This window comes from Williamsia sp. R60, assembly GCF_054063855.1.
The window spans coordinates 1-452,709 of the sequence record NZ_JBSSGR010000002.1; the positions used below are offsets into that span (position 1 = coordinate 1).

Consider the following 452,709-nt stretch of genomic DNA (forward strand, 5'->3'; position numbering starts at 1 on the left):
GCGTATGTGAAGGAGCGTAAGCAGTTCGGTAAGTCGATCAGTTCGTTTCAGGGTGTGGAGTTCATGCTGGCGGATATGGCGATGAAGATCGAGGCCGCCCGTTTGATGGTGTACACCTCGGCTGCTCGGGCCGAGCGTGGGGAGAAGAATCTGGGGTTCATCTCCGCAGCGTCGAAGTGTTTTGCTTCTGATGTGGCCATGCAGGTGACCACTGACGCGGTGCAGTTGTTCGGTGGCTACGGGTACACCCGCGACTTCCCCGTCGAGCGCATGATGCGCGATGCCAAGATCACGCAGATCTATGAGGGCACCAACCAGATCCAGCGAGTGGTGATGTCACGCGCACTACTGCGCTGACCCACCAACATCATGGCTGAAACACTCTGCCGGGGTTCATGATCCCGTGCGGATCGAGGGCACTCTTGATCGCCCGGTGCATGTCCATTACCGGTGGAGTAAGTTCCTGTGCGAGGCCGTCCATCTTGAGCAAACCGATGCCGTGCTCGCCGGTGACGGTGCCGCCGTATCGAATCGCAGCGTCGATGATCTCTGCGAACGCGGCTTGCGCTCGTATCCGGGCGTCCTCGTCGTCGTTCGGCGTGATGAGCAGCGGGTGCAGGTTGCCGTCACCGGCGTGCGCAATGGACGCGATGTGCGTGTCGTGCCGCAGGCCGATTTCCTCGATCCGCGCAAGCATCTCGGGGACAACGGCTTTCGGAACGCAGATGTCCTCGGTGAGGACGGGCCCGAGGCGTTCCATCGCTGGATAGGCCAGGCGGCGGGCAAGGAACAGCGCATCGGCCTCCTGCTGGTTCGTGGATTGGGCGCTCCACGTGGCACCCGCGCGTCCGAAGCACGCGAGCATCCGCTCGGCCTCGATGTCCCCGACTGCGCCTGGAGTGTCGATGCGGCCCAGCAACAGGACGTTCGCGTCGGCGGACAGGCCCATGTTCTTCCAAGCGTCCACTGCCACAAGGCATTGCCGATCGATCAGCTCGAGTGCAGACGGTGTGAGTCCGTCTTCGGCGACCGCTCGTACCGCGTGCCCAGCGTCGACGGTGGAGTCGAAGTATCCGACGATGGTGCGCTGCGGTTCCTGCAGCGGGCGCAGCTTCACTGTGATCTCGGTGATGACACCGAGGGTGCCCTCGGAGCCGACCATCAGCCCGGCGAGGTCGTAGCCGGCAACGCCCTTGGCTGTGCGGCGGCCGAGCCGTACAAGCTCGCCGGTGCCGGTGACGACCTGCATGCCGAGGACGTAGTCCCGGGTGACTCCGTACTTGACGCAGCACAGGCCGCCGGCGTTGGTTGCGACGTTGCCGCCGATGGTGGACCAGGCGGCGCTGGACGGATCCGGCGGGTACCAGAGCCCTTCCTCGGCGCAGGCAGCGCGGAGGTCGTCGTTGACAACGCCCGGTTCGACGACGGCGAGGCGTTCGAGGGAGTTGATCTCCTTGATGGTGTTCATCTTGTCGAAGGAGACGATGACACAACCGTCGATGGCGTTGGCACCGCCGGACAGTCCGGTGCCCGCGCCGCGACTGACAACGGGGACGCGTCGCACGATGCAGGCCCGAACGACGGATTGCACCTCCTCGGCGGTGCGTGGCCGGACGACGAGCAGCGGCGCGCCGTAAGGCGCCCATTCGGCTTCGTCGTGCAAATACGTCGCGACCACGTCGGGGTCGGTGACGAGGCGATGTGCGGGAACTGCCGTGGTCAGCTCGTCGGCGAGCTCGGTCATACGGGTACTGACGTCAACAGGCGTAGCGCTCAAAGTAATCCGATCGGCCTTTCGAATCGACGGGTCGTGTACCGATGATGTGCTGTGGGTGGAGGCTCCCGGCGCCTAACCCAAGACGGTCCCGGTCGACTCGGTGTTGAAATCACGTCGACGAGAGAAAGATCCCAGATTGATCGTCAAACCTGTATGCGGGCCCGTATAGACCACTGGATCGGCATCGTGATCACGCCCCTTCTCGACCTCCTCGATCAGGGTCGCCAGGAATCGGCCGGCAACGGGCGCGTTCTTGAACTGATTTCCACTGGTGCCCATCGCGACATAGAAGCCGGGACGATCGGTCTTGTCGTAGATCGGGGTCCAGTCCGAAGCGGCGTCGTACACGCCGGCGATTCCTTTGGGCTGGAACGGGACCGACAAGTGGGGAAGCCGCCGGGCAGCTCGCAATACTTGTGCCTGGAAGCGGGCAGCAGTGCGGTTCGGGTTGGCGCTGTCGGGGTCATCGATCCATTCCAGTGGGTCGCATTCAGGTTCGGTGCCCCCGATCAAGAATCCTCCGCCGTGTTCCGGTCGCATGTAGGTTCCCAGGTCGAGATCAGCAATCATCGGGCCGAGTCGAACATCCTGGTTGAAGTCCTTGGGCGCCGTGACGTGATGGACCTCCTGCCGAAGGGGGCGCACGGTGACCGTGAAGTCGGCCCCCACCCCTGCCATCGCGTTGAGGGCGCCCGACCACGGGCCGGCGGCGTTGACAACTATCGGCGTCTCGACAGTGTCGCCGTTGTCCAGGTGAAGAATCCACCGGTCAGACGGCTGTTGTTCGATGTGAGTGACCTTGGTACGGAATAAGTGGACGGCCCCGTTCGCAACTGCGGCAGCTCCGAGGTTGGCGGCGGCGAGTTGGGGATCGTCGACGAAGCCGGCCTCTGGGGTGTAGACCGCTCCGAGAGAAGAGTCGGTGTCAGCGTAAAAAGACTCCGAGTCAACAGGTTTCGGTGGGTAGTAGGAACCGACGTCGATTCCCGGAATCTGATTCGCCAACGTGTCCGAGTCCCACAGTTCGTACTTCACGCCGATCTTGTCGAAGAGCCGGACTGTGCGTTCACGCGGGGCGATGTCCACATCGAGGAATACCATGCCGCATTCATGGAAACGGGCCAGATCCGTTGTGTCCACACCGCCCAGATGCTCGGGCCAGGTCCTCCAGCAATGTGCCGCCTCCCAAGCTGCGGCCATCCCGTCGAAGGTGGAATAATTGAATCGGATGACCGCGCTCGAGGCGCTGGTGGATCCGAAGCCAGACCCACCCTCCTTGTCGATCACCATCACTCGATAGCCGCGGGCAGCGAGTTCATATGCAATGGAGTTGCCTATGACCCCAGCTCCCACAACCACCGCGTCGGTCCCTTCGGGCATCGTTCCTCCAATTGATTCATCGCGTCGAGAACACGAAAGTCGCTACAGCACAACCTTCGCCAAGACCGGCGAGCAAAGCTATCTACATATGTGGACACTTCGGCCATATGCAACACCGGGTTTGTAGCGCCCACGGATTTTGTCCGCTCAGGATTGGTCACGCGTATGAGTCCGGAGCGAACCGCGCGGTCATCTCTTGATGAGACCCGTTTGAAGATCGGCGCCCTTGGTCTCGGGGATGCCGCGGAAGATGAAGGGGCACGCGATCAGAGCGATTGCAGTTCCGTAGAACGCCGGCGCAAGGTGACTACCGGTGCTGTCGACCAGTGCCTGGCAGACCAGTGGCGCCGTGCCGGCGAAGATTGCGTATGCAACGTTGTACGGGACAGCGGTTCCGACGTACCGCACTTTCCCGGGGAGGAGTTCCAAGATCGGAAGCAAACCGGTGGTCAGCATGCTTGCACCCATCATCAGGATGGCCAACGCGGTGCCGATCACAAAGAGATTGCCTGTGCTGATCAGGAGATAGCAAGGAATGAGGGCGATCGCCGTACCCACCGCTCCGAGACGGACAAACGGGCGGCGCCCCACGTTCTCGATCAGTCCGCTCAAGGCGATGACCACCGGCACCGGGATGACCATCGCGATCGTGGTCAACACAAGCGCGGTGTTGGTGGAGATCCCTGCGGACTTGACCAGATAGGTGGGCATGTAGCCGAGCATCATGTGGTTCAGCACCCCGAGGCACGCAAAGAACGCGAACAGGGTCATCAGGTTGCGGCGCTGTTGAATCAGCAGCTCCCGCAGAGGAAATCGTCGCGTTGTCTTCTGGTCCTGCGCAGCGACAGCCTCGAACACGGGTGTCTCCTCGACACCCAGGCGCAGAAGCAGCCCCGCAATGGCGAGTGCGCCGCCGATGAGGAATGGCCATCGCCATCCGCCACCATCGAACGCTTCAGCGCCCATCGACCGGTAGGCCAGAATCGTCACGGTTGCGCCGACGAGTCCGAGCGACGTGGATCCGGCGAATATGGCGAGATAGAGCGGCCGTCGTCCGGGTGGCGCGTGTTCGACGGCAAAGGTCGCGGCACCGGCGAATTCGCCACCGGCAGAGAAACCTTGGATCAGTCGGCAGGCAAGAAGAAGTGCGGGAGCGGCGGCCCCGATCGTTGCGTAGCTCGGCAGTAGGCCTATTGCGGCCGTAGCCACACCCATCAATCCGATTGCCAAGGACAGAGAACCGCGCCGGCCGAGACGATCGCCCATGGTTCCGAAGAACAGCGCTCCGGCAGGTCTGGCGAGGAACGCGCTTCCGTAGACGGCGAAGACGGCCAGCAGTGCGGAGCCGCCGGAGTCCGGCGGAAAGAAGATGTCCGCGAGGGTCACAGCCATGAAGCCATAGATCGTGAAATCGAACCATTCGACAAAGTTGCCGGTCGACGCGGCGAGCAGAGCTCGCCGCCGAGTACGTGTCAGTTGGCGCGAATCCTGCACCCGGACGTGTTCGGCCGAATCTTCCACATTGCTCGACATCGGGGCCCTTTCGGATTGGACGGGGGATGGTTGATGCGCGGCTGTTCCTGTTGCCGACGTGAAAAGCGTTATCGATCAACTGAAGTGATGAGACTCCCGGGAGCTGGAAGTTCGACAGGCGGTCACACGAGGTGCTTACCACTCTGTGCCGCGGCCCTGCATCGTGGACAACACTAGCCTCAGAACGTGACCTGCGTCATGGGCAATTGTTCAACCATGGAGCCTGTGTATTGCGCAATTGTCGCGTTGAGGCGCGATTCAACGCGTGTCTATAGGCCGGAGGTCGAGCAGGCGCCAGACCTACTGCCAGCAAGCAGTTTTCGTCCCGACGTCGGACTGCTAGAGGGGCCAGCTGGTGGTTGACACGGAGTTGGCCGCCGCCAGCGCTTTCATCTTCAGTCCCAGATGCAGGGTGAGGCGGTCGTCGCCGCTGTCGAGATTGCAGTCCGTGAGCTGCTCGATGCGTTTGAGGCGCTGGTAGAGCGTTGCTCGATGGATGCAGAGTAGGTTCGCAGTGCGTCGAATGTCGCATGCGTTGTCGAAGAACGCGTGGAGCGTGGTTTCGAGAACCTGCTGCCTGTCAGCGGCTTCGAGTCTCTGCAGGGGTGATGACCGTGCAGCGCTGGCTATTTCATCGTTCGGTAGTCGTAGCAGAGTGTCGTAAGGGCCGAGGCGTCCCCATTTCGCCACGTTCCCCAATGTAGGAACCAGCAACGCAGCGCGAACCGCGATGACAGCCTGTCGATAGGCGCGGTATACCTGATCCAGAGCGCTTACCGTGTCGCTGACACCAACCACGAATCGACTGTCGTTACCACTCAGCTGGTGGAAGCGGGAAGTCATACGCTGAGTGATCGAGTCCAGTTGCTGTTTTGTCAATGCTTCAGTGAGGGCAAGTAATAGCCAGACTCGGGATCTATCCGCGACCATCAGGCCGGCGCCGTCCGGCAGAGTGTGCAGCCCTTCCTGCACCGCTACCTCTACTGCTATGTCGTCCGAGGTTTCGACCGGGTGCGCAATTTCTCGCTGAACTGCGATGACCTGGTAGTACGACGCGTGCTCAACGAGCAACTGCTCGGCGAGTACGTCCGCTACTGCCTGCCTCCTGGTGTCTTCGGCTGAGGTGACGAGGTTCCGGAGGATTGCCTCGCGGCGAAGGTTCGAACGTTCACGGAGCAATAGGCGTGCATAGAGGATTACGCCCGCCCGCGCGGCAGTATCCTCCGCCATCTCGACATCGGACTCGGTAAGCGGATTCTCCTCGTTGTCGATCAGCCAGAGGAAGCCGAGCAGCAGACTTTTGCAGCGAACGGGTACACAAAGCCGTTTTTTGCTTCCGGGCACATCGAGATGGGCGCGGCCCGCCTTGACCCACGTGCCGATGCCGAGAGCGAAGAGGGGGCGGGTCACGTCGTCGGGTACCGAACGATTCAGGATGGAGGTTATCCGCAGGGAGTCCTCGTCGCCAAAGTGTCGGCTGGCGGCGAGAAGTCGGATCGAGGGATCATCAATGGCCACAGAACGGCGGAGCCGCCCGGCCAGATCGTCAACGAGCGACTGCAGGTCGTTGGTGGACATGTGCACTCTCCTCACAACACGCGACAGGCGCTCCCGCACATCAGTGCAGTCGTATCAGTTGTGCTGCTGCTTCCTTCGGCCGGGTATGCGCCTCCAACAACGAGCACGCACGGCCACCATCACCGGACGTGAGATTGCTTCAGATAACTCAAAAACGATGCCTGTACCCCGGTGGCGTGCGTCTCATCGAGGATCGAGGTCGTGAACGAGTCTGAGCGACCGCTGGCTCGCAACTCTTCCAGTGCCCTCAGGACATTGCGGGCGATGCCGCGGTACACGGGCATATCACCCAAGACCTCGACTTTGTTCAGGGTGACGTGGAGTCGAGGAGTGACCGACTCGCCGTTGTCGCGTTCCGGGAGAGTACGGATCAGGTCGAACAACTGACTGTCGGAACTGCTGATCCCAGGAGTGCCGGCGCCAACCGTGGCGAAGGGTGTCTCGCCACGAAGCCACGCATACAGAGCGAAAAGACCTCCGTACGAGTACCCGAAAAGACCGTGGCCGGTATCGCTGACACGCAGCCGCGATTGCAACTGAGGGTGAAGCTCTTTGACCAGGAAGTCGAGAAATGCGTCCGCATCGCAGTCCGATAGTCGCTCCAGATAGGCGTCTATGTCTTCTTGGCTCATCGTGCCCGTCTCGCGAGCCGACGCCAATGCAGCGACCACCTCATCGCCGACCGGTTCCCCGGCCGGGACGAGGTCACGGTTGCGAAGCCGCGACCAGTCCGACGCCTCTTCGGCGGCATATCCGACGCTGACCTGGATGTAGGGCGCAATGTTCAGAAACGGATCTTGTTGTGCGACGACGAGCGGCGCCGTGTAACCGACCGTCCAGTTCCCGTCCAACACGTAGATCAGAGGCATCGTTTCAGCGGAATCTTCGTAGTCGGGCGGGGTGGTGACCCAGACACCGAAGCGGTGCCCCAACCGGGACGTCACTTCGAGGTACTCAGTGTCGGCAAGACAACCATGCAACATCGTGCTCATCGAATATCCTTTACTGTCGCACCGCTTTTGACCACGAGAACGGCCATCTCTGGGTTGGCGAAGACACTGGCATCTTCGAGGGGGTCCTTCTGCCACACGACGAGGTCGGCTCGCATTCCGGCACGCACCGTTCCGACGGTTTCGCCCACGCCGAGGATGTCCGCGTTGACACTCGTCGCAGACACCAACGCCTGCATCGGTGATTCCAGCTCTGAGCGCACTCGCAGTTCTTCACCCCTTCGTCGCTGGTTCGGACCGATGAGGTCAGAACCCAGACCAATTCTCAGGCCGGTCGAGCGCGCTATCTCGAGGGCGGACGCCATCCGCTGCCGGACTCCGGTCGCTCGGTCGACGGTTGTGGGGTTCACATCCGTCACTCCATCGCTCAAGAGCTGATCGAGTACAGAGAAGGTGGGCACCAAGGCCACGTCATGTTCGTACATCAGAGATGCGGTCGGCTCGTCGATGTCGGTGCCGTGTTCGACGCACCGCACGCCCGCCTGTACGGCGTTGCGGATTCCGGCACTGCCGTGTGCATGGACCGTCACGTAGGTGCCACGCGCTGCGGCTTCCTGCACAGCCACCGCGATCTCCTCGACGGTGAACTGTGTGTCGGCGAGGCGATCGTGCCCCCCGACGACACCACCTGTGACGCACAACTTGAGAAAGGTGGCGCCCCGGCGGAACGTCTCGCGGACGTTCCTACGGAGTTCGCCTGCGTTGCCCGACATCAGTGACAGTGCACAGAGTCCGGGAATGTGGTGTTCGGTCCACAGCTCCGTCGGCTCCCAATCCGCACCGTAGTAGCCGTGCCCGCCGATCTGGCACTGGACAGGGCCGCAAGAAAGCACGTGCGGACCTCGCATCTTTCCTTTCGCGAGGACGTCGACGACACCGCGGTCGATGCCGCCGGTGTCGCGAACTGTCGTGAAGCCGGCGTCGAGCGCGAATGCCGCCGACGTGAAGATGTCGGCCGCGATCTCGGCAACCGACAGTTCGAATCCGAACTGCGCCCTGATGGGGCTGGACAGGCCCAGGTGAACGTGAGCATCGATCAGGCCAGGGGTGAGGAGCCTGCCGTCAAGATCCACCGTCGTCGCGCCCGCAGGCGCACTGCCGATGGCTGTGATGACGCCATCCGTCACACAGACGTCGGCAACCGAGGGCTCTGCGCCAGAACCGTCCGCGACCCTACCGCCCGCATACCATGTCTCCGTCACATGACCTCCTGGTCTGTTCCGCGGTGCATTCGTTATCCCCTTGGGTCGATGAAGATCGAGGATCGGGTCTGACGTCTGTCAGCCTGCTGAACCGGGAGGGTGGTCCCGCCCGGTGGGCCGTTTGATACAGCATGGCGCCTCTCTGTCGCCGCGGGCAGTGGTCGCGTGTTGCGACTTCATCGAGCGGGCATCGACAAATGTCGTGTTACGCCTTCCATCGACCGGCCAGTGCGTCGATACGTCTGCGCACTGCGGTGGCCCCGGTGTCGTCCGCGGCACGACGCGCGCGCTCGATCGAATCTGTCGGATGTCGGCCAGATGACTTTGCGGCCAGAAGTGCGTCGAGATAGAGGGTTTCGGCGTACCAGGCGTCGAATCCACGGGCTCGGTGCACACGCAGCGCATCGTCGAGGTGTCGCCTTGCCCGATCGTACTGCCCCAGCGCAATCGACAGGTCCGCCAAATGATGGTGGGTGACGCCGTACACGACAGCCACCGCACTGATCGTTTCGTCGGCGTGATCGACCATCAGGTCGTAGACCGCCTCGCAGACGATGGTGTTGCCGATCTGCGCGGCCACCCGACCCAGAACGGCTATCGAGCTGGCCCACACATGATTCACCTCGATGGCCGCGACGCGTGGCTTGTCGTACCAGGACAATAGGCGGGCCGCGGATTCGACGTCGCCGACATCTGCCATCGCCAGGGCCAGAATGGGCCGGTATGAGCTGACGAGGTCGAAGCGTTCGGTCATGTCGTCTGCAGCGTCGACGATCTCGCGCATGTCGCCTCGCAGAGTCCGCAGCCCGCATACGAATGCGAGAAGACGACCGAAGGAGTAGGTCTCGATCGGTGAGGCAGGAATGCTCCGAATTTCTTCGAGTTGCTGGTCGCACTGGGAAAGACGCCCGGCGGCAAGGGCTATGCCGAAGTCGATACTCGAAACGAGCCATGCCAGTTCGCGATCGCGGCTCGTGTGGGCGGCGGACACCCTGCCGATTGTGTGCTGCGCCTTTGCCAGTTCGCCGTTCACCACCTGCGCGCGCGCCAACCACACGGTCAGCATGGGGTCGAGCGTGCGCGTCGGCGCGATGCTGCTGATCTTTTCCAGCTCTTCGTAGGCGTCTTGGCGGATGGTGGCCATATGCGGTGTACGCAACGAAACCAATACCGCTGACAGCGCTGCGATGAGTGCATCGGTGTCGTCGGCTGCTCGGGCCGCGTCGATTGCTCGGACGAGAAGGTCACGCCTGGTGTGGTGGTCGGTGGTCCAGATCTGCTCGATGGCCAGTTGCGCCAGCAGGTGGGCCGTCGACGAGCCGTCGTCGCGGCCGGTCGCCTCGAGCGCGTGCAGGGCATCGTTGAGACTGGCGATGCGTTCGTGGTCGATGTGTATGTGCACGTAAAGGATTCCGTACAAGTTGTTCGCCAGTGTCGCGGACACGTGCAGGTCGACATCGCCGAGTCGGCGTCCCATCGCTGCAGCGCCGAGCAGAGTCGAACGAAACGCCGAATTCCGTGCTTTGCGCTGTGCCCGTCCCAATTTGATGAGGAGCCGGCACCGCGCAGACGAATCACCGCGTGGGGTGAGGCGCTCAGCGGCGGACTGGTACAGCGACACGGCGTCTTCGTAGGCGCCGATCGAGTTGGCCGCATCGCCGGCTCGGATGGAGTATTCCACTGAGCGGGGGCGGTCGGAGTCCAGCCCGTGACTCAGGTGATACGCCATCCGCGCGAACCCATCTGGCTCGTGATCGACTCCGTGGTCCTCGAAAGCGCGGGCGACTCGGGAATGCGCGTGGACGCGACGAACGCCCGGCATCTGGACGTAGACGGACTCTTGAACCAGTGCGTGGCGGATCATCACCTCGCTGGATGAGACGAACTCTGTGATCAAGCGTGCTTGGGAGAGCTCGTCGATCGCGGCCGCGAAAGCGCCGTCGTCCATGGGCTCCACCGCTGATCGCAGTACACCACGCGGTGACACCAGGCCGATGACCGAACAGACCTCCAGCAGCTCCAACGCATCGGCACCGAGGACTCTGATCCGATGGGCAACCGACTCCGCAACGGATGTCGGAAGTTGTTGTTGGGACCGGAGGGCATCGCTCGCAAGCAGTGACGAGACAAAGAATGGCAACCCGCCCGTCCGGTCGTGCAGAGCCGCCGGATCGAGGTCGCTGCCCGACGCCTCGACCAGGGCCGCCACCTGTGCAACGTCGAACGCACCGAGTTCGATGCGCTGCACACCGCGAGTTCTGGACGGACTGATCAACACCGAGCGAAGATCTGCGCGGTCGGTGAACTCTTCGCGTACGGTCACAACGATTGTGAGACCGGCAGATTCGGATCCATGGATGACGAATCGCAGCACGTCCAGAGTGGCAGTCGACGCCCAGTGCAGGTCGTCGACCACCAGCATCGTGGGGGAGCGCCGCATGGGCGAGGTGAGCCACTCGAGGACGGCCGACATGGTCAATGCCCGGTCGTCGTCCTCGACTGAGGAGACCAGGATGTCACTGGTTTCCCACATTCTCTGCGGGACCAACTTCACAAGTCCCAGGCCGGCGCTACGGAGCCGCTCCTGCACGGTCACCGGGTCCAAATCGTCGAGTTCACGACCGATCGCCTCGACAAAAGGTTCGAAGGAGACCAGCGATTCCTCGCTGCACCGACCGAACAAGACCGTTGTTCCCGCCGCGCGTGCGCGGTCCATTGCTTCGAGAACGAGGGTGGTTTTGCCGGTGCCGGCTTCGCCCACGACCGCGATGAACTGGCCGCGTCCGTGAGCGGCACCGATCACGGCCTCGTCGATGGTGACCCGTTCGGCCGTGCGTTCGATCCTGACCGCGTTGTTCTCTATCGATGGCGTGGCGGCAGCCACGGTGACCCGCGTCGGGTGGTCGTCGCTGCGCAGTATCTCGAGATAGAGGTTCTCGGTCTCCGCAGAAGGCGTGGTGCCCAACTCCTCGGCCAGCGCCTGCCGGCACCTGGCAGCCGCCGCCAACGCCTGGCCCCGTTCACCCAAAGCCATGTATCCGCTCATCGCGATCCGATACGCGTTCTCGCGGAAGGGATCGATGGCGATGATGGACTGGGCCGACTGCGTGGCGCGCGCATACTCGCTTGCCCTCAGCGACCCCTCGGCGTCGATCTCGAGAGCCCTGATCCGAATGCGCGTCGCCTCGGCACGGACATGGTCTGCCCACGACCCAGTGATGCCGTCCAAGGGCGCAGATGTGATCAGTGCCAGCGCTTTTCGGGCGTTGTGCAGTACCGCTTCAGGGTCGCCGAGTGAGGTGTCGCAGTACATCTCGGCGAGTTCCAGATCGGATCGCAGTGAGGCGGGCAGCGTCAAGCGAACACCGCCGCTTCGCGAACGGAGGCCGTCCGCGGGCAATCCGACGAGTCGGAACGTGTCCCTGATCCGTGAGAAGAGAATGCGAAGTGCCGCGTTCCATGACTGCGGGCGGTCAGCCGGCCACACGGCCTCTGCGAGTTCTTCCAACGACACATCGCGATGACGGTTGACCACGAGGAACCCGAGGACCAACGCACATCTCGGTCCGCCGACAATGCGGGGATCGGCTTCACGACCACCGAAAGTGACAGTCACACCGCCGGCGAGGCGAAACACGAGCTCCGCGTCGGCTGTCACACCCGAAGTCTATCCAGCGTGACCGCAAGTGCCGGACTTCGGCGGTGTGTCACATGTTCTTCTCACGCGGTGTCGCTTGATGCATCGCGATCGGCCAGACCCAGGTGTTCGATGTGGTAGATCGCCTCATCGAGCAGCATCGCGACGTGGTTGTCGTAGAGCCGGTAGGTGACGTTGCGGCCCGCCCTGGTACCGGTGACCAACCCCAAAGCCCGAAGCAGGCGCAGCTGATGCGAGACCGCGGACTGTTCCATGTCGACGGCTTCGGCCAGAGCGGTGACTCCAAGTGGACTGTGTCGTAGCTCGGTGAGGATCCGCAACCGGCTCGGGGTGGCCAATGCCTGCAACGTGGCGGCCACGGTCGCGGCGGACTCGGCATCAAGATGCGCCGGCGGCGCTGTTTTGCCCTCGACTCCGTGACCCATGCACTGATCATAGTGAATGTGCACGCATGTACACCTCTTCATGCGTACGTGTATGGTTCGGGTGGAAACACAATTCCGAGTGTGGAAGCTGGCATGACGACAGAAACACCTACTCCGGTCACGGCCGCCGGTGGCGTTGCGCACGCCAAGCGCGGTACCCGGTTGTTGTCCATCGATGAGGTTCGCTGGGCTTCGCTTGCGTTGGCGCTGTTCGTCTTCGGCTTGATTCTGCAACTGTCGCCGCTACCTTCATGGACGATCTGGGCGGCGTATCTGGCGTGCTACGTGGCCGGCGGGTGGGAACCGGCCGTCGAGGGGCTACGGGCGCTGCGCGAGCGAACCCTGGACGTCGACTTGCTCATGATCGTGGCCGCCATCGGTGCGGCGGCGATCGGCCAGATCTTCGACGGTGCCCTGCTCATCGTCATCTTCGCCACCTCGGGCGCGCTCGAAGCGGTCTTGACCCGACGCACGGCCGATTCGGTTCGGGGATTGTTGGACCTGGCGCCTGAACAAGCATGCCGGGTCGACGAACGAGGCAACGAGACAACGGTGCACGTGGCTGACCTCGTCATCGGCGACATCATCATGGTCCGTCCGGGTGAACGTATCGCCGGCGATGGGACGGTGATCTCGGGCGCAAGCGAGGTCGACCAGTCGACGATCACCGGTGAGTCGATGCCAGCCGAGAAGATGCCCGGAGCCGAGGCGTTCGCGGGGACCATGAACGGTACGGGCGCCTTGACCATCCGGGTCGACCGAGAACCCTCGGATACCGTCATTTCGCGGATCAAGACGATGGTCGAAGATGCGTCGTCGACCAAAGCCGCAACTCAACTGTTCATCGAGCGGGTGGAACAGTATTACTCGGCCATCGTGGTGGCGGCCACGCTCGTAATTTTCGCTGCACCCTTGCTTTTCGGAGCCGAGCTCGACTCCGCGTTGCTACGAGCGATGACGTTCATGATCGTCGCATCACCATGTGCGGTGGTGCTGGCGACCATGCCACCCCTGCTCGCAGCCATGGCCACCGCCGCCCGCAACGGTGTGCTGGTCAAGTCAGCTGTGGTGATGGAGCCACTCCGGGCAATCGACTTGGTGGCATTCGACAAGACCGGCACTATCACCTTGGGAACCCCACGCCTCGGGACGATCCGCGCTCTGCCGGGTGTCACGCTGGACAACCAGGCGATCCTTACGATGGCTGCAGCGGTCGAACGGCACAGCGAACACCCTCTCGCCGCGGCCATCACTGCCGCCGTCGACCGATCCGGGCATCCACCGCAGCGCGCGATCGAGTTCGGATCCACCCCGGGCGCAGGGGTATTCGGCACGATCGACGGACAGCGCATCGACGTCAGCCGGCCGCGAGTACACCGCACTGGCACTTGGGAACAGTCCGCACTCGACCCTCTCGTGCTGGAGCTCGAACAATCCGGGCTCACCGTGGTTGTTGTCAGTGTCGACGACAAGCCGGTGGGGCTGCTGGGTCTACGCGACACCATCCGGGCCGAGAGCTCAGAGGCGGTCGCAGCGCTCACGACACTGACCGGACGGACTCCCATTCTCTTGAGCGGAGACAATCCGCGGGTGGCGGACGCCATCGCCGGACGGATAGGCATCACTGACATCCGCGCCGAATTGCTGCCACAGGACAAAGCCGCCGCCGTGCGAGAGCTGCAGCACCAAGGCCGTACCGTGCTGGTCGTCGGAGACGGAGTCAACGATGCGCCGGCTCTCGCGACAGCTCACGCGGGTGTTGCCATGGGCCGGAAGGGATCCGATCTCGCTCTCGATACCGCAGACGCGGTTCTGATCGGAGACGATCTCTCTGCGCTCGCGAACGTCATCAGGCTCTCGCAACGAGCGCACCGAATCGTCGTTGCCAACCTCGCCATCGCCGCAGGGTTCATTGTCACCCTGGTGATCTGGGACCTGGCCGCCACGCTGCCGTTGCCGCTGGGCGTGGCCGGCCACGAGAGTTCCACGGTCATCGTTGCACTGAACGGGATGCGTCTGCTGTCTCAACAATCATGGGGACTGCGCAACCGCTGACGATTGCAGAGCGTCGCGCATGCCCAATAGTTGCGCAGTTGCGCACCTATGCGACTAAGATTGGTCTCGGGTGGCCGCAGGCACGAGATGAAGGGGTCGCGGGCGATGCTGGAGATCATGCGTAACCGGACGTTCGGCCGGTTGTTCGCAGCTCAGGTGGTGGCACTCGTGGGGACAGGGCTACTGACCGTGGCGTTGGGACTGTTGGCGTACGACCTGGCCGGTTCTCGAGCCGGTGCGGTGTTGGGGACTGCGCTGGCGGTCAAGATGGTGGCGTATGTTGCTGTGGCGCCGGTCATTTCCGCACTCACCGATCGTGTGCCCCGCACAGTGTTGCTGGTTGGAGCGGATGTGGTCAGGGCCGCGGTGGCGGTACTGTTGCCGCTTGTCGATCAGACGTGGCAGGTGTATGTGCTGATTTTTGGGTTGCAAGCCGCGTCGGCGACGTTCACGCCGGCTTTTCAATCGATCATTCCGGCCGTCCTGGTCGAAGAAGACGACTACGCGCGAGGCTTGTCGTTGTCGCGGCTGGCCTACGACCTCGAATCGCTGGTCAGCCCGGTGCTGGCGGCGGCGCTGCTGACGGTGGTCGGCTACAACTTCCTGTTCCTGGGCACTGTTGCCGGGTTCGTCGCGTCGGCGTTGTTGGTGATCTCGACGGTGCTGCCGCGGACGATCCCGGCTGATCGATCGCTGCGGCTGGTCGACCGGATGACAATCGGTGCGCGGGTGATGTCTGCGAGCCCGGTCCTGCGCGGGTTGTTGGCTCTGAACATGGTGGTCGCTGCGGCGACCGCGCTGGTGGTGGTCAACACGGTGGTGTACGTGCGCGACCTGCTGGGCGGGTCGAACATCGGAGTTGCGTTGGCGCTGGGGTGTTTTGGTGCCGGCTCCATGGCGATGGCGCTGGTGCTGCCTCGACTGCTCGCCTCGATGCCTGATCGCCGGGTGATGATGACCGGATCGGCGACTGTGGCTGCGGGGTTGGCGGTCACGACGCTGGTTCTGGTGATCGCACCGCCCACGACAGCGGGATGGATTGTGCTGGGCGCAGTCTGGATCGTGCTGGGTGCGGGGACCTCGCTGATCACGACGCCGTCTGCGCGCCTGTTGCGTGCTTACTCCGACGAGCAGAATTGGTCGTCGGTGTTCACTGCGCAATTCTCGCTGTCACATGCCTGTTTCATTCTGACCTACCCGCTGGCCGGGTGGGTCGGTGCGCACATCGGACAGGTCAGCGCATCGCTGGCATCAACGGTGCTCGCTACACTCGCAGCATTGGTCGCTGCCCGGATCTGGCCGGCGCGACTCGAGGTGGTGTCTGCAGGAAGGTAGATGTGATGAAGCCGGTGACCAAAGCATCTACCGCGAGCCTGGTCCATCCCGGAGCGCCCGATCGTCAGCGCCTGGACTCTGCGACCGCCACCTTTCGCATGCTGGCCGATCCGACTCGCCTGCATATCTTGTGGATCCTGACCCGCGGTGAGGCTGATGTCGCCGCTCTCATCGAACAGACCGGAAGCTCCAAGACGTCTGTGAGCCAACATCTGGCCAAGCTGCGCTTCAGCGGCCTTGTCAGTACCCGTAAGGAAGGCCGCCGGGTCATCTACCGGATCGTCGACGGGCACCTGACCCGACTGATTCTCGAAGGAATCAATCACGCCGACCACATGGTGACCGGCGAGCCACCCCACGAGTAGATGCGCGGAGTCGCCAGTCCGGTCACCCAGAATGGTTGCGCTATAAGGTCATTCGTTCTCCGACACCGACAAGAGTGTCGTCAGTTGCGTCTCCACAGCGACCTTCGTCAGCTCGAGTCCGGACAGGGGGCCGTCGCCGTTCTCGTGCTCCAACAGTGCGAGCAGGATGTGCTCGGTCCCGACATTGTCGGCGCCCAAGCGCAGCGCTTCCCGGAACGTCAGTTCGAGAACCTTCTTGGCCGACGTGTCGAACGGTATGAGGGCCGGCAAGTCCGACGATGTATCGGGAAGTGTGCCCATCACGGTCGCGCGCACGGCATCCAGCGATACACCGACTCCGGTGAGGGTTCTCGCAGCCATCGAGTCGGAGTCGCCGACGAGACCCAAAACCAGGTGATGCGTAGTGATTTCGGCGTGATTGAGAGCGCGCGCTTCTTCCTGCGAGCTGACCACGACATTTCGGGCACGCAGTGTAAATCGGTTGAACCCCTGGCTGGGGTCGAGGGCGGGCGTTGATGCGGGCTTGGGCACGAAGCGTTTTTGCGCTGCCTGTTTGCTGACGCCCATGCTGGCGCCGATGTCGGTCCAGGACGCGCCCGATCTCCGCGCCTGGTCGACGAAGTGGCCGATCAGGTGGTCGGCGACATCTCCGAGATGATCGGCAGTGAGTACTGCGGTGGACAGTTGCTCGAGGGTGTCGCTGTGCACCTTGGTGATGGCCTCGATCAGGTCGTCGAGGCGAACTTGTTTTACGGGAGCTGGAGTAGTCATGTCGTCAACCGTAGGTTGACGACGCCTAGTCGTCAACCAATGGTTGACGGCCCGGTGTTTGGGGTTGGGCGTTGAACTGGGATGGCGGTGCGGCCATCCCGGTCGCCAACACCGATTCTGGCGCGGACGACCGGGGATGCCGGCAACTGCCGGTTCTGGCTTACGGAGTTGGTGCCGGTGCCGAGGGGGCCGTCGGTGCCGGGATGAGCGGCGCCGGCGTCGGGATCGGCGACGGCGCAGTCTGCGGACTTCCGGGGGGCGCGCAGTTCGACGGCGCCGGAGCACCGTTGAACCGGTCGGCGAACCATGTCAGGTACTCGGACTTCGAGTCGTTCGGAATGGTCTGGTGCGTGGCACCCTCGTACATCGTGTATTCGACCGGCTGGCCGAATCCACATGCGCGCGCGATGTATTGCGTGGTGCCGTTGGGGTTGACCACGGTGTCCGCGGTGCCTTGCATCACCAGTACCGGAACCTTGGGTGCGCTGTAGCCGGCGGTGTTCTCGTTGAGGCGCTGCTGCCAATCTGCCGGGATGTTGGGGTTGAGGAGAGTCTCGCCTGGCGGCGTTGTGAGGTTCGAGTTGATGACGTAGGCGAGATGGTTGATGCACTGCTGCGCTGCACCGACCATGGCCTCTTCGCCGGCCTTGGTCACCACGTCGGACACCTTCAGTTCAGGGTAGGCACCAGCCAGACCGCGGAAGACGTTCAACTGCAGAGCAACTGCGTGCGCGGGCGATGTCGCGTTGCTCGGTCCCGGTGGGACCTGTCTGGCGAACTGAGGGCCGTTGTCGGCCGCGGGGGCCAGGCCCGCGGTGCCGAGCAATCGCAACGGGGCGCCGTAGTCCTGGTTCTGTGACATCCACACCGATGCTCCGCCGCCTTGCGACCAGCCGAGAACCACCATGTCGTCGCCGGCGCCGGTCTCGTCGATCTTCTGCGCGGCTTTGACCGAGTCCCAGACGTTGTTCGATTCCGATTCGAGCACCGTGTACTGCTGGATGCCCGGAGTGCCCAGCCCCTGGTAGTCGGTTGCCACGACGACGTATCCGGCGGCGAGCATTTCGGAGAGTGCGGGTACGCCCGCATCCTGTTGCAACGTGCTGGTGTACGTGAAGTAGTCGGTCAGGTCGACGGCCGGCTTGGGCGCCAGTGACGGGGCACAGTTGCGGCCGCCGCCCTCGGTGCCGTGCGCCCAGGCGACAACCTTTCGTCCACCCTCGGGCGCGGCGCCCTCCGGTGCGACCACAAAACCTGATACCGCAACGGGTGTGCCGTCGTGCAGCTCTGACAGGTAGAGGATGCGCCAGGCCCGTGCGCCTTCGGGTGCATCGATCTCTTCTTTGCGAATCAGCTCGCCGTGCTCGCCGCTGGGCAGCGGGGACGGGGGTTCATAGAACTCCGGAATGCCGAATTGGCCGTCGATGTCGCCGTTGCTTTCGCCCACCGAACTGGGTGCAGTGGTGGTCGATGAAGTCTCGCTCGCCGAGTCGCTGTTACTGCAGCCGGCCGCCACTACGGAAACACTGACCAACAGCGACAACGCGATAACTGATTTTCTTTGCCAGAGAGAACCTTTGGGTGTTTGGACACCACGTACATTCATGGCCGGAGATTAGCACTGCCAGTGACTTTCGCCGACGCAAATGCGAATACGGCGTAAGGACGTACGACGAACAACCGTTGACGTCGTGGAAACGCCGCGTTGGTGTATTCGGCGCGCGAAGTATTCCTATTCGCCGATGATGTGTGCGTCGTCAGGGAAGCATTCGAGTGACGCTCCGAATTCCCCCAGCATGTAGCTCCCGCACGTTCTTGTGCCTCGCGCCCGTGTTTGAACACGGGCGCGAGGCACAAAGCCGTGCGCGGCGTGTACTAGCGAACTGGGGCGCCGCCGTTGCCGCTGGAATCGTAGGCTTCCCAGGGGGTTTCGCGTAGACCCGGACAGTGCTCGGGTGTCGGGTGGTGGGCGATGTCGATCATCTGGTCGAGGGCGTCGCGTGCGGCGGCCAGGTCTGCCATGGCTGCGGTGATGCGGTCGCGTTCGGAGGCAAGGATCTCGAAGACCTCGGGGGAGGCTGTGCCGCTGTCGACGCACGGCAGCAATTGCAGAACTACCCGGCTGGACAAGCCGGCGGTGAAGAACTGCTGGATCAGCTTGACGCGCTCGATGGCGGACTCAGGGTAGGTGCGTTGACCACTCGCGGTGCGCTCGGACTCGAGCAGTCCCTGCTCTTCGTAATAGCGCAGCGCTCTGGTGCTCACTCCTGCGCGGACTGCGACATCTCCGATTCGCATACCTTCGCCTCCTGTGATCGAGCTATCAGCGAACAGACTTGCCCTTGACGTCAACGTGAAGTTTTAGAGTAGCCGATGTCGGGCAGATGTGGCCCGATCCCAAGAACAAAGAACTTCTCGTAGAAGGCATGGTCCCCATGGACATCACCAACCAGATCGCACTCGTCACCGGCGCAAACCGCGGAATCGGCCGTCAATACGTACTCGAGCTGCTCGATCGCGGAGCCAGCAAGGTGTACGCGACGGCCCGCCGCCCCGAGACCTTGGAGTTCGCCGACGATCGGGTGGCGCCGTTGCGGCTCGACCTGCTCGACCACCAGTCCGTCGTCGCCGCGGCAGCGGCCGCGAACGATGTCACGGTGCTCGTCAACAACGCGGGGATCTCCACCGGCGCGCCTCTGGTGACCGGTGACCTGGCCGAGATCCGCCGCGAGATGGACACGCACTTTTGGGGCACGCTGGACGTGATCCGGGAGTTCGCCCCCGTGCTGGCCGCCCAGGGAGGTGGCGCGATCGTCAACGTCTTGTCTGCCCTGTCGTGGTTCACCGCTCCCGGCAGCGGGTCGTATTCTGCTGCCAAGTCGGCTGAATGGAACATGACAAACGGTGTGCGGCTCGAGCTTTCATCGCAAGGGACGTTTGTGCAAGGTGTCCTTTTGGGCGCAGCCGACACGGACATCGCCGCCGGGTACGACGGGCCCAAGATCGATCCCCGCGACGTGCCGCGTCGCTCACTCGACGGACTGACCGACGGGTTGATCGAGGTGATCGTCGACGACTGGACCGCGATGGTGAAGGCTTCGCTGGCCGGAGACCCGGCCGCGTTCTACTCGCAGATGAGCCAGCTCCTGGGCGCCGGCTGAGCAGCCGCCGTCGGCGTCAATGCCGTGTTGTCACCTCCCGGTGATCAGCCAACAACCGGGAGGTAGACCATGCTCAGTGTGTGGCGCCTTCACCTTTCGGGTGCGCGAGGGGCACGGCCGTCTTCAAGAACGACAGTTGCTCGTCGACCACGATCGGGAACAGCGGCTCCACGTAGGGGTCGAAGTGACCGCCGCGATGCACGTGAACTGTTGCGCGCGGGATCTTTGACGCCACTTTCTGGGCGACAGAGGCCGGGGTGACGGCGTCATCGGACATGATCTGGATCAGGGTGGGGCATGTGATCGCAGCAGCTGTGCGCCCCGGGGAATAGAGGCCGATCTTGAGAAGTATTCGGGCGGCCACGGTTTCGGGATAATCGCTGATGTTCAGTCCCGACTCAGCAATGAGTCGGTCCCGCGCGTCCATCGCGTCAGGCGATGTCATGACGGCGACGTCGCCGGGTCGACCGACTGAATTGATGTAGCGCGGTGACCGCTTCAGCAGCGCCCGCGTCTGGTCGATGACGGCGGACGGGAGGACTCGGAGAGTGTTGCGCAGACCGGTTGCCCGCACCGCCGCGGGGCCGCTGACGTGGGGAACCTGTGCGATCGCGGCCGCGAAGTCCTCGCCGTTGCCCGCAAGTGAGAGCACGTGGCCCCCTGCGAACGAGGTCCCCCAACCGACAATCCGCCGGGCACGGGCACCGTCGAGCGCCCGGGCGTAGGCGATGGCGTTGCGGTAGTCCTGATGCTGCTTGGAGATGTCGAGGAGCTGGCGTGGCTCGCCCTCGCTGTCTCCGAAGTGCCGGTAGTCGAACACGACAACCACGTATCCGGCGCGGGCGAAGACGTCCGCGTAGTTGAAAAGCCGCACGGCGCGGGGAGTGCCGAATCCGTGAGCCATCACCACTGCAGGCGTGTCGGCGGTTGCAGCAGCCGGACGGAAAACGGCCGCCGCGCATCGCACGCCCTCGGAGTCGAACCATTCGTCGGTGCGCGAGTAGCCGGGACCCGCGGTGGACGCATCAGTAGGCATGGCAAGTCCTTCGGGTGGGGATGCGGCTGTGTGTAGAACACACCGACCGCATTCTTGATCAACGTTCAAGAAGACGGTAGCAACGCCTTGAACGATAATCAAGATACGATTCCGGCATGCCCCGGAACCGTGCGCCTGTCGACCGGGCTGAGAAGCGGGCCGAGATCATCGCTGCGGCCACGTCACTGTTCGTCGACGAGGGCTACGACAACACGACGATGGGAAAGATCGCGACCGCGGCGGGCGTGACAGCGAACACCATCTATTGGTACTTCCGGGACAAGGATCAGCTGCTGATCGCGGTTCTCGACGAAGTACACGCCGAGACCCTCACCCGCTTTGCGGCCTTGAGCCAGCGGCCGCTCGGCGACCGCATCCTCTGGGCGGTCCGAGAGCTCACCCGATACCACCGGCTGGTGGACACCGTCCATGTGCGCACATCCCATTCAGTCGATATCGACAGCTGGCACAGCGGTTTTCACTCGACATGGGAAGGGTGGATTGCGTCCGAGCTGACCCAGTCAGGAGCACCCGGCGCCGACGTGGAGGCGATGACACGTGTGATCGTCTTTGTCATCGAGAGCATGCTCAGCCATCCCAACAGTGAGGACGAGAACCGGGCAACGGTCGACGTACTCATGCGGATGGTCGACCTGCCAACGCGCTAGGCATCTTGGCGGGCCGCCGGCCCATTTGCACCAGGATCGTCCCCGTCGGGGTGGTGGGTGGCTATGTGCCCTCCGCGACTGTGCCGGGGGATGAAGTTGGTGGGGTCTATGCGTCTGTGGTGGCGAGAATCCAGAGAGTGGTCTCGGCATGGGCCGGCAGCGTCATGGGTGTTCCGGTGGCGGCACTCTGCAGGGTGAGACCGTCGAGGTAGCAGACGATTCGAGGTGCTCGGGCGGACGCCGCCGCGGGATCGACCCCTGCAGCGGTGAGCGCGTGCTCGATGAGATTGCAATATGCGGCGATGCAGTCGGCTGCGGCAGATGCCAGGTGGGGATGCCGTGAGGCGGCGACGTAGAGCTCGAGCTGCGCGAGCGAGGCACCGGTGTCGGCGAAGAGATTGGTCAGTTCACCGAGCATCGACTCGAGAAGTTGCTCCGGAGTGGATTGCTCGCTGTCCCACTGCGCGATGAGGGTCTCACATCGTTCGACCACAGAACTCGAGAACTGATGCAAGGTGGCCCGGAGCAGCTGGTCGCGATCGGTGAAGTGGTAGGTGGTGGAGCCGACGGACATGTGGACCCGCTCGGCGACATCGCGCAAGGTGAAGCCGTTGAGGCCTCGCTCGCCGATCAACTGCAGTGTTGCAGTCATCAGTGCTTGTTTGCCGGCTCCGCGTCGTCGCGGCGAATCGGTAGCGCCTGAGTTCACCTATCCCACTCTCTCTGTCTCCACCGCCAGGTACCGATCGTCAGTGTGCCAATGCGATGAGAACGATGACGCATCCCACGACGACGGGTAGTACCAACAGCATTGCTCGATGTTCGCAGGAGAGTGTTGTGCGTTGGGTCGACGGTGTGTCGTCGACACTGTGAATGGTTCGTGCAGATTCGCGTGCGCGAAACGAAGAAACGGTGTTCACGCTTTGTCCTGTCCGCGGCCATGGTTCGGTTCGGTCGGATGCCAACCTATCCTATACTGCACAGCTGTGCAGTATCTGCCGTCCAGGCAGCGCTTCGGCACCCGGAAGGGCCGTCTGGTTTGTTGGGATCGGTAGCGGGGTGGCCCGGGTGTACTCGTCCGTATTGGTCGTCGAAGATCGGCGCCACGTACGGAAGGGAGTGTTAGATGACGTTACCGCGCAACCACTTTGGTAACCCCGGTCGGCCCAGAGCGGGGCATCGGCCGACCCGCGAAGAGGCGCTGGCGCGCCTTCGGCAGCGTCAGATGCCGCTGCCGGACCGGGCCGTGGCCGCGCGGGCCATGCCCGTTGCTCCCACCTATCCCTCGCCTGGTCTGTCCGATCGAGAAGTTCAAGTGCTGCGAGCGTGGCTGGCGCTCGACTCCAAATCATCTGTTGCGCTGAGGTTGTGCATCTCGCTCGGTACGGTCAACACACACCTCACCCGCATTCGAGTCAAGTACAGGGATGTCGGTCGAAGTGCACCCACCAAAGCGGCTCTGGTGGCACGCGCCATCCAGGATGGAATCGTCTTGATCGACGATCTCTGAGTCGTGGGTCGACCGGGCCAGAAACACCTCGTTCGAGACAGAGATACCCATTACTGCAAGTTTCAGTGTGAGGCTGCTTAATCCGGGTTAGCGTTGTACCGACGTTCCGACCAGCAGGCACGGGATGCCCTCCGTACAACGATCGAGGTATTTCGCGTGCCCACACCCCTGACAGATGAATCATCGGCCGACAGCCCCTTACCCCCACAGGATTCCGGTCCCGAGTTGCAGCGGACTCTCGGCGGATTCCAGGTGTTCGCGATCTCCTTCGCGTTCATCTCCGTGGCGGTGGGAGTCTTCGCAACGTACGGAGAAGTGCTGGTCACCGCTGGCCCGGTTGGTATCTGGCTGTGGCTTTTCGCGGCTGTCGGCCAGACATTGGTTGCCCTCGTGGTCGCTCAATTTGCGGCCAGGATCGCGTTGAGCGGCTCGTCCTACCAGTGGGCATCGAGGCTGGCGAACCCGAAGGTCGGTTGGCTGTTCGGCTGGTTGACCTTCTGGTACCTGGCGACGGCAGTCGTCGCAATGGACAGTGCACTGGCCAGTCAGGCGTTCATGCCGCTGGTGGGGATGGATCCGAACGAGGACACGGCCCGCATCATCACGGTGATCATCATGATCATTCAGGCTGTCTTGGTGATCGCGTCGACCCGCTTGCTGGGCTTGATCACCTCGGGTGCTGTCGGCGTCGAGCTCGCGATCGTCGCGATACTCGTTGTCGCGCTGGCAGCGGTGGTGGTGTTCACCGGTAGCGGTGAGGTCAGCAACCTGACGTCGCGGGGAATCACCGAAGGCGACAGCAACTACTTTGCCATCGGCGGCGGACTGATGGCCGGAATGCTGATGGGACTGACCACGCTGGTGGGATTCGATTCGGCCGCGAATCTCGCCGAGGAGGCCAAGGATCCGTTCCGGAGTGTGCCGCGCGCGATCGTTGCCTCCGTGCTCGCCGCCGGGGTGGCAGGGTTCCTGTTCTTGCTCGCGCTGACCGTAGCGATCGACGATGTGGACGCGATCAGTAAGAGTGGGTCGCCGGTCGCAGCGATCATCCGAGACCAACTCGGTCCGGTGATGGAACGGATCTTGCTGGCTGCCATCGTCTTTGCGATCTTCGGCGCCGGAATGGTGGTGATGGCGGCGTGCTCACGTCAGGTGTTCGCGATGGCCCGTGATGAACGGTTCCCGGCACATGGGCTGATGCGTAAGGTCAATCCCCGCACCCAGACCCCGGTACCGGCCACGCTCCTCATCCTGGTCGTCGGTGTCGTCTTGTTGGTCGTGCTGCCCGGAGATGCGCTGATCAAGCTGATCACCGCCTCGACACTTCTGCCTGCGCTCATCTACGGCGCCATCGTTGTGCTCTATCTGGTGGTGCGCAAGCGGCTGGATAGAAAAGAGGACGGGTTCAGCCTCGGCCGCTTCGAACTACCTATTGCCGTGGCAGCCTTGATCTGGGTTGCCTTCGCGCTGTTCGTGTTGGTCACTCCAGGTGACTCCACCTCGTCGAACGTGATCGTCGCCGGCCTGATCCTGTTGGGTGGCGTGTACTTCGCCAAGATGATGATCTTCAACCGTGAGGTGCTCGAGACCGAACCTGCCGGTGGCGACGCTGTCGACGCGGTTGTCGAGGTGACCGAGTGAGCAAACGGGTGTCCGGGCCGGTGGAACTGACCGGCCGAATCGTGCGCCCCGGGGACCCGCAGTATCAAGAGGCGAGTTCCGGATGGAACCTGCTGTTCACCCAAACGCCCCAGGTTGTCGTGTATCCGCAGGTGACCGACGACGTCGTCAATGCGCTCACATGGGCACGGCAGAACGCTGTTTCGCTTCGGGTACGTAGCGGGGGACATTGCCTCGAGGGTTGGTCGAGCGTCGACGACGGCATCGTGATCGATGTCAGCGAGATGAAATCGGTGTCGCTGAACGCGGAATCACAGACGGCGACGGTGGGCGCCGGGCTCAACCAACTCGAAGCCGTCACTTCATTGGGGCGTGCGGGTTTTGCGGCACCGACGGGAACCGAGGGCACGGTCGGACTGGTCGGCGCCACGCTCGGAGGCGGTTTCGGTCTGTTGACCCGCTACCTCGGCATGGCATCGGACAACTTGTTGGCAGCCGAGATAGTCGTCGCTGACAATGACCGAGGTGCAGAGGTCCTCACGGTCGACGAGACGAGTAACCCGGATCTGCTCTGGGCGCTACGTGGTGCAGGCAACGGCAACTTCGGGATCGTGACGTCGTTGACCTACCGCGTCCATCCGCTGACGCAGACGATCTACGTCACCGCCACATGGTCTGGTCTCGACCACCTGCACGCTGTGTTCGATGCGTGGCAGCGCTCGGCGCCGACGACGGACAACCGGCTCACCAGTCAGATCGAGATCAACAGCGAACAGATCCAACTCTTGGGTGTTCTGGCATCGGGGACACCACACGAGGCGTTGGAACTGCTCGGTCCGATCCTGTCCGTCGGTGCGCCAGAGGTGACAACGTCGGACGCGAGTTGGGTCGACACCTACACGGCATTCCAGATTCCGACCGAGGACGAGCCGGCCAAATGGAAGTTCCAGTCCCAGTTCATCTCAGAACCGTTCCCGCCGGAAGCGATCGACCTGGTCTGTCGGTACATCGCGACTGCTCCGACTGCAGAGTGCAACTACTTCACCAACGCCTTCGGGGGCGCGGTGACCCAGACCGAGCCGTCCGGTGGGTCGGTATTCGCGCACCGCAACGCGATCTTCTACGCCGAGCCCGGTGCCGGATGGGGAACAAGGGGAGCGGAGGCCGCGTCGGCGGATCCCCTGTCGACAGTGTGCTTGTCGTGGGTGGACGACTTCACGAAAGCGTTGGCACCCTACGTTTCCGGGGCGTACAGCAACGTCCCGAACGCCGACATGGCCGACTGGCAAACCGCCTACTGGGGATCCGGCGTCGAACGATTGAAGGCGATCAAAGCGCAGTACGACCCGACCGGCGTGTTCAGCTTCGAACAAGGACTTTCACAAGCCGAGAGCTGAATCATAGTGAGCGCGCGATGATCTCCTTCATGATCTCGTTGGTTCCGGCGTAGATCTTCTGAACCCGCCCATCTGCCCACATGCGGCCGATGGGGTACTCGCTCATGTACCCGTATCCACCGAAGAGTTGCATGCAGTCGTCGAGCACTGTCATCGCGCGGTCCGAGGTCCACCACTTGGCCATGGCCACCGTGGGGATGTCGAGGTTGCCGGCGAGGTGTTTGCAGATGCAGTCGTCGACGAAGACGCGGGCAATCGTTGTCTCCGTCGCGGCTTCGGCGAGTTTGAACTTGGTGTTCTGGAACCCGAAAATTGGGCGGCCGAACGCCGTCCGCTCTTTGGTGTAGGCCAGCGTCTGGGCGACGGCAGACTCCATCCCGGCGACCGACGCCACTGCGATGATCAACCGCTCCTGAGGTAGCTGCTGCATCAGTTGGACAAAGCCCAATCCTTCATCGGTCCCCAGGAGGTTCGCGGTCGGTACCCGGACGCTGTCGAAGAACAATTCCGACGTGTCCTGTCCGCGCTGCCCGATCTTGTCCAGAATCCGGCCGCGGCGGAAACCCTGCCGGTCACCCTCGACGAGAATCAAGGAGATGCCGTCTGCGCCTTTGCTGGTGTCGGTCTTGGCCACCACGATGATGAGGTCGGCCTGCGATCCGTTTGTGATGAACGTCTTGGACCCGTCGATCACGTATTCGTCTGCGTCGCGGATCGCTTTGGTCGAGATGTTCTGCAGATCGGAGCCCGTGCCGGGTTCTGTCATCGCGATGGCGCCGACAACCTCGCCCGTTGCCATCTTCGGCAACCACCGTTGCTTCTGCTCCTCTGATCCGTACTCGAGCAGGTAATGGGCGACGATCCCGTTGTGCAAGCTCACGCCCCACGACGAATCACCTGCTCGCGCTTGCTCTTCGATCAATACCGCCTCGTGCGCGAACGTCCCGCCGCCGCCGCCGTACTCCTCTGGAATCGACATGCACAGCAGGCCCAATTCGCCGGCCTGGTTCCACAGATCGCGATCCACATGGTGTTGCGACGTGTACTTCTCGGTGTTCGGGATGACGTGCTTGTCGAGGAACGACTTGATCAGTCCACGCAAAGCTTCGAGATCAGGAGTCACCCAGGGTGAGGTGTGGGTCATCGGTACCTTTCATCGGCCAGACCATGTCAGTAGCAATTGTAACAATCATGAATGGCACTGTCGTGCGGTGAGGTGGCGGTCGCGCCGGTGGGCTGATTTTCGGTGTTCGGGCAATTCCCAGTACTGAACGATGCAACAGTGTATCTATAGTTGTGGCATTGACTTCCCATGGATGTGTTGGATCTAGATGCATGGTCCGCGCGTCCCTGGCCTACGAAGGCGTAATGACATGGACAATTCGGGGGTTTCTCGCCGCGCGGTGTTGCGCGGGATGGCGATGGGGTCCGCGGCCGTGGCGGGCACGGCTGCGGCTGGACATCTGGGCCTGGGGCAGGCGTGGGCCACTCCGCCCACCGATCGCCGGGTGGCCGTTCTCGGTGGAGGTATCGCGGGGTTGACCGCGGCCCATGAACTGGCCGAACGCGGCTACGAGGTCACCGTGTACGAACGGCGCGCGCTCGGCGGCAAAGCTCGCAGCATGGATGCCACCACGATGCCGTTCGGTGGTGGGCGAAAACCCCTGCCCGGTGAGCACGGGTTTCGCTTCTTTCCTGGCTTCTATCAGGCTGTTCCGGACACGATGCGGCGAATACCGTTCCGTGGCAATCCAAACGGGGTTCGCGACAATCTGGTGCCGGCCCTGACCGCCACGGGGGCGTACAACGGCCCTGAGATCACTGCGCCGTTCGCTTTGGACTTCAACGCGATCGGTCTGGCTGCTCACCCGGAACGGTTGGTCAAGTCGCTGCTCGGCGGGTTGATCTACGCGCCGCGGCTGCCCTATCTGGACCTGCTGGGTCTGGCACAGAGGTTGCTGGTGTACTTCACCAGCTGCGACGAGCGGCGGTTCGGTCAATATGAGTACCAGACATTTGCCCATTTCGCCCGCGCCGAGAACGCCCATCCGAACTATCTGTGGGTGATCTCCACTGTCACCAGGACTCTGGTTGCGGCGAAGGAGAACATTGCCAGCGCCCGAACCATCTGCAACATGGCCGAAGCATTCCTCCTGAACATCATCAACCGCGGGTCGCAGGGCTATCCGGACATGGTCTTGAATGCGCCCACGAACGAGGCGTGGATCGACCCATGGGTGGCGCACCTGCGCGGAATGGGCGTTCGGTTCGAAATGGGCAGCACACTGCAGTCGCTGACCACCGCGGACGGACGAATCGCATCGGCTCGGATGACCGACGCAAGCGGCCGCCCGACAGAGGTGCCCGCAGATTGGTTCGTGTTGGCAGTGCCGCCCGAGAAGGTGGTTCCTCTCTTGGCGCCGGACGTGCTGAATCTTGATCCCTCGCTCGAGCGGATCTCGAAGTTGTTCTCCGACTGGATGACCGGCATCCAGTTCTACCTCGACATCAATGAGTCCATCGCTCCGGGGCACATAGGGTTCATCGAATCGCCGTGGCGGCTGACCGGCATCCAGCAGGGCCAGTTCTGGCATGGCCGCAACATCGCCCGCGACTACGGGGATGGCACGGTCCGCGACATTTTGTCGGTGGACATCTCCGAGTGGAACACGCCAGGATCGTTGACCGGCAAGACCGCCAAACAGTGCAGCCCAGAAGAGATAGCCCGGGAGACCTGGCACCAGGTCGTGACCACGCAGTCGGGTCGATTGTTGTTGCCAGACAAATTGACCGACGCAAACTTGAAGGGCTGGTTCCTCGATCCGGGTATCGGTTGGAATCCACAGACCCGTGCACTGACGAACGAGGACCCGTTGCTGATCAACACGGCCGGCTCCTGGGACAACCGGCCCAATGCGGGCACCGGGATACCGAACCTGTTCCTGGCCGGCGACTATTGCCGCAGCCAGATCGATCTCGCGACAATGGAAAGCGCGAACGAGGGCGGCCGCAATGCTGCGAACGCTGTGCTCGATGCGTCGGGATCAAACGCCTCCCGGGCACGGCTGTGGCAGCACACCACGATCGCCGAGTTCGACGGCGCGCGTCAACTGGATCGCGACCGATGGCGCGCGGGGTTGCCGAACGTATTGGACATCCCGTGACGTCTCCGGGTAGTCGACGCAATGCAACACGGTTTGTAGAGTCGTTACATGACGGTAGAGCCCGACGAAGTCGACGAGAAAATCATGGACGCCACGCTCGACCGGATCCTCCAGGTAGGGATTCGTCGGGCGAGTCTGGAAGACATTGCCCGCCGAATCGGGATGAACAGGGCCACGATTCACCGCCGGTTCGTGGGCAAAGACAATCTGATCGAGGCGGTGCTCGAGCGCGAGACACGCCGAATGTTGGCCGAGGTCACGGCAATCGCGACGACTGCGCCAGGGGTCGACGCCCAGATCGAAGAGACGGTGCTTCACGTGCTGCTGCAGACCCGCATCCACACGTTGGTGACACAGCTCCTTCGTGTCGCGCCCGAAGAAGCCCTCACCTTTTACACCGTGCAGGGCGAGCGGCTCGTCGGTATCGGCATCGACTACATCGTCGGGCTCCTCGACCACGCCCAACAGGCTGGGGTCATTGCCCGCTACGACCCGAGGCCGATCGCCGAACTGGTTGCCCGACTATCGCATTCACTGATGCTCACTCCTGGAAGCGGGGGGAGCGTCGACTTCACCGACCACGAGCAAGCCCGTCGGTTCGTTCGCACAACTCTCGTGCCCCTCATCAAGTACGGCATCACCGCATCACCGGAGGACAATCCCGATGACACCATCAGCAGCAGTACCCACCCGGCATCCCCGCAAGCCCCGTAAAGGCCCGGGACTCGGCCCGTTCGCCCGCTTGCTGAGGATAGGGAGCCCCACTCCCCAAAGGTGGGCTGCGTTGGGCGAATCGTTGCTGATCGGTGATGACCCGATGGACCGTCTCGTCGACTGGATGTACGCCGAGGGCATGGCGGACACGCGGCCACTCTTCGACCAGGCCCTGCGTACCGGGATCGACACCATGCCGGATGCGCCGCCGCCCCTTCGCCTCTTTTTCGAGATGGTCGAAGACACCCCTGACTGGGTTGACGACGGTCTCCTGCGGCACGGAGAGCGGGTTTATCGCTCAGGTGGTACTGATTCGCTGTACTTCTCGCGAGACGTGTCGTTTCTAGGGGGCTACCTCGCGTCCGGATTCAACAAGACGCTCATTCGTACCGGTGCGCTCGAAACCGGACCTGCCCGACGGTTCGCCGAGACACTCCAATGGGCCATGGACATCTCGAGCGACCACGGCATGGCCAAGTTCGGGCAGGGCTATCAATCCACTCTGCACGTGCGCCTCATCCACTCCATCGTGCGCAGGCACGTGGGTGCGATGCCCGATTGGTGCACCGACGAGTGGGGTATCCCCATCAACCAAACCGACATGGCAGCAACCCTTTTGGGTGCATTGCTGGCCCCCATCGTAGGTGGTATGGCCTTCGGTCTCATTCCCTCGCGCAGCGATATGGAAGCTGCCGCCCACCTGACCCGGTACGTCGGCTGGCTGATCGGGGTAGAGGAGCAGTGGCTGCCACGCACCTTCCACGATGGGGTGGCGCTGTTGCATCACTGCCTTGGCGCGATCACCAATCCCGATGACACCAGCCGACAGATGGCGCTACCGATGATGAACGACCCGCTGTCCTGGAACTACCCGAACCTGCCGGGCGTGCGCGGCCGCATTGCCCGCGCCCAGCACCTGTCGGTGACCAGCGCGTTTCTGGGACCGGCGGCGATGAAACGCCTTGGGCTGCCTGCCTGGGTTCCTCCGTGGTACCCGGCCTTGAGAATACCGATCAATCTTGCACGCACTGCGTGGTTCAGGCTGATTCCGGGCGGCACCGAGCGCGCCGCGAGGCATGGGAGGCAGGAGCAGGAAGCGTTCTTGCGCCGACTGATCGGTGACACCAATGCCGTTGTCGGGCAGTCTGCTGTCCACGCGAACGGCTAGTACGCACACACCATCGGCGATCGGTCGCGCCCGTCAGTCGAGGATGGCGGTGGCCTCGACTTCGACAAGGACGTCGGGTTCGAAGAGGTAGTCGACGCCGATCAGTGAGGCGGGCGGAATCGGTTGCGGCAATCCGATCTCGGCAGAGACGCGCTCGACTCCAGACATGAACTCGGTGATCTTTTCTGGCGTCCAGTGCGTGACATAGAACGTCAGTCGCAGCACGTCCGAGAAGGTGGCACCGGCACCAGCCAATCCTGTCGCTGTGTTGCGCAGAGCCTGCTCGACCTGTCCGGCCAGGTCGTCGGGAGCCACCGGCGTTCCGTCGCCGAGACGCGCGATCTGGCCACTGACGTGCACGTGCCGTGACCCGGTACCCACTGCGACGTGGTGGTAAGGCGTCGGCTGGGTCATGCCTGCGGGGGTGGAGTAATCGACGGGCATGTTTCTCTCCTGGTGCTTGTCGGGGTAGGTATAGATTTGATACCTGGTACATCAAGGACACTTCAAGGAGACCAGGTTTCATGACGGATACCTCGGCGGCCGAACTCACGGTCAGCGCACCACACCGCGAACTGCTGGACCAGGTGCTCGACAAGTGGTCGTTGGCGGTCCTCAACGAGCTCTGTGAGCGCCCACGTCGTTTCAACGAATTGCGGCGATTGATTCCGGTTGTCACCCAGAAGTCCCTCACCGCAACGCTTCGCAAGCTCGAGAGGAACGGGATCGTGGAACGGGTGCTGCTCAGCTCGCGACCGGTCGCGGTCGAGTACCGGATCACCCCGCTGGGAAAGACGCTCCGCCCGCCCATCGATGTCATCCTCCAGTGGGCCACCGCGCACATGCCCGACATCGAGAGGGCCCGCGCCGAGTTCGATGCGGCTGATGATGACTGAAAATGATTGTCGGCCCGGCATACGTTGCGCGACAATTACTGCCCGTCGCCCCTGAGTCTCTGCGGTGCGCGCAGTAGATAGCTCTCGGTCAGCAGTTCGGCGACTTCTTCCCAATCCGTCTCATGCCCGAGCATCAGCCCGATTTCGTCACGGCGCCATGACGTGGCAAAGAAGGGGGCGCCGGTGTGACGTAAGGCCTCGAGTTCGTCGCCGCCCGATCGGAACATGAGGACCGACGTGGGTCCGTCCGTGTCCGCAGCAGTGGCGTAAGCCGGAGGATGGCCGTCGACGATGTCGAGGACGTGAGCGAATGTCTTGGTGCCGACGCACCATCGGAGGCCCACCCAAGCCTGCTCTTCGTGAACCTCGGGGTGGACCAGGCAAAGCTCACGGACCCGCCCTGCGATGTCGTCGAACGATGGCGTTCGAGTCGGCGAATCGTCCGAGGTCTCGGAGCTGTTCACGACCGCTACCGTAGCTCTGCATCTACGCGCTCGACCTCCCTTCGAGTGCTCGGGCGAACCGACAGTCTTGTTCACCGTTGTACGTCGGCATCAACCGTGGTGCGGAAGTGGTCTCACCCGATCGTGTACGCCCTCACCGCAGGAGTCATCACAGACGCCCTCGCAGCTCGGCGTGGGCCAGGCCCCGGCCAGCAGCATGCGGCTGTGCTCCCCGGTCGCCACCCAGATGTCGGCCCGATCTCGCGCGAGCGGGCCAAACGGCGACTCCGCGGCTGATTGCCGGCCCCGGGCCCGATCGGACGGATGACGGTTTTCTTAAAGAATCCGTAAACTGTCAGCAGTCTGTAGGTAGTCGTCGTGGAGGAGTGTGTCGAGTGGTCGAAAGCCATCGGGATCAAGGTGGTCTGATCAGTCGGCGCGGGCTGCTCATCGCCGGGGGAGGTGCGCTGGCGGCTGTGGTGGCCGCGTGCTCGACGGACGGCGGATCTTCCGCACAGAAAAAGTCCGCACCGGCGCCTCCTCCAGAGGCGGTGGTGACCTTCGAACCGGCCGCGGGTGCGGCGAACTTCGACCCGCTGGGTCCGGTGTTGGTCTCGGTGACCCAAGGAACTCTGGTCGATGTGGTGATGACGAACAACGAGGGCCGCGTCGTCCCTGGAGTGATGACACCCGATCGGGCCGCGTGGAAACCCGAGACGCCGCTGGGGTACACCAAAACGTATGCACTGCAGGTGACTACGCGTGACGACGAGGGCCGCACCCGTACTCATTCGAGCTCGTTCAGCACCCTGGCGCCGAACAATCTGACCATGCCGTCCTTTGTCACCACCGGTGGTAATGCGCTGGTCGACGGCGCCACGTTCGGAATCGGCATCGTGACGGTGGTGCATTTCGACGAACCGGTGCCCGACCGGACAGCCGCTCAACGGTGCCTGTCGATCCAGACCGAGCCCGCCGTGGAAGGCCAGTGGAGCTGGCTCGATGATCAGAACGTGCATTGGCGCCCTCGTGAGTATTACGCGCCGGGTACGCGGGTCACAGCACGCGCTGACGTGTACGGCATCGACCTCGGAAACGGGCTCTACGGCCAGGACAACGCCGTCTGCTCATTCACGATCGGCGACTCCCACGTGTCCATCGCCGACGACACCACCAAGCAAGTCAGCGTGTACGTCAACGGGCAACTCGCACGCACGATGCCCACCTCGATGGGCCGCGGCGGCACCGAAACCGTCAACGGCAAAACCATCCATTTCTGGACCCAATCAGGCGTCTATACCGTCCTCAGCAAGGCCAACCCGGTGATCATGGACTCCTCGACCTATGGCCTTCCGGTCAACTCCCGGCTCGGCTACCGCGAGACCATCTACTACGCCACCCGCATCAGCAATGACGGGATCTACCTGCACCAACTCGAGGACACCATCGCCCAACAAGGCAACACGAACATGTCCTCGGGCTGCCTGAACCTGAACCCGGACAACGCCCGGTGGTTCTACGACCTGTCGGTCACGGGAGATGTTGTCGAGGTGCGCAACACCGGCGGCCCGCCGTTGGAGCAATGGCAGAACGGTGACTGGAGCATTCCCTGGGAGCAGTGGGTGGCCGGCAGCGCGCTGTAGGGCATACGGATCGGCGAGGGCGGATCGATCAAGGCTTCGCTGAATTCAGAATTCTATGTACTATCAGTGGGTGATCATCGCTGCGATGCATCGAGATGCGCTGTCCCGATTCGGCTATGCACTCTCGGACGTGACCCGTACCGAGGTGTTGATGATCTTGCGGGATGGTCCGGCCTACCCATCAGACCTTGCCGACCGAATCGGCGTCTCTCGCCAAACCTTGTCCAACCATCTGGCGTGCCTGCGGGGGTGCGGACTGGTGGTTGCTGTGCCGGAAGGTCGGCGAAGCCGCTATGAGTTGGCCGACGCCAGAATCGGTGTGGCGCTGAATGATCTGCTCGGTGTGGTGCTGGCGGTGGACCCCGACTGCTGCGGCGCTGCTCCAACACAGAACTGCTGCTGATGGCTCAGGACCTGGGTGTGCCGGGGCGGGCCGCTGCTGAAGGTGTAGTCGTGACGCGTAAGCAGTTGCTGGCCAGAAGAATTCAGTGGTTCGTGGCGATCACCATCGCCTACAACGTGGTCGAGGCGATCGTTGCGATCAGCGAGGGCGCACGAGTGTCGTCGGTCGCCCTGATCGGTTTCGGTCTCGACTCGATCATCGAAGTGTCGTCCGCGGCGGCGGTGGCCTGGCAGTTCGCCGGCAAGAAACCAGAGGACCGCGAGAAGACTGCCCTACGCATCATCGCCTTCTCGTTTTTTGCTCTCGCGTTGTACGTGACCATTGACGCACTGCGCGCTTTGGCGGGCGGGGGAGAAGCCCGCCACTCGGTCGTCGGTATCGTTCTGACGGCCACCAGTGTGCTCGTCATGCCCATCTTGTCCTGGGCGCAACGTCGGGCGGGACGAGAACTCGGCTCGTTGACCGCTGTTGCCGACTCCAAACAGACGTTGCTGTGCACCTACCTCTCGGCGATAGTGCTACTGGGATTGGTGCTCAACAGCGCCGTCGGCTGGTCCTGGGCAGACCCGATCGCCGCCCTGCTCATTGCCGTCATTGCAGTGCGCGAGGGCGTCAACGCTTGGAAGGGCGACACATGTTGTCCCTCACCGGTAGTCGAGAGGGGTGGCGCATCGGGCCACGACTGTGACTGCTGTACCTGACTAACACGGTGGACGGTGCCCGGTCTTCATCGAGCGCCACTCACGGGTCGAGTATTGGCCCATCTGGGCGCCGTGCCCGCACGATCGCGGGCGCGGTGGAGTATGGCAGGAGGTTCTCGAGGTCGGCGGGAAGTAAAAGTTCGACTCCGGCTCTCTCGTCGAATCGGTAAGGCTGCGCCAGCACGATTCCCGCGAAGTGCTTTCTGAGACGCGACATCTCGGCCCGGGCGGTGATGTCGCGTCCTCCGGTCCCGAACAGATCGACAGCCAGTTGGGCTGCGCTGCGGCCCTCTCGATGCACCGCGAGCAGATAGAGGATCTCGGTGTGGCGGGGTGTGGGCTCGTGCGTCCACTCGCCGACTTCGCTGCGTATGTGGACTCGAGGGTGTTGGGACTGACGCAGATTGATGCTGATGGTCGTGACCATCCCGGTGCCGGAGGCGGATTCGCCGGGTCTTGAACCGCACGGACGGACAAGCCAGCCGCCGGGTAGAGGCTCGAAGTCGCACACCCCGAGTTCGGGCAACCAGCGCCGGCCGATGGCGAGGTCGTCCGGCAACAGGACGCGGTCTCGCAACGCAACCGACTCGACCGCCGCAATCCACCCGTCGGAGTCCACGGCGAGAGCAGGGGACTGCAACCGGGCGAGCATCGGCGCGGCGATCGACCGCAACCGGTCCAGATGCTGCCGATGAACTTCTCGCAACCGTGACTCGGCCAGTCGAGCAACGGTATCGACCAAAGCCAAGGTGGTCGGGTGGACCGTTCTGGCCGGGCCGCTGACGTCCACCGCGCCGACGACATGGCCGGTCCTGGGGTCCTTGATGGGAGCTCCGGCGCATGTCCACGGATGGTGGCTGCGGACATAGTGCTCCGCCGAGAAGATCTGTACCGCCCGACGCGACACCAGCGCGGTTCCGATGGCGTTGGTCCCTACAGCATCTTCTGCCCAACTCGCTCCTTCGGAGAGGCCCAGTGCGTTCGCGCGATCCAATACCGACGCAGAGCCGCTGCGCCACAACACCCGTCCATGGTGGTCGGCGACCACGAGGATGTTCTCCCCGTCCCGCACAACTGATTGCAACCCTTGCGCCAGGTCGCCGAGGATCTCGGACAACCCTGATTCGCGTCGCCTGAACTCCAGTTCCGCAATGTCCATGTGCGCAACGCCCGGACGGGGTTGTTCAGGATCGATTCCGAGGCCGCGCAGACGGCGCCAGGAAGCGCCGACCACTTCGCGCGGACGTGCGGGAGATTTCCCTCCGGCCATGGTCGCGTCATACACAGCAGACAGAATCTGTGCGTAACGGACGGGATCCTCGCCCGCGGACAAGGCCGGTTCAGGGCCTGGTGAACGAGTCATCTCTGTTGTGCTCCAACACCATCGAGGAGGTGGGCTATCGGAAGACCAGTCCACCATCGATCAATGCAGCCTGGCCTGTCATGTAGTCCGAGTCCGGGCCGGACAGATACGACACGAATGCGGCGACATCTTCCGGGGTCTGGGCGCGCCCGAGCGCAATACCATCCACGAACTTGTTGTACGTCGCGCCTTCCGCGGCGCCGGTGAGTTCGGCGAATCGCTTGTCGATGGTCACCCACATGTCGGTCCCGACGACGCCTGGGCAGTAGGCGTTGACGGTTATGCCATGTGCCGCATACTCCTTGGCCACCGCCTGAGTCAGGGCGCGTACCGCGAACTTGGTGGCACTGTAGACGCCGAGCATCGCGAATCCGTCGTGCCCGGCGATGGACGAGGCGTTGATGATCTTGCCTCTGTTGCCGATGGACTTGAACTTCGCTGCTGCAGCCTGTATTCCCCATAAGACGCCATCGACGTTGACTGCCCAGATCTTCTGAACGTCGGCCGGACGAACATCGTCGATCGGCGCTACCTGCGCGATACCGGCGTTGTTGATCATGACGTCGAATCCGCCAAGAGAGTCGTGGGTATGGTCGACGGCTGCGAACACTGCGTCTCGATCACTGACGTCGGCGACGAAAGTGGTTGATTTGCGGCCTATCTCGCGGATCTCGGCGGCGACGGACTCGACCGATTCCATGTTGACATCGACGAGAGCGATGTCATGACCGTCTTTCGCGAGGCGAAGCGCAACACCACGTCCGATTCCCTGCCCGCCTCCGGTGATGAGAGCGACGCTCATGACTGTCCTTTCGAGGGGTCGACCAGTACCTTCATCTTTGTCCCGGCGTGTAACGCCTCGAAGCCGTCATCGATCACCGACTCGAGTGAGATCTTGTCGACCCATCCAGTCGTGTCGTACTTGCCCTGCGACATCAAATCGATGACCGACTCGTAGTCGGCGGAGGTGTAGCACAACGACCCCTGAATCCGGGATTCGTTCATCACAATCCGCTGCAACGGTGTGGTGAGGGGCTTTTCGTAGATGGCTACGCTGATCAGCGGCTTGCGTGCGCCGATACACGCCAGGGCGGATTCGACGGCGGGCTGGACGCCGGCTGCGTCGTAGATCGCGTCGGCACCGCGGCCTCCCGTCGCATCTGCGATGAAGCCCGGCACGTCGACCGCTGTCGGGTCCAGTGTTGTCGCGCCGAGTGCTTCAATGGAGGCCCGACGCGTAGCAGACGGTTCGACGACGTAGATCTCGCTCAGGCCCTTTCCGCGGAGCGCGAACCACAGCCCGATACCGATCGGACCAGCACCAAAAACCATTGCGGTGTCATCAGGTTCGGGATCTCCGAGTGTTGCGGCGTGGAACGCGACCGACATCGGTTCGACGAGCGCACCGAGTTCGAGTGAGACGTTGTCAGGTAGATGATGAATCATGTTCGTTGGAACGACAGTGAACTCGGCCATGCCGCCATCGGACATCAAGCCGTGAAAACCTATCTGCTGGCAGATGTTGTAGTTGCCGGACTGGCAGGGCCCGCACTGCCCACAGCGATACAGGGGCTCGATCGCGACGCGGTCTCCGACCTTGGTTCCGGTCACCCCTTTGCCGATTTCGACGACCGTGCCGGAGAACTCGTGTCCGAGCACGAGCGGCATCTGCTGGCGAGTGAGTGCGTGCGGTTCGGTGGGAATGAAGATCGGCCCTGCGTAGTACTCGTGGAGGTCGGTACCGCAGATCCCGTTGAACCCCACCTTGACCTTCACCTCCCCCTCGCCAGGTGACGGCTCGGGTACGTCGGCGACTTCCACCTTGTTGGGGCCGTAATACACAGCTGCGCGCATCGGGTTACTCCTCACGGGTCACATCGGCTCTGTCCGATGCATCCATGTCTATGTGACCTGGCGCACAACCAACAGGGTTGCAGGACGTTGCAGCGGGCCTGGATCCGAGCCTCACCTTGCAACCGTTCGCAACCCTCCCGCCGACCTGTGATCCAGCGCATATTTGCGACGCCAACCGCACACACCTCGAGGAGACGACACAATGACCGCAACCGCAGGCGTCAAGCCGGACGCCCCACCGACCGCCGAACCCGAGTCGCCACGACGTCGCTGGCTGGCCTTCGGGTTGGCGAATCTGATTGTCGTGGTCGCTGTTTCGCTGGTCACCTGGTATGTGCTGGCTGACCCGACAACAAGTCCGTGGAGCTTCTACCCGCTGCCGTTCAATGCTGCTCTCTTCTGGGCGATCCTGTTCATCGTCTTCGTCGGATTCAATTGCGGTTTCGCTGGATTCGACAGATTCTCGCAACCGCTGCGCGGGGTAGCGATCCTGGGATCGACGTCCGTCTTTGCCGTCGCGGTGACCTGGCTCCTGGGAAGCGGGCTCGGCTCGATCTCTCCCGATTTCGCCGGTAGCCGCGAAGGTGGGCTCGGCTACTTCACCGGCGCGCTGTTCGTACTGTTCGGTTTCGCGACCTGGGTGATGGTTGTACTCAATTGGCAGCACTGGCCGTGGACCGCACTGAAGATGACGCAGCCACTCATCGGCTTGTGCGAGATAGCGTTCATCGCTGTCCCGACGCTTGCGCTTTATGTTGTATTCGGGTTGCCGTCAGTGTCGTTGTCCGCGACCGATCCGTTGATGGCGGTCGACACCGTACTCGGCTGGTTCTACTCGATCGTGGTGGCTGTGATCCTGACCGGGCAGACGCTCGACAACTGGCCGTGGAAGCTGTTCGGGGGCGGTGGTAGGACCGCTGCTGCCGCAACGGTAGGCAACCTCTGCCTCGGCACCGCAATCTATTTCCTGATGATCCCACTTGCCGAGGTTCTGCTCGGTTCGCAGGCATCCGATGAGTTGGGGAGCGTTTTGCATCAGTTCCCGGCTCAGATCGGCGTGTGTTGGGCATTCTGGATGATTTTCTGGGCGAATGGATTCGGCAACAAGTTCGGTCCAGCGGTGCGCGCCATACTCACCTTCGTGCTGGCAGTCGGCACGTTCCTTCTCTACTACTCGGTGCTCGCAGAGCACGTTCTGCACGAGCCCGAAGTCGCGACGGGTGCGAACGGTAACGCCCTGGGATTCATCGACTGGCTCGTACTGTGGACGCTGATCTACGTCGTCGGCTTCGAATCTCTGGGTTTGAGGCTGTGGAGTCCTCGTCCGACTGACGTAGGCGAGGGAACAACCGCAGAGCTCCTGAACGATCAGGCGGGATCTGACGGTGGGATGGCTCGTTCGATGACCGAACGAAGCGCAGAGTCGTAGGACGGGGGCAGGGGCTGGTGGCAGAGTTCATGGGCCTCGGACAGCGGCACCCCGAGCGCTCTCAGAACGTCTGTCGCCATTCGGTCGACAGCGGCTTCACTGTCACGATCAGGGTCGTCCAGCAAAAGACGCCCCAGTGCGAGTAGGGATCCCGCCACGAGCGCCAACGCGAGCTCAACGTCTTCGACGTCGAACCGGCCCTGCTGCGATGCGGCCAGGATGTCTCGGCGCGACCGCGGAGCGAGGCCGAGATCCGAGGTGATCGGCGACATCGCCGAGTTCAGGAGTACTCGGCTCAGGTCTGGCTCGAGGCGGAACAGCCGTCCGGCCAGTCGGAATGATTGAGTGAACATCTCGACCGGGTCGTCGAGCCCCTCGGTCAAGGTGTCGAGGTACGCCCCGGCCGATTCGAGTGCGCTGTCGATTGCGGCGCTGAACAGGTCTTCCTTGCTCTCGAAGTGGTTGTAGAACGAGCCCATTCCGACGTCGGCGGCTTGCGTGATCTCCAGGACGGGCGCATTGACTCTGCCGTCGGCGATGAAACCCTGCGCAGCGGTGACAAGCGCCGCCCGGGTGCGCGCCTTGCGGCGCTCGAGTCGATTACCCTGCGTCACTCGGGCTCCTGCGCTTTCGACGGTCAATCGTGGCCATCGGAAGTATACCGACGCGGCCCCGCAGGTGTGACGGCCTGCGACTCAGCTGAACCTGGCGCGGAATGAGGCGAAACCTTGCAGACAGTTGTTCGAGAGCGGAACCGGATCCGACACTTCGATGGTCTCGACCCGCGTGATCAACTCGCCCAGCAGGGTCTGCATCTCGAGCTTGGACAGCTGCATACCGACACACGTGTGCATCCCGTGTCCCCAGCCGAGATTGCTGCCTCGTCGGTGCAGTGAGAACGTCTGGGGATCGTCGAAGTGGCGCTCGTCCATGTTCGCCGCGGCGTAGAGCAGCACAACGCGCTCACCTGCCCGGATCCTGACACCGTCGATGTCCGTGTCGTGACTCACCCTTCGAGTGAAGCCGCGAACAGGTGGCGCCACACGTACCGCCTCGACCACAGCGGTAGGGATCAATTCGGGGTCGGCTCTGAGTTGAGCGTAGACCTGCGGATCGCGGCCCAGGCTCCAGAGCAGTTGGCCCGTCGCGAGGATGGTGGTGTCGAGACTCGGTGCCACGAAGTCGATCACCATGGTTCGCGCCTCGGACCTGCTGATCTCTCCGCGGTCGGCAGCATCGAAGACACTGGCCGCCCATCCATCGGGCGTGACCTGTGAACGGCGCAGCCGCATCGTGTAGAGCAGCAACCCCAAAGCCGCCGGAGTCGCGTCGATAGCCCGTCGGTTCAGCGGACCGAGAATGTCGAATGTCCCGGCACCCCAAGTGAGTAACTGCTGCGGTCCGACCTCGACACCGACGAGATCTGCAATTGCTGCGATCGGAAGCCGGGAGGCGAAGTCCGCAACTCCGTCGAATGAGTCCCGTTCCAGCAGCCGGTCCACGGTCGCGCGTGCTTCGTCGCGAAGGATGGGTAACGACGGCCGGATTGCGCGTGATATCAACGACTGCATCAGTATTCGACGACGGGCCGAATGTCGTTCATCATCGCTGGACAACCCGGTCTTGCGTCCGAGTAGATTCGCGACCGGGTTCGCCGCGACCCCGGAGCCGCTACGAAAGGTGGCATCGTCCCGAAGTGCGCTCCTGACGTCGACGAAGCGACCCATCGCCCACACCTTGTGTTTCGGTAGCCACACCACCGAGCCCGCGTCGCGGATCTGCCGGTAAACGGGCTGCGGATCGATCAGTGCCGTCTGTCCGTACAAGTCGACATCGACCACCGGGGCGTTTCGGTGGACCTTCATGCCGATACCTGCGTGAGCGAGGTGCGATGCGTCCGTCGGTGAGTGGAAAGTAATTGGCCAACACCCCATTCGGTGTGAGCTGTGGCCATCACGACACGGTCAGGACGAACTAGTACCGCAGCTCATCAATCCGTCGAGCCAGCGGTGAGCGATCGCGCGAAGTGGGTCAGGTTGTCAACACGGTGAACCGCCAGTCGAGCACTGGCACACCCGTGTCGGGGCGCTCGGACTCACCACCCGTGTCATCGGGCACCACGTAGGCAATCGACCTCAGCCGCACCACTGCGGCGCCGCCGATCGATTCGCATGACTCCACCTGCAACTGACTGGTGATGGTGTCGCCTTCGTGCACGGGTCCGAGATGATCGCAGGACTGCCAGCCGAGTACGGTCACCAGATTCGGTAGCGCGCGGGTCGCCTGGGCCAACGCGATCCCGATCGTATGGCCGCCGTAGACGAGCCGCCGGCCGCCGTTCACGCGGGAATCATGATGTGTCGCAGCAATGTTCAATGTCAACCGGGCGAGTTCTGGTGCGCTCGACACCACGTCAGCGCTACTGGAGAACGTGGTGCCGGTACGTGCGGCGGTCCATTCTGGACTCGATGGCGGGAGGGCGGACAGGTTCCACCACTCAGGGACAGACAAGCCCGCCTCGCTGTCCGGGCCGATCAGCCCGAGGTCGTCCGCCGGCACTGGACGGTCGTTTCCCGGCTCATCGGACACCGGGATCATCGCGCACCGGTGGAAGTCGAGCACCTTGCGGCCATCTTGATCCGTGGTCTCCATCCGCAGGGCCGCCAACCCGGTGGGCCGTCGGCCGGGCTTCGCCGAATTGGCACGTAGCCCAACCACTTCCGTGCGAGTGCTGAGGGTGTCGCCGACATGCGGGAAGGAATGGAAACGCAGTCCTCGGTAGAAGAGGTTCGCCTTCACGTGATGGGTGGCGAGTGTCGATTGTCCGATGGCGACGTCACAGACGAGCCCGGGATGTGCCAGAGGGGTTGACCGTCCGGTGACCTTCTCGGACAGGTGGGCGTCAAGCGCAAGTCTCAAACGATCGCCGAGGATGGCCTGATGTAGCGCCGCGGCCCCGCTGGTGAGTGTCATCGAAGGGGCGGTGTCGAATACCTGGCCCACTGCGAGTTCATCGAAGTAGGGGCCGCCGACGGCGATGGTGCCGGCGGGCTCGAGCTCCGTCATCGTCTCGGTCTCCTGTGCCAGCGCGCCCGTCTATGTACGGCCAAAGTCACCGCTGATGCTGGCAGCAAAGCTCGCCCGGTGTCAAGCATTCGATTGACAAGGCGAAGGTGGCAGCGAAATATGGCCGTACAAAGTCTCGGCCGACGGAGGGCAGATGAAACACGACCTGAACGACGAAGAGGCTTTCCTGGTGAAGACGGTTCGCGACTTCGTCGATCGTGAGGTCAAGCCATCGGTTCGCGAGGTCGAGCACGCCAACGAGTACCCCGAGGCGTGGATCGAGCAGATGAAGCAGATCGGCATCTATGGGCTAGCCGTCGCCGAGGAGCATGGCGGCTCGCCGGTGTCCATGCCGTGCTACGCCCAGGTGACCGAGGAGTTGGCGCGCGGTTGGATGAGCCTGGCGGGGGCAATGGGTGGGCACACCGTGGTGGCCAAGTTGCTGTCCACGTTCGGAACAGAAGAGCAGAAGCGGCGGTACCTCCCGGTGATGGCAACCGGCGAGCTCCGCGCAACGATGGCCCTGACCGAACCGGGTGGGGGATCGGATCTCCAAGCAATGGCGACGGTCGCAAAGGTCGATGGCGACGACCTCGTGATCAACGGGTCGAAGACATGGATCAGCAATGCGCGACGTTCCGGACTCATCGCCTTGCTGTGCAAAACCGATCCGGCCGCGACCCCACGTCACCGGGGGATGTCGATTGTTCTGGTGGAACACGGACCGGGGCTTGTTGTCTCGCGAGACCTACCCAAACTCGGTTACAAAGGTGTGGAGTCGTGCGAGTTGTCCTTCGACAACTATCGGACCTCGGCGTCGGCCATCCTCGGCGGCACACCCGGTGAGGGTTTCGCCCAGATGATGAAAGGCCTGGAAACCGGACGAATCCAGGTTGCCTCGCGCGCACTGGGTGTCGGCGCCGCGGCGCTCGAAGATGCGCTGGCATACGCGCAACAGCGGGAGAGTTTCGGCCAACCCATCTGGAAACACCAGTCGATCGGTAACTACCTGGCAGACATGGCAACCAAACTGACCGCCGCCCGTCAGCTCACCCGGTACGCCGCTGAGAAGTTCGACTCCGGTGAGCGATGCGATATGGAAGCCGGTATGGCAAAGCTGTTCGCGTCCGAGACGGCCATGGAGATCGCATTGAACTCGGTGCGGATCCATGGCGGTTACGGCTACTCCACCGAGTATGACGTCGAGCGTTATTTCCGTGACGCACCGCTGATGATCGTCGGAGAGGGCACCAACGAGATCCAACGCAACGTCATTGCCGCTCAGTTGGTATCGCGGGGCGGGTTGTGAGGGTGCGCCCGTACCATCGCGGGGCTTCATGACCGGAAAAAGGCGCGACGCCGAACCCGCGTATCAGGCGTTGGCAAGACAGTTGCGCCAGGACATCGCCGCAGGCAATTACGACAACGGCGTTCGTCTGCCCACCGAATCGGAACTGTCTGAACGCTATGAGGTCAGCAGGCAGACGGTACGGCGAGCGTTCGTCGACCTGGTGGCCGCAGGCATCGTCTACCGCGTACCGGGAAGAGGTACCTTCGTCAACGACGCCGGTGGACGGTATCTGCGCCAGCAGGGTTCGATCGAGGACCTGCTGAACCTCTCGACCGACACCACCATGGAAGTCATGAGTGCTTTGCAGCGCCGAGTCGACGTCGAGGCGGCCAGCCGGCTACGGCTGGACAGCGACGTGGTCTATTCGGTGGTGTTCCGACGGTTCCACGAAGGCGTGCCTTTTGTCCTGACGACGGTGCACCTGCCTGAGGACACCGCCAGGTTCATCCTCGACGCACCCGAGATGGCCACAGGCGCGGTCAGCACGTACACGGTGATCGGTCTGCTCGGGCCGCATCTACCGTCGCCGATCTCCGAGGCCGCGCAGTCGATCACAGTGGACACCGCCGATTCGTCCGATGTTGCGCACCTCGGATGTCGCCCCGGCCATCCCGTTCTCCGCATCGACCGTCTCTACCGCGACGACGCCGATGCCATCCGTGAGCTCTCCGTAAGCCACTATCTCCCAGAGCATTACACCTATCGCGTCACACTGCACCGCGCCTGAGGTGTAGAACTCAAAGGCCGGCCGCTTGTGCCAGTCGTCCCAGCGAATGGTGCGGCTGACCGATCAGCTGCGCGCTCCCATGTGCGCGCTTGAAGTACAGATGCGCGTCGTGCTCCCATGTGATGCCGATTCCGCCATGGAGCTGAATGGTCTCGGCGGCAATGTGGTTGAACGCGTCCGAGCAGTACACCCGGGCAGCGTCGGCGAGGGCAAGCGCTTCGTCGGTTCCGTTGACGAGTGCGTCGACGGCTGCGTAGGAGATCGAATGCGCAGTCTCGGTGAGTGCGTACATGTCGGCCATCCGGTGCTTGAGTGCCTGGAATGAGCCGATGACCCGCCCGAACTGTTTGCGCGACTTCGTGTATTCGACGGTCAGGTCGAGCGCTGCGCGAGCGGCCCCCACCTGTTCGGCGCTGATCGCGACGAATGCGGTCGCGCGGAGGTTGTCCACCAGATTCTCTGCCGTGGGGATGGCGATGGCATCGACATCCTCGAAGGTGACGGTTGTCAGCGGCCTCGTGGGGTCCATGGTGGGACGGGCTACTCGAGTGATGCCGTCGGCGTTCGCATCCACCTGATGCAGCGTGACGTGCTCACCCGAGCGGGCCAGGACCAGCAACACGTCGGCATACTCGCCGTCGAGCACGTAGTGGCTCGTACCGGAGAGAATCCCGCTGCTCGCCTCCACTCCGGGTTCGTTCCAGCCGGATTCGCCTGCCCAGCACAGTGCGGCCACCTTCTCGCCCGATGCCAGGTCAGGAAGGGTACGTGCGCAGGCCTCGTCGTCTCTGCTGAGGAGCAGGGCCTGCGTGGCGAGAACCGCAGAACCGAGCATCGGAACAGGGGAGAGATGTTTGCCCAGTTCTTCGAGGACCACATGGGTTTCGGTGAGCGTGGCGCCCACACCGTCGAACTGCTCCGGGATCGCCAGTGCGGCGACGCCGATCTGTTCGCACAGGGTGGACCACAGAGCCTGGTCGTGCCTGTTCTCCGACGACATCGCCGCTCGCACGCTTGCGGAGTCACCACTGCGGCGTAGCAGCGCAGCAACCGAATCACGAAGCGCGGATTGCTCTTCGGTGTCGATTCCGGGGGAGTAGATGCTCATGCGCTGATCGACTCCAGAACCCGGGACCGGTGGACGGCCGGCGTACCCCACGCCGACAGCAGGGCACGAGTCTTTGTCAGGTAGAGCGACAGATCGTGCTCTTGGGTGTACCCGATGGCGCCGAGCACCTGCAGGCCGACCCGGGAGGCGAGGTAGGCGGCCTCTCCCGCGGCGACTTTCGCCGCTGACACATCGCGCGAGGCGAATTGTGGTTCGGGTACTTGTCCGTCCAGGGTGAGTGCTGCTCCGTGCACGAGTGGCCGTGCCATCTCGACGGCGATCGCCACATCGGCGAGATGGTGTTTCACAGCCTGGAATGAACCGATTTCCCTGCCGAACTGCTTCCGCGTTTTCGCGTACTCGCTGGTGAGGGTGAGCGTGGTCTGCGCGAGGCCGATGAGCTGCGCCGCCGTCGCCAGGGCACCGAAGTCGAATGCGCGGGAGGCATCGACATCGGCCAGCCGTTCGCCGGCCTGCACGACCGAGAGCGTGCGGGACAGATCCACCGACGGGCGCGGGTCTGTACCCACCCCGGTGCTCAAGGTCGAGCCGTCGACGAGATAGGTCTGTTCGGCGACTTCCACATCGACGGCGAAAGGAACCTCGGGAGGCAGTGCCAACGTGGCCAGTGCACCTTCTGCCAATGCGGCCAACGGTTCGGTCACGGCGGCATCGGCAAGCAGAACCGGCACTGCAGCAACAGTTTCGGCAACGGGCCCGGGCACTCCGTAACGGCCGAGCGTCTCGACAGCGACGACCATCTCGACGGCGCCGGCGCCCATGCCGCCGTTGTCGTCGGAGATCAGCAGTGCGTTGACGCCGGTCTCGGCCAGCCTCGACCACACCTTGCGCCCTGGTTCGAGGTCCCCGGTGTTCCACGCGCGAATCACCGCGGGGAGATCACTCTTGGCGAGCATGGCGTCGATCGACGACGCGAGATCGCGGTGCTCGTCTTCCAGCAGAAATCTCATCTAGCGGTCCCCTCGCGGAAGTCCGAGCAGTCGTTCGGCGATCACGTTTCGCTGGATCTCGTTGGTACCGGCATAAATCGGCCCCGACAGTGAGAACAGGTACCCATCGGTCCAGTCGCCGGACGGGTGCCGAAGCGCAACTTCGGATCCCGGTCCCAACAGATCCAACGCTGTCTCGTGGGTTGCGATGTCCCACTGTGACCAGAACACTTTGTTGATCGACGACTCCATACCCAGCTGTCCGCCCTCGGCCAGTCTGCTGACGGTGGCAAACGTGGACAGCTCATACGCCCGGGCACCGATCCACGCATCGGCCACGCGGTCGCCGAGCCCGGCGCGCAGCTCGGGTACGGTGTCGCGCCACAGGTTCAGCAGCCGGTCGGTGGTGGCAAGGAAACGACCGGGGGAGCGGAGGGAGAGTCCACGTTCGTTGGCCGCGGTGCTCATGGCCACCTTCCAGCCGTTGTTCACCTCGCCGATCACTCCGGACTCGCCGGGCTGATCTGGATCGTCGGGAACAAAGACGTTCTCCAGGAACAGCTCTGCGAATCCTGGCTCGCCGTCGAGCTGATTGATGGGCCGGACGGTGACACCCTCTGCGCGCAGATCGAACATGAAGTAGGTGATCCCGCGGTGCCGAACCGAGTCGGGGTCGGAACGGAACAGGCCGAAACCCCAGTCCGCGAAGCTCGATCGTGAGCTCCAGGTCTTCTGGCCGTTGAGCAGCCAGCCGCCTTCGGTACGAGTTGCGGTGGATCGCAGCGATGCGAGGTCGCTGCCGGCCTCGGGTTCGCTCCACGCCTGACCCCAGATGTCGTCGGCCCGTGCCATCCGCGGCATGATCCGTGTCAGCTGATCAGGGTGAGCATGTTCGAAAAGCGTTGGTGCCAACAGGAAGATGCCGTTCTGGCTGACCCGGCCCGGAGCCCCGCTGCGGTAATACTCTTCTTCGAAGATCAGCCAGTGCAGCAGCGGTGCGTCGCGACCACCGAACTCTTCGGGCCAGCTGACCACCGACATGCGGGCGTCGGCCATGGTGGCCTCCCACTGTCGGTGCTGTTCGAAGCCTTCGGCGCTGTCCATGGACCGCAGCGGTTTTTGGGGAACGTTCTCGGACAGCCATCCCCGGACCTCGTCGCGAAAGGTGTTCGCCGCGTCGTCGAAGAGCAGATCCATCAGGACTCCTGCCTGGTAGCGCTGGACTTCATCGACTTGGCGTCCATGCCACCCAAGGGGTCACCCTCGGGTGCTTCGGCATTGGCGCTGTGTGCGAAGTGGTGCCAGCCGAAGACCGAGTCCATCGCGTTTCGCATGCCCATCTGGTCTTCACAGATGTTGACGGCCTTCTTGCACAACGCGAGTCCCAGCTGGGGCATCTCGGCGATGTTCCCGGCGATCTCGTCGACCTTCGCGGCCAGTTCGTCGCGGGGGACAACGTGGTTGACCATGCCCCAGTCGAGAGCTTCCTTGGCTCCGAATCGCTGGCCGGTGAAGAGGATCTCCTTGGCGCGGCGTGGACCGAGCACAAATGCGTGGGCGAAGTACTCGACCCCGGGGATGCCCATCCGGGCGACCGGGTCGGAGAAGAACGCGTCGTCCGAGGCGACGATGAAGTCGCAGATCCAGGCCAGCATCATGCCGCCGGCGATGCAGGCACCGTGCACCTGTGCGATCACGGGTTTGGGGATCTCCCGCCAGCGGCGGCACATCCCCATGTACACCTCGACCTCGCGGGCGAGTCGCTGGTCACCGCCTGTGCGGTCGGTGTGGTCCCAATAGAGGGTGGCGGTGTTCGGGTACTTGACGTGGAAGTCGCGTTCAGGCGTGCCGATGTCGTGACCGGCGGAGAAGTGTTTGCCCGCTGCACGCAGGACGATGACCTTGACGTCGGCATCGTTGACGGCGCGCACGAACGCCGCGTCGAGGGAGTACGTCATGACCGAGTTCTGCGCGTTGCGATAGTCGGGACGGTTCAACGTCACATACGCGACGGCGCCCACGGTCTCGTACGCCACGGGGGTGGTGTCGACGCCAAGCTCGGAAGCGGTGAGAGGGCTCGGGATAGTCACCTCGACACCATACCTAGCAAGTGCTTGGTTGGTAAATGGCGCTGTGAGATCGGGCATGGTCGCCCGCGTCGTCGCTCTGCGCGGGCCATTCAGTCAGGAAGTTCCACCATCACCGCTAACTGGGCGGTTCACGGACGGAGGGTCACTCGGATAGTCGTCCGGGAAACAACCAGTGCGCCACATTGCGGCGCGTGGCCATCAGCGATCTCAACGGGCCGCCGGCGGCCGGGTTGCCGTGGCTGTACATCCCTGGCTCTCCGGCCTTCGACCGGCCTGGCGGTGGCGGCGGGGTGTTCACCGAGAAGGGTTCAAAAGCGGAAGACATTTCCTGCCCTCGTGGTTCTGGCTGCGGCCGCACCGCAGGCCGCCGTATATCTGTGGCGGCCTGCGATACGGGCGTGCTCATCCGGCGCTTCCGGTTGCTACAGCCTGCGCGATAACGCCGAAAGTGTTTCCGATTACTTCGATGAGGTAAAAGAATGTTGACAGCACGTTTCTCCTTTCGTAGTTGATAAGGTTTCTGGGCCGGGAACTCGTGATCTATGCGGGCCGTTGCGTTCGTCTGGTGTGTTCCGGGTCGGTACCTGTCCTCACGGCGTCACCGCTGTTCAGAGCGGGATGCGAATTGGGTTGTGATGCAGGATCTCCGGCGGTTTTGTCGTCGTTGTTCATCTCGCTGATCTCGCTCTTGAAGATTCGCATCGAGCGACCGAGTCCGCGTGCGGCGTCGGGTAGTTTTCTCGATCCGAAAAGAATCAAGAAAACAAGAACGACGAGGACGATATGCCACGGTTGAAGAGCGTTCATTGATCCCCCTGTGTACTGATTAGTTTTCGCGCCAGTGCGGAATTCTGTCAGTTGTGCACACATTCACCCCGACTGGTATCAGTGATACGCAGACTGTTTCTATGTAACATGAGTAGCACGATGTGGCAGCAGTCACAAGATGTACTGAGAATCCTTTTCAGGGGGCTGCGACTAGTGCAGGTCTTTTCGGGCGCCGAGGTGGCCGGATTCGTTCCGTGTCGCAGCTTGCAAAGTCATCTGTTTACGGTCGATGAACGGGACTTCGGACCACCACGTCCGCCGAACCCCGCCACGCCGACCCAACTGCTCGATGCCACCGATGAGGTGCCGGCCAAGAGCAGCTGGTGGACGAGGGTGACGGGCTAGCCTCTCGTCGCCGGCTCGATCGTCAAGGAACTGATCTGTTTCGTTTTGTCCACCGTGAATCGGTTCGCCAGGTCGATTCGGCCGCCTGGGAAGTTTCCTTCGATGCGGTTGATCACAACGATTGCGTCGGCATGCTCTTCGGTTCGCAACCGTGTTGTGGTGTACGTGAACGAATGCGCGACTTCTGCACGCCAGGAGACGATTTCGCTGCGACCCCGGTAGGTCCCCCGGCGACGTCGCCGCGAAGGTTGAGGTTCCCCTCAGGGGAAGGGGGAGACTGAGGTGGTGCCCAGTTTGATGACCATCGGTGACTTCAGCCGCGCGACACGTCTCAGTGCCAAAGCGCTCAGGTTCTACCACCGTGTGGGCCTGCTCGAACCCGCTGCCGTGGACCCTAACAACCAGTACCGCTACTACGGTCGGGAACAGATCGAGGATGCACGGGTCATTCACCATCTCCGCTCGCTCGACATGCCTGTCGAGGACATCCACCGAGCGCTGCAGGCATCCGACGAAGACACAAAGAACGCCATCATCGCCGACCATCTGCAGCGTATGGAAGAACGGCTGGCGCACACACAGTCCGCGGTGGAGTCGCTACGTCGATTGTTGACGGACCACACACAGCCGGTGCGGATCGAACGACGTGACATCGCGAACATGACTGCGTTGGTCATCCGCGACACCATCGATCTGGCTGATCTGGGTGCTTGGTTCACAAGTGCCAGCGCGGGCCTCGATGACGTTGTCACGCGATCGGGCATCCCCACCGATGGGCCCCGCGGTGGACTGTGGTCGACCGAGTTGTTCCTGGACGAACACGGCGAATGTGCCCTCTTTCAACCGGTTGTGCCCTCGAGTGCACCGCCCGAAGGCGGCCGGGTCGTACTGGAATCGCTGCCCGCCGCGACGCTGGCGGTGGCGACGCACCGGGGCAACGATGCGACCATCGGCGAGGCGTACGCAGACCTCGGTGCTTACGTCAACGAACACGGTATCGGCGCACCCGGTCCGGTGCGAGAAACCTACCTGGAAGGCATTCCCGGACGAGACGGGACAACCGAGATCGGCTGGCCTATCACTGCTTCGGGCGGAAGGATCTGACCACTCACACCGCGGCGACGGTGCCGCAGATGCCACATTGCTCGAATTGGCGACGCTTCCAGCGCGCGATCGGGATGAAGAACAACGTGAATTGTTGGTACTGCCTGATCCGTGCCCACTGCGTGGTGTTGTGGCAGTGAGGACATGTGCGGGTTTGCCCCGGGCCGAGGTGTTTCTGCTTGGTGCCGAAACCAAAGATGAAGAACACGAAGCCCAGCATATAGCTTCCTTCGAAGCCGGCCGCTTGTCTGCGGTGGTTGCAGGTCGATCGGGGTGCGGCTGACCCGATGGCCGGCCGTCGCGCGGCCGATGACTTCTGTGCTGCCCCGCGGTCTACCCCGCTGGGTACATCGACAGGCAGGAATGCAGATATGACAGGTGCAACGCGCGCGGGCATGACCTCGGTGCAGGCCAACGGTGTGCAACTCGGCATCGAGAGATTCGGCCGCGAGGCAGACCCGCTGATCCTCCTGGCCGGCGGCACCACGATGTTGTCGTGGCCGGACGCACTGTGTGAACGCCTCGCAACAGGTGGTCGGCACGTGGTGCGCTACGACCTGCGTGACTCAGGGACGTCGACCACCCTCGACCCGGACAACCCTGCCTACAACCTTCGGGATCTGGCCGCAGACGCGGCCGCGTTGGTAGGGGCGCTCGGTAAACGCGCACATCTCGGCGGAATCGGTGTCGGGGGCATGGTTGCTCAAGTCGCCGCGCTCGACCACCCCGATGTGTTCTCAGCGTTGACCCTTGTCGGCACCCGACCGGTGGCGCCGGGTCCGGCAGACGAGGATCTGCCCGAACACGACGCAGCGGTCATGGCCGAACTGTTCTCTCGCCCGATGCCGGATTGGAGTGACAGGGAGGCCGTCGGGACGTTCGCGGCCAAGGGTGCCGAGTCATTGCGCAACGACCCAGCCGAGGCGCGGTCCACGGCGATGCGGATCTGGGATCGGACTCCGTCGACCGAACCGCCGGTGCAACAGGCGAACCAGCTCGGGATGGTGTTCTCCCACATCGACTGTGCCCCACGATGGCGGGAGCGGCTCGGTGGACTCGACCTGCCCACCGTCGTGGTGCACGGTCTCCAGGACCCGTTCTTCCCCGTCGGCAACGGCGAGGTCCTCGCTGCCGAAATCCCTGGCGCCCGACTGCTGGTGCTCGACGACATGGGTACCGCATTGCCACATGCGGCCACCGACCGAGTCGCTTCCGCCATGCTTGCGGTCTGATCGTCAGTTCGTCGTCAATCCGGCCAAGGCCTTCCTCAGAGATGTTGCGCACTGGCGGTTGCCGGTTCCGCTGCCCGGTACGCGAGCCATCCACCGAACCGGGTGATGTCCGTAGCGTCGGACAAAGCCGCACGCTCGCAACTGAATCCGATCATCGACCGTCCGCCGGTGAGCTGCACCGATCCCAGCATCATCGGCGCGGGCAATGTGGTGAGAAACGACGACAGTTCGGCCGGGGCCATCCGCCAGACGCCTCCGGTGATCGAACTGCCGCCGTCGATCGTGCGCACCAGTCCCGGTTTGGGTGGCGTGGTCGGCAGGGCATAGAGAGCATAGGTGGGGGCGGTGTGATCGGCGCCTACGAATCGCGCTCCCCGGCTTGTCATCTCGTGCTCGAGTGGCTGGCCTGGTAGGTGTGCGCCGACGACGAACACGTCCGACCACGATGCGCCGATGGATTCGATCCACGGCGCCCCTTGTGACAACGGCGGTGTTGCACCCGCAGCTGCAACCGGCTCTGGCGTCTCGACAACTCGGCGGGCCACGTCGAGGGCGACCGCATCGTGGAAGGCGCCCGCCAGCACAGTGACCCCGAACTGGGCGGGCCCGGCGGTTCCCGCGGGGACGGCGACACCGCACATGTCGAACAGGTTCGCGAAGTTGGTGTAGGTGCCGAGCCACGAGTTCACGCCGATCGGGTCGTCCTCGACCGCTGCGATCGATGGATGTCCTGGAACGGTCGGAACCAGCAGCGCGTCGAAATCCGACAGCAACGCAACGCTTTCGGCGCGCAGACGCTCGAGCCGCTCCAGGTCGCGCGCCATCTGAGACGCCGTCACTGTTCCCGCAGCCGAGATCACGCGGCCGACGGTGGGGTCCACTGCGTGGCGATGCGTGTCGACGAAGGCGCCGACAGCCGCGTGGCGTTCGGCGACAAGTCCACCCTCGTAGAGCAGGCGTGCTGCCTCGAGAAATGGTTCGAATGGAATTGCTTGTACAACAACACCGTCCGCGCGCAGTCGGTCCACGACTCGGTCAAAGGCCTCACTGCAGCCCGGGGACATCGCCGGCAACTCGCGCGGTATCGCAATGCGCGGGACGGGAGGTGCGGCCAGTGGTATGTCGTGTGGGAGAGCGCGTGTGCCCTCGCCTCCGGACATGAAACTCATGGCCGTGTTGGCAGTCTCGATGTCTCGGGCCATGATGGTCACCGAATCCCACGATCGGCATGCGGGCACCAGCCCTCGCGTGGAGACCAGGCCCAGGGTGGGCTTTATCCCGACTATGCCTCCGAGCGCTGCCGGCACCCGGCCTGAACCGGCCGTGTCGGTACCGATCGCGATGTCGGCGAGTCCGAGCGCGACGGCCACCGCCGATCCTGAGCTCGAACCACCCGCGATGTGGTCTGGTCGTCGCGCGTCCCGAACTCCTCCGTAAGGGCTTCTCTGCCCGACCAATCCGGTGGCGAACTGGTCCATGTTCGTCGACCCAACGACGGTGGCCCCTGCGGCCCGTAGGCGTGCGACCGCGTCGGCGTCAACGCTCGCCGGCGCAGCGGCGTACGAGGGGCATCCGGCGGTGGTCGGCAGTCCGGCGACATCGACGTTGTTCTTGACTGCCAACAGCATTCCGGCGAGCGGGCCCGTCGCTGTCACCGCGGCCTTGCTCACGTCCTCTCGGGCGAGGAGGTCGATCCAGATCTCGGACCGATCGAGTGTGTCCACTGCCTCGAAGAACGCGTCCACTCGTTCGGTCATCATCGACTCCCAGCGCGGTGTACATGAACCATGGGCTCCAACTCCTCGATCAGGAGCGCAAAGGCGTTGTCCAGGTGAGCGGCGTGAGAAGTGCCGGGCAGAACTCGCACTTTCAGGTCGAGGGCACCCGCCAGTGCGTTGACGGACTCGTGGCGCACACGCGGTGACTTGGCTCCGACGGTGAGGGTGACCGAAGACGAATTGATCGTGAGGGGGCGAGGTTCGAATCGTCGGAACATGGCAAGTTCTCGGGCAACCGTCTCCGAGTTCGATGTGGTCATCGAAGGGTCCCACCCGGGACCGTAGAGCTCGTGGCCGAAACCCGGGACCCCGTGTTTGTCGAACGCGGCGACGACGGGGTCCAGCAATCCTGGCATCAGTGACCCGGCCGCCGGTTCGTGCAGGACCGCCGCAGTCATCGTGACACCGCGGGCAGCCAACTCCAAGCCCAATGTCGCCCCGCCGCTGACGCCGAAGACCACCGCGCCGTCACACAACGGTGCCAGGAACTCGACTTCGGCCGCCAGGTCGCCGGAGCTGGGCCGCAGGGGGATCACGACGTGAAACCCTCTCTCGGACAACACTGTGGATGTCTGCTCCCATACGGGCGGGTCCACGGCCACGCCACACAGCAAGACGGCTCGCGACTGCGTTGTCATGAGGCGGCGAGCGATGCACTCGGGCCCAGCGCCGACAACAACTGCTCCGAGGTGGCAGTCGCGCCGAACACCCCACCCTGCATCGCGATCATGCTCAGCGCCGCCACATGGTGGCCGTGGTCGGTGGCGCCGGTGCAATCCGACAGCACCAGGCACTCGAAGCCACGATCATTGGCCTCACGCATGGTGGTGTGGACGCAGACATCAGTGGTGATCCCGGTGAGGATGAGGTTCGTGATACCCGCACTGCGCAAGATCAGGTCCAGGTCGGTGGCGTAAAAGGCGCCCTTGCCGGGTTTGTCGATGATCGGTTCTCCGGGCAGTGGTGCAACCTCCGGCACGATCTCCCACCCGGGTTCGCCGCGCACAAGGATGCGTCCGCACGGTCCGACCGAACCGATCTCGGCGCCCGCGCGCTCCGAACGCCACCGCTTGTTCTGCGGGAGGTCGGTCAAGTCGGGGCGGTGCCCTTCGCGGGTGTGGATCACCAGCATTCCTGCGTTGCGACACGCAGCGAGTACCTGGGCGGTCGGCGCGAGGCCGGCACGGGTCAGCGAGAGGTCGTAACCCATCGAGTCGACGTATCCGCCGGGCCCGCAGAAGTCGACCTGCCAGTCGATGAGTACCAGCGCGGTGCGCCCGACATCGAGAACACCGTCGTAGGGCCAGGCGTAGGGATGAGCGTCAACGGGGTGCGCGGTCATCGAGGTGTGCCTTCCGAAGTGGTGCTGTATGGGGTGATCTGGGGTGGATCTACTTCGTAGACGACGGTCACGCTGCCGCCCCCGGGTCGTCCCTGATGTTCGGCGCCGCCCGAGACATACACCGCCCCGTCGCCTTTGATGGCCGCGACAAGGGCGCCGACAGCAGCTCGTGCGTGGCGCGTCGCGTTGATGTCAGAGTCGGTGAGCATCGTGTGCCGCAGGTTGCGGATGGTTCCGGAGGGATCGGCTTCGGCCTTGACGAACAGCTGTCGAATACGGCCGCCACGCTCGGACACCAGAGCGGCAGCGGAGAGAAGCGAATCGAGGTCGTAGGCGTCCTTCATCTCGGTGTGCAAGGCGCGCAACGAGTTCGCGGCCTTGTCGCTCTCGCCGACCACCAGCACGTGGCACGATTTCAGTTCGGCTCCGGCACTTGCCGACGCCCGGTTCGACCAGGCGTGGCGCCGTCCCTCGAGTGCAGCCAGAGCGGTGTCGGTGTCGATCTCGTCGAGCGCCAGGGCGATTCCCAGCGAACTCGCTGCGCGCGAACGCGCCATCGACTCATAGGTGTCGTCGCTGACCGGCTCGATGCCGAGGGCACGCAGTCCTGCGATGTCGGTGGAGGTGAGCAGCGGACACTTGACCAGGACAAGGTGCACATCGTCGCCTGCGATGCCGAGTTCGGCGACCAGCTTGGCCACTGTGTCGCGGACCGACTCCATGTGCGAAACGCGCCCCAGCTCGGCCGGGGGGATTGCCGGGGTGGTTCCTGCGGCGGCGACCAGACCACGCTGATGACGGGGATCGACCCGATCGTCGGCCACCAGTAGGTTCACATGCGGTGCGATGACACCTTCGGTGCCTCCCGAGAACACGGTCACCGCAGCATCGTTGAGGTGGGGTTCCCATACCGCAGAGGCAAGCGTGCGGCTGAAGTCGTTGACGCAACCGTTGCCTTCGGTCTTGCCGACCACGGCGAGCACATCATCGGTGCCGAATCCGTTGTCGGCCAACAGCTCGAGGGCGCTGATGTCGTCGGGCCCCGTGGTGGGCGCGGTGAGCAGGCGAACTCCGGTCATGCCACGACCTCTTTGTTCGACGTCGGTTCAGCGGTCGGGGTGTTGTCGCCGCGTCGTCGTGGCGGTAGGTGATGGAAGACGATGTTGAGGACAAACGCGGTGATCACAGCGCTGCTGATGGCGTTGCCGAAGATGATCTGCACCTCGGCGGGGAAGTCGGTGTAGATGTCCTTGGAGACCACCGGGATCATCCCTGCGCCCAACGCCAGCGAGACGATCATCAGGTTGTCGTTGTTGCGGTAGTCCACCTTCGACAGGGTGCTGATGCCGGTGCCCGCGACGAGTGCGAACATCACCAGACTGACCGATCCGATGACCGCCCCCGGCAGGCTCGCGATCGTCTCGCCGAGCTTGGGGATCAACGCGAAGATGATCAGGAGCGCACCGGCGAACACCACGACCGAACGGCTCGCGATCTTGGTGATCCGGACGAGGCTGACGTTCTGCGCAAAGATGGTGTCGGGGAACGAGGTCCATACTCCCGCGAGTACTGCGGACGCACCGTCGGCGGCCAGACCGCGGGCGATACGCGGAGGGTCCGCGTCGATGCCGGTGGTCTCGGAGATCGCCATCATGTAGGCGGTCGACTCGATGAAGATCACGATCATCACGATGCTCATGGAGACGATCCCGGCGATGGGGAATGTCGGTGCGCCGAAGAAGAAGGGTTGCGGGATCCCGAACCACGCTGCGTCACCCACACCGGAGAAGTCCGTCATCGACATCGCCGCAGCCGCGATGGTTCCGAGGACCAGAGCGGTGAGAACGGCTGCCTGCCTGATGAATCCGCGGCCGTAGCGCATCAAGGCGACCACGACGATGATGATGCCCAAAGCCAGCGACAGTCGTTCACCGTCGGCCGGACCGTCGTCGAAGATCATCGACACTGCTTTACCGATGAGCGACAACCCGATCATCGTCACCGCTGCACCGCGCACGACCGGAGGAAAGAACCGCAACAGCTTGGAGAACGGCACCGCCGTGAGGAGAGCGAAGATCCCGGCACCGATCATCGACCCGTACACCGCATTCAGGCCGTATTCCTGCCCGATGAGGATCATCGGGGTGACGGCTGTGAACGAGGCACCTGCCACGACCGGCATCCGCGCACCCAGGATGTTGCCGATGCCGGCGGCCTGGATGATGGTGACGATGCCGGCGATCAGCAGGTCGGCGTTGACCAACAGTCCGATGGTGCGTTGGTCCAATCCGAGTGCGGCGCCGAAGACGAGGGGAACGGTGACGCACCCCGTGTACATGACGATCACATGCTGAGCGCCGAAGGCTCCCGTGCGCCACAGGCCGGACATACTCGGCCTTCGCGACGGGGTAGGTAGGAAGTTTTGCATGAACAATTCGTATACGTTCTGTGTGTCACGGCCGTTATCAACCATTACGTTCGAGTTAACGGCCGAGAGTTCGTATACGAAGCGCTACTTGATCAGTCGCCGAACCAGATCTTCGTCTTTCTTCACGTGCTCATCCATCAGATAGCCCGCCTGAAAGGGGGAGCCGTCCAGAACGGCACCGGCAATCGCCGTGTGGTCACGCCAGCATCCGTCGGCCCTGCTCTCCACGTCGCGGTCGAAGACCCACGCGATGCGCCGCAGCGTGTGTTCGAGAGTGCGGGCCAGTTCGTGGTTCCCGGAAGCCTCGGCCATCAGCGTGTGGAAGCGAAGCACCAGGGGAGGGACCTGATCATGATGCTTCAACCGCTCGGCCTGTGTTCCCGACTCGATGACGAGACGCAGTTCGGCAGCGAACTCACCACCGCTGCGCTCGGCGGCCAGTCGGGCACCGAACACCTCCAGACCTCGACGGACCTGCATCAACTCGATAGCGTCGGCCCGTGACGCGCCTGACACGGTCGCTCCCTTGTAGCGCTCGAGGTTGACGAATCCTTCGCTCTGCAACTGCGACAGCGCCTCTCGGACCGGCACCCGCGACACCCCGAATCGTTCGGCGAGCATGGGTTCCGGGAGACGGTCGCCCGGTTGCAGCTTCCCATCGAGAACGTCGTCGCGGATCGCTGCAGCAATCGCTTCCCTGGTCGCCGGCTCTCTTGTCATCGCAGCGGCGACATCCGAGTCGGTGTGCATCCGGTCAGGATAGATGCAGCCGGGGGTTCGTGACCTGCTCGGTCAGGTCAGGAAGCAGTCGCTGCGGCCAGTCGCGCAAGGGTGTCGGACAACTGGTCCTCGGTGACGAGCGGGAACTTCACCTGCTCGAGGAGCTTCTTGTCGGTGACCTTGGACCAGTCGTACGTGTGCCGGACCAGCGTCTCGTTGGGGCCCTGAGACTCCAACTCCCACAACCACTCCCAGCCGGGAGGTTCCGTACCGGCGGGTGCGGTCTTCCATGCCAGCAACTTGTCTTTCGCGTAACCGGAGACGTGGTTGTCGGTCTTGTACTCGCCGCCCATGTGGTCGCCCTGCATGTTCATGGTGAACACCTCGCCGACCTGCTGGATCCGATCGGCGTGGTCCACGCCGCGGATGAACCCCGAACCATCGAGCTCTTGGTGCCGCTCGGGGTTGGAGAGAACGTCGAAAACTGCGTCGACGGGCGCATCGATGGTGCGTTCGACTGTGACCTTCGTGTTTTCGCTCATGCCCCAACACTGCCTAAGAATCGCTGACACGGCAAGGCGGCCCGCGTCGCCCCACCATGTCTGCCCCCGCGAATCGATATGCATTTCGAGTGGACACGTGCACACTGAACGTATGACCCAACATCGTGCGCCCATAGTGGCGGACAACCCGTTGGCGCTGATCATGCTGGCTGAACTACCCCAAGAAGTGTCATCGGCCGCGTCCGGCGAGCAGACGGGCACCGTGACGCCAGAGATGCTCACCGAGTACATGGCCCTCATCGACCGGCACTGTCCGGCCTCGGCGACGGTGAGTTCGGCGACGTTGCATGCCGCAGTGAACGCACAGCTGGCTGTGTACGCACCGACGATGCCCGAGCTCTGCGCCAGTTACCTCAACAGCCACGGCGGGTTCGGGGCCAACATCTGGGTCAAGGCGGCAGTCCTGCAGCTTCGTGATGCGCTGGTGGACGGACGCACGAGCTAGCCCGTCGGGCCACCGTTCGGCATTCCGCCGGGTGGGGCACCGCCCCCGGGCATCTGGCCACCCGCGGGTTCGGTGGTGGCGTCGACCCCCACGGCCAGGGCAACCGTGTAACCGCCGGTGACGTCGCCGGTCACCGAGGCCAGTTGGGCGGCACCGGAATCGTCACCGAAGACGTTGTCGCTGTCGAGGCCGACCCGGGCGAGGTTGGCCACGGAATCCTCGTACCCCGCAGTCGCGTAGACCGCGTCGCACACGTCCTGTGGAAGCGCGACCTGCGAGGTGGAGATGGCATTGGCGGAATCGGTGATGCTGTTCTGGTCGGGATAGACCTCGAAATGGATGTGAGGCCAGCGGCCGCTGTAACAAGCGGGAAAGATGCTGATGAACTCGACCTTTCCGGCCGCATCGGTAATCTGGACGCCGCGCAGGAAGTTCTGGTCGGTGACCCCGTCCGAGTACAGGGAGTATCCACCTTCACGCGTGCAATGCCACACGTACACAGCGGCGCCCTCCAGTGGGACACCTCCGTTGGCGAGGTCGGAGACCGTCAGCTGCAAGGTCATCGGAACCCCGTCGGCAGTCCCGCTGAAGTCGCCGAAACTCGAGCGGATGTCGGTGCGGACGATGCCGCTCTGTTCGAGTACGTTGGGTCCGTTGGACCCGTCCCCCGGATAGGGGCCTGCTGTCTCGTCAGGAATTTCGGTCAGTGCCGTCGATGACCCGGTGCTTGTTGTGGTCGATGCAGCCGTCGTCGCGGAGCTGGTGGCCGAGTTCGAGTTGCTCGACCCTCCGCACGCCGCCAAACCGACGGTGGCTGCACCCAATCCGAACACCGCCAGCATCCTGCGCCGACTGAACAACGTATCCACGTCGAAAGCCAACCCCTGGTCGACCACCTCGTCGGCAGGCCGGGGCAGTCGGCGACCCTCGTAGGTCGGTGTCGAATCACGTTGCCTGCGCTGTGTCATGTTGCCTCCTCGGTCGATCCGGTTCGATCGTCGAACCGGGTGACATCAGTCTTGATCGACAACCTGGCAACCAGCTGGACGCCCGCTGCGAAGACCCCACCCACGGTGAGCGGGCGGCCGCTGCGGGGTTGAGCGGGTACCGAAAAACATGCGGCGCAACGGTTTCGAGTGGGCTCAGCCGGCGGGCGGTGGTCCGAAGGTGCGCGGCGGTGTGCCGGGAACCAGTGAAAGATGAGTGTGTATCGCCTGCCACGGTTGGCCGACGTCTGATCGGGTCAGCAAGACCGTCGAGCGGCCCGGCCGTTCGAACGGCGTCCCGTTCTCGGCGTAACCGGTAGAGGTCCACAGGCACAGCCCCCAACCGGTGAGCTTGTCATCAGACGTGCCCGTCACCATCGAATCCAGGTCGAAACGGAACTCGGCGATACGGCCCCATATGGAACGCCATTGCTCGTTCTCCAACTCGTCGATGCCTCGGACCAGTCGCATGTAGGTCCCGAAGCCGACGACGTCGGGGGCGAACATCGTGCGGGCCTTGTCGTAGTCGACGTCGACGATCAGTTGACGCCAGCTCTCGAACCAATCCCGGATCGTGATGTCCTGCAAAGTAATCCTCTTCCGCCATAGGGGGCTAGTCTGATGCCGATGTCTGACACCACCGTAGCGCGGGTCGCGCTCGCCGCGATCATGCGAATTCCGCTGACACCGAGACGAATTCTGTTCTATGGTGCCCTTCACCGACGCCTGCCGCGTCTGCGGAATCCGCAACGTTTCACCGACAAGGTCAACTGGCGAGTGCGCCATGACCGCCGCGAGTTGCTGGCTCCCACGTGCGACAAGTTGGCCATGAAAGAACTGGCGTCTGCCGCCGCCGGAGATTCTGTGAGGGTTCCGCAGACCCTCTGGGCGGGAACCGATCTGCGGGACCTGGGCTCGGTCGATCTGCCCGATCGGTGGATCCTCAAGCCGGCACACCGGTTCGGCAAGATCATCGTGGGCCACGGACGTCCCGACCTCGACGACCTGCTCGCCCGGACCGACGGGTGGCTCGACAACGAGAACTGGCAGCTGATGGGCGAGTGGGGGTACAGCCGGGCCACGCCGCGAATCCTGGTCGAAGAGCGGATCGGTACATCCGATGTCCTCCCCTCGGACTACAAGTTCTTCGTCTTCGCAGGCGTCGCGCGATACGTGCTGGTGGTCTCCGACCGAGTCGCAGATCCGCGGGCCTCGTATTACGACACCTCGTGGAATCGGGTCGCGACGCATCCCGGGGCGGAGGACCTCCCGCTGGTGCCTGCGCCGCCCCATCTGTCGGAGATGATCGCGATCGCCGAACGCATCGCGCAGGGATTCGATTTCCTCCGCGTCGATCTGTACGACGTCGACGGCCACGTGTGGTTTGGCGAAACCACCGCATATCCGATGAGTGGGCTCGGCCGGTATTCGCCGGATTCCTTTGATGAAGAACTCGGCAGCTGGTGGACGTTGCCCGACCTCTGAACCGGTGTTGCTCCGAATCGCCGGCGCTGCAGCCGATCCCGGCCTCAGAGCCGACCCTTGAGAATGAGGTTCCAGTACGTCTGCGGCAGTCCGTAGCGGTCGAAGGCCCATGCCGATCGTCGTGGTTTGAGCGGGTCGACAAACGACGGTAACGATGACTCGACGGTGCCGGCCCGGTCGAACTCACCGGCGATCAGCCTGTGCCCGTCGATGGCGACGGGCGCGACCGTGTATCCGTCGTACTCCGCCAACGCTTTTCCCTCGCGAGCAGCGATCAGGTTGTCGACGAGGATTGCGATCTGCCGACGCAGCGCACCGCCGGACGGGTCCGTGGCCACCGCGGCCCCGTCTCCTGCAGCCCAGATGTCGGGGTACGTGTGATGACGGAACGTGTGGGGGTCGATGTCGACGAGACCCCGGGGATCGGCGCCGGAAAGCCCTGACAACTCGACCCACAAGGGCCCACGGAACGGCGGGACCAGGTGAAGCATGTCGTAGGGCAGTCGTTCGACCGACCCGGTGGCCCCCGTCACCGATATCTGCTGACCCTCGGGATCGAGCTCGGTGACCGCTGTATTGCGCAACACCCGCACGTCGAGGTCGGCGAGAAGGCTGTACAGCCGACCGTCGAGGTCGGGCACCCCCAGCAACTCGGGACGGTCGACCACCAGGGAGATGTCGACCCCGGGCAGTCGGCCGGTCTTCTGCCAGTGGGCTGCAGCCAGGAAGAGTGGTTTGAGCGTGGTGCCGGTACAGCTCACCGGCGCGCGAGGCACTGTGAACACGGCCCGTCCGCGAGCGGGCATGGACTTGACCAACTCCCATGTCTCCTCGGCCCGGTCCACGTAATTGCTGGCGACAGCAGAGGATTCGAGGGCCGCGTCGACACCGGGTAGTGCGTCAGCATCCGGGACGAGCCCGGGCCCGAGAACCAGGTCTCGGTAACGGTAGGTACGGCCTGACGCGCACAGCACCGTCTGCGACGGCGCATCAACCGAGATGGCTGTGTCCTGAACCCATGTGCACTGCTCGGGGGTCACCGATCGCTGGGTTCGTTCGGCGTCGTTCAACGTCGCCTGACCGCCACCCACATACGACAGCAGTGGCCGATAGGTGTGGACCCTCTGCGGCTCGATGACAGCGACGTCGGTGATGCCCTTCTTGATCAGCCGGGCCGCGGCACTGATCCCGGCGTTACCGCCGCCGATGACCAGAACGTCGAAGTACTGATCCGCTGTGCTCGCTGCTGGGGTCATATCGGCCCTGTACCCAGAACCTCCGGTGACCACCCGTCGGCGAATCACGCACCGGTGTCGACCACATCGCGTTGAACGAAGATGACCATCGGGTCGTCGGGCGCGATCATGATGCACGCATCGTCGCTCAGCGTGAGCATGACGGCGCGGGTGGTGTCGATGGACGCGTCGAGTTGGTCGAAGATCTCTGTGGCCAACTGACTCGGGATCTCGAAGCGGTGGTCGTCGAGGTGGACCGCGGTGACCGCCTCAGCGATCGCTTCGCCTGCGGACTCGTCGGCGTCCGACAGAGGGATGTCGGATGCAGTCGACTTCCTGCCCTTGTCGACCATCAGCATTCTCCTCAACGTGTGGTGATGAGTCAGCCTAAGAGATTTTGGGCGATCTGGCACCTGCGCCTGGGTGCTCGGTCTAGTTTCGGCCGTGCGTCACCGTCTCCGGTCCCAGGTGATGCTGCGGGGACGGAGTTCGAGGATGACATCGGACCACCTCGTCGTGGTCCATGCCATGCTGCGAGAGTCAGCGGCGCGATGGTCGGCGATCAGGCAACACATTCCTCACCGAGGCGACCGCACGGCCGGCTGGTGGTCAACTCATCACCAGGGCCTCCTGCACCGCGGCGTAGAACGCCTTACCCGGGTCGCCGAACACTTCGGTCTCCGGAAAGTACATCGCGGCCATACCGCTGAGGAGTGACCCGCACGCGCCGGGACGGACCGCGACGGCAAACCACATGCCGATGGAGACACCTTGGATGGTGCGGGTCCAGTCGGCGCGCTCCTCGATGGCATTGGCAACACTCAGCATCAGCTTCGGATCCTTCATGCTCCGAACCCCCGTGCTGCGAAACCGCTCTGCTTTTGGGTGGTGATCGGTGGGCATGTCGACAAATGCATTTTGTTCTCCCTGGAGGGGTTGGACAGCTGGCCACTTGGCCAACTGCCCTGACCGTCGCACGAGAGACGCCTACTTGTCGCAGGTCAATGAGTAATTGCTGGTGAGTTGATAAAAGAACATGCGGAATTAACGACCGAAGAGCAGAAAGTACTCGTATCAATCGTCAGGAGGGTGGTCACCGGCCCGGCGGACAGTGGTGCGATCGCCGCCCATCCCGCCGCTTGCGGTGGAGTCGCCCCGTGGCAATGTGACCCAGGACACAAATGTCAGGGACAGAAATCAGTGAGCAAAATGCTGGGTTTTCAAATGGCCGCCGGCCTGTATCTTGCGTAGTCCGTCCATCACCTCGACGAGGTGCTGATGCAGGACGCGGGCCATGTCACGCGAGAACCCCTCCCTCACCACGACCCTGAGAACGGCGACGTCCGTGGCGTCGTCGGGCATCGTGTAGGCCGGTACCTGCCAGCCGTACACCCGGAGTCCATGAGAGATGTCGAAGACCGTGAACGGGCAGGGATCATTCAGCTTGAACGTCACGACAGGGATGGCCGAACCGTCGGTCAGGACCTTGATCTCTTCTTCTTCGGCGATCTGCCCGGCGAACCATTGGGCCGTGCTCGACAACGCTTTCATGATGTCGGTGTAGCCGGCGCGCCCGAGCCGCAGGAAGTTGTAGTACTGGCCGATGACCTGGTTGCCGGGGCGCGAGAAGTTGAGGGTGAAGGTGGGCATGTCCCCACCGAGATAATTGACGCGGAACACCAGGTCTTCGGCGAGGTCCTCTTTGCCCCGCCAGACCACGAAACCGACTCCGGGATAAGTGAGTCCGTACTTGTGCCCGCTGACGTTGATCGAAACCACGCGCGGCACCCGGAAGTCCCACTCGACATCGGGATGCAGGAACGGCAGTACGAAACCACCACTGGCCGCGTCGACGTGGATCGGGATGTCCGGGCCGCCATCGGCCGCGAGCTTGTCCAGGGCGGCGGCGACCTCTTTCACGGGCTCGAGTTCGCCCGTGTACGTGGTCCCTGCGATCACCACGACGCCGATCGTGTTCTCGTCCACCGCCTCGGTCACCTGCTCAGGGGTGATGACGTAGCGACCCTCCTCCATCGGCAGATAGCGCGGTTCGACCTCGAAATAACGGCAGAACTTCTCCCAGACCACTTGAACGTTGCTGCCGAGGACGAGGTTCGGTGTGCCACCCGTCTTCTTCTCGCGCCAGCGCCATTTGAGGGCGAGCCCGCCGAGCATCACGGCCTCCGATGAGCCGATGGTGGAGGCGCCGGTGGCCGTCGATGCGTCCTCTGGGTCGAGTCCGGGAGCGTGGAACAGGTCGGCGACCATGCTCACGCACCGAGACTCGATGGCCGCAGTCAGCGGATACTCGTCTTTGTCGATCATGTTCTTGTCGAACGTCTCGGCCATCAATCGCTCGGCCTGCGGGTCCATCCAAGTGGTCACAAATGTAGCCAGATTGAGGCGCGAATTGCCGTCGAGCATCAATTCATCGTGAATGAAGCGATACGCGATTTCCGGCTCCATCGAATCGTCCGGAATTCTCAGTGCCGGGACACCCTCGACAGCGAGTCGGCCGGTGTATGCGGGAGCGATCAATCCACGTTCGTTCGACATTTGAACTCCATCGCGTTGGATGAGACGCGGTGCTATTCGACGCCCGCGAAGCGCTTTGATCGTACCGTTTGCCGTGCGCGTGTATGGGGAAACGATTTCTAGGTCTGCGTACGCCGCGCCGGTAGTGTTTGACTCCTGAAGGTCGAGCTGAGGAGCAAAACGTATGGGGCCCGGATATGGCAACGATCCCAACAAGCCGGATGAGCCGTACTGGGGCGGCCAGGATCCTCGGCAACCGCAACAGCCGTACTGGGGTCAACCCTCGGATCAGCCGGGTCAGGGTCCGAGCGGTACCAGCCAGATGCCCGCGTACGGGTCCGGCCCGACTCCCCAATACGGCGATCCCCAATACGGCGGTAACCAATACGGCGAACCGGCGTATGGACCGCCCGCCTATGGTCCCCAAGGTCAGCCTGCGTATGGGGAGCCGTACGACCCGAACAATCCCTACGGCAACAACCCTTATGGTGGCGGGCCTCCATACGGAGAGCCTCCTTATGGAGGCGGCTACGGCGGTCCCCCGAACGGGCCCGACGACGGGGGCAGCAAGAAAACCCTGCTGATCATCCTGGGCGTGGTGGTCGCACTGATCGTGGTCGCCGGCGGAGCGTTCGCGGCCCTGGCTCTGATGGGAGATTCCGACAACGACTCGCCATCGGCGACGTCCACCTCGGCAACGTCGACCACGGAGACGACAACCACCCGGGAAACCGACGACACCACCACCACGGAAACCACCACCACGGGTTCGACATCGGGAACGGTCGAGTACGAGGTGACCGGGTCGGCGATGCTGATCCTGTACAGCGATCGTGACGGCGAGAAGACCGAGTCCGATCCCCGCACACCGTGGACCAAGACCATCGACCGCGCGCCGGATACGTTGCAGCTCAGTGCATTTTCGATCGACGGCAATGACGTGACGTGCTCGATCAAGGTCGACGGGAAGGTCGTCGCCGACGAGAAGGGTGTGTTGGCGGTCTGCGTCCATCTCGGCTCATGAGCACGCCATGGGCTCGGGGTCGGTACCGGACGGTGGCAGATCACCTCGTCCCACTCGCCGAGGACCTGGTGGCCGTCACCGGTCGTCGTACGCCCTTGGTGGGTGCGGTCGTCTACGACCTCGCCTGCGGAACCGGCAGCGCGGCACTGCTCTGCGCCCGTGAAGGGGCTCAGGTCACGGGGGTCGACCTGACCGTCGAACTGCTCGAAGAAGCAGAGGTGGAAGCGGCACGCTCGGGTCTCGACATCCGCTGGGTGTGTGCGGACGCGAGCGCGACCGGACTGCCACCGGCCGACGTGGTGCTCTCCAGCGTGGGCATCATCTTCGTGCAGCCCGAACCTCAGATCACCGAGGTCCGCAGATTGCTGGAGCCCGGCGGGACATTCGCGTACACCGCCTGGGCATCGGCGCCGGACCAACCGCTGTTCGCACCGATCGCCGACGTGCTCGGCCCGTCGCCGGCGCCGCAGTTCGGTGACGTGTCGCCCGAATCGTGGGCCGACCCGGCAGCCATCGAACAGAGACTCGCCGATGGCTTCATCGATGTTGTGGTGGACGAGCGCGACCATCTGTGGCAGTTCGGTTCCGTGGACGAGGCGATGCATTTGGTGACCAGTGAGTCCCCGGTGCACGTCAACCTGCTGTCGATGATCGACGACGAACGAGGTCAGCAGGTTGTCAACGGTTTTCGGGACGTGTTCGGTGACCTCGCGCACGCCGACGGCTCGGTGACCTTCGCGGCCCCGTACGTGGTGGTGAGTGCAACCAGGGACAGGACGTCGTGGCAATGACCGACCCTCACAGGCAAGCGCGGATGGCCACGTCGTTCGGTCGCGAAGCAGCGTCGTACAGCAAGGGCCGGCCGGACTATCCGGAAGCTGCAATCGCCCATCTCGTTCCGTCCGACGCCCGAGTGGTCGTCGACATCGGTGCCGGCACAGGCAAACTCACCGCGTCGCTTCTGTCGCCGGGACGGACGGTGATCGCGGTGGAGCCCGATCGGGTGATGCTCGACGCATTGTCCTCGGCGTTGCCGACGGTGCACTCGGTATCGGGCACTGCCGAGCAGACGACACTCGACGACTCGGTGGCCGATGTCCTGACCTATGGCCAGGCCTGGCACTGGGTGCAGCCCGAGCCGGCGACCGCCGAAGCCGCCCGGGTACTGCAGCCCGGTGGGCGGATCGGCCTGGTGTGGAACATCCGGGACGAGTCGGTTCCGTGGGTGGCCGCGCTCACCGACATCATGTCCGCCAGCGCTGCCGAATTGTTCGTGGCCAGGGGAGGACCCCGGTTACGAACGCACTTCGGTTCGTTGGAACACAAGGCCTTCGACTGGGAGCGTCGGATGACATCGGAACAGCTTGTTGCGATGGCAGCGTCGCGCAGCCATGTCATCACCGCAGCCGAGGCCGAACGCACCCGGATCCTGGCGGGGGTGCAGGAGCTGGCGGATGATGTGGCCGACGGCGACGGTGTCATCGTGTTGCCCTACCGGACGCACGTGTACCGCGCCCATCGACTCTGAGAGGTCGGCACGTCGAGTTCGGCTCACCATGAACGAAATCGGCCGGCCATGCTGACGCCGTCGCTGCGGTGGTGTTCTATGGAACAGATGCGAACGCTCCCTCGCCGGCGGACCTGGATCAGGCTCACCCTGGTGCCGTTGATCGTCATGCTGCTGGCGACCGTCGTGGCAGGATGCTTCGATCCCCTCAACCGTGCGGGATCGCGTGATCCCGATCCCCGTCACGTCGTCGTCGGATCAGGGGGCGTGCTGGAAAGCCAGATCATCGGTCAGATCTACATCGACGTTCTCGAGGCCAACGGGTTCACGGCCGAGAACCAGCTCAATTCGGGTACCCGTGAGCGTTACCTTCCCGCCCTGCGCGCCGGCGACATCGACATCGCCCCCGACTACATAGGGAACCTGCTCCAGTATCTGGCAGCGGCCGCTCCCGGCCTGTCCGAGGACGAGGTGACGAAGTACTCGTCGCTGACGTCGTTGCCCGACATCGAGAATGCGTTGCCCGCAGTACTCGGTGACGATCTGCTGACCTACACGCCGGCTCCCGGGTCCAACTCGGACTCGGTGACCGTCACCCGACAGAGCGCAGAGAAGTGGAACCTGGTGTCCATCGCAGACCTCGCTCGAGTGGCGCAGTCGGAGACCGTCAGCTTCATGGCCAACAGTGAGTTCGCCACCCGTGAGGTGGGGGTACCGGGCCTACGCCGAAACTACGGGCTGGACGTGGATTTCAAACCCAACAACGACAGCGGCGGACAGGCCACCATCAACGAGCTGACCAGCGGACGGGTCACCGCCGCCGACATCTACACCACAACGCCCGCGATAACCACGGAAAACCTTGTGGTGCTCGAAGATCCGAAACACAACTTCCCCGCCAACAACATCGTGCCGGTGCTGGCGAAGTCGAAGGACTCGCCGGAGCTACGCAAGGTGCTCGACGCGGTGTCGGCACAGCTGACCGTGGAGGAACTCCGAAACCTGAACGAGATGGTCTCGGGTACACAGAAACTCGAAGTCGAGGACGCGGCAGAACGCTGGGTGAGAGACCACGGGCTCAACAAGCAGCTGGGGTCATGAGATGACCGATGGAAGGAAGCCGATGATCACCTTCGATGCGGTGACCAAGACCTACCCTGACGGCACCACCGCGGTCGACAACCTGACCCTGGAGATCGAAGAAGGCAGCTTCACTGCCTTTGTGGGTCCGTCGGGATGTGGCAAGACCACCTCGATGCGCATGATCAACCGGATGATCGATCCGACGTCCGGCACCGTGAAGGTGGACGGACAAGACGTGAGCACCACCAACCCGGTGACGCTGCGACGCGGTATCGGTTACGTGATCCAGAGCGCCGGTCTGATGCCCCACCAGCGAGTGGTCGACAACGTGGCCACCGTCCCGGTGCTTGAGGGCGAGTCGCGCAAGTCGGCCAGGCGCGCGGCGCTCGAACTCCTCGAGCGGGTCGGTCTGGACTCGACCGTCGCCACCCGGTACCCGGGCCAGCTGTCGGGCGGACAGCAACAGCGTGTCGGTGTGGCAAGGGCTTTGGCTGCAGATCCGGCCATCCTGCTGATGGACGAGCCGTTCAGTGCTGTCGATCCCGTCGTGCGCGAGGACCTGCAGAACGAGATGCTCCGACTGCAGGCCGAGCTGCGCAAGACCATCGTCTTCGTCACCCACGACATCGATGAGGCCGTCAAGCTCGCCGACCGGATCGCGATCTTCGGCAAAGGCGGTGTCCTGCGCCAATTCGACACCCCGGCGCGACTGCTCGCCGCGCCCGCCGACGAGTTCGTGTCCTCATTTGTCGGCCGCGACCGCGGATATCGTCTGCTGCAGTTCAATTCGGGTCAGGACGTGAAGATCGAGCCGCTCGAACCGATCACCGAAGCGCAGATCGACGGGCTGGTCCTCGGCGCCGACGAATGGCGGCTGGTGACGGTGAACGGAACCCCGTTCGGTTGGGTCGACGCCGATGGGGTGCGGGCGCATTCCGGTGGGGCGTCGCTGTACGACAGTTGTTCAGCCGGTGGGTCGCTGTTCAGTGAGTCCGGGTCGTTGCGCCAGGCACTCGATGCCGCGTTGTCCTCGCCCTCGGGAATCGGTGTGGTGGTGGACGGCCAAGGGACCGTGAGCGGAGGGGTCCGCGCCGCCGACGTGCTCGCTGCTCTCGAACAGCAGCGCAAGTCGGCATCATGAATTACCTCTTCGACCACTTCTCGAAGGTATGGGAACTGACGCTCGAGCACATCAAACTATCGATGATCCCGCTGGCGGTGGCGCTGGTCATCGCGATTCCGCTGGGTCTCCTGGTGTACCGGTCCCGGCCGGCGCGGCGGGTGACCATCGTGATCGGCTCGATCATCTTCACCATCCCGTCCATCGCTCTGTTCATCGTTCTGCCCTCGCTGATCAACACGCGCATTCTCTCCGACGTCAATGTGATGGTGGCGCTGGCCTTGTATTCGACTGCGCTGCTTGTGCGTTCGGTTCCCGAAGCGCTCGACGCCGTGCCTCCGGCCGCTGTCGATGCCGCCAAGGCCATCGGATACAAGCCGTGGCAACGCGTGCTCAAGGTGGAACTGCCCCTGTCGATCCCGGTGCTGATCGCCACCATTCGCGTGGTGTCGGTGACCAACATCTCGATGGTGTCGGTAGGTGCGGTCATCGGTTTCGGCGGCCTGGGACGGTTGTTCACCGAAGGCTATAGCCGCAACTACACCGACGAGATCGTCGCCGGCATCATCGCCGTGGTGGTTCTCGCACTGGTGATCGACCTGGTCCTCGTGGTGATCGGCCGGGTGCTGACCCCGTGGGCACGCGTCGGCCGGGGACCGGGCAGGTTGGCACGTAGCCGGATGAACCTGGCCAAGGAGGCGGCACCGGCATGAGCAACATCTTCAGCGACACCGTCAGCTACCTGTCCACCGGAACGAACTGGACCGGCACCGAGGACTCCGATGGATTGCTGGTCGAGATCGGCCAACACATCGGCTACACCTTCTACGCAGTGGCGGTCGCGGCGTTGATCGCGGTCCCGATCGGTCTGCTCATCGGTCACACCGGCAAGGGAGAGGTGGCGGTGGTGGGACTGGTGAACGTCCTGAGGTCGTTGCCGACCCTGGGTCTGCTACTGCTCTTCATCTTGTGGATGGGTCTCGGACTCACCCCCACGATCATCGCGCTGATCGTCCTCGCGATCCCGCCGCTGCTGGCCGGCACCTACGCGGGGGTCGCCAATGTCGACAAGGCAGTGGTCGACGCATCCCGGGCCATGGGCTTGAGCCATCTGCAGGTGCTGCTCAGAGTGGAGTTACCAAACGCACTCCCACTCATCCTGGGTGGCCTGCGTAACGCCACGCTGCAGGTGGTGGCAACCGCAGCCATCGCCGCCTACGCCGGCCTGGGTGGCCTCGGACGCCCGATCTTCGACGGCCTCGCCACCTATGACTACCCGCCGATGATCGCTGGGTCGCTGCTGGTCACGCTGTTGGCCCTGATTCTCGACGGCATCCTCGCAGGTGTCAGCTGGGCGTCGGTCCCGGGGACTGGACGGTTGCGACGCACTCCTGACCTGTCCACCGCCTGATCAAAGGGGTGGACCGGCCAATGTGTGCCATTGGTTCGGAAACATGGGGTCTGGTCGCCTACCTTGAAGGTGTGAATTCCCCAGACGTGTCCCAAGAGGCAACCGTGCTCCAGCCAGGGTCGGCCGGTGTCTCTGACAACAGCGACTTCAAGACAGTGATGACCTGGCGTGGGATAGGCGAGGATCGACTCGAGCAGGTGCGTGTCGCGGTCACCGGGAATCGGGTGAAGGCGTATGGGCGAATCGTTGCTGCGGCAACCGCCGACCGAGAGGCCTTCAGCGCCTCGTACGACCTGGTCACCAACGATGCCGGTGTCACCAAGCGGTTGTCGCTGCACCTCGTGCGCGCGGGTGGGGACGCCCAGATCTCGATCACCCGCGACAACGAGGACACCTGGCTGGTCCAGACTGCCCGCGGCATGGAACGCAGCGACTTCGGCGGTGCACAAGACGTCGACCTGGCACTCAGTCCCTTTTTCAACGCCTTGCCGATCCGCAGGCTGGGCCTGGGCAAACCCGCGGCCGCGCCGGTCGCCGTCCCCGTTGCCTACCTCTACCTGCCCACGGGCGAGGTGAAGTCGGCAACGCTGCAATACACACCCGGTGACGATGGCGTCGGGGTGGTCTCACCGGTGGCCGACACCACCCTCACCGTCGACGACAACGGCTTTGTCATCAACTACCCGGGGTTGGCCGAACGGGTCTGACCCGTCCACACCCCGCCGCGGCGGGCGGCGTCACGCAGGGCCGCCTCCCAGCCGTCGGAACCGATCACCACGTCGGTGACGGGCACGTCGGCGGTAGCGTTGATCTGCTCGTAGCGCTTGCGTGCGCGGTGACCGTCGTCGACGAGGATCTCCACCGAGCCCTCGTCGCGCAGTTGGTCGCGGGCACGGGTGAGGCGGTCGATGGTTTCGCTGAGTGCGCTGAGCAAGGCGATGTCGTTCGCCTCGAGCATGGCCCGCTGCGCAGAGGGTTTGGTGCCGGCGACGCGTGTCCCATCGCGGAACGAGCCCGCCGCGAGCCGCAACGCGAGTTCACCTTCGCCGGCGCCCACCACAGCGGTCACGGCGGCCGTGAGGTGAGGTAGATGGGAAATGCCCGCGACAGCGCGATCGTGCTCATCGGACGCCGCGGGGATCACGCGGGACCCGACCTCGAGGGCGAGCTGCGCAACGGTCCGCCACACGTGGGGATCGGCGCCGTCGTCGGTGGCGACCACCCAGACCGCGCCGTCGAAAAGAGCGGGGTCGGTGGCCGCCCAGCCCGAGTCGGCCGAACCCGCCATCGGGTGGCCGCCCACGAAGTTGCTGCTGAGCCCTTGTGCGTGAACCGCGTCGGCGACCGGCTTTTTCACGCTCACCACATCGGTCAGCGGACACCGGGGAGCGTGCTCGGCGACGGCCGCGACGATCGCGGCAACTGTGGGGGCAGGCGTCGCGATCACGATCAACGCCGACTGCTCCGCTGCGCGGGCGAGGGTCGCGACGAGGTCGGTGGACACGTCGAACCCGCTCTCGGCGGCAGCGGCGACGGTGGCCTCGGAGCGGTTGTAACCGAACGCCGGCCGACCGCTGGCGGCCAGTGCCCGCAGCAACGAACCGCCGATCAAACCCAGGCCCAGAACACAGACAGAGGGCCGGGGCTGTGGCGAGGTCGCGGTCACTCGATCAGATTGGCACATGCGGGCGGTACGCAGGTCACGCGGCTGCTCGTAGAGAGTTGGGTTTACCCGCGCCGACCGCTACCGTGACCGCATGGCAGCTGCAGGTGCGGATGATGTAGATGGTTTCGCCATTGCGGTCGTCCGGGAGGACGGCAAGTGGACCCTCACCGCAATGGATCGCAGTGCATTGGCCGAACTCGGTGAAGCCGAGAATCGGTTGCGGGGCCTGCGCAGCGCCGGAGCGGTGTTCGGACTGCTCGACGTGGACGACGAGTTCTTCATCGTCGTGCGGCCGTCGCCGTCGGGAACAAAACTCTTGATCTCGGACGCCACAGCGGCAATCGACTACGACATCGCCGCCGATGTACTCGACGTGCTCAATGTCGAGATCCCCGACATCGACCCCGACGAGATCGATGATGTCGAACCGTGGGAAGAAGGCGATCTGGCCATTCTCGCCGACCTCGGTCTGCCGGACTCGGTGATGAGCATCATCGTCGGTGACACGGATCTGTATGCCGACGAACAGATCGGGATGATCGCCGCCCGACTCGGTTTCGCGGACGAGCTGTCGAAGACGCTCGAGAAGCTCGGTCACTGAGCACTTTTCGTGAGTCGGGTGACATGGGTACCGATGAGCAGATGATCGAGGCGGCACTAGCGGCCGCCGCCGGAGCCGACCCCAGAGACGTGCCCGTGGGCGCGGTGGTCTTTGATTCCAGCGGCACCGCCATCGCGCAGGCCGCAAACGCGCGCGAGGCGACCTCCGATCCCACCGCACACGCCGAGATCCTCGCGATCCGAAAAGCGGTCGACGTGGTCGGCGACGGATGGCGGCTCACGGGTTGCACCATCGCCGTGACCCTCGAGCCGTGCACCATGTGCGCGGGCGCCATCACCCTGGCCAGACTCGATCGGCTGGTGTTCGGTGCGTGGGAGCCGAAGACAGGGGCCGTGGGCTCTTTGTGGGACGTGGTGCGCGACCGACGCAACGTCCACCGTCCACAGGTGCGCGGCGGTGTACTCGCCGACGAGTGTGCCGCGGTCCTGCGCGAGTTCTTCGCTGCTCAACGACCCTCGTGAGGTCATAGCCGACGCGGGTGATCGCCGACTCGTGAATCGGGTTGGAATCGAGTGGCAGTGGGTACCCCTGAACCACGCGACAGTCGCGTGTGATGCACCTTTGGTCACAGATCGAGTCAATTAGGAGGATCCATGGCTGTATCCGACGATGCCAAGAACAAGGCCGAAGATCTCAAGGGCCGCGGGAAAGAAGCCGCAGGGAGCCTGACCAACGACCACGACCTCAAGAACGAAGGCAAGGGCGATCAAGCCAGTGCCGGCGCGAAGCAGAAGGTCTCTGACGCTGCCGACGCCGTCAAGGGTGGCGTCGACAACCTCAAAGACAAGCTGACCGGCCACTAAGAGCCGCTCATACCGCCGAAGGCTGTCTGTACAGCCGGACTGACCAGCGGATTGTTGGCTCAGCCCGGCCCTGCGGTACAGTTTTCGGCGGTGGCGTGTCCGAGCGGCCGAAGGTGCAGCACTCGAAATGCTGTGTACGGTAACCCCGTACCGAGGGTTCAAATCCCTCCGCCACCGCCAGCGAACAGCCCCTCACCTGATCCAGGTGAGGGGCTGTTTCTGTGCCTTGAGGGGAATGTCTGCCCACATCACTCACTGTGGCCCGCGAGGGCGTCGTCCGCGTATTAGCCTCTGCAGCAACAAGTGAAGGTGCCGATGTGCAAGCCTCTGCTGACGGGAAAGTCACCGCCGCCAGCACCGAAGCCGTTCCTCGGAACCGCAGTGACCGGCGCGGCATCAGGCGCACTCGCCGAGATTGCCACCGCCTGACCCAGACCTGCGTCAATCCACCATCGGCTGTCTTCGTCGTCGATCGGCAATGGATTGTGCAGCGAGACGGCCAATCACCGGTGCTTTCACACTCTGGCCGACAGGTGCTGTACCAACGCACAGAAGGAGCCCGTCAAGGTTCGTGTAGCGGCGTTAGGGTGGGCCCCAAACTTGAATTTGCACGGTCCGTTTTCAAGGTTGAGCCTGTAACCTTGAAATCACACTGTTGGTTTTCAAGGTTGAGGTCATGGACGAAGCAAAGTTAAAGGACAGCCCAGTAGGGACGTTGGTTCCCATTAGTGGCTACGACCCACGGTTCCGGGAGGAGTACGAGTGCGTTGCGTTCGTGCCCGTGGATCTGCCGGTTGAACTTAGCCTCAAAGCGTCCACCTACACCGCGGTTGTCGACGCGACCGCGGCCCTCGCGCGCGCGGATCAGGCCGCGTCGCTATTGCCAAACCCTGCACTACTTGCACGACCAGCTACTCGCCGGGAGGCCGTCAGTACGTCGGCCTTGGAGGGCACTTACGCTGCACTGTCCGACGTGTTTGAGGCCGATTTTCTTGAGAGGGATGAGCTCACAGACTCTGTTGGGGAAGTGCGGAACTACGTCACCGCGGCCGAGCGGGCGTACGAACTTCTCGAGCGCGGCCATCCGATCACCGTGAGACTGCTCGAGGATCTGCAGGCAGAACTGCTTCGGGGAACTGCGAGCGATGGCAACCTTGCCGGCAGCGTTCGGACCACCCAGGTTTTCATCGGTGTAGGAAATCGCCGTGTTGCGTCAGCACGGTTCGTACCTCCACCAGCGGATCATCGACTGATCGATGGCCTCCAAGCCTGGGAGGCATGGGTTCGTGAAAGCCACTCGCTGCCAACTCTCATCCGTGTCGCCGCGGCGCACTACCAGTTCGAGACGCTTCATCCCTTCCACGACGGCAACGGCCGGCTTGGCAGGCTCGTCGCGGCGCTTCAGATGATGTCGTCTGGAGACCTTAAGTACCCAGTCTTAAACATCTCACCATGGTTGGAGCAGAACAGATCTGAGTACCAAGACGGACTCCTTCGGGTGTCGCAGACTGGTGAATGGGACGACTGGGTCTGTTTCATCTGCGCGGCGATTCACAGCGAGTCTCTCGAAGTGGTCGCGCGAGTAGACAAGCTCCTGGCCCTCCGGGAGAGCTTCCAGATGACACTCCACGGAGCAAAGGGCGTGTCACTGAGGATTGCGGACGACCTTGTCGGCTATCCGATGATTACGGCATCGGTAGCCAGCAGGCTCTACTCGGTCTCGTACCAGGCTGCTAACACTGCGATCGCAAAACTTGTGGATCTGGGGATTCTTAGGCAGCGCTCGGCTGGGCGGTACGACCGAATATTTCAATGCGATGCAGTACTGGGCGCGTTGGAGTACTGACCGCCGCGTGCTCACAATGTGCCGACATCGCACGCGAACTAGGGTGATCGACGGTGATGCGCATCGACGAGTGAGTGCAGCTAGGGGAGGTGTTGAACCCTGACCACGGTGTCGATTAGGGTTCAAATCCCTCCGCCTCCGCCACCGCCAGCGAACAGCCCCTCACCTGATTTAGGTGAGGGGCTGTTTCTGTGTTGTATCGAGTCCGATGGTTCCGCATGAGGTCGCACCCGGGCGGTGGGGTGTAATCGGTGACCGGGGTATCCGTCGCAGCGGTGGTGCGGCATGACAGCGATTTCTTGTGTTGGGGGTCTTCATGGGTCACGGCTGGATTCTCATCGAGTGCATGGGCAATGGAGAGCCCACTCTCGTGTTCGACAGGGTGAGGCCACGGCGCTATTCGTCGATCCGCCGGCGCGACAATCTGCGGAGTCCCCAGGTGACCGCGGCACTTCTCACGATGGTCGGCGACGTTGCCGGCTCGCGGAGCACCGTTCGCCGAGTGCTCTCCGCCGACAAGAACGAATCGCTGATGATGGTCGGGCATCCCGTCGAAGGACCCGGAGGCAGTGTCTACGGCGTCCAGGTGTGGGTGGGCCTCGAGCACGAGCTGCCGCCACCCCGCCGGCTGGTCGGAGCGTTCCTCTGGGATCCGGCAACACAGCTGACCCATCATGGGCCGACCATCGAGACCGAGATCCTCGGCATCACCGATCCACAGACGACCCGGGTGAGCCCCGAGGTGTTCAAGTACTTCGAGGCGTTCCCCCGCGAGGGCGAACTCGGCACGTATGTGGCCGACATCATGGCGGGGAACATCACGGACGGCGAAGCATTCGACAGCGACATCACCGTCCGCCGGGACGATGGGGATCTGGCCCAGGTGTACATGACCATGCGCGCGGTCAAGAACCGCGACGACACCTGGGGGTTGCGGGGAATCGTCCACGACATCACCGACGTGCGCGAACCCAGTTCGGCCGCAGCCTACAACCGCCGGACGGCCCGGGTGGTCGCGCGGCTGGTGGAAGGGGAGTGGGGCATCGGGCATGTCGACTTCGCGACGGGCATCGTCACCGAATGGCTGACCGAGCCGCCTGCCCCGCTGGATCGATGGGCCACGCAGAATGCAGAGTTCCATCCCGACGACATGTCCACGGTCATGGAAGCCCAGATCGCGGTGGCGACCGAACGTATACCTCGGGCCGAATACGTGGTCAGAGTGCGGTTTTCGGACGGGCCATGGCACGGCGCACGCATCACCCTCACTGCCGCGACCGCGGGGTCGAACGGACACGGGCTGATGCGAGTGGAGTCCGCGGGTCGAGAAGGCAAGGTGTGAGGGCCGGGCTCAACTCAGAAAGGCCGCTGCCTGATTCACGAGGTCGAGGAGCGGTTGAGGAACGATGCCGAGGGCGATTGTCGCGACAGCGCCGAGACCGATGACAAAGGTGGTCGCCGTGTTCGGTACGACTACGGTGGGGGCGTTGTCGACAGGTGGCTCGGAGAAGAACATCAGCACGATGACCCGGACGTAGAACACCACGGCGATTGCGCTGCTCAGCACCCCGACGATCACCAGCGGAACGGCGCCGCCGGACGCAGCCGCCTGAAACACCGCGAACTTGCTGACGAAGCCGCTTGTCAGAGGGATGCCGGCGAACGCGAGTAGGAACAACGCGAAAGTCCCGGCCACCAACGGAGACTGCCGTCCCAGACCCGCCCACCGCGACATCTCGCCGACCTCGCCTGCCCGGTCCCGCACCAGGGTCACCACGGCAAATGCGCCGACGGTACTGAATCCGTAGGCGACGAGGTAGAACATCGTGGACGACAGTCCTGCGCGGTTGAGGGCGACAACACCGGTCAGGATGAAACCGGCGTGCGCCACAGAGGAATACGCGAGCATGCGCTTCATGTCGGTCTGGGTGATCGCAACGACGGAGGCGACAACCATCGTCAGGATCGCAACCGCCCACAACACCGGACGCCACTCGTCTTTCAAACCGGGCAGGGCCACGTAGAACAATCTCAACATCGCACCGAACGCGGCGACCTTGGTGGCTGCGGCCATGAAGGCGGTGATGGGCGTCGGCGCGCCCTGGTAGACGTCCGGGACCCAGTAGTGAAACGGCACCGCACCGATCTTGAACAGCAAGCCGATCGAGACCAGGCCCGCCCCGATCAAAGCGAGCGTCCTGTCACCGGCCTCGGCGTCGATGGCTGCGGCGATCTCCGGGAAGTCGACCGACCCGGCGTAGCCGTAGAGGAACGCCGCCCCGAAGAGGAAAAACGCCGATGAAAAGGCGCCCAGCAGAAAGTATTTCAACGCCGCTTCCTGCGAGAGCAGCCGGCGACGACGCGCAAGACCGCACATCAGATACAACGGCAGCGACAGTACTTCGAGCGCCACGAACATGGTCAGCAGGTCGTCGGCCGCGGGGAACAACAGCATGCCGCCGACCGCGAACAGCATGAGGGGGAACACTTCCGTCTGCGCGAGTCCGGCAGTGGTCGCTCGTCGTTCCGGCTCGCTGCCCGGCACGGTGGACGCAGCAGATGTGAACGCGTCCAGCGACTTCACCCGGCCACCGGCTGCCGCGCCCACCCCGGCGCCGACGGTCACGCCCGCCATGGTCCGCTGGGCGATGAGGGGGATGGACAACGCCGACACCACCAAGATCGTGCCTTGCATGAACAGTGCCGGGCCGTCGACCGCCACGGCGCCGACCGCCACGGATTCGCGTGTACCGGCCAGTGCCACAACAGCTGTGAATGCTGCCACCAGGCCACCGACGCTCAGGAGAAGCTGCAACGCGTACCGGAATCGATCGGGTGCAAACGCCTCGACCAGTACTGCGGCCACCGCCGCCGCGAACACGATCAACATCGGTGAGAGTTGTGCGTATTCGATCGACGGCGCGGGCAGCACGTCCTGGGCAGTATCCAACGCCCAACCGTTCATCGGTCACCTCCATCGGGCTCGGCAACAGCCGGTGCGGGGTCACGCTCGTCGATGACGGTGAGGGTGTGGCCCACGGCTGGATCGATGACGTCGAGCACCGGTGCGGGATAGATGCCCAGCGCCAGCAGCAGCGCCAGAAGGGGTGCCACCACCAGCATTTCGCGGCCGTGCAGATCGGTGAGGCGCTCGGTGCCCTTGTTCACGGGGCCGGTCATCACCCGCTGGTACATCCACAGCACGTATATTGCGGCGAGCACCAGAGCCACCGAGGCGCAGACGGCCGCCACCGGGTAGCGGGTGAAAGTGCCGATCAAGACCAGAAACTCGCTGACAAACGGACCCAGCCCGGGAAGCGACAGAGTCGCCAGGCCCGCCACCAGGAAAGTGCCGGCCAGCAGTGGTGCGACTTTCTGAACCCCGCCGAAATCGGCGATGGCCCGTGATCCGCGCCGCGACACCAGGAACCCGGCAATCAACATCAGTGCCGCGGTGGCGATGCCGTGATTCACCATGTAGAGCGTGGAACCGGACTGTCCCTGACTGGTGAGTGCGAAGATGCCCAGGATGATGAAGCCGAAGTGGGAGATCGACGTGTAGGCGATCAGTCGCATCAGATCGGTCTGGCCTATCGCGAGGATGGCGCCGTAGATGATGCCGATGACCGCCAGTGTGACGATCAACGGGGTGAAATACCTTGTCGCATCGGGGAACAACTGCACGCAGTACCGGAGCATCGCGAAGGTGCCGACCTTGTCCACCACGGCCATCATCAGCACCGCGCCGGCGGGGGTGGCCTGTACTGCCGCATCCGGGAGCCATGTGTGCAGCGGCCACAGCGGTGCCTTCACCGCAAAGGCGAACATGAAGCCCAGGAACAGAGCTTTGCCGACAGTCGGGTCGATGTCCAGCGAGCCGGAGGAGACGGCCGAAACGATCTCGCGGAAGTCGAACGTGCCGCCGCCCTGGTCGGCGGTCACCACGTACAGGCCGATCACCGCGGCCAGCATGACCAGGCCCCCGGCGAGGTTGTACAGCAAGAACTTCACCGCCGCGCGCGACCGCTGGCCCGGGGCCTGTTCTGCCGCACCGAAACCCGCTATGAGGAAGTACATCGGGATCAGCATGGCTTCGAAGAAGATGTAGAAGAGGAAGATGTCGAGCGCGGTGAACGACACCATGACCATGGCCTCGACCAGCAACATCAGTGCCACGTAGCGATGGGTCGCACGCCGTCGGTCGGCGTCGGCGTCGTTCCACCCGGCCAGGAGCAGAAGGGGGAGCAACACGGCGGTCAACACCACGAGCGCCAGCGCGATGCCGTCGATACCGAGCTCGTAGCGGGTCCCGAAAGCGGGTATCCACGAGCGTGATTCCACGAACTGGTATTGATCGCCACCGGGATCGAAGCGGACCGCCAACACAATGGCGAGGGCGAGCACCCCTAGAGACGTTGCCAGCGCTGCCCATTTGGCGACCACTCGTAGTCGAGGAGGCAGCATCAAGATGACAACCGCACCGATCGCCGGTACCACCCACAACAGTGTCAGCCAGGGGATTGCGTTCACCACACCCTCACCAACATCATCATCGCGACCAACAGGGCGCCTCCGGCGAACATCGACAACGCGTACGAGCGGACGTATCCGGTCTGCACTTTGCGGAACAGCGTGGATGTGGCGCCGACGGCGCCGGCGAGTCCGTTCACCAGGCCGTCAACGCCTTTCGAGTCCGCCGACCCCAGTGCTCCGGTCAGCTTCTGGCCAGGTCGCATGAACGCCGCCTCGTTGAATGCGTCGCCGTAGAGGTCGCGGCGGGCTGCGACGGTGAGCGCGCGTCCCTTCGGTGCGACAACGGGAATGTCGCGTCGGGCGTACTGCCGCCAGGCCACGGCGACGCCGGCCAGCACCACCGCGAGTGTGCCGGCGGTGATCACCCAGATGGGAACGGGCAGCTCGTCGTGGTGCTCACCGACCACCGGTTCGAGCCAGTGCTGCAGTGAACCACCGAATGCCAAGAACCCACCGGCAAAAACGGACCCGAGGGCCAGCAGGATCATCGGTCCGGTCATCAAGGCAGGCGACTCGTGTGGGTGCGCGGTCACCCCGAGGGTGTCAGCCGGCCAGCGCTTCGTGCCGAAGAAGGTCATCAGCATCACGCGTGTCATGTAGAACGCGGTGATACCGGCACCGAGCACGGTGACGATGCCCAGGATCACGCCTTTCACACCACCTGCTGCCCAGGCTGTTTCGATGATCTTGTCCTTGGAGAAGAAGCCTGCGAACGGCGGGATCCCGATGATGGCCAGATAGCCGAACCCAAAGGTGACGAAGGTGATCGGCATCAGCGCACGCAAGCCGCCGAAACGGCGCATGTCGGTCTCGTCGTTCATTGCATGCATCACCGACCCGGCGCCGAGGAACAGACCGGCCTTGAAGAAGCCGTGTGTGATGAGATGCATGATGGCGAAGGCATATCCGGCCGGCCCCAGTCCGGCGGCGAGCACCATGTAACCGATCTGGCTCATGGTGGAGGCGGCGAGGGCCTTCTTGATGTCGTCCTTGGCGCAGCCGATGATCGCGCCGAACAAGAGCGTGACCGCGCCGACGACCACCACCGCGAGTTGCGCTCCGGGCGCCAGGTCGAAGATCGGGCCCGACCGGGTGATGAGGTAGACGCCGGCGGTCACCATGGTCGCGGCGTGGATGAGCGCGGACACCGGCGTGGGGCCCTCCATGGCATCCCCGAGCCAGGATTGCAGCGGCACCTGCGCCGATTTGCCGCACGCGGCGAGCAGCAACATCAAGCCTAGGAAGGTCAGTACTGTCTCACCGGCCTCGTCGGCTCCGGCGAACACCTCGGCGAAGCCCACCGACCCGAACGTCGCGAACATGATCATCATCCCGATGGCAAGACCCATGTCGCCGACGCGGTTGACCACAAAAGCCTTCTTCGCTGCTGCGGCCGCCGACGGGCGCTGATGCCAGAATCCGATCAGCAGGTAGGAGGCAAGTCCGACGCCCTCCCAGCCGAGGTAGAGACCGAGGTAGTTGTCGGCGAGGACCAGCAGAAGCATGGCTGCCAGAAAGAGGTTGAGGTAGGCGAAGAACCGCCGGCGATCAGGGTCATCGGCCATGTAGCTGACCGAATAGATGTGGATGAGCGAGCCCACACCGGTGATCAGCAGGACAAAACACATCGACAACTGGTCGAGTTGCAGACCGAAGTCCACACGCAGCTCACCGACGGGCACCCAGGTGAAAAGGTCCTCGTGGACGGCGCGTTCGTCGCCGGGGCGCCCGAGCATGTCGGTGAACAGCACCAACCCGTAGACGAAAGAGGCGATCGCCATGAGGGAGCCGAGCAGATGACCCCACGGGTCGGTGCGCCTGCCTGCGAGCAGCAACACGATCGACCCGACGAGCGGGAGCGCCGGCAGGATCCAGATGGTTGTGTTCATCCGTGTCTCATAGCTTCAGCAGGTCGGCATCGTCGACCGAGGCCGAGTGGCGGGTCCGGAAAATGGTCATGATGATCGCCAGTCCGACAACAACTTCGGTGGCCGCGACGACCATGGTGAAGAAGGCGATGACCTGACCGTCCAGGTTGCCGTGCATTCGGGCGAAGGTGACGAAGGCCAGGTTGCAGGCGTTGAGCATCAGTTCCACGCACATGAACACGACCACGGCATTGCGGCGGATCAGTACGCCGGATGCCCCGATCGTGAACAGCAGAGCCGAGACGTACAGGTAGTTCTCGGGATTCATGACCGCCGCCCACCGGCGCGATCCGACTTGGCCGACCCGAGGTTGGGGCCCGCCGGATCCCGGGGCTCGAGGACATCACTCACCGACAGATCGGAGAACGAGCCGTCGGGTAGCGAGGCCGGCATGTCGACGGCGTTGTGCCGGGCGTAGACACCGGGATTCGGCAGAGGTGTGCGGCGCCCGGCTTCGCGAAAGCGTCGGACGGAGAGCTCGCGCTGACTGTCCCGATCGCCGAGGCGTTCGCGGTGGGCCAGCACCATCGCTCCGATGGTCGCGGTGATGAGCAACGCGCCGGTGAGCTCGAACGCCCACAGGTACCGGACGAAGATCAGCTCGGCGAGTCCTTCGACGTTGCCTCCGGTCGCGGCTCCCGGTGAGCGGTCCGACACCACCGTCGTCGAGTCGTCGACTCCGGCAAAGGCTGTGACCGTGGCACTTCCGATCCCCGCGATCAGCAGGATCCCGAATCCGAGCCCGGCGCAGATGGCACCGAGTCGTTGTCCACGTAGTGTCTCGACCAGTGAATCGGACGAGTCCACCCCGACCAGCATGAGAACAAAAAGGAACAGCATCATCACCGCGCCGGTGTAGACGACGATCTGAGCCACACCCAGGAACAGCGCGCCCTGCGCGATGTAGAAGACCGCAACGATGATCATCGTCATGGCCAGGAACACCGCCGAGTACACAGCCTTGGTTGCGCACACCACACCCAGCGCGCCCAGGACGGCGACAGTGCCGAGTACCCAGAACTGGACCGCCTCGCCCGTGGACGTTCGGGTGAGTGACTCAGCTGCCCACGCCGGGTTCATTGCGGCACTTCGTTTGTGGCGATCACCGAGCCGCGGTAGTAGTCCTCGTCGGTGCTGCCCGGTTGCATCGGGTGGGGCGGTGACTCCATGCCCGGTTCGAGCGGGGCGAGGAGTTTGTCCTTGCCATAGATGAGGTCGGCGCGGTTGTCGTCGGCCATCTCGTACTCGTTTGTCATGGTGAGGGCCCGGGTGGGGCAGGCTTCGATACACAGCCCGCATCCGATGCAGCGTAGGTAGTTGATCTGGTAGACGCTCCCGTACCGCTCGCCGGGTGAGAAGCGTTCCTCTTCGGTGTTGTCCGCACCCTCGACGTAGATCGCGTCGGCCGGGCACGCCCAGGCGCACAGCTCGCAGCCGATGCACTTCTCGAGTCCGTCGGCATAGCGGTTGAGCTGGTGTCGCCCGTGATAGCGCGCCGCTGTCGGAGCCTTCTCCTCCGGATACAACTCGGTGTTGTTCTTCTTGAACATCGACGAGAACGTGACCCCGAAACCGGCAAGTGGTTCAAGCGGATTACGCATCGCTGCTCTCCTTCATCGGAACGGGTTGCGAGGCCGGTGTCGGCTCCGAACGTGTTGTGGCCGGTAGTGCCGATCCGGTTTGTCCACGCGATGTCTGGCCGGGCCGGCTCTGCCCGGTCAGTGGCGGCACCGGGAATCCTCCGGCCATGGGATCGAACGGTGCGGAAAGGTCGGGGCCTGCGTTCGCCTCACCGGCTCGCCGTCGTTTGGAACGACTCATCACCCAGAACACAGCCAGCAAGGCGATCGCGAAGACCACACCGGCGATGACGTCGACCACTGAACCGATGTCATGGCCCTCCACCCGCAGAGCACGGATGGTTGCGACGACCATGACCCATCCCAGTGACACCGGGATGAGGATCTTCCACCCCAGCGTCATGAACTGGTCGTAGCGCAGCCGCGGCAGCGTGGCCCGCAGCCAGATGAAGAAGAAGAGGAAACCCCAGACCTTGGCGACAAACCAGATCAGTGGCACCCAGCCGGAGTTGGCGCCATCCCAGATCGAAAGGGGCCACGGCGCATGCCATCCGCCGAGAAACATCGTCGCGGCGAGGGCCGATACCGTGGCCATGTTGATGTACTCCGCCAGCATGAACATCGCGAACCGCAGCGATGAGTACTCGGTGTGGAAGCCGCCGACCAGTTCGCCTTCTGCCTCGGGGAGGTCGAAGGGCGCCCGGTTGGTCTCGCCGACCATCGAGAACACATAGACGACAAACGAGGGGAGGAGGAGAAAGACGTACCAGGTGTCGAGTTGACCGTCGACTATCCCCGACGTGGACATGGTGCCGGCATGGAGGAAGACCGCCGCGAACGTCAATCCCATTGCGATCTCGTACGAGATGACCTGCGCCGTCGAACGCAACCCACCGAGTAGTGGATACGTTGAGCCGGAGGCCCATCCGGCGAGAACGATGCCGTACACGCCTACCGAGGTGACGGCGAGGATGTACAGCACGGCCACCGGAAGATCGGTCAATTGAAGTGGTGTTCGGTGACCGAACACCGAGACCACCGGTCCGAACGGGATCACGGCAAACGCCATGATGGCCGGGATGACGGCGATGATCGGAGCGAGCAGATAGATCGGCTTGTCGATCCCGCGGGGAATGATGCCCTCTTTGAGGGCGAGCTTCACACCGTCGGCCAGGCTCTGTAGCAATCCCATGGGCCCGACACGGTTGGGTCCGACGCGGGTTTGCATCCACGCCATCACCTTTCGTTCGGCGAGAATGGCGACCAGAGTGGTCAGCAGTAGAAAGACGAAGACGATCAACGCCTTGGCGAGGATGAGCCACCAGGGGTCGTGGCCGAACTCGGACAGGTCGTTCATGGCCGCACCCCCCCGTCCGCACGGTGGACCTTCACGATGCTGCCGATCGCCGGCCCGAGTTCGGCGTAGACCTGACTGCCCGGTGAATTCAGCGGCAGCCAGACCACCCGATCGGGCATGTCGACCATGTCCACCGGGAGAGTGATGGCCCCGCGGTCCGTGCTGACCGTGACGAGATCGTCTGCGGCGAGGCCGTTTTCGACGGCGGTGGCCGCCGACATGCGTGCCACCGGTCGCCGAGCCGTACCTGCGAGGTGGGGCTCACCGTCTTGCAGACGACCGGAGTCGAGCAACAACCGCCAGCCGGTCAGGATGGCCTCGCCACGCCGAGCTGTGGGAAGTTCTGCCGCAGAGGCGTCGGGCGCTGGGGCGCCGGCACCCGACCAGGCCCCGAGACCGGCCAGCTCAGCTCGGGCTCTGCCGGGGTCGGGGAGCCCGAGATCCATACCCATCTGCCGCGCGATTGCATCGAGGACGCGGAGATCGGGCATCGAGTCGGTGGCGGGCAGTGCGGTTGCGAACGATCTGGGGCGTCCCTCCCAGTCCACGAAAGTGCCGCTCTTCTCGACCACCGGTGCCACCGGGAACACCACGTCGGCGCGATCGGTGACGTCGCTGGTCCGCACTTCCACACTCACGATGAAGGGCGCGTCGTCCAGTGCGGAGCGTGCGGCGTCAGGGTCGGGAAGGTCGTCGAGTTCGACACCGCCCACGAGCAGCGCCCCCAGTGACCCGGCACCCGCCGCCGCCAGGATCTGACCGGTGTCCAAGCCGGGTTCCTGTGGCAGATCGGGCCCCCACACGGTTGCGAGCTCTGCGCGTGCCTCGGGGTCGGCCACGGGCCGCCCACCCGGCAGAAGACCGGGCAGCGCACCGACTTCCAGTGCGCCACGGTCACCGGCTCTGCGGGGGATCCACGCGAGTCTGGCGCCGGTCGCACGGGATAGAGCGGCGGCCGCCGACAGTGCGCCGCGCACCGACGCGAGGCGTTCGCCGACCACGATGATGGAGCCGGGCCGGGTCAGGGCGGCCGAGTCGGTGAGCGCGGTGAGTGCGCCGGGTTCATCGCCCGGTACCACCGGGATCACCCGGGCCGACAGCTTCTCCAGGCCACGGCTGCGATAGGGCGCGATGGCCTGCACCACCATTCCCTTCGTGCGCACCGCTTTGCGCAGTCGGAGGAACACGATTGGCGATTCCTCTTCGGGTTCGAAGCCGGCGAGTAGTACCGAGGGCGCGTTCTCGAGGTCGGTGTAGGTGACGTCCAGGAGACGTCCGGCCACATTCGCCGCCAGGAACTGTGCTTCCTCGACCGAATGGTCGCGGCTACGGAAGTCGATGTTGTTGGTGTGCAGCCCTGTTCGAGCGAACTTGGCGTAGGCATACGCGTCCTCGACCGTTGCGCGTCCACCGACGAGAACCCCGGCCCGACCGCGGGCCGCGCGCAGTCCGCGTGCAGCGATGTCCAGCGCATGTGACCAGGATGTCGGCACCAACTCTCCGTCCGCGTCGCGGATGAGGGGTGTGGTGATGCGATCGCGAGCAGTGGCATAGGTGAATGCCCATCGGCCTTTGTCGCAGTTCCACTCTTCGTTCACCTCTGGGTCGTCCCCGGCCAGTCGGCGCATCACCTTGCCCCGCCGATGATCGGTGCGCTGTGCGCATCCGCTTGCGCAGTGCTCGCAGACGCTGGGGCTGGAAACGAGGTCGAACGGTCGGGCACGAAAGCGATACGCCGCACCCGTCAATGCCCCCACCGGACAGATCTGCACGGTGTTACCCGAGAAATAGGACTCGAATGGTTCGTCTGCCGCGATCCCCACCTGCTGCTGGGCTCCTCGTTCGAGGAGATCGATGAACGGGTCGCCGGCGACTTGTTCGGAGAACCGGGTGCATCGTGCGCACAGTACGCACCGCTCGCGGTCGAGCAGCACCTCACTCGAGAGTGGAATCGGTTTGGGGAAGGTACGTTTGACCCCTTCGAAGCGCGACTCTGCCCGTCCGGTGGACATCGCCTGGTTCTGTAGCGGGCACTCACCGCCCTTGTCGCACACCGGGCAGTCCAGCGGGTGGTTGATCAGGAGCAGTTCCATCACCCCACGCTGGGCCTTCTCCGCAATCGGCGAGGTGATCTGGGTGCGCACCACCATGCCCTCGGTTGCCGTGGTGGTGCAGGAGGCGAGGGGTTTGCGTTGGCCCTCCACCTCTACCAGGCATTGCCTGCATGCCCCGACCGGTTCGAGCAGGGGATGGTCGCAGAACCTCGGGATCTGTACACCGATCAGTTCAGCGGCGCGAATCACCAAGGTGCCCTTGGGCACACTGAGCTCGACGCCATCGATGGTGATCGTCACGAGATCGAGGGCCGCCCAGCCCCCCGACGCCGGGCTGTTGTCGACGGCCGTCATCGCGCACCTGCGTTCATGGGAGCACCTGCTGACGCGAACAGTGTTGCTCGCGCCGGATCGAACGGGCAGCCGCCGTGCTCGGCATGGGCCACGTACTCGTCACGGAAATATTTGAGAGACGACATGATCGGGCTGGCTGCTCCGTCACCGAGAGCGCAGAACGACTTGCCGAGAATGCTGTCGGAGATGTCGAGGAGTTTGTCGAGGTCGGCTTCGGAACCGCTGCCGTTCTCGAGATCTCGGAGTATCTGCACCAGCCAATAGGTGCCCTCGCGGCAGGGAGTGCACTTTCCACACGACTCGTGGGCATAGAACTCGGTCCACCGCAGAACTGCGCGGACGATGCAGGTGGTCTCGTCGAAGATCTGTAAGGCCTTGGTGCCCAGCATCGATCCGGCTGCGCTGACGCCTTCGTAGTCCAGGGCGACGTCGAGGTGCTCATCGGTGAAGATCGGGGTGGACGAGCCACCGGGGGTCCAGAACTTGAGTTGGTGCCCGGCGCGAACACCGCCTGCGTAGTCGAGCAGCTCGCGCAGCGTGATGCCCAACGGTGCCTCGTACTGTCCCGGTTGTGTCACATGGCCGGACAACGAGAACAGGGTGAACCCCGGCGACTTCTCACTTCCCATCGATCGGAACCATTCGTTGCCGTACTGGATGATCGGCGGCACGCTGGCGATGGACTCGACATTGTTGACCACGGTGGGGCTGGCGTAGAGGCCGGCGACGGCGGGGAAGGGTGGACGCAGACGCGGTTGTCCGCGGCGCCCTTCCAGCGAATCGAGCAGCGCGGTCTCCTCACCACAGATGTAGGCGCCGGCACCGGCGTGCACCACCACGTCGAGATGGAAACCACTGCCGAGGATGTTGTCGCCGAGGTATCCGGCGGCATATGCCTCGGCGACGGCGTTGTGCAATCGGCGTAGCACCGGGACCACCTCGCCGCGCACGTAGATGAAAGCGTGTGCCGCGCGAATGGCATACGCGGCGATGATGATCCCCTCGATCAGCACGTGTGGGGTGGCGAGGAGGAGCGGCATGTCCTTGCAGGTACCCGGTTCGGATTCGTCGGCGTTGACCACGAGGTAGTGGGGCATGCCGTCGCCCTGGGGAATGAACGACCACTTCATCCCGGTGGGGAATCCGGCCCCTCCCCGTCCTCGCAGGCCCGACTCCTTGATCGTGGCGATGACCGTGTCGGGCTCCATCGCCAGCGCCTTCGAAAGTGCCTGGTAGCCCTCGTGTTCGCGGTAGGTGTCGAGCGTCCAGGACTCGGGCTCGTCCCAGTAACGGCTCAAGACCGGTGCCAGTGGCATCTCACACCTCCTTGCTGTCCGTGGTCGCACTGTGATCGTGCGGCTGCGCATCCGGCGCCGGTGCCGGCTTGTCTGCGGCCGTCCGGGATGCTTCGGCTTCATCTGCAGCACCGGTACGGCCCGCGTCGGGGGAGGCATTGTTCGGAAGGTCTGGGCGACTGGTGGCGGGGGCCTGCATACCCCGGTCCCTGGCGATGAGGAGGCCGGCCAGGCTGGGATCACCGGCACTCCCGGCAGCGTCCGAGCTACCAGGCCGGGAATCAGGGAAACCTGCCAGGATGCGGGCTGTTTCGCGAAAGGTGCACAGCGGCGCACCACGTGTCGGGGTGACCTGTTCGCCTGAACGCAATGCGTCCACGAGCACGCGGCCCGACTCCGGCGTCTGATTGTCGAAGAACTCCCAGTTCACCATCACCACGGGTGCGAAGTCGCACGCCGCATTGCACTCGAGATGTTCGAGCGTGATCGACCCGTCCGCGGTGGTCCCTCCCGGGGCCACCCCGAGGTGGTCGATGAGGTCGGCAAGGATCTCATCACCGCCCATGACCGCGCACAAGGTGTTGGTGCAGACCCCGACCAGGAAATCCCCGGTCGGCCGCCGCCGGTACATCGAGTAGAACGTGGACACGGCGGTCACCTCCGCCGGCGTCAGCTCGAGAAGCCCTCCGCAGAAGGCGATCCCGGCTGGCGTGATGTACCCGTCCTCGCTCTGGACCAGGTGCAGCAGCGGCAGCAATGCGGACCGTGCATCGGGATATCGGGCGATGATCTCGCGGGCGTCCGGCTCGAGCCGGGCCACCACATCGGCGGGATAGCGCTGCTCCGGCGGCACCGGATCACCGAAGGTGAGAAAGACGGGCTCAGCAGTCATCGGTCCACTCCGCCCATCACAGGGTCGATGCTCGCGACCGCAGCGATCACGTCCGAGATCATCCCGCCCTCGCACATGGCAGCCACCGCTTGCAGATTGGTGAAGGAGGGGTCGCGGAAGTGCACCCGGTACGGTCGGGTCCCGCCGTCACTGACCATGTGCACACCCAGCTCGCCCCGAGGCGATTCGACCGACACGTACACCTGGCCCGGCGGCACCCTCATGCCCTCCGTGACCAGTTTGAAGTGGTGGATGAGCCCCTCCATCGACGAGCCCATGATCTCGGAGATGTGTTCGCGTGAATTGCCCAACCCGTCGCTGCCCACAACAAGATCGGCAGGCCATGCGATCTTCTTGTCCTCCACCATGATCGGGCCGGGGCGCAATCGGTCGAGGCATTGCTCGACGATCTTCAAGGACTCCTTCATTTCCTTGACACGAATCAGGTAGCGACCGTAGGAATCGCACGCCACATCGGTGATCACGTCGAACTCATAGTTCTCGTAACCGCAGTACGGCGCAGACCGTCGGAGGTCGTGCGCCAGACCGGTCGCGCGGAGAATCGGGCCGGTGACCCCCAATGCCATACAGCCGGTGAGGTCCAGGTAGCCGATCCCCTGAGTGCGTGCCTTCCAGATGTAGTTCTCGCTCAACAGGTCTTCCATGTCCCGTAGTCGCCCGGGGAGCACCTCGAGAACTTCGCCGATCTTCTCCACCGCCCCGTCGGGCAGATCTTGAGCCAGACCACCCGGCCGGATGAAGGCGTGATTCATCCGCAATCCGGTGATCATCTCGAAGATGTCGAGGATCAGTTCGCGCTCGCGAAAGCCGAACAGCATGGCGGTCACCGCGCCGAGTTCCATGCCGCCGGTCGCCAGCGCGACCAGATGCGAGGAGATGCGATTCAACTCCATCAGCAACACCCGGATCACGTTCACCCGTTCCGGTATCTGATCGGTGATGTCGAGGAGCTTCTCCACGCCCAGGCAGTAGGCGGTTTCGTTGAAGAACGGCGACAGGTAGTCCATCCGGGTCACGAACGTGACACCTTGCGTCCAGTTGCGGAACTCGAGATTCTTCTCGATGCCGGTGTGGAGGTAGCCGATTCCGCAGCGGGCCTCGGTGACCGTTTCTCCTTCGAGGACCAGGATCAACCGCAGCACACCGTGAGTCGAGGGATGCTGCGGCCCCATGTTCACCACGATGCGTTCCTCGCCGGACTCGGCGGCCGAACTCACGATGTGGTCCCAGTCCTGGCCTGTGGCAGTGAACAGGTTGCTGCCCGTGTCGATGTTGTCGCTCATCAGTTGTAGGACCTCCGCTGATCAGGCGGCGGTATACGCGCGCCCTTGAACTCCACAGGGATTCCGCCGAGGGGGTAGTCCTTGCGCTGTGGATGTCCCGCCCAGTCGTCCGGCATCTCGATCCGCGTCAGTGACGGATGGTCGTCGAAGACGATGCCGAAGAAGTCGTAGGTCTCGCGTTCATGCCAGTCGGTGGTGGGGTAGATCGCGTGCAGCGACGGGATGTGGGGGTCGGCGTCGGGAACGGCGACCTCGAGCCGGACTCGCCGGTTATGGGTGATCGACATGAGCGGGTAGACCGCATGGAGTTCGCGGCCGGTCTCGTCGGGGTAGTGCACTCCGCTGACACCCAGGCAGAGCTCGAAGCGCAACTTCGGGTCGTCGCGCAGTGTCTGTGCGATCACCTGCAGATGCGCGGGAAAGACATGCAGGGTGAGTTCTGAGCGGTAGACCACGATCTTCTCGAGGGCGTCGAAGATCTCGACAGGTGCGTCGGCCTTCTCCAGCGCCTGCCCGAGGGTGTCCACCACTTCGTCGAAATAGCCACCGTACGGACGAGGAGTGCTGCCCGGCAGGGTGATCGGGCGGATGAGGCGACCGTAACCAGACGTGTCGCCGCTGCCTCGTACGCCGAACAGCCCCCGACGGACACCGATGACCTCGCCGGGAGCGTCGTCGCGGGTAGGCCCGTCATCGGGCGGCGTCATCGCAGCAACCCCTTCATCTCGATGGTGGGGGTGGCGGTGAGTGCTGCGGCCTCAGCTGCTTTGACGGCCTCCACCCGGTCGACCCCGAGCGGCATGTCCTGAATCTTCTCGTGCAGCTTGAGAATGGCGTGCAACAGCATCTCGGGCCGCGGCGGACAGCCGGGCAGGTAGATGTCGACCGGCACGACGTGGTCCACGCCCTGCACGATCGCGTAGTTGTTGAACATGCCGCCCGATGAAGCGCAGACACCCATGGCCAGAACCCATTTGGGTTCAGCCATCTGGTCGTAGATCTGCCGGAGCACCGGTGCCATCTTCTGGCTGACCCGTCCGGCGACGATCATCAGGTCGGCCTGCCTCGGCGACGCCCGGAACGCTTCCATGCCGAACCTGGCGATGTCGAAGCGCCCGCCGCTGGTGGCCATCATCTCGATTGCGCAGCAGGCCAATCCGAAGGTGGCGGGCCACAGGGAACCCTTGCGCATGTATCCGGCGAGACCTTCGACGGTGCTCAGCAGGAACCCGCTCGGCAGCTTCTCTTCGAGTCCCATGGTGGTTACTCTCTTTTCGAATGTGTCCAGCAGACAATCAATCCCAGCTCAGGCCGCCCCGCCTCCATTCGTACGCGTAGGCAACCGAGACGTTGAAGATGAACAGCGCCATGGCAATCAAGCCGAACAAGCCGAGCGAGTCGAAGTAGATCGCCCACGGGTACAGGAAGACGATCTCGATGTCGAAGATGATGAAGAGCATGGCTGTGAGGTAGTACTTGACGGGTATCCGCTGGCCGGCAGATAGCCCGGCGCTTCCAGAATCTCTGCCTCGCAGGGGGTTCGGAATGGGTTCTATCCCGCATTCATACGCTTCGAGTTTGGCACGGTTGTAGCGGCGGGGCCCCACCGCGGAGGCCAGCATTGCCGAGAAGACCGCGAAGGCGGCGGCGATGGCACCGAGAACGAGGATCGGCACGTAGAGATTCATGGCACCGAATCCTCCTTTCCCGCGAGTGGCGGTGGAGAGCGGCGGTCATCGACCGGGCGGACGGGCACGCTGTCCGAGGGTGCGACCGCACATGGGCTGTGTGTGATCTGAGACACACGCTACTCGTGAGACCTCGGTGCTCGGCAGGGTTCTCGCGGTGACACGGGTTGCCGATTTGTCATCCCAGTTATCTCGATCGCGCATAAATGTACGCGGGTCAGAGGGGAGTCAGCGTGATGGATGCAGGACTTCCACAACGGCCTGGGTGAGGGTGAACGGATCAAGAGGCCGGGGGACAACCGCCTCGGCCTGCGACCAGTTGGCAAGCCAACTGTCCTCGGCACGACCGGTGAGAACGACCACGGGAGGGCAGCGGTCCACCTCGTCTTTGAGTTGTTTGGCGATTCCCATGCCGCCCGCGGGAGACGCCTCACCATCGAGGATGACCAGATCGATGCCGCCCTCGTCCATCCTGGCTTGCACGGCGGGCTGAGTTGCCACCTCGACGTAGGTGAACGGGGCGAGTCCGGAAGGGGGGTGGTCGCCCAGTGCCTCGATGACCTGCCGGCGGGTGGCAGCGTCGCTGCTGTAGACCAGAACCCGCAGCACATCAAGACGATTGGAACGCGACGGTGCCTCTGTCACCAGGCCGATGCTACGCGCCGGGCACCGTCAGGAGCGGGCAGTTGATGAATCTGCGGGGCCGCTGGCAGTCGCGGCGCCATCGGGCCCCGAGGGTGGCGACTGCTTCGGCCCACCGGGCACGTCGTTCGCCGGCCACCAGAACGCCTTGCGCTGCAACACCGAGAGAGCGGGCACCAGCGTGGGTGCCATCACAAGCGATGCGAGCAGGACACCGATCGCGACTCCCGCGCCGAGCTCCTTCAGGTTGTCGAGTCCGGTGAGTGTGAGCGAGGCGAAGGTCAGCGCCAAGATGGTGCCCGCCGCGGCGACCGTCGGACCGTCGTTGGCGATCGCTATCCGCGCCGCGTCCGGAGGTGAATGGCCGTCGCGGAACTCCTCTCGCAAGCGCTCGGCGAGCAGGATGTTGTAGTCGGTGCCGATTGCGACCACGAACAGATAGAGGACGATCGGCGTCGAGAAGTCGATACCTGCGAGGCCGGCGGCGTGCAGGAAGACGATGACAAGAGCGCCGAGTGTGGCGGCGAAAGTGAGCCCGACACAGATGAGCAAATTGATCGGTGCGAGAACCGACATCAGGAGCAGTCCGAGGATCACACCGACGATCACCACGGCCACCGGGAACACCAGACCGGTGTCGGAACCGAGCTGTTTTCGCACGTCGACCAAGGTCGACGTCTGTCCGCCGACGTAGACCTCGGCCCCGGGGATCGAATCGTGTGCTGTCTGCCGCACAGGGCCTTCCACCGTGTCGAGAGCGTCGGTTGTGTACGGACTCTGGGTCAAGATGACGTTGATCAGTGCGGCCGTGCCGTCCTGACTGATCCTGGGTGGCTGCACCGACGCCACGCCGGGGACCTTCGCGAGGTTTGCCTCGAGCGCAGCCAACTGGTCCTGTGGGACCGGGCCAGGTGTCTTCACGTACACCTGGGTCGGGCTCAGCGCCCCTGGGGGCAGTGAGTCGGCCAGTGTGTCGAACGCTTGCTGAGACGGTGTGTCCGAGGGCATCTCGGCCAGTGTGTCGTAGGTGGCCTTGTAACCAGTGCTAAAGATCGCCAGCACGATCAGGCCTGCCACAACGGTTCCGACCACGATGATCGGTCGGCCGCCGACGAATCGGCCGATCCCGGCGAACGGCGAGCGTCTGGGGTGGTGGCCCGGTCCGAGGGTCCAGAAGAGGTGGCGATGCAGGACGGTGAAAATGGCGGGGATGAGCGTCAGGGCGGTCATCAGCATGACTGCCACGGCGATGATCAGGCCTGGTGCCAGCGAACTGAGTGAGCCAAGCTTGGCGAGGAACAGCGCGGAGAATGCCCCGATCACTGTCAGTGCCGACGACGCGACCACCCGGCCGACAACTCGCGTCGAGAGAATGATCGCCGGATTGTGAGAGTCGCCCTGCCGCAACTCCTCCCGGTAACGGAAGAGCAGGAAGACGATGTAGTCGGTGCCGACGCCGAAGAGCACGACCACCAGGATCGCGTCGAGGGTGGTGCTCACCTCGAAGTCGAAAAGGTCTGCCGCCATGGCTGTCACACCACGAACAGCGATGAAGACCACTCCGATCACGACTATGGGCAGGATCGCGATGATGGGACTGCGGAACACCAGCCCGAGTGTGAGCAGGATGATGACCACCGTCGCAATGGTGATGACCTGCTCGGCATCAGCGTAGGCGGCGTTGCTGTCGACAGATATCGCGGCGTTGCCCGTGAGACCCGCTGCGAGCCCGGTGCCTTCGAGGTCCTTGGTGGCATCGTCGCGCACATCGGCCACCGCATCGTTGACCGTCTCGTCACCCGGCTGCCCGGCGAAGGTCACCTGGAGCGCGGCCACCTTGCCGTCTGGCGAGAACGATTGGGGACTGCCGACGACGCTCGTGACGCCGGGAATCTTGGAGTCCTGCAACGTTGTTGCCAAACCCAGGGCGGTCTGTTGATCATCCGGCGTGAGTGGGGCACCGTCCGGACGAGATACCACCAGACTGCCGCTGGCCCCGGCCGTCGCCGGAAAGTACTCGTTACCCAACTCCTGAGCGTGGACCGATTCGAACGACGATGGCAGGAAGTCTTGCTGATTGTTGCTCGTGCGGTCCTCGAGGTTGGGCGAGAACAGGATGATCAACACGGCGATGACCACCCAACCGGCGATGAACCGCCACGGATGAGCGACAACTGTGCGGGCGATGACAGCGAACATGGGAACTTCCGTCCGAGGGTCGGGCACGTACATGCTCGCTCCGCGTCTCGCGATCTTGCGCGGGTGCCGTCGCAAGATGTTGCCCGGGTCGAAGCGGGAAAAGCATATCGCCTGACGGCGGGCGAAGGGGGAGAATCCATTGCATGACCAACCCCAACGATGTGACCGGGTCACATGAAGTCGTCGTCGCTCATACCGAGGACAGCATCACCACCTGGACGCTCAACATGCCCGAAGCCCGCAACCCCATCTCAGGCGACGAGGTCGTGTCCCGGATGGTCGACCTTGCCGCGGCCGCCAACGCGGACCGGAACGTACGGGTGGTGATCCTCACCGGAGCGGGGTCGGCGTTCTCGGCCGGCGGCAATGTCAAGGACATGGTGGACCGGGTCGGCATGTTCGGCGGCAATCAGGCCGACATCCAGCACGGCTACACCAGCGGGATACAGCGACTGACGCGGGCAATTTACGGTTGCGAGGTGCCGATCATCGCGGCGGTGAACGGACCTGCAGTGGGCGCCGGATGTGATCTGGCCTTGATGGCAGACATGCGAATCGCTTCGGAGAAAGCCTTTTTCGCGGAGAGCTTCGTGAAGCTGGGCCTGATACCAGGCGATGGTGGAGCATGGCTGCTGCCGCGTGCGGTGGGTGCGGCACGCGCCGCGGAGATGGCCTTCACCGGCGACCGCGTGGATGCGGCGACCGCGCTGGAGTGGGGACTCGTGTCGCGGGTGGTGGCCGCCGACGCCCTCATGGACACCGCCAAACAGCTGGCCGCCCGCGTGGCCTCGAATCCACCGAATGCGCTGCGTCTCACGAAGAAGCTGTTACGCGAAGCGGATACGCAACACCTCGGCGGCATCCTGGAGTTGTCGGCCGCCATGCAGGCGATCTCGCACGGCACGGCTGATCATCGCGAAGCGCTGTCCGCCTTTGTCGAACGTAGGCCCGGGCAGTTCACGGGAGACTGACGGACCGACTCAAACCCGTTGACGCACAGAGCGGCTGCCACCGGCCCGGTGGCAGCCGCCTGAACGGCTCGATCGGATCAGAGCAATTCGAGGATGGTCGCGTTGGCCATGCCGCCGCCCTCGCACATCGACTGCAGTCCGTACTGGATGCCCTGCGCCCGCATCCGGTGGATCATCGTGGTCATCAGTCGTGCACCGGACCCGCCCAGCGGGTGGCCGAGCGCCATGGCGCCGCCGTCCGGATTGAGTAGCTTGTAGTCGGCGCCCGTGCTCTTCTGCCAGCCGAGGGACACCGACGCGAACGCCTCGTTGATCTCGAAGGTGCCGATCTGGTCGAGGGACATCCCGGAGCGCTGCAACACCTTCGCGGTGGCCGGGATCGGGCCTTTCAGCATCGTGATCGGGTCGGCGCCCACCACCGCCACCGAATGCACGCGGGCGATGGGGGTCCATCCGTACACCGACGCAAGTTCACTGGTGGTGACCAGAAGCGCGGCGGCGCCGTCGGAGATCTGAGAGGCATTGCCCGCGGAGATCACCCCGTCTTCCTTGAATGGTGTCTTGAGTCCCGCCAGCTTCTCGAGTGTGCCGCCTCCGCGAACCCCCTCGTCGGTGGTGACCACGGTTGCCGTTCCGTCTTCGGCCGTGACGGTGATGGGTGCGATCTGGTCGACGAAACGTCCTTCGTCGATGGCGTTGCCCGCCTTCTCGTGCGAGTCGAGGGCGTGCTGGTCCAGATCTGTTCTGCTCAAGCCGAATTCCTCAGCGATCATCTCCGCACCGATACCCTGATTGAACACGAAGTTGTCGTAACGCTTGCGCACCATCGGCCCAAAGGGTTCGCCGTGTTCGCCACTGGCGCGGGCCGCACCCATCACCACACGCGACATCGACTCCACACCGCCGGCAACGGCCACGTCGTAGTGGCCCGCGATAACTCCGGCCGCAGCCAGATGCACTGCCTGCTGCGAAGATCCGCACTGGCGGTCCACGGTGAGCCCGGGCACCGACTCGGGCCAGCCGGCAGCCAGTACCGAATACCGGCCGATGCAGCCGGCCTGTTCACCGACCTGGGAAACGCATCCCCAGATCACGTCGTCCACCCGTTCGGGATCGAGGCCGTTACGGGCGGCAAGCGCCTGCAACACCTGGGCGGACAGATCGACCGGGTGGATACCGGACAGGCCGCCACCACGTTTGCCGACTGGACTTCGAACGGCATCGACGATCACTGCATCACGCATTGTTTGTTCTCCTGCTGTTTCGGATCACTCGGATCGGGCGGGCTCAGATGCCCAGGGATTTGGCGATGATGGTCTTCATGACTTCGCTTGTGCCACCGTAGATTCGGGACACACGCGTGTCCGCGTAAAGACGGGCGATGGGGTATTCGGTGACGTACCCGTATCCGCCGTGCAGTTGCAGGCACTTGTCGATCACCCGCCCCGCGCCTTCGGTGCAGAACAGCTTGACCTTGGCCGCATCGGCCACGGTGAGGTCACCCGAATCGTGGAGCTCGAGTGCACGGTCGGCCATCAACACGATGGCTTCGACGTCGGTGGCGCACTCGGCGAGTACGAACTTGGTGTTCTGGAAAGCCGCCAGCGGCTTACCGAAGATGTTGCGGTCCTTGACGTAGTCCAGCGCATGCCGCAACGCGGCCTGGGCGGCGGCCGACGACTGCAACGCGATCGTCAGGCGTTCCTGCGCGAGGTTGTGGGTGAGGTAGTTGAAGCCCTCGCCCTCCTCACCGAGTCGGTCTTCTACCGGGACGCGAACGTTGTCGAACGAGAGCTCAGCGGTGTCAGAGGCTTTGAGCCCGATCTTCTGCAGCTTGCGTCCCACCGAATATCCCTGCGATGTGGTGTCGACACACAAGATGCTCAGACCGCCGCGCCGGTTCTCGGGGGTGCTCGCCGCGGTTCGGCAGACCACCAGGACAAGATCGGCAAGGGCGCCGCCGGTGATGAAGGTCTTGGCGCCGTTGAGGAGATAGTGACTGCCGTCATCGGACAGCTTTGCGGTGGTTGCGATGTTGGCCAGGTCCGAGCCGGTCCCGGGTTCGGTCATCGCGATCGACGTCATGATGTCGCCGGAGATGAATCCGGGAAGCCAGCGCTTCTTCTGTTCGTCGGTTGCGTACTTCACCAGGTACGGCAGGATGAGGTTCGAGTGAACCGAGTAGGTGCCGAACGTGACACCTGCGCGGGCCGCCTCTTCGGTGACCACGGCACTGAACTTGAAGGTGTCCGCTCCACCTCCGCCGAACTCTTCGGGCGCCTCGATCCCGAGGATGCCCATCTCGCCGAGACGGCGATAGAAGTCGCGGGGCGGATGGCCCTGCTCCTCCCATTCGTGGTGCACCGGTGCGACTTCGCGTGTGATGAAGTCGCGCACCACCTTTCGGAAAGCTTCATGTTCTTCGTCGAACACCGTGCGGAGCATTGCTCCTCCATCTTCAAGTGCACCGATCGCGGTCGGTCCGCGACGCAAGGTTCACTTAGCAAACTAGAACACCAGGTGATGGAGGGTGAGCGCTATCGCCGGAATCGGGGCCCGAAACTCACATGGATGAGTCTCGGGCCCCAGCCGGTCAGCCGAGTGGGATCTGGGTGGTGCCGTTGTTGAAGCAGCCGCTCCAGGTCTGGAAGTCTCCGGCGAAGCTGATTCCGTCAGTGCACTGCACCCGGTTCTGGCCGTCGACCACCACAGTCGCTCCCGGCCCCGCGATACCGATGGACAACCCCGGATTCACGCCCTGCATCTCGACAACCGCCCCTGGTCCCAGCGCGATGGCAGCGGGGCCTGAGAAGTTGTTGCCGGTGGACACGGCGACGCCGCCATCTGCGGTGATGGCGAGTGTGAGGCCGGTCGGACCCGAGGACGAGTAGCAATTCGCACCTGCACTGGTCTGGCCGGGCAGGCTTGGGCAGATCTCAGGAGCGGCGGTGGCGGTAGGTGCGGCGGCGAAGGTGAGTGCGGCGGCACCCGCGCCTGCTGCTGCGGCGGCGACGACGGACTTGCGAGTGAAACGAATCATTCTCGAGCTCCTTTTTCGATGCGGCATTTTGTGACGACTACCACACGTGTTCGGAGCCGAAACAAAGGTGGATTGCCTGGGTATGAAAAAAGTCGAAATAGGTGGTTTCGGGCGTTGGGATTCTCGCCGAGGTTCGGTGTGGGGGAATACGTGGTGCGGTTTACCTAGCGGCGATTCTCGTCGTTGCTCGGTCTGTAGGGCGAGCGTGTGCGGGTTGGGTGAGCGGCGTTGACGGCCTGCTCGGGATTCTGGCCGTTGCTCGGTCTGCGGGGCGAGCGCGTGCGGGTTGGGTGAGCGGCGCTGACGGTCTGCTCGGGATTCTCGCCAACGCTCAGCCCGTCAGTCACGCGACCCCACCTGCGACAGACCAGCCAGATCACTCGATGGCAAAACCGAATGCGTCCGATCCACGGGTGCATCGGGAGAGCACCCCGCGGGTTTGTGACGGGCCGCAATCCCAGCCGCTGACCTGCTGCGGAGTCCCTGTCGCGATTTTCGGGCCGTACTCCCTGGCAACCGGCATCACTGCGGCACAGTCGACGCCGCTGCCGGCGAAGATGACCACCTGTAGCGCGCCGTCGGGACCGTTGACCGTCTCGCACCGGACGCCCTCGATGGCGGGAAGTCGCTTCGAGTCGGGAATTGAGGTGGCCGGCGGCAGTGACGGGCCGGGGACGGCTGGTGCGTTCGAGTTCTCGGTCGACGGTGTGCGCGATGAGGTGGTGCCGGGCTCGGCCGGAGAACTCGAACCGATCGCGGCGTTGCCGGAACTCTGCGCGGTCGACGAGTTGCCAGGCGCGGTCGAGTCGTCTCCGCCGCAGGCGGAAAGCGTGACGACCGCGCCCGTGGCGATCACCAAAGGTCCGGCAAGTCGGAGGAGAGCGGTACGCATGGGGCAACCGTAGCGAACCGCATCCGGGCCCACATGACGGAGACGCGTCCACCGCGCGAGGTGATGCCCGCCACTCCAGTGGCCCCGTGTGACGTGTTTGGTATTTTTGCACCCGACAGAAAAGTTGCAGAACTCTGCAAGTTCCGTACGGTGGAAGTCATGCAAGAAATGGGCTTACGCGAATCCAAGAAGGCAGCCACGCGGCTGGCTCTGGCGACTGCGGTGCTCCGTCATGCATCGGACGGCGGCCTCGAGTCGGTGTCCGTGGAGACCGTCGCTGCAGAGGTCGGAGTATCCGCAAGAACCTTTCACAACTACTTCCCGAGCAAAGAGGATGCGCTGATCTATTTCGTCGGCGTCATGCTCGACCGCCTGGCCGATCTGATCGAGTCGCGACCGGGGGGAGAGGTGCTGTGGGACTCGGTCGAGTACGCCTTGACCGAGATCGCCTGCGACACCGAAGCCGATCCGGGGCAGTTCCTGACCCTGATCCGTCTGCTCGAGACCGAGCCGACACTGGCCGACCACAAACACAGTGACGGACTGGCCGCGGAACAGAAGGCCCGGTTCGAGTCGGTCGTCGGATGCCGCGGTGAATCCACCGACTTGGGCCTGTACGAACGCCTGGTCTTCGGCAACGCGCTGGTGACCCTGCGCGTGGGGTTGGAGATGTGGAGCGAGGGGCTCGCCCCGCACACCGACCTCCGTGAATTCCTCGGCGAAGCATTCCGTCTCACCAAGTGCGGCTTGTCCCGCCCGATGTCGACACCACATCCCTGACCTGACGCCTACCGGCGCACCCAAACCTCCCGAAGACCCACTGGAAGGACCAGCACCATGGCCACTTATCTCTATCGAATAGGCAAATGGGCCTATTCGAACAAGTTCAAGATGATCGCGATCTGGCTACTCGTGCTGGTCGCGATGGGTGTGGCGGCCGCAACGCTGTCGAAGCCAAATTCCGAGAGCTTCTCGATTCCGGGCATTCCGTCGGAAAAAGCTCAGAATCAGATGGTCGAGGCCTTCCCGGAAAAGCCGAAGTTCTCCGAGGACACATCGGTCAAGTACGTGGTGAAGGCCCCGGAGGGTTCGAACCTGAACACTCCGCAGAATCAGGCCACCATCAACCGCATGGTCGAGCAGATGAAGCAGTTCGACAAGGTCAAGCAGCCTGATTCGATCGCCAATCCATTCGAGACCTACGGAACACCTGACAGTCCCGGGCCCGGCTGGAACGCGGTCACCGAGTTCCAGACCCAGCAATTCGGGAAGTCGCCCGTGGAAGCGGCGGCCGACGCCCAGGCCGGGTCACCGATCAACAAAGACCAGACAATGGCCCAGCTCGGTGCGTCCTTCGACGTCGAGGCCAGCGCGGACGTGAGCGCAAAGGCTCACGAGCAGATGGAAGACGTCGCCGATCAAGCGCGCAAGGGGGGTCTCACGGTCGAGATGTCGGGTACGGCCCTGCCGCAACCCGCGATCGGTCTCACCTCTGAGCTCATCGGTATGGGCGTCGGTGCGATCGTCATGATCCTCACCTTCGCGTCGCTGGTCGCCTGGGGCATGCCGCTCATCACCGCGATCGTCGGTGTGGTGATCGGCATGATGGGAGTCACGGCAGCCACGTTCTTCTTCGATCTCAGCTCGGAGACCCCGATCCTCGCGACGATGATCGGTCTCGCGGTCGGCATCGACTACGCGCTGTTCATCCTGTCCCGCTACCGGCATGAGGTGCACACCTCCAAGTCTCGTGCCGAGGCAGCCGGAAAGGCCGTCGGCACAGCGGGTTCGGCCGTTGTCTTTGCCGGTGCGACCGTGTTCATCGCGCTCGCAGCCCTTTTCATCGTCAACATCCCGTTCCTCACGGCGATGGGCCTGGCCGCGGCCGGCACGGTGCTGGTAGCCGTCCTCGTCGCGCTCACGTTACTGCCCGCGATCCTCGGTCTCTTCGGCGGCAAGGTGTTCGCCGGCCGGATCAAGGCCCTCAACGCTCCTGACGTGACGCCTGCCGATCCGGCGCGCCGCCACAACGGCCAGCGTTGGATCAACCAGGTGGTCAAGCGGCCCGCGCTCTTCGCGATCGCACCGATCATCCTGCTCGCGCTGATCGCACTTCCGATGGCCGGTCTGAAGTTGGCTCTCCCCAACGACGGCAGCGGCGACCCCAGCACCACGCAGCGCAAGGCGTACGAGCTGGTGGCCGAGGGCTATGGTCCGGGCCAGAACAACCCGTTTGTGGTTGTTGTCGACGGCAGCGCCATCGCGGACGAGACGCAGCGGATCGACGCGTTCAACGGTCTGGTCAACCAGATCAAGGGCGTCGACGATGTCGCCACAGCGCTGATCAGCCCCGGCGACGTGAACGCGTCCAGCGACACGGCGATCATCTCGGTGCTCCCGGCGAGTTCGTCGGGAGAAGAGGCCACGCAGCAGCTCGTGAAGGACCTGCGAGGCCTGGAATCGAGTGTCACCGAGTCGACCGGGCTCACCTACGGTGTCACCGGGCAGACAGCGATCGAGATCGATGTGTCCGATCAGCTCAGTTCGGCACTGATCCCGTACCTGATCGTCGTGGTCGGACTGGCGTTCATCCTGTTGATGATCGTGTTCCGCTCGATCCTGGTCCCGCTGACCGCCGCACTGGGCTTCCTGCTCAGCGTGGGCGCCACCTTCGGTGCCACGGTGGCGATCTTCACCAACGGTGACCTCGGGCTGATCGGCAATCCGCAGCCTCTGGTCAGCTTCCTGCCGATCATGCTCATCGGCGTGGTGTTCGGACTCGCGATGGATTACCAGGTGTTCCTGGTGACCCGGATGCGCGAGGCGTACGTCCACGGTTCGTCGGCCAAGGATGCGATCGTGTCGGGCTTCAGTCACAGTGCCCGCGTGGTGGCAGCCGCGGCCGCGATCATGATCTCGGTGTTCGCCGCCTTCATGCTGCAGGAGATGGTGTTCATCAAGGCGATGGGATTTGCGCTGGCGATCGCGGTGTTCTTCGACGCCTTCATCGTCCGTATGACGCTGATCCCGGCCGTGCTCGCCCTTCTGGGCGACAAGGCGTGGTCGCTGCCCAAGTGGCTGGACAAGATCCTGCCCAACGTCGACATCGAGGGCGAGAAGCTCAACAAGACGTTGGCCGCCGAGCAAGCGGAAATCGACAGGCGCGAACAAGTGTCCGTCTGAGCGTCGTCGCGCACCACACTCACCCCACCAGCTCGCTGAGCTGGCGGGGTGAGTTCGTTTGTGGGAGAGAATCTCTCGGCTAGGGCCCAGCTATCGTGCTCAACTCGGCATAGTCAGCGTCGGACAGCTGCACGCCGGCGCCGGCAGCGTTGTCGCGCAGGTGGGCGACCGATGAGGTGCCAGGGATCAGCAGGATGTTCGGTGAACGCCGGAGGAGCCACGCCAGAGCAACCGACATCGGTGTCGCGTCGAGTCGAGTCGCCACCGAGCTCAGCACCGCCGACTGCAACGGGCTGAAACCGCCAAGGGGAAAGAACGGTACGTAGGCGATGCCGTCGGAGTTCAACGAGTCGATCAGCTCATCGTCGTGTCGGTTGGCCACGTTGTAGAAGTTCTGGACGCAGACGATCGGCGCGAGCGTGCGTGCCTCGGCGACCTGGTCAGGTGTCACGTTGCTGAGCCCGAGGTGCCGGATCAGCCCCTCCTGCTGCAACTCCGCCAGGGTCGTGAAGGCCTCTTCGATGGATCCCGACTCCGGGCCCGTGGGACTGCCCACCCGCAGATTGACCACGTCGAGCGCATCGAGTCCGAGATTCTCGAGATTGGAACGGACGCTGTCGCGCAGCTGCTGAGGCGATCGAGCCGGCGGCCAGCCGCCCTGGGCGTCACGATGCGCGCCGACCTTCGTGATGACGTGGAGCGAGTCGGGGTACGGGTGAAGTGCCTGTCTGATGAGCTGATTGGTGATGTAGGGCCCGTACGCGTCGCTGGTGTCGATGTGGGTGATGCCCAGCTCCACCACCTCGCGCAGGACATTGACCGCAGCGCTGCGGTCGGCCGGAGGTCCCATCACGCCGGGGCCTGCCAGTCGCATTGCGCCGTACCCGAAACGGGTGAGCTCGAGCTGATCGGTGAGCGGAAAGACCCCGCCGGGTAGTTGTGTTGCGTTTGTCATGTCCCCACCGTGCGAGACGCGACGAGACCGTGCCAGTGCCCCGGTCTTCCTGGGAGTGACAGGGACAGTCACGCCGAGCGCAAGTCTGAGTACGGTCGACGTATGGGCGGCAACGGACAACTCGGCGACTACCTTCGAGCCCGACGGGAGCTCGTTCGGCCAGAGGACGTCGGGCTGCCGGTGATGGGGCAGCGCCGCGTGTCGGGGTTACGCCGCGAGGAGGTGGCGATGCTCGCCGGCATCAGCTCCGACTACTACCTCCGGCTGGAGCAAGGACGCGACCACAATCCGTCGGTGCAGGTGCTCGAATCACTCGGCCGCGTACTGCAACTCGACGAGACGGCCACGGCATATCTCATCGGACTCGCTGCGTCCCAGACACGCAAACGCACGCGACGTCACCGCCGCGAGACGGTGCCCGAGGGCATCCGCCAACTACTTGCCACCATCGGAATGCCTGCCTTCGTGGAGAGCCGACACTTCGACGTGCTCGCCGCCAACGACCTCGCCCGCGCCGTGTCACCTAATCTGCGTGTCGGTCAGAACCGCTTGAAAGCGTTGTTCCTCGACCCCGGCGAACAAGCACTCTGTCCGAATCATGAACTGGCCATGAGCCACCTCGTCGCGGGCTTCCGACAGTCGGTCGGCACCGACGTCGATGATCCGCGAGTTGTGCAGATAGTGGGGGAGCTTTCCCTGGCGAGCGAGCAGTTCCGTCGGTTGTGGGCTCGGCACGACGTGCAGGTTCGGGTGGGCACTCAGACCCCGATGTACCACCCGCAGGTCGGCGAGCTGATGCTCTACAAAGACAGGCTTGCCGTCGATGCTTCCGAAGGTCTTGTCTTGGTGATTTATCACGCGGCGCCCGGAACCGACAGCGCAGAGAAGCTCGCTCTGCTCGCATCGCTGGCCGCGCCGTCGGCGCCGGAGTTGTCGGCGCGTGCAGTGGACGTGACGGACGGCTGATCGCCGGGGCCTCTGGTCGAGGAAGTCTCGCCGCCACACCCCGGCGTTTTGCCCGGTGGTGCGGCGCACTGGGAAGATGCATCGGTGAACGATCCCCAACAAGGCCCCGACCGCAGCTTCACCCTCGGGACCAGCCTGGCCGGCACACTCGGACGAACCGGGACGATCAATACGCCGCACGGGCAGATCAAGACGCCGGCATTCGTGCCGGTCGGGACCAAGGGGACGGTGAAGACCGTGGTTCCCGAGGCGGTGCGCGACCTCGGTGCTCAGGCAGTCCTGGCCAACGCCTATCACCTGTATCTGCAGCCCGGTCCGCACATCATCGACGAGGCGGGTGGTCTCGGGAAGTTCATGAATTGGCCCGGCCCCACCTACACCGACAGTGGCGGCTTCCAGGTGATGTCGCTGGGGGCCGGCTTCAAGAAGGTCATCGCGATGGACGTGACCGGCATGCAGAACGACGAGGTGATCGCCGAGGGCAAGGAACGATTGGCCCGCGTCGACGACGACGGGGTCACGTTCAAATCGCATCTGGATGGTTCGCCCCATCGGTTCACCCCTGAGGTGTCGATGCAGATCCAACACCAGTTGGGCGCCGACATCATCTTTGCGTTCGATGAACTCACCACGTTGATGAACACCCGTGAGTACCAGGAGACGTCGCTCGAGCGGACGCGGCTCTGGGCGATCAGGTGCCTGGCCGAACACAACCGGCTGACCGCCGAACGCAGCCATCGACCGACCCAGTCGCTCTGGGGAGTGCTGCAGGGCGCGCAGTACGAAGACCTGCGGCGCAAGGCGGCGCGTGATCTGGTTGCGATGAGCGAACGCGACGTCGACAACGGCGGCCGCGGTTTCGGTGGCTACGGAATCGGGGGCGCACTGGAGAAACAGAACCTGGGCACCATCGTCCGGTGGGTGAACGAGGAACTGCCACAGGACAAAGCGCGACATCTACTGGGGATCAGCGAACCGGACGACATCTTCACCGCGATCGAGAACGGGGTCGACACGTTCGACTGCGTGTCGCCGTCGCGGGTGGCGCGCAACGGGGCCATCTACTCACTCGATGGTCGCTACAACGTGACGAACAGCCGGTTCCGCAACGACTTCGGACCGCTGGATCCCGAGATCGAGAACTACACAACGCAATACACCCGGGCGTACATCCACCACTTGTTCAAAGCCAAAGAAGGCCTGGCGGCCACACTCTGCACCATCCACAATGAACACTTCATCGTGACGTTGGTGGAGCGGGCGCGCCAGGCCATCGAAGACGGGACCTACTTCGAGTTCCGTGACGAGTTCCTCGGCCGGTACTACGCGCAGGCGAAAACCTCGTGAATTAGCCGGTCTTGACGACCTTGGTGCCACCGGCGAACTTGTCGTGGATGCCCTGGTTGTTCGGGTCACTGTTGATGGTGACACCGATGGCGATCAGGATTCCGAGCGAGGCGAGGCTCAACAGGAACGGCAAGATCGGCACGAACGAGAGCAGCGACGACAGGAAGCCGATCAGCATCCAGGAGTTCCGCTTGAGTGACTCTTCCTGGGTGGGCAGTCCGCCCGACACGCCCTGAACCTTCAGCTTCAGGAGCTGCTTGCCCAACGTTGCGCCCGAACGGGTTTCGAAGAACACGAAGTAGGCCAACCCGGCGAGGCTCAGGATAAGGGAGACGATCAGCGACACGATGAAGATGTCGACGACCAGCACCACGATCGTCGAAACGATGGCCAAGACCACGCCGACGATGATGGCGTCGATGATCCTGGCGCCCAAGCGAATTCCGGCGCCTGCGGTCTGCCCGAATCCGGCGCCCGCCTGCGGCTGTCCGTAGCTGGACTGGTCGCCGAACTGGGGCGGCGGGGGGTAGCTGCCCTGCGAGGGCGGAGGATAGTTGCCCTGCGGCGGCGGGTAAGAACCTGCCGGCGGCGGGGTGCCTGGCTGCTGGTAGGAACCGGGAGGCGGACCTGCCGGGCCGCCTTTACCCAGGTCCGGGTTCGGCGGGGGATTGTTGCCCGGGTAGTTGGGGTCGGGGCCTGGGTACTGCGGTCCGCTCATGACGTTCGTTTCCTCTCGCGGCGAAGGCACGCTTCGCACCTACCTGATGGTCGTGACGAGTCTAAACCGGACAAAGGTGGGTTGCCGGTTGTTTGGACCCCTGAGGGGTGTCTAGCCAGCGTTGATTCGAGTAAGCGATCATCGACCGTCACTTGGCGTTTGAGCAGGTCAGTCGATTTTCGGCGTCCATCGGTTGCCTGCGTCTGCGGCGATCACCGGTTACCGGCACCGTGAATCCAAGGCTGGATCGCTATTCCATTCGAATGATCGCTCGGCGTGCCGTCTGCCCGTGGAGTTCTCGTGGCGCGACGTTCTGGTGCCGATCAGCAACTCGGCATTGCGCTCGGTTCGAGGACCCAGGGATCGCGCGGCAGATCGTCGGGATCGAATCGGGCGAGCAGCTGATCGCTGGTCACCGGTTCGTTCGGGGCTGCCATATTCAACGACGCGGCGATGAGTGACAGAACACGCTGTGTGTCAATGCCGCCCAGGGCCAGGTCCGACAACGTGACAGCGCCGTCGCGTTTGGCGAGCCTTGCGCCCTCCGTGTTCAGGACCAGTGGCACATGGGAATAGGCCGGTGGCGAAATGTGAAGCAGCGTGGCCAGATAACTCTGTCGAGGAGCTGAGTTGAGGAGGTCGTCGGCACGAACCACCTGATTCACTCCCTGGGCGTCGTCGTCGATGACCACGGCCAGGTTGTATGCCGGTGTGCCATCGCCGCGGCGGAGGACGAAGTCGTCGACCATGCCGGTATGACTGCCGAGAAGTGTGTCGACGACGGTGAACTCGGCAACCTCCGCGCGAAGCCGGATGGCCGGCGGGCGGCCGGTATCGCGTTTGGCTTGTCGTTGCGCTTCGGAGAGGTCGCGGCAGGTCCCCGGATAGGCGCCCGCCGGCGCATGCGGGGCCGACGGGGCCTCGAGGATCTCGCGTCGAGTGCAGAAGCACTCGTACGTCAGTCCCCGTCGTTGCAGGTCGTCGATGGCGACGTCGTAGGAGAGTCGACGTTGCGACTGCCACATCACCGGAGGGTCCCAGGTGATCCCCAATGCCGCCAGATCGGCGAGCTGCCGGTCTGCTGCCCCCGGTGCCACCCGATCGAGATCTTCCATTCGCACCACGAAGCGCCGGCCGGTGGAACGGGCAAACAACCAGGCGAGCAACGCGGTACGGAGATTGCCGATGTGCAGATCACCCGACGGCGACGGCGCGTACCGTCCCGCACCGCTCGGGCGGCCCGGTTCGTCTCGGCGGCAATCGTTCACCCGAACGAGGGTACAAGTGCAAGGATGGGACATCATGGACCTTCCTGTGATGCCGCCGGTGGTACCGATGCTGGCCAAATCCGCTGCCAAGATCCCCGATGAGGCCGGCGCCGCCGTGTGGTCGCATGAGCCCAAATGGGACGGGTTTCGGGCCATCATCTTTCGCGACGGCGATGAGGTGGTCATCGGGTCGCGCGGTGGCAAGGACCTCGGACGGTACTTCCCCGAACTGATCGAGGCGGCCCGAGAGGAATTGCCGGACAGGGTGGTTGTCGACGGTGAGATCGGCGTACAGGCCGATCTCGGTGGGGTTCGCCGGCTCAGCTGGGACGCCCTGTCCATCCGGATCCATCCCGCGAAATCCCGGGTGACGATGCTCGCCGAGCAGACCCCGGCGATGTTCATCGGGTTCGACGCACTGGCCACCGGCGACAGGGATCTCACCCGGGAGCCGTTCTCCACCCGCCGCGAGGTCCTCCTCGAATCGATCCCCGGCGCCGGACGTTGCCGGGTGAGTCGGGTGACCACCGATGCCGACCTTGCGCAGAACTGGTTCTCCGAGTTCGAAGGCGCAGGTCTCGACGGCGTCGTGAGCAAGCGCCTCGACGGGATCTACCTGCCGGGCAAGCGGGAGATGATCAAGGTCAAGCACAAGCGCAGCGCCGACTGCGTCGTGATCGGGTACCGCGTCCACAAGAGTGGTACCGGTCTGGGTTCGATGTTGCTGGGGCTCTACAGAGACGGTGATCTCCGCATGGTCGGCGGAGCCGGCGCGTTCTCGGACGCGAAGCGAATTGAGTTGCAGGAGATGCTCGAACCGATGCGGCTCGACCCCGACAACGTCGCCGAGGGTGAACCGAGCCGCTGGAAAGAGAAGGGGTCGTCGCAGTGGATCCCCATCCGCCCGGAACTCGTCGTCGAGGTCGCCTACGACCAGATGGAGGGCGACAGGTTCCGGCACACCGTGCAATTCGTGCGTTGGCGTCCCGACCGTGAACCCGAGAGCTGTGGCTATGAACAGCTCGAGGTCCCGCTCACCTACGACCTTTTCGACGTCCTGGAGGGACAAGACTGATGGCGAAAGCTCCGGCCGAAGAACTCGATGTCGACGGGACCGCGGTGCGGTTGTCCAACCCCGACAAGATCTACTTCCCCCAGCTCGGCGAGAAGGGCGGCCGGAAAAGGGATTTGGTGGAGTACTACCGCACCGTGGCGCTGCAGGGCGCGATGTTGACGGCCCTGCGCGACCGACCGACCTTCTTGCAGCGTTTCCCCGACGGCATCGAAGGTGAAGAGATCTACCAGAAGCGTGTGGCGGCCAAACGCCCCGACTTCGTGGAGTCGACGTCGATCACCTTTCCCTCCGGCCGCAAGGCCGACGCCATCCGGACCACCAGCGCGCCGGTCATCGTGTGGGCGGCCAATCTGGGGACTGTCACATTTCATCCGTGGCCCACGATCGCCCCGGACAACGACCATCCCGACCAGCTCCGGATCGACCTCGATCCCCAGCCGGGCACGGACTTCGCCGACGCGCGCCGTGTTGCCATCGACGTGTTGCGGCCACTGCTCGACGAATTGGGTCTCGTCGGTTTCCCCAAAACCTCGGGCGGACGCGGTCTGCACGTGTTCGTGCCCATCGAGCCGCGCTGGGATTTCATCGAGACCCGGCGTGCGGTGATCGCCCTGGCGCGTGAGCTCGAACGCCGCGACAGTGCGTCGGTCACCACCTCGTGGTGGAAAGAAGAGCGCGGAGAGCGGCTCTTCATCGACTTCAATCAGAACGCCCGCGACCGCACGATGGCCGCCGGATATTCGGCGCGGCGCACCCCGACGGCGACGGTGTCAACGCCGGTGACCTGGGAGGAACTGGCCGACGTCGATCCCCTGGACTGCACGATCGCCACTGTCCCGGCGCTGCTGGAACGAAGGGGAGATCCCATGGCGGACATCGGCGATCATCCTGGGAGTCTCGAGCCGCTGCTCGAATGGGTGGCGCGCGACGAGAAGGACGGGCTGGGCGACATGCCCTATCCGCCGAGCTACCCGAAGATGCCGGGTGAACCCAAGCGTGTGCAGCCGTCGCGGGCGCGTCACGACGACGAGTCGGAGTCCTGAGCCGTTCGTTTTGTCCCCGTGAGACCCGGCCGAGGGCGTATTGCCCTTGGCGGACCGTCACGGGGACGATCTGTGCGCGCGACCATACGACTTCACGGCGAGCAGACTCGGACATCACCTGACAGAATCCGGCCATGGAACTGCTGCTTCTGGTACTTCTCGGCGCGGTTGTCGTCACGGCGTTCGCGGATCGTCGCGGAATGCAGCCCGCGCTCATCATTCTGGTGGTCGGACTCCTGGTCTCGTTCATCCCCGGTCTGCCCCGGGTGGAGCTGGAGTCCGACATCCTGCTGACGGTGGTGTTGCCGCCATTGCTCTATTCGGCGGCGCTGAACTTCTCGTTCCCGAGCTTCCTGCGCAACATCAAACCGATCCTCGGTCTCGGTGTGGCCATGGTTGTGGTCACGGCGTTCGCGGTGGGAGCCGTTGCCACGGTCGCCATCCCGGAGTTCACCTTCCTTCTCGCACTGTTGCTCGGGGCCATCGTCGCCCCGCCCGATGCCGTGACGGCCGTCGCGATCGGCCGCAAACTGGGTCTGCCGAAGCGCGTGATGGCAATCCTGACCGGCGAGTCCCTGGTGAACGACGCAGCCGCGTTGTCGTTGTTCGCGATCGCCGTGTCGCAGATCGCGCACACCCACGCGTTCATCGGGAATCCGTTGCTGCTCTTCAGCTACAGCGCGGTACTCGGGCCCGTCGTCGGAATCGTCATCGGGTTCGGCACCCTGTGGATCCGGCGTCACCTGCAGAACCCGGCGCTGGAAACGGTTCTCGGCTTCACTGTCCCGTTCGCGGCTTTTGTTGCCGCCGAACACATTCATGCGTCCGGGGTGCTCGCGGTGGTGATCGCCGGATTCGTGGTCGGGTCGGGTTCGGTTCATGCCGGCTACCAGACTCGTCTGCAGGAGCGCTATGTGTGGAACTCGGTGGATGTGCTCCTGGAAGCATTTGTGTTCGCCTACATAGGTTTACAGCTCAGGTTCATCATCGACGAGCTGCGAGAGGCGCGTGAGTCGCTTGTCGGGGTGGCGGTGGCCTCGGTTGTCGTCCTGCTCGTGGTGCTTGTCATCCGCCCGTTCGCCGTGTTCCTCATGTTCGGCCGGGGCTTGTTGCAACGGCACGTCGAGAAGACGGTCAGCTCGTCGCAGATCGCTGCGGGCCCTCGCGTTCCGCGACGGATCAGTGAGTCGGGCAGAGATCCGACCGCCAAGCGTGAGAAGAAACGGCCGGCCGCCGTCAAACGCCTGACCGCCTCGATGGACAAGCGGACGCTGACCTTCCAGGAGAGTCTGGTGGTGTCGTGGACGGGTATGCGCGGTGTGGTGACGTTGGCTGCCGCGTCCGGCATCCCGGCGACCCTGGAATCGGGGGAGCCGTTCCCGGAGCGTGCTGCGATCCAGGCGATCGCCTTTGTGGTCGCGGTGGGCACCATCTTGATCCAGGGGACCAGCCTGCCCTGGCTGATCGCACGCTTGCATCTGCACTCCGAGGAGGAAGAGCAGTACGCAGCTCGCGAGACGTCGAAGGCGGAGAGCATCGTGCACTTCGCCGGAGATGGGGTGATCGAGGACTTCGTGGCCGAACCGCCCGCCACCCTGGATGCGAAGACGGTCGAGTTCATCCGGTCGACCGTCGCGCGCCAGGTGCGTGATGCCGAGGAGATGCCCGACCCCGAAGCGCACACCGAGCGTGCGGAGACGTTCGCCAAGCTCTACCGGGAGGTGCTGGCGGCGCAGCGTCATGCCCTGATTGCCAGCCGTGATGCCGGTGAGGTGGACGACGAAGCCGTCCGCGCGATGCTCGAACGTCTCGATCTGCAGGAAGCCGGTCTGTCGGCGAGGCTCGAAAGCCGCCTCTGACTTCCCGAAATGGTGGGTTCGGGTGAGGCTCACCTGGGCGAATGCTCACCCGAAGCCACCACTTTCGGAAGTTGGCGGAGGATAGGGGATTCGAACCCCTGAGGGCTGTTAACCCAACCCGCGTTCCAGGCGAGCGCCATAGGCCACTAGGCGAATCCTCCGTGGGGGAGCTTACCGGTCGCGAGGTGACCTGCCAAAAACGGGCTGGTGAGGTGACCAGTTTCCGGCACCGCGCACCGGGCGGCTACACTCGATCCCGGATCCCGCGCGGCGTGCATCCTGTGAACTCCCCCAGGGCCGGAAGGCAGCAAGGGTCAGCGGGCTCTCTCGGGTGCGCGGGGTCCCCTACTTTGTTCCCCAGCGAAGCGCGCGATGACAGTTCCGGGGCAGGTGTGGTTCCGGGCGAAAGGCCGACGTGAACTACCACTCGATGAGTGCCGACCAGCTGACCGCCACCAGGTCCGACCTGCGCGATCAATATCAGCGCCTCGCCGAAGCGGGCCTGAACCTCGACCTCACCCGCGGTAAACCGTCACCGGAACAACTCGACCTCTCCGCGGATCTGCTGTCGTTGCCGGGAGCCGATGTCTACCGCGACGGCAAGGGCACCGACTGCCGCAACTACGGCGGTCTCACCGGATTGCCCGAGCTTCGTGCCATCTTCGGTGAACTGCTGGGGATCCCCACCGACAATCTGCTGGCGGGCGGCAACGCCAGCCTCGAATACATGCACGATCTGGTCATCTTCGGTTTGCTGCACGGCACGCCGGACTCGACGGCTCCCTGGGGGCAGGGCCCGATCAAGTTCTTGTGCCCGTCCCCGGGCTACGACCGGCACTTCGCGATCACCCAGTCCTACGGCATCGAGATGATCACCGTGCCGATGAACCCGGACGGCCCCGACGTTGCGGTGTGTGCCGAACTGGTGGCAGCAGATCCACAGATCAAGGGCATGTGGTGCGTACCGACGTACTCCAACCCCACCGGGGCCACCTACAGCGCCGACGTGAGCAAGGCGCTGATGTCGATGCCGGCCGCGGCACCCGACTTCCGCATCTTCTGGGACAACGCGTACGCGGTGCACACCCTGCAGGAGACCCCGCCTGAGCCGGTGGACGTGCTGGGACTGGCGGCGGCCGCGGGCAATCCGAACCGCCCCTACGTCTTCGCCTCGACCTCCAAGATCACGTTCGCCGGTGCGGGCGTGGCTTTCTTCGGTAGTTCGGCCGACAACCTGGCCTGGTACCAGCGGCACGCGAGCATCAAGACGATCGGCCCCGACAAGCTCAACCAGCTCAGGCACCTGCGCTACTTCGGTGATGCCGACGGCGTGCGCCGACAGATGGCCAGGCACCGCGACCTGCTGCTGCCCAAGTTCGCGCTGGTGCTGCAGATCCTCGAGGACCGGCTCGGCGCGGCGAAGGTCGCATCGTGGACCGAACCCGAAGGCGGCTACTTCATCAGCCTCGACGTTGTCGACGGCACCGCGACCAAGGTCATCGACCTGGCCAAGAAGGCCGGCATCTCACTGACCGCGGCTGGGTCGACCTTCCCGTACAAGCGCGATCCCGACGACCGCAACATCCGTCTCGCCCCGACCTTTCCGGGACTGGAAGAGCTGCGGTTGGCGATGGACGGGGTGGCCACCTGTGTGCTGCTCGCCGCAGCCGAGAAGTTGCTCGAAGACCACAGCTGACATCACGCAGGAACCCTCGCTCGGTGATCGAGAAGGGCCGATGCTCGAGAAAGGCGCATCCCGGTTGGGCATCGAGTCCGCTCCGCACGTCCGTTCGCAGGAGCGCGCAGCAGTGACAAATGGCCCGGTGTTGCCGAGGCCCGCCGTTGTTGTCGCGGTGTCCCTCGCGCTCGGCCTGCTCGCGGTGTATCTGCAACATCTGGCCGTCCCGATCGACACCCCGTACTGGGGAGTCTTCGGTAACCAACTCGACCTGGCGGTGTATCGAGAAGGCGCCCAAGCGGTACTCGACGGTGACCGCCTGTACGAGGCCAAACTCGTGGGCGTCATGGATTACACCTATGCGCCGGTATCGGTGATCCTGTTCATGCCGTTCGCGGCGATGTCGCTTGAACTCGCGCGGATCGTCTGGATGGTCGGCATCTTCGTCGCCCTCTATCTCTGTATCACTCTGAGCTTCAAAAGCCTGCGATACCAGATCAATTGGTCGGTTCGGATCTTCGCCGGCGCCCTTGTCCTGGTGAGCGCGCTGATGGAGCCGGTCCGCACCACCATGTGGTATGGCCAGATCAACGTGTTCCTCATGCTGCTCATCCTCTGGGATCTCCTGCAGGGCAGGCACAGTCGCATCCGCGGTCTCGGGGTGGGGATCGCTGCTGGGATCAAGCTGACACCCCTGATCTTCGTGTTCTATCTCCTGATCAACCGCAACTGGCGCGCGGTGTGGCTGGCGGGTGCGGGGTTCGTGGGCACCATCGCGCTCGGGTTCGCGGTGATGCCCCGTGATTCCTGGAAGTACTGGAGCGGGACGTTCATCGACTCCAAGCGGGTCGGTGCCCCCAACACCGTCGGCAATCAATCGATCAGGGGAGCGTTGGCGAACCTGTGGCAGACCGATGCACCCAACCCGCTGGTGTGGATCACCTTGGCCGTTGCAGCGCTCGCGCTCGGGATGACTGCGGCCTCACTGGCCCATCGAGCCGGACATGAGCTGCTCGCCGTCACCCTCGTCGGTATGACGGGGACCGCGGTGTCGCCGATGTCGTGGGGACACCACTGGGTGTGGTTCGTCCCGGTCCTCGTGATCGGAATCCACCTGACGCTGCAGGCGCGGGGTGCGGTGGCCACAGCGCTGGCGGCGACAGCGGTGGTCGCATTGCTGGCGACGACATTCATCTGGCGCACCTACCGTTCGTATCCGGTCCTGCAGATCGAACGGGTCCTGGCGGACGGTTACTTCACTGGGCTGTACCACAAGGTCGGCATCCCTGAGCTGCGCTGGTTCACCTATGACCCTTACAACTGGGTGTTCGTGGTGACAGCGGTGGCTGCCATCGTGTGTCTCGTCGTGAGGCGCCGCGTCGACGCTCCGGAGCCGGTCGCGGCGGGTTAGCATCCCTGGACACGGGGTGAGGAGTAAGGGTGACAGCGGATCAAGCGCGCGCTGAGACAACGGACGACTCGATCGCACAGCAGCGGTTTCCGAGTCACCCACTTCTGCTGATCGCGTTTGTGGTGGGCGCGGCCATTGCGCTGCTCGTGCAAGTCCGGTTCATTCCTCTGGACGCCCCCATCTTCGGGTTGTTCAAGAACCAGGTCGACCTCGACGTGTACCGCGCCGGGGCCCAGCACCTATTGCACGGCCGGCAGCTCTACGACTTGCCGATGCTCCGGAACGGCCTGCTGTACACCTACACCCCGTTTTCGACCATCGTCTTCCAGCCTTTCGGCTGGATGAGCGCCGAGATGGCCGTGGACGTCTGGAGTGGCCTCATCTTCGTCACCCTGTACTGGGTCATCGTGGCCTCGTTCCGGAGTCTGGGCTACGAGATGAGCTGGTCGCTGGTCATCGTGGCCGCGGCGATGGTCTGTGCCGTCACCTTGATGGAGCCGGTCCGCACCACGATCTGGTACGGGCAGATCAACGTCTTCTTGATGGCGATAGTCCTATGGGATCTGCTTCGGCCAGATGGCAGTCGGCTCAAGGGCATCGGTGTGGGTGTCGCGGCGGGCATCAAGCTGACCCCCGCGTTCTTTGTCGTCTACCTTGCCGTCACGAGACGGTGGCGCGCGGTGGTCGTGGTGGTCGCGACATTCGGCGCCACGATCCTGATCGGCTTCCTCGCGACGCCCCGGCAGTCGTGGAACTACTGGACCGACCGGGTGGTGAACTCCGACCGCGTCGGCCCCACAGACGCTCCCAGCAATCAGTCGATCAAGGGCGCCCTGGCCACGGTGTTCGATACGACCACGCCCAGCAACGTGCTGTGGATTGCGTGTTCTGCACTCGCGGTCGTCCTCGGGATCGGTGCAGCCTGGCTGGCGCACCGTGCGGGCCAGGAGCTGCTCGCCCTGTGCCTGACCGGGATGACCACTGCGGCAGTGTCACCTTTCAGCTGGGGCCATCACTGGGTGTGGTTCGTACCCCTGCTGGTGTTCGCGGTGCATCTGCCCATCGCGGCGTGGCGCGCCGGGTCACGACCACTCGCCGGATTGTTGTGCCTCGCTCCGCCCGCTCTCTTCACCGCCGTGTTCATCTGGCGCAACTACCTCCCTGGAGGCGCCCTGGGCTTCAAGCCCTTCTACGGCACCGGCATGTTCATGACGCCGTTCCCGGACTGGCTCCGATGGTTCTCCGCCGAGCCCTACCTGTGGGTGTTCGGCGCGACCGCGGTGTTGTGCATCGCCGTCTGGAGCCCGGGCGAAGTGCGGGCCAGGGGTGTTGCACGTCGTTAACTGTCCGACATCGGAACGGGTCACTCGCGGAGTATTGCCTCGAACGCCATCCGATCGCCGCGATACACGGTCCGCACCCTCTCGATCGGCCGCCCGTCGGTGTCCAGGGAACGCCGGTGCATCAGCAACATGGGCATGGCCGTGGTGGTTTCGAGTAACCGTGCCTCCTGGGGGGAGGGCAGCACGGTCTCGATCCGTTCCAGGGCGCTCCCGAAGACAACACCCGCATTGCGGATGGCCGCATACAGCGACGTGCTGGGGTCGAACGTCTCTGTGAAAGAACCGAACCGGGTTTTCGGTAGGTACGTGCTCTCCAGACCGAGACGTGCACCGTCTGCGAGCAACACGCGCTGCAGATGCATCACTTTCGACCCCGCGGGCACCTCCAGGTCGGCGCACATCTCGGCGTCGGCGGGCACGTCCTCCCAGGTGACCAACAGGCGGGCGGGGACTCGTCCCTGACTTTGCGCGCCCTCGGTGTAGGACCGAAGCGACAGTGGCTGAACCAGTTTGGGAGCGGACACCACGGTTCCGCGACCCCGGCGCTCGATGCGGCCCTCGACCAACAGCTCGTGCAAAGCCTGGCGGACGGTCTCTCGCGATACCTCGAACCGCTCGGCGAGTTCGCGCTCGGGTGGCACCGTGTCACCTTCGGTGAGCTTGGCCAGTATCTGTTCGAGCTCGGTGCGCACGAGGTAGTACTTGGGAACGCGCTCCTGTGCGGTCATGACGACAACCGACTGTCGACGCGGCGGGCGACGTCGAGCAGGTCACCGATCGACATCATCGGTGCGCCGGGCACTTTCGCGGCGTCGTCGTACCGGCGCAGCCGAAGCGCATCGGGCCAGCGAGGGTCCTCGAGGTACGCGACGGAGACTGCCGCACCGCCCTGTGCCCGTAGCGAGTGGATCGAGGTACCCGACAACGTTCCCGCATACCCGGAGGCGGTCGCGGCAAGATGGCGCTTGGCGGCGACGTGGGCTCCGGCGAGCCAACCCACACGGGGCCCGAAACGCGGGGTCAGCCACCGTTCTGCTGCCCGGTCATGATGTTCGGCGGCGGCCGCGCCGAGCAGGGGACTGTGGCCGACGTCGTGAAGTGCTGTGGCCAGGGTCAATTCGTCATCGGCGTTGTCGATGGTGGCGAGGTGGGCCGCCTGCAATGCGTGGTCGAGTTCGTCCACGGCCTCTTCGTCCCACACGCCCCGCAGTGATCGCAATACGGCCTCGGTCTCCCCGATCGAATCCATGCCCCCAGCATAGCCCCAATTGGTCTATACCAATTGTTTACCCGAAGTTCGCGCATTGGCCCTTTATTGGTCTAGACCAATCGGGCAGGGTGAATGTCATGCGAGTGATGATTGTCGGCGGTGGGGTCCTGGGCACCGCCCATGCGTGGGCCGCGCTGCGGCGAGGACATGAAGTGTTTCACGTGGAGCGCGAAGCGGAGGCGCGAGGCGCCACGGTCCGGAACTTCGGCCTTGTCTGGGTGTCGGGGCGGTCGTCGGCCGAACTGTCGATGGCCCAGCGTTCTCGTGACCTCTGGGCCGAGATCGGTTGCTTGGTAACGGATGTCGGGTTCCGCGACATCGGATCGATCACTCTGGTTCGCACCGGGGCGGAACTCTCGGTGGCCGAGGAGATGGTCAGCAGATCAGATGCCACCGCCCGCGGCTTCGAACTCCTCACCCCCAACGACGTGGTGCGGAAGAACCCGGCGTTGCGGGGCGACTTCATAGCCGGGTTGTACTGTTCCCGCGACGCCGCAGTCGAGTCGCGACAGGCACTTCCGGCACTGCGCGCGTACTTGTCGGAGTCAGGACGTTATCGGTTCGAGGCAGGCTCCGAGATCCGTGGTGTCGAGCGCACGGGATCTGGTGTGAGTGCCCGGGATGACAGGGGCCGGACGCACGCCGCTGACGCCATCATCGTGTGCCCTGGGGCGGCGCATGGTGGTCTGGCCCGAGAGCTGGCCGGGGACATGCCGGTTCGCCGGGTGCGGTTGCAGATGATGCAGACAGCGCCGTTGGGTGAAACGCTCACCACGGCGATCGCGGATGCGGACAGCTTCCGCTACTACCCGGCATTCGCGGGAGAGAACCTCGACCGTCTCCGGAACTCGCAGCCGCAGAATCCGATTGCCGACACCCACAAGATGCAGTTGCTGTGTGTTCAGCGACTGCACGGAGGCCTGACCATCGGCGACACGCACGAGTACGCCGAACCGTTCGGGTTCGACGTCACCGAGGACCCCTACCGGCTGCTCAGCGATGTGGTCGAGGGATTTCTCGGACGCAAGCTACCGCCGGTCGTGCGCCGCTGGGCGGGCGTGTACTCGCAGTGCGTTGACCCGGAGGCGATCGTGCACCGCGTCCAGGTCGCGGACGGCATCTGGGTGGTCACCGGTCCAGGAGGCCGGGGGATGACCCTGGGTCCGGCCATCGGCGAACAAACCATCGACCTCATCGACTCTTGAAGGGACGTAGAACATTGAGCGACAACTCGATTCGCCTGGCCGTACTCGACATGGCAGGCACCACGGTGGCCGACGACGGCCTCGTGATGAAAGCCTTCGACGCGGCGGCTTCGGCGGCCGGCATCCCCGACTCGGGCCCGGAGCACGAAGCGGCCCGTCAATACGTCATCGACACCATGGGGCAGTCGAAGATCACCGTCTTCCGCGCCCTGGTCGACTCGGAAGAACTGGCACAACAGGCGAATCGGACCTTCGAACAGGCGTATGACGCACTGATCGACGGTGGCGCTGCGGCCCCGATCGACGGCGCGGCGGCAGCCATCGGACGCCTGCGTGCAGCGGGCGTGAAGGTCGCGCTCACCACCGGCTTCAGCAAGCCCACCAAAGAACGGTTGCTCAAAGCCCTCGGATGGGAGTCGATCGCGGATCTGACCCTGGCGCCAGCGGAAGCCGGGCGCGGGCGTCCCTACCCCGACCTCATCTTGACCGCTCTGCTCCGCTTGGAGATCGACGATGTCCGCCAGGTTGCGGTGTTGGGCGACACCGCAAACGACATAGTGAGCGGGCATCGCGCCGGGGCCCGCGTCGTGGCAGGGACGCTCACGGGGGCACATGACGAAGGTCAATTGCGTGCCGCGGAACCGACTCACCTCGTCCCGACGGTTGCCGACTTCGCCGACCTCCTGATCGGTTGAGCCGGGTTGCCTTGTCGATCGCTTCACCTCACGAATCATCCCCAGCCCTCACGCGACCACACGACACCCAAGGAAGAGCAATGCGCATGACGCCGCGTCACCCTCACCCGTCCCGACTCATCGCGATAACAGCTGCTGCTGTTGCGATTTCACTCACCGCCGCGTGCGGTGGGACCGGTTCGTCGAGCACAGACGGCAAGACCGTCACCGTCTACAGTGCCGACGGACTCGCCTCCTGGTACGAGTCCGAGTTCAAGAAGTTCACCGACGACACCGGCATAGCGGTCGACGTCGTCGAGGCAGGTTCGGGAGAGGTGGTCTCCAGGGTCCAGAAGGAGCAATCCAACCCGCAGGCCGACCTGCTCGTCACCTTGCCTCCGTTCATCCAGAAGGCCGACGCCGACGGGCTGCTGGTGGAAACCGATGTGGACACCACCGGTGTGGCACCCGAAAGTATCGGTCCGGCCAACAAATACGTGTCCGTGGTGAACAATTACCTCGCCTTCATCGCCAATCCGGGAGCCGAGCCCCCACCCCAGACGTGGGACGATCTCCTCGATCCGCGGTTCAAGGGAAAGATCCAGTACTCCACACCCGGTCAAGCCGGTGACGGCACGGCTGTGCTGTTGCTGCTGCAGCACCTCCTCGGAAAGCAGGGCGCCCTGGACTATCTGAAGAAGCTGCAGGCAAACAACGTCGGGCCGTCGAGTTCCACAGGGAAACTCCAGCCCAAGGTCAGCAATGGCGAGCTCCTGGTGGCCAACGGTGACGTGCAGATGAACCTGGCGTCGATCCGTGACGATGGATCGAAGTTCGAATTGTTCTTCCCCGCAGCGGGGGACGGCACCCGCACCACCGTGTCGCTGCCCTACGTCGCAGGCGTCACCAAGGGAGCGCCACACGCCGACGAAGCAGAGCAACTGCTCGCGTTTCTGCTCTCGCAGGACGTCCAGAACGACGTGGGCGGGGCGGCGATGGGCGTCTCGGTACGAACCGACGTGCAGCCCGCAGGCGGCGACGGTGGGCTCACCCCCGCGAAGGTGATCGAGGGGGTCGAGATCTGGAATCCGGACTGGAACGCGGTGCTGGCCGACCTCGACGCCGATATCGCCGCCTATCAGCAGGCCACCGGTAACTGATCATGACCGACCCCATCGCAGCTGCCGGTTCGAGGACGCTCTCAGCACGTGCGCTCACGAAGACCTCGACGGCTCCGGCCATCAGCTTCGACCGCGTGACGGTCACCTACGGTCGCGGCAAGAAGGCAACCGATGCGCTGGTCGACTTCAGCCTCCGGGTGGCCAAGGGTGAGACCGTGGCTCTGCTGGGACCGAGTGGGTCGGGCAAATCGACCGCGCTCAAGGCGCTGGCCGGGTTCGTCCGCCCTTCCTCGGGCCGGGTGCGGCTGAACGATCGCGACGTCACCGACCTCCCGCCGGCCAGGCGGGGGATCGGTGTGGTCGTCCAGTCGTATGCGCTGTTCCCGCACATGCGGGTGGGTGACAACGTCGCATTCGGTCTCCGGGCCCGGCGAGTTCGTGGCGGCGAGCTGAAAGATCGTGTGGCAGAGGCGCTTGCCATGGTGAGTATGTCCGAGTATGTCAACCGTCTGCCGAAAGAGCTGTCCGGAGGTCAACAGCAGCGGGTGGCGATAGCCAGGGCATTGGCCATTCGGCCGGACGTGCTGTTGCTGGACGAGCCGCTCGCGGCTCTCGATGCCCAACTGCGCCAATCGATGCTCGGCGAACTGCAGCGGTTGAGGGACGCGTTGCCGGACACCGCGATGCTGTATGTGACCCACGACCAGAGCGAGGCGCTGGCCTTGGCGGACCGGATCGTGGTGATGCGTGATGCCAGACTGATCGATGTCGACACGGCGGAGAACCTCTGGACCCGCCCGCCGACGACGTTCACCGCAGCATTTCTCGGTGGGGCAAACCTCATTCCGTGCAAGGTCGGAAGAGTTAGCGGCTCAGCAGCATTGGTCACCGTCGGAGACCTCACGCTGAGCGCGCATGCTCCTGCGTCGACTGCGTGGCCGCCCGGCTCCGACGCGTACCTGTGCGTTCGACCGCACACCCTCACGGTGGGTTCACCCACGGCGCGCGGCGCGTTGCGGGCGAGGGTCGCGACTCAGGTGTGGCGTGGCGCGTCCACGCGTCTGTCGCTGTCGATCAACGGACTGCCGGACGTATTGGTGGAAGCCGACGTCCCCGGACATTCCCAGCACCCCACCGGTGCGGAGGTCGGCGTGGTCCTGCCTGCTCAGGCGGGCACACTGGTGCCGGCGGACGCCGCGCGATGACCGCAACGCTCGAGCGTGACCGCACCTCGCCACCGGCGTCGCCTTCCCGTCGGGCCGACGGGTACTGGTCACGCATCGCTTGGACCGCAACACCTTTGCTGGTGGTTGCCCTCTTCGCGGTCTATCCGCTGATCCGTGTGCTCCTCAGCTCGACCGAAGGCGCAGGCAGCAGCTCATGGAGCGGAGTCCTCGGATCTGAGATCTTCCGCACCGCTCTGCTGCGGACGGCCCAGATCGCCATCTGCTCCACTGCCGGGTGCCTGGTTCTGGGGACCTTCGTGGCAGTGGTGCTCGCGTTCGTGCCGTTCCCTGGATCGCGGGTCGTTGGCAGGCTCATCGACACCGTGCTCGCCTTACCGTCCTTCTTGATCACCCTGGCCTTCACCTTCCTCTACGGAACGGCAGGCGCCCTGAACGCCTTGATCATGGAGATCACCGGACGCGACACCGCATTGGTCAATGTCCTCAACACACCCGCGGGGGTCATCGCGGCCGAGATCACCTTCTTCACACCGTTTGTGGTCCGTCCTCTGCTGGCCGCCTTTGCCCTCGTCTCGCGTGAACAGCTCGATGTCGCGGCCAGTCTCGGCGCCTCGCCATGGCGAGTACTGCGCACCGTCGTGATGCCCGAGGCGTGGCCCGCCTTGATGGCCGGTGGCAGCCTGGTACTACTGCTGACGCTCAACGAGTTCGGCATCGTGCTGTTCACCGGAGCCAAAGATGTTGTGACACTGCCGGTTCTGATCTACACGAGGGGAATCGTCACCTTCGATCTGCCGGGCGCCGCCGTCATCGGCACGGTTCAGGTGGTGCTGTCGCTGACGCTCTACCTGACCTATCGCCTCATCTTCGCCCGATTGCTGAGTGGACGTAAAGGACAACCCGATGTTGTTGTGGACAAGCCGTAGCAAGGCCATCGTCTGGACCGTGTTCGCGATTGTGGTGCTGACCGTGTTCGCGGCACCGATCGCCACGGTGGTGCTCGCCGCGCTGGCAGGGTCGTGGACCGGACCTCTGCCCAGCGACCTCGGGACAACCCACTTCGACCAGGCGATGTCGGGCGACGAACTCGCCAGTGCATCGGTGAGTCTGCAGACCGCCGTGATCTCCGGTGCGATCGCGCTGCTGCTCGGGGCGTGGGCGGCCATCGCCGCTCGACGGACCCCGACCTGGTTGCGCCGGATGACCGACGCCGTGTTCCACCTGCCGATCGCGATCCCCTCGGTGGTTGTCGGGCTGGGAACCCTCATCGCGTTCAATGCCGGGCCGGTCCCACTGGGCGGCACCAAATGGATCGTGATCGTGGCGCACACCGTGCTCGTCCTGGCTTTTGCCTTCAGCGCGGTGTCGGCGGCGCTGGAGCGACTCGATCCCGCGTACGAACAAGCGGCGGAGTCGCTCGGGGCCGGGCCGGTGCGTGTGCTCACCCGGATCACGCTGCCGTTGTTGTTGCCCGCACTGGGCGCCGCCGCCGGCCTGGCGATCGCGCTGTCGATGGGCGAGCTCGGGGCCACTGTGATGGTGTATCCGGCCACCTGGAAAACACTTCCGGTGACCATCTTCGGCTTGTCCGATCGTGGCCAGGTGTTCTCTGCCGCCGCCTGCACCACGGTTCTGCTCGTCGTCACGCTGGTGGCTCTCCTCGCGTTGGGCAGGATCCGCGGTCGGGTCGCTGCCCGTTGATGTCCGGTGACCACCGTCTTCGGGCGCCGGTGCCGAACGTCGGACCGCGCCGGTAGGCTGCCACCGTGGCTCTCTACCGGACGTATCGACCCGCGGCCTTCGCCGAGGTTGTCGGGCAGGAACATGTCACCGAGCCCCTCGGTCGCGCGCTCGACTCCGGCCGCATCAATCACGCGTATCTGTTCTCCGGTCCGCGTGGTTGCGGTAAGACCTCGTCGGCGCGCATCTTGGCCCGGTCGCTCAACTGTGAACAGGGGCCGACGTCCACCCCATGCGGGGTGTGTTCGTCATGTGTGGCCCTGGCCCCGGGTGGCCCCGGCAACCTCGACGTGATCGAACTCGACGCCGCCAGCCATGGCGGTGTCGAAGACACCCGCGAACTCCGCGATCAGGCCTTCTATGCGCCGGCGGAGTCGCGCTATCGGGTGTTCATCATCGACGAGGCGCACATGGTGAGCAACGCGGGATTCAACGCCTTGCTCAAGATCGTCGAGGAACCACCCGAGCACCTCATCTTCGTCTTCGCCACCACCGAGCCGGAGAAGGTGCTGCCCACCATCCGCTCGCGCACCCATCACTACCCGTTCCGCCTGTTGGCTCCGGCCGTGATGCGCACCTTGCTCGAACGCATCTGTGCCAGCGAGAAAGTGACGGTGGAGCCGCCGGTGTTCCCCCTGGTGATCCGTGCCGGCGGCGGTTCCCCCCGTGATTCGCTCAGCGTCCTGGATCAGCTGCTGGCCGGGGCGTCGGCCGAAGGTGTCACCTACCAACGCGCACTGACCCTCCTCGGTGTCACCGACGTCGCGTTGATCGACGACGCCGTCAACGCCCTCGCAGACCACGACGGGGCGAAGCTGTTCGGAACCATCGAGTCGGTTGTCGATGCCGGCCACGACCCGCGCCGATTCGCGGTCGACCTCCTCGAACGTCTCCGCGACCTGATCCTGATGGACGCGGTACCCGACGCCGCCGAGCGCGGACTCGTGGAAGCGCCCGACGACCAGGTCGAGCGGATGACCGAGCAGGTGGCCAAGCTGGCGCCGGGAACGTTGGCGCGTTTCGCCGAGACCGTGCACGACGCGCTCGGCGAGATGCGAGGAACCACGTCGCCGCGGCTCCTGCTCGAGGTGATGTGTGCCCGGATGCTGCTTCCGGCGGCGTCCGACGCCGAGTCTGCGGTGCTGCAACGTATCGAGCGCATCGAGGCGCAGCTGGCGGGAGGCGCGGCGATTCCGCCTGCACCCCTCGGCTCGTCATCGGGAGGGGCGCCGCCCGCGGAGCCGCCTCCAAGCAAGTTTGTTCGCGCGTCACAGCGCAAGCAATCCGAGGGTCCGGCCGAATCCACTTCTCCCGCACCCGCTTCGGCGGCGGTTCCCGCGCCCGCGCCGATCCCGGCCCCGGCGCCTGAACCCACTCCCACGCCGGAACCGGCACCGAGTCCAGAACCCACCCCGGCTCCAGAACCCACCCCGACTCCAAAACCGGCCCCGGCTCCCGAGCCCACCCCGACGCCGGAACCTGCCCCGGCGCTCCAGCCGACTCCATCCGCGAAGTCGGCCCCTGCTCCGGAGCCGGCTGCAACCCCCGAGCCGGTCGTCCGCACGCCCGAGCCGTCTGCCGGCCCCGTGGCCGAATCACCCGTCGACACCGCGGTGTCCGTCCCCGATGATGCGGACGTCCCACTACCGCCGGAACCCGACTACGAGCCCGAGCCGGAACCCGCCGTCGAGCCGGCTGCGGCGCCCGCCGAGGCTGCCGCAGCTCCCGCCGCCGGAGGTCCGGATCTCGCTGCGGTGCAGGCGAAGTGGCAGGAAGTCCGCACCGAGGTCCGTACCGCCAACAAGGTCACCGAGGTGATGCTGTCCGGCGCCACGGTTCGCGGCGTCAACGGCACCACGCTTGTGCTCAGTCACGACTCCGCGCCACTCGTGCAGCGGCTCAGCTCTCCGCATGCGGTCGAAGTGCTCACCGGAGCGATGTCGAAAGTCTTCGGTGGTAGCTGGGAGATCTCGGTGCACGCGGCGGCGTCGCTGCCCGCAGACACCGCCAAGCCTCAGGCCGCCGCGCCTGGGAGCACTCGCAAGCCCGAGGCGAAGGCGCCCTATGTCCGCCCGAGCCGCGGCGCGGGCGCCGCGAGCGCCTCGGGTGACGCGCCCGAACCGGAGCCCGAACCCGAACCTGAACCGGTACAAGCACCACCCGAGCCCGTTGATGACGAAGACCTCACTGATGCCGAACGCGACGAGATGATCGCCACGGCACGAGATTCCACGCCGGATCCGCGACAGGATCCCGAACAGGTGGCAATCGAACTCCTTGCCACCGAGCTGGGCGCCCGCCCGATCACCTGACCTCCGCTGCCGCCGGACGCGCGACACCGACCGGGTCCCAGAAAATTCGCGCCATTTACCGGCGTACGCGCCGGGTGCAACTGGCGCGTGGGTCGGCCGCCGGCGCGAATTTCTGGAGGCGCCGGGGAACCGGAGGGTCAGGTCAGGTCAGGCGTTCCACCACGGGCGCAGCGGCAGATCGCCGTTGCCGCCCTTGTCGTCCAATTTCACCGCGAGAACCTGATGTAGCTGAATGATGTTGCGCTCGAATCCGATCCGGCATCCGGCCATGTACAGACCCCAGAGCCGTGCGGTGCCGATGCCCACTTCTTCGACTGCCTCGTCCCAATGGTCGACCAGGTTCTTGTTCCAGTCGCGGAGGGTCATCGCGTAGTGCTCGCGCAGGTTCTCCTCGTGCACCACCTCCATCGCACCGATGTTCTGGATGGCCGAGATGATGGTGCCCGAGCCGGTCAACTCCCCGTCGGGGAACACATAGCGGTCGATGAACGGCCCGGCCTTGCCTCGGCTCACGTTGTTCGACCGGGTGATGCAGTGGTTCAGCAGGATTCCGCCATCACGCAGTTTGCTGCGGATGAACTTGAAGTACGACGGGTAGTTCTGGATACCGATGTGCTCGGTCAATCCGATGGACGAGACAGCGTCGAACTCGTCTTCGGTGACGTCGCGGTAATCACTGTGCCGCACTTCGGCGAACTCGCTCAGACCCTCGTCGATGATCGCCTGCTGTGCCCACTGGGCCTGCTCGGCCGACAAAGTCACGCCGATGACGTGTACACCGCGGCGTGCCGCGTACCGCACCATCGAACCCCAGCCGCAGCCGATGTCGAGCAGTCGATCGCCTGCCTTGAGCTTCAGCTTCTCGAACACGAGGCGATACTTGTTGTCCTGCGCCTCTTCCAGGCTCGCCTCATGACTCGGATAGCAGGCGCACGTGTAGGTCATCGACGGCCCGAGCACCCATTCGTAGAAGGTGTTCGAGACGTCGTAGTGATAGTGGATCGCTTCGGCATCACGAGTCTTGCTGTGCCGCAAACCCTCTGCGATTCGGCGCCACCGGGGGAGCTGCTCCTGGGGCGGGGGTGTGATGGGCTTGAAATGCTCGAGTCCCAGCGACCGGGTGATCTGAGCCAGCGTGCGGGCCGACGGCCTGGAGAACTGCACGTCCTCGGAGATCGCTCGCAGTGCGGGGTAGGGGTCGCCCTCGTGGCACCCCTTCAGCGAGAGATCGCCAGCGATGTAGGCGCGGGCCAACCCGAGGTCGCTGGGTGCGGTGGCCAGATAACGGGTACCCCGCGGGGTGAGCAGTTCGAGCCCGTACTCGGCATCGGCCGGGCCGGCCGAACTGCCGTCGTAGGCGGTGACGCTGATCTGCAGATCGCCACCCGCGACGGCCTCCACCACCTCGGCCAGGCTGAGTTTCGGCCCGACCACCGACCCGGGCACCTCGTTGTTCTTCACAGTTGTCATTGCCGCTTCACCGCCTTTGAGTACAGGTCGAGTAACCGCGACCCGGGATCGTAACGTTTCTTGAGCAGGCGGTAGGGCTCACCGCCATAGAGCTGATCGAATTCCTCTTCGCCATAGAACGACTCGGAGTACAGCGATTTGTGTCCGTCGAGTTCGGAGACCTTGATCTCGATCTGCCGGTTGGCGTAACCCTCCGGCTTGTCCTCGCGTTTGGGCACCGCAGACCAGAACCCCACGTTGACGTAGGTGCGGTGGGGCTCGAGGGGATACAGCGGCCACGGGCGGTGTACGTCGGCACCGGCGGGGGAGGGGTCGCGAAGTCGCAGCGGGCACAACCAGATCGGCTCGATCGGGATGTTCTCCAAGAACCAGTGGACGAACTCGGAGGTGCGCTCGATCGGAACCTCGATGTCCTGGACCACCCGTTCGCCGGGCGGTTCACCTTTGCGGGCATTGAGCTTGTCGCCGATGTCGAACCGGTGGTCGAGCGCGATCAACTTCCAATAGAAACTGCTGCGCAGCAGTGGCTTTGGCCACAGGCGGCGGATGCGGGGGTTCTGCGCGCCGAATGCCCGCGAGCACCAGAACCAGTCCGTGTCCCAGCGCCACAGGTAGTCGGCGATGGTGAGCCGGTCGCGGATGGGAGTGGAATCGGCGCTGTGCTGGATCGACCGGTAGTAGATCTGATCGCCGGTGTAGTCACTGACCGGGCCCGGAACGCTCGTCTGCGCACCAAGAACGAGGTAGCTCTCGGTGGCGGAGAACACGACACCGTCGAGATAGTCGACACGTTCGCCGGCGTAGGTGCCCTGCTCGACGATGTCGTTCATCGTGGACTGCAGGGTGTCGACGTCGGTGAACCGTACGTGGCGCAACTCGACGTAGGGCGCGACCTCCTCGAGCTCGATGCGTAGCCGTGTCGAATAGCCAAGCGTGCCATAGGAATTGGCGAATCCGAAGAAGAGGTCTGAGTTCTCGCTGGTGGCCGAGGTGGTGACGATCTCGCCTGCGCCGGTCAAGATGTCGATCTCGAGTACCGATTCGTGGGGGAGTCCGTTGCGGAACGAGGTCGACTCGATGCCGAGGCCGGTGACCGCGCCGCCCAGGGTGATCGTCTTGAGCTGGGGAACGACCTTGGGCGCCAGACCATATTTGAGCGTCGTCGCCACAAGTTCTTCGTACGTACACATTCCGGCCACGTCGGCCGTACGGGCCTGCCGGTCAACCGAGATCACCCGGTCCAGTCCCGAAACGTCCAAACCGGGATAAGGATTCTTCGCCCGCTTGCGGAACAGGTTCGACGTCTTCTTGGCCAGCCGGACACGGCCAGCGGTCGGGATGGCCCGGTAGCTGGCCAGCAACTTCTCGACGCCGTCGTCGAAGATCTCTCGTCCTGTTTCGGAACCCATTACCCGCGACACGCATAAGAGCCTAGGACCCTCGTCCAGTAGTTGCCAGCTCACCCACCACCATGACCGATTTGCCGTTGTTCGGTTGACACGGGCCGGCTGCGCCGCGCGAAGCCGTCGGGTGGCGTTCTGGCAGGCTCGACGTGACACCTCCCAACAACCGAAAGGTGATATCTCGTGGCACAGGTAACCGCATCCCAGTCAACAGTCATCAATGCCGCGCCGGAGAAGGTGCTCGCGGCACTGTCCGATTACCAGACGGTGCGTCCCAGCATCCTCCCCGGCCAGTACCGCGACTACAAGGTCGTCGAGGGTGGCGTCGGCGCAGGCACCGTCGCCTCCTGGACCCTCCAGGCAACAAAGAAGCGCTCGCGCAACGTCCAGGCCCGCGTGGGCGTGGTCGGCTCCACCGTCACCGAGACCGACGTCAATTCGTCGATGGTGACCACGTATCAGGTGGATGCCTCCGGGGCCAGCTCGAAGGTCACCACCACCACCACGTGGCAGGGAGCGGGCGGTATCGGCGGATTCTTCGAGAAGACGTTTGCACCCAAGGGGCTGGCGAAGATCCAGGCCGAACTGCTCGGCAACCTCAAGTCGCACGTCGAACGCGTCTGAGCCGGATCGCGCCGAGAACGACTTCCAGAAGACGACCCGAGTGCGACACCGCAAACCAGCGCCGCTCCCATTGCGCGACGGTGTGGACCCCACTCGGGTCGTTCTGCGTTCCGCTGATCGCACGATCGGCGAGGCGATGCTGGCCGCACCGGCATGTGAGGGCCTGACGCTCCACGATCTGCTGACCCGGGCCGAGCGCGGTGAGGTGCTCGGCATCGGTGGTGAACCCGTCGATCTGGCTGCACCGGCCGAGATCGGACGGCCGGTCTACTTCTACCGCGATCTGCCCGTGGAGACGGAGATACCGTTCGACCTGCCGATCATCCATCAGGACAACGATCTGGTTGTCGTGGACAAACCGCACTATCTGGCGACGATGCCTCGGGGAACGCACGTCGTGCAGACCGCGCTGGTCCGGTTGCGCCGAGAACTCGACAACCCATCGATCAGCCCGGTGCACCGGCTGGACCGGCTCACGGCCGGAGTGCTCATGTTCACCGTGCGCCCGCAAGCGCGCGCCCCCTACCAACAGCTCTTCGCCGACCGTGCGGTGAACAAGGAATACCGCGCCCGCGCACCGATCCACCCCGGCCTGCAATTGCCGGTCACCGTTCGCAACCGCATCCTCAAAGACGCCGGCGACCTGCGAGCTCGGGTGGAACCTGGGGAGGTCAACGCTGTCTCGACCATCGATCTCCTGAGCGCCTCGCACGATCGGGGGGTCTACCGGCTGAGGCCGCAGACCGGTCGCACACATCAGCTCAGACTGCACATGGCGGGTTTGGGTGTCCCGATCGACGGAGACCCGCTGTACCCGGAGGTCCGGCCCGAAGTTGCCGCAGCCCCGGACCACGGTGATTTCTCTGATCCGCTTCGCCTTCTTGCCTACTCTGTCGAGTTCACCGACCCGTTCAGCGGCGAGCTGCGACGCTTCGTCAGTACCCGCGAACTGCTCTGAGAGGAGAACCGAGTGGCAATCATCGTCTCCTACGACCGCTACCCGGACCTGCGTTGCGAGGTGGTGCTCTTCCTCGACGACGAGAGTGGGGATTGTTTCCAGGTCCAGCGCGACCTCCCCGCCGGCGACAACGGCTACGAGATCAGTGCCGGGGTCGGGCCGCCGGTACGAGGGGGTATCGCCGCGTGGCAACGGGTCGGCGACGAGTTCCAGTTCGCGCTGACACCCAAGGCGTCGATGATGTTCGGTGGCAACGCGCGACTGCGGTTCGAGGCCGAGTCGGCGGGCGGCGATACCATCGACAGCATTGCTGCTCATCTCGAACGCATGATGCGCCCGCAAGACAACCCGCCCGACGGCACGATCAGGCCCGATGACCCCGATCAGCCCTATGAGACAGAGGACAGCAGTGGAACCAGATAACCCGATGGCCGGACTCCTGCAGCAGGCTCAGCAGATGCAGCAGCAGTTGCTGGCCGCACAGGAACAGATCGCCGCCGCCGAGGTCACCGGAACCGCCGGTGGAGGGCTCGTCACGGTCACCGGTAGCGGCACCGGCGAGGTCACCGCGGTGACCATCGACCCCAAGGTCGTGGACGCCGACGACGTCGAGACCCTGCAAGATCTCATCGTCGGTGCTCTTGCCGATCTGAACAGCAAACGCGACGAGCTCACCCAGCAGAAGATGGGCCCGCTCGCCGGCGGACTCGGCGGCCTGGGCGGCGGGTTCCCCGGTCTGGGTGGATAGCTGACCCGTGTATGAAGGACCGATCCAGGATCTGATCGACGAGCTGGCGAAGCTGCCAGGGCTCGGTCCCAAGGGTGCCCAGAGGATCGCGTTCCATCTGCTGGCCGTTCCGGCAGGCGACATCGACCGGCTGACCGCCGCGCTGGTGCACGTCCGCGACGACGTGGTCTTCTGCGAGGTCTGCGGCAACGTCTCGGCGCAGGTGCGTTGCCGGATCTGCCGTGATGCCCGGCGTGACGCCAGCAAGATATGTGTGGTCGAAGAGCCCAAGGACGTGCAGGCCATCGAGCGAACCAAGGAGTTCACCGGCCGCTACCACGTTCTCGGTGGGGCCCTGGACCCGCTCGGCGGGGTCGGCCCGGACCAACTGCGGATCCGAGAGTTGTTGCGTCGCTTGGGCAACCAAGAAGACGGTGTGGACGTCAGTGAGGTGATCGTCGCCACCGACCCCAACACGGAGGGCGAGGCGACGGCGACCTACCTGCAACGGATGCTGCGGGACTTCCCCGGTCTGTCGGTGACCCGGCTGGCGTCGGGTCTGCCGATGGGCGGCGACCTCGAGTTCGCCGATGAATTGACGCTCGGCCGGGCACTGTCCGGTCGCCGGATCCTGACGTAGCTCTCATGGTCGACGACGCGTGGATCGAACATTTCGCCCGGCAACTCAAGTCGGGCATCGTGGCCATCGACGGCCCGTCCGGCGCGGGCAAGTCGACGTTCGCGGACCGATTGATGGCCGTGCTCCACGATGTCGGTACCCCGGCTGTGCTGGTGCGTACCGACGACTTCGCGACATGGGACGACCCGGTCGGTTGGTGGCCCGAGCTCGACGAAGAGGTGATCCGGTCGTACTGGCGTGGACACGACTTCCGCTACCACCCGCGTGTGTGGCGGGACGGCCGTCCCGAGCACGGTCCTCGCGTCTGGGTGAGATGGGAGCCGTTGCTGGTGATCGAGGGTGTGTCCAGTGCGCGTGCGCCGGTTCGCAGGCAGCTCACCAGGGCGCTGTGGCTCGATGGCGGCGACGAATCGGAACGTCTGGAACGAGCGGTCGCCCGCGACGGTGAGGACGAACGCCGGCACCTGATCCGTTGGCAGAACTTCGAGCGCGGCTGGTTCGCGGTCGACCGCACCCGCGAGCACTGTGAAGTGGTACCCGAGTTCGCCCCGGAATCGGTCTGACCCGTCAGTCTGGTTCGGTCGTCGGGGTGCGCAGCAGCTCCTGCACCTCGTCGTCGGACACCTGAGTGAAGTCGCGGTATGACCGCCCGACCGCCGTGAAGTCGTCAGGTAGTGCGCCGCAGACGATTTCGTCGGCGGCCCCGGTGAGCAGCGAGCAGGTGGACTCAGGTGCGGTGCCGGCGGCGACGATCACCTGTGCGGGCCGGCGGCTGCGCACCGCGTCAACCGCCACACGCATGCTTGCCCCCGTCGCCAGTCCGTCGTCAACGAGGATGACAACCTTGCCGGTCACCTCGGCGGGTGGGCGCCCCTCCCGATAGACCTTTTCGCGACGCATCAGCTCACGGGTCTCGGCCTCGAGGACGCGCTGGACGTCGTCGCGGCTGACACCGAATTCGCGGATCATCCGATGATTGAGCACCGGTTCCCCGCCCGAGGCCACCGCACCCATCGCGAGCTCCTCGCGTCCGGGTACCCCCAGTTTTCGGACCACCATCGCATCGAGTGGGGCATTGAGCGCATAGGCGATCTCCCAGGCGACCGGGACGCCGCCACGGGCCAGCCCGAGCACGAGGACGTCGCTGCGGTCGGCCAACTCGAGTTCGCCGAACTTGAGCTGATCGCCGAGAGCGCGGCCGGCCGCACGGCGATCCAAGAACTCGCGTGCTTCATCACGGCTGTGTCGCAGTCGCATCTGCCTGTCCACCTGCTCCCGTTCACGCTCGGTCTCGGCCGACATCTCCGCCGGCGCGGCGTTGCTAGAAGAACTGGGCGGTGGTGATGCACGGCCGGCCGGCTTCGTCGGCCACCTGATACACCGCCCGCGTCTTCTCCGAGATGTCACCTTGCTCCCACGAGAATGCCACGATCACCTCGACTTGGGCAGAGGGCGCAGGGCGCGGCACCACCGCCATTGAATCGATGGTCAGGGTGCTCGACGAATTACGCGTCTTAAGCTGGTCGGTGGACGTGATCAGGTCAGGCAACGTCTTCTTGGCGAACTCGCCACAGCTGTTCGCCTTGAACACCGCAACCTGCTCGTCCACGGTCGCCGGGCCGACGTCGTACATGCTGCGCGTCACCGCGGTCGCGACGTCGCGGGCCTGCTGATCGGTGATCGTCGGGCCGGCCGGCGTCGTCGGTGACCGTGTCTCGTCGTCACCGTTGTCGGGAGCGGTGAGTGTCGCGACGACGGCGGTGAGTGCCACGAGCACGATCAGCACGCCCCCGAGGACCAGTAGCAGTCGGAGGCGGCGGTGTGACCCGGGCGGACGGGTCGGACGCACATGTGGGTCCGTCATCACAGCACCTTCATCATGTTGACGCACAGGGGGATTGCGGAGCGGCTCACGGTGAACTCGATGGCAGCGGGTTCGATGGGGGCCGGTTCGGCGTTGTCCTGACTCGCGGACACCTCGAAGACCGCGAGCACGGTCACCGACTCCGCATCTTGCCGGGCGATGCCGTAGTGCGCGTTGCTGGTCACCAGGCTGCGGCCGGTGGTGGTGACCGTCTGCAGCAGCGAATCGGCGGTGTCGTTCCACTCCTGAAGGGCCGTTCCACAGAGCAGGGCCTGCGCGGACTTCATCGTCGATCTGATGGTGTCAGGGGTGAAGTTGTAGATCGATTCCGTGGTGGCGCGCACCGTGTCGAGGATGGTGTCTTCGTTCGACACGGTGGTAGACGCGGTAGGAGCGCTGGTGGGCGAATCGTCTTCGCCCACAACCGACCACGTGATCATCCACGTTGCGGTGACCACCACCGCGACCACCACCAGGGCGACGGCGAACAACGCGGGAGCGGCGCGGCGTTGGCCGCCCGGATGTGGTGATGTGGGCGTGGACCGAGGAGATGTCATCGGTGCCGGGGTCTGGAGTCGTTCACCCTCGACGGCCCGCGGCAAGGCGCTCACGGCGCAGCAGATCGACCTCTGCCAACGGCAGCGGATCGAGTTGTTCGACGCCCAGTGCGCGGGCGAGCAGCATGTCGGCCAGCTCGGGATTGCGGGCCAGGGCGGGGCCGTGCATGTAGGTTCCGATCACCGAACCCTGCACCGCACCTTCCACCTTCTCGCCCGCGCCGTTGCCGACGCCGTGCTTCACCTTGCCCAGCGCGTGGGCATCCGGCCCGAGAGTGGTTCCACCGCGGTGGTTTTCGAATCCCGTCAGTGGGGTGGTGAGCCCGGAGGCCGGTGACGGTTCGGTGATCAGCTCGCCGATGCTGCGTTTGTCCTGCGGTGTGGTGGTCACGTCGAGCATCGAGATCCCCTCGACGCGCTCACCGGACGATGTCTCGTACCAGTGCCCGAGTACCTGGATGGCGGCACAGATGGCGAGAACGGGCCGGCCTGCTTCTGCCGCGCGCTGCAGGCCCGGGTATTTGGTCAGGTGTCGCGTGGCCAGCCGTTGTGCGTAGTCCTCGGCGCCGCCGAGGGTATAGACGTCGAGCGATTCGGGCACGGGATCGGTGAGGTTGATCTGGATGATCTCCGCCTCGATGCCTCGCATGCGTGCGCGCTGGCGCAACACCAGGGCGTTACCGCCGTCGCCGTAGGTGCCCATCACATCGGGGAGTACCAGTCCGATGCGCAATGTGGAGTCGGACATCAGCGAATTCCCTTCTGCGCGCGCGCCAATGCGTTGTTGAGGTCGCGAAAAGCGGTGTAGTTGGCGAGTACCTCCACCCGGCCGGGCGGGCAGGACTCGATGGCGGCCATCGGATCACCGATGGTGGTGTGCTCGGCGCCCGCATAGATTAACCGGACACCGAGGTCGGTGGCGCGTTCGCCGGAAGCGACCACCTGCATGTTCTCGAATGCTTCGAAACGGACGTCCCACAGCCACGAGAGGTCCTCGCCGTCCGGCACCTGACCGTTGACGGCGATGACCAGGCCGTCGGCGTCCTGGTCGATCATCGCCATCGCTTCCTGCCATCCCGCAGGGTTTTTCGCCAGGAGCATACGGACGCGATGTTGGCCGATCTGCTGTACCGAGTATCGGCCCGCGACCTCGCCGACGGTGCCCACCGCGACAATGGCTTTTGCGGGGTCGGCGCCCAATGCCACTGCCGCGGCAACGGCCTGCGCCGCGTTGCCGCGGTTGGCGTTGCCGGGCACCGCGAGCGTCATCGGGTGCTCGAAACCGTCTGGTCCGTAGAGGTTCTTGTCGTCGAACCACCAGTCGGGGGCCGGCCGCTCGAAATCGGTTCCGGTGGAATACCAGTGGGAACCGTCACGCAGAATCGGCTCACCTGAACGGGGACAGCTCACCGAATCGCCGGCCCATCCTGCGCCGGCAGCGACCCACACCACCTTCGGTGCGTCGTAGGCGGCGGAGGTCACCAGCACGTCATCGCAATTGGCGATGACGGTGGTCTCCGGGTGCCGTGCGATCCCGTCACGCAGCCGGCGCTCGATCATGTTGATCTCGCCGACCCGATCGAGCTGGTCTCGTGAGAGGTTCAGCAAGATCAGCGCTTCGGGGTTCACGGCGTCGCTCACGTGGGGGACGTGCAGTTCGTCGACTTCCAACGCAGCCCACTCGGCGGGCCGGTTCAACGACAGGGCGGCGACGATGCCTGCGTCCATGTTGGCGCCGTCGGCCTGCGAAGCCACCTCGCCGAGATCGGCCAGCGCTGCCGCGGTCATACGGGTGGTGGTCGATTTTCCGTTCGTTCCGGTGACGACCACCGATCGCTTCCCGCGCGCGAGCGCAGCCATCAGGGTGGGGTCGATCTTGAGGGCCACCAGGCCGCCGATCATCGAGCCCTTGCCGCGACCGGTTTTCTGCGACGCCCATCGCGCCGTGGCGGCGGCTCGCAGGGCGAGTCGTGCCCGCATCGGCAAGCCTGTGGAACTCTTTCGGTCCTCGTCACGCATGGCTGCGAGTTTGTCATATGCCGCCCGGCGTCCGCCGTATGTGCAAGTCAGGGGACCGCCATCGGTTCGTCCGTGGACGAGGGTTCGACGTTCTTCTCTTTGGCGGGTTTCGACTTGGCGCCGGTCACTCCCGCGAAGCAGCCGATGATCACCACTGCTCCGCCGACCAACTCCCAGACCGTCGGTGTCTCACCGAGAATCGCCCAGGCCGCGCTGATGCCGACTATCGGGACGAGCAACGAGAACGGTGCGACCTTGGATGCCGGATGCCGTGTCATCAGGTATGCCCAGAGCCCTGCGCCACCGATGGTGCCGAGAACCACGATGTAGGCCAGGCCACCGAGGGCCACGAGGCCTGTGTGCGTTCCCACTGTGGCGATCGACTCGAACCCGGCGGACGGTCCCTCGACAGCCAAACTGAGGGCATAGAGCGGGATCGGTGGGATCACGGACATCCACAACGCCATGTAGAGGGCGTTGCGGGGGTGGGCAAGCCGTGACCCGATGTTGCCGAAGGCCCAGCCGAGCCCGGCGAGAAGTGTGAGCAGGACCGGGATCAATCCCGCTGAGGCCCCGTGTGCGGCGCGGTCCACGCCGATCACCACCATGCCGCCGACGGCCACGGTGATCCCGACCGTCTGTCGCAGCGACATCTTCTCGCCGAGCAGGAGGACACACAAGATGACCGTGAAGGGGGCCGACGACTGCAGCACCAGGGATGCCAACCCGGTGGGCATGCCCTGGTCCATAGCGAGGAACAGGAAAGCGAATTGCAGCGTGCCGAAACCGAATCCGTAGAGCAGGAACCAGCGCAGGGGAACATCGGGCCGCGGTACGAACAGGATCACCGGAATGGCCATCACGGCAAAACGCAACGCCGCGAAGAACAGTGGCGGGAAGTGTTCGAGCCCGGCGTGGATCGCGAGGAAGTTCAGGCCCCAGAACACCACGACGGTCAGTGCCAGCAGGCGATCGCGGAGTGTCATGGGGACAATTCTCGGGGCAATCGAAGGTTCAGTTCAATCGAATTAAACTGCATCGGTTGTGTAGCTGAACTTAACCTTTGGTGGCGATCGGCCCACACGGTTCATTCGGCCCGAATGCCAGCCAATCGGGCAGCGCCGCGGTGAACTCCGCACGGATGGCCGGATCGGCCATCGTCCGCCAGTCGACCTGCGTGTCCGCCTCGGGTTCGTACCTGTCCCATTCGACCCAGTTGACCATCTTCAGCAGGGGGAACTCGTCGGGCACCGTGGGCGCGAAGATCTGGGTCCACCACGACTTCTTGATCGCGAGGGCGCCGGGACCTTCGGGCTCGCCGGGGTTGAACAGAGCTGCGGTCTCCGGGATCGCCACCGGCTTGTTCCGCTGGGTGCCGTACTCGTCGTAGAAGTCGGGCAACACGGTGTCGTCGCCATTCGCCCCGACATAGCTCCCCGTCAGTTGCTGTGCGAACTTGTTCGGTTCGGCGAGTTCGTTCTCGCTCCAGGGAAAGCGGTTGCCCCAGTGATAGAGCGACATCCCGACCCAATCAACCGATTCATCGCCGGGGTAGAAGGCGGCGTAGGGGTCGTCTTCTCGCGTCAGCTGTCCGTTGCGATCACTGTCCAGGTCCGTGAACTCGGCTGTGCCGGGCGCCGGCGAGTATTCACCGTCAGCGAAGGGATATCCACCGGCATAACTGGGAGCCCACATCATTGCCGAGCCGGGAGCGGCGGCGTGCACGGCCGCAGCGACGCGAGCGAACGTCTCTTTGTAGAGCGCCGGTTGCTGACCCCACGGATACCAGGAACCGTTCATCTCATGGGCGAAGCGGACGACAACCGGGACTCCGGATTCATTGAACTCTGCGAGATCGGCGGCAAAGGCCTCGGCGACCTCAGGAGTGACCGTGCGCAGACCACCCGACGGCTGCACTGTCAGCAACAAGACTTTTCCGTCTTCGCGGACGGTGTCGACGGTCTGTCTCAGGTCGGCTCGCGCGGCATCGTCGTAGGGCATTTCGGTGAAGAACACCGTCACCGCAGGATGGCTACCGAGGTTTTCCGAGTAGTCCGCGATCGTTGTCTTCTCCCAGTCGAAACTGGCGCCGTACCAGACCCCTGTGGACGGTGACACGGATTCTGACACCGCTGCCGCGCAGTCGGTTGCCTTGTCGTCGGCTTCCGAGTCGGAGGTCACGTAGATGTTGCCGACTCCGATGGCCAACGCCACCACTCCCGCCGCGATCGGCGCCCAGAACGTCCTGACGAAGTACCCGAGCCGGCGACCGAACGTTTTGAGATGAAGCGTCACCCTGCTGACGATAACGAATATGCCCGCACTTGGACCCACTCCAGAGTCAAAGTGGTGCCAGACGCTTCCTTGACGAACACGGGCCGGTCACACAGGGCCCGGATGAGTGGAATCCCCCGACCCCGGAAGCGGTTGTGCGCGGGCGGTCGCCATCGGCCTCGATCGGACACGGTCACCGAGAGGCGGTCACTCGAGGGGGAGTGGCGTGCCTCGATCGACATGGTCCCCGGGTGCGGGTCACCGACGTAGGCGTGTTCGGCCGCATTGGCGAGAGCCTCATATGCCGCCAGGACGATGGCGTACAGGTGCTCGTCCGAGATCGCGAAGTTCTCGTGGAGCCATCGTCCGAACTCCTGACGCAGGTGGCTGGCTCCCGCAGCGGTCGCCGGCACGTCCGGACGGCTGAACGCGGTGTCGTCATATGAGTCTGCTACCGGTTGTAGGGACATGGTCTTTGCCTACCCAGTCGCTCGCGAACTATGCACGAATGCGGTGGAGAGCCCCCGAATGAGTGGCCCGTATCACTCACACAACCGATCAGTGCCGATGAGTCTGCGATCGGGGAAGGTCCGGCCTCCACGGTTCCGCGTTGATACAGTCAGGTGATTTTTTCGGTGGTGCGGGCGCAGAGGGTTGCTACACATCACGGCTGTCGGGGGGCGGCCAGAACGTCGATGCAGTAGTGACCTGGGGGAGTCCATCACCGTGGAGTTTCTTCGTTCGTGGTGGCGGCAGCCGTTCGACTACCAGTGGACGGTCAACTATCACCGCGTGCGTGGAACGCTGGCAGTCAATCGCATATCCGTCGGGCTGTGGTGCTGCTGTTTCAGCGTCGGAGCCTTCTGTGCACTGACGTCGCCTGCCGGTCCCCGAGGTGGCGCCCCGATCGACATCCTCGTCGGCGTGCTCGCGGTCGCCTGTGCTGTCATCGGAGTCGTCTGGCTCGCCGGGCGTTGGCCCCGCCTGTGGATGACCCGGCTGTTCGTCGTCTACACCGATGTCGGCGTCGCGGTGGTTCTGTTCACCTTCGCGGACCTGTTCATCGCGATGATGGGGTGCTCGCTGTTCTCGGTGACCGGTGCGCATGTGACCGCTTTTCACAGTCCGCGGTGGCTGCTCGGGCATCTGAGTTTTGCAACGGCGGTGACGCTGGCTCTCTACGCGTGCGTGGTGTTGGGTTCGGACGCGGACAAGGGCATCGCCACGGCACTGTTGATGGTGTTGCTGCCGGTTCTTCTGGCAGCGCCGATCATCATGCAGTCGGGCCTGCTGGATCTGCGCGAGGACGCCAATGACGCATTCCGGGACCACCTGACCCAGCTACGCAATCGTCGTGGACTCGAAGCGGGGTTTCATCAGCTCCAGTACAGCGGGATCCCGGTGGGGTTGGCGGTGTTGATGCTCGACATCGACGGCTTCAAAAAGATCAACGACCAGCACGGACACAGCGGTGGAGACGCGGTACTCGAACGTGTCGCAGCCCGGCTGATGGAAGTCGCCGGTACTCACGCGCTGATCGCCCGAGTGGGCGGCGAGGAGTTCGCGATCACGCTCGTCGGCACCCCCGAGCAGGCGATCGCACTGGCGCATCAGGTGCGTTCGACGCTGCACAACACGGACGATCGACATCCGATCACGGTGAGCGTCGGGGTTGCGGTCGCCACCCATCAGCAGCTGCGGGCGAACAAGCGGCAGCCGAGCACGGCAACCCTGAGGGCGCTGATGAGGTCTGCGGACATTGCCATGTACCAGGCGAAGAAGCTTGGGGGTAATGGTGTTTCGGTGGATTCCGATCTCGATGACGCGACCTGCTGACCCTCGGGGATCAGTGGGGATCGGCCAGTAGGTCGCGCGCCATCTGCTGGTATCCCTCGCGAACGCTCGGGTAACGGGGTTGCCAGTTCGCCGCATCCCGAAAGCGTGCGTTGGTCGCCCGTAGCGACCGGGTCATCGACGTCAGCCGATCCCCCAGGAATAGGGCGAGGCGGCCGGGACCCTTGATCCAGGCAGCGGCGCCCGTTGCGTCGGCACACGCCTGCGCGTGTTGGCCCTTGGTGAGAGGCTCGTCGTCGACAACGTTGTAGGTGCCGCCCGGACATGCCAGTGCGGCAGCAACGGCATCGCCGGCATCAGCGACGTGTATGGACGACATGAAGCTGTCCCGTGGGCCCGGCACAAAGCCGATGTGGCGGCGGGCGAGGGCCACGATCTGCTCACTGTGAGCCGCGCCGATGCCGTAGAACAGGCCGAAGCGCAAAACAATCGCCTGGCCGCCGGCACCAGCGAATCGGGCGGCGTTTGCCTCGGCGGCGTGGTTCCCCTTGGTGATCGGATAATGATCGACAGGATGGTCCTCATCGATCCATCGGTCACCTCCGTCGCGATAGAGCATGACCACCGACTCCTGAATGACCCGCGGCACACCGGCGTCGAGGCAGGCCTCGACGACAGTTGCCGATCCCTCCGTGCGCACCCGTTCACACTCGCGCCAGGCTGACCGTCGGACGAAGGAGGCCGTCGACGGTAACGCGGTGGCGAGATTGACCACGGCGTCGTGCCCGGCGATGGCAACGGTCAGTCCTGGCCTGTCGAACAACGACACCAGCACCGGTCGCGCACCCTGGCGCTCGAGGATCCGGGCCTTCTCCGAGCCGCGCGCCATCGCAGTAACGTCGTGTCCGGCCGCGACCAGCGCAGGCACTGCGCGAGTGCCTACGGCGCCTGTACCCCCGGTTACGAAGACCCGCATGGCAACCTCCTCGCCGACCTCGAGATCGGCTAGCACCGAACATAGTTCACCAACGATTGAGTTCCCGGGGATTCGCGCGACTGGCTCCCTCCGGCGGCGACACCGTCAGTCGTCGATCCATTCCAGTAGATCCCCGGGCTGGCATTCGAGTACCCGGCACATGGCTTCCAGGGTGCTGAATCGAACCGCCTTGGCACGGCCGTTCTTCAGCACCGCGACATTCGCGGGAGTGAGCCCCACACGCTCGGCGAACTCCCCGACACTCATCTTCCGCTTCGCCAACTCCACGTCGATACGCACGACGATCGACATCAAATCACCGCGTCCATGTCCGACCGCAGCGTGGTGGCCTGGCGCAGCAGTGCGCGCATCACGACCATCAACAGGCCCAAGACGGCCCCGCCCATCAGCATCAGGAAGAGGAGAAGCGGCAAGCCTGGATCGTTCGCGTTGAAACCGACGAAGAGGAACACGCCGAGAAGTGTGAGCCAACCGGCGCCGATCGCCCAGACGATTGCCGTGACCCAGACGAGTGAGGCGTGGGTGAAGATGCGGTCGCTGCGCACCAGGGTGAGCAACTTCCAGGTGCAAATGATGACCACCTGGGCGCAGAGCACCCAGAACACGGTGACGGCTGTCGCCGGCCAACGCAGGTAGGCCTGATCGGGTGACTCCTCGGCCATGTGCGCGAATTGTCCTGGCAGGGACATGGTTTGGAACAAGACCAGTATTGCGAAGAGCGATACGAGGAAGACTCGCAGTGCGGTGACGACCCAGCGTTCGTTGAACATGCATCGACTATCACGGCAAATCTATCGAATGTCAATAGGTCGATCGGAGCGACGAACTCTGGGTCTGTCCGGTGTCGGTGATATGGATGGTCTGTCGAACTCAGCGTGGCGCGGGGAAAAGTGTTGACGCCAAGGTGATCTCGCCGTCCCGTTCGTTGACGAACTCCCCTGGACACCCGCCGCTCAACGCGCTCGAGACGGCAGCGATCACGCGGTCGTCTGCGGGCTCGACCGCATGCTCGAGGTTCGGAATCGGGGCCAGCCTGCAGTGGCCGCCATCGAGCCGCCCGTCGGCCAGTTCTTCGTTGCTTCTGATCGAGTAGTACTCGACGTCTCCGGGTGTGTCGTCGCCGTTGTTGAGCTCGGCGATGAACGGGGTCACCGGGCAGCCGTCGAAGCCGAATCCGGGCAATTGGACGCAGCCGCCGGGCGAGCCGTACTGAGGGGTGCCGATCGCGACGTAGTCGTCGATACGCTCGGAGCCGCCCAGCGCTTTCACGTAATGGCGCGACGACAAACCCCCGTAGCTGTGCGCCACCAGCGACAGGCTCTCCACGTCGACTCCGGCCGCGGCACTTTCGACCGACTCCTGGATGGCCTGCGAGTCCGCGTAGAGGTCGAGGCCCTTCACGTCGACCGTGTCGACGGTGTACCCGTCGGCAGCCAACTCGTCCGCCATGTCCTGGAAGAGGTCCACGCTGGAGGTTCCCGGGGCCGGTTGTTGGCCGGGTACCAGCAGCACGATGCGTTGAGGCTGAGTCGGCGTCGATCCGGCCGATGCGGTGGCGGAGCCGATGAGAGTGGCCACCGAAGCAATCGCGAGCGCGCCCATGAGTTTTGTGAGGGCACCCTTAGTGGAAGTCATGGAGGGAAGGTACCTGCCGGGCGGCGTGAGAGCTAGGCCCCCTCCACAAACCTCCCATCGGGATATTTTCGACCGAACCGCGACACGGCCTTTCCGAACAGCGAGCGCCGGCCGGTCTCGGTGACACGAACCCCGAGGGTGTAGACGTTCGCTCCCTGTTCACGCCACACGGTCGATTGGACCGTGTAGTGAACGCCGTCCTCGACCACCTCCCGGCTGGTCGTCGATTCGTTGTCGTCCGCCCATGCGAGTTCGGTGTAGTCCACGCGCCGGCCCCATTCGGCCAAGTGGGTGTCTGCGAGCCTGCCGGCCACATGTTTGTCCATGGGCAGCAATACTAGGCGCCGCCGACGAGACGCGACGTAGTACAAGACCTACAAAAGAGCTGCCGGACAGATTATTTCGGCAATCGACCGACGTCGAGCATGGGTACGAGGAATTGCCACGCGATCGCGGCGAGTTGCTCGTCGTCATCGAGGTCGACGACATCGCTGCGGATCGTCAGGAACGACGCGGAGATGCGCACCATCATTTCCGCGATGAGGTCGATGTTCAGTTGTTTGTCGACGTTGCCTGCTTGTTGCTCGCGACGGAGCTGACCCGCCACGAATTCGCGGACCGCCGCGACCATGCGGCCGTCGTCGCCGATCATCGATCCGGCGACCAGGCCGGGTTCGGCGTCGATCAGCCCGCCGATCATCGGATTGCCGCGGATGGCGCGAAGGGAGCTCACGAATCCGAGAACAACACGCTCGGCCGCGGTCTCAGCGGATCGGATGTCGGTGAGGAACCGCTCGAAGTACCGCCGGAACTCTCGAAAGATGACCTGCTCGATCAGGGCGTCCTTGGTTGCGAACCGGCGATAGACCGTGATGCGGGACATGTTGGCGCGCCTTGCGACGTCCTCCATGGACGTGCGCTGGACACCGGTGCGGCTGAACTGCTCGTACGCGGCGTCGAGCAACCGGGTGCGGGTGGTGTCGTCACCGGCGTCGGTCCGTCTGATCGCGTCTTTGTACGCGCGTTCGAGCATCGCTCGGGTGCTCGACGTCGCCATAGACGAAGACGGTACCGGTTCCCGGGGCTCAGTTCGTTCGAACAGGTGTGAGTCGCACGAGGAAACGGCACCGCTTGTGACCGGCAACACTTTTGTGCTAACCATGTTACTAAGAAACGCTGATTGTTTCATTGCATCAGCGAATGAATTCATGGTCGGACGGGGAGTGAATAGCGTGGACAACTTCAGTAGGCGCAACGCGTTGAAAGCGGGCGGGGTGTTGGGTGTGGCCGGCGCTGCAGCGGTCATCGTTCCGGCGACCCCGTGGACATGGTCGCCGGCAGGTTCGGTGCCGGGAACCGGTAGCGGGGCCGACCCTCGGGGCGTGTGGGACAACGAGGCCGATCCGGTGGTTGCGTCGTTGATCGACCGCGGCGAGGTGCCGCGCGTGAACGAGTTGTTGAAGCACTGGACCAAGAACGGCCAGGCGTTGCCCGCCGGCCTGCCGAATGACCTGCGGGATTTCATCGAGTACGCGCGGCAGATGCCGTCGTGGGCGGATCAGGGCAAGCTGGCCACAGCGGTCGAGTTCAACCAGAAGCGCGGCACCTATCTGGGTGTTCTGTACGGCTTCGCCAGCGGCATGATGAGCACCGTCATCCCCAAAGAGGCGCGGGCGGTGTACTACTCCAAGGGCGGCGCGGACATGAAGGACCGCATCACCAAGACCGCCAAACTCGGGTACGACATCGGTTCGCTCAATGCCTACCAACCTGACGGTGAAATGGTGATCACCTGCGTCAAGACTCGGCTCGCGCACGCGGCGGTTCGGCACCTGCTTCCGCAGTCGCCGCACTGGACGGGTTCTGCACCAGAAGACATCCCGATCAGCCAGGCCGACATCATGGTCACCTGGCACAGCTTGCCGACCACCGTGATGCGAAACCTGAAGAAGTGGAACGTGCAGATCCCGGCCGCCGAGTCGGAGGGCTTCCTGCATTCCTGGCAACTGGCCGCACACCTGCTCGGTGTGCAAGACCAGTACATCCCGGCCTCGTGGGATCAGGCCGACTCGCAGGCCAAGCAGGTTCTCGACCCGATCCTCGCGCCCACACCCGAGGGCATCAAACTCGCCGACATCCTCCTGGGTCTGGGTATGAATCTGGACCTGACGTTGCTCAGCCGGCCCATTCTCGGTGCGTTGACCCGATTCATGCTCGGCGATCAGGTGGCCGAGTGGCTGCGGATTCCGCGGGAGCCCGTCTGGACGCCGTTGCTCGAAACCGCCTGGGGTCCGTTTGTGGCTGTGCGTGAAGGGCTTCTCGACGTGGGTGTCCCGGAAGAGGCCTACTGGTTGTTCGACGAGTTCTTGCGCCAGTTCGTCTTGTTCTACACCTCAGAACTCCGGATGCCGATCAACATCGAGATACCGGTGATCAACAACCCGAACTACAAGTGATGCCACGGCGCGCATAATCCGCCGGAGTCTTGGAGAGGGTGAACGTGGACAAGGTGTTGCTCGAGCGGAGCCTCATGCTGGTCGCCGACGACGACGTTGGGCTCACAACCGACTTCTATGATCGATTGTTCGCCGAATACCCCTCGGCACGAGCGCTTTTTAGCAGCGACATCCGCCCGCAAGCGCGAATGCTCCAGGATGCCATCGTCGCCGTGCTCGACCACCTCGAGGATCCGACGTGGCTCCGTGCCTCGCTGGGGGCGCTGGGCCAGAGGCACGCATCGTGGGGCGTCACGCCTGAGATGTACAACTGGGTCGCGTCCACGATGATCGCCACCATGGCTGACCGCGGAGGTGCCGAGTGGACGGGTGCCATGACGGATGCGTGGTCCGAGGCACTCGGAGCAGTCGCCGGCATGATGCTGGAGGCCTACCCCGTGCGCACGGATGGATTGGGCTGACCGGGAGGCGGCAAACCTGATGTCGTAGTCCTACTGTGAGCGAACAGCTTTTAGGACCGTGTCGTGTGTGTGGTGTGAGTTTCCGGGAGGGGCGGTCGTCCGGGGCTGGGTGCGGTCGATCAGCACCGTCCACTCGTCGCCGAGGAGCTCGGCGAAGTCGTGTGGGTCGTAGAAGTCCCGCGGGTCGATTCCCTTCCAGTTGTGGCCTTCTCGGATCTCGTGGCCCACGATGAGCAGCGTTCCGCCTGGCGCGACGGCGTTCGCGAGCGCGCGGGCGGTCCGGCCGCCGTCGGACCGGGGAACGCTGTGGAGGTATTGCATCGACACGAGATCGTATGAGGTCGGCGTCGGCGGGTCGGCGAGCGGATCACCACGTACCCAGGTGATGGCGTCCGAGTCGCCCAATTTCATGGCGCGGTCGATGGCGACCTGCGAGATGTCGACGGCGGTCACCTGCCATCCGCGCTCGGCGAGCCAGCGGGCATCGGCGCCCTCACCGCATCCGAGGTCGAGCGCCCGTCCGGGTGGCAGGTCCGCCACCTCGTCGACGAGGACTGGATTGGGGTTGTTGCTGAAGAGTTGTTCGGCGCTGCTGTAGTGCTCGTCCCAGAATTCTTGGCTCATGTCTCCACAATGGCCGCGAACCGCTGTTTTCGACAACTATTCTTGCTGTTTCGGCAACTACGTCCGAGGAACGTCCGGTCGGGGGCCCAGAACCGCAATGCAGGCCTCGACCATGGTCTCGGTCATCGAGTTGATCGGCCTGCCGTCCTCGACGGCGACCGCCGTCAGTTCGCGTAGACCTCCCAGCAGCAAGGTGGCCATCGACCGCGACACCGACTCCACGCCTACAGCCCGCATCTGAGGTGTGCTCGTCAACATGACGAGGGTGCCGATCAATTCTTCCATTGCGTGCCGCTGAACCGGTCGGGCACTGGTTCCCAGGGCGGGGAGCTCGCGAATCCAGCTCAACGTGATTGCCGGATCCATCTCGATCGACTTCACGTATGCGCCGATGGCCTGCCTGATCTGAGTGATCCACCCGGCGTTCGGATCCACAGCTGCCACGATCTCATCGATCATGGAGGTGTTCGCACGCCGTAGCAATTCGATGAAGCAATCTTCTTTGCCAGAGAACTCCTGGTAGAAGGTTCGTCGCGACGTCCGGGCGATGCCGACGATGTCGGCGATGGTGCTCGCCCGGTACCCACGGACCTCGATCGAAGTGGCCAGCGCGTCGAGCAGCCGAACCCGGAATGCTGACCCGCCGGCGTCTGCGGGCTGCAGTTGGTCGACTGACTGCGAGTTGGTTGCCATCGATTCAACGATACGACTCCTTGTTGTCGCCTGGTACGGGAGCGTACCGTCGCAGTGGTACGGCGTAGTACCGGGCGGCGCCGAGACGGGAGCGTTCGAACATGGGGCCAGCTCATACAGAAACGAAAGACGGTCGTCAGGCAGAGGAGTCGGTACACCTGCCGCCTGGTCCAGGACTGCACCGGCACGTGCAAGGACTCGCGTTTGTCGCCGCACGTCGGCAGACGATGCAGGTGCTCGCCAGGCGCTACGGGCCGGCGTTCACACTGAGCATCCCGGTCTTCGGGAACACGGTGGTGGTATCGGACCCGCACTTGGCCAAGCAGCTGTTCACCACACCGGCCGGAGTGCTGAGCAACGTGCAACCCAACCTCGGCCGGATCCTCGGCGACCACTCGATGTTCTCGCTCGAAGGTGACGACCATCGCCGCAGACGAAAGCTGCTCACTCCTCCGCTGCACGGCAAGAGCGTGAAGGGCTACGAGCAGATAATCGAGGAAGAGGTCCTGCGCGAGACCGCGACCTGGCCGGAAGATCGCGAGTTCGAGAGTCTGGCTCCGATGATGCGGATAACGCTCAATGCGATTCTTCGTGCGGTGTTCGGCGCCGATGGGGAGCAGCTCGACTCACTACGGCGCATCATTCCGCCGATGGTCGAATTGGGCTCGCGCCTCGCGACATTGCCGAACACGGCGATCAACCTCGGCCGGTTCGACCCCTGGGAACGATTCATGGCTCGCCGTCGTGAATACGACTCGATCATCGAAGACCTGATCTCCACGGTGCGCAGCGACCCTGACTTCGCCGAACGCACCGACATCGTCTCGCTGATGCTGCGAAGTACCTACGACGACGGGTCGCCGATGTCGACCACGGAGATCGCCGACGAACTGGCGACGCTGCTCGCCGCGGGCCACGAGACCACCGCCACCACGCTGGCGTGGGCGTTCGAGCGATTGCGCCGCAACCCGGATGTGTTGGCCCGCTTGACCACTGAGGTCGACGAGGGGGACACCGCGTTCCGGCAGGCGACGATCCTGGAAGTGCAGCGCAGCCGGCCCGTGATCGATCTCGCCGGGCGGACAGTGGTGGCTCCTGTGCTGGAGCTGGGCGAGTGGCGCATCCCGCAGGGGCACACGGTGCTTGTCAGCATCTCTCTGCTGCACGACGACAGTGAGCAGTTCGAGGATCCAGAACGATTCGATCCCAGCCGCTTCCTGGATCACAAGCCGTCCGCCGCGTGGCTCCCGTTCGGCGGTGGAACCCGCCGGTGCATCGGTGCAGCCTTCGCGAACATGGAAATGGATGTCACCCTGCGGACCGTGCTCGAGAAGTTCGAACTGCTTCCGACGACGAAACCTGCTGAGCGGTGGCACAGTCGCGGCGTCGCTTATGCTCCCCGCCGCAAAGGGCAGATTGCTGTTCGTCGCCGCCGTTGAGAATGATGTGGCAGACCTGAAGGTAGGGCCGCCAACTGTGTAGCGTGACCACATGGATCTGCAGCGACTACGAATCCTGAGGCAGCTCGCAGACCGCGGCACCGTGGGAGCCGTGGCTCAGGCGATGAACATGACACCGTCAGCGGTGTCGCAGCAGTTGAAGGTACTGGGCCGCGAAGCCGGGATCGCCTTGCTCGAACAAGATGGCCGGCGGGTTCGTCTCACGGACGCCGGTCGCGCGTTGGTACTACGTGCCGACGAGGTCATCGCCGCTGTGCAGCGGGCCGAGGCGGAGATGGCGTCGTACCGCGATGACGCAGTCGGCGAAGTGCGCTTGGCGATGTTCCCTTCGGGAGCGGCACTTCTGCTACCGGGTGTCCTCAACCGGATGAGCGATCGCCGGATCCGGGTGATCGCCGGCGACGAAGACGTGAAATATGTTGATGCGCCTGCCTTGCTGGCCGACTTCGACGTTGTCCTGACCCATCGGGATGAGCGAGCGCCGCAGGTTGTCGAGGCGAGGGTGTCGGTGACCACCGTGATGCGTGAGCCCATCGACCTGGTGGTCGGGGGTGGTCATCGTCTGGCCGGCCGCAGCGAGGTGACACTGGCCGAACTCGAGGACGAGGACTGGATCAGCGTCCGCGGCGGGTTCCCGGTTGACGACGTGCTGCTCTCCCTTGCGGCCGCGACCGGGGTGGCGCCGCGAGTAACCCACCGCATCAACGACTTCCGCGTCATCGAGTCGATGGTGGCACGTGATCACGGAGTCGCGCTCATGCCCCGGTTCTCCATCCGGGATCCGGACTGCAGCCGCCTTGTTCTCACCGGGGTGCGCGCCGCGCGGGTATACGAGGCGTTGAGCCGCCCGATGGGTGATCAGCGAGGTGCGGTGAGGCAACTTCTTGCAGCACTTGTCGCCGAGGGTGATTCGGCCGGAGCATGACCATCCGGCAGAACCGGCGGCGGACTACGCTATTGGTGCGCCGGAGGTCAGGATCTGCGCGACGTCATTTGGAATGGCTTGTGGCGCACCGGATTCGTCGGCGTGGACATACACGGTCTCGACGGTGCAGCACTCCCGATCTTCGACCTTCACGTCGAAGCACATCGTGAAACTGGTGCGTCCGACGCGTGGGCAGGTCACATAGACGTCGACCACCTCACCCCAGACCGCCGGCGCGGTCCAGGTGAGCGTCGACTTCTTGACGCGCAGCATCTCGCCGAAATCGAGGATTCCCCGTTGCCGGCAGAACTCCGCGCTGGCCTCGTCGCAGTACAGCAGGTAGTGCGCGTTGAAGACCACGCCCTGCTGGTCGGCCTCGGCGTAACGCACCGGGGCCGACCAGGTGGGCAGAGTTCCCTCGGAACCGACTACGGGGCCCACGTGCGTGGGGCCTGCTCGCCGGAATCGGCGTCCCCGCTGCCGTCGGCCACACGCACTGCCCGGTTCACTGCCGAGACGACTGCGCGCAGCGATGCCGTGGTGATCGACGGTGCTATTCCGCAGCCCCACACGGTTTCGCCCCGAACCTGAACCTCAACGTAGGCAGCGGCATTCGCGTCGTCGCCTGCGGTCAGCGCGTGCTCGGCGTAGTCGAGCACCTGCACGTCGTACCCGACGGTCGACAGCGCGTCGACAAAGGCGGCCAGCGGTCCGTTGCCGGAGCCGGTGATTTCTTTCTCTTTACCGTCGACCTTCACGGTCGCCGTGATGCGGTCTTCGCCGCCGTCTTCCTCCGCGGCGTCAACGCGCTGGCGGATCCGTTCGAGCGGCTTGAGCGGCTGCAGGTACTCCTGAGCGAAGACGTCCCACATCTCCTTGGGAGAGACCTCGCCGCCTTCACCGTCGGTGATCTTCTGGATCTCGCGACTGAACTCGATCTGCAGACGGCGCGGCAGCGACAGTCCGTGGTCGGCCTTCATGATGTAGGCGACGCCGCCCTTGCCCGACTGGCTGTTGACCCGGATCACGGCCTCGTAGTTGCGGCCGACGTCCTTGGGGTCGATCGGCAGGTACGGAACCTGCCACAGGATGTCGTCGATGTCCGAGTCGGCCTCGTCCGCGGAGATCTTCATCTGGTCGAGACCCTTGTTGATGGCGTCCTGATGGCTACCGGAGAACGCGGTGTACACCAGATCGCCGCCGTACGGATGTCGCTCGTGCACACCGAGTTGGTTGCAGTACTCGACCGTGCGGCGGATCTCGTCGATGTCGGAGAAGTTGATCTGCGGATCGACCCCGCGACTGAACAGGTTCATGCCGAGCGTCACCAGGCAGACGTTGCCGGTCCGCTCGCCGTTGCCGAACAGGCAACCCTCGATGCGGTCGGCGCCGGCCTGGTAGCCGAGTTCGGCAGCGGCTACAGCAGTTCCGCGATCGTTGTGCGGATGCAGGCTCAGGATCACCGAGTCGCGGCGGGCGAGGTTACGGTGCATCCACTCGATCGAGTCGGCGTACACGTTGGGGGTGGCCATCTCCACGGTTGCCGGGAGGTTCAGGATGATCGGCTTTTCCGGTGTGGGGTCGATGATCTCGGTGACCGCGTCACACACCTCTTTGGCGTAGGAGAGCTCGGTGCCCGTGTACGACTCCGGGGAGTATTCGTAACGCCAATTGGTGTCGGGGTACTTGACCTCTTCGGCGCGAACCTTGTGCGCGGCGTCGGTGGCGATCTTCTTGATGGCCTCCTTGTCAGCGCGGAAGACCACTCGGCGTTGGAGTACTGATGTCGAATTGTAGAAGTGCACAATGACATTCGCGGCGCCGCGACATGCGTCGAAGGTGCGTTCGATCAGCTCGTTCCGGCATTGCGTCAGGACCTGGATGGTGACGTCCGACGGGATCGCATCGTCTTCGATGATCTCGCGGACGAAGTCGTAGTCGGTCTGGCTGGCCGAGGGGAACCCCACCTCGATCTCCTTGTAACCCATCCGTACCAGCAGGTCGAACATGCGGCGCTTACGTGCCGGGCTCATCGGGTCGATCAGAGCCTGATTCCCGTCACGAAGGTCCACGGCGCACCACATGGGGGCGCGGTCGATCACCTTGTCGGGCCAGGTGCGGTCGGGGACCGCGACGTTCTCGACCTCATCGGCAAACGGGCGATAACGGTGGGCGGGCATCGCGGAATTGCGCTGTGGGTTCCACGACGGTTGCCCGGAAGGAATGGGTCCGGCGGGTTCGCTGATCCGGCTGGAACTGGAAGTGAATGCATCGGCGGCAGGCATGAGGGTCAATCTCCGGGGTTGGGGGAATGAGACCGGCGCGTCAAAGATCCCGCGACGGGAAGCCGGTCTGGATCAGACCCCGCCGCGGCAACCGAGAAGGAGCACGCGCTGCATTTTTGTGACTGTACTCCCGAAGGCGCGGAAGTCCAAAGGTGGTTCACCGGTTCTCCGGAACGAATGGTCGTCCCCAGGTCTCGGCGAAGGCGATCTCCGCCAACGGCAGGCGGGTGCGTTCGCGGCCATCACGCTCTCGAATGTCGGCGGGCAGAGCAGCGGCGTCAGCGAGTCGGCCGATGGCCAGGACCAGTAGTGGTCGAATCAAGGGCGGAATGTCGAACTGCTGCACCAGGTCTGGCGCGCGAAACCCACCCATGGGATGGGCGTTCCATCCGTCGGCCTGGGCTTGGACGATCATCTGACCGGCGGCGAGCCCCACGTCGAGCGTGGCGTAGTCGTGCATTTTCGGTTCGTCGGGGAGGTCGTCGGTACACAGGACGATCAGTGCTGCGGCCGCCGGTGCCCACGATTGATTCCCGCGTTTGAGGGCCTCGGTGATCCCGGCGAATGTCGGGTCACCGCGGCGGCCGACGACAAAGCGGACCGGCTGGCGACCGCCACCCGTGGGCGCCCACCGGCCCGCCTGGAGGATCGACTGCAGATGCTCGTCGGACATGGTTGCGTCGGCGTTGTAGCCGCGTGCACTCCATCGGTCTGCGAGTAGCGGGTGCACGGGCGGCAGCTCCTTGGGCCGGGCGGGGACTAGTCGGTGACCGGCCGGCGCTCGCGGAGAACGATTGCCACCACTGCGGCCACCACCGCCAAGAGTGCCACGCTCACCAGTGACGTGATGTGCAAGCCGTCGACGAATGCGCTGCGTGCGGCGTCGGCGAGAGCACTTCCGGCGCCCGTGTCCAGGGTCTGTGCCTGGGTGAGTGTCTGCGAGAGGGTGTCCTCCACTCCGCTGCCCTCACCGGACCGGCGGAAGACCATCGTGGCCACCGAACCGAGAACGGCCAGTCCGAACGCCGTTCCCAACTCGAAGCTGGTCTCGGAGAGACCGGCCGCCGACCCACTGCGCTGAGCAGGCACCGACGACACGGCGACATCGGACACCAGCGAGAAGATCACGCCGTAGCCGACACCGGCCAGCGTGGAGCTGATCAGGTAGACCAGTACGCCCTGGTCGACGCCCAGTCCGAGCATGCCTGCGTTGCCGACCGCAGCAGCCAGCAGCGAGAACACAAACGCCCAGCGCACCGACATGAACGCAGCGATTCGGGAAGCGCTCATCGAGAAGATCGCCACGGCGATCGCCATCGGGATACCGAGAATTGCGGCCTCCAACACATCGCGTCCGAGGACCGACTGCAGGTAGATGCCGCTCAGGTAGCTCAACGCGGCAAGGGTCATCATGCCCGTCAGTGCGCTGCCGATCGCAACGGAGAAACCGGGGCTCTTGAAGAGCTTGAGGTCGATCAACGGATGTTCAGTTCGACGCTCGTGGGCGGCGAACAACGCCATTCCGACAATGCCGATGGTCGCGAAGACGGCTGTGGTGGTGTCGAACCCTTCGGCGGCGACGTGCTTGATGGCGTAGACGAGCGGGAGGATGCCGATCAACGACAGCAGCACGCCGAGGACGTCGAAGGGGGCCGAGCTGGGCGACCGGTATTCCGGGACCAGGCGGGGGCCGAAGACCAAGAGGATCAGCAGTACGGGCACGTTGATCAAGAAGACTGAGCCCCACCAGAACTGATGGAGGAGTGCGCCACCGATCACCGGGCCGATGGCCGATCCGCCTGCGAACGCCGCCGTCCACATGCCGATGGCCTTCGCCCGGGCCACGGCGTCGGGGAACATGTTGCTGATCAGCGACAGGCTCGAGGGCAGGAGGGTTGCGCCACCGATGCCCATGATGGCGCGGGCGGCGATGAGCGCGCTCGCGTCGGGGGCGAATGCTGCGATCGCCGAGGCGACGCCGAAGAGGCTGGCGCCGACGAGTAGCAGCTTGCGTCGACCGAACCGGTCGCCGAGATTGCCCATCGTGATCAACAGGCCGGCGATGAGGAAGCCGTAGATGTCGACGATCCACAACTGCTGCGTGGCAGAGGGGGCGAGTTCGGCGCTCAGGGTGGGGATCGCCAGGTACAACACGGAGAAGTCCATGGACACCAGAAAGACCGGCAGCGTCAGTACTGCCAGTCCCAGCCAGGTCCGGCGGTCCGGGCGGCTGGTGCTCGCGTCGGATCGCGGATCGGTCTGTTTGTCGATGATGCTCACGGGGTGCTCCAATCACGCTGCGAACACACGAGCGGACGCCGGCGTTGGCCGCGTTGAGGGCGCTACATGTGTTCGGACGGCGATCGCCCGCTCGTGGCGGCTCGATCAACCTGAGTACAACGTACGCATAAGAGTACGTTGTACGCAAAGCGTTTATTCCATCGTTCGGGCTTTGTTCACCGTCCCGGCCGTGAACACGGACAATGAACGCGGCGAAGGAGAGATGTGATGACAGCACAGGAGGGTGCGGTGAGCGGTGGCCTCGACCCGGCACCCGAGTCCGCCAAACTGACCCGCGGCGCGGTGGTCAACGCCGCGATCGAACTCGCGGATGCCGACGGGTTCAGCGCCCTAACCATGCGAAAGATCGCCGACCGGCTCGGCGTCGGCACGATGTCGCTGTACCGGCACATCGCCGACAAGGACGCGCTGCTGCGCGAGATGTCGAATGAGATCGGCATCCGCTTCCCGTACCCGCCCGCCGACGATGCGACGTGGCGTGAGCGGGCGTTGATCGCGGCCGAGGTCGACTGGACCCTGTACCAGCGCCACCCCTGGGTACTGCTGGCCTTCGCATCCCCGCGCACCAGCATGGGCCCACAGAGCCTGAACTGTCTCGACTGGCTCGTGGACGCCTTCCTCGATCTCGAGGTCAGCCCGGCGGTCGCCACCGAGATGGCGCTGACCCTGTGGAACCTCATCGCCGGCACGGTGCTCAGCACCGTCGCCGAACGACTACTGCTCGACCGGGCCGCCGATGAAGACCAAGGTCAGAGTGGACTGGCCCATCTTCTGGCAGGCAATCCCGAGAGCGAGCCGCCGCCCCATCTCGCGGCACTGGTCGGCACGCATCATTCTGAACTCACCGACCCCCGCCATCTACTCACCCAGGGTGTGGCCGCGCTGTGCGACGGTTTCGAATCGAGGGCGGCCAGATTGCGTGACGGACACTGACGCGCAGGTCACATGGCGTGCGGATAGACCGTTAGCATGTGTGCGCCGAACCATGAGCTGAAGGCGACAATCGCGAGCGAGACCAGCATCTGTGTGGACCCGCGACGTTTGGCCAGGCCGATCGCGATCGGGATCAGCAAGACGAACGCCGGGAGCAGCAGTCGGGGGCGGCTCATCATCAGACCGCTCGAGGCGCCGATGGATACGACCACCAGCGCTCCATATACCGCCACCGGCCACGGCACCCGCTCGGCGAAACTCAACAACGCCAAGGCGATGGTGATCAGCATGATCCAGGCCGTGGCCACCGGCGCGATTTCGCCGGAGTTCACTAGCGCGTAGTTGATGAACTCGTAGGCGGCCCGGCCGTAGTCGACCCGTGTGTCCCATCCCTCGGTCTGGATTCTGAACCAGCCGAGCGGTTCGCCCGTCTTGTGCCAGACCACCGCCAGATACCCCAGGTAGCCGAGCGGACTGAGGACGATGGCCGCCCACGCCCTAGGTCCGTCGCGGAATCGCAGCGCCGCAGCCACCACCACGACAACGATCAGGACCACCGCGGTCGGACGGCTCAGTCCGGCCAGCATCGTGCAGATCCCGGCCAGCAACCATCGTCGCTCCAGCACGCCGATCAGCGCCCACGCCGCAAGTGCGCAGAACAGCGCCTCGGTGTAGGCCATCGACAAGACGATGCCCATCGGCGCTGCGGCGAACAGAACGGCGAGCAGCAGCCCAGCCCGACGCGGATCGGCCTTGACGCGCACCACCTGGCCGTCGTCGGCCCGGTGGATGTCCTCGGCAAACCAAGCGGTGAAGCGTGCGGGCACGAGCCGGGACTTGTGTTCACGGTTCTGCATCTGTGCAGCGCACAGCGTTCCGATCCGGGCGACACCCACCGCGGCCAGGCACCCGAGCACCACGTTCACGGTGAGGGCGGCACCCAGCGGACTGAAACCGGGCACCTTGTCCAGCGCCCCGGCGAGCAACGGATAGCCGGGGAAGAACGCGTATGGCGTGTCGGAGTCACGCATCCCCTGCGCGTCGGTCTGGGTCAGCGGCACGCCCCCGTACCCGTGCTCGGCGATGGCGAGCATCCATTTGCCGTCCCACGCCGAGAGCGCCGCGCCGAGGCTGCTGCTGCGTAGCTGCGTGAACCGCTCCAGCACGAGCATGCCGACCAGACGGATCAGGAGGAAGGCGGCGATCGGCTCGACCCAGTCACGCCGTCGATACAGGAGGTCGCTGACGGATTCGAATCTTGCTCGGGTCAGCACCTGAGCGATCCTAGTGCCGAACGCTCGCTCGGGGCGGTCGCTGTCGGTTGCACGGCCGATCCGCCAGTTCCGAAGCACGCTAAAGCAATTGCCGCGTGCCCGCCCGAGCCCCGGTGGGCGGCGGTCTCCCGGCTCGACGGCGCAGCGACACGCTTGCACGTGGGGGAGTTGCGGGTGGCTATCCTTGCACGAGGCGGGAGGCAGTCTTGCACTGTTGCCCGCTCACTGATTTTGAAGGTTCGCAGCAGCTAGAGAAGGGAAACTCGGTGGCTCTGGTCGTGCAGAAGTACGGCGGCTCCTCGGTTGGCGACGCCGAACGGATCCGCAGAGTGGCCGAGCGCATCGTCGCGACCCGTAAGGCGGGCAACGACGTGGTGGTGGTGGTGTCGGCGATGGGCGACACCACCGACGAGCTGCTCGACCTCGCCGAGCAGGTCTGCCCGGCGCCGCCGCCCCGCGAGATGGACATGCTGCTCACCTCGGGTGAGCGCATCTCGAACGCGCTGGTCGCGATGGCCATCAGCTCCCTCGGCGCGGAAGCCCAGTCGTTCACCGGTTCGCAGGCGGGTGTGATCACCACCAGCAGCCATGGCAAGGCCAAGATCATCGACGTCACGCCCGGTCGCGTCCGGTCGGCGCTCGATGAGGGCAAGATCGTTCTCGTCGCGGGCTTCCAGGGTGTCTCGCAGGACACCAAGGACGTCACCACGCTGGGTCGTGGTGGGTCCGACACCACCGCCGTGGCACTTGCCGCGGCCCTCAACGCCGATGTCTGCGAGATCTACACCGACGTCGACGGCATCTACACCGCTGATCCCCGCATCGTCCCGAACGCCCGCCACTTGGCGACGGTCTCGTTCGAAGAGATGCTGGAGATGGCCGCATGTGGCGCGAAGGTGCTGATGCTGCGCTGCGTGGAATATGCCCGCCGTTACAACGTTCCCGTTCACGTGCGCTCGTCGTACTCAACCAAACCCGGCACCATGGTGTCCGGATCGATGGAGGACATTCCCGTGGAAGAAGCCATCCTCACCGGCGTTGCCCACGACCGCAGCGAAGCCAAGGTGACGGTTGTCGGCCTGGACGACAAGCCGGGCTACGCCGCCAAGGTCTTCCGTGCTGTTGCCGATGCCGAGATCAACATCGACATGGTGCTGCAGAACGTCTCGAAGGTCGAGACGGGCAAGACCGACATCACCTTCACGTGTCCCAAGGAACTCGGTCCGATCGCCGTGGAGAAGTTGTCGACGCTGAAGGAAGAAATCGGGTTCAGCTCGATCCTTTACGACGATCACATCGGCAAGGTGTCGCTGGTCGGTGCGGGCATGAAGTCGCATCCCGGCGTGACGGCCACATTCTGTGAGGCACTCTCGGAGGCGGGTGTCAACATCGAGCTGATCTCCACGTCGGAGATCCGGATCTCGGTGCTGTGCCGCGACACCGAGCTGGACAAGGCTGTGCGCGTGCTGCATGACGCGTTTGATCTCGGTGGCGAGGAAGAGGCCACCGTCTACGCCGGAACGGGGCGATAGCAATGGGTGTACGGGTAGGAGTTGTCGGCGCGACCGGCCAGGTCGGCGCCGTCATGCGAAAGCTGTTGGAAGAGCGCAATTTCCCGGCCGACGAGATCCGCTTCTTCGCGTCGTCACGATCGGCGGGCAAGAAGCTGCCGTGGCGTGGTGGCGAGATCGAGATCGAGGATGCATCGACCGCAGATCCCACCGGCCTCGACATCGCGCTGTTCTCCGCCGGTGCGACCATGTCTCGTGAGCAGGCGCCGCGTTTCGCCGCCGCCGGTGTCACCGTGATCGACAACTCGTCGGCCTGGCGCAAGGATCCCGATGTGCCGCTGGTTGTCTCAGAGGTCAACGGTGAGCAGGCGAAGAACCTGACCAAGGGCATCATCGCCAATCCAAACTGCACCACGATGGCCGCGATGCCGGTGCTCAAGCCGTTGCATGACGCGGCTGGCCTGCAGCGTCTGATCATCTCGTCGTACCAGGCGGTCTCCGGTAGTGGTCTCGCCGGCGTCGAAGAGCTCGCCACCCAGTTGCGGGCGGGCATCGATGATGCCGAGAAGCTGGTGCATGACGGATCGGCGGTGTCGCTGCCTGATCCTGTCAAATACGTTGCGCCCATTGCCTTCAACGTGCTCCCGCTGGCCGGTTCGCTCGTCGACGACGGTTCGGGCGAAACCGACGAAGACCAGAAGCTGCGCAACGAGTCCCGCAAGATCCTCGGCCTCCCCGATCTGCTGGTGAGCGGTACGTGTGTGCGGGTTCCCGTGTTCACCGGGCACTCGTTGTCGATCAACGCCGAGTTCGCGAATCCGTTGTCGGTCGAAGAGGCCACCAAGATCTTGGCTGACGCCGCCGGCGTCACGTTGACCGATGTGCCCACCCCGCTGGCTGCTGCAGGCAAGGACAACTCGTTGGTCGGCCGTATCCGTCAGGATCCGGGCGCACCCGAGGGACGCGGCCTGGCGCTGTTCGTCTCCGGCGACAACCTCCGTAAGGGTGCTGCCCTCAACACGATTCAGATCGCCGAACTGCTGGTCTAGTCGGTAGTTCCTCCGGTTTCGAGCACTTCCTCCGGTTGCAGCCGGAGTTTCTGGCTGGAGTCGGAGGATGTGGCCGGGGTGCCGTGGTTCGATGGTCGAATGATGGCGCGAAAAGCCTGCGTGGCAGTTCTGCTCACGACGCTGGTCATAGCACTGAACGCCGGGCCTGCCCAGGCGACACCGGGCATCCCCGATGTCGGGCCGCCGGGGACGTCGTTGATCCATGGGGACTTGGCGTCGACAGACACCACGCCGCATCCCGGGCCCGGAGTGGCCGGTCGTGTGGTGGCCTCGTCGTTGCCCGGTGGAGCATGTGCGGCGACCTTCATTGGTAGCGATGGCATGCCCGTGGCGTTGTGCACCGGATACGTGGGTGTCGACCCGCCCGGCGTCGCGGTGCCCACCGTGCAACTCTTCGATCCGGTCACCGCCCAGCCGATCGCGTCCATCCAGCTCACCAAGGGAGGTCTCCTGGGCGGCGTCTACGGATATCTCGACAGCCGCGACCGCGTGGTGATGGCTGACGGATCCGGCTCGGTGCTCAAGGTCGCCCATCGCAAAACCGCTGCCGGGCAATGGAACCTGTACGTCGCCGAGCGAATCGATGTGAGCGCTCACATTCCCGCCGGAGATGCCATCACCGGATTGGCACCCGACTATCAACAGCGCATCTGGTTCGCGACCACCGGTGGAGTGGTGGGCACGATATCCGCTGACGGCCATAGCGCTTCGATGCACCTGCCACCGGGCGAGAGGCTCACGAACGGTTTGAGTGTTCGGCGGGAGCGTGCTTCCGTGCTCACCGATCGTGCCCTCTACGAGATGCACGCCGACGACACCGGCACGCCCACCACCGTCTGGCGGCAGACCTACACCGCGGGGAGTGTCCGAAAGCCCGGGCAGCTGGCTCCTGGATCCGGCACCACACCAACATATTTCGGGGTGGACGACGAGTTCGTGGCAATCGTCGACGACGCCGAGCGGCCCAATCTGATCGTCTACCGCAGCGACAACGGGTCGGTGGTGTGCGCAACGCCCGCCTTCGGCACCTCCGGGCAAGGCACCGAGAATTCGCCGATGGCGTGGGGCAATTCGCTGGTCATCCCCAGCACGTACGGGTTCGGCTATCCGCCGTTCGCAACATCCGGGCCCAGTGACCCGGCGGCCGCGACGTTCGCCGGAGGGATGACCCGCATCGACGTCACCGACACCGGATGCCATCGCGTATGGGAAACCCACGATCGCATGGCTACTCTGCCGAAATTGTCGCGATCCGACGGCCTCATCTATGCGCTGGCCTATGCGCCCTCGGCTGAAGCGTTGGCGGGCAACGGGATTCAGCAGATCGGATCGGTCTACTTCGCGGCCGTCGATTTCGCGACGGGCACGCGGCGAGCCCTCACGGAGGTCGGAGTAGCCCCCGTCGACGAACCCTTGCAATTGACCGGGACCATCGGTGCCGACGGGTCGATGTGGCAGGCGACGGTGGGCCGGATGTTGAAGATCAGCTCGTGAGGCGCTGGATCAGTACAGCTTCTTCCCGTAGCTCTCGCCGTAATACTTCTGCAGCTCTTCGAGATTCGACCCCTTGTTCAACACGTGCGTGATCTCGGCGGGGCTGGGCAACACGTCTGGTTTCCACGTTTCCGGACGCCAGAGGTCGGCGCGCATGAATGCTTTGGCGCAATGGAAGAACACCTCCTCGACGGCGACCTCGAGGGCGAGGATGGGCCGTCGCCCGCGGATCGCCAGTGCGTCGAAGTAGTCCGCGTCCCTCAGAACAGTCGCGGTCCCGTTGATCCTCAGGGTGTCACCCCTGCCGGGCACCAGGAAGTTGGTGCCGACGTGTGGGTTGGACAGCACGTTCAGGTAGCCGTCGACGCGCCGGTTTCCCGGCCGCTCGGGTATGGCGATCGTTCGCGAATCGATGACGTGCACAAAGCCGGGGGGATCGCCTTTCGGCGAGACATCCACGCGACCGTCGGCGTCGGTGGTGGCGACGAAAGCGAAGGGCGACCGCGCCAGCCACTCGAGATGCACCGGCAGGAGTTCGGGGCGCACCTTCTTCGCGACGCGATCGATTGGTTCGCCGACCAGGGCGCGCAGTTCTTCGACGCTGGTGACCTCGACACGTGTGTTCATCCGACCATCGTTGTCGGGAACGGTGTCGGACGGCAACCTGGTGGAAAGACGGAAGGTGCGCACTCTGGTCAGGGCGCAGGTGGACTAGTGGAACAATCGACGGTGTGACGCAGGACCCAGACAAGCAGCCGATGGACCCGGACCGCGATGGCCCCGACCTCGAGAAATCGAGTATCGGCCCCGACGGCCCGGTAGAAGTGCCGTCCGACCTCTCCGGCATGCCGTCATTGGCCGAACTCGACGCGATGGATCTGGCGGCGATCGAGGCGGGGCGACAGTCCAAGGACAAAGACCACGCGGTGCTCGATGAGCCGACACCTCCTCCGGCCGCGCTGTACCACGCCTGGTTGCTGTGGCTGGGTGGTGCCGCTGCTGCGCTGGTCAGTGTGGTTTACGGGTTCGTGAACTCGGGGTCCATCAGCGATCTGCTCAACGAGCGCCTCCAGGCCGATGTCGCCCGTGATCCCGGTGCGGCGGCGCCTGCGGACCGCATCGACTCGTTGTCGAGCTTCTTCCCCCCGGCGATGCTCGTCGCAACGCTTGTTCTGCTCGCCGTGCAGTACCCGCTGCTGGTGGCGACGTCTCGGCACCGCAGTCGGGGTGCCAGGAACGTCTACGTGACCGCTGTGCTGGTGATGCTGCTGTGCATCCCGATGGGTATCGATCTCCTCTTCGACTATCCGTCCATATCCGGCGTCATCAAGTTCATGGGGTGGCTGCAGTTCGCGTTGCTGCTGTTGTCTGCGCTGTTCACTCTGCGTCGTGGCGTCAACCGATGGCTGCCGCCATCGATGAGGATGAAGCCGACCCAGATCATCCGGCCGGGTAACCGCTAGTCCTGGTCGGGTTCGCGAACAGCGTCCGCTGCTTCGATGATGATCTCGCGCATGGCCCGTTCGGCGTCCGCAGGGTTCCGTAAGCGAATGGCCCGGGCGACCGTGTCGTGGAGGTCGATGGCCGCAGGGTTGGGGTTGGTCGGCATCATGCCGTGATGTGTACGACCGGCGAGCACCTCACCGACCACATCGCTCAGCGCGCGGAACATCTCGTTCCCGCTCGCTTCGAGCAGGGTGCGATGGAAGACCTTGTCCGCCAACAGATACTGGTCGAGGTCGCCCGACCGGCCGTGCACGACCATGTCCGAGACCGCGGCAGCGAGGATGCGGCACTGGTGCTCGTCCGCGCGCTCTGCAGCAAGGGCCGCGGCGACCGGTTCGAACCCGCGCCGCAGCTCTGACAGGGTCAGAAGGAAGTCGGTTCGCTCCCCGGCGTCGAGTCGCCAACGGATCAGTCGTGGGTCGAAGACATGCCAGTGGCTGCGGGGCTGAATGGTGATACCGACGCGGCGGCGTGAGGCCACGAGACCCATCGATTCCAAGACCCGGATGGCTTCGCGGGCGACCGTACGCGACACCCCGTACTGCACGCCGATGCTGTCGAGAGTGAGAACCTCGCCCTCGCGGTGATGCCCGGAGACGATATGCGTGCCCACGCCGGTGAGAACGCTGCCATGAAGTTCACCCACACTCGCGTCTGTTGCCACCGATTTATCTTCTCATTGTCGCCAAGCCTCTTCAAAAGGATGCTTTAAGCACTCACGCTCTTGCAAAAGTATGATCATTGCGGCAATATCTGTGACCGGCAGCACAAGAGCGAGGAGTCAACAATGCGAGCACCGCTGGTCGTCATGGGGGTGTCGGGGTCTGGCAAGTCCACCGTCGGAGCCGCGCTGGCGCAGCGCCTCCGGGTGCCATTCGCTGATGCAGACGATTTCCACCCGCCGGCCAACATCGCCAAGATGTCCAGTGGACAGCCGCTCGACGACAACGATCGGCACCCGTGGCTGGAGGTGATCGGCCAGTGGCTGGCTGATCATGCCGACGGCGGCGTGATGAGTTGTTCGGCGCTCAAGCACAAGTACCGCGACCAGCTCCGACGGCATTGTCCCGAGGTGTGTTTTGTCCACCTCGATGGCACCCCTGAGGTGATCTCGAAACGTCAGGCAAGCCGACCGGGGCACTTCATGCCGCCGTCGCTCTTGTCGTCGCAGTTCCACACTCTCGAACCACTCGCCGACGATGAGCGAGGAATTGTCATCGACATCGATCAGTCGATCGACGACATCGTCGAGTCCTACATCACCCAGACAGAACACAAGGAGAACTGATGAGCTCACCATCGGCGGTGCTGCTGGCGGCAGACACCGAACTACCCGAGCCGGTCGCCGCCGGGTGGCAGTTGATCCTCGCTGCGCTCGTCGGCATCGCCGTCATCGTCGTGTTGATCACCATCGCCAAGGTGCACCCGTTCCTGGCGCTCGTGGCCGGCGGACTCACAGTGGGAATTGTTGCCGGCGAAGCGGTTCCGGATGTACTGGAGTCGTTCACCGACGGGTTCGGCAGCACCGCGGCCGGAGTCGGGATCCTGATCGCGCTCGGTTCGATGTTCGCAAAGCTCCTCGCGGACTCCGGTGGCGCCGATGAGATCGTCGACACCATTGTGGGGCACGCTTCTCCCCGCATGCTGCCGTGGGCGATGGCCCTCGTCGGTGCGATCATCGGTCTGCCGATGTTCTTCGAGATCGGCCTGGTGCTGTTGATGCCGGTCATCTACCTGGTGGCACGCCGGTCGGGCCTGTCGCTGATCACCGTCGGGATCCCCGCTCTCGCAGGTCTTTCGGCGATGCACGGCTTCGTGCCGCCCCATCCGGGACCGCTGGTCGCCATCGACGTGCTCGGTGCGGACCTCGGAACCACGCTGGCGCTCGGTGTCGCGGTTGCGGTCCCGACCATCATCGTCGCCGGACCTCTCTTCGGAAAACTCGCGGGCCGCTGGGTGGTGCTGCCGGTGCCCACCACGTTCGACGCCGATCCCGAAGACACGCTTGTCAAGACCAAGCGCCCGTCGTTCGCCATCACGATCTTCAGCGTCCTGCTTCCGGTTGTGTTGATGCTGGGCAAGGCCATTGCCGAGATCTTCATCAGCGATGACGACCAGATCGTGCGGCAGGTACTCGACGTGCTCGGAACCCCGATCATCGCCCTGCTGATCGCGGTGGTGGTCGCGATGTTCACCCTCGGCCGTGGGTCGGGAATGGACCGCGACACCATCTCCAAGACGACCGGTGCCGCACTGCCCGCGATCGCCGGCATCTTGCTCATCGTCGCTGCGGGCGGCGGCTTCAAGCAGGTTCTCGTCGACAGCGGGATCGGCACGTTGCTCGCCGATTGGGCCAAAGAAGCGAACATCTCCGTGCTGCTGCTCGCCTGGGTGCTCGCCGCCCTGATCCGGCTGGCGACAGGGTCGGCCACCATTGCCACGATCACCGCGTCCTCGCTCATCCTGGGTCTTGTCGACGGGCTGAGCAGCGGCGAGCTGTCGCTGGTGGTCCTGGCCATCGGTGCCGGCTCGGTCTTCTTCTCACACGTCAACGACGCCGGCTTCTGGCTGGTGAAGGAGTACTTCGGCATGAGCGTCGGCCAGACGATCAAGACGTGGTCGATCATGGAGACCGTGTTGTCGGTGTCCGGCCTCATCGTTGTACTGCTTCTGGGACTGGTGATCTGAGGCAAGCCTGTGATGGTCTACGGCGCGACGAGGCAGCCAGGGCCGATCGGAGTGCCGGGTTTGACCATGACGGTTTCGACGGGTCCGCCGGCAGATGTCTGGTATGCCATCACCGCGTGTTCGCCCGGTAGGTGTGGGGTCCACAGGGCGAATGCGTGGTCGAAAACCACGGGCGATGAGTAGTAGGGGTCGATGTAGTCCCAGATCAACTCCTGCGGGAACAACGTCGACGCCTGATTGAGGTCGACGATTCCCACGCCACTTTCGCTCGGGGAATGCGGCGCGTCAGCGGTCCGAGCGATGACGAGGTAAGTGCACCCGGTGCCGAAAGGCGTGGTCGGGCCACCGCTCAGTCCCGGGACGATGGTGACGTCGGCGACGTCGGCGGAAGCGGCGGGGGCCATCCAGGCGAAGGCGGCGGCCGAGAGTGCCATGACGGCAGGGATCAGGCGGCCGACACGTTGTGAGGTCATGGCTCGAAACCTACAGGTTGACGTGTCCTCGCTACGTAGAACGGGAGAACCCGAAAAATGGTGTCCCCGAACATGGTTACGTCAGCTGGGCGCCGACCTCGAGTCGATTTGCTGGAGCGCCCAGAGTCGCCGTCGAAGTGGAAGACTGTCATGCGGTTCCTTGTTGCGCATTTTTCGTGCTCGGACGGCCGAACGTGACGTCACAGGCTGATTTGTGTGCAGTGGGGCTCAGGTCCGCGACGCGGAAAGAGACCCCGGTGTCACCCTCCGGACAAGTCCGCAGACAGATCACGAGCACCGATGCCGGCAGGCACCTCGACCTCGACGACCGGCTCCTCGCGGTCGTCGAACTCGAGGCGCAAGGCGCGACAGATGGTGGCATGCATGTCGTAAAGGCATGTGATGTAGGTCAGTTCGAGGATCTCGGGATCGCTGAGATCGGCCTTGAGGATGTCGACGACCGCGCCGGACACCCGACCGCCGTCGAACACCAGACCATCGGTATACGCGAGCACGGCCCGTTCCAGTTCGGTGTAGCAGTCGGCGATCTGCCAGTACGCGATGGCGGCGATCTTCTCCTCGGGCATCCCCAGCGAACGCATCTGTTTGGAGTGCTGGGAGAAGACGAATTGGCTGCCCCGCGCATAACCGGCCCGGCACTGGCCGAGCTCACGCAGCATCGGGTCGAGCGTCGCGTTGCGGTAGAGGGCGAATCCCTTTACTGCATGGTCGAATACGTTGGGTGACTGCGCGAAGACAGTCCACCAGTCGCCCGGAGTGCCGTGAACGGTTCCCCCGTCGACCGCCGGGTCTTTGTCGGGGCCGAAGAGCCTGTCGTAGAAGTACAGGATCTTCTCGTCGGTGACCTCCGCGCGGGGTACTTGGCGAAGACGTGGCACTACAGTTCCTCTCGTCGATGGTCTCGCGATCTCTGGCTACGGAGAGGTCGACACGCGTCGGTCGCCAGCGGTCTTCGGCTCGTGAGCTACGTCGGCATCGGTGAATTCTCGAGTCCAGCAGGCGAACTCGAGCAGTACCCCGTCCGGGTCCTGGAAGTAGAACGACCGCACGAATGTGCCGGGATGCACGTGGCGAGACACCCCGAAAGCGCTGTCATCGTGGTTGAGCACCTGGCTCACCTTGACGCCCTCGGACGTGAACCGGTCGTAGTATTCGTCGAACTTCTCGGGCGGCACCGCAAAGGCCACGTGGTTCATCGAGCCGACCGCGCTGGCGAGCTCGCCCTCGTCGGGGAGGCCCTTCGGCGCAGCGACGCCCGGTGCGGCGTCAGGCGAGTCCGCCAGCCAGAAGAACGCAATGGTGTTTCCGTTGCCGCAATCGAAGAAGAAGTGCTGACCCAGATCGGCCGGTAGCTCGATGGTCTTGATCAGAGGCATGCCCAGGGTGCCTGAGTAGAAGTCGATGGTCCGTTTCATGTCCGAGCACACCAAGGCCAGGTGGTTGATGCCGCCGAGTTCGTATTTGGTATTTGCTGCGCCCATGTTCAGCTCCCCGCCGTATTGCCGCATGACTTGACAGTCATGTCATGTTTGGACAGAGTGTGACCGTGATCACGCAACCTGTCAAGACCGCGCTGCCGGCGGTCGAGACTTTGACCCCTCGCGGCCGGAAGACCCGGGATGCGTTGCTCGACGCCGCGCGCGTGGTGTTCGAGGAGGTCGGGTTCCTGGACACCAGGGTTGAGCACATCGCCCAGGCCGCGAACGTTTCCTACGGCTCCTTTTATCGGTACTTCGAGTCGAAAGACTCCGTGTTCTGGGAACTGAGCACTCGACTGTTCGAGGACATCCACCGCCGAAACGGCGTGGAAGGCAACGCCTCACCGGCGCAGCGGCTCATCAACTCCAATCGTGCGTATTACCAGGCCTATCGGCGAAACGCGAAGCTGATGGCGATCGTCGAACAGGTCGCGACCTTCAACACCGACTTCCGACGCCTGCGCCATGAACATCGCCGCGAACTCATCGAACGCAGCGCTCGCGCGATCGCCCGGTGGCAGGACGACGGCGAGGTGTCAGCCACGCTCGATCCGGAGCTGGCGGCCCGCTCGCTGGCCGCGATGGTGGACCACACGCTCTATCTGTGGCTTGTGCAGGGGGAGGACGCCGACGAGAAGGCCCTCCTCGACACGCTCGACCAGATGTGCCTGGGTGCCCTCGGGCTGAACCGCCCCTGAGGTCAGCGTTCGCGGAGCACACCGGCGCTTTGTGAGTAGGACAGATGACCGCCGAGCGCACCCGCAACGCCACTGATCGCCAGGCCTGCGAGCGACCAACCTCCACCGCGCAACGCGAGCCCGTTGTGGCGGTGCCACCAGGATCGCGCCAGGCAGCCGAGGCTGACGGTGTTTGCGGCCATGTGCACAACTGCGACCCGGCGCTGGGCCGTGTCGAGCGTTGTGTACTCGGCAAGCCCTGTGATCGAAGCCGGGAGTGCCGCTGCGATGCCGAACGCGACCAGCCGCTGGGCAGCGATGCGCTGGCCGGTGAGGTCCAAGACAGGCACTGCCATCCAGGCGCCGATGGGCACGGTGACCAGTACGGGATGGAGGGGATGCCCGAGCCACCGACCACGCAGAACATCTAGAACCGCGGTCGGGATTGCGCCGTTCACCAGGTCGGCGAGTTGACCCGCCGGCGCATCGACCGCGGAGAGTTCCTCGACGGAGGCGAGGGCGTGGGCCACCGGGCGGGGGCCGTCGGGCCGGACCACATCCGTCAGCGACGTGATGGCGTCCGGGTCCGGTCCGTCGTCTGTCGTTGCCGCAGTAGTCGCGCTGGGGTCGTTCGGTGGTGTGGTCACGTGCAGGGGATTCCCGATTTCCGTCGCTTCAATCACGTCGGCACCTGTTGTAGTGCCGTACTGGTCCTTGCGGGGGCCTGAGCATCTCGCAGCCCACTCGCACGCCGCCACCAGATTGGATGGATTCCAGATTAGATCTGGACTCATTCCAGAAAAGGGCGTACGGTCGAAGACATGAGTTCGCAGCAACCAACCCCGGACACGCGAGAGCAGTTGCGTGCAGTGGGCCTTCGGGTGACCGCGCCGCGGGTGGCGGTCCTCGAGGTGCTGGAGCGGCATCCCCACTCCACTGCGGACTTCGTCGCCGCTCGCGTTCGCGAACAACGCGGCGGCGTGTCGACCCAGACGGTGTACGACGTGCTTCGCGTCTGCTCCGAACGCGGTCTACTGCGGCACATCGAACCGGCAGGCTCGTCCGTCAGATACGAGAACCGGATCGGTGACAACCACCACCATCTCGTCTGTCGCCGGTGTGGAGCGATCCATGATGTCGACTGCGCAGTGGGGGAGACGCCGTGTCTCGAACCAAGCGACAAACACGGCTTCGTCATCGACGAGGCCGAGGTCACCTACTGGGGCCTGTGCCCCGACTGCCGGGCCGAGTCCACCGATGGCTCTGCGATCACCGGGCTTCCGCGGACGTCCGTGACCTGACAACGAGCCAACGGGTTCGACGTCACGAAAAAGACTGCAATACAACGTTTCAGGCCGCATCGGCGTCTCCCGATGCGGGTATCAGGAGGCAACAGATGACCCCACGTACAACCACCAACCAGGGCGTACCGGTATCGAGTGACAACGAGTCACTAACCGCCGGCACGCAGGGACCCATCCTGCTACACGACCACTACCTGATCGAGAAACTCGCTCAGTTCAACCGCGAGCGTGTTCCCGAGCGAGTGGTGCACGCAAAAGGTGGCGGAGCATTCGGTGAGCTACGAATCACCGGCGACGTCTCCCGCTACACGAAGGCGAAGTTCCTTCAGCCGGGTAAGACCACCGAGTCGCTTGTCCGATTCTCCACTGTCGCAGGCGAACAGGGCAGCCCTGACACCTGGCGTGACCCGCGCGGATTTGCCGTGAAGTTCTACACCGAGGACGGGAACTACGACCTCGTCGGCAACAACACCCCGGTCTTCTTCATCAAGGACCCGATCAAGTTCCCCGACTTCATCCGTAGTCAGAAGCGACTGCCCGGCTCGGGCCTGCGTGACCACAACATGCAGTGGGACTTCTGGACACTGCGGCCGGAGTCGGCGCACCAGGTGACGTGGCTGATGGGAGATCGTGGTATCCCGAAGACCTGGCGCCACATGGACGGATTCGGCTCGCACACCTACCAGTGGGTTAATGCTGCGGGCGAGCGCTTCTGGGTGAAGTACCACTTCAAGACCGATCAGGGCATCGAGTTCCTGACGCAGACAGAGGCCGACACCCTCGCAGGTACCGACCCCGACCACCACCGTAAAGATCTGTACGAGTCCATCGAGAAGGGGAACTTTCCCAGCTGGACCCTGAAGGTCCAGGTGATGCCGGTGGCCGAAGCGGAGGGATATCGGTTCAACCCCTTCGATCTGACAAAGGTGTGGTCGCAGAAGGACTATCCGCTGATCGAGGTCGGCAAGTGGACACTCAACCGCAATCCGGAGAACTTCTTCTCCGAGATCGAGTTGTCATCGTTCGAGCCGTCGAATGTCGTTCCGGGCATCGGCTTCTCGCCCGACAAGATGCTGCTCGGCCGGGTCTTCAGTTACGCCGACGCGCACCGCTACCGAATCGGCGCCAATTACGCTCAGCTGCCGGTGAACTCGGCCAAGGCCGCAGTGGTCAACACGTACTCCAAAGAGGGTGCGATGGCGTACAACTTCAGCGGGCCGCAGGTTCCGGTGTACGCACCGAACTCGTTCGACGGTCCACACGCCGATCCTGCAGCGGCCGGCGACGAAGGCCTGTGGGCCTTCGATGGCCAAGCGGTGCGGGCCGGGTACATCGAGCACGAGGAAGACGGCGACTTCACCCAAGCGGGCATTCTCTACCGGGAGGTCTTGAACGACGACGAGCGCGACCGTTTGGTGAGCAACATCGTCGGGCACGTCTCGGACGGAGTGCGTGAGCCTGTACTTTCACGCGTTTTCGACTACTGGAAGAACGTTGATCCCGAACTCGGCAAGAAGGTCGAGGAAGGTGTTCGAGGCGGAATCTGAAGTCGGACATGCACTCAGGCAAGGCTGACCTCAGCGCTCACATGCCTGACCGGCCGTGACGGACCACGTCGCCATCGGTCAAGATGGTGTTGCCGAATACCGGCCGCACCAATTACTTCAACAGAGAGGAAAGTGCAATGAGCAACCCCATCACAAGCACACTGAACGACGACCAGCAGTCGATCGCCGGAAAGGCGCTGCAGGAGACCTTGGTTGACCTGATCGACCTGTCGCTGATCGCCAAGCAGGCTCACTGGAACGTTGTCGGCAAGCAGTTCCGGTCGGTGCATCTCGAGCTCGACGAGCTCGTCACCGCTGCTCGCGAGTTCACCGACGCCGCCGCCGAGCGGGCAACGGCCATCGGCGTCAGCCCGGACGGCCGGTCCGAGACCGTTGCAAAGACCGCGGGCACCAAGGGATTCGGCGAAGGATGGACCAAGGACTCCGACGTCGTCGATGCGATTGTCGCGAACATCAAGACCGTGGTCGACGGTCTGCGCACGCGAATCAAGGCCACCGAAGAAGCTGATCCGGTCACCCAGGACCTCCTGATCAGCTTCGCGGCGCGGCTCGAGCAGCTGCACTGGATGTGGCAGGCGCAGGTCGCCTGACCAGATCGGTCAGCAAGTCCAGCGCGTCTGCAGACGCGCTTGTAGAAGAGAGCCCCCACGGCACAGCCCCTCGGCCGTGGGGGCTTTCGCATGCTGTATGCGGTCGGCGCCGTATCGAAGTACATTCACGTGGTGACGCGGCCTGATTCCCACCCCGAACTCCCGGGGGATCCCGACCTCGTGGCTGCACGACCGTTGCACCTGCGTGCGGCCTCGCTCGCGATGGTCTTTGCGGGAGGCCTGCTGGGCACCGGTGCTCGCTACCTGATCGAGCAGGCCTACCCGTTCCACCCCCCGCAGTGGCCGTGGGCCACCTTCCTGATCAATCTTGCGGGCGCCTTTGCGCTGGGCATTGTCTTGGAAGCGCTGGCCAGGATGGGGGATGACACCGGACGCCGACAGCGTTTTCGCCTGTTTTTCGGTACTGGATTCTGCGGGTCATTCACCACCTACAGTGCCTTCGCTCTCGAAGCTTCTCTGCTCGGCAAGGATGGCGAAGTTGTTGTCGCCGTGGCCTATATGGCGACTTCTGTGGTCCTCGGTGTGGTGATGGCCTGGGCGGGCATCGCTGTTGCCACAAAGGCACGCGTGAGTCGATCGGCGCCCCGCCGATGATCGTCCTGGTGATGTTGGCCGGCGCGGCCGGAGCGGTAACCCGTTTTCTGGTCGACTCGGAGGTCAAACGCCGCCGCCCCGCAGTGTTCCCGTGGGGGACGGTGTTCATCAACGTGTCGGGCTCGTTGCTGATCGGGCTGGTGGCCGGAGTGGTGTTGTTCCACGGCCAACCAAGTGCCTGGCAGACCATCGTCGGGACCGGATTCTGTGGCGGATACACAACATTCAGTACGGCCAGTGTCGAGACGGTGCGCCTCGTTCAACAGGGACGCCACGGGATGGCCCTTTCCAATGCGGTTGTCCCGCTTGCTGTCTCGGTTGGTGCGTGCGCATTGGGACTCTGGCTCGTTTATTTGGTGTGAGTCGGTGCGCCCAGCCGTCGGACCGGTCTCGTGTGCCGCGCAGAAGTTGCTCTCTTGACAAAACTGGAACACGTTCTAGTGTCGTTCTCAGGATCCGGGAACGGGTCGAGTCAATCCTGAGGGGGAATGGACAGTGGGGTATTTCGAGCATGGCGACGAGGGCTTTCATCCCTTGCCATTCGCCCAGAGTCAGTGGGCACCGAACTCGATCAACGGCTCGGCGTTGGCCGGGCTGATCGCGCATGCGCTCGAGAAAGACTGCGGTGCAAGCAGTTATCGAGCTGCGAGATTCACCATGGACATCTTCCGGCAACCGGATTTCGCTCCGATTCAAACCCGGGGCACGGTGGTACGAGAAGGGCGCAGCATACGAATCGCCGATGTTTACGTTTACCAGGGTGATCGAACTGTGGCGCGGGCTTCGCTGGTGTCGGTGAAACCGACCCGGGAACCGGCGGGTGCCCGATGGCGTCCGGTCAGTCCCTCCATGTCCCTGGACGAGCGGGTCGCAGAAGCGTTGCCGCAACCTGGCATCCTGTGGGGCAGTGACGAACACCCTGATGGGTGGAGTGTGCCGATGCCGGAGCATCAGAATGCCAGTCGGAAGCGGCTCTGGTTTGACCAGCCCTCACTGTTTGACGACGTGGACAACACGCCGCTGATTCGTGCAGCCATGCTCGGCGAGCTGACCAATACTCTTACGAGCTGGGGCGATCGGGGTGTCGGATTCATCAACCACGATGCGACCATCCTGCTGGCCCGAATGCCGATCGGGAACGTCGTGGGGATCGAAGCCGACAACCATCTGTCTGCAGATGGCATTGCCGCGGGCGCGGCCACCATGTGGGACTGTCAAGGTGCATTCGGAATGAGCATGGTGGGCGCGATTGCTCATTCGGCCGGCAGTCTGGACGCGTCGAGCGGACCGGCTAATTGGCAGGAAGCCGAGAGTTCTCACCGGGCTACTTTCGACGCCGTCGAGTAGATGACGACAGCTGCCCGCGGGTCCTGATTCGATGAGCCCTGTGCCGACATGACTCGGGCGGGTTCATCCGAACAGATGACTATCGAATGTGTGTTCGAATGATTAGAGTGGTGGTAGCTGATCGCATGATGAACCAACTCTGAGATACGTGGGACTACGCCAAATACCTCGGTCGGCTGGCCCAGTGTTGTTGTCCCGATGTTGTTGTCTTGGAGGGGGTGTGGTGATGGCTGTTATTGATCTCGTTGATGAGGTCATCGAGGTGGAGTTTCCTGATGATCCGGCCGGCACCGTGGGCGTGGTCAGGGATCTGATCGCGTTGCGTAATGCTGTCGAGGCGCGGTTGGCGGCCGGCGCTGCGCTCATCGACCGGTTGGGGTTGGCGAAACGGGCAGGGTCGACGACGTCGAAGTTGTTGCAGGCCAACGGTGCTGCTCCGGTGACGGCGGCGCGGTGGCTACGGATCGGCACCGGGCTGACGGGGTTGGATCGTACGGACGGGTATTTCCGGGACGGGTTCCTCTCCGCCGAGCATATCGATGCGGTAATTCGAGGAATCAGCCATGTTCGCCGCCGTGCGGTGGGTGTGATGAGCGACGACTTCCGATCTGAGGTTGAGGGAGCACTCCTCGCTCATGCGATCTCTGGTGCGCCGCCCGCGGAGATCGGCCGGATCGCCCGGACGGTGGGTAACAAGGTCGCCGGAGAACAGGGTGGGGTGCCGGCCGCCGAGGACGCTTCGTTGAACAGCCTGGACTACGTCGTCACCAGCGATGGCCGCTTGTCGGGCAGCTTCGATGTGGATGCGGTGATCGGGGAAAAGATGATGGCCGCGCTCGATGTGTGGTCCCGACCCCGTCCCGAACCCGACGGGAGCGCCGATACCCGCACACCGACGCAACGACGAGCTGACGCCCTGCACCAACTCCTCGACTGCGGTGGCGGTGGGCAGGGCCTGGTGTCAGCACCGAAAACGGAAGTTGCTGTGACGGTTCCGGCTGATCATCCCGACCTTGCGTCACTGCGGTGGATGGGTCCGGTCACCGAAGCAACCGCAGCCACGTTGGCGTGTGATGCCACCATCACCTCGGTCACCCTGGACGGGCAGCAGGTGCCGATCGATCTGAGCCCACCCCAGCGTTTGTTCACCGGGCCGGTGCGTAAAGCGATTCTGCTTCGCGATACCTGCTGCATCAAATGCGGGGCACCGGCAACCTGGTCAGACTGCCACCACATCGTCCACTGGGCCGATGGCGGGCCGACCACCCTCGCGAACGGATGCCTGCTGTGCCGGACGTGCCATCGGGCCGTGCACCACACCGACTGGGACATCACCATGGGCACCGACGGGCATCCCTGGCTGATTCCGCCCGCCGACATCGACCCCGCCCGACAACCGCTACCGGCCTACAACCGCCGAACCCTCACCCTCGCAGCATAAGTCGACCAGCGACTGCCATCCGCGCCCTCGATGTGGTCGAGACCGCGCAAGATCCTTGACAACTCCATAGTGTGAGCTCCGCGCGGGTGTTTTGCGACTCCCAGGCCAGCGGGGTGCAATTGCCCGCCGTCAGTACTGCTGCTGGCCCGCCATCTGCGTCTGGATTCGTTGCTGCAGGCGTTGCAGTCCCATGGTCGACAACCCGGGGATCTGGCTCTCCAGCTGGCGGACCAGGTTGTGGTCGTTGATAACCTTCTCGCTCGACTGGATGAGAACTGTTCCGGCGCCGGTGAAGTCGAACTGCTGTTCCTCGCCACTGGCGGCGCCCATCATCGCTGCACCGGCTGCCATGAAGCCCGTGATCCACCCCTGGTCGTAGTGGTGACTAGGGGAGGGGCAATCGGCCCAGCCGACCAGTGCCTCTGGGTCGACCCGCAACGGCGGTTCGGCGAACATGACCGGTCCGTTCGAGGATGCCAGGAACTTGCCGGTGCCGATGAGTGTCAAGTAGCCCGGCACGATCGACTGGTTCAGCTGAAGCCCGGGCTCGAAAGCCAACAGGTTGGCCGCCCGAACCGTGAGGTTGCCGTCTTCGAGGTCGTACGAATTGATGTCGAAGCCGCGGTCGCCGATGATCAGTGTTCCCTGGCCCTGGGCGATCACGTAGTCGCCCATGTACAGCGGCGCGCTGATGGTGCCGGCCAGCGACTGCATCATGGCTGTCTGCATGCCCTGGACCAGAGCCTGGAACTGCATCTGTCCGTAGTAGGCGATCATGGCGCCCTTGGACATGATCCAGGGCTTGGTCAGCTGCATGTAGTACGCGTACGTGTTGCCCGGAATGTTGTCGTCACCTTGCAGCATCGACGGATTCAAGATGTCGCTCATGGCTTTTCCCTTACAGCTTCTGTTCGGATGCTTGGACGAAAACGGTTCCTTGGCCCTGGCACTGCAACTGCATGGCCTCGCCGGCGCCGCGGCCGACGGCGTCGCGCCAGCCCATCGTCGATTTGAGCTGCGTTTGGACGTTGCCGAACGTGCCGACGAAGGCCTGCGGATCCACGATCACCGGATACTGGCCGCCGACCTGGATCTCCAACACCTCACCGTGAGCCAACAACACGACCGAGCCCATGCCCTGAAGTTGGGTGGTGAACATACCGTCGCCGGTCAATGCGCCGGTGGCGGCTCCGCGTAGAGCACCCATGATTCCGCCGCCTCGACCGCCGCCGCCCCCGCCGCCCTGCGAGGTCATCGAGACAATCGATGCCTGCAGCCCCGACGTGTAGCCGAGCGTGCGCGATGCGTCAGCGGTGACCGTTCCCCCCTGGGGCATGTCGATGACATGGACGGCAAGACCGGCAAACCCGTAGTGCACGTCGCCATTTCCCTGCGCAAGCATCGTGGCCTCGTGCTCGCCGCGCATCATCCGACCCGCCATGCCCGCGACGGCACCCATGCCGCCCATTCCCGGCATGCCACCCCCTCCTGCACCGGGGATCTGGTGCGGCGAGAACTGCACCTGACCGGTGTAGAAGAGCATCGCGCCCTTACGCGCAACCACGCCACCGGCGTGACCGACGTTGACCTTGACCACTTTCGAGTTCACTTTTTCAAAGACCATTGCACTCACCGTTCCGCCGGCTGGATGGACACAACACCCTGACCCTGCCACCGCAGCGAGAACGCCTCACCGCCGTCCTGGCCAATCATCGACCGCCAGCTGACGTCGGTGACAAACGATTGCTGCAGTTGACCTTTGGCAGACACAAACGCATCCGGGTCGACCACCAGAGGCATGTTCGGGCTCACCTCGAGATGAATCAAAGGACCGCCGGCCGACAGCAGGGCAACCTGACCCGTGCCCGACACCGTCGTGGTGAAAAGACCCTGCCCGCTGGACATTCCGCCGAGTCCCGAGAACTGGACATTGGTTTGGAGATTACCGGCCATCGCCAGCAACTGCCGAGACTCCACCTGGATCGTCTCGTTGTTCAGCTGCAACACCGTTGTGTACTGAGCGCCGATCGCGAGGTGGACCAGGCCATTGCCCGTGCACTCCATCAGTTTGAGCGATTCACCGGTGGCCTTCTGTTTGAGGCCGGCGAGCACACCCGCCCCGCCGCCGAATCCGGCTGCCTTGAACTCAACCTGTCCCTGGTACGAGACCATCGACCCGCTGACGGCTTTGATCGATGTGTTGTTGAGCCGCGCCTCGACCACGCGTTTGGTCAATCCGAATAACTCGGCCATGTTGTGCGTCCTCTGAGTTCAAGCGTGCTGAGCGATGACTGACATATCGTAGGCACCAACAACCCAGGTGAACAGCCCGAATCCTCGGTTCGACTGACGTCCGCACACATGGTTCGTCGCGCGGCGCCGCCGAGCGCAGCCGGAATGCCCGATGGGTTCGACCAGACGGACGTGAGCGCTGGTCGGCTGCCGTAACGTGACCGGCGTGAATGATGCGTCGTGGGGTGCGGTAGGTGTCGGGATTTTTCTCATCGCGGTGGTGTTCGGTATCGGCTTGTATGTCCGGTACAGACAGAACGAGGCGGCTCGGCTTGATCACGACGTCGATCTTGCGGTGAAACTGCGGACGATCGCAGGCCAGGACCCGGTACGGGCGGCGGCGATCGACGAGTTCGAGACGGCGATCTACGAACGGTTGTTCTACGCATCCACGGTCGGGCCACGAGCGCGGGGCGCGGCGTGGGCCCTGTTGGGTGCCGTGCTCGCGGCGTTCGGTGCACTTTGGGTCCGCGACGGAGGTGGAGTCATCACGGACGTCGTGCACTACGGATTGGCCGCTGTGGCAGCCGGTTTCGCTCTGACCTTCTTGGTGTTTCTGGGACTGACGCTGTACGCGGCAACCAGCATGCCGCGGATTTCGTTTGCGGACTCGTACAGCGACGAGCCCGAAAGCTCCACCGACTGAGGCGAACCCATTGTCGGCGAGGCCTGATCGGTGTTCGGCAGACGTCAGTAGGGCTGGTAGCCGTACGTCGGCGCCTGCACAGGTGCCCTTTTGCGGCCCAACACGATGCCGGCGAGGCTCGTCCAGGTGACCACCAGCAGGGTCAGGGTGGCGAGCACGGCGCCCGGACCTGTAGAGAAATCCTTGGTGGCCTCGAAGACCTCGGACTCGAAGTCCGACTCGAACAAGATGCAAATGCTCGGCGCCGCCAAGAAGATGATCGCCAGCAACAGGTGCAGAACCGACAGAACAAAGACGGCGATCGAATTGCCGAAACGTCCTATGTTGCAGAGAATGAGCAGGCCCAGAACGGCGACCGGTAGTACAAAGAGCGGAAGGAACACCCCGGCATAGGGAGCTCCGCTCGCCCCCGATCCCAGATCAACCGATTCTCCTGCTTCGAACACCCGCCCCCAACCGTTGACCGAGGCTCGCGGGCCGCTGCTCGTCTTCGGCTCGAAAGACGCCCAGGTCAACCATCCGTAGGCAACCATGAGTAGGGCCCCGACGAGCGCTGCGGCACCGAAGGCGCGCGTGAGCCCGACCGCAACCGGCTTGGGATCAAAACCCGGCGTCGGCGCCCCGAACTGCGGCGTCCCGTACTGCGGTACCCCGAACTGAGGGCTCCCGTATTGAGGGCTCCCGTACTGGGCGGGTTGTGAAAACTGCTGTGCGCTCGGCTGATACGGCGGTGGGTACGGCACGAACTGATCGGAGGGCTGGGCATGCGGGTACGGATTGAAGCCATTCTGGTCGACGTGGCCGGAGTGGTAGGGGTCAGCTGGTGCGGCGAACTGCTGCGTGGGTTGCGCGTCGCCGGGCCGGCGGTCAGCCTTGGTCAGGTCTGGACGTGAGCCGGAAGCGTCGCCCGGATCGTTGGTCATGATGTCTGCAAACCCCCGCTGTCGATGTCCGTATTGCCGGTGCACACATCGTAGACACGGACAGCTCGTGGTTCAGCTGGCGCAACCGAAGCGGACGCGGAACGCAGTGGGCGTGATACCGACGATGGCCGAGAAATGGTGTCGCAGCAGGGTCGCCGAACTGAAACCGACCTGACGGGCCACTTCCTCGATGCCGAGATCGGTGGTTTCGAGCAGACTCTGCGCGGCGAGGACCCGCTGCTCGGTGAGCCAGCGCAATGGGCTGGTGCCCACTTCGTCGGCGAACCTGCGGGCAAAAGTGCGTGGGGACATGTGTGCCTTGGTGGCCATGTCCGCGATCGAGATGTCCTGCTTCAAATTGCGCAGCATCCAGTTGAGCACGCGACCGAATCCGTCCTCATCACATTCCGGCACAGGCGCTTTCACGAACTGCCTCTGCCCGCCTTCGCGCTGCGGGGGAACCACCATGCGGCGCGCGATCTTGTTCGCAATCGTCGGCCCGTGCTCGGTGCGGACCAGGTGCAGACTGGCGTCGATACCGGCTGCTGTACCGGCGCTGGTGATGATGTTGCCCTCTTGGACGTACAGCACATCGGTGTTCACGTCGACGTCTGGGAACAGCTCGGCCATCTCCTTGCCGTACTTCCAGTGGGTGCTGGCGGATCGGCCACCGAGCAGGCCGGCGGCGGCGACGACAAACGAACCCGTGCAGACCGACAAGATGTATGCGCCTCGAGCGTCGGCTGCACGGAGTACATCGAGGACCGCCTCGGGGAAGTCGGTCCGGACTTGCCCGGCCGGTATCGCCACCAGGTCCACGTCGGCGCACGCTTCGAGCCCGTACTGCGGAATGACCTGGGCGCCCGTCGTGAAGTTCAGCGGTTTGCCCGGTTCGATACCGCACACGCGGTAGTCGAACTTAGGTACGCCCTCGTCGGTGCGATCCACGCCGAATACCTCGCTGACCACGCCGTACTCGAAAGCGGCAACGGGCTCTTGCAGGATCACGGCAACGGAGCGGAGCATGCCAACCAGTATGGCAGAAAATATGCGAAGACTGGCAAAACAGCCAGTGGTGGCACTATCTGTTCGGGCGCATAGTTTCAGACATGGAAATCGCAATCATTTTGATCCCAGTCCTCATCATCGCCTTCGTCGCGTTCTACGAGAACGCCAAGAAGACAGCACACCTACCGCGTGCCCCGTTCGGATTGGACGCCGAGTACGGCCCCGATTCCGCACGGGTGCGCGACGAGTTGGAAATTTTGACGCGCCGCTAGAAGCACGTCGGAAGTCACTCGCCGAGTAAGTCCGGAGGGTCAGACGACGTGGAATGCAGTGATGCCGCGCGCCGGCAGGTCATCGAGAATCGGTTTGATGTTCGTGCCGGTCTCCGGCCCGATGCATCCGATGAAGTAGTAGGCGTTGACCATTCCGACGAGTCGGTCGCCGACCACCACGGGGCTACCCGAGTCTCCCTCGACCACGCAGATCTGGCTGGTGTGCGCTGAGCCGTCCGAGAACCACGTGATGCCACAGGTGTTGGCGGTGGTGCGTCCCTGTTTGCAGCCGATCTCGGGGAAAGCGGGGGCCTGCGTGCGGATGCCACGGATGGTGACGCCGCCGACTCGCTGAACGGGGTTCACCTTCGCTGAATCGAAGCGGATGATCGCGTAATCGAGGTCGCGGTGCGTGAAGGTGACCTGGCCGACCGGTCCGAGTCCTTGGGCGGCTTCGACGAACACTGCCTTGCCGGCGGGGCCACAGTGACCTGCGGTGAGACCCACCAAGATGTTGTTCTGGTCGCGGCCGATGGCGGTCAGTGTGCAGGCGCTCGCTGTGCCCTTGTCCTTGTCCACCAAGATTCCTGTCCCACCCCCGATGTTGGCCTTTGCAGGCGCAGCTGAAGCGGTGGAAACCCCCAGTGCTGTCAGTGCGACGAGCGCGCACAGAGTTGCAATGAGCGTGGCGGCCTTCTTGAACATCAATTCCTCACGTAAATCTGCCGGGACAATGAGGAACCTACCAGCCGTGTCACGCATCACCGGCACCGTTGCACAGGCTCAGGTCCGTACCGATCAGTTGGTCGGGAACAGATTATGGAGTGCCCAGAACGGTGAAACAGTCAGGCGCGCAGTCCAAGCCGACTGTCGACGACCTTGTGGCGCTTGCGATCAGCGGGTGTGGGAACCGCCGAGTTCTCGGGAGTCGACGTCCCCACACCCGCCGGAGATCACTTGGGCGGACGGGCCACGCACTGGGCCAGGTACAACTGGTCGCCCAACGTGTTCATCAGTTCGAGCTGCGTCTGCAGGTAGTCGACGTGACCTTCCTCGTCGGCCAGGATCTTCTCGAGCAGGATCGCACTGGTCGAGTCCTGCTTGTCGCGGCACATCACGATTCCAGGCTTGAGGCGTGCGACCACGTCGAGTTCGATCTGCAGGTCACTCTCGAACTGCTCACGCAACGTCTGGCCGACCTTGAGCGAGAACAGCCGCTGGTAATTGGGCAGTCCGTCCAGCAGCAGGATCCGGTCGGTGAGTGCCTCGGCGTGGTTCATCTCCTCGAACGACTCGGCACGGGTCTGTGCGGCGATCTCCGTGTACCCCCAGCTGTCCTGCATCTTCGAATGCAGGAAGTACTGGTTGATGGCGGTGAGTTCGCTGGTCAGCTGCTCGTTGAGCAGTTTGAGAACTTCTGGATCTCCTTGCATGAAATCTCCTCACATCGAAGAGCACGTCGTGTCGCCAACGGGAGGGCTGGTCCCGGAGGGGCAGTGCAACACACGCGTCCAGAATCAATTTATCTCGGTACGATGCTGTTTTGGTGGCAACGACGGACCCGGCAGCAGGGATGAACTCCATGACGCAGCATTCGCGCATTCTCGCTTCGGACTTCTCGTTGCCGACCGATGAAAAACTCATCGAGCGGTTGTCCGAGAACAACGATGCGCTCGCGCGCCTGGGCGCGCACCACATGGTGATCTACCGGGCGTTGGACAACCCGCACCGCGTGTTCACGACGCTGGGTGTTCGCGCCGATGGGCCGATCGACCGTGTGCTCGCCTCGCCGACCGTCCTCGAATGGTTTGATGCGGCAGGCGTCGAAGAGATCCCTCCTCTGTTCGCCGGTGAGGTTGTCGAGAAGATCGAGCTCGAGGGGTCGAATGCCGAGCAGTCGGGCATCATTGTCGCTGCCATCGCCCCGGTGCGTGATGTCGCGGCACTCGTGGAGACGGTGCGGTCGAGCCTCCGGCGCTTCATCTCGTCCGGTGTACGCCGGGTGTGGGTCTACCGTGCCATCGATGACGGTCACGAAGTGATGATCCTGCAAGAACTCGACACCGAAGAGCAGGCGATGCGCTGGTTGAAGCATCCCGACGCGGCCGCCGAGTGGATGGCGGGCGCAGGTGTCGGGGTGTATCCGCCGCTGTTCGTCGGTAAGTTGCAGCGGGTCCTGGAACTACAGCTGCAGGCCTAGGCGCCAGGTCCCCGCCATGTATGTGTGTCTGTGCCAAGGAGTTACGAGTCACGTCGTCGAGCAGGCCGTGGCCGACGGTGCGCGTACCTCCAAGGAGGTTGCCAACGCCTGCGGTGCCGGTCGTGACTGTGGCAGATGTCGACGGACTGTGCGTGCGATCATCGAGGCCCACTTCGCGGACGTGCCCACGGCCGGGGTCCAGCCGTAGGCGACGTCCGCCGAGCCTCAGGTCAGTGCGTTGAGTTGGTCCAGAGTTGTTGTGGCGTCGAGGTATTCCTGAACCCACCGTTCGATGACCGCGGCGGACTTCTCCACCTTGGTGAACTGCCCGACCACCTGGCCGACGGGATTGAAAGCGACGTCCACGGTCTGGTCCGGGTAACGGTGTGTTGCGGCGACCGCCATCCCGGACACCATGTACTGCAACGGCATTCCGAGCGGCTCGGGGTTCTCCGGCTTCTCCCAGGCCTCGGTCCAGTCGTTGCGCAACATCCGGCACGGCTTACCCGTGAAGGACCGGCTGCGAACGGTGTCACGGCTGCTGGCCGACACGTAGGCGGCCTGCTGCACGGCTGTGTTCTCCGACTCCTCGACCATCAGCCACTGCGAACCCGTCCAGGCGCCCTGGGTGCCGAGAGCGAGAGCGGCTGCGATCTGCTGGCCGCTGCCGATGCCACCGGCGGCTAAAACCGGGATCGGCGCAACCTCTTTGACCACCTGCGGCCACAAGACGATGGACCCGACCTCGCCGCAATGGCCGCCACCCTCGCCGCCCTGGGCGATGATGATGTCCACCCCGGCGTCGGCATGTTTGCGTGCCTGCTTGGGTGACCCGCACAGCGCGGCCACCTTGCGGCCGGCCTCGTGGATGTGGGTGATCATCTCCGCAGGCGGTGTGCCGAGGGCATTTGCGATGAGGCTGACCTTGGGATGCTGGAGCGCGATCTCGACCTGGGGGGTCGCGGTGGCCTCGGTCCACCCCAGGAGCTGAAGCGAGTTCTCCTCGTCCTCGGACAGCGGAACACCGTGGTCGAGAAGGATTTTGCGGCCGAAGTCGAGGGTTTCGGCCGGGACCATCGACTGCAACATCGACGTGAGTTCCTCGGCGGACAGGTTGGAGTCCATGCCCTCGTACTTGTTGGGGATCACGATGTCGACGCCATAGGGATGGTCACCGATGTGCTCATCGATCCAGTTGAGTTCGATCTCCAACTGTTCCGGGGTGAATCCGACCGCACCCAGCACCCCGAATCCGCCGGCCTTGCTCACGGCGACCACGACGTCGCGGCAGTGGGTGAACGCGAAGATGGGGAACTCGATGCCGAGATCGTCACAGATTGGGGTGTGCATGGTGTGCCTCGCAATGCCGGGCATTCAACATGAACATGCTCCGAAATAGAACGTGTTCTAGTTGTGTACCCCGTCGCGCGACGGTTTACAACCCCGGGTACCCGCGTCAGCTCAGATGCTCGGGCTGCGGTTGCGTTTTGTGACTCCAGTCCGATCCGGTCGAGTCCTGATCGGCAGCGTTCTCGGTGGCTCTGCCCTGGCCGGCCGGAACCAGTGAGACGATGATCGACTTCGATGTGGGGCAATTGCTCTGCAGTGCGGTCGAGTCCAGTGGGACAAGGGGATTGGTCTCGGGATAGTAGGCAGCGGCCGAACCCCGTGGCGTCGCATACTCGACGATCCGGAACGAGGGCGCGCACCGCACGTTGTCGTCGTCATCCCACTTGGTGACGATGTCGACGATGTCGCCGTCCTGAAACCCCAGCGCGGAAATGTCTTCGCGATGCACGAACACAACACGGCGACCACCCTCGATACCGCGGTACCGGTCGCTGAAGCCGTAGATGGTGGTGTTGAACTGGTCGTGGCTTCGAAGTGTCTGCAGAATCAGGTGATTCGGCGGGACCTGGAGGACATCGATGGGGGAGACGGCGAACTCGCCGAGACCTGACTCGGTGTCGAAGGTCCGAGAGTCCCGAGGTGGGTGGGGCAGGATGAACCCGCCGGGCCTGCGGACATTCACCTCGTAGCCTTCGCACCCGGGCACCACCTGCGCGATGTGCGCTCGGATGTTGCGGTAGTCGTCGCGCATGGCTTCCCAATTGATGCCATGCCGGTCGCCGATGGTGGCTTCGGCGATCGAGGTGATGATCGCGACCTCGGACTTGAGGTGCGGGCTCGCCGGAGGGAGCGGTCCGCGTGAGGCGTGCACCGAGCACGTCGAGTCCTCTACCGAGATGTATTGCGGCCCACTGGCTTGTACGTCCTTCTCCGTGCGACCGAGGGTCGGCAGGATCAATGCGGTCTCGCCGCACACCAGGTGGCCGCGGTTGATCTTCGTGGAGATCTGCACGGTCATCCGAACCTTGCGCAGAGCGTCGAACGTGACGTCGCTGTCCGGGGTTGCCTGGGCGAAGTTGCCGCCCAGACCCAGGAAGAAGTGCGCCTTGCCGTCGCGCATCGCCCGGATGGAGTCGACGGTGTCGAGCCCGTGCTCGCGCGGGGGATCGAACCCGAACTCCTTCTGGATGGCGTCGAGGAAATGCTGAGGGGGCCGTTCCCAGATGCCCATCGTGCGGTCGCCCTGCACGTTCGAATGCCCCCGCACGGGGAACAATCCCGCGCCCGGCTTGCCGATGTTGCCCTGTGCGAAAGCGAGGTTGGTGACCTCTTTGATGGTGGCGACCGCATTTCGATGCTGCGTCAGTCCCATCGCCCAGCAGAACACCGTGGCCTTCGAATCCCGCAGGAGTTCAGCAGCTTCGGTGATCTGTGCACGGGAGAGTCCGGTGGTGGAGGTGACGACGTCCCAGTCGACGGCACCGACATGCTCGCGCCACGCCTCGAAACCGGTGGTGTGCGCGTCGATGAAGTCGTGGTCCAGCGCGTCCCACTCCACGAGTAGGGATCCGAACGCCTGGAAGAGCGCGAGGTCGCCGTTCAAGGCGATCGGCAGGAACATGTCGGTCAGGTCGGTGCCCGGCCCGACCATGCCCCGCGGCGTCTGCGGATTCTTGAAGTTGACGAGTCCGGCTTCACGCAGCGGATTGATCGACAGGATCTTCGCGCCGTTCTCTTTCGCCTTCTCCAGGGCGGAGAGCATCCGCGGGTGGTTGGTGCCCGGATTCTGGCCGGCGATAATGATCAGCTCAGCGTTGTAGACGTCGTCCAGGGTGACGCTCGCCTTGCCGATCCCGATCGATTCCTGCAGTGCGATGGACGTGGACTCGTGGCACATGTTCGAGCAATCAGGCATGTTGTTGGTGCCGAAAGCGCGCGCGAACAGCTGGTAGACGAAGGCCGACTCGTTCGAGGCCCGGCCCGATGTGTAGAAGACGGCTTCGTCGGGTGAGGCCAGGCTCTTGAGTTCGTCGCCGATGAGCGCGAAGGCGTCGTGCCAGTCGATGGGTTCGTAGTGTGTTCCGCCGGGACGCTTGATCATCGGATGAGTGATGCGCCCCTGCTGCCCCAGCCAGTGCTCGGTGCGCCCGGACAGATCCTCGATGCTGTGTGCGGCGAAGAACTCCGGAGTTGCCCGGTTCGTGGTGCCCTCCTCGGCCACGGCCTTGGCGCCGTTCTCGCAGAACTCGGCGGCGTGGCGATGGCCCGGGTCGGGGTCCGGCCACGCGCAGCTCATGCAATCGAAGCCTTCGGCCTGGTTCAATTTGAGCAGCGTCTTGGCGGTCCGGACCGCCCCCATGTGGCCGAGGGCGCGTTTCATCGAGACGGCGACGGCAGTGGCGCCCGCCGCATGGGACTTCGGCTTCTCGATGTCGAGCTGTGCGAGATCCAGCTCGTTCTGCTGTTCGTCCGCGTCCGGGTCCGGCATGTCGGCCTCCTACAACTCCGAGTCCACCGAGGAGTCCGGAATTGGCCACCCCGATGCGGCCTGCGCGAAGCCTGTGGGTTCAGGCACACACAAGAACGGTGACTTTCACGGTAGGGCGTCTCGCGTCATTTGACGAATGGAAACCCCTCGAACAATGCCTCGGCGGATGGCCTCATGCCGCTGCCAGTATCTTGCGCAATCTGTTGGCCTCGACATCCAAACCCCCGAGTTGGGCATCGGACGCTGCCATGCCCCGGATCAATGTGTGGCAGTACTCGTCTGACAGTTCCTGAACCGACCACAGCTGATTCGCCGTGCTCGCCCACCGATAGGTGTGGTTGTGCAGGTTCAGGAATTGGAGAGTGGCGAGCCGCGGATTGATGTCGCGGAGGAAGCCATTGTCGATGGCCTCGGTGATCGCATCTTCGATCAACCGCTCGAACTCGTCACGCTGTGCGAGCATTCGTTCGAGGTTCTCGCCGGTCAGGTGACGGTAGTCGCGTTCGTACACCCAGATGTGGTCGACCCTGGACATGATCGAGTTCAAGAGGACTTCAGAGAGCAGCCGTATCTTCACCACCGGGTGGGTGTCGAACCGGACGTCTCCTTGGCTTGCGCCATCAACGGCTCGAGCACCCGATCCTGGATGGCAACGAGCAAGCTCTCCTTCGAGCCGATGTAGTGGTAGAGCGCGCCCTTGCCCAGCCCGGTGGCCTTGCAGATCTCCGTTACTCCGGTGGCCGCGTAGCCGTTCTCGGCGAACAGGACCGCAGCCCGATCGATGATCTCCTGTCGGCGCGGTTCGAAGTGCTCGCTGCGTCCCGATGGCGTGACCATATCCCTCCAGTGTCAGCCCGAGTGCACGTCACAGGGCGGGGCCCGATCCGGCAGGCCGGCTAGCGAGCCCCAGCACTCACGGGAGTTCGGTCCACCGTAGCCGCGTCGTCTGCGCCCGGTGCACGAAAACCGCGGTCGAAATGCCGCCCGCTGGAAGTCGTCGAATCGGACGGGATGAGCCCGTCGTCAGGTGCGCGGAGCGGATGCGCCGTATTTTGTGACATGTCACCCGACAGCCGCGCCGAACACGAGGAGTCCCATGCCTGACGAAGTAACTGCGTTGATGGAAGCGAACCTGCTGGCGGTATTCGGTGAGGCCGACCCGACGCGGCGCGCGCAAGCAATAGCGGAGACCTACACCGACGACGTGGTCTGGACGGACGAAGAAGGGGTCACAGTAGGGCGGGACGCCTTGGCTGCCAAGGCCCAGAAGCTGCTCGACGGCATGCAGGGCCTGGTGTTCAGCAAGGTCGGACAGGTGCAGAAGGCCCAGAACTTCGGCCACTTGGCGTGGAAACTGGGCCCTCCCGGACAAGACCCGGTGGCCAGTGGATTTGACGCCGCGGTGGTCACGGACGGCCGGATCTCGGCGCTGTACACCGTGATCACCGGGCCCGAGAACGGGTGAGATGGCCTCGAGCAAATGGTTGACCCCGTCTCAACAACGAACGTGGTTGAACTACATGCGGGTCTACCACCGGCTCGAGTACGAGATGAACAGCCATCTCCAGGCCGAACTGGGTTTGTCGCTCGGTGACTACACCGTGATGAATGCTCTGTCGGCCGCAGAGGATCACCGGATGCCGTTGACAAGGCTGGCGACGACCATCGGGTGGGAGCGCAGCCGCCTGTCGCATCATCTGCAGCGGATGAGCCGCCGCGGAATCGTCGAGCGCACCCCGTCCGTCGTCGATCGACGGGTCACCGACGCGGTGTTGACCGAGGCCGGCTGGGAACAGTTGAAGGCCGCGGCACCACAGCACGTGGCCAGGATCCGGCAACTGTTCTTCGCCGACCTCGACGTCACCCAGGAGTCCGAGCTCGCCGACATTCTCGAAGCGGTCTACGAGAACATCCTGCGTGAGGGCACGTTGCCGCGCCCGGACTAGATCTGCTCAGCGCCTCCGTCGACGAACACCTCGGACCCGGTCATGAAGCTGCTCTGGTCGGACGCGAGGAACAACACCGCTGCAGCGATTTCCTCGGGCTGACCAATCCGCCGCATCGGTACCGTGGCCGCTTGCGCGTCGAGCAGGTCCTTCGATTGGCCTTCAGTCGCAAGTTCTTTGAGTCCGCGGGTCTCGACCGGGCCGGGGATGACCGTGTTGACCCGGATCTTGCGGTCGACCAGTTCGGCGGCCCATGTTCGTCCTAACGACCGGACGGCTGCCTTCGATGCAGCGTATGCGCCGAAGGCGGGGATTCCGGCAGAAGCGGACGTCGAACCGGCGAGCACTATCGAAGCACCCTCGTTCAGCAGTGGCAGCACCGACTGGACGGTGAAAACCGTTCCGCCCACGTTCCGGTTGAAGGTGTCCGCAAGGTGCTCGGGTGTCTCGTCGGCGAGAGAGGCGAACTCGCCGCCGCCTGCGTTGGCGAAGACGACGTCGAGTCCCTGACCGCGGTCGGCAATGGCCTGCGCGAGGTTCTGCAAATCGGTGGGGTCGGTGACGTCGCTGCGGACCCCGGTCGCCTGCGCGCCGATCGTCGAAACCGCTGTGTCGATCCCCGGTTGGTTGCGGCCGGTGACGAACACATGAGCGCCCTCGTCCGCGAGTCGCTGTGCGGTCGCGAGCCCGATGCCCGAGGTGCCGCCGGTGACGAGCGCTGTCTTTCCAGTGAGCTGAGCCATGATTGCTTCCTGACTGTCGTTCGATGCGGGCGTTGTGCTCGCCCCCATGAAGAACGCATGACATGTCACGTTATTCCTGACATGTCGCCATCGGGCAGGCACACTGGAGTCCTCACCGCACAACAGGAGTGAATAATGAGTACCAACGGACCGTTCGGCTTCGAGCCCGAGGATTTTGACCGCTTTGCCAGAGAGGCCGGCGAGGGATTCCGCGACATGCTGGGCCAGGTCGCCAAGGGGATGTCTCAATCCGGAGGCGAGAACCCCCTGGCGTCGCTACTTCGCGATTCGATGTTCAGCACGGCGTCGCAGCGCACCAAGCCCGCGCCGCCGACGCGTGAGACCACGGGAGACACCGGTGACGGTGTCTGGGCCATCTACACCGTCGCCGAAGACGGTTCGGCTCGCATCGACCAGGTGTACGCCTCGGAACTCGATGCCCTGCGCGCGCACAAAGACAATGTGGATCCGCAACGGCGTGTCCGGTTCCTGCCCTACGGCGTCTCGGTCGGAGTTCTGGACGACAGCGGCTCATAGCCCGCAAGTGTGTTGTTGTGGCGGCGCCGACCTGGGCTTTCGCTCGCAACAACCACACATCATCGGGGAGAGCGGCTGAAACGAGGAGACCCTGATCAAGGTTTCCCCTGATCAGGGTCTCTCATGTGTCTCAACCAACACAGTCGGGGTGGCGGGATTCGAACCCACGACCTCTTCGTCCCGAACGAAGCACGCTACCAAGCTGCGCCACACCCCGTGATCAATCAGCCTGCGATAGCTTACCTCAGCCGCGGTAGCGGATTAAATCGCCTGGTCACGAGGGTCAATTGGCTTCGGCATTCACCGGAGGCAGTGACCCCTCCTGCTCGTAGTCGGCGTCGCCGGCCGATACGGGAGTGAGGGTGAGCAGCGTGGCCTCAGGCCGGCAGCAGAAGCGGGCCGGAACATACGGCGAGGTGCCCAGCCCGGCACTCACGTGGAGCTTCATCGCCGCACCCCATGCCGACACGCCTTTGACCCGTGACCGGTCGAGGTCGCAGTTGGTCACGATCGCGCCGACACCGGGCAGGCACAGCTGGCCTCCGTGAGTGTGTCCTGCCATCACGAGGTCGTACCCGTCGTCGGCGAACCGGTCGAGCACACGCGGCTCAGGCGAGTGGGTCAGACCCAGGCGCAGATGCGCCAGCGGATTGGGACGGCCCTCGATGGTCTCGTAGCGGTCGCGGCCGATGTGCGGATCGTCGACACCCGCAGCTGCCACCCGCACCCCGGCGACCTCGAGTTCACGCACCGAGTGGGTGGCGTCGAGCCAGCCACGCTCGGTGAACGCCGCGCGCAGATCCTGCCAGGGAAGCGGCTCCCCGTGGGTGCGCTTGTGGTCTTTCTTGAAGTACTTCAGCGGGTTCTTCGGAATGGGCGCGAAGTAGTCGTTGGACCCGAACACGAAGAGCCCGGGAAGGGACAACAGATCGCCCAGCGCCTGCACCACGGCCGGTACCGACTGCGGGTGGGCCAAGTTGTCGCCGGTGTTGATGACGAGGTCTGGCTGCAGCGCGGCGAGCTCCTGAACCCATGCTTGTTTGAGCCGCTGTCCCGGCATCATGTGGAGGTCGCTGATGTGCAGCACCCGCAGCGATGTGGAGCCGGGCTCGAGAACCGACAGGGTCTCGTGTCGCAGCGCAAATGCGTTTCGCTCGATCAAGGTCGCGTAGGCGAGACCGGCGGCGCCCGCCGCCGCGACCCCCGCCATCGCGTGGACCGGGGTGAGTCCGGCGAGTTGATCTGTGCGACGAGTGATGCTTTTTCGTCCCTGAGGCATCTGGCCAGAATACGCCCGCAGGCGCAAAACGGGTGCGGACCGTCGACCTCGGCGGCGTAGGTTTGAACACATGTCCACGATCAAAGAGCAGATCCGCACCGATCTGACCGCTGCCATGAAAGCCAAGAACACCACGGTCACCGGGACCCTGCGGATGGTTCTGGCTGCCATTCAGTCCGAAGAGGTGTCGGGCAAGGCCGCCCGCGAGTTGACCGATGACGACGTGATGAAAGTGCTTGCGCGCGAAAGCAAGAAGCGTGCAGAGGCGGCCGCGGTGTTCGCGGAGAACAACCGCGAGGAACTGGCAGGGAAGGAACGCGCCGAGGGCGAGATCATCGCCGGGTACCTACCCGCGCAACTGTCCGACGAGGATTTGACGGGCATCGTCGATCAAGCCGTTGCGGCCGTCGCCGAGGAGACCGGTGAGGCACCGGCGATGAGGCAGATGGGTCAGGTGATGGGGCACGCCACCAAGCTCGCCGCCGGACGCGCCGACGGCAAGCGCCTGTCATCGGCGATTCGCGCGCGCCTGCAGTAGCCCGGCTGTCCGGCGAATCAGCCGCCCGGTACCGGGATCACGATCGGGCCGACCCCGGGGACGGTGATGGTGGTGGGTGGTGACGCCCGTCGGGTGGGGAGCTGCGACTGCCCGGTGCTCACGTAGATGGTGACGGTGCTCCCGGGGATCGCCGTGTCCTCGGGGGCGGTGAACACCACGGTGCCCGCTGCTTGCGCACTGTCGGTGTCGAGGCGCGCAACCCGAAAGCCCGCCTGCTCGATCCGCCTCGTCGCCTCGTCGGCGGTCATCCCCGCAACAGACGGAACAGCCTTGCCGCCCACACCGGCCACGTAGGTCGGGTCGTTCGGTGGCAGGGCGGTGGGCCCGAAGTTGTTGGCGATCGGCAACATCGCGGTGAACCATGTTCGTGCCGGTTCACTACCGCCGTAGAGGGTGCCGTATCCGCATTGCCGCAGCGGATTCGAGCACAGCTCCGACGGGGTCGGTGAATCGTTGTACGTGTAGGTCGCGGCCGCCAGGTTGTTGGTGAACCCGAGGAAAGCCGACGAGCGGTGAGCCTCTGTGGTGCCCGTCTTGCCGGCCATCGGCAGGTTCCATCCGGTGGACCCGGCAGCGCCGGCAGCAGTTCCCGATCCGCGGTCGTCCTGGCTCATGGCGTTCGCGAGGGTGTCGGCCAGGCCGGGTTCGACGACCTTCTCGCACTTCGGACGCTCGAAGGCGACCTCTTGCACCGCAGGCCGCCCGTCTGCACCCAGGACCTGGTTGCCGTTGCGGTCGCGCTTCGGCTGCGTGATGGATGCAATCGGGTTCGGCGGGCACCACACACCGTGCGAAGACAGGGTGGCGGCAACGTTGGAGAGTTCGAGTGCGTTGATCGCGGTGGGTCCCAGGGTGAACGAACCCAGATTGTTCTGCTTGAAGTAGTCGGCCAAGCTCTGCTCGCCCTGGCCGGAGGTCCCCGGATTGGTGTACGAGCGCAGTCCGAGACGCACGGCGATGTCCACCGCGGGTCCCACCCCGACGTCTTGGAGGAGCTTGACGAATGCGGTGTTGGGGGACTGGGCCAGTGCCTGCGTCACCGACAACTGTGCGGGATACCGGCCGTCGTTGCGCACACAGTAGGTGTTCGCAGGGCAACCGTTGACGCCGCCGCTGCTACCCATGCCCTGCGCCTGGAAGGTGGCAGGGACCTGAAGGGAGGACCCGGCACCCAGGCCCTTTTCCATCGCCGCGGCGACCGTGAAGATCTTGAACACCGACCCCGCACCGTCGCCGACCATCGAGAACGGCTGAGGCTGCACGGTTTGGTTCGCATTCTGGTCGAGCCCGTACTGGCGACTCGACGCCATCGACATGATGTCGTGGCTCTCGGTGCCCGGCCGGATCACGCTCATGACGGTCGCGACGCCGTTGAGGTCGGGGTCGGTGATGTTCTGCACCCCGGTCAGCGTCGATCGCTGGACGGCGGGATCGAGCGTGGTGCGGATGGTGTAGCCGCCGCGGGCGACCGTCTCGCGGCTCAGGCCGTTTTCGGCCAGGAACTTCAACGCGTAGTCGCAGAAGAAACCGGCGTCGGCGGCCGAGATGCAGCCGTTGGGCAAGGTGATCGGGGAGGGGACCACGCCGAGCGGGGTCTCCTTCGCGGCCTGGTACTCGGCCGCGCGATTCGGGAAGTTGGAGATCAGCGTGTCGAGAACCAGGTTGCGGCGTTCGAGCACACCATCGGGGTTGTTGTAGGGGTCGAGTGCCGAACTCGACTGCACCATGCCGGCGAGCATCGCCGACTCGGGGATCGTCAGATCCTTCGCGGCCTTGTTGAAGTACGTGCGAGCTGCGGCCTCGATGCCGTAGGCGCCGTTACCGAACGGCACCACGTTCAGGTAGCGGGTGACGATTTCTTTCTTGGCCTCTTGCTTGGCCTGCTCGTCGCTCAGGTTCTTGTCCCGCTTGGCCTGCTGGGTGAGGTTCTCCTCCAGCGTGAGTGCCATGCGGACTTCTTTGAGCTTGCGCGCAGGCGTTGTCTCGGTGGCGGCGCGACGGTCGGCGTCGGTGCGGGCGAGAACCAGCAGCTGGTAGTTCTTCACATACTGCTGGTCGATGGTCGAAGCACCCTGCTGCACCTCGCCCGACGACGAGTTCTTGAGGAACGCGCGGATCGTGCCTTTCCAGTCCACCCCGTCGTGGTCGAGGAAACGCCGGTCTTCGATGGAGATGATGGAGCGGATCATCTCCGGCGAGATGTCGTTGTAGCCGACCTGTGTTCGTCGCTGGTCGTAGAGGAACGCGATCGGCTTGCCGGTGACGTCCGTCATCGTGGTGACCTCGGGGACCGTGCCTTCGAGCAGTTCCGACGACACGTTCTGGACCGTGTCCGCGGCCCGGCTCGACACCAGACCGATTCCACCGGCCACCGGAAACAGCAGTCCGGCGACGAGAACACCGGCTAGGACGCAGCATCCCGCGAGCAGTGACAGGGACTTCGACTTTGGCACGCCAGCAAGGATACGTGGCGTCTGCCTTCTCAGGTGGCACCGAGCGGCGCAAAGGCCAGATCGTCGCACTCGGTTTGCACGCAAGTGCCACTTTTTTCATTCCAGGTCTTGACGGTGCGTAAGTGTGGTCCATACATTGGTCGTAATTGAATGTGACACACGTAACATTCAGTCTTAAATGTGGCGGCGGACGTCAATATTGTGCTTCAGACAGGGGATCGTAATGGCAAAAGCGGCAGCTGCGACGGTAGAGAACGAAGCAAGATTGGCCTGGGTGGCCAGGGCACGGTGCCGCGAGGTCGATCCTGACCAGCTGTTCGTCCGTGGAGCCGCCCAGCGCAAGGCTGCAACGATCTGCCGTCATTGCCCAGTCCAGCTCGAGTGTGGTGCAGATGCACTCGACAATCGCGTTGAGTTCGGGGTCTGGGGAGGCATGACCGAACGTCAGCGTCGAGCGCTGCTGCGCCAGCATCCCGAGGTCACCTCGTGGAGCACGTTCTTCGAGACGCAGCGTCGCAGGCAGATCACCAGCGTTGGCTGAGTTTTCGCGAACATCCTGACGCCGTCGCCCTGCCGGGCGGCGGCGTCAGCCTTTGCTGGTGATCTCTTCGGCCACCGCACGTAGTGCGGTCATGTCGGCGACCTCGAACGGTAGCGACGGCACGCCCACGATCGGGACTGCTGGATGCGACGTGGTGAAGCTGTGCAGCAGGTGCAGTTCGCGCTTGCCGGTGGTCGCCCGTTCGGAATGAATCGTGAGGACCGCCTTGGTCAGCGGGTCGTCGACATTGTTTGCCGCCGCCTCGGCGGTACTCCCGCCGATCGCGGTGAGGTTGGGATGGGTGCGGTTGAGGATCAGGCCGGCGAGCGGCATCTTCTCCTCGGAGAGCCGGTCGACGAAGAACGCGGCCTCACGTAGCGCGTCCGGTTCGGCCGCCGCAACCACGGCGAATTGGGTGCCGGGTTGTTTGAGCAGGTTGTAGGTCCGGTTCGCCCGTTCCCGGAAGCTTCCGAACATCGAGTCGAGTGACTGCACGAAGACCGAGACGTCGCGCAGCGTCTCGCCGCCGATGATGGTCGAGATGCCCTTCATGGCAAGTCCGACAACACCGGTGACGACCCGGCCCACACCGCGACCGCCGCCCACGAGCATCTTCATCAGCCGGCCTTCGAGGAACGACCCGAGACGCTGGGGCGCGTCGAGGAAGTCGAGGGCATTGCGCGAGGGTGGGGTGTCCACCACCACCAGATCCCAATCGTCCTGCGCCAGAAGCTGTCCCAACTTCTCCATCGCCATGTACTCCTGCGTGCCGGAGAATGAGCTGGCAACTGTCTGATAGAAGTTGTTGTTCATGATCGCCTCGGCGCGTTCAGGCGTCGAGTACTGCGTCACCATCTCGTCGAAGGTGCGGCGCATGTCGAGCATCATCGCGTCGAGGGTGCCCTCGCCGTCGACCTTGACCGGCTGCGGGCTGTTGGTCAGTTCGTTCATACCCAGCGACTGCGCGAGCCGCTTGGCGGGGTCGATCGTGAGGACAACCACCTTGCGTCCCCGTTCGGCGGCGTACACGGCCATTGCCGCGGCGGTGGTCGTCTTGCCGACTCCGCCTGCGCCGCAACAGATCACGACCTTGGTTCCGAGGTCGGTGAGAATTGCGCCCATTTTCAGGTCGATCGGCATCAGGCACCAGCCTTCTGGAGGATTTCGGAGATTTCGTAGAGGCCGCCGAGGTCGACGCCATCGTCGAACGCGGGCAGCTGCAGCTTGTCGAGTTCCATGGCATCGAGTTCGGCACCGGCCTCGAGCTGCGCCTGCACCCGACTGGCGTGCTCGATGGTCTCGGTGAGCAGGCCCTCGAAGTCGGCCTCGGTGTACTTCAGGCCCGACTTGTCTAGCTGGGCGCGCAGTTCGGCGGCATCGATGACGCCGTCGGCGATGTCGCCGATCGACTCGGGCGGCAGATGGTGCGGCGACACCCGATTGACGATCACCGACCCGATGGTGAGGTTCTTGCCCTCCAGCTCGCGGACCGCCTCGATGGTCTCCTGGATGGGCATCGCCTCGAGCAACGTCACCAGATGCACCACGGTCTGGTCCGAGTGCAGCAGCTTGACCACACCGTCGCTCTGGTTGCGCAAGGGGCCGGTCTTGGTCAGATCGGCCATGGCCTTGGTGACGTCGAGGAAGTTGCCGATCCGGCCCGTCGGAGGTGCGTCGACCACCACCGCGTCGTAGATCCGGTTGCCGCGCTTGTCGGTTCGGACCACGGTCTCCTTGATCTTCCCCGTCACCAAGACGTCGCGAAGCCCCGGCGCGACGGTGGTGACGAAGTCGATGGCACCGATGCGGCGCATGGCGCGGCCGGCGAATCCGAGGTTGTAGAACATGTCGAGGTACTCGAGCAGCGCGTGTTCGATGTCGATCGCCAGTGCCCACACCTGTCCGCCGCCTTCTGCGGTGGCGACCTTGGTCTCGGTGGGGGCAAGGGGCGGAACATCGAAGATCTGCGCGATGCCCTGACGTCCCTCGCACTCGACGAGGAGGACCTTCTTGCCTTCGGCGGCCAGTGTCAGCGCGAGAGCGGCCGCGACAGTGGTTTTTCCGGTCCCGCCCTTGCCGGAGACGAAGTGCAGGCGCGCCTTCGCAGCGGCCTCTGACCAGCGATAGCCCGTGGGCTGTTCTGTTGTCACGGGTTCACCATATCCACGTTGGTCATGGCCGAAGACCATACCGTGCAGTACGCGTATTTCACCCCTGTCATCAGGGGATGTCCGGGTTGGTGAACGTACGCGGCCCGAACACTTACCGGAGAGATAGGGTGTGCACATGAGCGAGCCAACTGCTTGGGAGTACGTCACCGTCCCCCTTCTGACCCACGCCACCAAACAAATCCTCGATCAGTGGGGTGCTGACGGCTGGGAGCTGGTCAGCGTCCTGCCGGGACCCACGGGCGAGCAGCACGTCGCCTACCTGAAGCGCGCCAAGGGCTGATCCGTCATGACGTGGTCGCAGCGATTGACCGAACTGAACATCGTGCTGCCCAAGGTGGTGGCACCACTGGCCGCGTACGTGCCGGCAGTCCAGACCGGCAACCTCGTATACACCGCGGGCCAGTTGCCGTTGCTCGGTGGCGAATTGACGGTGCAGGGCAAGGTGTCCGAGGGCGCCGAAGGTGTTGTCCGGCCGGATGAGGCAACCGAGGCCGCACGCGTCTGCGCTCTGAACGCGCTTGCGGCAGTGGACAGTCTGGTGGGAATCGACTCGGTGAAGCGGATCGTCAAGGTTGTCGGCTTCGTGGCCTCGGCCCCGGGCTTCACCGGTCAGCCCCAGGTCATCAACGGTGCGTCCAACGTGCTGGGCGAGATCTTCGGAGAGGCCGGCGCGCACGCCAGGTCTGCGGTCGGAGTGGCCGAGCTGCCACTCGGGGCGCCGGTGGAGATCGAGTTGATCGTCGAGGTCTGACCCTCGTCGTCAGCCTGCGCGACGCTCGACCAGTGCACGGACCCAACTGAACCACTCCTGGAGTCCCTCTCCGGTGCGTGCACTGACCGGGATGACGCGTGCGCGCGGGTTGGTCTGGGCGATGGTGTCGAGGAACGCCTGCAACTCGACATCGAGGTGGGGCAGGAGGTCGATCTTGTTCAGCAGGATCACGTGCACCCGGCTGAACATCAGCGGATATTTGAGAGGTTTGTCCTCACCCTCGGTCACCGAATAGACCATTGCGCGGGCGTGCTCGCCGACATCGAACTCTGCGGGACACACCAGATTCCCGACGTTCTCGATGATCACCAGATCGAGCGTCTGCAGGTCGAGATCTTGCAACGCGCGGTTCACCATCGGGGCATCGAGATGGCATTCGCCGCCGAACCCGTTGGCAGTGTTGATCAGTGAGACCTGGGCGCCCTTGTCGGCGAGCCGTGCGGCGTCGAGGTCGGTGGCGATGTCGCCTTCGACGACACCGATGCGCACGTCCGCTCGCATGGCGTCGAGGGTGGCCGACAAGATGGCGGTCTTGCCCGAACCCGGTGAGCTCATCGGATTGATCGCGGGTACCCCGGCGCCGTCGAATGCGGCCCGGTTGAGGTCGGCACGCACGCCGTTCTCGGTGAAGATCGCCTCGAGCACATCGATGCGTTCGGCGCCGGTGTCGTAGCCACTGTGGTCGCCGTGGTCGGAATGGCCTGGGGTGGTGTGCTCGTGGCTGTGCGTTGTCCCGTCGGCGTGGGTGTGTGTCTCGTCGTGGCGGTGGAATCTACCCATCGTCTGCGCCTCGCCTCTTTGTAGCCGGTTCGTGCACCCGCAGCGACCCGACAGAGTCGACCCTGCCTTCGCCAAGTGCAGGATATAGCCTGATCGTCATGAGTGAACCGCAGCATCCTGCGTACGGTGTCGTTCGTCCGGTGACCGATTTCGCGTCGGTTGTGCTGTGCCGCAACCCGGGGATGATGACACTCGACGGCACGAACACCTGGATCTTGCGGGCGCCCGGTCACAAAGACTGTGTGGTGGTGGACCCCGGTCCCAAGGGTAAGAAGAAGCACGTCAAAAACGTTGTCGCGCAGGGCAATGTGGTTCTCGGGCTGGTCACCCACCGCCACCCCGACCACACCGGCGCGATCAAGTTCTTCCGTGAACTCACCGGCGCACCCGTGCGGGCACGGGTCGAGAAGTACACCCGCGACGGCAGTCCACTCCAAGACCGGGAGGTGATCGAGGCCGCTGGCCTCAAGATCACTGTGCTGCACACACCCGGACACACCGGCGACTCGGTGAGTTTTCTCGTCGAGCACAACGGACGCAAGGCGATGCTGACCGGAGACACCGTCCTCGGTGGTGGGACAACCGTGCTCGATCCCAAAGACGGCACGTTGCGCGACTACATGAACTCGCTCAACCGCATCATCGTCGAGGGTGACGATTGCGTGCTGCTGCCCGGGCACGGGCCCGATCATGCCGAGGTGATCCCGCTGGCCCGCCACTACAAAGCGCACCGCGAAGAGCGGGTCGATCAGGTACGTGCCGCGCTGGCCGAACTTGGGGTGAGTGCCGCAGAAGCCAAGCCGAAGAAAGTGGTCAAGAAGGTGTACACCGACATCGACAAGAAACTGTGGCCTGCGGCCACGATGTCGGTCAAGACCCAGCTGGCCTACCTGGCCGAGCAGTAGCGGGCAAAGCAGCAGAGACAACAAAAAAACCGCCCCGACCGCATCAGCGATCGGGGCGGTTTTCCACGTTGTTCTACCGCGCGCGGCGAGCCAACCGCTCGGAGTCTGCGATCAGGACGCTCTTGCCTTCGAGTCGCAGCCATCCGCGCTGGGCGAAGTCGGCAAGCGCCTTGTTGACGGTTTCGCGGGAGGCGCCCACGAGCTGGGCGATCTCTTCCTGCGTGAGGTCGTGGGTGACTCGCAGAGCACCGGCTTCTTGGGTACCGAAACGCTGTGCCAGCTGCAGCAGCTGCTTGGCCACACGGCCGGGCACGTCGGTGAAGATGAGGTCGGCGAGGTTGTTGTTGGTGCGACGCAATCGGCGGGCCAGGACGCGCAGCAACTGTTCGGCGATCTCAGGCCGATCCGCGATCCACGAACGCAGAGCCTCGCGGTCCATCGACACGGCGCGGACCTCGGTGACCGTGGTCGCCGACGACGTGCGTGGTCCGGGGTCGAAGATGGAGAGCTCGCCGAACATGTCGGAGGGACCCATGATCGTCAGCAAGTTCTCGCGGCCGTCGATGGAACGACGACCGACCTTCACCTTGCCGGACAAGATGATGTAGAGCCGGTCACCCGGCTCACCTTCGTTGAAGATCACGTGGCCCCGTGGGAAATCAACCGGCTGAAGCTGATTGGTCAATGCCGCGACGGCCGTCGGTTCCACTCCCTGGAAGATGCCCGCCCGCGCCAGTACTTCCTCCACTTACGCCCCTTTCTAGGGTCCAGCCAGACCACGTTCAAAACTTGGGGCCGGTCACACGGTCGATGTGTTGTGTTCGTCACCCGTCATCCAGTCTACGGGTATCGGGTGCGAAACAGGTTAATTACCCCTCATCGAGCGATCACGCCTGTCGCTCGCGGGTTTCGGTGGTCAGCTGGCGCGGATCGAATGCTCGGTCTCGACCGTGGTGGGGACTCTCCGATCGCGGAACTCGTCGAGCGCCGCGGGAAAGCCCGACCGGGCCAGCGTGTCCATCTGCTCGGGCTGAGCCGACTCGAGGAACTCCTCGACATCGTTCGGTCGCACGTTGAGTCGTTCGAGCTGGTTCTCCAGGCGCTCCATCGCCAACGCGAAGAGCATGAGAACTGCGGGGAACAGAAGTACGGCGAGTCCGTGCATGGGGAGTAGTTAACACAACGCAGGTCTCAGAAGAGACACGATCTGCATCTGAATGCACGTCGTTGACGCGACGCGGACCACGCGTCGCCATGCGAGGTCCGTCGGTCGACCACCGGATAGAGCCGTTCACAGAAGTCCGCCGTACCCTGATTTGGTGAGTGTGCGCGAGAACGGGGCGGCCCCGGCCAGGCGTGGCAAGACCGCAGCACAGCGCGGTACCGAGACCCGCACCGGTCTGGTGCGGCGGTCGCGGCGGATGGACCGAACGCTGCAGACGGCGTTCCCGCACGTCTACTGCGAACTCGATTTCACCAACCCGCTGGAGTTGTCGGTGGCGACGATCCTGTCGGCGCAGTGCACTGACGTGCGGGTCAACATGACCACGCCTGCGTTGTTTCGGCGTTACCGGACAGCCGCCGACTATGCCGGCGCCGACCGCGCCGAGCTGGAGGAGATGATCCGGCCCACCGGTTTCTACCGGAACAAGGCCAACTCGCTGATCGGTCTCGGGCAGGCGCTCGTCGAGCGATTCGACGGTGAGGTCCCACGGACATTGCCTGAGTTGGTGTCGCTGCCCGGCTTCGGTCGTAAGACTGCGAACGTGGTCCTCGGTAACGCTTTCGGTGTGCCGGGAATCACCGTGGACACGCACTTCGGCAGGTTGGTGCAGCGCTGGAAATGGACGGCCGAAACCGATCCGGTGAAGATCGAGCAGGCCGTGGGTGAGCTCATCGAGCGCAAGAACTGGACCGACCTCTCGCACCGGGTGATCTTTCACGGTCGGCGCGTGTGTCACTCGCGCAAGCCCGCCTGTGGTGTGTGCGTGCTGGCTGCGGACTGCCCGTCCTACGGCCTCGGGCCCACGGAGAAAGCGGAAGCGGCCAAGCTCGTCAAGGGCCCCGAGACCGACCATCTCCTGAAGCTGGCAGGTCTGTAGTCGATGCCCGTGGACACCCAACCCGAGCGCCCGCGCGCACGGTTTCATCTCTCGACGTCCGCCCGTTGGACCGTCGCCGCGCTGGTCGTGGTCCTGGCGTTGATCGTCGCGATCTGGCCACGTGACTCATCCGATCCGGGCCCGTCCCCGAGCGGGATGCCGACGACGGGAAGCTCCGCGCTCCCCGGGCTGGAGGCCGCGGTCACCGAGGACGACATGGCGAAGGGCCGCGAGAAGGCCGCGTTGCTGCCCTGTCCGGTCGCTACGGGCCCGACACCCTCCGGGTCGAAGCTGGCGGGTGTGACCGTGCCGTGCCTGGCCGACGGATCGACGGTCGACCTGGGCAGCGCAACGGCCGGTACCCCGATGCTCGTCAACGTGTGGGCCCACTGGTGCGGACCGTGCCGGGCCGAGCTGCCGGTGATCGACGAATACGCCAAGAGGGCAGGGGACCGGGTGCGGGTGCTCACCGTGCAAGGAAAAGAGGGCGCCGAGAATCCGTTTCTGTCGCTGACCTTGCTCGCCGAGATCGGCGTACACCTGCCGACGGTGGTGGACACAGACGCCAAGATCGCTGCGGCACTGGGAGTGCCGCGCGCCTACCCGTCGACCGTGCTCGTGCGCGCAGACGGCACGGTGGCAGCAGTGCTGCCGCGGGTGTTCGAGTCGCCCGACGAGGTGGCCGATGTGGTGCGCCAACATCTGGGCGTCGACGCATGACCCGACTTCTGGTGCCGGACGAGAAGGTGCCGCCATGGCTTCGTGGGCTCACCGCGAACCTCGACGGGGTCACCCGGTCGGTCGAGGACCGCGGCGGCGTCACCGAGCGACTGCTGCGATCGATGATGCGGAACCCGAGGTCGGCAGCGGTACTGGTCCTGTTCAGCGGCGACTGGAGCGGCGACCCCACCCACCACGGTGGCATCCCGGCCGACGCCGATGTCCTGCTGACCCAACGCGCTCCGACGTTGCGAAATCACAGTGGGCAGATCGCCTTTCCCGGCGGCGTCCGCGACGACGGTGACGAGTTCCCGGTCGGCACCGCCATGCGCGAGGCCGTCGAGGAGACCCGACTGAACCCTGCCGGTGTCGATCTGCTCGCCACCCTCGACACGTTTCCCGTGCCACCCTCCGGCTTCGAGGTGTCGCCGGTGATCGGCTACTGGCGCGACCCGTCGGAGGTGGGGGTGGTGGACCTCGCAGAGACCGCGCGGGTGGTTCGGGTGCCACTGCGCGATGTGGTCAACCCCCGCAACCGCTTTCAGGTGCAACGCCCCACCGGTATCCCGGGACGTCCTTACCGGGGGCCGGCCTTCGGCGTCGAGAAGATGCTGGTGTGGGGGTTCACCGGGGGATTGCTCGCGGCCATCGTGGAGGCGGCCGGCTGGGAGATCGCCTGGGACAAGACGGATGTCCGCGATCTCGCGGATGAGCTGGCCAAGGTGGGGCAGGAGTGAGCGGAGCCGCATGGGTTGACGTCCTGGTGATCTGCATCGCGCTGCTCGCCGCGGCCTCCGGGTACCGCCAAGGCGCGGTGTCGTCGGCGATGGCGTTTGTCGGGGTGCTCCTGGGTGCTGCCGCGGGGGTTCTCCTGGCGCCACACCTCATCCGGAACATCGAGGATCAGCGATGGCGGCTCGTCGCCGGCGTGCTCCTGCTCGTCGCGCTGGTCATCGTCGGGGAGATCTCCGGCATGGTGCTGGGACGGGCCGCGCGAAGCAGCATCCGCACCCTCTCGGTGCGACGCATCGACTCGGTGATCGGATCGTTGCTCCAGGCGGTCGCGGTCCTGCTCGCCGCATGGGTGCTCGCCACCCCGATCAGCACGTCGGCCCAGCCCCAGATCGCCGGCGCGGTGAGCGAATCGAAAGTCATCGACGAGGTCAATTCGCTTGCGCCGCAGTGGATGCAGCGAATGCCACGCGAGTTCTGGGATATGTTCGAAGGTTCCGGGCTCAAGGAGGCCATCGGCCCGTTCGGCCGCACGCCCATCACGAGTGTCGAAGCCCCCGATCAGGGACTGCTCGAACAGCCGGTGATCGGTCGGGTCCGTCCCAGTGTGGTGAAGATCGAGGGCGTCGCGCCCAGCTGCAATCAGGCGCTTGAGGGCAGTGGGTTCGTGGTCTCTCCAGAGCGGGTGATGACCAACGCGCACGTCGTCGCCGGAACGACCACTCTGCACGTGGTGGCCTCAGGCGACCAGTTCGACGCCACCGTCGTCTACTTCGACCCGAACACCGACATCGCGGTGCTCGACGTGCCGGGCCTGCAGGCGCCGGCGCTACGTTTCGCCGACGAACTCGCGAAGACCGGCGAGGACGCGATCGCCCTCGGCTTCCCCGAGGCAGGGCCCTTCAACGCCAGCGCCGAACGTGTCCGCGAGGTCATCCAGCTCCGCGGCCCGGGAATCTACCCCGGATCTGCTGTGACGCGGGAGGTCTACACGGTGCGCGGCTCGATCCGGCAGGGCAATTCCGGCGGACCGCTGATCAACTCGGACGGCGACGTCCTCGGCGTGGTCTTCGGGGCCGCCGAGGACCCGGCCAGCGAAACCGGATTTGTGCTCACGGCCGATCAGGTCAAGCCGGGCCTCGCCGAATCGGAACGGTTGAGTACCGCGGTCGACACGCAGTCCTGCGTGCATTCGGGGTAGCCGCCGTCAGCGCCCGGCGAACTCGATCAGCAGTTCGTTGACCTCGTCGGGGTTTTCCTGATGTGCGTAGTGGCCGCTGCCGGTGACCTCGGTGAAGTCGAGCCGGTCGACCCATTTGGCGCTGCCTGCCACCGTGGACCGGAGGATGTAGCGATCGAGTTCGCCGTGCATGGCCAGGACCGGGATCTGGAGGCGACGGTCCATCAGCTGGAGGAACTTGTAACCGTCCGGGCGGAATTGGGACCGGAAGGCCCAGCGCCGGTATTCCAGGCTGCAGTGCGCCACACCGGGTATCTGCACCGCCGAGCGGTTGCGCTTGGCGGCATCGACGAAGTCGTCGGTGCGTGGCCACCCCGGCCCGGACCGACGTCGCATCAGTTCCTCGGCCATCGCGCCGTCGTCGCGGGTGAGGTCACGCTCCGCGGTCCGTGGGATCTGGGCTCGAAGCAACCCACCCAGAAATGCCTTGCGTTGGGTCGACTCTCGCATGTTGGCGTTTTTCAGCGCCTGCGGATGCGGTGACGAGATCACCGCCATCGAGCGGACCGACCGGGGATGCAGGGTCGCGGTCGCCCATCCGACGAGACCGCCGTCGGCATGTCCGACGATGGTGGCGTCGGAATGGCCTAGCGCGCGGATCAGGCCGTCCGTGTCACCGGCAAGTGTCCATCCGTCGTAGCCACGAGGCGGTTTGTCGCTGTCGCCGTATCCGCGCAGATCAACGGCCACGGCCCGGAACCCGGCGTTGGTGAGTGCGGCGATCTGGTGACGCCAGCTCCACCAGAACTCCCCGAAGCCGTGCATGAGGAGCACCAGGGGCCGGTTGGTGGGTGTGTCCGCACATTCGACGACGTGCAGGCGCACGCCGTTCGCGCGGACATCATGGTGATGCCACGGTCCCGCGAATCGAACGGTCGACGGGTCCGGGGGCGCCAAATGTCAGCCTTTGAGGACCTTGTGCGAGCCGGACGGCTTGCTCAGGTCTGCACCGGGGTGGACTCCGTCGTGCCCGGAGGTGGGCAGCACTTCGGGCACCCGCTGAACCGATGCGATCGTCTTACTCGGACCGGTTATCCGTTTGAACACCCGATAACCGATGAATCCGGTGATGATCGCCAGGACCAGCAGGATGAGGAACACGATGCCGAACGCGGCCCAGCGAGGCAGCCACTCGTCCAGCAGTTCCCCGAGGAACCAGAAGAAGAACAGGCTCGCGTAGAGCAGCACGGTGAGCGCGACCAGGATGAGGCCCGAACCCACTGCGGCCTTCTTGGCCTCGGCGGTCAGTTCGGCCTTGGCCAGTGCGACCTCGGCGCGGAACAGCGTCGACAAGTGCGTGGTGGCGTCCTTGACCAGACCACCGACACTCGGGTCGCCGCCGGGGCGCACATTGGGGTCGGACAACGGAATCGACGAGACGTTCGGCGGAACATCTCCCGAAGGGCGGTCGTCCAGCGTCACTGCAACTCCTCCATCCTCGGACACCACGCCCGAGTCCATCCCGGACGTTCATCTCTGCATCGCCGGGGTTAGTAGGCCTTATGTTGCCATGCCCGACCCGATTGCAGGTTCATCGGACCTTTCTACGGGCGCGAGGCGCCGTAGATGCGTTAACTGTCGGGTGGTGCACGCGTTAACTGTCGGGTGGTGCACCCGGGGGCCGTCCGGTCGATCGGGTGACACCACCGACCCCCGACCACGAAGGAATGGCATGCCGACCTACCCCATGGAACCGTTCGAGCTGGACTTTTTTCAGACCGCCCCGATCACTCACCGATTCAGCGTCAACCTCCCGGTGCCTCCTGAGCGGGCGTGGGCTGAGCTGACCAGGCAGAACACCCTGGACTGGTGCCGGGTGATCAAGTCGATCACGTTCACCTCCCCGGAGCCCTACGGCGTGGGGACAACCCGTAGGGCCCAGTTGGCACCCGGGTACGCGCAACTGTCGGAGAGGTTCTTCTGCTGGGACGAAGACCGTGAGGCGGGCACCTACCGCAACGCGTTTTACGTGGAGCAGTCCAATGTGCCCAGTCTCCGTCGCTTCGGTGAGTTGAGTGAAGTGGAGCCGTCGGGAGGTGGCAGCCGCTTCACATGGTCGTTCGCCATCGAGATGGGTGGGGTGATGGCAAAGACCTCCAGGTTCGCGTTGCCCATCACGCAGAAGACGTTCGCAACCCTGGAAACCGATACCGTCAAGCACTTCTCGAAGCTGAGCTGACAGCAGCCACCACCCGGCGCCCCTCGGGTTCAGTCGGCCTTGCGGCGGCGGATGTTGTCGAACACCGACGGGTCGACCAGTGTCGAGGTGTCACCGAGTTCGCGTCCCTCGGCGACGTCCTTGAGCAGCCGTCGCATGATCTTCCCGGAGCGGGTCTTGGGCAGTTCTGGCACCACGTAGATCTCGCGTGGCTTGGCGATCGGCGAGATGTCCTTGGAGACCTGGTCTTTGAGTTCCTTGACCAGTTGGTCGCCGGTGTCCTCCTGGCCCTGCCGCAAGATCACGAACGCGACGATGCCCTGGCCGGTGGTGGCATCGGCGGCGCCGATGACGGCGGCCTCGGCGATGCTGTGGTGTCCGACGAGCGCGGATTCGACTTCGGCGGTGGAGATCCGGTGTCCGGAAATGTTCATCACGTCATCGATCCGGCCCAGGACCCACAGGGCGTGGTCGTCGTCGTAACGCGCGCCGTCGCCTGCGAAATACCAACCCTGCTCGGCGAATCGCGACCAGTAGGTGTCGCGGAAACGTTCCTCGTCACCCCAGATGCCGCGCAGCATCGACGGCCACGGCTTGTCGAGCACGAGGAAGCCCTGTTCGCCCGCGCCGACCGGTTCGCCGTTGTCGTCGACGATGTTCGCGCTGATGCCGGGGAGCGGGGACATCGCCGAACCCGGCTTGGTCGAGGTGATCCCGGGGAGGGGAGAGATCATGATCGCGCCGGTCTCGGTCTGCCACCAGGTGTCGACAATCGGGCAGCGCTCGCCGCCGATCACCTCGTGGTACCAGCGCCACGCCTCGGGGTTGATCGGCTCGCCGACGCTGCCGAGCAAACGCAGCGAACTCAGGTCGTGGGCGTCGGGAATCTCCCTGCCCCACTTCATGAAGGTGCGGATCAGGGTGGGGGCGATGTAGTAGGTGGTGACCTTGTACTGCTCGATGATCTCGAAGTGGCGATGTTCGGTGGGGGAGTTGGGCGTTCCCTCGTAGACCACCTCGGTGGCGCCATTCGACAACGGACCGTAGACGAGGTAGCTGTGGCCGGTGACCCAGCCGATGTCGGCGCCACACCAGAACACGTCCTTGCCCGGCTTGTGGTCGAAGACGTTGTGGAACGTGTAACTCACCTGCGTGAGATAGCCGCCCGAGGAATGGACGATGCCCTTGGGCTTGCCCGTGGTACCGGACGTGTACAGAAGGAAGAGCGGGTGCTCGGCGTCGTGCGCCACTGCCGTGTGCACGTTCTCGGCCTTGGCGACCGTCTCGTGCCACCAGACGTCCCGGCCCGGGGTCCAGTCGATGTCGGAGTCGGTGCGATTGACCACCAGGACGTGCTCGACGGATTTCGCTGCGTCGTCCCCGCTGCCGAGTGCCTCGTCGACCGCGGCCTTGAGCGGCGCAGGCTTGCCGCGGCGGTACTGGCCGTCGGTGGTGACGACCAACTTCGCCTCGGCGTCATCGACCCGCGACCGTAGCGCGCCGGCCGAGAATCCTGCAAAGACAACAGAATGTGTGAGTCCCAGACGTGCGCAGGCGAGCATCGTGACGATCGCCTCGGGGACCATCGGCATGTAGATGGCCACGCGATCGCCGGCGACCAGGCCGATCTCGACGAAGTAGTTCGCGGCCTGGCTCACCTCGGCGAGCAACTGGCTGTAGGTGAGGTCGCGGGAGTCGCCCGGCTCGCCGACCCAGTGGATCGCCACCCTGTCGCCGTTGCCCTCGAGGACATGACGGTCGACGCAGTTGTATGCGACGTTGAGTTTGCCGCCGACAAACCATTTGGCGAACGGTGCGCCAGACCAGTCGAGGACGTCGGTGAAGTCGGTGTCCCAGTGCAGTCGGCGGGCCTGCTCGGCCCAGAACGCGAGCCTGTCGGCCTCGGCTGCCTCGGCCAATTCAGGTCCGGCGTTGGCCTGCTCGACGAACGCCGGGGGTGGGGGGTACGCCGCTTGCGCGATTCCTTCACTCATTTTCTGCCCTTTCGTACTGGCTGCCCGACCTGCATGGGCGAGCCCGATCCGGACACCGATCCACGTGCCGCTGTGCTCGGTCCCGTCACAGACGCGCGGTCGCTGTGTTGTACACCACATGATGGTTGCGGCATCATCGGAGGCAATAGCCCCGAAAGTGGATAGTGCAGATGAGTCCAGACAACAGCGTGCTCCGCCCCAGTGATCGTGAACTGGTGCGTGCCACGAGTGCGCGTCTGCGTAAGACAGCCGGGATCCCGGTGGTCTTCGCAGGTCTGCGCGATCGGGACGTCATTCAGGTCACCGAGTCGGTGGGTCACCAGACCGCTGCCCTGCGAACCATCACGGTCACCCCCGAACGTGGGCTCGGTGGGCTGACCTGGCTGAACAAGCGGGCCAAGATGGTTCGGGATTACGGGTCGGCCAGCGAGATCACCCATGACTTCGACGACCAGATCCTCGGTGAGGGCATCACCGACCTGGCTGCGGCCCCCATTGTCGTCGACGGCGCGGTCAGAGGGCTGTTGTACGGCGGCTGGCGCGGTGGCGGAGGACTTCTCGGCGAGCACGCGATGGATGCGCTCTCGCTCGAGGCCGGCCGGATCGGCACCGAACTGCGGATCCGCGACGAGGTGGACCGCCGGGTCGCCGCGATCGCAGCACGCGAGCAGGCTCAGCGGCCGATCCCCGACTGGATCCACGAGCTCCGCGACATCGCGACAGGTGCCGAGGATGAGCAGACCCGACGCCGGATCGGCCGACTCGTCGATCAGATCACCAGTGTCGACCGGTCCGGGGTCGAGCCGACAATCGCACTCACGCCACGCCAGCTACAGGTGCTGTCGCTGGTCGCAATGGGTTTCGGCAACAGGGTGGTCGCCGATCGTCTCGGCCTCACCGTCGACACCGTCAAGACCTACCTCCGGGCCGCCATGGTTCGTCTCGGTGCCCGCACCCGTCACGAAGCGGTGGTGAAAGCGCGCGCCGCCGGCCACGTCCTGGAATTGATCTGACTCCCCGGCCGGCTGCTCTCGCCACCGCATCCCGGCCGGGCACGCCATCTCGGCCCAGTACGCTGGCCTCTCGTGACCGACCCCTTGGCCCCGATACTCGAATTGCCCGGCGTGATCGAGGCAGCCGACCGAGCGCGTGATGCCCTTGCCGCTGCCCACCGGCATCCGGTGAACCTGCGCGGGTGGGAGAAGACGGCAACGGAGGCGTCGTGGCGGGCCGGACGGTCGTCCGCTGCCATCGACGGTGGCAGCGTCGATCTGGTGCGCGACGGCGACTTCGATGATCCCGTGCTCTCGGGTGCCATGCGGGTGGCCCAGGCGCTCGACGGCGAATCACTTCCGCAGTTCGTGTCGACCTGGACGCGTGCACCGTTGCAGACGTTGGCGCGACTACACGTTCTCGCCGCGAACGACCTCACCGACAATCCGCAACTGTTGGGCCGTCCCCGCGCGGACCGCGACCTCGGCCAGCGTCTGGCCTTGCTCGCCCAGCTCATCACCGGCGCGACAAGAGCACCCGCCCCCATCGTGGCGGCGGTGGTGCATGCAGAACTGCTCTCCCTCGAACCCTTCACGTACGCGAACGGGATCGTTGCACGCGCGGCGTCGCGGCTCGTCTGCACCAGCAGCGGACTCGATCCACACAACCTGGGCGTGCCCGAGGTGACGTGGTTCCAGCGCGTGCGCGAGTACCGCGACAGTTCGACCGCCTTCGGTTCCGGAGACCCCGACCGTATCCGGGAATGGGTGCTGTTGTGCTGTGATGCTCTCGAAGCCGGTGCCGCAGAGGCGAACTCGATTGCCGAAGCCGCGCGATGAGCGTCGTCGACCTGCTCTGAACGCGCTGACCTGCTCCGAACGCGCTGCGGGCGGCGTACCGGTTCGCCTCTGCGTTCCGATCGCCGCCCGCTAGCACGGATCCGAGTTACCAAGCGTGCTTTGGTGGTTGTGTGGGATGACCTAGGCGTAGTGTTCCGCCGCCGCTTCGAAGCCGTTCCCACCCAAAGGAACTCACTCGAACTCGACGCCGGATCTCGCAGGCCCGCAACCTGGTGCCTCCCGCGGCGTGCTGCGCGTGGGTGCTCGGTATCCGTGCTGGGAGTGCGCGGTCAGGAGTCCGATCCTTCTCTTCCGGCCCGAACTTGGCTTTCCGCGCTTTCCGTAACTACTTTCTACACCGTGACCGCGGTCACATCAAGACCTCGGGCACATCAATTCGAGATTGACATTTCCCGTTGGGCGGAAACGTTTTTCGTGTTTGCGGTGGGCTCAGGTGCGTCGCGCGTCAGTGGCGCTTGCGGGCGAGGATCGAATAGGTGAGGGCGCCGGCGACCACCGCGCCCAAACCGACTGCCGCCGAAGCGGTCACGGTGGGAGACGGTGTGTTGGGCAGGCGATCGCGGATCGAGATGGGCTTGGTGAACGACAACATCGGCCAGCCGAGAGCGGTGGCCTGCTTGCGCAGCGCACGGTCGGGGTTGATGACGGTGGGATGGCCGACCGCCTGCAGCATCGGCAGGTCGGTGATCGAGTCCGAGTAGGCGAAACACTGGGAGAGGTCGTAGCCGACGGACTCGGCGATCTCGTTCATCGCCGCGGCCTTCTCCTCGCCGTAACAGTAGAACTCGACCTCGCCCGCATACTTGCCGTCGATCACCTTCATCCGGCTGGCCATCGAATAGTCGGCGCCCAGCATCTCGCCGATCGGTTCGACGATCTCGGCTCCCGAGGCGGACACGATCACGACGTCGTGACCCCGGGCCTTGTGGCCGGCGATGAGGTCCGCGGCTTCGGCGAACACCAAGGGGTTGACGATGTCGTGCAGCGTCTCGCGGACGATCGACGACACCTGATCCACGTCCCACCCCGTACACATCTCGGTGACGTGTTTGCGCATCCGCTCCACCTGATCGTGGTCGGCGGCCGACAGCAAGAACATGAATTGGGCGTACGACGACTTGAGTACCGAGCGACGGTTGATCAGCCCCTGGTCGAAGAACGGGCGAGAGAACGCCAGCGAACTCGACTTCGCGATGATGGTCTTGTCGAGGTCGAAGAAGGCGGCGATCCGCGGGCCGGAAGTGGATTCCGGACCACCGTCCGCGGGCCAGGAATAAGTCACGTGTCGAGGGTACGTCGGCCGTCCATTCCGGGCGCGGATTCATCGGTTCGGACTACAGCGGAGGCCGTTAACGATGCCGGATCGGCATGACGAAAAACAAATGGTTGAAGTTGCAATCAATCCGGAGTTTTTGTGTATAGTCGTCATTACCCGGACCTGATCCGGGGCTTTCAGCCCGACCCCCCGGGGCTGAACGCGACGACCCTGGCCTCCTCCCCCCCTGGCCGGGGTCGTCCCCATTTCCGGGGTATGTCGGTCATCTGCCCCACACGATCATCCCCTGCATTTACCCCTCTGACCTGCTGTTCTGTGTGGCGTGTGGTGCCTGCTCGATCGGCTGACGGATCGGGTTGTCCACAGACCGTCGGCCATCCACAGATGGAGGGTTCGGGCAGGTTCACCGGTCGGTGCCGTACCCGATGCTGAGTCCATGCCCGAATCACCCAGCGTGCTCGTCATGGTCTCGTCCGAGGTCGCCGATGACGTTGCGCGTGTCGCAGCAGCCTCCGGTTATCAGGTGTGGCGTGCGGCACCTGAGCGTTGTCGTCGGGAGTGGTCCGAGGCCACTGCTGTGCTCGTCGACGCGACCACTGTGGACGCCACTTTGTCGGCCGGCCTGCCCCGCCGACCCGGCGTCATGGTGGTCGGGCTGACGGGCAATGGACCGGACATGTGGCGCACGGCGCTGGCTCTCGGGGCCGAGGACGGATTCGTCCTGCCCGACGACGAGCACGCCGTCGTCTCCGCCCTGTCGCGCATCCGCACACCCACCGGCCCATCCGGTGTTGCGGTCGCTCTGCTGGCTGGGCACGGCGGCGCCGGAGCATCGACCTTGGCGGCCGCCGTCGGGCTGCTGGCGACCGAGCAGGGCGCCGACGCTTTACTCCTGGATCTGGACGATCTGGGTGGCGGTCAGGACCTGATGCTCGGCATCGAGGACCAACCCGGCCTTCGCTGGCAGGAACTGACTCTGGAGAGCGGCCAGGTGGCAGCCGACTCACTCCACGCCGCCCTGCCCCACGCGCGCGGTGGCCTGGCCGTCCTGACCAGCCGCCGAGGATCCGCGCAGCCTGTGCGTCCCGAGGCGGCGCTCGCCGCGATCGACGCCTGCCGTACACACGGCGATGTGGTGGTCGCCGACCTGCCCCGGCGAGATGACGAGCTGGCGGCGGCCGTGGTGGAGGCGTCCGACGTCGTTGTGGTCGTCTGCTCGGCGACCATCCGGTCGTGCGCGGCCACCCGGGAGGTGGCGCGACGGATGGGCTCACGCAGCGGGCGACTGGAAGTGGTGGTCCGTGGCCCTGCCCCGGGAGGTCTGCGGGCCCGGCAGGTGGCCGAGGTGATCGGTCTCCCGTTGCTCGCCGCGACGCGGTCGGACCCGAAAGTCCCTTGGCAACTCGAGTCCGGCGGCCTTGTACTCGGTCGGCGATCACCGCTGCGGCGGACCGCGGAAGCCGTGCTCCAGCGTGGCGTCGACTCACGTCGGGGGCGGAGATGACCACTCGGACCGATGTAGCCGGCACCACTCGAGCGGCTCTGCTGACCCGTGTCCGGGAACGGCTGGCCGCGACCGCACAAGACCCGACCCCCGAGGTGATGGCGGCGGTGGTCCGGGAAGAAGCCGGTGGGGTCCTCGGCGACACCGATCTCCTTGACGCCCTGCGGTTCCTGCAAACCGAATTGGTGGGCGCCGGAAGGCTCGAGACCTTGCTGGCAGGACCGACGGTCAACGACATCCTGGTGGTCGGCCCGAAACAGGTGTGGGTCGACCAAGGCCACGGGCTGCAGCCGTCGACGATCGAGTTCGAGGACGACGATGCCGTCCGGCGACTGGCCATGCGGCTGGCGCTCGCCGCGGGCAAACGCCTCGACGACGCGCAGCCTTGGGTGGACGGTCAACTCACCGATGTCGGCAGGCGGGGTTACAACGTGCGCCTGCACGCGGTCATCCCGCCCATCGCCGTCGACGGCACGTGTCTGTCGCTGCGAGTTCTCCGGCCGGCCACGCAGAACCTCGACGCGTTGGTCGCGGCGGGTGCGATCGCCGCGGAGGCGGCGACTCTTCTGGAGGCGATCATCGACGCCCGACTGGCCTTCCTGGTTGTCGGGGGGACCGGTGCGGGAAAGACAACCCTGCTGTCGGCTCTGCTCGGCCGAGTTGATCCGGCCGAGCGCATTCTGTGCGTCGAGGACGCGGTCGAACTCGCCCCGCGCCATCCTCATGTGGTGCGGCTGGTGGCCCGTACGCCCAATGTCGAAGGTGCGGGGGAGGTTCCGGTACGCGCGCTGGTTCGCCAGGCGCTGCGCATGCGCCCCGATCGCATTGTTGTCGGCGAGGTCCGCGGCGCCGAGGTGGTCGACCTCCTCACAGCGATGAACACAGGACACGACGGTGGCGCGGGAACACTGCACGCGAACTCCACTGCGGAGGTACCCGCGCGGATGGAGGCGCTTGCCGCGCTCGGTGGCATGGACCGACCGGCGTTGCACAGTCAGCTGGCAGCAGCCATCTCCGTCGTGATCGGCGTCTTCCGCGACGCCTCGGGGGCCCGGGGCGTTGCCGAGATCGGCTTGGTCCGCCGCGGCGACGACGGTCTCGTCAAGATCGAGCCGGTCTGGGATCGAGATGACGGATTCGCACAAGCGGCAACGGATCTCGCCGATCTCCTGAGCTCTAGGCTGCGCCGGTGAGCGCCGTCGTCGCCGCTGTTGCGGTCGCTCTGCTGATGTGGCCTCGTACCCCGCAGCATCTGCGCGCAACCGAGCTGGCCGGGACAGCCCGCCCTCCCCGTCGAAGAATCGGGGATCCTGCAGCGTGTTTCACCGTTGCGGCACCGGTGGCGGCGTTGGCGGTATTCGGCCCGGCAGCCGCACTCGCAGCCGGCATGGCCTCGGCGATGACCTACCTGGCGGTGGTGGCGCGACGACGGGAGAGCGACGCGGCAGCCGAGATGGCCCGGCTGCTGGCAGCGCTCGAGGTCATGATCGCCGAGCTTCGGGTCGGTGCCCACCCCGCTCATGCGTGCCGGCAGGCCGCGCAGGACTGTGTCGATCGCGCGGCGACCTTCGAGATGTTGCAGATGATGGCCGGTCGGGCCGCTCTCGGGGGTGATGTCGCCGATGGCATCGAGCAGGTTGAAAGCAATCAGCGCGAGTCGTGGCGCAGGGTCGCGGTGGCGTGGCGCACCGCGGAACAGTACGGACTGCCGATGGCCGAACTCCTGACGTCCGTGCGGTCGGACCTCATGGCCCGCAACCGGTTTCGGGAACGAACCAGAGCTGCGCTCGCCGGTGCGAAGGCCACCGCACTGGTGCTTGCGTTGTTGCCCGTCCTCGGGATCGTGTTGGGGCAGGCCATCGGGGCGGCTCCGCTGTCGGTGCTGCTCGGTGGTGGCCTCGGTGGCGTGCTGCTGGTGGTCGGGGTGGCTCTGGTGTGTTGCGGCCTGCTGTGGTCGCGCAGGATCGTGGGCAAGGTGACCGCCCTGTGACGCCGTGGGTGATCGCCGCCGTCGCCGGGGCGGGTGGAGTGTGGCTGATACCAGGTCCGGTGTGGCGCACCTATCGCGTTGTCGGTCCGCCTGCTCGCACACCCCGTGATCGGGAGCCGCGATGGCTGGGAAAGAAGAAGGGCGGCGATGAACCATTCGCCGCGGCGGCGAGCTATGAACTGTTCGCGGTGTGCCTGCGGTCGGGACTCCCGGTTGGTACGGCGGCCCGCGTGGTGGCGGACTCGGCGCCACCGGCCCTGGGGAGAACCCTCGCCGAGGCCGCCGACCTCCTTTCGCTGGGCGCGGACCCGTTGCGTGCGTGGGCCGTTCCCGACGATGCGGATCCGGCCGCCCAGGCTCTGGCTGCCATGGCGAGGCGTTCGGCGCGTGCCGGATCATCACCGGTACGTGGCCTCGGGGAGTTGGCCGACGGTCAGCGGGCCGAAGCGCAAGACCGCGCGGCCGCGGCAGCCGAGCGCGCCGGTGTCGCCATCAGCGGTCCGCTGGGTCTGTGTTTTCTGCCGGCCTTTGTCTGTCTGGGCATCGTGCCGGTGGTCATCGGATTGGCCGGGCCGGTGTTCGGCGGGGGATTGCTGTGAAGACTTGCCGCGGAATCACCGCGGCACGAAAAAGGGGGAGAAACCATGATGAACAGAGTCTTTCGAGAAGCGCAGGCCCGCGCGTCGCTGCTGATGACAGACGAGGACGGGATGTCGACCGCCGAGTACTCGTCAGTCTCGATTTACACCGTGAGAGGATGCCCCTGTGAGAGCGCTGATCGTTGTCCGGTTGTCCCGCGTCACCGACGCTACAACCTCCCCCGAGCGGCAGTTAAAAGCCTGCCGCGAGCTATGCACCCAACGTGGCTACGACGTCGTCGGAGTGGCCAGGGATCTCGACGTGTCAGCCGGACTGACTACCCCGTTTGACCGCCCACAGCTCGGCGACTGGCTGACGAATCGCCTCGGAGAGTTCGACGTCCTCGTCTTCTACCGTATGGACCGAATTGTCCGCAGGTTGCTGGACCTTGCGGACTTAATCCGTTGGTGCCAAGAGCATTCCGTCTCGGTCGTCAGCACAGAAGAGAAGTTCCTAGATCTCACGATGCCGTTCGGCGACATCGTGGCCCTCCTGGTTGCCAAGGTCGCAGAGATGGAGCTGGCAGCCATCAGCGATCGCAACGCCTCGGCTGCCCGGTACAACCTCCGCGCTGGCAAGTACCGGGGCGGTGTCCCGCCCTGGGGCTACCTACCCGAGCAAACCGAGGAGGGCTGGCGCTACGTTCAAGACCCCGTGCAAGTCGCCACCATCCGAGAGGTAGTCGACCGTGTCCTCACAGGTGAACCGCTCAGAGCCATCGCCCACGACCTGACCACTCGCGGGGTGTTGACACCCAAAGACCGGTTTGCACAGTCGCGAGACCGGGAGGTGAAGGGTTACGAGTGGCATTCATCGCCTCTGAAGCGCTCCCTGACTTCTCCAACGCTGTTGGGTCAGGTAGTCGCCCGCGAGACCCTCGTAGACGCCCAGGGCGGCGTCAAGCGGGACGGTAGGGGCAAGAAGCTATTCGGCCCCGAGGCCGTCGTTCGCGGCGACGACGGATCTCCTGTCGTCCGATCTGAGCCGATCCTGACCCGCGAGGTCTTCGACCGGCTCGGCGTCGAGCTGTCCGCCCGCGAGAACCGGAAGGAACCGACGAAACGCAGCTCGGGTCTGCTGCTCCAGGTGATCCATTGTGGGGTCTGTGGGCGACCGGCTTACCGGCAGAAAGGCGGCACGGGCCGCAAGCCCCGGTACCGGTGTGCCTCGGCGCAGTACAAGGAGACGTGCGGAAACAAGTCAATCCCGCTCGAGACGGCGGATGAGACGGTAGAGCAGCTTCTCCTTGGCATGCTCGGCAGCTCCGAGCGGCTCGAAAGAATTTGGGACACAGGATCAGACCACTCGATTGAGCTGGCCGAGATTGATGACACCCTCGCAGACTTGACGGGTCTCCTCGGCAGCGGCATATACCGCGCCGGTACGCCTCAGCGCGCAAAGCTGGACGAGCGCATCGAAGCGCTGGCCGTCCGTCAGTCGGAGCTGTCGAACGAGACGGTGAAGCCATCAGGCTGGACCTGGCAGCCGACCGGCGTGACGTTCGGCGACTGGTGGGGGCGGCAGGACGTCACGGCCCGCAACGTGTGGCTGCGGTCGATGGGCATCCGGCTGGATTTCGAGTTCGTCGACTCTGACCCCGCGCCCAACCTCCGGTTGAATCTCGGAGAACTCGGCACCCTGACGGAGCAGATGAACGCGAATGGCCCTGTGGCCGAATGGCAGCGGAGGTTTGATGCGATGAGCAAACATGGCATCGCAGGTGCCGAAGTGAGGGATGGCAACGTCCAATTGATCCCGGCGGAATGAGCCGTCGGCTAGCTCGGCGTCACCGACTAATCGATCGATGCTTCGCAGCCTCATCTATCCTCTGCAACAGTTCTCGGGCGCTCCGCGTGGCCTCGCCTCCCTCACGCCCTTCGATTGCCTCACTGAGGTAACCCTGTCGACGAGCACGCATTATGTGGCCTTTGACCGTGGGCACCGGTTTGCCGAGTGCGTCGGCGAGTGCTGTCGAGACTCCACGCCCCTCGGGAGTGAGTGCCTCATACGCCGCTGCCAATCGCGCTAGATACTCGTCGGATATCCGACCCTTGCCGCTGTTGTAGGCGGTAACGAGCGCTTCCAGCGCGCTGGCCGCTGCGTCTGAATGCGCGTAGTGAAACGCTTCGACCGTATGAATTTGACCTCTACGGAGGTAGTCGAGGACTTGTCTGGTTGCCTCGCGAACCTCGTCGTAACCCAACACTGAGCCTTCAACAGCACGGATCGTCACCTGGACGATTCTTCCGTCTACCTCGCCTTTCTCGATTACATACGGCGCGTTCAGCGTCTCGATCTCCATACCCAGGACCGTACCGGTGTTGGTACCGTTTGACAACCGTATGAACCGTATGAGACCGTGAGAGATGTCAGCGAGAGCTGGCGACCCTCAACTAAGAAGGAGACCGAATTGACCAACGAGATCAATTCACTCGGAGTCATCCGTCCGCGCTGGCTGATCGCCAACGGCGACCAGGAGCGTGTGGAAGTGCTGCGGAGTCCGCTCGTCAGCGAGCGAGATCGGATGTATTCACCAGTGCGCCAGCACATTGCAGCTCACGGGCTCGTCTTGGCAGCGCGTGAGACGTTCCCCAGTGCGGAGTTCATGTACGGCGAGGCCGAGATGTCGGTCTACGTCCCTCCAGCTGTACGGAACGCGGGGTACACCGAAGCGGGTGCAGCATGAGCGCCCCCGAGATCGGCGAGGTCGAGACAACCGCATCGGGGATTCGGTTCGTTCGCCCGTTGAGCGACGCATCCGCGAAGAATGTCCCCGGCAAAGTTGATCGGTGGCGGGCAGAGAACCCGAACCACGTGCACCGCCAAGAGGTGAAGACGACAGGCGGGGCATGGGTCCAATTCTGGGGCTTCCGTGTCTACTACGGACCATGCGCCGACTGTGGTGGCCTGGTCCACACCCGGCGAAAGATCGCAGATAAGAAGGACGGGCGGACCAATACCGGTCGCTGGCCCAGGTACTGCACTGAGTGCCGCCGCAGACGCGACGAGGCGCACGACGCCGACGCACCCCGACGCATGGCCGAGAAGCGCAAACGACAGAAGGCTGACCTGCTCAAGCAGTGTCAGGCCCTCGGCATCAACCCGCCGCAGCCCGGAAGGCCTAGGGGTCCAGCGGGATCAAGACTGTGATATCACTCACTTAGGCACACCTAATAATGTGTTCCTATCAAGTACTGAAGGGTTAGAAGAGGTCAAGAGGCCTCAGTAGCTTGCGTGCCGCTCCCGTTGGGTGAGCGCCGCAGTGGAGACCGTTCGGTCTCCTCATCGGTCGGGTCTCTCCCGTTCTCGCCTGACCGCATGACTTCCCGAGGATCACTGCGACTACAGCCATGGTCGTGTCGTGCCTCGGGTTGGGGGGATGACACACCTGCAGCCAGTCATCCTCGCCTCCTGTGTGGAGATCCCCCGGCCTGTCTCGTCAGACAGCAGGCCGGGGTTTCCCTCTCTGCCAGAACGCTGAAAAGCGTTCTGCACCTTTTATTTAACCGATTCCGTACACGCACACGAAGGGAGGGCACCATGCCCACCGTTACTGACCGGTGCCCTCGTGGGCACGACACCAGCACCCGCGCTGACCGCGACACACAAGGGCATTGCCGCAAGTGCAAGGCCTATGACGAACGACGCCGCCGCGCAGGCAACAGCGCCGCGCTGATGGTTGTTCGCGCCTTGGAGTCTGCAGGTGCTGTGTTCCAGATCGACGGCGTACCCGTCGAGCCTGCGGAGGTTGCTCGAAAACTGGCCGATGCCTACGCAGCCGGTGTGTTCGACACACAAACTGCGTGACACCAGCGGCCCGGATGGCCCGCTCTAAAGCCCTGGAGGCGACCGACGGCAACCGTCGTGAGCAACACCACACATCACCCTGAAGGGAAACAATCACATGAAGGTCAACACGTTCGACCAACTGCCGCCGAGCTGGCAGGACACCGTCAAGGAAATGCGAGACGAGTGCAAGACGTACCGTCTTCGCCTCCGCGCCGCAAACAGGGCCAATGAACACCTCCGCAAGGGAGGTCTCCGGTTCATGACGCAGCGCGACGCAGCCCGCCAAGAGGCCGAATCGCTCCGAATCGAGCTGGCTGCTCTCCGCGACGAGCTGGAGGCCGGTCGAAATGTCAAGTGACACGTTCTCCAAGCTCACTTGGCACAAGCGCACTCACGGCCACAAGTTCACCGGAGCTGAGTTCCGAGTGTTGATGTCGATCTTCGATCACTCCAGCGCGGACGGCACTAACTCGCACCCAGGTATCAGGCGGATGATGGACGAGACCGGGTACGGCAAAGCAGCGGTCTCGACAGCGGTGACTCAACTGAAGGCACGCGGTTGGATTCACGAGACGCGAAAAGGATCGGGTGTGTCCGGTAACGCGTCGGTGTTCGAACTCGTACGCGATGCGCCCAAGCCCCCGAGTAGTTCGCCTCCAGGCGAACAACCTATACAGGCGAGTAGTTCGCCTGGAGTGGACCAACCTTCAGAGGTTGTTCGCCTGGAACGAACCAGTAGTTCGTCTGGAGCGAACCAGGTTGTTCGCCTGGAGCAGTCCCCATCAGATCCGGATATCAGATCCGGATCAGATCCTTTTACATCAGATCAGGAAGAGGTTCGGTGTTCACCGAACCATCCGGGAGGTTTCGGCGAGACCGCTTCCTACGGGCGGTCTCTTCCGGATGCGGGATCAGAGGCACCTGCAAGTGCCGATGGCGGTGCAGCAGGCACCGCACAGGGTGAGGCTGCCTCACTGTCCGCAGCCGAACAGACCGACCCCTGGGGATCGGCTGAACTTGCATCGGGGTCGATAGACATCCACCCATTTGCGATCACGGTGCTACACCACGACGACGAGCCTCCGCCTGACCGGAGGCGGGCGAGCAAGCGCAGACAGCGATCGTTCGGCGAACGGATGAACGTCTAACCCACACACATGACCCAACCGGGAGCCCTGGCCTGACAGCCGGGGCTCTCGTCGTATCAAACAGAGGAGAGAACAAATGATTGACCAACTGACGCACGCAATAGAGCGAGCAGCCGAGTTCGGAGCACCCCCAAGGACGTTCCTCGTCGGGCCTGACGTCGCCGTCGACTACGGAACCGGACGCCACCCATTCGACGGGATGACCGTCACCCACTGGACGGTGGACTGATGGCCGAGAGGATCTGCAAAGACTGCCGCACCCGGCAACCGGTGTCTGAGTTCCCCGCCGACCGGTGGGACCGCCCCGTCATCCGTCGGTGCCTGACGTGTCTGGACGAGCACACAGCTCAGTTCATGACTCGCGCCGAGGCAGCCAAGCACCTCGGCATCACACAGGCCGAGTTCGACCGTTTGGGGTTCCCAGTCGTGGGCTCTTACGCGCCTCCCAAGGGCGCTCTGGTTCATCTGTATGCACGAGCCGATTTCCCCGTAGAGAAAGCGCAGGTAGAAGCCGCATGAGTTTGGAATCCACGTCCACAGAGACGACAGAAGCACTTCCCGAGGGTGGCAACACCGGAGAGGCTGAAAACAGCTCTCAGAAGGGCAATCGCGAAGCCCGGTACCGAGTCGAGCGGAACGACGCTCGAGCGGAACGTGATGCGCTAGCCCAACGGATCGAGCGGATGCAACGCGCTGAGGTCGAACGAGTTGCTGGTGAACACCTTTCGATGGCCGGTGATCTGTTCTCGCTGTCAGGCAACGAGCTGGCCGACTACTTGACCGAGTCCGGTGATATCGACGCCGCGAAGGTGTCCGCAGACGTCGCGGAGATCCTTGCCGAACGACCCGGACTCAGGAAACCCGCGCCCGCGTTCGATCCGACGCAAGGTCATGGGGGCTCTCCCAAGCCAAAAACTGAGCCATCGCTGGCGGCGATGATCAGAGGCACCGTAGCAGTGCCATTCGGCATCCACGTCGCCAACTGAACTCTGCTCTGCTGACCGTCTGTGGCGGCAGCGGGACACCATAGAGCCTCTGTGAGGCAACCAGATCCGAGTCTGTGACTCGATAAGCACCACACCACCAATTAGGCCTCTGGCAACGAGCCAGGGGCCTTTCTCATGTCCATAGGAGGGCAACCCCCATGACCGTTCTTAACTCCACCCTCGCAGCCGCCTGGACCCCCGAGGACTACGGCAAGGCAATCGATCTCGTCGTCGACGCCGAGTCCATCGCTTTCCTGGTTGCGACCGTGACAAACACTGACAAGCAGACGATCCGGTTCCCGATCCTGGTTGACGACGCCGCGACCGGCTGGGTTCCCGAAAAGGGCACCATCCCGCTGACCGACCCGGAAACCGACGAGGTCGTCGTGACCCCCACCAAGGTCGCCGGTCGCACCGAGCTGTCGAACGAGTCCGTTATGGACTCCGACCCGGAGGTCTTGGACGAGACCGCGAAGGGGCTTGGCCGCAGTATCGCGAAGCGTATCGACGCCGCGTTCTTCGGCAACACCGTGACCAACGGGCCGAGCGGCCTGCTGTCTCTGGCGGCTGACTTCCAGGTGGTCGACGCTGGAGCGTTCACCAACCTGGATCCGTTCCACGACGCGAAGCTGGAGGCGCTCAACAACAACGCCGAGCTGACTCATTTCGTGCTGGCTCCCGATGTCGCCAACACCCTGGCCAAGGTCAAGACCGCCAGCGGCTCGAACGCGGGCCTTTTGGAGACCGTGGACGACGGGATCCGCTTGGCGGGTGTCCCGGTGTATGTGTCCCGCGCTGTCGCAGCGGGCAACGCCTGGGGCCTCGACAAGCGCCAGCTCCGTACGGTTCGCCGCCTCGGCACGACCATCGTCGCCGACGGCAGTGCATCGTTCGACTCCGACGCCACGCAGCTCCGCGCCACCTCGCGGGTTGGGTTCGGCTTCGCCAACCCGGCTGGCATCGTCCGCTTGCACGATGCTGCCTGATCGAGATCGCTTGATCAACAACTGAATACGTCGCTAGAGGGGCACCCCGAGCAGGTGCCCCTTTGGCGTCTCCCCGCCAGATCTACTGCATCCCGGAGTGAAACATGCCCATCCATAACGGATCTCAGAAGATGAAGGATCTCCACATCGGTGGAACCAAGATCGGTGCCGCTCACATGTGGAACGGCTCGTCATGGGTCAAGGTCTACTCATCGGCTCCGACGCTGATCCCTTCGGGTCTCACCTTCGGCACCACAACGACCAACCTCGGTGTGAACATCTGGACGGACTTGTGGAACATCTCCACCTGGGTGGTTCGCACAGGCTACGAGGGCACAGTCCAGAATCCGAACGGAAAGATCAACATCGCTGGGGCTGGCAACTACACCCTCAACTACGGGATCCGCTTCGGCGGATCTGGTACGGCGAACCGAGGGGCTCGAGTCTTGCTGGAACGGGGAGGTCAGGTGTATCTACTCCATCAGACGGAGGCTTCCACCTCGTCGGTGGTCCGAACCGGAGACCCGAGCGTTCAGGCGCTGTATCCAGGTGACGTGATCTACATGCAGGGCATCTGCAACCACTCCACATCGACCAGCCGGAGAGTGAACAACACTTCTCCCGGAACGTATTTCACGATCGATCCGGTCGTCTAGACGCCTCCCCAATGCCAAGAGCTGCTCACTATCGCACCGGTGTGCAAGGCCTGGTGCATGCGTAGGTGTGTAGGTAGGTAAGGCGTGAGGGGGGTGTGTGTGCAGGCAGAGGGGCACACAGTGAGTACTAGGGGGGGTGCATATAGAGGGGGGGTAGTACCCCCCTAGAGGAGAGAGCACTAGTGCAGGAGAGAGCAGGTGTGCAGGTGTGTGCAGTGCAGGTGCAGGTTGAGAGAGACCTTAGGGTCTCGAGTGCATCAGTGCAGGTCAGAGCAGTATCGGATGGACGGATGAGGAATAACCGCAGGTCAGAGACCCCAGGGGGTATCCCCCCTACCCCACCCACATGACCGGGACGTAATGCGGATGAGCCATCAGATGCCGCCGCATACCCCGATTTTTCCAACGCTCTGACCAGTGCAAACGCGCATAACCCCAGGTCAGAATCCACACACATGGCCCCGTTTCGGGCCAGAAACGAGGTGAAACATGCCCGAAAACGACGAAATCGAGATACCAAAACCCCCGCCAGGACTGAAGGCCCGAGGCAAGCGCCTGTGGTCCGATATGCACACGTCTGGCGACTTCAGCGGCGCGCCCGAGACCGTATCGGTCATCGAAGAGGCTTGCTACCTAGCAGACGAGATCAAGCGTCTGAGAGACATCGTTCGAAAGGCAGGTTCTGAGACCCGCGTGACCGGCTACAACGGTCAACCGGTGTCAATGCCCGAGATGGCCGATCTCCAGCGAAACCAGCAACTGATGTTGTCGATGCTCAAGTCCATTCGGGTGGACTCCGGCGACGACAAGCTGACGACCAGTCAGCTTGGCCGCATGGGAGCCAATGCACGATGGGAGAACCGATGAGGGCGGGTATTCGACACGGTTGTATACAAACGGCAAGCACCCCAGAGGCTCTGGCTGCCCGCCTCCCGGACCAACTCCGGTACCTGGAGGGTCTGGACACCCCCGGCGATTACCAGGCACTGATGGGCAACGTCGTCGGCTGGCTCAACCACGCTGCACCCGGGTACGGCCAGAAGTTGGCTGCACCGGTACTGAGAGCAGCGGGCTTATCCGCTGCCGACTTCTATCGCGTAGCCCTCACCGGTGCTTTGTAGCAGTCAGGCGCTGCGAGTCTGGCTCGCCGGTGGCGACGTCCGGAATTACCAAGGTGTAATACACAACCACTGAGTGTCGGTGCTGGGTAGTAAGATGGCCTCGACGCAGCAAACCCCAGGGCCCGATGCCCTGGGGGCTCCGGACCGTGAGGCTTGTGCTTTTCTACTTGGCGGTAGACAACCAAGCTATCAGGGATCATTGCGCGGGCGAAAGATGCCCTAGCGCATTGTGACCAGAGTTTCACTTGCCTGCGTTACCGAGCCACGCGCTGAAGCGGCGCGCGGCAGTAACGAAAGCGAGGTACTCATGTACTTCAGTGTTGGCACTACCAAGGCGGGCGAGCCGTCCTGGTGGCTCTACGGGAACAACCACGAAAAAGTTGCCTGGGCTGGTGAAACGTTTGCGTCCTCGTATAACGCGGACCGCGCGGCGAAGGCCTTCAAGGCTGGCGCACGCACCGCCACCTACGACGTCTACGCGGACGCTGGCGGTCATTGGCGCTGGCGGGCGATTCGCGGCGGCAACAAGGTTGCATCATCAGGTGAGTCTTTCGCCAGCCGGTCGAACGCCGAGCGGGCAGCTAATAACGTCCGCGACAACGCCGGCAGTGCGACCGGGCTTTAAGCACGCTGACAAGGGCGGTACTGCTGCGGTGGTGCCGCCCTCCTGCTGGATGAATGACGGACCGAGCAGCGAGGGAAAATGGAATTTCTCAAGTACGGCATTGGATGGTTGATAGGCATTGCTGCCGCCGTCGCTAGTGCATATTACTTTTTCTACAACAAACGACTGAAGTCGCTTCAGATTGAGTCCAGCTTGAAAAGCATGATCGTTGCGGGAGTTGGCCACCACGGTCAGCTCACTGTGGCGTACGACGGAACCAAAGTTCGCGATCCGTATTTTGTAGAGGTTGCCGTCGTAAATTCGGGTCACAAGGATATAACTAGCAAGGATTTCGACGCAGATAAGCCCTTGCGGATTTCGGTAAGGGCGAAGGTAGTTGCACCGTTACAGTCGTCAGAACTTGTCGACGCGCAGCCTGCTGCAATGCGGCTGGACGTCGAGGCGGGTGAAGTAGTTGTTGGTCCCTCAAAGCTCGCTGTAGGCGAAGTTCATCAATTGAGGTTGTTAGTTGACGGATATCCAAAAATTGCAATTGTCGATAATCCGCTAATCGACACTAAGATCGAGTTTGGTGAAAGAATAAAAGACCAGAAGGTGAACCGGATTCTAACGGCAGCCTTTCTTGGATTCACACTTCTCGTAGTACTGCAGATTTCATCGTCTCTGTTCAACAACTTCGAGGATGAAATGAACGTCGTCTCGGTCGATTTTGCTGGCTCCTCTCGCGTAGCGAGCCCTTGGGGAGCTGCTTTTTGGGCGTGGGCCAATACCCTCCTTGTCCTGGGCATTCTCCTCCTCCTCGCCTACGCCGCGTTCGGCGGTATCAGGATGTATTTGAGTTCGCGTCGTCGAACGACGCGAGAGGCCTGAGTGTCGCATCGGCACAATTGCCGACTGCGAGGCGGGGAATTCCGTCCCTATCCGGCAATCGGGCATGCCGTAGGTGAGACCATGGGTGGATGTCCACAGACCACGAAGACTCCCCGAGTTCGGATGAAGTCGATGACCTCGATATCGACTACTCCCAGGATGATCCTGCCGACCTAATCGGCGCTGTTGATTTTGACGGTCTGAGTCCGACAGACTTTGAGGATTTCTGTTTTGACCTGATGTCAGCCGTAGGCTTTCAGAACGTAGATTGGCGCAAAGGCACGCCGACTCCGAGTTCCCCCGCAGACCAAGGGCGCGACATCGTGGCAGAGCACGCACACGCGGATGTTGACGGTTTCGGATACACCCAACGCTGGTTCGTCGACTGCAAGCACTACACCTCGAAAGGTGTGCCGCCTGATGCGCTTACCTCCACGATGGCATGGGCGGAATCTGAACGACCCGACGTAGTACTGTTCGTCCTGTCGGGCTTCCTCACGAACGGTGCCAAGAACTGGCTGCAGAACTACGAGTCGAATAATAATCCCAGATTTCGCATTCGCTACTGGGAGCTACCCCAGTTGCGGAATCTGCTTGCGAACCATCAGGACGTTGCTTTCAAGCACAATGTGGGCCTGTCGACCCTCCGCCGCGTATCCGACATTCTCGAAAAAGAAAGCGAGCTGACAGATCGCCTCTGGTACGGCAGGAAGCCGCCCCTAAGCAGCCCATGGTGGGATGACAAGGGTGTCGACAAGGAGCTGATGGCTCGATCGTTGAAAGCCGTCGAGGACCGGGTGGGCAAAGAGATCCTGGACCGCGACGTCTCCAACGACTTCTACTGGGCGCACCTACTCGGAGAAGCGTCCGCCCTCCGCTGGGTCCTAGGCGACGATCTAGGGAACGGCGACAGCTAGCGCGGTGTAATCTGATACTACCGAGTATGCGATCGGGACGATCGCTGCCGCGGCGTTCGGGGCCATTTTGTATACCGTTGTCACCGGCGACAACATCGTGTCGGCGTTGACGGGGATCATCGACAAGGCCTTGCAGACGTCGGTCGGATGATTCGTCGTGGCCGGGCTCGTCTGGTGTCTGACGAGCGGGGGATGGTGACGGTGGAGGCGGCGATTGCGATCGCCTCGATTGTTGCTGCGGTGGTGATGGGGGTCGTGGGGATCGTTGCGGTGGCGGCTCACGTGCGGTGTATCGATGCCGCACGTGAGGCGGCGCGGATTGCGGCGCAGGGTGATTCGGGTCGGGCCGAAGAGGTTGCCGCGCAGGTCGGTCCACGGGGTGCGCAGGTGCAGATTCGGACTGAGGGTGATGTGGTGGTGGCGCGGGTGAGTGCGTCTGTGCCGCTGTTCCCGATGCTCGATGTGGGTGCTGATGCGGTCGCAGCGGTGGAGCCGGAGGGTGCGGCCCCGTGAGGGTTGTTGCCGATGAGCGCGGGTCGGCGACGGTGGTGGGGGCGTGTGTGGTGGCGGCGCTCGCGGGATTGGTGGTGTTGGTTGTGTATGTGGGGGCGGCTGTTTCGGCCCGGCATCAGGCGCAATCGGCTGCTGATCTCGGCGCGCTCGCCGCGGCGCAGGCGTTGGTGCTCGGTGGTGCCGAGCCGTGTGGCCGGGCTGAGGTGATCACTCGTCGGATGTCGGCGGGTGTGGTGTCGTGCGCGGTCGACGGCAGTGATGTGGTGCTGACGGTGGCCGTGGGGGTGGACGTGGGTGTCTTCGGACAGCGGCAGGCCCGCGCGGTTGCCCGCGCGGGCCCGGCCGAGTAGGGGTGGCTACTTGCGTTTGACGATGCCCGCGATCCCGGCGATCACCAGACCGATACCCGCGATGAGGGTGAGCCACAGGCCGAAACCGACTTCGAGGAGGGGGCTGTAGTCGCTGATGTCGGCGATGTCGATCGCCGAGGTGAGCACGATCAGTAGACCGGCGATCAGAGCGATGATGCCTGCGACCAGGTGCAGCGGTGATCGCTTGGCGATCAGCGCGGAGACCACGCCGAAGATGGCCGCGACCAGTCCCAGGACCAGTGTGATCATGCCGTCTTTGACGCCGTAGTCGGAGTCGCCGAGGCCATTGACCTCCACGATGCCGGTGACCCAGGGCAAGAACGCCGCGATCACGGTCAGCAGGCCGAGCGCCGCGATCACCCCGCCGATGATCTTGACCGCTTTCGAGAGTGTGGTCGGTCCGGTGGTCGCCGCGTCGTAGGGTCCCGCGCCGTAAGGGCTACCGCCATAGGGGTTCTGGCCGGCTTGGTACGGGCTCTGCCCAGCCTGCGAGTATTGCGGTTGCTGCCCGTATTGCTGAGCGTTCTGGGGTTGAGCATTCGAGGGCTGCTGGCCATACTGCTGCGCACTCGAGGGCTGTTGGCCGTACTGCTGGCCGTACTGCGGCTGCTGGCCCTGCGGTTGTCCATACTGCGGCTGCTGCCCGTACTGGCCCTGGGAGTGGCCGCCCGGCTGACCACCCTGCTGCGAGTACCCCTGCGGCGGACCACTGGGCGGTGGTGTGGACGTCGGACTGAACCGCGTCTGTTCGTACGGGTCGGGCTGCCCGGGGCTCTGAGACATCGTCAATCCTTCTGCCGAATCCTTCAACGAGTTTGGATATCCAACGGTAAGCCCAAACAAGGCCGTAAAGAACCCGAATCCTTGTCTCATTCCCGCAAATCAAAGCTATTTCAGTCAGATGGTCTACACAATCTGGCGCGGGAGCCGCGGCTCCGCGACACCGACAACGCGAAACCCGAAACATGGCCTCAGCTGTCCGGCAACTCCCCCAGGATCAGGTCGAGAACACGAACGGCAGCCGCCTTGTCGAGCGGGTCATTACCGTTTCCACACTTGGGTGACTGGACACACGAGGGGCAGCCCGCCTCGCAACCGCAGTCCGACACCGCATCCCGGGTCGCTTTGATCCAGATCCCGAACGCCTCATGTCCGCGGTCGGCGAACCCGGCGCCGCCGGGATACCCGTCGTAGACGAACACGGTGGGCAACCCCGTGTCGGGGTGCAGGTTGGTTGACAGCCCGCCGATGTCCCATCGATCGCAGGTGGCCACCAGTGGAAGAAGGCCGATCGCTGCATGCTCGGCGGCGTGTAACGCACCGGGGAAGTCCACCTCGGCGATCCCGATCGCCTCGAGTGCCTCGGGCTCGATCGTGTACATCACCGCCCGCGTCGACAGCGTCTGCGGCGGCATGTCCAACTCCACCGAGTCCAGGACCTCACCGGTGAGCAACTTACGGAGGTAACCGACCACCTGATGGGTGACGTCGACGCGGACAAGGGAGACCTTCAACGGCCCGTGCCGCTGTTCCTGCATCACCTCGGTGATCTCCACGACTGTCGTCTCGCGGGCGCTGGTGGTCCAGTCCGGTTCTTCTGGGTGGACCAGAGCCAGCCCGTCCTCGAGGTCGAGTTCGTCGACGACGTAGCTCTCACCCTGATGGATGTGGACGGCTCCGGGGTGGACGGTGGACATGGCCCGGCCGGTGTCCACGGTGCCCAGCAGTTGGGCGCTGGTCTCGTCGACGATCATCACCTGTCCGCCGATGCCGCCCCGGATGTCCACGGCGCCATGAGGATCTACGCCCGCCGCGACGTACCAGCCGGCCTTCCGGTGACGGATGAGCCCCTGCCGGGCGAGGTCCTCGAGCAGCTCCCGTGCGCCGAATGCGTCCACCTCGGCCTCTTTCAACGGCATCTCCGCTGCCGCGCAGAGCAATTGAGGACCGAGTACATACGGGTTGGTGGGGTCGGTGACCGTCGCCTCGACGGGCTTGTCCAGCAACGCTTCCGGGTGGTTCACCAGATAGGTGTCGAGGGGGTCGTCGCGGGCGACGAGCACCACCAGGGAACCCTCACCGCGGCGGCCGGCGCGGCCGGCCTGCTGCCAGAATGACGCGACAGTGCCCGGAAAGCCCGCCACCACAATGGCATCGAGACCACTGATGTCGACGCCGAGCTCCAGCGCGTTGGTGGTCGCGACCCCCAGCAGTCGACCGTCGGCGAGGTCGCGCTCGAGCACTCTGCGGTCGTCGGCGAGGTAACCGGCGCGGTACGCGGCCACCCGTGACGACAACTCAGGGTCTACCTCGTCGAGAATGCGTTTGGCCGAGAGGGCGGCCAGCTCGACACCTCGGCGGCTGCGTACAAAACAGAGCGTCCGGGCGCCTTCGAGTACCAGGTCGGCGAGGATGCGGGCGGCTTCGGCGCCGGCCTGCTTACGCACCGGCGCACCGTTCTCACCGGTCATCTCGGGTACGAAACCGGGTTCCCACAAGGCGACGGTGCGAGCACCGTGAGGCGACCCGTCTTCGGTGATCTCCTCGCAGTGGGCGCCGACGAGTCTGCTCAGAGCCGCGCCCGGCGTTCCCGAGGTGGCGCTGGCCCCGATCACCACCGGATCGGCACCGACCGCGCGTGCCAGCCGCAGCAGACGCCGCAACACCAGTGCGGTGTGTGACCCGAATACGCCGCGGTAGTGGTGACATTCGTCGACGACGATGAATTGCAGACCGCGCAGGAAATGTCGCCATCGCCCGTGGGAGCCGAGTATCCCGATGTGCAGCATGTCGGGGTTGGTGAAGATCCACCTCGAATGTTCGCGTGCCCATTGCCGGACCGCGGGTTCGGTGTCTCCGTCGTACGCGCAGGGCTGTAGGTGCAGGAACTCCTTGCGCCCGGCCAAGAGCGAGCTGACGGAGCGGAGCTGGTCTGCACCGAGCGCTTTGGTGGGCGCGAGGTAGAGGGCGGTGGCCCGCGGGTCGGCGAGCATCCTGCTCAAGATGGGTACCTGATAGGCGAGCGATTTACCGGACGCGGTACCCGTGGAAAGCACCACATGTCGACCGGCCCAGGCGTGTTCGGCGGCCGCGACTTGGTGCGACCACGGCCTGCGAACACCCGCCTCCACAAGCGCATCCTTAACCGGACCGGCGACCCAGTTCGGCCACTCGGCGAAAGATGCTGTCCGGCTGGGAATTACCGACTTGTGCGTGAGTGGCGATTCATCGGGGGAGATTCCGGCCAATGTCCGCGCCAGTAGCGCGGAGCCGAAATCATCACTACTCATAAAGCCAGTTCACCACGGCGTAATCGTACCGATTGCTGCCGACAATCACGGTTGTGGCCACGTTTGGAATCAGAATGAACTCTCGACTGTTGTGCACGCCCGGAACATGATTGACTGATCTCGGTCGCAGCTTCTGGGGGGCGGTTCAAGCATTTGGCCGATCTCTCGGGATCGTGTTGCGAGCGTGGTACTGAAGGTTGGTGCGCGGGTTCGTCCCGCGAGCGGCGCCAGTAGGTATGGCGGTCGGAACCGGCCCGGCGGGGTAACTCCCCGCCGCACCCGGGTGAAGAAAAGGAATGCAAGATGGCACAGGGGACTGTGAAGTGGTTCAACGCGGAGAAGGGCTTCGGCTTCATCGCGCCTGATGATGGACCGGACGACGTGTTTGTCCACTACTCGGAGATCCAGGGGAACGGATTCCGCACCCTCGAGGAGAATCAGCGGGTCGAGTTCGAGGTCGGTCAGGGCACCAAGGGCCCACAGGCAACCGGCGTTCGAGCGCTGTAGGTCACTCCCCGAGGACCTTCGCACCACGCGAGGAACCTCCGTTTGATTCGGGCATTTCTTTCGGTGCTCGACGATCTCACCCCCGGTCGCCGCATTCCGGTGTCCGGGGGTGAGCCGTTTTCCGGCCCGCATACCGTACGGTTTCATCGTGGGTCAGCTGTCCATGTTCTCCGCGGAGACCGACGAACCGTCTGTGGACGATCTCGCCGGTCTGTTGGCGTCGGCCGGACAGACCACGATTGGATCTCGCGGCGCACGCGTCTCGGTGGTCGTGGCCGACGACTGGCGGGCCCAAGCGCTGGCAGACGAGATGGAACGGTGCGGACTGACTCCCGAGGTCTCGGTGTCGTCAGAGGGTTCGCCGCTCGTGGGTACCGCCACCACCTGGGCTCTCGAGCCGCTCCATCGCGCCTGGACAAAAGGCGCGATAAAGACGATGCCTGCAACGTGGGTGCCTAGCCCCCGAGCGTTGCGTCTGTGGGTGATCGCTGCCGGGCAGCGCGACGTCGACCGCTACCTGTTGGGACTCGACCCGCACACCCCTGAGTCCCATGGGGCTCTGGCCACCGCTGTGATGCGCGCAGGGGTGGCGCCGACGCTGGTGGGCACGCGGGGCGCCGCCCCCGCCCTGCGGATCGCAGGCAAACGCCGCTTGACGCGTCTGATCGAATCAGTGGGTGAGGCTCCGGACATCCCCGGGGCGGCCGCTTGCTGGCCATTCATTTGACGAGCGCGTCGATCGATCGCTGAACTGCGACGACACCCTGTCCGAGGGGGGTCCGAACACCGGGCCCCGACCGGTTTCGCGGGTGGCAGATCAGGTAGAGGTGTGTCAGTAGCGCTATACATAAGGTACAAACGGGCCAGAAGGCCCAGGGAAAGGTGCAGGCAAAGACGGTGGCGGATTCAGGTACAACAGCCCGCGGGACTGGCGGTGTCGTGCGCCGGCTCGTGATCGTCGAGTCTCCGACCAAGGCCCGCAAGATCTCCTCTTATCTCGGCAACAACTACGTGGTGGAGTCGTCCCGCGGACACATCCGGGACCTCCCACGCGGCGCTGCGGACGTGCCCGCCAAGTACAAGGGTCAGCCCTGGGCGCGACTCGGCGTCGACGTCGAGCACGACTTCGAGCCCCTCTACGTGGTCTCCCCGGACAAGAAGTCCACCGTCACCGAGCTCAAGTCGCTGCTCAAGGACGTCGACGAGCTCTATCTCGCAACAGACGGTGACCGGGAGGGTGAGGCCATCGCCTGGCACCTCCTGGAGACCCTCAAGCCCAAGGTCCCGGTCAAGCGGATGGTCTTCCACGAGATCACCGAATCGGCCATCAGGGCTGCCGCCGAGAACCCCCGTGACCTCGACGAAGACCTGGTCGACGCCCAGGAGACCCGACGCATTCTCGACCGCCTGTACGGCTACGAGGTGTCGCCGGTGCTGTGGAAGAAGGTCATGCCGAAGCTCTCGGCAGGCCGTGTGCAGTCGGTGGCCACTCGCATCATCGTCGAGCGCGAACGCGAGCGGATGGCGTTCCGGTCGGCAACGTACTGGGACATCGCTGCCACGCTCGACGCCGGCGCGGAAGCGACACCCCGCAGCTTCGGCGCCAGGCTCGTCAGTGTCGATGGCGACCGCGTGGCCAGTGGCCGCGACTTCGACTCGGCCGGCGCGCTGAAGAAGGCCGACGGGGTGACGGTGCTCGACGAGTCGCGCGCCGTGTCGCTCGCGTCAGGGCTCCAAGGCGCCGCGATGACGGTCTCGTCGGTGGAGGAGAAGCCCTACACGCGCCGCCCGTACGCACCGTTCATGACGTCGACCCTGCAGCAGGAGGCCGGCCGCAAACTCCGGTTCACCTCCGACCGCACCATGCGCGTGGCACAACGGCTGTACGAGAACGGCTACATCACCTACATGCGTACCGACTCGACCACGCTGTCCGAGTCGGCCATCACGGCCGCCCGTAATCAGGCCCGTGATCTCTATGGGGCCAACTTCGTCCATCCGACGCCGCGGCAGTACACCCGCAAGGTGAAGAACGCGCAGGAGGCGCACGAGGCCATCCGGCCGGCGGGCGAGTCCTTCCGGACGCCGGGTCAGGTCGCCTCGGCGCTGCAGACCGACGAGTTCCGGTTGTACGAGCTGATCTGGCAGCGCACGGTCGCTTCGCAGATGGCCGACGCACGCGGCACCACGATGAGTCTGCGGATCAGCGGTAAGGCTCAAACGGGGGAGACCTGTACCTTCGCCGCGTCCGGTCGCACCATCACCTTCCCGGGCTTCTTGTCGGCCTATGTGGAGACGGTGGACGAGCAGGCCGGCGGCACCGCGGACGACGCCGAGAGTCGCCTGCCGAATCTCGTCGAAGGCCAGTCGCTGACCGCGACCGAGCTGCGTCCCGACGGGCACACCACCAACCCACCCGCCCGATACACCGAAGCCTCTTTGGTGAAGACGTTGGAGGAGTTGGGGATCGGACGTCCGTCGACGTACGCATCGATCATCGGCACCATCCAGGACCGCGGGTACGTGCACAAGAAGGGTTCGGCCCTCGTGCCGTCATGGATCGCGTTCGCGGTGGTGGGACTGCTCGAGGCGTACTTCAAACGCCTTGTCGACTACGACTTCACGGCCACCCTCGAAGACGATCTCGACCAGATCGCGCAAGGCGCAGAGAATCGCACCGCCTGGCTGACCCGTTTCTACTACGGGCAAGAGGGCGCAGAAGGGCAGGCCGGTACCGGGCTCAAGAAGCTCGTCGGTGTGAACCTCGAAGAGATCGATGCCCGCGAGGTCAACTCGATCCGGTTGTTCGACGACGAACAGGGTCGCCCGGTGTACGTGCGGGTCGGCCGGTTCGGTCCGTATCTCGAGCGCACGGTCACCCCTGAAGGTGGTGGCGAGCCGGAGTCGCAGCGCGCCAACCTGCCCGACGACATCACGCCCGACGAGCTCACGCTGGAATTGGCCGAAAAGCTTTTCAGCACACCGCAAGAAGGTCGCACCCTGGGTGTCGATCCTCTGACCGGTCACGAGATCGTCGCCAAGGAAGGACGTTTCGGTCCGTACGTGACCGAGATCCTCCCGGATCCGGAAGACGAAGGCGACGACGGGAATTCGGTCCCTGCGCTGACTCCTCCGCCTGCGCCCACCCCGCTCGACGCCGGCGCGACCCCGCTCGACGCACCGACGGGCGGCGGCGGCACCGCAACCGCCACCAAGAAGGCGACGGCCAAGAAGACCGCGAAGAAGGCAGCCAAGAAGGCCGGCCCCAAACCGCGCACCGGATCGCTGTTCAAGTCGATGGAGATCGGCTCGGTCACTCTCGACGACGCGTTGAAGTTGCTGTCGTTGCCACGGGTTGTCGGGCAGGATGCCGAAGGCCAGGAGATCACCGCACAGAACGGTCGCTATGGGCCATATCTGAAGCGCGGCACCGATTCTCGTTCGTTGACATCCGAGGACCAGATCTTCGACATCACCTTGGACGAGGCGTTGAAGATCTACTCCGAGCCCAAGCGCCGCGGTCGGGCAGCAGCTGCTCCTCCGCTGCGTGAGCTGGGCAAGGACCCGGTTTCCGAGCAGCCGATGGTGATCAAGGACGGCCGTTTCGGTCCGTACGTCACCGATGGCGAGACCAACGCGAGCCTGCGAAAAGACGATGACGTCGCGTCGATCACCGACGAGCGTGCGTCGGAGTTGCTGGCGGACAGGCGTGCTCGTGGCCCGGCGAAGAAGTCGGCCAAGAAGGCGTCCAAGAAGGCTCCGGCAAAAAAGACCGCTGCCAAGAAGACAACGGCGAAGAAGACCACCGCCAAGAAGACAGCTGCGAAGAAAGCTCCGGCGAAGAAGGCTGCTGCCAAGAAGAAGGCGGACTAGCACCACGATGGTCCCCGTCGACGACGGCTGAGGGCGTATGTCCCTCGGCCCCGGCTGACGGGGACAATGCTGGTGGAGCTAGACCTCGACCTCGTATTTCGGCCTCGCCAAACGCGTCTCGATGCCCCGCCCACGTAGTTCGACACCCTCGCCGATGTCCCAGTGCTCGGCTTCCTCTGACGACGCCAGGTATACGGCGCGGGCCGAACCGAGCACGCGGCTCGGCTCGAATTTCGCTAGGTCGGTCAGCCGGGCCGCCTCGTTGACCGGGTCGCCGATGACGGTGTACTCGAGTCGTTGTTGCGAACCGATGTGTCCGGCGATCGCCTTACCTGCCGATACGCCGATGCCCACATCGGTGTCGCCCAGTGCGGTGTCCAGTTCCTGACGCAGCGTCCGGGCCGCGGCCAGCGCGTGACCGGCGAAGTCCTCTTGATCCAAGGGTGCGCCGAAGATTGCGAGGGCGGCGTCGCCCTGGAACTTGTTGACGAATCCCCCGTGGCGGCCGACGACGTCAACGATCACCCGGAAGAACTCGTTGAGCAGGTTGACGACGTCGCGGGGCGGCCGGTTGACGGCCAGCCGGGTCGATCCGACGATGTCGACGAACAGCACCCCGACGTAGCGTTCTTCGCCACCGAGTTCGGTGCCGATCTCGATGGCACGGCGCGCCACGTCTTCGCCGACGTAGCGGCCGAACAGGTTGCGGAGCTGTTGGCGCTCACGCACGTCGGCCACCATCTCGTTGAATCCCGCTTGCAGGAGACCGAGGTCGCTGCCGTCGTAGATGCGCACGGAGGTGTCGAGGTTTCCTTCACGCACCTCGGCCTGGGCGAACCGGAGCTGCTTGATGGGGTCGGCGATGGCGGACACCACGCGCACGAGACCGATCGAACCGAAGGCGAGTGCGGCGATCGCCATCCACAGGACCGGGCGTTGCAGACCGGCGGCGTCGGTGTCGATCACGCCGATCTGCTGACCGATCACCAGCGCGATGATGACGCAGAGGGGAGCGGCCACGCTGATGATCCAGAACAGGATGATGCGCTGGGTGACGCTGGGGGCCGTGGCGCTCTCGGGGTTGTTGGCCATCGCGGCAACGGTGATGGGTCGGAGGACTTTTTCCGACTGCATATAGCCCAGCACGCAGGTGATGAGGGCGCCGACGAACGAACCGAGTGCCACGACGATGGCCGTCTTCGCCGATTGCGACAGGCTGAGCAGGGCGAAAATCGCGCCGCCCAGCAACCACAGGGCGCCATGCACCTGCACCAGCAGCACCGGCAGGCGCAGGGCGCGTCGGCGTGCGCTCTCGTTGTCGAGTCGGGATCGTCGGCGGGTCCACACAAGAACCGGGAGCGACAAGGCGATGGTGGCGTACGCACTCACCAGGCCGGCGATGAAGAGGTAGACCACGAACACCAGCTGGCTCAGGCCGCTGATCTCGGACAACTGGACCGACGTCTGCTGGGGGAGGCCGAACCGGAGGAATGCGAAAGTGAACAGGGCACCGACGACATTGGCCCGGAGCATGTCCAGAGCCAGCACCGGCCACGGTGTGCGCACCAGCCAGCGCAACAGGTGCCATCCCCGTTGTAAGCGTGACTGTCTTTCCACCACGTGACCACGGTAGCTGGCTGCTTGCAAGAGTTAAACACGACAGTCGGAGGCGCCCGATAGGCTTGACCTGTGACAACTGTGTTCGATCGACTCGTCGGCCAGCACGCGGTGGTGGGTGAACTCACATCGGCGGCGGTTGCCGCAGTTCGGCTCGCCGCTTCGCGCGACCTTCAAGCGCACGGAAATGACCCGTTACCACTGCTTGCCGGGGACCCGGACTCCGGCTCATCGGCGATGACACACGCGTGGCTGTTCACCGGTCCGCCTGGTTCGGGGCGGTCTGTGGCGGCTCAGTGTTTTGCAGCCTCGCTGCAATGTGAGGTGACCGATTCGCCCGGATGTGGGCGATGTCACGCGTGCACGACTGTGATGGCGGGCACACATTCGGATGTTCGGAGGATCGTCCCGGAGGGATTGTCGATTCCGGTGAAGGACATGCGAGCCATCGTTCAGACCGCTGCGCGCCGTCCCAGTGTGGGTCGTTGGCAGGTTGTGGTGATCGAGGATGCCGACCGGCTCACCGAAGGAGCGGCCAACGCGCTGTTGAAAGCCGTAGAGGAACCGCCACCTCGCACGGTGTTCTTGCTGTGCGCCCCCAGCATCGATCCCGAGGACATCTCGGTGACGCTCCGGTCGCGGTGCCGGCACGTGGCGCTGACCATGCCGTCGGTGGCCTCGATCGCCGAGGTGCTCATCGAGTCCGACGGCATCGATCCGGAGATGGCGAAGTGGGCTGCGTCGGTGTGTGGCGGTCATGTCGGCCGGGCGCGACGGCTGGCCACTGACGACGAGGCCCGTGAGCAGCGCAAGCAGGCGCTGGCAGTCGCACGGGCAGCCACCAGGGACGCGACCGCGTACTCGGCCGCCGAGGCTCTCGTGAAGTCGGCCGACGCCGCGGCCAAGGCCATCAGCGCCAGGCTCGACGAGGCCGAGACAGAGGAGATGCGGACGGCGCTCGGGGCCGGCGGCACGGGAAAAGGTGCGGTCGGGGCCATGCGGGGTTCGGCCGGAATCCTCAAAGACCTCGAACGTCGGCAGAAGTCCCGGGAGACGCGCACCGGGCGCGACCTTCTCGACCGTGCGCTCGTGGATCTCGCGGCCCTTTTTCGGGACGCTCTGGCTGCGTCGTATGGGTCGTCGGTGACCGCGATGCACCCCGACATGTCCGAGCAGACCGTGGCGATGGCCGGCTACGCCCGCCGCGAGGAGTTGCTGGCCTGTGTCGAGGCGGTTCTGGAATGCCGGGAGTCGTTGAGTTTCAACGTCAAACCGAAGTTCGCGGTCGATTCGATGGTCGCCAAGATCGGCTTGGCCTTGCGTCACTGATCCCGATCCTGGGGGTCATCAGCATTGAATCCCCAGGTCGATGCCGAGAACAGGGGCGCGGAATGGCAATCGGGTCGGGCTGTGGACTCGCCCGGTTTGGTCGCTGTCGGCTCCGGTCGATAGACTCGTCTGCGCTGCCCTGGCAGCACGCCGCCTTAGCTCAGTCGGTAGAGCGCTTCACTCGTAATGAAAAGGTCGCGAGTTCGATTCTCGCAGGCGGCTCCACGTCCCAACCGGCACCGATCGGTGCCGGTTGGTGCATTCGGCAAACACTAGGTGGCGGTTGATTCATGGGTGTCCTCGTCTGCTTCCACGCTCATCCCGACGACGAGGTGTTCGGGACCGGCGGGATCATCCGTCTCTCCGCCGATGCCGGCCACCGGGTGGTACTCGTCACGGCCACCGACGGTGCTGCGGGTGAGGTGCCCGACGGACTGCTGGTCCCCGGCGAATCGCTTGCCGAGCGCCGGCGTACCGAACTCGAGAAGTCTGCCCGCATCCTGGGCGCGCACCGCCTGGTCATGCTGGGCTACGCCGACTCCGGGATGGCCGGCACGCCGGAGAACAACAGCCCGGACGCTTTTGCCAACGTCCCCGTGGAGCAGGCGGCCGAACGTCTGGCTGCTGTGCTCAGCGAGGAGAAGGCGGATGTCATCACGCTGTACGACAGCAACGGCGGTTACGGGCACCCCGACCACATTCAGGTGCACCGCGTCGGAATGCGCGCCGCGGAAATCGCCGGCGTGCAGAACGTGTACGAGAGCGTGATCAATCGGGATCAGATGCGCGAGATGATGATGTCGAATCCGGAATGGAACAACGACGACTCGCCGATCGATTTCGAATCGTTCGGCACCCCGGAAGCGGAGATCACCACAAGGGTGGACGTGGCTGCGGCCATTGCGGTCAAGCGTGCGGCGATGCGGGTGCACGAGACCCAGATCGGCGACTTCGGCCCTGTGCTGAAAATGGCGGACGAGGAATTGAAAGCTGCGTTCGGGACCGAGTGGTTCCGGCGGGTTGGCTCACAACCGGGTGGGGCGAAGGAGCTCTCTCTGCCGTTGTAGTCCGGCAGAGCAGAGTGTTTTCGAGTTGACCTCAGGGCTCGAGCGGACCGGAGGTGTCATCGGGCACCGCCCAGGTCGCCACGTCTGAACCGCCTGCGAACGACAGTGCGACGATCGTCTCGCCAGGGGGTAGCACAAACGCGACCGATCCCGTGGCCACGTCGTTCTGGGTGAGGGTTGTCGCTTCCAGTGGGTGCTCGAGTGTTGTTGCGACGGTTGTCAATTGGCTTCCGCCGGACGTGCGCGCAGTGAGCTCTGCGGGCTCGAGAAGTGCGGTGCCGCGCACCAATTGAACCGTGGCGTCCACGACGTGGAGCGAGCCGCCCGAACAGTCTGCTCCCTCGGCGCCCGCGCGCACGTTGTCTAGTGTGATCCGAAGTTCGGCGCCGCCGGTGTCGACCATCACGGCGTCACCCAGTTGGTGGGTCTGTGGTGCCCCGGCGATGAGCGATGCAACCGACCTGCTGTCGGCGACCGTGGGTGAGCGGTTCTCCGGTGTCACTTGAATGAGTGCAAGAGTAACGGCGGTTCCGCCGCCCAGTATCAAGAGAACAAATGCATATGTGAGAACGGTTGCAATCACATTCCGTTCGTGTTGATCGTCTCGCACAATTCTCTTCTTTTCGGCAGGGCGTTCTTTGTTGTCGCCGGTCGAACGCGTTCAGATGAGAGTACGGGGAGTCTGCAAACATTTCTCGATGGGGCCGATAAAAGAAAGTGAAATATAGTTGCCGACATCACGAACATTCGTTTGCCTAACAATCGGACACAGCCACTCGCATATGCTCGATACGTGACTGAACAACCGGCCGTCGATGCGCGGATCACCCGCACACGACAAGTGGTCATCGAGGCGATGCACCGCATCTTCGAGGAGGAAGGCGCCTCGGGGCTGACGCATCAGCGTGTCGCGCTCAAGGCGGGGGTGGGCCGGGCGACGGTCTACCGGCACTGGCCGACCACGTTGGACCTGCTCGTCGACACCCTGCGCGACATCGATCAGACGATCATGCAGCCCGGTGACGAACCATTCGACGAGTGGCTGGGTAATCAGCTCACGCACGCCGCTGCGGAATTGGCTCTGCCAACCAGTCGACAATTCATCGCCTTGATGATTGCCGAGGCCGACAATCACACGGTGATTGCAGACCTCGGTGCCGAGCTCATCGAGCGGACATACCGGGTGATGGAAGGGATGATCGAGCAGGCCGTCGAGCGTGGCGAACTGGATCGAAAACTCGATCAGACGGACGTGGTGGCAAGAACCCTGGGGCCGATCATCTATCGAACCGCGATGCAGCGTCTTGACGTGACGCCCGGTTTCATCGACCAGATCGTCGATTCCGTGGCCCGCCACTGAGCAAACCGTACGCTGGACGAGGTGAGCGATTCTTCGGCGCCGCTGTGGTTGTTTGCCGACCAACTCGGTCCCCATATTCACTCCGCCGAGGGCCATCTCGGTCGTGAGGTGGTCCTCATCGAGTCCACTGCGGCCTTGCGGAGACGGGCAGGCCATCGGCAGAAGGCGCATCTGTTGCTGTCGGGGATGCGGCACCTGGCCGACGACCTCGGCGATCGCGCGCACTATCTGAAGGCGCCCGGTTACCGCGATGCACTTGTCGAGTTCGGCCGACCGGTGGTGGTGCATGAGCCGACCTCGTGGGCCGCTCACGACTTCGTGCATCGCCTCCAGGCGGAGGGCCTCGTCGAAGAGGTGCTGCCCAACCCGTCGTTCGCTCTGCCCAGAAGTGACTTCGAACGGTGGGCGGGGAACAGTTCACGCTTTCGCCTCGAGATGTTCTACCGCGATCAGCGCACGCGTTTCGACATCCTGATGGACGGCGATCAACCCATGGGTGGCGCGTGGAACTACGACCACGACAACCGGAAGTCGCCGCCCAAGACGCCGACCCTGGGGGTGCCCGACCCCTGGTGGCCCGAGGAGGACGGGATCGACGAGCAGGTGCGCGCCGACCTCGACGCACTCGACGCACCGTGGTCGGGTGTCGACGGGCCGCGGCTCTTCGCGGTGACGGCTGCCGAGGCGCAGTCTGCCCTCGAGACGTTCATCGATCATCGGCTGGCAGATTTCGGACCCTACGAGGACGCGATGATGGGTGGGGACTGGTCTATGTCCCACTCGCTGTTGTCGGTGCCGCTGAATCTGTCGCTGCTACACCCGCTGGACGCGGTTCATGCCGCCGAAGACGCCGCCCGTGAAGGGTCGGTCCCGTTGGCGTCCGCCGAGGGGTTCATCCGGCAGATCCTGGGGTGGCGTGAGTTCGTCTGGCATCTGTACTGGCATTTCGGTCGCGACTATCGCACTGGAAACAACGAATTGAACGCGCATCGGCCGCTGCCCGACTGGTTCCGCGATCTTGATGCCGGCGCGGTGACGGCCAAGTGCCTCTCCGACGCTTTGGGTGGCGTCCACGACCGCGGATGGGTCCACCACATCCCGCGGTTGATGGTGCTGGGAAACCATGCGCTGCAACAGGGTTACGACCCGGACGAGCTCACCCGCTGGTACACGGCCAACTTCGTGGACGGCTATGAATGGGTGATGCCGGTCAACGTGGTGGGCATGAGTCAGCACGCCGACGGCGGCAAGATGGCGACCAAGCCGTACAGCTCGGGCGGCGCCTACATCAACAAGATGTCCGACTTCTGCAAGGACTGCGAGTTCGATCCGCGCAAGCGGATAGGCGCGGACGCATGCCCGTTCACTGCCGGCTACTGGGCCTTCACCCATCGCCACCGTGATCGGCTCGCCAAGAACATGCGAACGCGGCGGGCCGTGGCGTCGATGGAACGACTGGCCGATCTCGACGCCGTCCTCGAACAGGAGCGCCACCGGGACCGATTCTGACCGACATAATCACCGAAAGCTGTCAACGGTTGGAATCGTGGTGAATATCAGCCGTCGCGGCTGGGGAACCCAGACGGTGTGAACCCTATATTCGAATCCATGGCTTCGGCTCCGAGTTCCTACCTCGTATGCGCATCGCAACGCAGCGGTAGCACCCTTCTCGTCGAATCGTTGCGCGCCAGCAAGATTGCCGGTGAACCCGAGGAGTTCTTCCAGTACCTGCCCTCGACCTCACTGCCGCCGCAACCGCGCCAATGGTTCGCCGACGTCACCGATCCCGCTGTGCTCGCGTTGCTGGCCCCGCTGCGGACGGGAACGCCGAGCACCGAGACCAGCGATCAATGGCGTGAGCGCATCGCGCGGGAGGCGCGCACCCCCAACGGCGTCTGGGGCGGCAAGCTGATGTGGAATCAGGTTCCGCTGGTGGTCGACCGGGCCGAGGGTCTCACCGGCCGTTCCGGTGGCGACCTTCGCTCCGCCATCGCCGACGTCATCGGCGAGGAACCGCTGTACATCAAGGTGAACCGGCCGGACGTCGTGTCGCAGGCGGTGTCGTTCTGGCGTGCGGTGCAGACGCAGGTCTGGCGGGGACACGCAGAACCGGAAGTCGATGCGGCGGCGCAGTACAACCCGGACGGCATCGCGCACCTGGTCACGATTCTCCGCGACCAGGAGCGCGGCTGGCGCAACTGGTTCGAGCAGGAGTCGATCACGCCGTTCGAGGTCGACTACAGCGAGCTGGCAAGGGACTCCACCGGTGTCACGGCGCGGATCCTCGCCGCCCTCGATCTCGACCCTGCCGCAGCGCCGCCGCCGGTGCTGGAACGTCAAGCGAACAACCGGTCCGGTGAATGGGTAGAGCGATACCGCGCCGAGGCCCGACAAAGGGGGTTGCCAGTATGACAACGCAGATCACCGCCGACGTGACCCACGTCGATGAGCTGCGAGTTCTCGAGGCCGAGGCGGTGCACATCATCCGTGAGGTGGTGGCCGAACTCGAGCGACCGGTCTTGCTCTTCTCGGCGGGTAAGGACTCGATCGTGCTGCTCCGGTTGGCAGAGAAGGCCTTTCGGCCCTCGCCACTGCCGTTTCCGGTGCTGCACGTCGACACCGGGCACAATTTTCCCGAGGTCATCGACTTCCGCGACCGGCGTCTCGCCGAGGGCGGGCACAAGCTGATCGTCGGTTCGGTGCAGGAGTCGATCGACTCCGGGCGGGTGCAGGAGGTCGGCGGACCGGCCGGCTCGCGCAATCGCCTGCAGACGAGGACTCTGCTCGACGCACTGGAGGCCGGCAAGTTCGATGCGGCGTTCGGTGGCGCTCGGCGCGACGAAGAACGCGCTCGGGCGAAGGAGCGTGTGCTCAGCTTCCGCGACGAGTTCGGTCAATGGGACCCGCGGGCACAGCGACCCGAACCATGGTCGCTCTACAACGGGCGCATCCGTAGGGGCGAACAGGTCCGCGTCTTCCCGCTGAGCAACTGGACCGAACTCGACATCTGGCGGTACATCGAGCTGGAAGGCCTCGAGTTGCCGCCGATCTACTTCGCCCATGAGCGCGAGGTGTTCGAGCGTGACGGAATCCTGCTCGCCACTTCAGAATTCACCAGTCCGGCCGAAGGGGAGTCGGCCTCCGTCGAATGGGTGCGCTATCGCACGGTCGGCGATCTGACCATCACCGGAGCGGTCCGGTCACGGGCCACCACGATCGCCGACGTGGTCACCGAGATCTCCGCATCCACCGTGTCCGAGCGCGGCGAGACCCGCGCAGACGACCGCACGTCCGCCGCGGCCATGGAAGACCGCAAACGGGAGGGGTACTTCTGATGACTCGCCAACTGCTCCGGCTCGCCACCGCTGGTTCGGTGGACGACGGTAAGAGCACATTGATCGGCCGGTTGCTCCACGACACCGACAGTCTGCCGCTCGATCACCTCGAATCGGTCACCGATACCGAAGGTGTTGCCGACCTCGCCGCCCTGTCTGACGGTCTGCGGGCCGAACGCGAGCAGGGCATCACCATCGACGTGGCCTACCGCTTCTTCTCCACGGCCACACGCAATTTCATCCTCGCCGATACCCCCGGTCACGAGGCGTACACGCGAAACATGTTCACCGGTGCGTCCAACGCACACGTGGCGGTGCTGCTGGTGGACGCCCGTGCGGGCGTGGTTCGTCAGACCCGTCGCCACGCCCGCATCGCCACGTTGCTCCGGGTGCCCCACCTGGTCGCGGCGGTCAACAAGATCGACCTGGTCGACTACAGCGAGGAGCGTTTCGCTGAGGTAGAAGCCGAATTGCACGTGCTCGCACAACGTTTGGGTGTCCAGAACCTCACCGTTGTTCCTCTGGCCGCCAAGCTCGGCGACAACGTCGTGACCCGTTCGACCAACACACCCTGGTACACCGGTCCGACGTTGCTGGAGTTCCTCGAGGCCGTCGAGTTGAAGGCGCCCGCCGCCGAACCGACCGAGGTGCGTCTTGCGGTGCAGTGGGTGTCACGGCCGGCCGCCGGGGAGCGTCGTCGATACACGGGCCGGTTGTCTGCTGGCACCCTGCAGGTCGGTGATCCGATCGTGGTGCTGCCGTCGGGTTCGAAAAGCCGTGTCACCGCACTCGACACCCTCGACGACAACCGCAGCGTGGCCGTCGCGCCGCTGTCGGTGTCGGTGGAACTGGCCGACGAGATCGATGTCGGCCGCGGCGACATGATCGTCAGTGGGTCACCGGATGCGCATCTACCGGTCGCCGCCCGTGAGCTCGACGTCACGGTCTGCTGGTTCTCGGAGACGCCGCTTCGTGCGGGGGACCGGATCGCGCTGAAGCAGGCGACGCGCACGGTGCGCGCCACGGTTCAGGAGCTGCACAGTCGACTGGATCCCGAGACGCTGGGCGAGGATCCGCAACCCGTGGAACTCGCGCTGAACGACGTCGGCACGGTGACGTTGCGCACCAGTTCCATCGTGGTGGCCGATCCGTACGCGGACAACCGCGATGTCGGTGCATTCATCCTCATCGACGAGAACTCCAACGACACGGTGGGCGCCGGCACCATCACCGAGCCCCGGGAGGTCAAGCCGGGCGCCCGGACACGCAACGACATCAAGTGGCATCCGTCCTCCCTCGAGCGCACCCATCGGTGGAGTGCGGTCGGTCAGCGGGGAGCGGTCATCTGGCTGACCGGCTTGCCGGCGTCGGGCAAGTCGACCGTCGCGGTTGCACTCGAGCGTGCACTGGTCGAGTCGGGTCGGGTGGCCTATCTGCTCGACGGCGACAACGTGCGCCACGGGCTGTCGGACGACCTCGGGTTCTCGGCCGGGGACAGGGCCGAGAACATCCGCCGTGTCGGGCATCTGACCAGGCTCTTCGCCGATGCCGGGGTGGTCGCGATCGCATCGCTGGTGTCGCCGCTGCGCAGTGACCGGGAGATCCCCCGGGCACTGACGGCCGCCGCCGACCTCCCGTTCATCGAAGTCCATGTGGCGACGCCGCTGGCCGAGTGTGAACGTCGCGATCCGAAGGGGCTCTACGCGAAGGCACGGGCGGGCGAACTCAAGGGGCTCACCGGCATCGACACGCCGTACGAGGCGCCGGAGAACCCGGACCTGGTGATCGATACGACGGGCGCCGATGCCGACGAACTGGTGAGGCAGATCCTGGAGATCCTCGCCGATCGCGAGCACGCAAGCGTCTGATCCCCGCCTGCGGGTGAGCTCTGGGTTTTGGGGTTCAGGGCACCTCGTCGGTCTTCAGGAGACCGAAGACGACGAGGTCGTGCCTGCGACCGTTCTTGCCCGGTGCTGCCGATCGGAGAACACCCTCCTGGGTGAACCCACACTTGCGGGCGACGGCGCGTGACGCCTTGTTCTCCGTGTAGGCGTCCAGTTCCACCCGGACTGCGCCGATCTGCCAGGAGAACTCGATGAGCAGCCGGGTCGCCCTGGTGGCCACACCGGCGCCGCGTGCCCAGGGAGCCACCGCGTACCCGATCTCGGTCACCGCGTCGTCGTCCTTCGCCCGCAAACCGCACACACCGAGGAACGCGTCGTCACGATCGACGATCGCGACGTCGAATCCCGGCCACACCTTGACCGACCGATCCTCGACGAAGTCGCGGGCGTCGGCCTCGGTGTACGGACTCGGAACCACGGTGAACTCGGCCGTCGCATGGTCTTGGCTGGCCGCGAGTACGGCGCCGATGTCATCGTGCACGAAGGGTCGGAGGGTTATCACCCGATCGGTCAGCGTGGGGATGTGCCGAGGCCAGTCCATGTGTTCCACGGTAGTGGTGAGTGGCGGGGGCGCGGCGCCTCACGGACCTCCACTAAGGTGCAGAAGCAACGTCCCCGGCCGTCTTGCCGGCCGCCCCAGCCAACGAAAAGGGAATGCATGCTTTTGGCCGCGTGGATTACGGTCGTCACCGCGGTGATCCTGATCGTGCCCGGGGCCCTGGTCGGACGGCGGATGTCATTGCCGTGGCCGGTGGCGGTCGCCGCTGGTGCGCCGCTCACATTCGGCATGATCGGTATCTTCACCGTGCTCTACGGGGCGCTGTCCATCCCGTGGAACGTGGGGACGGCTGCCGTGATGGTGGGAGTGTCCTGGCTGGTGGCGTGGGGTTGGGACCTCGGAACCCGCCGATTCGGGGCCCTGGCGCCGGCGGCCGCCGCCGAGGTACGCCCGATCAGTCGCCCGGCCCTGTTGACCGTTGCCGCCGGTGTGCTGCTGGGCGCGCTGATCATCGTCCTGACGTCGATCCGGCGACTGATCGGCACCACATTCTTCGGGCTGAACAACATCTCGCAGGTGTGGGACGCCTTGTGGCATGCCGATGCTCTGCAGTGGATCCATGAGACCGGCGACGGGTCGTCGCTCCACATGGGCGAGCTGATGAACTACGACACGCACGGATTCAACTACTACCCGAACACGTGGCACGACCTGGGCGCTCTGCTCTACCCGTTGACCGGTGCCAACACCGTGGAGTTGTACAACATCTACTCCCCGGCGTCGCTGGCGTTCACCTTGCCGATCAGTATCGGGTCGCTCGCTTATTGGCTGGGCCGCAAGCGATTCGATCCGGACCGGAGCGCAGTCTTTGCAGCTCTTGCCGCCGCGGTCACGGCCGTATTCCCGTCGTTGCCCTACGTGGAACTCGCCTTCACGGCAGTCCCCAATGCGGTCGGCGTCTCCTTGGCGCCGATCACCGCGGTGCTCGTGATCAGTGCGGTCGGCGATCGTCGCCGCGTGCTCGCGGCTGTGCTCGCGATCGCCGGTACCGCAGCCACCCACCCGTCGGGGCTGGTGGTGATGGCGGTGATCGTCGGATCCTGGTGGCTGCTGCAGGCATTGTGGAAGCCGGTACGTGGTCGGGGTGGTGATGCCGCGACGCTCGCAGCGATCGGTGCGGGCGCACTGGTGCTGATCAGCCCGGTGATCATCGGCACCCTGAAGATCTCGGAGAACAACGAGCTCTCCGGCTTCGACTTTCGCGATGAAAATGCCTCCGTAGCAAAGGCATTTGTGCGCGCCGCGTTCAACGGGACCGATCTGCTCGGTCATCAGTACCCGTTGCTGTACCTGCTGATCCCGGCGGCGATCGGGCTCGGCTGGCTCGTGTGGTCGCGCAACTGGGCTGTGGTCGCCGCCTGGCTGGCGTTCATCGTCACCACGGCCAACGCGGTCTACGACCTCGGCGGGTTGCCGTCGAAGTTGTTCGGCGCCTTGGGCGGATACTTTTACAACTCGCCACACCGGCTGACCTTCGTGGTCTCGATGTTCACCGCGGTCGCCGCGGGGATCGGGCTCGGGGTGCTCGTTCTCGGTATCGCGCGGCTGCTGGCCCAGAAGACGGTTTGGCAGCGAAACCGGCTCGCGCTGCCTGCGCTGACACTGGTGGGTTTGCTCATCGTCGCCGGCGCGGGCGCCGTACGGTACGCCGACAACGGGAAGATCGCCGTCCAGTACCGAAGCGGCGCGTATGTGGGTGTCGAGGACGTCGAGGCGTACCGGTGGCTGGCGCAGCAGCCGGACGCGCGCAGCACCGTCATCCTCAACAACCTCGACCAGGGCAGTGGATGGATGTACCCGGTGGCGGATCTGACCCCGCTGTTCCCGTTCTACCGAGCAAATGACTTCAGCCGGCGCCAGTCTGATCTTTACTGGAACGTTGCCCGGATCGGCGCAGATCCGCGTATCGACCAGATAGTCCGGGATCTGAACATCAGGTACGTGATCGACGCGCCACCGAGCTATTGGTGGTTCCAGAACGGCGCACCCAATCTCGCGGAGGGCCGGTTCGGTGACCCCTTCCTTCCGCTGCGAGAGAACGGTGCGCCCGGTCTGCGAGAGGTCTATCGGCAGGGCAACGTGACGATATATGAGGTCGCGGACGCAATACGGAAAGGCGAGAAGTGATGCGCACCTTGGTCACCGGCGGCGCCGGGTTCATCGGTTCGACACTCGTGGATCGGTTGTTGGCCGACGGCCACGAGGTTGTCGCTCTGGACGACTTCTCGCGGGGTAGCCGGTCCAACCTGAACGGCGCCGTCGAACGCGGATGTCGGATAGTCGAGGGCGATCTCACCGTTACGGACCTGGAAACGGTTGTGGCGCAAGCACAACCCGAGGTGATCTTCCATCTCGCTGCCCAGATCGACGTGCGCGCCTCGGTGATCGATCCGGTCGCCGATGCCCAGGTCAATGTTGTCGGGACCGTACGGCTCGCCGAGGCCGCCCGGCGGGCGGGAGTGCGCAAGATCGTGTTCACCTCCTCCGGAGGATCCATCTACGGGTCGCCCGAGCACCTACCGGTGGCGGAATCAGCACCGGTTGCGCCGATGAGCCCCTACGCGGCCGCCAAAGTCAGCGGTGAGGTGTACCTGAACATGTACCGCTCGCTGTACGGATTGGACTGCACCCACATCGCCCCCGCGAATGTGTACGGGCCGCGGCAGGATCCACACGGCGAAGCCGGCGTGGTCGCCATCTTTGCGCGGAACCTGTTGTCGGGCAGCACCACCAAGCTGTTCGGTGACGGTGGCAACACCCGCGACTACGTCTATGTCGACGACGTCGTGCAGGCCTTTGTGCTGGCCGGCGGCGAACTCGGTGGCGGTCAGCGCTTCAACGTCGGCACCGGGGCGGCCACATCAGATCGGGCGCTGCACACCCTGGTCGCCGAGGCCGCACACGCTCCCGACGAACCGGTGTACGAACCGGCCCGGCTCGGTGACGTCCGGGACTCATCCATCGACGGTTCACTCGCGGGCACCGTACTCGGCTGGTACCCGCAGGTGTCGCTGGCCGAAGGAGTTCGGCGCACCGTCGAGTACTTCCGCGCCGTCTAGCTCCCCGGCCGGGCCCCTGGGCCACCGGTGGGTGAGGTCAACCCACCACGCGCTCGGTGGTCGCGTACTTGCTCTCGGTGGCCTCTTTGAGGGGCTGCCACCAGTCGGTGTTGTCGCGGTACCACGCCACCGTGTCGGCGAGCCCGGACCGGAAGTCGGTGAACCTGGGCTGCCAGCCCAGTTCGGTGCGCAGACGGGTGGAGTCGATGGCGTAACGCATGTCGTGGCCGGGCCGGTCGGTCACGAAGTCGAATGCGTCCTTGGGCTGGTCGAGCAGTTCGAGGATCGTCTCGATGACGGTGCGGTTGTCGGCTTCACCGTCGGCGCCGATGAGGTAGGTCTCGCCGATCTGCCCCTTGTCGATGATGGTCCACACCGCGTCGTTGTGGTCGTTGACGTGGATCCAGTCCCGCACGTTGGTGCCCTGCCCGTAGAGCTTGGGGCGAATCCCGCTGAGCACGTTGGTGATCTGGCGAGGGATGAACTTCTCGATGTGCTGGTACGGGCCATAGTTGTTGGAACAGTTGGAGATGGTGGCCTGCACTCCGAACGAGCGCACCCAGGCCCGGACCAGAAGGTCGCTGCCTGCCTTGGTCGACGAGTACGGGCTCGACGGGTTGTAGGGGGTCTGCTCGGTGAAGCGTGCGGGGTCGTCGAGTTCGAGATCGCCGTACACCTCGTCGGTGCTGATGTGGTGGTAACGCACGTCATGCGCACGCACCGCCTCGAGAATCGAGAACGTGCCGACGAGATTGGTGTGAACAAAACTCGATGGGTCGGCCAAAGAATTGTCATTGTGCGATTCGGCGGCGAAATGGACGACAAGATCACTTTCGCCGACCAATTGGTTCACCAAAGCGGAGTCGGCGACGTCTCCTTCGATCAATTCGATCTGATCGGACACCGATGCCAGCGATTGCCTGTTCGCTGCGTACGTCATCGCGTCCAGCACCCGTACCCGGGCATCCGGCCTGGTCGCAAGGGTCCGGTGCACGAAGTTGGCGCCGATGAAACCGGCGCCACCGGTGATCAGTACCCGCATGTCAATCCTCCATTCGCTGCTGCAACCCTACCGATCGGCAGCTCATCGGGTAGGCCTAGCGCCTGGGGCCTAAGGTGTCACATATGCGCGGAATCATCCTGGCGGGGGGCACCGGAAGTCGGCTGCATCCCATCACGCAAGGTGTCAGCAAACAACTCGTCCCCGTTTATGACAAGCCGATGATCTACTACCCGCTGACCACATTGATGCTGGCGGGTATCCGCGAGATCCTGGTGATCACCACGCCGCACGACTCGTCTGCCTTTCAGAACCTCCTGGGGGACGGCAGTCAATTCGGAATCTCTTTGACGTACAAGGTGCAGGAGAGTCCGGACGGATTGGCACAGGCGTTTGTTCTGGGTGCTGATCACATCGGGTCGGAGTCGGTGGCGCTGGTCCTCGGCGACAACATCTTCTACGGACCCGGGCTGGGCTCGCAGCTCAACCGGTTCCACAACATCGAGGGCGGCGCGGTGTTCGCCTACTGGGTCCGCAATCCCGAGGCCTACGGAGTGGTGGATTTCAACAGCGACGGCAAGGCCATCGACCTCCAGGAGAAGCCGGAGCACCCTCGGTCCAACTTCGCGATCCCGGGCCTGTACTTCTATGACAACAACGTCGTGGAGATCGCATCGGGGCTGCAGCCGAGTGCCCGTGGCGAGTACGAGATCACCGACGTCAACCGGGCATACCTCGACAAGGGCCTGCTGCACGTCGAGGTGCTGCCCCGGGGTACCGCGTGGCTCGACACCGGAACCTTCGACTCACTGCTGGACGCCGGCAACTTCGTCCGCACCGTCGAAGAACGCCAAGGCCTGAAAATCGCTGTGCCCGAAGAGGTTGCCTGGCGGCGCGGCTTCATCGACGACGAGCAGTTGCGGGCTCGCGCCCAGACCTTGCTCAAGTCGGGATACGGGACGTACCTGATCGACCTCCTCGAACGCGGCAAGGAACTGTAGAGAACATGCTGATCGAACCCCTGTCCATCGATGGCGCCTGGGAGATCACCCCGAAGAAGTTCGGCGACCCGCGTGGCCTTTTCATGGAGGCATTCCGCGGTGACCTGCTGGCGGAGGTGATCGGGCATCCCTTCGACCTCCAGCAGGCCAATCTCTCTGTGTCGGCCGCCGGCGTGCTGCGGGGCGTGCATTTCGCCGATGTGCCACCGGGACAGGCGAAGTACGTCAGCTGCCCCAAAGGTGCGATCTTCGACGTGGTGGTGGACATCCGCGTCGGCTCACCGACATTCGGTGCCTGGGACGGCGCACTGCTGGACGACGTCGACCGCAGGGCGCTCTACATCGGCGAAGGGCTCGGACACGCGTTTGTGGCGCTCGAGGACAACTCCGTCGTCACCTATCTGTGCTCGACCGGATACAACCCCGCCGGTGAACACGGCATCAACCCGTTGGACCCGGCCGTCGGCATCGAGTTCCCCACCACGGCCCGCGACGGCTCGGCTCTCACTTTCACCCTGTCGGACAAGGACACTGCCGCGCCGACGCTCGCCGAAGCCGAGGCGAGTGGCCTGCTTCCGCAGTACACCGACGTCATCGGCTACATCCGTGGTCTCACCACCTGAGTGATTCAGGAGACGCCGGGACCGGGCAGTGTGGTGATCGTCGAGCACATCTGCTCCACCAGAGTGCGGTCGTGACTGACCAAAGCCATGCCCACCCCGTCTGCGGCAATGGATCTCAACAGCGACGCCACGTCGGCGGCGGCGATGGGGTCGAGCATGGCGGTGGGCTCGTCGCAGAGCAGGTACGTCGGCTCTTGGACAAGCACCCTGGCAAGACAGGCGCGTTGAAGCTGGCCATCGCTGACCTGTGATGGGAAGCGGCCCAACAGCTCCGGGTCCAGCCCGGTGCGTTCGGCGTGGCTGACGGGGTCGACCGGACGCCGCATGATGTCGGCGGGTTCGCGAATGATCTGCAACAACGTCCACCGGGGATTGCAGACCAATCGCGGGTGCTGATCGATCATCGCGACCGATCCGCGAGGCGCACGGGCTTTCCCGGCGAACCGCACCACGCCTGCATCGGGTGGGCGGATCCCGGCGAGAACCTGCAGCAGTGTGGTCTTCCCGCTGCCCGAGCGACCGAGGATCCCGCTGACACGGCCGGGCGCGACGTCGAAGTTGATGTCGCTCAACACCGTGGCGCCTCCGAACCGCACTCCGATGGCACGGGCGGTGATCATCGGGATACCCCCGTGAACAGCTTCTGCGTGTGTTCATCGGCTGCTTGCCGGACACCGTGTGGGGAGTCCTGCGCGACGATCCGTCCTCGCCGCATCACGGCGAGGGAGTCGCAGACGCCCGACGCGATCAGCGATGCGATGTCGTGGGTGATGACCAGGACGGCGGCACCGTCATCGGCGATGCTGCGCAGCAATGTCCACACCATCTCGGCGAGCTCGGTGTCGAGTGCGGATGTCGGCTCGTCGGCGAGCAGCACGGCCGGTCGGCCGGCGAGCGCAGCTGCGATCGCGGCGCGCTGCACCATCCCGCCCGACAATTGATGTGGGAACAGTTCGAGGGCGTCGTCGGGGAGCCCTGTCAGCGCCGCCAATTCGATTGCACTGCGGTCACTGTCGAGTGCCTGTACCACTTCGGCAATCTGCGATCCGATGGTGCGGACAGGGGTGAACGACGTCGCCGGAGACTGCGGGACCAGGCCGACGGCATGTCCTCGGAGTCCCCGCCACGTCTTCTGGTCCGCGTCGGTCACCTCGTGGCCCGCCACGTGCAGCCGTCCCCGAGTTGCGGACCCCGGTGGCAGCAGCCCGCACAGTGCAAGCGCCACCAGCGATTTGCCGCATCCGGACTCACCGACCAAGGCCGTCACCGCGCCCGCGACGACGTCCAGGTCGACGCCGTCGAGGCCGGTGACCGTCGCAGTCTCCCGCTCACGGGTCGCGATGCGAACGCCGAATCCATCCAGCCGGGCAGCCAAGTCGGTCACCACACCTGACCTCCTGGTGGCTGGAGTCGTCGACGCAATCCGGAACCTCCGGCGGCGACTGCCAGGGCGGTGACAAGAAGTGCCGATGCGGGAACCACCAATGTCCACCACGCGCCCAGCATCACGTCACCGCGGGACTGGCCGAGCAGCGTGCCCAAGCTGGCGCGGTCGGGCGAGAGTCCCACGCCGAGAAAGGAAAGCGTGGACTCGTGCCACACCGCATGGGGTAGCAGCATCACCATCGCCACAAGTGCTTGCCCGCCGACGGCGGGCAGGAGGTGGTGTCGTCCCACGAACCAGCGAGACGCCCCAGCGAGTCGAGCCGACCGTACCCACCCTGCTTCGGCCCCCGACCGTAATTCCGCCCGGACCACCCGCGCGACCGCGGGCCAGTGGGTCAAGCCGATCGAGGCGATGATCGCCAGTGGTTCGCCGCGCCACATCGCGGCGATCACGATGCCGATCACCAGATGCGGCAGGGCATTCACCCCGTCGACCACGCGCATCACTACGGCATCGACCCAGCCGCCGGCCGCCACCGAGCCCACCCCGATCAGCACGCCGAGCCCGGTGGCCAGCACCGCACACATCGCTGCCATCGTCAGCGAGATGCGCAGGCCCTCGGCTGTGCGGGTGAGCAGGTCGTACCCCGAATGGTCGGTACCGCCCAGATGGCCGATGCCCGGCGCCCGCAACGCCTCACCGAAGTCCGCGACCGGTGGACTGGAGAGCAGGGGAATCACCACGGCCGACGTCGCGATGAGGATCAGCAACAACCACGGCCACTGTCGGCGAAGTGGTGTCGCGTATGAGGCCATGGTCACGACGTCGCACCGATCCGGGGATCGATGGCCGTCGCCGCGGCATCTGCCGCTGCCGAACCCAGCAACACGGCAAACGCCGCGCCGACCGTCAACGCCGCCAGCAGCGAAAAGTCCAGCGCCACCGCGGAGTCCACGAGCACCGATGCCAGTCCCGGCCAGCCGAAGACGGTTTCCACGATGGCTGCTCCGGCGATCACCTCGGGCAGCCGGGTGCCCAGTAAGGCCAGGGTAGGTGCCACGGATGTCGGCAGGATGTGGCCGCGCAGCAGTGTCCACCCGTGCAGGCCCCGAGCCCTTGCCGCGCGCACCGCGTCCGACGACGACGCCTCGACCACGGCCGTCCGCGTGGTCAGCAACAGCCAAGGGATCTGCGATATGGTCAGCGCGACAAAGGGTAGGAAGCCGTGGGTGAGGATTCCCCGGGCGGTGTACGGATCGCCGGGAGCGGCTGCCCCCGACGTGGGGAACCACCCCAACGACACCGCGACAACCGACACCAATACCAGCGACACAACAAAGGGGGGTACGGCGGCCAGCGCCGCAGACAACGCTGAACACGTCTGGTCGAGTGGTCCGCCGCGGCGCATCCCGGCAAGAGTACCCACCAGGATCCCTATCAGCGCGGCAGCAACCATCGCGGCGAGTGACAAGCCGACGGTGAACGGCAGCCGCTCGGTGAGAACGGTTGACACCGGCAATGATTGGGTGGACGACCATCCGAGGTTGCCCTGACACAGCTCGGTGAACCACCGCCACCAGGCGGTGTACCAGGAGCCGTCGGTGTTGTATGCCTCACGCACTGCGGTCCGCTGGGACAGGGTGGCGGATTGATATCCATCACCGAGGTAGACGGTCAGCGGGTCCAGGGGTGAGAGCGAGGCGACGAAGAAGATCGCCGCCGACACGGCCAGTGTCACGGGCAGAGCAACCAACGCCCGTACGCCGAGAAGCCGAACTGCGGGTACGAGTCTCGACCGGGTGACAGCGTTCATCGGGTCCAGCCGGCGACATGCCACCAGGGGCCCCAGGAGACCCCGTGTGAATGTGGCTCGAGGATCGGTGCGGTCTGGTTCCAGCCGAGATCGCGGTAGGCGTAGGTGTGGTCGAGGAAGGCCAGGAACACATACGACGGTTCAGAGATGTACCGCTGCTGCACGTCTCGGTATCTTGCGTCGGTGTCGGGCGACGGCCCGACCGACCGCGCCTCGTCGAGCAATCGATCCACACCCGGGGGAGTGAGGTTGCCCGGGTTCGCATACGGGGACGAGTCCGGAACCCGAGTGTGCAGCGTGTCGTACACCTGAGAGTCGATGCTGTAGGGGGTCTCGCCTCCGCCCAGGAGTACCGCCGCGGTGTCCAATCTGGTGTCGATCTCGTCCCAGCTCGTGCCTCGTGTCCGCACCTCGACGCCGAGCGGTGCCATTGCCGCGGCGAAAGCTGTCGAGAGATCACGGCGCAGGCTGTCCTGTGCGTTGTAGAGGAGATCGAAACGGGCTGTGCTGCCGTCTTTCTGCCGCACGCCGTCGGTGCCCATCCGCCAGCCCGCGCGGTCGAGCATGGCTGCGGCGTTGTCGACATCGTGGGGGAACTGAGCTCTGGGATCGTAGGCGTCGCCGTACACTTCGGCGACAGGTGTGCTCGCAGGCCGACCGTGGCCTGCCAGTACGTCGTCGATCATGGTCTGCCGATCGACGCCGACATTCATCGCCGTCCGCGCAACCGGGTCGGCGGTGAAAGAGTTGTTGCGCGGCAGCGACACTCCGCGCCAGTCCGCCGATGCGACCCCGATGGTCGCGATTCCTTCGCGACCGGCGACCGCGCCGAGCAACCCGGGCGGCAGGCTTGCGCCGTCGACCTCGCCGGCGACGATGCGCTGGGCGCGGGTGTTGTCGTCGGGAGTATGGGTGAACACCAGCGAACGCACGTGTGGCCGAGGGCCCCAGTAGTCGTCGCGGGCGGTGAAGACGGCTTGGTCCGGACGCAGGCTCGTCAGTTCGTAGGGGCCGGTACCAACGGGTTCGGTGTTCAGCGCCCAGTCGGCAACGGGTGCCTGCTCGGTCCGTTCCGACGGCGCGATCCCCAGCAGCAGGTGAGGTGACGGGTCGGCGTCATTGGCCATCGTGACAACCACGGCGTCGGCACCGTCGGCGCGGATGTCGGTGATCGGGCGGAAGTGGGTCGCGATCTCGGAGGCGACGAGTGGGTTGGCCACCGCTTTGTACGTCGCGACGACATCGGAGGAGTCCAGCGACGATCCGTCGGAGAACGTGACGCCTGGCCGCAGCTGCATTCGCCATTGCCGCTCGCCGAGGGGTACCGGCTCCGCGACCGCCAGTGCCGGAACCAGATCGGGCAGCGTGGTGTCGGTGTCGGACGCTGGGCGCAGCAGGCCGTCGTACAGCGGGGACACACCGAGTTCGCCGTAGCCTGCAACCGGGTTGTATCCACCGAGTTCCTGGCTCTCGGCCAGCACGATGCGGTCTGAGCGATCTTCGCTCGGCGACGCACATCCGGCCGCAACCGATGCCACGCAGACGAGAGCCAGGAACAGAGGCATTCGACGAATGCGTGGCACCGATCGACTCCCTCGCCCACGACATGTGTCTGCACAGACACATTTACGTGCCGTAGCCTAACACCGACGAGACGGGGCAGCAGCACGAGAGCGTGGGGGCGGACATGGGCGACCACGAGCACACCGATATCGACGGTTGGGCCAAACGCTTTGCGCTGCTGTCCGATTCCACGCGACTACGACTGATCACGCACATGCACGAACATCCGGACGCAACGGTCAGTGAACTCGCCGCGGCCGCCCGGATCACCGAGAACGCGGCCTCGCAGTCGTTGCGCGCCCTACGTGCACAGGGCTGGGTGACCACCACCAAAGCAGGTCGGACTGTGCACTACCGTGTGGTCGCCGACGCCATCGTCCACCGGATCCTGCACGACGTGATGGGCGCGCACCATCACTAGAACGGATCGTCGCCGGGTTCGGCTTTCCGGTTCTCCAGGGCGGCATTCTGCAAAGCGATGGCCCGGGCGAGGCGCGCGTACTTCACTTCCAGTTCGCGAAACCGCAGATAGGTTCCGATGGTGGTGAACGCGAAAGCCACCACCAGGCAATAGAGCACCAGGTCGGTGCCACGGCCGACACCCACCCATCCGGCGATGACGGTGAGGTCGTCGGGCCGCAGCAAGGCGTACACACCGAAGGCCAGGAAGCCGACAAACGCGATCTTCACCCAGGCCGAGGCCTTGGCGTTGCCGCGCTGGGTGATGAAGTATCCGACCAACGCGATGACAAACAGGATCAGGATGATCTGAATGGCCAGCATGATTACCGCCTCATCCGGCCGTGAAGCAGGCCATCGGTCAAGATGTTCACACCGTTGAGCAGCGACTGACCTTTGGCCATGGAGTATTCGGTGTAGAGGATGGTGACCGGTTGTTCGGCAACCCGCCATTGATGATGATCGATGAGTGCGACGAACTCCGACGCGTGGCTCATCCCGTTCATGATCAGGTCGAGTTGTGCGGCCACGGTGGCGTTGAAGACCCGAAGACCGTTGTGAGCGTCGGTCAGACCCAACCTTCGGGTACGCGGGCTGAGAAACACTATGGTGCGCAGGGCCATCCGTTTGACCACCGGGACGCTCTTGCTCCGGTCGTCGGCGAATCGGGTGCCGATGACCATGTCCAGGGGCTCGGATCGCAGGCGGTCCAGCATGGCCACCACGTCGTCCACCTGATGCTGGCCATCGGCATCGAAGGTCACAAAATACTTGGCGCCCGGCTGAGAACGCGCGTACTCCACGCCGGTCTGAATGGCCGCGCCCTGACCGAGATTGACCGGATGTCGCACCAGATGTACTCCGGCAGCGAGTATTTCGTCGGCAGAGCCGTCTTTGCTGCCGTCATCGACACAGACGATGTTCGGGAAGGTCCGTTTTGCCGCGCCGGCCACCGATCGGATGACCGGAGCTTCATTGAAGACGGGAACGATCAGCCACACATCTGAATTGCCCACGGCAGTACCTGGCTCAGTGATCGTTCCACCTCCACGCCCACCTCGACTGCAAACCGGCCGCCTGGGAGTCTATCGGTTCGCCGCAGCGTATTCTTCCACCGTGCTGGTCGATGTCATGTTGCCGTTCTACGGGGACGTCGCCCTCTTCAAGACCGCCGTGCGCAGCGTCCTCGCCCAGACCCACGGCGACTTTCGCCTGGTGATGGTCGACGACCAATACCCCGACCCCGAACCCGCGCGCTGGCTGCAGGAATTGACGGACCCCCGGGTGCACTACCTGCGCAACAAGGAGAATCTCGGGGTCAACGGCAACTTCCGTCGGTGTGTGGACCTGGTGCAGGCGCCCGCGTTCACCATCATGGGATGCGATGACGTGATGGCCCCCGACCACCTGGCGCGAGCGGTTGAGGCCCTGGGGAGTCACCACGAGGCAGCGGTGGTACAGCCAGGGGTCGACGTCATCGATTCCGCAGGTGAGGTCGTCCGCCCTCTGGGCGATCGGGTCAAGGCATCGATGGCCCCCACGTCGCCCACCACTCTGAGCGGCGAGTCAATGGCGCAGAGCCTCTACCGCGGGAACTGGACGTATTTCCCGTCACTGGTCTGGCGCAGCGAGATCGCGGCGCCCATCGGTTTCCGGTCCGGTCTCGAGGTGGCCCTCGACCTGGGGCTGCTCACCGACATCGCCCGTGCGGGTGGATCGATGGTGTTCGACCCCCACGTCACCTTTCACTACCGGCGCCACCAGCAGTCCGTCAGCTCGGTGCGCGCGGTCGACGGCCGCCGTTTCGAGGAGGAACGCGCCTTCTTCGAGACCGAGGCATCGCGCTGCCGCGAGCGGGGATGGTCCAGAGCCGAACGGGCCGCCCGACGGCACGTCACCTCGAGGCTCAACGCGGCGACGCTCTTGCCAAGCGCATTAGTCGGCCGACAATGGAGCGTCGCCCGGGCCCTGGGCCGGCACGTCGTGCGCTGATCCGCCGCGCGCTGCCAGCAGGTGCACGGCGATGCCCACCAGCGGTCCGACCATCAGGGCAATCGGGACGCGGACCGTCAGGTCGGCGGGGATGAACAGCAATCCCACGCTCACCGCCGTCGCCAGCCACCATCCGGCGGCATAGAGCCGATGTCGGCCGGCGGCCAGCGCCATCGCCCCGGTCAGGGTCAGCATCGCCATCGCCACGGCCCCGGCGGTCAGTGCGGCGACGGCGACGCCCGACAGCTGGTAGTCCGCGCCGAAGACGGTCTCCAGGAGCCACGGTCCGGTCAGCCACGCAGCCAGGATCCCGCCGAAACCGACCGCAAGAACGGCGGCAGCCGGTGACGCCACCGACCGCAGGAGGTGATCACGGCTGTCGACGAAGCGGCTGATCAATACACCCTGAAAGCTGTTCAGCGGGACCAGGAGTGGCGCGCGGGTGAGCGTGACCGCAAGGATCACCGCGCCGGCAGACGCGTCGAGGCCGTCGCTGGAGATCGAGATGAGCACGGGGAACCCCATCACGAGAACAGCGCTGGCCATCGCGGCTGTCATCGCCGTGAGCATGTTGCGCGCCAGATCACCAGATGGGATATCGCCGCGTGCGCCGAGCGCCCCCCGTGCGCCGGCAAAGATGGCCAGGACGACCGCGGTGGAGACCGTGCCCGCGACCGTGATGACCAAAAAGGCCTGTAGGCCCCACCCGGCAGCCACCGCGACCACGGTGAGCAGCAGTCGGATCAACGCATCCACGACGAGAAGGGCCGAGAAAACGCCCCATCGACCCAGCCCGGACAGCACGCCGCCCAGCCCCGCGTAGAGACCGAACGCCGCGACACCTGCGGTCAGCAGCAGCACCGATTCGACACGGTCCGACTCGAACACCACCCCGGCCCAGGCAAGGGAGGTGACGGCGACGAGGGCAGCCAGGGCGAGGCCGAGAATCGCGTTCATCGGCATCGGCCGGGCACCGGTGCTGCGCCCTTGTTCACGCGCGCGCCGAACCGCGCGGGTGGTCTCCTGCAACTGACCGTTCTGGGTGCCGGTCACCAACCCGTACGCGGCCCAGAAGACGGCGAATGCCGCATACCCGTCGGCGCCCAGGGCGCGTGCCGCCAGCAACAGCACGAGGTAACCCGATGCCGCAGCCACCACGGTGGCCACTGCCACCCGGCCCAGGGAATCACGAGTACTCGGAGCCACATTGCTCGCCGGGCCTTCACTCATCAGGGACCCGGGTAGGGCGGCAGCGCCTTCTGCTCGAGCCACTGGTGCCACAGATCGTGCAGCGGCTGTGGGCTGTACCGGGCGGCGAGTCCGGTGAAGTCCTCGGTGCTGATCGAGCTGTAGCGGTATTCGCGGGTCCATTCGCGCAACAGGGCGAAGAAGTTGTTGTCGCCCAAGGTCTTCCGCAGCGCGTGAAGGGTGAGTGCGCCCCGCTTGTACACGACGTCGTCGAACATGCGCGCGGGTCCGGGATCACCGATCGCAAGATCCTGCGACGACGAGGCGAGACGGTCGTAATACTTGCGCGACTGCGCTTCGGCCGTGAGCCCGCCCGAGCGTTCCGACCACAGCCATTCGCTGTAGCAGGCGAAGCCCTCGTGAAGCCAGATGTCCTTCCACCGCGACAGGGTCAGGGAATTGCCGAACCACTGATGCGCCAGCTCATGGGCGATGAGTCGCTCGGATCGTCCGGAACCGCTGCAGTGGTTGGCTCCGAAGATCGACAGGCCTTGTGCCTCGATCGGGATCTCGAGTTCGTCGTCGGTGACCACCACGGAGTATTCGGGAAACGGGTAGGGCCCGAACCACTCGATGAACGCCTCCATGATGCGTGCCTGGTTGACGAACTCGGCATCGAAGTCCCTGCGGAGTCTCGGCGGGATCACCGCGTGGATCGGCACCGGCTTGGTCGTCAAGGTCTGCCGCGTGTACTGACCGATCTGGATGGTGGCGAGGTACGACGCCATCGGCTCCACCTGCTCGTAGACCCAGGTGGTCTGGGCGGCCTTGGTCCGTTTGCGCTGCAGCGACCCGTTGGCCACCGCCATGAACGGGCTGTCGGTGGTGATCGAGATACCGTATGCCGCTTTGGAGATCGGGTGGTCATCACACGGAAACCACGACGCCGCGCCGTTGGGCTGACTCGCCACGAGCGAGCCCTCGGTGAGCTCCTCCCAGCCGACCTCACCCCACCGGCCGCGTATCGGACGCGGATTGCCCGAGTACTTCACCACCACGGTCATCACGCCGCCCGGTGGCAGCTCGTCTTCCATCGTGACCGTCAACTTGTTGCTGCGGTGACTGAATCGCCGCGCGCGGGTGCCGTTGACCGTCACCCGGTCGACCTTGAGGGCGCCTGAGAGATCCAGTGCGAATCGGTTCAGGGTGATGATCGTGGTGGCCGTGATGGTCGCGGTCCCGGCAAGCCGGTTCGTCGCCACCCGGTATTCGAGGTCGAGGTCGTAGCGGGACACCCGATAACCGAGGTTGCCGTTGGCGGGCAGATACGGATCGATGCCGTCCGAAGGATCGCCGAGAAGCGGTTGACCTGTCCCAGGGGAACGTCGGCCCGCTTTACCTGGCACTAATCCTCCTATTCGGCCCCACGTTTGGTCTTTCATGACGTTACATGGCTCCTAGGGCGATGGCGCTCTGAGACCCGTGGGGCCGCTCGCCCGGAATCACACCTATGTGCCAAACGACCTGAAGGATGGAAGTCATGGGTATCACGAGGAATCTCGCATCGTTTGTCGCCCGAGTGATTCTCGGCATCATCTTCATCTTCCACGGCTGGCAGAAGCTGAACAAAGACGGGATCGACGCCACCGAGGCGTACTTCAAGTCGTTGGACATCCCTCTCCCGGCGGCCGCTGCGTGGTACTCGGCGCTGGTCGAGTTCGGTGGCGGAATCCTGCTCATCCTCGGAGTTCTCACTCCGCTGGTTTCCTTGTTGCTGATCGCCGACATGATCGGGGCGATCTTCTACGCGCACATCGACAACGGATTCTGGAACGCCGATCAGGGCTACGAACTGCCGTTGGCGCTGATCGCAGGCCTCGTGGCCGTCGGTTTCGCCGACACCGGCCGGATCGGCGGCGACGGATACCTGATGAATCGACGGCGCCGCCGCCGCGACCTCAATCGCGACCGTGACGTCGCGTACTGACAACCGGCTCGTCACCCGCCCGCACTGAGCGTGGGCCCTCAATTCCAGGGCGCGATCGGATTGCCTTGCCAGCGGGTCGAATCGGGCACCACGTCGCCGCGCATCACCAGCGATGCCGGGCCGACGGTCGCCCCGTCGCCGAGCCCTGAGGCGGGCAGCGCGACGCAGTGCGGTCCCAGGGTGGCGCCGGCGCCCAGGACGACTTCGTCCATGGCCATCACCCGATCGTGGAACAGATGGGTCTGCACCACGCAGCCCCGGGCGACGGTGGCGCCGTCACCGAGGCGAACCAGGTCGGCCTCGGGCAGCCAGTACGTTTCGCACCAGACGCCCTTACCGATGTGGGCCCCGAGCATTCTCAGCCACAGGTTGAGGATGGGTGTTCCGGTGGCGGCGTTGGCGAACCACGGGGCCGCGACCGTCTCGACGAACGCGTCCGACAACTCGTTGCGCCAGACGAATGAGCTCCACAGCGGGTACTCGGTGGCCCGGATACGTCCCACCACAGCCCATTTGGCGGCGGCCGCGATGCAGCAGGCGGCGGCTCCGGCCACCAACAGCACCAGCCCGCTGACGGCTGCCGCAACGTAGATGTTCGATTCCTGCGAGATGTACTGCAGGCCGATCAGCACGAACAACCCCAGGCCGAAGGTGATCATCACCGGGATCAGACGCAACGTCTCCACCGATGCGCGGGCCACCTTCAACTTCATCGGCGGATCGAAGGTCCTCGAGGTGTCCGATTGCGCGGCCGCCCGGCGCAGTCGTACCGGTGGGCTGCCGAGCCAGCTCGACCCCGACTTGGCCTTGCTCGGGGTGGCCGAAAGCACCGCAACCAGAGAGTTCTTCGGAACTTTGCGCCCCGGCCCGGTCATCCCCGAGTTGCCGAGGAAAGCTCGTTTGCCCACCTTCGCCTCGTCGATGTGCATCCATCCGCCACCCAGTTCGTACGAGGCGACCATGGTGTCGTCGGCGAGGAATGCCCCGTCACCGACCGTGGTGAACTTCGGGATCACCAGTGCGGTCGAGATCTCCGTGCCCTTGCCGATGTCGGCGCCGAGCAACCGGAACCACCACGGTGTCAGCAGTGAGGCGTACAGCGGGAACAGGAATGTGCGGGCAGAGTCCATCAGGCGTTCGGTGGCCCACACCTGCCAGCCGGTCCGCGACCGCACCGGGTGATAGCCCTCGCGCATCCCGAGGGACAGCAGGCGCACCAGTACCACCGTGATGAATGCGAAGACAAGCAGGCTCACCATGGTCGCGGCAGGCAGGAGCGCGAGCGCGCGCAATGCCACCGATCGCAGCCGGTCCGCACTGCCGGCCCACGCGCCGATCACGGCGAGCCCGGCACACAGGGAGATGAGCGGAACGCCGGCCAGCGCGATGGACGACAAACCGAAGATCGGCACCCAATAGCTGCGCCGTGGCGGTCGGTGGTGGGGCCAGGGGCGCTGGGCCTTACCGGTTTTCACCGCGGGTGACCCGGCCCAGTGCTGGCCGCCCTTGACCCGGCCCATCACCGCCGAACCGGGTGCGATCTCGGCGTTGGCTCCAATGGTGGTGCCGGGCAACAAGGTCGAGCGCGATCCCACGCTTGCGCCGGCACCGATCTCGATGTCGCCGATGTGGACCACGTCGCCGTCGATCCACCAGCCGGCCAGGTCCACCTCCGGCTCGACAGAGCAGCCGTCGCCGAGGGTGATCAGGCCGGTGACCGGTGGGAGCGTGTGCATGTCCACGCCGTGGCCGATCTGAGCGCCCAGCGATCGGGCGAAGTAGATCATCCAGGGGGCACCGGCGAGGTTGGCTGCGCCGCTGGCCTCGGTGAGCCGCTCGGCGATCCACAATCGCAGGTGCACCGACCCGCCGCGCGGATAATCGCCCGGCTCCACCCCGGCGAGCAGCATGCGGATCCCGCCCGCGGCGATGGCCATCCGGCCCAGCGGGGTGATGAAGACGATGAACGCCGCCAACACCACCCACCAGTTCACCGGATGGATCCACGGTGCGTCGGTGAACCATGCGAGCACATTGTTGATCACCGCGAGCCAGGTGACCCACTGCAGCCCCGTGAGAGTTGTCAGCGGCACCGACAACGCCATCTGCGCAAGACCGGTCCGGCGGGGGGTGGGCCGAACGATGCGCTTTTCGGTCACCGCGCCGGGGTTGATGTCGTCGAGCATCTGCGCCAGCGAGCCGAGCCGAGGATGGTCGTAGAGATCCGCGACCGTCACCGTGGGGAAGCGCTCACGCAAGGCGGTGACCAACTGTGCCGCCGCCAGCGAACCGCCTCCCTCGGAGAAGAAGTCGGTCTCGGCGTCGGTGATCGACACCCCGAGCACCGCGGTCCAGCGCTCGGCCACCCACGCCTCGGTGGAGTTCAGGTCGCCGGGCGTCTGGTCGTCGCCGGACGACGGCAGCGGCCAGGGCAGCGCGTTGCGGTCGACCTTGCCCGACGTGCGGGTCGGCAGTTCGTCCACCAGGACGAGCCGGGGGATCAGCGCGGCGGGCAATTGGTCGGAGAGCCGGTCGCGGGCGAGTGCGATGTCGAAGTCGGGGTCGGTTGACACGAGATAACCCACGAGGACCGAGTTGCCCGCGGCGGACTTGCGCACCGCCGCGGCGGCGCCACCGACACCCGGCAGATGCTGCAGCGCGTTGTCGACCTCGCCGAGCTCGATCCGTCGGCCACCGACCTTCACCTGGTCGTCGGCGCGACCCATGAAGACCAGGCCTTCGGGTTCGAAACGCACCAGGTCGCCACTGCGGTACGCGCGGTCCCAGCCGAGTGTGGCCATGGGGGAGTACTTCTCGGCATCCTTGGCCGCGTCGAGATACCGGGCCAGACCCACTCCACCGATCACCAGCTCGCCGATCTCGCCGGGCGCAACGGGCTGCCCGTCGCCATCGACCACTGCGAGGTCCCAGCCGGCCAGCGGCAAACCGATGCGGACCGGCATGGTGCCGTCGAGCTGCGCGGCGCACGCCACCACGGTCGCCTCGGTGGGGCCGTAGGTGTTCCACACCTCGCGGCCGTCGACGGCAAGACGGGCACCGAGCTCGGGCGGGCAGGCCTCGCCGCCGAAGATCAGCAGTCGCACCGCTTCGAGGGCCTCCGGTGGCCACAGCGACGCCAGGGTCGGCACCGTCGAGACAACAGTGATGTCACGTTGCACCAGCCACGGCCCGAGGTCCATACCCGACCTCACGAGGGCACGTGGCGCAGGCACCAGGCATGCGCCGTAGCGCCAGGCGAGCCACATCTCTTCGCAGGATGCGTCGAACGCCACTGACAGGCCGGCCAGGACCCGATCACCCGGACCCAGCGGCTCGTCCTGCAGGAACATCTCGGCCTCGGCGTCGACGAATGCGGCGGCATTGCGGTGGGTCACCGCGACACCCTTCGGCGTCCCCGTGGAACCGGAGGTGAAGATGATCCATGCGTCGTCCTCGACGGTCGGTCGCTCGGCATCGGCCGGCCGGTCGACGTCGCTGTCACCCGAACGAGAAAGACCCAGGTCGGATGGCCACCGCAGGCCGTCGGCTCCGAGGACCGCCGCCACCTGGGCCTCGCCGAAGACGAGTGTCGCCCGCTCGGGTGGATCGTCGGCGTCCACCGGAACGTAGGCGGCACCGGCCGCCAGCGTCGAGAGGATGGCCAGGTACAGCTCGCGTGAGCCCGAGGGCATGCGGATCCCGATGCGGTCGCCGGGGCCGATGCCGCGGCTGCCGAGCCACGCCGCGCCCTCGTCGATCAGGTCGATGACCTCGGAGTAGGTGAGAACCAACTCCCCGTCGTCGATGGCGGGTGCATCCGGATGAGCTGACGCGGTTTCGGTCAGGATGTCGATCAGGGTGCGTGCGGTCGGCGCCTGCGCTGATCTGCTGAACTGCGCGAGGGTCGGAGCTGTCACCGAGGTCCTTTCTCAAGTCAAAGAATGCTCATTGTCGCAGCAGGTACCGGCCCCGCGAAGCCAACCAGATCACAAATCACCGTGTCTATTCGTGCGCGCGCAGGTCGCGAGGGCGCATTATGGGGTGAACTTCACCAACGGTTCGCCTTGGGTTCACCCATCCGGGGTAGCCGCCGTGGTCGCCGAAACCGCCGCGCCGCACGACTGGACGCCTGGAGGTTCGTCATGACCGTCACCACACACAGACACCCGAGTCTGCGCTCGTACCCGATCTGGCTGGGCTCTCGGCTGTTCGTCAAACCGGCCCTCGCCCTGTGGCCGATCAGCGTGTTCGGGCTCCGGCCGCTGTTCATGATCGATGAACTGTTCGCACTGGCCCCGGGCCCTCGCGGCGTCGTCCGCGAGCAGATGACCCTCGCCGGTCGGCCGGTCGAACTGATGGTGCCCGCCGGACCCAGCAAACGTGATGACGCGACCGCCGTGCTGTACCTGCACGGCGGGGCCCTGGTGGTGTGTGGGCTGGCCACGCACCGTGCGGTCGCGGCCCGCCTGTGCCTCGACATCGACCTGCCGCTCTACTCGGTGGCCTACCGGCAGCTCCCGGAGGCAGGGGTGGGCACCTCGGTTACCGACGCCTATCAGGCCTATCGCGAACTGGTGCTCGAGCGTGGTTTCAACCGCGTCATCGTGGCGGGGGATTCGGCAGGCGGATTCCTCGCCGCCAAGGTGATCGAGTTCGCCCACCGCGACGGCTTGCCGCGCCCGGTGGCGTACGTCGCCTATTCGCCGCTCCTCGATCTCGACATGGCGAGCAATCCTGATCGCACCAGCAGATCGGATGCGTACCTGCCGATGAACAAGTTCGCCAAGCTCGCCCCGAAGTTCGACGAAGGCCCGATCGCCCTGACCGGTGCTCGTTCGGTGGTGGACATCGACAGCGAGGCCTTCCCGCCGACGATCGTGGTGACCGCCGAGGATGAGATGCTCGAACCCGATGCGGTGGCACTGGTGGAGAAGTTGATGGCCGACGGTGTGCAGGCCGACCTGCACAGCCATTCATGGCAGGTACACGCCTTCCCGGTTCTCGCCGGTCGTCTGCCCGATGCCATGAAAGCAATCGCGAGGACCGCCGCATTTGCCACAGCAGCCGCGACCGGATCCGGCCGAAAAGGCCGCGGACGATCACTACAAGGAGTGGGATAGCCCGGTGAACAATTCTCAGCAACTACCGGAACTCTTCGCGACCGACTCGCTGATCAGCGACGACGAGCGCGAGATCCGGGACACCGTTCGGGCATTCGGATCGTCCCGATTGCGTCCACACATGGCTGAATGGTTCGAGGCCGGGCAATTGCCGGTACGAGAGCTTGCCACCGAACTGGGCGAGCTCGGTGTTCTCGGCATGCACCTGGACGGCTACGGCTGTGCCGGCATGTCGGCAACCACGTACGGCCTGGTCTGTACCGAACTCGAGGCCGTCGACAGCGGTCTGCGCAGCTTCGTCTCGGTGCAGGGTTCGCTGTCGATGTTCGCGATCCACGCCTTCGGTTCAGACGAACAGAAGCAGCGGTGGCTGCCGGAGATGTCGGCCGGACGTGCGCTGGGGTGTTTTGGCCTGACCGAGCCCGACTTCGGGTCCAATCCGGCGGGTATGCGCACCAACGCCAAGCGTGACGGCGACGACTGGGTGCTCAACGGCACCAAGATGTGGATCACCAACGGATCCGTCGCCGATGTCGCGGTGGTCTGGGCCCGCACCGATCTCGCGACGGGTTCGAAGGGGATCCGTGGGTTTGTCGTACCCACCGACACACCCGGGTTCAGCGCACCGGAGATCAAACACAAGATGTCGCTGCGGGCGTCGGTCACCTCCGAACTCGTCCTGGAGGACGTGCGACTGCCCGAGTCGGCGATGTTGCCGGGCGTCCAAGGTCTCAAGGGGCCACTCAGTTGTCTGAACGAGGCGCGATTCGGCATCGTGTTCGGTGCGCTCGGAGCGGCCCGGGACTGCCTGGAGACCGCAATTGCCTACGCCGGGGACCGCGAGGTGTTCGACAAGGCGCTGTCGGGATATCAGCTGACGCAGGCGAAGATCGCCGACATGTCGCTCGAATGGGGCAAGGGCATGCTGCTGGCCCTGCATCTCGGGCGGCTCAAAGATGCGGGGACGTTGCGACCGGAACAGATCAGTCTCGGCAAGCTCAACAACGTCCGCGAATCCATCGAGATCGCCCGAACCTGCCGGACGATATTGGGGGCCAACGGGATCACGCTGGAATATCCGATCATCCGGCACGCCAACAACCTCGAGTCCGTACTCACCTATGAGGGCACGTCCGAGATGCATCAACTCGTGATCGGCAAGGCGCTCACCGGCCACGACGCCTTCCGGTAATCCGTTGTGATCAAAGCTGTTTCGTTCGGGGTCGGCCTTTCGTTCAGGGCGCGCTGAACGGTTACCGAATCGCCTCGCCGCGCATAACTTCACTGCGAAGACACTCACAGCGAAGTTCCCGGAAGGCGGTTACCCAATGTCTGCACAGCTCGACGTTGTCAAGCTCGGATCGAATGTCGGCGCGCGTATCGATGGGGTGAACCTGTCGGGAGACCTTGCACCCGAATCGGTCTCGGCGATCAACACCGCCCTGCTCGAGCACAAGGTGATCTTCTTCCGGGGCCAGGACCACCTCGACGACGACGGTCAGCTGGCTTTCGCCCGAGCCCTCGGTATCCCGACCACCGCCCATCCGACGGTGACGTCGCGGGGTGACACGATTTTGCCGATCGACTCCGACTATGGCCGGGCCAACAGCTGGCACACCGACGTCACCTTCGTCGACCGCATTCCCAAGGCGTCCATCCTGCGTGCGGTCGAGCTACCGAGCTACGGAGGTTCAACGGTGTGGGCGAACACGGTTGCCGCCTACGAACAGCTCCCGGCATCGCTTCGGGCGCTCACCGAGAACCTGTGGGCTGTGCACAGCAACGTGTACGACTACGCGGCGAGCTCGGCTCAGTCGGTGGTGTCCCGGCACACCGAGGAGTACCGGGCCGAGTTCCAGTCCACCTACTACGAGACCGAACATCCGGTGGTGCGGGTACATCCCGAGACGGGTGAGCGTGCGCTGCTGCTCGGCCACTTCGTGAAACGATTTGTCGACCTGGGCAGCACCGAGTCGGCCGAGCTGTACAGCGTGCTGCAGGCACGGATCATCAAGCTGGAGAACACTGTTCGCTGGAACTGGCAGCCCGGCGATCTGGCCATCTGGGACAACCGGGCCACCCAGCACTACGCCGTGGCCGATTACGACGACCAGTACCGCCGGCTGAACCGCATCACCCTCGCGGGTGACGTGCCGGTGAGCGTGGGCGGCGAACGCAGCAGGGTGGTGGCCGGCGACGCATCGCACTATTCCGACATCGTCGATCCCCGCGAGTCGGACCGAGCGCTGGCGGTCTGATCGTCTGGGACGATCCCGCAGACGGGGTGTGCTGCCGGAAAGCAATCAATGGAACGGTCTGTGAAATGTGTTCCATTGGTGCTACCGTCACCCACATGACCGAGGCAATCGACACATCGACCTCTGACGCCGCCGAGGGCAAGCCCGCACCCGATGAGCACTACGCACGTCCGGAGGTGGTCGGCGCGCCGCTCGGACCCGACTCGCTGACCTGGAAATATTTCGGTGACCACCGTGTTTCGCTGCTGGGGCCGCGACCCGGGGTGCTCGAGAACATGCTTCCCGAACTCGGCCAGGCCGTACTGGAACACTCGGTGTTCTTCGATGATCCGTTCGCTCGCGTCAAGCGCTCGCTGCCGGGCATCTATGGGACGGTGTACGCCCCTGACGGCGACAGCGCGGGCCCCACGGTCCGCGACTTCCACACCGACATCAAGGGCACGATGCCCGGCGGCGACCGCTACCACGCGCTGAACCCCGAGACCTATTACTGGGCCCACGCCACCTTTCTCGACATCGTGCTCACCGCCACCGACCGCTTCATCAAAAAGCTGACGGACGCGGAGAAAGAGCAGATCTACGCAGAGTCGGTCACCTGGTACCGGCGCTATGGCGTGAGCGATCGGCCGATGCCGGCCAACTACGCCGAGTTCGTGAAGTACTGGGATCACATGGTCGACGAGGTGCTGATCCCGCACAAGACCGCGCGGTACGGCGTCGGTTACGTGACCAAGGGCTATCCGTTGCCTCCGGGGATGAAGCCGATCATCTGGAAACTGATCTCGCCGATCGTCAACCCGGTGGCGGCGTTCATCACCACCGGCGGCCTGCCTGCTCGCTCCCGCGAGCAACTCGGCCTGCCCTGGAGTGACCGTAAACAGCGCAACTACGAACGGTTCTGTGCGGCGGTACGCGCACTCGATCCGATCTACCGACGGTTGCCTGCCACGACCCGCTACAACAAGTACGCCCTGAAGGGGTTTGCAAAGGCCGGGGTGCGGCTCTGAGGGGTGGCCGTGTTCACTTGACCCATGCATGCTCTGAAGAAATTCGGCACCAGTCTGACGGTGATCGGTTCGCTGGTCCTGATGGTCTGTGTCGCGCTGCTGTCCGTGAGCTGGGCAAATGACGGCAGATGGGGCTGGTTCGCACTCGGGATGGTGATCATCGCCGTCAACATCGGCCTGATCGTCACCGAGTTGCGGCCCAAGCCCAAGCCGCTGCCGTGGACCTTGTCCGAGGTCCGCGAGGTCACCGACGGCATCGACAACGAGGTCAACGCCATCCGCAAACTCCGCCGGGCCGACCGCGGCCTGAGCCTGGAGAAGGCTGCGAAGCTGGTCCGTCAGGCCCGGTCCGAGCCCAGCGGTGGCAGAGACGGCGTGGCCTGAGCCGGCGGGTCGGCAGGTTGATCGGTCTGGTCGGCGAACTGCGTTCGATACAGCTCTGAGTACCGGCCACCACGCGACAGCAGGTCGAGGTGAGTGCCGCGTTCGATGACGTGACCGTCTTCGAGCACGAGGATCTGGTCCGCCGCTCGGATGGTCGACAGGCGGTGGGCGATCACCACCGATGTGCGGCCGGCGAGCGCTTCGGCCAGCGCCTCTTGCACCGCTGCTTCCGACGTGGAGTCGAGGTGGGCGGTGGCCTCGTCGAGGATCACGACGGCAGGATGGGCGAGCAGCAGGCGGGCGATGGTCAGCCGCTGGCGCTCACCACCGGACAGGCGGTAGCCGCGTTCGCCGACCACGGTGTCGAGGCCGTCGGCCAGACTCGCGACCAGACCGTCGAGGCGTGCCCGCCGCAGCGCGTCCCAGATGTCCTGTTCGTCGGCAGCGGGATTGGCCAGCAACAGGTTCGATCGCACGGTGTCATGGAACAGGTGGCCGTCCTGGGTGACCAATCCGATGGCTCGATGCAGTTCTCCACTCTCGAGATCGCGGACGTCGTTGCCGCCGAGGCGAACCGCGCCCGAGTCCACGTCGTAGAGCCTGGTGGCCAGCTGGGCGATGGTTGATTTGCCGGCTCCGGAACTGCCCACCAGCGCGACCATCTGGCCGGGTGGCACGGTGAACGACACGTCGTGGATGACCTCTTCGCCGCCCCGCTTGTCCAGCACCGCAACCTCTTCGAGCGACGCCAGCGACACCTTGTCCGCGGACGGGTAGCTGAAGCTGACGTGATCGAAGCTCAGCGACAGTGGTCCCTCGGGCACGGGGGTGGGATCGGGTTTGTCGGCGATGAGCGGCTTGAGATCGAGCACCTCGAAGACGCGCTCGAAACTCACCAGGGCGCTCATGATCTCGACACGCGCGTTGGCCAGCGCCGTCAGCGGTGCGTACATGCGGGTGAGGAGCAGGGCCAGCGACACCACGGCGCCGGCGTTGAGATGCCCGTTCACCGCGAGGTAGCCGCCCAAGCCGTAGACAAGGGCCAGTGCCAGCGCGGAGACGAGGGTGAGGGAGGTGACGAAGATGCTCTGCGCCACCGATCGCCGCACTCCGATGTCGCGCACTTTGTCGGCGCGCCAAGCGAATTCGTTCGACTCCTGATGTGGTCGTCCGAACAGCTTGATCAGGGTGGCACCCGGGGCGGAGAACCGTTCGGTCATCTGGGTCGACATCAGTGAGTTGTATTCGGCCGCTTCCCGCGACAGTGCGGCCATACGCTTGCCCATCCGCCTGGCCGGGATCACGAACAGTGGTAGCAGGACAAGCGCGAGAAGGGTGACCTGCCAGCTGATCGAGATCATCACGGCCAGCGTCAAAGACAGGGTGACGATGTTCGACACCACTCCCGAGAGCGTGTCGGAGAACGCGCGCTGTGCGCCGATGACGTCGTTGTTGAGTCTGCTGACCAGTGCGCCGGTGCGGGTGCGGGTGAAGAAGGCGATGGGCATCTTCTGCACGTGGTCGAACACCGAGCGGCGCAGGTCGTAGATCAGACCCTCGCCGATCGTGGACGAGAGCCAGCTGACCACCAGGCCGGTGCCGGCTTCGGCGACCGCGATGATGGCGATGAGGATCGACAGCCAGACCACGGTGGACGCGGCGCCGCCGTCGACGATGTTGTTGACCACCTGGCCGGCCAGGACGGGGGTGAGGACGGTGAGCACGGCCACCACCACGCTGAGCACCATGAACACCGCCAGCTTGCCGCGGTGCGGCCGCGCGAACTCGACGATCCGGCGCATCGATTCCCGGCGGTTCTCGCGTCTGCGTTCCTTGCTGAGGTCGGGTGCGTTCATCGACCGGTACAGCGTGTTCCTGGCAACCGACTCCATACTCATACAACCACTGTAGGAGTTAAAGTTAACTTGAAGTCAATTGAATATGCGCACAGCTGAATCCGCCCGGCCTCCGGGACGGTGCGGGTTTGTGGTGAACTGGAAAGACCTGTGCTGGACAGAGCTGGACGATGAGGAGATCACTGTGGCATTGCGACTCGGATACAAGGCTTCGGCAGAGCAGTTCAATCCGCGTGAGCTCGTCGAGATCGCGGTGGCGGCCGAGGCCCACGGTATGGATTCGGTTGCGGTGTCCGATCATTTTCAGCCGTGGCGTCACAACGGTGGGCATGCCCCGTTCTCGCTGGCGTGGATGGCCGCGGTGGGTGAGCGTACCGAGCGGGTGCAGATCGGTACCTCGGTGATGACACCGACCTTCCGTTACAACCCGGCGGTCATCGCGCAGGCCTTCGCTTCGATGGCGTGCATGTACCCCGGACGCATCATGGTCGGCGTGGGTACGGGTGAGGCACTCAACGAGTACGCAACCGGTTTTCAGGGGGAGTGGCCCGAGTTCAAGGAACGCTTCGCCCGTCTGCGCGAATCAGTCCGTTTGATGCGGGAGTTGTGGACCGGTGAAGAGGTGACGTTCGAGGGCGAGTACTACCACACCCAGGGCGCCTACATGTATGACATTCCCGAGCAGCCGGTGCCTGTGTACATCGCTGCCGGTGGCCCGGTGGTCGCCCGCTACGCAGGACGCGCTGGTGATGGTTTCATCTGTACCTCGGGCAAGGGCATGGACCTCTACACCGAGAAGCTGATCCCGTCGGTGAAGGAAGGGGCGGACAAGGCCGAACGCAACTTCGAGGACATCGACCGGATGATCGAGATCAAGATCTCCTACGACCCGGATCCTGAGCTGGCGTTGGAGAACTGTCGTTTCTGGGCGCCGTTGTCGTTGACCGCCGAGCAGAAGCACAGCGTCAACTCCTCCACCGAGATGGAACGCCTGGCCGACGAACTCCCGATCGAGCAGGTCGCCAAACGCTGGATCGTCGCCTCCGACCCCGACGAGGCCGTGGAGAAGGTCAAGCAGTACACCGACGCCGGCCTCAACCACCTGGTCTTCCACGCCCCCGGGCATGACCAGCAACGGTTCCTCGAGAACTTCCAGAAAGACCTCGAACCCCGCCTGCGCAAGCTGGGCTGACCGCCTGCCCTTCCCCGAAAGTGTGCCCTTTTGGCGAGCAAACTCCCAGGTGGGAGTCGCCAAAAGGGCACATCATCGGGAGCTACATGCGCGAGTAGCGGGCCATCGCGAAGCTGTAGACGCCATAGGCCGCGATGCCGATGGCGGCGAGTACCAGTAAGAACTGGCCGAACGGTGCGTCGCCGAGCGTCTTGACCGCACCGTCGATCCCGGTGGCCTTGGACGGATCCGACTTCACCGATGCCACGATCACCAGGATTCCGGCACCGGCCAGCACCAAACCTTTCGCCGTGTACCCGACCACGCCCAATGGGGTGACGACCTTGCCGTCGGAGACCTTGAGGTCGTCGAGGAAGTTCTTCGTCACTCCCTTGTAGACGTGGTAGGCGCCGACGGCGATGATGATCAGCCCGATGACAACGAGCAGCGTCTTGCCCGCCCCGTTCTCCATCAGGCGCGCCGACAGGCCGGCGTTCTGCTTGCCGCTCGATTGTCCTGTGCCACGGGCGAATTGGACCGCCGAGAATGCGAACGCAAAGTAGACAACCGCCAGGCTCAGAGCCTTCAGCCGGTCGAAGAGCGCGGACGCGTCCTTCTTTCCTTCGGAGTCGCTCCCGTCGCCCGGCTCGGTGGCGTGTGGTCCGACGATGGTCTCGGCCAGACGCCACAGCGCCATGGCCACGAAGGCCACCGCGGCGAGCCACAACACGAACTTGCCGCCCGAGTTCTTTGCGAGGGTTCCGAGTGCGCCGGACTGATCGGCGCTGCCGCCGGAACCGAATGCCAGCCGGAAGATGATGTAGGCGATCAGCAGGTGCAGCAGTCCGCTCACGACGTGCCCGGCTCGCGCCAGGCGTTCGAAGGCGGAGCTGTCCGTGGCCCTATCGACGGCGCCGGACACTGATTTGTCGGTCATGGTGAACCCTTCAGCTGCAGAACACGCAGGCACGATGTTCGACCTGAGATCCACTCAACCTTAGTGCGGATGGTTGCGTCGATCACAAAGCGGCCGATTCGGTCGACAGCTCTGGGCTGTTTGTCTACGTTGGTGGACTTGTTCGGTTCGGGTGTGCAGGAAGCGCCCGCCGGCACTTGAAGGCATCCAAGAAGTGAGTCACCGCCGACTCAGTTGTGCCGGCCCGTCACCCGCTTACTTGAGGAGTTCCACCGTGCAGTTCTTTCCCCTGATTGTGATCACACAATCGATCGTCACCTCAGCGTGGGCCATCTACGGCATGGCCAGCATCATCGTGCGCCACGCGGATGCCGAGCCTCAGGCCGCCTGAGGAAACGCCACCCGCTCGCGCAGCAGTTCCATGATGCGGTGCACGGCGGGGTTGTCGCGGACGGCGTCGCGGGTACGCACCGAGATGGTGCGCGTCGGTGTCGGGTTCTGCAGCGGCCGCGCCACCACCGTGGGCGGCAGGTTCCCGGTGCCCAGCTCGGGCAGCACGGTGACGCCCACACCTGCCGCGACGAAGCTGATCGCCGTCGGGTAGTCGTGCGTCTCGATGTGGAACCCCGGGCTGAAACCCGCCACCGAGCAGGCATCCAGAATCGCCTGTCGGCATGGGCCGCGTGACACGTCGTTGTCCACCCAGCGCTCGTTGCGCAACGCCGACAACTCGACCTCGTCACGTGCGGCCAGAGGGTGGTTTTCCGGGAGCACCACCACGTACGGCTCGGTGAGCAGGGGCTCGATGTCGTATCCGCGCAGCGACGTGGATGCGGCGCCCTCCACGAAGATTTCCACATCAGGCTCGCCGGAGCTGTCGTGGACCAGTTCGATGAGACGTAAGTCGATGCGGAGGCGGGGGAACTCGTTGGTGATCGCCGCGATGACCGGGGGTATCCAGGCAGCCCCGGCGGAGGCGAAATAGCTCACCGACAGACTTCCCACCCGCCCCGACCGCAGGTCTACGACAAGCGATTCCAGATCTGCCAGGCGTTCGAGCACGTGGCCGGCCTCCGCGGCGATCGTGCGGCCCACCATGGTCGGCTCGATCCCGCGACCGCGCTTTTCGACCAGGACCAGCCCGGTCTCCTTCTGGAGGGCGGCCAGATGCTGGCTGACGGCAGACGGGGTGTAGCCCAGTGCGGCAGCTGCGCCGTTGATGGATCCGGCGGCGACCACGGCGCGGAACAGGCGGAGGCGGTGGACGTCGAGCATGGTCGAACTGTACAGCTGCACTGAAGTGTTCTCAAGGAGAAATCGCTTGTGCTTATGTGTCGGATGAATCAGAGTGGTCGCTGTGAAGGTCTTGTCGAACAATCTCGCGGTGGTGGCCGCGATCGTGACGGTGCTGCTGTGGGCGTCGTCGTTTGTGGTCATCCGATTTGTCGGTGAGACGCTGTCGCCTGGTGCGATGGCGTTCACCCGCCTCGCTGCCGGCGCCTTGGTGCTGGTTGTCATCGCACTGCGTTATCGCCGTCCGATCCCTCGCGGCCGGGCGCTGGGACTGGTGATCGGTTACGGCCTGCTCTGGTTTGCCGCTTACACCGTGCTGCTGAACTGGGCCGAACAACACCTCGATGCCGGAACGGCCGCGCTGCTGGTCAATTTCGCGCCCATCCTGGTGGCGGTGTTCGCAGGCCTATTCATGGGAGAAGGTTTCCCGAAGCCACTGGTGATCGGGATCCTCATCGCCTTCGCGGGGGTGCTGCTCATCGCCCTCGGCGGTTCGGGCGGCAGCCACAACGACGAGCTCGGCATCATCCTGGGACTGATCACCGCCGTGCTGTATGCGGCCGGCGTCTTGATGCAGAAGGTGGCGCTGCGCACCGTCGACGCCGTCACGGCGACATGGGTTGGCTGCCTCGCCGGTCTGCTGGCCACGGTGCCGTTCGCGCCGCAGGCGATCGACGAACTCGCCGATGCCTCCGCAGGGGCGATCACGGGGGTCATCTTCCTGGGCGTGGGACCCACCGCGATCGCATTCTTGACGTGGGCATATGCGCTGACCCGTACCGACGCGGGCAAGATGGCGGCCACGACTCTGGCCGTACCGGCGATTGCCATCGGCCTGTCCTGGCTCTTCCTCGGTGAGGTGCCCACCCCACTGGGCCTGGTCGGTGGCGCGATGGCCCTCACGGGTGTCGCGATCAGTCGGCGCCGGTCCCGAGCGACGGCCGATGTACCAGAACCGGTTGCCACCTCTTAACCTTCTTGCATGGATCGAGAGCGGATGGTCGACGCTGCCATCGCTGTCGTCGAACGGTTCGGTGCTCGTGCACTGAGCCTGACGTCGGTGGCGAGGCACGCGGGAGTGGGCCGGGCGACCGCTTACCGGATGTTCGGTGGCCGCGACCAATTAGTGCAGGCGATCGTCGAACGCGAGGTGAAGAGGCTCGGTACCCTGATCGCCGAGTGGACCGCGTCCGAACCCGAGCCGGCGGACAAGGTTCGTGTCCTCGTCCTCAACGTGCTCGACTACATTCGCAATCATGAAGCGCTGCAATATATCCTGAAGAACGAGCCGGAAGAGATCATCACCACGATCGTGGCGCGTGGTCCCGACCGCACCTCCGACGTCACCATCGTGGACCTCATCGTGGCGAACAGTGTCGGCAACTTCGCGAACGAGCCGGAACTCGAGGCTGCGCTGGTGCCCGATGCCGGCCGAGCCACCGAGATGATGATCCGAATCATCTACTCCTACATGCTCATTCCACGCAGTGCGCTCTCCGACGACGACATCGCGGACATGGTGGTGCGTTCGACCATCCGGTGAGCTCGGCGTCCAGCAATTCCGCAGGCCGTGCGCAGGCCGGCCTACGGTGGCCCCACACAGCGAGGACCCTGGCAACTCTGCTGAGAGGCAGCCGTGTACCGGATCCGGCTGGTGATCCGCCTGATGAGGCCCGTCGCACGGCCGGCCCTTTGCGCCCACATTAGGGTGGGCGGTATGGGCGCTTCGTCATCGAGCAGCATCTACCTGGCCTCACCTGAAGGCGACACCGGCAAGTCGACAGTGGCGTTGGGGGTGCTGCACCTGCTGGCCGCCTCGGGCGGCCGGGTCGGGGTGTTCCGGCCGATCTCCAGAACCAAGTCCGACCGGCGCGACTACATCCTGGAGTTGCTGATCGAACACGATTCGACGGACCTGAGTTACGAGGATTGCATCGGCGTCACCTACGAGCAGGTCCATGCCGACCCGGAGGCAGCGCTCGGGGAGATCGTCACCCGATTCCATGCGGTGGAGGAGCGATGCGATTCCGTACTGGTGATCGGGTCGGACTACACCGATATAGCCAGTCCGTCCGAACTCAGCTTCAACGCCCGGATCGCCGCGAACCTGCAGACGCCGATGCTGTTGGCGCTCAAGGCGGCGGACCGCAGCGACGCCGAAGTGGTCGGTTTGGCCGAGTTGTGTCTGCACGAGCTGGAGCAGAACCACGCTCAGGCGGTCGCGCTGATCGCCAACCGCTGTGACCCGGATCGGCTGGACTCGGTGAAGGACGCGCTGCAGAAGGCCACCGGACTGCCGACGTGGACGTTGCCGGAAGACCCGGTGCTGATCGCGCCGACGGTCGGGGAACTGATGGAAGAACTCGGCGGCGAGTTGTACAGCGGCGATCCCGAGCTGCTCAGCCGGGAGGCCATGCATGTGATGGTCGGCGGGATGACCATCGAGCACATCCTGGAACGACTCACCGAAGGCGTTGCCGTGATCGCGCCGGCCGACCGCTCCGATGTGCTGGTCTCGCTGGTGGCGGCCAATGCCGCGGAGGGGTTCCCCAAGCTCTCCGGAATCATCCTCAACGGTGGCATCAAACCTCACCCGAAGATCGCTGCGTTGATGGAGGGGTTGCAGTCGCCTCTGCCGCTCATCTGCTGTGAACAGGGGACCTACGAAACGGCAAGGGCCGCAGCCCATGCCCGCGCGAGAATGAACATCAACTCGGTCCGCAAGATCGACGTGGCTCTCAATCTGATGGAGGAGCACGTCGACTCCGTGGCGATGCTCGAGAAGCTGAAGTTGCGCATCCCCGAGGTCGTGACCCCCCAGATGTTCGAGTATCAGTTGATCGAACGGGCGCGCAAAATCCGCAAGCGCATCGTGCTCCCGGAGGGCGGCGACGACCGCATCCTGCGCGCCGCCGGACGACTGCTCCGACGCCAGGTGGCCGACCTCACCATTCTCGGAGACGAACGGGCAGTGCGAGATAGGGCCGCCGAACTCGACGTCGACCTGACCGGTGTGGACGTGATCGACCCGACGTCGTCGGAACTACTCGACGAGTTCGCCGAGGTCTACACCGAGCTGCGCAAGCACAAGGGGATGGACCTGCAGCGCGCCCGCAGCACAGTGCAGGACGTCTCGTATTTCGGAACCCTGATGGTGCAACTGGGTTACGCCGACGGCATGGTGTCGGGCGCCGTGCACACCACCGCGCACACGATCCGGCCTGCGTTCGAGATCATCAAGACGGCGCCGGGTGTGTCGACGGTGTCGAGCGTGTTCTTCATGTGCCTCGCCGACCACGTTCTGGCGTACGGCGATTGCGCCATCGTCCCCGACCCCACCGCCGAACAGCTGGCCGACATCGCCATCTCCTCCGCCGCCACATCTGCTCAGTTCGGCATCGAGCCGCGGGTGGCCATGTTGTCGTACTCCACCGGCGAATCTGGCAGCGGCGCAGACGTGGACAAGGTGCGCACAGCTGCCGGACTCGTCCGGGAACGAGCTCCGGAGTTGCTGGTGGAGGGACCGATCCAGTACGACGCCGCAGTCGATCCCTCGGTGGCCAAGTCGAAGATGCCCGATTCACCGGTCGCCGGACAGGCGACGGTGCTGATCTTCCCTGATCTGAACACCGGCAACAACACCTATAAAGCCGTGCAGCGCAGCGCCGATGCGGTGGCCGTCGGTCCCGTCTTGCAAGGCTTGCGCAAACCGATCAACGACCTGTCGCGCGGTGCGCTGGTCTCGGACATCGTCAACACCGTGGCGATCACCGCCATCCAGGCCCAGGGCCAATCAGACGACGCGGAGCAATGACATGACATCCCAGAGCAATTCCGACAACACCGTCCTGGTGCTCAACGCAGGCTCGTCGTCGCTGAAATATCAGCTGGTGCAACCAGACTCGGGTACGGTCGTGGCTCACGGCCTGGTGGAGCGGATCGGCGAGTCGCAGGCGCGGGTCGAGCACGTGCAGGGTGACGAGAAGAACGAGTTCGTCGGTGAGATCGCCGATCACCAGGCCGGTCTTGCGAAGGTCTTCGATCTCTTTTCCGAGGCCGGACACGATCTGGGGTCGGAAGGTATCGTCGCGGTGGGCCATCGGGTCGTCCACGGCGGACCGAAGTTCTATCGCCCCACCGTGATCGACGACGATGTGGTAGCTGCGATCAAAGATCTCGAAGACCTTGCCCCGCTGCACAACCCGGTCAACCTCGTCGGCATCGAAGCGGTACGGGAGTTGTTGCCCGACGTGCCGTCTGTGGCGGTGTTCGACACAGCCTTCTTCCACGGCTTACCCGACCATGTCGCCACGTATGCGATCGACCGCGAGTTGGCGAAGAAGCACGACATCCGGAGATATGGCTTCCACGGCACCTCGCACGAGTACGTGTCGGGCGTGACCGCCGAGTTCCTCGGTGCCGATCGCGAGAGCCTGAATCAAATTGTGCTGCACCTCGGTAACGGCGCGTCGGCGTCGGCGATCGAGGGTGGTCGCCCGGTGGAGACGTCGATGGGCCTGACCCCCCTCGAGGGATTGGTGATGGGCACACGTAGCGGTGATGTGGACCCGGGTGTGGTGATGTATCTGCGGCGCGCGGCGGACATGGACGTCGACCAGATCGACACCATGTTGAACCGTGAAGCCGGGCTCAAAGGTCTCAGTGGGGAGAACGACTTCCGTACGCTCACCGAGAAGGTCGAGGCAGGCGACGCCGACGCCACGCTGGCCTACAAGGTCTATGTGCACCGGCTGCGCAAGTACATCGGTGCCTACATGGTGACTTTGGGCCGTACCGACGCGATCGTCTTCGCTGCCGGGGTCGGCGAGAACGCCCCCAAGTTGAGGGCTGACAGTCTCGCGGGTCTGGAGAGTTTCGGCATCCGGATCGACCCCGAGCGCAATGCGGCCAAAAGCCGTGAGGCGCGGATCATCTCGACCGACGATTCGGCCGTCACCGTTCTTGTGGTGCCGACCAACGAGGAACTCGCGATCGCGAGGCAGTCGGTGGCGGCGCTGCAGGGTTAGCCAGCTATCCGGGCTCGCGTGTCCGGCGGTTGCGTATTCTTTCTTGGTGACGCCGTAGGTGTTTTGCTCGCGTGCGGGACATGGTTCTGACCGGGTTGTCGGCTCTGACCCGTCGGCGATTCGGTGGACTCTGGTCCCAGACGATCAAGCGAAGGCCGGTGAACAGGTCGTCACCCGTCCAGCTGGGTCCGTGGTAGGTCCGGCCTTCCGGGGTGGTGATGGTCGTCCGCGTGCGGCCGTGCGCGTCTACGTACTGGTCGTCGAGCCACGCGGTGTGGGTTTTGAGTAGATGGTGGAAACGGCAGAGGGCTTTCATTCCCTCGGGATGGGTGTGTCCACCGCTGGCGGGGTCGTCGTGGTTGTACTCCTGGGTGTGGTCCAGGTCGGCCGACCATGCGGGTCTGTCACAGCCAGGCCAGGTGCAGTAAAGATCCCGGATTCGGAGATACGTGTCGAGGACCGCCGACGGGCGGTAGTGGTCGCCCGGTTGCACGGTGGGTAGCGGTGGCCATTGGAAGACGGGTTCATGGTCGCCGGCTTTGGTTTCGGCCTCGATGAGTAGGTCGAGTTGCGGTTGATCGGGCGGAATCGCATGGTGTTGCTTGGTGCCCTTCATGGCTCTTCGCACGGCTCGGGAGGGTTGTGGTGCTGCGCAATTGGCGCGGGTGATCGGTCCGGGCTGTTCGTTCTGCTCGGAAACCCGACCGCCGGCCGCGTTGGCGTTGGTCTCGGTATCGCCGCGGTTGTCGGTGTTTGATTGTGCTGAGGAAGACTGCGTTGGTTCAGTTTCGCTGAGGGTTCGGGTCGAGGTGCTGCGACGTATCCGGTCTCGGTGTTGCCGAGGGGGCGGGTGGTGGTGTTGGCGTGGGCTGCGAGGTCACGGACGTGCGCGGCTGAGATGACGCCATGACCTTGGAGGTACCCGGGCTTGTCGTCGCCGTCGAGGGTCGACTGGTTGGCGATGGCGTGCAGGACAATCTTGGCGTCAATGCCCGAGAAGACTCCGTCGGCGGGAACGGTGATGATGTCGGCGGTGCAGGGATGATCGAGATCGCTGTCGCATTCACAAGTGAACTCGCGCGCCATGGTGATGGCGAAGAGGGCGTCGGACATGCGTTGTGGCTTGGTCCGCGTATCGCGTTTGCATACCGATGCTGCCAACTTCTCGAGGCGTTGCATGATCATGGCCGAGTTCTCGGCTGCGACGACGGCGGTGAGTTCGGACATCCCGTTCTGATGACCTTCAGCCCACACTCCTCGTTTGTCCTTTGCCGCGCTGCGATCTTCACGCACCAGGTCGGGGTCGCGGCGGAATATCGTCGCGTCGACCATGTCTCGCAGGCGATTCCTCGACCAGGATCCGCGGCGACGGAGCTGATCAGCGATGTCGCGGTCGATGGCTTCGGTGTGCTCGGATCCCTCGATGAGATCTGTGCGCGAGACGATGGTCGAAATATGGTGCGGCGCAAGATATCCGTCTTTCAGCATCTCGGCAACCTGCGGGAGTCGATCGCGCAACGCCAAGGCGCAGGTGAGATGGTTCTCTGCGGCGACCTGCGACAAGTGCTGGGCTGCGGCGAGGCGGGCCGCGCAGCTCGCATAGGCATCCAGGTACAAGTCGGAAGCATCGATCGCGGGGTCGACGACTTGGCGATGCAGTTCGGCGGCGGCCATGTAGCGTGCCCATTCCAAATAGCCCTGCCCAGCCATTGCCCGCTCCGCCGTGCGGAGCAGTTCATTGGGGCGCGCCAGCGCGGCGGGCACCATACCGATGTTCCGCTCACCCAGCTCTGACCAGTGCTCGAACATACTTTCGATTGTAGTTGCACGGTCTGACATATCTGCGCTTACCGAATCTTCGCCAAACTCACGAAATGGGGCCGGTTGCAGAAGAATTCGGCTTCGGGTTGCTTCTCAGAACAACGTATGCGGTCGGATGAAGTTGGCGAGATCGACCAGCAAGAAGCGCTGGGTTCGGTTCATCGTGCCCCGCGCCAGTCGCCGCAGTGATTGCTCGCAGCCCACACGTAGGCCGTGGTCGTTGAACGGGTAGCCCAGGATGTCGCCGCGCGCGGACGCATCGGTGGGTGACTGGTCGGGTCGGCGATGGATCCAGCCGATCGCGATGCCGAGGACCAGGATCACCAGACGTTGCTTGCGAGGTTCGGTGTCGGACATGGCGTCCAGTCGCCTGGCGGCCTCGCGCAGCTGTTCTTCGGTGACCTCGGCGGGATCCCGGCCGTGGACGAGGGTGAGGATTGCCGTGCAACTCGCTGCGTTGTAGTGGCGACTGGTGGGCGGGACGTCGTCGAGTGCTTTGACCGCTCCGTCGATGTCACCGCCGGCGAACCGCATGCGAGCGAGCCCGAAAGCCGCGGTGACGATCGCGCGGTCGGTCTGCCACAGCGTCCGATAGTGCTGCAGCGCAACGTCATGGTTGTTCATCAGTTCCGCTGTCGCAGCCACCGCGAGCTTGGGTGCCACTTCGCCGGGCATGGCGGCCAGCACGTCGTTGAACCGTGCGTGCGCCACCTCCACATCGTTCATCAGCAACGCGCATAGTCCCAGAAACCACTCTGTGCGCCAGGACTTTCCGTGATGTTCCGTGGCCTGGTTGAGCAGGTCGAGAGCGGTCTGTGCGTCCCCGAGTTCGAGATAGGCGCGTGCCTCGATCAGGTCGATCTCTCGGGACGGGTGGTCGTCGGAGGGGTCGGTACCGATCACCGACGACAGTCCACCCTCGCGGGCGCTACGGATCGAGTCGAGTGTCTGGGTGGGTTCGGACAGCGCAGTCGAGTTGAGCAGTCCGGCGGCCGGGTCCGACTGATCGACCAGCGGCACGGGAAGGGCGGCGACAACATCGGTGGTGTCGAGTTTGATCTGCGCACGTACGGGTTCGAGGATTCCGTCAACGGGCGCGAGCATCATCTCGGTGCCGAACGTGGTGCGCTGTGGACTGAAGACCGTGGACAGGCCGGGTCGTGGCACACCGGAATGCGCCGCGACCAACTCGCGGAGCACGTTGAGCAGCTGACCCGCCATCTCGTCGGCACTGGCGAAACGCTTGGTGGGATCGGGATGGGTCGCGCGCTGCAGCAACCGGTGGAACGAGGGGTTGTCGGCGAACACTTTTGCCTCAGATGGATCCGGCAGACCGTCGAGGTACCGGCCCTTCTCCATCGGCATGTCGACAGTCAGGACGGCCAGGGTGCGGCCCAGGCTGTAGATGTCGGTGGCGATCTGGGGGCCGGTCTTGACGATCTCCGGGGCCTGGAAGCCAGGTGTTCCGTAGAGATGGCCGTAACCGTTGATGGGGGAGACGGCCCCGAGGTCGATCAACTTCACGTCCTCGCTGCCGACCATGATGTTCTCGGGCTTGATGTCGTTGTACACCAGCCCTACCGAGTGGAGGTAGTTCACCGCCGGGAGCACCTCGAGAAGATACGCGATCGCCTGTTCGGGTGTGAGAAGCTTTCGGCCGGGCCCACATTCGCCGTCCACGGCCGTGATGTCCTTGAGCGTGCTGCCGCCCACGTACTCCATCACGATGTACCCGAAGGTGTTGCCCACGGGATCGACGTGCTCGACGAAGTTGTAGATCTTCACGATGCCGGGATGTGACACCGACGCGAGGAACTGTCGCTCGGCCAGTGCAACCGCTTGTGCCTGTGCGTCTTTCGAGTTCAGCAGGCCCTTGAGCACAACTGGACGGTCGGACACATTGCGGTCGATGGCGAGGTAGATCCAGCCCAGCCCGCCGTAGGCGATCGCGCCCGAGATCTCGTACTGGTCGGCGACCATCGTCCCCTTGGCCAGGCCCGGTACAAACGAATAGCGTGCTCCGCAATGGCCGCAGATCCCGGTGAGCGGTCCGGCTCCCGGCCCGGATTGCCGGCCGACCGGCCGCCCGCACTTCCAGCAGTTGCGCTTGCCCTCGGCCACCACCGCGTGGTCCATGACCGCATCGGCGGGCTCGATGTCGAAGACGCGTGGGACATCGACCAGGCCGCCGCCCATCCGGCGGCGACTGCGCGAGCTGCGGCTGGTGGGGACCATGGGCGTCTGAGCGGACAGCACCGTATCGGCAGACCGGTCTGGGCGTTCGTCTTGCTGTGTTCGCTGGGTCTGCTCGGTGAAGGCCATTTCCATCGGAACGGCTTGCGTTCCGATGTCGAGGTCCTCCATCGACACCGCCTGCGTCCCGACCTCGGTGTCGCCTTCGGCGGGGTCATCGTTGTTCACGAATCACCTCTAGTCCCGGTACGACGGTTGTGGCGGATAGTATTTCGGCCCAAGGATCGACAGCCAGCGGTCGTAGATGTCGAACCAGGTGCCGTCTTCACGCATCTTCTGCAGCACGCCGTTGGTGAAACGGACGAGGTCTTCGTCGTTCTTGTTGATGCCGATGCCGTAGGGCTCCTCGCCGAGGCTCTGCCCGACGACGTGTACGTACGGATCCTGCGCTGCCATGCCCGCCAGGATCGCATCGTCGGTGGAGACCGCATCAACCTGGCCCTGCTGCACCATCACCAGACAATCGGCCCATGTGGAGACGGTGTCGACGATGGCGTCGGGCACCCGCTGCTGGATACGTGCGATGGACGTGGTGCCGCGGGCCGCGCACACGCGTTTGCCCGCCAAGTCGGCAACACCGTTGATGTCGGAGCTACGCATGGTCAGGATGCGTTGCGACGCTTCGTAATACACGGTGGAGAACGCGATGTTCCGCAGTCGCTGGCAGGTGATGCTCATCGTCTTGACCACAACATCGACCGTACTGTCTTTCAGTGCGTTCATCCGGTCGTCGGAGTTGAGGATGCGGAACTCGATCCGCTCGGGGTCACCGAAGATCGCCCGGGCCAGCTCTTTGGCGACGTCGACGTCGAAGCCCTCGATGGTGCCGCTGATCGGGTCGCGGAAAGACAGCAGGTTCGACCCGATGTCCAGGCCCACCTTGAGCCAGCCCCGTTTGTAGATCGTCTCCATGGTGGTGCCCGGTGGCATCTTGCCGGGTTCGGGTAGCGGTCCGGGCGTCAGACTCGCCGTCGCATCGCACGACTCGGTGGCGGGGGGAGGCTCGATCGGCACGTCGAGGCTCACCCCTGCCGGCTGTGGCCACGCGGCCGACGCCGAAGGCGGAAGACTCTCGGGCGCTTCGGCATTGACGCAGCCGGCCACCATGGTTGTGGTGAGCACCAGCGCGCCGGCCGCCACCAGGCCACGGAGTCCCGATCGCGTGATCATCGGTACTCCCGGATCCTGGGGAAGATCCCGACGAAGGCCGCGATGCCGGCTGCGATGCCCAAGAGCATGATCCCGAGTCCGGCGTACCCGATGACCACCCGTGCGGTGTTGATGTCGTCGCGGAACGTGTTGCGGGTGTCGGTGATGCCATCGACAAGGGCGGTGTCGAGGCGACTGTATGCCGCGGCCGACCCGTCGGGGTTGTCGCCCACCGCGATGGCGGTGGCGCCGTTGAAGTCGCCGGCGTTGGTGCGTTCGAGGATGGCGGCATGGGCATCGCGCCACAGGGCGAGAGCGTCGATCGCGTCGGCCACCGAGTCCTCGGCGACGTCCTTGCGATCGTCCTCGCGGTAGTCGGTCAGCACGGTGTCGATCTGTGCCACCGCTTTGGCGTACCCCGACTCGAGCTCCTGCTGATCGCCTCGCCGGACGAGCGAGAGGGTTTCATCGGACCGAGCCTGCTGGGTGAGGATGCGGGCCTGGGTCAGCTCGCGGAGCGGAACTGCGCCGCGGTTCTCGGCGTTGGCGGTGGAGTTGACCGACAGCAGGCCGCCGACGAGCAACCACAGCAAGCCGATCAGGACGCACCCGATGCCCACCAGCAATCCGAGGTTGAAGCGTCGTCGACTGCGCCTGGCGACGTAGAGGTGCGCGGCAATCATCGCCGCCAGCAGCAACATCAGAGCCGTGTAGACGCCCCACGGCGCATTGGTGAAGTTGGTTCTCGAATCGCCGATGGCGTCGGCGCGCTCGGCGTACAGCCGTTCGGCTGCGGGCAGGATCATCTCCTGCATCATGTTCGATGCCTCGCCGAGATACGCCGAGCCCACCGGATTGCCGAGTCGGTTGTTGATCCGGGCCGACTCGATCAGACCGGTGTACACGGGGATCTGGGCCGAGAGGGTGGTGAGGTCCTGCCGGGTCTCGGTGTTGTCCATCGCGGCGCCGCTGACCGACTGGATGAGGGCGTGCGCCGCGGTGGCGACAGCATCGTTGTAACGCTCGCGGAGTTCGGGCGGTTCGAGGCCGCCGGAGATGAACGCCGAATTGGCGGCGGCGTCCGCGATGGACAGCGAGCTGTAGAGAACCTGCGAGGCCTCGGCGAGCGGCTCGGTCTGCACGATCATGTTCTCGAGCGTGGTGGTGCGGTCGTCCAGCGTGTCGGACGAATACCACCCGACGACCACCGACGAGATCAGCAGCACCAGCGAGATGATCATCAGTTTGCCGGGGCTGGTCCAGGCCAGCTCGCGCATGTTGGTGAGCGGGTTCTGGGTGCGCTCACGGGTCAGACTCAGTACTTCACGCCGGGTCAGGGGAGCGGGCCGATCGAACAGCGGCCGTCGGAAGCGGCCGCTGTACGGCTTCTCCGCATGCATGAGCCGGGTACGCAAAGAACTTGCGTTGCCGCCGGTCACGCGATCCCTTCTTCCTCCAGGCCCGCCTCGCGGGGCCAGGTCCTGATCGCAGATGAGTGGATGTGAAACCGACATTACTGCGAATCACCGAGCCCGTTGCGACAGTGCGGCCCTGTGTCACCCCGCCGGGGCAAGTAGCGTTGCACCGAGGTAGGTCGGCTGGGCGAGGAGGTGTCGCGTGCGGGGCGACGGCGACGGTTGGGTTTTCGACGCGGACGGATCGCGATATTGGGGACGGCATGGCGCCGCGGGCCTGTTGCTGTACACCCCGAGCGATACCAGTTCGGTCCTCGTTCTGCTGCAACATCGCGCTGTGTGGAGCCACCAGGGTGGCACGTGGGCACTGCCTGGCGGAGCCCGCGATTCACACGAGAGCGCGGTGGACACGGCCGTCCGTGAGGCCGACGAAGAAGCGGGGATCGCGGACGCCGAGCTCACCGTGCGTGACGAACTGGTGACGCACCGGGCGCCGAGCGGCTGGACGTACACCACGGTGATCGCCGAGGTGGCCGCCCCACTGGCCACCACCGCCAATCGCGAGTCGGTGGAACTGCGGTGGGTCAGCGCCGACGAGGTCAACGACCTGGCACTCCATCCCGCATTCGCTGTGAGCTGGCCCGAGCTGCGCAACAAGCTCAGCGCGTTCTCCCAATCCGACACCTGACCGTCCGACAACCGACCGCGGGGCGGGTCACTGCGCTGCGAGCGTTGCGCGTCGCGCCAAGTCGGCGAAGGCGGCGCGGAGTTCGGGCGGCCCCACCACCTCGATGTCGACGTCGAATCTGCACAGTCCGGCCGCCAGCGCCGCCCATGACCACGACCCCGACCGCAGTCGGCACCGCGAGGGTCCGAGTGACTCGACAACCCCATCGTGGGCGAATGTATGTACGTCCGTGGCGTCGGCGTGAAGGACCACATCACCGGTGCACGGCCAGCGGTCGGTGTTGTCGGTCGAACCCTTGAACCGGCCTTCCAGGAACGTGCCCACGTCACCCCCGGGGATGTCGCGACGGACGAACCGGGGTCCTGTCGGTGTCCTCGGAGACATGCGGTCCGCTCGGAAGACCCGCCAATCATCGGCGTCGGGATCCCACCCCACCACGTACCACCGGCCCAGCCGTGACACGAGGTGGTGTGGCTGCACCCTGCGGGGCGGACGCGCCAGGCCGGCGTCGTCACGATCGGTGTCCGTGTCGTCGGTACGGCCGTAATCGAAACGGAGTTCTTCGCCGCGTCGGATCGCGTCGCCGATGGCAAGCAGCACGTCGGTTACGGCTGTCGGTGGGTTGTTTCCCGCGAGGGGCGTGAGTTCGACCGCGTCGACTCGTGGCCGCAATCGGCTCGGCAGTACCTGCCGCACGGTGGTCAGTGCCCGAGCCGCAGATTCCCCGATGTCTGCGCCGGTGTTGGGTGCGGCCTGCAACGCGATCGCAATCGCGACGACCTGTTCGTCGTCGAACAGCATCGGGGGGACAACCGCGCCGGCGTCGAGCCGATAGCCGCCGTCGCGTCCCTTGGTGGCGCGGATCTCGTAGCCGAGTTCACGCAGCCGGTCCACATCGCGACGCAGGGTGCGCTCGCTGACATCGAGGCGGTCGGCCAGGAGCCACCCCGGCCAGTCGCGAGGTGCCTGGAGTAGCGACAGCAGCGACAGCAGTCGGCGCGAGGTACTCGTGGCGGGTGTCAGCGGCATGCCATCAATTCTGCCGGGATAAGCGGACAAACCCTGACCTATGAGGTGCGCACAGTGGGCACCGGACCGGAAAAGCCGGTGTCCGAGCCTCAAAGGAGCAGATATGACCTACAGCGCAGTCACCCACCTCAACTTCGACGGTGAGGCCCGGGCGGCTCTTGAGTTCTACCGATCGATATTCGGCGGCGAGATGACCGTCCTGACCTATGGCGACTTCGGTATGCCAAAAGATGCCCCTGGCGCCGATCGGGTTGTGTTCGGCCAGATCGTGGGGCAGGCCGGATTCGGTCTGATGGCCTACGACGCGCCCGCACCGGCCGAGCCCTCACGCGCAGCCGCGCCCACGCCGGTCACCAGGCGCGAGAATGAGATGACCCTCACGAACTCGCCGTTCTTCGTGTCGGTCCGGGGTGAGAGCGTCGATGAGGTCCGTGCCCTGTGGGACGGGCTCGCCGACCGCGCCGACATCGTCGAAGAGTTCGGCCCCGCCCCCTGGGCGCCGGCCTTCGGCATGCTCACCGATCGTTTCGGTGTCACATGGATCATCGACGTCGCAGCGCAGTATTGATCTGGCACAGGCCGTCGCCGATCTACCGGTGACCGACTCTCAGTAGAGCCGGTTGGCCCCCGCGATCAGAGCACTCAATGCCGACTCCTGACCGGTGCAGCCGTTCCCCATCGCCCAGGTGCGCCGGTCGTCGCGCTCGCACAGCAGGAAAGTGGCCACGCCGCCGGCGAAGTCGTATTGGTGGAGGCTGACGATCTCGACGCCGGCACCCAAGCGGTACAGCATGTCGGTGAGCGCGCTGATCGGTCCGGTCGCGGTCGCCGAGAGCGATCGGATGACGTCGCCGGTGGCGATGGTCGCCCTGCAGTGCAAGAGGTCTTGTGGGGCGGCCGACGCGGTCCAGTTGCCGAGACGAATCGGTCCGGTCGTCGGCGCGTAGGTGTCGGCGAAAGCTGTCCACGTCATACCGGCGGCCTCGGCCCGCAGCGGCGATGGCAGTGATCTGCCATAGCGGGAGGCAAAAGGATCGGGCGCGGTGGCCTGGGAATGTGGGGAGATCGGTGTATCTGGTGTGGTGAGAGTGTTCATCGACAAGGTCTTCCGGAGAAAAGGATGACCAGCAGGTAGCGCTCACGGCCCGCAACGGGGGGCCGGTCGGATCAGACCCCGCTGCGGTGAACTACGAGAATGCGCTTCATGATTCGCCAACCATAGTCCTCAGGATTTTGTCCTTGCAACCAGTTTGTCCTTCAAACGGCGGGCAGCGTTACAGGGATCGTCCGAGGCGGTGATCGCGCGCACCACCACGATGCGGTCGGCGCCGGCGTCGAGTACCTCCGCGAGTCGCTGTTCGTCGATGCCGCCGATGGCGAACCAGGGCCGCCGCGATGCCAGGTCGGCGGTGGCACGCACGAGGTCGAGACCCGGTGCGAAGCGGCCCGGTTTGGTCGGGGTGGGCCAGCAGGGTCCGGTGCAGAAGTAGTCGACCCCCGGCTGCTCGGCAGCGGACGTCGCCTGCTGGACATCGTGGGTCGAACGGCCGATCACCACGTCGTCGCCCACGATGCGGCGGGCCAGATTCACCGGCAGGTCGTCCTGCCCCAGGTGCAGTACATCGGCGCCGCTCAACGCTGCGATATCCGCTCGATCGTTCACGGCCAGCAGCGCGCCGTGGCGTGCGGTCACCTCGGCGAGCGCACCGAGGAGATCGAGTTCTTGCGCGGCTTCGAGGGGCCCGAACACGCGTTCACCAGCCGACCCCTTGTCACGCAACTGGATGACGTCCACGCCGCCGGCCAGCGCGGCGTCCGCGAACTCGACGAGATCGCCGCGTTCACGCCGGGCGTCGGTGCAGAGGTAGAGCTGGGCGGTGGTCAGGCGATCGCGGGCATTCACGATCGCCGAATCTACCTTCTGCCGAGACCATGGCCCGGCCTCCTGGCCGAACCAGCGGGCTGGCCTGCGGTCCGAACCGACGGAGTAGTCTGTCGGTCAGTACACACACGGGTGCCCGAGGGATGCGTCGGGCTGAGATCTGGGTCGCGAACCTGCCCATGACCGTTACACCTGATCCGGGTAATGCCGGCGAAGGAAGAAGGTGGGATGAAGTCTCTCGCAATCGTCGGTGGCGCCGTCATCGGTCTGGCATGTGCGGTTCGTGCCGCCGAATCCGGCTGGCAGGTAACCGTTTACGATTCAGGTCACCTCGAGCCGCAGCGTGGCGACGGGCTCGTTTCCACCGCGGCATCTCGGGTGGCGGCCGGGATGCTGGGCATTGCGGGGGAGAGTCGCACCGGTGACGACGTCTACCTCGCGTTTGCCGAACAGGCGATGTCGCGTTGGCCCGAGTTCGTCGACAGGCTGGGCGACGATCAGGTGGTCGCTGCCTCCTCGAGCCTGATGGTGGGTGTCGACAGCGCGGACGTCGGCGAGTTGGCCATGGTCGCCGAATGGCTGGCCCGACGCGGCCATCCGATAGAACCGTTGACCGGCAGGGAGATCCGCGCACTCGAGCCCGCGGTGTCGGGACGGGTTCGCAGTGGTTACCTGGCCCGGCGAGAGATGGCAGTGGACAATCGCCGCCTGCTGGCCGTGCTGGCCGACCGCGCGGCGACGTCGGGAGTACGGATCGAGACCACAACAGTGCACGACCTCGCGGAGATCTCCGCCGACCAGGTGCTGCTCGCCGCAGGTGTCGGGTCGGCCGCACTCTGGACCGGGCTCCCGGTCTATCCGTCCAAGGGCGAAGTTCTGCGACTCGGATCCACGCCCGGCGCACTGCCGCCACCGAAACACGTTGTGCGCGGCCGGGTCAACGGGCGGGCGGTGTACGTGGTGCCTCGGCCCGACGGCGTTGTCGTCGGGGCCACCCAGTACGACAGCGGGTTCGACCGGCGACCCGTGGCCGGTGGGGTGGCGGACCTGCTCACCGACGCCATCGAGCTCATGCCGTCATTGCGCGAGTACCACCTGCTCAGCGCCGAGGCGGGACTGCGTCCCGCAACACCCGACGGAATGCCACTCATCGGCAGGCTCGACGACCGGACGATCGTGGCGACGGGTCACGGTCGCAACGGGATCCTGATGTGCCCGGTCACCGCAGATCTGGTGGCAGACATCCTCTCCGGCAAGGAGATCGACCAACCAGCTACAGAACCAGGGAGATTCGCATGGCAACCGATGTAAACGTCAACGGCGACGACGTTCGGCTACCCGATGGGGCGAGCGTGCTGACATTGCTCGACCAACTCGACCTCCCCCGTACCGGGGTCGCCGTTGCCGTCGACGGCGTGGTTCATCCGCAGTCCCGTTGGGCGCAAGAGCTGGGGCCTTGTGAGCGGATCGAGATCCTCACGGCGGTGCAGGGTGGCTGAACAGCTCACGGCACCTGACGAATTGACTCAGGCGGGTACAGCTGCCGACGACTCCCTGGTGATCGCGGGCCGCGAGTTCACGTCCCGGCTCATCACGGGCACCGGCGGCGCCGCCAACTTGGCGATTCTCGAAGACGTGCTGGTCGCCTCCGGCACCGAGATGACGACGGTGGCCATGCGCAGGGTCGATGCCGGCGGACGCACCGGAGTGCTGGACCTGTTGCGCCGCTTGCAGATCGAGGTGTTGCCCAACACCGCTGGCTGCCGGACCGCCGCCGAGGCCGTGCTCACGGCCCAACTGGCCCGGGAGGCACTCGACACCAACTGGGTCAAGGTCGAGGTGGTCGGCGACGAACGGACCCTTCTCCCGGACGGACCCGAGTTGATCGAAGCGGTCGATCGTCTGGTCCAGGACGGGTTCGTGGTGTTGCCGTACACCAACGACGACCCGATCCTCGCGCGACGACTCGAAGACGCCGGAGCCGCCGCCGTGATGCCTCTCGGCTCACCGATCGGCACAGGGCTGGGCATCAGCAACCCACACAACATCGAGATGATCGTCGCGACTGCAGGCGTGCCGGTGATCCTGGATGCGGGCATCGGCACCGCGAGTGACGCGGCCCTGGCCATGGAGCTCGGTTGTGACGCGGTCTTGCTCGCTTCTGCGGTGACCAGGGCTGCCGATCCGGCCCGGATGGCTGCCGCGATGCGTTCGGCGGTGACCGCGGGCAGGCTGGCCCACGGTGCCGGCCGGATCCCCAAGCGGTTCTGGGCACAGGCGTCGTCGCCGCAGCTCGACAGCTGAGACCGCCGGTGAAGATCAGTCACAAGGATGAGGTGGGCGGCGGTGCTGCTCTGGCACACTGAGGGCCATGATCAGAGTTCAGGGCCTGACGAAGGTCTATGGCAAGAACCAGGTGGTCAGCAACCTCACGTTTGACGTGAAACCAGGTGTGGTGACCGGTTTTCTGGGTCCCAACGGTGCAGGCAAATCCACCACCATGCGGATGATCCTGGGACTGGACCGTCCCACGTCGGGTACCGCGACCATCAATGGGTTGCCGTACCGCGAGCTCAAGAGGCCGCTGACCCAGGTGGGCGCACTGCTCGACGCCAAGTGGGTGCATCCGAACCGCACCGCCCGTAGCCACCTGCGCTGGATGGCGGCGTCCAACGGGATCCCGAACCACCGCGTCGACCAGGTGCTGGCCGATGTCGGACTCACCGAGGTGGCGGGCAAGAAGGCCGGGGGCTTCTCGCTCGGCATGTCCCAGCGCCTCGGGTTGGCGGGTGCACTGCTCGGCGACCCAGGCGTCCTGCTCTTCGACGAGCCGGTCAACGGCCTCGATCCCGAGGGCATCGTCTGGATCCGAAAGTTCATGCGGGCTTTGGCCGACCAGGGTCGCACCGTGTTGGTGTCGAGTCATCTGCTCACCGAGATGTCGCTCACCGCAGAACATCTCGTCGTGATCGGCCGCGGGCAGCTGATCGCGGATGCGTCTGTCAAGGACTTCACCAGCAGCGCGCAGGTCACCGTCCGCGTGCGTAGTCCCAAACTCGGCGAACTGCAGGCTGCGCTCGCCGCGGCCGGGCTGCGTTCGGTGCCGGTGGCCGACGACGGGGCAGGCCCGTCGTTGCGCCTGGAAAACGTCACCACCGACCAGGTCGGCGACATTGCTGCGGCCAACGGCATCGGTCTCCACGAGCTCTCGGGCAAGACCGCTTCGCTCGAGGAAGTCTTCATGTCGATGACCGCGGGCGCTGTCGAATACCACGGCAACGACGCGATGGCCTTTCCCGGACAACAACAGTCGGTAGCGTCCTATCCTGCTCAGCAAGGTCAATTCGCTCCACCGCCACCGGGGTGGGGTCCGCAACCAGGTGTGCAACCGCCTGCGGGCCAACCGGGTTACGCGCAACCGGGTCATCCGCAATCAGGTTGGGACGAAGCGGGTCAGAATCAATCTGGGGGTAAAGCCTGATGCTCACCAACGCCGTAGCGGCAGAGCGCATCAAACTCGTCACCACCAAGTCGCCGTACTGGTGTGTCGGCATCGTCATCGTTCTCGGACTGGGACTGGCATTCCTCCTGGGGTGGGCCACAAATGCCGACAACACCTCGGACGGCGAAGTCAACGTCTCCGACTTCGTGGTCGGTACCACCGGATTCGGTGTCACGGTTCTCATGATCATGGCCGTGCTGGCGGTCACCAGTGAGTTCCGTTTCGGCACCATCCGGACGTCGTTCCAGGCGGTTCCGCAGCGTTACAACGTCCTGTTGGCAAAGGCGGCCGTATACGGCGGGCTGGCTGCGGCAGTCACGTTTGTGCTCACCCTCATCTCGGTACCGATCGGCAAGGCGATGTCGGGTTCCGACGTCGACCTGCTCGGTTCCCACGCCATCCGGCTGTATTGGGGCGTTCCGCTCTACGCATTCCTGGCTGTGCTGATCGGGTTGGGTATCGGTGCACTGATCCGCCAGACGGCCGGTGCGATCGTTGTCCTGCTGGTCTGGAGCCTGGTGCTCGAGAACGTGCTGTCGGCGATCCCGAAGGTCCAGGACGTTGCCGGACCCCTCATGCCGTTCCTGAACGCCAACCACTTCATCGATGGCCGTGAACTCGGATTCGATTGGTACTGGAACGAATACGGTTCGCTGTTCTACTTCATGGTGATCACCGCGTTGGTCTTCGGTGCGGCGATCTACGTGACCGACCGCCGCGACGCCTGACCAGACGACGCCGGGATCTCGCTAGATCTCGAGCCGCCAGAGCGGGTTGACCGGTCCGTGGCCTGCCCCCAAGGGGTAGGCCACGGACAGCGACTTGGTAACCCATGACTTCGCGAAACGGACGGCATCGGGTACCGAATAGCCGTGCGCCAGCGCGCAGGTGATGGCCGCCGCCAACGTGTCTCCGGCCCCGTGGTCGTGGCCGGTGTCGATTCTCGGAGCGGTGAGCTCGATGAAGTCCGTGCCGTCGAAGAGCAGATCCGGACTGTTCGGGTCCGACCGCAGATGACCGCCTTTGACCAGGGCCCACTGAGTACCCAGCGCATGTAGCGCGCGTGCGGCCTTCTCCTGGGAGACCCGGTCGGTGACGTCGATTCCGGTGATGAGCCGCACCTCGTCCAGATTGGGCGTGATCAGCGTGGCGATCGGGATCAGTTTGCCACGAAGCGAATCCATCGCCTCGTCGGCCAGGAGCTGGTCACCGTGCATGGACGCACAGACAGGGTCGACCACCAGGGGGATGGTCCGTCCGTGGCCGAGATCGAGCTCATCGGCCGCGCCCACCACCGCATCGATGATCTCGCCTGAAGCGAGCATGCCGGTCTTGGCCGCCCCTATCCCGATGTCGGTGATCACCGACCGCATCTGGTCGGCCACGACAGTCGGCGGAATCGGATGGAAACCGCTGACGCCCAGCGAATTCTGAACCGTCACCGCGGCGACCGCCACCGTGGCATGCACTCCGCACAAGGCCATCGTCCGCAGGTCGGCGTTGATGCCTGCGCCACCGCCGGAGTCGGTGCCGGCGATGGTCATCACTCGAACGGGTGTCTGCCCCAGCGGTACCCGGGGTAGGAGCTGCACGGCGTCGGTCATGGTGTCGAAAGTACGGGACCCACACCGGTCGCGGGTGCCGAGCCGGCTTCGGTGAGCGGCAGGTACACGGCCGCACCCTTTTCCATGAACTCGGCCGATTTGGCGGCCATGTCCGCGGCCAGTTTGCGGTCGATGTCGTCCTGGGTCACCAGGTTGTGCTCTTCGGCGTATGCGCGGACATCCGCGGAAATCCGCATCGAGCAGAACTTCGGGCCGCACATCGAACAGAAGTGGGCCGTCTTGGCAGGCTCGGCGGGCATCGTCTCATCGTGGTACTCGACGGCGGTGTCGGGGTCGAGGGCGAGGTTGAACTGGTCGTTCCAGCGGAACTCGAAACGTGCCCGCGAGAGGGCATCGTCGCGTTCCTGCGCGCGCGGATGAGCCTTGGCCAGATCGGCTGCGTGCGCGGCGATCTTGTAGGTGATCACCCCGACCTTCACATCGTCGCGATTGGGAAGTCCCAGATGCTCTTTCGGGGTCACGTAACAGAGCATCGCAGTACCGGCCTGTGCGATCATCGCCGCGCCGATCGCCGAGGTGATGTGGTCATATGCGGGGGCGATGTCGGTGGCGAGTGGGCCCAGCGTGTAGAACGGCGCCTCCTCGCACAACTCTTCCTCGAGGCGGACGTTCTCGACGATCTTGTGCATGGGGATGTGCCCGGGACCCTCGATCATCACCTGTACGCCATGTGATTTCGCGATCTTGGTGAGTTCGCCCAGCGTGCGTAGCTCGGCGAACTGGGCGGCGTCGTTGGCGTCGGCAATCGAGCCCGGTCGCAGACCGTCTCCGAGGGAGAACGTGATGTCGTAGCGGGCGAAGATCTCGCACAGCTCTTCGAAGTGGGTGTAGAGGAAGGACTCCTCGTGGTGGGCCAGACACCACGCAGCCATGATGGACCCCCCTCGCGACACGATGCCGGTGACCCGGTTCGCGGCGAGCGGCACGTAACGCAGCAACACGCCGGCGTGGACCGTCATGTAGTCCACACCCTGTTCGGCCTGCTCGATCACGGTGTCGCGGTAGGCTTCCCACGTCAGCTTGACCGGATCGCCGTTCACCTTCTCGAGGGCTTGGTAGATCGGCACCGTGCCCACCGGCACCGGTGAGTTGCGCATGATCCACTCGCGGGTGGCGTGGATGTCCTTGCCCGTGGAGAGGTCCATGATGGTGTCAGCACCCCACCGGGTGGCCCAGACCATCTTCTCCACCTCTTCGGCGATCGACGAGCTGACCGCCGAGTTGCCGATGTTCGCGTTGACCTTGACGGTGAACGCCTTGCCGATGATCATCGGCTCGCACTCCGGGTGGCGATGGTTGGCCGGGATGACTGCTCGGCCGATCGCGACCTCGGATCGCACGAATTCCGGATCCATCTGTTCACGGGCGGCGATGAAGCGCATCTCGTCTGTGATGAAACCTGCTCTTGCCCAGGCGAGTTGCGTGCTGGCGCCGTCCACCGGGGCGGGCCGGTTCCAGCTGTCGCGGATCTTGGGCAGACCGACTTCGAGGTCGAACTCCGGCTTGTGCTCGGTGTACGGGCCGGAGGTGTCGTACAGGTCGAGGTGTTCACCGTTCGACAGGTGCACCCGCCGCCCGGGTACCCGCAGATGATCGATCTGCTGGTAGGTCTTGGAGCTACCGCGGATCGGGCCCGTGGTCACAGAATTTACGGCGTCAACCATTTTTTCTCCCTACGCCGGCATTACCCGGTCAGGTTCATCCGGTCGACGGCCGCCTGCCGTCATCTCAGCCCTCGGATCGCGAGAGCCCCCGTGCTTTTCTATTGTCCAAGGGCAGCTTACGCCGCTCGTCAAGTCAGCTGCAGCAGCAATGCGCGTTTGTCGATCTTCCCGACCGCGGTCACCGGCAGACCGGCGACCACCTCGAGCTGGTCGGGTTGCTTGAACGTCGCCAGCCCGCGGTCGGCGAGGAACTGCCGGATGGTCGGGAGGTCAGGCGCCGGACCGTCGGCGACGATGACGGCGCAGATGCGTTCGCCGAGAGAGTGGTCGGGAACCCCGACAACCGCTGCCTGTCGAATGTTGTTGTGGGCCACAAGGTTTTCTTCCACGTCGTCGGCCGCCACGTTCTCGCCGCCGCGCACGATGGTGTCCTTGATGCGGCCGGTGACGATGAGATGGCCCGAGGCCAGTTTCCGCACACGATCACCGCTGCAGTAGAAGCCGTCGTCGGTGAACGACCGCCGGCCCTGCTCGCCGGCGCGGTAGTAGCCGCGGATGGTGTACGGACCGCGCACCAGCAATTCACCTTCCGTGCCGTCGGGGACTTCATCGCCGTTCTCGTCCACCACGCGCAATTCGTCGTGGTCGCTCATCGGGCGACCCTGGGTGCGGGTGACCGTTTGTTCGTCGTCGGTGAACCGGGTGTAACAGATCAGCCCCTCGGCCATCCCGAACACCTGCTGCACCGCGCCGCCGAACGCCGCGTTCGCCGCAATCGCGTCGGATTCGGCGAACTTGGCCCCGCCCACCTGCAGCAGCCGCAGTGACGAGACGTCGGCGGGTTCCCATTCGGTTGCGGCGGTCCAGACCTGGGCCAGGGCCGGCACGAGTGCCACCGCGGTGACCCGGTATTTCTCGATCAGGTCGAAGGTGTGGTCGGGAGAGGGGTTGTCGGTGAACACCGCGTGGCCACCGACGGAGATGATGCCGAGCAACCCTGGGCAGGCCAGCGGGAAGTTGTGCGCGGCGGGAAGCGCCACGAGATAGGTGTCGGAGGAGGTCCACCCGGCCACCTCGGCGCTGAGTTCGGCGTTGTACCGGTAGTCGTTGTGGGTGCGTGGGATCAGTTTGGGCAGACCTGTGGTGCCACCGGATACCAGGAAGAGTGCGGGGCTGTCGGGATCGGGGGTGGGAACAACGTCGAGGCGACTCGGGTCGCCCTGTGGCGTCGCGGCCTCGGAACCCCGGTCACCGTCGACGAAGACCGCGCGGATGGTGTCGACGCGCCCACGCAGCTGGTGGGCCAGGTCGCGGTAGTCGTACCCGCCTGCGTGGCCGTGGCAGACATAGGCAACCGCCCCGGCGGTCTGAGCCAGGTGGGCGATCTCGTTGATGCGGTGGGCGGGGAGAGTCATCACGGGCGCGATTCCCGCTCGCAGCATGCCGAAGAAGTTGACCGCAAAATCCACCGAGTTCTGGTTCTGCAGCACCACGCGTTCGCCAGGGCGCAGCCCGGCCTCGACGAACCCGGCCGCACGCCGGGCCGACAACTCGGCGAGGTCGCGATAGCTCAGCGTGCGGGTGATGTCGGAGACGGCGGGCGCATCCGGTGTCGCATCGGCCTGGTCCCACAACATCCGCCAGAGGGGTGTCTCTCGCCACAGGCCCAGTTCCCGGTACCGCGCCGCGGCCGCCGGGGGGTGGGGTGTGAAACCGCTCGTGAGGTCGCTGTCGTCGTGCATCACAGACATGGTGGTGATCGTAGACTTGGCCCAGATCAGTTGGTTAGGCTAGCCTCAAGCGCGAGAGTTAGCCCATCCTAAGTCCGCGGTTGCTGGGATCATTGGGGCACGGACGAACTTTCGATCGACAAAACGCCTGACAAGTCCGTGGGCCACTGGGGTCCACACGTGGTGCGGGTGAGTAGAGGATGCCATGAGCAGCAGAGCATTTGCCGGGGCGATCGCGTGACCGCGACCATCGACACCAACAGTGACAACAAGGGCGGCGACAACAAGGGCGGCGACGAGTCCGGGGCGCTCCACGGGGACCTCGGTGCCGCACAGATCTGTGCGGCCTGGGCGCAGGCGGATGTCGCCGACGACTACGTCGTGTACGAACGCGAGAATCGCTGGGTTTTCGCCGGGGGACAGCGGGCCAGCGTGGTGCTCACCACCGATGAGGTGGTCACGACGATCGGGACCGAGTCGACGTCACAAGCCTGGTCGGGCCTACCTGCCGGCGCGATCTCCGCAGCGCTCGCCGGGCTTCCCTTCCCGCATTGGCGTGTCTACGGATGGATCGCGTTCGACTTCTGCGCGCCGGGTCTCGGTGCCGGCGATCACCTCACCGCAGGCAGCGTGCTCGCCCACCTCGTCGTGCCCGAGTTCGAGGCGTGGGTGGAACCCGACGGCATCCGGGTGGAGGGTGCCGGCGACGAACTGGCCGAGAGACTGCGCGAGATGGCGGGCCGTGCGCCGCATTCTCACCCGGTGTCGCCCAGTCCCTTGCCGGTCGACGACGATCCGTCGGACTACCGGGGTCGCGTGGCGAAGGCGGTGGCCGAGATCCATCGTGGAGACTACGAGAAGGTGATCATCTCGCGAGGGGTCGATGTCCCGTTCGACGTCGACATCGCCGCCACCTACGGCGAAGGCAGGAAGAAGAACAACCCTGCTCGTTCGTTCCTGCTTCGGCTCGGTGGTCTCGAAGCTGCGGGTTTCAGCCCGGAGCTCGTCGGATCGGTTGATGCCAATCGCCGGATCGTCACCGAACCACTGGCGGGCACACGCGCATTCGGCCGGTCTCCCGAACTCGACGCAGCCGCTCGTGCCGAGCTCGTGTCGGATTCGAAAGAGATTGTGGAACACGCGGTTTCGGTCCGTACCTCATTCACCGAGGTGCAGTCGGTGGCGCTGCCCGGCACCACCGCGGTGACCGAGTTCATGGTGGTCCGCGAACGGGGCAGTGTTCAGCACCTCGCTTCGACCGTGCAGGGAACGCTGGCGCCGGAGTTCGGACCCTGGGACGCGCTCGAGGTGCTCTTTCCTTCGGTCACCGCCTCTGGTATCCCGAAACCTGCTGCGGTGGATGCGATCTACCGCCTGGAGGACACCAGGCGCGGACTGTACTCGGGAGCGGTTCTGACCGCCTCGTCCGAAGGCGAGTTCGAGGCCGCACTGGCGTTGCGCACGGTCTTCCGGGAAGGTGGTCGGTCCTGGGTGCGCGCCGGTGCCGGCATCGTCGGCCAGTCGTCTCCTGAGCGGGAATTCATCGAGACGTGTGAGAAGTTGGGGAGCATCGCGCCCTATCTCGTCGAACGCACATCCGACGACCGCTGAGCCGTGTGATGAACGACGGTACCGAGCCCACTGACAAGGTCGGCCTCGATGAGATCCGCCGGCAGATCGCCGAGCAACTCGGGTGCTCTCCGGAGACCATCGACGACGACGCCGACCTGATCGGACTGGGTCTCGACTCGATCCGGATGATGAAGATCGCGGGTGGCTGGCGCAAACGGGGCCACAACGTGAACTTCGCGCAGCTGGCCGAGGCCCCATCGGTTGCCGCCTGGGCGAACCTCATCGGTGGACACCCGGCATCGACGCGGTCACAGGCCGGCGGGGTGTCGATTCTTCCGTCGACGCACGAACATCCGGCATCGCCGGATGCCCCGCACGAGGCGCTCGCCGAGTCGGGGCCCTTCCCGTTGGCGCCGATGCAGCATGCCTATTGGATCGGCCGCTCCGAAGGTCAGGACCTGGGCGGTGTCGCGGCCCATCTCTACGTCGAGTTCGACGGAGCCGATGTGGATCCGTCACGGCTCCGAGAAGCCGTTGCACATCTGGTCGCGGCGCATCCGATGCTTCGGGTACAGATCCTGTCCGACGGTACGCAGCGGGTGCTGGCCGAACCCGGCCGCGAGGTGTTCGGTGTCGTGGATCTCAGATCGGCCGACGATGCGCAGGTCGAGCAGGCCCTGAACGAACTGCGGCAGAAGAAGTCTCACCAGATGCTGCCGATCGAAGAAGGTCAGGTCCTCGACATCACCCTGACCCTGTTGCCAGACGGCAGGACGCGACTTCACGTCGATGTCGACATGATCGCCGGTGACGCGATGAGCTACCGGACTTTGCTTGCCGACCTGGCTGCGTCCTATCACGGCCGTTCACTACCTGCCGCCGAGTTCACCTACCGGGACTACCTCGCCTGGCGCGGCGAACACCCGGACGTCAATCGTGATCGCGATCAGCAGTGGTGGGCGAATCGGCTCGATGAATTACCCTCGGCCCCAGCACTTCCGCTGGTTCCGCGGTCGCAGCGAACCGATGAGCACCGAGTGGTGCGTCATCACCACTGGATCGACGCGGCAGCCAAGGAGACCCTAATCGCGGCAGCGCACGAGCGTGGCGTGACGGTGGCCATGGCTCTGGCGTCGGTGTTCGCCGAGTCGATCGCGCGGTGGTCTAGTTCGCCCCGATTCCTGCTGAATCTTCCCCTGTTCCAGCGTGAGGCCGTACATCCCGACGCCGATCGGCTGATCGGCGACTTCACCACGTCTGTCCTGCTCGACGTCGACGCCTTTGCCCACTCGTCCATTCTCGACCGCGCTCGCGCGTTGCAGAAGGTGATGCACGCGAACGGGTCTCATGCCTCGTACAGCGGGCTCGAGGTACTGCGTGACCTCGGTCGCCATCGCGGAGAACAGGTGCTCGCGCCGGTGGTGTACACCAGCGCACTCAATCTCGGTGAGCTGTTCGACGACGATGTGGTGCACACTTTCGGCGACCCCGAGTGGATTGTCTCGCAGGGCCCGCAGGTCCTGCTCGATGCGCAGGTCACCGAGGTGCGGGGCGGACTACTGCTCAACTGGGACGTGCGTGAATCGGCGTTCTCTCCAGGGGTCATCGACGCGATGTTCACCCAGTACCGTGTCGCGGTCGACAGGCTCACCCTCTCGAAGGCGGCCTGGGAGGCCGACACCACCCCGCAGCTTCCCCTTGATCAGCGTGCGGTGCGCGACAGGGTCAACGCGACCGACCACCCGACCAGCGGACAGGTGCTGCACGAGGGCTTCTTCTCATGGGCGGCAAGGACTCCGGAGGCTGCAGCCATCCGGTTCGGCACCGAGGGCCTGTTGACCTATCGTGAGGTCGGCGCAGCAGCTCTCGCTGTCGCGGGGGCGCTACACCAGGCGGGTGTCAAGCCGGGTCAGGCTGTCGCGGTACAGCTTCCGAAAGGTCCCGAACAGATCATCGCCACCCTGGGCATCCTGGCGGCAGGCGCCTCGTACGTACCGGTGGGTCACGACCAACCCGCGGCGCGGCGAGCGCACATTCTTGCCGCCGGACAGGTTGTCGCCTGGGTGGGTGCCACTCCCGATCCCCACCTGCCTACCGGCCTCACAGCGCTCACCTACACCGACGCCGCACAGTGTCCGGCCCCTCTTACAGAGGCAGCGATCCCGGACCGCGAGTCCGTCGCATACGTGTTGTTCACATCCGGATCCACCGGGATCCCCAAAGGGGTCGAGGTGCCACACCGGGCGGTCATGAACACCATCGACGACCTCCATCACCGCTTCGGTGTGACTGCCGCCGACAGCGCCCTGCTGGTCTCCAACCTCGAGTTCGATCTGTCGATCTACGACATCTTCGGACTGTGGGGTGTCGGCGGCACAGTTGTCACGATGACCGACGCCGAGCGCACCGATCCCGACGTCTGGAAGGCACTGATCGAGCGCCATTCGATCACGCTGCTCGCATGCGTACCCAGCCTGCTCGACATGCTGCTCAACGCCACACCCGCCGGCAGCACCGCGCTCGCATCGGTGCGCGCGGTGTTCCTCGGTGGCGACTGGGTCGGCGTCGACCTGCCCCGCCGCATGACGGCGCTGGCACCGGGCGTTCGGGTTGCCGGTCTCGGTGGTACCACCGAGACGGCCATCCACGCCACGATCTGCGAGACGGTGGACCCGCCCGATCATTGGGCCGCAGTGCCGTACGGAACGCCGCTGAACAACGTGCAGTGCCGGGTTGTCGACGCCACGGGCAACGACTGCCCGGACTGGGTGGCCGGCGAACTGTGGATCGGTGGAGCCGGGGTCGCGCACGGATATCGCGGCGACCCCGAACGCACCGCCGACCGGTTTGTGCGCCACCACGGCCAGAACTGGTATCGCACCGGCGATCTGGCGCGCTACTGGCCCGACGGCTGCCTGGAGTTTCTCGGACGTGCGGACCATCAGGTGAAGATCCGCGGCTACCGGGTGGAACTGGGTGAGGTCGAGGGCGCGCTCCGGTTGCTGCCTGGGGTGCACCGTGCGGTGGCGTCGGTGCTCACGGGCGCAGCTCCCACGTTGGTGGCCGCCGTGTCGCCGGAGTTCGGTGCCTCGCTCCAGCGCGAGGCCGTGCTGGACGGTCTTCGGGAGTTGCTGCCCGGGTACATGATCCCCGTACAGTTGCTCATCCTGGAAACGATGCCGATCACCGGCGTCGGGAAACTCGATCGCCGTGCGGTGCACACGATGTTCGACATCGAGGACACCAGCTCGGGGTTCGAACCACCTCGGTCCGCACTCGAGCGCGCGCTCGCCCACATCGTCGGCGAGCTCATCGGGGCCGACCGGGTCGGGCGAGACGACGACTTCTTCGCTCTCGGTGGGGACTCGGTGCTCGCGACCACACTGGTCGCCCGTGTCCGTGAGTGGCTTGATGCTCCGAATGCGGTTGTCGGCGATGTGTTCTCCGGACGGACGGTTGCGTCGATCGCCGCTCGGCTGATGGCCTCGGACCCTGTCGTCGGCCGCCTCGAGCAGGTTGCGGACATGTACCTCGAGGTCATCGCCATGGGTGACGACGAACTTGCGGACCTGGTGACCGAATGAGCGGTGCGGGCGGGTCGGACCGGCTGACGGGACCAGTGCAGACGCTCCTGATCATCGGGGCCGGACCGAAAGCGCTTGCTGTCGCGGCCAAGGCGACGGTGATGCGGGAGCTCGGCCTGCCGGCGCCGCGTGTCCTGGCGGTGGAATCGCATGCCGTCGGCGCCAACTGGCAAGCCGGGGGTGGATGGACCGACGGTCGGCATCGACTGGGCACGAGCCCGGAAAAGGACATCGGATTTCCGTACCGTTCCAACATCGCTCGCGGGCACAACCACGAGATCAACACGCGGATGATGGCCTACAGCTGGACGTCGTATCTCATCGACCGAGGCACCTACTCGGAATGGATCGATCGGGGCAGGCCGGCACCTCCCCACAGCACGTGGGCAAAGTACCTGCAGTGGGTGGCGAGCAAGATCGACCTGGAGGTTGTGCTCGGGACGGCGCGCAAGATCTCGGCCGATGGCCCCGGCTGGAATGTCGAGGTGTCAGGAGTTGATGGCTCGATACAGGAGATCTCCGCCGACGCGCTGATGATCTCCGGCCCGGGCCGCAGCGATCGGGCCCTGGCCCGGCATCCACGGGTACTGAGCATCGCCGAGTTCTGGAACCTGGCCGGCCGCAGGGAAATTCCCGCATCGTCTCGGGCCGCCGTGATCGGCGGTGGGGAGACCGCCGGGTCTGCACTGGACGAACTGGTTCGGCACGACGCGATGACGATCTCCGTCATCTCGCCGATGGCCACGATCTACACCCGCGGAGAGAGCTTCTTCGAGAACGCGTTGTTCAGCGACCCGTCGAAGTGGGCGGCGCTGAGCACTGCCGAGAGACGCGACGTGATCCGCCGCACCGACCGCGGAGTGTTCTCGGTTCGCGTGCAGGAGAACCTGATCAGCGACGCCCGAGTCCATCACCTGCAGGGAAGAGTGGTGCGGGTGGTGGAGCAAGGGCAGTCGGTGGCGGTGACACTACACAACGAACTGCGTTCGGACCAGGCGCACACCTTCGACCTTGTGGTGGATGCCACGGGTGGACAGCCCCTGTGGTTCATGGAGCTGTTCGACCCGGCCACCACAGACCTCATCGAACTCGCGATCGGCTGGCCGATCGATCAGGAACGTCTGGAACTGTCCATCGGTTACGACCTCTCGGTCACCGGTCTGCTTCCCAAGCTGTATCTGCCGAATCTGGCCGGATTCGCCCAGGGCCCTGGTTTTCCGAACCTCAGTTGTCTGGGAGAGCTGTCCAATCGTCTGCTGCGCGCGCCCGAGAAGGTGTCACCGGGCCGGCGGGCACAGGCGGGCTACGGGCGTAGGTGACCGACCGGCCGACTCCGGGGAGCGGGTTCAGGGCCGGCTGAGCGAGTGCAGCGCAATCCGGCGGCCGGGCCGCACGTCGAATTCACCGAGATCGCGGTAACCCTTCTTCGCCAGAGCCCGCCGCATGTGGACGTTTCGATGATCCGGGTCCACAAAGATCGTGTGACACAACGGATCTGCCGTCCAGATCGCCTCCGCGAGCCGTTGCATCCAGGTCGACATCACACCTCGGCCGAGAAGGTCGGTCCGTGCGGTCGCGATGTGAAAGCCCATGTCGCGGGGGGCAGCTGGATACACCTTGGCGTTCTCGTCGCGGGCCGGGCGGTACAGCTCCACGTACGCCACCTCGGTCATCGCCTCACCGGAGACTCCGAATGCGGCGAGATCGGCACTCACGATGCACGGGCGCGAGTAGTCGCCGGCAAGGCGTGCTGCCGAGTCTGCTCGCCACTGCGCAGCCGACCATGGCTGTTCCCAGGTCTCCACCAGGTGCGGCAGCGACATCCACGCGGCGAGCATCTCCGGGTCGGAGCCGTCAGGGTCGACGAGGCGCAACGCGAACGGCGGATCGAAGTCGGGCACCACCGGCGGTGGGGCTGCCCGGACATCGTCACCGACGTCGGTGAGTTCACGTTTGAGGACATGCGAGGTCACGTCGGTCGTGCTCCGTTCAGTTCAGCCGGACGCAAGTAGGGTAGCCTAACCAAGGAGTTCCGGCCTTCGGGTACCGGGAACCGGCCTCTGGCCGCCGGAAAAGCAGCGCTTCTGGTCGCCTGGGGTGTCGGCCCATGGCCGCCGGAGAATGAAGGAGCAGTACGTAGATGTCACGCGACCTCGGATGGATCCGGCAGTTCCATCAGCCCACGTCCCCGGCGAATCCGCCTCTGTTGATCTTTCCTCACGCGGGTAGCGGGGCATCGACCTACCGGGCGTTCTCCAAAGAACTCAGTTCCTCCTTCGACGTGATCGTCTTCCAATATCCGGGACGGCAGGACCGCGCACGGGAGGCGCCGGCTGAAACCTTGCCCGATCTTGCTGCGGGCGCCTTTGCAGAGTTCGTCGAATCGAGATGGAACCGGCAGGCAGCGATCACCGTGTTCGGCCACAGCATGGGTGCTGTCACCGCGTTCGAGTTCGTCCGTCTGGCCGAAGCCCGCGGCATCGACGTGCGGTTGCTCGGGGTGTCGGCGGCGGTGGCGCCATCACAGGTTGCGGACCTGCCTCCCCACCCGACCGGGGACGAGGAGTTGCTCGAGCACCTCTCGGCGCTGAACGGCACCGGTGGTGACGTGCTGGCGAGTGCGGATGTGATGCGGATGGCGTTGCCTGTCATGAAGATCGACTACCGCGCCTTCGATGCCTACTCCTGCGGCACCGATGTGACGGTAGCGGCCCCGATCCGCGCCATGGGGGGCGCGGAGGACCCCTTCATCACCCCCGGCCAACTGCACGGCTGGGGCACACACACCACCGGTTCGGTGGATGTGACCGTCTTCGACGGCGGCCACTTCTATCTCGACGAGAACCGTGACGATGTCGCCGAGTTGCTCGTCGCCGAACCCGCGGCAGCACAACAATCGATCCAGCGGTAGCGGAGCCGGCGATGTCAGCCAACGCGAACGATCCGATCGTCATCTCCGGGATGGCCGTGGAAGCGCCGGGAGGAATCGAGGACACGGGAGCCTTCTGGGAGGCACTCGTCGCCGGGCGTGAGCTGATCGGTCCTTTTCCCAGAGACCGCGACTGGCCGATCGAGGAGCTGTTCGCTCTGCACCGGCTCGACGGCTGGAGTGCCGTCGCCGATGCCGGAGGATTCCTCGACGGCGCATCGCATTTCGACCCGGGCTTCTTCGGGATCAGTCCACGCGAAGCGATCGCGATGGACCCTCAGCAGCGGGTCGCCATGCGAGTTGCCTGGCGCGCACTCGAGGACGCCGGTATCAACCCCGGTTCTCTGGAGGATGCGGAGGTCGGTTGCTACATGGGCGTGTCGATCAGTGAGTACGGCCCGCGAGCGGCCGCTGTCAACGAGTTCAGCGGTCACCGCATCACCGGAACCGCGCTCGGCGCGGTTGCCGGCAGGATCTCACACAGCCTCGGACTCGTCGGTCCATCGATCAGTGTGGACACGGCCTGTGCTTCGTCGCTGACGGCCCTGCACCTCGCTGCCGGAGCGGTCCGCGACGACGAATGTGATTGGGCGCTTGCCGGCGGCGTTTGCGTGATGGGTTCTCCCGCTGCGTTTTACGAGTTCTCCAAGAACAACGGGCTGGCATCGGACGGACATTGCCGGTCGTATGCGGCCGATGCCACCGGAACTCTGTGGGGTGAAGGGGCCGGTGTGGTCGTCGTCGAACGCGAATCCAGGGCGCGGGCGCTCGGACACCGGATCCACGGGCGCTTGCTGGCAACACGTATCAACCACAACGGCAAGGGAATGCCGATCGTGGTGCCGAGTGCGGCGGCGCAGGTTCGCCTGATCGAGAAGACATTGGCGGCAGCGGAGGTGGAGGCCGGCGACATCGGCCTGATCGAGGGGCATGGCACCGGGACACCGCTCGGCGACCCGATGGAGCTGACCGCGTTGCAGAACACCTACGGGCAGGGGAGCGCCGGGACGGTGAAGCTGGGATCGGTGAAGTCGAACGCCGGCCACGCCCAGGCCGCCTCGGGGATGCTCGGCCTGATCAAGATGCTGCTCTGCGGCGGCAACGGGCACATCGCGCCGACACTGTACGCCGATCGGCCCACCACGAAGGTCGACTGGGACAGTTCGGCGCTCCGATTGGCCGAGGGCCTCGAATACTGGGAGCCGAAAGACGGTGTGCGCTACGGCGCCGTGTCGTCCTTCGGGGTCTCGGGCACCAATGCGCATGCGATCGTCGCGATGCAGGACAGTGCCGTGGCCGTCGATACCGCGGGAGCTCGGCATGCCTGATCATCGCCTGCCCGACGGCCGGACCGCGGTTCTCCTGTCTGCTGATTCGCCGGAGCTCCTGGCGGCCGAGGCCGGCACGTTGTCGGGGTATGTGCGTGACAACCCGACGGTGACCCCGAGTGCTGTCGCGTCAATGCTGATGCGCACCCGTGTGGTCCGCAGGCATCGGGCAGTCGTGATGGCCTCCGACCGGGATCGCCTCGCTGCCGGCCTGCGGGCGCTCGCGGACGGTGGCGACCATCCGGACGTGGTGCGTGGCCGCGGCCCGGCGACCAGGCGGACAACGGCTTTCGTCTTTCCGGGGCAGGGCAGTCAGTACCCCGGTATGGGGAAGATGTTCTACGACGCGTCACCGGTTTTCCGGGACGAGGTCGACCGAATGAACAACATCTTCGTCGAGCTGTACGGAATCAGCCCCAGGGACTATCTGCTCGATCAGCAGGAGCGTTCGGTCGACGCGGACGGGCGTGTGCACGAGGACATCCGCGTGGTGCAGCCCGCACTTCTGATGCAGATGATCGCCCTGGCGCAGATGTGGCGGTCGTTCGGCGTGGAACCGATGCTGACGGTGGGGCACAGCCAAGGTGAGATCGCCGCGGCATACATCTCGGGAGCGATGTCGTTGACGGACGTCATCCACGTGGTGGCCACCCGGGCGAATCTGGTCGTCGAGTTCTCGCCGACCGGCTATTCGATGGCGGTGGTCGCCATCGACCGTGATGAGTGCGAGGCGTTACTGGCCGAACATTCGGGGTGGGCCGAGCTGTCGGTGGTCAATTCTCCGCACATCCTGTGCATCTCGGGTGACCGTTCGACGGTGCATGACATGGTCGGAACACTGACTGCCGCAGGAAAGTTCGCGAAAGAGATCCGGGTCGACTACCCGGCGCACACCTCCATCGTCAGCAGATTCCGAGACGAACTCGGCGAGGCGCTGGCCGACAAGCTCGAGAACCCGAGATTCACGGAGACGTCGACCCCTTGCTTCGGTGGCACCCTGGGCAAGGCGATGTCGCCGTCACAGCCGCTGTCGGACTACTGGTTCTGGAACCTTCGTAACCGTGTCCGGTTCGATCTCGCGGTCGGCGGCGCCGTGCGCAGCGGGGCCGACACCTTCATCGAGATCGCCGAGCACCCCACCCTGGCGCTTGCCATCCAGGAGAACATCGCGACCGCATCGCCTGACGCGGCGATGCCCGTGATCGGGACGTCGCGGCGCAGCGCAGAAGACCTGCGCGAGTTCACACACAATCTCGCCACCGTCGCCGTCAACGACTCCGGCTATCGGTGGGAGTCCCTCGCTGTCGCCGGCGTGGAACCCATACCCCCGCTGCCCGATTTCCCTCACGTGCAGATGGCGCGGCGGTCGCTGTGGGCCTCGCATCTGGCGCCTGGGCAGGAACTGGAATCGGCAGTGCCCGATAAAGACTCGGCGTTGTTGCCCCGCCGCATCACCGAGACGTGGACGCGACTGGCGCGCCGCACGCTCGTGCCACCGCGTTCCATTCTGCTGGTCGACCACACCGGGCGGTGTGAGCAATGGGCCGCCGACCTGTGCGCCGCAGCGCCGGCCCATGGCGCCACCGCGAGCATGTACCGACAGCAGCTACCGTCGGGGTCGGCGCAGTTCGATTCGGTGGTGATCCTGTTGCCGAGTGGTTCCGGCGACACCGTGCCCGCCGCGATCGCGGACCTCTCCGACTTCTTCGGCAACCGGGGCTGGCTGCCGGCCGCGGTCACCGACGCCGCCGAATGCTGGCTCGTGACTGCAGCCGGCGAACACGTGGTGCCAGACGACCCGGTCCCACACCTGTTTCATGCCGCTGCCAACGCCGGATTCCGCTGTCTGGCAGCCGAGTACCCGCGCACGACGTTCCGGCACCTCGATCTTCCCGGCGACGGTGCGCCGTCGGCTTCCGCCGTCATCGGCGCTCTGCACATCGCTGCCGAGCCAGAGCTGGCCCTGCGCGGCGCCAAGGTCTACGCAAAACGCCTCGCCTACGTCGACGCTGTAGACCGCCCCGCACCCGTGCTCGGGGAGGCCGCACCACTAGGGTTCGACGATCCAGCCATCGGTTCGGGTCCCGACGATCACGTGGTGATCATCGGCGGAACCGGCAAGCTGGGTCTGGAGTTCTGTGAGTACTTCGCCACGCGGGGCGCGACCAGGATCACCCTTCTCAGCCGATCAGGCGACACCGCTTCCACTGCAGACCGATTGCGGCACGTCGGGAGTCTGGGTGGCGCGAGGGTCGATGTCGTGGCTTGTGACGTCGGCGACGAGGCATCGGTTCTGCAGTTCGTCTCCGATCACGTGACCGAGCCGGTGGACGTGGTGGTACATGCTGCGGTGAACTACGTGGACGCCGAATCCGGCAACATCACACCCGATCTCGTTGCGGCAGCGACACGATCGAAGGTCGTCGGTCTCATGCATGTGCTGGGGGCGACACCGCTGGCGCCGCGATGTCGCGTGCTGCTGTGTTCATCGATCGCGGCAACCCTCGGAGGTCGCGGCCAGATCCTGTACGCGGCAGGCAACCGGATGCTCGATGTGCTGGCGCGCACCCTGCGCGAACAGGGCATGCGGGCGGCGTCGGTGCAGTGGGGGTTGTGGAACGTGCAGGGTCCACTCGACACGGCCGGCGTCGATCGGGTCGAAGGGGCAGGTGTCATCCCCATGCGGCCCGCGGACGCGTTGTCGGTGGCCTTCACCGGTGCGACGGCGGACACGATCGTCGCCGCGGCCGACTGGGCCGAGTTACACGACATCGTGTCCCTGTTCGGGCACGGACCCCTGATCGCCGGGCTGGTCCCCGAACGCCCGCCGGCTCAGTTGGCTTCTTCCGTGTTGCCGACTACGCCTTCGCCGGCGGCGGCCGGTTCGCCGACGGCGTCGGAACCGGCCGCACCCGAGAAGCCCGCTGCGCCGACGGACAGCGCGGTTTTTGCCGAATTGGTTGTCACCGAGCTTCACCGCGTGATGGGCATCGACGGGGCTGACATCGACCGGACCGTGCCGTTGGTCGCGCTCGGGCTCGATTCGCTGCAGGCGCTCGATTTCCGTCGCCGGGTGAAATCCGAACTCGATCGGGACCTTCCGGTGGAGGCGATCCTGGGCGGCGCATCGTTCGACGAGGTGGTCAGGTTGATGGATGTGGGGTCTGAGACCACCGTCGGCGGGTAACGGCCATCGCACTCCTGAATGCAGGTAAGGACAGGCTTACCATTTATGCCCGTGTCGTGGTTCAATAGCGCGTACATGCGGGGAAATCATGAAGTGAACAGAAAGCAGATGTGGTGACCGAGAAATCGAACTCGAGTGTCAACGTGCCGACAGTGTTCGTGGCTGCCGGTGTGTCGGCGGTCATCTCAGCGCTCATAGTGTCCATCGGTGTGGTGGGGGTTTTGTTTGCCGTCGACACCGACAATTCGGCGTCGAACTCCGCGGAACCCACCGTGGTGAATCTCGGGGCCGCGGCGAACCCGCAGGGAACCGTGCAGGCTGGAGCCACGGCTCAGCCGACCACCGCTGCGCCCGCCGCTCCTGCGCCGACCACCGCGGCCGCTGCACCCGCACCCGCGGTCGGAGGTGGCACCACCTCGGGTGGCGGCTACGCACCGCAGGCCCCCGCGGCGCCGGCGACAACCGAGGCGCCCGCAGCCGAAACGGCTGCGCCCGCTGCGTTGTCCGCAGGAGAACTGCAGAACAAACTGAAATTGGTGCTGAACGGTTCGAGTGCGCAGAAAGCCGACGAGCTCGAGGCCGGCACCCGGGGCGTGCCGGTGGGCGAGGGGATCGGCAACACGCTGCGGACGTTCGAGCCCGCGGGTGTGAAATGGCGGATCGCGGGCCCGGTGACCGTCAACGGAAACACCATGTCCGCCAACCTCATCCTCTCGTCGCCGGGTTTCAACGACGCGACGATGGGCCTGACCTGGGTGTGGAAAGACAACAAGTGGAAGCTGTCGAACACCAGCGCCTGTGAGGTCGCCGGGTACGCGCAGGTTCCGTGCGCGCTGTAGCGCCGCCTGCGTCTGCCGTCGGACCGTGATCGCTAGGGGCGTTCCATGCCAGAAGACCTGATAGCCCGCCGCAAAGAACGGCTCCGCCGAAAGCTCGTCGAGAGCGGCCTCGCATCCGACGTCACCGCTCCGGTTCGCACTCGATCGGCCGGTGAGCGCTCACCGCTGTCGGTGGGGCAACAGCGGCTGTGGTTCCTGCAGACCCGTGACCCTGATGACACCACCCTCAACGTCTGTGTGGCATACCGGTTGTCGGGCCGCTTGGACGTCGATCGGTTGCGGGCAGCGCTATCCGACGTGGTCGGACGCCACGAGATCCTGCGCACCTCGTACGGCGTGGGCGACGATGGGATCCCGTACCAGTCTGCAGCTGCCGAGCACGTCGAGGTGCCCTGGAGTGAACACGACCTGACCGATCTCGCGGAGCAGAGTCGCTCTCGCCGTCTCGAAGTGCTCGCCCGACGTGAGTTCGGGCGGCCGTTCGACCTCGCCCGGGACGTGCTGATGCGGGCGACACTGGCCCGAACCGGCCGCGACGAGTGGGTGTTCGTCCTTGTCGTCCACCACATCTGCTGGGACGACGACTCGTGGGCGGTCTTCTTCGACGACCTGAATGCGGCCTATGACGGGCGATCGGCACACCGGGCGCCAACCCAGTTCCTCGACGTGGCAACCGATCCGGTGGCCCCCGAAGTCGACGACCCGGCGATCGCATACTGGCGCGAATTGCTGAGCCCGGCTCCGGAATGGCTCGAACTGCCCGCGGAGACACCCGGTGTCGCGTCCAAGAACGCAGGCCGTGGTTCCAGCGCGATGTCCTCGGATCTGATCGAGGCGGTGAACGAGCTCGCTCGCGCGGTTTCGACAACGCCGTTCACAGTGTTGCTGGCAGCCTTCGGAGCATTGATCCACCGGTACACCGGTGCGACGGACTTCCTGGTGGCCGTGCCCATCACCGACCGGCGCAAGCCTGGGGCCGACAGGGCGATCGGGTACTTCGGCAACACAGTGTTGGTGCGGACGACCATCGACCCCCGGGCCGCCTTCGAAGACCTCATCGCGGCCACTCGCGACAACGCTCTCGGTGCGTTCGGTCACCAGCATGTCGGTATCGATCGGGTGGTGCGCGAGCTGAACCCGGACCGGTCTGGTGGCGACGGTCTCGAACAAATTGTCCGACTGAGTTTTTCGACGCGCAAGAGCGCGGTCGGGTTCGCGCTCGACGGTGTGACGGCCGAACAGCTCGACCTTGCCGCCTCGGTGACCCAGATGCCTCTCGGGCTGACGGTGGTGCGCGATGACGACGGCGCATCTGTAGAAGCCGAGTACTTCGCGGATGTGCTCGACCACGCGATCGTGGACGACATGCTGGCCGCTTACGTTCGGGTGCTCCACCAGGCTGTCGCGTCGCCCAGCACACGAATCGTCGATCTCGATATCCTGGGGGAGGGGCGAGCGGAGATCATCGAGCGTTCGCACGGTGATCAGGTCTCCGCGACACCCGCCACGCTGCCGGAGATGTTCGAGAGTCGGGTCAGGGCACATCCGGACCAGCCCGCGATCATCGACGACAACCACACCCTCACCTACGCCGAACTCAACGCCCGGTCCAACCGTCTGGCCCGCTGGTTCATCTCGCGCGACATCGGACCCGAAGACCTTGTGGCACTGAGTCTTGCCGCGTCGGTGGAGTTCGTCGTGGCAGCGGTCGCCGTGCTCAAGGCGGGCGGCGCGTACCTTCCGATAGATCCGTCCTACCCGCCGGACCGGATCGACTTCCTCGTCGAGGACGCCAGGCCGCGAATTGTGCTGTCCCAGGCCGATCTGGCGGCTGCTGAGCAGGCAGCCGAGGCCCTGCCCGTCGTCGACCCGGTGGACGCGGACCGGATCCGCCCTCTGCTCCCGGCTGGTCTGGCGTACGTCATCTACACCTCCGGCTCCACCGGCCGGCCCAAAGGTGTCCCAGTACCCCATGCGGCGATCGCGGACCATCTCGCTGGCTTCCATGCCCAATTCGGGATGACCGCCGAGGACCGGCTGGTTCAGACATCGTCGGTCAGCTTCGATGCCTCGCTGTTCGAGGTGTTCTGCACGCTCACTCTCGGGGCCACGCTGGTGATACCCAAACCCGATGGCTTGCAAGATATCCCGTACATGGCGGACCTGTTGGTGCGCCAGGGCGTCACCGTCATGCACATGGTTCCCTCCATGCTGGGGATGTTCCTGTTGCTGCCCGGGGTCAACGAGTGGACCACCCTGCGCCAGATACCCGTGGGTGGAGAAGCGCTGCCCGGTGAGATCGCAGACAAGTTCGGCACGGTGTTCGACGCCCAATTGCGCAACAACTACGGCCCCACCGAAGCGGTTGTCGCGGCCACCCACTACCCGGTCGACGGACCCCAGGGTGTCCGGATCGTGCCGATCGGTGTGCCGAACCGCAATGTGACGGTGTACATCCTCGACGCCGCACTGCAGCTCGTGCCGACCGGAGTGGTCGGCGAGATCTATATCGGCGGAGAGCAACTCGCACGTGGATACCTCGGCCGTCCAGCGCTGACCGCCGAGAGGTTCGTCGCCGATCCGATGTCGCCGGGTGCCCGGCTGTACCGGACGGGCGACCTCGCGCGCTGGAACGTCGACGGCGACATCGAATTCGTCGGCCGGATCGATGAGCAGGTGAAGATACGCGGCTTCCGGATCGAACTCGGCGAGGTCGAGTCGGCGCTCGCCGGCCACCCTGCGGTCGCGCGTGCTCTGGTTATCGTCACCGACGATCCACGTGTGGGCGCATCGCTGGCGGCTTACCTTGTCGCCGAACGTGATCAGACCATCGAGATCGGGGACGTCCGGGACCACGCTGCGTCGGTGTTGCCGGAATACATGGTGCCGAGCGGCTTTGCCGTGATCGACGAGATACCACTCACCGCACACGGGAAACTCGATCGCAGAGCACTTCCGGAACCGGTGAGCAGCCGGCCCGCGGAGTCACGTGCACCCACCACCCCGACCGAGATCCGTGTTGCCGCACTGTTCGCGTCCCTGTTCGGCCGCGATGACATCGGCGCAGACGACTCCTTCTTCGAACTCGGCGGGCACTCGTTGCTGGCGGCGCGTTTGGTCACGCAGATCCGGACCGAGTTCGGAGTGGACATCGACGTCCGGGCACCGTTCGACACGCCCACCGTTGCCGGCTTGGCGACGTGGCTGGTGGCCCAGGTGCGTAGCGAGTTCGGCATCGACCTCGACGCGCATGACGATGACGATGGCGGAGACTGGGATCTCGGCAGCAGTTCGATCGCGGAGGCTGCGGCTTCATCATCTCTGACCGGCGCACCGCGTCGGCCCGCGATCGCTGCTCGCACCGAGGCGCCAGAACACGTGCCCCTGTCGTACTCACAGCTCGCGATGTGGTTCGCCCGTAGCTTCGAAGGGCCCAGTGCGGTCGGGAACATCCCGATGGCGGTGCGGATCGATGGTCCGCTTGATGTGCCTGCCCTGACCGACGCACTGGGCGACGTGATCGCCCGCCACTCGGCTTTGCGGACAACGTTTGTGGAGCGAGAAGGTGTGCCGTATCAGGTTGTCGGACCCGTCGAGCCCGCGGTGTTGCCACTCACGGTGGTGAACGGCACGTCGATCGCCGAGAAGGAAGCGCAGCTGAGTGCAGAACTCGACCGGGTGGCCGGCCATACTTTCGCGATCGAATCCGAACGGCTGATCCGTACGGAGCTGTTCTCACTCGGCGAGAACTCGCATGTGCTGTCGATCTTGGTGCATCACATGGTGATCGACCACTGGTCGTTCAATGTGCTGCTGGCCGACGTGGCCACCGCCTACCGCCACCGCCTCGGTCATCAGTCGGCGCCGTCCTGGTTGCCCCTGCCGATCCAATACAGCGATTACGCGTTGTGGCAACGCGACCTCTTCGAACCAGGCGCGGTGGCGCACGACGTGGGTGATGCGCAGCTCGCGTACTGGCGATCGACGTTGGCGGGCATTCCAGACCACATCACCGTCGCAGCGGACCGTCCTCGGCCCGCAGTGCTCGGAAAGACCGGCGAAATCGTGACTTTTGCGGTGCCCGCAGATCTGCGCGCCAAGTTGCGCGGCGTGGCCGATCGCGCCGGCGTCAGCGAGTTCATGTTGCTGAACTCTGCGGTGGCGACCCTGCTGCACAAACTGGGCGGTGGCGACGACATCACCATCGGTACTCCGGTCGCCGGCCGGACCGACGATGCCACGGCCGACATCGTGGGACTGTTCGCGAACATGGTGGTGTTACGCAACGACTTCAGCGGTGACCCGACGCTGCACGACGTCCTCATCCGGGGGAGAGATGTGGCGCTGGGAGCGTATGCCAACCAGGACGTGCCCATCGAGCGCCTCGTCGAAGCGCTCAACCCGCGCCGCACCCGGTCGCGTAATCCGCTGTTCCAGGTGATGATGCACTTTCGAGATGAGCACAGCCGAGATTCCAGCGGTGTCTCCGGCGCATCGGCGCTGACCGACGGAACCACGATCTCGTTGCTGCCGGTGGACTTCGAGACATCGTTCCTCGACCTGAACATCATCTTTGCCTCGCAAGCCGATGGCGGTCTGGCCGCACGCCTCGTGGCGTCGACCGATCTCTACGATCGCGACACCGCCGAAGAGATGGCCCGCCGAATGATCGTCATGCTCAAGCACTTTGCCGACCACGTGGACACCCCGGTGAAGAAAGCGGACGTGCTTCTTGCCGACGAACGCCACCGCCTTCTCGACCAATGGTGCGATGGAGGACCGCTTGATGTCGAGGCCTTCCGAGCCAGGATGAATGCCCTTCCTGCCGGCAGCGACACAATTGCGATCCGGCGGGGCGACGACGTCCTCGACTACCGTTCCCTCACCGACTGTCTGGCACGCAACGACGACGCGAGTGGCCCGCTGTCCGATGTCGTCACGGTTGTGCGCGGTGCGCTGCACGGACGTCCGTGTCAGCTTCCGGTTCCGAGCACCGATGCGATTCGGTTGATCGCTGTTCGTTCCGGCGACCCGGTGATGGTATCGGAGCTCCTTGCCGGATTGTCGGACGGAGCCACTGTGGTGCTGGCCACCGACTCCGAACGCACCGATCCAGCCGCCCTGGCCACTGTGATCGCCGGGCAGTCGGCGCAGAGGGTGGTCGCGTCACCGGACGTGCTCGGCATGCTTCCGCACTCGGGGGTGTCGATGATGCCGTCGGTGCGGACCTGGGTGGCTGCCTCGGTCGGCACCCAACCATCTCTGGGCGAGACGCTCGGGTCCCTGTCTGCCGGTTCGGTTGCTGAGTACCGTTACACGGCAGGGGATCTCGACGCCATTGTGGTGACGGGCGAGCTGTCCGGTTCTCACTCCGGACGTCCGGTCCCAGGAGCGAAGGTACTGGTGCTGGGCGCACAACTCGACCCGGTTCCGCCAGGGGTGGTGGGCGACGTCCACGTCCAGGTGGCGGGGTCGGGACCCGTGCGCACCGGTGACAGGGCGAGGTGGGACCGCACCGGTTCGCTTGTCTTCCAGATGCATTCCGAGGCCACGGTGGCCGGTGGGGTCGTGGGCGTCGCCGGCGGTGGCGAACTGCCCCAGACCGACACCGAGCGCGCGATCTGCGATGTTCTCGCGGAGTTGCTGGACATCGACGGCGTGGGTCGCGATGACAACTTCTTTGCACTCGGTGGCGACAGCGTCATCTCCATTCAGCTCGCGGGAAAGCTTGCAGCCGAGAATATCCCGCTCACGCCACAGATGATCTTCGATCACCACACGATCGCCGAGGTGGCCGCCGCAGTCGACGAGGCCCGTGCCTCAGCTCCCGGATCGGATGAGGACCCCGAAGTCGGCCGGCCCGAGGCCCCCGCAGCGACCCATGCGCCGATGTCTGTCTCCGGGTTGAGTGACGACGCCCTGGCAGCCCTCACCGCCTCGTGGAAACCGGGTTCATGACCGAGGACGTGGTCAATCGCTCCGCACCCGCCATCGAGGATGTTCTGGCACTGAGTCCACTGCAGGAGGGCCTCTTCTCACTCGCCGAGATCGCGGGCGACGACCTCGATCTGTACACGATGCAATTCATCGTCGAGATCAGCGGCGATGTGAACACCGAGTTGTTGCGCAGAAGCGTCGAGGTGGTCCTCGAGCGCCACCCGAACCTGCGGGTCTCTTTCTGGGACCGCGACATCCCCAAACCCGTACAGATCGTTCCCACCTGGGTCGAACTGCCGTGGGCCGAGCGATCCGCGACCCCGGACGAGTTCGATTCCATCGCCGGATCCGAGCGGCGACGCAAGTTCGATCTGTCCCAGGGCCCCGCACTGCGTGTGGTGCTGGTGAACATGCCTGACGACCGCCGGCGACTGCTGATCACCGCGCACCACATCTTGATGGACGGATGGGCCGTCGCGATCTTCTTCCAGGAGATGTTGGCTGTGTACGAGGCGGGCGGCGATGGCCGGTCATTGCCTCTGCCGCGTCCATACCGTGATTACATCGGCTGGCTGGCGGCCCAGGACGATGACTCCGCGCTGGCGAGTTGGGTCGACTACCTCGCGCCGTTACGTGGTCCGGTGATGCTGGCCGAAGGCCGCGGGGCCCAGCCGGATTCGGTCCCCCGGCGCACGAGAGTTCAGCTGAACCGGTCCGACACCACCAGGCTGACATCGTGGGCACGGACCCAGGGTCTGACGGTGAACACCGTCGTCCAATACGCCTGGGCAGTGGTGTTGGGACGGCTGACCGATCGGCGTGACGTGGTGTTCGGCACCACCATCTCGGGTCGGCCGGACTCCCTGCCAGGCGTCGAGGGCATGATCGGTCTGTTCATCAACACTGTTCCCTCTGTGGTCGTCTTCGAACCCGGCACATCGGTGGCAGAAAGTCTTGCGGCACTGCAGCGAGACTCTGCGCGGATGCGCGATCTCGGCTATCTCGGTCTGTCTGCGGTGCAGCGTGCCGCAGGGCACGGCAGTCTCTTCGACACCCTGTTCGTCTTCGAGAATGCCCCGATCGGTGCGGTGACCGAACCTCTCAGCACCAGCGATGGGACGCGGTTTCTGCCCGTGGCGATGGAGAGCCTCGCGCACTACCCACTCACCATCGCGGCATACCTGCAGAACGGTTCCTTGGTGGTGATGGCAGAGGCCATCGACGAGGCCCTTCCGCACCTGCCCGCCGCAGACATCGCCGAGCGGATCCTGCACGTGCTCAGGCAGATTCCTGATTCTGGATCTGCCGGTCCCGATACTCTCGACGTGCTGTTACCCACCGAGCACACTGCCGTGGAACGCGGTACCGCCGTCGATGACGTGCCCACCGGAACCATCGCTGCCGCGTTCCTCCGCCAGGCCGCGGTGACCCCGGACGCGACCGCCCTCACCACCACGACCACCCAGTTCACCTATGCCGAATTGCGCGACCGCACACTGCGTGTGGCCCAGGAACTCCGCCACCGTGGAGTCGGTCCGGAAGACGTGGTGGCGATCGCGCTCGAGCGGTCGGCCGAGTCGGTGATCTCGATCCTCGGTGTACTGGCCGCCGGTGCTGCATACGTCCCCGTGGATGTCGCGCTGCCGGCGGCACGGATCGGATCGATTCTGCGACAGTCGAACTCCGCCTTCGTGATCACCAGGTCAGATGTGCTGCCCGCAGAGCTCCTGGGCGGTGCCACCACCGTACTGCGGCTCGACGACCCGGAGGTGATCGATTCGATCGCACGCCGAGAACCCGTGCCGCCATCGGTGCCGGACGAGTCCCACCTCAGCGCCTATCTCATCTTCACCTCCGGTTCGACCGGTGAACCCAAAGGTGTCATCGGTACCAATGGCGCCGTGCTGAGCTACTTCGCCGACCACCGGGACCGGGTGTACGCGCCCGCGAAGAATCGCCTCGGCCGCCCGTTGCGCATCGGTCACGCGTGGTCACTCAGTTTCGACGCTTCGTGGCAACCACTGGTCGGTCTGCTCGACGGGCACAGCGTCCACCTGTTCGACTCCGAGGACATGCGTGATGCCGACGCCCTGGTCGAGGGGATCATCACGCAAGGAATCGACATGATCGACACGTCCCCGTCGATGTTCGGTCAACTCTCGGGTGCCGGCCTGATCCCGGCGAACAGCACACGCACACCGCTGTCGGTGCTGGCACTCGGAGGCGAGGCCATCAGTGCGGCACTGTGGAAACAGTTGCAAGAGTTCGACGATCTGGACGTCTACAACTGCTACGGCCCCACCGAGACCACTGTCGAAGCCGTGGTCGCAACGGTCAAGGATTCACCCACACCCACGGTTGGTCAGGCCGTGGACCGCATGACGGCGCACGTTCTCGATTCTGCGCTACGTCCCGTTCCGCGTGGGGTCGCCGGGGAGCTGTATCTCGCCGGCGAGCAGGTCACCCGCGGTTACGCAGCGCAGCCAGGGATGACCGCCGGCCGGTTTGTTGCCGACCCCACCGGTACCGGGAGGAGGATGTATCGAACCGGGGACCTGGTCCGGCACCTGCCCGACGGCAAGCTGACCTTTCTCGGCCGGGCTGACAGTCAGGTGAAGATCCGGGGATATCGCATCGAGATCGGCGAGATCGAGAGTGCCTTGCGCGGCGTGCCGGATGTGAAAACGGCTGCGGTGGTGGTGCTTCGACGTGCGGCCGGGGCCACGCTGGTCGGCTTTGTTGTCGGAACGTCCGTTTCGGATCAACAGATCCGCGCGTTCCTCGCCGAACGCCTGCCCACCCATATGCTTCCCGCCCGAGTGCTGACGCTCGAGTCCCTGCCGATGACATCAAACGGCAAGCTGGACAACGAAATCCTGACGAACTTGGCGCAAGACGCACTGTCGGCCAGGACAGGAGCCGATGCCCTGCCGTCGACGGACACCGAGCGAGCCTTGTGCACGGCGTTCGCCGAATTGATCGGCGGGCCCCCACCAGGCGTCGACCAGGACTTCTTCGATCTCGGGTTGGACAGCATCGTCGCCATGTCGCTGGTGAACGCGCTCAGACGATTCGGCGTGCACGTCAGTCCACGAGCGGTTCTCGAGAACCCCTCGGTACGCTCTCTTGCCGCGGCCATCGATGCCGGTGAGGTGGCCGTGGTCGACGACGACGGTGAGCACGACGGTCCCGGCGAGGTGGTTGCACTGCCGATCGTCCGATGGATGTACGAGTACGGCCGTTTCCGCCGGTTCACCCAGACAACCCTGATCGCATTGCCCGAGGGTGTGACGGACGGCGACGTGCAGTCGGTGCTGCAAGCGCTGCTCGACCGCCACGACATGCTGCGGTCGAAGCTGTACTCCGATCCGTCCGGCCACCGGCTCGAGACGCGAGAGATCGGGTCGGTGAGCGCGGCGGACATCATCGAGACGGTTGTGGTCGGCGAAGGCCCGGGCCGCGCAGTCGAGGACGCCGCCCGGATCGCTGCCGGACGGATCGACCCCGAAGCCGGCGCAATGATGGCCGCTGTTCGACTACAGAACCCGGTCGGTGGAGACGTGTTGCTCCTCGCCATCCACCATCTGGCGACAGATGCGGTGTCCTGGCAGATACTGTTCGGCGATCTCGCCGAGTGCGGACGCATGCTCAGCGAAGGATCGGTGCCCGTTCTGGGACGTGTGTCCACCTCCTATCGACGCTGGACGCACGTGCTCACCGAGCGGAGCGGATCCGAGGACGTTCTTGCGCAGCAGGATTATTGGATCGGTCAACTCGCGGGGCCCGACCCGGAGATCGGGGAGCGGCCGCCCGATCCGGCCGTCGACGAGTGGTCGTCGCTGCAGACCACCGACGCACACACCACCACCGAGATCACCGGCCGCGTGCTGGCGAAACTGGCAGGCAAGGACGCCGGGATGCGCGAGTTCCTGCTGACTGCCCTCACCATTGCCGTGACGACATGGCGAACCGTCAACGGGCAGGACAACACTGGCGGTGCTCTGATCGCCCTCGAGGGACACGGCCGCGAAGACGGCGTGGTGGCAGGCGAAGTGGACACCTCAGAGACCGTCGGGTGGTTCACCAGCGTCTTCCCGGTCCGGCTCGGTGCGGGCAGGCCGGTCGACCTCGACGCGGTCACACGCGCACCGGAAGTCGCAGTTGCCCTGTTGAATTCGGTCACCTCGCATGTCGGCGCCATCCCGCGTCGCGGGATCGACTACGGCTTGCTGCGCCATGTCGAGCGGGTTGCGGGCCTCGTGGATCTCGCCGACCCGCAGATCGAGTTCAACTACCTCGGCCGGTTCGATCTGAGCTCGGCCGGAGCGACGGACAACCCTCGACCGTGGTCGGCCATCACCGACCTCGAACTCAACGGCCATCTGCCCACCGCTCCAGAACCCGAGCTGCCGCTCCGGTACGCACTGGACGTGGTCGCAGTGGTCCGGGGCACGGCCGAGGGGCCGCAGTTGGTCACCAGCCTGCGCTGGAGTGAGTCGCTGATGAACGCCAGGCAAGCCGACGATCTCGCCGGTATCTGGCAGGAGTCCGTGGCCGCGCTCGCCCGCGCCCTCTGACGTCGGTTCTCGTCCGCGACCGGGCTGTTCGAGTCACCGACGCGGGGAGCCGAGTACCAAACTGCCTATGGCACATTCGGTCATCTCATCGACCCCGGCCAGTTCGGCGAATGCGGCAGTGTCGCAGTAGCCCTGCGCCACCGACCCCAGGCCCATGTCGGTGGCCACCAGCGACATCGTCTGGGTCAGCACCCCGACATGCTTGAGCATGACTGCGTAAGGAATCTGCTCGTAGGTCCACATCACCCGTCCTACGCGTGCGGCAAAGACGAACAGGATCTGCGGCAGCTGTCCATCGGCGAGGGTCAGCGACGACGGGGTGAGCAGCCGGCTGATCGCCGGATGGTCGATGGCGGCCACCGGACGCAGCGCGTGATCGAATGCGTCGTAGTGGTACATCCCGGAAGCGAGTCCGTGCACCTGTCGCACAACGGGATACACCTCCATCTCGTACAGACCCCCGCCCGACGGGAACGGCTTAGACGGGAACTCCTCGTCCCCGATTGCCCGCAGCGTCCGGTTCCGTGCCGTGCGAAAGAGGAACTCTCCGAGTTGCTCGACGGTGGGCGGGGACTGGGCCGCGAAGTCTCGGCACGAGGTGCGGTCCTCGATCGCGGCGGTGAGTGAGTCCCCGGCGACGCGCAGGCTGTCCAGGTCGGGAGCGGGCAGGGCGATCGGGTCTGTTGCATAGGCGGTCTTGCGAGCGGGCAGTGGAGGGAACGTGCCGGCCGCCCATTTGGTCGGCCCGAAGCGCCCCCAGTCGCGGGTGCGCACACCGAACGTGCTCCGGCGGTGGAACCACAATTCGTGTGGACCCCAACTGCGGGTGGCGAAGTCGTCGTGCTCGGATCGCGGGTCGGTGACAAAGCCCGCCCAGCCCAGGTCGTCGGCCAACCTGGACAGGGCCTCGGGAGAGAGCTCCCCGGTGGCGGACATCCCTGCGATGGCCGCGAGCACCCGTCCGTCGTGTATCTCGATGTCACACCAGGACATCGGATGTTCTGCCACACAACGGTCGTCGATTCGATGGATCACGGCGAACTTCGACAGGGTGATCGGTACCCGGCCGGCCACGGGGGTCGTTCGCGGCGGCGGCGGCGCAAAAGGCAGCAGCGAGTACAGGTCCACTCCGCCCGACCGGACGGTGACCGTCAGCAGTCCGGCCGCGACGAGTCGATCGAGCAGAGGTCTGACACGGGTGTCGGCCGGGTCGAGTTGGGTGGGTTCTCGGCCCAGCGCTTTGAGTAGTCGGATCTGTTCGGGTGACAGCCCGGTGAGGCGCTGTTTGTCGGGCAACAACACCGCCACGCCGCCGGGTGCGGTCATGCAGGACGCCCCCGGCCGGAAGGCGTAGACGAACTCCAGGTCTCCCACCGAGGGTGGGCTCGCCCCGGTCACTTGGCAGCGGCGTCGAATGCGGGCGTGATCTTGTCGAGGACGTACGGAAGCGACAGCGGCGACGGTTGATTGATGCCGCTGATCTCGGCGACACTGAGCCACGACACGGCTTTGTCCTTGACCGAGGTCAGGTTCTTGTATCCCGGCAGACTTTCCAGGGCGCCCCGCATCTGCGGTGAATTGGCCGTCACCACCAGCAGATCCGAGTTCATCAGCGGCACGTTCTCGGTGGAGATCGGGAAACGCGGTTCGCCGTTCTTCTCGAACGTGTCGAGCAGGCTGGGGGCCATCGCCATACCGAGTGACGAGAACAGGGTGGCCGCACCGTCATTAGGGTCACCGAAGACCTGGATCTGATCATTGGTGAACATGTACGCAAGCGAGAAGGTCTTGCCGTTCAGCCCGGGATGGTCCTGCTTGATCTGGTCGACCTTGGCGTGGACGCCATCGATGATCTCCTTGGCCTTGTCGGGCTGGCGCAGCACGGTGCCCATGAAGGTCACCATGTCCTCCCACGGATCGACCTGCTGGCCGGTGATCGACGGGATGGTGGGGGCGAGCTTGTTCAGCTTCTCGTAGGTCTCCTGCTGTTCGCCGAAGTTCGTCGACAGGATGAGCTGTGGATCGACGGACGCGACCTGACTGGCGACGTCGCGGGCAGGGTCCACCGACTGCGACGAGGCAAGGCGTTCGCCCACCCACGGCGTGGGTTCCTTGGTGAGCAATTCGACGTTGTCGAGGTAGGCCACCGGCGTCACACCGAACGCGAGGGCAACATCGGTCCACTGGGTACCGAGGGTGACGATCCGTTCCGGCGTGCCGTCGATGGTGACCTGACCCATCGAGGTGTTCACCTGGATGGGACCGCCTGCGGAGTCGTCCTTCTCCTCGGGGGAACTGCACGCGGAGATCAGCAGGATCAAGACGGCGAACACTGCGGTGAGGGCCGGAACACCGAGACGGTTGAAGCGGGTGGGCATCTGCACTCTTTCGCTGACGGTCATTTCCAGTAGGCCTGCGACTTGATCGCGGACTTGGGGATCTTGTGTATCGACTTGAGAGACTTGACGATGTCGCGTGTGGTGTGGAACTCGCAGGCAACCCATGCGTATGCCCCTTGACCGCAACTCAACTCGCTCGCGGCCCTGCGCAGGGCCTGCCCCTTGTCTCCCCGATCGAGCCACTGCACAGTTGTGCGGGGAGTGGAGCGCAGCGGTAGATCGCGATCCGAGTCGTGCTGGCACTCGAGCCAGACGCGCACCGGCACGTCGCCGACGACGTCGAGCAGCGAGTTGATCGCAGGCAGGGACGCGGGGTCGCCGAACAGGAGGTACTCGGCTGGGGGCGGTGTGGGAATCTCGAACTTCGAACCCATCACCGACGCGTCGATCTCGTCGCCGGCCACCGCAGAGGTCGCCCAGTCCGACGCCGGACCGGGGTGGAGTGCGAACTCCATGTCGAAGCGGTCGGCCGCCGGGTCGGGGTCGACGAGGGTGTATCCCCGTTGCTGCACCTTGTCACCGTTCGGGATCCACAGCCGGACCCACTGGGTCGGGTGACTCGGGTGGTGTTCCAGCAACCCCCCGGCTGCGAATCCGAGACGGATGTAGCGGTCGGTGATCTGCTGCTTGCCTGTCACCGTGAGTCGGTAGTCGTTCGCCCCGAACGCCTTGAGGGCCAAACCTGACAGTCCTCTGGTCATGGGGTGAGCTTAGCCTAAGCTCCCTCGGAAACGGGTTGCCGTGTTGTAATGGGCAAATGCAGCCGCACGACGACGACGATCCGACCCAGGAGATCCGGGCCGTCGAACCGGAATCAGGCGTCAACACGGCGACCGTTCTCGTGGCTGTCGGGGTCTCGGCCGTGGTCGCCGTCCTGATCGTGACCAGCGGGCTCGTCTTGATCCTCATCCTCCACACCCGGTGAACCGCCGTCAGTTGCACAGGCCGTGTCGCCCCGGTGACGAGTTTGTGTGAGGGGTGGTCGGTTGCCGTCGACGACCGTCATGATGGTCACTGCGTCCATGGCGTCCTCCGATGGCGCCGAAGAGCTCAGTGAACGATGATCTCTCGAAGGGGCCGAGCACCGAACTGACAGGATCGAAGTCATGACTGGCCAGACCACCACCGCATCGTCGCTGTACCGCGATTTGACCAGGATCACCCGGGCACTGCGTCAGCGGACCGGCCAGCATTCGCAGCCGCTCAGTGCCTTGTCGGCGATGTGGGTCCTGATGGCCGCCGAGGCGCCGATCCGGCTCTCCGAACTGGCCGAACGTGAAAACGTCACGGTGCCAACGATGTCGCGGATCGTGACCGCTCTCGAACGGGACGGTCTGGTGGCCAGGACCGCCGACCCTGCCGACGGCCGGGCGAGTTTGCTCGCCCTCAGTGACGCCGGCAACGAACTGGTGAACGGCAGCCGATCGCGTCGTATCCAGGCTCTGGAGAAGGCACTCGACGGACTCGATTCCGCCGAGCGCGAAGTGCTGGGCCGCACCCTGCGCGTGGTCGCCGACGAGTTGGTGGAAGACCGCGACCAGTGACCCGCCCGTCCTAGCCGAGTTCGACGATCACGGGCGCGTGATCGCTGGCGCCCTTGCCTTTTCGTTCCTGGCGGTCGATCTCGGCACCGGTCACCCGAGCGGACAGCGCCGGTGAACAGAGTGCGAAGTCGATGCGCATCCCCTCTTTGCGTGGGAACCGCAACCGTGTGTAGTCCCAGTACGTGTACACCCCCGGGCCAGGTGTGTGGGGGCGTACCACATCGGAGAACCCGGCATCGACCACCGCACGGAACGCCTTGCGCTCGGGCTCGGATGTGTGTGTCTTGTCGGCGAAGAGTGCGGGGTCCCAGACATCGTCGTCGGTGGGGGCGATGTTCCAGTCCCCGGTGAGCGCGATCTGTGCCGTCGGTTCGTCGGTGAGCCATCCCGCCGCGGTATCACGCAGCGCAGCAAGCCATTCCAGCTTGTATGTGTAGTGGGGGTCGTCGAGGCTGCGGCCATTGGGCACGTAGAGACTCCACACCTGGACCCCACCACACGTGGCACCGATGGCCCGGGCCTCGACCGCGGGATCCACGTTGGCGTCCTTGCTGAACCCCGGTTGGTTGTCGAATGCGGTGCGGACGTCGGTCAGCCCGACCCGCGACGCGATGGCCACGCCGTTCCACTGGTTGTATCCGATCGTGGCGAGGTCATATCCTGCCGCCGCGAACCCCATGGCGGGGAACTGGTCGTCGCTGCACTTGGTCTCCTGCATGGCCAGCACATCGATGTCGGCCCTTTCGAGCCAATCGACGACCCGTTCACTCCGGGCCCGGATGGAGTTGACGTTCCAGGTGGCGATACGCATGCCTCCGAGTTTTTCATACCGGAGGGGTACGCTGAGGACATCGGGACCTATCAGGTTCTCAATCAAGGGATCGCCACATGGCAGACAAATCGCCCCGTCAAGGTATGTCCAAGAAGTCCGGCAAGTCCCTCAAAGAAAAGCGTGCCATCAAGAAGGGCAAGACCGAGTCCGCCCCGGGCGAGACCATCTTCAGCGGCAACAAAAAGCGCTGACTTGCAGAATCTTTCGATCGGCATACTCGCTCACTCGGCAAAAGAAAACGAACGACGGCTACCGATTCATCCTCAGCACTTCCGCAAGATCGAGCCGGGCGTGCGGAGTCGGATCTCGCTGGAGCACGGCTATGGCCGGCATTTCGGGGTGACCGATGCCGACCTGCGCCCGCTGGTCGGCGACATCGGCACCCGTGAGCAGCTCATCGCCGACTGTGACGTGGTGTTGCTCCCCAAGGTCCAGGCTGCGGATCTTCTGGATATGCGTGTGGGACAAACGGTTTGGGGATGGCCGCATTGCGTGCAGGACGAAGCGCTCACGCAGGTCGCAATCGACCGGCGACTGACGCTGATCGCGTTCGAGGCGATGAACCACTGGACTGCCGAGGGCGGGTTCGCGCTGCACGTCTTCCACAAGAACAACGAACTGGCCGGATACAGCTCGGTGCTGCACGCGCTCGAACTGGCGGGCAAGACAGGGGACTACGGCCGCAGGCTCAAGGCGACCGTGATCGGATTCGGCGCCACCGCGCGTGGTGCGGTGACCGCACTGAACGCCCACGGTGTCGACGACGTCACCGTGTTGACGAACCGCGACGTCGCGGCCGTCGGCTCACCCATCCACTCGACCCAGATCGTCCAGCTCGAGCACGGTGAATCGGGCGAGCCCCAGGGCATGTGGGCCGAGTCGGCAGACGGCCGGGTCCCGGTGGCCGAGTTCCTCGCCCGCAACGACATCGTTGTCAACTGCGTCCTGCAGAACACCGACATGCCGTTGACGTTCCTGGACGAATCCGATCTGGCTGGCTTCGCGCCCGGCAGCATCATCGTCGACGTGTCCTGTGACGAGGGAATGGGTTTCAGCTGGGCGCGGCCGACCACCTTCACCGATCCTTCGTTCATGGTCGGCAACAACGTTCTGTACTACGCGGTCGACCACAGTCCGTCATATCTGTGGGACTCGGCCACGTGGGAGATCAGTTCGGCGCTGCTGCCGCATCTCGAGACGATCCTGCAGGGGCCCGCAGCGTGGGACCGTGTCCCGACCGTGTTCCGGGCAATCGAGATCCGTGAGGGTGTCGTCAAGAACCCGAGCATTCTCTCGTTCCAGCACCGGTCCGCCGAATTCCCGCATGCGGTGGAAGCAGCCGAAAGACGAAACACGTACGAAAACTCACGCTAACGGTGCGGTTTCAGTCGCCGGATACCTTGCGGCATGACTGAAACCGTTGCAGGGTCGGAAACCTCCGACTATCTCGAAAAGCGTCAACTGCGCAAGGGCACGGCCGGCTGGGTGCTGCTGGCCGGGCTCGGCGTGAGTTATGTGATCTCCGGCGACTACGCCGGCTGGAATGCAGGTCTGCTCGAGGGTGGCTTCGGTGGACTGCTCATCGCCTCGGTCATCATCGCGGCGATGTACCTCGCGATGGTCCTCGGCATGGCCGAGATGTCCTCTGCGTTGCCCGCGGCCGGAGGTGGCTACACCTTCGCCCGTCGGGCGATGGGCCCGTGGGGTGGTTTCGCCACGGGCACGGCCATCCTCATCGAGTACGCCATCGCGCCTGCGGCGATCGCCACCTTCATTGGGGGTTACGTCGAATCGCTCGACCTGTTCGGCATCTCCGACGGCTGGTGGGTCTACCTGGCTGTCTACGTGATCTTCATCGGTATCCACCTCGTGGGGGCAGGCGAGGCACTCAAGGCGATGTTTGTCATCACCGCCATTGCACTGGTCGGCCTGGTGATCTTCGGGATAGCCGCGCTCGGCAAGTTCGACGCGGGTCTGCTCACCGACATCGCGCCCGACCCCGACGCCGCCGGGTCGTCCGATTTCATGCCGTTCGGCTACCTGGGCATCTGGTCTGCGCTTCCCTTCGCCATCTGGTTCTTCCTTGCGATCGAAGGTGTTCCGCTTGCGGCGGAGGAGGCCGAGAACCCGGAGAAGAACGTGCCGCGGGGCATCATCGCCGCAATGGGCGTACTGCTCCTGACCTGCGCGCTGGTGTTGTTCCTCGCCACCGGGGCCCTCGGGGCCCAGGGTGTGGGGGAGTCCGCCAACCCGCTGGTCGACGCGCTCGACGGCACCACCGCGACCGTCGTCAACTACATCGGGCTGGCCGGCCTGGTCGCCAGCTTCTTCTCGATCATGTACGCATACTCGCGCCAACTCTTCGCGCTGTCGCGTGCGGGCTACCTGCCGACCGTGCTGTCGGTGACCAACAGCCGCAAGGCGCCCACCTGGGCGCTGATCATCCCGGGTGTCATCGGGTTCGCCCTGACCTTCACAGGTGAGGGTGCGATCCTGCTCAACATGGCGGTCTTCGGGGCGGCGCTGAGCTACGTGTTGATGATGGTGAGCCACATCGTGCTGCGCGTTCGCGAGCCCGAGATGGAACGGCCTTACCGGACGCCGGGAGGCATCGTCACCACCGGATTCGCGCTGGTCATCGCGGTGGCGTCGGTGATCGCCACCTTCTTGGTCGACACCACCGCGGCTTTGTGGTGTCTGGCGGCATTCGTCGCGTTCATGGCCTACTTTGGCCTGTACAGCCGCAAGCACCTGGTGGCGTCCTCGCCCGACGAGGAGTTCGCACTGCTTGCCGAGGTCGACAAAGAAATGGAATGAGGGTGTGACCGTCTATCGACACACGCTTGCCGGCACCACCTACGCCTTCGACGGCTTGGTCGAGCTGCTGGCAAAGGCCACTCCACGCCGAAGTGGCGACGAGTTGGCCGGGTGTGCTGCCGAGTCGGACACCGAGCGGGCTGCGGCGCAGTGGGCACTGGCCGACGTTCCGCTGACCGTGTTCCTGTCCGAGGCGGTGGTGCCGTACGAATCCGACGAGGTCACCCGGCTGATCATGGATTCGCATGACAGCAAAGCCTTTTCACCGGTGTCGTCGATGACCGTCGGTGGTCTTCGTGACTGGCTGCTCGAGGTTGCGGCCAGGCCCTCCGACGTCGCGGCGACGACATTCCGGAACGTCGCGCCGGGTCTGACGCCGGAAATGGTTGCGGCGGTGAGCAAATTGATGCGCAACCAGGACCTCATCGCGGTCGCCAAGGCGATTTCGGTGGTGACGGCGTTTCGCACCACGATCGGCCTCCCGGGCCGGCTGGCCACCCGGTTGCAGCCCAATCATCCGACCGACGATCCGACCGGGATCGCCGCGGCGACCCTGGATGGTCTGCTGCTCGGATGCGGCGACGCGGTGATCGGGATCAATCCGGCCACCGATTCTCCACACGCCACATCTGAACTGCTGTTGTTGCTCGACGACATCCGTCAGCGGTTCGAGATCCCAGTGCAGTCGTGCGTGCTGTCGCACGTCACCACCACCATCGGTTTGGTGGAAGCCGGTGCGCCGGTGGATCTGGTGTTCCAGTCGATCGCGGGAACCGAGGGGGCGAACAAGGGGTTCGGCGTGGATCTGGCGCTGTTGCGCGAGGGCAACGAAGCGGGCAGGTCGTTGTCGCGCGGGACTGTCGGCGACAACGTGATGTACCTCGAAACCGGCCAGGGATCGGCCCTCTCGGCGGGAGCGCACCTCGGAACCGGTGGTAGGCCGGTGGATCAGCAGACCCTCGAGACGCGGGCGTACGCCGTTGCGCGAGAACTGGATCCGTTGCTGATCAACACGGTCGTCGGTTTCATCGGTCCCGAGTACCTCTACGACGGCAAGCAGATCGTGCGGGCCGGACTCGAAGATCACTTCTGCGGCAAGTTGCTGGGGCTGCCGATGGGTGTGGACGTCTGCTACACCAATCACGCCGAGGCCGACCAGGACGACATGGACGATCTGCTCACCCTGCTGGGGGTTGCCGGCGTGCCGTTTGTCATCACCGTTCCCGGAGCCGACGACGTGATGCTCGGCTACCAGAGCCTGTCGTTCCACGACGCCCTGTACGCGCGGCGGACGCTCGGACTCAAGCCGGCTCCAGAGTTCGAGGCGTGGCTCGACAAGGTGGGAATGCTGGGAGCCGACGGCCGGGTGCTCGACCTGGCCCCCGAGTCGTCACCGCTGCGCAGCCTGACGGGGCCGGTGGCCTGATGAGCGACTTGTGGGACGGTCTGCGTTTACGGACCGCTGCTCGAATAGGGTTGGGGCGCACCGGCGATTCGCTGCCCACCAGCAGAGTGCTGGAGTTCGCCGCCGCGCATGCCGCCGCTCGCGACGCGGTGCACCAGCCATTGGACGTCGGGGGCCTCGCGGCCGCAGTGGCCGAGGTGGGTCTCGGCGAGCCCATCGTGGTCACCAGCAAGGCATCCGACCGCAGCGAATACCTGAGGCGTCCGGATCTGGGTCGCACACCGGACGACCTGACGGCAGTCTCGGACGTCGGCGCGGACATCGGCTTCGTCCTGGCGGACGGGCTGTCACCGATTGCCCTGTCCGAACATGGAGCCGGATTGCTCTCGGCACTCAAAGACGTTCTGGCGCCTCGCTACTCGCTCGCTCCGCCGGTCATCGCGACCCAGGCGCGGGTGGCCCTCGGTGACCACATCGGCGCGGCTCAAAAGGTCGGGACACTGATCGTCATCATCGGCGAGCGGCCGGGGCTGTCGGTGGCCGACAGTGTGGGCATCTACCTCACCCACCTCCCGGAGCCCGGCAGGGCGGATTCGATGCGCAACTGCATATCGAACATCCATCCGCCCGGAGGTCTCGGGTACGCCGACGCCGCACGCGTCTGCGCGGCGCTGGTCGACGGTGCCCGCAAGCTGGGGCGCAGCGGTGTGGACCTCAAGGACAACAGCCGAGCCCTCACCTGACCTGCCCCTCACCCTCGCCAAATTCGCTCCACCTACCTGCGTTCGATCCGGTTGCACCGGGCTCGAACGCAAGCAGGTGGAGCGAATTCGGCGCGGGTGGGTCAGAGCCCGGGGCCCTCGGCGCGCAGGTTGTCGACCTCGTCCATCGCCGTTCGGAGTTTGCCCAACCACTCGTCGGTATGCGCGCCGACCAGTTTGACCGACCACGCCAGCGCGTCGGCGCGGGAGCGGGCTACTCCGGCATCAACGAGAGTGTCGAGCACCTGACGTTCGGGCTGTCGAAGCCGGGTCATCACCGGAACTGCGATGTGGGTGAAGAGGATTCGCTGGTCACCGACCTTGACGCCCCAAGACACCTTGCGCGCATAACGGGCCTGTGCCTCGTCGGCGATGGCCATCCGTTCACCGCGGGTGTCCTCTCTGAAACGCGACGCCCGACCTTCTGCTGCTGCTGCCGCGTTCCCCTCCTCACCGGTGTCCGGCGGTGTGAGTGCGCCGATCACGGTGATCTCGTCTCGGTCGACGGTGACCTCGACTGGTCCCGAGAACCAGTTGTCGGGAAGTCGTCCGACGAACCAGGCGGCAGCGTCGCCGGCGTCGGGTAGTTCGGCCTGTTGCCAGCCGCCGCGGCGTCCGGCTCCCGGTCCGCGCGAGCCTCGGTGTTCGTTTTTCATGATGTCTCCTCGGTAGGTGATTACATGATTACACCGTTACAGAGTGCCGTCGAGGTTGTTCGCTGTCGGCAGAGCGTTAGGCTTGCGGTATGCCCCTCACCTGGGAAAACTCTGAGTCAGGCCTCATGTGCCTGCCGTCGGGCCGAGTGATTCGCGGTCGCGGTCTGCGACACGACATGACCTCTGAAGCAGTCCCCGACTTCGGGCTGTACCTGCTGGGGGCCAGGCCTCCCGCGATGAACTGGGAGAGTCGATGGGTGCGGTGGCGTGACTTCTGGCTGCCGGCTGACCCGGTCGACTTCCGGTCGGCGTTGCACGAGCTGTGGGATCGCGCCATGTCGGAGCAGGTCGAGATCGCCTGCGGCGGCGGATACGGACGCACCGGTACTGCGATGGCGTGCCTGGCGATCATCGACGGGGTGCCCGCAGCCGACGCGGTGGCGTACGTGCGGGCCACATACTCGCCGCGAGCGGTCGAGACCCCGTGGCAGCGCCGGTTTGTGACGCGCTTCAAGTCCTGATCTCACGGTCGGCGGGGAAAGGACCCGCTCGGCGGGGGCGTCAGTAGTCGATGTACCCGTAACTGTGGTGCAGGCCAAAACCCAAGCGGCGGTACCACTCCCGTGCGGTGTTGTTTCCGGTTTCGACCTGCAGGTAGATCGACGTGGCGCCCTGCGCCTCACCCCATTGCTCCAGTGCGGTGAGGATCGACCCCCCGAGCCCGCGGCCCCGACACTCGGGTGCGGTCCACAGTGCCGAGAGGCCCAGCCACCGATCGTCACGGAGTCCGTCGGTCACTGCCCCTCGGCCGATCGCCACGAGTGCGCCGTCGGAGTCGTGAATACCCGCGAACGCCAGGGTGCCGCCGTCGACCGCGGACACCACGGCAGCGGCCAGTGGGGCGTCGGAGTCACCGTGTGCGGCGCAGTATTTCGCAGCCCATCGTTCCGTGGGGCTGTCGGTGATGTCGACCGGATGGTCGGGGGACGATGCCAATACGCCGATCGGAGCGGTGAGTGCCTCGACCGTGATGACGTAGTCGTCGACCGGCACATGCGAACCCGGGATCAGCCGTGTCACCACAGCCAGCTTCAGCGGCAGATCGCGCTCGGCGTACCAATGCCGTAGAAGCTCGATCGTTTCGCCATCGACCTTTGCGCCCATCTCCAGCGGCACCGCTGAATTGGCACGCCGGCTGAACCCGCCGCCCGCCCGGGCGCGCCAGCCGCTGATCATCTCCCACTCGAGGCCGGGCCAGCCTCGGGCCGCGGCCACCTCGAGCGAACGGATCTCGGAGTTCCGGACCGGTTTGATCGACAGGACCTTGACGGCCTGCACCAACGAGGCGGGTACCCGGACCGACTCGTCACCGCGCCGGACCACCAGCACGGACGAATCGCTCGACTCCAGCACCCCGGTGACATCGCTCAACGTGGCCGACTCGTCGGCGCGCCAGTCGGCCGGGGCGCCGGGGTCCTTGTGGAAGCGGACCACCACCCGATCCCCGGGTGACGGGGTGCTCACGTGCGACGGCCGGTCACACGCCGACCCGACCGATGCGGTCAGTCCTCGTCATCATGTCCAAAGGGATCGGCGTCTTCGCCGGGTAGCCAGGAGAGCCCCGGCACCCCCCAGCCGTTGCGCTTGATGGTCTTCTTGGCCGCGCGGGCGTTGCGGCCCATCAACACGTCGGTGTACAGGAAACCGTCGACGTGCCCGGTCTCGTGTTGGAGCATCCGGGCAAAGAATCCTTTGCCCTCGATCTCCACAGGGTCGCCGTTGCGGTCCACCCCGGTGACCTTGGCCCAGTCGGCCCGGCCGGTCGGGAACTGTTCGCCCGGCACCGACAGGCACCCCTCGTCGTTGTCATCGGGGTCGGGCATCGTCTCGGGGATCTCCGACGTCTCGAGGACGGGATTGATCACCTCGCCGCGACGACGAGGACCTGTGCGGCCGTCGCCCTCGGGGCAGTCGTAGACGAACATGCGCTTGGCGACACCGACCTGATTGGCGGCGAGTCCGACACCGTTGGCGGCATCCATCGTCTCGTACATGTCGTCGAGCAGTGCGGCCACGTCGGCGGGGGCCTTGCCCTCGGCGTCCAATGCGACGATTTCAGTCGGGTTGTGCAGCACCGGATCACCGACGATGCAGATGGGAAGAATTGCCATGGGGGTCAGATTACTCGGCACGCCATCGCGCGAATTCCTTTGGCGGCGTGGTTAGATGTACTGCGAACCACACTGTTGTAATTCACACCGTTGATAGCGACGAACTCCGGTGTGGCGACGGGGTGGAGCAGGACCGATTCTCAAGGGAGCGAGATGGACGGCGCAACCGCGCGAGACCGGCAATCCGGGCAGGCGGACAACTCACACCAAGACCACGCAGAGCTCGGTCCGGGCGAGGTCGGGGCCGACGGATTGACTCGGCGTGAGCATGACATCTTGGCCTTCGAACGGCAGTGGTGGAAGTATGCCGGTGCCAAGGAAGAGGCCATCAAAGAACTATTCGGCCTGTCCGCGACCCGTTACTACCAGGTGCTCAACGCCTTGGTGGACCGGCCGGAGGCGCTGGCCGCAGATCCGATGCTCGTGAAGCGACTCCGTCGTCTCCGTGCAAGCCGGCAGAAGGCCCGGGCGGCTCGCCGGCTCGGGTTCGACGTCACCTGATGGGTGTGCCGACCCGCCGCGCGGGGTCGGGCCGCAAATTTTCGTAAGGTTGGCAAGTTTCGTAAGGTTGGTCCAATGACCACGTCCGACCGTCCAGACCAGCCCGGGGAAGACCCGAGCGGGACCGGCACGAACAGTCCGGACTCGGGCACATCGGGCTCGCGTCGTGCGCGGCCCCCCGCGCCGGCCCGCTCCGAGGCGGCGCACCTGCCGTTACGTGCCGGGGCGATGCTGTTGCTGGCGATCGCAGTGGTGTTCATCGGACTCGGATGGCACTCGGCAGCGACCGGTGACTCCGACCCCGAGGCGGGCCTCGAGGCAGCTCAGAGCCGCCAGCCCACATCGTCGTCACCAGCGACCACCACTTCAAGCGGCGCCGAGACGTCTGCGAGCAGCAGCACGTCCACATCGGTGGACCCCGACCGGCCGCGCGTGTGCATCTTCAACGCCGGCACAGTCGGCGGGCTCGGGCAGACGTATCGCAAGCTCGTCGACGATGCGGGCTGGACCACGGCGACGCCGTCCAATCTGCAGTCGGCCAGCATCACCGAGAACACCATCTTCTTCACCGGGACGCAGCAGGAGTACGCCGACCAGCTGGCCGAAGAACTCGGCGGCGACATCTCGGTGGATCCCCGTCCGGCCGCCTTCAGTCAATGTCAGGGTGGCCTCGTCCTGATCGTCGTGACGCGTTAGCCACTCAACCGGCGGCGAACCGTGTGCGGGGAACCGATATGATTTCGCTGACTACTACCAACGGTAGAACTGCACTCGACCGCCAACTGCAAGGGAGCTCAACCATGGCGCAGCGTTCGCTCAGGAACTTGACCGGCACCCGGCGAATCGCCGCGCTGGTGGCACCCGCCGCAGCCGTCGCGCTGCTCGTTGTGGGTTGCAGTCCGGACGAAGAGCCGACCGACGCCAAGGGAACCACTCCGAGTGTGCTCACCGGTAACCCGGCACCCGAGGATGTGGGCGCGATCGGCGCGCCCAGCGAAGGCGGCGAGGCCACTGCCGAGCTCGAGACCCCCAGCGGCGAACCGGCAGGGAAGGCGACGTTCACCACCGCCGAGGGTTCGGTGATCGTGAGTGTGAAGGCCGAGAACCTCGCCCCGGGGTTCCACGGCATGCACCTGCACGCTGTCGGCAAGTGTGAAGCAAACTCGACGCCTCCCACCGGGGGCGCGGCCGGCGACTTCCTCTCCGCGGGCGGCCACCTGCAGGTCGAGGGCCACTCCGGGCATCCGGCCAGCGGCGACTTGGTCTCGATCTTCATCGACGAGGCCGGCAATGGCGAGACCACCACTGCCAGTGACGCTTTCAGCATCGAGGACATCATCGACACCTCGATCATGATCCACGAGAAGCCGGACAACTTCGGCAACATCCCCACCAAGTACGCTCCCGCCCCTGATGAGGAAACCCTCGCCACCGGAGACGCGGGCAAGCGGATCGCCTGCGGTGTCATCGAAAAGAGCTGAGAATAAACAACGTTCGCTCCATCGATTTCAACGCTTCCCCGCGGCCCACTCTGGGCGTGGAGTGGGAGTTCGCGCTTGTCGACAAGCAGACGCGAGATCTGTCGAACTCTGCGGCGCAGCTGTTCGAGCGTGTGAGCGAACTGGACAATCCCAGTTCCGGCGATCGGATCCACAAGGAACTGCTGCGCAACACCGTTGAACTGGTGACGGGTATCTGTCGCACCACGGGTGAGGCGATCGCCGACCTCGAAGAGTCGCTGTCGGTGGTTCGCTTGATCGCCGACGATCTCGGTGTGGATCTGTTCGGCGCAGGTACCCACCCGTTTGCACTGTGGTCCACCCAGCAGTTGACCCCGTCGCCGCGGTACGCCGAGCTGATCGAGCGGACCCAGTGGTGGGGCAGGCAGATGCTGATCTGGGGTGTGCACGTTCACGTCGGGATCAATCATCGCGACAAGGTCTTGCCGATCGTGTCGTCGCTGCTGAATCAGTATCCCCATCTGCTGGCGCTGTCGGCGTCATCTCCGATGTGGTCGGGGCAGGACACCGGGTACGCCAGCAACCGGGCGATGATGTTCCAGCAGTTGCCCACGGCCGGCCTGCCGTTCCAGTTCCAGCGGTGGAGCGAGTTCGAGAAGTTCGTCGGTGACCAGATGACCACCGGCATCATCGAGAACCTCAACGAGATCCGTTGGGACATCCGGCCTTCTCCGAACCTCGGTACCGTCGAGATCCGGGTGTGTGACGGCGTGTCGACCATCGCCGAATTGGCCGGGCTCGTGGCACTGATCCACTGCCTGGTGGTGGATCTCGATCGGCGCCTCGATGCCGGGGAGACATTGCCCGACATGGCGCCTTGGCTTGTGCAGGAAAACAAATGGCGCGCAGCCCGTTACGGACTCGACGCGATCATCATCACCGACTCGGACTGCAACGAGCGGTTGGTGACGGACGACCTCTACGACATGCTCGAACGCCTCACTCCCGTCGCCGTCGACCTCGGGTGCGCCGACGAGTTGGCGTCGGTCGCCGACATCCCCGGCCACGGGGGCTCGTACCAGCGGCAGCGGCGTACATTCGCCGACACGGGAGACATGGTGGCCGTGGTCGATCAGGTTGTCTCCGAACTCAATCGCTGAACGTCCGCCGTCGCCACCACAGATCGATCTGACCCAGTTCGGTTTCGGGCTCGGCCCCGGTCAGCCATTCGGCTTCGATCCGACACCAGTTCGCCGTTGCCCGGAGTTGCCCGAGCATCGCGCAGGTGTAGAACTCGACGCGGCGCGCGATCAGATTGTCTTCGGGGAAATGCTGTTCTCGTGCCGCGCTGCCGTACTCGGTGGCCGGGTGCACCGCGGAGATCATGACGCCGTTGGCGATATCCGGGGTGATGGTCAGTTCGGCGTCGTCCATGTGCCACCAGGTGGCGTCTCGAACGTAGGACAGCACGTCGGCGTCATCGATGGCCTCCTCGCTGATCAGCACCTGTCCCTGGCGAAGGACTTGAGCCACTTCGGCAGCATCCCCGGCGCGAGCCGCGATGACCGCGCGGCGTTCCAGGTCCCGGGCGTCGGCCGACATGGTCTTGCAGGATCCGAAGTCGAGGAACGCAACCCGGCCGTCGTCGGCGAGCATCACGTTTCCCGGGTGTGGATCGCCGCAGAAGGTGGCGTCGGTATGGATACTGCCGCAGTAGAAGCGATAGATCACCTCGCCGACCTGGTCTCGTGTGTCGGCGTCGAGGGTGGTGATCTCGTCGAACGGTATCCCGGTGATCAGCTCGGAGGTGAGGATCTTTGATGTGCACAGACTCTCGACGACATCGGGGATCTGGATGAACGGGTGCCCGGCGTAGCGGTCCGCGAGACGACGGTGATTGGCCGCCTCGGCCCGATAGTCCAGCTCCGACAACATGTCCCCGGAGATCTCCCGGACAAACGACTGGGGGTCCACTGTCGGCAGCAGGCCCTTGTAAAGCCGCAGGGCCATCGCGAGGTTCTTGAGGTCTGCCCGGACTACCCGGTCGATGCCCGGGTACTGCACCTTGATCGCCACGTCGCGCCCGTCGATCAATCTGGCCTGGTAGACCTGGCCGATGGAAGCAGCAGCAATAGGAGCCGGATCGATGGACTCGATGTGGGACATGTTCGAGCCGAGCTCTTTTCGGACAACCTCGAGCATCGTCTCCGAGGAGACCTGAGGGGCGTTGTCGCGCAGGATCGCGAGCTTGCGGTGGAAGCCGTCACGCGCGTGGGCCGGCACCATGCCCAGGTCCATCATCGACAGGAACTGGCCGACCTTCATCGCTGCGCCCTTCATCGACCCGAGCACGGTGATGAGTTCGTCTGCGGCAGCGAGGGCATCCAGTTCGGCGCGCGAGCGCCGTTCATCGGGTGTGGCACCGACCCCGGCGGCCCGCGAGCGGACGCGCCTGGCAACCGAATGGGCGGCCACCTTTCCCAGTTCACTCCCGCGGCGCACACGAGAGGTCGGGGGAAGCTGATCGTCGCCAGTCATCAGTCGCTGCGGGGGGATTCGAGCTCGCTGCTGTCGATCAGGTCGTCTCGCACCCGTTGCTCCTGATAAGCCAGTTTGCCGACGCGGTGTGCGATCACCGGTGCGGTGATCAGCGCGAATATCCCGGTCAACACCAGCATTCCGAAATCAACGGTGTCCCAGAGACGGATCATCGCCGCGATCAGGACCAGCAGCAAGCCGAGGGTTTGCGGTTTGGTGGCGGCGTGCATGCGGGTGAGCGTGTCGGGGAATCGCAAGATGCCCACCGATGCCGTGAACGCCAGACCTGAACCGGACAGGACGAGCACGGCGACGAAGATATCGGAGATCATCGTTAAACCTCGTTGTCCCGGACGCGGAATCGGGCGACTGCAACGGTGCCCACAAAACTCAGCAGCGACAAGGCGACGAGGCCGGACACCACTGTCGAATCCATCGAGTATGCGGCCCAGACGGCCAGCGAGCACATCGCCATCGCGACACCGGTGTCCAGGGCGACCAGGCGGTCGAGCGTGTTGGGGCCGATGAGGATCCGGACGGTGGTGAGTGCCGATGCTGCCAACAGCAGCCCGGCGGCGATCATCCAGACCACGTTCATGACTTCGCTCCGCTCCGAAGATCCTGGCTGTCTTGGCCACCGACTTCATCGTCGATCCCATGGTAGGGACTCGCGTGCCACTCGCTCTCACGCTCGAAGGCTTTGATGAACAGCCTCTCGATGGTGGCGACCTGCCCATAGAACGCCTTCACCTTCTCCGGCGAGCTCGCGTCGATGAGGTGCACGTACAGCAGACGGCGACTGTGGTCGATCTCCACGACCATCGTGCCGGGCACAAGATTGAGATGGTCGACCGCAAGGGTCAGCACCATGTCGGATTTGATGGCCAGGCGTGCCCGGACGACCGCGCTCAAGGGTGGTTTGCCGGGGCGCACCGACAGCCACGCCACCTGCAGGCTCGACCGGAACAGGTCGAACACCAGCCTGATCACCAGTTCGAGGATCGTCAGCGGATGGATCCGGCCCTCGACCGGTACGCGCGGCAATGGCAACGCGATCAGCACGAGGAGTGCGATACCGAGACCACTGACCACCGTTGCGATGTCGTAGGTACCCCACAGCAGCACCCACACGAACGTCAGCCACGCCATCGTCCACAGCCGTACGGCCACCTCGCGTGCATTTCCGCCGAACCAGCGCTTGATGTGGATATGGGACTTGAGGAAGAGAAAGGTCTTCACCGAGTACCACGCCAGGAAGATCACCGAATAACGCCAGGCGTTCACCAGGTGCGCCCGGATGGGGCCTCGGGGAGCCGGCGGTTGTGGCCGCTGTCCGGGGTCGGGTTTGTCGGTCATCGGGGACCTCCTGCGCCCAGGACGGCGTCGAGGTAGATGCTGGAGTCGATCAGGTCGGCAGCGGCCGATTCGGTGAACTCGAAGAACGGCCCGGCCCACAACGTCAACACGAGCCCGGCAGCAACCATGGCGATGGTGGGGACAACCATGCCGATCGGCATCCGGCCCACGTCGGCGCGGTCGTCGAACGACACGTCGGCCGAACCCTCGAGAAGCGCTGCCGGTCCTGCATCGGCCATCTCGCCGTCGGGGGCATCGGCGCGCGGCCGCCAGAACGCCTTGGTCCAGACGCGGGCGACGACGTAGAGGGTCAGCAGGCTGGTCACCACCGAGCCGGCCACCAGGATCCAGGCCAGCACGCTGCCCTCTTGTACACCCGCCTCGATCAATGCGACCTTGCCGATGAAACCCGAGAACGGCGGGATGCCGCCCAGATTCAGAGCTGGGATCAAGAACAAGGCAGCGAGCAGAGGACTGGCCGCCAGACCGCCGAGACGTCGTAGTGACGCCGAGCCTGCCTGCCGCTCGATCAACCCCACCACGAGGAACAGAGTCGTCTGGACCAAAATGTGGTGCGCCACATAGTAGATCGCGCCCGACAAACCGAATTCGGTGGACAGAGCGATGCCGAAGATCATGTACCCGATGTGGCTGACCAGCGTGAACGACAAAAGACGTTTGATGTCGGACTGCGCGATGGCGCCGAAGATGCCCACCAACATCGTGAGAAGTCCGGCCACCAACAGCACCCGGTCCATTGCGCCGCCGGGGAACAGCAGGGTGTGTGCGCGGATGATCGCGTACACACCGACTTTGGTGAGCAGGCCGGCAAACACCGCGGTGACCGGGGCGGGAGCTGTGGGGTAGGAGTCGGGCAGCCAGGTCGACAGCGGGAAGACCGCGGCCTTGATGCCGAACGCCACCAGCAGCACCGCGTAGAGCGCACCTTTGGTCCCGTCGGGAACATCCTCGAGCCGGACCGCCATCTCCGCGAGATTCAGTGTGCCGGTGGCCGCATACGCAAACGCGATGCCTGCCAAGAAGATCAGTGACGACACCATCGAGACCATCACGTACGAGACGCCGGCGCGCACCCGGTCCGCGCTGGCACCGAGGGTGAGCAGCACAAAGCTCGCGGCGAGCAGCACCTCGAACGAGACGTACAGGTTGAACAGGTCGCCCGCGAGGAAGGCGTTGCAGACGCCGGTGCACAGCAGCAGATAGGTCGGCAAGAAGATCGACACCGGCTGTTCGGTGGTGCCGTCGCGGATACCCTGGCCGACGGCGTAGAGCATGACGCAGAGCAGCACCGCGGTGGACACCACCAGCATCAGCGCCGAGAGCTGGTCAGCCACAAGCGTGATGCCCAGAGGACCGAGGTCACCGCCCTTGGAATCCCAACCGCCGACGTGCAACGCGTACGTACCGTCGCGGTTCGTCAGATAGAGCAAAAGGCATGAGGCGACAAACGCGACCGTGATCGCGGCGACCGTGACCACACGCTGGAATCGGGGATACCGCCCCATGATCAGGGTCAGCACCGCGCCCATCATCGGGGCGAGGACGGGCGCGACGATGAGCGTCGAGAACCACTCGTGCGACAAGGTCATCGGCCATCACCGTCACGGTCGGTCGGCTCGAAGTCATCACTGTCGTCGGCGCTGGGCAGCAGGTCGGTCTGATGCAACTCGGCACGGGCGCGCAGTTGCTCGTCAGTGAGCGGGTTGCCGTCGTCGTCGAACAGGTCGCCCCGGAACGTGTCGAGCCCGGTGATCGGGTCGTCGCTGCGATCGCGGTCGGGTGCGGTGGCGCTCGATTGTGACTTCACCTTGAGGTCTTCGGGATCGTCGTCCACCTCGTCATCGGTGTTGATCATGAAGGAGCGGTAGGCCAACGACAGGACGAAGGCAGCGATGCCCATCGTGATGACGATGGCCGTGAGCACCATGCCCTGCGCCAGCGGATCGGCGTCTCCGGTGCGGCCCTCTGACGTGCGGCCGATGATCGGAGGATTGCCCATGGCTCCTGAGACGGTGACGATCATCAGGTTGATCGCGTTGCCCAAGAGCAGCAGTCCGAGCAGCATGCGGATGAGACTGCGTTCGAGCAACAGGTAGACGCCGCAGGCGGCCATCAGGGCGACCACGATCATCAGGCCGAGGTTGATGGTCATCGTGCCGCCACCTCCTCGGGCTCGGACTGGTCGGCGCCGCGGCGCACCCGTGGATTGTCCTCGTCGAGCCGGGCCCCGAGACTGCGCAGTACGTCGAGCACCAGTCCCACCACGATGAGGTAGACACCCAGGTCGAAGAACAGGGCCGTGACCAGCTTGACGTCGCCGAAGATCGGCAGCGTGAACTCGAACGTCGCCGACGACAGTGCGGGTGCGCCGAGCAGAACCGACGCGGCAGCGGTACCGGCGGACAGGCCGAGGCCGACCCCGAGGATGCGCCCCGCGTCGATCGGCAGCGCCTCGCCGAGCTCGTACCGGCCGCCGGCGAGGTAACGCAGGACCAGGGCCAGGCCCATCGTCAATCCACCTGCGAACCCACCGCCCGGCGCGTTGTGACCGGCGTAGAAGAAGTAGAGCGACAACACGATCATCGTCGGGAACAGCAACCGTGTGGTGGCCTCGAGCACCATCGACCGATGGCGCGGGTCGCGGAAGTCGCTGCCGCGCAACCACGTGGTGCGTTCCCCGAACAGCTGCTCGCCCTCGGTTTCAGGTCGGGGAGTGCGTGCCCTGGTCGCGTCGGCCACACGCGGCGCCGCACCGAACCGGCGGTGGCGGAACACCATCGACGCGACACCGGTTGCGGCAACCATCAGGACCGACACCTCACCGAGGGTGTCCCATGCGCGGATGTCCACGAGCAGCACGTTGACCGCGTTGGAGCCGTTGCCATATTTGTATGCGGCGTAGGGGATCTCGGTGGACATCGGAATTGTGTTGCGGGCGGCGGCCGCGAACAGACCGACCATCACGAGCAGTGCGCCAAACGCCAGGCCGAGCAAGGCCCGCAACGGCTTGAACCCGGTGGCATGGCGGTTCTCCGCCTCGGCGGGGAGTTTTCGCAGGACCAATACGAAGATGACCAGTGTCAGTGTCTCCACCAAGAACTGGGTGAGCGCGAGATCGGGCGCGCCGTGCAAGGCGAACAGCACGCCGCAGCTGTAGCCGGTGACCCCGACGACGAGGACTGCGGCGAGCCGGTTGCGCAGGACAGTGGCGGCTATCGCCGCGGCCACCATGATCCCGCCGATCACGAACTGCACGGGAGACTCGAAGCCGTTGATCTCCAGCCTGTTCCGCTGCCCGAGGAAGAGGACGATCGTGGGTAGGAGCACCAGAGTGATCACGATGACACCCTGGGTGAGTGGCAACGACCCCCGCTGGGTGTTGCGGGTGAGGTTGATCGAGATGGTGTCCGCGCCGCGCAGCACCGCGTCGTAGATCCTGTCGGCGTTACCGAGCGCGGGACGCACAAAACCCAGCCGGCCGAGTTCGCGCACCAGGAGGAACAGTGCGGTTCCTGCGACCACTGCGATGGCCGTGAAACCGAGGGCGAGATTGAAGCCATGCCACAGCGAGAGGTGGGCTATGCCTTCGTCGTAGCTGGGCACCGTTTCGGCGTAGGGCTCCACGCGCTTGCCGATGAGTCCGGCGAGTGGACCGGAGACCACCCCGGCGAGCGCGAGTATCGCCGCCGGCGCCTGGAACGCGGCGCTCGGACGATGCATGCGCGCCACTGCTGGGCTGGGCTCGGCCTTGCGTTTGCGGCCGAAGGCGCCCCACAGGAATCGCAGCGAGTAGGCGACGGTCAGAGTGGATCCGAGTACCAGCACCAGGACCACCACCGGCCCCTGCCACTCGTTCAGGGCGCCCGTGTCCCAGATCTCGGCGAAGGCGGTCTCCTTGCCGACAAATCCCAGGGTGAGGGGGAGGCCCGCCATGCTGGCCGCCGCGAGTGCTGCGATGCCCGCCAACACAGGGGTGCTGTGACCGAGTCTGGCGAGTTTGCGCAGGTCGCGGGTACCGGTGGAGTGATCGATGATGCCGACCACCATGAACAGCGACGCTTTGAACAGCGCATGGGCCACCAACATCGCCATCGCCGCCATCGCGACATCCTCGTCGCCGATGCCGACCAGCACCATCAGGAACCCCAGCTGCGAGACCGTTCCGAAGGCGAGCACCAACTTGAGGTCGTATTCGCGCAGCGACCGGAATCCGCCGAGGACCATGGTGGCGCAGCCGAGCCCGACCACCAGGACGTCCCACGACACGAGGTCGGAGAAGCCCGGGGCGAGCCTGGCGACCAAGAAGATTCCGGCCTTGACCATGGCTGCGGCATGCAGATAGGCGCTGACCGGGGTGGGGGCCGCCATGGCACCGGGAAGCCAGAAGTGGAATGGGAAGATCGCCGACTTGCTGAGCGCACCGATCAGGATCAGGACGATGGCCACGGTGACCGTCCACCCGACCGGGGGGTCGGCCACGATGTCCGACAACAGGTAGGAGCCGGCTTTTTCGCCCAGCATCACGATGCCGACCAGCATCGCCAGTCCACCGGCCGTGGTCACGAGCAGGGCCTGGGTGGCGGCCCGGCGGCTCGTCGCGCGGACGGCGTAGAAACCGACCAGCAGGAACGACAGCACCGTGGTCAGTTCCCAGAAGATGTAAAGCACGAGCATGTTGTCGCTGATGACCAGCCCGAACATCGCGCCGGCGAACGCCACCATTTCGGCCGCGAAGCCGGCGACCCGACGTCGCACCTCACTGAAGTACTCGGCGCAGTAACAGAGCACCAGGGCTCCGACCCCGAGCACCAGAACAGACATGACGGCCGCGAGCGTGTCGAAGCGGAAGTCGATGTTCATCTGCAGGGCAGGGACCCAGCTGAAGGATTCCGTCCGGACGCCGTGCTCGTCGTCGGGCCAGTTGAGCACCACCCACACCAGGCCACCCAGCGGGGCGAGCGCGAGGAGGTAGAAGCCGCGCCTGCCCAGGGCGGTGATGATCGCAGGGGCCAGCACAGCCGTGATGGCCAGGGCGGCCAAGACTGCGATCAAGAGGCACTCCGTCGATCGAATGGGCGGGGTGTCGGGTGGGTCGTGACAACGGGGACAGGCACACCGAACAATGCCTGCGACCGTTCACCGAAGACGGATTAGCTCCGGTTTGTTGTCACCCAGTCTACCGTTGCTGCTGCTAGGTGCCGTATTCGGGGATGAGGCGGCCACCGAGGTCGCCTCTCGCCGCTGGTCACCGCAAAACGGACAAGTTGGTGTTCCTGACAAGATCGCGGCCGATCGGGCACAACCGGACCCCACCCCCTACTCTGTTCGCATGAGTCGGGTGCGAGTGGTTTTGGTGCTGATGATCACGGGTCTTGCGCTGGTGTTGGGAGCGTGTGGCGGAGACAGCGAGGAGGCTGAATCCACGACGGTCGGGTCAGTGAATCTGCCGCAAGATTTCCCGGATCAGGTACCGCTGATCGAGGGTTCGGTACTCGCCGCGGGCGGGACCGCGCAGGAGGGCTGGAACCTCACCGTCGCCGGTAAGCCCGACGCGGGGAATCCCTTCGACAACGCAGGCAAGGTCCTCACCGACGCGGGGTTCACCGAGGAGTTCCGTCGGCAAGAAGGTGGCCAGACCGTCGCCGGGTATGGAGCCGACAAAGACGGCAAGCGCTACACGGTGGTGATCGGGACCACGGCCGGCTCACCGAGCGGCCCGACGTCCATCACTTATCTCGTCTCGCAACGCTGACACTGCTCATCGGTCGTCGCGCGCCCCGGCGCCCGCCGAGCGCAGTAAATGGGCCGAAGGCTGAAGGATCGGCGTGCGGCAATTCGCAACGCTGGGCTCGGTCTCGGCGCGTACGGTCGCATGGAATGGGGCTGGACGGGTCGGAGGAAGAATGCGGGCAGTACGAATTGTTGCGTCGTTCCTGGTGATGTCGCTGGCCGCAGTCGGTGCGGTGTTGGCGGGCCCGACAGCCCATGCGACGCCGGTAGGCCATGATCGAGTCGTCCAGCTGGTCAACACTATTGGTGACCGATTGATCGTGGCCCATGAGGTCGCCCAGTCGAAGTGGCACTCCGGCAGCCCGATCAACGACCCTGTTCGTGCGGCCACGGTCGTCCAGACCGCGTCGGACTCGGCGGCCGCTCACGGGCTGGATCGAGCGCGGGTGGCTGCGTTCTTCACCGATCAGGTACAGGCGGCGACCGGTGTTCAATACGCGTATTTCGCCACATGGACGCTCTCGGACCAAGCGCAGTTGTCCATCCCGAACCCGCCGCTGTCGGATCTACGGGCCAAGCTTGACAGCATCTCCTCACGCCTCCTGACCGACCTTGCCGGGGTGAGGTCGGCGAACACCTCACCGCAGCTCTGCCAAGTGTCGGTAGTCGCGGCAAGCGGTCCGACCGCTGCACGGGTCATCGCCGATGCCGGCGATCCCGCAATGATTCCGAGCATCGTGACGGCGATGCGGGTTGCAGTGCAACATATTTGCTGAGATAGGTGTGCGGCCGGATCGCTCTCGTCGAGGTTCTTATTCGAGATGCGTTGCATCGTCGTCTGATTCGGAACCCACAATCGGTGGAGCACTTCGCTGTTGCAGCTGCATGCGTTGTTCGCGTTCGTCGAGTGCTTGTTGTCGTTCGGCGATGATGTTCTGCCATACCGCTTCAATGGTGTGGTCGGTGTGGTGGGCCCGGTTGATGCGTGGTTGTTGTTCGGGGTCGATGTATGTGGGTGGGATCCATGCGACTCGGCCGGCGTCGGGTCCGTCGGTGAGCATGATGGTTTGCCATTGATCCTGGCCGGGTCCGATCATCTTGTGGTGAGGCGGACACGCGGGCGCGAGTTCGTCGATGTCGGTGTGTCCGCCGTCGGCCCAGGCGGTGGTGTGATGGATTTCGGTCCAGGAGATCGGGTTACGGCAGCCGGGGCTGGTGCAGCCTCGGTCTTTGGCGAACAAGGCCATCCGTTGGCCTTGCTGGGCGGTGCGTTTGGCGCGTGCGAAGTAGAGGACGTCGGCGGAGTGGTTGGCGAACACCGCGAGTGATTTGTCCGAGCGTGCGGCCAGTTCCATCGCATCCTTCACGGGTACATCGACGCCGGAGGCGGTGTGGGCGATACCTGCGGCCTCGTCGAGTTGTTGTTTGGTCATCGTGATGATCACCTGCACTGGCAGGCCACGATGCGAGGCTCCCAACAGTTTGTACTCGAGAATGGTCTTCAGGATTGCTTTGAAAGCATCGTGCTGGCGCTGAGCCCTGCTGCGGGTATCGCGCCCTGCAGCAGCTTCGATGATGGCCGCATCGTGGGCGGGGTCGTCGACCGCGCCAGACGGTGAGTTGGGGTCGTCGGGATTGTTCATACCCGGTGCGGCCCATACATCCATGACAGTGCGAAATAGCGCCAACGTTGCCGGGTCGAGATTGCCACTGATTTTGGCCATCATGTCCAACCCTTGCGCACCGTCAGATAGGCCCCGGTTGCGTTTGCGGTCGGCGTCATCGGTGAGTGATCCGTCCGGATCGACCCGGGCCAACACTTCCCGTCCACACACCTCAAGTTCGTTGGGGCCCAGGGTGCGGGCGTTGTCGGTCAACCACGCATCGACCACGTCATAGACTTCCGGTGCTGATTTGTGCGGAATCTTGTCGCGGACTTTGAGCATCACATCCATGTGCGCCAACCCAATCGCACCCTCGGCCAACGCTTCCGCAGCGGCTGGACATTTCGGGGGCAGCGCCTCACCCTGCATCGACAACAACACACCAGCAGCATCGAGCGCTTTCAACCGTGAGGACGCATCTCCACGAGACACCCGCAGTTCACTCATCACAAACCGGTGCAACGTCGAATGACCAGCCTTACGGAACAGGCCTCGATCATTCACCTCCTGCAACCGCTTGAGGCCCTGAAACGACAGTGCCCGAACCACTCTCTCGTTCACCCGCACCAACTCAGCAACCTGCACATCATCAACATCAGCTGCTGACGCACCAGCAATCCGCTGCAGCACCGCATCAAGATCGCGATACAACCCCACCAACACCGGCATTGGCGGTGGATCCACCGTCACCGAATCACTCATCGACAAGCCCCCCAGCCCTCGAACCCCTTTCATCAAGTCTACCAACAGAACCGGACATTGTCGAACATGTGTTCGAATTTGACTAGTCTGGATTAATCCAGACTTTGTGTTCGTCTGCAGGTGCTGCAACACCTGCAAACGAACACAAGCCCTGCGTTTGATTGCGCTACACCGCGGCGAACTCTCGCAGCTACGAACAGCGTTGCGCTACAACCGTTATCGGATCGACCTACCGCACCACATCGAAGACCTGCTTCTGGATGCCGTTGCCGTACACCTCGTGCTCGACCAGGTTGAGCTTGGTGGTGTCTTTGTCCGACTCACTGAACAGGCGCTTGCCGGCTCCGAGAAGGAGTGGGAACACCAGAAGGTGGTAGCGATCTACAAGACCCGCGTCGGCAAGGCTGCGCCCGAGGGTTGCACTGCCGTGCACGGCGATCGGGCCACCTTCGGTCTCTTTGAGTGCCGCCACATCGTCAACCGACCGCAGGATCGTGGCCGGCCAACGTGGGTCGTCTTTCTGCAGTGTTGTGGAGACGACGTATCGGGGCATCGCGTTGTACTCGGCGAACTCGTCCATGGTCGGCCAGATCGGAGCGAACGCCTCGTACGACGTGCGGCCCAGCAGTAGTGCTGTGGTCTCCTCCTGCTCGCGCCCCTTGATCTCGTAGGCAGCTTCGTCGAACTCGACATCTTTGAAGGTCCACCCCGAATTGCGATACCCGGGCTCGCCGCCCGGTCCTTCCATGACACCGTCCAGCGAGACGAATGCGGTGACGATCAATGTGCGCATGACAAACCTCCGTGATGGGTGGTGCCTCGGCCCGTGCCGAAGTTGTTCTCATCCCTACGTCGAACGAGAAAACCGGAAATCGACACGAATTGCAGAGGAATCACGCGAGAAGAGACACGCGGCGCCGGTGCACCCCTTGCTCCGCCGTCGTGTTCGCCAGCGAATTAAGAATGCCTCGACAATACTGAGGTGGTGAAAGCGTCAAATCAGCCTGAGGTCGAGGTGTATCGGTTGTGGGACTGGTCCGGCCTGATCGGCTTGTGCGCCGGTGTGGTGGCGGCCGGCGCATGGTTTGTCACCGACAACGGGCACCAGCGTGCTCCGGCGGAGGCCGCTGGCCAGTACCAGTCGGTGGACACACCCGACGTGATCTGGTGGCTGCCCTATATCTTCGGGGCCGTCTTCGGGCTGGCAGGACTGGTGGTGCAAGGCCTTCTCGAGCGGGCGAACACGGTGGTGACCCCACGAATACGCGATGGTCTGCTCATCGCGGGGTGCACGGCCGGAGGCGCTGGGGCCGCGGGTGCGGTCTGGCTCATTCCCCAGCAGTTGGTGTTCCAGGACACCGCGGGCCATGGCACCACCCTGTCGCGGGGGGTGGTCTTCGTCGCGCTGCCGTTGCTCGGTGTGCTCGTCGGCACAGCCTTGGCCGCGCGTCGGCATCGCACCGCATCTACGACGTCGATGACCAAGACGCCGTCGATGGCCCACTGAGAGTCGCAAAAAGGTTTCAGGCTCCACGCTTTTCGGCGTACTGACGCAGGTTCTCAACCTGGGCCGGATCGAGGGACGGCCGAACCTTGTCCTGCGCCACTCCGACGTCCTCGGCGGTGACGATGGCTGCGTCGATGTTCCGCCGCATCGCGGCCAGAGCAGCCTCTCGGAGCAATGCGGCGCAGTCGGCGGCCGAGTATCCGTCCAGCTCCGCGGCCAGCTCGTCGAGGTCGATGTCTTCTGCCAGTGGCACCGACTTGCTCGACGTCCGCAGGATCGCAGCGCGGGCATCGGCGTCGGGCGGTGGCACGAACACGAGCCGCTCCAGACGGCCGGGACGCAGCAGCGCTGGATCAATGAGATCGGGACGGTTGGTCGCGCCGAGGACCACCACATCCCGTAGGGGTTCGACACCGTCGAGTTCGGTGAGCAGCGCGGCGACCACCCGATCGCCGACGCCTGAGTCCGACGACTGACCGCGGCGTGGGGCCAGGGCGTCGATCTCGTCGAGGAAGATGAGCGATGGCGCCGACTCGCGTGCCCTGTCGAACAGGTCGCGGACTGCCTTCTCCGATGAACCGACCCATTTGTCCATCAGCTCAGCACCTTTGACGCTGTGCACGCTCAGTTGTCCGGACGCGGCGAGCGCGCGCACCACAAATGTTTTGCCGCATCCGGGAGGACCGTAGAGCAGCACACCGCGGGGTGGGTCGACGCCGAGCCGGGTGAAGGTGTCGGGGTGCTGTAGCGGCCAGAGCACGGCCTCGGTGAGCGCCTGTTTGGTCTCCACCATGTCGCCGACCTCGTCCAGCGTCAGGCTGCCGACCGCGACCTCGGGCGATGCCGACCTGGACACCGGCCGGATCACCTCCAGTGCGCCCAGCAGATCGGCCTCGATGAGCGTAGGTGGCTCGCCGTCGCGGGCGCTGCGGGCAGCTGCCCGCAGCGCGGCCTCGCGGGTGAGCGCGGCAAGGTCGGCGGCGACGAAACCCGGTGTGCGAGCGCTGATCGCGCCGAGGTCGATGGTTCCGATGGGCACGGACTCCAGGAGCGCGCCGAGGAGACCTCGCCGGATCTTGTTGTCGGGCAATCCGATCGACAGCTCGCGGTCGCAGAGATCGGGATCGCGGAGCCGTTGGTCGAGGTTTTCGGGCGCCGAACTGGTGCAGATCAGAGCCACCCGGTCGGCGGTGATCGCCGTGCGTAAGGCGTCGAGGATGAGCGCTGAGACGGGGTCTGCCTCGGCGGGCAGCAGCGCCTCGACATCGCTGATGAGCAACACCGCGCCCGTGTCGGACGCTGCCGACACCAGTTGGCTCACCGCATCTTTGACAGCAGCGAGCCGCCCGGATGCCTCGAGCGCGCCGGTGACCGGGCCGTCGAGGTACACGAGCGCTCGGCCGGCGCACACGGCCCGGGCGACGGTTGCCTTACCCACCCCGGGTGGGCCGGTGAGCACCACACCGAGTCGGGCTTGCGCGCCGAGGGCGGTGAGCAGTTCCGGGTTGTCGAGGGCGAGGCCGAGCCATTCGGTCAGCTTGTCCACCTGGGCGTCGACGCCGACGAGTTCGTCGACGGTTCGAGCCGGGGGAGCAGTGCTGACGGTCGCCTTGGCCGGTGTGTGCCGGGTGGATGCACTGGTGGCCGCCTCGGCGGTGGTCGGCAGTCCGACGCTCTTGTCCGCCCACAGCACCGCGGTGTTCGGTTGCACGCTCACCGGGCCGGATGGGTCGGCGTCCACCACGGTGAGCAGTTCGTTGGTCCAGGTGATGCCCACCGACCTCGCCAGCGAACGAGTGGCGTCGGACGTCGCGAAATCGGGTCCGAGGTCGCGCGGCAAGAGCGACACCACATCCCCGGCCGACACCACCTTTCCGAGGAGTGCACGCCGCAGGGTGGTCTCGTCCACCGAATCGGCGGTCAGCCGCGAACCGCGCACCATCACGCGGGTGGCGCCGTGCACCACCACGGGGGACAACACCACCGGGGCGTCGGACTTCAGGCCCGCGTTGGACAGCGTCAGCTCGTCGAGCAGCGCGATGCCGGTGGGAGCGGACGCATCGGTGGCTGCGATCACCGCGCCGGTGGTACGCGAGCCGATCACGGCCACTCCATCCCACTCGCGCAGGGCCAACGCGGCCAGAACCTCCGGATGCACCCTGACGATGCCGCGGCGCGCCTCGGCCGCCGAGAGGTTGAGCCGGGCGGTCAGCGTCAATTGCGGAGACGCGGCAGATGTGGGAGTCACAGGGCAAAACTACCGTCTGCGGCGTTCGGCGCGGGCTGGTGCTCGCTACCCGTTACTGGTCGCCGGGGCGGCGCAGGCCCAGACGGGCCGACGATTTGGTCGGCCTGCCGCGCCGCACTTGCCGGATGGCGCGTCGTTCGGCCCGGCGTTCCCGAGGGTGGAAGTCCCAGGTCTCCGGTCGGCTGGCCACCCATCGCTTGGTGCGCCAGGCAAACGGAATGTGCAGCAGGTAGAGACCGATCGCCACCACCATGAGCAGATACGGGTAGGTCAGCAACGCGGCGGCGAACAGGGCCACCCCGATGAGCACCAGCACCAACGCATTCGGCGGCACCGCGTACGACTTGAGTGATGCGGTCGGCAGGCGACTGACGGCCAGCAGTGCAGTGATGGTCATCCATGTGCCGACGGTGGCATCCGAGGTCCACCATCCCATTCCGAATTGCTCTTCGAGGGCGATGGGCAACATCGCGATGAGAGCGGCGGCGGGAGCGGGCACACCCACGAAGAAGTCCTTGGTGTACTGCGGTGTGTCGTCTTCGTCGATCAGGGTGTTGAACCGCGCCAACCTCAAAACGATTGCGCAGCAATAGATCAGCGACAGCAGCCATCCCACGTCGTTGCCCTCGAGCAGGAGGACGTAGAGGGTCAGCGCGGGGGCCACCCCGAAGTTGATGGCGTCGGCGAGAGAATCCAGTTCGGCGCCGATACGCGTAGTCGCCCCCAGCAAGCGGGCCACCCGGCCGTCGAGGCCGTCGAGGAGTGCCGCAGCTGCGATCATGGCAACGCACAGGTGGATTCGGCCATCGAGAGCGAACTTGGTGGCCGATAGGCCGGCGCAGATGGCAAGGACGGTGAGCGCAGACGGAACGAGGAGCTTGCCGGTGTTCAGCGTTCCCGCGCGGCTGGGGCGGCGGCGCCGCCTCGGACTACCTGCGGGTACCACCCGGCTGCCGGAACGTCGGCCCGCGTCCTTGCGACCCGGGTCCTTTCGGAAGGGTTCCTTGCGAACGGACTCTTTCATCCCAGCTGCGCCAACACGGTCTCCGCGCCGACGGCGCGTTGGCCCACGGCGACGAGCGGTCGGGTGCCATCGGGCAGGTAGACGTCCACACGAGATCCGAACCGGATCAAGCCGTAGGTGTCGCCGAGCGACACCGGGTCGTCGGGGCGGGCCTCACACACGATGCGCCTGGCGATGAGCCCGGCGATCTGCACCACCACCAACTCGGCGCCGTCGGCGGTGCGGATCAGCATGGAGTTGCGCTCGTTCTCGGCGCTTGCATCGGGGAGGTCGGCGCTGACGAACTTGCCCGGCCGGTATTCGACCGACTCGACCGTGCCGGCGATCGGGATCCGTTGCACGTGTACGTCGAAGATCGAGAGGAAGATCGACACGCGTGGTCGGGGAGTGTCGCCCAGCCCGAGCTCGTGCGGTGGCGCGGCATGGTCCACCAACGCGACCTGCCCGTCGGCCGGTGCGACCACAGCTCCGGCAGCGTTCGGGGGCACCCGGCTCGGGTGACGGAAGAACGCGGCGGTGGCGAGTGTGGCTGCGGTTGCCGGTGTCCGGATCCAGCCGTGGCGTCGGCCGACGAGGGCCACGGCGGCGCCCGCCGCCACGAACGGCACACCGGCCCGGTGGATCGGTGGCACGGTTTCCCGCACGAGGTCGGCAAAATGTGCCAGGCGGGTCACACTCTCGGGTTCAGTAGGTCTGGGTCGTCTGGCCATGGCCGCCATTGTCGCAGGTGCTCATCGGTGAGCTGTCCTCCAGGATCAGCACTTCGACGTCGGCGCCGGTCTCGACCCTGTCGGTGTCCGCCGCGATGTCGAGCAACGCGTTTGCCGATGCCATGAATGCCAGGTGATGTGAACCCGGTGGCCCGATGGGTCGCACCGAGGCGACACCGTCGGCGATCGTGAGTTCACCCCTGCGGAACTGGCGTTTGCCTCTCGGGGAGGTGATCGGTTCGGTGACCGACGCGGTGGTGGTGCGCCGTGAGGCGGGCAGGCCCATGGCTGCGCGCAGGGCCGGCCGGACGAACACCTCGAAGGACACCTGAGCGCTCACCGGATTGCCGGGCAGGGTGATGATCGGGACAGCAGTGCCCCCCGAACTCGTATAGGTGCCGCAACCCTGCGGCATGCCTGGCTGCATGGCCACCTTGGCGAACTCCACCCCGTGACCGACCAGCGCATCCTTGACAACCTCGTACGCGCCGGCGCTGACGCCGCCGGAGGTGATGATGAGGTCGACGGCGGTACCGTCCGCGCCGTCGACGTACTCGTCGAGTCGTGCCCGGAACTGGTCGACGGCATCGGGCACGAAATGCACCTGTTCGGAGATCGCCCCGGCCTCGATGGCCGCGGCAGTCAGCATCGCGCCGTTGGACTCGTAGATCTGTCCGTATTGCAGCGGCGTCCCCGCGGGCACCAGCTCACTTCCGGTCGACAGGACCAGCACCCGCAGCGGCGCGAACACGGCGACCTCGGCGATACCGAGCGCGGCCAGCAACCCCAACTGCGGTGCGTGCAGAACGCGCCCGGACGAGAGGGCACGGGTCCCTGCACCGATATCGGAACCGGCGGCGCGGATGGCGGCTCCGGCCGGGACCGGCGCGTTGATCCTCACCTCGGAAACGCCGCCGTCGGTGAGCTCCACCTGGATCACCGCGTCCGCTCCGGCCGGCACGGGTGCTCCGGTCATGATGCGGTGGGCCGTGCCAGGAGAGAGGGTGAGCTGATCGGTTCGGCCTGCCGGGATGTCTTCTGCGACAGGCAGGATGACGGGATCGGTCTCCGTCGCGTGCGCGATGTCCGAGGCGATGACGGCGTAGCCGTCCATCGCCGAGTTGTCGAAGCCGGGCAGTGTGACCCCGGCGACGACATCGTCGGCGAGCACCCTGCCGAGGGCGGCTGCGGCAGGCACGGTGACAGGCCGGGGCTCGGCGAACAAGGCTGCGACGATGGCCTGGTGTTCCTCGACTGTGCGCATCAGGCGTCCACCGTGTACGTGGCGAGGAACAGGGCAAGGGACAGTGCGGTTTTCGAGATCTCGTCGGGATCCACACTCTCGTTGGGCGCATGGATCCGGCAATTCGGTTCCTCGACGCCGAGTAGTGCAATCTCGGCTCTGGGGCAGATTTCCGAGAGCACCGTACACAGGGGTATCGATCCACCCTGACCGGAATGGACCACCTCGGCCCGGTATGCCTTGCCCATCGCCTCGGTGAGCGCCTTGTACCCAGGGCCCGAGGTGTCGGCAGCGAACGGCGCCCCGGTCATCACGGTGTCGACCTGCACCTTGGCGTGCCACGGAATGTGTTTGTGCAGATGACCTTCCAGTGCCAACGCGGCCACACCGGGATTCACGCCGGGTGGCACACGCAGGTTGAGCATCGCCGAGGCGCGGGGATTGATGGCGGCCACGCAGTCGTCGGTGTTCGGTGCGTCCAAACCGATCACCGTCACCGCCGGCCGCGCCCACACCATCTCTGCAGGGGTGCCCGAGCCGAGGATGTCCACACCATCGAGCGTTGTGGAGTCGGAGCGGAACTGCAGAGGATCGTAGGTTGCGCCGGGCCAGGATTGACTGGCGGGCAGCCCGTCGATCGTGGTGTTGCCGTCCGCATCTCGCAGGGTCGCCAACCCGGCGATGAGTGCGGCAAGCGCGTCGGGGGCCGCGCCGCCGAACTGTCCCGCATGCACTTCCGATGCGAGGGTCTCGACCGAGACCTTCACGCCCGCGACCCCACGCAGGCTGGTGGTGAGCGTGGGTACACCCGGGGCCACGTTTCCGGTGTCGCAGATCAGGATCATGTCCGCATCGAAGAGGTCTGGCTGCCTGCGGGCGAGTTGATCCAGACCCTCGCCGCCGGCTTCTTCCGAGCCCTCGATCACCACTCGAATCCCCAACGCCGGCAGCGCCGCAAATGAGCGCAGCGCGGTGAGGATGGCGACGACGTTGCCCTTGCAGTCCGCCGCACCTCGCCCGAACCAGCGACCGTCGCGAGTGGTGAGTGCAAACGGCGGCGAGTTCCAGAGATCTTCGGGGCCGGCCGGCTGCACGTCGTGGTGTGAATACAGCAAGACGGTCGGCGATCCCGGCGGGCCGGGGCGATGACCGATCACTGCCTGACTGCCGTCGACGGTGTCGTACACCTGAGTCTCGATCCCGGCGTCGGCGAACGCTCCGCGAACCCAGGCAGCGCTGGCCCGGCAGTCATCCCGTTTGTCGGGGTCGATGTGCACAGACGGCAACGACACGAGGTCGGCGAGGTCGGAGTGAGCGCGCGACATCAGGCCGGTCACACGTTTGGACAGGGTCGAGTACTGCGTCGAGAGCTGGTCGGCCATGGTGCCAAGCATGCCGGAAGGACCACCACGACCGCCAGAAAAGTCGAGTTCGGCATGATCGGGCCGCGCTGTGAGAATTGTCGGACCTGCCGGCTCCCGCGTGCGATCGACCGTAGGCAGGACTAGGTTTCTCAGGTATGGCCGAAGGGTTGCTGCTCGACATCGACGGGGTGCTCGTCACCTCGTGGAAAGCCCTGCCCGGCGCCGTCGAAGCCCTCGAGGAGATCGCCGATACCGGTCTGCCTCGAATGTTCTTGACCAATACCACATCCAAGTCGCGAGCGCAGATCGCCGAGGCGCTCACCGACGTGGGATTCAAGGTGCGCGACGACGAGATCGTGACTGCCGCCGTGTTGACGGCCGAGTACCTGCGCACCAAACACCCCGGTAAGCGGGTTGTGGTGTTCAACGAGGGCGCGGTCAACGAGGACATGGCAGGGGTGAACCTCGTCGACGACGACCCCGAAGTGGTGGTCTTCGGGGGCGCGGGCCCGTCGTGCACCCACGAGCTGATGTCGAGAGCCCTGGGCTGGATGATCGAAGGCGTACCGACCATCGCCATGCACCGGTCGCTCACGTGGTCGACCAGCAGCGGACCGAAGATCGACACCGGGGTGTACCTCGAAGGCCTCCAGAAGGCCACCGGAAAGAAGATCCGCGCGATCGGCAAACCGTCACCGCTGGGCTTTCGTTCGGCCGTGGAGATGCTCGGCGTCGGTGATCCGGGCGGGGTGGTGATGGTGGGCGACGACATGTACAGCGATGTGCTGGGCGCCCAGAAGACCGCGATCACCGGCGTGTTGGTTCGGACCGGCAAATTCCTGCCCGAACAACTCGACGCCCTGGTCAAAGACGAGTTCGGGCAGGTCCCCGATCACGTCATCGACTCGATCGCGGACCTGCCCGCACTGCTGAAGAAACTGTAGTGCGCTAGCGCACCGACGCCTTGATCTTGCCCAGCGTCTGCTGCATCCCGTCGGTGAGCTCGGCGTCGAACGACTTCTCGCCGCCGAATGCCAGGTTGATCAGCGTCGACGACACCTTGGTGGTGCCGTTGGGTGCCTCACGACGTTCGGTGAGCTCCACGCCGTCCTCGGTGGGGGTGATGGTGAAGCTCCACACGCTGTTGTTCTCGTTGATCTTGTACGCGATCTCCTTGTTCGGTTCGAACCGGACCACCTTTGCGGTGGTCGGCCAGACCAGCAGACCGCGTTTGTTCACGTTGACAGTCTTGGTGCCGAGAGTGACGGGGCCGCCCCCGCGGACCACGACCTTGCGGCATTGCGGGCTCCACTCGCCCATCCGCTTCAGGTCGGACACCACTTTCCACACCTGCTCAGGTGTGGCCTTGATGTGAGTGGACGCTTCGAGCAGTGGGGCAGCCATGGAACTCCTGTCAATGAACGTTGTCACTATCCGATCAGGATCTTGTCATAGTCCGCGATCTGATTCGACAGTGTTCGGAGATGTTCGGACGCACCGCCGAGGGTGTGCTCGATGGCGAGCAGCCGGCTCACGTAGTGCCCGACCGGGTACTCGGCGGTGATGCCGATACCGCCGTGCATCTGGATGGCCTCCTGCCCGATCTTGCGGGCGGAACGGCAGATCTGCAGTTTAGCCCGCGACGCGACGATCGGGTTGACGTCGCCGTCGGCCAGGGTGACCGTGGCGTAGAGACCCATGCTGCGAGCCTGCTCGAGGAGTACGTACATGTCGGCGGCACGCTGGGTCAGGGTCTGGAACTTCGCCAGTGGTACGCCGAACTGCTTGCGCTGCTTGAGGTATTCGGTGGTGAACCGCAGCGATTCCTCCATGGCGCCGACGGCCTCGGCGCACAGTGCGACCTGCGTGACCACTTCCGAACGCACCAGCGCCGCGGCCACATCACCCTCGGCCAGTCGGGTGGCGGGAGCCTCCTGTAGTTCCACCTGGGCACCACGCCGCATGTCGTGCGTACGGAACGGAGTGCGAGATACGCCGGTCGCGGTGGCGTCCACCAGGAACAGGCCGATCTCGCCCTGCCCTTGGCCCTGGGCGTCGATGCGGGCGGTCACCACCAGGACGTCGGCGCAATCGCCGTGCAACACAGGGTTTTTACGGCCGGTGAGGACGTACCCGTCTCCCGATGCCGTGGCGGTGGTACTGACAGCCGCGCTCGGCCACCGGTCGCCCGGTTCGGTGTGCGCGAATGCCGCGAGGAGTTCACCGGAGGCGAGTTGTGGCAGGTACTGGGCACGTTGTTCCGCGCTGCCGGTCTCGGCGATGAGTCCGCCGGGCACGTACACCGCGTCGAGCACGGGCTCTGGTGCAAGACTGCGACCGATCTCGCCGAGTACGGCCGCAACCTCTTCGGGTCCGGCGCCCATGCCCCCGTCGTCCTCGCTGAACGGGAGACCGAGAATGCCGATCTCCGCCAACGACTTCCACACGTCCCGGCTCCAGCCGAGGTCGGTGGCGGTGACCTCGCGCAGCTTCTCGATGTCGTAGAACTTGGTCAGGACGTCATGCGCGGTGTCGCGCAGCATCGTCTGTTCCTCGTTGAGTTCAAAATCCATGGTGAAGGCAGTCCTTCGTTAGTTGGTGCCGCGAGCGCTCGACGTCGGCATCAGGGATGAAGTCCGTAGATGGGGATCGTGGTCAGAGGCCGAGGATGGAGGACGCGATGATGGTTCGCTGGACCTCGGACGAGCCGCTGTAGATCGAGACCTTGCGGTGGTTGAGGTACGTCGGAACGGTTTCTTGCGCCCAGTGCGGGGAGCCGATGTCCGCCGCGTCCACAGCCAGTGAGTCGACTCCCGCGAGGTCGGCCAGGATCTCGGTGGACGCCTGTTGCAGCTCGCTACCGCGGAGCTTCAAGACCGAGGAGACTGGATCGGGCTTGCCGTCTGCCGACGATGCCACTACCCGCAACTGCGTCAATTCCAGTGCGAGCAACTCGTTTTCGAGTTCGGCCAGGCGCGCGGCGAACAGGGGATCCTCCAACAGGGTGCCGTCGCCGACGGGTGTCTTCGCGGCCAGCTCCTTGGCCAGCGCGAGGCGGTTCTTGGTGATGCCCACCCGGGTGACACCTGTTCGCTCGTTGCCGAGCAGGAACTTCGCGTATCCCCAGCCCGCGTTCTCTTCGCCGACCAGGTTCTCCACCGGCACCCGGACGTTCTCGAAGAAGACCTCGTTCACCTCGAAGCCGCCGTCGACCAATTGGATCGGCCTGACGGTGATGCCCTCGGTCTTCATGTCGATGAGCAGGAAGCTGATCCCCGCCTGGCGTTTCGGAGCATCGGGGTTGGTGCGTACCAGCGCGAAGATCCAGTCGGCGTACTGGGCCATGGTGGTCCACGTCTTCTGACCGTTGACCACGTAGTGGTCGCCGTCGCGAACCGCACGGGTCTTGAGCGATGCCAGGTCAGATCCCGCCTCGGGCTCGGAGAACCCCTGGCACCACCAGATGTCGAGATTGGCTGTGGCGGGGAGGAAACGCTCCTTGATCTCCTGCGAGCCGAAGTTGGCTATCACCGGGCCGACCATGTCGGTGTTGAACGCGAGGGGTTCGGGCACCGAGGCGAGGTTCATCTCGTTCTGCCAGATGTGTTTCTGTACGGGACTCCAGTCGCGGCCGCCCCATTCGGAAGGCCACTTCGGCACTGCCAGACCGTGCTCGTTCAGGATCCGCTGAACCGTGATCATGTCGTCGGGGAAGTTCAGCGTGCCCGCGGCGGTCCGCTCGCGGATCTCCTTGGGGATCTCGGTGGTGAAGAAGGTCCGCATTTCCTCGCGGAAGGCAACTTCGTCGTCGCTCAATTTGAGGTGCATTGTTCCTTGATACTCCCGATCGTGTGCGTGCGTAAGGAACTCCGGCATGGTCCAACGCAATTTTTTCTCGCGGCGCCACAGAGTTTTACTCGTCGGTCAAACAAAGCCGATTCTAGCTGATGAATGGTGTCGTGCCAAGGGCGAAGCTTGAGGACTGGAGGGCGTGGCGGTGACGTAAAATCGCGACCATGGCCAAAGTTCGGCAACGATCGGGTGCTGCGCCGTCCCGTCGCAGCAACGGAAACCGTCCGAGCGATGACCTACTCCTCGACGCAGCGCGAGATGTGTTCCACGCCAACGGCTATCACGCAACCTCCATGGAGGCCATCGCGCAGCAGGCCGATGCCACCAAGCCGACGCTCTACTCCCACTTCGGCAGCAAGGAGCAGCTCTACCGGGCGTGCCTGGTCCGTGAGGCCGACAAACTTCGCGAGTGGTTGTTCGCGGCGTACGAGTCCGCCTCGGGATTGTCGATGGAGGAGCAGGTCAAGGCTGACATGGTGGCCTTCTTCCGCTATGCGTCAGAGCATCCTGCCGGCTTCGGGCTGCTCTTCGGTGATGTCACCTCCGGGCCCAATGCGGAGATCCGCGACGAGCTCGTGCTGAGCATCTCGGGGCAGATCGCCATGCGCATTCGTGCCTACTACACGTTGCGGGCTCTGCCCGCGCCCGAGCAGAGCGCCGAGCTCCTCGCCTCGATACTGGCCGGCATCGCCATCCACGGCGGCCGGCAGGCCCTTGCCCTCGAACTCCCGCCCCACGAGGTCGGGCTCTTTGCCACGGCGCTCGCACACGCGGGCCTCAAACATCTCGCACCTGTTCAGATGGAGAACATCGACCGCGTGGCGAGCGGCTCGCGCACGCGTTGACGTCTCGCGCACCGATTCGAACCGGTGCGCGGCACCCGAGACGGTGCGCCGCAGCCCGGATTACCTCCGCGTTACGGCGGTGAGGCTTGAGCAGCGCAGTGTTATTCCCTGGATAACCACCGGGAAACAGGCGGCTTCTGTACTGGAACACGCAGCCGAGTTCGGCTCTCGCCCATCGGCAATGTCGCCGAGGCGGCCTCAATCTTCGCCAGCCAGGAGACGCCATGTCCGATATCGATCAGACCATTGCCGAGAATATCAAGAAGTCTTTGGCTGAGATCCCGCATCCGTCGTTGCCGAAGGGCAGCAACATTTATGGGGGGACGAAGTTGTTCCCGGATTATCAGGCCGAGAACGGGGAAACGTACTTCACGTTGGTCCATGGGATTGCTCATGAGTCCTCGGTGAGTTTTGTGGCGGTGTTGCAGGCGACGCGGGCGTTGCGGAAGGGGTTTGAGTCGGCGTTGTATTTTTATGGCCCGGGTTCGATCAACTGTCTGGCCACGCGTGGTTTTCCGACGACGGGTGATTCGGGTTTTCCGGGTGAGCAGAACATCAATGATTCGTTGGGGACGTTCATCGGTGAGGGTGGGACGGTGTATTGCTGTCGGTTCGGGTTGGCACTTCATGGTGGTCGTGAGGAGGATTTGATCGAGGGTGTGATTCCGGCTCATCCGCTTGATGTGCAGGATGCGTTGATTCATTACGCCCGTAAGGGTGCCATCATCAACTCCACCTACATGGTCTGAGGGCAATCCGATATGCCTGAATCGGAGACGGAGCGCAGCGGAGCTCGACCAGGATCACCGACGGAGCGGAGCGGAGCTCGACCGGAATCAGCGTTGACGGCCCGCGTGGATCTTGCGTTGCTCGGAGTGCGGGGTTCGTTGCCGGTCAGGCGTTCGGCCGGAGCGGGTCCCAGCGACGACGGTCATCTCGTCATCAACGGGATCAACGCAGCGATTCCGCGGAACCCGTTGAGTCCGTACGTCCTTGAGGGTGACCAAATCCTTCTGGATGGTTCGTCCGAAAACCTGGGACTGGATGTGTCGGCCATCGATCGACCGGCGTTCTACGACCTCCGCACCGATTCGGGCACGGAGTACGAGAAGATCGCCAAACTGCATGGCCGGGACGTCCTGGCGAGCACGGTCATGCAGACCTGCATCCGCTACGACCCGGCGCAGCGGTGTCGCTTCTGCACCATCGAGGAATCGCTGCGTGCGGGAGCCACCGTGGCCGTGAAGAAGCCGGCTGAACTCGCCGAGGTCGCCGAAGCGGCGGTGCGCCTGGACGGGGTGAAGCAGATGGTGATGACCACCGGTACGTCTGCGGCCGGAGACCGTGGTGCCAAGCACCTGGCGCGGTGTGTGCGTGCGGTCAAAGCGGTTGTCCCACAACTACCCATTCAGGTGCAGTGTGAACCTCCGGGCGACCTGGCGACGCTCACGGAACTGCGTGAAGCCGGCGCGGAGTCGATCGGCATCCACATCGAGTCCCTCGACGACGCGGTTCGCGCACAATGGATGCCGGGAAAGGCCACGGTGTCCATCGGCGAGTACCGAGCCGCATGGGCCGAGGCGGTGCGGGTGTTCGGCCGTAATCAGGTGTCCACCTACCTCCTCATCGGGCTCGGTGAAGATCCCGACGAACTGGTCGACGGCGCACGCGAATTGATCGAGATGGGCGTGTATCCCTTTGTGGTGCCGTTCCGTCCACACCCGGGTTCACTTGCAGTCGATGTGGACTTCGCGCAGGCTCCGCGGGCGGACGTGGTCGAAGCCGTCACCCGGCGGGTTGCCAAGGAACTCACGGCTGCCGGCATGGCAGGTTCGGACCAGAAGGCGGGCTGTGCGGCCTGTGGCGCATGCAGTGTTCTTCAGAATGTGGGTGGTTGACGATGCGTACCGAAGCCAGGGATCTGTCCATACTCACCGGTCCACGGCGCGTCACCGCCCCCGGTGGGTTCATCATCCAACCTTCCGACACGACAGCACAACTGGCGTCCTACTGGGCTTTGCGTCACGACGCGTTCGTGCGTACCCAAGAACTCTTCACCCGTACCGATCACGATGATCTCGACGACGATCCGCGCACGGTGGTGTTGTGTGCGGTGGCCGACGACGGCACAGTACTCGGCGGCGTGCGTTTGGCCCCTGCCACCGCCGAGGACATCGGCTGGTGGACAGGAAGCAGACTGGTGGTACTTCCCGCCGATCAGGCACGTGGGGTCGGGCCTGCGCTGGTACGCGCGGCGTGCGCCTACGCCGAGAATGCAGGCGTGTTGCGGTTCGATGCGGCGGTGCAGGTGCGTTACCGCTCGATGTTCGCATCACTCGGGTGGGAGCACACCGGGGAGGTGGACGTCGCGGGTACCGCGCATGCGGCAATGCGCTGGCCGATCAACAAGATCGAGCGCCTGGTCGCGGGGACGAAGGCGATGCTCGCCGACGTGCTGGCGCCGTTGTCCGGTCATGCTTCCGGTCTGGGCCCCGCAGGCTTCCGAGGAGATGACGGCAGCCCTGTGCCCGGCACCGACATGATCGCCGCATGCGACGCCATCATCCCGTCGATGGTGGAGCGAGACCCCGAATGGGCCGGCTGGTGCGCAGTTCTCGTCAACCTCAACGATCTGTCGGCGATGGGTGCCACGCCCGTCGGATTGCTCGATGCGGTGGGGGCGCCGACCCGCTCACAGCTGACGCGCATCATCCGGGGAATGGCGAAAGCTGCTGAGGCGTGGAACGTCCCGGTACTCGGGGGTCACACACAGTCAGGGGTGCCGGCGTCGTTGTCGGTGACCGCGCTGGGCCGGACCGGCTCGCCGGTGCCGGCCGGAGGGGGGAGGGTGGGACACGCTCTACGTCTCACCACCGATGTGGGCGGCGGATGGCGCCGCGGTTACGCAGGGCAACAATGGGATTCGACGTCCTTTCGTGGGCCGGACGAACTCGAGCGGATGGGCACCTTCGTCCGGCGAGCCGCGCCGGCCGCGGCCAAGGACGTCAGTATGGCGGGTCTGGTCGGCACCACGGGAATGCTCGCCGAGGCCAGCGGCACAGGAGCGATACTCGACGTCGCTGCCATACCGCGGCCGGCAGGTGTCACGGTGGGGGAATGGGTCACCGCGTTCCCCGGCTTCGCGATGATCACCGCCGATGATCCGGGGCGGTCGATACCCGATGCCGGACCGGCGATCTCGGCGACGTGTGGTCGGTTGACCGACACCCCAGGTGTCGGTCTGCGCTGGCCGGACGGTGCCGTCACGAGCGCCGTGCACAGCACTGTGACCGGGTTGGGAGAAGCATGAGTCAGAGTACAAACCACCGACACATCGAGCCGAGGTCCTGACCCATGCCTGAGATGACCTTCACCGTGCGCTGGCCGAACGGAACCGAACAGCAGTGCTATTCGCCGTCTTTGGTGATGCATGATCACCTCGAGGTGGGTGGGCGTTACCCCGTAGCGGAGTTCGTCAGCCTCACCACACGTGCCCTCACCGAGGCGAGTGACCGGGTACGTGCAAAGTTCGGGTTCGCATGCACGTCGGCTGCCGCGCAGATGTCGGAGATCCGAGCGGTGTCGCGCCGCATGCCCGACGGTGCTGTCGAGGTGCTCGCGATGACCGGTGCTGATCTCATCGAGCCCAAGAGCGCCGGCCGATGACTTCGGCGAGCATTATGCCCACATCTGCCGCGGTTCACTAGTCTTCTCCCATGCCACCCATTCGCGTTGCCGCACTGGCAGCCCACTTCGGTCGGGACGTCGAACGTGCGGTGAGCAAGATCGTCGGCATCATCGAAGCGGCCTCTCGAGACAACGTCGATCTGCTTGTGCTGCCCGACGCGTCACTCGGCGGCTACATCGGTGATCTTCGGGCACCGGATGTGGATCACCTCCCTCCTGCGGTGGCCATCGACGGACCGGAGATGGCTCGAATCGCTGAGGCCGCAGGACCGATGACGGTGTGCGTCGGATACACCGAAGACGTTGACGGCCAACGCTACAACGCGGCCGCGTGCCTGTCCGGCGACGGCGTACTCGGTGTGCACCGCAAAGTTCATCAGCCTGCAGGCGAGTCGCTGGCGTACTCCGCAGGCGATCACTTCGGGGCGTTCGACACCCCGGTCGGGCGAATTGGGATGCTGATCGACTACGACAAGACGTTTCCCGAGGCCGCGCGCACCTTGGCGCTCGACGGTGCCCGGATCATCGCCGCGCTGTCGGCCTGGCCCGCCAGCGTGACCGACCGTGCCTCACGGCTTCCCAACGACCGGCAGTCGCGTCTGTTCGACCTGTACGACGCAGCGCGCGCCGCCGAGAATCAGGTGGTGCTGGTCTCGTCGAATCAAACGGGAGTGATGGGCAAGTTGCGATTCCTCGGCCAGGCAAAGGTTGTCGGCCCCGGCGGGGAAGTGCTCGCCAAGACGTGGGCGAAAGGCGGAATGGCGGTGTGCGACATCGACATCGATGCGGAGGTCGACAGGGCGCGCCGTGTGCTGCATCATCTCCGGGAACGTCGCGTGGACACCTACTGGCGGGACGAGTCGTGACGTCGGCATGGGCCGGCGAGCGACCGCCGAGAATCTCCCTCGTGACCTACTCGACCAAGCCTCGCGGTGGTGTTGTGCACACCCTCAATCTCGCGGAGGCACTGGCGCATGCGGGCGCGGAGGTCACGGTCTGGTCATTGGCCAGGGGTGGCGATCCAGGGTTCTTCCGACCGGTGGATCCGGCTGTCACGGTGCGTCTGGCCCGCTTCACCGATCGCGACGGCGACACCGTCACCGACCGGATCGTGCGGTCGATCGACGTGCTACGAGCCGAATTCGACCGGGACGCAGCCGATATCGTGCACGCGCAGGACTGCATCAGCGCGAATGCGGTCGGACGGTGCATCCGCACCATTCACCATCTCGACCAGTTCACCACCCCGGTTCTCACGGCATGCCACGAAAAGGCGATCGTCGAACCCTATGCGCGGATCTGTGTGTCGGCAGCGGTCGCACGGGAGGTTCACGAAGGTTGGGGATACCAGCCGGTTGTCATCCCGAACGGCGTTCAGTCCGCCCGGTTCGCGGCGGCCGCAGGTGACTCGTCCGAAGCCGTGGCCAGGCGCGCCCGCTGGCGATCGCGGCTGGGCCGGTACGTGCTCGCGGTCGGGGGCATCGAGCCGCGCAAGGGCAGCATCGACCTGCTCGACGCCCATGCGCTGATGGTTCGCGAGCAGCCCGATCTGAAACTCGTGTTCGCCGGGGGAGAGACCCTGTTCGACTACCGGGGTTACCGCGAGGAGTTCGACCAGCGGATGACGGATCTGGGTATCTCACCAATCGTGCTCGGCCCTGTCGACGACAACGAGTTGCCCGCACTGGTGGCCGAGGCGTCGGTCTTCGCCTTCCCATCCACCAAGGAAGGGTTCGGGCTGGCGGCGATGGAAGCGCTCGCGGCCGGGACCCCGGTCGTCACACGCGACCTACCCGTGCTCCACGAAGTGTTCGGCGACACGGTTCGTTACGCCGCCACACCTGCCGATCTGGCATCGGAGCTGAGCGCCGCGCTCACACCCGATCGGAGCCGCGTGGCCCGTGGCCGCACCCTTGCGGCCGACTTGACCTGGGAGCATGCGGCCAGAGCGCACCTCGAGTTCTATCGGCGACACGGCTGACCGTCGACTACGCCGGGCCGTCTGCGGGGATCGGTGCCGGCCCGGGTCAGTGCCCGCCGAAGGAGAACCGGCGTCGTCGGCGACTCTTCGGTGATTCGGGAACGGTCATCGACTGGAAGTAGTCGACCATCGCGACCAATGCCCTGCGTTCCTCGGCGTCGTTGCGGGTCGGCCCTTCGCCGACAGTGATCGCGACCGGTGTGCCGCGATGGATGTCGAGCTCGTCCCAGCACAGCGCCAGACAGTTCGCATTCACCCGGCGTCGGTCGACCACCAGCATGATCTTGGTGTCGAACTCCGAGGTCTTCCAGGAGATCTTCTCAGCAGCGTCGAATGTCAGCGTTCCGGCTGATTCGAAGTCCTGTAGATACATCGGGCACTTTCCGTGGCTGGCAGTTACCCCATCGAGGGTAACCACCGGCGGTCACAGTGTCCGGGAAAAGTAAACCCTCTCGAACCCGTCCACGGTGGCGCGGTGGGTCTCCCGGAAACCCCGCCGTGGGTAGTACTGCAGGTTCTCGGTCATTGCCACGTTCGTGTGGAGCCGTAATTCATCGAGTCCACACGAGCGCGCGTGGTCGGCGGCGAACTCCAGCAGCTGCGAACCCACCCCCAGTCCGCGTGCCGATGGTGAGACGGCGAGATTGTCGAGCAACAGGTGGTCGTCTTTCGCCGTCAACGCGATGGTGCCCACGGCATCGCCGTCACGGTCGGCCACCCACACCGAGCCTTGTCCGATCAATGACGTGAAGTCGGTCGACATCGGCCCGGGTCGTGCGCCGATCCGCTCGATGTAGGGCTCGAAGGACACCGCGATCAACTGCGTCAACACGTCGGCATCGTCGGGCCGGGCCGGACGGATCATCGTCATGAGAACAGTGTGCCAACACCGGAGGGGCCGGAAAAGCAGTTGCGTCGCTCGCCTACATCCCGCACACTCGATCACGTTCTGTTCCCGGCAGTGAGGAATGCAGTGAAGACAGTCGACGGCCCCGCGTCCTAGCGCGCCGACGTGTCTCGACCGCTGCTATCAAACGGTCATCGAGTTGGTGCGTCTTCCACCACTCACCCTTGGGAGCCACATGCGCCCGAACACCGAATCAGCTGTTGTCCTACGTGAGATCTCTTTCGACTGGCCCGACGGCACGCCCGCCCTGTCCGACGTCACGGCGACCTTCGGGCATGGCCGCACCGGACTCATCGGTGCCAACGGCAGCGGCAAGTCGACGTTGCTCGGGCTCATCGCCGGGCAGATGACACCCACGTCGGGATCGATCGACGTGGTCGGCGAAACCTCCTATCTGCCACAGACTCTGACACTCCAGGTGCACAGTACGATCGCCGATCTGCTGGGCATCAGTGCCCGGGTCGATGCACTGAGGGCGATCGAGGCGGGAGACACCTCCCCTGAACTCTTCGACGTCCTGGGAGATGCCTGGGACATCGACACCCGTGCCGAACATGCGCTGCGCCAAGCGGGCCTGCAAGGCATCGAACTGGGCCGCGAGGTGGGCACGTTGTCGGGCGGTGAGTCGATGCTCGTTGCCATCGCCGGTTTGTGGTTGGCGGCTGCACCCATCACTTTGTTGGACGAGCCGACCAACAACCTCGACCGTGATGCCCGCCGGCGTTTGTACGACATGGTGCGCGCCTGGCCCGGCACGTTGTTGGTGGTCTCGCATGACCCGGCGTTGCTCGAGCTGATGGACACCACCGCTGAGTTGCGGGAGAACCGGATCACCCTGTTCGGCGGCCCGCTCAGTGAGTACCGCGAATACGTCCGAGATCGTCAGGAGGCGGCTCGCCGGGATCTGCGGGTGGCCGAACAGAAACTGAAAACCGAACAGCGACAACGGGTCGAGGCCGAAACCAAACTCGCCCGCCGGGCCCGGTCCGGCCGGAAAGACGCCACAGACGGGAATCTGCCGAAGATACTGTTGGGCAAACGCAAACGCGCTGCCGAGAACACCGCCGGCCGGGTTCGGACACAGGCCGCCGACAAGGTGCGCGAAGCCCGCGAGGCCGTTGACGCGGCGAATGAGTCCATCCGCGATGATCGCCACATTCGCATCGAGCTGCCAGATCCGGATGTGCCCGTCGGCCGGCGCCTGGCCGAGATCCGTTCGGCTACCGAGACCATCGTCATCCAAGGTCCCGAACGTGTGGCCATCACCGGGCCCAACGGAGCGGGCAAGACAACGCTGCTGCGGACGTTGTGGGGAGTCGAGCCGGCCGTCGGCGATGCCCACATGGTGGCTCACACGGATCGGATCGGTTATCTGGCGCAGCGTCTGGACGACCTCGATCCGTCCGAGAGCGTCCTCGACACAGTCAGCGCCGCCGTCCCGGGCGTCGATCCGGAAACGATCCGCGGGCGCCTCGCCCAATTCCTCCTCCGCGGGCACGCTGTGGAACGGCTGATCGGCGACCTGTCCGGAGGCGAGCGCTTCCGGGTTGCCTTGGCGCGGTTGCTCCTTGCGTCACCACCCATTCAATTGCTGGTGATGGACGAGCCGACCAACAATCTCGACATGGACAGCGTCGACCAGCTCGTCGAGGCGTTGTCGGGCTTTCATGGGGGGCTACTCGTGGTCAGTCACGACGAAGAATTTCTGTCCCGGCTCGGGGTCACCCGGTCGTTGTCGTTGCGATCGGGAGACGTCACCTCCGCCGGGGACCTCAGCGTGCCGTAGACCACCAATCCTGCAACAAGGGCCCAGAACGCCGAACCGATACCCAGGGCCGAAAAGCCCGCGGCCGCAACCACAAACGTCAGTACTGCCGCGATTCGCGAGTTCTCGTCCCGGAGACTGGTCGCCAATGCTGCGGCCAGGGTGTCCAGGAGCGCCAGTCCGGCAACGGTTTCCACCAAACCGGCCGGTGCGACGGCGACCAACGCCGTGATGGCCGCGGAACCGACGCCGAGGATGAGGTACATCGGGCTGCCGGTGGCGGCGGCGATCCAGCGCCGGCGGGGATCGGGATCTGCGCTCGGTGCGGCGGACAAGGCGGCGCTGATTGCCGCCAAGTTCGCTGCGTGCGCGCCTGCCGGTGCGGCGACAGCGGTACCGATGCCGGTTGTGAGCATTGCCGCGCGCCAAGGAATCTTATAGCCGAAGCTGGCCATCACCGCCGTGCCGGGGAGGTTCTGGGAGGCCATGGTGACGATGTAGAGCGGTATCGCGATACCGACGGCTGCCTGCCACGTCCATTCGGGCTGCACGAACTGCAATCGCGGGATGAGTGAGTCGGCAGACACCGCCTTGTCCGAGGTCATCAGGACAACTGCGATCACCGCCGCGGCCGTCGCAAACGCGGCCGGCACGGCCCAACGCTTGGCGTACCGGGTGAGCACCAGCCACACCACCACCACGGGCGCAATCGCCAGGGGTTCGTCGGCGAACGCGCGCACGGGCTCCAGGCACAGGGGCAGAACGATGCCCGCGAGCATCGCTTGGGCAATGGACACCGGAATCGCCTGTACAAACGAGCCGAGCCGCGGCCACAGACCGGTCGCCACCACCATCACCCCGACGAGGACGAAGGCCCCAATCGCCGCAGCGAAGCCTCCATTCGGGGCTGCCGTGCCGGCCAGCAGTGCGGCGCCGGGCGTCGACCATGCGAGCGTGATAGGCATCCGATATCGCAGGGACAAGAACGCGATCCCGATCGACATCACCAGGCACAGTGCGAACAACCCGGAGGCGGCTTGCTCGGAAGACGCACCGACCGCCCGCAATCCGGTGAGCACCACGGCAAACGAGCTGGTGAAACCGACAAGTGCGGTGACGACACCGGCGATCATCGGTTGTCCGTAGGACACGCGTGCCTCTCGATCCGGTGGGGACTGGGTAGGCCCATCGTAGGATGCGCCGCCCTGCGCGGCCGTTCACCCTGGCCCGACCGTGGGATGGGGTATCAATGGATTCATGCCCGAAGGTGACACCGTCCATCAGGCAGCCGGCCGGCTGCATCGCGCACTTGCCGGAAAAGTGTTGACGCGGTGCGATGTTCGGGTGCCGCGGTACGCAACCGTGGATCTCAGTGGCAGAACGGTCGATGAGGTGATCGCCCGCGGCAAACATCTGCTCATCCGTGTCGGTGACCGCACCGTACATTCGCATCTCAAGATGGAGGGTCGCTGGGACATCTACGCCAAAGGTGCGCGCTGGCGCCGGCCCGGATTCAAGGCTCGGATCATCCTCGAGACCGAGAAGGTGCAGGCCGTCGGTTTCGAACTGGGCAAACTGGAGATCTTGCGGCGCGATCACGAGGACGAGGCGGTGGGCCACCTGGGCCCCGACCTGCTGGGGCCCGATTGGAATGCGCAAACTGCCGTCGACAACCTGGCCGCCGACCTCAAGCGGCCGATCGGGCTGGCGCTGCTCGATCAGCGCAACCTGGCCGGCATCGGCAACGTTTTTCGCGTGGAGATGTGCTTTCTGAGGCGGGTACATCCGGCGGTTCCCACGGGCGAAGCAGGTGACTTGGCCGAGTGGGTCGACCTGGCCAAACAGCTACTCGAATACAACCGCACGCGGGCGAATCGGGTCACCAACGTCGATCGGAACGGCGAGCGATTCTGGGTCTACGGGCGCTCCGGCCGATCCTGCCGTCGCTGCGGCACCACGATCGAACGGGGAGATCTCGGTGGGAGCGCCGACCTCGACCGCGTCATCTACTGGTGTCCGACGTGTCAGCCGCCGCCGTGACGAGTTCAGCATCGCTCCCATACGCAGGTGGCGGGGAGGTCTGTCGCTCGGCTCGTGCACGCCAGATCGCCGCGCCCGCAGCCAGAATCACCATCGCCAGGACGAAGAGGCCGTAGCCGACAGCAGTGGATCGCAGGCCGACATGGATAACGGCGAACCCGGCGACGACGGCCGGAACGCTGAATGCGGTGTAACTCACGATGAACAGGGTGGAGAACACCTGACCGCGGGCGGCGGGGTCGGTGACCGCGATCAGCGTCGCCATCACGCCGACAAACGTTGCGCCGAAACCGAACCCGGCGACCACCGAACCGATGGCGTAGGCCGGAACGTTTGCCGTCAGCGTCGCGACGAGGGTGATGATCAGTCCGGAACCGAGTGTGCCCAGACCGACGGCCAGTTTGCGGTGGGCGCCCCACCCCGATGCGACGGCCGAGCCGAGTGCTCCTGATCCGAAGAACGCCCCGATCATCAGGCCGGCCACCATGTGGTTCTCCAGGCCGAGGATGCGCGCGACGATCGACGAACCCAGCGAAAGATAAAGGCCACCGAGGGACCACGTGGCGAACATGGCCGGGGTTGCTGCGAGAAACGCTCCGCGCACGGCAGGCGGCAGGCTCGCGTTGGGGCGCAGCACTCTCCACAGGTGGCGGCGGGAGGTGAAGCCGGTGCGAGGTGACGTCTCCGGGACGAACACGACGACCGCTGCGACGAGCACGAACGTGGCGACCAACAACAGGAACACCAGCTCGCGAGGCATCGGCGCGTACTGAACGAGAATCCCCGCCCCGACGGCGCCGAGGGCCAATCCGCCCGGAGGAGAAGCGGCGCTGGCGATCGAACCCGCCCGTGGGGTGGGCTGCAGATCGACCAGGGCAGCGCTCAGTGTGCCGGTGATGGCCCCGGCAGCAAGACCCTGCAGAACTCTGGCGGCGATCAACATCGGAACGCCGTCAGCAAAGGCGAACATCAGCATCGAACCGGTCAGGACCGCAAGCGCACCGAGTATCACCGGTCGTCGGCCCACGTGATCGGACAGTGATCCGACGGTGAGCAGGCCCGCGAGCAGCGCAATGACGTAGACGGCGAAGATCACGGTGAGTGTGAACGACGAAAAGCCCCACAGCTCTTGATAAACCGGATACAGCGGTGAGGGAGCGGCGGCACCGAACATCACGGCGATGGTGGTGACGATGATCAGCCGAAACGCTGCCTTCGAACCCAGGGTGGGTCGGTGCATGACATCTCCCAACAGTTAAAGCAACGATGTTTGCTTTTGGAGACGGTAGCACCATCCGGCGGATTAAAGCCATTGGATTTGCAATAATGGTCGCATGAGCGCACCCGCACGATCAACAGCCCCACGCCGACCCGGTGGTCGGAGCGCTCGCGTGCAGTCCGCTGTGTACACCGCCGTCGGCGAACTCGTGAGCGAGGGATACCGCGAGACCATGACGATTCCCCAGGTCGCCGAACGTGCCGGGGTGAACCCCACGAGCATCTACCGGCGGTGGGGTGTGATGGACGCGTTGCTCGAAGAGGTCGCGGTTGCGGCGCTGACCAAGAACGAACCGCTCCCGGACACCGGCAGCATCGCCGGAGACCTGCGCGCCTGGGCGACGGTGATCGTCGACGACATCACCCGCCCCGAGCGGACGACATACCTACGAGCGATGGTCGGTGCCCGCAAGGAGATCGGTACATGTCCCTGCTGGGACACCCGTGACGCCCAACTTCAGTCGATGATCGAACGCGCACGAAGCCGCGGGGAGAAGGTGCCGTCGGCGCGACGGGCTCTCGACCACATCGTCGCTCCGCTCTACCACCACGTGGTCTTCGGTCTCCCGGCTGACCGCGCCTACGCCGATCGGTTGGTCGAAGACGTGCTCGCGATGGGCGAAGCCTGAGGCGAACGTGTCGCCTGCGCACTGAAAACCGTGCTCAGGGCGCCTCATTGGCTTAGTGTTTATTTTCCGGGGCACTGTGGCGGCGGGTTCCTTCGGTGACCCAAGGCTGCGGCGAGCCTGACCCGCCCGATCGCTGGGGTGAGAGCGGAAACTGAACAGGTAGGGAAGCAACGTGGGATTTGTGATCGGGTTCGCGCCCTGGATTCTGTTCTGGGTTCTGGTGGGCAACGCCGGTTTCTTGACGGCGGTACTCGTCGCCTTCGCGCTCACCATCGCAGGTCAGGTCTTCCAGCGCTGGCGTGGCGAGCCCTTCCGCTCTCTGGAGGTCGGCACGATCGTCGTCTTCGTGCTCCTGGTGATCGCCGCCCTCACCCTCGACGACGACGTCCTGGAGCGCTGGCTGCAGCCGCTGTCGAATCTCGGCCTATTCCTCATCGCACTTGGAGGTGTCCTGCTCGGCCGGCCGTTCGTCCGTGAGTACGCCGAGGACTCGGTGGATGCGAAAACCGCCACCACCGATGGATTCCGCTACATCACCAACGCCATGACGTGGATGTGGGTGGCCGCCTTCGGCGCGATGACCCTGCTCTCGATCATCCCGCCGCTCGTCGACGGCGACGCGACGATCAAGGACGACGGCGATGCACTCTCCATCATCTGTTACTGGGTGGCGCCCTTCACGTTGCTCGGCATCGCTGGGGTGGTGTCGTCGGTGTTCCCCAATTGGTTCGAGACGCGCTCGGTGGAGGTGTCCGCCCGGGACGCGGGTGCAGAGACGATCGTCGATCAGCCGTCGCCCGCGCCCGACACCACGGACGGTCTGGCGATCACCGCTCCGAGCTCATCCCGGCACGACGAGAGTTTCGGCGTGCAGCTCACCGGTGCCGAACCCGGTGTCCGCGTGGAGATCGACGTCAGTGGGACAGACCTGTTCGGTCGCCGCTGGCGCGCACAGGCGGCCTTCACGTCATCGGCCGACGGCACAGTCGATGTCGCCCGGGATGTCCCGGTCGAGGGGGACTGGTCGGTCGCCGATCCGGATGCGCCACTGTGGGCGATGCGGCCCGACATCTCCGACTCCACGGCGCCGGACCTGTTTGTTCCTCCGGTCGGTCCCTGGCACGTGACTATCGAGGCGACCTCCACCGGAAGGTCGGCCCGGCGGACGGTGTCGAGATTCCCGTCCGAGGTCGGCGTCGACGAGCGCGAGCTACAGATCGGCGGACGAGCGGCGCTCCTGGCGACGCCGGGTGGAACCGCGCCCGACGCGGGCTGGCCCGCGGTCGCCTGCTTCGGCGGGTCCGAAGGCGGGGTCGACTCGCAGCGCGCGACCATCGCGACGCTCGCCTCCAACGGCTTCGCAGCGCTGGCCTACTCCTGGGTCGACGAGTCGACGGCACACGCGGAGGCGCCGCTGGCCCAGATCCCTCTCGAGCGGTTCGCCGACGCGGTTGCCACGTTGACGTCGCTGCCCGGGATCGACCGCGCGCGGATCACCGCCATGGGCATCTCGAGGGGGGCCGAAGGACTGCTCGCCGCGGCCACGGTCACGCAGCTGCCGGTGAGTGGCCTCGTGTTGATCAGCCCGAGTTCGGTGTCGTGGCAGGCCATCGGACCCGATGGCGAGATACCCGACACCCCCACCTGGACATCGGGCGGGCAAGACGTCCCATGGGCGCCTCTTCCGACCGGTTCCCTGATGCCTCAGCTGATCCGCAATGCATGGCGCGTCCACCGCGACATCGCACACGGTCGCCCGAGTCTGCTCAAACTGCACGACGCGTACGCCGCCGGTCTCGACGAGCTCGGACCCATCACCAGCTCACCAGCCCGACTACGGAGCGAGGTCATCGACGTGCCCCTCCTCTGCATCTCCGGGACCGATGACCATCTGTGGCCGTCCGAGCGAATGGCCGATGAATTGCTCGCAGCCCGCAACCATCCGCTGGACCAGCACGCGCGGCTCGAGAATGCGGGCCATCTGATCAGACTCGGTATGTTCCCCGGCACCGCGCAGTGGAGCGCAGGCATCGCCTTCGGAGGCACCGCAGCCGGTCAGGGGCAGGGACAACGGGCAGCGACGACCGCTGTTCTCGGCTTCCTCAGTGGAGTCTTTGTCTAGACCTTGTACACGGCGTGGAGGCCGTCTCTGCACAGGGGCGAGCTCCGCCTGTTCCAGCGGTCGAGCTTCGCCTCCGGCTTCGTCTCCCACCTTGCACTCGGCACCTGAGAGTGCTAAAACGGTGGCTGGCACTCGACAACCGTGAGTGCCAGGTTGGAACGGTGAGATCGGTCCTAATGACACGACCGATCGTCCGTCGCGGGCACCGGAACCAACCACCGAACTTCAGTGTCACCCCCTATCGGAGGATCACTTCGTAATGGCCAAGATCATCGCGTTTGACGAAGAGGCCCGTCGCGGCCTCGAGCGGGGCCTCAATGCCCTCGCCGACACCGTAAAGGTGACGTTGGGACCCAAGGGTCGCAACGTCGTGCTCGAAAAGAAGTGGGGCGCCCCCACCATCACGAACGACGGCGTCTCCATCGCCAAGGAGATCGAGCTCGAGGATCCCTACGAGAAGATCGGCGCAGAGCTGGTCAAAGAGGTCGCCAAGAAGACCGACGACGTCGCGGGCGACGGCACCACCACCGCCACCGTTCTCGCTCAGGCACTCGTTCGTGAAGGCCTGCGCAACGTCGCTGCCGGCGCGAACCCGCTGGGCCTCAAGCGCGGCATCGAGAAGGCCGTCGAGGCTGTCACCGAGTCGCTGCTGAAGTCCGCCAAGGAGATCGACACCAAGGAGCAGATCGCTGCTACCGCTGGTATCTCCGCCGGTGACCCGGCCATCGGCGAGCTCATCGCCGAGGCCATGGACAAGGTCGGCAAAGAAGGCGTCATCACCGTCGAAGAGGCACAGACTTTCGGCCTGAGCCTCGAGCTCACCGAGGGCATGCGCTTCGACAAGGGCTACATCTCCGGTTACTTCGTGACCGACGCAGATCGCCAGGAAGCCGTTCTCGAGGATCCGTACATCCTGCTGGTCTCCGGCAAGGTGTCGACCGTCAAGGACCTGCTGCCGCTGCTGGAGAAGGTCATCCAGGCCGGCAAGCCGCTGCTGATCATCGCCGAGGACGTCGAGGGCGAAGCCCTTTCGACCCTGGTGGTCAACAAGATCCGTGGCACCTTCAAGTCTGTTGCCGTCAAGGCTCCGGGCTTCGGTGACCGTCGCAAGGCCATGCTGGCCGACATCGCCATCCTCACCGGTGGCGAGGTCATCAGCGAAGAGGTCGGCCTGTCGCTCGAGAGCGCCGGCATCGAACTCCTCGGCACCGCCCGCAAGGTCGTCGTCACCAAGGACGAGACCACCATCGTCGAGGGCTCGGGCGACTCCGACGCCATCGCCGGTCGTGTGTCGCAGATCCGCGCCGAGATCGAGAACAGCGACTCCGATTACGACCGTGAGAAGCTGCAGGAACGTCTGGCCAAGCTGGCCGGCGGCGTTGCTGTGATCAAGGCCGGTGCTGCCACCGAGGTCGAGCTCAAGGAGCGCAAGCACCGCATCGAAGATGCCGTGCGTAACGCCAAGGCTGCTGTCGAAGAGGGCATCGTCGCCGGTGGCGGCGTGGCTCTGCTGCAGTCCGAGCCCGCCATCGACGGACTCTCCCTGGAAGGCGACGAGGCCACTGGCGCCAACATCGTCCGCGTCGCCCTGGAGGCTCCGGCCAAGCAGATCGCGATCAACGCAGGCCTCGAGCCCGGTGTTGTCGCCGACAAGGTCCGCAACAGCCCGCTGGGAACCGGCCTCAACGCCGCAACCGGTGTGTACGAGGACCTGCTGGCCCGTGGCATCAACGACCCGGTGAAGGTCACCCGCTCGGCGCTGCAGAACGCAGCTTCGATCGCGGCTCTGTTCCTCACCACCGAGGCCGTCGTTGCCGACAAGCCCGAGAAGAACGCTGCACCGGCCATGCCGGGCGGCGACGAGATGGGCGGCATGGGCTTCTAGTCCACGCTTCTCGCTCTACCGTTCACGCGAACCGGCCCACTCCTTCGGGAGTGGGCCGGTTTCGTTTGTGCGTGCGTGGTTGCACGCAAGTCGGTGTCGGAGGGCCGGATGTGACGTCACAGACCCACCTGTGTGCACTCATGCCCACCGCGCTTCCTTGGTTGCACACAGTGCGAACACGTGCGCAGCTACTAGCGGGCGGGATGACCAAACGCGAAGTCTCGCGTCTGAATCGACTATTGCCTGAGGTGTACTCGACGTCCGACCCGGGACACATCGAACTCTGTGCGGCAGTCACCTTGTGGAAGCCGACTGCCGTTCTCAGTCACACCACCGCTGCGTGGTTGTGGGGATTGCTGGAGGACGAGCCCACGATTGTCGAGGCCACCGTTTCGCCGAGCGTCTCGGTCCGAGGGCCGAACGGGGTGCGACTTCACCGGCGCCCAGATGTACACGCGGTGCGCCGCAAAGGGCTGCCGGTGGTGCCGATCGAGCACTGCCTCATCGACGTCGCCACCACGCTTGATCAGCCGGCCCTCGAGGCTCTGTTCGACGCCGCGATCGGAACACGGGTGAATTGGCGGGCCGTTGCTCACCTCTGCGAACGTTCAACAGGACGCCACGGCATCGTCGCTGTTCGCGAGCAACTGCGCACGTGCTGTCCTCTCACCCGCTCGGAACCGGAGAGATTGGTGGCTCGCGCATTGAGTGCGCGAAACTTCCCGCTCGAGATCAACGTGAGAGTCGGCCGCTACTACGGCGACCTGGTGTGCCGTCGTGCAAGGGTCATCGTCGAAATCGACGGACGCGATTTCCATACAGACCCCGCAACTTTCAACAACGACAGAAAGCGCCAGAACGAACTCGTCGACGATGACTGGCGCATCCTTCGCTACTCGGCCGCGACTGCGATCGCCAACCTCGACGATGTCGTAGACGACATCATCCGCGTCGTGCGCAAACGTCGCCGAAGCAGGCGGGCCTGAGTGCACACAGGTTGGTCCACGTCGTCGCATCCGGCCCCCGACTGCGATTTGTGTGCAGCTGGGCATAAGCCCCGTGCCTGAGTGCACACAAGCATGCCTGTGTCGTCGCATCCAGCCCTCCGACAGCGACTTGTGTGCAAACCGGCACGCCAGCCCCCACCCGACCGCATCAAATCGCCGCGAGGGGGTATGCGAACTTCATGCAGACCTTCTTGCCGTATCCGGACTTCGCGCGCTCGGCCGCGGTATTGGACGTGCCGCGGTTGGGGAAGCAGCGGGTCGAAACACTGCAGATCCTGCGGGCGCTCGAACTGTTCGACTACGGGTGGGGGAACCATCCGGCGGTGCAGATGTGGCGTGGACATACCCCGGCCTTGGTTTGCTACGGACTGACCTTTGTCGAGGTGTGGACCGCCGGCGGGCGGGCCGACACCACCGCGGGGAAGATCGCGGAGTTCGCGCCGGAGGTGGTCGGGCGCCCTCAATCGGAGCTGGTGGCTGACGGCCTGATGCCACCGTGGTGGGACGACGAACGCCTCTACCTCAGTCACCGCGCCGCATTGGTTCGGAAGGATCCGGAGTTCTACGTCCCCGTGTTCGGGGAGATGGACGGCGACATGCCGTACTTCTGGCCCGACCCTCCAGAAGTCTCGACGCAGCTGCGCACCGGTGACCGCACGGTCTGGGTGGTGCGGCCGTCGTCTGCAGAGCAGTACGAAGAGTTCAGGCGCCGCGGCATCGTCGGTTTCGGGACCGAGTCCGGTATCGATGTCATCGCGGCGGCAGGCGGCGATCTCCGCACGCTGCTGAAGGAACGGGCTCCGGAACGCCGGCCGGGCAAGGATCTGCGTGTCCTGGCCTCGTTTGTCGGTGACCTGTCCGTGGGCGACGAGATCGCGGTGCCGATTCCGGACACACGGGATCTGGACGTCGGAAGGCTGACGGGAGATTATCAATTCTTCCGCAGCGCAACGACTCTCGTTCCGCACCGCAGGCGGGTGCAGTGGGAGGGAGTACTCGCCCGCAGCGATGTCATGCCGCCGGCTCTGCTCCAGAATCCGCGGGCGCTGTTCCCCGTGCCAGTCGCCACTCGATGACGGAACCTGGTTCGTGTCATCGCTGATCACGCCACTGGCAATGACAACGAAACCGCGGATTTGAGTAGTTTCACGCTGCCGTGACCTCGGTGCGCGGTCCTACTCTCATCGTCATGACCTACGGTCCTCCCGCCATGACGTACCCGCACCCCACCCCGATTTCGGCGATTCCACCCCGCAGTCCGGGCCTGGTCGTCGACGTCATCGCGACGCTTTTCTTGCTGGCTCTGCAAGTCCTCGTCCTCGTGGGCAGCGTGTACATGAGCCTCTTCTTCGTCATGGCCACCGACAGCTGCTACGCCGATCGGTGTGACACGGACAATCTGCTTTGGGCGTACGTCGTCGCAGATGGCGGAGGTGTGGCGGCTGTGGCGGTGCCGATCATCGCCGCGTCCATTTTGATGGTGCGGCGCCGGGTGGCGTTCTGGGTTCCGGTGGTGGGCCTGATCCTGCAGATCTTCACCTTCGCACTCGGAGCCGGATTGGCCAGCAGCGTCGTGCCCTCCTGACACGCCGGTCTACGTGACGCTGGGAATGCCGATCGACACCACGCTGTTGCACGTCACATGGCTTCGATCACCGTGGATATCTGGTCCGACATCGCGTGCCCGTGGTGCTATATCGGCAAACGCAAGTTCGAGGCCGGGCTCGCCGACTTCGCCGGCCGCGACGACGTCGAGGTGACCTACCACAGCTTCGAGCTGGCCCCGGATACCCCCGTGGACTTCGACGGCTCGGAGGTCGACTTCCTCGTGCAGCACAAGGGGATGCCGGCAGGGCAGGTGCGCCAGATGCTCGACCAGGTCAGCGCCATCGCGGATGAGGTGGGTCTCCGGTACAACTTCGATGCACTGCTGCACACCAACACCCGCAGGGCGCACGAGCTGCTGCACTACGCCAAGCAACAGGGCAAGCAGCTGGAGATGGCCGAGCGACTGTTCGCCGCCTACTTCAGCGAGGGGCGGCACCTGGGGCGCGACGAGGAACTCGCCGAGCTTGGCGCCGATGTGGGTCTCGACCGCGGCGCCATCGAGAATGTCCTGGCGGCAGGCGATTACGTCTCAGCGGTGGACGCCGACATCGCGCAGGCACGTGAATACGGCATCAACGGGGTCCCGTTCTTCGTGATCGACGGCCGCTACGGCGTGTCCGGCGCCCAGGCTCCCGAAACATTCACCTCGGTGCTCGAGCGTGCACGGGACGAAGCGAAAGACGTGACCGCGGATGCCTGATCACATGGCCCAGCCCTTCGAACTCGTCGGTGAGGTCGATGCCGGAGTCTGTGTCGACGGCTACTGCGCGGTCCCGCGAGATCTGCTGAGCGACAGTGAGAACGGCACGAGCGATCACCGTCCGAACCACTCCTTGGACAACAGCTCGTAGGAGCGCACCCGCGCGGCGTGATCGTGCGTGATGGTGGTGATCGACAGCTCGGAGGCGCCGGTGGCGTCGCGGAGTTTTTCGAGTTTGTCCGCGACAGTGGCCGGAGATCCCACGAATTGGGTCAGCACACGGTCCCGCACGAGATCGCGGTCGTCTTCGGTCCATTCGATTGCCGCGGCCTCGGCCGGGGTGGGGTAGGGGATTGCACCTTCGCCGCGTCGAATGCTGCGAACCCACGGTGCGTAACCGCTGGCGAGCTCGACCGCTTCATCGTCCGTTTCGGCGACAACAGCATCGACAGAGACGGCGACGTACGGCTCGGGTACATCAACCGACGGTTGAAACGCTGCACGGTAGGCCTCGGCAGCGTCGATCACCGTGCTCGGGCTGTGGTGGTAGCTGGCAACAAATCGCAGCCCTTTCGTCCCGGCGACCGTGGCGCTCGCGCCGCCGGACGCACCGAGGATCCAAACCTGCACATCGGCACCCTCGCCGGGAGATGCGTGGGCGGATAGCCCATCCGAGCTCACGTAGGTGCCGTCGAGCAACGCGAGTACGGTCGAGACCTGCTCGTCGTAGTCGGGGGCGTATGCGCCCGGTTGTTGGAGCAGGTTCAGCACATGCCCAAGAGCCTTCTTCGAATAACCGGAGGACACGTCGTACTGCTTGGGCAGCAGCAGGCCGTTCGGTGTGTGGCTGTCCTGGTTGTGTTCGGCGCCGCCACGTCCGGCCAGATAGGCCTTGGCCGCACTCTCGTTCTCAGTTCCGGAAGTGGGGGCCGGACGCGAGGGCGAGCGTCCGATCCCCAGATCGAGTCGGCCGGGATGGAGGGCGTCGATGAGTCCGAACTCTTCCACGGTTGCCAGAGGGGAACGGTGTCCGAATTGCACACCGGCCGAGCCCAATCGGATCGTCGATGTGGATCCGGCGACAAGCGCGATCTCGACCGCCGGTGATGACCCCAGGACACCGGGGTTCAGGTGGTGTTCGGCGAACCAGTAGCGGGCATAGCCGAATCTCTCGGCCTGCTGAGCCAGGTCGATGGTGTTCCGCAGCGCGGTGGTGCTGTCGGATCCGCTCGAACGGGGCACGAGGTCCAGGACGGACAGCGGAACGGCAGTGCCCATGAGATGCTCCTGAGGTTGATGGCTGCTCACAGATCGGCCGAGCAACTCCTGATCCGGTGGTCGAGCCACTGACGACGATACCGGCGTCCTCACCGCGAGACGACTTACAATCTCGCGGGACATTAACCTGGCGGAACCATCATTTCGGTTGTACGACGGCACATCTGGGCCGTTGGGTAGAACTCGAGGTGACCCCGCCGAGCGTGCCGGAGCCGCACGCTCGGCGGGATCATCGATGCCTTATTCGGCGGCTGACACCGTCTTGGTGAGCAGGTTGGCCAACGTCTTGCTGAAGGCAGCCGGCTGCTTCGGGGTGCCACCTTCGGCCAGCAACGCTGCGCCGTAGAGCAATTCGGCCGTCTGCCGAAGCGACTCGTCGTCGCCGCGAGCCGCGAAGGCCTCCTGGAGTCCCTTGGTGAGGGCGTGGTCGGGGTTGAGTTCGAGGATGCGCTTGCTGTCGGGCATCGGGTAACCCGATTCCCGGTACATCCGTTCGAGGGCAGGCGAAAGACTCTGCGCCTCACCGACGATGCAGGCCGCCGAATCGGTGAGCCGGCTCGACAACCGCACCTGACTGACGTCGTCGATGAGGACGCCGGTCAACCAGGTGAGCAATTCGTCGAATTGCTTGTTGTCTTTGTTGTCATCTTCCTTGTCCGCTGTGTCGGACAGATCGACTTCGCCCTTGGCCACGGACTGCAGGGGCTTACCCTCGAAATTGAAGATCTGGCCGACCCACATCTCGTCGATCGGGTCGGTGAGCAGCAGCACCTCGATGCCCTTCTTCTTGAACGCCTCGAGATGCGGCGAGTTCTCCAGCTGCTCGCGTGATTCGCCTGTGGCGTAGAAGATCTGGCTCTGGTCGTCCTTCATTCGTTCGACGTACTCGGCCAGCGTTGTGGCGGTGTCGACCGAATGGGTGGAGCTGAACGAACAGATCGCCAGGAGCGCGTCCCGGTTGTCTGCGTCCTGGAGCAGGCCCTCTTTGAGGACCCGGCCGAACTGCGACCACACGGTGTCGTACTTCTCGCGGTCATTGGCCCGCATGTCCTTGATCGTCGAGAGAACCTTCTTGGTCAACCGCCGCCGGATGGCCTTGATCTGCCGGTCCTGCTGCAAGATCTCGCGAGAGACGTTGAGCGACAGATCTTGTGCGTCGACGAGCCCCTTGACGAAACGCAGGTACTCGGGCATGAGCTCTTCGCAGTCGTCCATGATGAACACACGCTTGACGTAGAGCTGGACGCCGGTGTGGCGTTCGCGCATGAACAGGTCGAACGGTGCCGTGGACGGGATGAAGAGCAGGGCCTGGTACTCGAAGGTGCCCTCGGCCTTCATCGGGATGATCTCGAGGGGCTCGTCCCACGCGTGGCTGATGTGCCGGTAGAAGTCCGCGTACTCCTCGTCGGTCACCTCCGACCGGGGTCGGGTCCACAGCGCCTTCTGCGAGTTGAGCACCTCTGTGGTGGTGGTCTCGGTCGGCTCGTCGGCGTCGGCGGCCGCGTCATCCGCGTCGTCGTCGCTGGGGGCCTTCGGCGGCACAGGAGTGGTCACGTCCATGCGGATGGGCCACGAGATGAAGTCGGAGTACTTCTTGACCAGCTGACGGACCTGGGGCACCGAGGTGTAGTCGTGCAGATCGTCCTCGGCGTCCTCAGGCTTGAGGTGCAGCGTCACCGAGGTGCCCTGCGGTGCCTCGGCGACGTCCTCGATCGTGTACGTGCCCGCGCCTGCCGATTCCCACCGCGTCGCGGAGGTCTCGCCGGCCTTGCGGGTCAGCAGGGTGACCTTGTCGGCCACCATGAACGTCGAGTAGAAGCCGATGCCGAACTGGCCGATGAGCTCCTCGGCGGCGCCCGAGCCCGCAGCCTCGGCCTCTTTTGCCTCTTTCAGCTTGCGGCGGACATCGGCCGTACCCGACTTCGCGAGCGTGCCGATGAGGTCGACGACCTCGTCGCGAGACATGCCGATCCCGTTGTCGGTGATGGTGAATGTCCGGGCGTCGGGATCCAGTGAGATCTCGATGTGGAGGTCGGAGGTGTCGACCTCGAGATCCTTGTTCCGGTATGACTCCAGGCGCAGCTTGTCGAGGGCATCGCTGGCGTTGGACACCAGCTCGCGGAGAAATGAATCCTTGTTCGAGTAGATCGAGTGGATCATCAGATCCAGGAGTTGCCGCGTCTCGGTGGCGAACTCCATCTCTTCGACTTGAGCGCTCACGTGATGCTCCTTCGGTTGTCGCAGATGTCGGTTGTTACAGGGTGTTGCTGGCAGTATTCGGTCGCGGGGTCCGACCAAACATTTTAGGCAGGCCGCTCGTAGTACATTCAGACCTCATGTCTGGTACGGGGAACGGTCGGTATCGGTGAGTTCGGTCATCCAGAATGTTCTCGGTCGGGAATTCGAGAATCTGCATCCCAACATGCAATGGCGGTATGGGATCGATTCCACCTCGCAACTGTCGCAGGTGGCCGGTGGGATGCTCGAGTCGGTCTACTGCTCGGCGATGCTGCCCGCGATGTTGTTCCACATGCGTAAACGCAACGCGATGCCCACCAAGACCAGCAGGCTCGTCCCGTTCACGATGCACAACTACTGCTATCAGGACGAGCTCGGGCGCGAATGCCTCGCGGTGCTTCGGTCGTTCGACTACACAACCGGCTCACATGGGCTGAACTCGCTGCTCGTCGACGGCCGGGAGGGACTGGTCGACTACTTCGGCGACGGCCCGGAACTGCTGTGGCCACTCGAGGCACACGCCGACGCCCGCGGTTCGCTGGTCTTCGAGAGTGGCCCGATGCGGCTGCTCGCCGGCCCGAAGGTGGGCATGCGTGGTCTCCTCGCTGCGCGGATGAGGTACATCGAGGGCTGGGACGAACGGCACAACCGGTTCCGGGTGGATGCCTCGGTGCGTAACCCGGTGCTCGGTGAGCTCATCCACTACCGCGGTTGGTTCACCGCGCGCGACGAGCCCTGCCACCTGCGTGACATCCCGGACGAGGCCTGGCCACTGCGCCTCGAAGAACGCGAACACTGACCGGCGCTTGTTCAGCTCTCCGGACGCTTGAGTCCCAGGTGGTCGCGCAGGGTGGAACCTTCGTAGTCGGTCCGGTAGACGCCGCGTTCCTGCAGCAGCGGGACCACCTTGTCGGCGAACTCGTCGAGCCCGCCAGGGGTGATGTGCGGAACGAGGATGAAGCCGTCGCTTGCATCTTCCTGAACGAACTCATTGATGGTGCGGGCGACCGTGACCGGTGACCCGATGAACGACTGCCGGCCGGTCACCTCGATGATCAGCTCACGTGTGCTGAGGTTGTCCGCCTCGGCCCGTGCTCGCCATTCGTTCGCCACGTCGCGCGGATCGCGGTGGATACGAACGCTGGCCCGCCCCTTGGCGACCGTGTTCTCGCCCGGCAGGGGATCGATCGACGGCAGCGGGCCGTCGGGGTCGTGGTCGGACAGGTCGCGATTCCACAGCTGCTCGAGGAACTTGATCGCGGTCTGGCCACTGACCTGTTGCAACCGGATCTCGTGTGCGCGGTCGGCGGCGTCGGCGTCGGTGTCACCGAGAACAAACGTCGCTGCCGGCAGGATCAGCAGGTCCTCGCTGCGTCTGCCGTAGGTGGCCAGCCGGCCTTTGACGTCCTTGTAGAACGCCTGGCCGTCGTCGAGTGTGGAGTGCCTGGAGAAGATGGCGTCGGCCTCTGCTGCAGCGAACTCACGACCCTCGTCGGAGTCGCCGGCCTGAAAGATGACCGGGCGGCCCTGGGGGCCGCGGGGGACGTTGAACTGCCCGGAGATGTCGAACTGGTCGTCGCGGTGCGTAAACGAGCCGGCGTCAGGGCGCCGCAAGTACGTCCCTGACTCCTTGTCGGCCACGATGTCGTTGTCCTGCCACGAGTTCCAGAGCTCCGTGGCGACTTCGAGGAACTGCCTGGCCCGGTGATAGCGCTGCTCTTTCGGGAGGTAACCGCCTCGCCGGAAGTTCTCTCCGGTGAACTCGTCCCAGGAGGTCACCACATTCCACGCGGCCCTGCCGGCGGTGAGGTGGTCCAGGCTCGCGAACTGGCGGGCCACCTCATACGGCTCGTTGAACGTGGAGTTGATGGTGCCGGTCAGCCCGAGGTGTTCGGTGACGGCGGCAAGAGCGGCGAGCACGGTGAACGTGTCCGGCCGCCCGACCACATCGAGGTCGTAGATCAGCCCGTTCTGCTCACGCAGGCGAAGCCCCTCGGCGAGGAACAGAAAGTCGAACTTGGCGCGCTCGGCGGTGCGTGCGAAGTGCACAAACGACTCGAACTCGATGTGACTGCCTGCATCGGGGTCGCTCCATACCGTGGTGTTGTTCACGCCTGGGAAGTGCGCGGCCAGATGTACCTGCTTGGTCATCGGTTGATCAACTCCGCTGTGGTCTGGAATCGGTTCACCGGACGGGAGAGGCCGAGATGGCCTCGCAGAGTGCTCGATTCGTAGTGGGTACGGAACAGGCCGCGACGTTGTAATTCGGGGACGAGGTCGCGGGTGATGGCTTCCAGATCGGCAGGTATCGCACCGGGCCGCAGCCGGAAGCCGGTGATACCGGCATCGGACAGTTCGGCGAGTCGATCGGCGAGGGCCTCGGCGGTTCCGGTGAACACCTCTGCGTCACTTGTGTATTGGATGCCCGCTCGATCGTCGAGCCGCGCTTTGTGTGCTTCAGCTGCGGTTGTCGTGTCACCGAGGAAGACCACGAGGTCGGCGAACACGTGGACGATCTCGTCGGCGCGGCCGGCCTGGTCCTGCGCCGTACGGACGACGGCGATGCTCGCCTTGGCGTCGGCGACGTCGGCCGGGGTGATGAAACCGATGTCCGCGGACGTTCCGACGAACTGATACGGAATGTTTTGGTGCGCAAGGGCGGTGATGATGGGCTGACCTTGCGGTGGTCGAGGCGTGATGGACGGTCCTCGCACCGAGAAGAACCGGCCTTCGAAGTCGATGTAGTGCAGTTTGTCGCGGTCGACGAAGCGTCCGGTGGCCTTGTCGCGGATCTCGGCGTCGTCTTCCCAACTGTCCCAGAGCCTTCGGAGAACCTCTGCGTAGTCGCCTGCCTCCTCGAAGAGGTCGGCCACCAGCTCGGCGGCCACCGGGTCGCCGGCATCGGTGACCGCGAGCTCCGGGAACGTGCGCCTGCCGAACAGGGCAGCCTCGTGTGGTCGCGCCGATACCTGCACCCGGACGCCGGCCCTGCCGTTGCTGACGTAGTCGAGGGTCGCGATCGCTTTTGACAGATGGAACGGCTCGGTATGGGTGACGGTGGCGGCAGGAACCAACCCGACATGCCGCGACAGCGGTGACACCCGTGACGCGATCAGGACCGAGTCGAGCCTCCCGCTGACTCGGTCGGTGCGTGGTGAGGGCGCATCGAGTCCGGCCGGCCGGACACCGAACGTGTCCTCGATCGTCACGAAGTCCACCAGCCCGGCTTCAGCGACGCCCACCAGGTCAGCCCAGTATCGCGCGGTCAGCAGTTCAGCGGGCCTCGCCGTGGGCTCCCGCCAGGCGGCCGGATGCCATCCCGCGCCCTCGAGGGCGATCGCGAGATGCAGTTTGTCGGTGATCGGCATTCAGGACTCTCCGGTGAAGGTCGGCGGGCGGGACTCGCTGTTGGCGTGTTGTCCTGCCAACGGACCTGTCACGAGAGAGATTCCTGTGGGCGGAGTCTCGATCAGCGTGACTCTAACCCTCGCCAACTGCGACGATCACCGGCTCAATGGGTACCAACCGTCTATTGGAGCGTGCCATGCCCGTGAGCAGTCTGATGTCCGCCGATCACCTCATGATGGCGGCTGCGGCCGCGCATCCCGAAGCGCCACAGGCGATACCGACGATGCACCTGTGCGTGCCTGCCGAAGGTCGGCCCGATGATCGGCACACCCGTTCGGCTCTCGCGGCGCGAGCGATCGAGTACAGCAGGCGTTACGGGGGAACATCATGTGGATGGTTCGCCCGTCTGCGTGAAGAACTCGACTCCCGTCGCGACCTGAGCGCTCACGGTAAGTCTGCTTGACTGCCTGCCGGACCGATGTCAATGGTTCGGACTCGGTCGGCGACAACACTCCGCTCGCCGCGTGTCGTCATGAATGCTCGCGGCAGAGAGCGATCAACCAAGGGGAGTGGGTGGTGGAAGTGTTTGCGTTCGGCGCCGAATCGGGTGTGGGCGGCTGGGATTGGCGGGTGCGCGGGCGTTGCCGCGATCAGGGGATCGACTGGGAGATCTTCTTCGCACCGTCAGGACGAGAGCCCGCCGCAGTCCGAAGGCGCCGCGAGGGCGAGGCCAAAGCACTGTGCAACGGCTGCCCCGTGGTGCGGCAGTGCCGCGACCATGCCGTGGGGTTCGACGAGAAACACGGCATCTGGGGAGGGATGACGGTCGACGAGATCGCGGCCGTCGCTCGTGACGCCCGTTCGGCGTGAGCCGGCCACGATGTGGAGCGGCCGTACCGTTGCTTATCGTTACGCTGGTTCCATGACCACAAATGTTCCGACCATCGACCTCAACTCGGGGACGTCCATTCCGCAGCTGGGCCTGGGGGTGTGGCAGGCGTCCAACGAGGAGACCGAGCAGGCCGTGCGGTCTGCGATCGACGACGCCGGTTACCGCCACATCGACACCGCGGCCGCGTATGGGAACGAAGAAGGTGTCGGTCGTGCTCTTGCGGCCGCGTCCGTGGATCGTTCCGAACTGTTCGTCACCACAAAACTGTGGAACGCCGACCAGGGATTCGAGCCGGCGAAGCAGGCGTTCGACCAGAGCTTGTCGCGGCTCGGGCTGGACTACGTGGACCTATACCTGATCCATTGGCCCCTGCTGGACGACGACCGATTACTCAGGACGTGGGACGCGCTCGAGGAGATTGCGCAGAGCGGTCGCGCAAAGGCCATCGGCGTGTGCAATTTTGAACCCCGCCACCTCGAACTGCTGGTGAACCGGGGCGGAACGTTGCCGGCCGTCGATCAGGTGGAACTGCATCCGCATCTGCCGCAGCAGCAGATCCGCGACGTCGCGGACCGGCATGGCATCGTCGTCGAATCGTGGAGCCCACTGGGAGGCACCAGCAATTCGGGCTGGGGCAAGGACTCCAAACCGAACACCCTGTTGACCGATCCGCTGATCTCCCGGATCGGTGAGCAGCACGGCAAGTCCCCGGCGCAGGTCCTGATCCGTTGGCATCTGCAGAACGGTCTCGTTGTCATCCCCAAGTCGGTCAATCCCGACCGGATCGCTCAGAACATCGACGTGTTCGACTTCGAACTGACCGACGCCGATCTCGGCGACATCGCCACGCTGAACGATGGGGTGCGCGTGGGCGCAGACCCCAACGAGTTCAACGTCGGTGCTCCTGAATGATCGTCTGACGCAGCACTGAGCGGTGCGGTGATGGTCAGTCGCCGACGGCGATGATCCTGGGTGGCAGCGCTCCGTGCGGGATGGCCGGGCCGATGGCCACCCGGCTTCCCGGCGTCCGTCCGTGACCCCAGCCGAGCTCGGCTCGATAGGATCCGACCGGTGCGTCCGCCAGCGTCGTCCGGTCGGCGACCGGTTCGGACGACGGTGCCACATAAAGTGCGTCGGTGGGGCAATACGCCTCGCACATGAAGCAGGTCTGGCAGTCCGATTGCCTTGCGATGTGCGGGATCCCGTCGTTGCCGCGGTCGAACACGTCGGTGGGGCACGCGTCGATGCACTTGTCGCACCCGATGCATTTGTCCGCCAGGACGAGTTCGATCATGACGCGTGGGCCAGTGTTGGAGCGGTGGCCCGCGGCCGTGTCCACACCTCGTCCAGGCCGCCGGACAGGATGTGGTGGTGCTGGTTCGGATCCTGGTCGGGATGGTCCTCACGTTTGCTCATGCCACGACTTTCGGTGCGGCTCAACGCAGACCGGTACATCCACCGGCCCACGGCGGTGACCGCGGCTGCTTGTCTGGCCCGCACGCGGTCGGGGCCGGTGAGAGGACCCAGGTCGGCAGACAGGCCGGCCCACAGGGTGTCGAGTTCGTTCACCGCTTCCACCAGTCGATCTCCATGCCGCAGGTAGTTCTTGCGCAGCGGGAGCAACTGTTGTCGTGCCGCCGCCATCACCTCGTCGGGCTGTAGCGACGGGCGGGACGTGGGACGCAGGCCGGCCCGGCCCGCCCCGATCAGATCGTGCTGGCCGATCGGGGACTGGGCCAAGGCGTGCTGCGCCGCAGCGGAACCCGCCCATGTGCCGGACGACATGGCCCATGCCGAATTGTGGCTGCCGCCACCGGTGAAGCCTCCGCAGATCCGTTCCCTCGTTGCCGCGTCACCTGCCGCATAGAGCCCTCGCACCGAGGTGGCGCAGGTGTCGTCGACGAGGTCGACACCTCCGGTTCCGCGGACCGTGCCCTCGGCGATCAGGTCCACCTCGAAACGGTCGGTGAACGGATTGATACCACGGCGATCGAACTGCAGGAAGAAGTTGGGCTGACCGAGGCGCATCCTGCGCTGTACCTCTTCGTCGGCGCGGTCCAGCTGGGCGAACACCCTCTCGCTGAGCAACGTTCGCGCGATCACCGAGCGTCCACCGGACGACCCGGCGCCCTCGAGTACGCGCCCGTCGTCATGGAAGAAGGTGGCGTATCCGTAGTAGGCGGTCTTGGTCACCGTGGACCCGGCTGCCGCGATGCCGTAAGCGTTGGAGAACTCCATCCCGGAGAGTTGGGCTCCCACCTCTGCGGCCATCAGCGTTCCGTCGCCTGTGTCGACGTTGGTGCCCAGCGCCCGGGACAGGAATGCGCAACCGCCGCTGGCCAGCACCACCGCGCCGGAGGTGATCGAGTAGTCGCGATGGTGATGTCGTTGGTACCCGGCCGCACCGCGCACCGAGCCGTCGGGTTCCACCAGTAGTTCCAGGGCTGGGGAGTGGTCGAGGATCGTGACGCCTGCTCGCGTGATCCAGGCTCGCATCCGCCGCATGTATTCGGGACCTTGCACACCCGTGCGGTTCTCCCGGCCGGTCTCGGGATCGATGGGGAAGGGATACCGGCCCTCGGTCGCCAGGCGGTTCATGTTCAGGTAGGTCTGGTCGAGGACGCGGTCCATCCAGGAATGGTCCGCGAGGTATCCCCCCAGAGCTTCGCGGCTGGCCTTGGCTGCGCCGCGCAACTCCGGATCGGGGGCCACGTACCAGACGCCGGTGCCCGAAGGCGCTGTGGCGCCGCTTGTTCCGCAGTATCCCTTGTCCACGAGGATCACCTCGGCACCACCCTGCCGGGCGTGCAGCGCCGCCCACGCCGCAGCCGGGCCGCCGCCGATCACGAGCACGTCGGTGGACAATTCCAGTGGTGCTGACATCGGGCTCCTGATGTGACTGGCGTACGGCGACGCGGGTGTACATCGGAGGTTATGGCGGCACGGGGTACGGCAGAACCGTTGCGGTCAGGGTGATTCTGGCCCCGGCCTGATCACGGACCGGGTGCAGAGATCGGCGTACTTGCGGCACCGAACGCGTGGGGCGATAGTCGAGGTATGCCCACCGACCGAGCTGCCCTGTCCGAGTTCATCACCGAACACACCCGTGGAACCCTGGCGACCATCCGGCGCAGCGGGGTCCCGCAACTCTCCACCGTCAGCTACTCCTTCGATCCACGAGAGCAGTGCGTACGCATCTCGGTCACCGCGGATCGGGCAAAGGTCGCCAACCTGCGTCGTGACCCGCGCGCCAGTATCCACGTGAGCAGCGCTGACGGCTGGAACTACGCGGTGGCCGAGGGGCGGGTGGAACTGAGCCCGGTGGCAGCGGCGACCACCGAGGACGACACCGTGTCGGAGTTGATCGACCTCTACCGCGACGTACTCGGCGAACATCCCGACTGGGACGACTTCGCCCGCGCCATGGTGGAGGACAGGCGACTGGTCATCCGTCTCTACGCCGAGCACCTGTACGGCCGCATCGGCTGACGGCCTGGGCCGTCAGCGCTGGCGGCGCTTGGCCTCCTCCTTGAGTCCCTTCTGCGCGGTGTTGAGCGCCGTCTTCTGAGCCTGTTTCACGATCAGCCCTGGCAGCTTCACCTTCAGTTCCACGTCGAGCACGAACTCGACATGGGTTTTGTCGCCTTTGGGGGTGAGCGTGTACTGGCCGTGCTGGTAGCTCAGCTGATCGGCTTCGATGAGGTCCCAGGTGCAGGTGTTCTCGGTCCAGCTGTAGTCGAGGAGTTGGTGGTCGGTCAGGCCGACCGCCTGCAGTTCGAGCTTTACCTTCTTGGGTGCGCCGTCCTCGTGTTCTTCCAGGATCTCGACCTTTTTGTGGGGGCCGGACCACTGCGGCAGCGACTCCACGTCCATCAAGATCTCCATGACGACGGCGGGAGGGGCGTCGATGTCGAATTCGGTCTTCGCGTTGACAGGCATGGACCAAAAAGTACACCTGCCGGCGGGCCGTCCCGTCGCTTTTGCGCGGGGGAGTCGCGGCGACGTGGGCATTGTCGGTGACGGAGTTTTCGTGATCAGACCGATGCACAAGAACGGGGGCTGTGTCCGGTCCGGCCGGAGTATGGTCTGTTCGGTAAGGCCGACGTGGTACCACTGCACCGGCCGGCCAATGCCTTGACGGGGGGCACTGGATACGTGTTTTTCGTTCGTGATGGGATCAATGTTGTTCAGTAGTAATGTCTTTCGTGTTCGTTCTCGTGGCTTGGTGCGGGCGGGGGTGGCCGGGCTGATCGGTACCGCGGCGCTCGCGCTGGCCGGTCTTGCCGGGGCGGGTGGCGCATCGGCCGACCCGTTGACCTGCACTGCGGCCAACGGGCACAACGTGATTCGGACAGACGGGTACGGCGCGTGTGGAGCGAAGGCCGGCCCCGGCAGCTTTGCGCACGCTGAGGACCACAGCCGCAACGGCACCGCCGTCGCATCGTCGAACACCGGCGGAAACGCCAATGCGTACAACCTGCAACCGAATACGTCGGCACTGTCCGGTGCGGTGACGGGTGGCACGGGATACTCGATCACCACCGGGCCCGGCGGGATGGCCGTCAGCCAGGCTCGTGCGGGCGGTACGTCGATAGCGGTTGCCGGCTGGGGTGGTACGGCCTACTCGGGCCCCTACGGCACCACGTGTTCGGGCAGCTTCGCCGCAGCGGTCGACACCTCGACCGGGCAGGCCTGCATCGGATCCGGCGGCATCTGGCTCTCCACCCCGCGGCCGGCCTCTTAGAACCCACACTGCGGGGGCAGAAATCAACCCCCGCACCTCCATGCGAAGGGCGGCGCCGATCACGGTGTCGCCCTTTGCCCTGTCTGGATGCCGCGTCCGGCCCGTGACGACCGTGACCGCTGGATCACCGCCAGTTCACCCTTCGGCCATGTAACTGCGGTGCGTCCGGTTTAGTTTGGAGAGGTGAATGAAATTCTGCGCCTCTCGGATTTCGGGCCCGACCACCCCGACGTCGGTCCCGACTTCAGCGTCGTCGCCGGCCGCGAGGCCCTCCAAAAGATCGTCGACCTCGCCGACACCACCCAGTTCCTCGTCGACGACCGCGATGATGACGATCCCCGCCTCCTGACCCTTCCCGGGCGCAACGTCATCGACACCTGGCGTGAGGACTATCCGTACGACGAGCGCATGAGTCGCGACGAGTACGAGCTGGAGAAGCGGCTGCTGCAGATCGAGTTGCTGAAGTTCCAGAAGTGGAGCAAGCGCACGAGCAGCCGGCACGTGTTCGTCTTCGAAGGGCGCGATGCGGCGGGCAAGGGCGGCACCATCAAACGTTTCATGGAGCATCTGAACCCGCGCGGTGCCCGGGTGGTCGCGCTGGAGAAGCCGTCCGAGCGTGAATCGACCCAGTGGTACTTCCAGCGATACGTGCAGCATCTGCCCGCCGCCGGGGAGATCGTCATGTTCGACCGCTCCTGGTACAACCGCACCGGTGTCGAGCGGGTGATGGGGTTCTGCACCGACGAACAACACGCCCAGTTCCTGCGGCAGGCACCGCTCTTCGAGGCCATGCTGATCGACGACGGTATGGATCTGGTGAAGTTCTGGTTCTCGGTGTCCCCGCTGGAACAGCGCACCCGCTTCGCGATTCGTCAGGTGGACCCGGTGCGTCAGTGGAAGTTGTCGCCGATGGACATCGCGTCGCTGGACAAGTGGGACAAGTACACCGCGGCCAAAGAAGAGATGTTCGCTGAGACCGACACCGAAGAAGCGCCGTGGATCGTGGTCAAGAGCAATGACAAGAAGCGGGCCCGCATCAACGCGATGCGGTACGTGCTCAACCTGTTCGACTACGACGACAAGGACGCCAACATCGTCGGGGAGCCGGATCCGCTCATCGTCGGCCGGGCACGCGATCTGCTGGGGGAGTAGACGCCGATGGCACTCGCGAGTGGTCGTATGACGGTCATGGCCTGCCTACCGCGGTTCACGCCGCCCGATCTGTAACCTGAGCCGGTGCGTTCCTTCTTTGCCGCAGTGCTGTGCCTGGTCGCCATCGTCGCGGCCGCCGTCGCCGTGCCCGCCTATTTCGTGAACGAGCGGGTTGTCGATCGTGACGGATTCCGGGAGACCGTGGCGCCGCTGGCCGACAACACGACCGTGCAGCAGTACATCGCCGACGAGATCACCGCCCAGGTTTCGTCGCAGGCGCCCCTGGTCCCCGATGGCCTGATCGCCCCGCTCGCCGACGCCTATACCAAGAGCGACAACTTCGAGCAGGACTTCGCCGACGCGATGATCCAGCAGCACGATTGGCTGTTCAAGGAGGCCACACCCGAAAGCGAGGGCGAGGTGATGTCCCTCGACCTGACGGCGATGGTCAACCGTGTCATCGCGGACGTGGGTTTCGGTGGCATCGAGATCAAGGGGCCGATCCTGGTGCCGCTGAGCGATTCTGCCCAGTCGGGACTCGAGGCGGGTCGGTACCACAATCTGGGCAACCAAATCGGTCTGCTCGCGATCAGCTCGTTGGTCATCGCGGTGGTCGCCACGGTGCTCGCCCTCGTGGTCGCACGACGGCGGGGCTTTGTGCTCTTGGCCGTGGGCTTCGGCGTGATCCTCGGCGGAATCGCGACGTGGCTCCTCGGGGAGGGCGTGCAACGACGGGCGCTCGATGAGGTCTCCGGCGCCGATGACTCGGCCCGCGAGGTCGCCGACATCATCGTCGACAAGGTCGTCGGTGACATGCAGGAGGTGGGTCTGATCGCCGTCGGCGCCGGCGTCGCCCTCGGTGCGGTGGGCCTGCTGATCTCGGTTGCGCTGGAGCGTCGCCGCTACTGACCCTCGCGTCCCGGCACGCACTCCACCAGTGGTGTCAGACCGGCATGCGAACATGTGTTCGTGTCCGAAGAGCCGCGGGAGCTGGCCAGCATCCTGCACGCCGACCTCGACTCCTTCTATGCCTCGGTCGAGCAGCGCGACCACCCCGAGCTGCGCGGCCGTCCGGTCATCGTGGGCGGAGGTGGCGTGGTCCTCGCGGCGAGCTACGAGGCCAAGGCCCGCGGGGTGCGCACTCCGATGAACGGCCGCGAGGCGGTCGCCCTGTGCCCGGACGCCGTCGTGATGCGGCCTCGTTTCGACAGCTACGTCGAGGCAAGCCAGGCAGTATTCGACATCTTTCGGGACACCACGCCCCTGGTGGAGGGCATCTCGATCGACGAGGCGTTCCTCGATGTCGGCGGTCTCTACCGGGTGAGTGGGTCACCGGCCCAGATCGGCGCCCGATTGCGCGAGCGGGTGAGGATCGAGGTCGGGCTGCCGATCACTGTCGGCATCGCGCGCACCAAGTTCCTTGCAAAGGTCGCCAGTGCGGTAGGAAAGCCGGACGGGCTGCTCGAGGTGCCGCCGGGTGGTGAACTCGAGTTCCTGCACCCGTTGCCGGTGGAACGGCTCTGGGGTGTCGGGGCGGTGACATCGCGCAAGCTTCGCGACGCGGGCCTGTCCACCGTGGGCGACCTCGCGGCCGTTGGTCAGCCGACTCTCACGTCGCTGCTCGGTCGCGGCGCCGGTTCGCACCTGTATGCGCTTGCGATGGCGCGCGATCCACGCCGGGTGGAGGTCGGGCGTCGTCGCCGGTCGATCGGGTCACAACGGGCGATGGGGCGGCGACCCAAAACCCAGGAGGATCTCGAGGCATCCATGGTGGGCATCGTCGATCGGCTCGGTAAACGCCTGCGTAAAGCAGAACGCGTGTGTCGCACTGTGATCCTCCGATTGCGGTTCGACGACTTCACCCGGGTGACGCGTTCACGAACTCTGTACGAACCCACCGACGGCACGCAGGTACTCATGACGGCCGCGCGTGCCCTGCTCGACGAAGCCATGCCGATGATCCGGGACAAGGGCTGCACGCTGATCGGGTTGTCGTTGACGAACCTCGACAGCAACGACTCCATCCAACTCGCGCTGCCGTTCGACGAGCATCACCAGGAGAAACTGGACATCACCATCGACGGGCTCAGAGACCGTTTTGGTGCCGGGGCAGTGACGCGGGCAGTTCTCATCGGACGCGATCAGGGCATGGCCGCGCCGATGCTCCCCGACTGACACCCGCAAGGCGGGAGAGCTCGAATCGGGGTCGGGACCGTCAGCGCAAACACAGAATCTCGGGTTACGGTTGCTGAATGTCTTGGCAGGCGACCCATGGATGAGGTGACCGAGGTCCGCGCAACCGGCACTGCGACAGACGTGTCGTCGCGGCAGCCGGACGGACCGGCTCCCGATTCGTCGACCTCCACCGTGGCGAGTGGTTCGGCGCGGACGCGAGTCGCCGACATACTGATCGCGGTCCGCACCCCGCCGTGGATCTTGGCGCTCGCCACGTTCGCCGTGTTGGCGACGATCTACTGCCTGTATTCGATCCAGCGCCACGACCGTTTCGGCTCCACCGGGTGGGACCTGGGAATCTTCACGCAGGCAGTGAAGGCCTACGGGCACTTCCGCGCCCCCGTCGTGCCGCTCGAAGGCACCGACGTCAACCTCCTCGGTGATCATTTCCAGCCCTGGATCGCTGTGATCGGACCGCTGTATCGGCTGTTCCCGACGCCGGTCACCTTGCTGGTCGTGCAGGGGCTGCTGTTCGCGCTCGCGGCGATACCGATCGTGCGGCTGGCCGCCACACGACTCGGCATGGTGGTCGGGGTCTTCATCGCGATCGCCTACGGGCTGGCATGGGGGATCGCCCAGGCACTGGCGTTCGACTTCCACGAGATCGCGCTCGCGGTGCCCCTGCTGGCGTTCAGCCTCGTCGCCGTGGTGGAGGAGCGCTGGCGGGCTGCCCTGCTGTACGCCCTGCCACTCGTCTTCTGCAAAGAGGATCTCGGCGTCACGGTTGTGGTGATCGCGGCCGTCGTCGCGCTGCGATTCGGCCGCGTGTCCTATCGATGGGCCATCGGCACCGCGATCTGGGGCGCCGCCTGGACGCTGATCGCGGCCAAGGTGATCATCCCGGCGATGGGGAGCGGCGACTACACCTACGAATCGAAGTTCGCCGACTCGCCCGCCGAGGGTGTGCGCGGATTCATCATCGGGGTGTCGCAGGGTGACGCGCGTGCCTCCACCGCATTTCTTCTGCTGGTGATCACGCTGTTCTTGGCCGTTCGCTCACCGATCATCCTGGTGGCAGTGCCGACCCTGACCTGGCGTTTCCTGAGCGTGAACCATCTGTACTGGGGCTTCGGTTTCCACTACAACGCGACGTTGATGCCCATCATGATCGTCGCGATGCTCGACGCCTTGATCAGATTGCGGGGGCGGTCGATGTCGCAACGCACTGTTGTCGGCTTCGCTGCAGCGGCTGCGGCGATCGCGGTGGTGTTGGCCTGGGCCGGGCCCTTGGACCGGCTGACCGAACGCGACTTCTATTCACGCGGCGACCAGGCGCAGGCCGTCGACGAGTTCGGCGCGATGATCCCCGACGGCCAATCCGTGGCCACCACCAACAACCTGGCTCCGCATCTCGTCGCCGATCACGAGGTGACCCTGTTCCCGAAGCAGAAGCGTGATCGTTCCACCGCGCAGTGGATCATGGTGGACACCAACATCTCCGGCCTTTTCCCGGCCAACAAGGCCGACACCAACAAGGCGCTCGAGAAGATCGAGGACAGCGGGCAGTACGTGCGCGTGGCGGCCGACGACGGTGTGGTGTTGCTCAGACTCCGCTGACCGACCGGCCTGCCTCATCCGCCCAATTTCTCCCACAGGAACTCGTAGGCGAGGGCTGACTTGAACGCGGCCTGCTTGTTGTCGGCGGCGCCGCCGTGCCCGCCTTCGATGTTCTCGTAGTAGCTCACCGAATGGCCGAGTTCCTCCATGCGTGCGACGAACTTACGAGCGTGGCCTGGATGCACTCGGTCGTCACGGGTGGAGGTGGTCATCAGAAGCGCCGGGTATGTCGCATCGGCCCGTAACAACTGGTAGGGCGAGTACTTGGAGATGAACTCCCACTGCTCGGGGTCGTCGGGGTCGCCGTACTCGGCCACCCACGACGCCCCTGCCAGCAGCAGGTGGTAGCGCCGCATGTCCAGCAGTGGAACCTGGCAGACCAAGGCGCCGAACAGTTCTGGGTAACTGGTGAGCATCACTCCCATCAGCAGCCCGCCGTTGGAACCGCCTTGTGCCGCGAGCTTGTTCGCGGTGGTGAGTCCCCGGTCGACGAGATCCCTTGCCACAGAAGCGAAATCCTCGTACACCAGATGCCTGCCGGCGAGCTGGGCCTGAGTGTGCCAGGTGGGACCGTATTCGCCGCCGCCGCGAATGTTCGCGATCACGTAGACGCCGCCGCGGGCGATCCAGTTCCGACCCGATATCGCGCCGTACGCGGGTGTCATCGAGTTCTCGAAACCGCCGTATCCGTACAGCAGGGTGGGGCCTTGCGACACATCGTCCCGTTTGATCACGAAATAGGGGACCCGCGTGCCGTCGTCCGACGTCGCGAAGTGTTGCGATGCGGACACCGTGGACGCGTCGAACAACTCGGGCGATTGCTTGATGGGGGCCACTCCATCGGTGCTCGACCCGTGCAGCAGGCTCGGTGGCGTGGTGAAACTGCTTGCCGACAAGAACAATTCGTCGCTGTGGTCGGGGTCGGTGTCGAGTACGGAGATGGTGGCCAGTTCGGGCAGCCCGGACAGCTGGGACACCGACCAGTCGGTCACGCTCAGCAAACGGAGTTCGGTCTGCACATCGCGCAGGGTCACCAGGACCAGATGCGCGGAGGAGAAGGAGAAGTTCTGCAGGCTGGTGTGGTCGTCGGGTGCAAAGAGCACTGTCCCTGTGCGGTCGCCCGCAAGGTACGACGGGTAGTCGAACACGACCAAGGTGCCGGTCGGATGGGTCAGATCGTCGTGGAGTTCCCACGGCGATCGGGTGAACACCAGCAACCAGTCGCGGTGAACGCTGGTGTGCGCGTCGGTGGGGACGTCGATGAGGGTGGGCTCGCCGCCGGTGAGCTCGTAGAACTCCTGATTGAAGAAGTCGGTGGACCTGATCAGGAAATGTCGTTCAAAACCGATCGTGTCGTCGTACATCGCTTGTACCGCAACATCACTCGTCGCGCCCGTGTACACCGTCTCGGCTTCCTCGAGTGAGGTGCCGCGTGACCAGCGCTTCACCACCCGCGGATATCCCGAGTTGGTCAGGGACGACTCGCCGTCGGGCTGATCGCCGAAGTCCGTGCCGACATAGACGGTGTCCTCGTCGATCCAGCTGATGTCGGATTTGTTCTCCGGGAGCTCGAAACCGCCGTGATCGGCGGTGATCCAGGTGCGCGTACGCAGATCGAACTCGCGGACGACCGACGCGTCGGCGCCCCCTCTGGACAGCAGGATCAGCGCCCGGTGATGGTCCGGACGTAGGACGAGTGTGCCCTTCCACACCCAGTTCTCGCCCTCGTCGGCGGCAACCGTGTCGAGGTCGATGAGCACGTCCCACTCGGGTGAGTCGGTGCGGTATTCCTCGAGGGTCGTCCGGCGCCACAGCCCCCTCGGATTCGTCGCATCACGCCAGAAGTTGTAGAGGTGCTCGCCGCGGCGTCGTACGTAGGCGATGCGGTCGTCGGTGTCGAGCACCTCCAGCGCGGCGGCCTCCAGGTCGGCGAACCGACTGCTGGTGGTGAGGGCCTCGATCGTGGGCTGATTGTGCTCGCGCACCCACGTCAGAGCGTTCTCGCCGGTTACGTCTTCAAGCCAGAGATAGGGATCGGTGTCGCTCACCGGACCCAGTCTGCCGCACATGCCGTCCGTGCCCCGCAACTGATCTGTCGATTCAGCCCCATCTCGATCGTCATCGCTGTGCACACATGAGGATCAGGCCGGTGCCACGACGCCACCGTGCGCAACCCGTTCACCGGTGCGGATGGGACACCGGGTATGGGAGTAGATGGTCGGCATACACAGATTGCAGTGGATGCACTGCGACACCGTCGACGGATCGGCTTCGATGCGCAGTGGCAGATCGGGTTCGCGCAGCAGCGCGCGGCCCATCGCCACGAACTCGAAGCCTTCCGCCATGGCCGTGTCCATCGAGGCGCGGTCGGTGATGCCGCCGAGCAGGATCAGCGGCATGGAGACGGCCTCACGCAACTGCCGGGAGAGCGGCAGGAGGTAGCCGGGGTGGTAGTCGTACTCCTTGAGGAAGAAGGGGCCGACCGCCTTGAGCCCCCACCGCATCACGCCCTTGAACGAGGCAGCGAACTCCTTGCGGGGCGCATCGCCGTGGAACAGATACATCGGATTGAGAAGTGAACTGCCCGCGGTCGGCTCGAGGGCGTCGAGGTGCCCGTCGGATTCGAGGAGTCTGCCGACCTGGCAGGCCTCATCGACCTGCAGACTTCCAGGGAAGCCGTCGTACATGCTGAGTTTCGCCCATACCGCGGCCTCATCGCCGACCTCATCGCGTACCGCCTCGGCGATCTCGCGGCAGAATCTGGCGCGGTTCACCAGGGATCCGCCGTATTCGTCGTGGCGGCGGTTGAGAAGTGGGCTGAGAAAACTGCTGGCCAGGTAGTTGTGGCCGAAGTGGATCTCGAGGCCGTCGAATCCGCTGTCCACAGCGATACGGGCCGCGCGGCGGAACTTCACGAGCATCGACGCGATGTCGTCGGAGGTGACCTTGCGGCACAGGGTCATGCCCATCGGCGCGGGAATCCGCGACGGCGCCAGTGCCTTGGCCTGATTGGAGATGGGGTTGGCCACTGGTCCCGCGTGACCCAATTGAGCTGCGGCGAGGGCACCTTCGGCGTGGATCGCGTCGGTCAGTTTCTGTAGCCCGGGTATCGCCTCTGGTCGCATCCAGATCTGGTGGCGGTCGGTGCGTCCCTCGGGCGACACGGCGCAGTAGGCAACTGTTGTCATCGCGACCCCGCCGGCTGCCACTTCCCGATGGAACTCGATCAACTCGGGCGTGACCAGTGCCTCAGGCGTGGCGCCTTCGAAGGTGGCGCACTTGATCAAACGATTCTTCAATCGCAGGGGACCTAGCGAGGCTGGTTCGAACGGTGTGGGCTGCACCCTTGGGACGGTAGCGCGGTTTGGGATCGCAAACAAGAACACGTTCTAGTTGGTTTTGCCTGCTGATTCAATCCGTGTGCCGCTGGGCACCGAATCCTTGGTGAGACGATTTCATGGTGTCGGCGAACGGCCGTGGACACAGGGCGATGTGCCGCACGCGCACCCAGCAGGAGCATGCAGATGAGTTCACAGCGAGATCGAGGGCAGCACGGGCAGGACGGTCGGGACGACGAGCAACGCCGGTCGGTGACCGATCTCCCGTTCGACCCCGGTGTCGACGACGCGGTCGCGGACACCGACGACGCCGACATGCCCAAGCGTCCTGACCGTTGGCTGTGGATCCCGACGTGCTGAACGCCCGCTGTGGCCGCGCTTGTTCGCTCTGAACGAAGACGGCTCCGACTAGGGGTATCCGTCAGCGCCCGCAGGTGCGGCGACGTAGGGTGGACGTCGTGGCTGAACACTTTGACACAGTTGTCCTCGGCGGAGGTCCGGGAGGTTACGTCGCCGCGATCCGGCTGGCGCAACTCGGACAGAAAACCGCAGTAATCGAAGAGAAGTATTGGGGCGGGGTGTGCCTCAACGTCGGATGCATCCCATCCAAGGCGTTGCTGCGTAACGCAGAACTCGCGCACGTCTTCAATCATCAGGCCAAGACCTTCGGGATCTCCGGCGACGTCACCTTCGATTTCGGTGCTGCGTTCGACCGCAGCCGCCAGGTCGCGGACAAGATGGTCAAGGGCGTTCACTTCTTGATGAAGAAGAACAAGATCACCGAGATCGACGGTTTCGGGGAGTTCACCGACGCGAAGACGATCAAGGTCGGCGACCGTGAGATCACGTTCGAGAATGTGATCATCTCGGTGGGTGCCACCGTGAAACTTCTTCCCGGCGTCGAGCTGTCGGAGAACGTGGTCACCTACGAAGACCAGATCCTCACGCGTGAGCTGCCCGACTCGATCGTCATCGTCGGCGCCGGCGCCATCGGTATGGAGTTCGGCTACGTGATGGCGAACTACGGGGTCGATGTCACCATCGTCGAGTTCCTCGATCGGGTTCTGCCGAACGAGGACAAGGACTCGTCGAAGGAACTCGCCAAGGCGTACAAGAAGCTCGGAGTCAAGATCCTCACCTCCACCCGGGTGCAGTCGATCGATGACCAGGGCTCGCAGGTGGTCGTCAAGTACACCGACTCCAAGGACAAAGACGGGGAGCTCACCGTCGACAAGGTGCTGATGTCGGTGGGCTTCGCGCCGCGCGTCGACGGCTACGGCCTGGACAAGACCGGTGTCGAGGTGACCGACCGCGGAGCGATCGCGATCGACGATTACATGCGCACCAACGTCGACGGCATCTTCGCCATCGGTGACGTGACCGGGAAGCTGATGCTGGCGCACGTCGCCGAAGCACAGGGTGTGGTGGCCGCCGAGACCATCGGCGGCGCCGAGACGATGATCATCGACGACTATCGGATGATGCCGCGCGCCACCTTCTGCCAGCCGCAGGTGGCCTCGTTCGGACTGACCGAGGAGCAGGCGAAAGAAGAAGGTTACGACGTCAAAGTGTCCACCTTCCCGTTCACCGCGAACGGCAAGGCGCAGGGGCTCGGCGAGCCGACCGGCTTCGTCAAACTCATCACCGACAACACCCACGGTGAGCTGATCGGCGGGCACCTCGTGGGCGACAACGTCTCAGAGATGCTGCCCGAGCTCACGCTGGCCCAGAAGTGGGATCTGACGGCAACCGAGCTGGCGCGCAACGTGCACACTCACCCGACGATGTCCGAGGCGATGCAGGAAACCTTCCACGGTGCCATCGGGCACATGATCAACCTCTAGACATCTCATGTCGATCGTAGGGCCCGGCGAGATCTCGCCGGGCCCCACGCATTTGTCCCGCGAGTGGATTCCGCAGGGGCCGTTGAACATTCGTGCGACGTTGAGTCTGCATCGTCGTGGTAGCGGTGATCCGTCGTTCAAGTACGCACCGAACGGGTCGATCTGGCGGGCGATTCACACTCCCGACGGGCCCGGCACACTGGCCGTGTCGCGGCGGGGCGAGTCGGTGATCGGCAGGGCGTGGGGGCCCGGCGCAGGGTGGTTGCTCGACCAGATGCCCCGCATGCTGGGCAGCGAGGACAACGCCGACGAGTTCGTCGCGCATCACGATGTGATCGCCGGGCTGGCACATCAGGGTCAGGGGCTGCGCATCGGCCGCACCGACCGGGTGTGGGAGGCGCTTGCGGCAGCCGTCCTGGAGCAGAAGGTGACCGGCCGGGAAGCCTGGCGGGCCTGGCGGTACATCGTGCGCAAGTACGGCGAACCCGCGCCCGGCTCGCCGAGCATGAAGGTACCGCCGCCTAAGCAGGTGTGGCGCGAGATCCCGCAGTGGGAGTGGCACGCCAGCGGTGCCGAACCGGCCCGGCGCAAGACCATCGTCCGGGCCGCGGGTTACGACGTCGAACGCAAGGCCGACAAACTCCACCTGCTCCGAGGGGTCGGGCCGTGGACGGCCGCCGAAACGAGAGTTCGCGCGGTCGGTGACGCAGACGCGGTACCGGTCGGGGACTATCACATCCCCTCCCAGGTGGGCCATACGCTGATCGGTGAGGCGATCGACGACGACCGCATGCTGGAACTACTCGAACCCTATGCGGGACATCGCTATCGGGTGATCCGGCTCATCGAGTTGTACATGCCGATGCCCGCCCGCCGCGGTCCGCGGATGTACACACGCGATTACCGCAATATGTGATCCGGCGCTCGGGGTGCTGGTGTTTGCTCGGTCTGTAGTGCGAGCTTTGGCGAGTTGGGTGAGCGGGGCGGGTGGGGTGTGCGGGGTTCTGGTGTTTGCTCGGTCTGCTGCGTGAGCGACAACGAGTTGCGTGAGCGGCCGCGGAACTCTGGTGCGGCACGGCACCACCGCAGTTCCGCGGCGAGCGTTCCGCCGATGGAGACGTTGTCGTAGAAGCAGGGCACGATGGGGCAATGACCACGGGAACCGGAACCACAGCCACGCGCGCGCAGGCCCAGGAGATCCTCGAGCAACTGGCAGGCCCGGCCGCCACGTTGCGCGACGACCAGTGGACGGCGATCGAGGCGTTGGTCGTGCAGCGGCGACGCGCGCTGGTGGTGCAACGCACGGGCTGGGGAAAGTCTGCCGTCTACTTCATCGCGGCCAAACTCCTGCGTGCCGAGGGCCGCGGCGCCACGGTCATCGTCTCGCCGCTGCTGGCCCTGATGCGCAACCAGGTTGCCTCGGCAGAGCGGGCCGGTGTCAAGGCCGCGACCATCAACTCGGGCAATGTCACCGAATGGGACGACATCCACCAGCGGGTGGCCGAAGGTGACCTCGACGTACTCCTCGTCAGTCCGGAGCGCTTGAACAACCCGGACTTCCGCGACAACGTGCTCCCGTCTCTCGCCGCCGACGCAGGGCTCGTGGTGGTGGACGAGGCGCATTGTGTGTCGGACTGGGGCCACGACTTCCGGCCTGACTACCGGCGGATCCGCACACTGGTTGCCGAACTGGGTACGGACGTGCCGGTGCTCGCCACCACCGCGACCGCCAACGACCGAGTGGTCGACGACGTGGCCGCCCAGCTCGGGGTGGGTGGCGGCGACACGCTGGTGCTGCGTGGTGGCCTCGACCGCGAGTCGCTGCACCTGTCGGTGGTGAAGGTCGCGACCTCGGCCGAACGGGTGGCTTGGCTTGCCGCACACATCGGTTCGATCGAAGGATCGGGCATCATCTACACACTCACCGTCTCGGCGGCCCGCGATGTGGCAACGCTGCTCACCGACATGGGCCATCAGGTTGCGGCCTACACGGGATCCACCGACGCGGCCGAGCGCGAACAGCTCGAGGCCGACCTCCTCGCCAATCGGGTGAAGGCCTTGGTGGCCACCTCGGCCCTCGGCATGGGATTCGACAAGCCGGACCTCGGCTTTGTCGTCCACCTCGGCGCGCCGTCCTCGCCGATCGCCTACTACCAGCAGGTCGGCCGCGCGGGCCGCTCCACGGCGAGCGCCGAGGTGATCCTGCTGCCGGGCAGCGAAGACCAGGAGATCTGGCGCTACTTCGCGTCGGTGGCCTTTCCCCCGGAAGCATTGGTGCGCAGGGTGATCGATGCGCTCGACACCGAGCGACCACAATCGACACCTGCGTTGGAGCCGCTGGTCGACCTCGGGCGGTCGCGGCTGGAGATGGTGCTCAAGGTACTCGACGTCGACGGGGCGGTTCGGCGGGTCAAGGGCGGATGGCTGGGTACCGGCCAGCCCTGGACGTACGACGAGGCGCGATACGAGAAGCTCGAGCAGGCACGTCGCCGAGAACAGCAGGCGATGCTCGATTACCAGGACACCGATGGGTGCCGGATGGCGTTCCTGCGGCAACAATTGGACGACCCCGAATTGGAGTCGGGCAGCAGGTGCGGACGGTGCGACAACTGCGCCGGACAACGCTATTCGGCCGACGTCGACCGGGCAGCATTGGATGCGGCCCGCGAACAGTTGCAACGGCCGGGCGTCGAACTGGCCCCACGCAAGCAGTGGCCGTCGGGAATGAAGAAGCTCGGTGTGGAGCTGTCCGGCAAGATCAAAGACGGTCCCGAGATGGGCCGGGTCATCGGCCGTCTCACCGACCTGGGCTGGGGCGCACGCCTGCGCCGGCTCCTCGACGAGCCGGACGCCCCGGCCCCGGACGAGGTGATCAAGGCAGCGGTCGCAGTTCTGGCAGCCTGGCCGTGGCAGAACCGGCCCACGGCCATCATGGGGCTCGACTCCGACACTCACCCGATCCTGATCGGTTCGGTCACCGACCGCTTGTCGGAACTGGGCCGGCTGACCAATCTCGGCACGCTGCGGTACGCGCCCGACCGTCGGCCGGTGACTGCCGCCAACTCCGCATATCGCGTTGCCGCACTTGCCGAGTCGTGGGTCGATCCAGACCCGGCAGTGCTCTCCGAAGTGGTGGGGCCGGTGCTGCTGGTCGACGACATCGCCGACACCGGATGGACCTTGACGATGGCCGCACGCCAGGTACGCCGGGCCGGTGCGAGCGAGGTGCTGCCGTTCGCTCTGGCAAGTGTGAGCTAGTCGCCCTCCGGGTTGCTGAGGTGGCTCAGCCGGTTGCCTGCACCTGGTCCTGGATACGGGCAAAGGGACGCGCTGCCTCGAGCTCGAACGCCAACTCCAGCAGGGTTCGTTCGTCACCATGTGCCGCCGAGAAGTGCACGCCGATGGGCAAACCGCCGGTGGTGCGACCCAGCGGTAGTGACATGGCCGGTCCACCGGCGGCGTTGTTCAACGGGGTGAAACTCACGTAGTTGACCAAACGCGGGAACATCACGTCGAATCCAGCTGCGGGGGAGAGGTATCCGAGCTCCGGGGTGGTGTGCCCGAGAACCGGCGACAGCACGATGTCGAGGTCGGTGAATGCCTCGCGGTACTGGCGCTCGCTCTTCTTGAGGCCACGGATCGACAACGGCGTCAGCCATGGCCGGCGAACGAATTGCCGCGCCAGGCCTTTGGTCAGCGAGTCCGTCTTCGACTTGTCGAACGGAGAGCCCGTCACCCGACCGCCGAAATGCTGGGTGGAAAAGGCCATCAGAGCCCAGTAGTGGATGAAGTCGCGGACAAAGGTCTGATCGGTGGGAATCGTGATGTCGCGGACGTCGTGGCCCAGAGACGCCAAAAGCGCTGCCGTGTCGTCGACGGCCGATTTGGTCTCTGCGTCGGTGGGTTCGCCTGCGATGGAATCGGTGATCAATCCGATCCGCAGACGTCGCTCGGAGGGGCCTTCCACCTTGCCCACGCGGGGCAACCTGGCGGCGGGCCGGAACTGTTCGATTGCTGCGACGAACGCAGCGGTGTCGCGCACGGTACGGGTCACCGCGTTGTTCGACACGATGTCGACCGGCATCTGCTTGCCCTGCAACGACTGCACCTCGCGGCCGCGCGTCAACTTGAGGCCGACCAATCCGCATGCGGCAGCCGGGATACGGATCGACCCGCCGCCGTCGTTGGCGTGAGCGATCGGCACCACCCCCGCAGCGACCAGCGCGGCCGACCCGCCGGATGAGGCACCGGCGGAATACGCGGTGTTCCACGGATTACGGGTGGGCGGCAGGTGCTCGAACTCGGTGGTTGCGTTGAAGCCGAACTCGGGCAGGGTGGTCTTGCCCAGCATCGTCATGCCCGTTGACAGGTATTGCTCGGCGTACGGCTCCGTGGTCGACTTGACCTTCGGGCGAACGGCTTCGGAGCCGTGGCCCGTCGGCAGGCCGGCGATATCGGTGTTGTCCTTGATGAAGGTGGGGACTCCAGCGAAAACCCCGGCGAACGCTCCGCCGGCCGGCCGTTCGGAGGCCGTGCGGGCGCGGTCGTAATCCGTCACCACGATTGCGTTGAGTTCCGGATTCACCGTCTCCGCGCGGGCGATGGCGGCGTCGGCTGCTTCGCGCGCGCTGATCTCACCTGCGGCGATCGCTGCGGCCAGTGACTTGGCGTCGTGTTCGCCGAGCGCGTCGTCGGTGAACGCGTGGACGTGGGTTCGGTCGGTCATGGACTCACGCTAGCCCACCAATATTGGTATGACCACTTGACCAATAACCAGGTCGCTTCTATCGTCGGGCCATGCCGTTCGAACCGATCAAACATCGCAGCGTGCCCGAAGACGTGTACGAACAGATCGTCGACGGAGTGCTCAGCGGGGATCTGCCCGCAGGCCAGAACCTGCCCAGCGAGCGGGAGTTGGCCAGAGTGCTTGGAGTGTCGAGACCCGCGATTCGCGAGGCCATGAAGCGTGTGGCCGCAGCCGGTCTGGTCACCATCCGGCAGGGTGGGGGCACCACGGTCCAGGACGTCAGAAGGTTCGGCGGGCTCGATCTGCTTCCGCGACTGCTCTTTCGAGGGGGCGAACTCGATGTGTCCGTGGCCCGCTCGGTGGTGGAGGCCAGGGCGCACATCGGACCCAAAGTGGCCGAACTGGCTGCGCAGCGTGCAAACGATACCCAGATAGCCGCGGCGCGGTCGGCGGCGCAGAAGCTCGCCGACACCGCAGAGCCAGTGGCCCAACAGTTTGCGGCGCTCGATTTCTGGGACGCGGTGGTCGACGGTGCCGACTCGATCACCTTCCGGCTCTTGTACAACACCATGCGGGCCGCTTACGAACCGGCGTTGTCAGCGTTCGCGGTGGCGCTGGCTGACGAAGTCGGCAACGCCGACGGTTACCGCGCGATCGTCGAGGCGATCGCGGATCGCGATCCTGCGGCGGCCACCCAGGCGGCGGCCACCCTGCTCGAACCCGCCACATCGATCTTGATGTCGGCGTTCGGAGACATGGAGACCTTGCTGCGCGAGGGGACAGTCGATACGGAGGACACCGATGACATCTGACCGTCGAGCCCATGACCGGGTTCGTAAAGACGAGCAGGGGCGATCGAGCACTCGCCGTGGACTGACCCTCGGGGCCGCGTTCGGCGAGTTCGTGCGACATCCCACACCGTGGATGATCACGGTGCTGTTGGTCGGTTCCGGTACAGTCCGCGTGCTGGTGGCCGATTGGCAGTGGACCGATGCAGTGATACCGGCGGTGATGGTCGCGTCGTTCCCGTTGGCGGAGTGGATCATTCATATCGGTGTTCTCCACTGGCGCCCGAGATCGGTCGGTTCGCTGAAGGTCGATTCACTGCTCTCGCGCAAACACCGCGAACACCACCGAGATCCGCGGAACATACCGCTGATCTTCATCCCGTGGCAGGTGCTCTGCGTCGTGATCCCGGTCGCAGTCCTGATCGGCGTCTTCGGGTTCGGACCGCTCGGGCTGGGACTGACATTCCTGACCACGCTGGGTGCGCTGGGGCTGGTCTACGAGTGGACGCACTATCTGATCCATACCGACTACAAGCCGAAAAGCCGTCTGTACAAGGCGACGTGGCGCAACCACCGGTTTCATCACTACAAGAACGAGCACTATTGGTTCACCGTGACCACCTCCGGTACGGCCGATCGGCTGCTGGGGACGGACCCTGATCCCGCGTCGGTCGAGAAGTCACCGACGGCGAAGAACCTTCACGCCCTGAGTTGACCCCGTTGTCCCGGCGCTCGAGGTGTTCAGCCGGGTTTGCGGGCAGTGACGTACTGGGCCTGGCCGGTGACGGTCTGTTCGATGTCGACAAGACCGGCTGCCCGCAGTCGGTCGGTCACCTCGTTCCGCTCGAAGAGGTGGTAGCCGCTCCGGCCGGCGACCAACGACACACCCGGAAGCGATGTGAGTGGGGTGCGCAGGGAGGTGAAGACCGCGACCTCGCCCTGCGGCGCCGTCACCCTGGCGAGCTCATCGAGCACCACACCGGGGTCGGGAACGAGGTAAAGAGCGGCCAGGCAGCAGACGGTGTCGAAAGTGCCGTCGGGAAAAGGTATCTCGTGTGCGTCGGCGCGTATGTATGCCACTCGCGGACCGCTGTTGGTGCGCACCGCCCGTTCGATCATCGGAACCGAGAAGTCCAGACCCACGCACACTCCCTCTCCGGTCAGCTGATCGGACAGTGTGCGGGTGTAATTGCCGGGGCCGCATGCCACATCGAGGATGGTGCGGTCGCCGGCGCGGCCCAGACGCGCAACCAGTTGCCGGTCGAACTCCTTCGTGGACGTACCGCCGAGGCTGAACAGTCGGGTGAACACCGGCCGCCATGCCCGCTCATAGATGGTGGCGAACACCGGGTTCTGCATGATCGACAAGCTGGTGCTCGCAGCGGGCTCGGGCGGCCCCAGGAGGTCAAGGTAACCCGGGCTGTCGTCGATGGGCCCGGCCACCCGCCCCGGGTCGAGCATGCCGCGAACCTTGTCGGTGGCGGCGCTCAATGGTCACGCTCGATACGCAACGTTCCGATCGTGGTGGCCAGCGAATCGTATTGACCGACGAGCAGGACGAACTCGATGAGTCGGCGGTCGTCGAGATGCGCCGACAGCTCCTTCCACGTCACGTCGCTCAGGTCCTTGGTACCCACCAGCTCGTCGACCGCGCGCAGCAACGCCAGTTCTTTGCCCGACCATCCCGCGTCCGGCCCCTGGAGGATCCGCGAGAACTCCGCCTCGTCGATGCCTGCTCGCTTGCCGAGACGCTTGTGATGGTCGAGTTCGTACTCGCAGGTGCGTAGATGGGCGGTTCTGATGATCACCAGTTCGGTGTCGTGCCGAGCGAGTGAGCCGAACGGCATCATCTTCGCCGAATAGTGCAGCCATCCACGAAAGAGGCCCTTGCCGCGGCCCAGCGTGGAGAACAGGTGCATGTCCGACAGGCCGAGGGTGCGCGCAGCACCCTTGCTGATCACCCAGTTGAACGGTCCGAGTTGACGAAAGTTTCCGGGGTCGATCCGTTGTGAACTCACCAAGCCAACCTATCGGAGTGGCGCCGACCCGGAGTTGCACACAATCATTTGAGACGCTGAAAAAGCGTCGTCGGCATTCGGTGCACCTGAGTGGTCGCCGAGCGGGGGATTCGGGCAGAGTTGATCGGGGCGGCTTGATGATCAAGGAGTGGAGCGACTCGTGCGTCGGATACTGATCGTGGTCGGGGCCGCGCTTGCGGCCATGGCCGTTCTTGCCGGGTGCGGCGGTAGCGATGTCGGTGGTTTTGCCGAACTCGAGAAATCAGGTGTGCTGCGGGTGGGGACAGAGGGCACGTATCCGCCCTTCAGCTACCACGACTCCCAGACCGGCGAACTGGTCGGCTACGACGTCGACGTCGCAAAGGCCGTGGGCGACAAGCTCGGTCTGCGGGTGGAGTTCGTCGAGGTGCCCTTCGACTCGATCTTCGCCGCCCTCGAGGCCGACCGCTTCGATGTGGTGGCCAATCAGGTCACCATCACCGACGAGCGCAAGGCGAAATACGACCTGTCGGAGCCCTACGCGATCGGAGAGGGCGTGATCGTCACCCAGGCCGACGACACGTCCATCACGTCGCTCGCCGACCTCCGGGGCAAGACCACCGCGCAGACGGAGACCAGCAACTGGGCCGGGGTGGCACGAGACGCCGGGGCAACCGTCGAGTCGGTGGACGGTTTCACCCCCGCGATCAAACTGCTCAACCAGGGCCGTGTGCAGGCCACGGTCAACGACAGTCTCTCGGTGCTCGCCTATCAGGCCACCACCGGCGACACCAGCATCAAGATCGCCGCGAACATCGGGGAGCGCTCTGAGCAGGCGTTTGCCGCCCGCAAGGACAGCGGACTGCTCGACAACATCAACGGCGCGCTGGACGAGCTCCGGGCGGACGGAACCCTAGAAGAGATCTCGCAGACCTACCTCGACGCCAACGCAGCCGGCACGGCCGAGGAGAAGACAGCACCGAGCACGTGGGAACTCATCGCCGACAACCTCTGGCCGATGGCCAAGGCCACCATCACCGTCACCATCCCGCTGACGGCGATCAGCTTCTTCTTCGGACTGGTCATCGCGCTCGGCGTGGCACTGGCCAGGATGTCGAGGAACCGGGCCATCTCCTCGGTGGCCCGGATCTACATATCCCTGATCCGAGGCACCCCGTTGCTGGTGCAGCTCTTCATCATCTTCTACGCACTGCCCGAATTGAACATCCTCATCAATCCGTTCCCCGCCGCAGCAATCGCGTTCAGCCTCAACGTCGGTGGCTACGCTGCCGAGATCATCAGGGCGGCCATCGGCAGCATTCCTAAGGGTCAGTGGGAGGCCGCGGAGACGATCGGGATGGGCTACACCACCGCCCTTCGGCGCATCATCCTGCCTCAGGCTCTGCGCACGGCTGTTCCGCCGCTGTCGAACACCCTGATCTCATTGGTGAAAGACACATCGCTGGCCTCCACGATCCTGGTGACCGAGCTTCTACGGACCGCACAGATCGCGGCAGCCCCCGCCTTCGAGTACTTCGCCCTCTACGGCACCGCCGCCCTGTATTACTGGATTGTGTGCCTTGCACTGTCCTTTGCGCAGGGACGCCTCGAGTTCCGACTGGACAGGTTTGTGGCCAAATGACCGATCTCCGTAAATCCCAGCCCACCGGCGACCTGGTCACCGTCACCGGTCTCTCCAAATCATTCGGCGACAACCACGTGCTCAGGGGCATCGACTTCACGGTTGCAACCGGATCGGTCACCACGCTGATCGGCCCTTCCGGATCAGGCAAGACGACCATCCTGCGCTCGCTCAACGCACTCGACATCCCCGACGGCGGCCAGGTCTCCATCGCCGACGTCGCCGTCGACTTCGACGCACCGGTCGCAAAGCCGCTGCTGGCCCGGTACCGGGCGCAGTCGGGCATGGTGTTCCAGGGACACAATCTGTTTCCGCACAAGACAGTGCTGGAGAACATCATCGAAGGCCCGACGATCGTGCAGAAGCGCCCGCGCGACGAGGTCATCACCGAGGCCAACGCATTGCTCGAGCAAGTCGGCCTGACCGACAAGCGCGACCAATACCCGCATCAGCTGTCCGGTGGTCAGCAGCAGCGCGTGGGAATCGCCCGAGCGCTCGCACTCAAGCCCAAACTGATGCTGTTCGACGAGCCCACGTCAGCATTGGACCCCGAGCTGGTGGGGGAGGTGCTCGGGGTGATGAAAGACCTTGCCGCACAGGGTTGGACGATGATCGTGGTGACCCATGAGATCCACTTCGCGCAGAAGGTCGCCGACCAGGTGCTGTTCGCCGACGGCGGGGTGGTGTTGGAGAAGGGGCCACCTGCCGAGGTGATCGGCGCACCGAAACACCAACGGACCAAGCAGTTCCTGCGGCGTATCCTCGACCCGGTCTAGGTCCTGGCGGCTCGGTTTCAGCGCACCAAGTACGGCGATACGGTGCTGCGGTGTTCGTCGATGTCGAGCTTGACGCCGAGCGCAGGGAAGGCTCGCTGCGGGCAATTGACCCGTTCACAGACCCGGCACCCGGCACCGATCGGGGTCACGTTGGCCTGCGGACCGATCTCGAGACCGTCGGAGTACACGAGCCGCGCCGCATGACGTTGCTCGCAACCCAGCCCGATGGCAAAAGTCTTGCCGGGCTGGCCGAACCGCGCCGCCCGCCGCTCGACGGTGCGCGCCACCCAGAGGTAGTTGCGACCGTCGGGCATCTGGGCGATCTGGATCTGGATCTTGCCCGGCGAGCCGAACGTCTCGTACACGTTCCACAGCGGGCACGTGCCGCCGCTGTTCGAGAAATGGAAACCGGTGGCGGACTGTCGTTTCGACATGTTGCCGGCGCGGTCGACGCGCACGAACGTGAACGGCACACCGCGCAGGTTGGGGCGCTGCAGAGTGGACAGCCGATGGCAGATCGTCTCGTACGACACCGAGAAGAACGCCGACAGTCGTTCGATGTCGTAGCGATAATCCTCTGCGGCACCGTGGAATTGGGAATAGGGCAGCACCGCGGCGGCAGCGTAGTAGTTCGCCATCCCGAGTAGGGCCAGCCGCCGGGCCTCGTCCGAGGTGAAGTTGCCCTCGTCGACCATCTGACGCATGAGGTCGCCGCACTCGAGGTGCCCTAGTTCGGCTGCCAGTTTGAACACCCGCTGTCCCTGCGAGAGGTGCCCCGAGATCTCCAGACGTCGTGTGGCCGGGTCGAATCGGTGCAGCACGGTGTCGCCCAGGTCGACGCGTCGCACGATCTGTACCCCGTGCACCGTCTGCAGTCTGTCGGTGATCTCGTGCCGAATGTCGCCTGAGTGCATCCGCATGCGGGTGGTGAGTTCCTCGGCGGCGGTGTCGAGCTCGTGGAGGTAGTTGTGACGCTGATAGAAGTAGTCACGCACCTCTTCGTGCGGTGCGCTGATCGAACCGCGCATGCTGCCGTCGCCCCGGTCGTCGGTTGCGGCTGCGAGTTGATCGGTGGCGATCCGATATCTGCGGTGCAGGTTCACCATGGCCTTGGCGAGTTCGGGATGGCTGGCAACCAGATCGGTGATCTCTTGAGCGTCGGCGCTGGCGCCCACGTCCTCGTCCATCACCACCTCACGCACCTCGGCGATCAGTCGCGCATTGTCCTGAGAATCGAAGAACGAGGTGTCGACGCCGAACACCTCGCTGATCTTGAGCAATACGGGAGCGGTCAGAGGTCGTGCGTCGTGCTCGATCTGGTTGAGATACGACGGGGAGATGTCCAGTGACTGCGCCAGGGCAACCTGGGAGATGCCGCGCTCGGAGCGCAGCTGTCGCAGTCGGGCGCCGACGTAGGTCTTGGGCATACTTCTAGCGTAGGCGGCTCGCGACCGACGGCAGGTGTGCCGGAACGAGGTCGACCAGCGAGTTGTCCGGATGGATGCGCTGCGGCGGCCGTGCTGACGTGGTCGCCGGTGGCACTGTCTGACCTGTCTAATCTGTGGGGGTGTTGCGCAGACGAGCGGGTGCAGGCGTCATCCTCCTGACGGTGCTGGGCCTGATCAGTGCCGGATGCGGCGACGATTCGACAGACGATGGGCCCGCGTCGTCGTCGTCGGAGGAACCGACGAGTCTTGCGGAGAAGTTGCTGCCCGCCCGTGAGTTCCCGGACGGATACCAACCGACTGAGTTGGGGATCGTCGATCTCCGCGACCAGAATGCGGCCGCCCTGGCCGCGGCGCAGACCGCCGTGTTCGAACCGGCGCAATGCCGGCCCACCGCCGACGCCGATCTCAACGAACAACTCGATGCGGGCAACGCGGCGGTGTCGGCACGCCAGTCCCCGGTCGGGAACACGATCACCGAGCTCGTGACCACCGCGGTCCGAGACATCGACGCCGATGTCCGAACGAGCTCCGGCGCGTGCGCCAGGGTCACCGTCACGATCACGCAGGGGAGCACTGCGGGCACCACGGTGGTGACCGACAACCAGCGGCTGAGCCCGCCGCCGTTGCCGACGTCAGTGTCGTTGCTGGTGAAGTCGACCGCGACGACGACGTATCCCGGTGGCCGTACCGACGTCCAGCAGACCTTGGCCGCCTATGCAGTCGTCGACGGGACCACGGTGCAAGTGGTGGCCATCTCGTCCGAGGGCGGGATGAGCGACCTAGGCTTTTCGGACTTGTTCAAGCGCGCGGTCCTTCGCGCTGCGGCCTGACCCCGCGGCATCGCCGGGCACAGCTCGTGTCCGATTCTGTGTGTGATTGTGGTCACCGTATCTCCGTTGCTGCCGCGGGCCGGTGCGGGTTGAGTGTTGCTCTCGGTCACAGGAATCGAGTGGGAGGCCCCGCAGCAAAATCCCAGTACGCGCGTACTTTTTGCGTACTGGAGAGTAGTTAATTCCAGCCGGTTCACACCCTGATCTTCGCAAAGTTTGCAAAACGGTGGGAAAAGCTGGCCCGAATTCACACGAGACAACCTGTGGACCTGCGGATTTGTGTGTGGCACTCTCGGTTAAGGCACCGCCTCGCCAGGGTGAAGAAGTTGTTAATTTGCCCCGATCAGGTTCGGCTGGGCTCCGGACCCACCGGAGCGGGCCACTACACCAGCAAGCTAACGAAAATGGAGTGCGAGATATGAGCACCGTCGGAAAACCAAGGACTGCCGAAGAGATCCAGCAGGACTGGGACACCAACCCTCGTTGGAAGGGCATCACCCGCGACTACAGCGCGGAGTCGGTCGCGAACCTCCAGGGTTCTGTGGTCGAAGAGCAGACCCTCGCGCGCCGTGGCGCCGAGATCCTCTGGGAGGGTGTCACCCAGGGTGACGGCAGCTACATCAACGCACTCGGTGCCCTGACCGGTAACCAGGCTGTGCAGCAGGTTCGCGCCGGCCTCAAGGCCGTGTACCTCTCCGGCTGGCAGGTCGCCGGCGACGCCAACCTCTCGGGCCACACCTACCCGGACCAGTCGCTGTACCCCGCGAACTCGGTTCCCTCGGTCGTCCGTCGCATCAACAACGCTCTGCTGCGCGCCGACGAGATCGCCCGCGTCGAGGGTGACAACTCGGTCGACAACTGGGTTGTTCCCATCGTCGCCGACGGTGAAGCCGGCTTCGGTGGCGCGCTGAACGTCTACGAGCTGCAGAAGGCCATGATCGCCGCTGGTGCCGCCGGCACCCACTGGGAAGACCAGCTGGCTTCGGAGAAGAAGTGCGGCCACCTCGGTGGCAAGGTGCTCATCCCGACCCAGCAGCACATCCGCACCCTGAGCGCGGCGCGCCTGGCTGCAGACGTCGCCAACGTTCCGACCGTGGTCATCGCCCGCACCGACGCCGAGGCGGCCACGCTGATCACCTCCGACGTCGACGATCGGGACAAGAAGTTCGTCACCGGTGAGCGCACCGCCGAGGGCTACTACCACGTCAAGAACGGCATCGAGCCGTGCATCGAGCGCGCCAAGTCCTACGCGCCGTACGCCGACATGATCTGGATGGAGACCGGCACCCCCGATCTCGAGCTCGCCCGCAAGTTCGCCGAGTCCGTCAAGAGCGAGTTCCCGGACCAGCTGCTGTCCTACAACTGCAGCCCGTCGTTCAACTGGAGCAAGCACCTCGACGATTCCACGATCGCGAAGTTCCAGAACGAGCTCGGCGCAATGGGATTCACGTTCCAGTTCATCACCCTGGCCGGCTTCCACTCGCTGAACTACGGCATGTTCGATCTCGCCTACGGTTACGCCCGCGAGCAGATGACGGCGTTCGTCGACCTGCAGAACCGCGAGTTCAAGGCCGCCGACGAGCGTGGCTTCACCGCCGTCAAGCACCAGCGTGAGGTCGGCGCCGGCTACTTCGACAACATCGCCACCACCGTCGATCCCACCAGCAGCACCACCGCGCTGGCAGGAAGCACCGAAGAGGGTCAATTCCACTAGAACTGGACCCCCTCTCGGGAACTTGAGCGAACTAGTGGGCGGCTCGCGACTACCGTTGCGGGCCGCCTGCTCGTTTTCAGGTGAGTTCTGGGCGTACCCCGCAAGGGTTACCCACCTCTCGCCTTTGTGTTGGTTGTTTGGTTCGAAGATCTCGGTTCCGATTTTTCGGTTCAAAGATGTTGTGCTCGTTGTTTTTTAGGAGCTTGTTGTGAGCGAGAAGATTTCGCGGGTCGGCGTGATCGGTGCCGGTCAGATGGGCGCAGGCATTGCCGAGGTCTGTGCCCGGGCGCACGCCGACGTGTTGGTGTACGAGACGACCCGCGAGCTCGCAGCCGCCGGAAGATCCCGCATCCTGCGGTCCCTTGATCGCGGTGTGAGCAGCGGAAAGCTCACCGAACGCGAACGGGAGCAGGCCTCTGCGCGGCTGCGGTTCACCACCGATCTGGGCGACTTCGCTGACCGGCAGATGGTGTGTGAGGCAGTGATCGAAGACGAATCGATCAAGACTGAAATCTTCAAGCAGCTCGACAAAGTGGTCACCGACCCGAATGCCGTGCTCGCTTCCAACACCTCTTCGATCCCGATCATGAAGCTAGGCATGGCCACAGCCAATGCCGACCGTGTGATCGGCATGCACTTTTTCAACCCGGTTCCAGTACTCCCACTCGTCGAGCTGGTGACCACGTTGATGACCTCGCCCGAGGTGACCACGCGCGCAGAGCAATTCGCCCGCGACATCCTGGGCAAAGAAGTGGTCCGATCGGCAGATCGCTCCGGGTTTGTTGTCAACGCACTGTTGGTTCCCTACCTTCTCTCCGCGATTCGCATGGTGGAGAGCGGATTTGCCACGGTGGAAGACATCGACAAGGCCATGGTGCTCGGCTGTGCCCACCCGATGGGTCCGCTCAAACTGAGTGACCTCGTCGGTCTCGACACGGTCAAGGCGATCGCCGACAAGATGTACGAAGAGTTCAAGGAACCGTTGTACGCCCCGCCCCCTGTGTTGCTGCGAATGGTGGAGGCCGGCCGGCTCGGCAAGAAGTCCGGGCACGGGTTCTACAAGTACGAGTCCACGAAGGCCGGCGTCAAGAACTGACGGGCTGGACGGGAGCCAACTGGCTGCAGCAACGCACGCTCACGTGCGTTGCACACCGGTCTGAACCAGAGCGTCTGCACAAACCCATTCGTGGGTCAGGCGGGCGGGAACAGTGGCCCCCCACCGAACGGTTCGCGATGGGATTTCGGTGGCGTTCCGTCGTTGTTCACCAACCCGTACTGCGCGCCGAGTTCCGCGGTCACCAGGGTGTGGCCGTTGCGCTCGGGCAACGAGGGATCCCGCCACAGACGGTCGATGACGCGGCCGACGAATTGAGGATGTTCTGCCTCGTCCAGCCGGAAACCGGCGAACTCCTCGATGCCCAGCGACATCAGCAGCTCGGTCTGGATCAGGCCCAGCCACAACGAGATCGCGGCCACGCCGGTGCCGGAGAGTTCGTGGCCCATGTCGAAGGCCATCTTGTCGAGGGCGGCTTTGCTCATGCCGTATAGCACCGAATGCAGGTGGCCGCGGGTCCCGAACGACGAGATGTTGACCATCAGGCCGCTGCCCTGCGGAACCATGATCTTCGCGGCCTCCACGCAGGCGACGTAGTGTGCCCGTAAACCGACCGTGATCAGGGTGTCCCAATCACCGATTGGCCGCTCCCAGAACTTGTCGCTGAATCCGCCGAACCCCTTCGGGGCCGCCCAGACATTGTTGACCAGCAGGTCGAGTCGACCATGCTCTGCCGAGATCTGGTCGAACAAGGCGGACACCGAGGCGTCGTCGGAGTGGTCGCAGCTCACGCCGACCGCGGCGCCACCGGACGCGTTGATCTCCGACACCGTCTGTCCCAGTGGCTCATCCGGCGTCACACCACCGCGGGCGGTCACGTAGACGGTCCAGCCGCAGGCCCCCAATGCCGTTGCCACACCCTTGCCGACGCCACGGCTGGCGCCGGTCACCAGCGCCACGCGTTCGGTCACCGGATGTCCTCTCCGGTCGACGTTCCCGGGATGTGGATGTCGTCGCGATCGACGTCGTCGGGTAGCTGCGCGAACGGGGGAGCGGTGACGCCCGCGATGGTGAAACCACCGAACAGGTCCACCGCGGACAGCTCACCCTCGCCCGCCCCTTCCGGAGTCTCGACGATGGCCCGGGTTCCGGCGGCTATCACCACGTCGGCGGGCAGTGCCGGCGCGAGCCCCCGGATGCGTCCGGCCCAGACGTAACGACCTGCCAGCGGATCGAAATGCCCCGACAACTCCACCTGAACCTGCGCGGGCTCGTGCCCGTCGATCGTCACCGTCGCCGGACCTGAGTAGGACCCGGCCCCGTCGTCCTCGTGCTCAGCCATGCCGACAAACCTATCCCGCGGCCGCCGGTGCCCGACAACGATCGCCGACAGCGGTCACTCCGGAGCGCCGGGCGCCTTCGGGAGGGGATGGTCCAGAGAGTTGAAGTACTCCGCCGAGCCCCCGGCTGCGGTGATGCCGGCAATCGAGGACCACACCATCATCGTGAGGTAGTCGATCAGCTGTTCTTTGCCCAGCCGGTGCTCGACCATCCACCAATGCACTGCGAGCTGGATGGCCCCGACGAGGCTGTAGGCCCAGGTCTCGACACCACCGGTTTGCGAGCCCTGCTCCACGAGTCGGTTGATCATGACAAACGTGAGCATCTGGGCGATCAGCTTCTGGGAGTCCGCCACCACCTCCGAGCCCGATCCGCCCGACATCACAAACGAGTAGATCTGCGGTTCGTCGGCAACGGTCTGCACATAGACCGAGATGACCATCCGCGTCAGTTCGAACTCGCCGACGTCCTCGTTGATCGCACTGCCGAGGCGTGGCACCAGGACGGTCTCGATGAAACGCATCATCGCGGCAGTGGTGAGGTCACTCTTGTCGGTGAAGTACCGGTAGAGGACGGTCTTGGAAACGCCTATCTCCTGGGCGATCTCGTCCATCCCGGCATCGGCGCCGAGGGTGCGTACCGCAGCCAGGGTGCCATCGACCAGTTCGCTGCGCCGGGCTTCCTTGTGACTTTCCCACCGGCGTTTGCGGCCGTCGGGTTTGGCCTCGTCGGCACCCACCTGGTGGCGGATCGCCTGAGGCAACGCAACACCTTTGCTGGCCGCGACAGCGGCGGCAGCAACGGCCGCGCGCGCGGCGGCGGCCGGGTTGGGACGTGGTGACATCGGTGCGGAGTCGTTTCTGGTCGTGGGCGGTCGCGTCCAGCTTATGTTCCCCGGCACTGCGCAACACCCAAAGAGAGCCGAGTCACCTTCGCCGGCGCGATTCTGTGCCCCGACTTTGGGTAACACTGGACAAATGAATGCGACTCCAGCGACGCCGCCGGCCATCGACCCGGGTGGACGCCATCGGTTGCCCGGTGAGCTTCCGGCCGGCCGGCCTTCGTCCTCACCGTCGGGTGAGGCCCCGAAACGGACCATCGCCGGGCTCAGCGGAGCCGACGCCGAACGCAAGGCCGCGCTTCGCCGGATGAAGATGGTGGCCACCGGGTTCCTGCTGTTCGCCGCTGCCGTCTACTTCTTCTGTCGCTGGATCGAGGATCGGGACGGCGACAACGTCGCTGCCTGGGTGGGTTACGTACGCGCGGCGTCCGAGGCCGGAATGGTGGGCGCGCTCGCCGACTGGTTCGCGGTGACGGCGCTGTTCAAACACCCACTGGGGATTCCGATTCCGCACACTGCGTTGATCCGGAAGAAGAAGGACCAGATCGGCGAACAGCTCGGCGACTTCATCGAGGACAACTTCATGACCCCTGAGGTCATCGAAGACAAGGTGTCGCAACTGGCATTGCCCACCCGGGTCTCGTCATGGCTCGCCGATCCGAAGAACGCACCCCGGGTGGGTGCCGAAGCGGCGCGGGGTATCGCTTTCGCTGCCGAGATGCTCGACGACGAGGACATCGAGCAGCTGATCATGGCGGGAATGCGCTGGGCCGCCGAACCTGAATGGGGACCGCCGGCCGGGCGGGTGCTCGAACAATTGATCGCAGAGAACCGGCTGGAGCCGGTGATCCAGATGGTCTGCGACCGGGCCCACGACTTCGCTCTGGGCAGCCAGGATCTGATCGACCGGGTGATCGACAAGGACGGGCCCGCGTGGGCCCCGAAGTTCGTGAACTCACTGGTCGGTGATCGTCTCTACCGTGAGCTGGTCGAGTTCACGTTCAAGGTGAGGTCGGATCCGGATCATCAGGTGCGCCAGGCGATGACCGCCATGCTCGTCCAACTCGCGACCGACCTGCAGAACGATCCGGCGACCATCGCGAAACTCGAGGCGATCAAGACCGAGATGCTCGAACGCGACGAGGTCACCGGTGCGGCGTCGACCGCCTGGAATGCGGGCAAGGCGCTCATCGAGCAATTGCTGGCCGATCCCAACGGGACGTTGCGGGCCACACTGACCGATTCGATCATCCAGGTGGCCGTCCGCATCCGCGACGACGAGGTGCTGCAGAACAAGATGAACCAGTGGATGGTGCGCGTGGCACGGCACGTCTCGCAGAACTACTCGCAGGAGATCATCTCGGTGATCACCGAGACGGTCCGTGGTTGGGACGCCGACGACACGAGCAAGAAGATCGAGTTGCAGGTGGGTCGGGATCTGCAGTTCATCAGGATCAACGGCACCGTGGTGGGATCGCTGGCCGGCCTCACCATCTACACCGTGTCCGTGCTGCTCTTCCACTAGCAAATGGGATGAGGCGGGCGGTAGACCCTCTGACCAGCCAACGGCTGTGGTTTCCATCACGAATTAGCAGATTGCTTGCAATTGCTAGCGGACGTGGCAGTATGGGGAACCGAAGCCTGAAGGAGTAGCCGAATGGTTCCCACACCAGCTGAATCCGAGGACGAACCGGTGACGGCGGTTGTCGCGAACGCGGCACAGGACATTGCCCAGGACATCGGTGCCAACGTTGCCACCGCTGCCCAGGACATAGGCAGTTTCATCAGGTCTCAACGGATCGCCGCCGAGGTGTCATTGCGTCAGCTCGCCGAGCGCGCGGGGGTGAGCAATCCGTACCTCAGTCAAATCGAACGAGGGTTGCGCAAACCTTCTGCAGACGTACTGGCCCAGATCGCAAAGGGGCTGCGTGTGTCTGCCGAAGTGCTGTACGTGCGGGCCGGAATCTTGGAAGAGCGGCCCGCGAGTCCGATGCGCGACGCGCTGATGGCCGACACCGCCATCAGTGAACGCCAGAAACAAGTGTTGCTCGAGATCTACGAGTCCTTCTGTAAAGAGAACCGGGCTGCGAGCGAAAGCGACACGGACACAACACAATCAGCACCAACCTCAGATACCGGAGACAACACATGACCAAGTCAGACCGCAATCTCGCCAACCCGATCTACGCCGCTGTCGGCGCCGGAGACCTCGCCCTCAAGCAGGTCAACGAAGTGATCGCCCAGCTGCGCGAGCGCACCGAGACCGCCACCGAGCAGGCACAGGCGCGTTTCGAAGAGACCCGCACCACCGCGCAGAGCCGCATCGAGGAAACCCGCGAGCGCATCACGGCGCTGCCGGAAGAGGTTCCCTCGACCGTGGAAGAGCTGCGCACCAAGTTCACCCCTGAAGAGCTGCGCAAGGTCGCCGAGGCCTACATCGAGGTCGCGACCGGCATCTACAACTCGCTCGCCGAGCGCGGCGAAGAGACCGTCGAGCGCCTGCGCACCGCTCCTGCTGTCGGAGAACAGCTCTCGCGCGCCGAGAAGGTCTACAACGACGCGGTTGACCTGACCGAGGACACCCTCGGCACCATCTCCTCGCAGACGCGGGCCGTCGGCCAGCGCGCGGCGAAGCTCGCCGGTCGCGCCTCGGCCAACATCGAAGAGGCCATCGAGGACGCCACCGACGAGGCCACCGACAAGCTCAACGGCACCGCCGGCAAGGTTGAGATCAAGGCGCGTGCTTCGAAGAACTCACCTGCCAAGAAGATCGCCGAGGCCAAGGAAGCGGCTCAGAAGACGCCGGCCGCCACGGAACCGGCTCCGGCCAAAGCTCCCGCCAAGAAGGCCCCGGCGAAGGCCGCCACACCTGCCACCGCAGCGAAGGCGCCCGCCAAGAAGGCTGCTCCGGCCAAGAAGGCTCCGGCCAAGAAGACCACCGGATAGTCATCGACTGACGAGCCGTCAGGCTCACCGCCGCCGTGTTTCTTCGGCGCGACCGCCAACTTCGGCGAACCGGACAGTAGGCTGCCACCGTGGATGTCATCTCTTTCATGGGTTACGCGCAGAGCATTGTCCTGTTGCTGTTGACGGTCGCGGCCGGAGTCGCGGCGGCGGTGTCGTTGGTGCATGCCGCACTTCAGCGGCCGGATGCCTTTCCGGCGGTCGACCGCCAGACGAAGGTGATCTGGGTGAGCATCCTCGCGGCCGCCACATTGATCATCTGGCTGTTCGGCGCGATCAGCTTCCTCGGGATCATCGCTGTGGTCGCTGCGATCGTCTACATCGTCGACGTGCGGCCCCGGGTCGACTCCATTCAGAACCAGTCTTGGTTCCGCAAACGATGACAACATTGATTGACGAATAACCTTGACAATGGGCGGTGTCGTATAGGACTGTGGTCCTAAGCACACATCGTCCTTTGGAAGGGAGTCCGCGATGACAATGATTGTCGAACCCGCGTCCAGACTCGACCGCGTGCACGACCGGCAGGACATCGCCAAGAGGTTGTTGAAGTCGGCCGCACGCAAGTCCTACGACCCGCTCATCGAGGTCGATTGGGATGCCGAGGTGGTCCCCGGTCTCTACGGCATGACCACGGAGTGGTGCAGCCTCTACGGCACGGACCTGTGGGACCGGATGACCGAAGAGCAGCGCATCACCCTCACCAACCACGAGGCCGCCAGCATCAGCGCCACGGGCATCTGGTTCGAGCTCATCCTCATGCAGATGCTCATCCGCGACGCCTACCGCCAGGACCCGGCGAGCCCACACTTCCAGTTCGCGCTCACCGAGATCGCCGATGAGTGCCGCCACTCGACCATGTTCGCCAAGGCGGCAGAGGTCTTCGGTATCCCCAACTACGAGCGGCCCCGGTGGGTCAACTTCCTCTCGCGGCCCTTCAAGGCGCTGGCGTCGGGATCCCTGGCCTTCGGTGGCACCCTTGCCGCCGAGGAGATCCTCGACATGATGCAACGCGATTTCATGAAAGACGATCGCGTACAACCGGTCACACGCACGGTGAGCAAGATCCACGTGCTCGAGGAAGCCCGTCACATCCGCTTCGCCCGCGAAGAAACGGTGCGCATCGCGGCCGAGATGACCCCCATGCGTCGTCGCATGACCCAGCTCTCGCTGGCCGTCACCGTGTACCTGGTGATGTACAGCCTGGTGAACCCGAAGGTGTACGAGGCCGCGGGCCTCGACAAGCGCGAGGCCAAGCGGGCTGCGCGCAACAATGTGCACTACCGCGACCGCACCAGGGACGGCTTTGCCAAGACCATCCGCTTCCTCGACGAGTGCGGTCTGATCGGTGGCCCCGGCAAACTGCTGCTCAAGCGGGCCGCAATCATCTGACGACAACCGGCGATACCGGCCCGCCTCCGCCGTCAAGCATCACGACCCGACCTAGAATGAGCGGATGGCTGAATACCGGATCAACGAACTCGCGGATGTCTCCGGCGTCAGCGTTCGCAACATCAGGGTCTATCAGGACCGTGGGTTGTTGCCGCCGCCAAAGATCAAGGGGCGCACGGGCTGGTACTCGGCCGAGCATCTGAGCCGGCTCAAGGTGATCTCGCAGATGCTCGAGCGCGGGTACACCTTCGCCACGATCAGCGAATTGTTGATGGCCGCCCGGTATGGGCTGAAGGTGGAACACGTCCTCGAGGGGGAGCCCAAACGCGGTAGCCGGTGGAAGAACTTCCGCCGGATGGCCACCATCACGATCTCCGAACTCCGCAAAGGGCTCGGGGCCACCGACAGCAACATCGCGCTCGGTCAGCGTCTCGGACTGCTGGTCAAAGAGGGTGCGGGTTACGCCGTGACCAACCCCGAGGTGCTGGCCGGCGCCGAGGTCCTGGTGAAGGCGGGCATCGACCTGGACGTTTTGCTCACGCGATGGGAGCGGGTCCAGCAGGATCTGCAGGACATCGCGGCAAGCTTCGTCTCGATCGTCACCGACAAGTACTTCGAGGACGGGTCGCCGCTCGAGCTCGAGGAGAGCGAAGTGATCCGGCTGGCCGAACTCGTGCACACCGTGCGGCCGATGGCGCACGAGATCGTCGAGGTCGCGTTCAGCAAGGCGATGGACACCGAGATTTCCAAGGCGCTCGATCGCGGTGCCGAACTGATGATGGCAACAGATGATGAGAAGGCCGGCGTCCAGGCGGAGTCCGGCTCTACATAGAGATGGGTAGATCGGACAGATGAACACACGATCAGTGGCTGTCGGCAGTGCCGCGGTAGGAGCAGGAGTGATCGCGGCCGGTGCGGCGATCACCGGCACCTTCCTCGGATCGATCGTGCGAGAGGCCTTGAAGGCACCTGACCCGATCGAAGACGAGCCCGACCCGCTGCTCGCCACGCCGGCGCAGGACCCCGAGCACATCGAGGTGATCGCCGCTGACGGCACCCCGATCAACGTCGTCGCGTACGGTCCACCCGACGGAGAGCTGATGGTGCTGGTCCATGGCTGGACCTGCAACACCAAGTACTGGTATCCCCAGATCAACACCTTTTCCGACCGCTTCCGCGTGATCGCGTACGACCAGCGCGGGCACGGCGAATCGCCTCGTGGCAGGACGAAGCTCAGTACCGATCTGCTCGGTCAGGATCTCCAGTCCGTCCTCACCTCCGTGGTGCCCGCAGGGCGCAAGGCATTGATCGCCGGACACAGCATGGGCGGGATGACCATCCTGTCCTGGGCCCAGCAGTTCCCCGAGACCGTGCCGGAGGTGGCGCGCGCGGTGATCCTCACCTCGACGTGTTCCAACCATCTGCTGCCCAACCTCGGCCTGATCCCGCTCGACCTCCCGAAGGCACTCTCGCCGATGGAGTACCTGACGGGTCGGCTCGTCGCCGGTGCCACGATCCATCTGCCGCGGACGCAGATGTCGCGCAAGGTGACCCAGTACATCGCGCTGAACACCACGTCGCGCAAATCCCACGTCGACTTCTGTGACGACATGGTGGCCTCGTGCCCAGGTCGCTCCCGCGGGAAGTGGGGAAACGCGATGGTGGACCTGAACGTGTCCGACGGACTCGACGCCCTGGTGGTGCCCACGGTTGTTGTGGTCGGTTGCGACGACAAGCTCACTCCGCCGGTGCATTCGCAGCAGATGGCCAAGGTGCTACAGAGCCACGGCCACCTCGAAGAGCTGGTGATGTGGCCGGGCATCGGGCACATGAGCAGTATCGAGAACTCTGACGGATACAACAAACTGCTCACCGATCTGCTGCAACGCACCGCCTGATGGCCACCCGCGATCAGGCGGTCCTGCACGAGCCCCGACAACCGGTGGAACACCGGACCGTCGACAGGCCGGCGGGCGCCTCGATCGCGATCAGCAGTTACGGTCCCGCCGACGCTCCGGTGGTGGTGCTCGTCCACGGCTTCGCCGTCAACTCCAAATACTGGTATCCGCAGGTGAACGGACTCGCAGACCGCTACCGGGTGGTCATCTACGACCAGCGTGGCCACGGGCGTTCGGTCCTCGGGTCCGACCCCACCGTGAACGACCACCTCGGACAGGACCTCGATGCGGTCCTCGGTGCGGTGGTACCCGACGGTGAGAAGGCCGTGATCGTCGGGCACAGCATGGGCGGCATGTCGGTGATGAGCTGGGCGGCCCAATTCCCGGCGAGCGTCCGGAAGTACGCGCGGGCGATCATGCTCGCCGGCACCGCGGCCACGGCGCCGGTCACCAAAGCCGCCATGCGCTTCGGGGATCCGGCCACGCTCGCACGCCGGGCCGAATACGAGTTCGCCTGGCTCGCATTTCGGGCGATCCACTGGCCCGGAGGTGACCTGATGATGCGATCCGGTATGACGGTCGCCGGAGCGTTGTTCCCCGGGATCAGTCGCCCGCAGCTCAAGTTCCTCGACTCACTCCTACGTGAAACAGACTGGCGCACAAGGGCAAAAGTCGGCAGATCGCTGGAAGATCTGCACGTCGAGCGCGGGTTGGCGAACATGCCGGTGCCCGTCGCAGTGGTGGTGGGGGACCGGGACAGGCTGACCCCGCCCAGGCTGGCCGATCCGGTGGCCAATGCCCTGCGCTACTCGGGCTCGCTCGAACGATTCGAAACCTGGCGCGGCGCAACGCATCTACTCAACTGGGAGCAGCCGGAGCGATTCAATCGGACGATCGAGGAGCTCTTCTCCGCCACGCCACGACCACGTTAGTCGGGGAACCCGTCGAGCACTGCCCGCGAGCCGGACAGGCCGAGCCTGGTGGCGCCGGCCGCGATCAGCTCGGCAGCGAACTCGGCGGTGCGGATGCCTCCGCTGGCCTTGACACCCACCCCGGGGCCCACCGCCGCGGCCATGAGTCGCACCGCCTCGACACACGCACCTCCGGCAGGATGAAAACCGGTGGAGGTCTTCACCATCGATGCCCCACCTCGGACCGCGGCCTGGCACACGGCCGTGACGGTGTCGGGGCCGGAGAGCGACAACAGCGCTGCGGACTCGATGATGACCTTCAATGTGATCGACGCGCCGATGCCCTCGCGGACGGTGAGGACATCGGCGAAGATCTCGTCGAACCTGCCGTCCACGGCAGCGCCGACGTCGATCACCATGTCGATCTCCTGCGCGCCGGAGTCAACCGCGAGCCGCGCTTCGGCCGCTTTGACCAACGAATGATGCTTGCCGGAGGGGAATCCGGCGACCACACAGCTCCGCTGGGCGCCGGTGTCGATGGGCAGCATCGACGGTGAGAGGCAGACGGCGAGCACACCCAGATCGGCGGCTTCGGCGACCGTTGCCTCGGCATCGGCACGGGTCGCCTCGGGTTTGAGAAGTGTGTGATCCACCATCGCGGCGACCACACGCCGGGTGAGACTCGAACCGGTCGGGGCAGGCAAGGTATCGGACATGAACCGAGCTTGGCACACTGGTTGGTTGTGACCACACTCTCGCCGGTCGAATCCGCCGGCCACCGCTATGTGCTGACTCTCGGCTGCCCCGACACCACGGGCATCGTTGCCCGGATCTCGGGATTCTTGGCCGAGATCGGCGGTTGGATCGTGGAGGCGGCCTACCACTCCGATCCCGACAACGGCTGGTTCTTCACCCGCCAGGCTGTGCGCGCCGACTCGGTGCAGATGGATGTCGACGAGCTGCGGGCACGGTTCGAGTCCGAGGTGGTCGCCGGGCTGGGCCCGGAAACCGAATGGCGCGTGAGCGATTCGGCCGTGCCGAAGAAGACCGTGCTGCTGGTGAGCAAAGAGGGCCACTGTCTCGGCGATCTCCTGGGCCGCTCCTACCGGGGTGAGCTGCCCGCCGAGATCGGCGCGGTCATCGGTAACCACCGGGCGCTCGAGGACTTCACCGAGCGGATGGGCGTGCCGTTCCACCACGTTCCGTTCGGCGAGGACAAGGCCGCGGCCTTCGAGGAACTACGCGAACTCGTCGACGTCCACAACCCCGACGCGGTGGTGCTGGCGCGGTTCATGCAGATCCTGCCCGAGGAGTTGTGTGATCACTGGGCGCGCAAGGCACTCAACATCCACCACAGCTTCCTCCCGTCCTTTGTCGGGGCGCGGCCCTACCACCAGGCGTTCACCCGAGGGGTGAAGCTGATCGGGGCCACCTGTCACTACGTCACCAGCGAGCTGGACGCGGGTCCCATCATCGAACAGGACGTGATCCGCATCGACCACTCCGACTCGGTGGCCGACATGGTGCGCCAGGGACGCGACATCGAGAAGCTGGTGCTCGCACGCGGGCTCCGCTGGCATCTCGAGGACCGCGTGCTGGTGCACGGACGAAAGACCGTGGTGTTCAGCTGATCCCTCGCGGGTTCAGCCGACCGGCACTCAGACGACGCTGCAGGTGTCGCTCTCGCTGTTGTTGCTCGACTCGCTGCTCTGCGGGAGGGCGACGTCCGTTCCGGAGAACGCGAACTCGACTCCACGATCGGTGACCTTGAGCTGGTCGAAGCTCACCTGATCGAACATCGGCGGGAACAGGCCGGCACTGACCTGGTCGACCAGAAGCTGCGCCCACGAGGTCGGGATGCCAAACGATGCCGCACTGGCGTCGACGACCTCGAACGTCAGCTTGCCGTCCTTGGTGATCGGTTTGAGCTCGGCCTCGGCAGGCAGCGAGAACATCAGCAGCTGGAAGTTGCCGCCGATCGTGATGGTGCCCGCAGCTTCGTTGCCGGTGACCTTGTCCACCTTCAGTCCGCCACCCATGGCCGACAGGAGGCCGCCGAGACCACCGGAGCCCGGGTCGGACGTGTTCGGGTCCGTGGTGGTCGCCGGGTCCTGGGTCTGCTGGCTGAGCTCCATGATCCGGCTGAAGGGGACGTAGCCGTTGCCCTGTAGTTCGCCGACGGTGGCGTCTTTGTCGCCGCTGCTGATGTCGTCTGCGCGAGCATGCAGCTTCATGGCCGAGTCGCCCTCGTCGCTGGTGTCGACCTGGACGTACGGGATCTCTCCCGACATCCACTGCATCAACATGGGCTTTTTGCTGAGCGACACCGAGGTCGGTGCCCCGGTGAGTTCGCCGAAGGACTGTTCGAGGCAGTCCTTGGACTTGCTTCGCAGGTACAGCTCACTGCCGACCCCGAGGATCACCAGCAGCAGCACCAGGCTGAGCGACACCATTCCGACGATCAAGCCACGCCTGCGCTTCGGTCGCTGGGGCGTGACGCCGCCGTCATCGGGCCCGCCTGGACCGTAGGAAGGTCCGGCCGGTGGGATCGGGGGCTCTCCGGGTCCGTCGTAGGGCGCGAAACCGTCCGGCGGCACCTCGAGCTGAGTGGTGTCGTGGCGACCCTGCGACCACGCCGTGTCGGGCTGCTGGCCGGCCGCGACCGGCGCGAACTTGTCGGTGGGCGGGTTCGGATCATCCTGTGGATTGTCGGGCACGCCGTGCGTGCCCGCAGCATCAGTACCGGTTCCGTGACCTGGATCGGCCTGGGGGCCAGGGCCGGAATCGGGTCGGGGCGTCTGGGTTGTGTCGGCGAGATCGTTTCCCTCGGCTCGGTCGGCGGCATTGGGAGAGGGCTGCCCGGCCTGGGTCGATTCGGCGTCGTCGCGTTGATTCATCACGTCGATAATGCATGGTCAGAGGGCCAAACGGGGTAAGAGTTCGCTAAGTATCGCAATGCCGCAGGTCATGGCATGGAAATGGCACGGTGATCATTCGATGGGACGGCGGTTCGCCAGCACGGCGATGGCTGCGCGTGCATGGTCCACTTGATCAAAGTCCAGATCAACGACAGCTAATTCTGGGTCGTTGCCGAGCTCGGTGTGCACGGCTCCGAAGGGGCCGGCGACGAGCGAATGGCCGATGCCGGTCGGCGCCGACGACTGCGCGACGTCGGGATCGGCCGGCACGGCCTGGCCGACTGCAGCAACAAAGCAGCCGCTGTCGAGGGCCCGTGCTGCCGCGAGGATGCGCCACTGTTCCAACTTGCCATCACCCGAACCCCAGGACGCCGGCACCACGATCAGCTGGGCGCCGCGATCGGCGAGCGCGGTGAACAACGCGGGAAAGCGGATGTCGTAACAGGTTGCGACACCGACCGTTGTCTCGTCGACGTCGAAGGTGACCACATCGTCGCCGGCTTGGACGGTCCGCGATTCGGAGAACCCGAATGCGTCGTAGAGGTGGATCTTCTCGTAGCCGGTGAGGTCACCGTCCGCGTCGGCGATCACCAGTGTGTTCCGCACCCGCCCCTCGTCACCGGGAGTGAACATGCCGGCCACCACGGTGATCCCGTGGTCCCGTGCGACATCGCCGACCCCGCGCCCCCACGGGCCGTCCAGTGGTTCGGCCACCGGACCCAGCGGAACTCCGAAACGGCACATGGTGGCCTCGGGGAAGATCACCAGTTCGGCGCCGGCGTCCGCGGCCGCGGCGCTCTGCTCTGCCACCAGGGCCAGGTTCGCGGACGGGTCGGTGCCGCTGGTGATCTGGGCCAGGGCGATACGCATGCGACCTACCCTACGACCGCCTGATGCTGCCCGTGGACGACGGGGTGAGGGCGCGGTAGGCGGGTGGGCTAGGTGGCGGGGGCGACGACATCCCAGGGGACCGTGACGACATTGTCGCGATGGCGACGGCGATCGGGCAGGGGGTCGATCCCGTTGTCGGACAGCAACTCCAGGGTGCGACGCCAGCGCTGGCGAGGACCGAACGGAGCCATCGGAGCGGCAACATCCCAGCATCGGTCGAGAACGGTGAGCAGATGATGGATCCGCTCGCCGGGGACGTTGCGATGAATCAGAGCCTTGGGCAGGCGCTCGGCGAGATCGGACGGCCGGTCGCTGTGCGCCGGGTCCCAGGACAGGGTGAACGTCAACGGCCTCGTGTTGTCCAGCAGAATCCAGCAACACCGCCTGCCGAGTTCGTCGCACGTTCCCTCGACGATGTATCCGCCGGGTGCGAGCCCCCGCTGCATCCTCGACCACGCCGCAGCGACCTCTGATTCGTCGTATTGCCGCAACACGTTGAAGACCCGCACGAGATGGGGTCGCAGGCCGGCGAGTTCGAATCCGCCGACCGCAAATCGAACGCCGTCCCGGGCCGGGACCACCCGTCCGGGGTCGATCTCGAGACCGACGAGTTGGGTGCCCGCGACGACGGTGCGCAGGCGGGCTGCGAGTTCGAGAGCGGTGTCGGGACGCGCGCCGTAGCCGAGATCGACTGCCAGGGGACTGTCGGCCGATGCCAGCGCCTCGATGATCAGGTCGTGATGGACGATCCAGCGGTCCACCCGCCGCAGCCGGTTGATCCCGGTGGTGCCCCTGGTGATGGCGCCGTCGGGTTTGGGGCTAGAGGTTGGCGTCGATCCATCCCGACGTGAATTCCGCTTCGCCGCGGAAGAGGTCCACCAGGTTCACCAGCATGAGCTGCTCGAGTTTGCCGTTGATGAACGGGATGTAGACCTTGACCTCGGTGGTCTTGCGGATGGTGCTGCCGGTCTCGGTGGGGAACAGTTCCTGCCAACCCGTCAGGCTGCCGGGCCCGGCGGGGATCGAGGCGTCGTAGGTGCCCTTGGTGTTCTCGGGGTCGAACGGGCCGAGGAACTCCTTGCGGGTGATGATCATGTCTTTTTTCATCACCGTCTGGGCGATCGCCGGGAGCTCGCTGCGGGGTAGGACCTGCTTGAGGACCAGATCCACACCGTTGTCGTCCACCGTGAGCGACTCGATGTCGGATTGTGGCGTCAGCTTGCGGAACTCTTCCATCTGCGCGTCCCAGAACTCCCGCGAGGACAGCGCCTCGTACACCGTTTTGGCAGGGTGGTGGTACCGGGCGGAGTAGGAGAGACGTCGTGCCATGAGGGAGAGCGTAACGCCGGTCAGTGAGTGTTGATCCATTCGGTGGTGTATTCATGCTCGGCCTCGATGAGCTGCACCACGTTCTCCGCGATGGCCTTCTCGACCTTTCCGCCGACAAACGGAATGGACACCTCGACCGAACCATCGAACGAGATCTCGCAACCGGTGGACGTCGCGATCAACCTCTGCGACCCCTTGACCTTGGCCGGTGCGCCCGAGACAACAGCGGTGAAAGCCCCTTCGGCGGCCTCGCCTTTGGACCACACCACGGTGCGGGTGATCTCCAGATCGCCCGGCCGGATCTTGGTCACCATCGACGGGAGGTTCTTCTCCGGGACCCGCTGTCGCAGCACCACGGTGACCTTGTCGCCCTCGTCGGTGAACGAATCGAGGTCGGAGAGGTCGGCGGCGACATTGGCCACCAGATCTTTCCAGTACTGCTCATCGGCCACTGCCGCAGCGAACTGAGCCGGGGGACAGGGGAAGTCGATGGAATGGTGCAACTTGGTCGCCATGAGTGCAGGCTACCGTTGCTGGGTGGCCACACAAACCGACAACCGTGTACCTCTGGCAAAGATGACCACACTGCGTGTGGGCGGTCCGGCCAGCGAGGTGATCACCTGCCCCGACGCCGACTCGCTGATCGACACCGTCCGTGACCTCGACGAGGCCGGCATCCCGGTGCTGCTGGTGGGCGGCGGATCCAACCTGGTGGTCGGCGACGACGGGTTCGACGGCACGGTGGTGCGCATCGCCGGTACCGATCTGGACTGGGGCGACGATCAGGTGACCGCCGATGCCGGGGTCGACTGGGATGCACTGGTGGCACAGAGCGTCGAGCGGGGATTCGGTGGCCTCGAGTGTTTGTCGGGGATTCCGGGGTCCGTCGGTGCAACCCCGGTGCAGAACGTCGGCGCTTACGGGGTCGAGGTGGGGTCGCTGATGCGTTCGGTGCAGCTTCTCGACCGCCAGACGGGTGCGGTGAACTGGGTGGACCCCGGTGACCTCGAACTGGCGTACCGCAGCAGCCGCCTCAAGCGTCGAAGCGACGAGGTGGTGATCCGGGTGTCATTCCGGCTGAACGCAGATGGGCTCAGTCAGCCGATCCGGTACGGCGAACTGGCCCGGACACTGGGAGTCGAGGAAGGCGAGCGGGTACCCGCCGCCGATGTGCGGGCGGCGGTGCTCGCGCTACGGGCGAGCAAGGGGATGGTTCTCGATCCGGACGACCACGACACCTGGAGCGTGGGGTCGTTCTTCACCAATCCCATCGTTCCGCAGGAGCACCTCCCGACGGTTTTGACGAGGATCGTCGACGAACTCGGCGACGATGCGAGGGTGCCTCAGTTCCCGGCTGAGGGTGGCGTCAAGATGTCGGCCGGATGGCTCATCGAACGGGCCGGTTTCGGACGGGGTTTCCCCGGGACGGACGCGCCGGCCCGACTGTCGACAAAGCATTCGCTGGCGGTGACGAACCGGGGAAACGCGCGGACGTCGGACATCATCGACCTCGCGCGGCAGGTACGTGACGGAGTTCACGCCCGGTTTGGCCTCTGGCTCGAACCCGAGCCTGTCCTGGTTGGTTGCAGCCTCTGAATGACATCTGTCCTGGCTCGGGACGCTGACCAGGCCTGGTCGTCGTTTGGGATGGTTGCCTGCAGGTAATGTCTGACGCATGACCGAACCCCGTGACCGCATGCTGCTCACCAGGCGCTCGGCTCTCACCGCACTTGCCGTCGGCGTCGCCGGCGTGACTGCCGCAGCATGCTCGACCGACGACAAACCGGGCACGTCTGCCTCAGGTGAGAAGGGGCCCGCCGAGCCTGTTGCCGAGGTGTCGTACAGCCCTGCCCTCGACTCCACAGATGCCTCCCCGGTCGGGAAGATCTCGGTGACCGTGAAAGACGGCGTGCTGAATCCCGACGTCCAGCTCACCAACGCAAACGGGCGTGTGGTGGCGGGCACCATGTCCGAGGACCGCAAGACGTTCTCCATCTCCGAGCCGCTGGGCTACGGAGGCCAGTACACGTGGGCGGGCTCGGCAACCGGCAACGACCGCCAGACGGTTCCCGTGGCCGGCACCTTCACCACAGTCACCCCGCAGAACCAGATCGGCGTCGTCATCAACATCGCCGACGGACAAGAGGTGGGTGTCGCTGCGCCTCTCATCATCAAGTTCGACGAGGTGGTGACCGACAAGAAGGCGGTCGAGCAGGCGCTGAAGGTCACCACCACACCCGAGACCGAGGGCAGCTGGGGCTGGCTCGGCGAAGACGGTGGGTCGCGGGTGCATTGGCGTACCAAGGACTACTACCAGCCCGGCACCAAGGTCTCGATGGTCGGAAAGCTCTACGGCCTCGACCACGGCGACGGCTATTACGGCGAAGCCGACGTCACCAGTGACTTCGTGATCGGGCGCAACCAGGTGGTGCTCGCTGACGCCGACTCGCACCAGATCGTCGTCCAGAACGACGGCAACACGTTGATGACGCTGCCCTGCAGCTATGGCGAGGGCGACCTCGACCGCAACGTGACCCGATCGGGCATCCATGTGGTGAGCGAGAAGCACGAAGACTTCTACATGAGCAACCCGGCGGCGGGGTACTTCAACGTCCGCGAACGATTTGCCGTACGAATCTCCAACAACGGTGAGTTCATTCACGCCAACCCCGACACCGTCGGAGTGCAGGGTTCGTCCAACGTCACCAACGGCTGCATCAATTTGTCGCTGGCGAACGCCGAACAGTACTTCAACACCGCGATGTACGGAGACCCGGTGGAGGTCACCAACACCCGAATCCCGTTGTCCGAGGCCGACGGCGACATCTACGACTGGATCTACGACTGGCAGACCTGGAAGTCGATGTCGGCTCTCGGCGGGGATCCCGAGGTCAAGAACGCCCCGGCCACACCCACCGACGCCCCCGACGTCTCCGGCATCCCGCCGACCCCGCAGAACACCGGCACACCGCCCGCCGGCTGATCGGAGAAAGATCTAGCCGGTCTTGATGTTCCGGCGTGCGGATGCCTGATCCCGCGGTTTGAGCAGGATCGTGTCGAGGTTGACGTGCGGGGGACGGCTCGCCACGAAACCGACCACCTCGGCGACGTCGTCGGCCGTCAGAGGTGTCAGCCCCTCATAGACGGAGTCGGCCTTGGCCTGGTCGCCGTCGAATCGCACGAGTGAGAACTCGGTCTCGACCATGCCGGGCTGGATCTCGGTCAGCCGAACCGGTTTACCCAGCAGCTCCGGGCGGAGCGTTCGATGCAGGAGCGCCTGGGCGTGCTTGGCCGAGGTGTATCCGGCGCCGTTGTCGTAGGCCTCGATCGCAGCGATGGACGTGATTGTGACGATGAGTCCGTCGCCCGACTCGATCAGTTTGGGCAGCAGCGCCTTGGTGATCCGCAGGGTGCCCAGCACGTTGGTCTCCCACATCCAGCGCCAGTCGTCGAGGTCCGCGTCGGCGACGGTGGCAAGCCCCTTGGCCCCACCGGCGTTGTTCACCAGGATCTCCACCGCGGGCACCTGGTCACAGAACTCCTGGACGGATGTGTCGTCGGTGACGTCGAGAGAGATGGCGGTTCCGCCGATCTCGGCGGCGAGGGCATCGATGCGGTCCACCCTGCGGGCACCGACGACCACGTGATAGCCCTGAGCGGCAAGAACTCTGGCCGTTGCCTCCCCGATGCCTGAACTGGCGCCGGTTACTACGGCGACCTTGCGTTCGCCAGGGTTGGACTCTGGGCTGCCTGCAATTGTCATGGCCGCCAGTCTAAAGCTGTGGTGCCCGGTAGATTTCTCCAGCATGGGACCAGGACGCGGTAGTCGACTGTGAACACCCGATCCCGAACCACGCGGACCGTGTCGTTCGAGCGCGGCGACGGCGCGGCGGCGGTGGTCCTGCGTGCGGTGCGCACCCAAGGCCCGGTGACGCGTGACCGTCTGCCCTCGGCGACCGGGCTTTCGGCAGCCACCGTCAACCGGCAGCTGCAGGCGCTCGAGCGGCTCGGACTGGTACGCGAACGACCGGATCTGATCGCGGCCGGGGCCATCGGCCGACCGAAGATCCCGCTGACCATCGACCGAGATCGGTTCTGTGTGATCGCCATTCACATCGGTGCCCGGTCCACACTCTTGGTGGTCGCCGATCTCGGTGGCCGACTGCTGCAGACCGCCGCGATGTCGACACCCACCGGGCCCGTCGGGCCGGCCCTCGCGTTGATCGCCCGCCGGGCTGCGCTGGAGGCGGCGTCGTTCACCCACCGGGTTCCGCTCTGGGCCGGCGCTGCCGTCGGCGGTGAGGTCTATGACGACGGCAGCGTCGACCACGCGCAGCTCGGATGGAGACGGGCCCCGGTGGGGCAGGTGCTCTCCGACGAGCTGGGTCTCCCGGTGTCGGTCAGCCCTCACGTGCAGGCCATGGCCGCGGCCGAGTTGCTCCTGGCCGGGTCAGGCGACAGCTCGGGCGTGGATCTGCTGTTCTACGTGCGTGAGACGGTGGGGCTGGCCACCACGATCGACGGCCGGGTGCAGCGTCGGCCTGGCAACATCGGCCACCTTCCGGTCGCGGCCCCGCTGCTGTCGGGTTATGCCGACGCAAAACTGCAGGATGTGGTGGGTCGCAAGGTCTTCGACCAGGCTGTCGCGGCGGGGGCAAACGTGAACGACGTCCTCGATGAGCGCGCACGGGTGTTGGGTGAAGCAGTCGCGCTGGTGCGAGACCTGATCAATCCCGACCGGGTGGTTCTCGCGGGCCAGGTGTTCGCCGAACACCCGCACGGGCTGGCGCCGGTGCAGGCCGCCTTCGACGCCACGAGCACGTTGCCTCCGATGGAATTGTCGCCGCCGCGGTTCGGTGCGCGCGTGCAGGAGGGTGCCGCGATGGTGGTGTCGCTCGGTGCGATCTACGCTGATCCCATCGGAGCCTTGCAGGACGCGAGGGTATGACGCGACTCCCGGAAGGACCCTCTACCGCACATGGTCGACCTTGATCCCCAAGCCCAGCGCGATGCGTCGATGTACCTCGACGTCGCCGTGAACGCCGCCACCGAGATAGAGCTACAAGTCGCGGTCGCCCGGATGCCCGGGCTGGATTTCTCCGATGAGTTGTCGATTACACTGAACGGCAACACCATTGTTCCCGACGAGATCATCAGCGACAGCGGGAACCGGATTCACTGGATCCATGCCGAGCCGGGCAATCTCTACGTCCAGTACCGCGCCCGCGTGCGCGGGCAGGCTGATCCTGCTGGGGTCGGCCGCTTCGATCCGTCGCTGTACCTGCGGCCCAGTCGCTATGCGGAGGCAGACAAGTTCTTCGGCTTCGCGGCCGGGCAGTTCGACACCACCGCCTCGCCGGCTGATCAGCTGGTCGCGGTGACCGACTTCGTGCGACAACGCATTTCGTACATCTTCGGCGCCAGCGACCCGATCGACGGCGCTGCCGACACCCTGATGTCGGGGGCGGGTGTGTGTCGCGACTTCGCGCATCTCGTGGTCGCACTGTTGCGCGCCTTGGGAATTCCGGCCCGGCTGGTCGCGGTGTACGCACCGGGCCTGTCGCCGATGGACTTTCACGCGGTCGCCGAGGCACTCATCGATGATCGCTGGGTGGTGGTGGACGCCACCGGACTGGCGCCCCGGCAGTCGCTGGTGCGCATCGCGACCGGTCGCGACGCCGCCGACACCGCGTTCCTCGACAACCACGGGGGAGACGTCGTGCTGAACAGCTACCAGGTCAGCGCGGTCGTCTCGGGCGATCTGCCCCTCGACGACCATGCCGAGCAGGTTCAGTTGCGCTGATCGCTGCCCAGGTCGTCGATCATCGGGAGCGTGGTCTGACGTACGACCGCCACGACGGTGAGGTGCATCGGGTGAGGTGGCCGATGGGGGCCGTCGCCGACCCCGGGTTCTCCGGTGCCGGCGACGATGCCGGACAAGCCAGTGGGAATCGTCTGGTGTGCCGCGGTGCGTAGCTCATGCGACAACAGTGCGCGGCGGTGCTTGGTGATCACTTGGAACCGACTTGGCGCCGCCGACGCCGGAGGTCGGCGCTTGTCAGACCCCGAGCAGCCTCGCGCAACGAAGTAACCCGATGTGGCTGTAGGCCTGCGGATGATTACCGAGGGAGCGTTCCGCGACCGGGTCGTACTCTTCGGACAGCAATCCCGTCGGACCGGCGGCCTTGACCATCTGATCGAACAGCGCCTCGGCATCGTTGCGACGGTCGATCAGCAGGTAGGACTCGATCAGCCAGGCGGCACACAGGTGGAAGCCGCCCTCGCCGCCGGGCAGGCCGTCGTCGTGGTGGTAGCGGTACACCGTTGAGCCGCTGCGCAGTTCGGCCTCCGTCGCGTTCACCGTTGCGGTGAATCGCGGATCGGACGGATCGATCAGACCCGACAGCCCGATGTGCAGTGTGGCGGCGTCGAGATCGATGCCGTCGTACGCCGCGGTGTACGAGCGCGCGGTGTCGTTCCAGCCTTCACGCAGGACCTGGCGCGCGATGGTGTCACGCAGGACGGGCCATCCGAGTTGCACCTGACGGCCGAACTCGTCGCCGAGCTTGAGAGCCCGGTCCACGGTCATCCAGCACATCACCTTGGAATAGACGTGGTGTCGCGGATTGCCGCGGATCTCCCAGATGCCGTGGTCTGGTTCGGTCCACCGGCGTTCGACGGCATAGACCATGTCGCGCACCAGATCCCAGTCCTCGTCCCTGAGGGGTTTCGGATCACCGGCTGCCTTGCGTGCGTGCGAGAGGGTGGAGATCAAATCGACGATCGGGCCGAACACATCGAGCTGCACCTGCTGGTTGGCGGCGTTGCCGACGCGGACGGGACGCGACCCGGCGTATCCGGGCAGGGAGTCGATCACGGCCTCGGGGGGAAGGCCGGTGCCGGCCAGTGTGTAGAGCGGGTGGAGCCACTCGGGCCCGGTGACCGTCCCGAGCACCTGGTGCAGCCAGCCGAGGTAGTCCTCGGCCTCGGTGTACGAACCGACCGAGACCAGCGCGGACGCGGTCAATGCGGCATCACGAAGCCAGCAGTAGCGGTAGTCCCAGTTGCGGACTCCACCGATCTCCTCGGGCAATGACGTGGTGGCCGCCGCCATGATCGAGCCGGTGTCGGCGTGCACCAGCCCACGCAGGGTGAGCGCCGAACGCTTCATCAGGTCGCGTTTGACGTTGGGCAGGTCCAGGGTCTTTGCCCAGTCGCTCCAGTAACTCTCGGCCGCGGCGCGACGCTCGGCTTCGGGCAGCGGATGGGCGTCGAGATCTTCGGTGCCGCAGCGCAATTCGAGGACGATTTCACCGTCGGACGGATCGATCACCGCAGTGGCCGTCTGGTGGTTCTTCTCGCTCTCGATCTCCCAGGTGACCCCGGGGGACCGGAGGACCAGTGGCTCGTTGGAGCCGAGCACACGCAGACCCTCGTCGGACGTCTCGATCCGCACGGCCGCCTGCCCGAACTCGGGGCGGGGCGCGAAACGAACATGCACTGGGACGTCGCCGCGGATGACCCGGGTCAGATCGGTGCGACCGACCGGCACGTCGTGGGGCAGATAGTCGGTGACCTCGAGCCCGGCCCATCGGGTGCGGACGGTCATGGTGCTGTCGATGTAGCGCTGGCTCAGTGGCAAGGGTGCTGCCTTGCCGGGCTCGATGGGTGGCCCGACCGCGAACTCGCCGGCCTCGTCGGTGCCCAGGAGGCTGCCGAACAGTGCGGCGGAGTCGGGTTCGGGGTGGCACATCCAGCAGACCTTGGCGTCGGGCGTGACGAGGGCGACGGTGCGCGGCGACGCGAGCATGGTGAGTCGCTCGATGGGGACCGCATTGCCACCGCGAAGCCAGGTGCGTCGCTCCTCGACAAGGAAGGCCAGGGCTGTGGCGACCTGTTCGGTGTCGTCCACGCGGTACGCGGCCAGCGAGTCGCCCTCACCGACCTTGACCCCCAGATCTGGTCCGTGCAGTCGCAGGAACGCCTTCTCGTCGGTGACGTCGTCGCCGAAGAAGACCGCGGCACTGGCCCCGGCCTCGTGACGCAAGATGTCGAGCGCCTGACCTTTGTCGGTGATGATCACGGCCAGTTCGATGACCGACTTGCCCTCGGTGACCTGTACCCCGTCCCAGGTGGCCGGTCCGGTGCGGGCACGATGCAGCGCGGCGTCGGCGTCGGTCTTGGAGGCGTTGCGCACATGTAGAGCGGTGCTGGCGGGCTTGGCCTCCACCGTGACGCCCTCGTAATCGGCCGCGATCGCACGGAACTCGACGACGAGGGTGTCGAGCAGTTCGTGGGCGGCCGGGGTGATCTCGTGCACGAAGCCGATGTCGAACTCGCTGCCGTGACTACCGACCAGGTGCACCTCGGCGGGCAGCCGCGACAGTGTCGCCAGATCGCGGAGGGCGCGGCCGGAGATCACGGCTGCGGTGGTGCTGTCGAGCTCGGCCAGCGCACGCATGGCGCGCACCGAGTCGGTGTTGGGGCGGGCGTCCTCGGGCCTGGAGACGATCGGGGCCATGCAGCCGTCGTAGTCCGAGGCGACCAGCAGCCGGGGCATACGTGCGATGGTTTTGAGGGCGCGACGCAGTTCCGGGTCGAGGTCTTGTGCACTCACTCAGCGAGTCTAAGACCGTCGACCCCTCTGGCGTCCAATCCGTCCTGCCCTGGACCGGTAAATGCTGCGTTCGTCACACTTCTTCGACCAGATCGATGCGGCGGTCGCCGCTCGACATGGTCTCGGGGTCGGCGCCGAGCGCTCCGAGGAAACTCTCGGCCCACCGTTGCACGTCATGTGCGAGCACCTGCCTGCGCAGCGCTCGCATCCGTCGTCGACCCTCATCCGGGTCTTGCTCGAGGGCGGCGACGATCGCGTTCTTGACACCATCGGTGTCGTAGGGGTTGGCCTGAAACGCCTGACGCAATTCGGCTGCCGCGCCGGTGAACTCACTGAGCACCAGCGCCCCACCGAGGTCGCTGCGGCAGGCGACGTACTCCTTGGCTACCAGGTTCATGCCGTCGCGCAGCGGCGTGATCAACATGACGTCCGCGGCCACGAAGAAGGCAATCAGGTCTTCGCGGGGCACCGGCTGGTGAAGATACTGGATGACCGGGTGCCCCACCCGTCCGTAGGTGCCGTTGATGTTGCCCACCAACTGTTCGATCTCGCCGCGCATCTTGATATAGCTGTCGACCCGCTCGCGGCTGGGCGTCGCCAGCTGCAACATGGTGACCTCGTTGGGATCGACCCTGCCTTCCTCGAAGAGTTCGGACAGCGCCTGCAGCCGGACGTCGATGCCCTTGGTGTAGTCGAGGCGGTCGACACCGAGCAGTACTTTCTTCGGGCTGCCCAGCTCCTCCCGGATCTCGACGGCGCGTTTACGGATCTCCTTGGTCTTGGCCTGGGTGTCGAGTTCGCCGGAGTCGATCGAGATGGGGAATGCACCCACCCGGACAGTTCGGAATCCGACCTGGACCACGCCGAACTTGGAGCGGACGCCGACCTGGCCCTTGGATGTCGCCTGTCCGGCCAGCCGCCGGGCGAGGTACAGGAAGTTCTGCGCGCCGCCGGGAAGGTGGAAGCCGATCAGGTCGGCGCCGAGCAGACCCTCGATGATCTCGGTGCGCCACGGCATCTGCATGAACAGTTCCACCGGCGGGAACGGGATGTGCAGGAAGAACCCGATCCGGAGATCGGGACGCAGCATGCGCAGCATCTTCGGCACCAGTTGCAACTGGTAGTCCTGGATCCAGACCAACGCGCCCTCGGCGGCCGCCTCAGATGCTGCCTCGGCAAACCTGCGGTTGATGGCGACGTAGCTGTTCCACCACGTGCGGTTGTACTCGGGTTTGACGATGACGTCGTGGTACAGCGGCCAGAGGGTGGCGTTGGAGAAACCCTCGTAGTAGTCGGCGATCTCCTGCGCGCTCAGTGATACGGCGTAGAGCTGGAGTCCTTCGACCTCAGGGTGTTCTGCGGCGTCGGGGACACCCGACCAACCGACCCACGCACCCGTCTGCGACCGCAGGATCGGTTCCAGGGCGGTGACCAGACCACCCGGGCTGCGCTTCCAGCGCACGGTGCCATCCGCGAGCGTCTCTTTGTCTACCGGCAGGCGATTCGCGACTACGACGAAATCGGCGCGGGTATCGGACTCATTCGATCGCTGCGGAGTCACGAATCAGGCTTCGCCCGGCGCGATTCCGAGCATCCCGAACAGCATTCGGCATTCATCGGCATCGGTGGCGTAAGCGGCGACCACTCGGCGGGCAGAATTGGCGGTCTCGTCGGCCACGGGTTCCAGTTCCTCGTCCGCGAGGTCAGTCTTATCGCTGGTCTTGGCAGGCATGGCGACCATAATACCTGTTCAGTTCTGGCGTTCGGTCACGCCGGGGCGTGCCTGGATCTGGTGCATCGGCTCGGTGGCGGCGTCGGGATCGGCCTCTGGTTCTTCGGTCAGACGACCGGGCCGAATGGCCGAGCGCGCGGTCAACAGGACCCGTGTCGGTTTGGTGGGGATACGAGGCCGTCGCAGGGTGCGTGCGATGAACTCGCCGAGGGTCACACCGGCCGCCAGACTCACGCCCGTACCCACCGCGGCCGCCAAGGCCGTGAAGCCGTCCACGGTCTGGTCGCCCAGGATTCCGTAGAGGCCGCGGTAGATCGCCAGACCTGGGAGCAGCGGTGTGATGCCCGCGACCGCGACCACAAGCGGCGGCGTCACCGCTCGGCGGGCCAGCAGACCACCGACCAGCCCGACCAGCGCTGCGGCGAATCCGGCGGAGATCACCGAGCCGATGCTGAAGTGTTCGGCGGCAGCGACCACCGCGGCGCCGAGGGCGCCACCGAAGAAGGCGGTGGAGAGTGCGCGGCGCTCGGCGTAACTGGCGAGCGCGAAAGCGGCCGCGGCCAGACCGCCCGCGACGACGCGCGTCGGAGTGGTGGCCAGGTCGAATGACGTCGAGGTGGTGATGGTCGGCAGATAGATGCCCGTGCCTTCGAGGGCGCGGATCGCGATACCGACTCCGCTGATGATGCCGCCGGTCATGATCATCAATTCGAAGAACCGGGCGGCGCCGGTGATGGGCGCGCCGGTGATGGCGTCCTGCACCGAACCGACCAACGACAAACCGGACAGCAGCACGATGACGCCCGCCGCGATGACCTGGGACGGGGCGATGTCGACGCCGAGGGTGTCCTGATACTGGAACACCAGCGCGGCGGGGATCACCGCGATGAATCCGCCGGTGACCTGCTGGAAGAACAGCGGCGTGCCGATCTTGTTGAGCAGCCGATTGGCCCGGTCGATCACGGCGGTGGTGATGAAGGCGACGACGGCGACGAGCCAGCCACCTCCCAGGAGCACCGACAGCGACGCCGCCATCGATGACCAGGCCAGGGTGGCTATCCAGCGACGGTAGGGGTGCGGCGCGGCGATGATCGAGTCGATGACCTCGTGCGCTTCGCCCGGATCGATGGCGCGACTGCGGATCTTGCGGACCAGGCGGTCGACCGCCGCGAGCCGGGTGAAGTCGAGTGAGCGGTAGTGCACCGTCCTCATCGCGGTCACGGGCGGCATCGATGCGCCACGACGGGCACTGACCCAGATGGTGTTGTACGTGACGTCCACTTCGCAGTTCTCGACGCCGTACATGCTCGCCACAAATCGCACCTGGGTCTGGGTGTCGATCGCGCCGGTTCCGGAGTCGAGTAGCACCGCACCGACCTTGATCGCCAGATCAAGGACTTCGGTGACGGCGGCGTCGTCGGTGAGGTCGATCGGCCGACGTGGGGACACCGCCGGTTCGAACGGTTCGATGGTGTCGATCGTCGCTCGGTGGTTCCCGACGAGGCGGCCCGCAAGAGTCGCGATATACTCGCGCACGCAGTTTGCCTCCTTAGCTCAGTGGTAGAGCACTCGCCTTGTAAGCGAGCGGTCGTCAGTTCAATCCTGACAGGGGGCTCCACCGATGCGGTTGCCCCGACACCGGGCGCATCGACCTCCCGCAGACAGGGTAGGGCGACCACCTGAGGACCACCAAAGTCGCCAGATCTCCCGGTCCGGCGATGTGGGTGAGAGTGGTCCGGGTCACCCGAAATATGGCTTGTACGAAGAGGTTTCCCATGGACCATGTCTTCCGCCCCATGGGCTGAGCCTGCGTCAGATACGAAGGCGCCGCGGTTCTGGCCTCATGTGCGACGAACCGCTGCGACCACCACGTCGTGGAGCTGAACATCTCGCCCGTCGGGCCCGGTCATCGACCGGTGGGTTTCGCGGGCGGTCAAGATCTCCCATTCGGTCGGGTCCAGCTGGGCAGTGATGTCGGCGGCGCGCACCGAAGCAGACTCCGGCGGCTGACCATCTGCGTCGTGATGGCCGTGGCCGGCATCGTGCGAGGCGGCCCCGCCGTGGTGGTCGTGGTGGAGGTGCCCGACTATGAACAGCATGCCGCCGGGAGCCACCCAGTCGGCGGTGCGGCGATAGAAGTCGAGCTGCGGTATCGCGGGGTGTGCGTAGTGCGTGGTGACCAGGTCGTAGCGGGCTTCGGGTTCCCACGTGGACAGGTCGGCCTCGACCCATCGCATCTGATCGGCAACTCCCGCCTGCGCCGCCCTGTCGGCAGCGCGGGCCAGGGCCTCGGCGGCGATGTCGGCGCCCGTCACCTGCCAGCCACGTGTTGCCAGCCACACTGCTTCGGTGCCGCCGCCGCATCCCGCGTCGAGAGCGGTGCCGGGCGTCAGGCCCGCGACCTCGTGGGTCAGGTGTGGGTTGGGCGTGCCGGCCGCCATCGCCGTGGCGCGGTCGCCGTGCCAGATCTCATCCCAGTACTTCTTGTCGAACGAGTACGTCATCGTGCTCTTTTCTCGGGTTGCCGGTGCCGGTTGCACGGTGGGACCGGATTGCTTGATGGTGCGATGGCGACGTTGGAATCGCAAGGTTCGTTGCCAAATGGCAAAGTGCATGCATGGACGCTTCGATCGACCGCACTCTCGACGCCGTGGGGCCGCGGCTCAAGCAGCTTCGGCAGCACCGCGACCTCACCCTGATCGATCTCGCCGAGGAGACGGGAATTTCGACGAGCACTCTGTCCAGACTCGAGGCCGGCCTGCGGCGACCGACACTGGAGCAGCTGTTGCCGCTGGCCCGGGCGTACGGGGTCACGTTGGATGAGCTCGTCGACGCGCCACCGACCGGAGACCCGCGAGTCAACATGCGTCCGATCCCCACAGGCGACGGTTCCACCGTGGTTCCTCTGACCCGTCGGCCAGGGGGCATCCAGGCGTACAAGTTCGTCTTGCCCGCCGGACGCGACGACGTCGAACCGGATCTGCGGAGCCATGAGGGTTACGACTGGGCCTTTGTTCTCAATGGACGACTCCGGCTGATGCTCGGCGAGCACGACCTCATCCTCGAGCCCGGAGAGGCTGCCGAGTTCGACACCCGCACCCCGCATTGGTTCGGTGCGACGAGCTCCGGCCCGGTGGAGTTCCTCAGCCTGGTCGGCAAACAGGGGGAACGTGCGCACGTGCGTGCTGCGCCCAGACGCCAGGAACCCGACCGGGCGTGAACAGCCCGGCGTGCGCTGTGTTCATACAGGCGGTACAAGAAGTACAGTGCTCGGAGTTTCCTGGGAAGGCGCACATGATCGCAATGGATGGCGATGCTGAGCTGGGTTCGAGCATCCGCCGGCGTCTGGGTGGGCGTCATCCGATCGTGGCGGTGGCAGCGGTCGGTCCCCGCGGGCTGTCGCTGGCGACCACAGGTACCACCACCACAGCCGACCTGGAGATCGGCTCGATCTCCAAGGCGCTCACCGGACTGCTGTACGCAGATGCATGCTCGCGCGGAGAAGTGACACCCGAGACAGCGTTGGGAACGCTGCTTCCGTTGCCGGACAGGGAGATCGGCGTGCAGGGCAAGGAAATCGGCGCGATCACGCTCGGATCGCTGAGTACACACCGATCGGGACTGCCGCGGCTGCCCGCGGGCATGAACCCGCTCCGTCGTACCGTGCAGATGTGGACGCACGGTGCCTCGCCGTACGGTGAGACCCTCGAGGAACTCCTCGCGCAGGTACGCAGCACGAAGCTGAGGTCGCCGAAGGTGAGATACTCCAATCTCGGGTTTCAGCTACTCGGGCATGCGGTGGCACAGGCCGCCGGCCAGAGTTTTCAGACGTTGTTGGGTGATCGTCTCACGCGGCCGCTCGGACTCGAGAACACCTACGCCCCACACACACCGGCTGAATTGACCTCGGACGCCGTGGTCGGCCGAAGCCGGTTCGGCCGGGTTCAGCAGCCCTGGACGGGGGAGGCCGTCGCACCCGCGGGCGGCGTACGTGCGTCCATCGCGGACATGGGTCGCCTCGTCTGCGCTCTGCTCGACGAATCTTCCCCCGGCATGGCAGCTCTCGACCCGGTTGCCAAGCTGATGGGTCCTGCGCGCATCGGCGCCGGCTGGATGACCCTTGACGTGAAGGGCCGAAAGATCACCTGGCACAACGGAGCAACGGGCGGATTCGCCAGCTGGATCGGGGTGGACCGTGCCGCCGGGACAGGCCTGGTGATCTTGTCCGCAACTGCGGCGTCGGTGGACAAGCACGGGTTCGCCTTGCTCCGAGAACTCACCGACGATTCACCCCGTCGCCCGGACTGATCAACGTGTCACAGTGGTGACGTGGATCTTGTCAGGCATCTCAGGTTCTTTGTCGCCGTCGCCGAGGAGGGTCATTTCGGGCACGCAGCCGCGCGCCTGCAGATGACCCAGCCGCCCGTGTCGCAGGGCCTGCGTCGCCTGGAGAAGGAACTCGGGGTGGAGCTGATCCGCCGGAGCACCCAGGGCGCCGAGCTGACCAGCGCGGGCCGGGATCTGCTGCCGCGGGCGCGTGTCCTGGTTGATGACGCCGAACGGTTCGTCGGCGAGGCCCGTCGACTTCGGGGACACCACGATGTCCTGAGATGCGGGTTGCCGAGCGACCTCGACCCTGCGATCGCGGCCGCGTGCGCTGTCTCCCTCAGCCGCCTGCGCCCCGACCATCACTTCCGGATGACCACCGCGTCCATCATCGACCTCGTCAAGGATGTCCGCGCCGGTCTCCTCGATTGCGCGGTGGTGGAACACCCGTCTGTGGTCGAAGGTCTTGATGCGGGACCGGCCGCCCGGATACCCCGCTCCTTTCTGGTGCCCGCGGATCACCCGGTGGCCAAGGCAAAGAAACCGACGGTGCGGATGCTCGACGGGCTGGCCTGTGCCCATGCGCCGCGGGCCACCAATCCACCGGCCTTCGACCTGCTGATCGACACGCTGCACGTGCGCGGTCTCGATCCGGTTGTGCTGCCCACGCATTCGGCAGGTGAACTGGTGGCAGCAGTCGCCTGTGGGGAGGCCTTCGCTCTGGCAACGGGTACCTCACAGGTCCGCGGCGTCAAGCGCGTGGCGATGATCCCGGACGACGTGGCGTTGCGCCTGCGCACAGTTCGCCGCCCGGGCACTGCCCAGCCCGCGGTCGACGCAATCGAATCGGCTCTCTGGAAGCTCGCGCGGTGAGCGGACCGGCTCAGGATGCGGACGCGTCGAGGCAGATGGCCGAGGTCTTCGCTGATGCCGGATGCGCCGGATGGGTACATGCCAGGACGATCGGCCGGGCGGTTGAACGGGAATTCGGCTGGGCGGCAGATGATCCCGTCGTGATGGCATCGGTCTACAAGCTGCCGCTCCTGCTTGCGCTGTGTGACCTGGCTGAGATCGGGCAGATCGACCTGACTGCCACGGTGGTCGTCGACCCGGCGGATTGGGCGGTGGGGCCCACGGGTATCGCGACGTTGCACGACCCGGTGACATTGAGCTGGCGTGATCTGGCCGTACAGATGATGGTGATCTCCGACAACGCGGCAGCCGACGTGATCCTCGACCGGGTGGGACTACCGCGGGTGCAGGACAAACTCGATGCGCTCGGCCTGACCGAGACCAGAGTGGTCGGTGGCATGGCAGAACTGCAACAACAACTGGTCCGGGAAACGGGCACTGACAC

General features: G+C 64.8%; 440 protein-coding genes, 5 tRNA genes, 1 other RNA gene, 2 pseudogenes and 1 riboswitch (1 of these 449 only partly in view). Of the genes and pseudogenes, 238 read left to right on the plus strand and 210 right to left on the minus strand.

Annotation, left to right across the window (positions count from 1 at the left end):
• Positions 1-357 (plus strand): acyl-CoA dehydrogenase family protein (locus ACVWY6_RS06750; protein ID WP_457536937.1); only part of this gene is annotated, 357 nt, incomplete at its 5' end.
• A gap of 10 nt (positions 358-367) precedes the next feature.
• On the opposite strand, the gene ACVWY6_RS06755 is transcribed toward ACVWY6_RS06750, so the two are convergent.
• The 8 genes from ACVWY6_RS06755 to ACVWY6_RS06790 form a co-directional block, all read right to left on the minus strand.
• Positions 368-1,744: an FAD-binding oxidoreductase gene (locus ACVWY6_RS06755; protein WP_457536939.1), complete on the minus strand. Its 1,377-nt coding sequence runs from the start codon at positions 1,742-1,744 to the stop codon at positions 368-370.
• Positions 1,745-1,849: 105 nt separating this feature from the next.
• Positions 1,850-3,157, minus strand: a complete 1,308-nt coding sequence (locus ACVWY6_RS06760) for an NAD(P)/FAD-dependent oxidoreductase (protein ID WP_457536941.1) — start codon at positions 3,155-3,157, stop codon at positions 1,850-1,852.
• A 189-nt stretch (positions 3,158-3,346) separates the two neighbouring features.
• Positions 3,347-4,690, minus strand: a complete 1,344-nt coding sequence (locus ACVWY6_RS06765; RefSeq protein WP_457536943.1) for an MFS transporter — start codon at positions 4,688-4,690, stop codon at positions 3,347-3,349.
• 339 nt (positions 4,691-5,029) lie between these two features.
• Positions 5,030-6,268, minus strand: a complete 1,239-nt coding sequence (locus ACVWY6_RS06770; protein ID WP_457536945.1) for a PucR family transcriptional regulator — start codon at positions 6,266-6,268, stop codon at positions 5,030-5,032.
• 119 nt (positions 6,269-6,387) lie between these two features.
• Positions 6,388-7,260 carry an alpha/beta hydrolase gene (locus ACVWY6_RS06775; protein WP_457536947.1) on the minus strand — a complete coding sequence of 291 codons (873 nt, stop codon included), beginning with the start codon at positions 7,258-7,260 and terminating at the stop codon, positions 6,388-6,390.
• Complete coding sequence (locus ACVWY6_RS06780; protein ID WP_457536949.1) at positions 7,257-8,480, minus strand: amidohydrolase family protein; 1,224 nt, start codon at positions 8,478-8,480, stop codon at positions 7,257-7,259. Before ACVWY6_RS06780 ends, ACVWY6_RS06775 begins: the two co-directional genes overlap by 4 nt.
• A gap of 205 nt (positions 8,481-8,685) precedes the next feature.
• Entirely contained in the window at positions 8,686-12,138 is a 3,453-nt protein-coding gene (locus tag ACVWY6_RS06785; protein ID WP_457536951.1) for an ATP-binding protein, read from the minus strand.
• A 62-nt stretch (positions 12,139-12,200) separates the two neighbouring features.
• On the minus strand, positions 12,201-12,563 hold the full coding sequence (locus tag ACVWY6_RS06790) for an ArsR/SmtB family transcription factor (RefSeq protein ID WP_116916697.1): 363 nt from the start codon (positions 12,561-12,563) through the stop codon (positions 12,201-12,203).
• A gap of 93 nt (positions 12,564-12,656) precedes the next feature.
• Here ACVWY6_RS06790 and ACVWY6_RS06795 point away from each other — a divergent pair, with 93 nt between their 5' ends.
• The 3 genes from ACVWY6_RS06795 (at position 12,657) to ACVWY6_RS06805 (ending at position 16,318) form a co-directional block, all read left to right on the plus strand.
• Positions 12,657-14,618: a heavy metal translocating P-type ATPase gene (locus ACVWY6_RS06795; protein WP_457536954.1), complete on the plus strand. Its 1,962-nt coding sequence runs from the start codon at positions 12,657-12,659 to the stop codon at positions 14,616-14,618.
• A gap of 105 nt (positions 14,619-14,723) precedes the next feature.
• Positions 14,724-15,953 (plus strand): MFS transporter, encoded by a 1,230-nt coding sequence (locus ACVWY6_RS06800; RefSeq protein WP_457538525.1) that lies wholly within the window; start codon positions 14,724-14,726, stop codon positions 15,951-15,953.
• 5 nt (positions 15,954-15,958) lie between these two features.
• Complete coding sequence (locus ACVWY6_RS06805; protein WP_023956786.1) at positions 15,959-16,318, plus strand: ArsR/SmtB family transcription factor; 360 nt, start codon at positions 15,959-15,961, stop codon at positions 16,316-16,318.
• Positions 16,319-16,366: 48 nt separating this feature from the next.
• Here ACVWY6_RS06805 and ACVWY6_RS06810 read toward each other — a convergent pair whose 3' ends face one another.
• The 3 genes from ACVWY6_RS06810 to ACVWY6_RS06820 form a co-directional block, all read right to left on the minus strand.
• A complete protein-coding gene (locus tag ACVWY6_RS06810) occupies positions 16,367-17,089 on the minus strand; it encodes a Clp protease N-terminal domain-containing protein (protein WP_457536956.1) in 723 nt (240 codons plus the stop codon).
• A 160-nt stretch (positions 17,090-17,249) separates the two neighbouring features.
• Complete coding sequence (locus ACVWY6_RS06815) at positions 17,250-18,536, minus strand: alpha/beta fold hydrolase (RefSeq protein ID WP_457536958.1); 1,287 nt, start codon at positions 18,534-18,536, stop codon at positions 17,250-17,252.
• 428 nt (positions 18,537-18,964) lie between these two features.
• The gene (locus ACVWY6_RS06820) at positions 18,965-19,387 is read right to left on the minus strand and encodes a MerR family transcriptional regulator (protein WP_457536960.1); all 423 of its coding nucleotides are present in this window, start codon (positions 19,385-19,387) and stop codon (positions 18,965-18,967) included.
• Between the two features lie 86 nt (positions 19,388-19,473).
• On the opposite strand from ACVWY6_RS06820, the gene ACVWY6_RS06825 reads away from it, so the two are divergent.
• Positions 19,474-20,250: an SDR family oxidoreductase gene (locus tag ACVWY6_RS06825; protein WP_457536962.1), complete on the plus strand. Its 777-nt coding sequence runs from the start codon at positions 19,474-19,476 to the stop codon at positions 20,248-20,250.
• 73 nt (positions 20,251-20,323) lie between these two features.
• Here ACVWY6_RS06825 and ACVWY6_RS06830 read toward each other — a convergent pair whose 3' ends face one another.
• Complete coding sequence (locus tag ACVWY6_RS06830) at positions 20,324-21,286, minus strand: alpha/beta hydrolase (protein ID WP_457536964.1); 963 nt, start codon at positions 21,284-21,286, stop codon at positions 20,324-20,326.
• Positions 21,287-21,402: 116 nt separating this feature from the next.
• Here ACVWY6_RS06830 and ACVWY6_RS06835 point away from each other — a divergent pair, with 116 nt between their 5' ends.
• Positions 21,403-21,954, plus strand: a complete 552-nt coding sequence (locus ACVWY6_RS06835) for a TetR/AcrR family transcriptional regulator (RefSeq protein ID WP_457536966.1) — start codon at positions 21,403-21,405, stop codon at positions 21,952-21,954.
• Positions 21,955-22,060: 106 nt separating this feature from the next.
• Here ACVWY6_RS06835 and ACVWY6_RS06840 read toward each other — a convergent pair whose 3' ends face one another.
• On the minus strand, positions 22,061-22,606 hold the full coding sequence (locus tag ACVWY6_RS06840; RefSeq protein WP_457536968.1) for a TetR/AcrR family transcriptional regulator: 546 nt from the start codon (positions 22,604-22,606) through the stop codon (positions 22,061-22,063).
• A 474-nt stretch (positions 22,607-23,080) separates the two neighbouring features.
• Here ACVWY6_RS06840 and ACVWY6_RS06845 point away from each other — a divergent pair, with 474 nt between their 5' ends.
• From ACVWY6_RS06845 to ACVWY6_RS06855, 3 genes are all read left to right on the plus strand, one after another.
• Positions 23,081-23,464: a LuxR C-terminal-related transcriptional regulator gene (locus ACVWY6_RS06845; RefSeq protein WP_457536970.1), complete on the plus strand. Its 384-nt coding sequence runs from the start codon at positions 23,081-23,083 to the stop codon at positions 23,462-23,464.
• Positions 23,465-23,620: 156 nt separating this feature from the next.
• Positions 23,621-25,105, plus strand: coding sequence for an APC family permease (locus tag ACVWY6_RS06850; RefSeq protein WP_457536972.1), 1,485 nt, complete (start codon positions 23,621-23,623; stop codon positions 25,103-25,105).
• On the plus strand, positions 25,102-26,481 hold the full coding sequence (locus ACVWY6_RS06855; RefSeq protein ID WP_457536974.1) for an FAD-binding oxidoreductase: 1,380 nt from the start codon (positions 25,102-25,104) through the stop codon (positions 26,479-26,481). Before ACVWY6_RS06850 ends, ACVWY6_RS06855 begins: the two co-directional genes overlap by 4 nt.
• Before the next feature lies 1 nt (position 26,482).
• On the opposite strand, the gene ACVWY6_RS06860 is transcribed toward ACVWY6_RS06855, so the two are convergent.
• Positions 26,483-27,625 (minus strand): acyl-CoA dehydrogenase family protein, encoded by a 1,143-nt coding sequence (locus tag ACVWY6_RS06860; protein WP_457536976.1) that lies wholly within the window; start codon positions 27,623-27,625, stop codon positions 26,483-26,485.
• A gap of 229 nt (positions 27,626-27,854) precedes the next feature.
• On the opposite strand from ACVWY6_RS06860, the gene ACVWY6_RS06865 reads away from it, so the two are divergent.
• Genes ACVWY6_RS06865 through ACVWY6_RS06875 form a run of 3 tightly spaced genes read left to right on the plus strand, consistent with a single transcriptional unit; the run spans position 27,855 to position 31,527 of the window.
• A complete protein-coding gene (locus tag ACVWY6_RS06865) occupies positions 27,855-29,645 on the plus strand; it encodes a hydroxysqualene dehydroxylase (protein WP_457536978.1) in 1,791 nt (596 codons plus the stop codon).
• 48 nt (positions 29,646-29,693) lie between these two features.
• Complete coding sequence (locus tag ACVWY6_RS06870; RefSeq protein WP_457536980.1) at positions 29,694-30,359, plus strand: TetR/AcrR family transcriptional regulator; 666 nt, start codon at positions 29,694-29,696, stop codon at positions 30,357-30,359.
• Positions 30,310-31,527, plus strand: a complete 1,218-nt coding sequence (locus ACVWY6_RS06875; protein WP_457536982.1) for an oxygenase MpaB family protein — start codon at positions 30,310-30,312, stop codon at positions 31,525-31,527. Before ACVWY6_RS06870 ends, ACVWY6_RS06875 begins: the two co-directional genes overlap by 50 nt.
• 33 nt (positions 31,528-31,560) lie before the next feature.
• On the opposite strand, the gene ACVWY6_RS06880 is transcribed toward ACVWY6_RS06875, so the two are convergent.
• Positions 31,561-31,971 carry a RidA family protein gene (locus ACVWY6_RS06880; RefSeq protein ID WP_457536984.1) on the minus strand — a complete coding sequence of 137 codons (411 nt, stop codon included), beginning with the start codon at positions 31,969-31,971 and terminating at the stop codon, positions 31,561-31,563.
• An 80-nt stretch (positions 31,972-32,051) separates the two neighbouring features.
• Between ACVWY6_RS06880 and ACVWY6_RS06885 the strand changes: the two genes are divergently transcribed.
• Positions 32,052-32,423, plus strand: a complete 372-nt coding sequence (locus tag ACVWY6_RS06885; RefSeq protein ID WP_457536986.1) for a winged helix-turn-helix transcriptional regulator — start codon at positions 32,052-32,054, stop codon at positions 32,421-32,423.
• A 35-nt stretch (positions 32,424-32,458) separates the two neighbouring features.
• Here ACVWY6_RS06885 and ACVWY6_RS06890 read toward each other — a convergent pair whose 3' ends face one another.
• Positions 32,459-32,887 carry an MmcQ/YjbR family DNA-binding protein gene (locus ACVWY6_RS06890; protein WP_457536988.1) on the minus strand — a complete coding sequence of 143 codons (429 nt, stop codon included), beginning with the start codon at positions 32,885-32,887 and terminating at the stop codon, positions 32,459-32,461.
• Positions 32,888-33,291: 404 nt separating this feature from the next.
• Between ACVWY6_RS06890 and ACVWY6_RS06895 the strand changes: the two genes are divergently transcribed.
• The 3 genes from ACVWY6_RS06895 to ACVWY6_RS06905 are packed head-to-tail and all read left to right on the plus strand — an operon-like array spanning position 33,292 to position 35,613.
• A complete protein-coding gene (locus ACVWY6_RS06895) occupies positions 33,292-34,509 on the plus strand; it encodes a L,D-transpeptidase (RefSeq protein WP_457538526.1) in 1,218 nt (405 codons plus the stop codon).
• Between the two features lie 55 nt (positions 34,510-34,564).
• A complete protein-coding gene (locus ACVWY6_RS06900; RefSeq protein ID WP_457536990.1) occupies positions 34,565-34,912 on the plus strand; it encodes an ArsR/SmtB family transcription factor in 348 nt (115 codons plus the stop codon).
• Positions 34,912-35,613, plus strand: coding sequence for a cation diffusion facilitator family transporter (locus tag ACVWY6_RS06905; RefSeq protein ID WP_457536992.1), 702 nt, complete (start codon positions 34,912-34,914; stop codon positions 35,611-35,613). Before ACVWY6_RS06900 ends, ACVWY6_RS06905 begins: the two co-directional genes overlap by 1 nt.
• A 40-nt stretch (positions 35,614-35,653) precedes the next feature.
• Here ACVWY6_RS06905 and ACVWY6_RS06910 read toward each other — a convergent pair whose 3' ends face one another.
• From ACVWY6_RS06910 to ACVWY6_RS06920, 3 genes are read right to left on the minus strand one after another with little or no spacing between them, the layout of a single operon-like run.
• Complete coding sequence (locus ACVWY6_RS06910) at positions 35,654-36,976, minus strand: GAF domain-containing protein (RefSeq protein ID WP_457536994.1); 1,323 nt, start codon at positions 36,974-36,976, stop codon at positions 35,654-35,656.
• A 34-nt stretch (positions 36,977-37,010) separates the two neighbouring features.
• Positions 37,011-37,778: an acetoin reductase gene (locus ACVWY6_RS06915; protein WP_457536996.1), complete on the minus strand. Its 768-nt coding sequence runs from the start codon at positions 37,776-37,778 to the stop codon at positions 37,011-37,013.
• Positions 37,775-38,830: a 2,3-butanediol dehydrogenase gene (locus tag ACVWY6_RS06920; protein ID WP_457536998.1), complete on the minus strand. Its 1,056-nt coding sequence runs from the start codon at positions 38,828-38,830 to the stop codon at positions 37,775-37,777. Before ACVWY6_RS06920 ends, ACVWY6_RS06915 begins: the two co-directional genes overlap by 4 nt.
• Before the next feature lie 202 nt (positions 38,831-39,032).
• On the opposite strand from ACVWY6_RS06920, the gene ACVWY6_RS06925 reads away from it, so the two are divergent.
• On the plus strand, positions 39,033-40,259 hold the full coding sequence (locus ACVWY6_RS06925) for a hypothetical protein (protein ID WP_457537000.1): 1,227 nt from the start codon (positions 39,033-39,035) through the stop codon (positions 40,257-40,259).
• Here the strand turns inward: ACVWY6_RS06925 and ACVWY6_RS06930 are convergent.
• The 3 genes from ACVWY6_RS06930 to ACVWY6_RS06940 all read right to left on the minus strand — a co-directional run bounded on the left by ACVWY6_RS06930 (position 40,199) and on the right by ACVWY6_RS06940 (position 43,325).
• Positions 40,199-40,873 carry a TetR/AcrR family transcriptional regulator gene (locus ACVWY6_RS06930; protein WP_457537002.1) on the minus strand — a complete coding sequence of 225 codons (675 nt, stop codon included), beginning with the start codon at positions 40,871-40,873 and terminating at the stop codon, positions 40,199-40,201. The two genes, ACVWY6_RS06925 and ACVWY6_RS06930, sit on opposite strands and share 61 nt — an antisense overlap.
• An 81-nt stretch (positions 40,874-40,954) precedes the next feature.
• Entirely contained in the window at positions 40,955-42,124 is a 1,170-nt protein-coding gene (locus tag ACVWY6_RS06935) for a cytochrome P450 (protein WP_457537003.1), read from the minus strand.
• Between the two features lie 166 nt (positions 42,125-42,290).
• Positions 42,291-43,325 (minus strand): MaoC family dehydratase, encoded by a 1,035-nt coding sequence (locus ACVWY6_RS06940; RefSeq protein WP_457537005.1) that lies wholly within the window; start codon positions 43,323-43,325, stop codon positions 42,291-42,293.
• A 154-nt stretch (positions 43,326-43,479) separates the two neighbouring features.
• Here ACVWY6_RS06940 and ACVWY6_RS06945 point away from each other — a divergent pair, with 154 nt between their 5' ends.
• Together ACVWY6_RS06945 and ACVWY6_RS06950 are read left to right on the plus strand one after the other, a co-directional pair.
• Entirely contained in the window at positions 43,480-44,634 is a 1,155-nt protein-coding gene (locus tag ACVWY6_RS06945) for an acyl-CoA dehydrogenase family protein (RefSeq protein ID WP_457537007.1), read from the plus strand.
• 28 nt (positions 44,635-44,662) lie between these two features.
• Positions 44,663-45,403, plus strand: a complete 741-nt coding sequence (locus tag ACVWY6_RS06950; protein WP_457537009.1) for a GntR family transcriptional regulator — start codon at positions 44,663-44,665, stop codon at positions 45,401-45,403.
• Between the two features lie 10 nt (positions 45,404-45,413).
• Here ACVWY6_RS06950 and ACVWY6_RS06955 read toward each other — a convergent pair whose 3' ends face one another.
• The 5 genes from ACVWY6_RS06955 to tatA form a co-directional block, all read right to left on the minus strand.
• Entirely contained in the window at positions 45,414-46,511 is a 1,098-nt protein-coding gene (locus tag ACVWY6_RS06955; protein WP_457537011.1) for an acyl-CoA dehydrogenase family protein, read from the minus strand.
• Positions 46,508-47,482 (minus strand): acyl-CoA dehydrogenase family protein, encoded by a 975-nt coding sequence (locus ACVWY6_RS06960; RefSeq protein ID WP_457537012.1) that lies wholly within the window; start codon positions 47,480-47,482, stop codon positions 46,508-46,510. The genes ACVWY6_RS06955 and ACVWY6_RS06960 overlap by 4 nt, the downstream gene beginning before the upstream one ends.
• Complete coding sequence (locus ACVWY6_RS06965; protein ID WP_457537014.1) at positions 47,483-48,658, minus strand: acyl-CoA dehydrogenase family protein; 1,176 nt, start codon at positions 48,656-48,658, stop codon at positions 47,483-47,485.
• Positions 48,658-49,608 carry an enoyl-CoA hydratase gene (locus ACVWY6_RS06970; RefSeq protein WP_457537016.1) on the minus strand — a complete coding sequence of 317 codons (951 nt, stop codon included), beginning with the start codon at positions 49,606-49,608 and terminating at the stop codon, positions 48,658-48,660. Before ACVWY6_RS06970 ends, ACVWY6_RS06965 begins: the two co-directional genes overlap by 1 nt.
• A 483-nt stretch (positions 49,609-50,091) precedes the next feature.
• On the minus strand, positions 50,092-50,358 hold the full coding sequence (gene tatA / locus ACVWY6_RS06975) for a Sec-independent protein translocase subunit TatA (protein ID WP_457537018.1): 267 nt from the start codon (positions 50,356-50,358) through the stop codon (positions 50,092-50,094).
• A gap of 651 nt (positions 50,359-51,009) precedes the next feature.
• Here tatA and ACVWY6_RS06980 point away from each other — a divergent pair.
• Positions 51,010-51,828 (plus strand): MerR family transcriptional regulator, encoded by an 819-nt coding sequence (locus ACVWY6_RS06980; RefSeq protein WP_457537020.1) that lies wholly within the window; start codon positions 51,010-51,012, stop codon positions 51,826-51,828.
• Positions 51,829-51,832: 4 nt separating this feature from the next.
• On the opposite strand, the gene ACVWY6_RS06985 is transcribed toward ACVWY6_RS06980, so the two are convergent.
• A complete protein-coding gene (locus ACVWY6_RS06985; protein WP_023956709.1) occupies positions 51,833-52,048 on the minus strand; it encodes a zinc-ribbon domain-containing protein in 216 nt (71 codons plus the stop codon).
• A gap of 151 nt (positions 52,049-52,199) precedes the next feature.
• On the opposite strand from ACVWY6_RS06985, the gene ACVWY6_RS06990 reads away from it, so the two are divergent.
• Entirely contained in the window at positions 52,200-53,060 is an 861-nt protein-coding gene (locus tag ACVWY6_RS06990; protein WP_457537022.1) for an alpha/beta fold hydrolase, read from the plus strand.
• Positions 53,061-53,095: 35 nt separating this feature from the next.
• On the opposite strand, the gene atzF is transcribed toward ACVWY6_RS06990, so the two are convergent.
• From atzF to ACVWY6_RS07025, 7 genes are all read right to left on the minus strand, one after another.
• Positions 53,096-54,817 (minus strand): allophanate hydrolase, encoded by a 1,722-nt coding sequence (gene atzF / locus ACVWY6_RS06995; protein ID WP_457537024.1) that lies wholly within the window; start codon positions 54,815-54,817, stop codon positions 53,096-53,098.
• Positions 54,817-55,476 carry an alpha/beta fold hydrolase gene (locus ACVWY6_RS07000; protein ID WP_457537025.1) on the minus strand — a complete coding sequence of 220 codons (660 nt, stop codon included), beginning with the start codon at positions 55,474-55,476 and terminating at the stop codon, positions 54,817-54,819. The genes atzF and ACVWY6_RS07000 overlap by 1 nt, the downstream gene beginning before the upstream one ends.
• Positions 55,473-56,180, minus strand: a complete 708-nt coding sequence (biuH, locus tag ACVWY6_RS07005; RefSeq protein ID WP_457537027.1) for a biuret amidohydrolase — start codon at positions 56,178-56,180, stop codon at positions 55,473-55,475. Before biuH ends, ACVWY6_RS07000 begins: the two co-directional genes overlap by 4 nt.
• Complete coding sequence (locus tag ACVWY6_RS07010; protein ID WP_457537029.1) at positions 56,177-57,259, minus strand: ring-opening amidohydrolase; 1,083 nt, start codon at positions 57,257-57,259, stop codon at positions 56,177-56,179. The genes biuH and ACVWY6_RS07010 overlap by 4 nt, the downstream gene beginning before the upstream one ends.
• Positions 57,256-58,569: a nucleobase:cation symporter-2 family protein gene (locus tag ACVWY6_RS07015; RefSeq protein WP_457537031.1), complete on the minus strand. Its 1,314-nt coding sequence runs from the start codon at positions 58,567-58,569 to the stop codon at positions 57,256-57,258. Before ACVWY6_RS07015 ends, ACVWY6_RS07010 begins: the two co-directional genes overlap by 4 nt.
• A gap of 123 nt (positions 58,570-58,692) precedes the next feature.
• Complete coding sequence (locus ACVWY6_RS07020) at positions 58,693-59,358, minus strand: GntR family transcriptional regulator (RefSeq protein WP_023956697.1); 666 nt, start codon at positions 59,356-59,358, stop codon at positions 58,693-58,695.
• A gap of 47 nt (positions 59,359-59,405) precedes the next feature.
• On the minus strand, positions 59,406-59,870 hold the full coding sequence (locus ACVWY6_RS07025; protein WP_023956693.1) for an SRPBCC domain-containing protein: 465 nt from the start codon (positions 59,868-59,870) through the stop codon (positions 59,406-59,408).
• A gap of 112 nt (positions 59,871-59,982) precedes the next feature.
• Between ACVWY6_RS07025 and ACVWY6_RS07030 the strand changes: the two genes are divergently transcribed.
• Positions 59,983-60,336 carry a hypothetical protein gene (locus ACVWY6_RS07030; protein WP_457537033.1) on the plus strand — a complete coding sequence of 118 codons (354 nt, stop codon included), beginning with the start codon at positions 59,983-59,985 and terminating at the stop codon, positions 60,334-60,336.
• On the opposite strand, the gene ACVWY6_RS07035 is transcribed toward ACVWY6_RS07030, so the two are convergent.
• A complete protein-coding gene (locus ACVWY6_RS07035) occupies positions 60,333-61,304 on the minus strand; it encodes an intradiol ring-cleavage dioxygenase (RefSeq protein ID WP_457537035.1) in 972 nt (323 codons plus the stop codon). The two genes, ACVWY6_RS07030 and ACVWY6_RS07035, sit on opposite strands and share 4 nt — an antisense overlap.
• A gap of 174 nt (positions 61,305-61,478) precedes the next feature.
• Positions 61,479-61,910: a YybH family protein gene (locus tag ACVWY6_RS07040; protein ID WP_457537037.1), complete on the minus strand. Its 432-nt coding sequence runs from the start codon at positions 61,908-61,910 to the stop codon at positions 61,479-61,481.
• Between the two features lie 39 nt (positions 61,911-61,949).
• Here ACVWY6_RS07040 and ACVWY6_RS07045 point away from each other — a divergent pair, with 39 nt between their 5' ends.
• Entirely contained in the window at positions 61,950-62,807 is an 858-nt protein-coding gene (locus ACVWY6_RS07045) for an ATP-grasp fold amidoligase family protein (RefSeq protein WP_243404493.1), read from the plus strand.
• Between the two features lie 44 nt (positions 62,808-62,851).
• Here ACVWY6_RS07045 and ACVWY6_RS07050 read toward each other — a convergent pair whose 3' ends face one another.
• From ACVWY6_RS07050 to ACVWY6_RS07065, 4 genes are all read right to left on the minus strand, one after another.
• Positions 62,852-64,063 (minus strand): NAD(P)/FAD-dependent oxidoreductase, encoded by a 1,212-nt coding sequence (locus ACVWY6_RS07050; protein WP_457537039.1) that lies wholly within the window; start codon positions 64,061-64,063, stop codon positions 62,852-62,854.
• A 44-nt stretch (positions 64,064-64,107) separates the two neighbouring features.
• Entirely contained in the window at positions 64,108-64,395 is a 288-nt protein-coding gene (locus tag ACVWY6_RS07055) for a hypothetical protein (RefSeq protein WP_152538024.1), read from the minus strand.
• A 256-nt stretch (positions 64,396-64,651) separates the two neighbouring features.
• Positions 64,652-64,888, minus strand: a complete 237-nt coding sequence (locus ACVWY6_RS07060; RefSeq protein WP_030168661.1) for a hypothetical protein — start codon at positions 64,886-64,888, stop codon at positions 64,652-64,654.
• Positions 64,889-65,239: 351 nt separating this feature from the next.
• Positions 65,240-66,598 carry a glutamate decarboxylase gene (locus ACVWY6_RS07065; RefSeq protein WP_457537042.1) on the minus strand — a complete coding sequence of 453 codons (1,359 nt, stop codon included), beginning with the start codon at positions 66,596-66,598 and terminating at the stop codon, positions 65,240-65,242.
• A gap of 163 nt (positions 66,599-66,761) precedes the next feature.
• Between ACVWY6_RS07065 and ACVWY6_RS07070 the strand changes: the two genes are divergently transcribed.
• From ACVWY6_RS07070 to ACVWY6_RS07105, 8 genes are all read left to right on the plus strand, one after another.
• Entirely contained in the window at positions 66,762-67,601 is an 840-nt protein-coding gene (locus tag ACVWY6_RS07070) for a hypothetical protein (RefSeq protein WP_457537044.1), read from the plus strand.
• Entirely contained in the window at positions 67,598-68,392 is a 795-nt protein-coding gene (locus ACVWY6_RS07075) for a class I SAM-dependent methyltransferase (RefSeq protein ID WP_084247964.1), read from the plus strand. The genes ACVWY6_RS07070 and ACVWY6_RS07075 overlap by 4 nt, the downstream gene beginning before the upstream one ends.
• Complete coding sequence (locus ACVWY6_RS07080) at positions 68,389-69,129, plus strand: class I SAM-dependent methyltransferase (protein ID WP_457537046.1); 741 nt, start codon at positions 68,389-68,391, stop codon at positions 69,127-69,129. Before ACVWY6_RS07075 ends, ACVWY6_RS07080 begins: the two co-directional genes overlap by 4 nt.
• Positions 69,130-69,216: 87 nt before the next feature.
• Positions 69,217-70,209 (plus strand): ABC transporter substrate-binding protein, encoded by a 993-nt coding sequence (locus ACVWY6_RS07085; RefSeq protein ID WP_457537048.1) that lies wholly within the window; start codon positions 69,217-69,219, stop codon positions 70,207-70,209.
• A 22-nt stretch (positions 70,210-70,231) separates the two neighbouring features.
• Positions 70,232-71,332 carry an ABC transporter ATP-binding protein gene (locus tag ACVWY6_RS07090; RefSeq protein WP_031331857.1) on the plus strand — a complete coding sequence of 367 codons (1,101 nt, stop codon included), beginning with the start codon at positions 70,232-70,234 and terminating at the stop codon, positions 71,330-71,332.
• Positions 71,329-72,024 carry an ABC transporter permease gene (locus ACVWY6_RS07095; RefSeq protein WP_023956668.1) on the plus strand — a complete coding sequence of 232 codons (696 nt, stop codon included), beginning with the start codon at positions 71,329-71,331 and terminating at the stop codon, positions 72,022-72,024. Before ACVWY6_RS07090 ends, ACVWY6_RS07095 begins: the two co-directional genes overlap by 4 nt.
• On the plus strand, positions 72,021-72,722 hold the full coding sequence (locus ACVWY6_RS07100; protein WP_457537051.1) for an ABC transporter permease: 702 nt from the start codon (positions 72,021-72,023) through the stop codon (positions 72,720-72,722). The genes ACVWY6_RS07095 and ACVWY6_RS07100 overlap by 4 nt, the downstream gene beginning before the upstream one ends.
• Positions 72,723-72,877: 155 nt before the next feature.
• Entirely contained in the window at positions 72,878-73,429 is a 552-nt protein-coding gene (locus ACVWY6_RS07105; RefSeq protein WP_400726856.1) for a putative glycolipid-binding domain-containing protein, read from the plus strand.
• On the opposite strand, the gene ACVWY6_RS07110 is transcribed toward ACVWY6_RS07105, so the two are convergent.
• On the minus strand, positions 73,402-74,406 hold the full coding sequence (locus ACVWY6_RS07110; RefSeq protein WP_457537053.1) for a prephenate dehydrogenase: 1,005 nt from the start codon (positions 74,404-74,406) through the stop codon (positions 73,402-73,404). The genes ACVWY6_RS07105 and ACVWY6_RS07110 overlap by 28 nt on opposite strands.
• Before the next feature lie 73 nt (positions 74,407-74,479).
• Between ACVWY6_RS07110 and ACVWY6_RS07115 the strand changes: the two genes are divergently transcribed.
• The 6 genes from ACVWY6_RS07115 (at position 74,480) to ACVWY6_RS07140 (ending at position 79,001) form a co-directional block, all read left to right on the plus strand.
• Complete coding sequence (locus ACVWY6_RS07115) at positions 74,480-74,989, plus strand: tRNA adenosine deaminase-associated protein (RefSeq protein ID WP_023956660.1); 510 nt, start codon at positions 74,480-74,482, stop codon at positions 74,987-74,989.
• A gap of 23 nt (positions 74,990-75,012) precedes the next feature.
• A complete protein-coding gene (locus tag ACVWY6_RS07120) occupies positions 75,013-75,471 on the plus strand; it encodes a nucleoside deaminase (RefSeq protein ID WP_457537055.1) in 459 nt (152 codons plus the stop codon).
• A 132-nt stretch (positions 75,472-75,603) separates the two neighbouring features.
• Positions 75,604-75,813: a CsbD family protein gene (locus tag ACVWY6_RS07125; protein ID WP_023956656.1), complete on the plus strand. Its 210-nt coding sequence runs from the start codon at positions 75,604-75,606 to the stop codon at positions 75,811-75,813.
• Positions 75,814-75,902: 89 nt separating this feature from the next.
• A tRNA-Ser gene (locus ACVWY6_RS07130) sits at positions 75,903-75,993 on the plus strand.
• A gap of 496 nt (positions 75,994-76,489) precedes the next feature.
• Entirely contained in the window at positions 76,490-77,659 is a 1,170-nt protein-coding gene (locus ACVWY6_RS07135; RefSeq protein ID WP_457537057.1) for a Fic family protein, read from the plus strand.
• A 316-nt stretch (positions 77,660-77,975) separates the two neighbouring features.
• The gene (locus ACVWY6_RS07140; RefSeq protein WP_457537059.1) at positions 77,976-79,001 is read left to right on the plus strand and encodes a GAF domain-containing protein; all 1,026 of its coding nucleotides are present in this window, start codon (positions 77,976-77,978) and stop codon (positions 78,999-79,001) included.
• Positions 79,002-79,010: 9 nt separating this feature from the next.
• On the opposite strand, the gene nuoN is transcribed toward ACVWY6_RS07140, so the two are convergent.
• From nuoN to ACVWY6_RS07220, 16 genes and pseudogenes are all read right to left on the minus strand, one after another.
• On the minus strand, positions 79,011-80,624 hold the full coding sequence (nuoN, locus tag ACVWY6_RS07145; protein WP_457537061.1) for an NADH-quinone oxidoreductase subunit NuoN: 1,614 nt from the start codon (positions 80,622-80,624) through the stop codon (positions 79,011-79,013).
• Complete coding sequence (locus ACVWY6_RS07150) at positions 80,621-82,189, minus strand: NADH-quinone oxidoreductase subunit M (protein WP_457538528.1); 1,569 nt, start codon at positions 82,187-82,189, stop codon at positions 80,621-80,623. The genes nuoN and ACVWY6_RS07150 overlap by 4 nt, the downstream gene beginning before the upstream one ends.
• A complete protein-coding gene (gene nuoL / locus ACVWY6_RS07155) occupies positions 82,186-84,081 on the minus strand; it encodes an NADH-quinone oxidoreductase subunit L (RefSeq protein WP_457537063.1) in 1,896 nt (631 codons plus the stop codon). The genes ACVWY6_RS07150 and nuoL overlap by 4 nt, the downstream gene beginning before the upstream one ends.
• A 7-nt stretch (positions 84,082-84,088) precedes the next feature.
• Entirely contained in the window at positions 84,089-84,388 is a 300-nt protein-coding gene (gene nuoK / locus ACVWY6_RS07160) for an NADH-quinone oxidoreductase subunit NuoK (RefSeq protein ID WP_023956647.1), read from the minus strand.
• Positions 84,385-85,200, minus strand: coding sequence for an NADH-quinone oxidoreductase subunit J (locus ACVWY6_RS07165; protein ID WP_457537065.1), 816 nt, complete (start codon positions 85,198-85,200; stop codon positions 84,385-84,387). The genes nuoK and ACVWY6_RS07165 overlap by 4 nt, the downstream gene beginning before the upstream one ends.
• Entirely contained in the window at positions 85,197-85,721 is a 525-nt protein-coding gene (gene nuoI, locus ACVWY6_RS07170; protein WP_023956643.1) for an NADH-quinone oxidoreductase subunit NuoI, read from the minus strand. Before nuoI ends, ACVWY6_RS07165 begins: the two co-directional genes overlap by 4 nt.
• A gap of 100 nt (positions 85,722-85,821) precedes the next feature.
• Positions 85,822-87,057 (minus strand): annotated as a pseudogene (gene nuoH, locus ACVWY6_RS07175) (NADH-quinone oxidoreductase subunit NuoH); the annotation flags it as partial.
• Positions 87,054-89,465: an NADH-quinone oxidoreductase subunit G gene (locus ACVWY6_RS07180; protein ID WP_457537067.1), complete on the minus strand. Its 2,412-nt coding sequence runs from the start codon at positions 89,463-89,465 to the stop codon at positions 87,054-87,056. The pseudogene nuoH and the gene ACVWY6_RS07180, both read right to left, overlap by 4 nt.
• Positions 89,462-90,781 (minus strand): NADH-quinone oxidoreductase subunit NuoF, encoded by a 1,320-nt coding sequence (nuoF, locus tag ACVWY6_RS07185; protein WP_457537069.1) that lies wholly within the window; start codon positions 90,779-90,781, stop codon positions 89,462-89,464. Before nuoF ends, ACVWY6_RS07180 begins: the two co-directional genes overlap by 4 nt.
• A gap of 1 nt (position 90,782) precedes the next feature.
• A complete protein-coding gene (nuoE, locus tag ACVWY6_RS07190) occupies positions 90,783-91,652 on the minus strand; it encodes an NADH-quinone oxidoreductase subunit NuoE (protein ID WP_457537070.1) in 870 nt (289 codons plus the stop codon).
• On the minus strand, positions 91,649-92,956 hold the full coding sequence (gene nuoD, locus ACVWY6_RS07195) for an NADH dehydrogenase (quinone) subunit D (protein WP_030168722.1): 1,308 nt from the start codon (positions 92,954-92,956) through the stop codon (positions 91,649-91,651). The genes nuoE and nuoD overlap by 4 nt, the downstream gene beginning before the upstream one ends.
• A complete protein-coding gene (locus ACVWY6_RS07200; RefSeq protein WP_457537071.1) occupies positions 92,956-93,663 on the minus strand; it encodes an NADH-quinone oxidoreductase subunit C in 708 nt (235 codons plus the stop codon). Before ACVWY6_RS07200 ends, nuoD begins: the two co-directional genes overlap by 1 nt.
• Positions 93,660-94,214, minus strand: coding sequence for a NuoB/complex I 20 kDa subunit family protein (locus tag ACVWY6_RS07205; RefSeq protein WP_030168726.1), 555 nt, complete (start codon positions 94,212-94,214; stop codon positions 93,660-93,662). The genes ACVWY6_RS07200 and ACVWY6_RS07205 overlap by 4 nt, the downstream gene beginning before the upstream one ends.
• A gap of 37 nt (positions 94,215-94,251) precedes the next feature.
• Positions 94,252-94,644 (minus strand): NADH-quinone oxidoreductase subunit A, encoded by a 393-nt coding sequence (locus ACVWY6_RS07210; protein WP_457537073.1) that lies wholly within the window; start codon positions 94,642-94,644, stop codon positions 94,252-94,254.
• A 228-nt stretch (positions 94,645-94,872) separates the two neighbouring features.
• The gene (locus ACVWY6_RS07215) at positions 94,873-95,289 is read right to left on the minus strand and encodes a hypothetical protein (RefSeq protein WP_457537075.1); all 417 of its coding nucleotides are present in this window, start codon (positions 95,287-95,289) and stop codon (positions 94,873-94,875) included.
• Positions 95,290-95,316: 27 nt separating this feature from the next.
• Positions 95,317-97,485, minus strand: a complete 2,169-nt coding sequence (locus tag ACVWY6_RS07220) for an MMPL family transporter (RefSeq protein WP_457537076.1) — start codon at positions 97,483-97,485, stop codon at positions 95,317-95,319.
• A 143-nt stretch (positions 97,486-97,628) separates the two neighbouring features.
• Here ACVWY6_RS07220 and ACVWY6_RS07225 point away from each other — a divergent pair, with 143 nt between their 5' ends.
• Positions 97,629-98,456 (plus strand): crotonase/enoyl-CoA hydratase family protein, encoded by an 828-nt coding sequence (locus ACVWY6_RS07225; protein ID WP_023956622.1) that lies wholly within the window; start codon positions 97,629-97,631, stop codon positions 98,454-98,456.
• Positions 98,457-98,533: 77 nt separating this feature from the next.
• Here the strand turns inward: ACVWY6_RS07225 and ACVWY6_RS07230 are convergent, their stop codons facing one another.
• The 4 genes from ACVWY6_RS07230 to ACVWY6_RS07245 form a co-directional block, all read right to left on the minus strand.
• Positions 98,534-99,700: a thiolase family protein gene (locus ACVWY6_RS07230; RefSeq protein ID WP_457537078.1), complete on the minus strand. Its 1,167-nt coding sequence runs from the start codon at positions 99,698-99,700 to the stop codon at positions 98,534-98,536.
• A gap of 43 nt (positions 99,701-99,743) precedes the next feature.
• Positions 99,744-100,901 carry an acyl-CoA dehydrogenase family protein gene (locus ACVWY6_RS07235; RefSeq protein WP_457537080.1) on the minus strand — a complete coding sequence of 386 codons (1,158 nt, stop codon included), beginning with the start codon at positions 100,899-100,901 and terminating at the stop codon, positions 99,744-99,746.
• 148 nt (positions 100,902-101,049) lie between these two features.
• On the minus strand, positions 101,050-101,496 hold the full coding sequence (locus ACVWY6_RS07240) for a DUF6764 family protein (protein WP_062795053.1): 447 nt from the start codon (positions 101,494-101,496) through the stop codon (positions 101,050-101,052).
• Between the two features lie 376 nt (positions 101,497-101,872).
• Positions 101,873-102,388, minus strand: coding sequence for a hypothetical protein (locus ACVWY6_RS07245; protein WP_084247967.1), 516 nt, complete (start codon positions 102,386-102,388; stop codon positions 101,873-101,875).
• Between the two features lie 159 nt (positions 102,389-102,547).
• Between ACVWY6_RS07245 and ACVWY6_RS07250 the strand changes: the two genes are divergently transcribed.
• Complete coding sequence (locus ACVWY6_RS07250; protein ID WP_099381952.1) at positions 102,548-103,168, plus strand: TetR/AcrR family transcriptional regulator; 621 nt, start codon at positions 102,548-102,550, stop codon at positions 103,166-103,168.
• Between the two features lie 57 nt (positions 103,169-103,225).
• On the plus strand, positions 103,226-105,571 hold the full coding sequence (locus ACVWY6_RS07255; protein ID WP_457537082.1) for an MMPL family transporter: 2,346 nt from the start codon (positions 103,226-103,228) through the stop codon (positions 105,569-105,571).
• 79 nt (positions 105,572-105,650) lie between these two features.
• Here the strand turns inward: ACVWY6_RS07255 and ACVWY6_RS07260 are convergent, their stop codons facing one another.
• The gene (locus ACVWY6_RS07260) at positions 105,651-106,526 is read right to left on the minus strand and encodes an oxidoreductase (protein WP_457537083.1); all 876 of its coding nucleotides are present in this window, start codon (positions 106,524-106,526) and stop codon (positions 105,651-105,653) included.
• 102 nt (positions 106,527-106,628) lie between these two features.
• Between ACVWY6_RS07260 and ACVWY6_RS07265 the strand changes: the two genes are divergently transcribed.
• Together ACVWY6_RS07265 and tgt are read left to right on the plus strand one after the other, a co-directional pair.
• Positions 106,629-107,492 carry a helix-turn-helix transcriptional regulator gene (locus tag ACVWY6_RS07265; protein ID WP_457537085.1) on the plus strand — a complete coding sequence of 288 codons (864 nt, stop codon included), beginning with the start codon at positions 106,629-106,631 and terminating at the stop codon, positions 107,490-107,492.
• Positions 107,493-107,576: 84 nt separating this feature from the next.
• Complete coding sequence (tgt, locus tag ACVWY6_RS07270; protein ID WP_457537087.1) at positions 107,577-108,839, plus strand: tRNA guanosine(34) transglycosylase Tgt; 1,263 nt, start codon at positions 107,577-107,579, stop codon at positions 108,837-108,839.
• 1 nt (position 108,840) lies between these two features.
• On the opposite strand, the gene ACVWY6_RS07275 is transcribed toward tgt, so the two are convergent.
• Together ACVWY6_RS07275 and gluQRS are read right to left on the minus strand one after the other, a co-directional pair.
• Complete coding sequence (locus ACVWY6_RS07275; RefSeq protein WP_062795060.1) at positions 108,841-109,557, minus strand: RDD family protein; 717 nt, start codon at positions 109,555-109,557, stop codon at positions 108,841-108,843.
• Between the two features lie 323 nt (positions 109,558-109,880).
• Positions 109,881-110,825, minus strand: a complete 945-nt coding sequence (gluQRS, locus tag ACVWY6_RS07280) for a tRNA glutamyl-Q(34) synthetase GluQRS (protein WP_457537089.1) — start codon at positions 110,823-110,825, stop codon at positions 109,881-109,883.
• 34 nt (positions 110,826-110,859) lie between these two features.
• Here gluQRS and ACVWY6_RS07285 point away from each other — a divergent pair, with 34 nt between their 5' ends.
• The 3 genes from ACVWY6_RS07285 to ACVWY6_RS07295 all read left to right on the plus strand — a co-directional run bounded on the left by ACVWY6_RS07285 (position 110,860) and on the right by ACVWY6_RS07295 (position 114,802).
• The gene (locus tag ACVWY6_RS07285) at positions 110,860-111,900 is read left to right on the plus strand and encodes an ATP-dependent DNA ligase (protein ID WP_030168764.1); all 1,041 of its coding nucleotides are present in this window, start codon (positions 110,860-110,862) and stop codon (positions 111,898-111,900) included.
• Entirely contained in the window at positions 111,900-112,943 is a 1,044-nt protein-coding gene (ligD, locus tag ACVWY6_RS07290; protein WP_317713634.1) for a non-homologous end-joining DNA ligase, read from the plus strand. Before ACVWY6_RS07285 ends, ligD begins: the two co-directional genes overlap by 1 nt.
• A gap of 134 nt (positions 112,944-113,077) precedes the next feature.
• On the plus strand, positions 113,078-114,802 hold the full coding sequence (locus ACVWY6_RS07295; RefSeq protein ID WP_062795063.1) for a cation:proton antiporter: 1,725 nt from the start codon (positions 113,078-113,080) through the stop codon (positions 114,800-114,802).
• Positions 114,803-114,874: 72 nt separating this feature from the next.
• Here the strand turns inward: ACVWY6_RS07295 and ACVWY6_RS07300 are convergent.
• A tRNA-Ser gene (locus ACVWY6_RS07300) sits at positions 114,875-114,963 on the minus strand.
• Between the two features lie 93 nt (positions 114,964-115,056).
• Here ACVWY6_RS07300 and ffs point away from each other — a divergent pair.
• The 4 genes from ffs to ACVWY6_RS07320 all read left to right on the plus strand — a co-directional run bounded on the left by ffs (position 115,057) and on the right by ACVWY6_RS07320 (position 119,234).
• Positions 115,057-115,153: signal recognition particle sRNA small type (gene ffs / locus ACVWY6_RS07305), an RNA gene on the plus strand.
• A 64-nt stretch (positions 115,154-115,217) separates the two neighbouring features.
• Positions 115,218-116,498 carry an aminotransferase class I/II-fold pyridoxal phosphate-dependent enzyme gene (locus ACVWY6_RS07310; protein ID WP_457537092.1) on the plus strand — a complete coding sequence of 427 codons (1,281 nt, stop codon included), beginning with the start codon at positions 115,218-115,220 and terminating at the stop codon, positions 116,496-116,498.
• A 40-nt stretch (positions 116,499-116,538) separates the two neighbouring features.
• Positions 116,539-117,891: a glycosyltransferase 87 family protein gene (locus ACVWY6_RS07315; protein ID WP_457537094.1), complete on the plus strand. Its 1,353-nt coding sequence runs from the start codon at positions 116,539-116,541 to the stop codon at positions 117,889-117,891.
• 29 nt (positions 117,892-117,920) lie between these two features.
• Positions 117,921-119,234, plus strand: a complete 1,314-nt coding sequence (locus ACVWY6_RS07320; RefSeq protein ID WP_457537096.1) for a glycosyltransferase 87 family protein — start codon at positions 117,921-117,923, stop codon at positions 119,232-119,234.
• 20 nt (positions 119,235-119,254) lie between these two features.
• Here the strand turns inward: ACVWY6_RS07320 and ACVWY6_RS07325 are convergent, their stop codons facing one another.
• Entirely contained in the window at positions 119,255-119,962 is a 708-nt protein-coding gene (locus ACVWY6_RS07325) for a GntR family transcriptional regulator (RefSeq protein ID WP_062795066.1), read from the minus strand.
• Entirely contained in the window at positions 119,959-120,483 is a 525-nt protein-coding gene (locus ACVWY6_RS07330) for an HD family phosphohydrolase (RefSeq protein WP_457537098.1), read from the minus strand. Before ACVWY6_RS07330 ends, ACVWY6_RS07325 begins: the two co-directional genes overlap by 4 nt.
• A 98-nt stretch (positions 120,484-120,581) precedes the next feature.
• On the opposite strand from ACVWY6_RS07330, the gene ACVWY6_RS07335 reads away from it, so the two are divergent.
• The 7 genes from ACVWY6_RS07335 to ACVWY6_RS07365 all read left to right on the plus strand — a co-directional run bounded on the left by ACVWY6_RS07335 (position 120,582) and on the right by ACVWY6_RS07365 (position 128,743).
• Positions 120,582-121,709 carry a TIGR03364 family FAD-dependent oxidoreductase gene (locus ACVWY6_RS07335; protein WP_457537100.1) on the plus strand — a complete coding sequence of 376 codons (1,128 nt, stop codon included), beginning with the start codon at positions 120,582-120,584 and terminating at the stop codon, positions 121,707-121,709.
• 14 nt (positions 121,710-121,723) lie between these two features.
• A complete protein-coding gene (locus ACVWY6_RS07340) occupies positions 121,724-122,404 on the plus strand; it encodes a phosphonatase-like hydrolase (protein WP_457537102.1) in 681 nt (226 codons plus the stop codon).
• Between the two features lie 80 nt (positions 122,405-122,484).
• Positions 122,485-123,543, plus strand: coding sequence for a 2-aminoethylphosphonate ABC transporter substrate-binding protein (locus ACVWY6_RS07345; protein WP_457537104.1), 1,059 nt, complete (start codon positions 122,485-122,487; stop codon positions 123,541-123,543).
• A gap of 2 nt (positions 123,544-123,545) precedes the next feature.
• Positions 123,546-124,709, plus strand: a complete 1,164-nt coding sequence (locus tag ACVWY6_RS07350) for an ABC transporter ATP-binding protein (protein ID WP_457537105.1) — start codon at positions 123,546-123,548, stop codon at positions 124,707-124,709.
• A complete protein-coding gene (locus tag ACVWY6_RS07355) occupies positions 124,706-125,617 on the plus strand; it encodes a 2-aminoethylphosphonate ABC transporter permease subunit (RefSeq protein WP_457537108.1) in 912 nt (303 codons plus the stop codon). Before ACVWY6_RS07350 ends, ACVWY6_RS07355 begins: the two co-directional genes overlap by 4 nt.
• Positions 125,595-126,392 carry an ABC transporter permease gene (locus tag ACVWY6_RS07360; RefSeq protein ID WP_457537110.1) on the plus strand — a complete coding sequence of 266 codons (798 nt, stop codon included), beginning with the start codon at positions 125,595-125,597 and terminating at the stop codon, positions 126,390-126,392. Before ACVWY6_RS07355 ends, ACVWY6_RS07360 begins: the two co-directional genes overlap by 23 nt.
• A gap of 65 nt (positions 126,393-126,457) precedes the next feature.
• Positions 126,458-128,743, plus strand: coding sequence for a DNA polymerase III subunit gamma and tau (locus ACVWY6_RS07365; RefSeq protein ID WP_457537112.1), 2,286 nt, complete (start codon positions 126,458-126,460; stop codon positions 128,741-128,743).
• Positions 128,744-128,890: 147 nt separating this feature from the next.
• Here the strand turns inward: ACVWY6_RS07365 and ACVWY6_RS07370 are convergent, their stop codons facing one another.
• Together ACVWY6_RS07370 and ACVWY6_RS07375 are read right to left on the minus strand one after the other, a co-directional pair.
• Complete coding sequence (locus ACVWY6_RS07370; protein WP_457537114.1) at positions 128,891-130,213, minus strand: class I SAM-dependent methyltransferase; 1,323 nt, start codon at positions 130,211-130,213, stop codon at positions 128,891-128,893.
• Positions 130,210-131,622, minus strand: a complete 1,413-nt coding sequence (locus ACVWY6_RS07375; protein ID WP_457538529.1) for an FAD-binding protein — start codon at positions 131,620-131,622, stop codon at positions 130,210-130,212. The genes ACVWY6_RS07370 and ACVWY6_RS07375 overlap by 4 nt, the downstream gene beginning before the upstream one ends.
• A gap of 177 nt (positions 131,623-131,799) precedes the next feature.
• On the opposite strand from ACVWY6_RS07375, the gene ACVWY6_RS07380 reads away from it, so the two are divergent.
• From ACVWY6_RS07380 to ACVWY6_RS07405, 6 genes are all read left to right on the plus strand, one after another.
• Entirely contained in the window at positions 131,800-132,240 is a 441-nt protein-coding gene (locus ACVWY6_RS07380) for an SRPBCC family protein (protein WP_023956585.1), read from the plus strand.
• An 82-nt stretch (positions 132,241-132,322) separates the two neighbouring features.
• Complete coding sequence (locus tag ACVWY6_RS07385; protein WP_457537115.1) at positions 132,323-133,198, plus strand: pseudouridine synthase; 876 nt, start codon at positions 132,323-132,325, stop codon at positions 133,196-133,198.
• 12 nt (positions 133,199-133,210) lie between these two features.
• Positions 133,211-133,621 (plus strand): hypothetical protein, encoded by a 411-nt coding sequence (locus ACVWY6_RS07390; RefSeq protein WP_457537117.1) that lies wholly within the window; start codon positions 133,211-133,213, stop codon positions 133,619-133,621.
• A 4-nt stretch (positions 133,622-133,625) separates the two neighbouring features.
• Positions 133,626-133,946 (plus strand): YbaB/EbfC family nucleoid-associated protein, encoded by a 321-nt coding sequence (locus tag ACVWY6_RS07395; protein WP_174548705.1) that lies wholly within the window; start codon positions 133,626-133,628, stop codon positions 133,944-133,946.
• A gap of 7 nt (positions 133,947-133,953) precedes the next feature.
• Positions 133,954-134,565 carry a recombination mediator RecR gene (gene recR / locus ACVWY6_RS07400; RefSeq protein ID WP_023956577.1) on the plus strand — a complete coding sequence of 204 codons (612 nt, stop codon included), beginning with the start codon at positions 133,954-133,956 and terminating at the stop codon, positions 134,563-134,565.
• A gap of 5 nt (positions 134,566-134,570) precedes the next feature.
• Complete coding sequence (locus tag ACVWY6_RS07405) at positions 134,571-135,128, plus strand: uridine kinase family protein (protein ID WP_116916605.1); 558 nt, start codon at positions 134,571-134,573, stop codon at positions 135,126-135,128.
• Between the two features lie 4 nt (positions 135,129-135,132).
• Here ACVWY6_RS07405 and ACVWY6_RS07410 read toward each other — a convergent pair whose 3' ends face one another.
• From ACVWY6_RS07410 to ACVWY6_RS07445, 8 genes are all read right to left on the minus strand, one after another.
• Positions 135,133-135,867, minus strand: coding sequence for a phosphoribosyltransferase (locus tag ACVWY6_RS07410; RefSeq protein WP_457537120.1), 735 nt, complete (start codon positions 135,865-135,867; stop codon positions 135,133-135,135).
• Between the two features lie 19 nt (positions 135,868-135,886).
• Complete coding sequence (locus ACVWY6_RS07415) at positions 135,887-136,429, minus strand: hypothetical protein (RefSeq protein ID WP_457537122.1); 543 nt, start codon at positions 136,427-136,429, stop codon at positions 135,887-135,889.
• Positions 136,429-136,986 (minus strand): hypothetical protein, encoded by a 558-nt coding sequence (locus ACVWY6_RS07420; protein ID WP_457537124.1) that lies wholly within the window; start codon positions 136,984-136,986, stop codon positions 136,429-136,431. Before ACVWY6_RS07420 ends, ACVWY6_RS07415 begins: the two co-directional genes overlap by 1 nt.
• 22 nt (positions 136,987-137,008) lie before the next feature.
• Complete coding sequence (locus ACVWY6_RS07425) at positions 137,009-137,734, minus strand: type 1 glutamine amidotransferase (protein WP_457537125.1); 726 nt, start codon at positions 137,732-137,734, stop codon at positions 137,009-137,011.
• On the minus strand, positions 137,734-139,005 hold the full coding sequence (locus ACVWY6_RS07430; RefSeq protein WP_457537127.1) for a MurT ligase domain-containing protein: 1,272 nt from the start codon (positions 139,003-139,005) through the stop codon (positions 137,734-137,736). The genes ACVWY6_RS07425 and ACVWY6_RS07430 overlap by 1 nt, the downstream gene beginning before the upstream one ends.
• Positions 139,006-139,052: 47 nt before the next feature.
• The gene (locus tag ACVWY6_RS07435; RefSeq protein ID WP_317713615.1) at positions 139,053-139,991 is read right to left on the minus strand and encodes an EamA family transporter; all 939 of its coding nucleotides are present in this window, start codon (positions 139,989-139,991) and stop codon (positions 139,053-139,055) included.
• Positions 139,992-140,061: 70 nt separating this feature from the next.
• Positions 140,062-141,300 carry a glycosyl hydrolase gene (locus ACVWY6_RS07440; RefSeq protein WP_457537130.1) on the minus strand — a complete coding sequence of 413 codons (1,239 nt, stop codon included), beginning with the start codon at positions 141,298-141,300 and terminating at the stop codon, positions 140,062-140,064.
• The gene (locus tag ACVWY6_RS07445; RefSeq protein WP_023956561.1) at positions 141,297-141,749 is read right to left on the minus strand and encodes an ATP-binding protein; all 453 of its coding nucleotides are present in this window, start codon (positions 141,747-141,749) and stop codon (positions 141,297-141,299) included. The genes ACVWY6_RS07440 and ACVWY6_RS07445 overlap by 4 nt, the downstream gene beginning before the upstream one ends.
• A gap of 256 nt (positions 141,750-142,005) precedes the next feature.
• On the opposite strand from ACVWY6_RS07445, the gene ACVWY6_RS07450 reads away from it, so the two are divergent.
• Positions 142,006-143,115: a GGDEF domain-containing protein gene (locus ACVWY6_RS07450; RefSeq protein ID WP_457537132.1), complete on the plus strand. Its 1,110-nt coding sequence runs from the start codon at positions 142,006-142,008 to the stop codon at positions 143,113-143,115.
• 10 nt (positions 143,116-143,125) lie between these two features.
• Here the strand turns inward: ACVWY6_RS07450 and ACVWY6_RS07455 are convergent, their stop codons facing one another.
• From ACVWY6_RS07455 to ACVWY6_RS07480, 6 genes are all read right to left on the minus strand, one after another.
• Positions 143,126-144,049 (minus strand): NAD-dependent epimerase/dehydratase family protein, encoded by a 924-nt coding sequence (locus tag ACVWY6_RS07455; protein ID WP_457537134.1) that lies wholly within the window; start codon positions 144,047-144,049, stop codon positions 143,126-143,128.
• A gap of 105 nt (positions 144,050-144,154) precedes the next feature.
• Positions 144,155-144,361: a helix-turn-helix domain-containing protein gene (locus ACVWY6_RS07460; RefSeq protein WP_023956557.1), complete on the minus strand. Its 207-nt coding sequence runs from the start codon at positions 144,359-144,361 to the stop codon at positions 144,155-144,157.
• Positions 144,361-144,840 carry a DUF2975 domain-containing protein gene (locus ACVWY6_RS07465; RefSeq protein ID WP_116916598.1) on the minus strand — a complete coding sequence of 160 codons (480 nt, stop codon included), beginning with the start codon at positions 144,838-144,840 and terminating at the stop codon, positions 144,361-144,363. The genes ACVWY6_RS07460 and ACVWY6_RS07465 overlap by 1 nt, the downstream gene beginning before the upstream one ends.
• 100 nt (positions 144,841-144,940) lie before the next feature.
• A complete protein-coding gene (locus ACVWY6_RS07470; protein WP_457537136.1) occupies positions 144,941-145,705 on the minus strand; it encodes an esterase/lipase family protein in 765 nt (254 codons plus the stop codon).
• Between the two features lie 32 nt (positions 145,706-145,737).
• Positions 145,738-146,031: a hypothetical protein gene (locus ACVWY6_RS07475; RefSeq protein WP_023956550.1), complete on the minus strand. Its 294-nt coding sequence runs from the start codon at positions 146,029-146,031 to the stop codon at positions 145,738-145,740.
• A 71-nt stretch (positions 146,032-146,102) separates the two neighbouring features.
• Entirely contained in the window at positions 146,103-146,762 is a 660-nt protein-coding gene (locus ACVWY6_RS07480; RefSeq protein ID WP_031331821.1) for a TetR/AcrR family transcriptional regulator, read from the minus strand.
• 151 nt (positions 146,763-146,913) lie between these two features.
• Here ACVWY6_RS07480 and ACVWY6_RS07485 point away from each other — a divergent pair, with 151 nt between their 5' ends.
• On the plus strand, positions 146,914-148,161 hold the full coding sequence (locus ACVWY6_RS07485) for an oxygenase MpaB family protein (protein WP_457537139.1): 1,248 nt from the start codon (positions 146,914-146,916) through the stop codon (positions 148,159-148,161).
• Between the two features lie 38 nt (positions 148,162-148,199).
• On the plus strand, positions 148,200-148,622 hold the full coding sequence (locus ACVWY6_RS07490; protein ID WP_023956544.1) for a globin domain-containing protein: 423 nt from the start codon (positions 148,200-148,202) through the stop codon (positions 148,620-148,622).
• Positions 148,623-148,652: 30 nt separating this feature from the next.
• Here the strand turns inward: ACVWY6_RS07490 and ACVWY6_RS07495 are convergent, their stop codons facing one another.
• Both ACVWY6_RS07495 and ACVWY6_RS07500 read right to left on the minus strand, forming a co-directional pair.
• A complete protein-coding gene (locus ACVWY6_RS07495; RefSeq protein ID WP_457537141.1) occupies positions 148,653-149,246 on the minus strand; it encodes a class I SAM-dependent methyltransferase in 594 nt (197 codons plus the stop codon).
• A 57-nt stretch (positions 149,247-149,303) separates the two neighbouring features.
• On the minus strand, positions 149,304-149,939 hold the full coding sequence (locus tag ACVWY6_RS07500; protein WP_457537143.1) for a TetR/AcrR family transcriptional regulator: 636 nt from the start codon (positions 149,937-149,939) through the stop codon (positions 149,304-149,306).
• A 101-nt stretch (positions 149,940-150,040) separates the two neighbouring features.
• Here ACVWY6_RS07500 and ACVWY6_RS07505 point away from each other — a divergent pair, with 101 nt between their 5' ends.
• Positions 150,041-151,378 carry a cytochrome P450 gene (locus tag ACVWY6_RS07505; RefSeq protein WP_457537145.1) on the plus strand — a complete coding sequence of 446 codons (1,338 nt, stop codon included), beginning with the start codon at positions 150,041-150,043 and terminating at the stop codon, positions 151,376-151,378.
• A 52-nt stretch (positions 151,379-151,430) separates the two neighbouring features.
• On the plus strand, positions 151,431-152,324 hold the full coding sequence (locus tag ACVWY6_RS07510) for a LysR family transcriptional regulator (RefSeq protein ID WP_317713608.1): 894 nt from the start codon (positions 151,431-151,433) through the stop codon (positions 152,322-152,324).
• Between the two features lie 24 nt (positions 152,325-152,348).
• On the opposite strand, the gene ACVWY6_RS07515 is transcribed toward ACVWY6_RS07510, so the two are convergent.
• From ACVWY6_RS07515 to ACVWY6_RS07530, 4 genes are all read right to left on the minus strand, one after another.
• Positions 152,349-152,765 carry an acyl-CoA thioesterase gene (locus ACVWY6_RS07515; RefSeq protein ID WP_457537147.1) on the minus strand — a complete coding sequence of 139 codons (417 nt, stop codon included), beginning with the start codon at positions 152,763-152,765 and terminating at the stop codon, positions 152,349-152,351.
• Positions 152,753-154,609, minus strand: coding sequence for a 2-isopropylmalate synthase (gene leuA, locus ACVWY6_RS07520; protein ID WP_023956532.1), 1,857 nt, complete (start codon positions 154,607-154,609; stop codon positions 152,753-152,755). The genes ACVWY6_RS07515 and leuA overlap by 13 nt, the downstream gene beginning before the upstream one ends.
• A gap of 157 nt (positions 154,610-154,766) precedes the next feature.
• Entirely contained in the window at positions 154,767-155,339 is a 573-nt protein-coding gene (locus ACVWY6_RS07525) for a nitroreductase family protein (protein ID WP_457537149.1), read from the minus strand.
• 29 nt (positions 155,340-155,368) lie between these two features.
• A complete protein-coding gene (locus ACVWY6_RS07530; RefSeq protein WP_457537151.1) occupies positions 155,369-156,889 on the minus strand; it encodes an MFS transporter in 1,521 nt (506 codons plus the stop codon).
• A gap of 228 nt (positions 156,890-157,117) precedes the next feature.
• On the opposite strand from ACVWY6_RS07530, the gene ACVWY6_RS07535 reads away from it, so the two are divergent.
• On the plus strand, positions 157,118-157,843 hold the full coding sequence (locus ACVWY6_RS07535) for a TetR/AcrR family transcriptional regulator (protein ID WP_457537153.1): 726 nt from the start codon (positions 157,118-157,120) through the stop codon (positions 157,841-157,843).
• Positions 157,844-157,851: 8 nt separating this feature from the next.
• On the opposite strand, the gene ACVWY6_RS07540 is transcribed toward ACVWY6_RS07535, so the two are convergent.
• On the minus strand, positions 157,852-159,015 hold the full coding sequence (locus tag ACVWY6_RS07540) for a hypothetical protein (protein ID WP_457538532.1): 1,164 nt from the start codon (positions 159,013-159,015) through the stop codon (positions 157,852-157,854).
• Between the two features lie 368 nt (positions 159,016-159,383).
• On the opposite strand from ACVWY6_RS07540, the gene ACVWY6_RS07545 reads away from it, so the two are divergent.
• From ACVWY6_RS07545 to ACVWY6_RS07555, 3 genes are all read left to right on the plus strand, one after another.
• Positions 159,384-160,649, plus strand: a complete 1,266-nt coding sequence (locus ACVWY6_RS07545; RefSeq protein WP_023956524.1) for an aspartate kinase — start codon at positions 159,384-159,386, stop codon at positions 160,647-160,649.
• A gap of 2 nt (positions 160,650-160,651) precedes the next feature.
• Positions 160,652-161,677, plus strand: coding sequence for an aspartate-semialdehyde dehydrogenase (locus ACVWY6_RS07550; RefSeq protein WP_457537155.1), 1,026 nt, complete (start codon positions 160,652-160,654; stop codon positions 161,675-161,677).
• A 102-nt stretch (positions 161,678-161,779) separates the two neighbouring features.
• Entirely contained in the window at positions 161,780-163,192 is a 1,413-nt protein-coding gene (locus ACVWY6_RS07555) for a hypothetical protein (protein WP_457538534.1), read from the plus strand.
• Between the two features lie 9 nt (positions 163,193-163,201).
• On the opposite strand, the gene ACVWY6_RS07560 is transcribed toward ACVWY6_RS07555, so the two are convergent.
• Entirely contained in the window at positions 163,202-163,819 is a 618-nt protein-coding gene (locus tag ACVWY6_RS07560; RefSeq protein WP_031331814.1) for a pyridoxamine 5'-phosphate oxidase family protein, read from the minus strand.
• 104 nt (positions 163,820-163,923) lie between these two features.
• Here ACVWY6_RS07560 and ACVWY6_RS07565 point away from each other — a divergent pair, with 104 nt between their 5' ends.
• Positions 163,924-164,655, plus strand: coding sequence for a hypothetical protein (locus ACVWY6_RS07565; protein WP_457537157.1), 732 nt, complete (start codon positions 163,924-163,926; stop codon positions 164,653-164,655).
• Here ACVWY6_RS07565 and ACVWY6_RS07570 read toward each other — a convergent pair.
• Positions 164,652-165,362: a FadR/GntR family transcriptional regulator gene (locus tag ACVWY6_RS07570; RefSeq protein ID WP_457537159.1), complete on the minus strand. Its 711-nt coding sequence runs from the start codon at positions 165,360-165,362 to the stop codon at positions 164,652-164,654. The two genes, ACVWY6_RS07565 and ACVWY6_RS07570, sit on opposite strands and share 4 nt — an antisense overlap.
• 123 nt (positions 165,363-165,485) lie before the next feature.
• Between ACVWY6_RS07570 and ACVWY6_RS07575 the strand changes: the two genes are divergently transcribed.
• Entirely contained in the window at positions 165,486-165,986 is a 501-nt protein-coding gene (locus ACVWY6_RS07575) for a gluconokinase (RefSeq protein WP_457537161.1), read from the plus strand.
• Positions 165,986-167,386 carry a GntT/GntP/DsdX family permease gene (locus tag ACVWY6_RS07580; RefSeq protein WP_023956512.1) on the plus strand — a complete coding sequence of 467 codons (1,401 nt, stop codon included), beginning with the start codon at positions 165,986-165,988 and terminating at the stop codon, positions 167,384-167,386. The genes ACVWY6_RS07575 and ACVWY6_RS07580 overlap by 1 nt, the downstream gene beginning before the upstream one ends.
• A 17-nt stretch (positions 167,387-167,403) precedes the next feature.
• Here ACVWY6_RS07580 and ACVWY6_RS07585 read toward each other — a convergent pair whose 3' ends face one another.
• From ACVWY6_RS07585 to ACVWY6_RS07595, 3 genes are all read right to left on the minus strand, one after another.
• On the minus strand, positions 167,404-167,859 hold the full coding sequence (locus ACVWY6_RS07585) for a hypothetical protein (RefSeq protein WP_457537164.1): 456 nt from the start codon (positions 167,857-167,859) through the stop codon (positions 167,404-167,406).
• 260 nt (positions 167,860-168,119) lie between these two features.
• Positions 168,120-168,758, minus strand: coding sequence for a carboxymuconolactone decarboxylase family protein (locus ACVWY6_RS07590; RefSeq protein WP_457537166.1), 639 nt, complete (start codon positions 168,756-168,758; stop codon positions 168,120-168,122).
• 36 nt (positions 168,759-168,794) lie between these two features.
• Complete coding sequence (locus ACVWY6_RS07595; RefSeq protein ID WP_457537168.1) at positions 168,795-169,361, minus strand: VOC family protein; 567 nt, start codon at positions 169,359-169,361, stop codon at positions 168,795-168,797.
• A gap of 65 nt (positions 169,362-169,426) precedes the next feature.
• Here ACVWY6_RS07595 and ACVWY6_RS07600 point away from each other — a divergent pair, with 65 nt between their 5' ends.
• Positions 169,427-170,056, plus strand: coding sequence for a TetR/AcrR family transcriptional regulator (locus ACVWY6_RS07600; protein ID WP_400724109.1), 630 nt, complete (start codon positions 169,427-169,429; stop codon positions 170,054-170,056).
• 2 nt (positions 170,057-170,058) lie between these two features.
• On the opposite strand, the gene ACVWY6_RS07605 is transcribed toward ACVWY6_RS07600, so the two are convergent.
• The gene (locus tag ACVWY6_RS07605) at positions 170,059-170,718 is read right to left on the minus strand and encodes a DUF2231 domain-containing protein (RefSeq protein WP_457537170.1); all 660 of its coding nucleotides are present in this window, start codon (positions 170,716-170,718) and stop codon (positions 170,059-170,061) included.
• A gap of 138 nt (positions 170,719-170,856) precedes the next feature.
• Between ACVWY6_RS07605 and ACVWY6_RS07610 the strand changes: the two genes are divergently transcribed.
• The 7 genes from ACVWY6_RS07610 (at position 170,857) to ACVWY6_RS07640 (ending at position 176,900) form a co-directional block, all read left to right on the plus strand.
• Positions 170,857-171,336, plus strand: coding sequence for a Fur family transcriptional regulator (locus ACVWY6_RS07610; protein ID WP_457537172.1), 480 nt, complete (start codon positions 170,857-170,859; stop codon positions 171,334-171,336).
• A gap of 95 nt (positions 171,337-171,431) precedes the next feature.
• Positions 171,432-172,886, plus strand: a complete 1,455-nt coding sequence (locus ACVWY6_RS07615) for a catalase (RefSeq protein ID WP_457537174.1) — start codon at positions 171,432-171,434, stop codon at positions 172,884-172,886.
• Positions 172,887-173,023: 137 nt separating this feature from the next.
• Positions 173,024-173,497, plus strand: coding sequence for a Dps family protein (locus ACVWY6_RS07620; RefSeq protein ID WP_030168942.1), 474 nt, complete (start codon positions 173,024-173,026; stop codon positions 173,495-173,497).
• Positions 173,498-173,629: 132 nt separating this feature from the next.
• Positions 173,630-174,112 (plus strand): fluoride efflux transporter CrcB, encoded by a 483-nt coding sequence (gene crcB, locus ACVWY6_RS07625; RefSeq protein ID WP_400724122.1) that lies wholly within the window; start codon positions 173,630-173,632, stop codon positions 174,110-174,112.
• Positions 174,109-174,474 (plus strand): fluoride efflux transporter CrcB, encoded by a 366-nt coding sequence (gene crcB, locus ACVWY6_RS07630; protein ID WP_400724125.1) that lies wholly within the window; start codon positions 174,109-174,111, stop codon positions 174,472-174,474. Before crcB (ACVWY6_RS07625) ends, crcB (ACVWY6_RS07630) begins: the two co-directional genes overlap by 4 nt.
• 133 nt (positions 174,475-174,607) lie before the next feature.
• Positions 174,608-175,459, plus strand: coding sequence for an acyl-CoA thioesterase domain-containing protein (locus ACVWY6_RS07635; RefSeq protein WP_457537177.1), 852 nt, complete (start codon positions 174,608-174,610; stop codon positions 175,457-175,459).
• Between the two features lie 226 nt (positions 175,460-175,685).
• Positions 175,686-176,900 (plus strand): DUF222 domain-containing protein, encoded by a 1,215-nt coding sequence (locus ACVWY6_RS07640; RefSeq protein ID WP_457537178.1) that lies wholly within the window; start codon positions 175,686-175,688, stop codon positions 176,898-176,900.
• Positions 176,901-177,029: 129 nt separating this feature from the next.
• On the opposite strand, the gene ACVWY6_RS07645 is transcribed toward ACVWY6_RS07640, so the two are convergent.
• From ACVWY6_RS07645 to ACVWY6_RS07655, 3 genes are read right to left on the minus strand one after another with little or no spacing between them, the layout of a single operon-like run.
• On the minus strand, positions 177,030-177,788 hold the full coding sequence (locus tag ACVWY6_RS07645) for an AIM24 family protein (protein WP_023956490.1): 759 nt from the start codon (positions 177,786-177,788) through the stop codon (positions 177,030-177,032).
• A 10-nt stretch (positions 177,789-177,798) separates the two neighbouring features.
• The gene (locus ACVWY6_RS07650) at positions 177,799-178,524 is read right to left on the minus strand and encodes an AIM24 family protein (protein ID WP_023956488.1); all 726 of its coding nucleotides are present in this window, start codon (positions 178,522-178,524) and stop codon (positions 177,799-177,801) included.
• Positions 178,525-178,529: 5 nt separating this feature from the next.
• Positions 178,530-179,153, minus strand: a complete 624-nt coding sequence (locus ACVWY6_RS07655; RefSeq protein ID WP_023956486.1) for an AIM24 family protein — start codon at positions 179,151-179,153, stop codon at positions 178,530-178,532.
• Between the two features lie 205 nt (positions 179,154-179,358).
• Between ACVWY6_RS07655 and ACVWY6_RS07660 the strand changes: the two genes are divergently transcribed.
• Positions 179,359-179,838 carry a hypothetical protein gene (locus ACVWY6_RS07660; protein ID WP_243404483.1) on the plus strand — a complete coding sequence of 160 codons (480 nt, stop codon included), beginning with the start codon at positions 179,359-179,361 and terminating at the stop codon, positions 179,836-179,838.
• Between the two features lie 44 nt (positions 179,839-179,882).
• Here the strand turns inward: ACVWY6_RS07660 and ACVWY6_RS07665 are convergent, their stop codons facing one another.
• Entirely contained in the window at positions 179,883-180,761 is an 879-nt protein-coding gene (locus ACVWY6_RS07665; RefSeq protein WP_457537182.1) for a hypothetical protein, read from the minus strand.
• 72 nt (positions 180,762-180,833) lie between these two features.
• Positions 180,834-181,787 (minus strand): GlxA family transcriptional regulator, encoded by a 954-nt coding sequence (locus ACVWY6_RS07670; RefSeq protein WP_023956480.1) that lies wholly within the window; start codon positions 181,785-181,787, stop codon positions 180,834-180,836.
• An 83-nt stretch (positions 181,788-181,870) separates the two neighbouring features.
• Here ACVWY6_RS07670 and ACVWY6_RS07675 point away from each other — a divergent pair, with 83 nt between their 5' ends.
• Entirely contained in the window at positions 181,871-182,041 is a 171-nt protein-coding gene (locus ACVWY6_RS07675) for a hypothetical protein (RefSeq protein WP_457537183.1), read from the plus strand.
• A gap of 39 nt (positions 182,042-182,080) precedes the next feature.
• On the opposite strand, the gene ACVWY6_RS07680 is transcribed toward ACVWY6_RS07675, so the two are convergent.
• Both ACVWY6_RS07680 and bfr read right to left on the minus strand, forming a co-directional pair.
• Complete coding sequence (locus tag ACVWY6_RS07680) at positions 182,081-182,746, minus strand: hypothetical protein (protein WP_030168963.1); 666 nt, start codon at positions 182,744-182,746, stop codon at positions 182,081-182,083.
• Between the two features lie 248 nt (positions 182,747-182,994).
• On the minus strand, positions 182,995-183,474 hold the full coding sequence (bfr, locus tag ACVWY6_RS07685) for a bacterioferritin (RefSeq protein WP_023956474.1): 480 nt from the start codon (positions 183,472-183,474) through the stop codon (positions 182,995-182,997).
• A gap of 149 nt (positions 183,475-183,623) precedes the next feature.
• Here bfr and ACVWY6_RS07690 point away from each other — a divergent pair, with 149 nt between their 5' ends.
• Complete coding sequence (locus ACVWY6_RS07690) at positions 183,624-184,241, plus strand: fatty-acid--CoA ligase (RefSeq protein WP_152538021.1); 618 nt, start codon at positions 183,624-183,626, stop codon at positions 184,239-184,241.
• Between the two features lie 16 nt (positions 184,242-184,257).
• Entirely contained in the window at positions 184,258-184,449 is a 192-nt protein-coding gene (locus tag ACVWY6_RS07695; RefSeq protein WP_030168973.1) for a (2Fe-2S)-binding protein, read from the plus strand.
• A gap of 17 nt (positions 184,450-184,466) precedes the next feature.
• On the opposite strand, the gene ACVWY6_RS07700 is transcribed toward ACVWY6_RS07695, so the two are convergent.
• The 4 genes from ACVWY6_RS07700 to ACVWY6_RS07715 form a co-directional block, all read right to left on the minus strand.
• The gene (locus tag ACVWY6_RS07700; RefSeq protein ID WP_457537184.1) at positions 184,467-185,591 is read right to left on the minus strand and encodes a nitronate monooxygenase; all 1,125 of its coding nucleotides are present in this window, start codon (positions 185,589-185,591) and stop codon (positions 184,467-184,469) included.
• A 106-nt stretch (positions 185,592-185,697) separates the two neighbouring features.
• The gene (locus ACVWY6_RS07705) at positions 185,698-188,079 is read right to left on the minus strand and encodes an FdhF/YdeP family oxidoreductase (RefSeq protein ID WP_457537186.1); all 2,382 of its coding nucleotides are present in this window, start codon (positions 188,077-188,079) and stop codon (positions 185,698-185,700) included.
• 172 nt (positions 188,080-188,251) lie between these two features.
• Positions 188,252-188,659, minus strand: coding sequence for a hypothetical protein (locus tag ACVWY6_RS07710; protein WP_457537188.1), 408 nt, complete (start codon positions 188,657-188,659; stop codon positions 188,252-188,254).
• Positions 188,653-188,916 (minus strand): TetR/AcrR family transcriptional regulator, encoded by a 264-nt coding sequence (locus ACVWY6_RS07715; RefSeq protein ID WP_457537189.1) that lies wholly within the window; start codon positions 188,914-188,916, stop codon positions 188,653-188,655. Before ACVWY6_RS07715 ends, ACVWY6_RS07710 begins: the two co-directional genes overlap by 7 nt.
• 259 nt (positions 188,917-189,175) lie before the next feature.
• Here ACVWY6_RS07715 and ACVWY6_RS07720 point away from each other — a divergent pair, with 259 nt between their 5' ends.
• Entirely contained in the window at positions 189,176-189,544 is a 369-nt protein-coding gene (locus ACVWY6_RS07720; RefSeq protein WP_457537191.1) for a nuclear transport factor 2 family protein, read from the plus strand.
• A 55-nt stretch (positions 189,545-189,599) separates the two neighbouring features.
• The gene (locus ACVWY6_RS07725; protein WP_457538536.1) at positions 189,600-190,025 is read left to right on the plus strand and encodes a MarR family winged helix-turn-helix transcriptional regulator; all 426 of its coding nucleotides are present in this window, start codon (positions 189,600-189,602) and stop codon (positions 190,023-190,025) included.
• On the opposite strand, the gene ACVWY6_RS07730 is transcribed toward ACVWY6_RS07725, so the two are convergent.
• Entirely contained in the window at positions 190,022-190,768 is a 747-nt protein-coding gene (locus ACVWY6_RS07730) for an SDR family oxidoreductase (protein ID WP_457537193.1), read from the minus strand. The genes ACVWY6_RS07725 and ACVWY6_RS07730 overlap by 4 nt on opposite strands.
• 135 nt (positions 190,769-190,903) lie before the next feature.
• Here ACVWY6_RS07730 and ACVWY6_RS07735 point away from each other — a divergent pair, with 135 nt between their 5' ends.
• Positions 190,904-191,305 carry a hypothetical protein gene (locus tag ACVWY6_RS07735; protein WP_023956458.1) on the plus strand — a complete coding sequence of 134 codons (402 nt, stop codon included), beginning with the start codon at positions 190,904-190,906 and terminating at the stop codon, positions 191,303-191,305.
• Between the two features lie 143 nt (positions 191,306-191,448).
• On the opposite strand, the gene ACVWY6_RS07740 is transcribed toward ACVWY6_RS07735, so the two are convergent.
• Positions 191,449-191,522: transfer RNA gene (locus ACVWY6_RS07740), tRNA-Pro, on the minus strand.
• Between the two features lie 66 nt (positions 191,523-191,588).
• Positions 191,589-192,515 (minus strand): metallophosphoesterase, encoded by a 927-nt coding sequence (locus tag ACVWY6_RS07745; RefSeq protein WP_457538538.1) that lies wholly within the window; start codon positions 192,513-192,515, stop codon positions 191,589-191,591.
• A gap of 139 nt (positions 192,516-192,654) precedes the next feature.
• On the opposite strand from ACVWY6_RS07745, the gene ACVWY6_RS07750 reads away from it, so the two are divergent.
• Entirely contained in the window at positions 192,655-193,122 is a 468-nt protein-coding gene (locus ACVWY6_RS07750; RefSeq protein ID WP_457537194.1) for a GatB/YqeY domain-containing protein, read from the plus strand.
• 17 nt (positions 193,123-193,139) lie between these two features.
• Here the strand turns inward: ACVWY6_RS07750 and ACVWY6_RS07755 are convergent, their stop codons facing one another.
• The gene (locus ACVWY6_RS07755; protein ID WP_457537196.1) at positions 193,140-195,596 is read right to left on the minus strand and encodes a penicillin-binding protein; all 2,457 of its coding nucleotides are present in this window, start codon (positions 195,594-195,596) and stop codon (positions 193,140-193,142) included.
• A gap of 223 nt (positions 195,597-195,819) precedes the next feature.
• Between ACVWY6_RS07755 and ACVWY6_RS07760 the strand changes: the two genes are divergently transcribed.
• A complete protein-coding gene (locus ACVWY6_RS07760; RefSeq protein ID WP_030169006.1) occupies positions 195,820-196,137 on the plus strand; it encodes a WhiB family transcriptional regulator in 318 nt (105 codons plus the stop codon).
• Between the two features lie 45 nt (positions 196,138-196,182).
• Here ACVWY6_RS07760 and ACVWY6_RS07765 read toward each other — a convergent pair whose 3' ends face one another.
• Positions 196,183-197,277: an ArsA family ATPase gene (locus ACVWY6_RS07765; RefSeq protein ID WP_062795116.1), complete on the minus strand. Its 1,095-nt coding sequence runs from the start codon at positions 197,275-197,277 to the stop codon at positions 196,183-196,185.
• Positions 197,277-198,287, minus strand: coding sequence for an ArsA-related P-loop ATPase (locus tag ACVWY6_RS07770; protein ID WP_030169011.1), 1,011 nt, complete (start codon positions 198,285-198,287; stop codon positions 197,277-197,279). Before ACVWY6_RS07770 ends, ACVWY6_RS07765 begins: the two co-directional genes overlap by 1 nt.
• Positions 198,288-198,423: 136 nt before the next feature.
• Here ACVWY6_RS07770 and ACVWY6_RS07775 point away from each other — a divergent pair, with 136 nt between their 5' ends.
• Both ACVWY6_RS07775 and ACVWY6_RS07780 read left to right on the plus strand, forming a co-directional pair.
• Positions 198,424-198,588: a DUF4177 domain-containing protein gene (locus tag ACVWY6_RS07775; protein ID WP_023956445.1), complete on the plus strand. Its 165-nt coding sequence runs from the start codon at positions 198,424-198,426 to the stop codon at positions 198,586-198,588.
• A 6-nt stretch (positions 198,589-198,594) separates the two neighbouring features.
• Entirely contained in the window at positions 198,595-199,059 is a 465-nt protein-coding gene (locus ACVWY6_RS07780) for a RidA family protein (protein WP_062795117.1), read from the plus strand.
• A gap of 9 nt (positions 199,060-199,068) precedes the next feature.
• Here the strand turns inward: ACVWY6_RS07780 and hypB are convergent, their stop codons facing one another.
• A complete protein-coding gene (gene hypB / locus ACVWY6_RS07785; RefSeq protein WP_457537198.1) occupies positions 199,069-199,860 on the minus strand; it encodes a hydrogenase nickel incorporation protein HypB in 792 nt (263 codons plus the stop codon).
• Positions 199,861-199,958: 98 nt separating this feature from the next.
• On the opposite strand from hypB, the gene ACVWY6_RS07790 reads away from it, so the two are divergent.
• On the plus strand, positions 199,959-200,765 hold the full coding sequence (locus ACVWY6_RS07790; protein ID WP_457537200.1) for an MBL fold metallo-hydrolase: 807 nt from the start codon (positions 199,959-199,961) through the stop codon (positions 200,763-200,765).
• A gap of 73 nt (positions 200,766-200,838) precedes the next feature.
• Here ACVWY6_RS07790 and ACVWY6_RS07795 read toward each other — a convergent pair whose 3' ends face one another.
• Together ACVWY6_RS07795 and ACVWY6_RS07800 are read right to left on the minus strand one after the other, a co-directional pair.
• Complete coding sequence (locus ACVWY6_RS07795) at positions 200,839-201,513, minus strand: Crp/Fnr family transcriptional regulator (RefSeq protein ID WP_023956441.1); 675 nt, start codon at positions 201,511-201,513, stop codon at positions 200,839-200,841.
• A 168-nt stretch (positions 201,514-201,681) separates the two neighbouring features.
• Positions 201,682-201,930, minus strand: a complete 249-nt coding sequence (locus ACVWY6_RS07800) for a hypothetical protein (protein ID WP_023956440.1) — start codon at positions 201,928-201,930, stop codon at positions 201,682-201,684.
• A 256-nt stretch (positions 201,931-202,186) separates the two neighbouring features.
• On the opposite strand from ACVWY6_RS07800, the gene nth reads away from it, so the two are divergent.
• Genes nth through ACVWY6_RS07820 form a run of 4 tightly spaced genes read left to right on the plus strand, consistent with a single transcriptional unit; the run spans position 202,187 to position 205,520 of the window.
• Positions 202,187-202,867 carry an endonuclease III gene (gene nth / locus ACVWY6_RS07805; RefSeq protein ID WP_235189468.1) on the plus strand — a complete coding sequence of 227 codons (681 nt, stop codon included), beginning with the start codon at positions 202,187-202,189 and terminating at the stop codon, positions 202,865-202,867.
• 3 nt (positions 202,868-202,870) lie between these two features.
• Positions 202,871-203,587, plus strand: coding sequence for a TlpA family protein disulfide reductase (locus ACVWY6_RS07810; RefSeq protein WP_400724187.1), 717 nt, complete (start codon positions 202,871-202,873; stop codon positions 203,585-203,587).
• Positions 203,584-204,324 carry an NUDIX hydrolase gene (locus tag ACVWY6_RS07815; protein ID WP_457537203.1) on the plus strand — a complete coding sequence of 247 codons (741 nt, stop codon included), beginning with the start codon at positions 203,584-203,586 and terminating at the stop codon, positions 204,322-204,324. The genes ACVWY6_RS07810 and ACVWY6_RS07815 overlap by 4 nt, the downstream gene beginning before the upstream one ends.
• Complete coding sequence (locus ACVWY6_RS07820; protein WP_457537205.1) at positions 204,321-205,520, plus strand: MarP family serine protease; 1,200 nt, start codon at positions 204,321-204,323, stop codon at positions 205,518-205,520. The genes ACVWY6_RS07815 and ACVWY6_RS07820 overlap by 4 nt, the downstream gene beginning before the upstream one ends.
• 6 nt (positions 205,521-205,526) lie before the next feature.
• Here the strand turns inward: ACVWY6_RS07820 and ACVWY6_RS07825 are convergent, their stop codons facing one another.
• Positions 205,527-206,456 (minus strand): alpha/beta fold hydrolase, encoded by a 930-nt coding sequence (locus ACVWY6_RS07825; protein WP_457537207.1) that lies wholly within the window; start codon positions 206,454-206,456, stop codon positions 205,527-205,529.
• Between the two features lie 3 nt (positions 206,457-206,459).
• A complete protein-coding gene (locus ACVWY6_RS07830; protein ID WP_030169033.1) occupies positions 206,460-206,981 on the minus strand; it encodes a phage holin family protein in 522 nt (173 codons plus the stop codon).
• A gap of 250 nt (positions 206,982-207,231) precedes the next feature.
• On the opposite strand from ACVWY6_RS07830, the gene ACVWY6_RS07835 reads away from it, so the two are divergent.
• The gene (locus tag ACVWY6_RS07835; RefSeq protein ID WP_457537209.1) at positions 207,232-207,738 is read left to right on the plus strand and encodes an SRPBCC family protein; all 507 of its coding nucleotides are present in this window, start codon (positions 207,232-207,234) and stop codon (positions 207,736-207,738) included.
• A gap of 29 nt (positions 207,739-207,767) precedes the next feature.
• Here the strand turns inward: ACVWY6_RS07835 and acs are convergent, their stop codons facing one another.
• Complete coding sequence (acs, locus tag ACVWY6_RS07840) at positions 207,768-209,711, minus strand: acetate--CoA ligase (RefSeq protein WP_400724200.1); 1,944 nt, start codon at positions 209,709-209,711, stop codon at positions 207,768-207,770.
• A gap of 170 nt (positions 209,712-209,881) precedes the next feature.
• Between acs and ACVWY6_RS07845 the strand changes: the two genes are divergently transcribed.
• Positions 209,882-210,724 (plus strand): helix-turn-helix transcriptional regulator, encoded by an 843-nt coding sequence (locus ACVWY6_RS07845; protein ID WP_030169041.1) that lies wholly within the window; start codon positions 209,882-209,884, stop codon positions 210,722-210,724.
• Positions 210,725-210,796: 72 nt separating this feature from the next.
• Entirely contained in the window at positions 210,797-211,543 is a 747-nt protein-coding gene (locus ACVWY6_RS07850) for an oxidoreductase (protein WP_457537212.1), read from the plus strand.
• 466 nt (positions 211,544-212,009) lie between these two features.
• Here ACVWY6_RS07850 and ACVWY6_RS07855 read toward each other — a convergent pair whose 3' ends face one another.
• Positions 212,010-212,846, minus strand: a complete 837-nt coding sequence (locus ACVWY6_RS07855; RefSeq protein WP_116916555.1) for an HAD family hydrolase — start codon at positions 212,844-212,846, stop codon at positions 212,010-212,012.
• A 430-nt stretch (positions 212,847-213,276) separates the two neighbouring features.
• Here ACVWY6_RS07855 and ssd point away from each other — a divergent pair, with 430 nt between their 5' ends.
• The 5 genes from ssd (at position 213,277) to ACVWY6_RS07880 (ending at position 218,740) form a co-directional block, all read left to right on the plus strand.
• Positions 213,277-214,344 (plus strand): septum site-determining protein Ssd, encoded by a 1,068-nt coding sequence (gene ssd / locus ACVWY6_RS07860; RefSeq protein WP_457537214.1) that lies wholly within the window; start codon positions 213,277-213,279, stop codon positions 214,342-214,344.
• Entirely contained in the window at positions 214,341-215,537 is a 1,197-nt protein-coding gene (locus tag ACVWY6_RS07865; RefSeq protein WP_457537216.1) for a TadA family conjugal transfer-associated ATPase, read from the plus strand. The genes ssd and ACVWY6_RS07865 overlap by 4 nt, the downstream gene beginning before the upstream one ends.
• Positions 215,534-216,334, plus strand: a complete 801-nt coding sequence (locus ACVWY6_RS07870) for a type II secretion system F family protein (RefSeq protein ID WP_457537218.1) — start codon at positions 215,534-215,536, stop codon at positions 216,332-216,334. Before ACVWY6_RS07865 ends, ACVWY6_RS07870 begins: the two co-directional genes overlap by 4 nt.
• Positions 216,331-216,933: a type II secretion system F family protein gene (locus tag ACVWY6_RS07875; protein WP_400724218.1), complete on the plus strand. Its 603-nt coding sequence runs from the start codon at positions 216,331-216,333 to the stop codon at positions 216,931-216,933. The genes ACVWY6_RS07870 and ACVWY6_RS07875 overlap by 4 nt, the downstream gene beginning before the upstream one ends.
• 166 nt (positions 216,934-217,099) lie before the next feature.
• Positions 217,100-218,740 carry a recombinase family protein gene (locus ACVWY6_RS07880; protein ID WP_457537220.1) on the plus strand — a complete coding sequence of 547 codons (1,641 nt, stop codon included), beginning with the start codon at positions 217,100-217,102 and terminating at the stop codon, positions 218,738-218,740.
• Between the two features lie 19 nt (positions 218,741-218,759).
• On the opposite strand, the gene ACVWY6_RS07885 is transcribed toward ACVWY6_RS07880, so the two are convergent.
• The gene (locus ACVWY6_RS07885) at positions 218,760-219,275 is read right to left on the minus strand and encodes a hypothetical protein (protein ID WP_457537222.1); all 516 of its coding nucleotides are present in this window, start codon (positions 219,273-219,275) and stop codon (positions 218,760-218,762) included.
• 108 nt (positions 219,276-219,383) lie between these two features.
• Here ACVWY6_RS07885 and ACVWY6_RS07890 point away from each other — a divergent pair, with 108 nt between their 5' ends.
• The 17 genes and pseudogenes from ACVWY6_RS07890 to ACVWY6_RS07970 all read left to right on the plus strand — a co-directional run bounded on the left by ACVWY6_RS07890 (position 219,384) and on the right by ACVWY6_RS07970 (position 228,934).
• Complete coding sequence (locus ACVWY6_RS07890) at positions 219,384-219,659, plus strand: hypothetical protein (protein ID WP_457537224.1); 276 nt, start codon at positions 219,384-219,386, stop codon at positions 219,657-219,659.
• An 854-nt stretch (positions 219,660-220,513) separates the two neighbouring features.
• A complete protein-coding gene (locus ACVWY6_RS07895; protein WP_457537226.1) occupies positions 220,514-220,780 on the plus strand; it encodes a hypothetical protein in 267 nt (88 codons plus the stop codon).
• A gap of 97 nt (positions 220,781-220,877) precedes the next feature.
• Complete coding sequence (locus tag ACVWY6_RS07900) at positions 220,878-221,120, plus strand: hypothetical protein (RefSeq protein WP_457537228.1); 243 nt, start codon at positions 220,878-220,880, stop codon at positions 221,118-221,120.
• Positions 221,110-221,910 carry a MarR family transcriptional regulator gene (locus ACVWY6_RS07905; protein ID WP_457537229.1) on the plus strand — a complete coding sequence of 267 codons (801 nt, stop codon included), beginning with the start codon at positions 221,110-221,112 and terminating at the stop codon, positions 221,908-221,910. Before ACVWY6_RS07900 ends, ACVWY6_RS07905 begins: the two co-directional genes overlap by 11 nt.
• A gap of 76 nt (positions 221,911-221,986) precedes the next feature.
• Positions 221,987-222,139, plus strand: a complete 153-nt coding sequence (locus ACVWY6_RS07910) for a hypothetical protein (protein WP_457537230.1) — start codon at positions 221,987-221,989, stop codon at positions 222,137-222,139.
• The gene (locus ACVWY6_RS07915) at positions 222,139-222,429 is read left to right on the plus strand and encodes a hypothetical protein (protein WP_457537232.1); all 291 of its coding nucleotides are present in this window, start codon (positions 222,139-222,141) and stop codon (positions 222,427-222,429) included. Before ACVWY6_RS07910 ends, ACVWY6_RS07915 begins: the two co-directional genes overlap by 1 nt.
• Positions 222,426-222,896 (plus strand): hypothetical protein, encoded by a 471-nt coding sequence (locus tag ACVWY6_RS07920; protein ID WP_457537234.1) that lies wholly within the window; start codon positions 222,426-222,428, stop codon positions 222,894-222,896. The genes ACVWY6_RS07915 and ACVWY6_RS07920 overlap by 4 nt, the downstream gene beginning before the upstream one ends.
• A gap of 158 nt (positions 222,897-223,054) precedes the next feature.
• Positions 223,055-223,882 carry a phage major capsid protein gene (locus tag ACVWY6_RS07925; protein WP_457537236.1) on the plus strand — a complete coding sequence of 276 codons (828 nt, stop codon included), beginning with the start codon at positions 223,055-223,057 and terminating at the stop codon, positions 223,880-223,882.
• 104 nt (positions 223,883-223,986) lie between these two features.
• Complete coding sequence (locus ACVWY6_RS07930) at positions 223,987-224,538, plus strand: hypothetical protein (RefSeq protein ID WP_457537238.1); 552 nt, start codon at positions 223,987-223,989, stop codon at positions 224,536-224,538.
• Between the two features lie 489 nt (positions 224,539-225,027).
• Entirely contained in the window at positions 225,028-225,405 is a 378-nt protein-coding gene (locus ACVWY6_RS07935) for a hypothetical protein (protein WP_457537239.1), read from the plus strand.
• Positions 225,402-225,659 (plus strand): hypothetical protein, encoded by a 258-nt coding sequence (locus ACVWY6_RS07940; protein ID WP_457537241.1) that lies wholly within the window; start codon positions 225,402-225,404, stop codon positions 225,657-225,659. The genes ACVWY6_RS07935 and ACVWY6_RS07940 overlap by 4 nt, the downstream gene beginning before the upstream one ends.
• Before the next feature lie 307 nt (positions 225,660-225,966).
• Positions 225,967-226,284, plus strand: coding sequence for a YegP family protein (locus ACVWY6_RS07945; protein WP_457537242.1), 318 nt, complete (start codon positions 225,967-225,969; stop codon positions 226,282-226,284).
• 78 nt (positions 226,285-226,362) lie between these two features.
• Positions 226,363-227,154 (plus strand): hypothetical protein, encoded by a 792-nt coding sequence (locus ACVWY6_RS07950; RefSeq protein ID WP_457537243.1) that lies wholly within the window; start codon positions 226,363-226,365, stop codon positions 227,152-227,154.
• A gap of 89 nt (positions 227,155-227,243) precedes the next feature.
• Positions 227,244-228,071 carry a restriction endonuclease gene (locus ACVWY6_RS07955; RefSeq protein ID WP_457537245.1) on the plus strand — a complete coding sequence of 276 codons (828 nt, stop codon included), beginning with the start codon at positions 227,244-227,246 and terminating at the stop codon, positions 228,069-228,071.
• Positions 228,072-228,087: 16 nt separating this feature from the next.
• Positions 228,088-228,222 (plus strand): annotated as a pseudogene (locus tag ACVWY6_RS07960) (DUF4244 domain-containing protein); the annotation flags it as partial.
• A 41-nt stretch (positions 228,223-228,263) separates the two neighbouring features.
• A complete protein-coding gene (locus ACVWY6_RS07965; protein WP_081729682.1) occupies positions 228,264-228,584 on the plus strand; it encodes a TadE family type IV pilus minor pilin in 321 nt (106 codons plus the stop codon).
• Positions 228,581-228,934 carry an Rv3654c family TadE-like protein gene (locus ACVWY6_RS07970; protein ID WP_457537247.1) on the plus strand — a complete coding sequence of 118 codons (354 nt, stop codon included), beginning with the start codon at positions 228,581-228,583 and terminating at the stop codon, positions 228,932-228,934. The genes ACVWY6_RS07965 and ACVWY6_RS07970 overlap by 4 nt, the downstream gene beginning before the upstream one ends.
• Positions 228,935-228,940: 6 nt before the next feature.
• Here ACVWY6_RS07970 and ACVWY6_RS07975 read toward each other — a convergent pair whose 3' ends face one another.
• Together ACVWY6_RS07975 and ACVWY6_RS07980 are read right to left on the minus strand one after the other, a co-directional pair.
• A complete protein-coding gene (locus ACVWY6_RS07975) occupies positions 228,941-229,738 on the minus strand; it encodes a hypothetical protein (protein WP_457537249.1) in 798 nt (265 codons plus the stop codon).
• 188 nt (positions 229,739-229,926) lie between these two features.
• Positions 229,927-232,245, minus strand: a complete 2,319-nt coding sequence (locus ACVWY6_RS07980; RefSeq protein ID WP_457537250.1) for a DEAD/DEAH box helicase — start codon at positions 232,243-232,245, stop codon at positions 229,927-229,929.
• A 303-nt stretch (positions 232,246-232,548) separates the two neighbouring features.
• On the opposite strand from ACVWY6_RS07980, the gene ACVWY6_RS07985 reads away from it, so the two are divergent.
• The 3 genes from ACVWY6_RS07985 (at position 232,549) to topA (ending at position 236,625) form a co-directional block, all read left to right on the plus strand.
• On the plus strand, positions 232,549-232,752 hold the full coding sequence (locus ACVWY6_RS07985; RefSeq protein ID WP_023956397.1) for a cold-shock protein: 204 nt from the start codon (positions 232,549-232,551) through the stop codon (positions 232,750-232,752).
• Between the two features lie 148 nt (positions 232,753-232,900).
• Positions 232,901-233,479, plus strand: coding sequence for a hypothetical protein (locus ACVWY6_RS07990; protein ID WP_030169088.1), 579 nt, complete (start codon positions 232,901-232,903; stop codon positions 233,477-233,479).
• 170 nt (positions 233,480-233,649) lie between these two features.
• Positions 233,650-236,625, plus strand: coding sequence for a type I DNA topoisomerase (gene topA, locus ACVWY6_RS07995; protein WP_457537253.1), 2,976 nt, complete (start codon positions 233,650-233,652; stop codon positions 236,623-236,625).
• Between the two features lie 78 nt (positions 236,626-236,703).
• Here topA and ACVWY6_RS08000 read toward each other — a convergent pair whose 3' ends face one another.
• On the minus strand, positions 236,704-238,245 hold the full coding sequence (locus ACVWY6_RS08000) for an adenylate/guanylate cyclase domain-containing protein (protein WP_062795135.1): 1,542 nt from the start codon (positions 238,243-238,245) through the stop codon (positions 236,704-236,706).
• Positions 238,246-238,314: 69 nt separating this feature from the next.
• Here ACVWY6_RS08000 and ACVWY6_RS08005 point away from each other — a divergent pair, with 69 nt between their 5' ends.
• The 3 genes from ACVWY6_RS08005 to ACVWY6_RS08015 all read left to right on the plus strand — a co-directional run bounded on the left by ACVWY6_RS08005 (position 238,315) and on the right by ACVWY6_RS08015 (position 240,638).
• The gene (locus ACVWY6_RS08005; RefSeq protein WP_023956389.1) at positions 238,315-239,571 is read left to right on the plus strand and encodes a DNA polymerase III subunit delta'; all 1,257 of its coding nucleotides are present in this window, start codon (positions 238,315-238,317) and stop codon (positions 239,569-239,571) included.
• 149 nt (positions 239,572-239,720) lie between these two features.
• Positions 239,721-239,796, plus strand: a tRNA-Thr gene (locus ACVWY6_RS08010).
• Positions 239,797-239,861: 65 nt separating this feature from the next.
• Positions 239,862-240,638 carry a PIG-L family deacetylase gene (locus tag ACVWY6_RS08015; protein ID WP_457537254.1) on the plus strand — a complete coding sequence of 259 codons (777 nt, stop codon included), beginning with the start codon at positions 239,862-239,864 and terminating at the stop codon, positions 240,636-240,638.
• Between the two features lie 31 nt (positions 240,639-240,669).
• On the opposite strand, the gene ACVWY6_RS08020 is transcribed toward ACVWY6_RS08015, so the two are convergent.
• The gene (locus ACVWY6_RS08020) at positions 240,670-241,140 is read right to left on the minus strand and encodes a DUF1942 domain-containing protein (RefSeq protein ID WP_457537256.1); all 471 of its coding nucleotides are present in this window, start codon (positions 241,138-241,140) and stop codon (positions 240,670-240,672) included.
• A 291-nt stretch (positions 241,141-241,431) separates the two neighbouring features.
• Here ACVWY6_RS08020 and ACVWY6_RS08025 point away from each other — a divergent pair, with 291 nt between their 5' ends.
• The 5 genes from ACVWY6_RS08025 (at position 241,432) to cysC (ending at position 247,201) form a co-directional block, all read left to right on the plus strand.
• Positions 241,432-241,998 (plus strand): TetR/AcrR family transcriptional regulator, encoded by a 567-nt coding sequence (locus tag ACVWY6_RS08025; protein ID WP_457537258.1) that lies wholly within the window; start codon positions 241,432-241,434, stop codon positions 241,996-241,998.
• A gap of 21 nt (positions 241,999-242,019) precedes the next feature.
• Entirely contained in the window at positions 242,020-243,507 is a 1,488-nt protein-coding gene (locus ACVWY6_RS08030; RefSeq protein WP_457537260.1) for a cryptochrome/photolyase family protein, read from the plus strand.
• A gap of 99 nt (positions 243,508-243,606) precedes the next feature.
• On the plus strand, positions 243,607-244,410 hold the full coding sequence (gene stf0, locus ACVWY6_RS08035) for a trehalose 2-sulfotransferase (RefSeq protein ID WP_457537262.1): 804 nt from the start codon (positions 243,607-243,609) through the stop codon (positions 244,408-244,410).
• Positions 244,407-245,333, plus strand: a complete 927-nt coding sequence (gene cysD / locus ACVWY6_RS08040; protein WP_030169110.1) for a sulfate adenylyltransferase subunit CysD — start codon at positions 244,407-244,409, stop codon at positions 245,331-245,333. The genes stf0 and cysD overlap by 4 nt, the downstream gene beginning before the upstream one ends.
• Positions 245,333-247,201, plus strand: coding sequence for an adenylyl-sulfate kinase (cysC, locus tag ACVWY6_RS08045; RefSeq protein ID WP_457537264.1), 1,869 nt, complete (start codon positions 245,333-245,335; stop codon positions 247,199-247,201). Before cysD ends, cysC begins: the two co-directional genes overlap by 1 nt.
• A 34-nt stretch (positions 247,202-247,235) precedes the next feature.
• On the opposite strand, the gene ACVWY6_RS08050 is transcribed toward cysC, so the two are convergent.
• Positions 247,236-247,778 carry a GNAT family N-acetyltransferase gene (locus tag ACVWY6_RS08050; RefSeq protein ID WP_062795141.1) on the minus strand — a complete coding sequence of 181 codons (543 nt, stop codon included), beginning with the start codon at positions 247,776-247,778 and terminating at the stop codon, positions 247,236-247,238.
• Between the two features lie 117 nt (positions 247,779-247,895).
• On the opposite strand from ACVWY6_RS08050, the gene ACVWY6_RS08055 reads away from it, so the two are divergent.
• Entirely contained in the window at positions 247,896-249,923 is a 2,028-nt protein-coding gene (locus ACVWY6_RS08055; RefSeq protein WP_457537266.1) for a DUF6541 family protein, read from the plus strand.
• Positions 249,923-250,855 (plus strand): NAD-dependent epimerase/dehydratase family protein, encoded by a 933-nt coding sequence (locus tag ACVWY6_RS08060; protein WP_457537267.1) that lies wholly within the window; start codon positions 249,923-249,925, stop codon positions 250,853-250,855. The genes ACVWY6_RS08055 and ACVWY6_RS08060 overlap by 1 nt, the downstream gene beginning before the upstream one ends.
• A 37-nt stretch (positions 250,856-250,892) precedes the next feature.
• Here the strand turns inward: ACVWY6_RS08060 and rfbB are convergent, their stop codons facing one another.
• A complete protein-coding gene (rfbB, locus tag ACVWY6_RS08065) occupies positions 250,893-251,897 on the minus strand; it encodes a dTDP-glucose 4,6-dehydratase (RefSeq protein WP_023956369.1) in 1,005 nt (334 codons plus the stop codon).
• Between the two features lie 83 nt (positions 251,898-251,980).
• On the opposite strand from rfbB, the gene rfbA reads away from it, so the two are divergent.
• Both rfbA and ACVWY6_RS08075 read left to right on the plus strand, forming a co-directional pair.
• A complete protein-coding gene (gene rfbA / locus ACVWY6_RS08070) occupies positions 251,981-252,856 on the plus strand; it encodes a glucose-1-phosphate thymidylyltransferase RfbA (RefSeq protein ID WP_457537269.1) in 876 nt (291 codons plus the stop codon).
• A gap of 5 nt (positions 252,857-252,861) precedes the next feature.
• Entirely contained in the window at positions 252,862-253,479 is a 618-nt protein-coding gene (locus ACVWY6_RS08075) for a dTDP-4-dehydrorhamnose 3,5-epimerase family protein (RefSeq protein WP_457537271.1), read from the plus strand.
• 5 nt (positions 253,480-253,484) lie between these two features.
• On the opposite strand, the gene ACVWY6_RS08080 is transcribed toward ACVWY6_RS08075, so the two are convergent.
• The 5 genes from ACVWY6_RS08080 to ACVWY6_RS08100 are packed head-to-tail and all read right to left on the minus strand — an operon-like array spanning position 253,485 to position 258,244.
• The gene (locus ACVWY6_RS08080) at positions 253,485-254,099 is read right to left on the minus strand and encodes an ABC transporter ATP-binding protein (protein ID WP_457537273.1); all 615 of its coding nucleotides are present in this window, start codon (positions 254,097-254,099) and stop codon (positions 253,485-253,487) included.
• A complete protein-coding gene (locus ACVWY6_RS08085) occupies positions 254,096-254,866 on the minus strand; it encodes an ATP-binding cassette domain-containing protein (protein WP_457537274.1) in 771 nt (256 codons plus the stop codon). Before ACVWY6_RS08085 ends, ACVWY6_RS08080 begins: the two co-directional genes overlap by 4 nt.
• On the minus strand, positions 254,860-255,681 hold the full coding sequence (locus tag ACVWY6_RS08090) for an ABC transporter permease (RefSeq protein WP_457538540.1): 822 nt from the start codon (positions 255,679-255,681) through the stop codon (positions 254,860-254,862). Before ACVWY6_RS08090 ends, ACVWY6_RS08085 begins: the two co-directional genes overlap by 7 nt.
• Before the next feature lie 2 nt (positions 255,682-255,683).
• Complete coding sequence (locus ACVWY6_RS08095) at positions 255,684-256,679, minus strand: ABC transporter permease (protein ID WP_457537276.1); 996 nt, start codon at positions 256,677-256,679, stop codon at positions 255,684-255,686.
• Entirely contained in the window at positions 256,676-258,244 is a 1,569-nt protein-coding gene (locus ACVWY6_RS08100) for an ABC transporter substrate-binding protein (RefSeq protein ID WP_457538542.1), read from the minus strand. The genes ACVWY6_RS08095 and ACVWY6_RS08100 overlap by 4 nt, the downstream gene beginning before the upstream one ends.
• A 122-nt stretch (positions 258,245-258,366) precedes the next feature.
• On the opposite strand from ACVWY6_RS08100, the gene ACVWY6_RS08105 reads away from it, so the two are divergent.
• Positions 258,367-258,663, plus strand: a complete 297-nt coding sequence (locus tag ACVWY6_RS08105) for an ArsR/SmtB family transcription factor (protein ID WP_062795151.1) — start codon at positions 258,367-258,369, stop codon at positions 258,661-258,663.
• On the opposite strand, the gene ACVWY6_RS08110 is transcribed toward ACVWY6_RS08105, so the two are convergent.
• Together ACVWY6_RS08110 and ACVWY6_RS08115 are read right to left on the minus strand one after the other, a co-directional pair.
• Positions 258,660-259,025 (minus strand): DUF2304 domain-containing protein, encoded by a 366-nt coding sequence (locus ACVWY6_RS08110; RefSeq protein WP_023956351.1) that lies wholly within the window; start codon positions 259,023-259,025, stop codon positions 258,660-258,662. The genes ACVWY6_RS08105 and ACVWY6_RS08110 overlap by 4 nt on opposite strands.
• A gap of 2 nt (positions 259,026-259,027) precedes the next feature.
• Positions 259,028-259,717 (minus strand): glycosyltransferase family 2 protein, encoded by a 690-nt coding sequence (locus tag ACVWY6_RS08115; protein ID WP_116916531.1) that lies wholly within the window; start codon positions 259,715-259,717, stop codon positions 259,028-259,030.
• A 100-nt stretch (positions 259,718-259,817) separates the two neighbouring features.
• On the opposite strand from ACVWY6_RS08115, the gene ACVWY6_RS08120 reads away from it, so the two are divergent.
• Positions 259,818-260,693 (plus strand): glycosyltransferase family 2 protein, encoded by an 876-nt coding sequence (locus ACVWY6_RS08120; protein ID WP_457537279.1) that lies wholly within the window; start codon positions 259,818-259,820, stop codon positions 260,691-260,693.
• Here the strand turns inward: ACVWY6_RS08120 and ACVWY6_RS08125 are convergent.
• Positions 260,637-261,923 carry a polysaccharide biosynthesis protein gene (locus tag ACVWY6_RS08125; RefSeq protein WP_457537281.1) on the minus strand — a complete coding sequence of 429 codons (1,287 nt, stop codon included), beginning with the start codon at positions 261,921-261,923 and terminating at the stop codon, positions 260,637-260,639. The two genes, ACVWY6_RS08120 and ACVWY6_RS08125, sit on opposite strands and share 57 nt — an antisense overlap.
• Positions 261,923-263,287, minus strand: coding sequence for a M1 family metallopeptidase (locus ACVWY6_RS08130; RefSeq protein ID WP_457537283.1), 1,365 nt, complete (start codon positions 263,285-263,287; stop codon positions 261,923-261,925). The genes ACVWY6_RS08125 and ACVWY6_RS08130 overlap by 1 nt, the downstream gene beginning before the upstream one ends.
• Positions 263,288-263,421: 134 nt before the next feature.
• On the opposite strand from ACVWY6_RS08130, the gene ACVWY6_RS08135 reads away from it, so the two are divergent.
• Complete coding sequence (locus tag ACVWY6_RS08135) at positions 263,422-263,868, plus strand: DoxX family protein (RefSeq protein ID WP_031331780.1); 447 nt, start codon at positions 263,422-263,424, stop codon at positions 263,866-263,868.
• A 38-nt stretch (positions 263,869-263,906) separates the two neighbouring features.
• Here the strand turns inward: ACVWY6_RS08135 and ACVWY6_RS08140 are convergent, their stop codons facing one another.
• Positions 263,907-267,785, minus strand: coding sequence for a Pls/PosA family non-ribosomal peptide synthetase (locus ACVWY6_RS08140; RefSeq protein WP_457537286.1), 3,879 nt, complete (start codon positions 267,783-267,785; stop codon positions 263,907-263,909).
• A 225-nt stretch (positions 267,786-268,010) separates the two neighbouring features.
• Here ACVWY6_RS08140 and ACVWY6_RS08145 point away from each other — a divergent pair, with 225 nt between their 5' ends.
• The 5 genes from ACVWY6_RS08145 to ACVWY6_RS08165 all read left to right on the plus strand — a co-directional run bounded on the left by ACVWY6_RS08145 (position 268,011) and on the right by ACVWY6_RS08165 (position 272,637).
• Positions 268,011-268,988 (plus strand): alpha/beta hydrolase fold domain-containing protein, encoded by a 978-nt coding sequence (locus tag ACVWY6_RS08145; protein ID WP_457537287.1) that lies wholly within the window; start codon positions 268,011-268,013, stop codon positions 268,986-268,988.
• A 4-nt stretch (positions 268,989-268,992) separates the two neighbouring features.
• Positions 268,993-270,180, plus strand: a complete 1,188-nt coding sequence (locus ACVWY6_RS08150) for an acyl-CoA dehydrogenase family protein (RefSeq protein ID WP_457537289.1) — start codon at positions 268,993-268,995, stop codon at positions 270,178-270,180.
• A 136-nt stretch (positions 270,181-270,316) separates the two neighbouring features.
• Positions 270,317-271,246 carry a TauD/TfdA dioxygenase family protein gene (locus tag ACVWY6_RS08155; protein ID WP_457537291.1) on the plus strand — a complete coding sequence of 310 codons (930 nt, stop codon included), beginning with the start codon at positions 270,317-270,319 and terminating at the stop codon, positions 271,244-271,246.
• Positions 271,247-271,341: 95 nt separating this feature from the next.
• Complete coding sequence (locus tag ACVWY6_RS08160; RefSeq protein ID WP_457537293.1) at positions 271,342-272,253, plus strand: oxygenase MpaB family protein; 912 nt, start codon at positions 271,342-271,344, stop codon at positions 272,251-272,253.
• A gap of 24 nt (positions 272,254-272,277) precedes the next feature.
• The gene (locus tag ACVWY6_RS08165; protein ID WP_023956329.1) at positions 272,278-272,637 is read left to right on the plus strand and encodes a hypothetical protein; all 360 of its coding nucleotides are present in this window, start codon (positions 272,278-272,280) and stop codon (positions 272,635-272,637) included.
• Here the strand turns inward: ACVWY6_RS08165 and ACVWY6_RS08170 are convergent.
• Positions 272,592-274,535 (minus strand): ABC transporter ATP-binding protein, encoded by a 1,944-nt coding sequence (locus tag ACVWY6_RS08170; protein ID WP_400724302.1) that lies wholly within the window; start codon positions 274,533-274,535, stop codon positions 272,592-272,594. The two genes, ACVWY6_RS08165 and ACVWY6_RS08170, sit on opposite strands and share 46 nt — an antisense overlap.
• A 136-nt stretch (positions 274,536-274,671) precedes the next feature.
• On the opposite strand from ACVWY6_RS08170, the gene fgd reads away from it, so the two are divergent.
• Entirely contained in the window at positions 274,672-275,685 is a 1,014-nt protein-coding gene (gene fgd / locus ACVWY6_RS08175) for a glucose-6-phosphate dehydrogenase (coenzyme-F420) (protein ID WP_457538544.1), read from the plus strand.
• 82 nt (positions 275,686-275,767) lie between these two features.
• Here the strand turns inward: fgd and ACVWY6_RS08180 are convergent, their stop codons facing one another.
• Entirely contained in the window at positions 275,768-276,601 is an 834-nt protein-coding gene (locus ACVWY6_RS08180) for a DUF1206 domain-containing protein (RefSeq protein WP_023956323.1), read from the minus strand.
• 357 nt (positions 276,602-276,958) lie between these two features.
• On the minus strand, positions 276,959-277,855 hold the full coding sequence (locus ACVWY6_RS08185; protein WP_457537295.1) for a LysR family transcriptional regulator: 897 nt from the start codon (positions 277,853-277,855) through the stop codon (positions 276,959-276,961).
• Between the two features lie 82 nt (positions 277,856-277,937).
• Here ACVWY6_RS08185 and ACVWY6_RS08190 point away from each other — a divergent pair, with 82 nt between their 5' ends.
• The 4 genes from ACVWY6_RS08190 (at position 277,938) to ACVWY6_RS08205 (ending at position 282,900) form a co-directional block, all read left to right on the plus strand.
• Complete coding sequence (locus ACVWY6_RS08190) at positions 277,938-278,846, plus strand: DMT family transporter (RefSeq protein WP_457537297.1); 909 nt, start codon at positions 277,938-277,940, stop codon at positions 278,844-278,846.
• Between the two features lie 9 nt (positions 278,847-278,855).
• On the plus strand, positions 278,856-279,416 hold the full coding sequence (locus tag ACVWY6_RS08195; RefSeq protein ID WP_023956313.1) for a TetR/AcrR family transcriptional regulator: 561 nt from the start codon (positions 278,856-278,858) through the stop codon (positions 279,414-279,416).
• A gap of 174 nt (positions 279,417-279,590) precedes the next feature.
• Positions 279,591-281,687, plus strand: a complete 2,097-nt coding sequence (gene pta / locus ACVWY6_RS08200) for a phosphate acetyltransferase (protein WP_457537299.1) — start codon at positions 279,591-279,593, stop codon at positions 281,685-281,687.
• Position 281,688: 1 nt separating this feature from the next.
• Complete coding sequence (locus ACVWY6_RS08205) at positions 281,689-282,900, plus strand: acetate kinase (protein WP_457537301.1); 1,212 nt, start codon at positions 281,689-281,691, stop codon at positions 282,898-282,900.
• A 4-nt stretch (positions 282,901-282,904) separates the two neighbouring features.
• Here the strand turns inward: ACVWY6_RS08205 and ACVWY6_RS08210 are convergent, their stop codons facing one another.
• The 5 genes from ACVWY6_RS08210 to ACVWY6_RS08230 all read right to left on the minus strand — a co-directional run bounded on the left by ACVWY6_RS08210 (position 282,905) and on the right by ACVWY6_RS08230 (position 289,523).
• Complete coding sequence (locus ACVWY6_RS08210; RefSeq protein WP_457537302.1) at positions 282,905-283,528, minus strand: hypothetical protein; 624 nt, start codon at positions 283,526-283,528, stop codon at positions 282,905-282,907.
• Positions 283,513-284,709, minus strand: coding sequence for a DUF222 domain-containing protein (locus ACVWY6_RS08215; protein ID WP_457537304.1), 1,197 nt, complete (start codon positions 284,707-284,709; stop codon positions 283,513-283,515). The genes ACVWY6_RS08210 and ACVWY6_RS08215 overlap by 16 nt, the downstream gene beginning before the upstream one ends.
• Positions 284,710-284,814: 105 nt before the next feature.
• A complete protein-coding gene (locus tag ACVWY6_RS08220; RefSeq protein WP_457538546.1) occupies positions 284,815-287,085 on the minus strand; it encodes a tetratricopeptide repeat protein in 2,271 nt (756 codons plus the stop codon).
• Between the two features lie 66 nt (positions 287,086-287,151).
• Positions 287,152-288,144 carry a glutamate ABC transporter substrate-binding protein gene (locus tag ACVWY6_RS08225; protein WP_457537306.1) on the minus strand — a complete coding sequence of 331 codons (993 nt, stop codon included), beginning with the start codon at positions 288,142-288,144 and terminating at the stop codon, positions 287,152-287,154.
• Positions 288,141-289,523 carry a hypothetical protein gene (locus tag ACVWY6_RS08230; protein ID WP_400726886.1) on the minus strand — a complete coding sequence of 461 codons (1,383 nt, stop codon included), beginning with the start codon at positions 289,521-289,523 and terminating at the stop codon, positions 288,141-288,143. The genes ACVWY6_RS08225 and ACVWY6_RS08230 overlap by 4 nt, the downstream gene beginning before the upstream one ends.
• 217 nt (positions 289,524-289,740) lie before the next feature.
• Between ACVWY6_RS08230 and ACVWY6_RS08235 the strand changes: the two genes are divergently transcribed.
• Positions 289,741-290,226, plus strand: coding sequence for an NUDIX hydrolase (locus ACVWY6_RS08235; RefSeq protein ID WP_457537308.1), 486 nt, complete (start codon positions 289,741-289,743; stop codon positions 290,224-290,226).
• Between the two features lie 27 nt (positions 290,227-290,253).
• Here ACVWY6_RS08235 and ACVWY6_RS08240 read toward each other — a convergent pair whose 3' ends face one another.
• Complete coding sequence (locus ACVWY6_RS08240) at positions 290,254-291,255, minus strand: helix-turn-helix transcriptional regulator (protein ID WP_457537310.1); 1,002 nt, start codon at positions 291,253-291,255, stop codon at positions 290,254-290,256.
• Between the two features lie 103 nt (positions 291,256-291,358).
• Between ACVWY6_RS08240 and ACVWY6_RS08245 the strand changes: the two genes are divergently transcribed.
• The gene (locus ACVWY6_RS08245; RefSeq protein ID WP_457537312.1) at positions 291,359-291,823 is read left to right on the plus strand and encodes a VOC family protein; all 465 of its coding nucleotides are present in this window, start codon (positions 291,359-291,361) and stop codon (positions 291,821-291,823) included.
• A 39-nt stretch (positions 291,824-291,862) separates the two neighbouring features.
• Here ACVWY6_RS08245 and ACVWY6_RS08250 read toward each other — a convergent pair whose 3' ends face one another.
• Positions 291,863-292,351 carry a 2-isopropylmalate synthase gene (locus tag ACVWY6_RS08250; protein ID WP_023956293.1) on the minus strand — a complete coding sequence of 163 codons (489 nt, stop codon included), beginning with the start codon at positions 292,349-292,351 and terminating at the stop codon, positions 291,863-291,865.
• 129 nt (positions 292,352-292,480) lie between these two features.
• Positions 292,481-293,161 (minus strand): thiamine phosphate synthase, encoded by a 681-nt coding sequence (thiE, locus tag ACVWY6_RS08255; protein ID WP_457538548.1) that lies wholly within the window; start codon positions 293,159-293,161, stop codon positions 292,481-292,483.
• 94 nt (positions 293,162-293,255) lie between these two features.
• Positions 293,256-293,375: riboswitch (TPP riboswitch) on the plus strand.
• On the opposite strand from thiE, the gene thiO reads away from it, so the two are divergent.
• The 5 genes from thiO (at position 293,366) to ACVWY6_RS08280 (ending at position 297,367) form a co-directional block, all read left to right on the plus strand.
• Positions 293,366-294,448, plus strand: coding sequence for a glycine oxidase ThiO (thiO, locus tag ACVWY6_RS08260; RefSeq protein ID WP_457537314.1), 1,083 nt, complete (start codon positions 293,366-293,368; stop codon positions 294,446-294,448). (Overlaps the previous riboswitch by 10 nt.)
• On the plus strand, positions 294,433-294,636 hold the full coding sequence (gene thiS, locus ACVWY6_RS08265) for a sulfur carrier protein ThiS (protein WP_457537315.1): 204 nt from the start codon (positions 294,433-294,435) through the stop codon (positions 294,634-294,636). Before thiO ends, thiS begins: the two co-directional genes overlap by 16 nt.
• A complete protein-coding gene (gene thiG, locus ACVWY6_RS08270; protein ID WP_457537317.1) occupies positions 294,629-295,441 on the plus strand; it encodes a thiazole synthase in 813 nt (270 codons plus the stop codon). Before thiS ends, thiG begins: the two co-directional genes overlap by 8 nt.
• Before the next feature lie 67 nt (positions 295,442-295,508).
• Complete coding sequence (locus ACVWY6_RS08275) at positions 295,509-296,618, plus strand: ABC transporter ATP-binding protein (protein ID WP_317713547.1); 1,110 nt, start codon at positions 295,509-295,511, stop codon at positions 296,616-296,618.
• Positions 296,618-297,367, plus strand: a complete 750-nt coding sequence (locus ACVWY6_RS08280) for an ABC transporter permease (protein ID WP_023956282.1) — start codon at positions 296,618-296,620, stop codon at positions 297,365-297,367. The genes ACVWY6_RS08275 and ACVWY6_RS08280 overlap by 1 nt, the downstream gene beginning before the upstream one ends.
• Before the next feature lie 21 nt (positions 297,368-297,388).
• Here ACVWY6_RS08280 and thiD read toward each other — a convergent pair whose 3' ends face one another.
• From thiD to ACVWY6_RS08295, 3 genes are all read right to left on the minus strand, one after another.
• A complete protein-coding gene (thiD, locus tag ACVWY6_RS08285; RefSeq protein WP_457537320.1) occupies positions 297,389-298,243 on the minus strand; it encodes a bifunctional hydroxymethylpyrimidine kinase/phosphomethylpyrimidine kinase in 855 nt (284 codons plus the stop codon).
• Positions 298,240-299,928, minus strand: a complete 1,689-nt coding sequence (gene thiC, locus ACVWY6_RS08290) for a phosphomethylpyrimidine synthase ThiC (RefSeq protein WP_457537321.1) — start codon at positions 299,926-299,928, stop codon at positions 298,240-298,242. Before thiC ends, thiD begins: the two co-directional genes overlap by 4 nt.
• Positions 299,929-300,056: 128 nt before the next feature.
• Entirely contained in the window at positions 300,057-301,679 is a 1,623-nt protein-coding gene (locus tag ACVWY6_RS08295) for a (2,3-dihydroxybenzoyl)adenylate synthase (protein WP_457537323.1), read from the minus strand.
• A gap of 315 nt (positions 301,680-301,994) precedes the next feature.
• Between ACVWY6_RS08295 and ACVWY6_RS08300 the strand changes: the two genes are divergently transcribed.
• The 3 genes from ACVWY6_RS08300 to ACVWY6_RS08310 are packed head-to-tail and all read left to right on the plus strand — an operon-like array spanning position 301,995 to position 308,133.
• Positions 301,995-303,269, plus strand: coding sequence for a salicylate synthase (locus ACVWY6_RS08300; RefSeq protein ID WP_457538550.1), 1,275 nt, complete (start codon positions 301,995-301,997; stop codon positions 303,267-303,269).
• Between the two features lie 8 nt (positions 303,270-303,277).
• On the plus strand, positions 303,278-306,814 hold the full coding sequence (locus ACVWY6_RS08305) for a non-ribosomal peptide synthetase (RefSeq protein WP_457537324.1): 3,537 nt from the start codon (positions 303,278-303,280) through the stop codon (positions 306,812-306,814).
• Complete coding sequence (locus tag ACVWY6_RS08310; RefSeq protein ID WP_457537326.1) at positions 306,811-308,133, plus strand: SidA/IucD/PvdA family monooxygenase; 1,323 nt, start codon at positions 306,811-306,813, stop codon at positions 308,131-308,133. Before ACVWY6_RS08305 ends, ACVWY6_RS08310 begins: the two co-directional genes overlap by 4 nt.
• Positions 308,134-308,160: 27 nt before the next feature.
• On the opposite strand, the gene ACVWY6_RS08315 is transcribed toward ACVWY6_RS08310, so the two are convergent.
• Complete coding sequence (locus ACVWY6_RS08315; protein WP_457537328.1) at positions 308,161-308,787, minus strand: GNAT family N-acetyltransferase; 627 nt, start codon at positions 308,785-308,787, stop codon at positions 308,161-308,163.
• Between the two features lie 167 nt (positions 308,788-308,954).
• Between ACVWY6_RS08315 and ACVWY6_RS08320 the strand changes: the two genes are divergently transcribed.
• The 6 genes from ACVWY6_RS08320 (at position 308,955) to ACVWY6_RS08345 (ending at position 325,611) form a co-directional block, all read left to right on the plus strand.
• Positions 308,955-309,725 carry a thioesterase II family protein gene (locus tag ACVWY6_RS08320; RefSeq protein ID WP_457537329.1) on the plus strand — a complete coding sequence of 257 codons (771 nt, stop codon included), beginning with the start codon at positions 308,955-308,957 and terminating at the stop codon, positions 309,723-309,725.
• 11 nt (positions 309,726-309,736) lie between these two features.
• Positions 309,737-311,071, plus strand: coding sequence for a beta-ketoacyl [acyl carrier protein] synthase domain-containing protein (locus tag ACVWY6_RS08325; RefSeq protein WP_457537330.1), 1,335 nt, complete (start codon positions 309,737-309,739; stop codon positions 311,069-311,071).
• Complete coding sequence (gene nbtC, locus ACVWY6_RS08330) at positions 311,064-314,258, plus strand: nocobactin polyketide synthase NbtC (protein WP_457537332.1); 3,195 nt, start codon at positions 311,064-311,066, stop codon at positions 314,256-314,258. Before ACVWY6_RS08325 ends, nbtC begins: the two co-directional genes overlap by 8 nt.
• A gap of 113 nt (positions 314,259-314,371) precedes the next feature.
• On the plus strand, positions 314,372-315,097 hold the full coding sequence (locus ACVWY6_RS08335; protein ID WP_133248644.1) for a hypothetical protein: 726 nt from the start codon (positions 314,372-314,374) through the stop codon (positions 315,095-315,097).
• 45 nt (positions 315,098-315,142) lie between these two features.
• Positions 315,143-321,055, plus strand: coding sequence for an amino acid adenylation domain-containing protein (locus ACVWY6_RS08340; protein WP_457537333.1), 5,913 nt, complete (start codon positions 315,143-315,145; stop codon positions 321,053-321,055).
• Positions 321,052-325,611, plus strand: a complete 4,560-nt coding sequence (locus ACVWY6_RS08345) for an amino acid adenylation domain-containing protein (RefSeq protein ID WP_457537335.1) — start codon at positions 321,052-321,054, stop codon at positions 325,609-325,611. The genes ACVWY6_RS08340 and ACVWY6_RS08345 overlap by 4 nt, the downstream gene beginning before the upstream one ends.
• 33 nt (positions 325,612-325,644) lie before the next feature.
• Here ACVWY6_RS08345 and ACVWY6_RS08350 read toward each other — a convergent pair whose 3' ends face one another.
• The 3 genes from ACVWY6_RS08350 to ACVWY6_RS08360 all read right to left on the minus strand — a co-directional run bounded on the left by ACVWY6_RS08350 (position 325,645) and on the right by ACVWY6_RS08360 (position 328,711).
• Positions 325,645-326,937, minus strand: coding sequence for a SagB family peptide dehydrogenase (locus ACVWY6_RS08350; protein WP_457537337.1), 1,293 nt, complete (start codon positions 326,935-326,937; stop codon positions 325,645-325,647).
• 68 nt (positions 326,938-327,005) lie between these two features.
• A complete protein-coding gene (locus ACVWY6_RS08355; protein WP_457537339.1) occupies positions 327,006-327,989 on the minus strand; it encodes an ABC transporter substrate-binding protein in 984 nt (327 codons plus the stop codon).
• 20 nt (positions 327,990-328,009) lie between these two features.
• Complete coding sequence (locus ACVWY6_RS08360) at positions 328,010-328,711, minus strand: siderophore-interacting protein (RefSeq protein WP_457537341.1); 702 nt, start codon at positions 328,709-328,711, stop codon at positions 328,010-328,012.
• A 56-nt stretch (positions 328,712-328,767) separates the two neighbouring features.
• Here ACVWY6_RS08360 and ACVWY6_RS08365 point away from each other — a divergent pair, with 56 nt between their 5' ends.
• Positions 328,768-328,935, plus strand: coding sequence for a hypothetical protein (locus tag ACVWY6_RS08365; protein WP_457537343.1), 168 nt, complete (start codon positions 328,768-328,770; stop codon positions 328,933-328,935).
• A 181-nt stretch (positions 328,936-329,116) separates the two neighbouring features.
• A complete protein-coding gene (locus ACVWY6_RS08370) occupies positions 329,117-329,554 on the plus strand; it encodes a MarR family winged helix-turn-helix transcriptional regulator (RefSeq protein ID WP_023955497.1) in 438 nt (145 codons plus the stop codon).
• A gap of 10 nt (positions 329,555-329,564) precedes the next feature.
• Here ACVWY6_RS08370 and ACVWY6_RS08375 read toward each other — a convergent pair whose 3' ends face one another.
• The gene (locus tag ACVWY6_RS08375) at positions 329,565-330,365 is read right to left on the minus strand and encodes an exodeoxyribonuclease III (RefSeq protein ID WP_457537344.1); all 801 of its coding nucleotides are present in this window, start codon (positions 330,363-330,365) and stop codon (positions 329,565-329,567) included.
• Positions 330,366-330,442: 77 nt separating this feature from the next.
• Between ACVWY6_RS08375 and ACVWY6_RS08380 the strand changes: the two genes are divergently transcribed.
• The 5 genes from ACVWY6_RS08380 to eutC are packed head-to-tail and all read left to right on the plus strand — an operon-like array spanning position 330,443 to position 335,351.
• Positions 330,443-330,577 carry a hypothetical protein gene (locus tag ACVWY6_RS08380; protein WP_023955493.1) on the plus strand — a complete coding sequence of 45 codons (135 nt, stop codon included), beginning with the start codon at positions 330,443-330,445 and terminating at the stop codon, positions 330,575-330,577.
• 1 nt (position 330,578) lies between these two features.
• Entirely contained in the window at positions 330,579-331,760 is a 1,182-nt protein-coding gene (locus ACVWY6_RS08385) for a N(5)-(carboxyethyl)ornithine synthase (protein ID WP_457537346.1), read from the plus strand.
• 33 nt (positions 331,761-331,793) lie between these two features.
• Entirely contained in the window at positions 331,794-333,203 is a 1,410-nt protein-coding gene (gene eat, locus ACVWY6_RS08390) for an ethanolamine permease (RefSeq protein ID WP_457537348.1), read from the plus strand.
• A gap of 4 nt (positions 333,204-333,207) precedes the next feature.
• Positions 333,208-334,629, plus strand: a complete 1,422-nt coding sequence (locus ACVWY6_RS08395; protein WP_457537350.1) for an ethanolamine ammonia-lyase subunit EutB — start codon at positions 333,208-333,210, stop codon at positions 334,627-334,629.
• Entirely contained in the window at positions 334,629-335,351 is a 723-nt protein-coding gene (eutC, locus tag ACVWY6_RS08400; protein ID WP_457537352.1) for an ethanolamine ammonia-lyase subunit EutC, read from the plus strand. The genes ACVWY6_RS08395 and eutC overlap by 1 nt, the downstream gene beginning before the upstream one ends.
• 101 nt (positions 335,352-335,452) lie before the next feature.
• Here the strand turns inward: eutC and ACVWY6_RS08405 are convergent, their stop codons facing one another.
• Positions 335,453-336,025 (minus strand): hypothetical protein, encoded by a 573-nt coding sequence (locus ACVWY6_RS08405; RefSeq protein WP_457537354.1) that lies wholly within the window; start codon positions 336,023-336,025, stop codon positions 335,453-335,455.
• Positions 336,026-336,114: 89 nt separating this feature from the next.
• Here ACVWY6_RS08405 and ACVWY6_RS08410 point away from each other — a divergent pair, with 89 nt between their 5' ends.
• Entirely contained in the window at positions 336,115-336,546 is a 432-nt protein-coding gene (locus tag ACVWY6_RS08410; protein WP_457537356.1) for a protein-tyrosine phosphatase family protein, read from the plus strand.
• Between the two features lie 40 nt (positions 336,547-336,586).
• On the opposite strand, the gene ACVWY6_RS08415 is transcribed toward ACVWY6_RS08410, so the two are convergent.
• On the minus strand, positions 336,587-337,549 hold the full coding sequence (locus ACVWY6_RS08415) for a GNAT family N-acetyltransferase (RefSeq protein ID WP_457537357.1): 963 nt from the start codon (positions 337,547-337,549) through the stop codon (positions 336,587-336,589).
• 38 nt (positions 337,550-337,587) lie between these two features.
• Positions 337,588-338,196: a peptide deformylase gene (locus tag ACVWY6_RS08420; protein ID WP_023955478.1), complete on the minus strand. Its 609-nt coding sequence runs from the start codon at positions 338,194-338,196 to the stop codon at positions 337,588-337,590.
• 153 nt (positions 338,197-338,349) lie between these two features.
• On the opposite strand from ACVWY6_RS08420, the gene ACVWY6_RS08425 reads away from it, so the two are divergent.
• From ACVWY6_RS08425 to ACVWY6_RS08440, 4 genes are all read left to right on the plus strand, one after another.
• On the plus strand, positions 338,350-338,697 hold the full coding sequence (locus ACVWY6_RS08425) for a DUF3263 domain-containing protein (protein WP_457537359.1): 348 nt from the start codon (positions 338,350-338,352) through the stop codon (positions 338,695-338,697).
• A gap of 75 nt (positions 338,698-338,772) precedes the next feature.
• Positions 338,773-339,393 (plus strand): LytR C-terminal domain-containing protein, encoded by a 621-nt coding sequence (locus ACVWY6_RS08430; RefSeq protein WP_457537361.1) that lies wholly within the window; start codon positions 338,773-338,775, stop codon positions 339,391-339,393.
• A gap of 104 nt (positions 339,394-339,497) precedes the next feature.
• Positions 339,498-340,178, plus strand: coding sequence for a superoxide dismutase[Cu-Zn] (gene sodC / locus ACVWY6_RS08435; protein WP_031331500.1), 681 nt, complete (start codon positions 339,498-339,500; stop codon positions 340,176-340,178).
• Positions 340,179-340,234: 56 nt separating this feature from the next.
• On the plus strand, positions 340,235-341,317 hold the full coding sequence (locus ACVWY6_RS08440; RefSeq protein ID WP_023955470.1) for a glutamate--cysteine ligase: 1,083 nt from the start codon (positions 340,235-340,237) through the stop codon (positions 341,315-341,317).
• Here the strand turns inward: ACVWY6_RS08440 and ACVWY6_RS08445 are convergent.
• From ACVWY6_RS08445 to ACVWY6_RS08475, 7 genes are read right to left on the minus strand one after another with little or no spacing between them, the layout of a single operon-like run.
• Positions 341,307-342,695, minus strand: a complete 1,389-nt coding sequence (locus ACVWY6_RS08445) for an ABC1 kinase family protein (RefSeq protein ID WP_457537364.1) — start codon at positions 342,693-342,695, stop codon at positions 341,307-341,309. The two genes, ACVWY6_RS08440 and ACVWY6_RS08445, sit on opposite strands and share 11 nt — an antisense overlap.
• The gene (gene mnhG, locus ACVWY6_RS08450; RefSeq protein WP_400724411.1) at positions 342,695-343,027 is read right to left on the minus strand and encodes a monovalent cation/H(+) antiporter subunit G; all 333 of its coding nucleotides are present in this window, start codon (positions 343,025-343,027) and stop codon (positions 342,695-342,697) included. The genes ACVWY6_RS08445 and mnhG overlap by 1 nt, the downstream gene beginning before the upstream one ends.
• Before the next feature lie 2 nt (positions 343,028-343,029).
• Positions 343,030-343,293, minus strand: a complete 264-nt coding sequence (locus ACVWY6_RS08455) for a monovalent cation/H+ antiporter complex subunit F (RefSeq protein WP_457537366.1) — start codon at positions 343,291-343,293, stop codon at positions 343,030-343,032.
• Positions 343,290-344,051 carry a Na+/H+ antiporter subunit E gene (locus tag ACVWY6_RS08460; protein ID WP_457537368.1) on the minus strand — a complete coding sequence of 254 codons (762 nt, stop codon included), beginning with the start codon at positions 344,049-344,051 and terminating at the stop codon, positions 343,290-343,292. Before ACVWY6_RS08460 ends, ACVWY6_RS08455 begins: the two co-directional genes overlap by 4 nt.
• Complete coding sequence (locus tag ACVWY6_RS08465) at positions 344,048-345,661, minus strand: Na+/H+ antiporter subunit D (RefSeq protein WP_023955462.1); 1,614 nt, start codon at positions 345,659-345,661, stop codon at positions 344,048-344,050. Before ACVWY6_RS08465 ends, ACVWY6_RS08460 begins: the two co-directional genes overlap by 4 nt.
• A complete protein-coding gene (locus ACVWY6_RS08470) occupies positions 345,658-346,224 on the minus strand; it encodes a Na(+)/H(+) antiporter subunit C (protein ID WP_457537370.1) in 567 nt (188 codons plus the stop codon). The genes ACVWY6_RS08465 and ACVWY6_RS08470 overlap by 4 nt, the downstream gene beginning before the upstream one ends.
• Positions 346,221-349,124, minus strand: coding sequence for a Na+/H+ antiporter subunit A (locus ACVWY6_RS08475; RefSeq protein WP_457537372.1), 2,904 nt, complete (start codon positions 349,122-349,124; stop codon positions 346,221-346,223). Before ACVWY6_RS08475 ends, ACVWY6_RS08470 begins: the two co-directional genes overlap by 4 nt.
• A gap of 277 nt (positions 349,125-349,401) precedes the next feature.
• Between ACVWY6_RS08475 and ACVWY6_RS08480 the strand changes: the two genes are divergently transcribed.
• Both ACVWY6_RS08480 and aroQ read left to right on the plus strand, forming a co-directional pair.
• Positions 349,402-349,824: a hypothetical protein gene (locus ACVWY6_RS08480; RefSeq protein WP_457537373.1), complete on the plus strand. Its 423-nt coding sequence runs from the start codon at positions 349,402-349,404 to the stop codon at positions 349,822-349,824.
• 151 nt (positions 349,825-349,975) lie between these two features.
• Positions 349,976-350,578, plus strand: coding sequence for a gamma subclass chorismate mutase AroQ (gene aroQ, locus ACVWY6_RS08485; protein WP_457537375.1), 603 nt, complete (start codon positions 349,976-349,978; stop codon positions 350,576-350,578).
• A 36-nt stretch (positions 350,579-350,614) separates the two neighbouring features.
• Here aroQ and ACVWY6_RS08490 read toward each other — a convergent pair whose 3' ends face one another.
• Together ACVWY6_RS08490 and ACVWY6_RS08495 are read right to left on the minus strand one after the other, a co-directional pair.
• Entirely contained in the window at positions 350,615-352,168 is a 1,554-nt protein-coding gene (locus tag ACVWY6_RS08490; RefSeq protein WP_457537376.1) for a DUF222 domain-containing protein, read from the minus strand.
• Positions 352,169-352,397: 229 nt separating this feature from the next.
• Positions 352,398-352,961 (minus strand): dihydrofolate reductase family protein, encoded by a 564-nt coding sequence (locus ACVWY6_RS08495; RefSeq protein WP_457537378.1) that lies wholly within the window; start codon positions 352,959-352,961, stop codon positions 352,398-352,400.
• A 189-nt stretch (positions 352,962-353,150) separates the two neighbouring features.
• Between ACVWY6_RS08495 and ACVWY6_RS08500 the strand changes: the two genes are divergently transcribed.
• Complete coding sequence (locus ACVWY6_RS08500) at positions 353,151-353,675, plus strand: hypothetical protein (RefSeq protein WP_457537380.1); 525 nt, start codon at positions 353,151-353,153, stop codon at positions 353,673-353,675.
• 16 nt (positions 353,676-353,691) lie between these two features.
• Here the strand turns inward: ACVWY6_RS08500 and ACVWY6_RS08505 are convergent, their stop codons facing one another.
• The 5 genes from ACVWY6_RS08505 to ACVWY6_RS08525 are packed head-to-tail and all read right to left on the minus strand — an operon-like array spanning position 353,692 to position 360,282.
• Positions 353,692-355,923, minus strand: a complete 2,232-nt coding sequence (locus ACVWY6_RS08505; RefSeq protein ID WP_457537382.1) for an AAA family ATPase — start codon at positions 355,921-355,923, stop codon at positions 353,692-353,694.
• A gap of 52 nt (positions 355,924-355,975) precedes the next feature.
• Entirely contained in the window at positions 355,976-356,947 is a 972-nt protein-coding gene (locus ACVWY6_RS08510; RefSeq protein WP_457537384.1) for a CDP-alcohol phosphatidyltransferase family protein, read from the minus strand.
• Positions 356,944-357,657 carry a phosphatidylserine decarboxylase gene (locus tag ACVWY6_RS08515; protein WP_457537385.1) on the minus strand — a complete coding sequence of 238 codons (714 nt, stop codon included), beginning with the start codon at positions 357,655-357,657 and terminating at the stop codon, positions 356,944-356,946. The genes ACVWY6_RS08510 and ACVWY6_RS08515 overlap by 4 nt, the downstream gene beginning before the upstream one ends.
• Positions 357,632-358,921 (minus strand): molybdopterin molybdotransferase MoeA, encoded by a 1,290-nt coding sequence (gene moeA / locus ACVWY6_RS08520; protein ID WP_457537387.1) that lies wholly within the window; start codon positions 358,919-358,921, stop codon positions 357,632-357,634. Before moeA ends, ACVWY6_RS08515 begins: the two co-directional genes overlap by 26 nt.
• Positions 358,921-360,282: a M20/M25/M40 family metallo-hydrolase gene (locus ACVWY6_RS08525; RefSeq protein WP_457537388.1), complete on the minus strand. Its 1,362-nt coding sequence runs from the start codon at positions 360,280-360,282 to the stop codon at positions 358,921-358,923. The genes moeA and ACVWY6_RS08525 overlap by 1 nt, the downstream gene beginning before the upstream one ends.
• A 137-nt stretch (positions 360,283-360,419) precedes the next feature.
• On the opposite strand from ACVWY6_RS08525, the gene ACVWY6_RS08530 reads away from it, so the two are divergent.
• The gene (locus tag ACVWY6_RS08530) at positions 360,420-361,208 is read left to right on the plus strand and encodes an HAD-IIA family hydrolase (RefSeq protein WP_457537390.1); all 789 of its coding nucleotides are present in this window, start codon (positions 360,420-360,422) and stop codon (positions 361,206-361,208) included.
• A gap of 4 nt (positions 361,209-361,212) precedes the next feature.
• On the opposite strand, the gene ACVWY6_RS08535 is transcribed toward ACVWY6_RS08530, so the two are convergent.
• The 3 genes from ACVWY6_RS08535 to ACVWY6_RS08545 all read right to left on the minus strand — a co-directional run bounded on the left by ACVWY6_RS08535 (position 361,213) and on the right by ACVWY6_RS08545 (position 364,092).
• On the minus strand, positions 361,213-361,668 hold the full coding sequence (locus tag ACVWY6_RS08535) for an SRPBCC family protein (protein WP_023957098.1): 456 nt from the start codon (positions 361,666-361,668) through the stop codon (positions 361,213-361,215).
• 26 nt (positions 361,669-361,694) lie between these two features.
• The gene (locus ACVWY6_RS08540) at positions 361,695-362,837 is read right to left on the minus strand and encodes an acyl-CoA dehydrogenase family protein (RefSeq protein WP_457537392.1); all 1,143 of its coding nucleotides are present in this window, start codon (positions 362,835-362,837) and stop codon (positions 361,695-361,697) included.
• Between the two features lie 82 nt (positions 362,838-362,919).
• Entirely contained in the window at positions 362,920-364,092 is a 1,173-nt protein-coding gene (locus tag ACVWY6_RS08545; protein WP_457537393.1) for an acyl-CoA dehydrogenase family protein, read from the minus strand.
• Positions 364,093-364,280: 188 nt separating this feature from the next.
• On the opposite strand from ACVWY6_RS08545, the gene ACVWY6_RS08550 reads away from it, so the two are divergent.
• From ACVWY6_RS08550 to ACVWY6_RS08580, 7 genes are all read left to right on the plus strand, one after another.
• Positions 364,281-364,961: a TetR/AcrR family transcriptional regulator gene (locus ACVWY6_RS08550; RefSeq protein ID WP_457537395.1), complete on the plus strand. Its 681-nt coding sequence runs from the start codon at positions 364,281-364,283 to the stop codon at positions 364,959-364,961.
• Positions 364,962-365,185: 224 nt separating this feature from the next.
• Positions 365,186-365,710 carry an MSMEG_0572/Sll0783 family nitrogen starvation response protein gene (locus tag ACVWY6_RS08555; RefSeq protein WP_457537397.1) on the plus strand — a complete coding sequence of 175 codons (525 nt, stop codon included), beginning with the start codon at positions 365,186-365,188 and terminating at the stop codon, positions 365,708-365,710.
• A 93-nt stretch (positions 365,711-365,803) separates the two neighbouring features.
• Positions 365,804-366,859 carry an MSMEG_0568 family radical SAM protein gene (locus tag ACVWY6_RS08560; protein WP_457537398.1) on the plus strand — a complete coding sequence of 352 codons (1,056 nt, stop codon included), beginning with the start codon at positions 365,804-365,806 and terminating at the stop codon, positions 366,857-366,859.
• 2 nt (positions 366,860-366,861) lie between these two features.
• Positions 366,862-368,271, plus strand: a complete 1,410-nt coding sequence (locus ACVWY6_RS08565) for an MSMEG_0567/sll0787 family protein (protein WP_457537400.1) — start codon at positions 366,862-366,864, stop codon at positions 368,269-368,271.
• A gap of 44 nt (positions 368,272-368,315) precedes the next feature.
• Positions 368,316-368,627 carry an MSMEG_0570 family nitrogen starvation response protein gene (locus ACVWY6_RS08570; protein WP_457537402.1) on the plus strand — a complete coding sequence of 104 codons (312 nt, stop codon included), beginning with the start codon at positions 368,316-368,318 and terminating at the stop codon, positions 368,625-368,627.
• Positions 368,628-368,677: 50 nt separating this feature from the next.
• Positions 368,678-369,514, plus strand: a complete 837-nt coding sequence (locus ACVWY6_RS08575; RefSeq protein WP_023957608.1) for a carbon-nitrogen hydrolase family protein — start codon at positions 368,678-368,680, stop codon at positions 369,512-369,514.
• A gap of 41 nt (positions 369,515-369,555) precedes the next feature.
• Complete coding sequence (locus ACVWY6_RS08580) at positions 369,556-370,629, plus strand: MSMEG_0565 family glycosyltransferase (protein ID WP_457537404.1); 1,074 nt, start codon at positions 369,556-369,558, stop codon at positions 370,627-370,629.
• 46 nt (positions 370,630-370,675) lie between these two features.
• Here the strand turns inward: ACVWY6_RS08580 and ACVWY6_RS08585 are convergent, their stop codons facing one another.
• The gene (locus ACVWY6_RS08585) at positions 370,676-371,002 is read right to left on the minus strand and encodes an HPr family phosphocarrier protein (RefSeq protein WP_023957604.1); all 327 of its coding nucleotides are present in this window, start codon (positions 371,000-371,002) and stop codon (positions 370,676-370,678) included.
• A gap of 51 nt (positions 371,003-371,053) precedes the next feature.
• A complete protein-coding gene (locus ACVWY6_RS08590; RefSeq protein ID WP_457537406.1) occupies positions 371,054-371,500 on the minus strand; it encodes a GNAT family N-acetyltransferase in 447 nt (148 codons plus the stop codon).
• A gap of 211 nt (positions 371,501-371,711) precedes the next feature.
• Between ACVWY6_RS08590 and ACVWY6_RS08595 the strand changes: the two genes are divergently transcribed.
• Complete coding sequence (locus ACVWY6_RS08595; RefSeq protein WP_457537408.1) at positions 371,712-373,322, plus strand: ABC-F family ATP-binding cassette domain-containing protein; 1,611 nt, start codon at positions 371,712-371,714, stop codon at positions 373,320-373,322.
• Here the strand turns inward: ACVWY6_RS08595 and ACVWY6_RS08600 are convergent.
• On the minus strand, positions 373,226-374,434 hold the full coding sequence (locus ACVWY6_RS08600; RefSeq protein ID WP_457538552.1) for a benzoate/H(+) symporter BenE family transporter: 1,209 nt from the start codon (positions 374,432-374,434) through the stop codon (positions 373,226-373,228). The two genes, ACVWY6_RS08595 and ACVWY6_RS08600, sit on opposite strands and share 97 nt — an antisense overlap.
• A 124-nt stretch (positions 374,435-374,558) precedes the next feature.
• Here ACVWY6_RS08600 and ACVWY6_RS08605 point away from each other — a divergent pair, with 124 nt between their 5' ends.
• The gene (locus ACVWY6_RS08605; RefSeq protein WP_457537409.1) at positions 374,559-375,341 is read left to right on the plus strand and encodes a DNA-formamidopyrimidine glycosylase family protein; all 783 of its coding nucleotides are present in this window, start codon (positions 374,559-374,561) and stop codon (positions 375,339-375,341) included.
• On the opposite strand, the gene ACVWY6_RS08610 is transcribed toward ACVWY6_RS08605, so the two are convergent.
• Positions 375,304-376,581, minus strand: a complete 1,278-nt coding sequence (locus ACVWY6_RS08610) for an MFS transporter (RefSeq protein WP_457537411.1) — start codon at positions 376,579-376,581, stop codon at positions 375,304-375,306. The two genes, ACVWY6_RS08605 and ACVWY6_RS08610, sit on opposite strands and share 38 nt — an antisense overlap.
• A 94-nt stretch (positions 376,582-376,675) precedes the next feature.
• Here ACVWY6_RS08610 and ACVWY6_RS08615 point away from each other — a divergent pair, with 94 nt between their 5' ends.
• From ACVWY6_RS08615 to ACVWY6_RS08645, 7 genes are all read left to right on the plus strand, one after another.
• Positions 376,676-377,248 carry a TetR/AcrR family transcriptional regulator gene (locus ACVWY6_RS08615; RefSeq protein WP_062795223.1) on the plus strand — a complete coding sequence of 191 codons (573 nt, stop codon included), beginning with the start codon at positions 376,676-376,678 and terminating at the stop codon, positions 377,246-377,248.
• A gap of 172 nt (positions 377,249-377,420) precedes the next feature.
• Complete coding sequence (locus ACVWY6_RS08620) at positions 377,421-379,370, plus strand: acyl-CoA thioesterase/BAAT N-terminal domain-containing protein (protein WP_457537413.1); 1,950 nt, start codon at positions 377,421-377,423, stop codon at positions 379,368-379,370.
• 259 nt (positions 379,371-379,629) lie between these two features.
• Entirely contained in the window at positions 379,630-381,255 is a 1,626-nt protein-coding gene (gene groL / locus ACVWY6_RS08625; RefSeq protein WP_023957590.1) for a chaperonin GroEL, read from the plus strand.
• 203 nt (positions 381,256-381,458) lie between these two features.
• Positions 381,459-382,241: a DUF559 domain-containing protein gene (locus tag ACVWY6_RS08630; RefSeq protein ID WP_457537415.1), complete on the plus strand. Its 783-nt coding sequence runs from the start codon at positions 381,459-381,461 to the stop codon at positions 382,239-382,241.
• Positions 382,242-382,441: 200 nt separating this feature from the next.
• Complete coding sequence (locus tag ACVWY6_RS08635; RefSeq protein ID WP_457537417.1) at positions 382,442-383,338, plus strand: MSMEG_6728 family protein; 897 nt, start codon at positions 382,442-382,444, stop codon at positions 383,336-383,338.
• A gap of 113 nt (positions 383,339-383,451) precedes the next feature.
• Positions 383,452-383,847, plus strand: a complete 396-nt coding sequence (locus tag ACVWY6_RS08640; protein ID WP_457537419.1) for a hypothetical protein — start codon at positions 383,452-383,454, stop codon at positions 383,845-383,847.
• Between the two features lie 57 nt (positions 383,848-383,904).
• The gene (locus ACVWY6_RS08645) at positions 383,905-384,570 is read left to right on the plus strand and encodes a DsbA family oxidoreductase (RefSeq protein WP_457537421.1); all 666 of its coding nucleotides are present in this window, start codon (positions 383,905-383,907) and stop codon (positions 384,568-384,570) included.
• Positions 384,571-384,684: 114 nt separating this feature from the next.
• Here the strand turns inward: ACVWY6_RS08645 and ACVWY6_RS08650 are convergent, their stop codons facing one another.
• Both ACVWY6_RS08650 and htpG read right to left on the minus strand, forming a co-directional pair.
• Complete coding sequence (locus ACVWY6_RS08650) at positions 384,685-385,848, minus strand: LLM class flavin-dependent oxidoreductase (RefSeq protein WP_457537422.1); 1,164 nt, start codon at positions 385,846-385,848, stop codon at positions 384,685-384,687.
• A gap of 240 nt (positions 385,849-386,088) precedes the next feature.
• Positions 386,089-388,068 carry a molecular chaperone HtpG gene (gene htpG / locus ACVWY6_RS08655; protein ID WP_457537424.1) on the minus strand — a complete coding sequence of 660 codons (1,980 nt, stop codon included), beginning with the start codon at positions 388,066-388,068 and terminating at the stop codon, positions 386,089-386,091.
• A 145-nt stretch (positions 388,069-388,213) separates the two neighbouring features.
• Between htpG and ACVWY6_RS08660 the strand changes: the two genes are divergently transcribed.
• Positions 388,214-388,885, plus strand: a complete 672-nt coding sequence (locus ACVWY6_RS08660; RefSeq protein ID WP_023957576.1) for a DUF4166 domain-containing protein — start codon at positions 388,214-388,216, stop codon at positions 388,883-388,885.
• An 11-nt stretch (positions 388,886-388,896) separates the two neighbouring features.
• Here the strand turns inward: ACVWY6_RS08660 and ACVWY6_RS08665 are convergent, their stop codons facing one another.
• Both ACVWY6_RS08665 and ACVWY6_RS08670 read right to left on the minus strand, forming a co-directional pair.
• The gene (locus tag ACVWY6_RS08665) at positions 388,897-390,237 is read right to left on the minus strand and encodes an NtaA/DmoA family FMN-dependent monooxygenase (RefSeq protein ID WP_457537426.1); all 1,341 of its coding nucleotides are present in this window, start codon (positions 390,235-390,237) and stop codon (positions 388,897-388,899) included.
• A complete protein-coding gene (locus ACVWY6_RS08670) occupies positions 390,234-391,454 on the minus strand; it encodes an LLM class flavin-dependent oxidoreductase (protein ID WP_457537428.1) in 1,221 nt (406 codons plus the stop codon). The genes ACVWY6_RS08665 and ACVWY6_RS08670 overlap by 4 nt, the downstream gene beginning before the upstream one ends.
• 176 nt (positions 391,455-391,630) lie before the next feature.
• Here ACVWY6_RS08670 and ACVWY6_RS08675 point away from each other — a divergent pair, with 176 nt between their 5' ends.
• The 3 genes from ACVWY6_RS08675 (at position 391,631) to ACVWY6_RS08685 (ending at position 393,238) form a co-directional block, all read left to right on the plus strand.
• Positions 391,631-391,897 carry a hypothetical protein gene (locus ACVWY6_RS08675; protein WP_457537430.1) on the plus strand — a complete coding sequence of 89 codons (267 nt, stop codon included), beginning with the start codon at positions 391,631-391,633 and terminating at the stop codon, positions 391,895-391,897.
• A gap of 110 nt (positions 391,898-392,007) precedes the next feature.
• Positions 392,008-392,304: a WhiB family transcriptional regulator gene (locus ACVWY6_RS08680; protein ID WP_457537432.1), complete on the plus strand. Its 297-nt coding sequence runs from the start codon at positions 392,008-392,010 to the stop codon at positions 392,302-392,304.
• A 52-nt stretch (positions 392,305-392,356) separates the two neighbouring features.
• Complete coding sequence (locus ACVWY6_RS08685) at positions 392,357-393,238, plus strand: aldo/keto reductase (RefSeq protein ID WP_457537433.1); 882 nt, start codon at positions 392,357-392,359, stop codon at positions 393,236-393,238.
• A 34-nt stretch (positions 393,239-393,272) separates the two neighbouring features.
• Here the strand turns inward: ACVWY6_RS08685 and ACVWY6_RS08690 are convergent, their stop codons facing one another.
• Both ACVWY6_RS08690 and ACVWY6_RS08695 read right to left on the minus strand, forming a co-directional pair.
• On the minus strand, positions 393,273-393,620 hold the full coding sequence (locus ACVWY6_RS08690; protein WP_062795235.1) for a 4Fe-4S dicluster domain-containing protein: 348 nt from the start codon (positions 393,618-393,620) through the stop codon (positions 393,273-393,275).
• Positions 393,617-395,209, minus strand: coding sequence for an FAD-binding protein (locus ACVWY6_RS08695; protein WP_457537435.1), 1,593 nt, complete (start codon positions 395,207-395,209; stop codon positions 393,617-393,619). Before ACVWY6_RS08695 ends, ACVWY6_RS08690 begins: the two co-directional genes overlap by 4 nt.
• Positions 395,210-395,383: 174 nt before the next feature.
• Here ACVWY6_RS08695 and ACVWY6_RS08700 point away from each other — a divergent pair, with 174 nt between their 5' ends.
• On the plus strand, positions 395,384-395,815 hold the full coding sequence (locus tag ACVWY6_RS08700) for a PPOX class F420-dependent oxidoreductase (protein ID WP_457537437.1): 432 nt from the start codon (positions 395,384-395,386) through the stop codon (positions 395,813-395,815).
• A 12-nt stretch (positions 395,816-395,827) separates the two neighbouring features.
• Here the strand turns inward: ACVWY6_RS08700 and ACVWY6_RS08705 are convergent, their stop codons facing one another.
• On the minus strand, positions 395,828-396,265 hold the full coding sequence (locus ACVWY6_RS08705; RefSeq protein WP_023957558.1) for an SRPBCC family protein: 438 nt from the start codon (positions 396,263-396,265) through the stop codon (positions 395,828-395,830).
• A 286-nt stretch (positions 396,266-396,551) separates the two neighbouring features.
• Here ACVWY6_RS08705 and ACVWY6_RS08710 point away from each other — a divergent pair, with 286 nt between their 5' ends.
• From ACVWY6_RS08710 to ACVWY6_RS08730, 5 genes are all read left to right on the plus strand, one after another.
• Complete coding sequence (locus ACVWY6_RS08710; RefSeq protein WP_243404745.1) at positions 396,552-397,070, plus strand: DUF6764 family protein; 519 nt, start codon at positions 396,552-396,554, stop codon at positions 397,068-397,070.
• Positions 397,071-397,253: 183 nt separating this feature from the next.
• Positions 397,254-398,222, plus strand: coding sequence for a polyphosphate kinase 2 (gene ppk2, locus ACVWY6_RS08715; RefSeq protein WP_174548696.1), 969 nt, complete (start codon positions 397,254-397,256; stop codon positions 398,220-398,222).
• A gap of 84 nt (positions 398,223-398,306) precedes the next feature.
• On the plus strand, positions 398,307-399,131 hold the full coding sequence (locus ACVWY6_RS08720) for a hypothetical protein (RefSeq protein ID WP_457537439.1): 825 nt from the start codon (positions 398,307-398,309) through the stop codon (positions 399,129-399,131).
• Between the two features lie 54 nt (positions 399,132-399,185).
• The gene (gene dinB / locus ACVWY6_RS08725) at positions 399,186-400,397 is read left to right on the plus strand and encodes a DNA polymerase IV (RefSeq protein WP_457537440.1); all 1,212 of its coding nucleotides are present in this window, start codon (positions 399,186-399,188) and stop codon (positions 400,395-400,397) included.
• 96 nt (positions 400,398-400,493) lie between these two features.
• Positions 400,494-402,014: a DUF2079 domain-containing protein gene (locus ACVWY6_RS08730; RefSeq protein WP_457537441.1), complete on the plus strand. Its 1,521-nt coding sequence runs from the start codon at positions 400,494-400,496 to the stop codon at positions 402,012-402,014.
• Positions 402,015-402,028: 14 nt separating this feature from the next.
• On the opposite strand, the gene ACVWY6_RS08735 is transcribed toward ACVWY6_RS08730, so the two are convergent.
• Entirely contained in the window at positions 402,029-404,083 is a 2,055-nt protein-coding gene (locus tag ACVWY6_RS08735; protein WP_457537442.1) for a prolyl oligopeptidase family serine peptidase, read from the minus strand.
• 72 nt (positions 404,084-404,155) lie between these two features.
• Complete coding sequence (locus tag ACVWY6_RS08740; protein WP_457537443.1) at positions 404,156-405,358, minus strand: NADH:flavin oxidoreductase; 1,203 nt, start codon at positions 405,356-405,358, stop codon at positions 404,156-404,158.
• 180 nt (positions 405,359-405,538) lie between these two features.
• Here ACVWY6_RS08740 and ACVWY6_RS08745 point away from each other — a divergent pair, with 180 nt between their 5' ends.
• From ACVWY6_RS08745 to ACVWY6_RS08760, 4 genes are all read left to right on the plus strand, one after another.
• A complete protein-coding gene (locus ACVWY6_RS08745; RefSeq protein ID WP_317713486.1) occupies positions 405,539-405,712 on the plus strand; it encodes a hypothetical protein in 174 nt (57 codons plus the stop codon).
• A 98-nt stretch (positions 405,713-405,810) separates the two neighbouring features.
• On the plus strand, positions 405,811-407,196 hold the full coding sequence (gene lpdA / locus ACVWY6_RS08750) for a dihydrolipoyl dehydrogenase (protein ID WP_457537445.1): 1,386 nt from the start codon (positions 405,811-405,813) through the stop codon (positions 407,194-407,196).
• A gap of 7 nt (positions 407,197-407,203) precedes the next feature.
• Positions 407,204-408,112: a DNA-3-methyladenine glycosylase family protein gene (locus ACVWY6_RS08755; protein ID WP_457537447.1), complete on the plus strand. Its 909-nt coding sequence runs from the start codon at positions 407,204-407,206 to the stop codon at positions 408,110-408,112.
• 233 nt (positions 408,113-408,345) lie between these two features.
• On the plus strand, positions 408,346-410,454 hold the full coding sequence (locus tag ACVWY6_RS08760; protein WP_457537448.1) for a RecQ family ATP-dependent DNA helicase: 2,109 nt from the start codon (positions 408,346-408,348) through the stop codon (positions 410,452-410,454).
• A gap of 25 nt (positions 410,455-410,479) precedes the next feature.
• Here ACVWY6_RS08760 and ACVWY6_RS08765 read toward each other — a convergent pair whose 3' ends face one another.
• Positions 410,480-411,922 carry an amidase gene (locus ACVWY6_RS08765; protein WP_457537450.1) on the minus strand — a complete coding sequence of 481 codons (1,443 nt, stop codon included), beginning with the start codon at positions 411,920-411,922 and terminating at the stop codon, positions 410,480-410,482.
• A gap of 71 nt (positions 411,923-411,993) precedes the next feature.
• Here ACVWY6_RS08765 and ACVWY6_RS08770 point away from each other — a divergent pair, with 71 nt between their 5' ends.
• Positions 411,994-412,755, plus strand: a complete 762-nt coding sequence (locus tag ACVWY6_RS08770; RefSeq protein WP_457537452.1) for a FadR/GntR family transcriptional regulator — start codon at positions 411,994-411,996, stop codon at positions 412,753-412,755.
• Positions 412,745-413,446 (plus strand): sterol desaturase family protein, encoded by a 702-nt coding sequence (locus ACVWY6_RS08775; protein WP_457537454.1) that lies wholly within the window; start codon positions 412,745-412,747, stop codon positions 413,444-413,446. Before ACVWY6_RS08770 ends, ACVWY6_RS08775 begins: the two co-directional genes overlap by 11 nt.
• Before the next feature lie 26 nt (positions 413,447-413,472).
• On the opposite strand, the gene ACVWY6_RS08780 is transcribed toward ACVWY6_RS08775, so the two are convergent.
• The gene (locus ACVWY6_RS08780) at positions 413,473-414,192 is read right to left on the minus strand and encodes a class I SAM-dependent methyltransferase (RefSeq protein ID WP_457538554.1); all 720 of its coding nucleotides are present in this window, start codon (positions 414,190-414,192) and stop codon (positions 413,473-413,475) included.
• A gap of 26 nt (positions 414,193-414,218) precedes the next feature.
• Entirely contained in the window at positions 414,219-414,749 is a 531-nt protein-coding gene (locus ACVWY6_RS08785; protein ID WP_457537455.1) for a carboxymuconolactone decarboxylase family protein, read from the minus strand.
• Between the two features lie 202 nt (positions 414,750-414,951).
• On the opposite strand from ACVWY6_RS08785, the gene ACVWY6_RS08790 reads away from it, so the two are divergent.
• Together ACVWY6_RS08790 and ACVWY6_RS08795 are read left to right on the plus strand one after the other, a co-directional pair.
• Positions 414,952-416,370 carry an ABC transporter permease subunit gene (locus ACVWY6_RS08790; protein ID WP_116917822.1) on the plus strand — a complete coding sequence of 473 codons (1,419 nt, stop codon included), beginning with the start codon at positions 414,952-414,954 and terminating at the stop codon, positions 416,368-416,370.
• Complete coding sequence (locus ACVWY6_RS08795; protein WP_062795250.1) at positions 416,367-417,146, plus strand: amino acid ABC transporter ATP-binding protein; 780 nt, start codon at positions 416,367-416,369, stop codon at positions 417,144-417,146. Before ACVWY6_RS08790 ends, ACVWY6_RS08795 begins: the two co-directional genes overlap by 4 nt.
• Before the next feature lie 17 nt (positions 417,147-417,163).
• Here ACVWY6_RS08795 and ramB read toward each other — a convergent pair whose 3' ends face one another.
• The gene (ramB, locus tag ACVWY6_RS08800; RefSeq protein WP_023957514.1) at positions 417,164-418,573 is read right to left on the minus strand and encodes an acetate metabolism transcriptional regulator RamB; all 1,410 of its coding nucleotides are present in this window, start codon (positions 418,571-418,573) and stop codon (positions 417,164-417,166) included.
• Between the two features lie 140 nt (positions 418,574-418,713).
• Here ramB and ACVWY6_RS08805 point away from each other — a divergent pair, with 140 nt between their 5' ends.
• The 3 genes from ACVWY6_RS08805 to ACVWY6_RS08815 all read left to right on the plus strand — a co-directional run bounded on the left by ACVWY6_RS08805 (position 418,714) and on the right by ACVWY6_RS08815 (position 422,234).
• Complete coding sequence (locus ACVWY6_RS08805) at positions 418,714-419,424, plus strand: hypothetical protein (protein ID WP_457537456.1); 711 nt, start codon at positions 418,714-418,716, stop codon at positions 419,422-419,424.
• A 418-nt stretch (positions 419,425-419,842) separates the two neighbouring features.
• The gene (aceA, locus tag ACVWY6_RS08810) at positions 419,843-421,138 is read left to right on the plus strand and encodes an isocitrate lyase (RefSeq protein ID WP_023957510.1); all 1,296 of its coding nucleotides are present in this window, start codon (positions 419,843-419,845) and stop codon (positions 421,136-421,138) included.
• Positions 421,139-421,346: 208 nt separating this feature from the next.
• Entirely contained in the window at positions 421,347-422,234 is an 888-nt protein-coding gene (locus tag ACVWY6_RS08815; protein ID WP_457537459.1) for a 3-hydroxybutyryl-CoA dehydrogenase, read from the plus strand.
• Positions 422,235-422,329: 95 nt separating this feature from the next.
• Here the strand turns inward: ACVWY6_RS08815 and ACVWY6_RS08820 are convergent, their stop codons facing one another.
• The 3 genes from ACVWY6_RS08820 to ACVWY6_RS08830 are packed head-to-tail and all read right to left on the minus strand — an operon-like array spanning position 422,330 to position 424,377.
• Positions 422,330-423,163, minus strand: coding sequence for an SDR family NAD(P)-dependent oxidoreductase (locus tag ACVWY6_RS08820; RefSeq protein WP_457537461.1), 834 nt, complete (start codon positions 423,161-423,163; stop codon positions 422,330-422,332).
• Positions 423,160-423,534, minus strand: coding sequence for a DUF4873 domain-containing protein (locus ACVWY6_RS08825; protein WP_116917801.1), 375 nt, complete (start codon positions 423,532-423,534; stop codon positions 423,160-423,162). Before ACVWY6_RS08825 ends, ACVWY6_RS08820 begins: the two co-directional genes overlap by 4 nt.
• A 54-nt stretch (positions 423,535-423,588) precedes the next feature.
• Positions 423,589-424,377 carry a TetR/AcrR family transcriptional regulator gene (locus tag ACVWY6_RS08830; protein ID WP_023957502.1) on the minus strand — a complete coding sequence of 263 codons (789 nt, stop codon included), beginning with the start codon at positions 424,375-424,377 and terminating at the stop codon, positions 423,589-423,591.
• 304 nt (positions 424,378-424,681) lie between these two features.
• Here ACVWY6_RS08830 and ACVWY6_RS08835 point away from each other — a divergent pair, with 304 nt between their 5' ends.
• The 8 genes from ACVWY6_RS08835 to ACVWY6_RS08870 all read left to right on the plus strand — a co-directional run bounded on the left by ACVWY6_RS08835 (position 424,682) and on the right by ACVWY6_RS08870 (position 431,560).
• Positions 424,682-425,899, plus strand: coding sequence for a DUF445 domain-containing protein (locus ACVWY6_RS08835; protein WP_031332082.1), 1,218 nt, complete (start codon positions 424,682-424,684; stop codon positions 425,897-425,899).
• Between the two features lie 132 nt (positions 425,900-426,031).
• On the plus strand, positions 426,032-426,526 hold the full coding sequence (locus ACVWY6_RS08840; RefSeq protein ID WP_023957498.1) for a helix-turn-helix domain-containing protein: 495 nt from the start codon (positions 426,032-426,034) through the stop codon (positions 426,524-426,526).
• A complete protein-coding gene (locus ACVWY6_RS08845) occupies positions 426,523-427,320 on the plus strand; it encodes a hypothetical protein (RefSeq protein WP_023957496.1) in 798 nt (265 codons plus the stop codon). Before ACVWY6_RS08840 ends, ACVWY6_RS08845 begins: the two co-directional genes overlap by 4 nt.
• Before the next feature lie 107 nt (positions 427,321-427,427).
• Positions 427,428-427,721, plus strand: coding sequence for a DUF2516 family protein (locus ACVWY6_RS08850; protein ID WP_033336109.1), 294 nt, complete (start codon positions 427,428-427,430; stop codon positions 427,719-427,721).
• A 91-nt stretch (positions 427,722-427,812) separates the two neighbouring features.
• The gene (locus ACVWY6_RS08855; RefSeq protein WP_457537464.1) at positions 427,813-428,730 is read left to right on the plus strand and encodes an AurF N-oxygenase family protein; all 918 of its coding nucleotides are present in this window, start codon (positions 427,813-427,815) and stop codon (positions 428,728-428,730) included.
• Positions 428,731-428,794: 64 nt separating this feature from the next.
• Positions 428,795-429,562, plus strand: coding sequence for a MerR family transcriptional regulator (locus ACVWY6_RS08860; protein WP_062795259.1), 768 nt, complete (start codon positions 428,795-428,797; stop codon positions 429,560-429,562).
• A 19-nt stretch (positions 429,563-429,581) separates the two neighbouring features.
• On the plus strand, positions 429,582-430,628 hold the full coding sequence (locus ACVWY6_RS08865; RefSeq protein WP_457537466.1) for an alpha/beta fold hydrolase: 1,047 nt from the start codon (positions 429,582-429,584) through the stop codon (positions 430,626-430,628).
• Positions 430,628-431,560 carry an alpha/beta fold hydrolase gene (locus ACVWY6_RS08870; protein ID WP_457537468.1) on the plus strand — a complete coding sequence of 311 codons (933 nt, stop codon included), beginning with the start codon at positions 430,628-430,630 and terminating at the stop codon, positions 431,558-431,560. The genes ACVWY6_RS08865 and ACVWY6_RS08870 overlap by 1 nt, the downstream gene beginning before the upstream one ends.
• Here the strand turns inward: ACVWY6_RS08870 and deoC are convergent.
• Positions 431,557-432,255 carry a deoxyribose-phosphate aldolase gene (gene deoC, locus ACVWY6_RS08875; RefSeq protein WP_457537470.1) on the minus strand — a complete coding sequence of 233 codons (699 nt, stop codon included), beginning with the start codon at positions 432,253-432,255 and terminating at the stop codon, positions 431,557-431,559. The two genes, ACVWY6_RS08870 and deoC, sit on opposite strands and share 4 nt — an antisense overlap.
• A 27-nt stretch (positions 432,256-432,282) precedes the next feature.
• On the opposite strand from deoC, the gene purU reads away from it, so the two are divergent.
• Complete coding sequence (purU, locus tag ACVWY6_RS08880; protein ID WP_116917821.1) at positions 432,283-433,170, plus strand: formyltetrahydrofolate deformylase; 888 nt, start codon at positions 432,283-432,285, stop codon at positions 433,168-433,170.
• A 27-nt stretch (positions 433,171-433,197) separates the two neighbouring features.
• Here the strand turns inward: purU and ACVWY6_RS08885 are convergent, their stop codons facing one another.
• The 5 genes from ACVWY6_RS08885 to ACVWY6_RS08905 all read right to left on the minus strand — a co-directional run bounded on the left by ACVWY6_RS08885 (position 433,198) and on the right by ACVWY6_RS08905 (position 437,192).
• On the minus strand, positions 433,198-434,436 hold the full coding sequence (locus ACVWY6_RS08885; RefSeq protein WP_457537471.1) for an LmeA family phospholipid-binding protein: 1,239 nt from the start codon (positions 434,434-434,436) through the stop codon (positions 433,198-433,200).
• A 93-nt stretch (positions 434,437-434,529) separates the two neighbouring features.
• Complete coding sequence (locus ACVWY6_RS08890) at positions 434,530-435,327, minus strand: carbon-nitrogen hydrolase family protein (protein WP_457537473.1); 798 nt, start codon at positions 435,325-435,327, stop codon at positions 434,530-434,532.
• Positions 435,328-435,395: 68 nt separating this feature from the next.
• Positions 435,396-436,118 (minus strand): class I SAM-dependent methyltransferase, encoded by a 723-nt coding sequence (locus ACVWY6_RS08895; RefSeq protein WP_235189510.1) that lies wholly within the window; start codon positions 436,116-436,118, stop codon positions 435,396-435,398.
• A 49-nt stretch (positions 436,119-436,167) separates the two neighbouring features.
• Positions 436,168-436,677: a DUF2505 domain-containing protein gene (locus ACVWY6_RS08900; RefSeq protein ID WP_023957471.1), complete on the minus strand. Its 510-nt coding sequence runs from the start codon at positions 436,675-436,677 to the stop codon at positions 436,168-436,170.
• Positions 436,678-436,697: 20 nt separating this feature from the next.
• Positions 436,698-437,192, minus strand: coding sequence for a DUF2505 domain-containing protein (locus ACVWY6_RS08905; RefSeq protein ID WP_023957469.1), 495 nt, complete (start codon positions 437,190-437,192; stop codon positions 436,698-436,700).
• Between ACVWY6_RS08905 and ACVWY6_RS08910 the strand changes: the two genes are divergently transcribed.
• Together ACVWY6_RS08910 and ACVWY6_RS08915 are read left to right on the plus strand one after the other, a co-directional pair.
• Complete coding sequence (locus tag ACVWY6_RS08910) at positions 437,191-438,273, plus strand: UDP-N-acetylmuramate dehydrogenase (protein WP_457537475.1); 1,083 nt, start codon at positions 437,191-437,193, stop codon at positions 438,271-438,273. The two genes, ACVWY6_RS08905 and ACVWY6_RS08910, sit on opposite strands and share 2 nt — an antisense overlap.
• A 79-nt stretch (positions 438,274-438,352) precedes the next feature.
• The gene (locus tag ACVWY6_RS08915; protein ID WP_400724621.1) at positions 438,353-439,660 is read left to right on the plus strand and encodes a L,D-transpeptidase; all 1,308 of its coding nucleotides are present in this window, start codon (positions 438,353-438,355) and stop codon (positions 439,658-439,660) included.
• Positions 439,661-439,672: 12 nt separating this feature from the next.
• On the opposite strand, the gene ACVWY6_RS08920 is transcribed toward ACVWY6_RS08915, so the two are convergent.
• A complete protein-coding gene (locus ACVWY6_RS08920) occupies positions 439,673-440,440 on the minus strand; it encodes an SDR family NAD(P)-dependent oxidoreductase (RefSeq protein ID WP_457537477.1) in 768 nt (255 codons plus the stop codon).
• A 99-nt stretch (positions 440,441-440,539) separates the two neighbouring features.
• Here ACVWY6_RS08920 and ACVWY6_RS08925 point away from each other — a divergent pair, with 99 nt between their 5' ends.
• Together ACVWY6_RS08925 and ACVWY6_RS08930 are read left to right on the plus strand one after the other, a co-directional pair.
• On the plus strand, positions 440,540-441,625 hold the full coding sequence (locus ACVWY6_RS08925) for an ROK family protein (protein WP_457537479.1): 1,086 nt from the start codon (positions 440,540-440,542) through the stop codon (positions 441,623-441,625).
• Between the two features lie 30 nt (positions 441,626-441,655).
• Positions 441,656-442,480 carry a transglutaminase-like domain-containing protein gene (locus tag ACVWY6_RS08930; RefSeq protein WP_457537481.1) on the plus strand — a complete coding sequence of 275 codons (825 nt, stop codon included), beginning with the start codon at positions 441,656-441,658 and terminating at the stop codon, positions 442,478-442,480.
• Here ACVWY6_RS08930 and ACVWY6_RS08935 read toward each other — a convergent pair.
• From ACVWY6_RS08935 to ACVWY6_RS08955, 5 genes are all read right to left on the minus strand, one after another.
• Positions 442,468-442,692, minus strand: coding sequence for a hypothetical protein (locus tag ACVWY6_RS08935; RefSeq protein WP_457537483.1), 225 nt, complete (start codon positions 442,690-442,692; stop codon positions 442,468-442,470). The genes ACVWY6_RS08930 and ACVWY6_RS08935 overlap by 13 nt on opposite strands.
• Positions 442,693-442,735: 43 nt before the next feature.
• Positions 442,736-445,294 (minus strand): trehalose-phosphatase, encoded by a 2,559-nt coding sequence (gene otsB, locus ACVWY6_RS08940; RefSeq protein ID WP_457537485.1) that lies wholly within the window; start codon positions 445,292-445,294, stop codon positions 442,736-442,738.
• A 73-nt stretch (positions 445,295-445,367) separates the two neighbouring features.
• A complete protein-coding gene (locus ACVWY6_RS08945) occupies positions 445,368-446,855 on the minus strand; it encodes an alpha,alpha-trehalose-phosphate synthase (UDP-forming) (protein WP_457537487.1) in 1,488 nt (495 codons plus the stop codon).
• Between the two features lie 3 nt (positions 446,856-446,858).
• Positions 446,859-447,026 carry a hypothetical protein gene (locus tag ACVWY6_RS08950; protein ID WP_457537488.1) on the minus strand — a complete coding sequence of 56 codons (168 nt, stop codon included), beginning with the start codon at positions 447,024-447,026 and terminating at the stop codon, positions 446,859-446,861.
• Positions 447,027-447,044: 18 nt separating this feature from the next.
• Positions 447,045-448,562, minus strand: coding sequence for a threonine/serine ThrE exporter family protein (locus ACVWY6_RS08955; protein WP_457537490.1), 1,518 nt, complete (start codon positions 448,560-448,562; stop codon positions 447,045-447,047).
• Positions 448,563-448,569: 7 nt separating this feature from the next.
• On the opposite strand from ACVWY6_RS08955, the gene ACVWY6_RS08960 reads away from it, so the two are divergent.
• Positions 448,570-448,644: transfer RNA gene (locus ACVWY6_RS08960), tRNA-Thr, on the plus strand.
• Between the two features lie 223 nt (positions 448,645-448,867).
• On the opposite strand, the gene ACVWY6_RS08965 is transcribed toward ACVWY6_RS08960, so the two are convergent.
• The gene (locus ACVWY6_RS08965; protein ID WP_457537492.1) at positions 448,868-449,530 is read right to left on the minus strand and encodes a class I SAM-dependent methyltransferase; all 663 of its coding nucleotides are present in this window, start codon (positions 449,528-449,530) and stop codon (positions 448,868-448,870) included.
• Between the two features lie 113 nt (positions 449,531-449,643).
• On the opposite strand from ACVWY6_RS08965, the gene ACVWY6_RS08970 reads away from it, so the two are divergent.
• The 4 genes from ACVWY6_RS08970 to ACVWY6_RS08985 form a co-directional block, all read left to right on the plus strand.
• Positions 449,644-450,246 carry a helix-turn-helix domain-containing protein gene (locus ACVWY6_RS08970; protein WP_457537494.1) on the plus strand — a complete coding sequence of 201 codons (603 nt, stop codon included), beginning with the start codon at positions 449,644-449,646 and terminating at the stop codon, positions 450,244-450,246.
• Positions 450,247-450,320: 74 nt separating this feature from the next.
• Entirely contained in the window at positions 450,321-451,334 is a 1,014-nt protein-coding gene (locus ACVWY6_RS08975) for a serine hydrolase domain-containing protein (protein ID WP_457537496.1), read from the plus strand.
• A gap of 21 nt (positions 451,335-451,355) precedes the next feature.
• Positions 451,356-452,225, plus strand: a complete 870-nt coding sequence (locus ACVWY6_RS08980; RefSeq protein ID WP_116917787.1) for a LysR family transcriptional regulator — start codon at positions 451,356-451,358, stop codon at positions 452,223-452,225.
• A 35-nt stretch (positions 452,226-452,260) separates the two neighbouring features.
• Positions 452,261-452,709, plus strand: the 5' portion of a protein-coding gene (locus tag ACVWY6_RS08985; protein ID WP_317713797.1) for a serine hydrolase. It continues 424 nt past the right edge of the window; only the first 449 of its 873 coding nucleotides appear in the window; the start codon lies at positions 452,261-452,263; the stop codon falls past the right edge of the window.

Bases quoted from the DNA above. Each gene is read 5' to 3' on its own strand.
- ACVWY6_RS06755 (WP_457536939.1), bottom strand. From the start codon at position 1,744: ATGACCGAGCTCGCCGACGAGCTGACCACGGCAGTTCCCGCACATCGC.
- ACVWY6_RS06760 (WP_457536941.1), bottom strand. From the start codon at position 3,157: ATGCCCGAAGGGACCGACGCGGTGGTTGTGGGAGCTGGGGTCATAGGC.
- ACVWY6_RS06765 (WP_457536943.1), bottom strand. From the start codon at position 4,690: ATGTCGAGCAATGTGGAAGATTCGGCCGAACACGTCCGGGTGCAGGAT.
- ACVWY6_RS06770 (WP_457536945.1), bottom strand. From the start codon at position 6,268: ATGTCCACCAACGACCTGCAGTCGCTCGTTGACGATCTGGCCGGGCGG.
- ACVWY6_RS06775 (WP_457536947.1), bottom strand. From the start codon at position 7,260: ATGAGCACGATGTTGCATGGTTGTCTTGCCGACACTGAGTACCTCGAA.
- ACVWY6_RS06790 (WP_116916697.1), bottom strand. From the start codon at position 12,563: ATGGGTCACGGAGTCGAGGGCAAAACAGCGCCGCCGGCGCATCTTGAT.
- ACVWY6_RS06795 (WP_457536954.1), top strand. From the start codon at position 12,657: ATGACGACAGAAACACCTACTCCGGTCACGGCCGCCGGTGGCGTTGCG.
- ACVWY6_RS06800 (WP_457538525.1), top strand. From the start codon at position 14,724: ATGCTGGAGATCATGCGTAACCGGACGTTCGGCCGGTTGTTCGCAGCT.
- ACVWY6_RS06805 (WP_023956786.1), top strand. From the start codon at position 15,959: ATGAAGCCGGTGACCAAAGCATCTACCGCGAGCCTGGTCCATCCCGGA.
- ACVWY6_RS06810 (WP_457536956.1), bottom strand. From the start codon at position 17,089: ATGACTACTCCAGCTCCCGTAAAACAAGTTCGCCTCGACGACCTGATC.
- ACVWY6_RS06820 (WP_457536960.1), bottom strand. From the start codon at position 19,387: ATGCGAATCGGAGATGTCGCAGTCCGCGCAGGAGTGAGCACCAGAGCG.
- ACVWY6_RS06825 (WP_457536962.1), top strand. From the start codon at position 19,474: ATGTGGCCCGATCCCAAGAACAAAGAACTTCTCGTAGAAGGCATGGTC.
- ACVWY6_RS06830 (WP_457536964.1), bottom strand. From the start codon at position 21,286: ATGCCTACTGATGCGTCCACCGCGGGTCCCGGCTACTCGCGCACCGAC.
- ACVWY6_RS06835 (WP_457536966.1), top strand. From the start codon at position 21,403: ATGCCCCGGAACCGTGCGCCTGTCGACCGGGCTGAGAAGCGGGCCGAG.
- ACVWY6_RS06840 (WP_457536968.1), bottom strand. From the start codon at position 22,606: ATGACTGCAACACTGCAGTTGATCGGCGAGCGAGGCCTCAACGGCTTC.
- ACVWY6_RS06845 (WP_457536970.1), top strand. From the start codon at position 23,081: ATGACGTTACCGCGCAACCACTTTGGTAACCCCGGTCGGCCCAGAGCG.
- ACVWY6_RS06860 (WP_457536976.1), bottom strand. From the start codon at position 27,625: ATGACCCACACCTCACCCTGGGTGACTCCTGATCTCGAAGCTTTGCGT.
- ACVWY6_RS06865 (WP_457536978.1), top strand. From the start codon at position 27,855: ATGGACAATTCGGGGGTTTCTCGCCGCGCGGTGTTGCGCGGGATGGCG.
- ACVWY6_RS06870 (WP_457536980.1), top strand. From the start codon at position 29,694: ATGACGGTAGAGCCCGACGAAGTCGACGAGAAAATCATGGACGCCACG.
- ACVWY6_RS06875 (WP_457536982.1), top strand. From the start codon at position 30,310: ATGACACCATCAGCAGCAGTACCCACCCGGCATCCCCGCAAGCCCCGT.
- ACVWY6_RS06880 (WP_457536984.1), bottom strand. From the start codon at position 31,971: ATGCCCGTCGATTACTCCACCCCCGCAGGCATGACCCAGCCGACGCCT.
- ACVWY6_RS06885 (WP_457536986.1), top strand. From the start codon at position 32,052: ATGACGGATACCTCGGCGGCCGAACTCACGGTCAGCGCACCACACCGC.
- ACVWY6_RS06900 (WP_457536990.1), top strand. From the start codon at position 34,565: ATGTACTATCAGTGGGTGATCATCGCTGCGATGCATCGAGATGCGCTG.
- ACVWY6_RS06905 (WP_457536992.1), top strand. From the start codon at position 34,912: ATGGCTCAGGACCTGGGTGTGCCGGGGCGGGCCGCTGCTGAAGGTGTA.
- ACVWY6_RS06910 (WP_457536994.1), bottom strand. From the start codon at position 36,976: ATGACTCGTTCACCAGGCCCTGAACCGGCCTTGTCCGCGGGCGAGGAT.
- ACVWY6_RS06915 (WP_457536996.1), bottom strand. From the start codon at position 37,778: ATGAGCGTCGCTCTCATCACCGGAGGCGGGCAGGGAATCGGACGTGGT.
- ACVWY6_RS06920 (WP_457536998.1), bottom strand. From the start codon at position 38,830: ATGCGCGCAGCTGTGTATTACGGCCCCAACAAGGTGGAAGTCGCCGAC.
- ACVWY6_RS06925 (WP_457537000.1), top strand. From the start codon at position 39,033: ATGACCGCAACCGCAGGCGTCAAGCCGGACGCCCCACCGACCGCCGAA.
- ACVWY6_RS06935 (WP_457537003.1), bottom strand. From the start codon at position 42,124: ATGAAGGTCCACCGAAACGCCCCGGTGGTCGATGTCGACTTGTACGGA.
- ACVWY6_RS06940 (WP_457537005.1), bottom strand. From the start codon at position 43,325: ATGACGGAGCTCGAGCCCGCCGGCACCATCGCCGTCGGCGGCCCCTAC.
- ACVWY6_RS06945 (WP_457537007.1), top strand. From the start codon at position 43,480: ATGAAACACGACCTGAACGACGAAGAGGCTTTCCTGGTGAAGACGGTT.
- ACVWY6_RS06950 (WP_457537009.1), top strand. From the start codon at position 44,663: ATGACCGGAAAAAGGCGCGACGCCGAACCCGCGTATCAGGCGTTGGCA.
- ACVWY6_RS06955 (WP_457537011.1), bottom strand. From the start codon at position 46,511: ATGAGCATCTACTCCCCCGGAATCGACACCGAAGAGCAATCCGCGCTT.
- ACVWY6_RS06960 (WP_457537012.1), bottom strand. From the start codon at position 47,482: ATGAGATTTCTGCTGGAAGACGAGCACCGCGATCTCGCGTCGTCGATC.
- ACVWY6_RS06965 (WP_457537014.1), bottom strand. From the start codon at position 48,658: ATGGATCTGCTCTTCGACGACGCGGCGAACACCTTTCGCGACGAGGTC.
- ACVWY6_RS06970 (WP_457537016.1), bottom strand. From the start codon at position 49,608: ATGCCCGATCTCACAGCGCCATTTACCAACCAAGCACTTGCTAGGTAT.
- tatA (WP_457537018.1), bottom strand. From the start codon at position 50,358: ATGAACGCTCTTCAACCGTGGCATATCGTCCTCGTCGTTCTTGTTTTC.
- ACVWY6_RS06985 (WP_023956709.1), bottom strand. From the start codon at position 52,048: ATGCTGGGCTTCGTGTTCTTCATCTTTGGTTTCGGCACCAAGCAGAAA.
- ACVWY6_RS06990 (WP_457537022.1), top strand. From the start codon at position 52,200: ATGACAGGTGCAACGCGCGCGGGCATGACCTCGGTGCAGGCCAACGGT.
- atzF (WP_457537024.1), bottom strand. From the start codon at position 54,817: ATGACCGAACGAGTGGACGCGTTCTTCGAGGCAGTGGACACACTCGAT.
- ACVWY6_RS07000 (WP_457537025.1), bottom strand. From the start codon at position 55,476: ATGACAACGCAGTCGCGAGCCGTCTTGCTGTGTGGCGTGGCCGTGGAC.
- biuH (WP_457537027.1), bottom strand. From the start codon at position 56,180: ATGACCGCGCACCCCGTTGACGCTCATCCCTACGCCTGGCCCTACGAC.
- ACVWY6_RS07010 (WP_457537029.1), bottom strand. From the start codon at position 57,259: ATGACCGGAGTTCGCCTGCTCACCGCGCCCACCACGGGGCCCGACGAC.
- ACVWY6_RS07015 (WP_457537031.1), bottom strand. From the start codon at position 58,569: ATGTCCGGCCTGTGGCGCACGGGAGCCTTCGGCGCTCAGCATGTGATC.
- ACVWY6_RS07020 (WP_023956697.1), bottom strand. From the start codon at position 59,358: ATGCACACCGACTCGGATGTCGCCGCTGCGATGACAAGAGAGCCGGCG.
- ACVWY6_RS07025 (WP_023956693.1), bottom strand. From the start codon at position 59,870: ATGAGCGAAAACACGAAGGTCACAGTCGAACGCACCATCGATGCGCCC.
- ACVWY6_RS07030 (WP_457537033.1), top strand. From the start codon at position 59,983: ATGACCCAACATCGTGCGCCCATAGTGGCGGACAACCCGTTGGCGCTG.
- ACVWY6_RS07035 (WP_457537035.1), bottom strand. From the start codon at position 61,304: ATGACACAGCGCAGGCAACGTGATTCGACACCGACCTACGAGGGTCGC.
- ACVWY6_RS07045 (WP_243404493.1), top strand. From the start codon at position 61,950: ATGTCTGACACCACCGTAGCGCGGGTCGCGCTCGCCGCGATCATGCGA.
- ACVWY6_RS07050 (WP_457537039.1), bottom strand. From the start codon at position 64,063: ATGACCCCAGCAGCGAGCACAGCGGATCAGTACTTCGACGTTCTGGTC.
- ACVWY6_RS07055 (WP_152538024.1), bottom strand. From the start codon at position 64,395: ATGGTCGACAAGGGCAGGAAGTCGACTGCATCCGACATCCCTCTGTCG.
- ACVWY6_RS07060 (WP_030168661.1), bottom strand. From the start codon at position 64,888: ATGAAGGATCCGAAGCTGATGCTGAGTGTTGCCAATGCCATCGAGGAG.
- ACVWY6_RS07065 (WP_457537042.1), bottom strand. From the start codon at position 66,598: ATGTCGAACGAACGTGGATTGATCGCTCCCGCATACACCGGCCGACTC.
- ACVWY6_RS07070 (WP_457537044.1), top strand. From the start codon at position 66,762: ATGGGGCCCGGATATGGCAACGATCCCAACAAGCCGGATGAGCCGTAC.
- ACVWY6_RS07075 (WP_084247964.1), top strand. From the start codon at position 67,598: ATGAGCACGCCATGGGCTCGGGGTCGGTACCGGACGGTGGCAGATCAC.
- ACVWY6_RS07080 (WP_457537046.1), top strand. From the start codon at position 68,389: ATGACCGACCCTCACAGGCAAGCGCGGATGGCCACGTCGTTCGGTCGC.
- ACVWY6_RS07085 (WP_457537048.1), top strand. From the start codon at position 69,217: ATGCGAACGCTCCCTCGCCGGCGGACCTGGATCAGGCTCACCCTGGTG.
- ACVWY6_RS07090 (WP_031331857.1), top strand. From the start codon at position 70,232: ATGATCACCTTCGATGCGGTGACCAAGACCTACCCTGACGGCACCACC.
- ACVWY6_RS07095 (WP_023956668.1), top strand. From the start codon at position 71,329: ATGAATTACCTCTTCGACCACTTCTCGAAGGTATGGGAACTGACGCTC.
- ACVWY6_RS07100 (WP_457537051.1), top strand. From the start codon at position 72,021: ATGAGCAACATCTTCAGCGACACCGTCAGCTACCTGTCCACCGGAACG.
- ACVWY6_RS07110 (WP_457537053.1), bottom strand. From the start codon at position 74,406: ATGTGCCAATCTGATCGAGTGACCGCGACCTCGCCACAGCCCCGGCCC.
- ACVWY6_RS07115 (WP_023956660.1), top strand. From the start codon at position 74,480: ATGGCAGCTGCAGGTGCGGATGATGTAGATGGTTTCGCCATTGCGGTC.
- ACVWY6_RS07120 (WP_457537055.1), top strand. From the start codon at position 75,013: ATGGGTACCGATGAGCAGATGATCGAGGCGGCACTAGCGGCCGCCGCC.
- ACVWY6_RS07125 (WP_023956656.1), top strand. From the start codon at position 75,604: ATGGCTGTATCCGACGATGCCAAGAACAAGGCCGAAGATCTCAAGGGC.
- ACVWY6_RS07135 (WP_457537057.1), top strand. From the start codon at position 76,490: ATGGACGAAGCAAAGTTAAAGGACAGCCCAGTAGGGACGTTGGTTCCC.
- ACVWY6_RS07140 (WP_457537059.1), top strand. From the start codon at position 77,976: ATGGGTCACGGCTGGATTCTCATCGAGTGCATGGGCAATGGAGAGCCC.
- nuoN (WP_457537061.1), bottom strand. From the start codon at position 80,624: ATGAACGGTTGGGCGTTGGATACTGCCCAGGACGTGCTGCCCGCGCCG.
- nuoL (WP_457537063.1), bottom strand. From the start codon at position 84,081: ATGAACACAACCATCTGGATCCTGCCGGCGCTCCCGCTCGTCGGGTCG.
- nuoK (WP_023956647.1), bottom strand. From the start codon at position 84,388: ATGAATCCCGAGAACTACCTGTACGTCTCGGCTCTGCTGTTCACGATC.
- ACVWY6_RS07165 (WP_457537065.1), bottom strand. From the start codon at position 85,200: ATGAACCCGGCGTGGGCAGCTGAGTCACTCACCCGAACGTCCACGGGC.
- nuoI (WP_023956643.1), bottom strand. From the start codon at position 85,721: ATGCGTAATCCGCTTGAACCACTTGCCGGTTTCGGGGTCACGTTCTCG.
- ACVWY6_RS07180 (WP_457537067.1), bottom strand. From the start codon at position 89,465: ATGACGGCCGTCGACAACAGCCCGGCGTCGGGGGGCTGGGCGGCCCTC.
- nuoF (WP_457537069.1), bottom strand. From the start codon at position 90,781: ATGCCACTGGCACCGGTCTTGAGCCGTTACTGGGACGAGCCCGAGTCC.
- nuoE (WP_457537070.1), bottom strand. From the start codon at position 91,652: ATGACTGCTGAGCCCGTCTTTCTCACCTTCGGTGATCCGGTGCCGCCG.
- nuoD (WP_030168722.1), bottom strand. From the start codon at position 92,956: ATGAGCGACAACATCGACACGGGCAGCAACCTGTTCACTGCCACAGGC.
- ACVWY6_RS07200 (WP_457537071.1), bottom strand. From the start codon at position 93,663: ATGACGCCGCCCGATGACGGGCCTACCCGCGACGACGCTCCCGGCGAG.
- ACVWY6_RS07205 (WP_030168726.1), bottom strand. From the start codon at position 94,214: ATGGGACTCGAAGAGAAGCTGCCGAGCGGGTTCCTGCTGAGCACCGTC.
- ACVWY6_RS07210 (WP_457537073.1), bottom strand. From the start codon at position 94,644: ATGAATCTCTACGTGCCGATCCTCGTTCTCGGTGCCATCGCCGCCGCC.
- ACVWY6_RS07220 (WP_457537076.1), bottom strand. From the start codon at position 97,485: ATGTTCGCTGTCATCGCCCGCACAGTTGTCGCTCATCCGTGGCGGTTC.
- ACVWY6_RS07225 (WP_023956622.1), top strand. From the start codon at position 97,629: ATGACCAACCCCAACGATGTGACCGGGTCACATGAAGTCGTCGTCGCT.
- ACVWY6_RS07230 (WP_457537078.1), bottom strand. From the start codon at position 99,700: ATGCGTGATGCAGTGATCGTCGATGCCGTTCGAAGTCCAGTCGGCAAA.
- ACVWY6_RS07235 (WP_457537080.1), bottom strand. From the start codon at position 100,901: ATGCTCCGCACGGTGTTCGACGAAGAACATGAAGCTTTCCGAAAGGTG.
- ACVWY6_RS07240 (WP_062795053.1), bottom strand. From the start codon at position 101,496: ATGATTCGTTTCACTCGCAAGTCCGTCGTCGCCGCCGCAGCAGCAGGC.
- ACVWY6_RS07245 (WP_084247967.1), bottom strand. From the start codon at position 102,388: ATGCGTACCGCTCTCCTCCGACTTGCCGGACCTTTGGTGATCGCCACG.
- ACVWY6_RS07250 (WP_099381952.1), top strand. From the start codon at position 102,548: ATGCAAGAAATGGGCTTACGCGAATCCAAGAAGGCAGCCACGCGGCTG.
- ACVWY6_RS07255 (WP_457537082.1), top strand. From the start codon at position 103,226: ATGGCCACTTATCTCTATCGAATAGGCAAATGGGCCTATTCGAACAAG.
- ACVWY6_RS07260 (WP_457537083.1), bottom strand. From the start codon at position 106,526: ATGACAAACGCAACACAACTACCCGGCGGGGTCTTTCCGCTCACCGAT.
- ACVWY6_RS07265 (WP_457537085.1), top strand. From the start codon at position 106,629: ATGGGCGGCAACGGACAACTCGGCGACTACCTTCGAGCCCGACGGGAG.
- ACVWY6_RS07275 (WP_062795060.1), bottom strand. From the start codon at position 109,557: ATGAGCGGACCGCAGTACCCAGGCCCCGACCCCAACTACCCGGGCAAC.
- ACVWY6_RS07285 (WP_030168764.1), top strand. From the start codon at position 110,860: ATGGACCTTCCTGTGATGCCGCCGGTGGTACCGATGCTGGCCAAATCC.
- ligD (WP_317713634.1), top strand. From the start codon at position 111,900: ATGGCGAAAGCTCCGGCCGAAGAACTCGATGTCGACGGGACCGCGGTG.
- ACVWY6_RS07295 (WP_062795063.1), top strand. From the start codon at position 113,078: ATGGAACTGCTGCTTCTGGTACTTCTCGGCGCGGTTGTCGTCACGGCG.
- ACVWY6_RS07315 (WP_457537094.1), top strand. From the start codon at position 116,539: ATGCTCGAGAAAGGCGCATCCCGGTTGGGCATCGAGTCCGCTCCGCAC.
- ACVWY6_RS07325 (WP_062795066.1), bottom strand. From the start codon at position 119,962: ATGACCGCACAGGAGCGCGTTCCCAAGTACTACCTCGTGCGCACCGAG.
- ACVWY6_RS07330 (WP_457537098.1), bottom strand. From the start codon at position 120,483: ATGGATTCGATCGGGGAGACCGAGGCCGTATTGCGATCACTGCGGGGC.
- ACVWY6_RS07335 (WP_457537100.1), top strand. From the start codon at position 120,582: ATGCGAGTGATGATTGTCGGCGGTGGGGTCCTGGGCACCGCCCATGCG.
- ACVWY6_RS07345 (WP_457537104.1), top strand. From the start codon at position 122,485: ATGCGCATGACGCCGCGTCACCCTCACCCGTCCCGACTCATCGCGATA.
- ACVWY6_RS07350 (WP_457537105.1), top strand. From the start codon at position 123,546: ATGACCGACCCCATCGCAGCTGCCGGTTCGAGGACGCTCTCAGCACGT.
- ACVWY6_RS07355 (WP_457537108.1), top strand. From the start codon at position 124,706: ATGACCGCAACGCTCGAGCGTGACCGCACCTCGCCACCGGCGTCGCCT.
- ACVWY6_RS07360 (WP_457537110.1), top strand. From the start codon at position 125,595: ATGTTGTTGTGGACAAGCCGTAGCAAGGCCATCGTCTGGACCGTGTTC.
- ACVWY6_RS07370 (WP_457537114.1), bottom strand. From the start codon at position 130,213: ATGACAACTGTGAAGAACAACGAGGTGCCCGGGTCGGTGGTCGGGCCG.
- ACVWY6_RS07375 (WP_457538529.1), bottom strand. From the start codon at position 131,622: ATGGGTTCCGAAACAGGACGAGAGATCTTCGACGACGGCGTCGAGAAG.
- ACVWY6_RS07395 (WP_174548705.1), top strand. From the start codon at position 133,626: ATGGCCGGACTCCTGCAGCAGGCTCAGCAGATGCAGCAGCAGTTGCTG.
- ACVWY6_RS07405 (WP_116916605.1), top strand. From the start codon at position 134,571: ATGGTCGACGACGCGTGGATCGAACATTTCGCCCGGCAACTCAAGTCG.
- ACVWY6_RS07410 (WP_457537120.1), bottom strand. From the start codon at position 135,867: ATGTCGGCCGAGACCGAGCGTGAACGGGAGCAGGTGGACAGGCAGATG.
- ACVWY6_RS07415 (WP_457537122.1), bottom strand. From the start codon at position 136,429: ATGACGGACCCACATGTGCGTCCGACCCGTCCGCCCGGGTCACACCGC.
- ACVWY6_RS07420 (WP_457537124.1), bottom strand. From the start codon at position 136,986: ATGACATCTCCTCGGTCCACGCCCACATCACCACATCCGGGCGGCCAA.
- ACVWY6_RS07425 (WP_457537125.1), bottom strand. From the start codon at position 137,734: ATGTCCGACTCCACATTGCGCATCGGACTGGTACTCCCCGATGTGATG.
- ACVWY6_RS07430 (WP_457537127.1), bottom strand. From the start codon at position 139,005: ATGCGTGACGAGGACCGAAAGAGTTCCACAGGCTTGCCGATGCGGGCA.
- ACVWY6_RS07435 (WP_317713615.1), bottom strand. From the start codon at position 139,991: ATGACACTCCGCGATCGCCTGCTGGCACTGACCGTCGTGGTGTTCTGG.
- ACVWY6_RS07445 (WP_023956561.1), bottom strand. From the start codon at position 141,749: ATGTCCCTACAACCGGTAGCAGACTCATATGACGACACCGCGTTCAGC.
- ACVWY6_RS07455 (WP_457537134.1), bottom strand. From the start codon at position 144,049: ATGCGGGTCTTCGTAACCGGGGGTACAGGCGCCGTAGGCACTCGCGCA.
- ACVWY6_RS07460 (WP_023956557.1), bottom strand. From the start codon at position 144,361: ATGTCGATCGTCGTGCGTATCGACGTGGAGTTGGCGAAGCGGAAGATG.
- ACVWY6_RS07465 (WP_116916598.1), bottom strand. From the start codon at position 144,840: ATGTTCAACGAACGCTGGGTCGTCACCGCACTGCGAGTCTTCCTCGTA.
- ACVWY6_RS07470 (WP_457537136.1), bottom strand. From the start codon at position 145,705: ATGACTTCCACTAAGGGTGCCCTCACAAAACTCATGGGCGCGCTCGCG.
- ACVWY6_RS07475 (WP_023956550.1), bottom strand. From the start codon at position 146,031: ATGGACAAACATGTGGCCGGCAGGCTCGCAGACACCCACTTGGCCGAA.
- ACVWY6_RS07480 (WP_031331821.1), bottom strand. From the start codon at position 146,762: ATGGCGACGTCGAGCACCCGAGCGATGCTCGAACGCGCGTACAAAGAC.
- ACVWY6_RS07485 (WP_457537139.1), top strand. From the start codon at position 146,914: ATGGTCGGACGGGGAGTGAATAGCGTGGACAACTTCAGTAGGCGCAAC.
- ACVWY6_RS07495 (WP_457537141.1), bottom strand. From the start codon at position 149,246: ATGAGCCAAGAATTCTGGGACGAGCACTACAGCAGCGCCGAACAACTC.
- ACVWY6_RS07500 (WP_457537143.1), bottom strand. From the start codon at position 149,939: ATGGCAACCAACTCGCAGTCAGTCGACCAACTGCAGCCCGCAGACGCC.
- ACVWY6_RS07505 (WP_457537145.1), top strand. From the start codon at position 150,041: ATGGGGCCAGCTCATACAGAAACGAAAGACGGTCGTCAGGCAGAGGAG.
- ACVWY6_RS07510 (WP_317713608.1), top strand. From the start codon at position 151,431: ATGGATCTGCAGCGACTACGAATCCTGAGGCAGCTCGCAGACCGCGGC.
- leuA (WP_023956532.1), bottom strand. From the start codon at position 154,609: ATGCCTGCCGCCGATGCATTCACTTCCAGTTCCAGCCGGATCAGCGAA.
- ACVWY6_RS07535 (WP_457537153.1), top strand. From the start codon at position 157,118: ATGACAGCACAGGAGGGTGCGGTGAGCGGTGGCCTCGACCCGGCACCC.
- ACVWY6_RS07540 (WP_457538532.1), bottom strand. From the start codon at position 159,015: ATGCTCGTGCTGGAGCGGTTCACGCAGCTACGCAGCAGCAGCCTCGGC.
- ACVWY6_RS07550 (WP_457537155.1), top strand. From the start codon at position 160,652: ATGGGTGTACGGGTAGGAGTTGTCGGCGCGACCGGCCAGGTCGGCGCC.
- ACVWY6_RS07555 (WP_457538534.1), top strand. From the start codon at position 161,780: ATGGCGCGAAAAGCCTGCGTGGCAGTTCTGCTCACGACGCTGGTCATA.
- ACVWY6_RS07560 (WP_031331814.1), bottom strand. From the start codon at position 163,819: ATGAACACACGTGTCGAGGTCACCAGCGTCGAAGAACTGCGCGCCCTG.
- ACVWY6_RS07575 (WP_457537161.1), top strand. From the start codon at position 165,486: ATGCGAGCACCGCTGGTCGTCATGGGGGTGTCGGGGTCTGGCAAGTCC.
- ACVWY6_RS07580 (WP_023956512.1), top strand. From the start codon at position 165,986: ATGAGCTCACCATCGGCGGTGCTGCTGGCGGCAGACACCGAACTACCC.
- ACVWY6_RS07585 (WP_457537164.1), bottom strand. From the start codon at position 167,859: ATGACCTCACAACGTGTCGGCCGCCTGATCCCTGCCGTCATGGCACTC.
- ACVWY6_RS07595 (WP_457537168.1), bottom strand. From the start codon at position 169,361: ATGGGCGCAGCAAATACCAAATACGAACTCGGCGGCATCAACCACCTG.
- ACVWY6_RS07610 (WP_457537172.1), top strand. From the start codon at position 170,857: ATGAGTTCGCAGCAACCAACCCCGGACACGCGAGAGCAGTTGCGTGCA.
- ACVWY6_RS07615 (WP_457537174.1), top strand. From the start codon at position 171,432: ATGACCCCACGTACAACCACCAACCAGGGCGTACCGGTATCGAGTGAC.
- ACVWY6_RS07620 (WP_030168942.1), top strand. From the start codon at position 173,024: ATGAGCAACCCCATCACAAGCACACTGAACGACGACCAGCAGTCGATC.
- crcB (WP_400724125.1), top strand. From the start codon at position 174,109: ATGATCGTCCTGGTGATGTTGGCCGGCGCGGCCGGAGCGGTAACCCGT.
- ACVWY6_RS07640 (WP_457537178.1), top strand. From the start codon at position 175,686: ATGGCTGTTATTGATCTCGTTGATGAGGTCATCGAGGTGGAGTTTCCT.
- ACVWY6_RS07645 (WP_023956490.1), bottom strand. From the start codon at position 177,788: ATGAGCGACATCTTGAATCCGTCGATGCTGCAAGGTGACGACAACATT.
- ACVWY6_RS07650 (WP_023956488.1), bottom strand. From the start codon at position 178,524: ATGGTCTTTGAAAAAGTGAACTCGAAAGTGGTCAAGGTCAACGTCGGT.
- ACVWY6_RS07655 (WP_023956486.1), bottom strand. From the start codon at position 179,153: ATGGCCGAGTTATTCGGATTGACCAAACGCGTGGTCGAGGCGCGGCTC.
- ACVWY6_RS07665 (WP_457537182.1), bottom strand. From the start codon at position 180,761: ATGACCAACGATCCGGGCGACGCTTCCGGCTCACGTCCAGACCTGACC.
- ACVWY6_RS07670 (WP_023956480.1), bottom strand. From the start codon at position 181,787: ATGCTCCGCTCCGTTGCCGTGATCCTGCAAGAGCCCGTTGCCGCTTTC.
- ACVWY6_RS07675 (WP_457537183.1), top strand. From the start codon at position 181,871: ATGGAAATCGCAATCATTTTGATCCCAGTCCTCATCATCGCCTTCGTC.
- ACVWY6_RS07680 (WP_030168963.1), bottom strand. From the start codon at position 182,746: ATGTTCAAGAAGGCCGCCACGCTCATTGCAACTCTGTGCGCGCTCGTC.
- bfr (WP_023956474.1), bottom strand. From the start codon at position 183,474: ATGCAAGGAGATCCAGAAGTTCTCAAACTGCTCAACGAGCAGCTGACC.
- ACVWY6_RS07690 (WP_152538021.1), top strand. From the start codon at position 183,624: ATGACGCAGCATTCGCGCATTCTCGCTTCGGACTTCTCGTTGCCGACC.
- ACVWY6_RS07695 (WP_030168973.1), top strand. From the start codon at position 184,258: ATGTATGTGTGTCTGTGCCAAGGAGTTACGAGTCACGTCGTCGAGCAG.
- ACVWY6_RS07700 (WP_457537184.1), bottom strand. From the start codon at position 185,591: ATGCACACCCCAATCTGTGACGATCTCGGCATCGAGTTCCCCATCTTC.
- ACVWY6_RS07705 (WP_457537186.1), bottom strand. From the start codon at position 188,079: ATGCCGGACCCGGACGCGGACGAACAGCAGAACGAGCTGGATCTCGCA.
- ACVWY6_RS07715 (WP_457537189.1), bottom strand. From the start codon at position 188,916: ATGGTCACGCCATCGGGACGCAGCGAGCACTTCGAACCGCGCCGACAG.
- ACVWY6_RS07720 (WP_457537191.1), top strand. From the start codon at position 189,176: ATGCCTGACGAAGTAACTGCGTTGATGGAAGCGAACCTGCTGGCGGTA.
- ACVWY6_RS07725 (WP_457538536.1), top strand. From the start codon at position 189,600: ATGCGGGTCTACCACCGGCTCGAGTACGAGATGAACAGCCATCTCCAG.
- ACVWY6_RS07730 (WP_457537193.1), bottom strand. From the start codon at position 190,768: ATGGCTCAGCTCACTGGAAAGACAGCGCTCGTCACCGGCGGCACCTCG.
- ACVWY6_RS07735 (WP_023956458.1), top strand. From the start codon at position 190,904: ATGAGTACCAACGGACCGTTCGGCTTCGAGCCCGAGGATTTTGACCGC.
- ACVWY6_RS07745 (WP_457538538.1), bottom strand. From the start codon at position 192,515: ATGGCGGGGGTCGCGGCGGCGGGCGCCGCCGGTCTCGCCTACGCGACC.
- ACVWY6_RS07750 (WP_457537194.1), top strand. From the start codon at position 192,655: ATGTCCACGATCAAAGAGCAGATCCGCACCGATCTGACCGCTGCCATG.
- ACVWY6_RS07760 (WP_030169006.1), top strand. From the start codon at position 195,820: ATGGCAAAAGCGGCAGCTGCGACGGTAGAGAACGAAGCAAGATTGGCC.
- ACVWY6_RS07765 (WP_062795116.1), bottom strand. From the start codon at position 197,277: ATGCCGATCGACCTGAAAATGGGCGCAATTCTCACCGACCTCGGAACC.
- ACVWY6_RS07775 (WP_023956445.1), top strand. From the start codon at position 198,424: ATGAGCGAGCCAACTGCTTGGGAGTACGTCACCGTCCCCCTTCTGACC.
- ACVWY6_RS07780 (WP_062795117.1), top strand. From the start codon at position 198,595: ATGACGTGGTCGCAGCGATTGACCGAACTGAACATCGTGCTGCCCAAG.
- hypB (WP_457537198.1), bottom strand. From the start codon at position 199,860: ATGGGTAGATTCCACCGCCACGACGAGACACACACCCACGCCGACGGG.
- ACVWY6_RS07790 (WP_457537200.1), top strand. From the start codon at position 199,959: ATGAGTGAACCGCAGCATCCTGCGTACGGTGTCGTTCGTCCGGTGACC.
- ACVWY6_RS07800 (WP_023956440.1), bottom strand. From the start codon at position 201,930: ATGCACGGACTCGCCGTACTTCTGTTCCCCGCAGTTCTCATGCTCTTC.
- nth (WP_235189468.1), top strand. From the start codon at position 202,187: ATGGACCGAACGCTGCAGACGGCGTTCCCGCACGTCTACTGCGAACTC.
- ACVWY6_RS07810 (WP_400724187.1), top strand. From the start codon at position 202,871: ATGCCCGTGGACACCCAACCCGAGCGCCCGCGCGCACGGTTTCATCTC.
- ACVWY6_RS07815 (WP_457537203.1), top strand. From the start codon at position 203,584: ATGACCCGACTTCTGGTGCCGGACGAGAAGGTGCCGCCATGGCTTCGT.
- ACVWY6_RS07835 (WP_457537209.1), top strand. From the start codon at position 207,232: ATGCCGACCTACCCCATGGAACCGTTCGAGCTGGACTTTTTTCAGACC.
- acs (WP_400724200.1), bottom strand. From the start codon at position 209,711: ATGAGTGAAGGAATCGCGCAAGCGGCGTACCCCCCACCCCCGGCGTTC.
- ACVWY6_RS07845 (WP_030169041.1), top strand. From the start codon at position 209,882: ATGAGTCCAGACAACAGCGTGCTCCGCCCCAGTGATCGTGAACTGGTG.
- ssd (WP_457537214.1), top strand. From the start codon at position 213,277: ATGCCCGAATCACCCAGCGTGCTCGTCATGGTCTCGTCCGAGGTCGCC.
- ACVWY6_RS07865 (WP_457537216.1), top strand. From the start codon at position 214,341: ATGACCACTCGGACCGATGTAGCCGGCACCACTCGAGCGGCTCTGCTG.
- ACVWY6_RS07885 (WP_457537222.1), bottom strand. From the start codon at position 219,275: ATGGAGATCGAGACGCTGAACGCGCCGTATGTAATCGAGAAAGGCGAG.
- ACVWY6_RS07895 (WP_457537226.1), top strand. From the start codon at position 220,514: ATGCCCACCGTTACTGACCGGTGCCCTCGTGGGCACGACACCAGCACC.
- ACVWY6_RS07900 (WP_457537228.1), top strand. From the start codon at position 220,878: ATGAAGGTCAACACGTTCGACCAACTGCCGCCGAGCTGGCAGGACACC.
- ACVWY6_RS07905 (WP_457537229.1), top strand. From the start codon at position 221,110: ATGTCAAGTGACACGTTCTCCAAGCTCACTTGGCACAAGCGCACTCAC.
- ACVWY6_RS07910 (WP_457537230.1), top strand. From the start codon at position 221,987: ATGATTGACCAACTGACGCACGCAATAGAGCGAGCAGCCGAGTTCGGA.
- ACVWY6_RS07915 (WP_457537232.1), top strand. From the start codon at position 222,139: ATGGCCGAGAGGATCTGCAAAGACTGCCGCACCCGGCAACCGGTGTCT.
- ACVWY6_RS07920 (WP_457537234.1), top strand. From the start codon at position 222,426: ATGAGTTTGGAATCCACGTCCACAGAGACGACAGAAGCACTTCCCGAG.
- ACVWY6_RS07925 (WP_457537236.1), top strand. From the start codon at position 223,055: ATGACCGTTCTTAACTCCACCCTCGCAGCCGCCTGGACCCCCGAGGAC.
- ACVWY6_RS07930 (WP_457537238.1), top strand. From the start codon at position 223,987: ATGCCCATCCATAACGGATCTCAGAAGATGAAGGATCTCCACATCGGT.
- ACVWY6_RS07935 (WP_457537239.1), top strand. From the start codon at position 225,028: ATGCCCGAAAACGACGAAATCGAGATACCAAAACCCCCGCCAGGACTG.
- ACVWY6_RS07940 (WP_457537241.1), top strand. From the start codon at position 225,402: ATGAGGGCGGGTATTCGACACGGTTGTATACAAACGGCAAGCACCCCA.
- ACVWY6_RS07945 (WP_457537242.1), top strand. From the start codon at position 225,967: ATGTACTTCAGTGTTGGCACTACCAAGGCGGGCGAGCCGTCCTGGTGG.
- ACVWY6_RS07950 (WP_457537243.1), top strand. From the start codon at position 226,363: ATGGAATTTCTCAAGTACGGCATTGGATGGTTGATAGGCATTGCTGCC.
- ACVWY6_RS07955 (WP_457537245.1), top strand. From the start codon at position 227,244: ATGTCCACAGACCACGAAGACTCCCCGAGTTCGGATGAAGTCGATGAC.
- ACVWY6_RS07965 (WP_081729682.1), top strand. From the start codon at position 228,264: ATGGTGACGGTGGAGGCGGCGATTGCGATCGCCTCGATTGTTGCTGCG.
- ACVWY6_RS07975 (WP_457537249.1), bottom strand. From the start codon at position 229,738: ATGTCTCAGAGCCCCGGGCAGCCCGACCCGTACGAACAGACGCGGTTC.
- ACVWY6_RS07980 (WP_457537250.1), bottom strand. From the start codon at position 232,245: ATGAGTAGTGATGATTTCGGCTCCGCGCTACTGGCGCGGACATTGGCC.
- ACVWY6_RS07985 (WP_023956397.1), top strand. From the start codon at position 232,549: ATGGCACAGGGGACTGTGAAGTGGTTCAACGCGGAGAAGGGCTTCGGC.
- ACVWY6_RS08015 (WP_457537254.1), top strand. From the start codon at position 239,862: ATGGGTGTCCTCGTCTGCTTCCACGCTCATCCCGACGACGAGGTGTTC.
- stf0 (WP_457537262.1), top strand. From the start codon at position 243,607: ATGGCTTCGGCTCCGAGTTCCTACCTCGTATGCGCATCGCAACGCAGC.
- cysD (WP_030169110.1), top strand. From the start codon at position 244,407: ATGACAACGCAGATCACCGCCGACGTGACCCACGTCGATGAGCTGCGA.
- cysC (WP_457537264.1), top strand. From the start codon at position 245,333: ATGACTCGCCAACTGCTCCGGCTCGCCACCGCTGGTTCGGTGGACGAC.
- ACVWY6_RS08050 (WP_062795141.1), bottom strand. From the start codon at position 247,778: ATGGACTGGCCTCGGCACATCCCCACGCTGACCGATCGGGTGATAACC.
- ACVWY6_RS08055 (WP_457537266.1), top strand. From the start codon at position 247,896: ATGCTTTTGGCCGCGTGGATTACGGTCGTCACCGCGGTGATCCTGATC.
- ACVWY6_RS08060 (WP_457537267.1), top strand. From the start codon at position 249,923: ATGCGCACCTTGGTCACCGGCGGCGCCGGGTTCATCGGTTCGACACTC.
- rfbB (WP_023956369.1), bottom strand. From the start codon at position 251,897: ATGCGGGTACTGATCACCGGTGGCGCCGGTTTCATCGGCGCCAACTTC.
- rfbA (WP_457537269.1), top strand. From the start codon at position 251,981: ATGCGCGGAATCATCCTGGCGGGGGGCACCGGAAGTCGGCTGCATCCC.
- ACVWY6_RS08075 (WP_457537271.1), top strand. From the start codon at position 252,862: ATGCTGATCGAACCCCTGTCCATCGATGGCGCCTGGGAGATCACCCCG.
- ACVWY6_RS08080 (WP_457537273.1), bottom strand. From the start codon at position 254,099: ATGATCACCGCCCGTGCCATCGGAGTGCGGTTCGGAGGCGCCACGGTG.
- ACVWY6_RS08090 (WP_457538540.1), bottom strand. From the start codon at position 255,681: ATGGCCTCATACGCGACACCACTTCGCCGACAGTGGCCGTGGTTGTTG.
- ACVWY6_RS08095 (WP_457537276.1), bottom strand. From the start codon at position 256,679: ATGAACGCTGTCACCCGGTCGAGACTCGTACCCGCAGTTCGGCTTCTC.
- ACVWY6_RS08100 (WP_457538542.1), bottom strand. From the start codon at position 258,244: ATGCCTCTGTTCCTGGCTCTCGTCTGCGTGGCATCGGTTGCGGCCGGA.
- ACVWY6_RS08105 (WP_062795151.1), top strand. From the start codon at position 258,367: ATGGGCGACCACGAGCACACCGATATCGACGGTTGGGCCAAACGCTTT.
- ACVWY6_RS08110 (WP_023956351.1), bottom strand. From the start codon at position 259,025: ATGCTGGCCATTCAGATCATCCTGATCCTGTTTGTCATCGCGTTGGTC.
- ACVWY6_RS08125 (WP_457537281.1), bottom strand. From the start codon at position 261,923: ATGAGTGAAGGCCCGGCGAGCAATGTGGCTCCGAGTACTCGTGATTCC.
- ACVWY6_RS08135 (WP_031331780.1), top strand. From the start codon at position 263,422: ATGGGTATCACGAGGAATCTCGCATCGTTTGTCGCCCGAGTGATTCTC.
- ACVWY6_RS08145 (WP_457537287.1), top strand. From the start codon at position 268,011: ATGACCGTCACCACACACAGACACCCGAGTCTGCGCTCGTACCCGATC.
- ACVWY6_RS08155 (WP_457537291.1), top strand. From the start codon at position 270,317: ATGTCTGCACAGCTCGACGTTGTCAAGCTCGGATCGAATGTCGGCGCG.
- ACVWY6_RS08160 (WP_457537293.1), top strand. From the start codon at position 271,342: ATGACCGAGGCAATCGACACATCGACCTCTGACGCCGCCGAGGGCAAG.
- ACVWY6_RS08165 (WP_023956329.1), top strand. From the start codon at position 272,278: ATGCATGCTCTGAAGAAATTCGGCACCAGTCTGACGGTGATCGGTTCG.
- ACVWY6_RS08170 (WP_400724302.1), bottom strand. From the start codon at position 274,535: ATGAGTATGGAGTCGGTTGCCAGGAACACGCTGTACCGGTCGATGAAC.
- ACVWY6_RS08180 (WP_023956323.1), bottom strand. From the start codon at position 276,601: ATGACCGACAAATCAGTGTCCGGCGCCGTCGATAGGGCCACGGACAGC.
- ACVWY6_RS08185 (WP_457537295.1), bottom strand. From the start codon at position 277,855: ATGCTCGACGTCCACCGCCTCCGCCTGTTCCGCGCCGTGGTCGCCGCC.
- ACVWY6_RS08195 (WP_023956313.1), top strand. From the start codon at position 278,856: ATGGATCGAGAGCGGATGGTCGACGCTGCCATCGCTGTCGTCGAACGG.
- pta (WP_457537299.1), top strand. From the start codon at position 279,591: ATGGGCGCTTCGTCATCGAGCAGCATCTACCTGGCCTCACCTGAAGGC.
- ACVWY6_RS08205 (WP_457537301.1), top strand. From the start codon at position 281,689: ATGACATCCCAGAGCAATTCCGACAACACCGTCCTGGTGCTCAACGCA.
- ACVWY6_RS08215 (WP_457537304.1), bottom strand. From the start codon at position 284,709: ATGTTCGAGCACTGGTCAGAGCTGGGTGAGCGGAACATCGGTATGGTG.
- ACVWY6_RS08220 (WP_457538546.1), bottom strand. From the start codon at position 287,085: ATGGAGGACCTCGACATCGGAACGCAAGCCGTTCCGATGGAAATGGCC.
- ACVWY6_RS08225 (WP_457537306.1), bottom strand. From the start codon at position 288,144: ATGATCACGCGATCGGGACTCCGTGGCCTGGTGGCGGCCGGCGCGCTG.
- ACVWY6_RS08230 (WP_400726886.1), bottom strand. From the start codon at position 289,523: ATGCATGCGGAGAAGCCGTACAGCGGCCGCTTCCGACGGCCGCTGTTC.
- ACVWY6_RS08240 (WP_457537310.1), bottom strand. From the start codon at position 291,255: ATGCCGCTGACACCCGCCACGAGTACCTCGCGCCGACTGCTGTCGCTG.
- ACVWY6_RS08245 (WP_457537312.1), top strand. From the start codon at position 291,359: ATGACCTACAGCGCAGTCACCCACCTCAACTTCGACGGTGAGGCCCGG.
- ACVWY6_RS08250 (WP_023956293.1), bottom strand. From the start codon at position 292,351: ATGAACACTCTCACCACACCAGATACACCGATCTCCCCACATTCCCAG.
- thiO (WP_457537314.1), top strand. From the start codon at position 293,366: ATGAAGTCTCTCGCAATCGTCGGTGGCGCCGTCATCGGTCTGGCATGT.
- thiS (WP_457537315.1), top strand. From the start codon at position 294,433: ATGGCAACCGATGTAAACGTCAACGGCGACGACGTTCGGCTACCCGAT.
- ACVWY6_RS08275 (WP_317713547.1), top strand. From the start codon at position 295,509: ATGATCAGAGTTCAGGGCCTGACGAAGGTCTATGGCAAGAACCAGGTG.
- ACVWY6_RS08280 (WP_023956282.1), top strand. From the start codon at position 296,618: ATGCTCACCAACGCCGTAGCGGCAGAGCGCATCAAACTCGTCACCACC.
- thiD (WP_457537320.1), bottom strand. From the start codon at position 298,243: ATGACCGACGCCGTGCAGCTCCTACCCCGGGTACCGCTGGGGCAGACA.
- thiC (WP_457537321.1), bottom strand. From the start codon at position 299,928: ATGGTTGACGCCGTAAATTCTGTGACCACGGGCCCGATCCGCGGTAGC.
- ACVWY6_RS08295 (WP_457537323.1), bottom strand. From the start codon at position 301,679: ATGTCTGTGATGCACGACGACAGCGACCTCACGAGCGGTTTCACACCC.
- ACVWY6_RS08305 (WP_457537324.1), top strand. From the start codon at position 303,278: ATGAACGACGGTACCGAGCCCACTGACAAGGTCGGCCTCGATGAGATC.
- ACVWY6_RS08310 (WP_457537326.1), top strand. From the start codon at position 306,811: ATGAGCGGTGCGGGCGGGTCGGACCGGCTGACGGGACCAGTGCAGACG.
- ACVWY6_RS08320 (WP_457537329.1), top strand. From the start codon at position 308,955: ATGTCACGCGACCTCGGATGGATCCGGCAGTTCCATCAGCCCACGTCC.
- ACVWY6_RS08325 (WP_457537330.1), top strand. From the start codon at position 309,737: ATGTCAGCCAACGCGAACGATCCGATCGTCATCTCCGGGATGGCCGTG.
- nbtC (WP_457537332.1), top strand. From the start codon at position 311,064: ATGCCTGATCATCGCCTGCCCGACGGCCGGACCGCGGTTCTCCTGTCT.
- ACVWY6_RS08340 (WP_457537333.1), top strand. From the start codon at position 315,143: ATGCCAGAAGACCTGATAGCCCGCCGCAAAGAACGGCTCCGCCGAAAG.
- ACVWY6_RS08345 (WP_457537335.1), top strand. From the start codon at position 321,052: ATGACCGAGGACGTGGTCAATCGCTCCGCACCCGCCATCGAGGATGTT.
- ACVWY6_RS08350 (WP_457537337.1), bottom strand. From the start codon at position 326,937: ATGACCGCACCCGGCGGCGTGGCGGTGTTGTTGCCCGACAAACAGCGC.
- ACVWY6_RS08355 (WP_457537339.1), bottom strand. From the start codon at position 327,989: ATGCCCACCCGCTTCAACCGTCTCGGTGTTCCGGCCCTCACCGCAGTG.
- ACVWY6_RS08360 (WP_457537341.1), bottom strand. From the start codon at position 328,711: ATGACCAGAGGACTGTCAGGTTTGGCCCTCAAGGCGTTCGGGGCGAAC.
- ACVWY6_RS08365 (WP_457537343.1), top strand. From the start codon at position 328,768: ATGCAGCCGCACGACGACGACGATCCGACCCAGGAGATCCGGGCCGTC.
- ACVWY6_RS08370 (WP_023955497.1), top strand. From the start codon at position 329,117: ATGACTGGCCAGACCACCACCGCATCGTCGCTGTACCGCGATTTGACC.
- ACVWY6_RS08375 (WP_457537344.1), bottom strand. From the start codon at position 330,365: ATGCGTATCGCCACCTGGAACGTCAACTCCATCCGGGCCCGGAGTGAA.
- ACVWY6_RS08380 (WP_023955493.1), top strand. From the start codon at position 330,443: ATGGCAGACAAATCGCCCCGTCAAGGTATGTCCAAGAAGTCCGGCAAG.
- eat (WP_457537348.1), top strand. From the start codon at position 331,794: ATGACTGAAACCGTTGCAGGGTCGGAAACCTCCGACTATCTCGAAAAG.
- eutC (WP_457537352.1), top strand. From the start codon at position 334,629: ATGAGCGACTTGTGGGACGGTCTGCGTTTACGGACCGCTGCTCGAATA.
- ACVWY6_RS08405 (WP_457537354.1), bottom strand. From the start codon at position 336,025: ATGAAAAACGAACACCGAGGCTCGCGCGGACCGGGAGCCGGACGCCGC.
- ACVWY6_RS08410 (WP_457537356.1), top strand. From the start codon at position 336,115: ATGCCCCTCACCTGGGAAAACTCTGAGTCAGGCCTCATGTGCCTGCCG.
- ACVWY6_RS08420 (WP_023955478.1), bottom strand. From the start codon at position 338,196: ATGGCAATTCTTCCCATCTGCATCGTCGGTGATCCGGTGCTGCACAAC.
- ACVWY6_RS08425 (WP_457537359.1), top strand. From the start codon at position 338,350: ATGGACGGCGCAACCGCGCGAGACCGGCAATCCGGGCAGGCGGACAAC.
- ACVWY6_RS08430 (WP_457537361.1), top strand. From the start codon at position 338,773: ATGACCACGTCCGACCGTCCAGACCAGCCCGGGGAAGACCCGAGCGGG.
- sodC (WP_031331500.1), top strand. From the start codon at position 339,498: ATGGCGCAGCGTTCGCTCAGGAACTTGACCGGCACCCGGCGAATCGCC.
- ACVWY6_RS08445 (WP_457537364.1), bottom strand. From the start codon at position 342,695: ATGACTGGCGACGATCAGCTTCCCCCGACCTCTCGTGTGCGCCGCGGG.
- mnhG (WP_400724411.1), bottom strand. From the start codon at position 343,027: ATGATCTCCGATATCTTCGTCGCCGTGCTCGTCCTGTCCGGTTCAGGT.
- ACVWY6_RS08455 (WP_457537366.1), bottom strand. From the start codon at position 343,293: ATGAACGTGGTCTGGATGATCGCCGCCGGGCTGCTGTTGGCAGCATCG.
- ACVWY6_RS08460 (WP_457537368.1), bottom strand. From the start codon at position 344,051: ATGACCGACAAACCCGACCCCGGACAGCGGCCACAACCGCCGGCTCCC.
- ACVWY6_RS08465 (WP_023955462.1), bottom strand. From the start codon at position 345,661: ATGACCTTGTCGCACGAGTGGTTCTCGACGCTCATCGTCGCGCCCGTC.
- ACVWY6_RS08470 (WP_457537370.1), bottom strand. From the start codon at position 346,224: ATGACCATCAACCTCGGCCTGATGATCGTGGTCGCCCTGATGGCCGCC.
- ACVWY6_RS08480 (WP_457537373.1), top strand. From the start codon at position 349,402: ATGAGTCGGGTGCGAGTGGTTTTGGTGCTGATGATCACGGGTCTTGCG.
- aroQ (WP_457537375.1), top strand. From the start codon at position 349,976: ATGCGGGCAGTACGAATTGTTGCGTCGTTCCTGGTGATGTCGCTGGCC.
- ACVWY6_RS08490 (WP_457537376.1), bottom strand. From the start codon at position 352,168: ATGAGTGATTCGGTGACGGTGGATCCACCGCCAATGCCGGTGTTGGTG.
- ACVWY6_RS08495 (WP_457537378.1), bottom strand. From the start codon at position 352,961: ATGCGCACATTGATCGTCACCGCATTCGTCTCGCTGGACGGTGTCATG.
- ACVWY6_RS08510 (WP_457537384.1), bottom strand. From the start codon at position 356,947: ATGAAAGAGTCCGTTCGCAAGGAACCCTTCCGAAAGGACCCGGGTCGC.
- ACVWY6_RS08515 (WP_457537385.1), bottom strand. From the start codon at position 357,657: ATGGCCAGACGACCCAGACCTACTGAACCCGAGAGTGTGACCCGCCTG.
- moeA (WP_457537387.1), bottom strand. From the start codon at position 358,921: ATGCGCACAGTCGAGGAACACCAGGCCATCGTCGCAGCCTTGTTCGCC.
- ACVWY6_RS08525 (WP_457537388.1), bottom strand. From the start codon at position 360,282: ATGGCCGACCAGCTCTCGACGCAGTACTCGACCCTGTCCAAACGTGTG.
- ACVWY6_RS08530 (WP_457537390.1), top strand. From the start codon at position 360,420: ATGGCCGAAGGGTTGCTGCTCGACATCGACGGGGTGCTCGTCACCTCG.
- ACVWY6_RS08535 (WP_023957098.1), bottom strand. From the start codon at position 361,668: ATGGCTGCCCCACTGCTCGAAGCGTCCACTCACATCAAGGCCACACCT.
- ACVWY6_RS08540 (WP_457537392.1), bottom strand. From the start codon at position 362,837: ATGGATTTTGAACTCAACGAGGAACAGACGATGCTGCGCGACACCGCG.
- ACVWY6_RS08545 (WP_457537393.1), bottom strand. From the start codon at position 364,092: ATGCACCTCAAATTGAGCGACGACGAAGTTGCCTTCCGCGAGGAAATG.
- ACVWY6_RS08550 (WP_457537395.1), top strand. From the start codon at position 364,281: ATGGCCAAAGTTCGGCAACGATCGGGTGCTGCGCCGTCCCGTCGCAGC.
- ACVWY6_RS08555 (WP_457537397.1), top strand. From the start codon at position 365,186: ATGTCCGATATCGATCAGACCATTGCCGAGAATATCAAGAAGTCTTTG.
- ACVWY6_RS08565 (WP_457537400.1), top strand. From the start codon at position 366,862: ATGCGTACCGAAGCCAGGGATCTGTCCATACTCACCGGTCCACGGCGC.
- ACVWY6_RS08570 (WP_457537402.1), top strand. From the start codon at position 368,316: ATGCCTGAGATGACCTTCACCGTGCGCTGGCCGAACGGAACCGAACAG.
- ACVWY6_RS08575 (WP_023957608.1), top strand. From the start codon at position 368,678: ATGCCACCCATTCGCGTTGCCGCACTGGCAGCCCACTTCGGTCGGGAC.
- ACVWY6_RS08585 (WP_023957604.1), bottom strand. From the start codon at position 371,002: ATGTATCTACAGGACTTCGAATCAGCCGGAACGCTGACATTCGACGCT.
- ACVWY6_RS08590 (WP_457537406.1), bottom strand. From the start codon at position 371,500: ATGACGATGATCCGTCCGGCCCGGCCCGACGATGCCGACGTGTTGACG.
- ACVWY6_RS08595 (WP_457537408.1), top strand. From the start codon at position 371,712: ATGCGCCCGAACACCGAATCAGCTGTTGTCCTACGTGAGATCTCTTTC.
- ACVWY6_RS08600 (WP_457538552.1), bottom strand. From the start codon at position 374,434: ATGATCGCCGGTGTCGTCACCGCACTTGTCGGTTTCACCAGCTCGTTT.
- ACVWY6_RS08605 (WP_457537409.1), top strand. From the start codon at position 374,559: ATGCCCGAAGGTGACACCGTCCATCAGGCAGCCGGCCGGCTGCATCGC.
- ACVWY6_RS08610 (WP_457537411.1), bottom strand. From the start codon at position 376,581: ATGCACCGACCCACCCTGGGTTCGAAGGCAGCGTTTCGGCTGATCATC.
- ACVWY6_RS08615 (WP_062795223.1), top strand. From the start codon at position 376,676: ATGAGCGCACCCGCACGATCAACAGCCCCACGCCGACCCGGTGGTCGG.
- groL (WP_023957590.1), top strand. From the start codon at position 379,630: ATGGCCAAGATCATCGCGTTTGACGAAGAGGCCCGTCGCGGCCTCGAG.
- ACVWY6_RS08630 (WP_457537415.1), top strand. From the start codon at position 381,459: ATGACCAAACGCGAAGTCTCGCGTCTGAATCGACTATTGCCTGAGGTG.
- ACVWY6_RS08635 (WP_457537417.1), top strand. From the start codon at position 382,442: ATGCAGACCTTCTTGCCGTATCCGGACTTCGCGCGCTCGGCCGCGGTA.
- ACVWY6_RS08640 (WP_457537419.1), top strand. From the start codon at position 383,452: ATGACCTACGGTCCTCCCGCCATGACGTACCCGCACCCCACCCCGATT.
- ACVWY6_RS08645 (WP_457537421.1), top strand. From the start codon at position 383,905: ATGGCTTCGATCACCGTGGATATCTGGTCCGACATCGCGTGCCCGTGG.
- ACVWY6_RS08650 (WP_457537422.1), bottom strand. From the start codon at position 385,848: ATGGGCACTGCCGTTCCGCTGTCCGTCCTGGACCTCGTGCCCCGTTCG.
- ACVWY6_RS08665 (WP_457537426.1), bottom strand. From the start codon at position 390,237: ATGACCAAGCAGGTACATCTGGCCGCGCACTTCCCAGGCGTGAACAAC.
- ACVWY6_RS08670 (WP_457537428.1), bottom strand. From the start codon at position 391,454: ATGCCGATCACCGACAAACTGCATCTCGCGATCGCCCTCGAGGGCGCG.
- ACVWY6_RS08675 (WP_457537430.1), top strand. From the start codon at position 391,631: ATGCCCGTGAGCAGTCTGATGTCCGCCGATCACCTCATGATGGCGGCT.
- ACVWY6_RS08685 (WP_457537433.1), top strand. From the start codon at position 392,357: ATGACCACAAATGTTCCGACCATCGACCTCAACTCGGGGACGTCCATT.
- ACVWY6_RS08690 (WP_062795235.1), bottom strand. From the start codon at position 393,620: ATGATCGAACTCGTCCTGGCGGACAAATGCATCGGGTGCGACAAGTGC.
- ACVWY6_RS08695 (WP_457537435.1), bottom strand. From the start codon at position 395,209: ATGTCAGCACCACTGGAATTGTCCACCGACGTGCTCGTGATCGGCGGC.
- ACVWY6_RS08700 (WP_457537437.1), top strand. From the start codon at position 395,384: ATGCCCACCGACCGAGCTGCCCTGTCCGAGTTCATCACCGAACACACC.
- ACVWY6_RS08705 (WP_023957558.1), bottom strand. From the start codon at position 396,265: ATGCCTGTCAACGCGAAGACCGAATTCGACATCGACGCCCCTCCCGCC.
- ACVWY6_RS08730 (WP_457537441.1), top strand. From the start codon at position 400,494: ATGGATGAGGTGACCGAGGTCCGCGCAACCGGCACTGCGACAGACGTG.
- ACVWY6_RS08735 (WP_457537442.1), bottom strand. From the start codon at position 404,083: ATGTGCGGCAGACTGGGTCCGGTGAGCGACACCGATCCCTATCTCTGG.
- ACVWY6_RS08745 (WP_317713486.1), top strand. From the start codon at position 405,539: ATGAGTTCACAGCGAGATCGAGGGCAGCACGGGCAGGACGGTCGGGAC.
- ACVWY6_RS08755 (WP_457537447.1), top strand. From the start codon at position 407,204: ATGTCGATCGTAGGGCCCGGCGAGATCTCGCCGGGCCCCACGCATTTG.
- ACVWY6_RS08760 (WP_457537448.1), top strand. From the start codon at position 408,346: ATGACCACGGGAACCGGAACCACAGCCACGCGCGCGCAGGCCCAGGAG.
- ACVWY6_RS08765 (WP_457537450.1), bottom strand. From the start codon at position 411,922: ATGACCGACCGAACCCACGTCCACGCGTTCACCGACGACGCGCTCGGC.
- ACVWY6_RS08770 (WP_457537452.1), top strand. From the start codon at position 411,994: ATGCCGTTCGAACCGATCAAACATCGCAGCGTGCCCGAAGACGTGTAC.
- ACVWY6_RS08775 (WP_457537454.1), top strand. From the start codon at position 412,745: ATGACATCTGACCGTCGAGCCCATGACCGGGTTCGTAAAGACGAGCAG.
- ACVWY6_RS08780 (WP_457538554.1), bottom strand. From the start codon at position 414,192: ATGCTCGACCCGGGGCGGGTGGCCGGGCCCATCGACGACAGCCCGGGT.
- ACVWY6_RS08790 (WP_116917822.1), top strand. From the start codon at position 414,952: ATGGCCGTTCTTGCCGGGTGCGGCGGTAGCGATGTCGGTGGTTTTGCC.
- ACVWY6_RS08795 (WP_062795250.1), top strand. From the start codon at position 416,367: ATGACCGATCTCCGTAAATCCCAGCCCACCGGCGACCTGGTCACCGTC.
- ramB (WP_023957514.1), bottom strand. From the start codon at position 418,573: ATGCCCAAGACCTACGTCGGCGCCCGACTGCGACAGCTGCGCTCCGAG.
- aceA (WP_023957510.1), top strand. From the start codon at position 419,843: ATGAGCACCGTCGGAAAACCAAGGACTGCCGAAGAGATCCAGCAGGAC.
- ACVWY6_RS08825 (WP_116917801.1), bottom strand. From the start codon at position 423,534: ATGGCTGAGCACGAGGACGACGGGGCCGGGTCCTACTCAGGTCCGGCG.
- ACVWY6_RS08830 (WP_023957502.1), bottom strand. From the start codon at position 424,377: ATGTCACCACGTCCCAACCCGGCCGCCGCCGCGCGCGCGGCCGTTGCT.
- ACVWY6_RS08835 (WP_031332082.1), top strand. From the start codon at position 424,682: ATGAAGATGGTGGCCACCGGGTTCCTGCTGTTCGCCGCTGCCGTCTAC.
- ACVWY6_RS08840 (WP_023957498.1), top strand. From the start codon at position 426,032: ATGGTTCCCACACCAGCTGAATCCGAGGACGAACCGGTGACGGCGGTT.
- ACVWY6_RS08845 (WP_023957496.1), top strand. From the start codon at position 426,523: ATGACCAAGTCAGACCGCAATCTCGCCAACCCGATCTACGCCGCTGTC.
- ACVWY6_RS08850 (WP_033336109.1), top strand. From the start codon at position 427,428: ATGGGTTACGCGCAGAGCATTGTCCTGTTGCTGTTGACGGTCGCGGCC.
- ACVWY6_RS08855 (WP_457537464.1), top strand. From the start codon at position 427,813: ATGACAATGATTGTCGAACCCGCGTCCAGACTCGACCGCGTGCACGAC.
- ACVWY6_RS08860 (WP_062795259.1), top strand. From the start codon at position 428,795: ATGGCTGAATACCGGATCAACGAACTCGCGGATGTCTCCGGCGTCAGC.
- ACVWY6_RS08865 (WP_457537466.1), top strand. From the start codon at position 429,582: ATGAACACACGATCAGTGGCTGTCGGCAGTGCCGCGGTAGGAGCAGGA.
- ACVWY6_RS08870 (WP_457537468.1), top strand. From the start codon at position 430,628: ATGGCCACCCGCGATCAGGCGGTCCTGCACGAGCCCCGACAACCGGTG.
- deoC (WP_457537470.1), bottom strand. From the start codon at position 432,255: ATGTCCGATACCTTGCCTGCCCCGACCGGTTCGAGTCTCACCCGGCGT.
- ACVWY6_RS08885 (WP_457537471.1), bottom strand. From the start codon at position 434,436: ATGAATCAACGCGACGACGCCGAATCGACCCAGGCCGGGCAGCCCTCT.
- ACVWY6_RS08890 (WP_457537473.1), bottom strand. From the start codon at position 435,327: ATGCGTATCGCCCTGGCCCAGATCACCAGCGGCACCGACCCGTCCGCG.
- ACVWY6_RS08900 (WP_023957471.1), bottom strand. From the start codon at position 436,677: ATGGCACGACGTCTCTCCTACTCCGCCCGGTACCACCACCCTGCCAAA.
- ACVWY6_RS08910 (WP_457537475.1), top strand. From the start codon at position 437,191: ATGAGTGCAGGCTACCGTTGCTGGGTGGCCACACAAACCGACAACCGT.
- ACVWY6_RS08905 (WP_023957469.1), bottom strand. From the start codon at position 437,192: ATGGCGACCAAGTTGCACCATTCCATCGACTTCCCCTGTCCCCCGGCT.
- ACVWY6_RS08915 (WP_400724621.1), top strand. From the start codon at position 438,353: ATGACCGAACCCCGTGACCGCATGCTGCTCACCAGGCGCTCGGCTCTC.
- ACVWY6_RS08920 (WP_457537477.1), bottom strand. From the start codon at position 440,440: ATGACAATTGCAGGCAGCCCAGAGTCCAACCCTGGCGAACGCAAGGTC.
- ACVWY6_RS08930 (WP_457537481.1), top strand. From the start codon at position 441,656: ATGGTCGACCTTGATCCCCAAGCCCAGCGCGATGCGTCGATGTACCTC.
- ACVWY6_RS08950 (WP_457537488.1), bottom strand. From the start codon at position 447,026: ATGCCTGCCAAGACCAGCGATAAGACTGACCTCGCGGACGAGGAACTG.
- ACVWY6_RS08965 (WP_457537492.1), bottom strand. From the start codon at position 449,530: ATGACGTACTCGTTCGACAAGAAGTACTGGGATGAGATCTGGCACGGC.
- ACVWY6_RS08970 (WP_457537494.1), top strand. From the start codon at position 449,644: ATGGACGCTTCGATCGACCGCACTCTCGACGCCGTGGGGCCGCGGCTC.
- ACVWY6_RS08975 (WP_457537496.1), top strand. From the start codon at position 450,321: ATGATCGCAATGGATGGCGATGCTGAGCTGGGTTCGAGCATCCGCCGG.